Below are 461,373 nucleotides of genomic sequence, written 5' to 3'. Positions count from 1 at the left end.
TTATGTTGGCAAACTCACTTATGTCAGAGTTTACTCAGGTAAATTGGAAAAAGGAACATATATCTACAATTCCACCAAGCAGGTACGTGAACGTGTGGCTCGTCTTATGTTCATGCACGCAGATAAACGTGAAGATGTAGATTATGCAAGAGCAGGTGATATAGTAGCATTGATAGGTTTGAGAAGTACAACCACGGGTGATACGCTTTGTTCGCAAGAAAATCCGATTTTGCTTGAAAAGATAGATTTTCCTGACCCAGTCATTTCTATTGCCATAGAACCAGTTACGCATGACGACGAAGAAAGAATGGTAAAGGCTGTCAATGCTTTATCTGAGGAAGACCCGACTTTGAAAGTGAATGTTGATAAAGAAACTGGTCAAGTTGTGTTATCAGGTATGGGAGAACTTCATCTTGAAATTATTACAGACCGTCTCAAAAGAGAATTTGGTGTGAATGTTAGGATAGGTAGGCCACAGGTTGCATATAGAGAAACCATAAGACAGTCGGGTGAAGCCGAAGGTAAATATATTAGACAAACTGGTGGAAGAGGTCAATATGGTCATGTTATAATGAGATTCGAGCCATTGCCTTTGGATGGCGAAAAGCATTTTGAGTTTGTAAACAAGACAGTTGGAGGTGTAATACCCAAGGAATATATTCCTGCAATAGAAGAAGGTATAAAAGAATCTATGGAAATGGGTGTTTTAGCAGGATATCCTATGATCGGTGTAAGAGCGATACTGCTTGATGGTTCGTATCATGAAGTTGATTCATCTGAGATAGCTTTCAAAATAGCAGCAAGTCTTGCGTTTAAAAATGCGATCAAAGTTTGTCAACCTATCTTATTAGAACCAGTTATGAAACTCGAGGTCATTACACCCGAAGAGTATCTTGGAGGAATAATTGCCGACTTGAATGCGCGTAGAGCGCAGGTTGAGTCACTTGAGAGTCGGGCAAATCTTAGAGTAATAAGGGCATTTGTGCCACTTTCTGAGCTTTTTGGTTATGCAACAACACTCAGATCTCTTAGTCAGGGTAGAGCAAATCATATAGCGCAATTTTCTCATTATAAAGAAGTGCCAGACAGAGTCATCGAAAAGGTTTTGAAGGCCGTTTAAGTGCGAAGGAGGGAGATTGAATGGCTAAGGAAAAGTTTGTGAGAACTAAGCCACACGTCAACGTTGGTACTATTGGACACATAGACCATGGTAAGACCACGCTGACAGCGGCAATAACAAAGTATCTCTCATTCAAAAATCTTGCTTCTTATGTTCCATACGATCAAATCGACAAAGCTCCTGAAGAAAAAGCAAGAGGTATCACCATTAACATCACGCACGTGGAATATCAAACCGAAAAGAGACACTACGCTCACATTGACTGTCCAGGTCACGCAGACTACATAAAGAACATGATTACCGGTGCGGCTCAGATGGACGGAGCAATTCTTGTTGTTGCGGCAACAGATGGACCAATGCCACAGACACGTGAACACGTTTTGCTCGCAAGACAAGTCAACGTTCCTGCGATGGTTGTCTTTTTGAACAAAGTTGATGCAGTTGACGATAAGGAACTCGTTGATCTTGTTGAAATGGAAGTCAGAGATCTTTTGACTAAATATGAATTCCCTGGAGATGAAGTTCCAGTCATAAGAGGTTCTGCTTTGCTTGCTATGGAAGCAAAGGACCCGAATGATCCAGCCTATAAATCCATTCAAGAATTACTCGATGCGCTTGATAATTATATACCAGAACCAGCTCGTGAAGTTGACAAGCCATTCCTCATGGCCGTTGAGGACATTTTCTCAATCACTGGAAGAGGAACTGTTGCAACGGGAAGAATTGAGCGCGGAAGAATCAGACCAGGCGATGAAGTTGAGATCGTAGGACAGAGCTACGAGATCAAGAAGACAGTTGTTACGAGCGTTGAGATGTTCAGAAAAGAACTGGATGAAGGTATAGCTGGTGACAACGTTGGTTGTCTTTTGAGAGGTATTGATAAAGATGAAATAGAACGCGGTCAGGTTCTCGCGGCTCCAGGTTCTATTACACCTCATACCACATTCAAGGCCAACGTTTATGTTCTAAAGAAAGAAGAAGGTGGAAGGCATACACCATTCATGAAGGGTTATCGACCACAATTCTTCATTCGAACCGCTGACGTCACTGGTGAGATTATTGAGCTCGGTAACAACGCAGAAATGGTTATGCCGGGAGACAATGCCATACTCACAATAAAACTCATATACCCGATCGCAATTGAAAAAGGTATGCGCTTTGCTATAAGAGAAGGTGGAAAGACAGTCGGAGCAGGTGTGGTAGCTGAAATCGTAGAATAACGTTAATCGGGGAGCATGGCTCCCCTTCCGTTTTTTGCTAAGAAGGAGGGAACGAAATTTATGCCTGGACAGAAAATCAGAATAAAACTTAAAGCTTATGACCACGAAGTTTTGGACGAATCGGCTAAGAAGATAGTTGAGGTCGCAAAATCTACGAATGCGAAAATCTCAGGCCCGATACCGCTGCCAACGGAGAGATCTTTGTATGTGGTGCTGAGATCACCTCATAAGCACAAAGACTCCAGAGAACAGTTTGAAAAAAGAGTTCACAAAAGATTGATTGATATAATTGAACCATCTCCGAAAACAATCGACGCCTTGATGAAGATAAACCTCCCAGCAGGGGTCGACGTGGAGATCAAACTCTAATCGTCGGAGGTGTATTATGATGAAGATGTTACTTGGAAAAAAGATAGGGATGACCCGATTATTTAAAGAAGACGTGGTCGTACCTGTCACGGTTATTCAGGCTGGTCCATGTTATGTGACTCAAAAAAAGACACCACAAGTTGATGGCTATTGTGCCGTTCAACTTGGTTTTGACGGTGCTAAAAAGTTGAATAAACCATTAGAAGGACACTTTAAAAAAGCGCAAGTTAAGCCTCTCAGGTTTTTAAGAGAAATGAGAATTGAAGATGAAAAAGAATTGGCAGCGTATGAAATTGGCCAACAGATAAAAGTGGACCAATTTCAAATTGGTGAAAAAGTAGATGTAATAGGTTGGACAAAAGGTAGAGGATTCTCTGGTGCAATGAAGCGTTGGGGATTCTCTGGTGGCCCACGTGCACACGGTGCAAAGTTCCATAGGGAACTTGGTTCTTTGGGTCAGCATACAGAACCTGCAAAGATCTTCAAAGGTAAAAAAATGCCAGGAAGATATGGTAATGAGCGTGTTACTATACACAACCTTGAAGTCATTAAACTCGATGTGGAGAATAATTTGATAGTACTCAAAGGTTCAGTCCCAGGAGCAAGGGGGAGCCTGGTACTCATTAGGAGCCCCAGGAAAACCCGAAAATGAACCACAAGGAGGAATAAAGGATGGCTCTTGTAGATCTTTACAATATGAAGGGTCAGAAAATCGGAACGCAGGAATTAAAAGATGATGTTTTCAACATTGAACCTAACCTCGATGTCATGTGGAGATATGTTGATTATCAACTTTCATTGAGAAGGTCGGGTACTGCTTCAACTAAGACTCGAGCAGAAGTAAGTGGCGGTGGGAGAAAACCCTGGCCGCAGAAGCATACAGGACGTGCAAGACACGGCTCGATAAGATCGCCCATCTGGAGGCATGGTGGCGTTGCACATGGTCCACAACCTAAGAGCTGGGCAAAACGCTTACCAAAAAAAATGCGAAAACTCGCACTCAGGTCGGCTTTATCGCAGAGATTCAGAGAAGGGAATTTGATGGTACTGGATGATATAAAATTCGACGAACCCAAAGCAAAAAACATGAGACAACTCATTGAAAATCTACAGCTTAAAGACAAAAAGGTGTTGTTCGTACTGCCTTGGAAGAAACCTGAATATGAGTATGTACGATTATCTTGCCGCAATATACCAGGTTTGAAGGCGATTATTGCTGACAATCCAGGAGCAACACGTGAAGATGAGAATGTTGTAAGAATAGATGGATTGAATGTCTATGACATAATTGATCACGAAAAAATAATTTTGACTCGAGACACCGTTGCGAAAATTGAGGAGGTGCTGGGATGAACCAGCAAAAACTCACAATTTATGATGTATTGACAAGACCGCTCTTAACAGAAAAAACAACACTTGCGAAAGAAAATAGAAAATATGCCTTCGAGGTCAATCCTTTAGCAAACAGAACTCTTGTTAAGAATGCAGTTGAGGCATTATTCAAGGTAAAAGTTGAAAAAGTCAACATATCTGTTGTCAAACCCAAACCCAAGAGAAGAGGTAGGTTTGAGGGTACGACAAGAGGCTGGAAGAAAGCCGTTGTTACTTTAAAGGAAGGTTACACGATCAAGGAACTCGAAGGCCAGCAGTGAAAGAGGTGAAAGATCATGGGCTTGAAGAAGCATAAACCGACATCACCAGCTATTCGTTTTATGTTGACGCCTGATTTTTCTGAGATAACAAAAAAAGAGCCAGAAAAATCGCTGCTCGCGCCTCTGAAAAAAACCGGTGGTCGAAACCACTATGGAAGGACTACTGTCAGATTTAGAGGTGGCGGACACAAGAGAAGATACCGACTTATAGATTTTAAACGTGATAAGATCGGGATACCCGCTAAAGTCATGTCGATTGAATACGATCCCAACAGATCGGCAAGGATTGCATTGCTTTTCTATGCCGATGGAGAAAAGCGATACATTCTGGCACCTAATGGTTTGAAGGTTGGAGACATTTTAATGAATGGACCTGATGCTGAAATAAGAGTTGGTAATTCATTGCCACTTGAAAACATACCACTCGGTACAATGATTCACAATATCGAAGTAAGACCTGGTTCCGGTGGTAAAATAGCAAGATCAGCAGGTGTCTCCTGTCAATTAATGGCAAAAGAAGGAAATTATGCACTTTTAAAGATGCCTTCCGGTGAATTGAGGAAAATACACATAAAATGCTATGCAACAATTGGTATCGTTGGCAATGAGGATCACAAAAATGAAATTTCAGGTAAAGCTGGTAGAACGCGCTGGCTTGGTAGAAGACCTCATGTTCGTGCAATGGTGATGAACCCAGTTGATCATCCAATGGGTGGTGGTGAAGGAAGAGGAAAGGGACAACATCCTGTCACACCTTGGGGAATGCCAACCAAGGGATACAAAACAAGACGTGGTCGAAGACCTTCCGACAGATTCATTGTAAGAAGACGCAACCAGGGATGAGGAGGTGTGATGAATGGCACGTTCTCAAAAGAAAGGACCTTATGTTGACATCAAGCTTCTAAAAAAGATCAGAATGCTCAACGAAAGTGGCGAGAAAAAAATTATAAAAACTTGGAGCAGATCTTCAACAATCGTACCTGAGATGGTTGGACACACAATAGCAGTTCACAATGGTTTGAAACATGTACCAGTTTATATAACTGAGAACATGGTGGGGCATAGACTTGGTGAATTTGCACCAACCAGGAGGTTTGGTGGCCATGCAGAAAAAAAGGCTGCTACCAAAGGTCAGGTGAAATGAGGAGGGAACAGTGATGAGCACAGAGAACAGTACAAGAAGGCCTAAGAGATCTGTCCAATATAGACAAAACAATGGAGAAAATAAATCTTCTAATGAAATAAGAGCTGTTGGTCGCTATCTGAGATCATCACCAAGAAAAGTAAGGGCAGTGATAAATGCGATTCGTGGTAAAGATGTTTCCGAAGCCTTCCAGGTACTTGAAATGTCTCCGACAAAAGCGGCGAGACTTGTAGAGAAAGTCTTGAAGTCTGCGGTAGCCAACGCAGAGAATAATGCTAAACTCAGTAGTGATATGTTATATGTCTCTCATTGCGTTGTCGATGATGGACCAAGATTGAAAAGAGTATGGCCACGTGGTCGAGGAAGAGCTGATATAATTCAAAGACGTATGTGCCATATTACTGTGGCAGTAAAAACTAAGGAAACGAAAGCTTAGAGAGGTGATACGGTGGGTCAGAAAGTACATCCCAGAGGGTTTAGACTTGGTGTTAGTGCTAATTGGCAAGCAAAATGGTTCAACGAGAAAAATTATGGCTCATGGTTGAAGGAAGACGAGCAAATTAGAAAGGCGGTCAAAGCAGTTTACAACCAGGCTGGTATCAGTGAGATTTTCATAGAAAGACCCGATAATGAAAGTGTTACGGTCACAATTAAGACTGCAAGACCAGGAGTGATAATAGGTAAGAAAGGTGCAGAGATAGGTAAACTAAGAGAAGATCTCGAGAAGACCTTAAACAGGCGTGTTATTGTCAATGTAGAAGAAATTAAGACGCCCGAGACTGATGCACAATTAGTGGCAGAAAACATTGCAAGTAGAATAGAAAAGAGAGCTTCTTATAAAAGAGCTATGAAACGCGCTTTGTCTGATGCCTTTAGAAAAGGTGCCGTTGGCATGAAGGTAATGGTATCTGGTAGGCTTGCAGGTGCCGAAATAGCAAGACGCGAATGGTATTTGAGTGGTAGATTACCACTTCAAACAGTTAAAGCCGTTGTAGATTATGGTACAGCTACCGCTATGACAAAGTACGGAACAATAGGTATCAAGGTGTGGATATACAAAGGAGATGCCCAGATTTAGTACAAGGAGGTTTTTGAAATGTTGATGCCAAAGAGGGTTAAATACAGAAAACAGCAACGTGGACGAATGCGAGGAGAAGCAAAAGGTGGTACAACAGTCACCTTTGGTGATTGGGGTTTAAAAGCACTTGCTCCAGCGTGGATTACATCGCAACAGATAGAAGCTTGTCGTATTGCCATAATGAGGGTTATGAAAAAGAGTGGAAAGCTTTGGATAAGAGTTTTTCCAGATAAACCTTACACCAAAAAACCAGCAGAAACAAGACAAGGTAAAGGAAAAGGTAACGTTGAAGGGTGGGTTAGTGTTGTAAAACCCGGAAAGATATTGTTCGAAATAGCTGGCGTGGAAGAAAATGTTGCCAAAGAAGCCTTGATGTATGCTGCAAGTAAGCTCCCGATAGCAACCAAGATAGTCTCACGTTCTCACATCGGAGGTGAGGCTGTATGAAAGCGGCCGAGATCCGAAATTACACCGATGATGAACTCAAAAGATTATTAGAAGAAAAGAAGAAACAATTGATGGACTTGAGATTTCAACATGCTATGGGACAGCTTAGAAACACTGCACAGATCAAAGAAGTGAGGCGCGATATAGCAAGAATTAGAACAATCCTTCGCGAAAGAGAACTCGGAGTAAGGAGGTAAAAACTATGGCAAAGAAACGACTCACGGGCATTGTCGTTAGTGACAAGATGGATAAAACAGTTGTGGTCAAAGTAACCAGGAAATTTGAGCATCCTAAATATAAAAAGCATGTTGAAAAGTCTAAGAAATACCATGCACATGATGAACATAAAGAATGCAAAATAGGCGATTTGGTTGTTATTGAAGAAACAAGGCCACTCAGTAAGACAAAAAGCTGGCGAGTTGTCGAAGTGTTGAAAAAACAAGTGATAGTTGAGGAAATACCAGATGCCGAGGAGAGTGAAAAGATATGATCCAGGTGGAAAGTTATCTTGATGTTGCTGACAACTCTGGGGCTAAAAAATTAAGGGTTATAAGGGTAATGGGTGGTTTTCACAAAAAGTATGGGACCATTGGAGATGTGGTTGTCTGCTCAGTTAGAGATGTGGTACCAAACACTGCAGTTAAAAAAGGTGAAGTGGTCAAGGCAGTGATAGTCAGAACCAGAAAACCTGTTAAAAGACCAGATGGTACTTACATCAGATTTGATGACAATGCAGCTGTCTTGATTGACAAATTCAATGAGCCACGTGGAACGCGTGTCTTTGGCCCGGTGGCAAGAGAGATACGTGAAAAAGGTTATATGAAGATAATCTCGCTTGCTCCTGAGGTGCTTTGAGAGGTGAGTTGATATGAGGATAAGGAAAGACGATCTTGTACAGGTGATATCTGGTAAAGATAAAGGAAAAAGAGGAAAGATTCTCAAGGTAATCCCAAGAGAAAACAAGGTAGTCGTTCAGGGAATCAACATGGTAAAAAGACATCAAAGACCTATTCCACAGCTCAGAGAAGGTGGAATAATAGAGCGTGAAGCACCTGTCTACGCCTCAAAGGTAATGCTTGTGTGTCCCAATTGTGACAAACCAGTTCGTGTTGGAGCAAAATTTCTCGAAGATGGGACAAAAGTTAGAATTTGCAAGAAGTGCGGTGAGGTTATAGATAAAGCGTGAGGAGGAATCAGAAAATGGGTACTCAGTACATCCCACTGAAAGAGAAATATGAAAAAGAAATAGTACCAAAAATGATCAAAGAGTTCAATTACAAAAACATACATCAAGTTCCAAAGATCGAGAAAATAGTTATTAATATGGGGATCGGTGAAGGATCCAGAAATGCCGAGCTCTTGAACAGACACATGAAAGAATTAGCGGCAATAACCGGTCAAAAACCCGTTATTACGAAAGCTAAGAAGAGTATTTCAAATTTTAAAGTGAGGAAAGGCATGAATGTTGGACTGAAGGTGACGTTACGTGGTTTGAGAATGTGGAATTTTTTGTACAAACTTGGAAATATTGTACTGCCAAAGGTGAGAGACTTCAGAGGTCTCAATCCAAACTCTTTTGATGGACATGGTAATTATAGCTTTGGTTTGACAGAACAATTTGTTTTCCCAGAAATTACACCAGACCAATCACCAAGAACACAAGGTATGGACATCATAATTGTCACAACGGCAAAGACTGATCCCGAAGCCCTTAGATTGCTCGAGCTTTTGGGACTGCCTTTTAAACGTTGAGAGGAGGTATTCGATGCCACGAAAGGGAATCATAGAGAGGTGGAAAAGACCAAAAAAATTCAAAGTTCGTGAATACACAAGATGCTCAATGTGTGGGAGACCCAAGGCAGTTTATCGTGAATTTGGTCTATGCAGAGTTTGCTTTAGAAAGATGGTTCTCGAGGGCAAACTCCCTGGTGTAAAAAAAGCAAGCTGGTAAGGGAGGGAGAATGATGTGGAGTGACCCGATAGCTGATATGCTCACGAGAATAAGGAATGCAAATGTTGTCTTCAAAGAATATGTGGATGTTCCTGCTTCTAATATGAAGAAGGCAATATGTGAGATTTTGAAAAGAGAAGGATTTATTCAAGACTACAAATACATAGAAGATGGAAAACAAGGAATTCTCAGAATACACATGAAATACAAAGGGCAAAGAAGAAACAAAGAAAGAGTCATCAAGGGAATTGTCAGAGTTTCAAAACCTGGTAGACGTTTATATGTGGCAAAAGATGAAATTCCAAAAGTGAAGAATGGCATTGGAGTAGCTATTCTCACGACTTCAAAAGGTGTTATTAGCGATAAAGAAGCACGAAACCTTGGAGTCGGAGGAGAGATTATCGCCTACATTTGGTAAGGAGGTGAAGGATGTGTCAAAGCTGGGAAAGAAACCAATATTAATACCCAAAGGTGTGCAAGTTCAGATAGAAAATAATACTATAACTGTTAAAGGTCCTAAAGGTACCTTGTCACGGAGTTTTCCAGAATTTGTGAAAATAAACCTCGAGGATAACAAAATACATGTGGAACAAAATGAGACGACTATTGTTCGTAAATCTCAAAGAAAGATCCTTAAGACTTATCAAGGGACTTACTGGTCGTTGATACGAAATATGGTTCAAGGAGTGACAAGTGGTTTTGAAAAACAACTTGAGATACTTGGAGTAGGGTACAGAGCGCAAATGCAAGGAAACAAGTTATCGCTTCAGGTTGGGTATACCCATCCTGTAGTTCTTGAGCCACCTGTGAATGTGACGGTTGAGACCCCTGCACCGAATATCATAGTTGTAAAAGGTATTGACAAGCAGGCGGTTGGACAGTTTGCTGCGCAAATAAGATCATGGCGAGAAGTTAACGTTTACAGTGGCAAAGGAATCAAATATAAGGACGAATTGATAAGGCATAAAGAAGGTAAGAAAAAATAAAGGGGGCATATAGTGTGATTAAGAAACAGGATAGAAGACTACAGAGAATCAGGAGGCATTTGAGAATAAGAAAAAAGGTTTTCGGTACTGCTGAAAGGCCAAGATTGTCAGTTTTTAGAAGTGAAAAGCATATTTACGTGCAATTGATTGACGATATGAAAGGCCATACAATTCTCTCAGCATCTACACTTGATCCAGAATTGAGGCAAAAAATAACTAAAACATATAACAAAGAGGCAGCAAGAGAAGTTGGGAAATTGATTGCCCAACGAGCGTTGGCAAAGGGTATAGATCAAGTGGTCTTCGACCGTGGAGGTTTCAAGTACCACGGGAGAATTAAGGAACTCGCCGATGCTGCAAGAGAAGTCGGACTGAAGTTCTAAGGAGGTGTGCAAGAGAATGGATGAAATACTCGAAGAAGAATTGATAAAGAAAGAATCAGAAGAGTTTGAAGAACGTATTGTTGAAATAAAACGTACAGCAAAAGTGACAAAAGGTGGAAAAACTTTGAGTTTCAGAGTCCTTGCCGTTGTTGGAAATAGGAAAGGCAAAGTCGGTGTAGGTTTGGGTAAGGCAAGAGAGGTACCTGACGCCATAAGAAAGGCGATAAGTGCTGCTCGATCGGCTATTATAGACGTTCCTTTGTATAAAAACACCATACCTCATGAAGTTGTTGGAAAACAGGATGCTTCTAAGGTACTTCTTAAACCTGCTGCTCCTGGAACTGGAATTATTGCGGGTAGCACTGTTAGAGCTGTCGTTGAACTTGCTGGTATACAAAATATCTTAACGAAATCGCTTGGTTCATCTACGGCGGTCAATTTAGCCCTTGCCACTTTGAATGGCCTTAAGACTCTGGTTTCACCAGATAAAGCTGCTAAGCTTCGAGATATAACGATAAGTCAAGTTCTTCACGGAACGAGGAAGGAGGTCTGAGGATGTCAAAGATCGTGATTGAGTTAGTCAGAAGTCCTGTTGGATACAAATATGATCAGAAGCAAACCGTAAAGGCTCTTGGTTTGAAAAAATTACATGATAGAGTTGTCAAACAAGACAATCCTCAGATCAGAGGCATGATCAATAAGATTAGACATCTTGTAAAGGTTGAAGAGCTCCGAAAAGAGGAGGAATGAACGATGTTAGAGCTACATGATCTAAAACCTACCCCAGGTTCGGTCAAAGAACGAAAGAGAATTGGGCGTGGAATTGGTTCTGGTCTTGGTAAAACAGGTGGAAGAGGTCACAAAGGTCAGAAGTCACGTGGTTCTGGAAAGGTTCATTTGTGGTTAGAAGGTGGACAAACTCCATTACACAGAAGGTTGCCAAAAGTTGGTTTCAAAAGTTTCACACACAAAGATTATGCTGTAGTTAATATAAGGTCTCTTGAAGAGAAATTCGAAGCGAATGAAGAGGTTACACCTGAGACTCTTATCAAAAAAGGTTTGGTAAAAGACCTCAGAGATGGTATTAAGATACTCGGCAGTGGTGAACTGACGAAACCCTTGATAGTCAGAGCGCACGCATTTAGTAAAACCGCCAAGAAGTCAATAGAGATGGTTGGTGGTAAGACAGAGGTGATATAGCGTGTGGAAAGCATTGCAAAATGCCTTCAAGATACCAGAATTGCGGGATAGGATTTTTTTCACGATTGCCACCTTGATTGTCTTTAGGCTGGGTGTTTATATTCCTATACCTGGAATAAACATCCAGGCATGGGGTGAGGCTTTCAAGAGATTCGGTGAAGGTGCGGCAGGAGGCATATTGAGTTTTTACGATGTTTTCACAGGAGGAGCTCTGGAGAATTTTTCGATTTTTGCTATGAGTGTGACTCCTTATATAAATGCTTCGATCGTTTTGCAATTACTTTCTTCTGTCATCCCGAAACTTCGCGATATTTTGCGTGAGGGTGAAGAGGGAAGAAAGAAATTTGCTCAATACACAAGAAATTTGACGATAGTGCTCGGTGCTTTCCAGTCGTTCATAGTTTCTTTTAGTTTGGTTAGACAAAATCCCGACATTGTTGCCTATGGGTTGAACCCACTTTCTTTTGTGATAGTTTCAACAATTTCCATGTTGGCTGGTACAATGTTCCTACTTTGGCTTGGTGATAGAATCACTGAACGAGGTATAGGAAATGGTATATCGATATTGATTTTTGCCGGTATTGTTGCCAGGTATCCAGATTATTTTGCCAGGATCCTCTTGGGAAGGTTGAATATTTTTGGTTGGATCTTTCTCATAGTCGTTGCTTTGGTTACCGTTGCTGGTGTGATATATGTACAACAAGCGGAAAGACGTATAACGATTCAGTATGCAACGCGAGTAACGGGGAGAAGAGTTTATGGTGGTGCCTCAACATATATACCTGTGAAAGTGAATCAAGGAGGAGTTATACCTATAATCTTTGCAAGTGCCATACTGATGATTCCCGCTGCGGTTGCTCAAATGGCTGGTTGGGATCTTCTCAGGCGTCTTTTAGGACCTGGTAGTGCTTTATATATAATTCTGTACGGTGTAATGGTTTTCTTCTTTACATATTTTTACAGCGTTGTTGTTTTTGATCCACACGACGTCTCGGAAAATGTGAGAAAATATGGTGGATTCATACCTGGTATAAGACCTGGAAAACCAACAGAAGATTACATTCAAAAAATAGTCAACAGGGTTACTTTCATGGGAGCGATTTTCTTGGTTGCTATCGCGCTCTTACCACATCTTGTGCAAGGAGTTACAAAAGTGGATATAGTTGTGGGAGGGACATCGACATTGATCGCTGTTGGTGTTGCTCTTGATGTTTTACAACAAATGGAAGCGCATTTGATTATGAGACATTATGAAGGTTTTATCAAAAAAGGAAGGATAAAGGGAAGATGAGGATAGTCTTGCTTGGAGCACCGGGTGCAGGAAAAGGAACACTTGCTAAGGATTTGATGAGTCATTTTCGAATTCCTCATATATCTACAGGAGATATGTTTAGAGAAGCTGTGGCTGCTGGCACGGAGTTAGGACGTAAAGTTCAGGGTATCTTAGAGTCTGGATCACTTGTACCAGATGAAATTGTCAACCAAGTGGTTGAACAAAGATTGAGCAAGAGTGATTGTCAGAATGGTTTTATATTCGACGGTTATCCAAGAACGGTTCCACAAGCCATTGCATTGGATGAAATCCTACTGAAGATGTCAGCAAAATTGGACGCGGTGATTTATTTGGAGATAAGTGAACAGACAGTTGTCAAAAGACTCACAAGTAGAAGAGTGTGTCCAAAATGTGGAAGAATTTACAACATGATTTCAATGCGTCCTAAGAATGATGAATTGTGTGATGATTGTGGAGTAAAACTTATAATCAGAGACGATGATAAAGAAGAAGTTGTCAGAAAACGTTATCGTTTGTATCATGAGATGACAGAACCATTGGTGAGTTACTACCAAGATAGAAATATTCTAATCCGAGTAAATTCTGAGATCGACCATCAAGACTTGGCAAGTCAGGTAATTAAAGTTTTAGAAAAGGTGATATCTTGATCAGAATTAAATCTGAAAGTGAACTTGAGCGGATGTCTAAAGCATGTTATGCCGTTGGAATTGTGCTTAAAGAGATCAAAGATGTCATAGTCGAGGGAGCAACCGCTCATGATATCGAGGATTTTACCTTAAAAAGATTTAAAGAACTGAATGTGAAACCTGCTTTCAAAGGCTACAGAGGCTATAAATACGCAACTTGTGTCTCTGTGAATGAAGAAGTTTTGCATGGTGCACCTTTGAAAAGTAAGGTTTTCAAAAAGGGAGATATAGTTTCTGTTGACTTGGGTGCCATATATGAAGGACTCTACGGAGATGGAGCAGTGACATATTATGTATCAGATATCGATGAAGTTGGTAAAAAATTGATGGAAGTTGGACGTGAGGCTTTGAATAGAGCTATATCGGTTGCAAAAAATGGTGCAAGAATCGGTGATATTTCCTATACCATACAGAGCTTTGTCGAAGCGAATGGGTTCAATGTTATTCGAGATTATGTGGGACATGGTATAGGAAGACAGTTACATGAAGAACCCGAGATACCAAATTATGGAAAACCTGGTACTGGAGTAAGAATAACATCTGGCATGACTTTGGCAGTAGAGGTTATGATCTGCGAAGGTGATTGGCAGGTATCTACGCTCGATGATGGATGGACTGTAGTAATGGTTGATGGAAAAAGAAGCGTTCACTACGAACACACTATTTTAGTTACAGATACTCAAGCAAAGGTTTTGACGCAGTTTTAAGAGGTGATGAAATGCCCAAAGAAGATGTTATCAAGATGGAGGGAACGATTACAGAAGCGAGGAGAAATGCAACTTTTGTTGTGGAACTCGATAACGGGCATAAAATCCTAGCACAGATTTCTGGAAGAATGAGAAAGAATTTCATAAGACTTTTTCCAGGGGACAGAGTGGTTGTTGAACTTTCCATATATGATCTCTCCAAGGGACGTATAGTATATAGGAAAAAGTTAGACAAAAAAGGAGAAGAAGATGTCGAAAGGAGTTGATAAGATATGAAAGTGAGATCTTCTGTGAAAAAGAGATGTGAGCATTGTCAGATCGTTCGACGAAGAGGTCGTGTTTTGATCATATGCAAAGCAAACCCAAAGCACAACCAGAAGCAGGGCTGAAAGCAAGGAGGGAATTAAATGGCGCGTGTAATGGGTGTCGAGTTACCCGGAAATAAAAAGTGCTTTGTTGCCTTGACTTATTTGTATGGTGTCGGTAAGACAAGAGCTTTTGAGATCTTAAAGAACACAGGTGTCGATCCCGACAAAAGAGTGAAAGATCTTACAGATGAAGAAGTGAGTAAGATAACTAAATTTATACAAGACCACTACAAAGTCGAAGGGGAATTAAAAGCAGAGGTTAATAGAAATATCAAAAGATTAATCGACATTGGCTGTTATAGGGGATGGAGACATAAACTTGGATTACCTGTACGAGGTCAACGAACGCGCTCCAACGCGAGAACAAGAAAAGGTCCAAGACCAAGCAGAATAAAGACCAAAAAGAAAAAAGAGCAAACTGTTTGATATGAGGAGGAATGATTATGGCAAGAAGAGCTGAAGGAAAGAAAAAGAGAAAAATTCTAACAGATAGAGGAATTGTTCACATAAAATCTACATTTAACAACACTATTGTTACGCTCTCAGATGCTGATGGTTCTGCAATCATCTGGGCAAGTAGTGGTACGGTAGGTTTCGAAGGCACACGGAAAGGTACACCTTATGCAGCGCAACTTGCGGCTGATAAAGTTGCTAAGGAAGCTCTAAGACTCGGCATAAAACGTGTAGATGTCTTGGTGAAAGGGCCTGGACCCGGACGCGAAGCAGCTATAAGAACACTTCAGGCAGCAGGTCTTGAAGTGGATAGTATCAAAGATGTGACACCAATACCCTTCAATGGTTGCAGGCCAAAAAAGAAACGCCGAGTTTAAAGGAGGGAATTAGATGGCAAGATACACTGGACCAGATTGTAGATTATGCCGTAGAGAAGGTATGAAACTCTATCTGAAAGGTGAAAGGTGTTTCACCGACCATTGTCCCTTCGACAGAAGGTCTTATGCTCCTGGGGACCATGGACGTCAGCGTGGAAAGCTTTCACAATACGGGACTCAGTTACGTGCAAAACAAGTGATGAAAAGAATATATGGTATTGTTGAACGACAATTCGAGCGATATTTTGAAAAAGCTTTGAGAATGTCGGGAGACACACGAGAAAACCTTGTTAGGCTTGTTGAATCTCGTGTAGATAATATAGTTTATAGAATGGGATTTGCCATAAACAGAAAGCAGGCAAGACAATTGGTAACCCATGGACATTTCTTGGTCAATGGTATGAAAATCGATGTGCCGTCCTACAGATTGAAACCAGGCGACATAGTAGAGGTCGGCGAGAAAAGTAGATCCATGAACGTCATTAAACAAGCAATAGAGACATCCAAAGATAGGACAAAAGTGCCATGGATTGAGGTCGATGCAGATTCCTACAAGGGAACATTTGTGAGATTTCCAAATCTTGAGGAGGTAACAGATCTGCCAGTAGATGTTCAAGCGATAGTTGAGTTCTATTCGAGGTGATCTGTGTGATTGAGTATGTAGTTCCTAAGAAATTGAGAATTGAAGAGGAACGGGCAGAGGCAGAATATTACTACGCAAGATATGTCCTTTCGCCAATGGAGAAAGGTTACGGTACGACGATTGGAAATGCGTTGCGACGCATCTTGCTCTCGTCGATCCCTTCTGTTGCCATTGTTGGAGTGAAATTTATAAAACCGGAGAAATACCACGAATTCGATACACTTCCCGGCGTGAAAGAAGACATTTTGGAGATCATTTTGAACCTCAAAAGAGTTCAGCTAAGAGCAGAGGTGCCGGTGAGGGAAAAGGTAAAAATGATCGTTGAGAAAAAAGGACCTGGCTCTTTAACAGCTGCTGATATAAAAGTGCCAGCTGGCTTTGAGGTAGCAAACCCCTCATTAAAAATAGCTACACTCAGTGAGGAGGCAGACCTTCTATTCGAATTATATGTTCAAGCAGGTAAGGGATTTGTCCCAGCAAATGAATTAGATGAACATCCTGAAATTGGTTGGATACCGATCGACGGTGTTTTTTCACCTGTGATGAAGGTCAATTTCAAAGTTGAGAGTGCAAGAGTTGAGAAGAGAACTGATTATGACAAGATGATTCTTGAAATCTGGACAAAGAAAACGATCTTTCCCAATGAAGCGTTGAAAAGAGCGGTTGAGATACTGACAAACCATCTACAAATCATATCTGAAAGTTTACCAGAGGGTATGGTACCCCTAACGACAGAGTTTGTTTCTGTGTCACAGGAAGAAATGAAACCCGAACAGGAGATAAGCGAAGAAGAGGCAATATATTCAAGAAAAATAGACGAGTTGGAATTAACTATAAGATCACTTAATTGTTTGAGAAGAGATAAGATTGAGACAATAGGCGATCTCATGAAGAGAACAGAAGAAGATCTCTTAAAAATCAAAAATTTTGGTCCCAAGTCTCTGGACGAGGTCAAACAAAAACTCATGGAGAAGTTTGGTCTCACGCTCAAAAAGGGAGGCTGATTTTATGAGACACAGAATGCTAAGAAATCACATAGGCACTTATGGCAGTCATACACGTTCTTTGTTGAAAAACCAAATGAGAGAACTTGTTGAACACAAAAGCATTGTAACCACTGTGACTAAAGCCAAGGTTGTTCAAAAGGCTTTTGAAAAACTCATGACCAAAGCTGTAAAAGCTGCAAAAGCCGAGAAAACGGAAAGTATTTCTTTGAGGAGACAGATAAATTATTATCTCAGTGATAGAAGACTTACAAACAAACTCGTGGATGAAATTGCCAAATCAATCGATAAAACAAGCGGTTTTACCAGGTTAGTTCGTATTGGTAGAAGACGCGGTGATGCTTCTGAAATGGTTCTACTACAAATAATTGAGAAGCAATGAAGAGGATCCCCCCATTGAAGGGGGTTTCCTTTTTTCTCTTGACTAAATGATTTTTATCTGGTAAATTTTATTTGTAACCTCTTTTTAGATGCCAACCTTATTCAGTGCCCTTATTTTTGTTGTATCGAGTGTTATATCCAATTTGGAGGTGTTTTTCCTTGGTTAACAACGAGCAAGAAAAAAGCGAGCATATCACTGTAAAAATTGATGATTTGGAGCGTATGACGATCAAGGAATTGTACGATCTGGCTAAAAAATACGACATACCAAGATACACAAGCCTGAGAAAGCGTGATCTTATCTTTTCCATACTTGAAGCTCAAGCAAAATCCCACGGTTTGTTCTTCGGTACGGGTGTTTTGGAGATCCTTCCCGATGGTTATGGATTTCTCAGAAGTGGGGAAAATTTACTACCAAGTGCAAACGACATCTACATATCACAATCTCAGATAAGAAAGTTCAACTTAAATACTGGCGACATAATATCAGGCATTATCAGACCACCGAAGGAAAGCGAGAAATTCTTTGCCATGATAAAAATTGAAGCTGTGAATTTCAGACCACCTGAAGCAACAAGTGAAAGGGTGAATTTCGAAAACTTAACTCCCGATTACCCAAGAGAGCGTTTTGTACTTGAGACTGCCAGAGATATTCTTTCTACAAGATTAATCGATATCTTTGCACCAACCGGTAAAGGTCAGCGTGGCATGATAGTTGCTCCACCAAAGGCTGGTAAGACCACCTTGCTAAAAGAGATAGCCAACGGTATAGCTACTAATCATCCTGAGACACACAGAATAGTACTCCTGATAGATGAACGACCAGAAGAGGTTACAGATATACGCGAATCGGTGAATGCACAGGTCATAGCAGCACCATTCGATATGGCACCTGACAAACAGATAAAGGTTGCAGAATTGACACTCGAAATGGCAAAGAGATTGGTCGAGTATGGTCATGATGTTGTTATATTGCTCGACAGTTTGACCAGACTTGCGAGGGTTTACAATATACAAGTACCACCAAGTGGGAAGTTGTTAAGCGGCGGTGTTGACCCAGCAGCTCTTTATAGACCCAAGCATTTCTTTGGAGCAGCGCGCAGTACCAGAGAAGGTGGAAGTTTAACAATCATTGCAACGGCTTTGATTGAAACCGGTTCTAAGATGGACGAAGTGATCTTTGAAGAATTCAAAGGTACTGGCAATATGGAATTGGTTCTCTCAAGACAACTTGCCAATAAGAGAGTATTTCCGGCTATTAATCTTCAACTATCTGGAACTCGTAAAGAGGAATTGTTACTTAGCGAAGATGTTTTGAAAAAGGTTTGGATATTGAGACGAGTGTTGAGTGGTATGACTGAAGAAGAAGGTTTGACTTTTATTTTAAGAAAACTTCAAGAAACAGAATCGAATGAAGATTTTCTTGCCTTGATTGATCAGCAAAAGGTAAAATATTAGACGGAGGTAGAGATTTTGTACGTGATCGGTGTAGATCTTGGAGGAACAAATTTTGCAGTTGGACTTGTTGATGAGACAGGAAAGATTGTTGCTCGGGTTCAGGGTAAAACAAAGGTAGATGATGGACCAAAAATTGTTGCTGAGAGATTAGCTGAAGCAGTGAAAAAGGTTAAAGGAAGCGTCGAAGTATTAGCTGTTGGGGTTGGTTCTCCTGGTAGTATAGATCACAATAAAGGCATCGTAAGGTTTTCTCCAAATTTTCCGGGATGGCATGATTTTCCTTTGGCTGAAGAGATAAGAGAACGTACTGATCTTGAAACTTATGTCGAGAACGACGCAAATGCCTATGCGCTTGGAGAGCATACCTTTGGAGTAGGGCGTGGTTATGATCACCTTGTTTGCTTAACACTTGGGACAGGCATAGGTGGAGGGGTAATAACCCATGGGGTTCTTTTGAGAGGTAGCACAGGCATTGGTGCAGAGTTGGGGCATATGAATGTACTTCCCAACGGTCCCAAATGTGGATGTGGATCAAATGGATGTCTCGAGGCACTGGCTTCTGCAACTGCAATTAAGAGATTTGTTCTTGAAGGATATTCAAGGCATGCAGATTCATCACTTTTCAGCCAAAAGAGACCTGATCAAATTACACCAAAAGATGTTTTTGAACATGCAAAGATAGGTGATCAATTTGCATTGAGCATTTTTGATATGGTCGTTAATGCCCTTGCGGTAGCTGTTGGTAGTTTGATCAATATATTCAATCCACAATTGATCGTTCTTGGTGGCGGTATAGCCAACGCCGGGGAATTTTTGCTCAACCCTATTCTTGAAAGATCTAAGGATTACGTGCTTCCAACTATGTTGGGAACTTATCAGATAAAATTGAGTGAGTTGGGTAAAGATGCTGGGATTTTGGGTGCGGCTTCAATCGTTTTTGAAAGGATGAAAAAGGTTTGAAGATTTTACTCGTTTCAGATCTGCATGTACCAACAAGATTGCCGAGTTTGCCATCTGAATTCTTGTATCTGACTGAACAAGTCGATTTGGTTGTTGCTACTGGTGATTTTGTTGATTTGCAGACCGTTTTGTTGTTGAAAGAATCTTCAAAACAGTTTTACGCGGTCCATGGTAACATGGATGATGTTGAAGTTAAGGAATATCTACCGTCACAGATGTCAGTCCAGCTTGAAGCGTTAAGGATTGGAATCTGCCACGGTTGGGGTTCTCCACAATCAATTCGTGAAAGAATCCTTCGTGTTTTTCACGATAAGCCCGATGTCATATTCTATGGGCATACTCATGAGTTTGACAACTCTTTTCTCGAATCCGTGAGATTCATAAATCCTGGTTCTTTCTGTGATGACAAAAGTTTCGCGTTGGTGGATATATGCAACAGTCAAGTGAAGGTCGAATTCAAGAGATTGTAGATAAAATTGTATTAGACATAAAAACCACGGTACAGGGTAAACTACTGGTGGCTTTTTCTGGTGGTGAAGACAGTTCGCTTGCTGCTTTTCTTTCCAAACAAGCCCTTGGCAAAGATAGGGTTACGCTTGTTACAGTCGATTGGGGTCCTTTCACTTATAATGCTGCAAAAAGTGGTGTCGTTGAAGCGGCAAGAAGTCTTGATCTTGATTTGATTTTTGTAGATGGTCATATCAGGCAATCTCAAATTTGGCGTCATGGACCAAGTTGTAATATGTGCACCAGATTTGCGAAACTTCAATCTGTACTCGATGTGGACCATACGTCTTATATCGCTACCGGATCAAATCTCTCGGACAGCTGGGGACAAAATGGAATAAAGATCAATGGGAGATTATACTCGCCGCTGATCGATCTTGATAAGAAAACTATTCGATTATTAATTGAATATCTTGGCATTAAACCGATGAAGATAGGAGAATCAACTCAAAGAGAAGGCTGCAAATTGAAGCATCTTCTAAAAATGATGATCAACTTTTCTTATCATGGTAAAGCTGTGAGTTGTGCAAATGAGATTCTACTGTCTTTTTTGAAGGAAATCAATCATGAGACCTTGTTAGCAAATGTAAAGATAATTGGTTCTCTATCAAAAAATATTGCTTTAGTAAACGTTTTACCGCATTTAGGAGAGCAGGAATCAGATGAAATTGTCCGAAGGTTGAGTGCTATAGATGTAATAGATGAAGTCCATGTTCTGAAAGATCCAGTTAAGTTGAAAGTTCTGGCAAACCCGGGTTTGTTCAACGAATCATTGGCAAGGACGAGAGTTTTTCAGGGGTTTATTCAGAAAGATTTTGCTGTTCCAGTCTCCGCTGAATGGTACAAGTCCTCCAACTCTCGCCTTAGAACCTTTCAAGTAGTAGGTTTTGAATATGACAATAGATGAAATCCTTCATAAAGATGAGAATAAATCTGTTTTGATAATAGTTCCTTCCGAACACGATGCACAATCATTGGCATCTAAGATGAATTGGAGATATTTTCCTTCTCACGATGTTTTTCCATTTGAAGAGATTCCTGTTTCATTCTCTGTGAGAAGAAACCGTATAGAAATACTTTGGGAATTACTCAATGGTTCAAAAGTTATTATAGTGACAACGCTCCACGCACTTAGCAGAAAAACGTTTTCTCGTGATCAATTAAAATCTGTAGCAAGAATTTTGAAAATTGGAGATGAATTTCGCAATTTCGATGAGTACTTGTTCAAAATAGGTTACGAGAGGACTTTTCTTGTTAGGAGCCAAGGAGAATTCTCGGTACGTGGTGATATCGTCGATTTCTTTGGGCCACTTTATGATAGACCAATTCGAATTGAAATGTTCGGCAATAGAATAGAGAGTATCAGGTTTTTTGATGTGATTTCCCAACGCTCTGTAGAAACGATAAATGAAGTAGTTTTATTACCTGCTCGAGAATATGTCAGTGACACTCACTCCTTTGACACAGTTCCCGGTAAAGCTGGCTCAAATTCTACTATTTTCGATTACACTTCCTTTGATACCTTCATTGTAGATTTTGAAAAATGTCAAGATGAGTTTGCCAAAAGAGAAAGAGAAAGTCGTGAGATGCTTGAGAATGATCTGGTTGATGAATATGTCAGGTGTTCTCAAGTGAATTTATCGGAACTTTTCAAATTCATCGGTGGGTTTACTCCAGTGGAATTAGACCTGAAAGCACTGAAGATAAGCGTGAAAGGTTCCAAGATAGAACAACTGCCAATCTTAGATGAGGAAGAGCTCAGCATAGGTGATTATGTCGTTCACAAAGATTACGGTATAGGCATCTATAAAGGTGTGGAAAAAGTCAAAAATGCATTGGGTTTAAGAGAGTATATCGTCATAAGATATGAAGATTCAACTGTATATGTGCCAGTCGAACGGCTTGACAGAATCCACAAGTATGTTGGGGATATTCAAAGTGTGAAGATAGACAGGTTACAATCCAAAAGTTGGACAAGACGTGTTCAGAAGGTGAAGCAAAATCTGAAAGAGAAGATCACTGAGCTCATTCAAATATATACAAAGAGACAGGAAGCAAAGGGATTAAGGTTGACTGGTGATGCGGAACTTGAAAAAGAATTTGCACGCACATTTCCATATGTGGAGACCCAAGATCAAGTAACGGCAATTGAAGAGGTACTTGATGATTTGGCAGATGATAAACCAATGGATAGACTCTTGTGTGGGGATGCTGGTTATGGAAAGACTGAAGTGGCACTGAGAGCTGCCTTTCGGTGTGTTGTATCTGGTAAACAAGTTGCCATTTTGGTTCCAACAACGGTTTTAGCTAAGCAACTTTACAGAATCTTCAAAGAAAGAATGGAACCTTTTGGAATCTACATTGAAATCATGGATCGTTCTGTGAGTAAGTCTCAAAGAGATAGAATTCTCCAAAATTTGCGTGATGGCATTATAGATATAATCATCGGTACTCACACACTTTTGTCCGATAAAGTGAATTTCTCCGATCTTGGACTTGTCATTATAGATGAAGAACAGAATTTTGGGGTATTGCAGAAAGAAAGATTCAAAAAAATGAGAGTTAATGTAAATGTGCTGTCTCTCAGCGCAACACCGATTCCAAGAACCCTTCACATGGCTATGACTGGTATGAAAGATATGAGTGTTCTCAACACACCACCGTTTGGTAGATTGCCAGTTATTACCTACGTTGCAAGATTCAATGAGCAACTTGTGAGAGCAGCTATATTGAGAGAGATCAATCGAGGGGGACAGGTTATCTACGTCCATAACAGGATACAGGATATATATGACGTGTATGAGCAACTCAAAAAAATAGTTCCAGAAATCAAAATTGTTGTCGCCCATGGACAGATGAGTTCGAAAAAGCTTTCAATGGCAGTTAGAAGTTTCTATGAACATGAATCCGACACAATTGTTTGTACATCGATTTTGGAGAATGGTATAGATATCCCAAATGCAAATACAATCATAGTTGATGATTCACATCGTTATGGTTTGGCCCAACTCTACCAACTCAGAGGCAGAGTTGGTCGAAGTGATAAACGTGCCTTTGCGTATTTTTTGTATGATTCGGATCTAAAAGGTTCAGCAGCAAAGAGACTTCAGGCAATAAAACAATTTTCAGGACCCGGTAGTGGTTTACGGCTTGCACTGACAGATATGCAGATAAGGGGAATCGGTTCTGTGTTTGGTTTGGAACAGCATGGAGATATCAACGAAATTGGATTGAATTTCTACGTGGAGATTTTGAGTGAGCAGCTCAAAAAAGCAAGAGGTGACTTGATCGCTGACGAATACAAACGGATTGATACAGATATAGAGGGTATACCAGGGGAATTGATTATCCCATCAGATTATGTAGAAAATCCCATGGAACGCATGAGAATATATAGAAGATTAGCATCTTGCAGAACTATTCAAGAGGTTGATGATATACTGCTCGAGTTAGAAGATAGATTTGGTGAATATCCTCAACAAGTCAGATTATTGGGAGAGGTCTTTAAATTAAGACTCATGGCATTCGCAAAAGGAATAGAGAAAATAAGATACACAGAAAATACTTTGGAAATCATCAGTAAGGCGCAACTAAACATCATGGCTGATAAAAGATACCTTTACAACGAAAAACTTGGAGCGTATTTCTTCTACAACATAGAACCCAATGATGTAATAGATTATCTGAATAGGTTACTTTTGTGAAATCACCTGAAATAGATATTCATTGGCACTTTTGAACACAAACAAATCAACTCGTTTTGATTTCTTCTGAGAGAGTTCAACCACAAGATCTTTCTCCATTATTAAATATCTTTTAGCACTTCCTATTGGTACAGACTTGTAATATCCTATGAATTCCAACTTTTCTATCCTTTTTTTGTAGTGCATCAGAAAGTCTTCCAGGGCTTTTAATGTTGTATCTGTCTTGGGAAAAGGCGATGGTTTGAATCTCATGATCTTTAAAATGGGAAGGTTTTTTTCTCTTACTTGTGTGCTTATTAAGTAATGCTGATGTAATTTAGCATCATGGAGATGAAATTCTTCTGATCTTACTGTTTGATGGAAAGATTCATTTTGACAGAACAAAGATACCAAAATTTTTGGATGTATAGTACCTTCATTGACTGAAATTACTCTCATGCAATCTAGTGAATTAATCTTTATAGTTCGTTGTCCAGTTTCAAATGATTTAACGATCAATTCGTTGACAGGTGATCGAAGTTCTCTTACCAAGCATGAAAAGATGCTCCATTTGTCCTTTATGTTTATCAAAACTGGTAAACTCTGGACAGATGGTGTGAAAGATATCTGCTGGATGTCATTTACCTTAACGATCCCAAGTTCCATTTTTAGGGATTCAATCAACTGGTGGAAGATTTGCATATATACTCAAGTGCCTTTTGCAGTCTTTGAAATGGTTCAAGAATATCGATTTCCTCAACAAGCTGTCTGAGTCTTTCTAGTTTCTCTTTGGTGATTTCCTTGGATGAAGAGATTCGAACAAAACCCGCTCCAAATGGGATGACACACTCATCTGAAGATAATTGATCAATCTGTTCTGAAGATGAAACGGTTTGAATAGCAAAGAAAACGTTCTCAGAAATACTTGTCAAGACTGAATTATCCACGAAAACAACTTCTGGCTTGTTCTCAATTTTTTTCAAAAGAGACTTTGCTATGACTTCGGTATTCAAATAACTTTCCAGTGACTTACCATATAGAATCTTTTGTAATGGAGTTGGTATTATTGGATCAGTATATTTGAATTCATAAGGTATACCAGATTCATCGACGATCAATATGCCACCAACGTATTTGTCATCTATTTTCCTAACAGATAGATAACCTATCATAATCTCACATCCAACATGAATCCCTTTTTTTCTTCCTTTTCTGGTCTCTGGCGCTTTCTACCGAAATAATACCCCCCAGACCCTCCTCCGCCTTCCTCAGTTGCGGTTTTCACTATTTTTTCCTCGATCTTATTTTCTGGATTGACCATTCTCATCTGTTGTTCTGCTCTGCTCAAGATTTCTGATTTTAACAGTTGGCTTGCCGCTATCTGGGCATTGATACTTTGGGCGGCGCTTGAAGATATATCAGTTCCTTTCACGATTACTGTTTGAAGATCGATCGGAGTTATCATTGTCCTCCCCCAAAATGTATCTTTTGATCTTTAAAAGAGCACTTGAAAGTATCTGCGATACTCTTGACTCAGTCACTCCTATAATTAGACCTATTTCCTTTAAAGAAAGATCTTGTTCAAATCTCAAAGATAACACCAATTGTTCTCTGGGTAGCAGTGTTTTTATAGCCTCTGTGAGCTTTTCGGCAACGATTTCTTTGAAGGCATTTTGTGAAGGCTCGTCTTGTTCACTCAAATTATCGGCAAATGAATCGAAATCTTCATAGAGAAATTCATCGAGTCTCAAAAGCTGTTTTCTAACAGTTTCATCAAGTGCTCTTTTCACTTCATTAGTTGTCATACCTGTGTGCAATGCTATTTCTTCTATAGTAGGATATCTGTTCAATTCAGATTCGAGTTCATAGATCGCCTTTTCCACTTCTTTAACATTATGCCTTAGATTTCTTGGCATCCAATCTATTCTCCTTAAGTAATCATACATAGCACCTTTAACTCTTTTAACGGCAAAAGCGTGTAAGTTGGTACCTTTTTGAGGATCGTACCTTCGAACAGCCGATAAGAGTGCCAAGACTCCTTCCTGAACCAAATCATCAAGCTCCACATTTTTGGGTAGATTGTGGAGCAGATCCGATGCTATTCTCTTTACAGTGGGTAACATCTCTTTGATTATTTCTTCTTCGCTGGTCTTGTACACATGATCATCCTCTCTATATTTCGATGATCTGTACGGTTTCTCCTCCTCCCACCTTTCTCACCAAGAGCTTACCGCTTTCGATATTGTATTCGATACTCCTTGCTCTATTACCACCTGTGTCCTCAGCTTTGAGTGGTATTCCATAATATTTCAGCCAATATTTCACGGCATCCACGTTTTTCTTTCCTATGTTCATAGTCCCCGAGTCAAACATTGCTGCACCACCAGCGATCTTAGCTTCAATCCTCGACTGAGTAGCTCCCATCTCAACAAGTTTCTCAACCAAATACTTTACAGCTGTATCGGCATATTTTCCCACATTTTTGACATTTCTATCTGAACTTTCCGGTAACATCACGTGTGCCATACCACCTATGCGAGCGACTGGATCTCTCATGCAAACACCAACACATGAACCTAAACCGAGTGTAACGATTATAGCCGGGTTCTTTTCTATTGCGGTTTCTCCGATTCCAATTATTATCTTTTTCACCATCAAAGTCCCACCTTCGAAAAGATTTTCTCCAAGCTTCCCTTTCCAGGTATCAAAAACATTTGTGAAGTCGCCGATTTAATCTCTTCGACAGTCAATTCTGTTTCCACAAATATGGCTTCATCTTCATAATTTGAGCTTGCCAATATCGCTTCAGAAACAATTGCTACTAACATGTCTATGCTCAACTCAGGAGGTAATGGATCTAAATACAACTGAGTGAATTCTGCAAGGGCTGTGATGTAGGAACCACACATAATATTGCCAATCTCTTTCAAAGCAGATGCCGAAATTTCATCGAGTTGCGTTATGTCTTCACAATTGCTTCCAAGAAGATCTGTCAAGATTTTTTTAGCGGCATGCCTATCGAGAATCAATAAGATGTCGATATCAACATCACCTTTGACAACCATTCGTATTCCTATTACTATATCTTCGGGTTGTGGAAACATAAAGACGATCTTTTCTATTGGAACCGTTTCTGCATTTGGGACTGTTATCTCGATCTTCTTTCCTGTAAGCGTTGATAATGCAGTTGCCGCATTACCAGTACCGATATTACCAATCTCTTTGAGAAGATCTAGTTGTCTTTCAGTGAGCTGCATCCTACGCCTCCTCTCTGTAAGGTGTCTTTCTCATCTTGAGTTCTTGTTGAAAAACAAAGACTACCAATGCTCTTTCTAATTCTGGTGGGATTTCCAGAAACTGAACACCGTATTCATAATAACCAGTTGATTCATTTTTACCAATAGTTCTCACAATTTGAGCTTTTTGTTGATAAAATTTTATGTTTTCCAAATCGAGGTTCACAAAGATCGGTTGTCCAACTTCGAGAATTTTATTTGTACACATCAACATACCGCCAGCACTGAAATCTCGTGTCACAAATCTATATTCCTTGTCATCGCCTGGTAAATTATAAGTTCCATTCAACACAAGTGGTATTCTGACATATCTCCGTCTTTGGATTCTTTTAACAGACGATGGAACAGTTATGTACATTATCAGAAAATTGCTCTCATCCCTTCCGTAATCTAAAACGCGGCTTGAAAAACCAAACACAACTTTGTCCGATAGTGCAGTCACATAAACAAAATCACCTCTTGGTAAAGGTACAAAACGTCCTTTCAGACTGGGCATTGCTATTTTGAGTACACCTTTATCAAAATAAGTTTCATGAACAGTACTCTTCAAGACAGTCTTTTCACCACTCTTTGATTCAGTCTCAATCAGCAAGGGCATCCCGGGCTTAATAACCGTTTGAGCATCAACTAAACTGATTTGTTCAGACATTGAAACACCTCAGCCAACGCCAAAGAGTGCTTTGACTTTATCAATGAATGACAGTTTCTTAACCACCTGCTTCTTAGTCACCACATCGGCTATTCCATAGATTGCCAGAGCCGGTTGGGACATCTTTTTGATCGTAACAAATGGTGTTTGCTTATTAACGCTATCTTTGACCATTGGTTCGTAGCGAATCAGGTGAGTCGATGTAATTGGAATGCCGGCAAATCTCGTTATTACGGAAACAAATCTCTCCATTACCTTTCTTCCCTCACGCATATCCTTGACCATGTTCATAACTATATGGAAGCCATCTGGGTCGACACCCTTCACTGTCATTAATTTTACAAAGGTGTATGCGTTGACAAGTGAAGTTGGCTCAGAAGCCGTTATCATTATGAGATGATCTGAACTTGCGTAGAATCTCTCGAGTTCTTCATTAAAACCTGGCGGAAAATCAAAAAGCACAAATTGATAATTTGATGCTACACGTTGGAGATGGTGATAAAGATCGGATTTATCTTGCAAATTAAATGTTATGAGATCATCGACATCCATCCCAGTACTTATCAAATCCACTTGATATGGAGTCTGGAAGATTATCTTTTCAAGGCTGACGCGCTTTTGCAAGAAGTCTTTCAATGTGTTTTTGGGTGTAACTCCCATCAATATCTCGGCATTAGCAAAACCAGCATCGGCATCAAAAAGAAGAACTTTTTCACCTCTCTGAGCGAGTACTATGGCTAAATTCACTGCGATTATTGTCTTCCCAACACCGCCTTTTCCGCTTGCCACACTTACAACTTTTGGTTGATTTTTCAACAATCCTTCAGCCTGATTGTGCAACCTTGAGCACCTCTTTCGAGAAAATATATGCGAGTTCCCTTGCATTTGCTTCGATAATATCCTCGGGAACTCTCTGACCATTTGTTATAAAAGCAATAGGAGCATTACTTGATTGTGGTACATTGATTATATGTCCATATGATTTTGTCTCATCCATCTTTGTGAGGATTACATGTGTATATTTTGCCACAGCAAAACGGTTCATGATATCTTTAAAGTCAGAATACTTGCAATTCATACTTGCAACCAGAAAACAAATATGAGGTGAAATCGTCTCTGCAAGTGCCTTTAATTCACTCATCTGTATATCGTTGTTCTGGCTTCTACCGGCTGTATCTATCAGAACGCTATCAAAATCGCGCATGGCATCCAATTCCAGTCTTGCTTCCCTTGGTGTATAGGCAACTCTCAGCGGTATATCCATGATCGTTGCGTATGTTTTCAATTGCTCTGTTGCCGCTATCCTGTAGGTATCAAGTGTGAGAATAGCTATTTGTTTTTTCTCTACAAGCTTTAACCTTGCTGCGAGTTTTGCCAGAGTTGTAGTTTTACCCACACCAGTTGGGCCTACAAGAAGTATCACTTTTTCAAGTTGAGGTACCTCGGTTCTCATAAAAGGTATAATGTATTCGGCGAGTTTTTGTCGAAAAGCTTCATCGATCGCGATATCACCATATGCGATCCTTATGTACTCGATAATTCTGCTAATAACCACAGGATCAACATCATGAGTTTGAAGTGCTTTGAAAAGCTTCTGAATGTTCTGTGGGAGATCACTCTGCTTGTTTATACTCAACATCGATCTCATTTCCTGAATCATCTGTTTAAGTTCTCTTATCTCTTCTTCCTGACGTTTTTCTTTATTTTTCACCAATAGTTCTTGAAATTTGTAAACCTCATTATTTTCAACTCTATCCTGATGCGATTTATCCTCGCAAACAGCAGTGACCTCGAGATATCTCTTAGCTCCTATTCCCAGGAATCCGCCCTTTTTTATACTTCGTGTACTCAGTATAACTGCATCTTCACCCAAATCCTTTTTAATTTGTTCAAGAGCCTCCTTTATGTCGTTGACCATATATTTTTTAACTTTCACAGTTTGACCACGCCCTCTACTTGGATTGTTACGTCATCTGGAAGCTCTTCATAAGCTATCACTGGAACATTTGGAAGGAATCTCCTTATGATTGAAGAGAGATATGGTCTTATAGCGCCTGAGCAGACAATAACAGGAGAAAAACCTTTTTTCATGAGACCTTCAAGTTGTTTTGAGGTTTTCTCCATTAATTCTCTGAGGATCTGCGGATTGAGTGTTATTTTCTTCTCTCCATTCACATCTTGCAAAGAATCCAAAGTTCTTTTTTCAAGTTCATGATCAAAAGCTATGGCATGAACTTTACCATCATCAGAGACGATCGATTGTACTATTTGACGTCTAAGAGCTCTTCTGATTTGTTCAACGAGGTATACCATGTCTGTTGATTTCTCGCCGTACTCTAACAAAGTTTCGAAAATTAAAGGAAGATTCCTTATTGAAATCCCCTCGCTCAAAAGCTTTTGCAATATTTTTTTGACATCGGTTGGTTTCAAAACACCTGGTATCAAATCACTCACCAACTGTGGAAATTTCTCTCTGAGACCATCGATCAACATATTTAATTCTCTTGCACCAAGTAGATCTGCAGCGTTTCTTTTCAATACTTCTGTCAGATGTGTTGCAAAAACCGTTGGTGGATCCACGACTGTGTAACCAAGTCTTGTAGCCTCATCTTTCCTTGAGGGTTCAATCCAAAAGGCATTTAAACCAAAAGCAGGTTCCTTGGCTTGGATGCCTGGAATTTTTTCGACTGCCGTTCCTGGGTTGATTGCTAATAAACGATTTGGCATCAATTCATACCTTGCAACCTCAGCTCCTCTTATTTTTATTAGATATTCATTGGGTTTGAGAAGTACACTATCCCGTATTCTGACTGGTGAAATAACCAGTCCAAGGTCAAATGCAATTTGCTTTCTTATCATTGTCACTCGCTCGAGTAAATCTCCACCTTGAGATGGATCTGCGAGTGGGAGTAATCCATAACCGATCTCCACTTCCACAGTATCTGTTTGGAGAACCTCGGCAACTTCTTGCGGTGTCGTCAAAATAGGTTTTGCAGGTGCAGTTGGTGCTGGTCCCGCTGGAGCAGGTGCGACTTTCTGTGGAACAGCACGAGCCGTATACAAAGCGAGCGCTATGAAGATAATACCAATAATGGTACTTGTCATGGGTAGAGGTGTGGCAATACCCAAGAATGCGAGTATCACACCGGTTATCACTATTACCTTTCTCTCAGAAGAAAGTTCTTTCACAAGATCTTGACCAAGATTCTCTTTAGATGCTGCTCTTGAGACTAATATGCCTGTAGCTGTCGAAACAAGTAGAGCAGGAATCTGCGAAACCAAACCATCTCCAACAGTTAGAAGTGTATAAACCTTTGCCGCGTCAGCGATGGAAAGGCCGTGTTTTAGGATACCTATCAAGATACCGCCTATTATATTCACAAGTACTATGATTATGCTTGCTATGGCATCTCCTCTGACGAATTTTGTCGCACCATCCATCGCACCGTAAAAGTCGGCCTCTCTGCGAATTGTTTCACGTCTTTGCCTCGCTTCTTGTTCGGTGATTAAACCTGCATTGAGATCTGCATCAACACTCATCTGCTTGCCAGGCATAGCATCAAGGGTAAAGCGGGCTGCAACCTCTGCTATTCTTTCAGCTCCACGAGTTATCACTATGAACTGAATTATAACTAATATTATGAAGACCACAAGTCCTACAATATAGTCACCTTTTACAACAAATTCACCGAATGTTCTGATGACCCTCCCCTGGAACTTTTCTCCTTCCAAGAGAATCAGCCTTGTTGAGGCTACGTTTAGTCCAAGTCTAAACAAGGTGATTATGAGTAACAATGTGGGAAATGACGACATATCAAGAGCATGCTTTATATACATGGTAGATAGCAAAATTACCAAAGAGAGTGCAATATTAAGTAGCTGGAAGAAATCCAGCATGATGTCAGGGATAGGTAATATCATCAAGAAAACTATTGCCACAATGAGAACGGCAACGAAGATATCCACATTCTTCATCAGAGCACTCCCTTAATTTTAAATTATATCAAATATCAAGTTGATCGCTATCGTAGAGAATAAACGTAGGCTAATATTTCAGCAACTGCTCGGTAGAGTCCTGCCGGTATTTGTTCGCCTATGTCTGTCATTTTGTAAAGCTGCCGAGCGACTTCGGGGTTTTGGACGATTGGTATATTGTTTTGCCTTGCTATTTCAATTATCTTTTGGGCAATTTCATCCATACCTTTTGCCAAAACAACTGGTGCTTCCATTTCATCGGGATCGTATTTCAAAGCAACGGCTATGTGAGTTGGGTTTGTGATCACAACATCGGCTTGGGGTACTTGCTGAAGCATTCTTCCTCTTGATAATCTTGCCATGATCTCTCTTTGCCTTCTCTTGACTTCAGGACTACCTTCTACTTCTCGATATTCCTCTTTCAATTCTTGTTTTGTCATTCGTATACTTTTTTCAAATTCCCATCTTTGGTAGAAATAATCAACAATTGCCAATACAAGCAAGGCAATTGAACACTTGAGCATCACTTCGTAGGCTATATCGAATACAAATTTCATTGAGTTACCCACTTCTATGTCTGAATAAAGACTAAAGGAATTGAATTTTGGTCTGATCACAGTATAAGCCACATAACCAACAATGATCATCTTGAATATTGACTTTGCAAGTTCAAAGAGGCTTCTTGTTGAAAACATCCTTTTGAATCCCTCTATCGGATTTATTCTCTTCAAATCAGCTTTTAATGGCTTGAAAGATAAAAGAAAACGTGTTTGCAATGCTCCAACTACCACCGAAGATATTGCAAGCGAGAAAAATAAAACAATCAACATCAATAGTACATCTTTGAACATCTGATAAACCCGCGAAGAAATTTTGTCCAATGTATCAAAGTCATCTAAAAACAAAAATGGGATACTTCCTGATATTGAAAAATCGATGAGTCTTTGCATGATAAATCTCATAACAACAGTTCCTACTAAGAATGATACTGCCATATTGAGTTCTCTGGATACAGCTACTTGCCCTTCTTCGCGAGCCTTTCTACGCCTTCTTGGTGTGGGTTTTTCCGTTCTTTCTGGATCTGCAAACAGCTGAAGATCTATTTTGAAAATGTTTGCACAAAATAGTTCAGGAAATTTATGGTTTTGTTTGCAATCTGGGAAAAGACATCTGCCCATATCGGTATCATCCCCGCAAAGAGTATGAGGCCAACCAGAACCTTCAATGGCATTCCAACCATGAAAACATTCATTTGTGGTACAAGTCTTGATACTATACCCAGAGCTATTGAGACAACGAGCATAAATCCTATCATTGGTAGTCCTATTTTCATCGCTATTTCAAACATCTCAGTAGTCTTACTGGTTAAGATATTGACAAAATCGAAGTTTGTAATTGTTCTTGATAATGGAACAACTCTGAGAGAATCTACAATCGCTTGGTAAACCAACAAATGTCCTTTGAGTGCAACAAATACATACAAACCAAGCATGTACAAAAGCTCTCCTTGCAAAGGTACCTCTTCTCTTTGGGGATCGAAAACAGACGACATAGCAAAGCCCATTTGAGTTCCAAATATTTCACCAGAGACACTCATTGCCACAACTGGAAGGAGAGCTAAGAACCCTATGGCAAGTCCAAATGTATAATTACTAAAGATCGCCAACACAATCTGTAGTACTGGTGTATTCAGGGCTATAGATTCATTCACTGCAGGTAAAGATGTCCAGCCCAAGAAAATAACTAACAAAATCTTTATCTGAACAGGTAAAAACCAATCACCAAAGAATGGTGCTATTGTGAACATTCCTGCAGTTCGTGTGACTATTAAGACCCAACATAGAAACTTGGTTTCAACAAATTGTCTCAGATCCAAATCAGATCATTCCGATCAGCTTTTCCCACATTTCTTGAGCATATTCTATGAGTTTTTCAAACATCCAGCTTCCCAGGAATGTTATGGTTAGCAACATGAGTATTATCTTTGGAGCAAATGTCAATGTCTGTTCGTGTATTTGTGTTACAGCTTGGAAGATACTTATCACAAGTCCAACTATTAGACTGACCAACAAAACAGGCGTAATCACAACTATAATTGTCTGAATACCATCTTTGAATGCATCTATAAAAAGATCAAGGGTCATATCAAATCACCTCGCAAAACTTTTTATCAAACCCGCCACAACCAAATCCCAACCATTTACCGCTATGAATAGGAGCACCTTGAAGGGAAGTGAAATCAATACCGGCGGAATCATGATCATACCCATGCCAAGTAATACACTTGCAACGACCATGTCTATCACAATGAAAGGAATATACAACAATACACCCATTTTGAATCCCAACTCAAGTTCACCGAGCACAAAGGCAGGTATGATTATCGTATTTGGAATGTCATCGATCTTGTCATACTTTTGCCCAACACTCGATGCAAGCAAAAACGCATTGTCCTCGTTGTGATGGTTTATTAACTCATTCACCATGAAAACACGGACTCTTTGCATCATTCTTGAAAAAAGTTCTTGATAACCTATCTCTCCTTTCATATAAGGCGTGATTGCTCCGTTGTATATGTCGGTCCAAACGGGTTGCATGATAAAAAACGTTAAAAAAAGTGCCAAACCGACGAGTACTTGGGAAGGAGGCGTTTGTCTTGTACCGAGGGCATTTCTCAAAAATGAGAATGCGACTATTATTCTTGTGAAAGATGTGAAAAGAATTATGATACTTGGCGCCAAGCTCAATATTGTCAAAATAAGGAGGATTTCAAGTGTTACAACCAAATCTCTTTGGTTCTGGGCAGGTGAAATTCCTATACTGATCGAAGGAAAAGGTAACTCATCTTGAGGAAGAATCAATGTTGGCAGAAAAATAAGTACCAACACCAGGACTTTTCTCATTTTTCTTCGGTTCCTTTCTCACGTCTTCCAAGTTTCTTGAAAAAGATGTGTGAAAAACTCTCGGTTTGCTCCAATTGACCTATATCACTCTGTGACAATTCTTTAAGAATAGTCGCACTATTCGGTGTAACAAGTAGGAAAAAATAATTCTCCATGACTCGAACTAAAACCACAGAGCAATTTTTGTCTATGTAATGTCTTTCGAGTACCTTGATATTTTTTGATGCACCGAATATGTTTCGTCTTTTGACGATGAAATATACTATACCAAGAAAACCTATCAAAAAAGCAAAGGCTAAAAGTACCTGCAAAAAAAGCGAGCCTATTCATCCCACCTCGATCAGCCAATTTTCTGAAGAGCCTCTATGACCCTGCTGTGCTGAAATGGTTTGACGATGAAGTCTTTTGCTCCTGCCTGGATTGCTTCTATTACCATTGCTTGCTGACCCATAGCACTACAGACGATAATCTTGGCATCTGGTGCAAACTCTCTGATCTTTTTAATCGCGTCGATACCGTTCATCTCGGGCATAGTGATGTCCATGGTGACTATATCTGGTTTCAATTCTTTGAATTTTTCGACAGCTTCAACTCCATTCGCTGCTTCTCCGGCAACTTCATACCCTGCTTTTGTTATTATGTCCTTGAGAAGCATTCTCATAAACGCAGCATCATCGACTATTAGTACTCGTTTTGCCATTACCATACCCCCTCACTACTGTATTCTCCAACGGCGATCAGCTCGCCGAGTATTTTTTCCAGGTTCAAGTACACTATTAATTCTTCACCTTTTTTGATGATACCTTTACATTTTTCACCGAATTTCTCAAGTTCATGTAATTTCTCAACTTCTGATATATCACATCGCGAGACTCCTTTGACTTTGTTGACCAAAAAGCTCACCTCAATTTCTTCCAAATTCACGACTATCACTTTTTCATCCCCTGTTTTCTCGGAATCGATACCTAATAACATACCCAGGTTTATCACAGGCACTATTCTTCCACGCAGGTTCATAACACCAAGTACGGTTTTCTTGGACCTTGGTACCGGCGTTATATCTGGTTTCTCTATGACCACACTCACATGTTCAACATCGAATGCCATTTCTTGTCCACCAACATCAAAAACGAATACCTCAAATTCTGTTTCATTCTGCATAAAATCCCTCCCAAGGATCAAGCAATATTTGCTATGTCGAGTATCAAAGCTATGCTACCGTCTCCAAGTATTGCACCACCACTGAAGATTCTAACATCGCTAAAAATCTTGCCGAGAGATTTGATCACTATATCTTCTTGTCCTATTAATGCATCAACTGTTAATCCGTATTTTCTGTTTCCAACTCGGACTATGACAGTATTATAAATAGTGTCTTCCGATTGGTGTGGTAATTCTAATATATCCCACAACTTCACAATTGGAATGATTTCTCCCCTTATGACTGAAACTTGACGATCCTGAATTCTCTGAATTTGGTCCTTTGAAATATTCAAAGTGCTGTCGATATTCGCAATTGGAATCGCATAAACAAAATTATTGACCTTCACAAGAAGTGCTTGGATTATAGCAAGCGTTAATGGTAATCTCACTGTTACTGCTGTTCCTTTGTTTTTCGCACTCTCTATACTCACTGTTCCATTTAATGACTCAACAACATTTTTAACCACATCCAACCCGACTCCTCGACCCGACAGCTCCGTAGTCTCGGTTTTTGTTGAGAAACCAGGCATGAAGAGGAATTCGTAAACCTTCTCATCGGGTAATGATTCAGCTTGCGCTTCATTTATTAATCCTTTCTCGACGGCTTTCTTGATAACAGTTGATCTATCAATCCCCCGACCGTCGTCCCTGACCTCTATGACCACATTGTTTCCTTCATGTCTTGCTGAAAGTATAACTGTTCCAACTGGTGGCTTACCCTTTGCCAAACGTTCTTCTTTTGATTCTATACCATGATCTATTGCGTTTCTTAACATGTGTAACAAAGGTTCACCTATATCCTCGACAAAGGTTCTATCCAACTCTGTGTCTTCTCCTTGCATGATGAAGTTGATCTCTTTGTTCAACTGTTTTGCTACGTCCCTAACCATCCTCGGGAATCTATTAAACACAAATGATATCGGAACCATTCTTATTTTCATCACAACATTTTGTAGATCCAAACTAATTCTATTTAATTGCGACAGACTTTCATCGACCTCTTTTATACTATATTTTCTAAGTGTATCAGCTATCCTGCTCCTTGAAATCACAAGTTCGCCCATCAAATTCATCAGGTTATCCAATTTATCGATGTCAACGCGAACAGTCTGAGTGAATCTTTTTCTCTCTTTTGTTGACTCGGTTTTGGTTTCTTCTTTTTTCTCTTCGGATTCAACTGTCTTGACAATTTTTTCTTCTGCGTGTGAAATATCCTTAATGGTAACTTTTTCTATTTCTGATATAGACATCACAATATTCCTTAATGTTTCTTTTTCTTCCTTGATTACTGCAACTATTTCTACATCCCGATCGAATTTTTCCTGCTCGATATCTTCAACAGGTGGCTTAGAACTCAGTATCTGTCCACCATGATCTTCAATAGCCTTGAAAACCATGTACATTCTAACAGCTTTGAACTGAGTGCCTTCAGATAGCGTGATAGTCAACTGATATGCATTGTATCCTTCCCTCACAGCTTCATCAATGATTTTTTTGATAGATTCAGATATAACTACAGATGGTTCAGTTATCTTTTGTTCTTTGGAGGTTTCTTTACTCTCTACTCCAGCTGAGAGTATTTCAAAACTCTGTGTGAATTCAGCAACATCGAGCTCTGGTAATTGATCTGTCCCACTTTTGACAATAGAATTGATCATCTTTTCCAGAACATCTACGCCAACAAAGAGTCGATCCAACATCGTCGAATCAAGTTTGATTTTTTTGCTTCTAATTTTATCAAGCAACTGTTCCATTTTATGGCATAACTTTGACATCGTTTCAAATCCCATTGTACCTGACATTCCCTTTAATGTATGAAGCGCTCTAAAAGTCTCATTAATTGCCTCTGAGTCTTGATAATCTTTTTCAAGTTTTAGTAACGAGTCATTGAGTGTTTGAATGTATTCTTTACTTTCATCGATAAAGACACTCAGGTATTGTTCATTCATGGTGATTCCTCCCATCAATTACTGTAAAAATTATTATACCACGCAGTTAAGAGCCTTCAAAACTAAATATAAACCATATGCAGAAACACGCATTCTGAAAATATTTCTTTCCTGTGGATAGAACAACTGAGTGACTTTTTCTACTCCGTCTCCGACTACGCAAAGAAAAACCGTGCCCACAGGCTTTTCATCTGTACCTCCACTTGGTCCAGCTATGCCGGAAACAGAAATCGCCAGATCACTACCTGTGAGCTGTTTGATTCCGTGCGCCATCTGTACAACACATTGTTCACTGACCGCGCCATACTTCATCAAGACTTCATCACTGACCTTCAACAACTTGCTTTTGACCGAATTGTCATATGCTACTATGCCACCGAGAAAAACTTCAGATGCTCCTGGTACACTTACTATTCTGGAACTTATCATACCGCCAGTACAGGACTCGGCAACTGATAGTGTTTTATTTTTTTCTTTAAGACACTTCACCACAGTTTGTTCAAGTGTTGTGTCACCAAATCCTATGAAATGATCTTTGATCTTGTCAATCAATTTGGCTGCCAACTCATTTGCTTTTTCATAGTCTTGTACTGCACAGGTGAATCTCACTCTTATTCCATCTGCGTATGATGCTTGTGTAGCGATCTTTATTGCAGGATCTGGTGAAAGGTTCACAATCATCTCATCGAGAGTTGATTCTGCAATCGCAAAAAACAACATCGATATAGTGGTAAATTCTTTATCGATTTTTAAATCAACCAGAACACTTTCAAACATGGGTATCAATTCTTGCGGAGGACCAGGTAGAAGGATCAGAATTTTACCTTCGTGGTTTATCAACTGGCCTGGTGCACTCCCTACCTTATTTGGAATTATCGTAGCGCCTTCGATTATCATCGCCTGTCTGTCATTGTTCGCAGCGATATATTTATGATATTGTGAGAGTCTTGTTTTTATTGAATCTCTGAGTTTTTCGTTCAGTACAAGTTTACGTCCTAAAGCAATTGCAACTGCTTCGCGAGTCTTGTCATCTTCGGTGGGTCCAAGACCACCGCTCAAAATGATCATATCGCAATCTCTCATTGAGAGTTTTATTGCTTCGACAATATCATCCAGATTGTCGTCAACTGAAAGATGTCTTTTTACTTTCAAGCCTGACTGTGTCAATTTTTCAGATAGGTATTTAGCATTTGTATTGAGTATAATACCCTCAACTATTTCACTACCAATTGTTATAATGCTTGCAGATTTCACTTTATGGCCTCCTAATAAGAATTATACAAAAAAAGAGCAGTCCTTTCAGACTGCTCTACAAAATCTTGGATTACCTTGAAGCAGGTTTTTTGAAAAGGGAAAAGAACCATGGACCAACAAGGGTGAAGATTATCAACAGAAATAAAACTAAAGAAATGGGTCTGGTTAGAAATGGAAGGAAATTTCCCTTTGTCTTAATGAGGCCAACACGAAGATTGTCTTCAATCATGCGGCCAAGAATCAGTCCCAGTATCATTGGTGCAAGAGGTATTTCGAGCTTCTCAAAAGCATATCCTATCAAACCGAAGATAAGCATTACATAAATATCAAAAAAACTGTTTCTCATCGCATATGAGCCGATTATCGAGAAGAAAACCACAGATGTTAGGACAATACCTGATTTGAGCTTTAGAAATAGCGAAAAGGCCTTGATACCAAGCCAACCTATGGGAATCAAGAGTATCTGAACCAGAATAGCAACTGAAAACAATTGATGGACTAAATCTCGTGATTCGGTAAAGATAAGTGGACCGGGTTTGAGTCCATACATCAGCATTGCACCAAGAACTATTGCAGTTATTGAATCTCCTGGTATACCGAAGACAAGGGCGGGTATCCACGTGCCACCAATTGCTGCGTTGTTCGCGCTGGTTGGAGCAATTACTCCACGAAGACTTCCTTTGCCTATTTCTGGATCCCTTGAAGTATTTTTCTCAATACCATAAGAAACCCATGCGGCTATATCAGCACCAGCACCGGGCAAGGCACCGATAAATGTCCCCACTAAAGACCCTCGAATTATCGTGAATTTGTGTTTCCACATTGCGATTAGACCTTCTCTCACGTTTAACTTTGATTTTTCATTAACTGCAGGAAGTTCCATAGCTTTTCTGCCGGCTTGTATTCTCTTCAAAACTTCTGATAAACCAAATAGACCAATCATTGCAGGTATGAAACTAACACCATCCATGAGTTCAATATTTCCAAAGGTGAATCTTGGGTAACCTGTTGTTACATCAATTCCGATGGTCGAGATAAGTAATCCAAGTGATGCGGAAATAAGTCCTTTAATGGTATTACCTTTGCTCAAGACCGCAGCCATACTCAAGCCGAATATGCCAAGCCAGAAATATTCAAAATTTGTGAATTTCAAGGCAAATTTTGCCAACGGTGGTGCTGTCAGTATCAACAGCAAAACTCCTATCAGTCCTCCAAGCGCTGAGCAAAAAAGATCAAGAGTTAATGCCAGTGAACCCTTGCCTTTTTTTGAAAGTTCAAATCCATCGAGTGTGGCTGCACCAGATGCAGGTGTGCCTGGTATTCTCAAAAAAGTAGCAGGTATATCTCCAGCAAAAATGGCAGTAAAAGAAACACCAAGGACCATGGCCAAACCAGCGATCGGTGGCATGTAATAAGTCACCGGAATGATCAGAGCGACAGCCATAGTCGCAGTTAATCCGGGAATTGCACCAACGAAAATTCCAAAAAACATCGATATGATCAACGGAAAAATCACACTTGGATCAAATAACTTTGCGATTTGCTCCACTTAGTATTCACCTCACAAGAAAAGAAAACAAAGTCCCTTCTGGCAGAGGTACCTTGAACAAAACTTGGAAGATTGTGTACACCAGAAATGCGAGTACTGAAGAATATATGAGAGATTGGTACCATTTGATACTAAATAAAATCATCAAGGCTGTGCCAAGTAGAATAATACCCAAGAATGTACCAAAAAACGTGATGATTGGGACAAAGAATAATACACCAAAGACTGTGAACAAAACATTTAGAATACCAAATTTTGTCAATTCACTCTTGGATTCTAAAGAATTCCGCGTTTTTTTGATGAGTTTCACAAATCCCACGAGTACGCAGTAAAACGCAAAACAAATCAGGATTATCGACAAAATTGTCGGGAAGAATTTTGGACCTGGTAATCTCTCTCCTCTAACGACAAAATCAGGAAAGGAAGAGCTCAGAAAAAGAACTGTTGTAGATATTACGAGTAATATCAAACCTAAAACGAGGTCCTTCATTTTTTCACCTCAAAAAAATGGTAGCCGTGAGGCTACCATCTCACTTAGCATATCCTCCAAGTTCCAAAACATGCTTCCAGTCCTGATCTTGCTTTTTAACAAATTCATAGAACTGTGTACCATTTCTAATTTTGACTCCAAAACCATTTGTATTCATGAAATTTCTAAACGCATCAGAATTTGCTATCTCCAGAATAGCTTGCTCTAAGATGGCCTTTATTTCAGGTGGAGTTTTCTTTGGAACGGCTATACCTCTCCAAGTACCGGCTGACCAATTTATCCCCAATTCCTTCAATGTTGGAACATCTGGAAATCTTGGATCTCGTTCATCAGCCATGATGGCAAGAGCACGCACTTGGCCACTTTGCAATTGTGAAATGGCTTCAGCAAGAGAGCAAGTTACTACATCCACATGACCACCCAAAAGCTCGACTAATCCTTGTGCTGCACCAGTGGTTGGTATCCAGGTTACTGCATCTACAGGGATTCCTGCTGCATCAAGCATACCTATTCTTGCAAGATCCCAGATTCCACCAGCAGCGGTACCTGAAAATAGATATTTTCCTGGATTTGCTTTTATGCTATCTAATAAGTCTTTAAGGGTTTTCCATGTTGAATCTGCTCTGACAATTACTCCAGCAGCATCTTCATTAACTTGCGCGATATAATCAAATGCTTCGAATGTCAAATCAGTTAAACCCATCCAATGCATTGTGGCAATTTCCAATGTCACAAGAGTAAGAGTATAACCATCAGGAGCTGCATAAGCTCCTGCACTGTGGCCTGTAGCTCCGCCTCCACCAGTTTTATTAACAACCACAAATGGTTGACCAAACTTCTTACTCAGTTCATCTGCTAAGAAGCGAGCAAGTCTATCTGTTCCACCGCCTGCGCCCCAAGGACAGATTATGGTGACAGACTTTCTCGGGTAATCAGCCGCCAACAGAAAACTACTAAAAGCAACGAGCAAAACCAAAAAAATCCAGCTTTTTCTCATAAAAAATCACCTCCCAGCAATTTCCTCTTTGGCTTCTTTAACCAACTGAACAAATTTTTTCGCTTTTTCAACAATCTGGTCTTTGGTGCCCTTTGTCAATCCTCCACCGATTCCAACTGCTACAGCACCAGCCTTGATCCATTCTTTGACGTTTTCAAGCTCAACACCGCCTGTTGGCATGATCTTTGCCTGTGGAAGTGGTCCATGAATCGCTTTTATGTAGGATGGGCCGACCGCTGAAGCCGGGAATAGTTTAATCAATGGCACTCCTAATTCGAGAGCTTTCACAATTTCTGTTGGTGTTAAAACTCCTGGTATATACGGTACTCTGTGTTTGTTGCATAATAAAGCTGTCTCTTCAGAGAGATTTGGAGCCACTATGTACTTTGCTCCAGCCTCAATAGCTATCTTTGCTGTGTATGGGTCGAGTACTGTACCAGCTCCGAGAAGAATTTGATCTCCCATTTCCTTGTCTATTTGCTGAATAACCTCAACTGCGTGTGGCACACTGAAAGTTACTTCAATTGCAACGATTCCGCCTTCTCTACAAGCCCTGCACATTTCTACAGCTTTTGAAGGCGAATCTGCCCTGATAACTGCTACAATGCCGCTGTCAATGATTTTTTCCACAATTCCCATTTTCTTTCCCCCTTTCTTTTAACAACTTTATTATACCCTACCATTAATATCAAGCAAACACATTTCCTATATGGAAAAATAACGGTCATCGTCGTCAAATTGGTTACCGAGTTGCTGAGTCAAAAAATCATGTTCTGTGTTTTGTTAACAGATATTACATTTGTCGTTCTTCATTTTTCATTGTGGTTTTGAACCACAGTGTTTTATAATCAACTCTACGGGAGGTATTTTCTTGCGTTATGCTTTAGTTGGCTATGGCGTGGGAAACAAAGCGCTGTGTGCCAAACTTAGAAAGATTGGCCATGAAGTCTTTGTGAGCGAAACAAGGATTCTGAGCGAAGATGAGAGATCGCAACTATTGAATATGAACGTTCAGTTTGAAGAAGGCAAGAATACTGAAGAAATATGCAAAGCAGATATAGTTGTGGTTAGCCCATCGGTGAAGCATGATCATCCAGTTATTGCGAATTGCCTTAAAAAAGTTGTGACAGACATTGATGTAATTTTCAACATGAAAAAGCCCCGTGTTGTCATTGCTGTGACTGGTTCTAACGGTAAAACGACAACTTGCAATATGATCTTTCATGTATTAAAGAGTAACGGTAAGAGTGCTTATTTATGTGGAAACATAGGAGAGCCAATCGCAAATCTACTCGACATTGATCCGGAGTATGTTGTATTGGAGATCAGCAGTTTTCAACTGTATTGGTCTAAGAAAATTCCTATTGATATTGGTGTTCTGCTGAATATCGAGCCAAATCATTTAGACTGGCATCCAACATTACAACACTATATTGATTCAAAGCTCAAGATCTTTGAATTTGCGAGTTGCAAAATCTTCAATGGATCAGATGAGCTAATTAAGAAAAACATAAATATCGATCTGACCTACCACGCTTTTGAACCTCTATTTTTTGATAGTTCTTCATCAAATATCAAGTATGATGGCAAGAACTATTTTGTAAGCAATTCTGCTCTTTTGACTCGCCAAAACCTTGAGAACTTATCGGCAGTTTTGAAAATTTTCTCGGTACTCGGTTATGAACCTGATAGTGTTTTAAAGGCACTTGAGACTTTCAAGCCACCCAAACACAGAATGGAATTAGTCGCAGAAATCAGAGGAATTAGTTTTATAGACGATTCAAAAGCAACGAGTGCCGCCGCAACGATATCGGCTCTTGAGAATTTTGCTGGAAAGAATGTTATTTTGATTTTATCTGGTAAAAGTAAGAACGAGGACTATTCCGCTTTGGTCAAACAAATGAAGAGCAAAGTAAAGCACACTTATATCTTTGGAGAAATCACATCGATGATAGAGAATATATTGCGAGCAGAAAAACTCCCGTTTACTGTTGTCGAAAATATGGAGCAAGCCGTTCATAATGCATTTGAGATGGGAGTTGAAGGCGATGTTGTCCTTCTGAGTCCGGCAGGGGCGAGTTTTGATTTGTACAAAGATTACTCAGAACGTGGTGACGATTTTGTTCGTGTGGTAAAATCTTTAATGGGGGCTGAGGGATAATTGTCAAATGCTGTACCGATCCTTCTTATAGTATCGATTTTGATATCTGTCGGTCTCATATTGATAGCGAGTTTTGATATAGCGTCTCAGATGAGTGTCTTTGGTAGTACTTCTTCTAATTTATTTTATTCACACATCGTGAAATTGTTGATCGGTGCATTTTTAATGACTGTGACTATGATGATGGACTACAGAATACACATAAAATTTGCCCAGTTTTATTATTTTTTGGCAATAGGTCTTTTGTTGATGCCTTTCTTCCTACCAGAGATAAATGGCTCGAACAGATGGATTACTTTAGCTGGGTTTACCTTTCAACCGTCTGAGTTTGCCAAGATCGTTTTAATAATATCCCTCTCTACTTATATTTCTCATAACAAAGAGCACATGAGAGAATTTTACAGAGGTTTTCTCAAACCTTTGCTACTAAGTTCACCGCTTATAATTTTGATTTTAATCGAGCCAGATTTAAGCACATCTCTTATTCTTTTTTTTCTTGTACTCCTGTTACTGTATTCACATGGAACACGTGGAGCTTACGTCTTTATGACTGTATTATTGATTTTCGTGCTATTTTATCTTGCTCTGAAAACGGGTTTTTTGTTGAAAGATTATCAATTATGGAGACTGAGAACATTTCTTCAAGGAGATCATCCTGACCAAGTCTCCAAGGCGATACAGGCACTGAGAGAAGGTGGGTGGGCTGGTAAAGGTGTAGGGTTGGGTGAAGTAAAATTGGCGATACCAGCTATTGTATCTGATTTCATTTTAGCGGCGGCAGGTGAGGAGTTTGGCATAATCGGTATAATTATCATTACCACCTTATTCTTTTTATTGGTCTCGATTTTGCTTAGGTTTGTTGAAAAATTTCAGGATGCATTTGTTACGTCTTATATCACTGGTTTTTCATTTTTGATTATTCTTCAAGTACTGGTTAATCTTGGAGTTGTGACAGGGACTCTACCAGTGACTGGTGTGACATTACCTTTTCTCAGCTATGGAGGTAGCTCAATCATGATGATGTTAGCAGGCCTTGGTATAGTAATAAACATCGTAACTCATGGAAGTGAGGAAAATTGAGAATAGCAGCCGCAGGAGGAGGAACAGGAGGCCATCTCTATCCAGCGTTGGCAGTCTTAGAAAGCCTTGCAGCGATTAGAAAGATAGATGTGACCTATTTTTGTATAAAAAGAGGTCTTGAAAGTAAAGTTATTCCGCAGGAACATCCTGAATACAAAATAATAACTATCGATCTTAAGGGTTTGAAAAGGCCAATATTTCACCCAGCGAATTTCACAAGACTATTGAAAATATTCCAAAATGAGAGTATCATAGCTTCGGGAATAGAAGGTTGTGATTTTGGATTTGTGACGGGTGGGTACGTTTCATATCCAGTAGCAAGGGTATGTAGCAAGAAACGTATACCATTTTTTGTCCAAGAACAAAATGTAATACCTGGACTTGCAAACAAAGCATTGAGTTTGAAAGCAAAAAAGGTTTTTGTTGCATTTGAAGAAAGTGCAAACTATTTTCCAAAATCTGTTCATAAAAAGATCGTTGTCACGGGAAATCCGATAAGGATAAAGGAATGTACCCAAAATAGTTTCGGTGAAGACTATATACTTGTATTAGGTGGAAGCAGGGGAAGTGAATTCATAAACAGATTGATGGAACAGGTCTATCAGACAGAGAAACAGATGAGATTTGTCCATAGTACGGGAGACAGCAACTGGACTAATAGATTGAGTGCTTATCAAAATGTTCAAGCTTTTGACTATATATACGATATGGCCTGCGCGTGGAAAGGAGCAAAGGCTGTTGTGAGCAGAGCTGGTGCTATTGCCGTTAGTGAGATGCTCTATTACGGGGTCCCAGGTTTGTTGATACCGTGGGAGGGTTCGGCGGGGAACCATCAGCTCTTCAATGCTATGTACGTCGAGAAAATCGGTAGAGGAATAATGGCAAGGGAAAAAGATCTCACGTCTCAAGTTCTTGTAGAGAAACTTTCCCATGTCATTTCACTTGGAAAGGAAATGCAAAAAAGGGAGAATCCAGCAGGGTTAATCGCTAAAATCATTTTGGAGGAATTGAAATGAGAATTCATTTTGTTGGAATCGGTGGTATTGGTATGAGTTCTTTAGCTTTACACTGTAAAATCAGTGGAAATGATGTGTATGGTTCTGACATATACGACAATGAACAAACAGAAATTTTGAAAAAAGTTGGGATACACGTTTTCATAGGGCACGATTATGACAATTGGCTCAACCCTGATCTTGTAGTTCATACCCCTGCGGTTCATTCTGATAACCCCGAAATAATTCGAGCAAGAAGAGAAAATGTTAAGGTCGTTAGTAGATCAGAGTTTTTGAGACAAATTCTTGATGGGATGACTCAATTTGCAGTGACTGGTTCAGATGGTAAGACCACTACTACCGCTATGATTGCACATTGTCTTAAAACCTTCGGAGAAGATCCGACAGTTTTCCTTGGTGGTGTACACAGATCTCTGGAATTTGGTAATTACCGCTCAGGTAAGGGCCCCATAGTTTATGAACTTGATGAGAGTCAACCAGAATTTTCAAGCTTCTGTCCGGATTATCTGATCATTACAAATGCTCGAGGAGATCATCTTGAAAACTACAATAACGATGAAAAATTCTATAGATCATGTTTTGAGGAGCTTTCGAGTAAAACACGAAGAATTGTTATCACTTTTGCAGATGATAAAAATACGTCGCATCTTGGTGACTATACCTTTGGAAAAACGCACGGCACGTGTAAGTTAGTGAATAGAGTCGTAAAAGATCTTTACCAGGTAGCCACGATTGGACTCGATGGGAAGCAGTATCAGTTGATTTTGAGATTGCCGGGAGAACACAACGTTTTAAATGCCATGGCTGTTTTAACGTTGTTCTGGGCAGCTGGTTATGATCCCAATAAAGTGTTAGAAGCACTGAGGGATTTTGTCAGTACTCGTAGGCGTTTTGACATAACTATCCTTAACAAAGAGCAAAAAACATATGTTGTTGATGATTATGCACATACACCAGATGAAATAAAGTCGTTACTCGCTGCTGCCGAAGAGATTTTTCCAGAGCAAAAGAAGATTGTGATCTTTCAACCACATAGATACAGTCGTTTGTTGCGTGAGGATGGAAATTTCGCAAAAGCACTCAAAGATGCTGATGAAATATATGTCACAGAAGTTTACAGCGCCTTTGAGAAGATTATCCCTCAACTTTCAGCAAGGGTAATAGTTGAAGGTTTGGAGAACTATGGCAAAAAAGCTACATATTTTCCGAAACTTGAAGATCTACTAAATGCCTTTCATCCTCAGGAAAACACAGTGTATCTTTTCGTTGGAGCAGGCGACATCATAAAAATCTCTCAGAAATTTGTTGAAAACTATAAAAAAGGTGACCATTAGGTCACCTTTTTTATCCAAGTGATCTTGGATCTAAAGCATCTCTTAAGGCATCTCCAACAAAATTGAAAGATATCACCGTTATGAATATGAATATTCCAGGTATCAAAAGCCAAGGAGCCTTTGTCATGATATAGACATCCTGAGCTTGTGCAAGCATTAGACCCCAAGATGCATAAGGTTCTCTGATACCAAGGCCCAAGAAACTCAAACCGGCTTCTCCAAGGATATAGCCAGGTATTCTAAGTGTCGCATTCACAATCAAATAAGTCGCTGTGTTCGGAAGAACATGTCTTGCCAAGACCTTACTGTTGGGCAATCCTATGGCAATAGCAGCTTCAACAAATTCTCTTTGTCTTATCGAGAGAACCATTCCTCTGATGACACGAGATGTACCAGCCCAACCTATGAAGGACAAAATGAATACCAAGAGTATGTATATCTGAGTTGAAGGTAAATCCAATGGAAGCATTGCACGAAGCATGATCATCAGATAAAATCCCGGTATCGACATGATTATCTCAGCAAATCTCATCAGTCCTTCGTCGATCAAACCGCCATAATACCCAGAGATACCACCAAACAACAGCGCAAAGGCAAAAGTAATGATCATTCCGATGATTCCAATAGATAGAGAGATCCTCGATGCAAAAACTATCCTTGACCACACATCCCTACCATATAGATCCGAACCCAAGATGAAAAATTTGACATATTGGTTATTATCATAATTGTCCACACCAAACAAATGAACCTTCATTGGAAAAATCCAAAACAATTTACCAGTCCAACTTTTCACAAACCATTTCACGGGGTATATCTTATATTCATAATCGATAACCTTTGCTTTCAACATTTCAAATTTTCCATCTTTTTTCACCACAATCGTATCGAGTGATTCAGTAACAGCAACTGCCTCTATTTGATATTCACTGGTCAGACCGAATTTCGATGAATAACTTTTGAAATACATTTCTTGTGCTACTGCGGAGGTAGTTTCCATTCTACTTGATCCCTTTAAAAGTGTATCTTCGTTGTAGTCAAAAAGGAAATAATCCGTTGTCCTGGGTGATTTTTTGACATCATACCACTGGCCATCTATCTTTATGCTCTCCACTGAGTTCACAGAGAATTTAAAACTTTCAACACCATCTTTTCCGAGTTCATAAGTAACAACAGAACCATCGGGTTTTTCCAGTACAAGCTTGCTTGGAAAAAGCATCTCTTTGTAAGTTCTTTCGTAGGTTATCTTATCTACATAAGATATCATCGGCAACACATAGGGTTTTGTTTTTGTACTTTTGTACATTCTGTGTATTTTAGTCGGTGGTGCATAGGTATGTTTGAGTGATTGCTCTATGGGATTGTATGGAGAAAAAAAGTCAGCGAAGATAGCTAAAATATACAATGCAATCAAAATACAAAGTGCAATCACACCGGGTCTATGTCTCAAAAATGCCCTCCAGATTAATTGACCTCTTGTCAGGTATTTTTCTTCAAATTCTATCTTTTGATTGTTCTTTGTCTCGGCCATCTCGAAGCCCTCCTGTTAACTGAGTCTGACCCTTGGATCAACCAGTGCGAGTAGAATGTCGGCAACAAGGTTACCTGCAACCAAAAGGATAGCGCTGATTAATCCACTTGCCATAACTATGTACATATCTTGTTGAATCAAAGCTTGATATACCAATCTTCCCATACCCGGCCAACCAAAAACGTTCTCGACAAAGAGCGCGCCTCCAAGAAGGCCAGATATGCTAAATCCAAGAAAAGTTATCATTGGGTTAATCGCGTTTCTCATTGCGTGTTTAAAGATCACAACCCTTTCAGGCATTCCTTTTGCTCGCGCAAAGACAACATAGTCTTCATTGAGAACATCTAACAAAGAACCTCTCATATATCTCATCAAGCCGGCAAAAGACCCCAAACTCAATGCCGTTGCCGGTAAAATTAGATGCCATAGGATATCTTTGAACCTTCCCCAGGTAGTTAAAGAAGAATAATAAACAGATTTCATCCCAGAAATTGGAAACCAATTGGTTTTTGCAGCAAAGTACAGCAAAACGAGTCCCAAGAAAAACTCAGGAATGGCAACAAATCCAAACGCAAGAAATGTCATAATCTTATCACCGATTGAATACTTCTTCAGAGCAGTGAAAACACCGAGTGCAATTCCAAGGAGCCATGAACTTGCCAGCGAGATGAGAGAAAGAATCAACGTTGCAGCAACTCTTTCCCAGATGAGTGTTGAGACAGGTCTTCTGTAATAAAAAGAATATCCCAAATTCCCTTTCAAAATATTTTTCAACCAAGTCAGGTACTGAACAATTGCAGGCTTGTTCAATCCGAACTCTTCCTCCATTGCCTTGAGTCTTTGGGGTGAAACAGATGGGTCGAGTCTGAACTGATCAAGAAAATCTCCAGGGGCAGCATACATGATCAAAAAAATCATCAACGATATTATCAAAAGTTCTGGCAAGGCTATAACAAGTCTTCTACCAATGTACTTGAGCAAAATTCATCACCTCAAAACCCAAAGGGGGCACCAAGCCCCCTTTGCTGTTTTTATTTCTTCCAAATCCAATCTACATTCCAGAGCATTCCACCAAAGGCAGTTGGTTCCAAATTCTGCAATTTGTTCACGTAAGCATATAGATAATTCTGCTGGATTGTGTAAATCAAAGGCAGATGTTCAGAGACCAACTCTTGGTATCTTGAGAACATCTGATACACTTTCTCTTGATCGAGTATTCTGACGTTTTCTCTAAAGATTTTGTCGATTTCTACTTCCCAATCTGGTGCTTCATAGATATCTGGGCTTACAAAGCTCTTCACCTTTGGACTGTAATTCCAGAAATGCAAAGCACCATCCAGTTTCCAAACATTCGCTCCACCTTGTGGTTCGTCAGAACCAGTTAAACCAATAACTATAGCCTCCCAGTCGCCAGTTGACGTCATTTTCTGAACCAGTGTGTTGAAGTCGATGGGTGTAAATACGACTTTGATGCCGAGTTTTGCAAGTTCATCTCTGAGTATGTTACAAGTGCCTTCACGTTGAGTATTACCAGCGTTGGTCATGAGTATGAATTCAACTTTATTACCATCTTCATCGATGCAGTTACCATCATTATCCCAACTGAATCCACCCATCTGAAGCATCATACGTGCATAATCAAGATCATAAGGATATTTTCTGAGAGCATCATCATTATAGAAAGCAGCAGCTGCAGCACTTATTGGTCCCCACTGTGCGACACCAAGACCAGCCAACAACGTATCGATCATGGCATCTTTGTCCATTGAATAAGCGATAGCCTTTCTGAAGAACTCATTTCTGAACCACTTTCTTTTAACTGGATCTGAACAATTGAAGTTCAAAGTCACAAACGTTGTACCAAAGGTTGGTCCGCCTGTTCCGACAACCCAACCTTTTTCCTTTGCCTTGTTTTTGATTTCTGGATAGAACTGAGCTGTTACACCATAAACATCGATTTCACCATTTTCAAATGCCAATCTTATCGCGTTCAAATCAGGTATTATCTTCAAGACATACTCGTCAAGGTATGGAAGTTGCTGACCATTTGCATCTTTTTTGTAATAATATGGGTTTCTGACCATTCTCACAAATTGATCTGGTACGTATTCAACAGGAATGAATGGACCAAGACCAACGAGCTCTTTCTTATTAATTGCATCTACTGTCCACATCTCTTTGAACTTACCCTGCTTTACCCATGGTTCGGCAACATGTTTGGGAAGGATTTGAATGCCAGCTGCATATCTCACCGCAAGTCTGTAAGGTTCCTGGTAAGTGATTTTGACAGTGTAGTCATCAACTTTTTCGGCCACAGGGAGCCTTCCCTGAGAATCTTCGAGCAAGTTTGCCATATCATTTGGTATATCTGGGTTACAGTAAATGTCGTTTAAACTGAAAACGAAATCGTCTGCTGTGAATGGTGTACCATCAGACCATTTGATGCCCTTTCTGATCTTCAAAGTGATGATCATCTTCTGGTCGTCTGTTACTTCGACTTCACATCTTTCTGCAAGGGCTGGATGCATTCTTGCATAATTGTCCAATTCAATCAAACTGATCAAGAAAACGTTGATAACTGCAGTAGAACTTGTCTCTTGGGCGACGATAGGATTCACAGTCTTTGGGCCACTACCCAGTTGTGGTGCGATGAGTGTTCCACCTGCTTTACCAGTAGACTTTGCACCCAGGTACGGTGTTTTTTCGTCAAAATAGACGTATTTCTCGGCTGCAAAACTTAAAGCAACAAATACCAACAATAGTACTACTGCCAAAACTTTCTTCATATTAATACACCCCCTATTTCACCAGGTGGCATGCCACCCAGCGGTTTTGTGATATCTTTCGAAATTCAGGATACTCTTTCTCGCATATCTGTATTTTGTAAGGACACCTTGGACTGAAGAAACATCCATTTGGTCTTGAGATAGGACTTGGTACTCCGCCTTTTAGTATGATTCTTTGTCTTGATCTCTCTACCTTAGGATCGGGGATCGGCGTCGCAGAGAGTAGCGCTCTACTGTAAGGATGAAGTGGCTCTTCGAAGACTTCATCTGTTTCACCAAGCTCTACAATCTTACCTAAGTACATTATACCAACTCTGTGACTTATGAATCTGACAAGGCCCAAATTGTGTGATATGAAAAGGTAACTGAATTTGAATTTATCTTGAAAGTCAAGAAATAGATTTATTATCTGAGCCTGTACCGATACGTCCAAAGATGAAGTTGGTTCGTCAAGCACGAGAAATTCCGGTTCTATGGAAATAGCCCTTGCTATGGCTATTCTTTGTCTTTGTCCCCCGCTGAACTGGTGAGGATATCTGTCTAAATGAAAGGTTTTTAATCCAACCATTTCCATCAAACTTTTAGCCTTTTCATATGCCTCCTGTTTTGTCTTCACCACATTGTGGAAAATCATTGGCTCAGTGACTATCTGACCAACTGTCATTCTCGGGTTCAATGAACTCATTGGATCTTGAAAAACGATCTGCATTCTTCTTCTAAAAGGAAGAAGTTCTCTGTATTTGAACTTTGAAATATCTGTGCTCTCAAAAAATATCTGCCCGTCAGTTGGATCTGTGAGTTTTAAGATAGTTCTCGCCACGGTTGTCTTACCACATCCGGACTCACCGACAAGCGCAAAAGTCTTACCCTTCTCTATCTCGAAACTCACATCATCTACGGCTTTGATCTCTGCAACTATACGCTTTATCAAAAACCCTTGTCTTACTGGGAAATACTTCTTCAGATTCTTTACACTCAATAAGATCTCAGCCACGCTAATTGCCACCTCCAACCGGGTTGAAGCAACGTACAAAATGCCCATCAGAGACTTCGATCATGTCAGGTATTCTTTGATTACACTCATCGACATTTCTCGGGCATCTTGGCAAGAAAGGACAAACCTTTGGTATATCTATCATTCTTGGAGGCTGGCCAGGGATTGGCTCAAGCCTGTCGATCTTTCTATCAATTCTCGGTATACTCTTGAGAAGCATATGGGTATAAGGATGTGTTGGGTTATAAAATATATCCTCAGAACTCCCCATTTCCATCTGCTTTCCACCGTACATGACGATGATTCGATGCGCCATTGAAGCTATTACCCCAAGATCGTGAGTGATGAATATCATAGCTGTTCCAAGCTTCTGTTGGAGATCTTTCATTAAATCGAGTATTTGAGCTTGTATTGTGACATCGAGTGCAGTCGTTGGTTCATCGGCGATCAAAATTGAAGGATTGCAACTCAGGGCTATGGCAATCACAACTCGTTGTCTCATACCACCGCTGAATTCAAATGGATAAGACTTCATTCTTTTCTCTGGCTCTGGTATCTGAACCAAGCCGAGCATCTCAACAGCCCTTTTGTAAGCTTCCTGTTTGGAAACTCTTTGATGCTGAACGATTGTTTCCATCAGTTGATCTCCTATTGTATAAAGTGGATTCAAGGAAGTCATCGGATCTTGGAATACCATGCTGATTTCTTTACCACGGATCTTGTACATCTCCCTTTCATCGTATTTGAGTATATCTTGACCTTTGTATAAAATCTGGCCATTCACTATTTTCCCTGGGTATTTGATCAGTCTCATAATCGATTTGACGGTCACGCTCTTTCCGGATCCCGTTTCACCAACTATGCCCAAAACTTCTCTTGGCGAAAGATCAAAACTCACATCGTCAACAGCTGCAACAACACCTTCATCCATATAGAAATATGTTGAAAGGTTCTTAACCGATAGAATGTTTTCCAAACTCAACTACCTCCCGGTTCCAAGAGCATATAGACCTGGTCGTTTCTTGAATCGTAAATCATTAGTTTTTCACCATCTGATTCTATTATTAATGGTAGCACAAGATAACCGTTTTCAAAAATTTTTTCATTACCTTTTATGATATCTTTTATAATCTTATAAGCTATCTCATCAATGTCTATCTCAGGTCTCACAGTGTATATGATCTTAGTTTGATCATGTAACGATACGCTTATCAGTTGCTCAAATCTCCGTATTTGCGACTGGAAATCGCCTTCCACTTTGATATGAGATAATACCACATCTAAGATCTTTTTTTCAAGTGTTTCATTCCAATAAAATTTAAACACCTGATCATGATAAACCAGTTGGTTGTCAAATACAATTATTGTCGAATTTTTGCAATTACTCTGCTTGTAATCAACACCAACTTTCTTTAATGCTGATTCAAAAGCATTCTTAAGTTGCTCATCACATTGAAAACACACACTAATCTTTCCTGGTTTTGAAATCCTGTATGCAAGTAAGGCCAACAAAACACAAGTAAGAAAACCAACCCAGAAAAGTTTGTGAGTTTTCATTTCAAAAGATGACAAGCCACAAAATGATTTGGCTTTATTTCCCTCAACTGAGGTTCAACCCTGCTACATTCTTCAACTGCCATGTAACATCTTGTATGGAATCGACAGCCCGAAGGAGGATTTATCGGGCTTGGTACATCACCCTTCAAGATAATTCGTTCTTTTTTGATATTTGGATTGGGTATGGGTATTGCACTCATAAGAGCACGTGTGTATGGGTGGAGGGGATTATCAAACATCTCCTTTTTTGGAGCTGATTCTACGATCTTTCCAAGGTACATCACTATAACCCTGTCACTGACATATTTGATCACAGACAAATCGTGAGATATAAACAGATAAGTCAGTTTGTGTTCCTTTTGAAGATCTTTCATCAGATTTATGACCTGTGAACGTATTGAAACATCAAGTGCTGCTACGGCTTCATCGGCTATTATCAATTTGGGTGAAAGTGCCAACGCTCTCGCTACACCAATTCTCTGGCGTTGTCCTCCAGAAAATTCATGTGGGAATCTGTATATGTATTCGCCGCTTATCCCAACATCTTCCAAAACAGTTTTTACCTTCTCGATTACTTCTTTTTCTCCTTTCACTAATTTATGTGTGAGAGGTCCTTCGCCCACTATAGTTTTTATACGAAGTCGTGGATTGAGCGAGCTGTAAGGATCCTGAAAGACTATCTGAAGATCTCTCCTGAATTTTTTTCTTTTTTCATCAATATTTGAGAGCATCATGGACAAGAACTTTGTTGTTGAACCTTTCGCTTCTTCAAAGAAAATCTCGGCATATCGGCGATCTATCCCACTCAATGAATTCACAATGAGATCTACTGATTCCTTTTCCCTGAGCAACCGTTGAAACTTATTTACATAATTTCTTTTCAAATATGATCTTGCCCTTGCAGGTGAAAGAAAATAATACGTCGTATCTTCGTCACCAACAACGATTCTTCCCGAAGTGGGTTCATATAATCGTAACAACGTCATACCAATCGTGGTTTTTCCACAACCAGATTCACCAACAAGACCAACCGTTTCGCCTTCAAAAATGTCAAATGAAACATCATCTACAGCCTTTACCCAGGCTACAATTCGCTTAAAAACCCCTGCTCTAATGGGAAAATACTTGACAAGTCTTTCTATACTGACAAGCGGTTTCATTTATCATCACCAGCCTCTTTCTTTTTTGCCTGTTCAACCTTTTCCCAGAAAAAGCATCTCACAAAATGTCCATTGACAACCTCTTTTAACTCAGGCTCTTCTACACTGCATTTTTCTTGTGCAAATTCACACCTTGGATGAAATTTACACCCAGTTGGAAATTTCAGGGGATTTGGTACTATACCTGGAATGTTGTACAGACGAGTTTGCTCTACATCGAGCCTTGGTATAGCGTGCAAAAGCCCCCATGTGTATGGATGCTTTGGGTCGTTAAACAAAGTCTTCACATCAGTGTATTCAACGGCTTTACCAGCATACATGACAACAACACGGTCCGCATTTTCGGCGATCACACCCATATCATGAGTGATCAAGATTATTGCCATGCCATATTCTTTCTGAAGTTGTTTCATCAACTCCATTATTTGCGCCTGAATTGTGACATCAAGAGCCGTCGTTGGTTCATCTGCGATAAGTATCTTTGGTTTGCATGAAAGTGCCATCGCTATCATAGCCCTTTGGCGCATGCCTCCTGAAAGTTCGTGTGGATATTCATCGACTCTCTTCTCTGGCTCAGGAATACCAACTTTTCTGAGTAAATCCACTGCCATTTTCTTGGCAGTAGGTTCATCAACCTTTTGATGCAAAATTATAGCTTCCATGATTTGTTCACCTATTGTAAAAACAGGATTTAATGCCACCATGGGTTCCTGAAAGATCATAGCGATGTCTTTACCGCGTATCTTTCTCATGGCTTCTTCTGATATTTTAGTCAAATCTGTATTATCAAAAACAATCGATCCATCAACGATTTTTCCTTTTTCGTCGAGTATCCGGAGTATGGAAAGAGAAGTAACACTTTTTCCACAACCTGATTCACCCACAATTCCAAGAGTTTCGCCTTGAAAAACTTCGAAATCTACACCATCTACAGCCTTTACAACCCCATCTTCTGTATAAAAGTATGTCTTCAGATTTCTCACAGTGAGTATGGGTTGTCTCACATTATCACTCCTTTATCCTCTAAGTCTCGGGTCAAAGACATCTCTCAATGCATCTCCTACAAGATTCCAAGCAAGCACAAAAAGAACCATGGCGATCCCTGGATAAACAATCGCATACCAGTATTTGAAAGCTTCACCAGATGCTCCAAGTAACCAGTTTCTGGCAAAATTGAGAAGTGATCCCCAATCTGCATAACCTACAGGCGCACCAAGACCAAGAAAGCTCAAAGCTGCAGCAGTTATCACAAGTGATCCAATTCTCATCGTTGCCTGTATGATTACAGGAAATATCGTATTCGGTAAGACATGTTTCAGTATAACCAGATAATCATTAACCCCTAATGCCCTTGCGGCAAGCACATATTGTTCTTCCCTGACCTGCAAAATATTGCCTCTTATGAGCCTTGCCGTTGCCATCCAACCGAACATCACCAAGGAGATCATGACCTTGTTTAAACCCATACCGAGAAACGCCGTCACAACAATCGCCGCTAATATATATGGAATCGACAAAAATATGTCAGTTATTCTCATTAATATTTCATCTAACCAACCACCAAAATACCCCGCAATAGAACCTATCAACAATCCTATGATCGTTGAGGTAAGGGTAACGATCAAACCAACCTTAAAGGCTGTTCTTGTACCCCATATGACTCCATAGAAGATATCTCTCCCATCTATAACACCAAATGGATGTTCTGCGGTCGGTGGTTGAGGTGTTTTATCCCATGTGACTATTGGAATCATGTACGGATCATAAGATTGCGGTGGACATATGATCGGAGCAATTATTGCTATTATTGTGAAGAAAATCAACAATGAGAAACCGAGTACAGCAGAAGGATTTCTCATCAACCTCTTTATTATTCTTTTGGTTTCCGTTCTCACAATTCTAACCTCCTCAGCTAAAACGAATTCTCGGATCGACAGCAGCGTAAAGTATATCGATTACAAGATTGCCAATGACCAAAATCAATGAATAGAAAAGTGTAGAAGCCATGATAGAAGCATAATCGAGTTGTGTGGCAGCGGTTGCCGTAAAGCTACCCATTCCAGTTCTATTGAAAACCATCTCTACAATGACAGTACCCGCAAAAAGCTGTATTACCATACCGCCACCAACTGTTATAACAGGTATCATTGCATTTTTACGTGCATGTTTATTGATCACAACATTTTCAGCCAATCCTTTAGCCCTTGCCGTTCGGATATATTCTTTTGTCAAAACTTCGAGCATGCTTGAACGTGTGATTCTCAGCAAGTATGCCCACCACAGCCACGAGAGAGTCAAAATAGGAGCAATCAAGTGCTGGATGGCATCCACAAAGACATCAAACCTTCCATTTAGTAAGGCATCCAGTGATACCAACGAAGTGAATCTCTTGAATTCAGGTGATTTCACAACGGTATCGGCCCAAAAACTGAGATTTCCAGGTGGAAACCAACCAAGTACACTGTAGAAAACCATCAACACAAGTAGTCCAAAAACAAAGTCTGGGAAACTCCAACCAACCACAGCAAAGATGCGGACGAAATGATCTATGAATTTGTCGCGGTTCACTGCAGCTATTATACCCAACCACACTCCAACGAAAACCACTGGAATTATCGAATAAAGAGCGAGTTCAACTGTCCATGGTAATCTATTCAAAATAGCATCTTTGACTGGCTCTTTGCCAACGACAGACCAACCAAGGTCACCACTCAGAGTGTTCTTCAACCACTTCACATATCTGACGACCATTGGATCTTTTAGTCCATACTTTTCTTTTATCTTTTCAAGCTGGTTTGGAGTCAATTTGTCCAGAAGCCCTGGATTGACATAAGCCGCCAAGAGTCTGTCTGAGCCAAGGCTTTGTATCATTCCAAAAACAATGAGTGATATTCCAAACAAAATCAGCGGCAACAGCAAAAATCTTCTTATGATATAAGCTGCCAAAGGTCACACCTCCTACTCATACCTTAAATCGGTCAGACAAAATCTTTAACTCCATCACCATGTTTGTGAATTCATCGACTTTGCCAGACAAATTTTGAGTATTATTGGTCTGTTCAACAACAGCTTGTACTACCTCATCAGTTGTCTTAGAAACTATCTCGATATTCTTTGCGATCTTATCTACAGCTGTGCTGATTTCTTCCACAGCACCACTTTGCTCCTGACTGGTTGCAGCAAGGTCATTTGCTGCCAAAGTGAATTCCTCTATATCTTTTACCATACTTTCTATCTGTTGTGCATTTTCATTTAAGATGTTCAATGAGTCTTGTATTTGATTTACGACTGCTTGACCTCCTTGTGCTACTAAAAGGCTTTGTGATTTGATTTGTTTTAAGATATCGGCTACTTCCTGAGTAGCGCCTCTGCTTTGCTCAGCAAGCTTTCTTATCTCATCTGCAACAACTGCAAATCCCCTTCCTGCCTCTCCTGCGCGTGCAGCTTCTATCGCGGCATTTAATGCAAGCAAGTTTGTCTGCTCAGCAATACTGTATATGGCATCTGTTATCTCTCCAATACGATTGGAAAGATCTACCAATTTTTGTACAACTTGCATAGACATTTGACCACGCTCTGCAGTTTGTTTCATAGATTCAGTGAGTTCTTTTACGGAATTTTTGGTTGAGAAAGCTTTATTTTTGAGTTTTTCAGAACCTTCAGCGAGTTTTGATGCATTTTTAGCAGTATTCTGTGCACCAGAAGCTATTTCTTCCATTCCTGAATTGACTTCTGCTACTGACGAAACAACTTCTTCAATACTTCTACTGACTTTTTCTGCAGATTTTTGTGTTCTATCAGACACCAAAGTTGCCTCTTTTAAACTTTCATTCATCTTAGCGGAGAAAATTTCGATTTGTTCACTGAGTCTTTTAATCTTTGTTACGCTGTTTCTTAAATTTTCACTCACAAGCGAAAATGCCCCAGAGAGCTTTCCAATCTCATCTTTGCTTTCGATTTTTTCATAGGCTGTCAAGTCACCTTGTGCAATACGTTGGGCAATGGATGTCAAGGTTTGCAATGGTTTTGTGATTCTTCTTGTGAAGATCATACCTACAAAAATGCTTATGAATATAACAACTGCAGAAGCTGTCAGTGATGTCCAAAGAGTCTGGAGAAATACTTCATTCAACTCTTTATATGGCATGGTCAGAACAATCATCCAATTTGATGATGGTATAGGCGATATCGTGGCTATCTTTTGCTCACCTTCGAAGTTATAAGTGACAACAGAAGGTTGTGCCTTCTTAATTTCATCTTCCAGATTTTTGAGCGAATTATTAATTTGCACTAAGGTTTTTCCAATGTATTCTTGTTTTGGATGAGCCAATACAACTGCGTTAGAGTTTGACAGAAAGGCATACCCAGTTTTACCATACTTGATAGACTTGATCATCTCCCAGAATTTTTCTTGAGATATTATGGCAGCAAACAAACCAGACGTATTTCCATTGTAATCTGTGACTCTACTTGCAAGGACAACAGAATTAATTCCCTGCCAATTAAAATTATCTTGAACATAAAAATCTTTATTCTCAAGTACAATCGCCTTGAAAAATTCAAATTGCGATATATCCAACTCTTGTTCATTGTATGTGAACGCCTTGCCTTGTGTATTTGATAATAAATAATCAGCAAACCCAAGTTTGTTAAGTGTGTCTCCATGTGATTTCAATGCTAAAGTAACCATTGATTTTTCAAAGATCATGAGATAACTTTCAAAATTAGATGCAACTGTGGAGAGTTCAGACGATCTTTGCATAAACCAGTGATCCAAAACCAAAGATTCTTTATCTACCTTTTGTTGCATTGCACTAACTGCGAAGGTCGTTAAGCGTTGTCGCATTGAGATGATGTTGAGCACAGTGACAACCCCCACACCGGCAATCACAAAAACTACGACAAGTAAGATTATCTTTGCACGTACCGACACCAACTACACCTCCTTCAAGCACGAGCTATACAATAGACAGTAATAGAACTAGCTCCGGCATCTTTCAAAGTTCTTGCACACTCTCTAATCGTGGAGCCTGTTGTGAAAACATCATCGATCAGCACAATGTTTTTGTAAACTCTGGAGATAGCAGAAAAGGAGTCTTTTACTGAATCACGTCTCTGTTTCAGTGTCATACCCCTCTTGCTTGATTTGGAAAGAGATTCAAGTGTTCTTTTGGTTGGGATGCCTATCAATTTGGAAGTAGCCTTGGCAATCAAAGCCATTGTATCAAATCCCCGTTCCTCCAACGAAGACAAGCTCGACGGTACCCAAGTGATGATTTCCGCATGAGGAGGATATGTATTCATGGTTTTCACCAAAAACGAAGCCAATATTTTGCTCAAGCGCCAATGATGGGAATTTTTGTAGAGAAGAATTAGATCTCGTAGTTTTGAATCGTATCTACCATAGAAATATGCAACAAAAATGCCTCCGTCTTCTTTTACAGCGATTGGGCTGCTTGAAAGATCATTCAAACAGCTCTGACAGAGCATTTCGTAATATTTTATTTGCTCTCCACACAAAAGACAGCGATTTGGAAAAAGTAACTCAATTAAATTCAAAGCCTTTACAACCTCGAGTTTTTAGAATAATGTGTCACATAAAAACCTTCGGCATGATTCTATCACAAATCAACATCAATGGCAAAAAGTTCACATATTGCCTTGTACACGGTCAGGTCATATTCGCTGCAAAGTAGAAAGGCTTTTGCACACAATTTTCTTCTCTGCTGTAAGACGATATCACCACATTCATCTAATGATTTAATAATAGAAGCATAATCGTTATAATCACATATAGGTACTACGTCTCTGTAATTTTTAGCTGCAGCCCTGAGCAATGCAAGCCCACCTATATCTATTGACTCGAGTAACTCTTTTTCATCAAAAGTCTGCACCAGAGGGCGCAAATTCACAACAACCATATCTATGGGCTGCATACCGAGTTCATACAATTGTTGTAGATGTTCTCTGTTAGAAAGTTTTGCAAGTACAGCTGCAAAGATCTTTGGGTGAAGCGTTTTCACCCTTCCATTCAGCAACTCATGGTAACCTGTCAGTTGTTCCACATTACCAACACTTATACCATTTTCTTTGAGAAAATTGCATGTGCCATGAGTTGCGATTATTGATACACCTCTTTTTGAAAGTTCTCTTGCAAAATCAATCAAGCCAGTCTTGTCCCAAGCGCTTATCAATACTCTTTTTATATTCAATCGATCACTCTCCAATACAATTCTAACAAAAAAGGCGGCTTTCATGCCGCCTGTGTTTTTTTTCTTTATTTACTACTTAATTCTTTTTTTCGTTCACGATCAATAAATTCGCGACTATACCAACTATTGCAGCCAAACTTAACCCTTTTAATTCAACAGGGCCGATTTTCAAAGATGCTCCACCGATCCCAATAGTTAGTATCAAAGATGCCACAAGAAGGTTCTTTGCCTTAGAAAAATCAACTCTTGCATTTACAAGTGTTCTTATACCGACAGAGGCTATCATTCCAAAGAGTATCAGGCTTATTCCACCAATGACACAACTTGGTACAGTTCTTAGCAATGCACCAAACTTCGAAACAAATGCCACGATTATCGCAATCACTGCCGCACCTCTTAAAACTCTTGGATCATATACACGTGTAAGTGCAAGGACACCTGTGTTCTCACTATATGTGGTATTTGCCGGTCCTCCAAGTAGTCCTGCTATGGAAGTTGCCAACCCATCACCTATCAAAGTTCTATGCAAGCCCGGATATTCGAAGAAATTCTTGCCAACTACGGCACCATTAGTTGTGATATCACCTATATGTTCCATGAAGGTCGCTATTGAAACGGGAGCGATCATCGCTATTGCTGTCCAGTCGAATTTGGGAGAAACAAACTTTGGAATGCTAAACCAACCAATTTGACTCAAAGTGGATGTATCAACTTGTCCAGTCAACAGGGCAAAAACATAGCCCACAAAGACTCCTGAGAGAACTGGTACAAGACTCCAAAAGCCTTTTACAAAAACCGATACAACTATAACAGTTACAATAACCACGATCGCGACCAGCCAGTTGGTACTCGCCATTTGAATCGCAACAGGACTCAATGTAAGACCTATTACAATAATCATTGGTCCTGTGACGACAGGGGGGAAGAGTTTCTTAACTCTTTCAATCCCAAGCATCCATACAGCTAATGCGAACAGTAAATAAACAAGTCCTGCCACAAAAATACCACCAGTAGCATACGAAAGATCGTTGAATTTCTCCTTGACCATAATTACAGGTGCTATGAAGGCAAAACTCGATCCAAGAAATACCGGAACAACTCCTGCGGTAAATGAATGAAAAACAAGCGTTCCAACACCTGCAGTGAATAAAGCCACAAGGGGATCAAGACCAGTGAGTAAGGGGACTAAAACCGTCGCACCAAACATCGCTACGAAATGTTGAAAAGACAGAACAAAGTACTTCCAACCAGTCACACGTTGTTGAGCGAGTGAAATTTGAGCTTCCATCTTTATCCTCCTTTCTGCCCTCTCAGGAGCAAATTAAAGGACCCTTGAAAAGTTTATCATTTGATTCCTTGTCTGTCAACAATCAGAAAAAAGAAAAGCACGTGTTATAATAACAGTGAAAATTTATTTATGGTATTAGATATTATCTATTAGGAAAAAAGAGGTGATATCATGTCACGGGTAGTAACTTTTGGGGAAATCATGATGAGACTTGCAACACCAAGTTATTTGAGGCTTGTTCAGACCAATCAATTTGAAATTACTTACGCAGGTGCCGAAGCAAATGTGGCTGTCTCGCTTGCGAATTTTGGCATGAATGTGGCTTATGTTACCAAGTTGCCAACCAATGATTTAGGTCAGGCAGTTCTGAGAACCTTGAGACAATATGGAGTAGATACTTCTCACGTAGTCTTTGGTGATGGTAGATTGGGATTGTATTTTCTTGAAACTGGTTTTTCACAGAGACCATCGAAGGTGATATATGATAGAGCTAATTCAGTTTTTGCACTATCGAAACCCGAAGATTTCAATTGGGACGAGATTTTTAAGGATGCTATCTGGTTTCATTTCACTGGTATAACGCCAGCACTTGGAGAAAATCTTGTGCAATCGTGTAGACAGGCTCTTCAGAAAGCAAAAGAAAAGAATATAACGGTTTCTTGTGATCTGAATTACCGTGCAAAGCTTTGGAATGAACAAAAAGCACGGCAGGTTATGACCGAATTGGTGAAGTATGTAGATGTACTTTTTGCAAACGAAGAAGATGCGGAAAAGGTATTTGGTATTCGTGCAGATGATTCAAACATCGTCGAAGGAAAATTGAGCTTGAAAGGATATGAGCAAGTATGTCGTAGATTGCGAGAAACTTTTGGTTTGAAGAAAGTCGCAATAAGCCTAAGAGAAAGTATCGTGGCAAATATCAATGGTTGGTCCGGTGTTCTTTTGGATTCTGATCATTTTTATCACAGTAAACAATACACAGTTCACATCGTTGATCGAGTAGGAGCTGGAGACTCATTTGCGGCTGGTTTAATTTATGGGATTATAACCAACATGGGACCACAGCAATCCTTGGATTTTGCCGTTGCCGCATCTTGTTTGAAACACACAATAATCGGTGATTTCAACCAAGTAACATTGGAAGAAGTGAAGAAGCTTGCCAAGGGTGAAGGGTCTGGACGAGTGGTGAGATGAATGGCAATAGGATCTGTTGAAAAGGCTTTGAAGATTCTGGAATTCATAATACTTAGAAAAAATGGTGCGAGGATTCAGGACATTGCAGACCATCTAAAAATATCCTCTCCCGCCGTTTATAAGCATCTTGAAACGCTTGTTCGAGCAGGTTATGTTTGTAAAGAACCACACAGCCACAGATATTTACCATCTTACAAGATAGTAGAGCTCGGTAGCATAATTCTTAGAAATGTACAGATCAGAGAAATAGCCCATCCATTCTTGATAGATCTCATGGAAAGAACTGGTATGACTATTCATTTTGCGCTTAGAAATGGTTATGAAGGAGTGTATATTGATAAAATAGAAAGTGCGCGAACAATTCCGACTGTATCAAGAATAGGAATGAAAATGAGACTGTACTCAACTGGTTTTGGCAAGGCAATCTTGGCTTTCCTTCCAGAAGAAGAACTCAATGATTACTTTGCAAAAGTAAAGCTTGAAGAGCAGACAGCTCATACTATAACTGATGTAGAAACGTTGAGAAAGGAACTTTCCATCGTTAGGCAAAGGGGATACGCCGTTGACAACGAAGAGAACGAGCCTGGTATAATTTGTGTTGGAGCTCCTGTCTTTGATTACACAGGTTGTGTGATAGGAGGCATCAGTGTCACGGGAGCCGCAAGTTCTTTCAGCGAACAAGTAATAGATATTATTGCAAAAGAGGTTGTTAAGACAGCACAGGAGATTTCCAAGAGACTTGGAGCGAGTGTATGAATAAATCGATCCACCTCTATTAAGATTGGAAACAATTATTCAATATTTATACAGTATTTCTCAGGAGGTGGTGAGATGTATCTAAGGTTTATTTTTGGTACTTGTGAGGTCACTGCCGAGCTTGATGAGAAAAAGGCTCCTATGACAATTGATGCAATCAAAAAATGCTTACCAATTAAGAGTATTGTGAACAGATGGGGTGATGAGATTTACTTTGAAACGCCAGTAAAACTCACAGTAGATGAGAACAGTAAAGATGTGGTTGAAGAAGGGGACGTTGCATTTTGGATACCAGGTAGGGCTATATGTATTTTCTTTGGTAAAACACCAATAAGCGATGACAAAATCAGACCAGCCAGTGCGGTAAATGTGTTTGGTAAGATAAAGGAAAATTTACAGTTACTGAAGGAAATCAAGACTGGTACCAAGGTAATCGTTCAGATCGACTAAATTCTCCCCCTGTGGTAACATAGTTTTAGAAGGGAGGAGAATTGGTGAATCAAAAAACCTTGTTTTATATATTGATTGCATTTATAGTTTTCTTTGTTGTCACACAATTGATCACGACTTTGATGCAGAAACCACCATTTGAAATAGCCTACTATAGGAGTGAGATGGAATATGATTACACAGGCCAGGCTACATTTACAGCAACGGCTGGCCTTTTTTTCAAGGATAAATCCAAGCAACAGCAATATATAGATCAATATCGACAGGCTTCCACTTCGACTTTTAAGAGTTATTTTGACGATGTCAGCAAAAAGATAGGAAGGCAGATAGAAGTAATATCGATGAATTCGACGATTACAGAAAGATCAGGTATACTTGAAGTTTTGGAAATCGCCAGATTATCCAACGCCGCATTGGTACAAGATGGTGTTGTTGATACATCGCTCAAAGATATATCGATATACTCTGTCAATGACTCTCAAATCACGGTTATCGTCCCACAGGATGCACAAATAATCACCATAGAACCTACACCTACTAAGATCGTTTCAAATCAGATCTATTGGCAACCGACTCAAAGTTCTATGGTTTTTCCAAAAGTTGTCTTCAAGAAAGGTGAAGAAAATTGGTAGAAGATTTTCTTTGTTTGCTCAAATCTTCCAAGTATGTAATTGCTCTGACCGGTGCAGGAATAAGTACTCCAAGCGGTATACCTGACTTTCGAAGTCAAAACGGTCTTTATTCAAGGTATCCAGAAGATGTCTTTGATATAGAGTATTTCTATCGCGATCCCAAGGGATTTTACAAATTCTGGAAAGAAGTACTTTTGCCAATGGCTGATGTTAAGCCAAATGCAGCGCATCTCATGCTTGCAAGACTTGAACAAAATGGTATCTTGAAAGCAACAATCACTCAGAACATAGATGGTTTGCATCAAAAGGCGGGAAGCAAAAACGTCATAGAGTTGCATGGAAGTGTATACGAATATCATTGTATTAGATGTTCAGAAAGATTCAGTCTCTCGTCAATCAAAAATATGATTGAAAACTCAGATCTTCCGTTGTGCGATTGTTCAGGTTTAATTCGGCCAGATATTGTATTTTTTGGTGAATCTTTGCCTGAAAGAGCCCTATATGAAGCTCAAAATCATGCAACTAAATGTGATTTGATGATCGTATTGGGGAGCTCTTTGGTTGTTTATCCTGCTGCACAACTTCCATTCATCGCGAAAGCCAATGGTGCAAAGGTCGTGATCTTGAACAAAGGTGAAACCGGTTTTGATCATATGTGTGATATGAAAATAGAGGAAGATCTATCTGTTTTCGCAGAAAAATGTTTTGCCGTAAATTTGGGGCTTTTCAGTTGAATAACTTCGTTTTATACTACAAAAGGTAATCTAAAGATCAAGGAGCGAAGTGCATGGATGAGAGAGTAGCAGTCTTCGGTAAGATCAATGTAGATACTTTTTTGTATATTGACCAACTCCGAATAGGAGAGAATCATATGTGTCAGCAGACATTTGTTGACATCGGTGGGAAAGGAGCCAATACGGCAGTTGGTCTTGCAAAACTTGGCATAGACTGTCATTTAATAGCTTGCATAGGTAATGATGCTATCTCCCAGAGTGTTCTCAAGAAATTGGAGAAATCTGGTGTTGATATCTCATTCGTTAAGTCTTTCAATACCCAAACAGGTAAGACATTTGTAGTTGTTGAATCAAAAGGTAGAAACACCATGTTTCACATTCTCGGTGCGAATAGTTATCTGAACCCCGAGATGATAGATTGGACCTTCTTAGAAAAATCCAAGGCGGTTTTCATCCAGCTGGGCATACCTATTGATACAGTCCGTGAAGTGGTGCTGATGTCAAAGCGGAATGGAAAGTATGTCTATATAGATCCAGCTGGATTTGTAGATGAGTCTTTTTTGGAAATAGTTTCATACGCAGATACAGTAGCACCAAACGAAGTTGAACTTTTCAAGATGACAAAAGAAACTGATATAGAAAAGGCAGCTAAAAAACTTTTGTCTTCAGGTGTTGAAGAAGTAGTAGTTAAGATGGGATCAAAAGGTGCCAGTTTCTTTTCTGAAAAGACATCGTTTCATGTAGATGCATACGAAGTCGATGTGGTTGATACAACTGGTGCTGGTGATGCCTTCAATGCAGCTTATATCACAGGTAAAATGAAAAAACTTTCACAGAGAAACACTTTGAAACTTGCCGTCGCGGCATCGGCGATTTCTGTAACCAGGCAAGGTACGTCCAGTGCAAGTCCAACTAAAGAGGAATTACTTGAATTTCTTAAAAAAATAAAAGAAGAAGATCTCATAGCTGTTTTGTGAAAAGAAGGTGAGCGCATGAAAAAGTATATCGTTGTGACCGGTGGTGTATTGAGTGGTGTTGGAAAAGGAATTTTTTCCGCTTCTTTGGCAAGATTACTCAAAGAGTGTAGTGTCAAGGTTAATGTTTTAAAAATAGATCCATATTTGAATGTAGATGCCGGAACAATGAATCCCAATCAGCATGGAGAAGTTTTCGTTACAGAAGATGGATATGAGGCAGATTTAGATCTTGGACACTACGAGCGTTTTCTTGGCGAGAACATGAGTAGGAAGAACAATATAACAGCAGGACAGGTTTACTCAACCATTGTACAAAGAGAAAGAGAAGGAGGATATCTTGGTTCAACTGTTCAAATAGTTCCACATGTAACTGGAGAAATCAAAAAAAGAATCGAATCACTTGAAGGAGAAGTGAATGTCATCGAGATAGGTGGTACCGTAGGAGATATAGAGAGTGAAGTTTTCTTAGAGAGCGTTCGTGAGCTTGCACTGGAAAAATCTGTAGACGATTTCTTGTTCATACACGTTACATACGTACCATATCTGAAAGCCTCTAATGAATTCAAGACAAAGCCAACACAACAATCCGTTCAGTTACTCCGAAGATCTGGTATCAATCCCGATATGATCGTTGTAAGATCTGAGAGTCCGATAAATGGTGATAGTCTGAAAAAGGTAGCACTTTTTGGTGGAGTACCAAACGACATGGTGATAAACCTATCCGATGTCCCAAATGTCTATTCTGTTGTCGAGATACTCAAGAATCATGAAGTACATAGGAAGGTAGCTCGAAGATTGAAAATCACCCTCGATGAATCGGGTTTTAAATGGGATTACCCAAAGGTTTTCAAAACATATAAAATAGCACTCGTAGCGAAATATCTTGGTACTGATGATGCGTACAAAAGTATCATTGAATCTGTTTTTCTATCTGGATGTGTCAAGCCATCAATTGTCGATGCACAGATTCTCGAAGAGATGAATTGGGAACAAGTATGCGATACCCTGTTCGAGTATGACGCCTTGATAATACCTGGGGGGTTTGGAAAGAGAGGGATAGAAGGTAAAATAAGAGCAATTCATTTTGCAAGAGAATATAAGAAGCCTATTTTGGGAATTTGTCTCGGAATGCAATTAATGGTTATTGAGTTTGCGAGAAATGTTCTTGGTTACAAAGATGCCAATTCCACAGAATTCGATCCAAACACACCTTATCCAGTCATAACATTGATGGAAGAACAAAAAAGAATTTTACAACTCGGTGGAACAATGAGGCTTGGATCTCAATCGATGCGAATTTTAAAGAACACCAAACTCTGGCAAATCTATGGTGGAGTCGAACAAGTTTCTGAAAGGCATAGGCATCGCTACGAGGTCAATTATGATGAATATCCCGAGTTGTTCAAACTACCAAATGAAAATGGCAACAAACTCGTCATCAGTGCTCAATCGAATTTTGTTGAGGCAATAGAGTTAGAAGATCACCCATATTTCATTGGAATACAGTATCATCCAGAGCTCAAAACAAAAGTTGGTAATCCACATCCATTGTTCAAAGCTCTGATTGATTCAATCAAGAGTAATTGAGAATCGCTTGTGGTTTTATACGAGTATGGTACTTGAAAAAGATAAAGTTGTATGATAGGATAATCAATGGTCGTATCGGTGGGTGCGTAGCTCAGAGGAAGAGCGTCTGCCTTACGAGCAGAAGGTCGTAGGTTCGAGTCCTGCCGCACCCACCAAAGGAGAGTGGCCAGGTAGCTCAGTTGGTAGAGCACTGGACTGAAAATCCAGGTGTCGACGGTTCGATTCCGCCCCTGGCCACCAGTTTTTTGTTGAAGGTAGGTAAAATGGGGCCGTAGCTCAGCTTGGGAGAGCGCTACCATGGCACGGTAGAGGTCGTGGGTTCAAGTCCCATCGGCTCCACCAAAGGGGACAAAGGTCCCCTTTTTTCATGATGGCAGTTCACATGAAAAATATTCATCTTGCATTTGTTTGATCGTTAACGCATTGATCAATACTGAAAATATTCATTGCTGAGTACACTCATGATTAAAACATCGTGATATTTTCCATTTAGATATCGAGCTTTTCTTAATCTTCCTTCATGGACAAACCCGCATTTTTCATAAACATGTATCGCCCTTTTGTTGTAATCGTATACCCTTAAAGAAACCCTGTTGAGATTGAGATATTCAAATGCATATTTCAAAGTCAATTTCGTTGCCTCTGTACCAAATCCCATGTTCCAATATCTTTTATCAGTTATCGCTATGCCAAATTCTGCCAATCTATTGACCCAATCGATTTGATGCAAACCAGTTGTACCGATCAATTTTTCTTGACCAAGTGGTACAACGGCAAAGACCACATCTCTCTGATTTGAATAAAGGTTTCTTACCCATTCTTCTTCACGCACTCGATTCAATGGAAAAACTGACAATAAATTCTGTCTGACTTCCAAGTCGTTGATATTCAGTAATTGTTCGACATCTGAAAGCTCAACTGGCCTTAACATGATCTTTTCACCTTTGAATATCAATTTTTTCACCTCCATCTGTAATTTGGTGTTGTGACAATCCATACGCTTCACGTTCTACGTTCCCTATTGGTTCCACGTGTACCATTACATCCGCGATTCTATCATTTTGCTCGATTATAGCTTTCTTAACCTGAGTGGCGATATCATGACCTTGCTGGACAGTTATTCCACCACTGACCTCTATGTCCATGTCGACAAAATATTTGTATCCAACTTGTCTCACCCTCACTTTGTGAGGATTGGCAGCTCCCTGAACTTTTTTCACAGCTTTGAAGATTTGATTGTAAACATCAAAGTTTGTCATACCATCCATCAATTCATAGCTTGTTTCTTTAAAGATTTCAAATGCTGTTCTTATAATCATTACAGATATTATCAGGGCTACTATTCCATCTACCCATAGAAGACCAATTTTATTCAAAAGTACACCAGCAAAGACCGTTGAAGAGATGAGAATGTCATTTCTCATATTCAAAGCATCGGCAATAAACGCATAACTACCTATCTTCTTTCCAACATTGTATTTATAGATAAACAGCCATGTTTTCATCGCAACGGAAATGAGTGAGACGATCAATGGAAGCACTCCAATGATCAATATATGTTCACCACTTATAATTCTCTTGATTGATGAGACCATCAAGTTTGTTCCAGCATAAAAGATGACAAAAGATACGACCTTTGCCGCTATTGCTTCGACCCTTTCATGACCGTATGGATGTGTCTTATCAGGAGGACGATTTGATATCTTGCTCGAGACCAAAGTAACTAAGGACGTGAAGATATCGGTTGATGTATCAATTCCGTCTGCGAGCACAGCCATACTTTTGAAAATCAATCCAACCAAGATTTTCATCACTGCCAAGGTGGCGTTCGCAAACACTCCAATCCAGGCAGCCTTTGAAGAAATCTTGTCCCTGTCTTCCATATTATCACCTGATGAATAAGGCGCGGGTAAGACCGCGCCTTGGTATAGTTTGAAAACAATTATACCACTATTATTTTATACTGTAAAATGCAGCCAACCCTTTGTACTGTGAAGCGAAATCAAGCTCTTCTTCGATTCTAAGTAATCTGTTGTATTTGGCAATTCTTTCACTTCTCGACAATGATCCTGTTTTGATCATTCCACTATTGGTTGCAACGGTTAAATCTGCGATAAATGTATCCTCTGTTTCGCCTGATCTGTGAGAAACAACACAGGTCATGCCATGTTGTTTTGCGTATTCGATTGTGTCGAGTGTCTCTGTGACGGTACCTATTTGATTGAGTTTTATCAATATCGAGTTCGATGCCTTATTTTCTACACCTTTCTTGAGTCTGTTTATATTAGTGACGTATATATCGTCACCGACAATTTGGACCCTATTCCCGATTTTTGCCGTCAATTTTGCGAATCCTTCCCAGTCTTCTTCATCCAACGGATCTTCAAGGCTGATAATGGGATATTTCTGCACTAAGTAAACGTAATAATCAATCAATTCATCACTGGTTTTTTGTGATTTATCTATACTGTAGGTTTTGGTATCGGAGTTATAGAAAGAAGATGCAGCACTGTCAAGTGCAATGAAAATATCTTTACCAGGTGTGTAGCCAGCTGTTTTGATCGCTTCTATTAACACTTTTATGGCTTCTTCGTTCGAGGATAGGTTTGGTGCAAAACCTCCTTCATCTCCAACTGAGGTAACATGACCCATGTTGTGCAAGATCTTCTTTAAATTGTGAAAGACCTCGGCTCCATACCTGAGCGCTTCGGCAAAACTTGGTGCACCTGCAGGAACGATCATGAACTCTTGAATGTCTAAGCTGTTATCGGCATGTTTTCCACCGTTGATTACGTTCATGAATGGTACAGGTAGAACCTTTGCGTTTGGACCACCAAGGTATCTGTAAAGAGGGAGATACAAACTTGTCGCTGCCGCTCGTGCCACAGCCATGGAAACACCAAGAATCGCATTTGCACCGAGTTTAGACTTGTTCTCTGTTCCATCCAGCTCGATCATAGTCTTGTCGATGGCAACTTGATCATAGACGTTCATACCTATAACTTTTGGGGCAATTGTCTCATTGACATTCTTTACCGCATTCAGTACACCCTTACCAAGATATCTGCTTCCTTTGTCTCTCAGTTCCAACGCTTCAAATTTTCCCGTCGACGCTCCTGAGGGAACCATTGCTGAAGCTGTAGTTCCATCCTCGAGAAAAACCTCAACTTCTACCGTAGGATTACCACGTGAGTCAAGAACTTCTCTGGCTTTGATATCAACTATCTCGTTGTACATCCGTTCACCTCCTCAATCAGGTAATATGATACTACCAATGTTTTCTCCACGAACAGCTTTTAATAAAGCTCCTTCTTCGAAGAAATTCAAAACGACTATTGGGAGTTTGTATCTACCACAGATAGAGAAAGCTTCCATATCCATGACCTTTAAACCGAGTTTGATCGCTTGTTGATAAGAGATTTTTTCAAATCTGTGAGCTGACTTATTTTTTTTCGGGTCACTGTCATAGACCCCATCGACCTTGGTCGCCTTTATCAAAACAGAAGCTCCCATCTCAACGGCTCTTAGAGCTGCTGCTGTATCTGTTGTGAAGAATGGATTACTCGTTCCACCTGCAAAGACAACGACATATCCGGCATCGAAATAAAGGTTTATATCATCATAGTGAATAGGCCTAATCGATGGTAATGAAGATATCTGTGAGACCACAACGCATTTCACACCATGCTTTTCAAGGGCTCCTTTCAGGTACAAACCGTTTATAACCGTTCCAAGCATACCTATCTGATCCGCTAACGAATGTGGTATCTCTGACAATTCCTCACCTCTGAATATATTTCCGGCACCTATTACGATACCAACATTCGTTCCGTAATCTACAACTTGGGATATCTCTTTGACAAGATAGTTTATATTATTCTGATCAAACCCCCGTGAACCCTCCCCGCACATCACCTCACCACTGAGTTTTATCAATACCTTCTTGTACATCATCGATCCCTCCCAAGAAATTTTATCAGAGTTATTCCAATAGAGATGAAGATTGTTGTTACCTTGATGTGACCTTGACAAATTTTGAATTGAAATATAAAATATATTTAAGTTGAGTTCAAAAAAATGAAAGGAGAGGTTTCAATGGCCCGTGTTATTTCGAAATGTCCAATTTGTGGTTCTAACCTCATTGTAACTGAATTGAGTTGTCCATCATGCGGTACTGTGATAAAAGGTAAATTTGAACTGGAAGAATTTTTCAGACTCACACCAGATCAACTGAATTTTCTTAGGATTTTTATCAAGGCAAGGGGTAATTTAAGCGACCTTCAGAAAGAACTTGGAATATCATATCCAACGGCAAAATCAAGGTTGGAAGGAATCGTCAAAACACTTGGTTATGAGGCACAAGAAGTCACAGAAGAAAAGCAGGTTGATGAACTATTGGATAAACTCGAGAAGGGCGAAATATCAGCTCAGGAGGCATTGGAGAAGATCAGGAGGCTGAGAGAACAATGAAAATCGCCCTTGGTATAACTGGCGTGATAGGAGCTCTACTTCTCATATACATAGGCTCAAAACTTCTTCAGATGAAAGTCAAATCCGTTACACTCGTATATTCATTTTTTGTTGGTTTATACGCGCTCTTTTTGATCATTGGAAACATCATACCGATCATCGTATATCTCGTTGGAGAAGCAGTCGTCATATGGGTGATTGTGATCTTCATGGGTTTTTAGGAGGCGAGAATAATGGAAAAACAAGCAATTGATTTTTCCAAGATCAAGAAACTCATAGTGAAAAGCGTGGATACCGATATAAAGATATTCGGCACACATTCATCGGACACTTATGTCATTTATGAATCTCAGCAACCTCATTTGGAATACAAAGATGATACATTGACAATAAGCACCAGAGATAAACATTTTTCATTCCTCGGTCCGGTGGTATTTGGTTCGGGCAGTTCACAAGAAAGTATGGAAATTGCGGTGCCCTATGAGTTAAGAGAATTTATGATCAGCAGTGTTTCTTCGGATATTATGGTACATTCAGTAAGAGGTGAAATCTTGACTGTAAAAACTATATCGGGTGACATCGTGTTGGACAGTGTGGAATTTTCCGATTGCCAGGTGAAAACTGTTTCAGGAGATATCAAGATGGATTCGCCAACGATCGCCAAATTTGTTTTTTCCAGTGTCAGTGGAGATCTAAATATAAAAAATCTGATATGTCAAAATGGTGATTGGATTGTGAGTACTACGAATGGCGATCTAATCATGGAAACTGTCGGTGTGCCGAATATGAGATTGACTATGAGGACAGCGAGTGGTGAATTAAATACCAATGTGGGTTATACACGTGAGGGTAGAGATTATCTGTTTGGCGATGGCAGAATGAAAATAACGATCAGTACAGCCTCGGGTGATGTGGATATCATATCAACAAACAGGGCTGAGAGATCTGAGGGTATAGAGAAAAAGATCTTGCGTCTTGTGGCAAGTGGTAAATTGACATACGAGCAAGCAAAACAGATTTTAGATGAATTGATCTGACCTGTGATATTATTGGAGCACACAGGAGGTGTGCTCTGTGGGAAAATTTATAAAAACAACTTTTCTGCTTTTCTTTTTTGGTTTGGTGATCTTTGGTATCATCGTAAGTTTGGTTAGTTCCTTCACGTCATCGATCTTTGAACTTCCTGAGAGAACTTACTCAATTATGGTTCTGCAAAATGGTTCTGCAAACGTCACAGAAACAGTTACCTACAGGCTCAAGAAACCTTTTCGATATGTAAGCTGGGCTATTGATTTTGACAGACCGACCAAGATATCCAATTTCACCTTCCAGATTCTTGAAGGACCTTCTCTCTTAGGAGGACCATTTTACGATACAAAAAATGATGTCAGTATAAGTTTAAGACTCCTTTTTAGTAAATCAATGAATGAATACATTCAGGTTCCAAAAGATGGTCTAACGGTAAAGGTCGCATTTTCATATACATTAGAGAATTTACTCATAGAAGGCCGAGATTTCACGCAATTGTTTGTAAAGTACATAGGTACTGGTACTTCTGTCCCGACAAAATCTTTAAAGGTTCTTGTAAGCCTTCCAGATAAATTTCCAAAGCCCATTGTTTATCATCACCCATGGGGTCTTCAAACCAAGAGTAAGGCAATAATCGGGAACAATTATGAATTTGAGTTCAGGAATATTCCGGCAAATTGTTTCGTAGAGGGACGGTTTGTTTTTCCAAACCTGCTCGGCACAGGTACCCAAAACATGATGAAATCCATGGATCTTTCACAGATAAGAGATATAGAGAGATCCTACTCAATTAAGATATTATTGATCGTAATTGGAAGTATTTCTTACTTGATTTTTGTCGTAGCCATTCCGATTCTTTTGTATAGAAAATTCGGTAGAGAGCAATCTATACAGTACAATTCGCTTTATGAAAGAGAGATTCCATATAATGATCCACCAGAGATTGTGAACGCCATTGTCAAGAAGATCTGTTCACACCCAGACGATGATGCAATAGCCGCTGCGATTTTGAATTTTGTTAAGAAAGGCGATATCGAGCTATTGGAAAACGAAAAAAGGGATATAACAGGCTTGAGGATAATAAGACTTACTCAAGAAAATCAGGACCTTCTTGAGGCATTCAAGATTTTTGAAAAAGACGGCGTAATTGATTTCAAGGAGCTCAAAAAATCATTGAGAAATCAAAGTAATGCGCAGAAATTTCTCAAAATGATGAATGGATGGAGAGATAAAGTATATCATCAATTGAGTAGTAGAAATTATCTGATTACCACAGGTAATACATTGGCGAAGTTTTTTGGTATTATTTTTGGTATTCTCGTTCCTGTATTTGTTATTTTGGGGCTGTCGAAAGCTTCCGGCTTAGGTTATGAAGTAGTATCAAGATATTCAATGATGTTAATGGGAGCCTCGATCATAATTGGAATAATTGTGCTTCTTATGAAAAAAACTGTCTTTTCACGATGGACGTCTGATGGTTTACTTTATTATTTGAAGTGGAAGAACTTTGAAAAATTCATAACAGATTTCTCTGCTCTGTCAACATATCCCCCTCAGTCCGTGATCCTTTGGGATGATTACATAGTCTATGCGACGGCACTGGGTGTTGCCAAAGAGGTAATCGATAATTTGAAAAAACTTTACCCAGAACCACCATCGACACCTGTAGCTTCAAAGGTTTACTATTCACCAACTCTAATGGCAGAACTTTCTTCTTTTAGAAGTATTGCAACTTCGACGATTTCAAGCTCCAGTTCTGGTGGATCGCATTCTGGTGGAAGAGTAGGTGGAGGATCTGGTGGTAGTAGAGTGGGAGCTGGATGATTAGAAAATTATTAAAGATCAAAGCACTTTGGCAAATGAAGCTTAGAATCTATCTTGAACCAAATACAGAATGGAGGGTTATGTCATGAGAAAAGTGTTCGTGCTTGTCTTGATTTCTTTTGTTGTTCTCATGTTCGCTGGTATTGTTGATGTAGTTGAACTTGCAAAGCAAAACAGCGTAACTTATCTAAAGGCTGTACTGAACTTTGAACAGGCCAAGAGTGATTATGACAAAGCGATGATTGAGGCAAAGAACAAAAGACAACAACTTGTAGCACAACAGAGTTGGCTTCAAGCACAACAAACTTACAATCAGTCATTGAAGAATTTCTATGGTGAATTTTTCGATGCCTATATAGGCGTACTGGAAAGTACTCTTCAAGTTCAAATAGCTCAGAACAAATTGCGAATCGCCGAGATCGATTTTGCAGAAATGCAAGATTTGTACAAAACAGGTGCGGCAACCTTACAAGATCTTCAAAGCGCAAGTTCTACTAAACTCGAATCACAAGCGAGTTTGGACGAAGCAAAATTGAATGCAGAGCAATCCAAAAAAGATCTTTTGATTTTATTGGGAAAAGAAGTCCAAATCATAGATCCTTCATCGATCAAAGTTGATATCAAATTGCCAACAGTCGATGAATTGACCACTAAATCTTTTGCCATTCAAATTGCACAGATCGATGTTCAGGTATCTCAGATGGATTTCGACAGTCTTGTAAATCCATCGGCATACACAAAGAGTAAGTATGAGAGAATACTAAAAATAGCCCAGAGTGAGCTCAAAGACACTCAAAACAGTACAAGAAAATCTTATGAATCTCTTCTTTTAACGACTGAAAATCTCAAGAAGACTATTCAGGCTCAAAGGGAAACTGTCAGTGTGGCGAAGGCTCAACTTGACAGTGCCGAGAATAATTACAAGGTTGGTGTTGGCTCCGAAAAAGATCTATTGGAGGCACGAAGTACTTATTTCACAGCTCAGAAAACCCTACTTAGTTATGTCAAATCTTTCTTGAAAAATCTCTGTTCATTGTATATCGACGCAGGTTGGGATCATCAAGGGTTGTTGTCTTCTATCTTTGGTGGGTGATTCATCATGAAAAAGATCTTGATCTTGGTTTTCTTGGTACCTGTGCTGTCATTTGCGGGTTTTTTGGATCTTATACAAGAGCAGCTTGACAAGAGTAGTTCATATCTTTCTGCTGTAATGACATACAAAGAAGCCGAGTTTAGTTTGTCAAAAAACAGGAATGTCTTCATACCTTATATTGGTATTGATGAATTTTCTGTATCTACAGATTTCGAAGATTACACATTATCAATCCCGTTTTTTGTAAAGTTTCAGAATATAGCTGGTTTTGATTTTACTGTTTCGAATGGTTGGACCTATTCAAGTAAACAGGGAGAGTGGAATGATAGTGGCTGGGCTTTCACCATTTCAAGGGAACTTTTTTCAAACTGGGATATTACGGATCTGGAAAATGAGGAAGGTTATATTTCTGCATCTTGGAATCTGATTGAAGCTCGGAACAAGGTTTTCTTAAACCTTGCAAATGATATTTTCAACTATCATTATTACACAAGAAAGTTAGAAGTTACAAAGCGAAAGATAGAAATTTTGGAAGATCAATTTAATTCTTTGCAAAAAGCGTACGAGGCCGGTACCGCATCAAAAGAGGACATCTTACAGGTCCAAAGTAGTATTTATCAAGCAACAAATCAATTGGACCAGATCAGTCAAAATCTCATGGATGCTCTCACGGAATATTCCACAGACACTTTGAACACCATGCTTGCGTGTCTTGAAAGAATTACTACTACTTTGCCATCTGAGCAAGAAGCACAAAAATTGGTAATGAATCGACTTGATTTAAAGGCTCAATTGATAGCTTTAGAAATAGCAAAGCGTCAAAGTGACAGAGCTTATCAAGAATGGCTTCCCAATCCAACTTTTTCATTTAAGATCAAGCAGGATGAGAGCTCCGAAAAAGGATATTCCTTCTCGCTTGGTTTTAGCTTTGGCTATAGCATACTCGATCGTGGAGAAAAAAATTATACGTATAACAAATTAAAGGATTCGTATTCACTACAGCAACGTATACTCGATGAACAACTCGATAATTTGAAGAAGGCTGTTCAAAAAGCTTTCTTATCGATTAGAATTGCAGAATCATCGAAGAAAGTGGCTGAGCTTGATTTGCAATTGAAGAAAATGGAATATGAAAACACTCTGAATGCTTCTTCATTCGTGTCAGAGAGTGATCTTGAAAGTGCAAAATTAAACTTAGATGATGCAGAGTTAGAGTTTTTGAAAACCAATTACAATTTATTGATTGCAAAGATCAGTTTACTCCAAGCACTTGGTATTGATCTTGTCCAGCTCGCAGGAGGTAAGTGAAATGAGAAAGAATATCAGAACCTACATATTGATATCTGTTTTAGTCTTACTTTTATTTCTTTCATCTTGTAATAGAAATACTCAACAATCTTCTAATACCACATCTTCGGTTACAGAGTATACTGTGAAAAAGACGAACCTGGTTGACACCATAACTGTTTCTGGAACAATTAAAGCCGAGAGTTCCGCGGAGGTCCAAGCATTGGTCAGTGGTGTTGTCAAGAAAATATATGTCAAAGAAGGTGACACAGTAAAGGCTGGAGATCTATTAGTAGAACTGGATGACACAGATTATAGATTGTCTTATCTAAAAGCACTCCAAAATTATGAATTGGCGAAAAATTCAGGTTCAAAGTTGTTGATTGAACAGCGTCAACTTGAACTTGATATTGCAAAAAGAGATCTCGATAGGTGTAAAATCACTTCTCCTGTAGATGGCATAGTAACGGCACTCAACGTTGAAGTTAACGATTATGTTTCAAAGGGAACGACTGTTGATGTAGTAGCAAGGGTTGTGAATGTGAACAATCTCTATGTATCTGCCTCTGTTGAAGAAATGGATTATTCAAAAATAAAGGTTGGTCAAACGGCTTCATTGACCTTTGAAGCATTTGAAGGAGTCAATTTCCCTGCAAAGGTGACCTATGTAGGAAGCGAAGCACAAACTTCAAGCGGGATAGTCACGATTCCGATAAAATTGAATTTGATTTCCCCAAAATCACTGCAACAATCAAATACATCTACCAGAAGCCAGCAACTGGAAGAACTCATGAATAAAATAATACCTGGTCTTTCCTGTGAAGCCGAAATAGTGGTTCTGAATAAAACAAATGTAATGGTTGTTCCAACTGGTGCGATTACTTACGAATCTGGTAAAGCCTATGTCACGGTGAAAAATGGAAACACAACGGAAAAAAGACAAGTTAGCGTTGGTGAAAAATTCTCAAGTGGTTATGAGATTCTGGATGGATTAAAAGAAGGAGAAGTCATTATCATAAACAGAACAGGTACATCGTCTGGTAATGCTGGAAGGATAATGATCCCAATGGGTGGTCCTACACCAGACCGATGAGAAAGTGGGTGCAAAGATGGATATCATAATAAATGTTGAGGATATTCGAAAGACATATAAAATGGGAGACAACATAGTTAAAGCTGTAGATGGTGTGACATTGAGTGTATTCAATGGAGAATACCTTGTGATCATGGGTCCATCTGGAAGTGGTAAAACTACATTGATGCATTTAATGGGATGCCTCGATAAACCTGATTCTGGAGAGATTTATTTGGCAGGGCAGAAGGTTTCAAAACTCAGCGATAGAGATCTTGCCAAGGTGAGAAACAAGATGATTGGTTTTGTCTTTCAGCAATTCAACCTTTTGCCACGACTTACCGCACTTGAAAATGTCGAATTGCCAATGATATACGCAGGTGTACCGAGAACAACCAGACGAAAGAGGGCAAAGGAGCTTTTAGCAATGGTCGGGCTCGCAGAACGCATGGAACACAAACCAACACAGCTTTCAGGTGGGCAGATGCAAAGAGTTGCAATAGCAAGAGCGCTTGCGAATGAACCGCAGATAATCCTCGCAGATGAACCGACGGGAAATTTGGACAGCAAGAGTGGTGAAGAAATACTCAAGATTTTTTCGGATCTACATTCAAATGGTTTGACTATAATTGTTGTAACACACGATCCTGAAGTAGCCGAAAACGGTGAAAGAGTGATACACATGAGAGATGGAAAGATAGTATCTCAAGAGGTGAGGGCAAGTGTTAGAAATGCTTAAAGAGGCATTTAGATCGATTGCAGCAAATAAACTTAGAACTGCTTTGTCCATGATAGGGATAATCATAGGTGTTGCTGCCGTAATAGCGGTTGTTTCCGTGGCAGAAGGTACAAGCCAGAGCATAAAACAAAATCTCTCGGCAATTGGTTCAAACCTGATCATGATCTCACCAGGCTTCACAAGAGGAGGGGGTGGGCGTGTATCAACGAGTTTTTCTGACTTATTGACGAAAGATGATGCCCAGAAGATTCAACAACTGTGCCCATCGGTTTCGTATATCACACCGATGCAACAAGGTAATTTCATTGTTCAGTATGAACGGCAAAACACCTTTTCTACTGTCTTAGCGGTTTACCCTCAAATCTTCAACATGATGAACTTAAATTTGCAAGACGGAGAGTACTTTACTCAGGAAGATGAAAACAGCAGAAGACGGGTTGCGGTAATTGGAAAAGAGATAGCCGATACACTTTTTCCAGATGGAGATGCGATAGGAAAGACTATAAAGATAACAAGCCAATCAATTAGACAGAACTATAAAATAATCGGTGTTTTAGAAAAAAGTGGGACACTGCTTTTTCTCAATCCAGATAGATCTATTCTGGTTCCGTTTTCCGCTGCAGAGAATCGCCTTTTCAAAAGAAGTTATGTGTCTTCCATAATCGCCCAGGCTCATTCAGAGGAAGTTGCCGCCCAAGCTGTCTCTGAAATTGATTCTGTTCTTTATTCAAAGTTCCAAGATGAGGAAAAATACAGGATAGTTAGTCAAGAAGCGATGCTACAGACAATTAATCAAACAATGGCATTACTCAGCTTCATGCTTGGTAGTATTGCTGGCATTTCTCTATTGGTCGGCGGAATAGGGATAATGAACATAATGCTTGTCACAGTGGCAGAGAGAACAAGAGAAATTGGTGTAAGAAAAGCTGTTGGTGCCAACCGAAGGCATATTCTCACGCAATTTTTGCTCGAATCGATCATCTTAACATTGGTTGCTGGGGTCATCGGTGTCGGAGTTGGTATTCTTCTTTCAAGGGCAATAGCCCTCATAGGTTCCATTCAAACTGCCGTTACACCCATTGTCATATTGATAGCTGTTTCTGTCTCGATAGCCGTTGGTGTATTTTTTGGAGTCTTCCCAGCAATGAAGGCATCAAAACTCAATCCTGTTGAAGCATTGAGATATGAATAATTCTGGTGGAGGCGGGGGGAATCGAACCCCCGTCCGAGAATGAGTACCCCCGGGCATCTCCGAGTGCAGCCTGCGTTTTGATTTCGGCCCACAACACCCACAGGCAGGTTTTGTGGGCTATATCCCTCCTGAAATTCTCACCAGAGGACGAAGGGCAGATCCTCCAGTGATAGACTGGTTATCTCACGCTCCTATCCGAGCACCAGTCAGACTCGGTAGGAACGGCTGCTTATCTACTAAGCAGCAAGTGCAAGTTCTTCGTTGGCACTTATTTGTTATTCCACCTTTTTAACGAGGTGGCGGAGACCTCGACTCGCTTCCCGGGGGATCTCAAACCCGTCGAAACCGTTCGCCCCCCTGCGTACAAATATTAGCACGAAAATTTTTATTATGCAAATAGAAATATTCACAACCCAAATTCTGAAAGCCTTCTTTTCACGACTTTTAAAAATGCCTTGTAAAGATCTGGGTGAAATTTCACTCCGATCATTTCATTTTCTATAATCTTCAATGCTTCATCTAAGCTCAGAGCAGGTCTATAAGGTCTCTCTTCAATGAGTGCTGTGAAAACATCTACTATAGAAACTATCTGAGCTCGAATACTTATTTGGTCGCCAGCCAACCCATCTGGATAACCTGAACCATCTATGTTTTCATGGTGGTGTCTGACGATATCTGCCACAAGGTCCCATCCAGAGATATTCTTGATGATCTTTTCTCCATATAGTGGATGCTTTTTCATTATCTCAAATTCTTCAAAGGTGAGTCTTCCGGGTTTGTTTAAAATGTGTTCGGGTATACCTATTTTACCCACGTCGTGTAACAAGGCCCCAAATTTTATCGCCTCTAAATCTGCCGGATCTGTGATACCGAGCTCTTTTGCCAAATCAAGAGCGAGATTAACCACTCTTCCAGAATGACCAAATGTACTTGTATCTTTTATTTCGATTGCCTCAGCAAGGGTAGATATTATCTGGGTATTTCTCTCTTGGAGAATTCTTTGCATTTCCTCAAGTTCATTGACTGTATCTTGTAAGCTGTTCATCATTGCGTGCATTTCAACTTGTGAAGCTTTTTCTATATCAAGGAGTTTCACAATAGATTCTTGTAACTCATTTAATTCATCGATATTGGTTTTAACTGGTATATAGTTCACATCTCTGTTTTTCTCAATCTGTGTTGTACTTTTACTTATATTATTCACAACCATTGCAGTAGCACCTACGAGTTTGTTTTCAAATCTTAGAAAGAAGATCATCCACACAATTGTACCTATCAATGCCGCTGATGAGATAATCAAGTATGGTAACAACACGACAAAATAGCTCTGTATTGGTATGAAAACACCAGCCTTTGCATTTTCAACAGGAAGATCTTCAAGGTACAAATATCCCAAAGTGTTGTTCAATTTCACAAATTTGTTTTTGTTTCCTGCATTGGTACCAACTATTTCCGTTTGCGTTGATAGAATAACCTCACCTTGATCGGTGACCAAAAGTACATCTGCAAGTTCACTTGTCAGGAAATTTTTGAAAAAACTCTGTGGTATCTCAATAAGTAGTAAACTATTTTGATTTTCGATCAAGATTTTTGCACTATTTCCTGAGGCAAATAATCCTCTGAAATCTGACACAAGCCATGGTAATTTTTTATAGGACAATGCACGTGAAAGATCAGCCTCGGTTTGTAAATCTATAAGATCATGACTCAATGTTCTTATAATAACATCGGCTTGTTGTTTTCCCTTAAGCACATTATCAATTATGCTTTCTAAAAGCTGTCTTTCAGACTTTAAGTAGGTTTGAGAATAATATCTGTGAACATTTTGAAAGATTATCACAAAACCAACTATGAAGACACAAATCAAGGTTAAGATCAGAAGAAAACCATACCTTACCAAACTGCGAGCCGCAATCGTGAGCTTCATTTTTTCACCTCATCGCTGGTAAATTGGCCATTTCTTACTATCACAAAATCCCTCGATCTTGAAACAGTTAAATCCGAGTTGACAGCAAAGGTCCCTGTAACCCCTTCAAAACTCTTATTTTGAAGATAGCTATATGCCTCATTTGTTTTGATTTTTGATGAAATCAAAGACCACACAACCATGAGTGCATCATAGGCGCCGGCCTCTTGAAGGTCTGTAAAACCAAAACGTGTCATCTGTGGAAAATCAAAAAGGCTATATAATATCATCCCTTCAACTGCTGATGCGCCTGTTAAAATCAGTGTATCTGTATAAGCATAGTCAGAGCCATAGATAATCCCTCTGAACCCTTTCTTTGTAGCCAATTGAGCTACTAAACCAGCAACTCTCCCATCGAGGACCAAAACCATTGAATCGTATTTTGAAAAATCGAAATATAGAAGTTCCTCTGCAGAATCCACATAAAGACAATCTAAGGATAATGGTGAAGATTGAGCCATCATATGAAAAAGATTTTCACTGTAAACTATATTGTTTTTATCGCATATCACAATGGTATTTTTTCTTGAATCTTTTTGCAATCTTTCGACCAATTCCTTTGCCTGCAATTCGTCCGATGCACTCAAGGTCATTAGATATCTACTCTTTCCAACAACTTTTGGAGAAGTCACCAAGGGAGCCACTGCAAAGATTTGATACTTTTCAAGATAGGGAAGTAGTGCCAACGCTTCTGTGCTGATCCTAGGACCAATTGCATAACAGTTTGGATATCTCTGCAGAATTTTCTCAATCTCATCGTCATTTTGATCTACCCTGACTGTCACAAGTAATACTTTCAAATTTTTTTCTCTGACATACCTTTCAACACCGCTACGAAAATTAGTTTCCCCATCTTCAAAGATTATGATTGGAATGTTGGGTTGTCTTAAGTACAGGATCAAAATCATGAGACCCACAACTGCAATTAATATTACAACCAAAACCCATTGCTTCATTCAACAACCTCCAGACCAAAACCAGCGGTTCCTGGTCCTACATGGGTTGTGATAACCTTTCCCATCTCGGTGAAATTGACATCTAAAATTTGATAATGCTGTTTTAACATTCCCAAGAGAACCTTTGTGCTTTCTCTTGCGTCTGCATCGACCATGAGTAATCTTATCTTTGACCCTTTTGGTACCAAGCTCAGTGCTTTGTTAATGAGCATTTCCTGGGCTCTTTTGGTACCTCTTGCCTTTTCGAATGGTACGAGTTTTCCCTCAGGATCGATCCACAAACCTACGTGTATGTTGAGTAATGAGCCAAAAAAGCCCTGCATTCTTGAAACCCTTCCACCCTTGACAAGAAAATCAAAGTTTGAGACATAGAATATCGCTTTATACCGTCCACTTTTGACATCTTGATCAAGTGCCTGTGCTATTTTCTGTGCGTTTAATCCCTCTTTTTCCAACTCTCTTGCACGTCTTGCTGGTAGTGGCATAGCCGCAGAAGCGAGTTTACTGTCAATCACAAAGACAGGTATTTTTACCTGCTGCGCAGCACTCAATGCTGAATCATAAGTTCCAGAAAGTTTTGTTGAAATACAAATGACAAGGATTTCATCGTATCCGTCTTTTTCTATTTCCTTATACAATGAAACAAATTCACCGACAGATGGTTGGGAACTCTTTGGTAATTCCTTTGCAGAGGAAACTCTTTTGTAAAAGTCCTGAATCTGTTCAAGATCTCTCGTATCATCTTCTTGGTTTCCATTTGGCCAGACAACATGTAAAGGAGCGATTGCAACATCTAAATTCTTGATCCATTCTCTTGGTATATCACATGTACTATCCAAAACAATTTTCATCTTTGGCATTTTCTACTCCTCCCTGTACTTTAAGTTTTGAACCTCGTGAATTGGTAACTTTCCAATAAATTGTAGCAAATTGCAGGGAGTTTTAAGTAATCTACCAAGGTCGTGAAATTTTCTACATTTGACCTTCATCTTAACACGTTATTTGAAAAAATAGGTTCAAGCAATTGCGATTCCAAGATAAGCCTTTCTCACATCATCGCTCTTGAGTAAATTCTCACCAGTATCCTGCATGACGATTCGGCCTGTCTCTAAAACATAACCATAATCTGCTATCTTCAAAGCCGCGAGCGCATTTTGTTCTACGAGTAAGATCGTTACGCCTTCCTCTCTAATCTTCTGGATTATCTGGAAAACCTCTCGAACAAGTAACGGAGCCAGTCCTAAGGAAGGTTCATCAAGCATGAGTAATTTTGGTCTTGTCATCAAGCCTCTCGCCACTGCAAGCATTTGCTGTTCCCCACCAGAAAGTGTGCCTCCAAGTTGCTTTAATCTTTCCTTCAATCTTGGAAAGAGCGTTAAAACCCAATCCAGATCCTTTTTTATACCTTCGATATCTTTTCTTGCATATGCCCCCATCATTAGATTCTCATAGACAGTGAGATTTGGGAAAATTCTTCTACCTTCGGGAACAAGTGCTATACCACTGTTCACGATATGGTGAGTTGACATATGAGTTATATCTATATCGCAAAAAAACACCTTTCCGCCACTCTTTTTAACAAGATTTGTTATTGCTTGAAGAGTAGTTGTCTTACCAGCACCATTAGCACCTATTAAGGTCACGATTTGACCAGTCTTCACATCGATATTGATTCCCTTCAAAGCATGTATACTGCCATAGTGCACATGCATGTCTTCGATTTTCAACATCGTTTGGTTATTCACGAGAGCACCTCCTCTCCCAAATATGCTTTAATCACAGTTGGGTTGGATTGAATTTGTTGTGGGTTTCCTTCTGCTATCAATTTACCATAATCCATGACGTAGATCCTTTCACAAATACCCATTATCACCTTCATATCGTGTTCGATTATCATAATCGTTAAATGAAAATCATCTCTGATTTGTTTTATGAATTCCATTAATTCAAAAGTTTCCTGTGGGTTCATACCGGCTGCGGGTTCGTCAAGAAGAAGCATCTTTGGATTTGTCGCCAGTGCTCTTGCTATCTCAAGTTTTCTCTGTAATCCATAAGGAAGCGAACTTGCCTTTTCGTTTGCAAATTTTTCCAAACCAACTCTCTGTAGGAGTTTCAATCCTTCCTGTCGCATCTGCTTTTCCATGAGTATGCTATCTGGTGTTTTCGCAATACTTTTAAAAAACCACAACCAGTTTCTGAGCTTCAAATGCTGTGAGACCATGACATTTTCAAGGATGGTCATATCTGAAAACAAACGTATATTTTGAAAAGTTCGAGCAATACCACATCTTGTTATTTCGTAAGGTTTATGGCCTGATATATCTTTGCCTGAGAAAAAAATCTTTCCTTCGTCAGGGGCGTACATACCAGTTATGACATTGAAAAGTGTCGTTTTACCAGCACCATTTGGACCAATTAAACCCAGCAACTCACCTTGCTTTACATACCCATCAAAATGATCGACTGCCACAAGTCCCCCAAATCTTTTTGTGACATTATCTATTCGAAGAACTTCATTCATCTTTCACACCTCTTTTTTTATTTGACTCTCTTGCCACAAGATCATAAATCATATCCCAAGATAGTTCGTTTCTCCCCATGATTCCACGTTGCCAAAATAGCATGAGAACTATGAGTAAAACCGAAAGCACAACCATTCTCATACCGGGGATTCCAGGAAAGCTTATGAAACCTATTTTGAAAGGACTCTCAAGAACTCTCAGAAACTCCAACCCAACCGTGTAAATCGATGCACCTATGATTGCTCCGCTTATACTACCAAGACCCCCAAGAACTGCCATGATGAGTATTTCGAATGTCTTGGAGAATGCAAAAGATTTGGGATCTATAGTCGTTATCAAATGTGCCCACAGCGCCCCTCCAACTCCTGCAAAAAAAGAACCAAGCACGAAACTAACGACTTGGTGTGAGAACACATTTATTCCCATTGCCTTAGCGGCTATAGGATCTTCTCTAATGGCTTTCAATGCTCGTCCATAACTACTCTTCGCCAAGCTTGAAATTACTAAAACAGTCACAAATGCCCATCCCCACGACCAGTAAATATTGGTATATGGTGGAATTGCTTTCAAACCAAGTGCCCCATTTGTTATCGACCATGCATTATTTGCAATTATTCTTATAGTCTCACCAAGGCCAAGTGTAGCTATTGCAAGATAATCACCGATCAATCTCAACGAAGGTGCTGCAACGATATAACCAAAACCCGCTGCAACGAGTCCTGCAATTAGTGTAGCTGGTAGAAAAGGCATTTGAATTTGATTCAATGGATAGATGAGAGGTTTAATAAGAAAAGTCATCTCCTTTTGTGCAGGTGAAAGAGTCAACAGTGTTGATACATAAGCACCGATGGCTATGAAACCAGCATGACCAAGTGAGAAAATACCAGTTATGCCGTTTATAAGAGTCAGTGAAACTGCAAAAATTATATTTATCGCCATCAAATTGAGTATGAGTATCACATATTCACTTGCTTTGTTGTTGGCAACAAAAAGAAGTAAGCCAATAATAGCTATCAAAATAACTGTGAGGAGAAATTTCAATTTATTTGGAAGAGTTTTCACCATACTCTCACACCTTTTCCGATACTTCAACACCGAGTATTCCAGTTGGTTTAACCAGTAGAACAAACAACAATATCGCATATGCAAATGCATCTCTATAACCTGCTAAGGATGGTACAAATGCCACGATCATTATCTCGCTTATACCCAATATGAAACCACCAATCATTGCACCTTGAATACTGCCTATTCCACCAACAACTGCCGCTATGAAAGCCTTTAGGCCTGGTATCATGCCCGTATAAGGGTAAACCTGTGGATATTTCATTGCCCAGAGGATTCCACCGATTGCAGCCAATCCTGAACCGAGCATGAAGGTGAAACTGATCACTCTATCGGCATTGACACCCATCAACTTTGTTGTTGGTATGTCCTTTGAAATAGCTCTCATCGCCATTCCAATCTTTGTTTTGTAGACAATCCACATCAATAGCAGCAATGCCAGAACAACGATACCTATCGTGATAAATGTAAGGACGGGTATCTTAACATCACCTATATCGATCATGTTTAAGAAGGATGTTGGATAGATCCCAGTTTGAGGATTGAAGGATTTTGCCCTGCCACCAAAAACCACTATCGCAAAGTTCTCTAAAAAGAAGGAAACACCAATAGCAGTTATGAGTGCCGATATCCTTGGTGCATTTCTCAAAGGTCTGTATGCAATTCTCTCGATGAAAGCCCCCAGGAATGCTGTTACAAAGATTGAAAAGATAAAAGCTGCCCACCATGGCATTAAAAATAAGATAACACCATAAAAGGCAAAGTAGATTCCATATGTAAAAATATCACCGTGCGCAAAATTGATGAGCCTCAAAATACCATAAACCATTGTATAACCTATGGCGATCAAAGCATAAATCCCACCCAGAGAAAATGCATTGACAAGATGCTGTAGAAATCCAGCAAAGTTCAAAAAATCACCCCCAAATTTGGAAAAGCCCCCTTTTCGGGGGCTATAATCACGGTCTGACGACTGTCATAAGCATGAATTGACCGTTCTTCACGGTATTGATCACAGCGGGCTTCACAGGGTCTCCAGAACCTTCCGGATAGGTGATAGAACCGCCAACACCCTGGAAATCCTTGGTGGCTGCAAGTGCATCTCTGATCGCTACAGGATCAAGCGATTGGGCTCTTTCGATGGCATCTAACACAAGATTGTAAGCGTCAAATGCCAAGGCACCAAAGGCATCTGGCCTTCTGTTGTATTCTTTAACATATGCTTCAACAAAAGGTTTTGTTGCTGGTGAAAGGTCGGCATCCTGGTGGAAATAGGTTGTGTAGTACAAACCCTCAACGAATTTTCCACCTATTTGTATGAGTTCTGGTGCATCTGCACCATCACCAGCCAAGAAATTGCCCTTGAAACCAAGTTCTCTTGCTTGTTTACAAATCAATGCTATTTCCGAGTAATATCCAGGTAAGAAAATTGTATCTGGCTTTTTAGATAGTGCATCTGTCAACTGAGCGGTGAAATCTTGGTCTCCAGTATTGTAGTATTCTTCAAAGAACTTACCCCCCAGTTGTGCGAACTTTCTCTTGAAATAGTTTGCAAGTCCGACAACGTAATCTTGTGCTACATCAACCATGATTGCGACGTTTTTTGAACCAAGTTGTTCCCATGCAAATTTTGCAAGTAACTCTCCTTGCATTGGGTCGATGAAACATGCTCTGAAAATGAACCTTCTGTTCTGGGTTACAAGTGGGTTTGTTGCGGTATTTGTAACCATCGGAACTTGTTTTTGTTCGGCTATCGCGCCAGCAGCAAGGGCACATGAACTGGTACACGGTCCAAGAATGGCAACTACTTTCTCGACATCAATCAATCTCTTTACAACGTTGGCTGCTTCGGCCTTATCGCCTTTGTTATCGAGCAAAACTACCTTTACCGGTACATCCTTGCCGCCGATTCTAACCGTTGGTCTGAGTTTCATCGCCAGTTTCACACCATCCCACGACATCTGGCCAAATCCCGCAATGGGTCCTGTCATTTCCCAGCCAGCACCAATCTTTACTTCGGTGATTTCGCTTGCTAAGACGACGGCAAAAGTCAGAACTAAAGCAATAAACACGTAGACCTTCCGCATGATCCAACCCCCTTTTAGAGAAATATACCTGATTTTCTCAGGTTGGCACATATTATATCACATAGAATCGAGCATCCGTCAAGATTTGAATTTACAGACAAAACACAAAAGGCGGAGTCAATCTCCGCCTTATTCTCCAGTACTTGCTATTTCTAACTAAAAAATCACTGAGAAAAAATTCAAGTATTATCTTTGAAAAGTAGAAAATTTAAGAAAATATCAAATGAATAAGAGAAGAATTCAAAAAGATAACCCACAAGGTTTCTGGTGCTTTTTCAGTTTTCATATCTTGTTCGAATTTTGTCCTACGAAACTTTACCGAGATCTTTTTATATGGAAGTCTGAAAGCAATATAATTTCTTTCAAAGGATCAAGATAGATGATCTTTACCAAACAAGCCACAATGACTTGCCTTTCACAAACCGATTGATCACGCCAGATCGATGGACCAAGGTCCCAAGAGATTAGACCAACCCCAATTTACACAGTCGTTCCAGGACAGATCTGCCCGACAAGCTTGTCTATTATATATTATACGAAAGTGAAAAATATAACAAACAAACCGAATATTTGCTATGAGTATATTTGAGATAAATTTTATAGAAAAATCATCTTCTAATCATTGATTTAGAACTTAGTTGTATCTAAGTATCGGATACCGCACAAATCCTTTGAATAGAGCAAGATAAGGAACTCGGTAGATTTTCTTTTCAAGGTTGTTCTTGACTGTATTTTGTATTTTTCCAGAATTTACAGATAGATCCCGCAAGGTCAAGGTCTTCTGGTTTTGTGATCTTGAAACAATACGGATCACCCTCGACGATTCTTATCTTTCTATTACTCAGAAAAACTGGTTTTGTGCCGTCCTCAGCTTGGAATTTTCTGATTGCATCCGCTATGATTCTATATTCAAAAGCTTGTGGAGTTTGAATACGATACAGAGATTCTCTTGGTATATAAGAATCTACAAAATCGTCTTTGCAATACGCTACTGTATCTGAAACAGATATAGCTGCAGTGGCTGCCCCATAGATCTTTGCTTCTTGTATCACCTTTTCGAGTAAATTCAAACTCAAAAAAGGTCTTGCTGCATCGTGAAAGATCACTATTGACGGGTTGATGGTCTTGAGAAAATCGATTGCTATGAGAGATGTTTCATGCCTCGTCATACCTCCTGTCAATATCCATCTAACCTTGCTGAATTCTCTGGTTATCTGTAAAATATTGTCTTTCCACCCGTCAGGTATCATTACAAGACAGGAATCTACCAAAGTTGACTTTTCAAAAGTGGAAAGCGAATAAGAAAGAACAGGTTTATCACAAATCTTACAGAACTGTTTTGGTAAATCTGTCTTTGCACGAATACCTTTGCCAGCAGCCATTATTATACCTATTGTCATCTTTTCATCACCATATGTTAGAATACCAGAAGGGGGAATGTTTTGTGGTAGATGCGAAAAAATTAGAAAGTATTATTTCTCAAATATCTGGAGTCACAGCCGTTAGGGTTGTGCCTGATGGGGATAATTTGAGAGAAATACATGTCATAGCCGACTCAGCGAAAAATCCCAAACAGATTGTTCGCGATGTAGAGACAGCGATATTGGCTTCAACTGGTTTGAGAATAGACAGAAAAATAATAAGCGTTGCTCAGATGTCTGGTGAGATACGTACTCAACCTGAGTATACTATCGCATCTCTGACGACAGAAGATCTCGGTAAAAATTTGCGTATCAGGGTCGTTGTGGAACACGGAGAAGATAGATACGAAGGCACTGCTGAAGGGGCAAAAACAAGCCTTCAAAAGCTCAAAACTGCTGCAACGGCGGTCGTCTCTGCTTTCGACGAATTGACAGAAAGCATCTATTCTGTTGATGATGTGCGAATCGTCACATTAGCTGGTAAAGAATTCCTATTGTGTCATATAACCAAACTCGATAACGGCAAAGAAAAAAGTCTGATTGGCAGTGCTGAACTTGAAAGAGATCCGCTCTTAGCTGCCGCGAACGCTACTCTTGAAGTTCTGGTCAGGTCTCAATGATTCTTTACTATCTGGGCAGTATTCAATGACGACCTTTCTGTATGGTTCGATACCAATTGAATAACTCTTGATATCACAATAATTTTTTGCAATCTCATGAACCACACGTCTTTCAAAGGAAAACATTGGATCTAAAATAACCTTCCCTTTATTGGTTCTTACGTTCTCTATCACTTGTTTAACCATATGCTCAAGGCTCTTTTTTCTTCTCTCTCTGTATTCACCGGCATCGACTATCACAGACAATTTCGTATCACTCAATCTGTTGAGATAGATAGTGGCAATGTGCTGTAATGCAGCAAGAGTCTTTCCGTGTTTTCCAATTAACCTGCCAAGATCCTTTCCCTCGAGTTCGACTGAAAATTTTTTACCAACACACTGAACGTTCACGTTTATATCTCCATATGTGCTCAATATATGGTTCATGAACTGCTCAAGCTTTCTTTTATAGAATCCATTCTTGATCGTTATTTCAACCACTGCTTCCTTAGCCATGAGACCAAAGAATCCCTTTGAACCTTTTTCGATAACGGTGTAATCGAACTCTTCATCCATAAGATCAAATTGTTGTTTTACTTTTTCAATGGCCTCTGTTACAGTAGGTCCCGTGGCTCTTAATTTTTTCACCAGTTCTCACCCCTCAATTAAGCCTTAGGTTTCAAACCGAGTAATTCTCTTGTTGTTATGCCTCTTATCTTGTAACGCTTATAAATATAGTATGTGATTACAAGTTGAATGACTGTATTGAGTGTATAGTACAAAAACAAACCACTTGGTAGTCCAACAAACAAAAATGGGAAAATCACAGACATCAAGATACCTTGCCAAGCGCTTCTTGTATCCTGGCTCGTTATTAATGTATTGTAATAACTCGCGACAATGGTGATAACTATGAACAACACATTCGGTCCAAAACCACCAACGGAAAGATCGTTCCACAACAAAAATCTGCTGCCAAAGGCAAATTCTTCTTGAAAGTATCTTATAACTGCGTAAAGCAAGAAGAATATGGGTAATTGTATAAGTAACATCAAACAACCACTCGCAGGATTCACACCTTCTTCTTTGTAAACCTTCATCAGTTCTTCTTGCTGCTTAGTTGGATCTTTGTATTTCTTTCTCACTGCCTCAATCTTTGGTTGAAGCTTTCTCATCTTTATCATTGATTTTGTCTGTGCGTGGTACAGTGGATACAAGACCAATCTCACCACGATTGTGAAGACCACTATTGTCCAACCAAAGTTCTTTGTGAGTTCAAAAAGCCACCAGAAGAACCATACAAGTGGATAGAAAAATGGATCGTACCACGATGAACTACCGCTTATTTTTTTAATTTCTGCGAGTAATACCGGATAATCATCTTCAAACAGTTTCTTCAAAAAAATTCTCTTGTAAGGTGCCATGTGGAGCATTACTTTTCCTAAGTTGTTGATGGTTAGTTTGTTGGAAACGAGTTTTCCACTGTTATTTATCTTTGAAATCGAGATGATTCTATTTTTCGGTGCGAAAGACACAAAGTAATCTTTTACAACACGGTCGTTTTCTTCGTACCAAACTCTTGGTAGTGTTAAGACCACGGAGTCTACATTGTTGATTTCAACAATTATTATATACTCTGGAGCATTCTTGAAAGTTATTACCTTTTGAGTGCCGTTTTCGTATTCGTATACTAAGGACAGATCCCCAGAATATGTGTTCGGTGCAACCATGGTTCCTTTGACAGTAGTTGTGATCACTTTCAAAGGAGAACCTTCTGGCGAAAACAACTCGAGTCCATCGCCATCGGCTTGGAATATGTGGATCTTTCTGTCAAGAGTTAGATAAATGTTAACAAAATCACCTTTATTGTTCAATTCATATTCACCGAATCGTGTGACGATCTTCAATCCATTCTCAAGATTTGTCAATTGGATCTCATTCTTAGAAAAAGCAAAGATTACTGAAATGACAACTAATATGAAGACAATGAGTTTCTTCAAGTCGATCTCCTCCTTAGTGTGAATTTCTCCGGTACAGGATCATCTCCTCCGGGATTTAGAGGATTGCATCTGATAATTCTTATGAGCGCAAGAAATCCTCCTCTAAGCACTCCAAAACGCTCAATTGCCTGGATGGCATAAGTTGAACAAGTAGGGGTAAACCTACATGTCGGTGGTTTCAATGGAGAGATATATCTTTGATAGAAACGTATCAATGATATAAATATCTTTCTCATCTCTCGATCCTCTTTAGCAAATCATAGAGCTCTCTCTGCACAAGTGAATATGACAAACTCCTAAAGACTTCCGACAGGGCTTTCCGGGGAAGAATGATTATATCAAATCCCCTTGCCAATTCACTTTTCATCAATCTGTATGCTTCCTTTATCCAGCGTCGAATCTTGTTTCTCTCATGAGCCTTGCCGAATTTTCTCTTCACCATAACAGCTATTCTGTTGTAATCAAGGCTGTTTTTGACATACATAACTGTGAAAAAATCACTCTGTAGAACCTTCCCTTCTCGGAACACCCTGTCGAAGTCTCTGGTAAGTTTCAGGCGTTCTGTTCTGGGCAGACAAAAATCATTCAAACGGCGATTCTCCATCTACCTCTCGCACGTCTTCGTGCCAGAACCTTACGACCAGATGGTGTTCTTGATCGTGCCAAAAAGCCATGAGTCTTCTGCCTTTTTCTACGATTGGGTTGATAGGTTCTTTTCATCCTTGATCCTCCTTCTACATCTTAATATGACCTTTGCCATTGTACCACATGTCAATGGTATTGTGATCAACCAACTCTATTCTTAATCATACCAATTGCTGACGCAATTGCCAATGCCCTTTTTTCACCTATACCATCTACAGACTGAAGAGAATCGATAGTTGCCTCACTGAGTGATCTGAGATTCTTAAAAGTTTTGACAACTTTTGCAGAAACACTTATAGGAATCTTTGCAGTGTACTTCAAGACTCTATAACCGCGTGGGTAGGAAATTACCTCACCGGCTTGAGCCAGATTTTGAACATCGATTCCTAAGGTTCGAATGATTCTCAAAAGAGAGCTTTCTCTGTCCTGTTCTAATCGTTCAACTATCTCCCGAGCTTGATCTAAATCTAAATCCTTTTGAGAATAATCCATTACCAAAAGGCATGTTATATCTTCTATATCTTCTAAAATTTCTTCCAATTGCATATTCATTAATTTTCCTTCTTCACCGAGTTCTACTAAATATGGATATATCTCTTCGTAAGTTTTCATTATAGTTAATGCCTTCTCCACAGCGCGAGCAACGTCATATATCGAAACACCTGAATGAAATTCGTTGACTTCTATTTCAGAGATGATCTTATCAAAGTTCGTCCTGTATTTTTCCAGAGTATTTATAGCTTGTGATACTCTTGCCATCAAGATACGGGTGTCGTTCATAACGTATTTGTACTGACCACAATAAAGTGATATCACATTTCTTCTTTTTGATATTGCAACGACCATCTGTCCTGTTTGTTTTGCTACTCGTTCAGCTGTTCGATGCCTCATACCAGTTTCCAAAGTTGGAATCATTGGATCTGGTACCAGATGAACATTGGCGAAAAGTATTTTTGAAAGATCCTCTGAAATAACTATTGCACCATCCATTTTTGCCAATTCGTAAAGTCTCTCTGGTGAAAAATTACAATCCAGATCAAATCCCCCTTGGATTATATCTTCATATTTCTGAGGATCATCGACAAAAAAGAGCAATGCACCTAAGTTTGCAGATATAATATCATCCAAGGCTTTTCTCAGTTTGGTCCCGGGTGAAAGTAAAGCGATTTTGCTGAGAAGATCATCTGGTATCAAGTCAAATCACCCCCAATACTTTACCGAGTTCTTGTAGAGAGTTTATTTTCTGGACGTCTTCCTCTTTCAGTTCCGTGGTTCTTGGGATAATAATCGAATTAATTCCAATTTTTTTAACCGCATCGATTCTTGATTTCAAACGGTGAACACGCTTCAAAGATCCATCTAAACTCACTTCACCAATCAATGCTACCTTGCCGATTTTCTTGTCTAACATAGAAGAAAGTAATGCACCAACGACAGCTGCATCGATCCCGGGGTCAGTGATTTTCAAACCTCCGAGAATATTGACATAAACATCGTGTGACTCTATTGGTAAATGTAGATGTCTTCCTATCACCGCTATCAACAAAAGCAATCTTGTCATTTCAAAACCATTGCTCACTCGCCTTGGTACTGTACTCTTGGTCCTCGATACGAGAGCTTGTACCTGCACCACGAAAGTTCGAGATCCTTCAATTGAACATGTTAAACAGTTACCTGGCAATTGATCTTCAATATCGTAGAAAGCTGGATTGACGACCTGTTTGAGCCCATTTTCAGTCATTTCGAAGACTGCGACTTCTCCTGATGGTCCAAAGCGGTTCTTCATGATTCTCAAGATTCTGAGTTCGGTGTTTCTCTCTCCCTCGAAATAAACAACTGTGTCGACCAAATGTTCAACCAGTTTCGGTCCAGATATCTCACCACTTTTAGTTATATGTGCTATGAGTACACTTGGAATAGAGAGTTCTTTGCACTTCTCTATTATCTTCTCGGCACAAGTACGAATTTGCAATATACTGCCAGGATACGTTCCAACTTCAGGTGAATACATCGTTTGGAGCGAGTCGATTACGAGTAAAGCATAATTCCGATTGAGCAAATTGACTATTTGCTCAAGATCGTTCTCGGAACAAATCATGATCCTTTCAAGGCTGTTACAGGAAAGCCTTTGAGCCCTAATAGCTACCTGGTCTGCTGATTCTTCAGCAGCGACATATAGAGTTTCTAAATCATTTTTTGACAATTCACTACATATCTCAAGAGCCAATGTGCTTTTTCCGACACCAGGTTCTCCACCAAGTAAGATCACTTGCCCCGGTAAAATACCTCCACCCAACGCTGTGTCGAGTTCTGTAAAGCCCGTACTCAGTCTTTTGATTGTCTGAGCAGATTTCGTAGCTTCTTTCAGATTGATTATCGTTGGCTTATTCTTTTCCTTTGCTTCTACTTTGAATTCACTTGCAGTATTCCATTCACCACATTTAGGGCATCTACCGAACCATTTTACTGACTCGTAACCACAATTGGTACAAACAAAATACGCTTTTTCCTTCATCTCTTGAGTACACCTGTTTTGTGTTTCTTCTTGACGAACTTCAAACCATTTTTATCGACCTTACACACTACAGTATCCATTGGGTTGAATTTTCCCCTGAGTATCTCTTCTGCAAGAGGATCTTCTAAATATTGCTGGATGGCTCTTTTCAAAGGCCTTGCGCCGAAGATGGGATCGTAACCTTTCTCGATTAAGAATTGCTTTGCTTCCTTGGTCAATTTCAATGTAATTCCTTTACTTACGAGTCTTTCTTGAACATCGGACACGAGTATATCGATGATCTTTTCTATATGTTCGCGCGTCAACGAGTGGAATACTATAATCTCGTCTATTCTATTTAAGAATTCTGGTCTGAAAGTTTTCTTAACTTCCTCCAAAACGAGATTTTTCATTTCTTGATAATCCTTTTGTGCATCCTCGGCAGATACAAATCCCATAGTCTTCTTTGATTTGTTTATGAGGTTGCCTCCTATGTTACTCGTCATCACAACAATCGTGTTCTTGAAATCAACTTCTCTACCTTGAGAATCTGTTAGTCTTCCATCGTCCATTATCTGCAAAAGGATATTGAACACATCGGGATGTGCTTTTTCTATCTCATCGAACAAAATTACTGAAAATGGTCTTCTCCTGACTCTCTCAGTGAGAGTTCCTCCTTCTTCGTATCCGACATATCCAGGAGGTGCTCCAATTAACCTTGAAACGGAGAATCTCTCCATGTATTCACTCATGTCGAATCTTAAAAGCGCTTTTTCATCGCCGAACAAATGTGCTGCGAGTACCTTTGTGAGTTCTGTTTTTCCAACACCTGTTGGCCCTAAAAACAGGAAGACACCTATAGGCCTTCTTGGATCTTTTAGTCCACTCCTCGCCCTTCTTATGGCTTTTGAGATTGCTTTTATAGCCTCGTCCTGTCCAACTATTCTCTGATGAAGTGCCTTCTCAAGGCTCAATAGTTTCATGCTTTCGCTTTCCTCGAGCTTCATCAAAGGTATCCCCGTCCATCCAGAAACAACTTCGGCGATTTGGTCAACATCGACAGTTACAATCGATGATTCAACAGACTTCCGCCATTGTTCATATCTATCAGTGTATTGCTGATTGAGAACTTTCTCTTGTTCTTTGAGTTCAGCTGCCTTCTCGTAATCCTGGTTAAGTACAGCCAGTTCCTTACTTGATTTGACATCTTCAAGTTGTTTTTTCAACTGCTGCAATTCAGATGGAATTACAAAGCTCTTGAGTCGTGCTCTGGCAGCCGCTTCGTCTATAACATCGATAGCTTTATCTGGCAAGAAATGATCTGTTATGTATCTCTTTGAGAGATAAACAGCAGCTTCCAATGCACCATCTGTGTACTTAACCCTGTGATGAGATTCATATTTGTATCTGAGTCCTTTGAGTATGTTGAGTGTTTCCTCAATTGTCGGTTCTCGAACATAGATTTTTTGGAATCTTCTTTCAAGTGCGGCATCTTTTTCGATATATTTTCTGTATTCATCAGGAGTTGTAGCGCCTATGCATCTGATTTCTCCACGTGCAAGGGCTGGTTTTAGTATATTTGCTGCATCAACAGCACCTTCTGCAGAACCAGCACCGACTATCGTATGAACTTCATCGATGAAGAGAATTATATTTGGATCTTTGGTAACTATTTGCAGTAATTTTTTCATTCGTTTTTCAAATTCCCCACGATACTTTGTACCAGCAACGAGGGCAGCTACATCAAGAGAAAATATTGTTTTACGCTTGAGAGGTTCCGGGACCTCTCCTGCAACAATTCTCTGGGCGAGTCCTTCTACTATAGCTGTCTTACCAATTCCCGGTTCACCAATCAGAACTGGATTGTTTTTCTTTCTGCGAACAAGCACTTGCATGACTCTTTCTATCTCTTCTTCTCTTCCGATAACTGGATCTAACTGGTTTTTTGTAGCAAGAGCGGTCAAGTCTATTCCAAAACCTTCTAAGTGCCTTACTGAAGCATTTTCAACGGTTCTGTCACCCTCGAACTCCGTGTTCTTTGGCGAGGCATTCTCGACGATTACCTTTCTAAGCGTTCCAAGATCGATACCCATCTTTCTAAGTACATGAACGGCAATACCTTCTCCTTCTCTTATGATACCGAGCAATATATGTTCAGGATGGATTTTATCGCTTCCAAGATACTTTGCTTCTTCATATGCCAACTCTATGACTCTTTTGGCGCGTGGAGTCATTTGAGGAGAGCTTGAAAAACCCCGCATTCCCATTCCAACCATTGAAATGACTTCATTCTTTGTTCGAGCATAAGTTATACCCATTTCTGCAAGAGTGTCAACAATGGGCAGATCTTGTTTCAAAATTGCCAAAAGTATATGCTCTGTTCCTACATATGAATGTCCCATTTCTTTAGCCTCGTTCTGAGCTTCAACAAAGACCTGTGCTGATCTTTCAGAAAATCTGTCGAACATCATATCACCCCTTTCAAATCAGGAAACTAACTACCAACGCTACTGTGTTATTGAGGCAATGTATTATCATCGGCGGAACGAGTGATCCAGAGATCTCTCTCACAACACTCAGCACCATTGACATCACAAAGATCTGGGGAAAGACCTCAAATGGATGAAAGAAAGAGAAAAATAATGCCGTGATCAGTATTGCTGAGTTAACATTCAATTTCCTGCGAGCTATTCCCTGAGTATAACCTCTAAAGGCCATCTCTTCCGAGATTGGTCCTAAAAATGTTATTACTATAGCCGTTGTTATATCGACTTTTTGTATTTGAGTAGTTGCACCAATGGATGGGAAAATAAAACTCACCACTGCCATCAAGGCATATATCAATGGTAGAAATAAGATACTTTTCAATATCCATTTGCCATTTAATCTGAAAAGATCCGATAACTTCTCACCGGTTTTTAAAGCGAAGTATAAACTTACCACAAAAATACTGGCATACCACGTTGTGATGAACCACATACTCGAAAAATAGTATGCCAATGTAGAACCTATCCAAAGCATTGTCACGAATATCAAAAACCTTATCACTGCCTTACTCATTTTCAGATTTCTCCTCATTACAATTTTATCACACAACAAAAACCAGCACCAACGCGTAGGTGCTGGAACAGGTTAGAAAAGTAACTTAAATCTTCTTATAGAGTTTTTTACAGTTATGATCTTATGGCTTTTACTAAGCGAGATTTTCTTCGGGCTGCTTGATTTTTATGAATAATTCCCTTGGAAGCTGCTTTGTCGATTGTTGAAATAGCATTTTTCAAAAGTTTGTCTATACTATCAGCTGGTTCTTTTGTCTTGACAGCTTCGAGCACTTTCTTGATTGCATTTTTCATCTGAGTTTTATATGCCCTGTTTCTAACCTTTCTCTTAAGCGCTTCCTCAGCCCTTTTCACTACAGATTTGCTGACTTTCTTTGCCATCTATTCTTCCTCCTTCACATATTAAATGCCCTTTTTAATTCTGGAACAACATCGAGATTTTCCCAGGTGAAATCTGGGTCATTTCGACCAAAGTGTCCATATGCTGCGGTCTTTTTGTAGATAGGTCTTCTGAGATTGAGTTTCTTTATTATGGCAAGCGGTCTGAAATCAAAAATCTGTGTTATTACATCTCTCAGTTTTGTCTCATCGACCTTTGCCGTTCCGAAGGTGTCTATCATGAATGAAACAGGTCTTGCTTTACCTATGGCATAGGCAACCTGCAACATGAATCTATCTGCTAAACCTGCAGCAACGACATTCTTTGCTACGTATCGCGCCATGTAATGTGCCGATCTATCAACTTTCGTTGGGTCCTTACCACTGAACGCTCCTCCCCCATGTGGGATCCAACCACCATATGTATCGACGATTATCTTTCTACCGGTCAATCCCGTGTCGGCTGATGGACCACCAAGGACAAATCTTCCAGTTGGATTTACCAGTATCTTCACTTGATCGTTCCAGTATTTTTCTGGAATAGTTGGTTTGATGACATGTTCTATGAGAGCATCCCTTAAGTCGTTCATGGTGACATCGGGATCGTGTTGGGCTGATATCAATACTGTATCAACACGGATTGGTTTGCCGTTCTCATCATATTCCACTGTTACCTGGGTTTTTCCATCGGGTCTTAAAAATGGTATGATTTTTTCTTTTCTCACCTTCGCCAATCTCATTGAAAGTTTATGGGCTAATATTATTGGCAATGGCATGAACTCAGGTGTTTCATTGGTTGCATAACCAAACATCATTCCTTGATCTCCTGCACCAACCTTGTCAAATTCATCTTCATCGTTGTTTTTCTCTCTTGCTTCGAGTGCTTTATTTACTCCAAGGGCAATATCGGGAGATTGATTGTGTATTGAGGTAAAAACTCCACATGTTTCACCATCGAAACCATATTTTGCCCGTGTATATCCTACTTCTAAAATAGTCTTTCGTACAATATCCTGTACATCCACATAAGCTTCAGTTGTAACCTCTCCAGCAACAACCGCTATACCAGTTGTCACGAGTGTTTCTACAGCTACTCTTGCATCTGGATCTTGTTCGATAATCGCATCCAGAATTGCATCTGAGATCTGGTCGGCTACTTTATCTGGATGGCCTTCGGTGACGCTCTCGCTTGTGAAAAGTTTTTTCATTTCTCCTCCTCCTTTTTTTCTTGAATCATTCGTTCATATTCTTCCTTAGTAATGAATTTTCCACCTTCAAGACTCACACTTTTTACCTTATATGAAGCACTAAAAGAGGCTAACAAATGGATTTTGTTTGGGCACTTTGATCCGACATAGACTTTGTCTATCTTGTAAGGCGTGGCTGCGTTATCATAATCGTTTATGAAATCATAACCTATCCTCAGGTGGCTTCTGAAATATTCTCCACATCGATCACATTTCAGATAAACAACCAACAGATTTCCTTCTTTATAGAACGGGTTATTCTGTAGTTCCTGATCACTTTTTCTCTTTTTGAAAAACCACACAATCTCTACCTTCTTTCAATCACGAATTTAAGTGTAAATTCTTCATTCCATATGTCGGTACAGACGATTTTGACATTCACTCTTGAAGGTAGTCTTCCAAGTTCGGCAAATTTATTCGTCTTTACGACAGCAGTACTCCTGTCTGGATACAATTTATACCACGCATTGTAACTGTACCCATCAGAAACAGAGTCGTTGGTATAAACACTCCATACGTTGTTGAATTCATCCAATGGTATCTCACCAAGATTAATATCATACACAAGAGTTTCGTTGAAATACATCTTTAAATTCTTCAAGCCAATTACATTTTTGTTAAGCATTGTGGCAGCATTTATTGCTATCTTAGGATATGCATCTTTGAACTGATAAACTCTACCCTCTGTGTATGTGTAACGTTCAGAATCAATCACCAATGATTTGACAGAAAAGACCGCATCTTTTGGTTTAGCAAAACTCATAAAAGAAGCGGGATCATAACAAATCGATTCATCTGCGCTTCGAATTTCGAAATGACAATGAGGTTGAGCAGCTTCACCTGTCTGGCCTGAATAACCGATCGGTTCACCAGCTTTGAAAAAGAATGTTTTTGATGGGAAATTAATTACAATTCGTTTTTTTCCAAATTCCGAGATTACAGAATTGATTATCATATCGAGTTTAGGCGAAAACTTACTCAAATGTGCATAAAGCGTCCTCATACCATTTTCGTGCTCTAATACAACGACATTACCATATATATCATCATCATCGATTTCGATTCTAACGAGCCATCCATCGGCTGCTGCAAGTATGGGTACGCCACTTCGCATATTGGTGGAAAGATCAATCCCCATGTGAAAATGAGGGCCTCTGTTTCCACTGCCTCTGAATTCTCCAAAACTCGATGTAACCACAGCTGTACCCGCAACCGGTGGAACAAAATCAGCAGCGTAGGTTAGCACAGCTAAGAATATCAAGAGTAAAAGCAAGTACTTTTTCACGAATTCATCCCTCCTGTAATCTGCTTTAGGCGCTCTAAGATACTGGATTTTGCTCTAACCCGAACCATTACTGTATCGTCGTGATACACCTGTTCGGTAATTGTTATTTTTTCTTTTTCTTTCATCAGCAAAGGTAAATCTTCCAATTTTACTGCAAATAAATCTTCGCATTCATTCTTTTCGATTTCTTCGCAAACACGTTTCAAAAGTTCTTGAATCCCTATACCTTGCAGAGCGCTTATGAAAATAGCCTCCGGGTAAGTGACAGATAGATCTTGCAATACATGAGAAGAAACTCGATCGATTTTATTGAAAGCCAAAAGCCGTGGAATGAATAGTGCTTCGAGCTCTTCTAATACCCTCAGAGAAGATTTGAGCTTTTCATTGAAATTTTCGTCTGAGACATCTACAACAATCACTATCAAATCTGAAAAAAGTATTTCCTCAAGCGTTGATTTAAAGGCTTTAATGAGAGTATGGGGGACATTTCTTATGAAACCTACAGTGTCTTTGAAAAGCGCCAATCTACCCGATGGTAGTTTTACTCTCCTTATCACAGGCGCCAGAGTACTGAAGAGTTTGTCGGCTACGAAAACATCATCACCACTCAAAGCCTTGATTAGGCTGGATTTTCCCGCATTGGTATAACCAACCACAGAGATCATCGGAAGTTCGCTCTTCAATCTCAATTTTCTTTGTTGAGCTCTATTTTTTTCTATTTGAACCAATCTTTGTTTTAAAACTCTTATCCTCTCGCGTATCTTTCTTCTCTTTTCTTCTATCTCTTGTTCACCGGGACCTCTTGTACCTATGCCGCCTCCAAGTCTTGACAATTCCTTACCTTGTCCAACCAATCTTGGTAACTCGTACTGCAGGCTGGCTAATTCCACTTGGAGTTTCCCTTCCTCGGTTGTTGCGTGGCGCGCAAAGATCTCAAGTATTATCTGTGTTCTGTCTTTCACAGTGATATTCAGTTGCTTTTCCAAATTCTTTGCTTGTAAAGGAGTTATTTCGTCGTCGATTACTACAAGAGATACGCCAATTAATTTTATCAATTCTTTGAGTTTCTCTATTTTGCCAAGACCAAAATAGTAACGTGCGTCAGGTTCGGTCCTCTTTTGGCATATCACCTCTGTAACTCTTATATCAAGCGTACTCAAAAGTTGTTGAAGTTCCTCAATAGATGAATAATCTTCCCTTATGGTTAAAATGATAGCGTTGATAAATTTGAATTTCTTTCTAATTTGAGACACTTTCAGCTTGACCTTCCTGTTGTTCTTCTTTTTGCTCGGTTTTCATCAGCATCACAAAACTCGATGGCATAATTGTACTTATAGCGTGCTTATAGATCAAATTTTGTTGATTTTCATTTTCCAACAAAATTGTGTAACTGTCAAAGGATCGAATAATACCTTTGGTTTGAAAACCATTCACCAAATAGACCTTCACTTCAATCTTACCCACCCTCAGGGCATTCAAAAACCTGTCTTGGAGATTGAATTTCTCAACCATTTTAAAACCCCCCATCAAATGTTAAACCGCGCTGTGCTTCCTCCAGCACGATTTGTGATATTGTTCTCACGATGTTTTCTCTTTCAGAAAAATGTAAAACCAGCACCTCTTTATACCTCCGGAACCAAATCAACTGTCTTCTGGCAAAATGCCTTGTGTTCTTTTTTATTTGCTCAATCATCGTGTCATATCCTATCTTTCCTTCTAAGTACTCTATCACCTCTTGATAACCTATTGTCTTCATTGAGTTCAGCTCTTTTGTATAACCCTTTCTTAGAAGGCTCTCGACTTCTTCTATCAATCCTTTCTCAATCATCTTTTCGACTCTTGAATTAATTCTATCATAAAGTTCATTTCTATCTCGATTCAAAATTATCAAGCGAAATTTGCCTGCAGGAGAAATTTCCTTTTGAAGTTCTGAGAATTTCCTTCCAGACTTCAAACAAACCTCAAGTGCTCTGATAGTTCTCTTGAGATCGTTCTTGTGTATCTTTGAAGCAGCTTGTGGATCATATTGTTCCAACAATTTTCGCAAAGAACCAGCATTTTCTTTCTCCATTTGCAAGAGATCAGAGCGCAGCCTTTCATCTTTTGGAAATCCATCAAAGATTCCTCTCAATAAAGAGTCAATATACAACCCTGTTCCTCCAACAAAAATAGGAACCTTTCCTACGCTTAGAATTTCTTTAGCTGCATGAATGGCATCTTTTCTGAATTGGTAGGCACTGTAATATTCGTCTGGTTCAACTATATCGATAAGATAGTGTTTGATAAGTTCTCTTTGTTCTGGAGTTGGCTTTGCTGTGCCGATATCCATGAATTTATAAATTTGCCTTGAATCAACTGAGATGATCTGTCCGCCGATGTTTTGACAAACCTCAATTGCAATCTCTGTTTTACCAACGGCTGTGGGACCGGCAATTATGATCATCTTTTTTCTATCACTCCATAAAGCACTTGACTTCTTCTACTACCAAAGATTCTATCAACGGGTATTCTTCTAAAAAGGCTATCTTTCGCATGTGCTTTTAGAACTATCTTTTTCTTTGCAACTCTTAACATCTGGTCAACGTCATCGGTGTTTACAGTATCATAGATCGCAAATGGTCTCAATGGATTCATAGAAGAAGATTCAAAGACAGGATTTTCGAACATAGGATCACAGTAGACAATATCGTATGATTCTTCAGGGCAAGATCTCAAAAACTGCTTAAAATCAGCGTGCAGTATCTGTATCTTTTTCATTGCAGTGTTAATCCAATTTTCTTTTGCCATGTGATTCTCCAATCCATCTCGTACTACGACAAAGATCGGTGTGGAGCCTTCTATGCCTATGACCTTCCCGGAATCAAGAAAGGCAGCCATCAAAATCGCTTCGGTACCAAGGCCAAGTGTTGTATCGAGTATGGTCTCACTACCTGTCAGTTGCAAAGACTCTATCAAATGATCTTTCAATCCTTTTTGTATATTTCTCATTCTCACCTTTGCCATGGATGGATGAAAAAAGAATTCTAAATTATTAGATTTGATGACAATCCTGCTCTTCTCAACAACGTAACAGTACTCTCCTTCGATTGTCTCTGAGATATTTGGATGATCTTTTCTTGCTAAATATGGAATTCCCAGTTCATCCGCGAGTTTCTTTGCTTTTTTGATTTGCAGTTCAGTAGGATCATGTGAAGTGGTGACAAATATCACTTTGTGTTATTCACTCCTTTTATGGTATCGTTGTTTTTCTCCATTTCATTTATTTTCACAAGTAAGTCTGCATATATGGATTGGAGTCGTCGGTTTTCGCTAAGACATTGCTGGTATCTTATGTAAGAAACTGAGAATGCAAAGCATACAAAACACAGAGCAACCAAGACGACAACCTTAAATATACGCCGAGATCTTTTTTCATTGCGTTTAATTGACCTTACCTTCACGTTGATACTCATAAAACCACCCGCTCTATTTCAAGCCTGTATGTGCCACTCCGCGTATGAAGTATTTTTGAGTAAATAGGAATAATATTACTATTGGAAGAATGGAAAAGGTGGCTGCCGCCATTAATTGATTATACACGGTTCCTACATCTGTGCTGAAGGTTTGGAGTCCAACGGGCAGAGTTCTGAATTTGTCTTTGTTGGTCACTATCAGGACCCACAAAAATGCATTCCAACTTCCAACAAATTTTAGAAGAGCGCTTGTGATTATCGTGGGTTTTGAGAGTGGTGCAACGATAGTCCACAGATATCTGAAATGGGAACATCCATCTATTAAGGCGGCATCTTTCAGTTCGGAAGGGAGTGTCAAAAAATGTTGTCTCATCAAAAAAATCGCAAAGACACTGACAATCCAGGGTATTATCAGAGCATAGTAAGTATCAATCCAGCCAAGTTTGGATATCGTTATGAAATTCGGTACCAACAATACCTCCCCAGGGATCATCATTGTTCCCAAAAATAATGCGAAGATCAGATTTTTTCCAGGAAATCTCATTATAGCAAAGGCATAAGCAGCCATAGCGGCAAAAATAATCTCTAAGATTGTAGTGACAATTGATACAAAAGCTGTGTTTATGTAATAAATACCAAATGGGGCACTTTTCCAAGCCATCGCATAATTTTGAAAAATATTCGCAAAAACTTCCTTTGGACTATAATCAGCCCGAACAGAATAATTCTCGTCTTCAAGATAAACTGGATGAGTATTGTTCAACTCTATTTCGATATTTTGGTTTCTGTTAAGTCTGATGTTTTTCACAAACTCTGGGGCCTGAACGATTTTCATGGAAGATTGGCTCTGGTTATAGATTATTCGTAGTTTTGAAACTGCTTGAATATTTTCATAGAGTTGAACCAGTAGTTGCCAGAATAAATCTGCATCACCGGCGATTTGTAATAGACTCTCGAGTTTTTCCAAGCTGATCTGTACAGTCTGTTCCATAACACCAGATTCTTTCAATTTTTGAACTAATAGGTCGAGAGACTGAAATTGTGAGAGACTGCTTATATATGTAAGCGCGTTAGATAAAACCGAAAGTGGTTGCTTCAATTGTTGAACATATGTTCGTAAATTATCGACATTTAGAGTTTTAAAGTCCTCGTAGAGTTGTTCGTCCAAAGCCTTGTCAACCTTCTCTGGTAAGGATTCGGTGGAACGACTGATTTCGCTGTCAATTGTGCGGCGAATTCTTTCAGGAAAGTCCATTTGAGCAAGTTGATTCAACATGATCTTATCTCTTTCTGCCTTGCTCAAAAATTTGAAAACAATCTCATGTGTGTCTGTTTTTTGAGTTTGGACTGATTTGAAGAATTGGTTAACAAAATCGTAAGTATCAAGTACATTCACCAGATTTTGTAGTGGTTGAACGATTCTATTGACGTATAACTGCATTACAGGCGTGTTTTTGATTTCTTCGCTCAGTGATTCTGGCAAGATTTGCTTAATGCAATTTTTGATAATTTCTCGCAGATTTTCAATTTCTGATCTCTGTAGTAACGCTATTGTACCCTTCTTAAAGACTGATGCGTCTGATAACGCATTGTTTATTGATTTTTTTGCATTCGATACCAATAGCAAATAATTCTCCCTTTCATTTTCTGGGATTCTATTTGCATATCTTTCGAATATTTCTAATTGACTCAAAGAATTACTCATTGTTTTTTCAACTTCTGCTACGTAGTTTCTACGATCTAAGAGTGCAGATTGACCGTGGTGATAGAGCACAAAAAAGTTTGAAAAAAATTCCTCGGCATTCTGAGATGATTTTGCCAGATCTATTACCTGTTTGTTTTGGGCTACATAGTTCAGTTGCTCGATGAATTCATTGAAACTCTCTTGATCAAGCTTTCCTCGAAGATAACTGAACTCTTTTGGTAAGTTAATCGTTATTGTTCCTCTGTAAACTGGATCATCATCTATTTGTAGTGAAAGTACATTGGCCATTTGTTGGGAATCTCTGAGTGTCAAAGCTTCCCTCAAAGTCAGTCCTCTCCAATCAACTCCACCAGCCGAACTTCTTGAAACCTTGACCTTTACATCCCACGATCTTGAGAAATTCTTTGAACCCCATTGAGGTGGCCATTTCTCGACCTCACTTCTGGCCTTAAATGAGGTTGAGACCATCCAAGCAAAGGGCAATAACATCAACATGGCACCACAAGCGACTAACAAATAAATAAAAGTGGAAAAAATAAATTTTCTCATGTATTTCACCTCATGAGACGTATTCCACAGTCTTACGACTGAGCCAAAATTGTAGACCAGTGAAAATCAAGATGATTGCAAACAATATATACGCCGCTGCGCAGGCTATACCCATTCTCTGTTGAACATAAAATCTGTCAAAGACATAATAGACCATCGTCATACCACTGTTATTGTAGGGACCTGGGAGTCCACTGTACAAGACATATATCTCGGTAAAGACCTTGAAGGAACTTATCAAAGAAACGACTAATAAAAAGAACGTAGTGGGTGAGAGCAGTGGCCAAGTTATATGAATGAATCTATCCCAAGTTGTTGCACCATCAACCTGAGCTGCTTCATAGTAAGATTTGTCTATATTCTGAAGACCGGCGAGCAATATCACAGCATCATACCCAACTGTTTTCCAGATCGAAACAATTGCTATGGTAGGAATAGTCCACCGTTCATCCTTAAGCCACGCTATTTTGCCGATTTTCAAAAAAGAAAGTAAGTAATTGAGCAAACCATAGGCATCATCAAAAATCCATCGCCAGACAAGGGATATGGCAACAACAGATGTTACAAAGGGAATGAAGTACGCTGTTCTAAAAAACGCTCTCATTTTTATATTGCTATTGAGTAGCAAGGCTATAACCAGAGCAATGGCGATGGTTGTTGGTACACTCAGGACAACATAATAAAGGGTATTGTAAATGGCCTTTATGAAAAGATTTTTGTCCCGACTTTCAAGGAAGAAATCCACAACGGTGTAGATTCTTTTGTCAAAAAGGATCCAAAAAACAATCAAAATAACTGTGAAAAGACCTATACTGATACCGTGTTTTGATAGTACACCGTTATCTCTGAGTAAAAGATAAACCAAGACCATTAAAACAACTACAATAATATAGGAAATCAGATATTCGTTCGCAAACCAGAGACAAAGGATTGATCCTATAAGTACGATGATGGAAAGGTGATATCTTCTTTTGAAGCTGTATATCGAAAGTATGATTGAAAAACACGCAAAGATGATGATCAAAGTTTCAAGTAAAGAGTACACAAAACTATGTGATGGTGGACTCTGAAAGCGAAAGATTTCCAGATAGTTTTCTATACCCGCAAAGACAGGGTTTTTCATGTTTTTGAAATCCCATCTGAAAAAACTGAGTACAAATGAAAAGCCCACGGGCCAAAACACAAAAGTACCGAGTATTAAAAAGGAAGGCACCAAGAAAAGATATGCCAGTAAAGCTTCTCTTGCCTTCCTTTTCATTTTTCACACCTCTCAGAGTATGTAAGAACTCACATCTTCATCTGCAATTATAGATGCGAGTTTTTCTCTGACGTATTTGGCATCAATGATGACTTTCTTATCTGGTAAATCTGGCGCTTCATATGCAATATCTTCAAGTATCTTTTCGACCACGGTGTACAGTCTTCGTGCACCTATATTTTCGAGTTTTTGGTTCAAATCGTACGCAACCCTTGCGATTTCTTCTACGCCATCTTGAGTGAAAGTCAATTCCACGCCTTCCGCTGATAGTAACGCTTGATATTGCTTGGTTATAGCGTTCTCTGGCTCGGTCAGAATTCTGATGAAATCTTGACGGGTAAGCGAAGTCAACTCAACTCTTATGGGAAAACGACCTTGAAGCTCTGGTATAAGGTCAGAGGGTTTACTCATATGAAAAGCACCAGAACCAATGAAAAGGATATAATCTGTCTTCACTGGTCCGTATTTTGTCATTATCGTTGTACCTTCAACGATCGGGAGTAAATCTCTTTGTACTCCCTGCCTGGACACATCTGGTCCAGCACCAGCAGATTTGACCGCGATCTTATCCAATTCATCTATGAAGATAATTCCACGATTCTGCGCTCTGTCGATTGCCTCCTGAGTTGTCTTGTCCATGTCTATTAATTTCTCAGCTTCGATCGGTAACAAAACCTTTCGCGCCTCTGAAACCGTCATTCTTTTCTTTTGCTTGGTTTTTGGCATGAGATTACCCAACATACTACCAAGATCGATCCCAAGATCCTCTAATTCTCCTTGCCCTAAAACTCCCATGAACGGCGTGATCTCTCTTTCGATCTCTATTTCTATCAATTCATCTTCTAACTCACCATTTCGAAGTCTTTGACGCATCTCCTCACGCTTTTGCCTTAGAGTTCTTCTCTCTTCGGGCGATGGTTGTTGTTGCTGTGGGTTACTGAATATTCCCATCAAACTTATACCTTGGGGTTTTCTCGTCTCAGGGACAAGAGCATCGAGTATCCTTTCTTCAACCATCGACTCTGCCTTCTCCTTGACCTGCTCCATTTTTTCTTTTTTCACCATATTTACACTTATCTCAACCAAATCTCTTATCATTGAATCGACATTCTTACCAACATAACCTACTTCTGTGAAACGTGTTGCTTCGACCTTCAAGAAAGGTGATCCAGAAAGTTGCGCTAATCTTCGTGCAATCTCTGTTTTACCAACACCGGTCGGTCCTATCATCAAAATATTTTTTGGTAAGACTTCCTTTTGCCAATTTTCTGGCAATTTCTGTCTGCGAATCCTATTTCTTATCGCTATTGCAACGGCCTTCTTAGCCTGTTGTTGTCCTATTATGTATCTATCAAGTTCTTTAACGATTTGTTTTGGTGTCAATTCATCGAAGTTCATCTTATCACTCCCTTATATTTCCTCAATAGTTATATTTTTATTCGTGTAAATACATATCTCACTGGCTATTTCCATAGATTTTTCAACGATAGTTCGTGCATCCAAATTTGTGTTTCTCACTAACGCCCTTGCAGCAGCTATTGCATATGGTGCTCCCGAACCAATCGCAGCGACGTTGTCATCTGGTTGAACAACTTCACCAGTTCCGGAGATGATAAGTACATTACTCTTATCGGCTACTAAGAGAAGTGCCTCCAGTCTTCTTAAGACTCTATCAGTTCTCCAATCTTTAGCGAGCTCAACTGCCGCCTTTGTTAAATTACCACCCCATTCTCTGAGTTTTGATTCAAATCTATCAAACAGCGCCATTGCATCTGCAACAGAACCGGCAAAACCTGCCAAGATCTGTCCATCGCCTATTTTTCTGATCTTTTTTGCTCCATGCTTCATTATAGTATTACCATAAGTCACTTGTCCATCACCGGCCATCACTGTTTTACCATCTTTTGAAACAACGAGCACGGTTGTTCCTTTCCATATCATTTCTATCACCTCCTATTTCACCATGGCAAAATCCCTTTGTTTTGCTGACAACATTTTATAAAATTCCAGGAAGCGGATTTCTCTTTCCCACAATAATAGCTCGTCAGGTAAATCTACTACCCTCACCGAAACTTTGTTCAAGACCTGCGAGGCTTTATTTTGGTCTTTCAAAGAGAGATTGATCAAGTTGCGAATCTCATTCAATAAAACATTTGACAAGCTCTTACTTATTGTGAATTTTTGATTCCATTTCTTATCATAAACAAGAGAATTGAGCTCTGCTCTAACTATCGCTTCCCAATCGATATTTTTCAGATAACTCTGAATCTGTGGAATAAAACTCTTAACCATTTCACTCATGGTTTGGATTTTCTCCATGGCAACATCATTTTCAGCAAGTGCATCTGATAATTCATTCAAAATAATGTTCAGATAATTCTCAACGGCTAAATCTGTATTGAGTCTTTTTATATCTCTTTGAATCCTTTCGTATGCAGGTTGGTACATTTTTATCATCTTTTCATACAGATTTTTTGCTTTGTCTGGATCCGTTTTCTCCAACTCTGCTGCCGCCACCCAGATATATTCTGGCACACCGTCTGGGACTGCCCAAATGCCTTTTGAAGCCATTCCTTCACAAGCCCATGCCTCTTCTTGAGCTATATATTGCAGCAAATCCAAAACCCAGCTACTTGTCACTGAATCAATTGAGACCGATAAAGTTGCTATCATTCTGTATATATCCTCCCCCGATATAGCCCTCCATAGATCTATGTTTTTCCAGTCGGGGAACCTGTTCCAACCACCTGGTAATTTCTCCACAGTTGCCTTCGAGTACTTGATAAATTCATCTATATACTCATTTCTCAATTTCTTGAACTCGTCAATCGCACTCGCAACGATTTTGTCGTTTGCTTCATTCTGTAGTTCATTGATCAATTGATTTATGGCATCACACAAAGATTGATACCTCGCAACCAGACCTTTATACGTATTTCGTTCATTGAATGAAAGCAGCGAAGTTTTAAAGAGTCCACAGGAATCAATAATCGATTGCATCGTCGCAATGTCTCTGATCAGTCCAGGCTTCATTTCCATCAATGGGATGACGAATAGGAGATCAGAACTTTTGTATTGGTTTACTATGCACTTTTGGTAGTTGTCGTATTCTTGTTTTAACACTGAATAATCCTTTTTCGAAAGAGCAGTTGCAACCTCCGAAATTCTGATCGGTCTAAGACAGAGCGATGCAAGATAAAAATGTGCCTTACCGTACACATGATTTAGCTCCAGTGCCCTTACTAAATTTTCTCTTGCTTTTTGTGTGTACGTTTTTTCAAGTTCTTCGGCCTTTTTCAAATTGTTCTGAATATTTGCCAAATTTTTCTGAAGTTCAGCCCTTATAGCAGAAATTTGATTTATTCGTTGTTTCTCGAGATCCACGCCAGAGAGATTGGATTGCTTGTAATTTTCAGGCTTGAGATATGCGAAATCGCCCGTTAGATTATTCAACTCTTCGAGCTTTTGTAAATAGACCTTCTCGTATTGTTGGAAGGTGGATTTATCGTTAGAAATCCCAATTAGACCGTTGTAATAGTTATTACCATTCTTGAAATATACTTCGCTTATAAAGTAATTCCACTTGAGATAAGTTGAACTGATTAGCGTAATCAGTGAGAAAATGACAAAAAAGGACAGTCCAAAACCTTTCAAATGAATCTCACGAGCGAGAATTTTCTTCTGATTGAAATAAACCCCAGTTGCAGTCGCTGCTAAAAACAGTGCGAGCAGGGAATTGGGTAAAAGATGGCCAGGAAAACTGAAGAAACTTTGAACCATAAACGCGATAAAGGCACAAGCCAGTGAAAGAAACAACAACAAGTCGTCTTTGTCTTGAACTGTTTTCAAATATTTAAAGGCATAAATAATCAATGCACAAGCCAACAAAACTACAGTAGCAAGACCAATGATTCCTGTTTCACCAAGAACTTGAAAATAATCATTATGTGTCCTTTTGAAGTTATTCCAACCATACAGTAAATTTGGGTGATCTTTCATCGCTTCCTGTAACTCGTCGATCGCCATGACTTGATATGTTCCAATGCCTGTGCCTATTATTTTGCTATCCTTCCATTGGTATATTGATCCAAGCCATGCCAGGAATCTTTCATCTCTGCTTGAGACGCTTGCCATCGCTGAAAATCTGCTTTTTACAGAAATCTTTCCGCCACCTGTGAGTGGATTGTCTGTGTTATAGACGATAAAGATCGATATAAGACCAATGAGCAATATTACCAGCAATATCTTGTTTATTTTCTTGAGTTTTGGAATATCTTTTTCAACGGCCTTATTTTCAATATTGCTTTGAGTTCTTCTGACGTAGATAAAGTAGAAAACAACGAAGATAAATGTTGAGAGAATCATTGATATATACTCAGATCTTGTTTGGCTGATGATAATGGTTGTCAGAAGCAGAAAGATAGATACCAATGAGAAAATCTTTACCATAAGCGTGTTCTTATAACTGTATTTCTTCCAACCAAAATCAAAGCTTAGAATAAAATAAACGCTCGGAATCAGAAGCATCGTCATGTAATTTGCCACAAAGATGGTATTTCCAATGGTACTTTTTATAACAGCCCTTGAATATGCTTCTCCGACAGTACCTAAGAACATACTCTTACCAGTGTAAAAATTCAAAAGTGCATCGATTGCGACAATCAATCCTGTTCCAATAAAGGTTAGAAGAAGTCGAGTGATCGATTCTTTTGTCCTGAATCTGTTTGATATATAAAGCCCAATAAAGGCAGTCAAAACAACGTATATAGCAATATCTATAGAATATCTGAAATAGAATCTATTATGAACATAAACAGATATTGTAGATAATAATGAGGCAAAAGAAAAGAGAAACCATGAGATATTTGCCATCGAGATGTAGAATTTCAATTCCTTCTGTTTGTATATTCGATAGATCAACATTAAAGATATAAGCAAGGTGAAAGTCGTCAAAATTGCATATTTTGGCACGCTGAATTCATATGTGACAAATTTGTTTGCAAAGAGCGCAACGACTATGACTGTAACATGTAATAGGATCTCCTCGACCTTACTCATATTTGTTGCCTCCTTCATCATACCAAAACATTCTCAAAAACAAGACTACCATAATTGAGCCAGCAAATACCATTAAAGCAGAAAGTCCAACGTATTTGAGAAGGGTAAAAGTAATGCTGATCACAGCCATTATGATAACCGTTTTCCGATCTTTCAACACTTTTGATCCACCTATTCTGCGCCATATCTTATCATATATGTGGTCCCTGTCGCCTTTGAAAGGAGATCTTTGAGCGATAATCCTTCTTACGATTCCACTGAAGATATCAAGAATTAAGATCCAGAATGGGAAGAAAACGTTCAAATTGAATGATGCTTTCAGGTTTGAGAATATCGTATAACTTACGATGGAGCCTATGAAATAACTCCCAGCATCTCCCATAAAAATCTTAGCAGGCGGAAAATTATATACAAGATATCCAATTAGAGATCCCACAAGAGCCCACTGCAAAGAAGAATTAGCTGAAAATATCATTCCTATAATTACAACCGTGGCACATACCCCATCCATTCCATCGATCATATTTGTAGCGTTTATCACCAAAACAAACACAAGAGTATAAAAGACACTCATAAAAAAATTCTGAGTGAAGATCAGACTCATGAACCAGCCAATTATCAATTCTATGATCAATCTCACATACCATTTGACTGGCTTGATATCATCCAATAGCCCTAAAATAAACATGATACTTGCCAATATAAATAATTTCATTTCTAATACAAAAGGTGCTACTCCTGCATAAATTGCAAGACCACCAAGATATGGAATAATCCTCTGATGAGTTTTGAGCATACCATCTGGTCTATCAACGATTTTGAATTTCTTAGCAATTATCATCACAAATGGTGTAGCAACCAGTGAAATTAAAAACGAAACGATTACTTGTGTAATCATTTGATCATCCTCGCTAAGAAATCAACAATAGGTGAGAAAATTAGAGCGGGAAGAAAGTTCCCAACTCGTATATCTTCGATTTCAAGCAGCCTTATACCTATTGCAACTACGATTAAACCACCAACGCCTGTGAAGTTTGCAAGATAGGCTTTATCTGTTAGAAAAACAAGTTGTGAAGAAAAGATCACAAGCAATCCCTGAATTAAAAGTACTGCTAAAGATGTTGTGAGAACACTTATACCATAAAGTGATGCTAAGATCACGGAGGATATGAAATCAAGAGCGGATTTTATGTAAATGAGTGTACCGTCTTTGACCAATCCGGCCCTGACAGATCCTACAATAGTCATAGGTCCCACGAGAAAAAGTGTTGTGGCGGTTACAAAACCTTTTGCAAATCTACTTGAATCTTTTGAAATCTTTCCCACAGAAGCTATTCTATCTTCGATCTTGAATAATTCACCAACCAGGACTCCTAAGGCAAGCGAGATGAGAACAACAATAAAGTTTGATGTTTCAAGACTCATCTTGATACCTATTCCGATGGTTGTCAACCCCACAGCTTGAAATAAAATCTTCCTCAACCTATCTGGAATAGACCTTCCCAGGAACATGCCAATACCTGAGCCAGTCGCAACAGCCAAACTATTCACAAGTACTGAAATGTGTATTCTCATCACCTCCTTATTAGGTTATTATATATTCGGAGGTGGAATTTTGCTTTTACTTTTCGATGTCGGAAATACACACACCGTTGCCGGTTTCACCGAAGATGGAACTAATTTTGTGAAGTGGCGATTGGCAACACACAAATTCGAGACAGAAGACGAGCTTTTTGTCATACTCAAATCTTTGCTCGATAACAATAAAATCACTTTTTCTCATATTGACTCTGTCGTAATTGCCTCAGTAGTTCCTCCTGTGAATTATATCTTTCAAAGATTTTCTGAGAAATACCTTGGAATAAAAAATCTATGGGTTGAGGCATCGGATGGGTTAGGAATAAAGTGGAATGTGAAAAACCCAACGGAAATCGGTGCAGATAGGGTGGCAAATGTGTTAGGAGCTGCAAAGATGTGTGATGACGCCATAATTTTGGATTGTGGTACTGCGATAACGATTGATGTATTGATGGCTGGTTGCTATGAAGGAGGAGCGATCCTTCCTGGATTGATGACAGCAGCTCATTCTTTATTCGAGAAAACAGCGAAACTCCCGCAGATCGATCTATATACACCCAAGAATTGTGTTGGTAAAGACACAGCAGAGAACATAAGAATTGGTATAGTGAGAGGTACTGCACATGCGTTGAACGGTCTTGTTGAAGAAGTGAAGAATTGCTTTAAGAATAAACCAACGATTTTCTTAACAGGTGGGCAGAGTAAAATCTTAGAAACACTAATTCAATGTGATTTGAAAGATGCAGATCTAACCTTGAAGGGGATGTACATCTATTGGCAAAAGAAATGTACGTCTTGCTCATAAATCCTTGGATTTATGATTTTGCCGCGTATGATTTTTGGTTAAAGCCATTGGGATTACTGTATGTCGGTGCGGCGTTGAAAAAACTTGGCTTTGAGGTTCAGTTGATAGATCTTTTAAATCGTCATGATCCAGAGTTGGCTAATTTTGTAAAACCAAAACCAGATAAGAAATTTGGTACCGGGAAGTTTCACAGTTTTCAAGTGGAAAAAAACGATTTATTGAGAAATATCCCGCGCAGGTATAAATGTTACGGTGCACCTGTGGAATATCTTCTGTCTAAGTTGAGTAAAGTAGGTAAACCAAGGGCAGTTTTTGTGACTTCATCATTGACTTATTGGTGGCCAGGTGTTGCGCACACGATATCCTATGTCAAACAAGTGATGCCCGATGTTCCCGTCGTTCTCGGTGGTCTTTATGCAAGACTCTATCCAGAGCATGCCAAGAAAAATACCAAAGCAGACTACGTCTTCAGTGATGAGTTATCTAAGATCGGCGATCTAATCAACTCTGTTTTATGTGAAACTGTTAATTTCGATGCAGAAAATTGGTTTGAAATCTTAGACCCAGCATATGAACTGTATGAGAAAGTTGGATATCTTGTGTTCCTGACATCTCTCGGCTGCCCATACAGATGTACTTACTGTATCTCGCCAAAACTGTGGAAAAGATTTATTCAAAAAGACCCACAAAAGGTTCTTGAAGCTATTGAGAAGTTTCTCGATCTTTTCAAAGTGAAAGATGTTGTGTTTTTCGACGATGCAATACTGATAAATAGAGAGAGTCATTTCAAACCCTTGTTGAGATTACTCATCAAGAAGAATTTCGGTGTGAATTATCACTTACCCAATGGAATACATGCAAGACTTGTGGACGAGGAACTTGCTATACTCATGAGAGAAGCAGGCTTTAAAACCATCAAGCTCGGTTATGAAACAGCAGGTAAATTGCAAGAACTCACTGGTGGAAAAGTCTATGACCAGGACTTGGTTAAAGCCGCACGAATTTTGACAAAAGCAGGTTTCACTGATCAAGAAGTGCAGGCTTATATAATGATCAATATGCCTTTTCAAGGAATCGAGGATGTATTGAAAGCAATAGAAGTATGTAAAAACGAGGGGATTTCTGTATCTGTAAACGAGTACACACCAATTCCTGGTTCACAGGATTGGTATGTACTCGTATCGAATGGATTTTTGGATGAACATATCGATCCTGTTCTTTTGAACAACACGGTATTACCATATTGGTTCAAAGCTGGTATGAATGCCGAAACTGTTCAGATGATAAAAAACTTGGTACACAGGAAATAATTCACTCCTTTTTGGTTACCTTTGACGCAATAATACCCACACCGGGTTTGTATCCTTTGTCAATCGCTATATCGTTTGCTATCTTTTGGAAGATTACTATTACTGGTATTGAAGATAATTCTTCGGCGAGCCCTTCTTTGAGTACGATAGACTTCTCATTTACAATACCTTGATTTGTAATACACCAGACATCTTCATAGGTAGAGAGGTCAGCCAGAAGATCCAAGGCAAGACTGATTGTCTTTCCTTGTAAAGCAACAAGGCATATCAACGGATTTGTCACCATGAGTTCCATTGGACCATGTCTGAAACCTGCACCACTGTAGACAACGCAATTCATTTTTGAAATCTCCGCAAGTGTCAGTTGAGCCATTCTGAGTATGGGTACACTGAATCCTCTCCCAACCAGGATTGGATTTTTTTTCTCAATCAAACTTCTGGTTAATGAATCGACATTTATTGTGAGTGTGTTTTCGACATGGTCTGCCAATTTTTCAAGATCAAGTTCTTCTCCAGTCCATTTTGATGAAATTAATAATAGAGTCAGTATCGTATTGACAAAGGTTTTGGACGATCCCATGGCTTTTTCTGTACCAGCGAAAATGGGAAAGACCCTCGAGTCTCCAAAAATCCTGGCATTGAAACTTTGAGGGTTGTTCGTAACAAGTACACAATTTTCCAGTTTTCCCGAGAATATATCGATGAATCTGGTTAGTTCAGCTGTCTCACCAGATTGACTAACCAAGAAGACAGTGTCATATTTTTGGAGTAATTTTTCATTGTCATACCATATAAACTCAGACAGTTCTCTACATTGAGCATCGATTCCAAAAGAACGCAGATATATCGCTGCATACAAAGACGCGTAATAAGAAGCTCCCATTCCAAGAAATAGTACTCTTTCATGGTTCAATTTTACTGCCTTTTTTTCCAAATCTTTCTTCTGATTTAGAAGATTTCTAATAGCCTTAGGTTGTTCAAGAACATCTTCAAGAAAAATCGACGTCATTTGTCAAAACCTCCTTTGTAGTAGTCGATTAAGTTTATAGCACAAGATTTTAAAAACTGTTCAGACAAAAGGCAAACAAATCGTGTAAAATACACAAAGGGTACTAAAAGGAGTGTGAAAGTATGCCAAGACTCAGAGTTTATGAACTTGCCAAGAAATTGAATATGCCTACAAAAGAACTACTCCAAGAGCTTGAAGAACTTGGATTGGATGTCAAGAACCATATGAGCTACATAGATGAGGAAACTGTTAGTTTGATCCTTGAAATATTTGAAGAAGAAGAAACATCAGTAAGAGCAAAGATGGGAAAACCTAAGAAGGAGAAAGAAAAAGAAGAGGAAGAAGAACTTTCTCAGGAAGTGTTCGTTAATCCTGAAGAGATGCAACTCAATACCTTTGCCGTGAAAATAGGTGTTCCTTTGAATAAAATCATACAAGATATGTTCAGCAAGGGTGTGGCACTTAAGCCAATGCAGCAGTTGGATGAGAAATTAGCAAAAGAGATTGCGAGAATGTATGGGTATCGACTGAAATTTCAGCAACAATCGTTTCAAACGGGACAAGAAGAGTTGACAGAAAACGAACTCGAGAAACTCGAGAGGTATTTCGAAACACTTTACACAGTTCATAGAAATGAATTGGTAATCCGCCCGCCTGTCGTTACAGTCATGGGACATGTTGATCACGGTAAAACAACACTTTTGGACAAAATCAGAAAAACGAGGATTGCAGAACAAGAAATTGGAGGCATCACACAGTCAATAGGAGCTTATCAGGTTACTCACAATGGAAAAAAGATCACATTCATTGATACTCCTGGACATGAACTTTTCACTGAAATGCGTGCCAAAGGTGTTCAAGCAACAGACATAGTTGTTCTCGTTGTTGCTGCAGATGATGGAGTCATGCCTCAAACGATTGAGGCATATAACCACGCAAAGACTGCAAATGTACCCGTCATTGTGGCAATCAATAAAATCGACAAACCAAATGCAAATGTTGAACTAACCAAGCGCCAATTGGTGGATAAATTGAATCTTGTTCCAGAAGATTGGGGTGGCGACACGATAGTGGTACCCATCTCAGCTCGCACTGGAGTTGGTATTGATGAATTACTCGAGATGATTCTATTACTCTCTGAGATGAAGGAGATAAAATGTTATCCTAAGGGTCCGGCAAGATGCGTCATTATTGAATCAAAACTCGACAGAGCACTTGGTCCAGTGGCGAATGTCATAGTGAAAGACGGAATACTAAGGATAGGAGATTACTTAGTTTCAGGACCAGCTTATTGTAAAGTCAGGACACTTATCGATGACAAAGGAAGATCAATAAAAAGTGCAGAACCGTCTCAACCAGTTATGATCGTGGGATTTGAGGAAGTTCCAGATATACGATACATGGTGTATGCTGTTCAGGATCTTGAAACTGCTCGTATCGTCACTCAACAGTTGAAAGAAAGACTCGATCGGGATAGAGCAGCCAAAAGAAAAGTGAGATTAGAAGAATTACTGAAAATGATGGAAGAATCTGACAAAAAAGAGCTCAACATTGTTCTCAAAACCGATACCTTTGGTTCTTTAAGTGCTGTGCAAAATGCCATTAATTCAATAAAAAGTGAAGAAATCGAGGTCAAGGTTGTACATTCATCGGTTGGCACGATTAACAACAGTGATGTTATGTTGGCATCGGCAAGCAACGGAATAATAATCGGCTTTAGAGTTAAAGTAGATCCACAAGCCAGAAAAGCAGCGGAAAATGAAGGTGTACAGATAAAAACTTATGAGATCATCTACGACCTACTTGATAATCTGAAACTCGCCCTTGAAGGCATGTTGAAACCACAGGTTGTCGAAGAACTCATTGGTCGCGGTGAGATCAAGAAAGTTTTTGAGATCAAAAAAGTAGGCAAGATCGCTGGAGTGCAACTTCTCGATGGATTTGTGGACAAAAACTGCGTTGTGAAAATCTACAGGAATGGTAACTTCGTCTCAAATGATGAAATAGAAAGTCTCAAACATTACAAGCAAGATGTTGACAGAGTTGACGCTCCTCAGGAATGTGGAATCAAGCTGAAGACTAATTTGGAAATCAAAGAAGGTGATGAGTTGGAATTCTATCAAAAGGTACAGATTCAGAGAAAACTCTAACTTTTGCGCTGAAGGTAATCATCACACTGAGAGCAGATTCCATATACAATCAATTCTGTTCTGTGGATTTTACCAGGTGCATTGACTGTTACTCTGTAATTTATGTCATAAACATTGCCACAGATTTTGCAAACAAAGTGTCCGTGGTCTGATGTGTCTATGTCATATATTGTTGTAGTTTCGCTGATAGATATTTTCTTTATCTGCCCCATTTCTTCCAATGTGTGTAATGTGTTATACACAGTTGTGAATGAAACACTACCAACTTTTGATAGAACATGCTCGTATATTTGCTGAGCTGTAGGATGAATTCTATTGTTTTGCAAAAATCTGAGTATCTCAACTCTCTGAGGTGTGATTTTTAATCCATGGTTCTTCAAGAGCTCGACTATCTGATTCACTGACATTGATCTACCTCCAGTTCTTTTTCAATTTATTATAACACTATTCCTATGATGATTTGATTTATAATTAATTTGGGAGGAGATTGAATTTTCGCTTTTACAAGATTTGATGCATATAAAAGAACAAGCACGAGAATTCGTTGAAGAAAGGTTCAGAGAGTTCAAGTGGCTTGGTGAGAATGGCTCAGAGGAAGATTTATTTAGCGAATTATGCTTTTGTGTCCTAACTGCCAACTGGAGTGCACAAGGAGGAATCAAAGCACAACGGTCAATAGGAACTGAAGGGTTTCTGAATTTATCGGAAGATGATCTTGAAGCATCTCTTGTAGCGATAGGACACAGGTACCCAAAGGCAAGGGCATCGTATATAGTAAGAAATCGTAGCTTGATTGGTAAATTACGATCGCTTATCAACATGAATCCATTTACCGCAAGAGAATGGCTGGTTAGGAATGCGATTGGAATAGGATTCAAAGAAGCGAGTCATTTCTTGAGAAATGTAGGTGTAGAAGAACTTGCCATTTTGGACAGACACGTTCTCTCAATTATGAACAGGTATAAAATCATAGACCAAATACCAAAATCACTTACAAAATCACGCTATCTGAACTATGAAGAACGATTACGAGAATTTGCCGATCAATTTGGTGAGTCACTGGGAAAATTAGATCTGTATTTGTGGTACTTTATAAAAGGCAAGGTAGAAAAATAGGAGGTGTGACAATTGGTCAGAGTAAGATTTGCTCCCAGTCCCACGGGTTATTTACACGTTGGAGGTGCAAGGACGGCTTTATTTAATTATTTGTTTGCTCGGCATCACGGAGGAAAATTCATCCTGAGAATAGAAGACACCGACATAGCACGTTCTGAAAAAATATTCGAGGAAAATTTAATGAAGACTTTGCGATGGCTTGGTTTAAATTGGGACGAAGGACCAGATATCGGCGGCCCTTTTGGACCTTACAGACAAAGTGAGAGATTGCACATATACAGAGAATATGCGCAAAAACTTGTTTCTCTTGGAAAGGCTTACGAAGTCTATGCTTATCCTGAGGAAATAGAAAAGATTCGAGAACAACTCCTATCACAAGACGAGGCACCACATTACACAAGAGAACTTTTCGAATCATTTGCGACAAGTGAACGCAAGAAAGAATATGAACAAAAAGGTCTTAAACCGGCTATTTATTTCTCGATGCCAAGAAAGACGATAATTCATGAAGATCTGGTAAAAGGAACTGTTGTATTCTCGGAAGGATCAGTGGGAGATTTCGCTATTCTCAGGAGTAATGGTGTTCCAACGTACAATTTTGCATGTGTTGTCGATGATATGCTCATGCAGATTACTCATGTCATACGGGGTGATGATCATTTACCCAATACAGTGAAACAACTTGCCATGTATGAAGCTTTTGGTACAACTCCACCGAGAATAGGTCATGTGTCGACTATTCTTGGACCCGATGGAAAAAAGTTGAGCAAGAGGCACGGTGCCACCTCAATAGAAGAATTCAAAGCACAAGGATATCTTCCAGAGGCAGTTGTGAATTACCTTGCACTCCTTGGATGGTCATCTCCAGATGCGAAAGAGATCATGCCAATGGACGAAATGATAGCGAAATTCTCAATAGATAGACTCAGCAAGAATCCAGCCATCTTTGATCCTGTGAAACTCAATTGGATGAATGGACATTACATAAGAACGATTGACCAAGAACAACTGATTCAGTTGATCTCTCCTTTTCTCAAAGATTGGAACTTTGTTCCGAAGAATTCCAAATGGCTTATGGAAGTCTTGCAAGTAGTCAAAGACAGGATGCACACCTTGAAGGATTTCCAAATAATAGCAGACTTTTTCTTCATCAGGCCAAAGGTGAGAGTGTCGGTAGATCAAAGTGTGAAAGAAGCTCTCATGGCATGTTCAGAAAAACTGGAAAGCTCATCAGACTGCGATAAGAATTGTATTGTAGATCTTATTAGATCAGTTGTGAAGGGACGGAAATTAAACGCGAAAGAATTCTACACTACTTTGAGGTATTTATTAACTGGTAAGAATGAAGGACCAGAGCTCGTAGATGTTGTTTATCTCTTGGGTACAAATGAAACCGCAGCGAGAATCAAGGTAGGTTTGGAGGGGTAACTGTGTATATACGAAACACACTTTCTGGGATATTGGAAGAATTTTCACCAAAGGACCCCGGTGTCGTTAGAATGTATGTCTGCGGTCCAACTGTTTATGGTTTGATACACGTTGGTAATGCAAGACCTATGGTAGTCTTTGATGCCTTGAGGCGTTATCTCGAATACAGAGGATATCGTGTTATCATGGTTCAGAATTTTACCGACATAGATGATAAGATCATTATTCGTGCGAATGAACTTGGTGTTTCTTTTGAAGATGTTGCGGAAAGTTTCATATCTGAATATTGGCGCGATGCAATCGCGCTTGGTGTTAGAGCTCCGAATTTCGCTCCAAAAACTTCAGACTTCATTCAGGAAATAATTTCTTCCATCGAAGATCTGATCAAAAAAGGACATGCATATGTTGTCGAAGGCGATGTGTATTTCGATGTTAAAAGTTTTCCAAAATATGGAGAACTGTCTCATAGATCACTTGACGACATGATTGCGGGTGCAAGGGTTGAGGTGAATGAAAAAAAGCGTAATCCTTTGGATTTCGCACTTTGGAAATCGGCAAAACCTAACGAACCTGCATGGCAAAGCCCATGGGGTTTGGGAAGACCGGGATGGCACATAGAATGTACCATCATGTCCACCAAACTCCTTGGTTCGACACTTGATATACACGCCGGTGGAGAAGATTTGATATTTCCCCACCATGAAAATGAAAAGGCACAGAGTGAGGCTTTAACTGGTCAACCATTTGTCAAGTATTGGATGCACAATGGAATGATTAGATTCTCAGGTGACAAAATGAGTAAATCGATCGGCAATATTTTCTTGTTGCGTGAAGCCATAAAAACCTTTGGCGCAGATGCATTGAAGCTGTTTTTTCTTTCAAAACATTACAGAAGTCCAATAGATTTTTCCAAGGAAGCAATTACGAGCACCATGAAAGCCGTGAGACGTGCAATAGAAACTTTCAATAGATTCGAATCGAAAGTTACACAACCTTCCTTGGTGAAAAGTGATGCGTGGATTGAAGAAAAAAGATCGGTCTTCTGTGATGCGTTAGATGATGATTTCAATACACCAAAAGTCATTGCGTTGATCTTTGATTTGATAAACGAGTTGAACAAAGCAATGGACGAAGGTAATGATGAGATTGCTTCAAAGATATATCATTTGTTACGAAGAGAATTTTGTCCCGTTTTGGGATTGTTTGAATTGCCTCCTCAATCGATGAACAGTTCAATTGATGAGATCCTTCGGATAGTCATTGACGTGCGAAGTGATTTGAGATCACGAAAACTCTATGATTTAGCAGATAAAATTCGTTTCAAACTCAAAGAAATTGGAATTGAGTTGAAGGACAAACCAGATGGGACAGATTACAGCTTCACTGGGGAGGTGTGAGTGGTGTGGGAACATCTAAAAATTACTGATCCAGATGTTTACGAGGCCATAGTGGGTGAATTGAGAAGGGAAGAATACGGCATAGAGCTGATAGCTTCCGAGAATTTTGCTTCCGTTGCCGTTATGGAAGCAATGGGAAGTGTCTTGACAAATAAATACGCAGAAGGATACCCTTCAAAGCGCTACTATGGTGGTTGTGAATGGGTTGATAAAGTCGAAGAACTTGCCAGAGAAAGGGCAAAACAATTATTCAAAGTTCAGTATGCAAATGTCCAACCGCATTCTGGTTCTCAGGCAAATATGGCTGCTTACCTTTCGGTGGCTGAAGCAGGAGATTTACTGATGGGGATGAGTTTATCACATGGTGGACACTTGACACATGGTGCCGGTGTGAACTTTTCTGGGAAATTGTTCAGGGCAATTCAATATGGTGTGGACCCAAAAACAGAGATGATAGATTATGATCAAGTTAGAAAAATTGCACTTGAATATAAACCTAAAATCATTGTAGCTGGAGGCAGTGCGTATTCAAGAATAATAGATTTTAAAAGATTTCGCGAGATAGCCGACGAAGTTGGTGCATATCTTGTGGTTGACATGGCTCATTTTGCTGGATTAGTTGCTGCTGGTATCTACCCAAATCCCTGTGAATATGCGCACATAGTTACTTCGACTACTCACAAAACACTCAGAGGTCCACGTGGTGGTTTAATTCTCACCAATGACCCAGAGATCTACAAGGCGATAAACAAGACGGTCTTCCCGGGCACGCAAGGTGGACCATTGATGCACGTCATAGCGGCAAAGGCAGTGTGTTTTAGAGAAGCAATGACTCCTGATTTTATAGAGTACCAAAAGCAGGTAGTCGCGAATGCGAAAACGATGGCTGAAGAATTGTCCAGATTGGGATTGAGGATTGTATCAGGTGGTACTGACACGCATTTGATGCTTGTGGATCTGACCCCACTGAATGTAACAGGAAAAGCCGCTGAAAGAGCACTTGAGAACTGTGGTATCACAGTCAATAAGAACACCATTCCCAATGAAACTCGTTCGCCTTTTGTGGCAAGCGGTATTAGAATTGGCACACCTGCTGTCACCACCAGAGGCATGAAAGAAAAGGAAATGAAACAAATAGCAAATTTGATTCTCACAGTTCTCAGAAATATAGCTGACGAAGAAGGTAATGTCCCAGATTCTGTGCAAAAAGAAGTCTACGCTGCCGTTAAAGATCTATGTGAACGCTTTCCTTTGTATAACAAAAAAATTTCGTTCTAAATTATAGAGGGCGTATCGATTGTATACGCCCTCTTTTATTCACTCTAATTTTTGAGCTTTTTATTTCTCAGGATATCTGACACATAATCCACGGCATATTCAAACTCTACTTCCGATTGGGTTTGATCCAACAGGTCTTTAATCTGTACTGTGTTTTTCAAAAGTTCCTCATCGCCTATTATGATGGCAGTGATGGCATTTAATCTGTTTGCATGTTTGAGTTGTACTTTAATTGGCCTCAAATTGACATCGGTGATAACATTTATTTCACGTTTTCTCAAAGAGTCTGAGATTTCAAAAGCTTTGATGACGGCTTGTTCATTCAGTGGAATTACATAAACATCACAGTATGAATCGTGAGGTATCTGCAACTGCTCAGATCTTATAGCCAACACGAGCCTTTCAATGCCTGCGGCGAAACCAAGTGCAGGAAGATCGGTACCGCCTAATTCTTTGCATAAACCATCATACCTTCCACCGGCGAGGATTGCGCTTTGTGCACCAAGCAAGCTGTGTTTTATCTCAAAAACCGTACGCGTATAATAATCCAAACCCCTTACCAAATTTCCATCTTCTTCGAATGCGATATTCAAGCTCTTGAGAATGTGTTTGAATTTTTCATAATGTTGTTTGCATTCATCACACAAATATTCAACCGTCTTAGGTGCCTTTTGAGCTATTTCAACGTCTTTTTTGCAGTCCAATAATCTCATGATGTTAGACTGAAAACGTTTCTTACAGTCCTCACATATTTCTCCATAATGCTCAGAATAATATTCTTTCAACGCATTTTTGTATTGCACTCTACATTTTGGACAACCTATGGAATTCACATATATCTTGTAGGAATTCAATCCAAGAGAATCTAAAAATGATTTTGCAAGCTGTATAACTTCAACGTCCGCAAGTGGTTCAGCAGATCCTATTAATTCTATACCAAACTGATGAAATTGTCTAAGTCTACCAGCCTGAGGTCTTTCATATCTGAACATGGGTCCGATGTAATAAAACCTTTGTGGCAAACCATCGTTGATCATCGAATTTTCTATGAATGCCCTTATTGTTGGAGCTGTTCCTTCTGGTCTGAGTGTTAAGCTTCTACCACCCTTATCGTTGAATGTGTACATCTCTTTCTGAACGATATCTGTTTCTTCACCAACACTGCGCGTGAAAAGTTCAGTTGATTCAAAGATCGGCGTTCTTATTTCACGATATCCGAACAATTTGGAAGTCTGTGCAGCTTTACGTTCAACGAAATTCCAATAAATGATTTCCTCTCCAAAAATATCATTCGTTCCCTTAATACGCTCGTATTTCAGAACTCAACCCTCCTTGAAAATCATGATACCACAGCACCGATTTTTCTGAGCACTTGTAAGCATTCTTGATCGTTATCCAAAACCTGTGCAACTTCTTCAAAAGACCTAAAAGGTCTTGCGAGTATGATTTTCTTTGCGCGTCTTTCTCCAATTGTTGGTACATGGATAAGTTCCTCGAACGAAGCAACATTGAGATTCATTGGATATTTCACCGCGGTAATCGATCTTGGACCATGATCTAACACCACAACATCAGACACATCTGCCAACTCTCCAGCTACACCAGTCAGGACAGGGTAACTTCCAAGCTGTCTTGCGAATGTGATCTTTCCTTCCTTATATTCAGGGTATACATTTCGTAGGATACATCCAACTGGAAAAACCTTTTGGATCATCGGTAGGTCGATCTCTCTTCTTATTTTTTCCTTATAAGACCTGAAGATTTCTCTGTTCAATTTCAGTTTTTTCATCTGTGAAAATCTGTAAAGAGGTGTACCTGGCTCTATAATCACCTGCCTGATGTTGATTCTTCTCAGCAATAAATCTCTATCCAATATCAGCTTCAGCCATTTGAAGTTCTCTTTATAAGTTTGTTCTGTCTCACCGATTAAACCATATAATAGATTGACACCTGGAAGTAGCTTGGGTACACCGTCAACTCTCATTCGACCGATCTGGTTAACTATCTCGATTGCTCTAAGAACCTGTTGTGGAGAATTCATAATGTTATTCATCTTAACAACTTTTAAATCAAAACTTTCAACACCAAAAGACAAGACATCTCCTGGTGTGTTCCATTTCACCATTGTTTCTAAAATCCTTATACATTCTTTTTCATGAGTTGTTATAAAGGCAGGATTGGCATTATCATGGTGGAGAACATCTATTTTTGGACACCGTTGCCAGATCGTCTGATACAGATCTTCATAAACTTCAGGGCATGGCTTACCGTCTATGTCGAAATAGTATGCTAAAACATTTGCAGATCTTCCAAATCTAAAGGCTCTACAACCATTTTTGTACAACTCGGTAATTTCATCTACCACATCCTTTACAGGTCTGGAAGTGAGTTTTGGATAAAAGATTGGTTCCACACAAAAACTGCAGTGACTTTTTCTTTCACATCCACGTGAAAGCTCTATCTCGCATATGATGTTCGGATACCTTGGGTGTTGTTTAATTATCCATGCGCCGAGTACAGAAGCTGACCTGAGAATTTCCCAATCATTGAAGTTCTTTTGTGAGTCAAAAAGGTAATTGTACAGATCGGTGGTTATATCAGAACCAAGTACACAATCGACATCGATTTGATAGTTTGTTGCTTTTGTTCCACCTTTACGTGCTTGAAAAGAGGAAAAAGGACCAGCAAGTAAGCGACGTTTCTTTCTGCAAATTTCCGATATCTTTTTTAATTCATTGTAGGACATAGGTTCTCCACCTACGTATTTCCCTGGGACAGTTATCCCGCCTATGATCAAAATGAGGTCAAAATAGGACAATTGATCCCATAACTTCTCGCTACGGACTTGATCTATGGTGTAGTAGGTCACTTCATAATCTTTCATTGCAAGAACTCCTGCGGCGTAGCGAACGTAGTGGCTGATATAGGGCGGTACTCCAAAAGCAGCTGGCTCGTCTACATATCCGTCCAGAATTAGTGCTTTCATGGTTTATTTTTCAAGTAATTGCTTGATCTCTTTGAGAACATTATCGTCCTGAGTGATTATATATATGTAATAACCTTGACCATTGCACTGAAGCATTTTCTCATTTTGCTCTGTGTTTACGTTGACTTCCTTTGAAGAATATACCACTTTTAAAATAGTGCCTGATTTATGATTTGCCATTATTAAGATGACTTGTTCTTCACCGATTTTCAGGCGCGAGACCGTATACCAAGAAACAGTTTGCAAAATCTCTTTGATTTCATTCGGAAAATTGATGGTTGTCTCACTTGGTCGAATATTGTACTTGCTGGCAACTTCGTCGAACTTTTGTGAAAGTGGTTGTACTTCTTCATAGACTAATTCAGTTGTTATCCCTTGAAAAACCCGGATGATTTTTTCAGGATATCCCTTATCATTGATTATTGCCGTGAAAAGACCAGATGGTGAATCAACAACAACTTTGTACTTACCGTTGATTTTCTCTGTTTTTGAGATACCAACCTGTTTCAATTGTCTTATAAAGAGATCTTCCAAATCAAGGATCTCAAGTGGAGATATACGAAAATTATTTGGCTCTCCCATTATAAATGAACCAGAATGTTTTGCCCATATCAAGATCAGTGGTGATAGAACCTGCACGATTTTGTCATCAGGCCATCTGTAGACCAACTCAATCCTACTTTTATTGTTGACGCCACGCTCTGTGACAACCCGTCTTCCAAAATAAGAATTGGTCAGGAAAAGATCAATAAAAGATTGGCAGAATATAGCTACGGCATATACAACAACACAAATAAATATCAAAATTTTTCTCATTCCATCCATCGCTCCTAATGTGGCTCAGAAACCATCTCCAACCAACTTGACTAAGCTGAGATAATCAAAAACTTCACTCACAGAAGCTTGTTGACTTCTCGGTGTAACTGGGATTTTAGTTGGTAGAACATTGAACGTTATGAAAAGCAATGCAATTACAACAGATGCGGCTATTACCACTTCCGAGAACAGTTCCTTTTTCCTGTGAGCTTTTGACATCACGCGTTTTTCAAGAGCAAGGCTTGGTTTGTAATCATAGCGGGCCCTCATTACCTGCACAATGTTGTTGTACATCTTTACCTCTTGTTTTGTCTTTTCATCCAATTCTTCCTTTGCCAACTCACCATCGAGGAATTTCTGAAAATTCTCCTCGGTCATTCATTCGCCTCCTCAAGCAACTTCTTAAGCCTTTTTCTTGCGTAGTGAAGACTACTCTTGACACTTCCAATTGGTTTATCGACTATTTGACTGATCTCTTCATAACTCAACCCATCTACATCTCTGAGTTTGATCAACAATCTATCATCTGCCGATAATTTCTCTATTGCATCCATAATTTTCTCATACTCTATTTCTCCTGTTGCTTGTAAAATCGTATCAGATTCCGATACTGGATGAAGAACAGTGCTTTCTTCGTCCTCTGTAAAATCGGTAAGTACTTCATTTCTCTTCTTATATTTTGACAGATAATCTTTGCAAACATTGATCGCTATTCTATAGATCCAGGTAGACAGTTTGGAATCACCTTTGAATTTCCTAACGCCTTTGAATATCCTCAGCATGACTTCCTGAACTACATCGTCAACGTCATCTGCTCCAAGGTAAGCTCTTGCGACACTTCCTATCTTACCGGCATATTCCCTATAAAGCCATCTGTATGCCCAATCTTCGCTACGTCTAAGTCCTCTGAGGAGTTCTTCATCTTGCATCTTTTTCCTCCTATTTTGACATGAGAAAACTTTTAAAAGTTCACCTACAAATCACTTTATCACATTCAATGACACCGATTGTTTTGAATACCATTTCACCCACAGGGTTATCAACGCCTCCAAGATAATCAGCCAAATGCAAATGTAAACACTTCACTCTTCTCAGATCTTTAATTCCACCACTTCCGACTTTGCTCAATCTTTCTCTTGTAATTTCATCGTTGATCAATCTTTCTCTTCTTTTCATAACTTCTTGATGAGCTCTTAGATATCTTTCTTTGAATTCAGGATTCTGTTCGATCATGTTTTCAAGCCTAAGGATCCACCCATGTGCTTCTAAACGTGAAACTGCTTTGATTAAAAATGGACAGGTCAGCCAATACAACGTTGGAAATGGTTTTCCGTCGACTACAGGATTGCTTTCAATCAGCACTGGATAACCATAACTGCATCTTCTCACGATGTGGTTTACACCATTTGGATAACGACCTATCTGTTTTTTTATGATCAGCAAATCTTCACGGCAAATGCTTTCCAATTTTGCATTTCACCCTCAGATAGAATTTCTAAATTTTTACTTTGAAGATGGCTTCTAATGATCGATTCGTCTTTAACAGATATTCCAGATACTATTAGTATAGAACCTTTGTCGGTCACCTTGCCAATTTGATCTATCAATTTTACTATTACAGGTGTTAATATATTTGCGACCACAAGATCGTATTTGCCATCGACGTTGTTGACCAAATCAGAGAGCATTACATCTACTTTTACTTGATTTTCATGCACAAATTCCTTGGCAACATCAACGGCAACGGGATCATTATCGACAGCTACAACTTTTTCGACTCCAAGTTTTGCTGCAATGATTGCAAGTATTGCTGTGCCACAACCAACATCTAAAACATTCCGAGCGTTTTTTAGATATTGAACCAACAACTTAGCCGCGAGGATCGTCGTAGGATGATCTCCTGTACCAAAGGCTGCAGATGGCCTCATTTTGACAACAACTGCATCTTTGGCACTGAAATTGCCCTTTGGATCTATCCAAATTCCTGTGGCAATCTCAAATGGTTCAAGTTTCATGTACTTAAACCAATCATCAACTTGAGAACTCTTTTTTTCAAGGAGCTCACTGTTGGTCACTTTCAAGATGTCTTTAACAAAATTCTCATCTTCTGTATAGAGAATTACTCTTGCTCCATCTGCTTTGTACTCAACAGCATAGTTGAAAAAGTCCCTTGAGATCAGCTCTTCCTCGAGAATTTCTATACAATTGGTTGTTAAATGCCATTCGGTTGTACCTTTTAACATTAAGCCCTTCCTTTAAACGAGTTCGCGCTTGATAAAATTTGGAAGCACAAAGGCAGCTCTGTGCACTTCTTCGTTATAATATTTGAGTTCTACAGACATTCTCTGTGCATCTTCGATTCTAATATCTTTCAAAGGATCTCTTCCTTTTGAAGCAAAGATATACAACCAATACCCCGAGGGATATGTTGGCATAAATCCTTGATACACTCGAACAACTGGGAAAGCGGCACGAATTCTTTTATATGCGATCTTGAGCCATCCAAAATCATACAACGGATTTTCGGCTTCTGCTGTCATCACACCATCGTCTTTCAAGGCGTCATAACACGACTTGTAAAAATCCTGTGTAAAGAGATGTCCGCCCTCACCGGCAGTTGGATCTGTCGAATCGATTATTATGACATCAAACTGGTTTCGAATACGCTTTATATATTCTGCACCATTCTCAAAAACTAATTCTACTTTTTCGCTTTCAAGCGCGACTCCGGTTTTCAAATACTGTTTTGAGAGTTCGACCACACGTTTATCTATCTCGCATAGAACTACTCTTTCAACCTGTGGGTGTCTCAGCACTTCGCGTAGAGTTCCACCATCGCCACCACCGACGATCAAAACAGATCTCGGATTTTGATGTGAAAACATTGCAACGTGCGCGAGCATTTCATGATACATGAATTCGTCCACATCAGTTGTCATCGTGATGCCATCTAATGCGAATACTCTACCCAATGTGGGATTGTCGAAGATATCTATTCTCTGATACTGAGTTTGTTCAGAATGAATCATTCGGCTTATTCTCATTACAAGACCGACATCTCCACCGGAAAAATAATCAAAGAACCACAAGTGTTTTCCTGGAACGACTTTTTCAGACACTGTATAATCCTCCTTTCATTGCCTTATGTGGAGCTGATATTGGTATACCTATTGCTCTGTAATCGCCTCGAGTATGCTCAAAAACCTGAGTTCTCTTTGCATTGAATGCTTCTTTCAAATAATCAAAAGCTCTCCACGGATTTGTATCTTCTCCACAGGTAAATAAATCGATTGCGGCATAGCCATATTCGGGCCATGTATGAATTGTCAAGTGTGATTCAGAGATAACAACTACACCGCTCACTCCGTAGGGGAGGAACCTATGGAACGAGCTTCCAACTATTGTTGCTCCAGCAACAATAGCAGCATCTTTCATCTTTTGCTCAACGAGTACTACGTCGTCAAGTGCCTTTTGATCACAGTCATAAAACTCCGCAATCAAATGTCTTCCCAAACTTTTTTTCATTGCCAATCCCTCCCCATTAATCAATTTCTATCCATAAGACTATTGCATCTTTTTTTTTGCTTGGATTCTTCAAAAAATGTTTCTTATCGGCTCGATAATAAAAACAATCACCCTGAGACAATCTGTACCTAACGTCATCGAGCCATAGATCCACTTTACCTTGCAAGACGTAACCAAATTCATCACCTTCGTGGTAATCTTCTTCCTCTGTTTGTGCGCCTGGTTTAAGAGTTACCAAGATCGGATCTATCTTTTTCGTTTCAACATCACTCATTAAAAGCTGTGAAGCAACTCCTTCTGGTTCATCATAAACTGGTATCCTGTCTTCCTTTTTAAAAACTACTTTTCTCTCTTCTTCTGAAAAAAATGCCTTTAGATCAGTACCGAGTGCACGTAATATTTTCTCCAATGTATCTACTGATAAAGACGTCTTATTGCTTTCAAGTTGTGATATGAAACTCCTTGAAAGATCTGTACGCATCGCCAATTCCTCTTGTGTTAACCCACGAGACATCCTCAACCTTTTTACCTTTTCTCCTATATCCATGAAAAACACCTCAATTCCTTTTCCTAAGCTAACATCAGTACATTTGTCCAGTATACTGTTCACATCAAGTACACTTACGTTGTCATTATATGCATGTATTGCCGGAAAAAATACTAAGAAATTTTTAAGATTTGTTTACAACAGAGATTAAATAGATGATCTGTGCGAGTTTACCGATGCGTATTGATTCATAAACAGATTACGTTCACTATTGTAGACATTTGAGAATCCCGAGTCATTCATTTACCGTTTTCTTTTTCTCAAAAAAGTGTTGTATATTATTAGTGCCATGGATGAGTTCGATTTGGTAACGTATCTCAAAAATATTGAAATGAGAAAGAAGATAGATAGCAGGATCTCATGGGATGATTATTTCATGAGAATATGTCATCTTGTGAGCGAGAGATCGACATGCACACACCGTAAAGTAGGTGCAATCATAGTCAGAGAGAACAGAATTCTCGCCACAGGATACAACCAACCCCCATCTGGATTTCCACATTGTGATTCAGTGGGATGTATAAGAGATGATTTAAAGATACCATCTGGTAGAAATCAGGAGATCTGTTATGGATTGCATGCGGAACAAAATGCATTGATGCAGGCAGCTAAGTTTGGAATCTCGACAAACGGAGCAACCATATACGTTACAACAAAACCATGCTCAGTGTGTGCGAGACTCATAATAAACGCTGGTATAGTGAGGGTTGTTTATTTTGCAGGTTATCCAGATCCACTGACCGATTATTTCTTTAAAACTTGTAAAATCAATGTAGAGTTGATCAAATCTAGTGGAGGTGAATATTTTGAAAGTTGAAAAACTGGTGTCTTATTTGCGCCAAGATCACTGGCCAACTATATGGTGCCCAGGTTGTGGAAATGGCATTGTGCTGAAGGCTTTCTTACAAGCCGTTGATAGTCTTGGTCTCAAACAAGAACGAATGGCTGTAGTATCAGGTATAGGTTGTTCATCGAGGGCAACTGGTTACATAGATTTCAATACTCTGCATACGCTTCATGGAAGGGCTATCGCTTTTGCAACAGGTGTGAAACTTGCCAAGCCAGACTTTCAAGTTGCCGTACTCGGTGGTGACGGTGACATTCTTGCCATAGGTGGTAATCATTTCATTCATGCTTGTCGCAGAAATATCGATATCACGATCGTTGTTTTCAACAACATGATATATGGTATGACGGGTGGACAGAACTCTCCTACAACACCATTTGAAAAGATCGCTTCGACGACACCCTATGGTAATATCGAAAAACCATTTGATGTTGTCAAAATGGCAGTTGCTGCTGGTGCTACTTATGTTGCAAGAGCGACGGTATATCATTATCCTCTCCTGGTGCGTTATATAACCAAAGCTTTGAGCCACAAAGGTACATCTGTCGTGGAAGCAGTTACGAACTGCCATACTTATTATGGAAGATACAACAGGATAGGTGATGCTCCAGAGATGATCGAATATTTCAAAAGAAATAGTATCATGTTGGATAAAGCAAAAGGAATGTCGGAATCAGATCTTAAAGACAAGATAATCATCGGAGAATTTCACGAAGAGAACAGACCAACTTTTCACGATCTCTATGAAGCTGCTGTGAGTCAAAGTAAAAAGTAAAAGGAGGTGTTGTACTTGAACATCCGTGAACCTTTGAGTGTGAGAGTGGCAGGAATTGGTGGTCAAGGGAATATACTTGCCGGAAAATTACTTGCGCAAGCAGCGGTTTTTGATGGAAAGCATGTTGTTCAAACTCAGCTTTATGGTGCCCAAGTCAGAGGAGGAATAAGTCATTGCGACATCATAATTTGTGATGATTGGATAGACTTTCCCGAAGCTTCTCAATTTGATGTCATGTACATAATGCATCTTGATGCGTTAAAGGCGTACCAAAAACTGTTGAGGCCTAATGGTGTAATTTTAATGGACTCGACGTTTGTCGAAACGCTTCCACAGAGTTTTCATAGAACAAGAAAGGTCCTCATGATTCCACTTGAAAAATTGGCAATTGAGAAATTCGGCACACCTATGGTGAGTAACATGATAGGTTTAGGAGCTTTAGTAAAATCGACACAGATTGTTACAATCGATTCCTTGATAAAATCTGTTCATGAATTAATTTCTGAAAAGTATACAAAATTGAACATAGAGGCGATAAATTATGGCTACCAGACAACTGACAAAGAATTCAAACTCAAGAGTGAACAGAAGGTTAGAACAATCGGTTTCGAGTAATATTTTTAAATCATTTGGAAATGCAGTTCTTGGTCTGTTAGAAGCCATAAGGCGCGAGAAGAATTTGAAAATACATTTTTTCATAGGAACTCTGGTTTTGGTTAGTTCTTATTTTCTTGACATCTCCAATGGCGAAATGCTCTGGCTTGCATTTGCCGTCTTTTCGGTGATTGGTATGGAGTTAATTAATACCATGGTGGAAGGTATAATGGATGTTTACAGCAAAAATCACGATCCACGCATCAAATTCGTCAAGGATGTTGCAGCCGGAGTGGTTTTGTGGTATTCTTTATTTGCAGTAGTTGTTGGTTTTATTGTCCTTGGGAGAGCTCTGTTTCATTGGAAATCGGATTTGGGCAGATTGTTTGCGTTGTTATATGTCGTTTTCTTTCCACTTGTTGTTATCGTTGGAGGGTTGAAGAAGCGTGGTAGGAACAAAGATTAATGTGGTAATTGTCGATGATTCAGCTTTTATGAGAATGGTTCTTAAGGACATCATCGATAGTCAACCAGATATGCAAGTGGTTGGTATAGCGAAGGATGGTCTGGAGGCACTTGAGATTATAAGACAAAAGAAGCCAGATGTCGTCACCCTTGATGTAGAAATGCCCAGAATGAACGGTATAGAGGCTTTGAAAAATATCATGTCCAAATGTCCTACACGCGTCATCATGGTGAGCAGTTTGACAGAAGAAGGTGCAGATATCACAATCACAGCACTTTCGATAGGTGCTGTTGACTTTTTAACAAAGCCTTCTGGTTCCACCTCTTTGAGTTTCAGAGAAGTTGCAGATGTTCTTGCCCAGAAAATAAGAGCCTCTATTTCTATAGACCCAACTAAACTACTTTCAAAACCATCTTTTTCTAAGGTTACGATGAATCCAAAAAGAGTTTCCGCCTTTGAAAAAGCAGTTGTGATAGGAGCGTCAACGGGTGGTCCAAGATCCCTTGACCAAATAATCCCGGCGCTGCCAAAAGATTTCCCAGCGCCTGTTTTTTTAGTTCAACACATGCCACCCATGTTTACAAAATCGCTCGCAATGCGCCTTAATTCTCTTTCAAACCTTCAAGTCAAAGAAGCTGAAGACTCCGAGGTTGTCAAAAAAGGTGTTGTCTATGTTGCGCCCGGTGACTATCACATGGGGGTTAAAACCGAAGGTGGTACGGTGAAAATTTTCTTAGATCAATCTGAGAAGATAAACAACGTCAGACCCGCTGTGGATTTTACTCTTATGAAAGTTGCAGAAATTTACAAAAATAACACCATAGGTGTTATTCTCACAGGAATGGGTAGAGATGGTGCAAAAGGTGCTTTTAAAGTAAAATATTATTCTGGTAAAATTATAGCCGAAGATGAGTCAACATGTGTTGTGTACGGTATGCCAAAGGCAGTTGTAGAAGAAGGATATGCCGATTTTGTTTTACCTGCTCATAAAATACCAGAAAAACTTGTGGAGATTATTTAGAACAAAAAGGGGAGATGAGGGTGAAAAAACTTTTTATCCTGTTTTCTCTTTTGGTGTCCGTGGTGATTTTTGGGGGGTATCTGACAGTAACTTATGTGATTCAATCAGGTGATAACTTGTACGACATCGCTAAAAAATTCAAAGTTTCCGCCTCGACAATTCTCGATTGGAATAATCTGTCAAATCCACTGAAGTTGAAACCAGGTCAACAGATCACAATTCCTCAGCCAGAAGGTTTCATCTACAATGTAAAACAAGGTGACAGTCTCTACACAATTGCGCGCATGTTCTTCACGACAGTCAGTGACATTATGTTGGCCAATGAGTTGAGTTCTGATTTTATAAAACCCGGTCAAAGATTGTTCATACCTCAGAAAAGCATCGGAAAGGCTTTTAATACTGAGAAAGGTTATATATGGCCTATCTACGGTGTAATCTCCTCTCCATATGGTTGGCGTGTTCATCCGGTGAATAAGCAGATGTCATTCCATTCGGGATTGGATATAGCTGCACCCGAAGGAACACCTATTTTCTCATCTACCTCAGGTGTTGTATCTTTTGCAGGGGAGAAATCCGGTTATGGTTTGATGGTCGAGGTAAAATCATCTAATAACACAATAAGGTATGGCCATCTCTCAAAGATAACTGTTTATGTTGGCCAGAAAGTGGAAAGGGGCACTCTGCTTGGTAGAGTAGGTAGTACAGGTGTGAGTACAGGACCTCACCTTCATTTTGAAGTGCTTGTGAACGATAGTACTGTTAATCCTCTTGCTTTATTGCCATCTTCAAACAAGGTCTATGTTTTGAAAGAAGGTATAGAAGCAGCAGGTGGAGAATGATCAATGCTTGTTTAGCCAATCAATCAGGTCGCTCATGAAAATAGGTGCGTTTTTTTCATCTTCAAACAGTTCATGAAATCCGTTTTGATATACTTTAAATGTCTTGTCTGATGAATTGATTGAATCGAAAAGTTGCTTTGCACCATCTGGAAGTGTGATTTTGTCTTTTTCTCCGACTGCTATAAAACATGGGACAGATATTTTTTTGGCTTCTTTCAAAGTGATTTTCGAATTGACAAACATGTCATGGGCGAGTTTAGCACTTATCTTTTTGTGAACGAGTGGATCTTCTACATACTTTTTCACAGCTTCTTTATTAGGTGAAAGGTTGTTTGGATCTATCCCATTGTCAAAACTCAATTTTGGCATGATGAATGAAAAAAACACTGCGGTAGATCTCAAAAGGAAGTTGTCTTTGGAAAGCTTCAGTGCCGGTGAGGTGACGATCAATCCACGTAAAGTTTTTCCGAGTTCAGCATACCTTGTTGCAATCAAGCCACCTAAACTATGTCCCATCAAGAAGGAATTAGGGTGTGAATCAACTAATCTGTCGAGAAAATCAAAGATCTCATTGAAAGATGCATGACCTCTTTTTCCTGGACTCTCACCGTGACCAGGTAAATCAAAGATTATCAAACCGTAATTTTCTTTTCGAAGTAGATCCAAGAGCCAATTATACCTTTTTGAATGTTCTCCCAACCCATGAACGAGTATTACAAAACCTTTTTTACCTTGAAATTCTCTTACCCACATTTTCTTCTTCCTCCACAAGTTCAAAATCTATCTCGCCTGAAATTTTATTGGCATTGACAACTTTTGCCTTTAACAAATCACCAATCTTGAACATTCGCCCTGTTCTCTCACCAATCAAGATATTCTTTTTTTCATCGTAGTTGTAGTAATCATCCAGGGTTGATATATGAATCAAACCAGAGATTAATTTGTCTGGAATTTCAACAAATAAACCAAACCTCGTTACATTGGTCACAACTACATCGAATGTCTTTCCCATATATCTGCTTATGTACTCAACTTTTTTTATACTTATTAAATCCCATTCGGCTTCATCGGCTGTTCTCTCTTTTTTACTACAATGTTCCGCGATCTTTGGAAGTAACTGTGAATATACCTCTATTTGCTTCGATGTGAATTTACCACCTTGTTCTAAATACAATTTCAAGAGTCGATGCACTACGAGATCGGGATATCTTCTGATTGGTGATGTGAAGTGAGTATATGCGAAAGATGCCAAACCAAAATGCCCAACATTGAAAGCAGAATAAATTGCGCGTTTCATCGAGCGAACTAAAAGCTTTTCGACACTTGATCTGAGTGGATGATCTTTGACGGCCTCCAGTATTTTTTGAAGAACACTCGAATGAACTGTCTTGGGAAATTTTATCTTCAACCCCAGTGCTTCCACATATTCTCGCAACTGAATCAAAACCTCTGGATCTGGTTGTTCGTGTATTCTATAAACAAAAGGTAACCCAGCGTTGTGAAAGACCTCTGCTACAGTTTCATTGGCTTTTATCATGAATTCTTCTATCAAGATCTCTGCTTCGCCCCTTTTGCGAGGTAATATATCAACAACATAACCTTTCTCGTCCGTTATTACATCGACTTCACCACCTTCGACATCGAGAATTGCACCCCTACGTCTTCTGCTCTCTCTGAGAATTTTCGACAGTTCGCGCATCAAATCAAGCGAATGACAGATCTTCTTACCCAACTGTTTTTGAGCTGCCGGATCGCCCAGAAAATACCTGTTTACGATGGTGTATGTCAAACGCTTCTTACTCCTTATTACACTCGGTGATATTTCATAGCTCAGAGTGTTGCCTTCACAGTCTAATGTCATTTGGACTGTGAATGTGAGTCTGTCTTTTCCTTCAACCAGGCTGCACAAATTGTTTGACAATTTGAAGGGTAACATCGGTATGACTTTGTCAAGTAAATAAACACTTGTACCTCTTGAAAATGCCTCTTTGTCGATTGCAGAACCTTCCTTTACGTAATGAGAAACATCAGCAATGTGCACCGACAGAAGATATTTGTTTTTAGAAAGTTTTCTTATTGAAACTGCGTCATCGAAATCTTTTGCATCTTCACCATCTATGGTGAAGACGATTTGGTCTGTAAAATCCTTTCTATCCTTTTTTTCTTCGTCGAGAACCTCGTTGGGTAGTTTTCTTATTTCATCCATTACCTCTGGCGGGAATTCTTCTCTCAAACCATGTTTGGCTATTACACTTGGGATATCAACCTTGGGATCATCTACGTCACCGAGTACATTTATGATTTCGGCTTCAGGATATCTACCATGTGATGGCCATTTTGTGATCTTGGCTATGACCTTCTGCCCAGGCTTAGCACCATGCATATATTCCAATGGTACAAAAAAATCATAAACAATCTTTGAATCATCTGGTATCACATAAGAAAAAGACCTCTTAAGCTGGAGAACTCCGATTATCTTATCCTTACCGCGTTCTAAAATTCTCAATACCCTACCCATCGGTAAATTTCTCCACTTACCTATTATTTCAATCAAAACCTTGTCACCATGGATAGCGCCATTCGTGTTATCGAGAGGTACAGCTATTTCTTTACCGTCTTGTGCTATGACAAACGCCATGTTACCTCGGCGTGTGAATTCAATTGTGCCGACGATCAAATCTTCGCCGATCCTGCGATATCGACCTCTTCCATCTCTAATGAGCGTTCCATTTTTGACAAGTTCGTTCAATACAGCCTTGACTTCCTTCCTTTGGTTTTTATTCTTCACCCCAAGAACCTTGAGGAATTCCTTCAATGTCAATTTCATATTGTCAACAAGGATTCGTTCTATCCTTTCTCTAAGATCACTGGTAGATTGTGACACAGGCTTTACCCCTTTCCTTTGATGCATATGTAGCCTTATCAGCCAAGGCTATTAGATCTTCTGCTTCAAATACCACATGTTCTGGGTAACCAGAGACACCAAAACTCATCGTTACCCGAAAATCAAATGGATTTGTTTCTATGATCTGGTATAGAATCTTTTCTGCGACCTTAGCGGCATTTTCTTGGTTTGTATTTGGAAGTATCAGTATGAATTCTTCTCCGCCATATCTCCCAACAATGTCACTTGCCCTCGTACTGCTTCTTAGTACTGAGGCAATGAATTTCAATACTTCATCACCGATTCTGTGCCCAAAGGTGTCGTTTATCTTCTTGAAATCGTCGATATCACACATCACCACTGAAAAGTGTCCACCGTATCTTCTTACCCTTTCGAATTCTTCATGTAATCTCGTTATGAAATACCAACGTGTGTGCAAACCTGTCAAAGGATCGGTGATACTTCTGTGATAAATTATTATGTTCTTCAATGCATAAATAATCACTTCCTGCAGATTCAGGACCATCTTTGTGAGCTCATAACCTGATAATTCATCAAGGTGTAACGATTGATTAGCAACGTACATAACAACAGTAAACCCATCATATATCTCTATCTTGTTACATAATTCAAATGGTGTGTAGGAAACCTTTATTTCCTTTGGTATTTGTTTGATGTTGAAACCCGCATACTCCAAAACTTTACCACGTGGATCGAGTAGCACCAATCCTACGGATGATACTGGTAGAAGGTTCATTATTTTTGAAACAAGGAATTCCATGGTTGTATGGATCTCATCTTGTGGATCAGTGACTTTGAGAATATCAAGGACATGTTGGACAAAGACAGAATTTTTCATGATCTTTTCTAATTGTTCTTGAGCTAATTTCAGAGATTGTTCGGATGTTTCACCAAAATTCAAACGCAGCTCATCAAATAGTCTGAGTAAGTTTATTTCCGAAGATATATTCATTTTTTTCTCAAGCCAAGCTGCGGCATTTGTAAATAATCTGGTTCTGTAAATCGAAACTGCCTTTTCTGCGTAGTTCATTGCCAATGGAATAGCTTCGATAGATTTATATGCGATCGCCAAACCTTCGTAGATTTGCGCAAGAGACAAGAAGGCTCCACTTTTTATTGCACTCGTTTCGAGTTGTTTCGTAAACTTGAGAAAACCATCTCTATCGATTTTTATCAACCTTTCTGCAAATATTTGGCACGCTTCTTCAGCCCAGTATGGAGTATCTCTTATGAGAAATCTCTGCCATGCCTCCAGAAATTTCGCATCGTCTTCAGCTAAAAATAAATCTCTGAAACGCGCAAAACCCTGGTTGTTAATAGCGGGGTTTTCGATATTTTCTAATATCACTCGTCTTGCACTATCGACATCTCCAAATAAAGCATAAGCACAGACAATTCCTCTCAATGCTCTTTGCTCAATACCAAGGTATTTTTCTATTGAAAGTTCACGAGAATAATCCTCCAGAGCTTCATCCAATTCACGATTGTACATATGAAAATTTGCTTCTACAAAATGACTGTAAGCTTCAAGTTGAATATTTCCAGTTATGCTGGTTAACTGCCTCAATCTTGCAATATCTTGAAACATTTTATGTACATTACCCCTGTACAAATTTGTCCAAATCATGTTGGACAATGCGGTCATTGCTAATCCGTCAGATCCTATTTTGTGGGCAATCTCAATGACATGTTCAAATAACCTCGATGCTTCCGAGTTGGCAGCAAGTCTCGTACCAAGTTCATTGAGAATTAGCGCCAAAAGATCTAAGAAACCTTCACTTTGGGCAATTTGCTTAGCTTGATTCAACAGCTCTAAGTTGCTTATGCTCGATCTATGGATATTCTGTGTGATTAACAACAGAGTCTGTGATCTCAACTTCCTATGCAGTTTTATATCACTAAGGCTTGCGAGCAAAACCTCAACTTCACCAAGTAATCTCTCAGGTAGATTTTCCCCCGATAACAGCATCCTTCTCATTTTACAACATAACTTTGAGAGCCTACCATAAGCTGCTTTGGATTCAAAAATATCTGTTTCTTCTATTTGTTTTGCAAGGCTTATTTTTGATGCATGCACCAAAGCACTGTATCTGAGAAAATCGTATTTCTTACCCAAGGCAAGTGCATATCTCTCTAAAGCATTGGAGTCTTGCTTAATCTGCAGCGCTTTTAACTTTAAGCTATTGAAAGCATAACTTTCTCTACCTTCTAAAAGTTTTTCGGCTTCTTCTAACAAAGATATGGCAGTCGAGACATCGTGGTAATTGGCGAGTTCTCTTCTCGCGGTTAAAAGATATAATACAACTGCAGCATTCTCTCTACCAAGCATTCTCAAATGCCAAGCTTTCTTTGAAGGCTCTTTGACCATATTTACTAATTCACTGTGCAATTTGATCTTCTCTTGAGCTTCTATTTGCTCGTAAAACATCCTCCAGACATCAGAAACTATGAATCTGTATTTTCCATCTTCCCAGTACACCAGGCCATTCTCGATCAGCTCAGCCAATTTTGAATTGATTTTAGAGATATCCTGCGAACTCACCAAACTGAGATACTCGAGTTCTTTTATTTCAAATCTTTCTCCCAATACAGCTATTAAATGAACATCAGATCTGACCATCTTTTCTAATGATAGTTGCAATATTTCTTTGAAATCTGTTCTACTTAAGATCTCTTGGTTGACAATGACCTTATTTTTCTCTACGTGCAGTGCGTTGTTTTTCAGCATGATTTTAACTAATTCAACTACCCGACCAGGTAAACCACGACTGATCACGTGAATCCACTTACTGAATTCTTCAATCTCGTCTTTATTCATCATGAACATAGATGATATCATTTCAATTGTTTTGGATATATCAAAAGGTTCGAGTTCAACAAGTAAATCATAGGAAAGAGGAATATCTCTATGAGATGATGCCAAGATCAAGGTATGACCAAAGGAATAATTGTAATTTTGCAATTGCTCAATAGTTGCTTTGAGTGAAAGATCCATTTCATGTGCATCATCAACGATTATTACGACAGGAGGTAAATTGTTCATGATCTTGGCAACTCTGAGAACAACTTCTGAAGCATTTATATGGTTAAGTAATGCTGCTTTTTCGATCCATTCTTTATCCTTTTCATCTAAATTTGAAAGTATCTTATCGTCTACAAACTGAAGTATACCAACAATGAAATTTTGCAAATCTGTAGTCCAGATCACTGGATAACCGTCATTTCTGAGCTGATCAGATACAGAACTTAAAAGAGTTGTCTTTCCAATTCTCTGAGGACCGTAGACAAAAACAGTTTTCAGGCGCCTTTCATTGTTCTTTATGGAATCAAGTATCTTGTTTTCTTCATCTCTATGAATTGTTGTGAGGCGCAATCCCATTAGACCAACAGGAGACATTGTTTCACTTAGAAGATAAACCGCCGCCGGAAAGTGAGTCTTTCTCTCACTTGGATCTTCTTTGATGAAGATAGAAATGAGTTGCCTTATCTCCTTTGTTTCACTCAAAGCATCTATCAGTTTTCCAAACACATAAACAGTGGAAGCAACTGAGATTTTCTGCCTTTTAACAAACTCTGGTGCTATGAAGGTATAGTTTCCCTTTGGTAGATGATCTGGATTAACCCAGCATGGTGGAAGCATGAAGAAATTTTCAGCCTTGAGAAAATCTTCAATCGAGATAACGGGTATTGTAACTCCTCTATGCACAAGTTCACGCAACAAATTCAACAAGAAGAGCACGAAATTTTCCTTTTCTACCTTGTTCTGAAGATCGATTGGCTTACCTTCTAAGTATGGAAAATAGATCCTTGGCATATCTCTCAAATCATAAGCCTCGGGTACCAAAATCCCAGGATGTCTTACGCGCGTGAATGAAGCCAATAAATTGGTCAGTTCTTGTTTTTTGTTGCCAATTACTTCAGGTTTTATTACGCGTAGTCTCATGTACACATTTTCATTAATGATTAGATGCTCGTCGCCGACGTATGTCTCTCTGAGAAACCTGACTAATTTCACTTGATTCCCCCCTGCAGAAAGTCTTTCGTCAGGCCGACAACTTCGTTCAATACGTTTTTCAATTCTGCTCCTTTGAAAGAACATCCAGCCGCCCTTGCATGCCCACCACCACCCAGAATAGATGCTATTTTGCTCACATCTAACCAATTTTTAGACCTCAAACTGACGTGTATCTCATTCTTTGGAAACTCTGTCACCAAGATCGCAACTTCTATATCTTTCAGTGATCTCATCTCACCTACAAATCCCGTACTATCGTCTTCTACGCAGTCGTTTTGAAGGTAATCTTCATAACTCAACCAGGAGTAAACCAAGGAATCTTCGAGTATCATATGACTGACCATAGTACAGTACAACCTCATTTGTTCGGGTCGCTTATTTTCAAGTATCGTGGCAGCAACAAAATACGGTTGGGCACCAAATCGAACGAGTTCAGCTGCATCTTTAAAGACTCGCTCGTCTGTGTTTGAAAATCTAAAGAAGCCCGAATCAGTTGCTATGCCAACGAAATTTGTCGTTGCAAGCTCGGAATCATACACCACACCAAGTGCCTTATTCAGAGTATATACCATCTGCGCAGTAGCAGCGTACGACGCATCAACCCAGTTTGTATCACCAAAAAGTGTGTTAGTCGCGTGATGATCTATAACAACGGTTTTGTGATGTGGAAGCATTGATTGAAAGCGACCAACTCTGTCTGGTGAAGAACTATCCACAACTATGATCAACTGGGGTGTTAAATCGCACAGATCTTCATATGATCTCAACTCACTCACACCAGCGAAAACTTTGTAATACTCTGGAATTGTATAATCTATCGATCCAAAACAATTTTTACCCAATTGCCTTAAGCCCAGAGTAAGCGATGTAACGCTACTTATATCATCTCCATCGGGCATCACATGACCTATCACAAGTATATCTTGTGACTCATTTATCTGGGATAATATCGCAGTGAATTTATTCATTCAATCACCCTGTACCCATTTAGATAAATATTCCTTGACCTGTTTTTCATCATGTAATCGCTTTGTCGATGGATCGAAAGTAACATACATATCTGATCCCAAATAAAGTGTCGGAGTGGTATTCAAAAAAGGTGAAAATGCATTTGGATCATAATGGACTCCAACTATCTTTCCCACAAAAAAGGTGTGATCTCCTGTCTTGCGAAAATCAACGAGTTTACACTCATAAGCAGCGTAGGCATTTTTCAGCACGGGTGCCTTTACATTTTTACCATCGGACAAATCTATTTCAAATACATTGATCTTGTCAATATCCCTACCAGATGTCTTACCGACAAAGGCTGCAAAACGACTTTGATCGAATCTGACAAAATTGACTGTGAACTCCTTTGAGACTAATATCAAATCGTGGGTGAACCTCTTTGGAGAGACTGATACACCATAGAGTGGAGGGTCATGCGAAAGCTGTGTATGCCACGCCGCAGCCATGAGATTGGTTCTTTCTTCATATTTGCAGCAAATGATTGCGACATTTGCTGGGTAGTGAAGATTGTATTTTTCCAGATTCTCCGCGAAGACCATTTCACTCACCCCCAGTCACCCGTAAAAGGGTATCTTTGTCAATTATCTCAGACAACAAAGTACATGAAAAGTCCATCCCAGACTTGGATATTTTCAATCTATTTCTATCAAAAATTAGCTGCCCTGGAAACATCTCAATCAATCTATATACATTCATTTTCGGTGAGAGTTTTTTTAATCTTCGAATTTCCACACCATCACAAAGTCTTAAAGACATGAACAATGTTTCTCGCAGTTCCTCAAAAGAACTATTCTCATGAAAGTATTCAAAGGCGAATTCTCCACTATTAATCATTTCAATATATCTATGTAGATTCGAGACATTTACATATCTTTTTGACTTAACATGACCGCCGGCAGAAACACCGATACCCACATAATCATCATTATGCCAATATTTCAGATTGTGTTTACATCTATATCCAGGTAAAGAGAAATTAGATATCTCATATCTTTCATAACCAAGTCTTTCGAGTTCGTTTACAAAGATTTCGTGATGGATTGCCGTGTTATCTTGATCTATTTGTGAGACAATAGCATTTTCCGTGTGTATTTCAAGAATATAAACAGAAACATGCTTTGGTCGATATTGTTCTACCAATTCAAGGTTTCTTGTAATAGTTTGGCGTGATTCTTGTGGCAGTCCAATAATAAAATCGATATTCACGTTGTCAAAATAAGCACTCGCACCCTCGTAAGCCTTTCGAAAATCATAAACTGAGTGTCTTCGACTCACCGCCTTTAGAACAGTATCATCTGCAGCTTGAAGCCCTATACTCAATCTGTTTATTCCTAAGTTTTTTAAATCGGCAAAACGAGAAAAGTTTGGGTTAATTTCAACTGTGATTTCAGGATCAACCAAGTGGAATCTTTTCTCTACGTTTTTCAAAAGTTTTGAAATATATTCAATCGGTACATCACTTGGTGTACCACCACCAATGTATACTGTATCAATTTTTTGTTTTCCAAGCAATTTTGACCACATTTCAATTTCTTTATTTAAGCAATTAAAATAACTCTCCACATGAGAAAAATCTGTGTATGAAACAAAATCACAGTAAGAACATCTACTCTTACAAAATGGTATATGCACATAAAGTCCCAAACTCTTAGAACGAGACACTGAAAAGCACCTGCCTACCTGTAAAAAGTAAATCTCCTCTAAAATCTGAACCGGTTACTTCCATTCTGATACCAAAGGAGACACTGTTGGTTTTGATTATCACAAAAGGATCTATGAAAGCTGATGTATTCTGCAAAGCCCACCGACTCCTGAACGAGAAAAAACCTGAAAAACCATTCATCCAGCCAGCGCCCATGAAGAAACCTTCTTCACCCGTCTGCCCCACGGTATATGGAAAAAAACCTGCAAAAAGCCCTTCGTTCAATCTGTAAACCCCGATCTCCCTGTTCTGAAATCTCATATAAACCCTTGAAAATCCAGCAGACAAATCACCGATTCTTTCATACGTGCTGAAACTCAAGACATTGTTTGCAAAGAAAAATTTCTGATTGATCTTCCAACTTGCATAAGTTTTCTCAGGACTAATCACAAAATCAAAATTATATTGTCCTGGTGTTATGCCGTAAAGATTTGTCTGGACTTTCATCATTGCCGTCCATGATTTTCCAAATGTACCACCGACAGCTAAAGAAGCATCTGAGTTTTTGAATTTCAAAAAACCAAGTTTTGAATAGGTGGTTCTATCATTTTTATAGACAAAACCTATTTGTGAGTCATAACTGTTCAAGTTGATCAATAAATTTCCGATATCTATGAAGTGTTGTATGTCATTTGAAAAATTGAATTGGACAGCAATGGAAATCGATGTTGAAATCAAAATCAAAACGAGTGATATGTATTTCAAGTTGATCCCTCCAGCAAACGTTTTACGATATCATTTACCAGCTGTGGATTTGCAGATCCCTTGGTTTCTTTCATAACCTGTCCTATGAAATAACCTATGATGTTTGTCTTTCCTGATTTGTACTGTTCTACAGCCTTTGGATTTTGCGTCATGGCCTTTCTGACTATCTGTTCTATGAATTTTTCATCGCTGATCTGTTTCATGCCCCTTTCTTCTAAAACTTGACTTGGCATTTTGCCTGTCCTGAAGATTTCGGGGAATATTTCCTTTGCCATCTTAATGGAAATTTCGCCCTTGTCCATTAAAGAGAACAGCTCAGAAATATGCATCGGTGTGATGCTTATCTGTTCAGTTTCAAGTTGTTTCATTTCTCTGAGCATCTCAGTCATTATCCAGTTACTCACTTCCTTGGGCTTGTTTGTCTGTTTCACACAAGCTTCATAAAAATCTGCTATTTCTTTGTTCATTGCAAGAACTGTCGCATCATACCTCGGTATTTTATAAAATTCAATAAATCTTTCTATCTTCTGGTCGGGTAATTCAACAAGTGATGATTTGATGTGTTCCAATCTTTCTTTTGAAAAAATCACTGGTGGGATGTCTGGTTCCGGAAAGTATCTATAATCACTTTCTTCTTCTTTACCACGCATTGAGATTGTTATTTTACTACTCAGATCCCATCCTCTTGTTTCTTTTTCAACATTTTGTCCATTCTTCAAAGCCTCAATTATCCTCTGTTGTTCGTATTCAAGGGCTTTTTCTATGAATTTAAAAGAGTTCATATTTTTGACCTCTACTCTGTTGCTTTGGATATCTTTGAGTTCATCGACCACGGAAATGTTTGCATCACATCTAAGAGCACCTTTTTCCATATCACCCGTGCTAACCTCTAAATATCGCAATATTGTGCGGAGTTTTTCTACGAAAAGTCTTGCTTCCTTAGGTGATGAAAGATCTGGTTCAGTGACTATTTCAACTAACGGAATCCCACATCGATTCATATCAACCAAAGAATACTGAGCTTGAGTTATTGAATCTCCTTCATGTACTAATTTACCTGCATCCTCTTCTATATGCAGTCTTCTGATTCTAACCCTTTTTGTCTGCCCATCGATATCTATATCCAGATATCCCGAAGTTGCTATAGGATAGAAATACTGTGTTATCTGATACCCTTTTGGTAAGTCAGGGTAGAAATAATTTTTTCTATCAAATCTTGAGTACTCATGAATCTCACAGTTCAAAGCAAGGGCGATTTTTGCTGCATAGTCTATCATTGAAGAATTTACAACGGGTAGCGCACCAGGCTGACCCGTGCAAACTGGACATATGGCTGTATTAGGGGGTAATTCAAATACGTCTGCTCTACAAGAGCAAAATGCCTTTGTTTTAGTCATCAACTGAACGTGTATTTCAAGTCCGATAACTGTCCTGTAGCTCATATTCTCACCGCCGGTAATCTAATTCTGCCATTGTCATTGTAAGGAGATATTTTTTCAAAATTTCTCGCAATTCTCAACACCTTGGGATCGTCAAATCTTTTTCCCATTATCTGTAATCCAACGGGCATATCATGCGCAAAACCAAAAGGAATACTTATAGCTGGAATTCCAACTAAATTCGCTGGGACTGTGAAGATATCCATAAGATAGTATGTCAAGGGATCTGAGACAGAACCAATCTTAAAAGCAGGTATTGGTGAAGTAGGGGTGAGAATGGCATCAAAACTATCAAGGATTTGATTTATATCATTTGAGAGTATCCTTCTCACTTTTAGAGCTTTGTTGAAATATGCCTCATAATAAGCTGCACTCAGAGTGAATGTTCCCAATACTATCCTTCGCCTCACTTCTTCTCCAAAACCTATATTTCGAGTTTTCATGTACGTGCCTTTCAAACCTGTTTCTTCTACTCTCAAGCCATATTTAACACCATCGTACCGCGCCAAATTTGAACTGGCTTCAGCTGGTGCTATCACATAATAAGTTGCAACGGCATATTTCATACTTGGAATATTTACACGTTCGACTGTTGCTCCGAGTTTCTCGGCTGTCTTGATTGCTTCTTCAAAACGCTCAGCTACCTCACTATCGAGTTGTTCATATTCGTACACTTCTTTGGGAATCGCAAACTTCATGCCATGAATGTCCTCTTCGATTTGGCTCAGAAAATCGATCTTTCTTGAAACAGTCGTTGAATCAAATGGATCTTTGCCTGCGATTATCTCCATTATCAGAGCAGCATCTCTGACAGATTTTGTTATGGGGCCAACTTGATCCAAAGATGAGGCAAAAGCAATGAGTCCATACCTCGAGACCAATCCATAGGTTGGTTTAAAGCCAACTACACCGCAAAAAGATGCAGGTTGTCTAACTGATCCTCCTGTATCACTTCCCAGAGAAGCAATTACTTGACCGCTTGCAACTGCAGCTGCAGATCCACCACTGCTTCCACCAGGAACACAATCTAAATCCCAGGGGTTTCTCGTGGTGAAAAATGCCGATCTTTCAGTGCTGGAACCCATTGCGAATTCATCCATATTGGTTTTTCCGACAATTGCAAAGCCGTAATCTCTCAACCTTCTGACGCATGTAGCATCATAAGGTGGAATGTAATTTTCAAGTATCTTCGAAGCGCAGGTAGTCTTTAAACCCTTTGTTGTGATATTGTCTTTAATCGCTATTGGAATTCCCCTATATGGACCATCATTGACTTCCACTTTTTCTACAACTGTTATAAAACTCTTGATAACAGGATCAATCGATCGTATCTTCTCAAGAGATTGTTCGATTAATTCTTCTCTACTAAAGTTCAAAGAATCTTCTATCGTCATTTGCTCAAACAATTCAAACTCCTCCCTCAGTAATAATAAACTTTCTTTCTTCTGAATAATCCCCAGATCATTCCAATAACAAAGCCTCCTATATGAGCCCAATATGCGACTCCAGAACTCACTGCACTGTCAGCAATTCCACTTATTATTTGAAAGGCAAACCAAACCAGAAGATATACTCCAGCTGGTATTGCAATCAAAAACGGGAGAAAAAATGTTGGAACAAAAGAAACCACACGTGAATACGGAAATAGAACATAATAAGCCCCCATCACAGCAGAAACGGCACCAGAGGCTCCAACCATTGGCACTTGCGAGTTCAGGCTGAAAACAAAATGCACTAATGCTGCTAAGATACCACTTGATATGTAAAAGATAGCAAACATTGTGTGTCCCATGTTGTCCTCGACATTGTCACCAAAAACACCGAGAAACCACATATTTCCAATCAAGTGCGACCATCCTCCATGTAAGAACATATGGCTGACAAGGGAAAACCATTTTGGTGAATAGAGATCCAAACCTGTCCTCAAATGCCAAATTTGGCTCCATCGCTGTGATGTGAATCGTGCTGGCACAAGACCAAAATTGTATAGAAACTGTATCAACTCGGCTCTTGAAAGAGTCTGTTGATAGATGAAAAGAACAACATTAATTAGAATCAAAGTATATACGACGTAAGGTTTTCTCCTGCTCGGTATAGTATCATACAATGGAAACAAAGAATCACTCCTCACAGCGAAATCTTTTATTTTTTTATTTTATCACAAAACCTCGTCAATGATCCCAGAAGCAAGTACCATCTCGTCTTTGTAGAAAACCGCTGCCTGTCCAGGTGTTACAGCAAAAATTGGTTTGTCTGTTTTAACAATAGCTGAATTGTTATTGAGGATTACCACGCATGGGACTTCTTCTGAGTTCTTTCTCACCTTCACGGTTGAAGCAAATTCTTTTCCCACATCTGTCAGAATATTCAAATTTCTCACTGAAAAACCTTTTGAATAAACATCTTTTTCACTTCCAACAATCAATGTATTTTCTTGTGGACATATCTTGACCACATAATTTTTTTCACCCGTTGAAACTCCTATTTTTCTTTGACCAATCGTGTATTTCACGAGTCCTTTATGTTCTCCTATCTTTTTTCCGCTTTTGTCAAGAATAGGACCTGGTTTGACATCAACACCAAATTCTTCAAAGAATCTCAATTGATCGGAATCTGGAATGAAACACAAATCCTGAGATTCTGTCTTATCGTGAACGTGAATATTGGCTTTTTCTGCGATTTTTCGTATCTCGTCCTTTGTTTTGTCTCCATTTGGAAAGACGATTTTTTTGAGTCTTTCTCTTTCTATTGATGCCAGAAAATAAGATTGATCTTTTTCTTTGCTCACAGCTTTATACAATTTACCATCAATTATTCTCGCATAATGACCACTCGACACAAAATCAACGTTGTCCTGGAGCATTAAATCCATCAAATATCCGAACTTTATCAAACGATTACAAAAATAACAAGGATTCGGTGTTTTACCTTGCTTGTATTCTTCAAGATAATAATCAATGATCAATTTCTTGAAGATGTCTTGCAAATGTATTATTCTCAGGGGAACCTTCAACTGATCTGCTATTATTTGTGCATCAAAGGTATCCGACGGCGAACAACAGACTTTATGTTTTATCTGTCTTTGTATATAAAATTCATCTTGCACAGTTTTCATGTGGTATGCTATTACTTCATGTCCCTGCTCTTTGAGTGTATAAAGTGCAACTGCACTATCAACACCTCCGCTGAGTAAAACACCTATTTTCAAATTCTTCACCATCCCTTCTTTTTTTCTAAACAAGTGACTAAAATATGCTAAAATCAATTTGCATTCTTTTGCAAGGAGAGATTATATGAAGAAAGTTGTCTTGAGTCTTCTATTCATTGTTTCAATGGTTTTTTCAGCAAAAATTACAGTTGTCACCGATATAGATTATCCTCCATTTACGTATATAGATCAAGAAGGAAAACTTGTTGGAATCAGTCCAAAGTTGTGGGAGCTTTTCTCACAAAGAACGGGTATTGAAGTAGAATTGATACCTATGAACTGGGAAGATGCCTTGAAAATAGCGCAGGAAAAGAAAACAGATGTCATAGATCTCATTTTTGTCACCGAAGAAAGAAGAAAGTTTCTGGATTATTCAATTGAAATCTACAGAATCACGAGTAGCATATACTACGATGAACATCTACCAACCTTGAAAAGTCTCAAAGATCTCACTCCCTATGTAGTTGGCGTCAAAAAAGGTGATGCCTTATATGAAATCGCAAAGGATTCTAATCCTTCTATACAATTCAGATTTTACGATACATATGGAGAACTTTTTCTCGCACTGAAAAACCATGAGGTCGAAGTCATTTTGATGGACGATGTACCAGCAGAGTACTATTTACATAAATTTGACATGGTTTATCAGGTGAAAAGATCAAGACCTTTCACTGAAAACAGTTTGCACTGGGCTGTTCCAAAAGGAAAAGAACATGTTCTGATGCTCTTAAATAATGGTTTAGAGAAGATCTCACCAAAAGAGATTGAAAACATAGTTCTTTCTATGGCCCCACGTGCTGGCATAGATCCATCCGTTTTATTGATCACATTCATTATTGTATTGATTTTGGTTGGTATTTTATTGTTCTTCTTTGGTTTGAATGTTTACTTGAGAAAGGCTGTGCGCAAAGCAACAAAAGAACTCGATCGAAAGAACGAACAACTCAGTGCTTTCAATGAAGAACTTGAAGCTCAGTCAGAAGAGATAAAGGCGATGAATGAGGAACTCGAAAGGGCTCTGAGTGAACTCGAGAAAACCAATAACAATTTTATGAGCACGCTGAGTTTGATAAATGAAGCCTTCAATTTACAGGAAGATGGGGAAAATTTCTTGAGAAAGGCTTTTAAATTGATCTTTGATATGTTTCCAAAGGCTGATTTTGGAAATATTTCGTTATTTGATCGAAAAACTTGGCAAATTATAGAGGCTTGTGGTTTTGACAAAGATTCCATAAATATCCTAAGGATACCTTCCAGTGAACTATACATACCAGACAAACCAGTGATTGTAAAAGATATAAGATCGCTTGACAGTAAACGAATGCACCATGATGTCTTTGCAGAGGTCGAAAAGGTGATTCCAAGACCATCTTATACAATGATAATACCCATGAAGATTTCAGATGAGATCATAGGCGACATTGTCTTGGAAACAAAACAAGATTCAGGCAAGGTTTTTACGGAAAATGATTTAAGAATGGCTGAGAGTCTTGCTAAAATAGTGAATTCATTTTTCTTGGTAAGAAGGTATATATCTATCACAGAAGAATTGAATAAAAAAATAGTATCAATGCTCGTCAAAGCATTAGAGTATTATGATAAATACACTCAAGGGCATTCGCAAAGAGTGGCAGAGTTTTGTAAGAAAATGGCTCGAAAGCTTGGTTTTTCTGAATCAGAACTGGAATTGGCTGCACTACTGCATGACATTGGAAAAATCTACGTACCACAAAGTGTATTAAACAAAGAAGGTTATCTGACTGATGATGAATTTGAACTTGTAAAGCAACATCCAGTGAAGGGTTATGAATTGATCTCTTCGATAAACGGTATGGAAGAAATTGCCAAGATCATACTTTATCACCATGAACGTTACGATGGAAAGGGTTATCCTATAGGGTTGAAGGGTGAAGAAGTACCATTGAAGTCTCAAGTGATATTCATCGCGGACAGTTTTGATGCCATGACAACGGCTCGACCTTACAGAAGAGTTCCTATGACCGTCGAGAAGGCTCTCGAAGAAATCAGAAATTGCTCTGGAACACAATTCAATCCCGATGTAGTTAAAAATTTTCTTGAGATAGTTTATGAGCGTGTATGAAATTGAAAAAAAGATTTTATCTGAAATTTCATTGCGAGATCGTTCGATGTTCCCACTGTTATTTTCATGAGTGATTAACCTCGATTTTACTTTCCTAATTTACCAAATTGCAACTTATATTACATTGATTGATAACTTAAAGGCGATACTCTCATTATAGATATTGATACTTTTTTCACAAATGTGGAGGTGATATCATGGCAAAGTATCAAGTGGCAAAGTCTATTGATGTTCGTGGAGAGGTATGTCCAGTACCAGATGTTGAAACAAAAAGAGCTTTGAAAGGAATGAAGAGCGGAGAAATTCTGGAAGTTTGGATCGATTATCCAATGTCTAAAGAAAGAATACCAGAATCTGTGAAGCAAATGGGACATGAAGTTCTCGAGATCGAAGAAGTAGGAAAAAGCGAATGGAAGATCTACATAAAAGTGAAATAAGTTGGAGGTTGATATAATGATTTGGACCGGGCTTGTGATAGGTATTATCTTTGGCATAATCCTTCAAAAGGGTCGTGTTTGTTTCAATTCAGCCTTCAGAGATGTTTTGATTTTCAAGGATAATTACTTGATGAAGCTCGCAGCTTTTACCCTTGCTTTAGAATCGATTACACTCTTACTTTTTGCACAGCTTGGAGTAATAAGCTTGGCACCAAAACCACTTAACTGGATCGCCAACATCATCGGTGGTTATATCTTTGGAATTGGTATGGTTCTTGCAGGTGGATGTGCTTCTGGTGTTACATATAGATCAGGAGAAGGAATGACAACGGCTTGGTTTGCCGCAATCTTCTATGGATTAACTGCTTATGCAACAAACAGTGGTATCTTCTCGGGTTGGACAAAATGGGTGAACAAATACAACATCACTGTCCAGAACACAAACCAAGTTTATGCTTCAAAGACTGGTCCGACTTTATCAACGGTTTTTAATGTAAACCCCTGGGTAGTTACGTTGATCTTTGCCGGTTTGTTGATTTGGTATGCTTTTGGAACAAAAACCACTCAAAGACCCACTAAATTGAACTGGGTACTTGCTTCTGTACTCATTGCCATACTCGCTCCCATAGCATGGTGGACAAGTGCAAAAACGGGTAGAAACTATGGTCTTGGTATCACCGGTGGATGGGTGAACTTGTTCTCTGTATACACAGCCAATAAGCCCATCAACTGGGAAGGTGCGGAAATCATTGGAATAATATTAGGTGCATTGATTTCGTCTCTTGCTTCCAAAGAATTCAAACTGAGGATGCCAAAAGACCCCAAAACTTACCTCCAAGTGATGATAGGCGGGGCACTTATGGGATTCGGAGCAGCAACTGCAAGTGGATGTAACATAGGTCATTTCTTGACAGGTGTCCCACAACTTGCAATCTCTTCAATAATCGCATCTATTTTCTTTATACTCGGTAACTGGACCATGGCTTGGTTACTCTTCGGCAGGGAGAGATGAGCATGAAGATAACTATCCAAGTTATGACACCCCCATACACATACGAAGATCTTGATACAGCAATAAAAATGGCGCAAGCGGCTGTTGAAAAAGGCCATGAAGTAGACTTGTTTTTGTTTGCAGATTCTGTTTTATGTATAAACAAGAATGTCAAACCTATAAGAATTGACAGAAATATCCCTCAGAAACTCAAAGAATTGATAGAAACAGGTAAAGTGAAAGTGGATATCTGTGGAATTTGTATGGATTACAGGGGCATCACCACAGATATGATAATAGAAGGAGCTAAACCAAGTGGCCTTCCAGAGCTTGCACAATTACTTTACAGCAGTGACAGATTCATTAATCTAATGGCTTGAGGTGAGATTATGAAAAAATTACTATTTGTAGTCTACCAATCTCCCGTTGGAAGTATCTGGGTCAACGAGGCTTTCAGAACCACTTTTGGTATGTACGGTGAGGACCTTGAGCCTGCGGTACTCATGATTGATGAAGCCTGTGTGGCCCTTTCGAAAAAAACAAAACCTGAATCTTTGGGGCTTTTACCACTTTCAATATGCCATAGATATATAAAAAGCTATGGTACACCAGTCTATGCTGTAAGAGAAGATCTTGAAAAATTCAAAGTGGGCGAACTTGATGAGAATTTTCAAGCAGAAATCATATCAAGAAACGATCTGGAAGAGTTTTTGCACAAATTTGATTATGTGATATTCATGTGAGGTGAATCGAATGGCTCTTATACTGGTCAAATTTGGAAAGAATAATCCTGCTGAAAAAATCAAGCTTGGAAGCGCATCACTTGATGACGATGTTGTATTAATTCAAAACGGTGTTTATTGGGCTTTAGATGATATGAAACAGTACACGAAAGCCAAAGTGTACGCCATTAAAGAAGATTTTCTTGCTCGTGGATATGAAGAATCAAACTCAAAAGTTCCTCTAATAAACTATGCGCAGTTAATTGAATTAATTGAAAAACATCCCAAGAGTATTTCTTAAGTGTATAATTGAATAATAAAACCGCCGCGGTCTATCCGCGGCTTAGTTTTGAGGTGTAAAATGTCAAGGCGAATCAGTTTAACTGAATTATTCAAGGTTTTGGCGAATCAGAAACGTTTGGAAATCCTCATGCTCTTAATGGATGGATGCTTGACAGCAACTGAGGTTGCAAGCAAGTTGGATATGAATATTTCAACGGCTTATCGTTATTTACTCCAAATGCAAGATTTCGGTTTGTTGACAATTATTAAATCAAAAGATGGTGATCGATTTGATCTTTCTTCACCTCATATCCTCCACATGATTGAAGAAGCTACTGAAATATTGTCAATTTCAAAACAATCTGCAGTTCTTAGTGGCAAATTCGTGATTTATTATAATTCTGAAGGAAATCTGCCCCAACCACAGAGAATATTAGATGTGCGCGGTGAGGTTTGTCCTATACCAGATCTTAGAACCAAGAAAGAACTTGAACTCATGCAAAATGGAGAGATTTTACTCGTTATAGTGGACTATCCTATATCGAAAGAAAGAATTCCGAGTTATTACAAGCGTCTTGGTTTTGATGTATGGCTTGTTGACAATGGTAAAGAAGCCAAAATCTACATTAAAAAACCTTGACAAAACCATCTTCAAGTGAGACTAAGTCCAGGTAGTTAATCTAACCTTTTCTTCATACTCATGCAAATATTTTGTACCTTAACCTTTCCTATTTTCTGCTCTTTAACGTGGTATAAATAAGGAAAAAGGTTTTCTGGGAGGCGGTAAAGTGAGCAGGAGTGTTATTATCGATGGATCGGTGATATATACAAATTACAGTCAGATAATAGGTCAGAAAAAATTTGAGTCGCTTTTGCGAGAATTCGTAGATATCCTCAAGGAAAAATCAAGTCCGCTTCTTAATGCCCTCAATGCATTCAGAGTCAACAGCGACTATGATTTACATCGATTTGCAGAATATCTTCACCTGCTCACTATGAGAAATATCAAAGAGATCACCAACATAATCTATTATGTGAACCCCAAAGAACTCGAGCGCTTCATAGAGGCATTCTATACATTCTGGCGTTCAAAGCATCGATTCATGGTTAGACAGGAAAAATATGTAGATGATTACAATAGAAGAGCCAGTATTGAATACACAATGACTATGGTTGGAGATCAATTCAAGGCTGTTATAAAGAATTTGTACAGAGAACTTATGATGAATGTTTCAAATACATTTCCAACGGTGATGAGACAACTACCAAGTGGGGCACAGGTGATGTTCTTAGTGGAAGAACCCAACACAGAGAAGTATCAAGAACATCAGTGGATGCTCAAGGTTCCAACTGTATGGGGAGCGATCTTTGATCCACCGGCAATATTCTACACGAAATCCAACAAGAGAAAAGGAGTCCTACCGGTGGTCGAAGACACGATACTCGATAAAATAGCACTTGATCCCAATGAATGGTATAGATTTACGATCTTTGTTGGAGATCTGCTTTTCTACAATTTCGTTCATGCTGAATATCTCGCTCACGGAGCCGGGCTTGCCAATTTATTTGAGCTTGCAACTCCAAAGGATTTGAAGCACAGAGTACCCGATGGGATTCTCATATTTGGTCTGCCGGCGAATAAAATCCCAAATTACAATGATAAATGGCGCAATGGAGTGATATTCAAAGACAAAAATCATTATGTTGGTGTGATACCAGCATTTGACGAAAACGACTACTTTGGATACATGAAAAAGACCACTCTGACGATTCACAATTTAATAAAGATAGACCATGGCAAACTTCCCATACACGGTTCAATGGCAAAGATTACCCTAAAGAGTGGCAAAACTGTTGTGGCTATGTTTGTTGGTGACAGTGGAGCTGGAAAGAGCGAAACACTTGATGCACTCAACAGATTAGAAGAAGTAGCTCAAGTTGACACGATTATTGATGATATGGGTAGTCTTTCAGTAATAGATGGGCACGTTTTTGCCCTTGGTACAGAGACTGGTGCATTCGTCAGACTCGATGACTTACCACCAGGATTTGCTTATTCGACAATGGACAGGAGTATATTCATGAATCCAGATCAAATAAATGCGCGTGTTATAGTGCCATTTAATAACTACAACGAAGTTATTACTCCAACTCATATAGATTTCTTCTTGTATGCGAACAACTATACAGAGGTCAGTCGTGATGAGGATCGTATCATTTTCTTTGATAACATCGATGATGCATTGAAAGTATTCTCAGAAGGAAAGAGAATGAGTAAAGGTACAACTTCCGAGACAGGCCTTACCACATCCTATTTTGCCAACCCATTTGGAGCTGTGCAACGCCAGAAAGAACACCACAAGATAGCAGAATATTTCATGAATAAAATGTTCGAGACAGGTGTGAAGGTTGGAGAGATAAGAACGATGCTCGGCGTTGAAGGATATGAAAAGGAAGGAACGATGTTGGCAGCAAAAGCACTTTTGAAGGTTATCGAGCAAATGTGATTGTATTATCTAATAATCAAGGGCTCAGTACTACGCTGAGCCCTTTTTCTACTATCTTGTAGAAAACCCGACCAATAAGATAAAAGAGAGTACGACAAGTCCAGCACAGACAAAAGCTATAGACTTCCACAATACATTAACTGATTTTTTCCAAAAAGCATAAGCAGGTCTGGGTGTCATTACATATCCAAGCACCATGCCCGTTATAAAACCACCTATGTGTGCAGCATTATTTATACCAGTTCCGGGAATGAAACCATAGACTATATTGAAGATTATCATCGGTAAAAGGGCATAGCCAGTGAATTGACGCATGAAGAAAGGTGTATCGCGCCTAAAACCCAGTGCAAAAAGCATACCAATAAGACCGAAGATGGATCCACTCGCACCAACAGATATGGCTCGATAATAGAGAAGATGTGTTGCAAGATTTCCAATGACACCTGTCAGAAGGTAGGCGAATACAAATTTTTCAACACCATATATTGATTCAACTATACTGCCAAAATAAAAAAGCGCATAGGAGTTAAAAAGTAGATGCAAAAAACCACCATGAACAAAAATCGCTGTGATCAATCTATACCATTCACCATTACTCACCAGGGGTCCATACTGCGCACCAAATCTAATATACAAATATGCCTGATTTCGCAGGCTTGAAAAACTCTGAACAAAAAACATCAATATCACAACGGTTATGTTTATAGCCAATATGAGATAAGTCACTTTCCATTGCTTCAAATGATACACCTCCATTTTCATTATAAACTATTCATCATTTCAATTATCTTAAAAACATGGACGAGTGATAGCAAAATTAAGTTCGAGTCTATTTTTTATCTCTATATCTTGTGATAAAAATGAAGATTAGTATAAAAAGATTGAACAACAAAAAGATTAGACCTATGGCAATATACGAAGGGGTATTTTATCCACCGGTGGATCAGCGCTGTCCATTATATAGTATACGATTTTTTGTTTGTAACAATTTCTCGTTTTTGCCTTTCTGATGATACTTTGGTATAGAAAACTCATTTTGTTTCACTATTCATCGCTGTAACAGAACTTTGTTGAGACTAACTTTTGAAAGTTAACTGTCATTGGCTTTTGAAGAGTTATTTTCATCCTACCACAAACAACAAATTAAACTGTCATTTACGAAACTATAAATGAACTCCTACTTGATTAATCTTGCTAAATGAAATTCCATGTAACTCCACGCTTTTGTTGACAATCTGCAACCTGAATGATATAATTGAAAAAGTTGAGAAAAAATTCACACAACGTAGAAAGAAAACGTTTACTAATAGTACATTGGCTTAACGTGAGGTATAAACTTCTCACACTCTTTTAAAGGAGGCGGTGTAGAAATGAAGAAGTTGTTCGTAATCCTGGGAATTTTGTTAGCCTTTGTAGTTTTCGCAGAAGAAGTCATAAAGATTGGAGCTATTTTTCCATTGACCGGACCTGCAGCCGCAACAGGTGTAAAGATCAAATATGCGATTGAGGTAGCACAAGAAATCATCAATGGTGAGCATCCAGAGATCGAGCTGTTACTTGGAAAGAGTGCAGGTCTCCCAAATCTCAACGGTGCTAAAGTTCAGTTTGTTTTCGCAGACCACCAAGCAAACCCGGAACTTGCCATGGCGGAAGCAGAAAGGTTAATTAGAAACGAAGGTGTTGTTGCATTGATAGGATGTTATCATTCATCGGCGACAAAACCCGCAAGCCAAGTTGCTGAGAAATATGGAATACCGTTCATTGCTGGTTCATCAAGTTCTGCGGCACTGACCGAAAGAGGATTACAGTGGTTCTTCAGAATAGCACCACACGATGGTATGGAAACGGTGTTTTTCTTCGAATATCTTAAATATTTGAATCAAAAATACAATGCGAATATAAAGAAGGTAGCCGTAGTCTATATAGACAACGAGTATGGAGTCCATGCAGCGCAGATGGTGAAGGAAAAGATAAAAGATTATCAAGCCGATGGTTTTAGTATTGTTGCTGATGTAAAATACCCAGCCAATGCAACTAACGTAGATATCGAAGTTCAGAAAATCAAAGGTGCAAAACCCGATGCCATATTCCATGCTTCTTACATCGGAGATATGACAATGTTCGTAAAGAAATATAAAGAATTCAATGTCGTACCGAAGGTTGTGCTTTCATACTGTGGTGGTTACCAAGATCCACAGTTTGTGATTAATCTTGGGAAAGATGCCGATTACTTCGCTGGTCCAAATGCAACAACGTCGGCTTTGTTTAAAAAGATGGCGATATTGGCAAAGATCAATGAGATGTACAAGGCAAAATCGGGAGTAGATATAGATGGACCAACATTGGAAGATTTTGCTTCGGCTATTGTTATCGCAGAAGCTATTAACTTGGCTGGATCTACTGAACCTCAAAAGATTCTGAACATCCTCAAAACAGGTACTTTCATGGCTCCTTATTTTGTCTCTGGTAGGATAAAATTTGGGCCAGATGGTCAGAATATTTACTCTGCTTCTGTTATGACTCAGATTTTAGGCGGTATCTACGAGGCAGTATGGCCTGAACAGTATCAGACCAAAGAACCTGTACCACAATTTCCAGAATGGAGTAAAAGATGAATTCAGGGGGCGTGAGCCCCCTTTAAAGATTATGGCAAAGAGGGGATGATTAATGTTTTTACAAGTTCTTTTGACAGGTGCACTCGTAGGGTCTGTTTATTCACTTGTAGCAGTGGGATTGACACTTGTATGGGGCTTGATGGACATCATAAATTTTGCCCACGGCGATATGATGATGATATCTATGTACACGGTTTTTTGGCTGTACACACTTTTGAAATTTGACCCTCTTATTTCTTTACCGATATCTGCTGGAATAACGGCCCTGTTGGGAATTTTGATCTACAAATTTGTGATCAAACGTGTGATCAATGCACCTGGTTTAATGGCGCTCTTGGCTACCTTTGGGCTGAGCCTTTTCATCAGAAACTTTGCACAATTTTTGTGGACACCAAACTATAGATTTGTTGGTGATTCAATTCTATCGGGAAAGAGAATACTTTTTGCAGATCTGATTATAGGATTACCACAGTTGATAGCAGCCTTGGGTAGTATTTTGATGACATTGCTGATAGCCCTGTTCATAAAGAAGACCAAAACAGGAAAAGCCATACAGGCAACTGCACAGAGCAGAGATATTGCGGAATTGATGGGTGTGAATACCGAAAAGGTATATGCGATAACATTTGCTCTGTCGGGAATATGTGTTGGTGTAGCTGGAACGCTTCTTTCGGGAATCTTTCCAGTGTATCCAGAATCCGGTGCCATGTATGGATTACTCGCCTTTGTGATAGTGGCACTTGGAGGTTTTGGAAATATTTGGGGAGCCTTCTATGCGGGCATTCTCATCGGTTTAACAGAAGCTCTTGGAGGTTTTTACTTAGGAACACAGTTTAAATATGCCCTTGCCTTTCTCATATACCTTTTGGTCCTTCAGTTTAGACCTAAGGGTCTATTCGGGTGGTGAATGGGATAATGAGAAATCGTATGCTTTATCTGATTTTTGTAATTATTTTAGTTCTTCCGTTTATTTTTCGCAATGTGAATTTTCAACATATTATGATAATGTTCTTGATCTTTGCCGGACTTGGAGAAGGTTGGAATATAATAACGGGTTTTGCTGGTCAGACTTCTTTTGGTCATGCAGCTTTCTTTGGGATAGGCGCATATACATCAACGATATTGTTTTACAAATTTGGCGCTTCTCCATGGATTGGAATGATCTTAGGTGCTCTATTTGCCGCATTAGTGTCTGCCATTGTTAGTTATCCTTGTTTTCGTTTGAAGGGACATTATTTTGCCATAGCAACATTAGCCGTGGCGGAGATTATAAAGCAACTTTTTGTCAGTTGGGATTATGTTGAGGGAGCAACGGGGATATCAATTCCTGTAAAACCTGATAGTTTTTGGGTCATGCAGTTTCATAAATCAAAGATACCGTATTTTTTGATCGCATATATACTATTTGCGATAAGTGTAATCATTGCGATTTTGATCGAAAGAAACAAAATCGGGTATTATCTAAAAGCGATACGCGAGAGCCATGAAGCCGCAGAAGCACTGGGAATAAATACAACACGATACAAACTCTACGCGATGATGATAAGTTCTGCTATCACAGCTTTGTTTGGAACCCTCTACGCTCAATATATTCTTTACATAGATCCATTCATGGTTTTTGGACTGGATATATCTATGAAAATTGTCTTGCTCACAGTCCTTGGAGGTCTTGGTAACATCTATGGCCCAATCATAGGAGCCGCTATTCTCATACCACTCTCTGAGTACACGCGTGCCTTTCTTGGTGGAACTGGTAAAGGTATAGATTTGATGATTTACGGTGCTTTAATTGTCATAGTTGCATGTTTTGAGCCTCGTGGTGTACTTGGTTTGTTCAAGAGATTCAAAAAGAGAGGTGCACAATATGCCAAAACCACTGCTTGAAATTCAAGGTGTGACGATGAAATTTGGCAGTCTCATTGCGAATGATAATGTTTCTTTTACAGTGAATGAAGGAGAGATAGTCAGTCTGATAGGTCCCAATGGTGCTGGAAAGACAACACTTTTTAATTGTATCAGTGGTTTCTACAAACCTTTTTCTGGAAGAGTTTTGTTTGGTGGAATAGATATAACTGGCAGAAGTACACATGAGATTACTACAATGGGTTTGACAAGAACTTTTCAGATAGTAAAGCCATTAAAGGATATGACAGTCAAAGAAAATGTTTTGACTGGGGCATTTCTTCATGCGTCCAGTAAAAAGGAAGCTGAAAGTATAGCAGATCAAGTTCTAAATATGACTCATCTTTGGGAAAAGAGGGATATGCCGGCTGGAAGTTTAACAATAGCCGACAAGAAAAGACTCGAAGTCGCAAGGGTATTGGCAACAAGACCAAAAATGATAATGCTCGATGAAGCCATGGCTGGATTGAACAAAACAGAAGTGAAGGAGGCAATGGAGCTCTGTGTGAATCTCAACAGAGATGGTATAACACTTTTGATAGTTGAGCATGTTATGGAGGCTATCATGCCCATATCGAATAGAGTCGTAGTTCTCAACGCCGGCAAGAAAATCGCCGAAGGAAGCCCAGAGGAGATAATAAATAACGATGAAGTCATAAAGGCTTATTTGGGGGAGAGATACTATGCTAAAAGTCGACAGGCTAACAGTAGGATATGACAGTGTGCCGGTTATTTTCGACGTTTCTTTTAGCGTTGAAGAAGGAGAATTAGTCTCAATAGTTGGCTCTAATGGTGCGGGTAAATCAACCATTTTGAGAACAATATCTGGTCTCTTGAAACCTTTTTCTGGCACAATTGAGTTCATGGGTAAAAGAATAGATAGACTGCCAGCTCATGAAATAGTAAAACTCGGTATAGCACATGTCCCGGAGGGTAGACATGTCTTTGGAAAAATGTCGGTGAAAGACAATCTACTGATGGGTGCATATACAATAAATGATCAAAATGAGATCCAAAAACTTCTGGATGAAATGTATGAACTATTTCCAAGATTGAAAGAGAGAGAAAATCAAAAAGCTGAGACAATGTCTGGTGGAGAACAACAAATGCTGGCTGTAGCAAGGGCTTTGATGGCAAAACCAAAATTAATCTTGGTTGACGAAATGTCCTTGGGTTTAATGCCTTTGATGGTTGACAAGGTGCTTGAAATTCTCAAAGAAGTGAACAAGAAAAAAGGTGTAACTATACTAATGGTAGAGCAAAAAGTACAAGAGGCTTTGGAAATAGCCGATAGGGGATATATACTTCAAACTGGAAAAATTGTTGCTCATGGTACTGGTAGAGAGTTACTTGAAAGTGATCTTGTGAAAAGAGCGTACCTTGGCATGTAGAATATAAAGTGAGACTGCTTTAGGAGGTGAGAAAAGTGAAAGCCAATATCGGAGTCGTTGGTCTTGCAGTGATGGGTCAAAATCTTGCTCTGAATATCGCGAGAAATGGTTATGCCGTAGCCGTTTATAACAGAACAGCTGAGAGAACCAAAAAATTTGTCGAGGAAAGAGTCAAGGGAGAAAAGATTTTCCCATCCTTTGACATTCAACATTTTGTTGATTCTATTGAAAAGCCAAGAAAGATAATTCTCATGGTAAAGGCTGGATCACCCGTTGATGAAATAATTGAAGAACTGTTGCCATATCTTGAGAAAGGTGACCTACTCATTGATGCCGGTAACTCTCATTATGCAGATACAAATGAAAGGCTCGAAAGACTCTCGCATCATGGGATTCTCTACTTGGGAATGGGTGTCTCAGGTGGAGAATATGGTGCGCTTCATGGACCATCGATAATGCCAGGAGGCAGCCTTGAGGCTTATAAAATGGTACAGGATGTCTTAACAAAAATAGCGGCAAAAACAGAGGATGGTCCCTGTTGTACTTATGTAGGAAATGGCTCAGCAGGACATTTTGTCAAGATGGTGCATAATGGAATAGAATATTCGATAATGCAGTCAATTTCTGAGATATACGATATTATGAGAAAAGTTCTGAAAATGAACAGCGCAGAAATAGGTCGTGTCTTTGAAGAATGGAATAAAGGTGAACTTGGATCGTTTCTCGTAGAAATAACCTACAAGATTATGAATTATATGGATGAGGAAACGAACAGACCTTTGGTTGAACTAATACTCGATAAGGCAGAGCAGAAAGGTACCGGTAAATGGACTGCCCAGGCAGCTCTTGATCTTGGCGTTCCAACACCATCTTTGAATGTTGCTGTCTTTGCAAGAACTATTTCTCATTTTAAGGAACAGAGAATACAGTTATCTAAGATTTTTGGAGAGAAAAAGATGGCTCATGTGGACAAATCAATTGTTAAAGATCTCGAAAAGTCATTGCTTTTTAATATGTTTCTCTCATTTTCTCAAGGTTTGTGGCTTATCCATGAGGCTTCAAATGCATACAATTACAATATAGATTTGCTCGAAGTCTTGAGAATCTGGAAAGGTGGTTGTATTATTAGGGCAAAACTCCTGGACTTTCTCAGGAATATCCTCAAAGATAATCCGCAAAATATCAACTTGCTCGCAAGTGATCTCGCAATGAATTTTGTCAAAGAAAAACTTCCATCGGTTTTGAGAGTGAGTTCAATAGCAAGAGAATCAGGTTTACCAACTCCTGTTTTGAATAATTCTATTGATTATCTATTTAGTCTTACAGAAGAAAATCTGCCTGCAAATTTAATACAAGCACAGAGAGACTTTTTTGGAGCACATACCTTTGAGCGAATTGACAAAGAAGGTACCTTCCATGTCGAATGGCAGGAGCTGGAATAAAAAATAAGGTGAGGCAACCGCCTCACCTTTAAGATCAGAGTTTTTTCATCAGAGATGAGGTGTCGTTGTACAATTCAAGAAAGATTTCATAGTACTTATCATACGTTCTCTTTGCTTCTTGATTTGGTTCAATCGCTTCTTTGAATCTAACCCAGTTTTTAATTACTTCTGGTTTACCAATAACACCGGTGCCGAGACCCGCCAGAAACGCATCACCAAAAGGAGCTTCTACCAAACTTGCCACTTGTCGCATTCTAAAACCTGTTATATCTGCAAAGATTTTCACCCAAAGATTTGATTTTGCAACCCCACCCACGATCCAACACTCATCGTTGAGCTTCAATCCTGCTTTTAGACCTTCTTCCATGTTGTGTCTCAAAGCATAAGCAGCTCCTTCCATTAAAGCTCTGTAAAGATGTGCGCGAGTGTGGAAAAGACTCAATCCAAAGACGACTCCTTTTGCAAATGGGTCCCAAATTGGTGATCTTTCACCCATGAAATATGGGAGTATGACTATACCATCACTGCCTGGTGCAATTTTTTCAGCTTCTTTGTCAAACAATTGAAATGGCGAAGTGTTTATTCTTTCTGCAACCACAGTCTCAGACTCACCAAATTGTTCTTTGAACCATTTTGCAAGTGCCCCTGTCGTTGCAGAGCCACCAAAGGTATAAATGCGCTCAGTATCGTAAACCACATATGGATAACTCACCAAATTAAATGCAAGCTTGCTCCCATCGTGTACCGTTCCCCAGCAGGTAGAAGTGCCTACCATCGCCACATGCTCTCCTTCTTCAAGAGCGCCTGCGGAAAGCTGAGCCACGGGTGCGTCGATACCACCAGCTACAATAGGTGTACCCTCCAGAAGTCCACAAAGTGGAGCTGCTTTAGCGGTAACTCTGCCAACGATGTCAGATGATTTGACGATTCGCTCTGGTAGGTATTGCTTAGGAATTCCAAGTACTTTGCACATATGGTCAGACCAGGTGAGTCTTCGAATATCAAACAGACCACCTATATTGCCTGCCGAAGAATAATCAATTGCCAATTCACCTGTCAATTGATAGATCACATAATCTTTTGGTGTGACAAATTTGTAGATCTTTTTCCAAACTTCAGGTACGTTGTTTTTTATCCACATCATCTTCGGAAATCCAAAATATGAATCAACATAATTTCCAGTTATGCCAAAGATCTCTTCCTTGGGTATGTTTTCCTTAACCCATTCAGTCTCTTTCACAGCCCTTCTATCCATCCAGATTAGACAAGGGTATAGGGCTTCCATGTTTTTATCAACAGGGATACCCGCTCCACCAAACAAACCACTGATGGCTGCTCCAGCGATTTCTTTCTTTGGCACTTTGGATTTCTCAACTACTTCCTTTATGGTTTCAAAAACCGCCTTGACCCATGGATCAGGCCATTGTTCAGCCCAATTGGGTTTGGGTTTTATAACATCATACTCTCTTGAAGCCTCGCAGATGACATTTCCGGATTCATCGACGATCACACTCTTCGTTCCTTGCGTGCCTATATCACTGCCTATCAAATACACAGCTGATACCTCCTTTGATTAGTGGCAATCACAGCAAACGGTTGTGAGTATCTCCCAGCCCATGTATTTTTCAAGTGCCTCCTTAACTGCTTCCATAACAAGGCTCTTATTCACCGCCACGTGATGTTCGAATCCATATTGCGTGATTATGCTCAAGAGTTGTCTTAAATTAGGGATGTGAGCAACTCCATATCCACCAAAAGTTTTCAGATTATCGTTGGTAAATTCTCCTTCGGCTACGACTCCTGCTATAGTTCCTTGAGTGTCGAAAGACGAGAGTCTCAAGAATGTAGCTGGTCCCTTTGCTATCTTACCAACACATGTACCATATGTGTTTTCTTTTCCAACAGTACCAGCGATAATCTGCTGATAAGACATTTCACATTTTTCAAAGAAACAAATTGGGAGATTACTACAATGAAACATGATGGCTTTTTCAGGATCATTTCCAAAGTTGTTGTTCCAGTCCATCAAAGCAGAAGGAGTACCAGATGCAAGTTGCAAGATGTACATAGACAAAGCACCCATGATATCCATCTCACAAGCACTTGGAATGAGTGATTGAGAAAACATGCTCATCACTGCACATGGTACAATACCGTAAATTTCCTCCAAAGCTGTCCAACATTGGAAGGCAAGGGCTTTTATCTTGTTTTGTTCTATCCACTCTCTCATCGTAGCAGCCAACCGTGCCATTTTATCTAAAGCCTCTGAAGGAACTCTCTTGGGTTTAAATGTATCTTTCAATCTCTGCAGCTCTTGAACGACTTCATTTGCCTTTGAATCGAAACTTTTTGCACGCGCTATGATCTCAGAAAGATCGATTGTCTCGACACTTATGCCATATTGTTCTAAAATTTTTTCACTAAACCTCACTGTATTGAAAGCCGCAGGCCTGGCTCCGATCGCCCCTATTCTGAGATTCTTCAATCCTTTGACTATTTTGCACACCGCAAGAAAACGTTCCAAATCTTTTTTGAATTCGGCACTCTCTGGATCTTCAACATGCAAAGTTGTATCTGAAAACTTGATACCATACTGAACAAGGTTGTTGCACAAAGAGATCTTTCCGCAGAATGAATCTCTTCTGTTTTTGACATCGAGTTTTTCCAATTCATCTGGAAAACCATGAACCAAAACGGGTACATTCAACCCAGAAAATCTCAATGCTGCCGCGGCAGAACGTTCATCACCGAAGTTTGGAAGCGTCACGATGATACCATCGATTTCATCGGCGTTATCTTTAAACAACTTTGCACACTTTTCCGCATCTTCGAGATTCTCCACAGCTCCGTATTTGGTTTGCTCAGGTGATAGTGTCACTACTGTTACACCATTTTTCTCAAGTACGGTGAGTATTCTTTTGCGCCCTTCTTCCACCAATGAACCAGGGAAAAAGCCTCTGTTACCAACTATCAAGCCGATTGTCATTTGTTTCTCCATAGTTATTCCCTCCTAAGAATTTGTTTGTATTTATTTTACGACTCTTTTATTTATTATAAGCATTACCAAATGTGTCAATATCAAAAACTCAAATGTTGTACACTTTGCTCATTTTTTCATAACAACTATTCAAGTTGTATCTCTAATGTTGTACAAGAAGAAGCGTCTAATTTTAATTTGAATTCTGTATCGACATTAATCGATCGACTGGTAATATCAACCACATTTGGTTTTGCCAGAGTATTTTGTGCGTTTACATCTGGTCCAGTGAGAACATAAAGTGTTCCGATTTTCTTGCCCATTCCTTCTATTCTAACATTTATCATGAGTTCTTCTTTCTTATAATTGACAGTTGAAATGTACAATTTCTTTCCATCTTGAGAAATGGTCGCAGCACCATCAATGTAGGGAACCTCTGACAATGAAAACGGTGTCTTGTTGAAAAACATCTTGCCATCGATATCATATCTCTCCGTCTCGATATTCGTTTCCACGAGTTTTTCACCAGAGTGATTCACAATGAGTTCGAAAGCCTTATAAACCGGTGTGAGATAAAGCCCATTTTTCTCAGTGTGGATTGCTCCAAGTGCATTGACTAATTGTGCGAGGTTTGCTATCGGTACAATATCACTCATCTTCTGAAGAAGAATCAAGACACCACAAGCAAATATCCCATCTTTCAAAGTGTATGGTTCTTCCAATTTGTTGTCCATTACCCTATGCCATACATTCCATTCATCCAGAACTATTTTGACATTCCTTTTGCAAACCATATCAATCAATTTCTTGACACCGATAAGTCTTTCTTTGAGCAGATAGACAGTAGATACCGTTTCATAATAATCTTCAGAGCCCGTGTAGAAATGATATGAGATGTAATCCGTTATGTCACCAGTTGCTTTGAGAATCTTCACATTCCAATCTGCATCATCACAACCGATTACCACAGTTTCTATGGAAGGATCGAAAACTTTCATCCATTTTACGTATTCTCTTGCATTCTTTGCGTATTCTTCGGCGGTCATGTGACCAACTTGCCATTCCCCATACATTTCATTTCCTATACCCCAGAATTTCACATGGTATGGCTCCGGATGACCGTAATTTCTTCTCAACTTGGCAAAATAGGTATTTCCATTCCCATTACAATATTCCAACCAATGCAATGCCTCATCGAGATTACCTGTACCCATATTCAAGCATATATATGGTTCAGCTCCTATTTCCCTACAATATTCAATGAATTCATCTGTACCGAATCTATTGGATTCCTCCTGTTGCCAAGCAAGGTCAAATCTGGCAGGTCTTTGATCTTTGGGACCTATTCCATCTTGCCAGTGATAATTGGACACAAAGTTACCACCCGGCCATCTGAGAACAGGGACTCTGATCTTTTTTATAGCACTGAGTACATCTTTTCTGAAACCTCTTTCATCAGAGAGAGGAGAATCCTCTTCGTATAAACCACCATAAACACACCTTCCAAGATGTTCTGTGAAATGTCCATAGATATACTTACTGACTTGCTTCAAAATCTTTTTTGGATTAACATGGATACTGAACGTCATGACAACTCACCCCTTTCTGAGTTAAACTCAAATATCGTTACTTGTACAACCAGCAGGCAACTTCATGTCTACCAGAACCAACTTTGATCATGTTGGGCTTTGAATTCTCACACGAGTCGCCTTTGTAGGGACATCTTGAGTGGAATCTACAACCTGATGGAGGATTGACCAAACTGACTACTGCTCCAGGTATAGGTTTTTTTTCGCTCTTGTCGCCTATCCTTGGAATTGAAGAAAGCAGAAATTTCGTATACGGATGCAGAGGGTTAGAAAATACTTCATCCACAAGACCATATTCCACAATACATCCGCAATACATTACAGCCACAACATTTGCCAAACCTGGTATCAAAGATATATCATGAGTAATAAACACAAAACTGATTTGTTTTGATTTATGAAGAAAACTGAGAAGTCCGAGAATGTCGCGTTGAGTGACAACATCAAGAGCAGATGTAGGTTCATCGGCGATTATTATCTGAGGGCTCAAAAAAGTTGCCAATGCCATTACAACTCTCTGCTTCATACCACCCGAAAGTTCAAAAGGATACATTTGAAGAACTTGACCAGATAAATTAACTAACCCTATATGTTTTTCTATTTCCTCGATTTCAAATGGTATATCATGCGATGATAAAAGATCACGAAAGATTTGACCCACTTTTCTTATAGGATTTAAAGCACTCAGCGAGCCCTGAGGAATGTAAGAAATCTTTTTCCACCACATTTTTGGAAGAGTATTACGAGTGGGAGAAATCTCATATTCGCAATCCTCATAGTTATAACGCACATTCCCGGCAACTATCGATAACGCCGGATCCAACGCGCCATATAACACCTTAGCGAGAGTCGTTTTACCGCATCCAGATTCACCTACTATAGCCAGAAAGTCATATTCTTCTATGTTCAAAGACACACCATCCACAGCTTTGATATTTTTAAGGGATCCATTTTGCTCGATTACATAATATGCTTTTAAGTCATTTACCTGTACACGAGTCATCGGCTGACCTCCCCGGCACCAACCGCCCTCAAACGTGGATTGATGAAAGACGTTATACTGGTGAAAAGAAGGTACAAAGAGGTGAATAGCAAAACTATAAAAACGATTGGAAATAGTATCCACCACCATGCACCAGTAACCATCGCCTGTTGTTGTATAGCCCAGTAAGTTACAGTCCCCATCGTTGGAATATCTAAAGGAGCTAATCCTAAGATAGATAGGGTTATTTCTAAACCCAAAGACCAAAGCATGTTGTTAATTGTAGTTGCAAGTATGATTGGAAGTATGTGAGGAAAATATTCCGAGAAAATCAGACCAAAAATGCTCCTACCAGAAAACACCGCAGTAACCGTGTATTTTTGCTCTCTTAAACTCAATACTTGAGATCTTATGAGCCTTGCATCCCATGGCCAGCCAAACAATGCTAAAACAATTGCCAAAGTAGAAAAGCTCATACTGCGTGCAATTAAGCGCAAAAAAACCAATATTGGAAAAATTGGCAAAACAACAAATGTGTCACACAACAACATCAATATGTTGTCAACCACATTTCCGCCTTTATATCCAGCTATAACACCTATGATTATCGCCAGTACACGGGATAAAAGGGCAACCTCCAGACCAAATACCAATGAATTCCCCAAGGCAAAGGTGAGTAACCAAAATAAGTCTTGACCTCTGCCGTTAGTACCAAAAAGATGTTTCAAAGAAGGTGGACGGCAGATGGGAGCATAATAGCTTGAGCGGGGATCATATGGTGAAAAAAACGATAACACCACAAAAATCAGCAAAAATGCGAAAATGATTATACCAAATTTAAATCTCCTATCATTTTTGAACATCTTCTTGACAACACCGATGAATGAATTCATCTCTCTTGTTCTCCTTCCCGTTAATCATGTGTTTTTATCCAGATACATATTGAATCCTGGGATCTATAAAAGGCAGCAAAAGATCCACAAATAAAGTTGCAAATGCCACAGCCACTATTGAAAATAGTGTTGTTCCCATGACCAAATTGTAGTCAGATTGCATTATAGCTGTATAAATTAAAGTCCCTAAACCGGGATAATTGAATACGATTTCTGTTATTATCGTGCCATTGAAGATAAACCCAAGTTGTAAAGCAAGACCAGTTAATTGTGCGGGCATTGCAAGTCTTATGACATAACTTTTAAGTATAATTGAGTCTTTCAGTCCCATTTGATGTGCAAAAGTTACAAAGTACTCACCTGTGATATTCGATACAAGGTTACGCATATTCAAAAACCATGCACCTATACCGATTATTATCAACGAGAGTGCTGGTAAAAAACCGTATCTTATGACGCTCTTGACAAAAGCCCAATTCAAAGTCGGCGTCAATCCGATTTGGTATGCACCACCAGTTGGGAACCAATGTAGTACATAGGCAAACAGTATGAGCAAAAGTAAAGCAAGGATATAATATGGGACAGGTCTCACGGCATTTGAAACAATTTCAAGAATTCTTACCCACAATCCCTTATTCCTGTAACCGGCAATCCCTCCAAGAATCGTTCCGCAAACCCAAGATATCAACGCTGTCAAAGCAAGTAAACCAACAGTCCACGGGAGGGATCGAGCTATAAGCGTTATAACAGGTGTTGGAAAAGAGGCAAATGAAGGCCCTAAATTTCCTTTTAATAATTCTCTCCAGAATGTTATATATTGCCTGAAGATGGAGCCTTCCAAACCATAAAGTTTCAGTAAGGCTTGTCTCATTTTTTCGATACTATCTGCTGGTAGATAAGCACCTGCCATTTGCAATCGCCTGATTGCCATTTCTGCAGGATTTGCACCTGGAACGAGTCGTGGGATCAAGAAGATAATCGAAACACCTATGAAGATCACAAGCAAACTTATTGATAATCTTGTTATGAAATATTTCAGTATGAATTTCAAAAAATCTTTCACACGATCTCCTCCCGTGGACTTCTAACAAGTTATCTAATTAAAACCTGTAACTATTTCCTTCCCGTTGGCTGCAATTTTATAAACATGAATCTCGTATTTCCCCAGTTTGGTACTGGATCTGTGTAAGGATCCTCTGCTGTTGGATAACCAGTCCAGTAATATCCGTCACAAACTGTGAATACGTTATAAGAGAAGACAGGAATTATGGGCATATCTTCTACACAAGTCTTCACATATTCCAAACCCAGATCGATCATTTTATCTGTGTCTTTAAAGAAGTCGGTTTGTCTCAACGAATCTATAATTTTGTCAATTTTATCACTCTTGTATCTCATGGGGTTCTTGGCTACGACAGTCTGACCAGTTGGTCTATAATAATCGGAATGCCAAGACTCTAAGAACCAGAATAAATCAGGATGACCACCCCATGTTTCGATACACCATGCCCAATATATGGTATCTTTGTCTTCTCCATAATTCATCCTTGTCCACAACATGGATGGTTCTACGGCTTCTATTTGAGCATCTATGCCAAATTTGCGCCATTGTTCAGCAACTGCTGCTGCTGCTCTTGTCATAACAGATCTCGTCGCAGCCTCACAGAGTATAGAGATCTTCCAAGGTTTACCATCAGGTAATAACCACTTTCCCTTTTCTTTTTTGAACCCTACGCTCTTTAAAAGTTTTTCAGCTACATCAGGTGAATATTTCCACCATCCATATCCAACCATTTTCCTGATTTCTGAGGGATCTTCTGGAACTTTATAGCCATAGGCATACTTAACGGCATCGGCTATCTTCGTAGGTATAGTCGGATCATATGGTTTGAATGTCTCAGATCCTACCTTAATTGTGAAATCTTTCAACCATGGTTCTATCTTGTCGAAGTACCATTCTGGATCCTTACCTGTTGGTGGAACATGGATTGGTGATATAGTTGCGCATCCGTTGTATGATTGCAATACGACTTGAACAATATCAATGGCAAGTGTGAGAGCCCAGCGGACTTCTTTCAAATTGTATGGGAACTGCTCATGATTCATAATCAAAGATGGTAGTGTTGGGTCTGGATGTGCCCATGGCCAACCATCAAACCAAGTGACGCAATATGGATTGTTTTGATGAAGGGTTATCGCTCCTTCCGGTGGTAAATCATGGATTATATCGAGTTCATGAGCCATCTGATCCATAACCTTTTTCTCAGGAGAAGCTATTCCTTTGTACAGAACGTATTTTGGACCAGGTTTCTTTCCAAATACCACACCAAGATCTGACCTTTCCCAATCTTGTCTCAATTCCCACAGGAACCAGTAACCATTCGGATCGTATGATTTCAAAACATATGGACCAGTTCCTACCGGTGGGTAGAAATCAAAGGCGACAGGATCTTGGACTTTTTCAAAGATGTGTTTGGGCATGATATAGCACGCAGACCATCTCACAGTAAAAATTGTGTGAAATCTTCCATTTGACTTTACGAGCTTGAATAAGACTGTGTAGTCATCGATCTTTTTCACTTCTTGGACATTGACCTGCATATATGCTCCCCAAGTCATTTCGGGATGATTTTTCAGTGTTTCGACTGTGAATATTAAATCGTCTGCAGTGAACGGTACACCATCGCTCCAATAAATCCCTTTTCTCAATTTCACAGTCATCTCTGTTTTGTTATCGTTGTACACAGGTGCGTCGGCTGCCAAAAGATTGATCCATGTGTTTCCTTCAATTCCAGCATCTGGATCTATGTACCATAGTGCTCCTAAACACAACTGCTGGATACCTGTTGACCAGCTTGAAACGCCGCCTCCCCAGAGATTGAATCTTGTAGGATTCAGAGAACGACCCGATGGATCTTCAATGATGATAACCTCATTTCTAGGAATTCCAGGAAGAACTTCTTGTGCAAAACTGATTATCCCCGCGATTGCCAGAACAACCACAACTACCCACTTGATGTACCTCACACTACACCCCTCCCTTTTGATAAAGCCAACACCTGACTACCGTGTTGTCGACGGTAAAGTTAGGTGGGGCTTTTTTGTCACATATATCTTTCTTTTGAGGACATCTAAGAATGAACTTACAGAGTTGTTCTGAATATTCTCGTGGAGATTCAACACTTCGATTAACCAATTTATATGTTTTTTTCTCTTTATCCAGCAAATCTGGCACTGATTCTTTCAGTAATTGTGTATAAGGATGCAACGGAGTCATTAGGAGCTTCTCTGCTGGTCCTGCCTCCACAATGTTTCCTTTTAGAATAACTGCGATGTAGTCACTTATGTAATACGCCGTAGCAAGGTCGTGAGTTATATAGAAAACATGGAGAAGTTTCTCATCGCGTAATTTTCTGAATAGATTCAAGATCGATATTCTTAAAGAAACGTCCAGCATTGAAACAGGCTCATCGGCTACAAGAATCTTTGGATTTACAAGAAGAGACCTGGCTATGGACAATCTTTGTAACTGTCCACCAGAGAGTTCATGTGGATATCTTCCCTTAATATCCTCAATAGTCAATCCAACTGCATTCAAAGATTTCTCAAACAAGGAAAGACCTTTGACTTTATTTTTGGAATTTATCATCTTTTTCAACATTATCTGAAAATAAGTCTCCAGTTTTTTTAAAGGATTGAACGTCTCGAAGGGATCTTGAAAAACAGGTTGAATCTGTTTTATGAATTCTGATTTGGGATAATTCTCTATGTTCTTACCCATGAACCAGATTGTACCCTTCGTTGGCTTAATAGTCCTCAACAAAAGATTTGCTATTGTGGTCTTCCCACTACCGCTCTCTCCGACCAAAGTGAAAACAATAGGATCATTTTCTATTTTGAAATTTGCATCCCAAACAGCGTGTATCTTATTTCTTGAAAAAAAATGTCCCAGGCGAAAAGTTTTATGCACACCTTCAAAGCGAAGTAAAACATTGTCCACTGTTGAATGCCCCCCATTTGTAACATACGTACTATATTCCCAATAACAAAAAATCTACTTCTAATAGGAAAAGATTTGAATATTCAGATAACTCAAAAATATTTCTTTTGTACATACATATACACACTATTATCATTATACTAATTGATCAACCCAGTCAAGTCCAATGAAAAGTCATAAATCACAGTTAATAGAATGTAGATACATAAAACCACAAAATGCTCATATCTTCTTTCATTTTCTCTGTTTTTCTCGTTATTTTATATCAGGTTAACAAATCTATCAGAAATGACAATCTCTTCAGATTGACATGTTATTTTTTCAATTGTCTTTGATTCTTTCGCGGTTAAAACATAGAGTTTAGTCATTCTTGGTCACTTTTATCCAAAACAATCACAAAATCGTTTGGTTTATTCTTGGATACATTTATGTCGAGAGTCCTTTCTTGATGAGCGTATTTAATATTTATTCGATATAATCCTGGGAATCCTGTGAAGATAACTATGCCATTTGTATCTGTTTGGGTGCTAATCGATGTCTTCCATTCCTTGTGAATGAGATCTTTTAAAACATAGTAGATGGGTTTCAATGTCAAATCATCTCTGAGAAAACCACTCCCAACTTGCCAGGCTCTGTAGAAATTCCAGTATACAATTGCTTCAACGGTAGGATGGCTGAAAAAGACTGTATAAAATATCTTAGCAATCTCTGCTTGAAGTTGTTCAGCAGTATTGACGTCTACATTGAAAGCCTCTATCACTGCGGATAAAGGAATTTGAAATTCTGTGATGTGTATCGGTTTACCGAGTTCTGCGATCTCATCTAACGCACTGTAGATTTTATCCAAGTTGGTAAGTTGATTTTTTATATCATTTGCATTAAAGATATGCGCTTCAACTCCAATGATATCAACTGGAACTTTTTCATCTATCAATTTACGAACAAGGGTAATGAATTTTTGACGTGTATCGTTGTTGGTTAATAATCCAAATTCGTTGAGTATAAGTTCGGCGTCTGGATCGACTTGCTTTGCAAGTTTATAACTCTCAGCAATATAGTTTTTACCAAGATTGTCAAACCACCTTTGAACAATCGGTTCATTTACGACGTCCCACATGTGTATTTCATTTTTGAATTCATTTACCTCTCGAACAATTCTCTTGTGTAGTAATTCTTCAACCTCTTTCCATTCATCATTTGCTCCTTTTGCTCGCACCCAGCCAGGTACACCTACACCGGGTGCGTTTCCCCAAACCAAAGTATGACCTTTCACAACGATATTATTATCATTGAGCCATTGAACTATCTTTTTCGTTGCATCAATCAGAGGTAAAAATCCCTCAGCTGGTTCATAATCAGCCCAGTAGAATGCCGGGACAGTTGCGCAATTGAACAATTCTATGTAGTATTTCTTGTAGACTTCTAAATCATTTTCTGAGATTGGTCTTGTTCCAAACCTCGAACCTCTCCTATAAAAATAAGGAGCATACGCAAAAATGAGGTATTCTGGGGCGTTCCCAAATAGAAATTCATGTGATAATTGATTACATTCCAGGTAAGCATTTTTCAAAACTTTACTTGATGAGTCAATAACTGTGATGCTCACAGGAACTTTTCTGTTTTTCTCGATTAACTTTTGATATATCTGAAGATCCACGTTAAGTAATATCTCTTGAGCATTCACAACAGTTTCTTCAAATAGCACAAGAGTCAGTGCAGCCAAAAAGAACCAAAGTACTCCCGAGAATTTCATAAAATCCACCTCATTTGCCAATAGAACTGAGCGATACACCTCGCATGAGATATCTGTGAAATACGACAAAGATAATCAGCACAGGTGCAACTGATATGAATGCAGCAGCCATAGATGGACCTATACCTCTATAAGGATCACCCCATCCTGCACTGAATCTAACAAGTGCTATTGGCAAAGTGAACTTACTCGACGATGTGAGTACTATCAAAGGCCATAGAAAACTATTCCAGGAACCTAAGAATGTCATTATGCCAAGTGTTACGAGTGCTGGTCTTATCAGTGGCACGATGATATTTGTCAGAATGCGAAAACGAGAACAACCGTCAATAACGGCTGCTTCTTCAAGTTCTCTTGGTATCCCAAGCATATATTGTCGAAGCATGAAAACACCAAAGGTTCCACCAAGTCCCGGCAATATCAGGGCAGAAAATGTGTTCATCAAGTGTAATCGATTGATTATGAAAAAATTTGGTACCAAAAACAACACAGATGGAAATGCCAATATCGCAACATATGACCAGAAAATAATCTTTTGTCCAGGAAACTTGAGTCTTGCAAGGGCATAGGCAGCAGGTATTGAAACTAATAGACCAGCGATTGTTGCTACTACAGCAACAACAAGACTGTTCCAGACAGATCTCCCAACATTTATACCTCCAGCTGCTTTTGCAACAGCTTTGTAATTATCAAAAGTGATCGGATTTGGTATCCATCGTGGGGGATTTTCTGTAATAGCGGTTGTTGTTGGTTTGAGTGAAGTGGTCAACATCCAAAAAATTGGAACGAACCACAGTATGCCAATAAGCCAAACAACCACGGAATATATAATCTTCCTAATGGTAGAACGTCGAATCTTCTTTTTGTGGTTCACCCTATTCCACCTCCGCTGATCTGACAGACTGCGTCAAGAGTGCCAGTTGAATTAAGCCAAAAATTATCACAATCATGAAGATGTACCAAGATATAGCCGCGGCACGACCGAGTTGTTGTCTTTCAAAACCGACTAAGTACAAATAGTAAACCATTGTTCGAGTGCTACCAGCCGGTCCTCCCGCGGTTAGAATATAGACTTGATCAAACAATCCGAAGGCCAGCAACACATGTCTCGCCACGTCAAAAAACATGACATTTCGTATCCATGGTAACGTGACATTCACAAACCTTTTCCATGGTCCTGCACCATCTATCTTGGCAGCCTCGTATTGCTCAGGGGGGATTCTTTGTAAAGCACCAATGTACAAAAGGACACTGAATCCAACTATCCACCAAGCTGTGATGATTATGATCCAAGTCCATGCCAAAGTCGCGCTCTTAAACCATGACATGGGATCGTTTATCAAACCGATCTTTTGTAAATAATAATTGGCCAAGGCAGCAGGTTGAGAGCCAAGTATCCAATCCCATGAAAACAGGATACCTATTGAACCAAAGAAGGCAGGCGAGACAAACGCAACAAGAGGCCATAGTTTCCCATACATTTTTTGATTTAAGATAAGCGCCAACATTATTCCCAACGCAACCGTTGTGGGCACACTGATTACTGCAAAGATTACTGTATTTTTTACCGTGTCCCAAAACCTCGAATCTTTCCAAACACGTACGAAATTCTCTAATCCAAGAAAACGTGGCTCTCCAAGAAGACGCCAATCGTGAAAACTCATAATCATACCGTATATCAACGGTGCAGCCACAAATAGAGCAAAAAAGAAAAGATGAGGGAGGAGAAACAGATAAGCTCCAACCCCCTTGCGAACATGTTTAGGCAAAGAAGATTTCATCGAATCTCATCTCCTCCCTACGTTTTTTCATTTTTTAACGCTTGACCAATAATCCTCGAGTATATCTCTAACCTCTTCTGCTGCTTGTTCCATAGCCTTTTCTGGAGTCACACGGCGTGTTATCAAAACATCTTCCAAATGAACAGCCACAGCATCAACAACTTCAGACAACAGTGGGAACATCTGGAATGTTTTCACGTATGGTAATTGTTGTGCCACAGCATAAATGTGCGGTAGTTTTTCTTTCAATTCTTGGCTCTGCGCAATTGATATTCTTGCCGGTGTTTGTCCTGCCGCATACCATTCAATTGCATGATCCCACAGATATTTAACCCATTTCATAGCAGCATCGAGAACCTTTGGATCTTCAACCATGACTCTTGTTAAGGCAAGAACATGAGATCCGCCGAAAACAGCCTTGTGAGTACCGAGTTGTGGAGCAGGCGCAGCACCAAAGTTTTCACCAAGAGCCTCTTTAAAAGCAGCTGCTGTCCAAATTCCAGTGATCAGAAATGTCGATTGACCACCAAGAAATACTGGACCTGGATCAACGCTGGCTTTTGGCAAATAACCTTTATCTTGAAGTTCCATCATAAATCTGAGTGCTTTAGCACCAGCTTCCATGAATGCCGGTTCCTTGAAATCTGGTGTTAAGAGGTCTCCACCAAATTGCCACAGATAGTGTACCCATATCCAGCTCCATGATGGGTTTTCATAGTAAGGAGTAACACCTTGTGGTGTAATCTTTTTGAGAGCTTCCAATGCAGCTAAAAATTCTTCTCTGTTTGTTGGTGGTTTATTCGGATCCAGACCGGCTTTGGCAAAATTGCCACGATTGTACGCCAAGTAAAATATCCAACAATCGAGTGGTATTCCGTAGATCTTTCCATTTTCCACCAAGCCTTCGATCAAACCTGGATAGATATCATTCACATCAATACCATATTGGTTGAGTTCTTGAGCAGTGAATGTTTTCAACAAATCCTTGAAGGCGGGTAACACATATTTTCTAGTGAACAAGACCTGTGGTGCTTGTCTTGTCGAAACTCCCGTTGACAATTTCATTTTGTACTCAAGATCATTTACCAAAACCAGATGAACGACTTCAACATCTGGGTTTTCAGCATTGAACTTCTGGATAATTCTGTCCATATATGCGCCATCTTCACCTGCAAGAGGCGTCATGAATGTCAAAGTGATCTTGGCGTTCACAATTGATATAACAAACAACAACATAATAACTGTCAAAATCATTTTCCTAAAATTCATAACCTTCACCTCCCCCAAACTTTCCACGTGATATTTGCTTAAAGGTAAATTTTCGTTTTTGAGAAATGTAGTTAGGTGTCTAAGTAAAACAGAAAGCTGGTAATAAAATCATCATAATCACCCCCAATTTTAAGAGTGAACCTCCGGGTTTCTGGGCACAGAGCTTTTTCAGTTAGACAGCTCATATTTGTACTTACGTAAAGAGGCATTTTTATCATGATTTTATATATGTGATATGAAAGGGGCATTCATTACTAGAGAAGTGATATGTACGTACATATTATGAAGTAACAAAATATGCAAAGTCAAGGTTAATAATTAGGAACTTTTCCTCATTTGATGGCCTTTGAAGGGATGATAACAGAATTTTGCTGATTTTTATGGATTTTCTCTGATTTTCTCTATATCTCTTTCAAGTTTATTTTTGGATCAATTCTATCCACCTATTTTCACATATAATCCTTGCGATTGTAGTTCGGTTTTTATTTTATGAACGATCTGGGCAAGATCATCTGTGGAGGCATTTTTTGTTTTTCTCCACAGTGCTTGATATTTTTCTGAAACATCGTGATATGGCAGTAAGTCTACTTCCAGATCGCCATCCAAAGATTTCACAAATTTTGTGAGTTCTTCAATATCCTGCTGTGAATCATTCACTTTGGGTATTACTGGCACACGTATTATGACCTCTTTTTTCTTTGAGATTAGAAATCTCAGATTTTTCTTTATAATGTCATTCTCAACACCTGTATTTTGTACGTGTTTTGTCTTATCAATGATTTTTATATCGTAAAGAAACAGATCAACGTATGGCAAAATCTTTTCTAAGTCTTCTGTGTTCGCGTAACCAGAGGTGTCAATTGTTACATGAATATGACGTGATTTGATTTTGGGAAGAACTTCAAGTAAAAAATCGATCTGAAAAAGCGGCTCGCCACCAGAAAAGGTGACGCCGCCACCAGATTGATCAAAGTACATAGTATCTTTTTCAAGTTCTTCCAGGATATCTCCGGGTTCCATGTATTTTCCTATCAATTTCAAAGCATCTGTCGGACAAATTTGTGCACATCTACCACAAAATGAACATTGATCTTTATTCAATATGAGTTTAGTCTCTTCAAAGTTCAAAGCCTTATTTGGACAAGTTGTAACACAAGATTGGCAATGAATGCATTTATATCTTGTCCACATCAACTCAGCAAATGGGGATATACCTTCTGGATTGTGACACCACCAGCAAGATAAAGGACAACCCTTCATGAAAATCGTTGTTCTTATACCAGGACCATCATGAATGGCGAATCTCTGTATGTTAAATATCAATCCATGCATATCAAAATTCTCCTTGTTCTGTTCTGGCGATTATCTCATCTTGTAATCCTTTCGGAAGGCTCACAAAATAATCACTGTACCCTGCAACCCTTACCATCAAATCTTCAAAATCATTTGGTCGCTTTTGTGCTTCTTTTAATAATTCCGAAGAGACCACATTGAATTGCACGTGATGTCCACCCATTCTGAAATATGTCCTTATTAATTTACCGAGTTTTTCCAAATTATCTTTCTTCTTGACTAAATCAGGCGTGAGTTTCTGATTCAACAAAGCCCCACCAGTTTTATCCCAATCACACTTACAAACAGATCTGAAAACAGCAGCTACACCTTTTTTGTCGACGCCTTGAACCGGTGAGATACCCTCTGAAACCGGTGTACCAGCTTTTCTGCCATCTGGTGTGGCACCTGTGACACTTCCAAAATAAACATGAACTGTCGTTGGTAAAAAGTAACATCTTTTAGATGCCTTTCTGATGGGCGAAGCAGGATAAGATTCAACCATATAAACAATTTGATCAACAAACTTTTTGGCAATGTTATCAACGTAATCATCGTCATTCCCAAATTTTGGAGTTTTATTCAAAAATACCTGCCTCATGTATTCATAACCTTCAAAGTTCTGTCTCAGGGCTTTCATCAACTCTGAGTAGCTGAATAGTCTTTTTTCAAAAATATTCCACTTCATAGACGCAAGACAATCCACAACTGTACCAAGTCCAACCAACTGGATGTACTGAGTATTATAGCGAGTTCCACCAGCGTTGTAATCCTTTGCATTTTCTACACAATCCTCAATCCACAAAGATAGAAATGGAACAGGTAAGTATTTCGCATACAAAGCCTCAATGATATCGTTGCCTTTCATTTTAATATCTAAAAAATACTTCAGTTGAGTCATGAAAGATTCCCAGAGTTCTTCAAAACTACTCGGCTCTTTAGTCTCAACTCCAATGCGTTTACCAGTTCTTGGATCTACTCCACCATTGAGTGTTATTTCAAATATCTTAGGCAAATTCAAATATCCAGTAAGAATATACGCTTCTTTTCCAAGAGCTCCTGTTTCAACACAACCACTAACACCTGATTCTCTTGCGTCTTCAAGTGTTTTCCCTTGCCGCAACATTTTAACAATGATTCTATCGTAATTAAACAAAGGTGGCTCACCAAAACCAGGTGAGAGAACTTCTAAAGCCTTTAAAAGAAAATCATCTGGATTTTTGTCGCTGAGTAAAACTGCTGTGTTTGGTTGTAATGTTCTCATTTCATTGAGCACTTCAAGTATTAGATATGACAACTCATTCACTGCATTTGAGCCATCTGTTTTCAGACCGCCAATGTTGATTTTAGAAAAATCGTTGTATGTAAAACTTTCTTCCGCTGTTATCTTTACCTTTGGCACTGAAGGCTGGTTGTTGAATTTAAGCCAGAAAGCTTGCAGAAGCTCTTTTGCTCTTTCGCGCGTCAATCTACCTGAATTCATATCTCTTTCAAAAAGTTTGTATATATGCTGATCCAACCTTCCGGGTGTGAAGGAATCCCATGGGTTCGTTTCATATGTTATTCCAACATGAATGAACCAATAATGTTGAAGTGCTTCCCAGAAATTTTCCGGAGCATGTGCAGGGACCTTTTCACAGATCTTAGACATTTCTAAGAGTTCTTCTTTCCTTCCTTTATTCACTTCATTCTCAGCAAGTTCTTTGAGTTTTTGTGAATATCGCTTAGCATATATTAATATTCCATCAGCGGCTATATCCATGGCTTTTAGTTCTTCTATCTTTTCAAGATAATCTGGGTCAGAAATGTTCAGTTTTTCAATTTGTTCTTTTATCTTCCTTTTTATATCAAGAACTCCTACCTTGAAGATTTTGCCACCTCCAGAAGTGTGACCTGGTGCCCGTTGCTCCATGAACTCCGTCCAAATGCCAGCTTCATATGCATCTTTCCATTCCTGAGTCATGTTTTCAAAAATAATATCTCTCATCGCCTGTCCTTGCCAGAAGGGTATTATTTCTTCTTCGTATACCTTACGTGTCTGATTGTCGACCTGAAACGGCATATTTTTTCTTGTTGCCAGTGTCTTGAGATCTTCCAAGGTATGAACGCATATTTCTGGATAAGTGGGAACTTCTTTTGGTCCTGTCCCTCTGATGCCAACTATTAACTGTCCATCTTCAACTGGAAGGCTGCAATTTTCCATGAGATATTTGAAAGCCATTGCGCGCAGCACTGGATAGGAAACGTTCTTAGGTGCTTTGGTTTTGTAGAAATCTGTTATCAATTTTGCGCGCTCAACAGATATCTTTTCTTTGGATTTTATACTCTCTTCTCTCAGTTTTTTGACTCGATCATTCATAGGTTTTATACTCAAACGTCTTTGCTCGATTTCTTCATAAATCTTTGTTTCCAAAATGATCACCTCCTATGAAAAATTTTCAGAGACTGATGAGATCCTCGCTCAAAGCTGTTATTTTTTCAAAACAACTATCGCGAACAATTACATCATTTTCAATCCTTATACCAAATCTTCCTGGTATATAAATACCTGGTTCCACAGTGATCACAGCTCCTGATGGTAATGGTTCATCAAACAGTGGTCCCATTCTCGGTGATTCATGAACTTCAAGTCCTATTCCATGTCCCAAGCCATATTTGAAACAGTATTGGGCATACTTACTTTGAAGAATAACCTGTCTTGCTACCTGATCGATATGCTTCGCAATTACTCCAGCTTTACCTTCATTTGTAGCCTTTTGGAGTGATTCATTCACAAGATTATAACACTCTATTATTTCTTTGGAAGGTTTACCCAAAAATACCATTCTTGTTATATCACAACAATAACCATCTACTCGAGCGCCGAAATCAAATAGAATCAATTCGCCATTTCTCAGTTTTTTTTCTGCTGGTTTTACATGTGGTTTTGAAGTACTTGCTCCAGAACCAACAAGAGTCTCAAATCCAACCTGAGCACCGAGTTTCTTGATTCTGTACTCCAGTTCAGCGCATATTTCAATTTCCGATACGCCCTCTTTTATAAAATTGAGTGTCTCTAAGAAGGCTTTTTCAGCTATCCTACTTGCAGCATGTATCTTTTCTATTTCTTCCTCGGTTTTTATTGAGCGCATACTATAGAGCATTCCATCAATTGGTACGAATCTAACGTTCAATTTCTCGTTTAATTCATTATAAGTCTTACAATCAAGTCTTTCAGCCTCAAAACCTATCACTTTTGCGGATAATTTATCCAAAAAATCCGCGACAGTTTTGATCAGTTTACCCTCGGTATGTTTAATTAGAACAAAATCACTTTCCTGTTCCGCTTGTTCAAAATATCTTGAATCAGTGATTATGTAATTACAATCATCGCGAATTATCAAGATACTACACGAACCTCTAAAACCAGATAAATAAAAGGTATTAGCAGTTGACGAGCTCTCATAATTCCAAATCATCACTGTGTCGATATCTTTACATACAGAAGATCTAAGAGAATCTAACAATTTTTGTGCTCTGTTCATACATGTTTCTCCCTTCTATATCAATCTTATCCAAACAACCATTGGCTTTGGATCTCTGTTAGCCCACAAACAATATGGAACGAGTTTGAATTCAACGGGTTTATCGACTTTCAACTTTCTCATCGGTACATAGAGTTTCCCCTTCCAGTCATCCATATCACAGGCAAACCCTTTTCCGGAAATTGAGACGATCTTGCCCAAATTGGTAATATTCCCGTACTCGGCATGTAAGTCTGGTTTCTCATGATTCAATCTCAAGGCACGGACCTCGAAATTGTTATCTACACCTTCTGCACAATAAACAACAGGTCCTCTCTTGACAGCGGCTCTGCCCCTGTTTTCTTCCACAAATGGATGACTTCGAATCATTTCAACAGGCATTGAGAAGAATAAATCTATAGAGTCTCCTTTTCCCCAAGCCTTTTTCAGTTCAATAAAACCGTTCTTGGGCTTAGCATTTATCGTTTCGCCGTTCAGTTTAATCGAGAAATCTTCAGCCCAGCCAGGTATCCTCAAGCAGATTGATATTTCTTTTGTGACTTCACACTTATCAAAATGTATGTTCACTTCCTCAGACCATGGATAATCTGTTTCCATTATCATTTTTATGTTTCCAAAGCGCGTACTGATATTTGCTTTATTCCTTTCGTAAAAATTGACAAAGATTTTTGATTCATCTTTTGACACCGAATACATATACCCAGGTAACGAAGTAATGAGTCTTGCGATATTCGGAGGACAACAAGCACATTCAAACCATTCTTTTCTCCTATGAGTACCATCGTTCTCCAATGGGTTATCGTAGAAATAATGCTTTCCATCCAAAGAAATACCCGAAAGTAGTCCGTTGTAAAGTACCTGTTCCATGGTGTCTACGTATTTACCATCACCAGTTGCCAGAAACATCCTATAATTCCACATAAAACTTGCAATCGCCGCGCAGGTTTCTGTGTATGCTCTCTTATTCGGCAATTCATATTCTTTGCCGAAGGCTTCCCACTCAGATCGGGACCCACATCCGCCAGTGATATGCATTTTCTTTTGAACAAGATCATTCCACAATCTTTCAAGAGCTTGCCAGAGATCTTTTGCACCGGTTTCAAGATAAACATCGGCGGCTCCACAGCATAAATACAACATTCTAACAGCATGACCGACCAATTCTTCAAGTTCAATAAAAGGTTTATGATCAACAAAATATTCTGGTGTTATTCCAGGATACTTTGAGCTACTTGCATAACCTCTTCCACGCGCGCGTACAAAATAATCTGCAAGCTTCAGATATCTGAGATCATCTGTTTCCCTGTACAATTCAACAAGAGCCATCTCAACCTCTGGATGGCCATCGAGCTCTGGTCTCTTATTTGGTCCGAAGAGGCTGTCTATGTGGTTTGCAAATTTTTTGGCTATCTTGAATAGTGAATCATTGCCTGTGACTCTTTTGTGTGCAACAGCAGCTTGGATCAAATGGCCTGCGCAGTACATTTCATGAGACCAGCCAAGTTCTGTCCATCTTTCGTTTCTTTTATCTTTGGGATAATAGCTATCTACATAACCATCATCATCCTGAGCATCTCTGATTTCCTCGATAGCTGTATCAAGGACTTTCTCAAGTCTCACATCTTTTCTTGTTGCAAAAAGATACGAAACTGCTTCAGCCCATTTGTGTACATCAGTGTCGTTGAAGCGAAACCCCTGGAAAGTACCTTTCTTTTTACCAGATGCAAATCTCAAATTGTCTATCCTTCCTGTTTTTTCGAGCATTTCATACATACTCGGCAGAGTTACATTAGCTGCTCTTTCAAGATAACCACCAAGAAAGCCAGATATCTGAACATCAGATATCTCTACACCCCTCAAAACTGCATACGGACTTTTCCGTGTGTCAACAGGTACTTTATTTTGCATATTTACTCTCCCTCCCTCACAATTATTTCATTCCAGTCATCACTATACCGCGCTGGAAATAATTTTGTCCGATGAAATATATCAGGATAGGCGGAATCATTATCACTGAAGAAGCTGCCATTAACAGATTCCACTTTGTACTGTAAGCACCACGGAATATTGTCAAACCAACTGCCAATGTGTATTTGTTTGCGTCATTTAAATAGATGATCGGTCCCATTAAATCTCCCCAGACTCCTAAGAAAGTGAAAACAGCTACAGTTATTAATGCCGGTTTTGAAAGTGGTACAACTATTTTCCACAGAACTTGCCAGGGTGTTGCACCATCAAGGTAAGCTGCTTCATCGAGTTCTATTGGTAATCCCGCAAAGAACTGTCTTAACATAAAGATGTAATAGGCGCTACCACCAAACCAAGCAGGGACTGTTAAGGGTAGATAAGTATTCACAAAACCAAGTGATTTCCACAGGATAAACGTTGGAATTAATGTAACTGCATAAGGTATCATTAAAGAAGTCAAAATCACAAAAAATAACAAATCTCTACCACGCCAACGTAATCTGGAAAACGCAAAGGCTGCCATTGGAGCTGTCAACAAAGTACCAGCTTCTACAAAGAACAACACGATCAATGTGTTGAGCAGATATCTGAAGAATGGCATTGCTGTCAAGGCTTGCGGATAGTTCTGCCATCTGAACGGTTTAGGGATCCACTCAAGTGGCATTCTGAAGATTTGACCAGAAGACATCAAGGAACTCCTGATAAGCCAAATGAAAGGCAATAAATATACTACTGAACCAAGTACCAATATGATGAAAGTAACAGCCTTACCTGTGAGAAGGTTTGTTTTTCTTGCCACTTCATACACCCCCAAGATTCATTTTCTCAGAGCTTCGTAATAAACCCAGTATCGAGATGTTCTGAATATAATAACGGTCAGACATATTATTATTGCAAAGATAATCACCGACAATGCACACGCATACCCCATCTTTCCATACTGAAATCCATTGAGAAAGATATAGTATGTGTAAAACATACTCGCATAATTTGGCCCACCACTGGTCATGATGTACGCTTGCGTAAATCCACCTTGCAATGCACCTATGATACCCATGAGTAAATTAAAGAATATGGTAGGTGTCATCATGGGGATTGTGACATGGCAAAGCCTGTGCCACCATGTTGCGCCGTCAAGCATAGCCGCTTCATAGAGATATTCTGGTATACCCTGTAAACCTGCAAGAAAAATAGTTATTGTATAACCCACAGTCCAGGTACTCATTACAATAAACGCGGGTATCACTTGTTTCTCGTCGTATATCCATTTCAATGCCGGTAGACCTATCGATTTGAAAATATAATTTAGTAAACCAAACTGAGGATGATACAAAGTCAACCACACCATTGCAACTGCAACAGATGGTGTAATCGATGGTATAAAGAAAAATGTTCTAAAAAGTGATCTCCCTGGAACCTTCACATTTAATAACAATGCCCAGAAAAAGCTGACAACCAAACTGGCTACTACACTCCCAATTGCGTAATAAAAAGTGACAAAAAGTGATTTTCTGAATATGAAATCGTTGAAAAGTTTTGTGTAGTTTTCCCATCCTATCCATTGAGGTTTTCCTGCGAGTGACCAGTTTGTGAAGCTCATGAATATCGCAGCAATTGTCGGTCCAAGTACCCACAGAAAATATCCAAGAATTCCCGGTAAAGCGAGCATAATACCCCATTTTGTCTCAAATTTTCTCAAATTTCTTCACACCCCTTCCATATAAAACAGAGGGGGAATATCCCCCTCTGAATAAAAACAAAATGATTACTTATCATACCTTCCGGCCAAGAGTGGTCTAATCTTTTCAGCAGCTTCTTTACAGACCTTAGCGATATCTTCTTGTCCATAGAAAATTCTGCTCATTTCTTGAACAACTATTGTATTGATTTCTGCGACATTCTTCAAATATGCATTTGGATATGGTTTTGCATACTTGTAATAATTCACAACTGCATCTTTGTATTCTTTAGGATGTACCTGTGGATTCAGCCACTTATTGATGTATTCTTCCTTTGTGTACCAGTCAAGTGTAGTTGGTTGCCACAAACCGCTTCTGACCACTTCTGCAACTTGATCTGGGTTCTGAATGAATTTATAAAACTCCCACGCGGCTTGTAACACTTCTGGGTCATTTTTGACAGCATCTTTGAATATACCAATCGGTGCCCCTTCCACTCCGGTGACAGGAGTCTTCATGTATGGAAGTGGCGCTACACCAAATCTCATACCTTCTTCTTTGGCTATCTGTGCAGCTTCTTGCATCGCCCATTGACCATCAAGGACCATGGCGACTTGACCAGTTTGTAAAGCGACATTCAGACTCGGAAAGGCATCTGCTGCAGCTGGTGCTATGGCAGCATAATCTTTATAAATCAAATTGTATATTTTCTGAATAGCTTCAATAGTTGCAGGGGAATCTAACATAACCTGTTTTCCATCTTCACTCACTATATCTCCGCCGTTAGACCATAAGAGAGGATACAAAACCCACGGACTTGTTCCTCCACCACCGATTGCTGCACCATACTGAACGATATTCTTTGGGTCAAATCCTGGGTCAGTAGGTCTTCTACCTTTGTTGTCAAATGTCAACTTCTTGGCGGTCTCAACAAATTTGTCCCATGTCCATTCCTCTGGTTTTGTTGGTGGATATGGAACTTTTGCCTTGTCAAACAAATCTTTGTTGTAGTATGTGATCATAAATTCTGCGGCAAAACTCACACCTGCTAATTTTTTGCCGCCATCGAACTTCCAGTACAGCTGAGGTAATTTATTCACAATTATTGGATCTGGATCCTTCTGGAGTAATTCATTCAGATCTACTAGAATTCCCTGTGCTGCCCATCCAAGTGCACGACTTTCTACAAGATATGCCAAGTGCGGTGGTTCACCAGAAGCAATCATCGCCGAGAGTTTCTCCAAATACTGTGGAATGTGCATCGGTATGACTTTGATATTAGGATGAAGTTGGTTGAATTTTTCACAGGCTTGCGTCACGATTTTTGCCTCGAGTTCATCTCCCCAAAAGGCAAACTTCAATTCAATAACCTTTGCCGAGACCAGTATCGTGAAAATTAACATAACTATCATGACAAACCTCAACTTCACATTACCCACCTACCTTTCAATTTGAAATGGAATAAATAGTAACACCGATTACTTATCATACCTTCCGACGAGTAGTGGTTTTAATTTTTCAGCGGCTTCATTGCACACTTTTTGGATATCTTCATTTCCATAGAAGATTCTTGTCATTTCCTGACCAAAAATCGTGTTGATCTCCGCGGAATTTTTCAAATATGCCACTGGGTATTTTCTTGCATAAGGATAATAGTCAATAACAGCTGCCTTGTACTCAGATGGATGTATTTTTGGATCCATCCATTTTTTGATATATTCTTCTTTCGTATACCACTCGATAGTCGTGGGTTGCCACAAACCGCATCTTATAAGCGGTAAAACATTCTCAGGGTCTTGAATGAACTTATGAAACTCCAAAGCTGCTTGAAGGACTTCAGGACTTTTCACGGCATCTTTGAAGATAACTATGGGAGTACCGATTACACCAGTAACAGGCTTCTTGAAATATGGGAGTGGCGCTAAACCGAGTTTGAGTGACCCTTCTTTAACCATTTCTCCTGCTTCTTGCATTGACCATTGTCCATCGATCACCATTGCTACCTGGCCAGTTTGTAAAGCTATGTTTGTGCTTGGAAACGCATCGGACACAGTTGGTGGGGCAGCAGCATGATCTTTATAGATAAGATCATAAATCTTTTGAAGAGCTTCCATAGTTTCGGGAGAGTTTATCATCGGTTTTGTTCCAGTCTCATCTGCGATGTCTCCACCATTGGACCAAATCAATGGTATCAACGGGCACCACCATAATGGTATAACTGCTCCATACTGTACAATATTATCGGGGTCAAATCCTGGGTCAGTAGGTCTTCTACCTTTGTTGTCAAATGTCAACTTCTTGGCAGTCTCAACAAATTTGTCCCATGTCCATTCCTCTGGTTTTGTTGGTGGATATGGAACTTTTGCCTTGTCAAACAAATCTTTGTTGTAGTATGTGATCATAAATTCTGCGGCAACCGTGATACCTGCTATTTTCTTTCCCTGATCGTATTTCCAGTATAACTCTGTTAGTTTGTTTGAAAGAAGGGTGTCCTGTTTAATTGCTTCTGTTAAATCGTAAAGAATACCCTTAGAAGCCCAGTCCAAAACATTTGGCTCGTATAAATATCCTATGTGTGGTGGTGTACCACCTGCGATCATAGCCGTGAGTTTTTCAATATAGTTTGCGGGAATGTGCATTGGTACTACTTTAATATTAGGGTGCGATTTATTGAATTTTGTACAAGCTTCGTTGACAACCTGTGCTTCAAGATCAGTTCCCCAGAAGGTAAACGTTAATTCGATAACCTTAGCCCCGAATATTCCAGTCGCAAGTGCTAATAACATAACAAAGATGAAAAGATTTCTCAGAACTCTCATGGATTTTATCCCTCCTCTCTGTGTTCTAACATTCCCCTCACTACACTTTTGAGTCTGTATAAAATGTACATATCAAAATAAATAGTTGAAAAATATGCAAAAGAACCTAAAAATCCGCGCGGATCTTGAGAGAATACGTACGTACATATATGACTCTACATTAATACTGTTTTACCAGTCAAATCCAGTATAAAATGGATTTTAGTAAAAATAATTCAAAATAAGCGATTCTTTATTGATATGATCCAGGTTACTTGTTTTTACTCGTGATTGCTTTAGTTTTTACTATACGTTAATGTGAAAAGGACTGATTGTAGTTATTTTTGAATAGTTCAAATTGAGCCTATTTTACCGCACCGAGAGTTAATCCTCTAATCAAATAGCGTTGCGTTATAAGGGCAAAGATTATAACTGGTAACATTGTAACCAATCCTGCAGCGGAGAGAGGTCCCCAGGCAACTCGCCAGCCAGTTATGTATCTGCCAAGGTAAACGGGTAAGGTTTGGGCTGAAGCGTTACTTGTCAGTACGAGTGCGAGCAAGAATTCTCCCCAGCTCTGTATGAAAGCCAAAATTGCCGCGGCGGCAAGACCGGGTGCGCTCAAAGGTAAGACTACCTGCAGAAATGCTTTTGTTCGCGATGCTCCATCTATGTAAGCAGCCTCTTCAATTTCCTGAGGGATTTCGTTGAAGAAGGATATCAACAACCAGATTGAAAGAGCAGTAGTTGGTACAAGATAAGGAAGGATGAGTGCCCACCAAGTGTTCAGGAGTGAAATCTTTGAAAAGATAACATACAGGGGTATAGCACTCGCTATAGGCGGTAAGAATCTCATTGAAATGAACCAACCAGCAAGGCCTGTACCACCTATCTTTGTTCTGGAAATTGCATAGGCAGCAAATGCTGCAATAATAGTTGATACTAAAGAAGTTGTAGTGGCAACTACAACGCTGTTACGCAGAAAAGGAATTATACCTGCTATTGATGTTGTTGTAGTACCAAAAGTAGTTGAACCAGTGCCAAGGAAATTCGACAATGTGAATTTCGATGGCCAGAATGTAGGGGGTGCTGTGAACCATTCAGATTCTTGCTTAAATGCAGTTATAACAAGCCAGTATATGGGAAACAGAAAAATTGCAAGAACAATCAATGCCACACAAAATCTTACAACTTGGATAATTCTTTTTCGACTCACACCGATCACTCCTTGGAAAGTCCAAGTTCTCTACCTATGTTCAGAATTTTTGTTAAAGTATTTATCAAAATACCACTGACAATGACAAGAATTACGCAAAGCGCTGAACCGTATCCTATGTTCCAACCATACGAGACAGTTACTTTGTAAGCGTAAAAACTCCACGTTGAAGTTGCCGAACCCGGACCACCATAGGTTGTCATATAAACACTATCAAAAGTTCTCAAAACATCTATCACTCTCAGTAATAAAGTTACATAAAGTATGGGCCTTAGGAGTGGTAGTTCAATGTGTAAAAACAACCTCCATCCACTTGCACCATCAACTTTTCCAGCGTCAAGTATGTCTTTTGGCAGGGCTTGCAAAGCGGCGTACAATATAAGAAATACAAAAGGTGTCCACTGCCAGATTTCGACGATCATCACTGCTGTGCGAGCGCTGTTGATTTTGCCAAACCATTCGATTGGTTGTAGCCCAAAGAGACTTAGAAAGTAGTTTATAGGACCAAATATGAAGTTGAACAACATTTTCCAACCAAAACCTCCGACTGCCGCAGGTACCATCATGGGAATCAAGAACAATGATCTCAAAGTTTTCTCGGCAAATAAGCCGCGAATCAAGTAAGAAAGCCCCAGACCCAGAACCATCTCTACTGGAACAGCTATCAAAACCATTAAAGCAGTGAATTCTATTGAAGAAAGAGCGAGTTGATCACGGATAATGTCTGTGTAATTTTTAAACCCGATGAATTGACCTGTGCCAGCTTTTGAAAGATCAAGATTTGTGAAGGAATTGTAGATCATATATACAAAGGGATAAATAGTCATAACGAGAAAAAGAATAATAGCTGGCAATACCATGAACAGACCAGTTTTTCTGCGCGCTGTCATCAACTTCGTCCCCTCCTTGAAAGGAAAAAGAATATAAAGGGTAGGCACTTGCTGCCTACCCCAAGTTCACATTCACTTTGCAAGGACTTTTTCCCACTCGGCTGCCAGCTTATTTAGTGTGTCAAGCGTTAGAGGAAGTTCACCAGAAAGGATTTTTGCAAAATTAATGTTACTGATATCCTCAAGTCTTGGTTCTTCTGGTATTCTGGGCCTGAATGTTTCATCGGCATAAATCGATGGAAGAACTTTTACCCATGGTATAGCCTTTTGTGCTTCTATATCTTCAAGGGTGGATTTTCTCACAGGAGCGATTGCGAATCTGATGAGCTTTTCTTTATCTGCCCATTTTGATGTGGCAAACTGAATGAATTTGAAAGCGGCTCTTTGTTTTTCAGGTGAGATGAATTTATTTATGCCAAGAGCCCAGTTACCAGCCACAGAACGTCCTGGCATTGGTGCGATACCGATCTTTTCATCTGCTGGCTGCAATGCTGGTGAAGATTTAAATTGTAGATATGGATTAGTCCATTGTGGTACCATCGCAACTACACCTTTTGCAAAGTACTCAAGTGTTTCTCCATAATCTGATCCAAGTGGGTCCGGTGAATACGGCATGAGAGCCTTCATATCTTCAAATGCTTTTAAGCCTAAATCACTTGCAAACGCAGGTTTTTTGTCGGCAGTGAAATAATCTCCATAGTCAAGATCGACTGGTCCAAAACGATTTAAACCTTCGACACTTCTTCTGTACGGTCCAAAGAAAATCAAATACATATAGAACATTGTATGTGTTGTTGGGAACATCAAGGCTATACCATATTGTGTTGGAGAATTTTTGTTATAAGATTTTGTGAAAAATCTTGCAACGTCCACAGCTTCTGCCCAAGTGGTTGGAACTCTTAACGGTCTGCCAAACATTTTTTCAAACTCTTCTTTGTACTTTGGGTTTTCAAAGAGATCTTTTCGGTAGTAAAACAACATAGTGTTGTTGAAATACGGAAAGCCAACGAGCTTACCATCCCAAATGCCCAGATTCTTCGCGAGTGGCAATAAATCATCCATATCATAATTTGGATCCACGAGATCTGGATTTTGCTTAATGAATTCAAACAGATCTACACAACCTTGGCTGACTGCCCCTGCTGTCATGACATCCCAGTTGAAGACGTCAAAGGCACCGGATTTTGCACTTATATCTGCGAGAATTCTTGGATACAGTACTTCCCAAGACAGTGTGGTGACTTCAACTTTGATATCTGGGTTTTTCTTCATGAATTCTTCTGCCAACCATTTTAATGAATCGGCATTATCGGAACATGCAACTACACTTACGGTGATCTCTGCAAAGACAAGTGCACTCAACACTATCAAGATAAAAAGCAAAACTTTTTTCATGATAACACCTCCCCCTTAGATTTTTTGTGTTCAACACAATGAAATGATTGATCAACTATTTCCACTGAAGAACACAACAAAAATCGCGGCGTTTAGAAGAGTGTTATTTGTACGTACATTATCATGACAATTATACACAGCTGCAAGATTATGCTCAAATGCTAAAAACAGATGTGTATGACATAAAAAGGCAAAACATTAGTAGATATTTTATTATTTCGTTTGATTTCTTTCATTTTCTCTATTTCTCTTGAATAATCTTCTGATCGAACAAGAAAATGTCACACAAATGTTCTTAATTGTGTTGTATATTTGAACTGAATTCATCAAATTGACGACTTATCTTTCATATCAGGAAAATCTCAACGGGAATTTTGCTGTTTTCAGAAAAGGCAAATGAAAACACAGAAACTCTTCTCTATAAGTTATTTGCCTGTCCATATTTTGTGTGGTATTGTTTGTTCAATCTGTCAACTTCGGAAGGGTCTAAAGGTTCTACATGATGATTTGCCATTGCAAAATAACTCATCTTTGATATTTCTTCCAGAAACACCGCCTTTTTCACGGCGTCATCTAAGGATTTACCCACCACTATTACTCCATGTTTTCTGAGTAAAACTGTTCCAGATTTTCCGATCACTTTTAGCACAGCTTTACCAATTGCTTCAGATCCCACTGGGGCATATTCTGTAACTGGGATCTCTTCGCCAAAAACATCTGCGTGCGCTGTGCACAAAACTGGTATGCATTTTTCGCGTACTGCAAAAACAGTTGCAAAGGTAGAATGTGTGTGTATGATGGATTTTGCCCATTCTATATTTCTGTATAAATACAAGTGGGTTGCAGTATCAACAGATGGTTTCATATTTCCTTCTATGACATTGCCATACAGATCTACAATAATCATGTCAGAAGGCTTCAAAACTGAATATGCCACACCAGAAGGCTTGATTATCACATGATCTTTAATTCTCAAACTCACATTTCCACTTGTATAAGCAACTAAATCATATTTTTCAAGTGTCAAATGAGCTTCGTAAAGTAACTGCTTTTCCATTTCATACATATGATCACCCCATTCAAGTGGTCTTAGGACTACAAACAGAACTTCTTTCTATCAATTCAGGTTGCATTACATACCTTTCGGACTTCTGACCATGCAGCATTCCCAACAAGATTTCCACGGCTTTTCTTCCCACATCTTCCTTTGGATGGGCAAAGGTTGTGAGCATTTCTCTGAAATCACCTATGGGTGCATCATCGAAACCAATCACGGATATGTCATCTGGTATGTTCAACCCAAGTCTTTTTGCCACCAATTGAACTTGCAAGGCTGTGGCATCGTTATAACAAAAAATGGCCGTTGGTCGCAACTGTTTAGGCATATTCAGAAGTTCATATGCACTTTGCATCGGAGCTCCAGTAAATTCAGAGACGTTGAATGATTTCTCATAAATTTTTTCAAAACCAAGTTGTTTTGCGCAATCGATAAAACTTGAAGCTCTCACAACACTCGGTAGATGTATAGACTTGTAAAGAACTGCAACTCTTTTATGGCCGAATTGGTGAAAAATTTCAGCGGCTTTTGCACCACCATATGCATCATCCAGAGTGACACTACCTGCACCATCTATTTTCCAATTACTGTGGACCAAGACAACCTTTATACCTTCTTTTACCAGTGTCTCCACATAATCTTTGTTCGATCTTTTCGTTGCACTGCACACTGGATCTATTATCAAACCAGTTACGCCAGATTCTACCCATTCTGTTATTATTTGTCTTTCTTTATTTGGATCTTCCGAAGCGTTTCCTAACAACATTTTGTATCCATTTCTAAACAAGTAGTCCTCTGCCCCAAGAACAACATAGGGAAAGATATAACTGGTTATTTGTTGAACGATTATTCCCACAGTTTGATTTTCTCTTTCAGCATTTACAAATGTTCCAACGCCAGGTTTTCGAACGATGAATCCCTTCACAGCAAGTCTATCGAGGGCCTTTCTCACAGTTTCTCTACTTGCGTCAAATTTCTCCATCAGTTCTTTTTCCGTTGGCAACTTGACACCTAAAGAATATCTTCCTGATTTAAGTTCCTTTATTAAGGACTGTTCAATTAGTTTGTATTTTGGGACTATGGCTTTCACCTCCAAGCAAAGGTACGTACATTATTTTACGCTCATTTCAAAGGCAAGTCAAGTTTACAAATATTTTTAAATATTCTCAATGATTTCTTTGAGCTATGCAAAAAATCGATATTCATTGATACACAAATTGAGTGTAGAATTTGCAAGGAGGGATTAATTAGAACTATGAGAGAGGTAGTCTCAGGAATATTGATTGGTTTAGCAAATCTTGTACCTGGAATCAGCGGTGGGACGATCGCCGTTGTACTTGGAATCTATGAAAAATTGATAAGAACTATTGCTGATACGGTTAGATTCAAGTTGAATAAAGAACAATTTAGATTTATCATAATGGTCGGCATAGGGCTTTTAAGCGCACTCTTAATGGGTTCAAAACTGATGAGCTTGGCATTGGATAAAGCTACGGGGTTTACCTATGCCGCATTTTTTGGGCTTGTTCTTGGTACGATTCCTTTTTTGTTCAAGAGCCTTGGTAAAATTAAATTCGGTTATATCTTTGTTGGAATTTTTCTTTTTGTCTTTGTTGAAAATATCAAATTTTCATTCAAGGTGTCTGGTATCTTTCTACCAATTGCAGGTTTTGTTGCGGCATTTGCTATGGTTATGCCAGGTTTGAGTGGTTCTCTTGTTATGCTCATCTTTGGGGTATATAAAGATATAATAAACGCAGTTAGCGCTCTGAATTTTGCTGTTCTAATTCCGTTTGGTGTAGGTGTTGTATTTGGTATAGCTGCTTGCACATTGTTTATGAAATATCTGTATGAGAGATTTCCTAATCAAACCAAAAATTTCGTTTTCGGCTTGGTAGTAGCATCGCTTTTGAAGATACAACCGTTTGATAAACAGACCTTCAGTTTTTATGGATATTTTTTATTGTCTGGTGTGATTCTTTTTAGTTTTCTTTTTTCTTTGTGGTTTACTAAGTATGCAAAGCAATTATGAATTGAAAACGATCTTGGTGTTATAGTATAATGTAGTTTTGAAGGGAGGGATTGAATGAAATTAACCAAATGTATTATGATCTTTTTACTTTTAGTGGTTAGTTTTGTTTATGCAAAAACTGTAACCCTTGGAACCAGTGCTGATTTTCCACCTTTTGAGTATATCGAAAACGGACAATTTGTGGGTTTTGATATGGATTTGATGCGTGAAATTGCAAAATTGGCTGATTTCGAACTGAAGTTTGTTGATATGAGTTTTGATTCTTTAATACCAGCATTGAGAGCAGGCCAGGTTGATGTAGTTGCTGCAGCCATGACGATAACCGATGAACGTAAACAAGTAGTGGATTTTTCAATACCATACTGGACAGCAGATCAGAGTATCATTGTGAAAGCTGACAGTGATTTGACAATAACCATCTTGTATCAGAAAGGTAGAATAGGTGTTCAAACTGGTACAACTGGAGATTTGTGGTGTACTGATAATTTAGTAGGTAAAGGTTTACTTCCAGAGAAAAATCTCAAGAGATATGATACTTTTGTACTCGCTCTCAGTGATCTTTTGAACGGGAACATAGACGCGATTGTTTTAGATTCCCCAGTTGCTAACAGGTTTGCAGTTATAAGACCCGTCAAGGTTGTGGGTATCATTGTTACGGGGGAACAGTATGGAATAGCTGTAAAGAAGGGGAATAAAGAATTACTGGACAAAATCAACAGTGCTATCAAGATTTTGAATGAAACAGGAAAAATGGCAGAATTGATTGACAAGTATTTTTAGCAAGTGGGGGGTTGAACAGTAGAAAAACTATCATTAATCGTCAGCTCTTTACCTGTTCTTCTCAAGGGCACATTGGTCACTGTTGAATTGACAATTCTTGGTCTTGGACTTGGTTTTGTGATCGCGGTACCAGTGAGTTTTGCTCAAGTTTATGGTGGCCGTGTTGCCCGTTTTGTTTGTTCTCTTTATGAAAGAACGTTCAGAAGTATCCCTCTTCTTGTCCTATTGATGTTGATTTTCTACGGACTCCCAGAGATTGGAATCAAATTTGCCCCATTCGTATCGTGTGTCCTCGGTCTGGGTATAAGAAGCTCTGCCTATCAATCTCAGATTTTCAGAGGGGCTATTCTCTCTGTTGGAAAGGGTCAGACGTTAGCCGCTCTATCGATTGGAATGACGCCATTTGAAAGTTTCAGATACATAGTTTTTCCACAGGCGCTGAGGTTCTCCATCGCTCCTTGGACGAATGAATTCACAGTGGTTCTGAAAGATTCATCTATGGCTTATGCGCTTGGGGTAGTTGAATTGTTAAGACAGGGGAGTTACATCATCTCGACAACCTATGAACCAATGATTATCTTTCTCACCTGTGCAGCTATATATCTTGTAATGACTATTTCAGCAAACAAATTAATGGGATATATAGAAAAGAAAATGCAAATACCTGGTTTTGAGACCAAGGAGGTTTCACATTGATCCAGATCATTTTAAAGATTGAAGATCTCAAGAAAAGTTATGGCAAGAATGAGATTTTAAAAGGTATCTCACTCGAACTCAAAAAGGGTGAAACAAAGGTCATAATAGGGCCAAGTGGTACAGGCAAGAGTACATTGCTTGCTTGTATAAACAGATTGGTCGAGCCAGATTATGGAAGAATTTGGCTCGAAGGTGAGGAAATAACTTCACACAATGCACATAAAATGAGACAAAAAATAGGATATGTTTTTCAGGATTTCAACTTGTTCAATCACTTAACAGCTCTTGATAATGTGAGAATTGGTTTAATAAAAGTTCAGAAGTTACCAAAAGAAGAAGCGACACAGATCGCGTTAGAACAATTATCTAAGGTAGGCCTCTCACAAAAAGCAGAACTTTATCCTTCGCAACTATCTGGTGGACAAAAACAGCGCGTAGCAATCGCAAGAGCGCTTGCAATGAGGCCAAAATTAATGCTCTTTGACGAACCAACATCTGCACTTGATCCTGAACTCATCGGGGAAGTTCTCTCGGTGATGACCGACCTTGCAAAATCGGGTATGACCATGTTGGTTGTTACACACGAACTTGGATTTGCAAGGACAGTTGCAGACGAAATCATTTTTATGGAAAATGGAATCATCGTCGAACAAGGTCCACCATCTTCAATATTCACCAATCCTCAAAAAGACAGAACAAGGCAATTTCTCAGAAAACTCACAGAGTTGTATGGAGAGGAAAAGATCAAATGAGTTTTTGGCAGATAATACTCGTTTCGATGCCAAAACTTCTCAATGGTTTGGTTGTAACTCTATATATGACTGTTTTCACAGCAGTCATTGGTCTTATTTTGGGAACTGTATTATGTCTATGTAAAGTCTATGGGAACAGATTTGTGAGTCTAATTAGCACAGGATTTATTGAATTAATACGTGGAACACCGATGTTGGTTCAACTTTTCATACTTTACTATGGGTTGCCAGTCTATGGAATTCGCTTAACACCGCTTTTAGCGGCGTTGATAGGCTTTTCTATAAACAGCGCAGCTTATCAAGCGGAATACTTAAGGGGCTCAATTCAATCAATCGGCTCAGGCCAGATGAAGGCAGCGCTATCTATAGGAATGAGAAAATGGCAAGCAGTTAGATTCATAATCCTTCCACAAGCACTCAGGCGAGTCATCCCAGCCTGGACCAATGAGTTCATTTATTTATTGAAATATACCTCGATGGCTTATATAATCGGTGCACCAGAGATGATGGCACAAGCAAAGTTTATAGCCAGCAGAAACTTTGAATTTTTCAAAGTCTATTTGCTCACCGCTCTTATTTATCTGTCAATCGTCTGGATTATGTCTTTTGTCTTCTCGAATCTTGAGAAAAAACTGCGAATACCGGGAACGATCATTACCGAAAGATAGATCATTCAAGTACCTGTTTTAGTACATGTGGTTCTATTCTGAAAGGTGAGCCTTTCCCTTGCAAGAAATGGTGTTTCTCCAAAAGGTGTATTGACAACTCACTGAAATCGATTTGGGCATTGTTCACTGTATTTCTTACATGAACTAACCTTTTTCTGAAAATTCCATCTTTGAATGGACATGGAATAAAACCGCGCGCCTCATAAATAGTCGCTTCCCATTTATCGTCGATCAACACAGTTTCTCCGAGCCCTTTTATTGCTTTGCTCATCATTTTTTTCATCCATGCTGCAACTTTTTCAAAATCCAATCCCAACTGACTCATTATTCGCTCGTCTTCTTCAATTATTTGAACTAAATTGCGTGTATCATCGCCAAGAAAACCAACAGAACTTATCACACCTGGTTTCATATTTTTTTGAGCTTCGACATACTCCGGGGACATTTTCATTCAACCACCCCATCAAGCGAATTTGTCATAATAGATCTTTTCTTCTGGAATACCATTGGTCTTCATCACTTGAATACAGGCATTGATCATACCTGGACTACCGCATAGATATCCTTCTTTTGGTTTAGATTTTTCTATTTTATTTTTGAGATATTTATCCAAGACATCTGTTATCAATCCAGTTTCACCATTCCAGTTATCTTCAGGAAGAGGATTCGAGAGAGCTGGTACAAAGTGGAAATTATTCCATTTCTTTTCTAAATCTTTGAACATATCAACATAGAAAAGATCTTTCAACGATCTTGCTCCAAAGAAATACCATATCTCTCGATTGCTAGTACCTTTTTCATACAAGTCGAAGATTATTGACTTTATTGGTGCCATCCCAGAACCACCAGCAACACAGATCATTGTAGCATCGGTTTCACGAACGTAAAATTCCCCAAATGGTCCTGTGAATTCGATTATCTCTTTCTCTTTCATGTAATTGTGTACATAAGTGGTTGCCGCACCACCAGGTACAAGTCTTATCAGGAGCTCTATTTTATTTTTTTGACTTGGAACAGAAGAGATCGAATATGCCCTCTGAGTGATCTGATCGATCTTGCCATATGGTGGTATCGATAATTGAACATACTGTCCTGCCTTGAAATCAATCGTCTGTGGTTCTATAAGTTGTAGTGTCAATTCTTTTATATCGTAGGTAACATTCTTTATCTTTTCAACAATGGCTTTGAATTTTTTAGCATAAAGAAGTTCATCTGGAATCTCTATTTCAAGATTCTTCTTGACCTTGACTTGACAAGAAAGTCTGATATTTTCCTTCATTTGTTCTTTTGAAATATAAGGTGTCTCAGTGGGAAGATACGCTCCAACATCGGTCAAAACCTTCACCTTGCACACCCCACAACTACCTCTTCCCCCACAAGCCGAGGGTATGAATATTCCCTGGGATGCCAAAGTAAAAAGGAGCGGCGAACCACCCTTGACTTCGATGGTCTTTCTTTTGTTAATAGTGATTTTAACCAACCCATAGTTATTGACAAAGGAATCGATCAATACTATAGCACCTGCTAAGAGCGCACTAATTGCGGAAGTAATTAATGTCGTTATCAAAACGAGTGACATCTTTTCACCTCACTGAACTCGTATCATCCCAGAGAAGCCTATGAATGCCATTGCCATGATTCCAATTGTTATGAATGTAAGACCTGTTCCCTTCAAACCTGCTGGTGCCGGTGCATTGTCTATTTTCTTTCTTATCGCAGCCAAAAGAATTATTGCAAGCCACCAACCAAGTCCTGAACCAAGTCCATAAAATAGAGATTGAAGCAATGAATAATTTCTCAGTTGCATAAAAAGTGTCACACCAAGTATTGCACAGTTCACAGTGATCAATGGCAAAAAGATCCCTAATGTCATGTACAGTGAGGGTGAAATTCTATCGATCACCATCTCCAAAATTTGTACCACAGCAGCTATGACAATTATAAAGATTATGTATCTCAAATAATCCAAACCAAAAGGTACTATGATGTAGTGATAAACAAACCAATTGAGAACAGTTGTAACTGTCATTACAAAAGTGACTGCCATGCCAAGACCATTTGACGAATTCAAATCTTTTGATATTGAAATATAAGAGCACATACCTAAGAAATTTGTCAACAAAATATTACTCGTGAAAACTGAAGCGAAAAAAAGAACAACTGGATTGATATTCATTTCTTTCCACCTGCCTTGAGAGACATTGACTTTGCCACCCACATGAGCAATGCGACTATGAAAAAGGCGCTCGGTGCCATAACCATGATAGTCCATGGTGTGAAACTCTTTGGCATAATACGGATGTTGAAAATCGTTCCAAAGCCAAGCAATTCACGAATGAATGCCACAATCACCAAAACTAATGCATAACCAGCTCCAGCTGTAAGACCATCCCAAAGAGAAATCAATGGAGTATTTGCTTGAGCAAATGCTTCAGCTCGGCCCATGATTATACAGTTGGTGATAATCAGCCCAACATATGGTCCAAGTGCTTTACTTACATCGGGTAAGTAAGCCCTCAGTATGATATCGACAATTATCACATAAAATGCAATTATAAGGGTTTCAACCATCATCCTAACTTTACGGGGTATATATTTTTTTAAAAAAGAAACTGTCAAATTAGACAACCCAGTAACCAAGGTAACACCGATCGCCATTATCATGGTATTTCTTAAATTATTCGTTACTGCAAGAGTTGAACAAATACCAAGAACTTGAATCAGTATTTGGTTCTCTTTTATCAAATTGTTTTTGGAGATCTTTGTGAATTCATTCATTGTCGCACCCCCAAAATATCACGTAGAATGCTCAAATGGTCATTGATTATCCTCTCCAAGGACTTGGATGTCTGTGTTGCACCGGTGATAGCATCTACCTTGCCATTTTCATGATCATAGTCGCCAGTACCACCAATCTGGATTGTTATTGTTCCGTTGACCAATTTTTCGGACCGAAATTGATTTTTAAACCATTCTTCTTCAATGCGACCACCGAGTCCTGGTGTCTCGGCTTGTGAGATGAATTCTATTCCTACAATTTTCTCGACATTTTCATCTGTTGAGATAAAACCTGATATATTACTCCACAAACCACTGCCATTGAAGACAATACCATAAAGAGTTTGTGCATCGGAGGTTATATAGTAGAGATCAACATTGTTAATTCTTTTGGTTTTCACATATTTTTCAAAATTTGACAATGCCTCTTGGTCATTTTTATACTCGACACCGAAAGCCTTCAGGATCGCTTTGATTTTGAATAAACGTTCATTATCTTGAATTCTTTGAATTGTCGATGCGTTGAGCAAAGACAGTAACAATACAAAAACAAAAGTTGTGATGAAACTGAATAATATTGTGTAGAACTTACCTTCTTTGTTCACTGTTTCACCTTCTTTGATGATATTTCATCAAGAAGTGAGGCAAATGTATTACCAATCAAAACACCAAAGCTCGTTCCTTCCGAAAACAGAGAGAAGTTTCTTATCAATACAGTGCAAACACCAATGATGACTCCATAGATCCACTGGGAAATCTTTTTCTTTGGCGCTGTGACAGGATCTGTAGCCATGAAAACAGTCACGAAAAGAAAACTTCCAGACAAGAGCATTGCGAAAGGCGAAGGACCTATCCCAGTCATTTTCAAAAGGACCGTTAAGATTGTTGCAGAAGAAAAGGTGGAAATGATTATTCGAAAACTTGCAGTTTTAGTAAGTACCAAGTAAATCGCAGCGGCTATAATCAAAGGTATACAGCTTTCACCAATAGAACCTGGTCTGATTCCCAAGAAGAGATTTTTCAAATCAACATCCTGTCCATTTCTAAGAAGATCAAGAGGTGTTGCCGATGTCGATGCATCAACTCTGGGCAACAGCCATTTGCTTGTCATGGCTACGGGGAAAGATATATAGATGAATAACCTTCCCACAATCGCCGGATTGAAGATATTTCTTCCAAATCCTCCATACACCTCTTTGGCAAAGAAAACTCCAAAGAAAGAACCAATAACGGCGATCCACCAAGGAATTGATGGAGGTAAAGATAACAACAAAAGTGAACAGGTCACCAAAACAGCTTCACTTACTGGTTTCTTTTTTTGTTTTTCCATTACATATTCTGTAAAAATTCCAGTACCGAACACAAAAAAACCAATCCACAATACCCTTAACCCATAAAGATAAAATGAAAAAACATAGATCGGTATAAGCGAATACAAAACTTTTCTCATAAGAGGTTGTTTTTGAAAAAAAGCCAATTCTTATCTCCCCCCAATTTAAAGATTTCTGTCATTTTATTTAATTATAATATAGAAGTTCAAAGATAAAATAGATAAAATAAAACTGGGAGGTTTTTAAGCCTCCCAGTTTTTTAATCATTTGTTTTTACTGTCTGATATATCTGAGCTGGGAATCGTAATCTTGCACAGTACCCATCAAGACTTGTTGGATATATTGTGCCAGGACACTGTCCATTGTAAATCCTGTATTATATCCAGGTAGACCCTTCAACATAGTGTAACCGTCTCCACCTTGTGCCATGTAATCATTTGTAACCACTGTGTATATTTTACTAGGATCCAATGGCTCTCCTTTGACCTTTGCTTCAACTACCTTACCACCGACGCTCTTCCAGATCAAACCGCCCGTTTGCAAAAATGCGCCTTGTCCTTCTTTGATTGTTGCGGCATACTCGAGTACTTTCATAACCTGCTCGCCAGTCATTTTGATCACGTACAACGTGTTTCCAAAAGGAAGTACCGTTAGAACATCTCTAACTGTGATCTTTCCTGGTTTTATCGATGCTCGGATCCCACCACCATTTGTGAGTGCTATATCTGCGTTTACTTTCCAGATCATGGAATCACAAATCATGTTTGCGAGATTTGTACTTTTAGATCTGACATTAGTTCTTTCTCCGTCGAGTAGTATTTTAGTCTCACCGATTACTGTATCGAGCTTTTCACTTCCCAGTGATTTGAAGTAGTTAAGAACGGTTTTTACATAGAAGTTTTCTTCATATGGTTTACCAACAAATTCATACACATCTTTACCTTCGGCGTCTTTGCCTTTGTAATTCTTAAGATTGACAGGTATCGGTTTCCAATTCCAGGAAACAATCTTTCCATTCTCGATATCGAGATCCAGTCTTCCAACGTATTTTCCCCATTCCCATGCTTGAGCTACAATTGTGTTGTTCACAAATTGAGCGTTTTCGAATTTCGTGTGGCTATGTCCGTCGATTATCACATCAATACCATCTACAAGCTGAGCCAATTGCTTGCTGGTTGTCTTACCTTCCCCTTCGGGTTCCCATCCCAAATGAGCCAAAGCGATGATCACATCAGCCTTTGCTCTCATTTCTGGCAATAAGGCTTTACTCACCTGAACGGCATTTGCAAAGGTCGCGCCATTGAGATAGATCGGCTCAAGGATGGCAGTTTCTTCTGTTGTGAGACCAAAGATTGCAACTTTCAAGTCTCCAAAATCTTTAATTATGTAGGATTTAGCTTTCACAACACCTTCGGGATCTGTGAAGTTGGCTGATACAAATGGGAAGTTCGCAAGTGCCATTTGCTTTGCGAGAGTCGTTTTTGGTTTGTCAAATTCGTGGTTTCCAAAGGTTGCAGCATCGAGTTTCATGAGATTCAAAGCGACTATATCAGGAGCCGCATCTAATTGATCTGACTCGGGTACACCTGTATTGATATCTCCAGCATGTAAAAAGATCACATGTCCTCCTTGCGATTCTACTTCTTTTCTAACCTCTTCTACAATTGTTGCTATTGCAGCGAAACCACCGATATTTGGGTTATTAGTTTCACTGAAACTCCAGGCATGTCCGTGTGTGTCATTGATGTGCAAGATGGTCAACTTAGTCGCAAAGCTCAGAATCGTTGCCAAAATCAGTACGATTGTAAAAATCTTCTTCACCAAAATCAGCCCCCTTTCATTCGATTGATGCAACAAAATTCTACTACATTCATTTTATGTTTTTGACTTTCTGATTTTTGTAAAAGCTTTCAAAAAAATCTTCACAAAAACAAAAAGGACGAGTAAGAGACCAACCAAAAAAAGATATCCAACAATTCCCAACTTGACAGCAGTTAAAAAGGTTTCCATCATAACGCGTTACCTCCCACAAGGGCTATCAGGATTCCACCGGCCAGTACTGAGCCAATCTGTCCGGCGGTATTTGCACCAGCGGCGTACATCAGTAAAAAATTCATAGGATCTTCCTCTAACCCCATCTTGTGTATGACTCGTGCCGACATGGGAAATGCCGAAATCCCTGCAGCTCCGAGCATTGGATTGATTTTTTGCTTGAGAAAGAGATTTAAAAACTTTGCAAATAATACACCAGCCGCTGTATCGAAAATGAAAGCAACCAATCCCAAGCCAAGTATCACAAGTGTTTGTGGCTTTAGAAACTTGTCGGCGGTCATCGTAGAAGCAATAGTGAGACCGAGCAAGATCGTAACAAGATTGGCAAGCTCATTTTGCGCAGATTTTGAAAGACTATCTAAAACGCCGCATTCTCTCAAAAGATTCCCGAACATCAAAAATCCTATCAACGCAGCAGAGGTGGGAGCCAAAATACTCGCAACAACGGTTATAGTTATTGGAAATATTATTTTTACCATTCTTGGTATCTTCTGTGCCTTGGGTTGCATTCTTATAGATCTTTCCTCTTTGGATGTCAAAGCTCTTATCACTGGTGGTTGAATAATTGGAACCAAGGACATATAAGAATAGGCAGCGACTGAGATTGGTCCGAGCATGTGTCTTGCAAAACGAGAAGCTACATAGATAGATGTTGGTCCATCGGCAGCACCAATTATTCCTATTGATGCTGCTTCTTTTAGATCAAATCCAAGCAATGTTGCAACAGCCATCGTTCCAAATATACCAAACTGTGCTGCAGCTCCAAAAAGAAACATCACGGGATTCTCAAGTAAAGGTGTAAAGTCAATCATAGCTCCAACAGCAATGAATATCAACAAAGGAAAAATCTCGGTTGCAATACCTATGTCAAAGAAAATACTGAGAACCCCTCTGTGTAATACTCCTTCGAGTAATTGATCAATAGCTGATGATAATGGGATATTGACCAAGATCGTACCAAAACCTATTGGTAGCAGTAAAGCGGGTTCATATTTCTTTGCGATAGCCAGGTAAATGAGCAATAACCCGATGATTATCATAATTACATTTCCAAAAGTTAAAGAGAATACACCCAAGAACAATTCTTCGAACATATCTCTCACCTCACTTTAACCTGCGTACAAGGATTTATTATAAGAAAATCATGTCAAGAATATAATTGTATTTTCTTGAACGAATAAAACAGATCTAAGTCTTAACTAAACACCAGAAACTATTTAATTCATAAACTAAACTCTCACAACACAATCAACCACACTTTTATAATTCTCGTTTGCGTGGTAACATTTATATAGCAAAGGGGGTATTATCATGAGATCTGTACAGATCAAACCCGGTATCTATTGGGTTGGAGTGAACGACAGATTTACTCAATTCTTTGAAGGACTCTGGCCGATAGGTGAGGAAGGTGTCTCATACAATTCATACCTCCTTGTCGATGAAAAAAATGTTCTAATCGACCTCGCAAAATCGATCAAGACGGATGAATTTTTTGAACAAATTGAACAGATCATACCCGTATCAAAGATAGATTATGTAGTGATAAATCACATGGAACCGGATCATACAGGGATTCTCACCGTTTTGAAAAAGATCGCACCACATGCGACTATCTTAATAAGTGAAAAAGGAGTGAAAATGCTCAAGGCTTTTTATCATATCGATGAGAATGTCAAACCAGTGAAAGATTTGGAAGAATTGAGAATTGGAGAGAAACTTTTGAAATTCTATTATACGCCATTTGTTCATTGGCCCGAAACAATGATGACATACGAAGTGACTCACAAGGTGTTGTTTTCTTGTGATGGTTTCGGCGGTTATGGTGCGCTCAGAGGTGTTTTATTCGATGATGAATGTAAAGACAAGGACTTCTACATAAAGGAGATGCTCAGATATTATGCTAATATCGTTGCTACCTTCAGTACACCTGTTCTCAAGGCTATAGAAAAATTGTCAAGTCTGCCAGTTCAAATCATTGCTCCTTCACATGGTTTGATCTGGAGAGAGAACCCAGGTATAGTCGTAGATTTATATAAAAAATGGGCACAATATGCATCTTCTCCTGCTGAAAAAGGTGTGACTTTGCTCTATGGTTCAATGTATGGTAACACAGAGAGAATTATGAGTTCTCTACTCAATGGGATATCAAAATCGGGGATAGCAGTTGATGTCTTCAATGTTACTCAGACACATGTGAGCTACATACTCGCATCACTTTGGAAAAATAGAGGCGTGGTAATTGGAGCTCCAACGTATGAAGGATCTCTCTTCCCCCCAATGGCAGATGTACTTCACATGGCAAGTGTAAAGCATGTACAGTTCAAGACAGCGGCAATTTTTGGAAGTTACGGTTGGAGTGGTGGTGCATCAAAAAGAATAAGAGAAATAATAGAACCACTCAAATGGCAGATCGTGGGCGTTTTTGATATCAATGGTAGTCCCACAAATGAGGATTTACAGAAAATAGAAGAATTCGGCTATGATTTTGCAAGAAAAATAATGGAACAACCGTGAAAAACTTGAACCAAATCAAACAAAAGATACAGCAAAGTGGCCTTAAAATAGAATCTGAAAAAATTATACAAAACGGTATCCAATTTCGTATAAAAAATTGTGGACATCTGAGGATTTATTGGCGTAAAGATGGTCAAACAACGATTGATCTATCACAAATCAAATCTTCTTGCCTGCAGAAATTGAACGATATCTTGAACAAATTGGATGAAAGGATATTTGAGATGCAAGATGACCTTGAGATTCAAAAAAAGGTCCTCGACAATCTTCCCGATGATCCTAAAATGATCTTACCGGCAATAGGTTCAGATGAATCAGGAAAAGGAGATATCTTTGGACCTCTTGTTGTAGCTGCGGTTTACATTGGTAAGGTTGAATATGATAACTTTGGTAAAAAATTGAAGGATAGCAAATTATTGAGCGATAAAAAAATCTCGGACTTGGCCAATAGAATAAAATCATCATGTGAATATTCAATTGCAATCGTAGAGCCAAAAGATCTTGTCAACGTTGAGAATATGAATGAACTATTAGAAGATCTGCATGCTCATTGTATAAGAAACGTTCTTACGAAGAAAAAATCATTCATTGCGATTTATGACGACTTTGGAGCAAAGGGTCTGAAAGAAAAATTGGAGATTTGTGATGATTTGACAGTCCTTGGTTTTAAAAAAGCTGAAGTAAACCCAGCAGTTGCAGCTGCTTCGATTATTGCAAGAGCAGAATTTTTGTCCTGGATCGATAATGTCTCAAGACAGTACGATGTGAAGATACCGCTTGGAGCCGGGCAAAGAGCAACCGAGTTTGCCATGAATTTTTTAAAAAACCATGGTTTAAAAGAATTGGAAAGAATAGCGAAGATGAATTTTTCGAACGTGCGAAATCTAATCTCTAAGTAAAACTACTGTTTTTCTGTTTGAAAAAGTTACATTCTTTTGTGAAATAACATTTATTACATAATGGTACACGCGGCAAACAAACCTTCCTTCCAAACTCAACCATCGAACCATTAAGTGGTCCCCAAAGTTCGGCTGGAATTAATCTACTGAGTTCTATCTCTGTTTCTTCAGGATTTTTTGTCGTGACAAATCCTATTCTATTAGATATTCGATGTACATGTGTGTCGACTGCTAATGCGGGTTTGTCAAAACCATGGTACAAAACTATATTCGCTGTTTTCCGACCAACTCCAGGTAACTTTAAAAGTTCTTCAAGATCTGATGGGACCCTTCCTTGATATTTTTCAACGATTATCCTTGATACGATTACTATTCTTTCGGCTTTTTGTTTGTACATGCCAGAAACCCTGATCAATTCGTAGAGTTGGTCGGGACTGGCTTTTGCAAGAGTGAATGGATCAGAATACCTTGAAAAAAGCTTTCGGCATGCTATCTCTGTGTTCTCATCACGTGTCCTTTGACTCAAAATTGTACATATCAGTATCTTGAATGGATCATCCGTAAACTTTTCACGGGGAAAGAGTTCAACTATCCTTTTTGCTATTTGTATTATTTTAATTTGATCCGTTTTGCATACCTCCCCTGATTATTGTACAATGATAAAGGAGGTGCACAGGTTTGAATAGATTGGATCGATTCTTTGAAAAAATTGAGCAAATTGGTGTTGATGTGGCTCTCGTTTATAATGTAGAGTATACTTCTAAGCCTTCCACTTATTATCTTTCTGGTTTTACTGGCTCTTTCAGTATTTTAGTATTGAACAGGGACAAGCAGTTCATAATCACCGACTCGAGATATTTCGAGCAGGCAAAACAGCAGACAAAATTCCAATTGATCGAGTACAGAAATGGCGATTTATTTGAAAACATAAAAACCGTGGTTGAAGAATTCAAACCCAAGACGATAGGTCTTGAGTTTCAAAGAGTCAGCCACAATGTTTTTCTCAAGATCAGTGAAAAAATCAAGGCAAACTTCATACCCATAGACTCAGTAATGGAATCAATGAGATCAGTTAAGGAACCTCAAGAGATAGAGAATATTAGAAAGGCAATTTCAATCAGCGAGAAGGCTTTTCTGAAAACAATAGAATCGATAAAAGAGAATGTGACTGAAAAAGAAATTGCGGCTGAATTTGAGTACAACATGAAGAAATTCGGCGCTGATGGAACTGCCTTCGAAACGATAGTGATCAGTGGTCCCAGAACGTCTTTACCACATGGTAGACCATCACACAAAAAAATACTCCCTGGTGAACCGATCACCTTTGATTTTGGAGCTGTTGTGAACGGTTATTGTGCAGACATAACACGTACAATTTTCTTTGGAAAACCCGATGACGAATTCAAGAAAATCTATCAAACAGTTTATGAAGCCCAAACTTTGGCTTTAAATGGCGGAAGTGCAAGGATGAAAGGTAAATCTGTTGATGCACTTGCGAGGAATCACATTATCCAAAAGGGTTATGGTCAGTATTTCGGCCATGGCTTGGGACATGGGATAGGCCTCGAAGTTCATGAATCGCCAAGAGTGAATTCTACCAATGAGGAATTGCTGCCAGAATCTGCTGTGGTTACGATAGAACCGGGGATTTATATAGAAGGCAAGTATGGGGTTAGAATAGAAGAAGATGTTTTGGTAAAGAGAGATTCTCTTGAAAAACTCACAAATTTATCAAGGGAATTGATGGTTATTTGATTCGGAGGTGAAACTGTGGTAGAAGTTGGTGATCTGAAAAAGGGTATGGTCATAATGGTCGATGGAGAACCTTATCGTGTTATCGATGTGAACAAACATCACATGGCAATGGGAAGAGGTATCATCAGAACGAGATTGAAGAGCGTCAAAACCGGTTTGGTCAAAGAAGCCAATTTTAGCAGTGGAGAGCGTGTTGACGAGGCAAACTTGACTTTTAGAGCAGCACAGTATCTATACAGTGACGGTGATCACTACCACTTCATGACCTTGGACGATTACGAACAATATGCTCTCACAGAAGATGATATTCAAGATGCAAAGTGGTATCTGATTGAGAATCTGGAAGTCAGTATAGTGTTTTTGGAAGACAAACCCATAGGTATACAGTTGCCAAATGTCGTGGTATTAAAAATTGTTGAGACTGAACCGACCTTCAAAGGTGATACCGTCTCAGGAGGAGGTAAACCAGCTACTTTGGAAACAGGTCTGAAAATTACCGTTCCTTTCTTCGTCGAAAGTGGTGAATTTGTAAAGGTTGACACCAGAACGGGTGAGTATGTTGAACGTGCGTAGGAGGTGACAAGAATGGAGACAAAAGGGATGGGAAATATAGACATTTCTGACAACGCAATAAGAGAAATCGCGTTAAGAAGTGTTTTCTCTGCGCTTGAAATTGCAGATGAGAGAAAACAAAAGAGGATCAGAAAATCACTTGAAATCGATCGCTCTCCCGAAGATAATATAACGATCAACTTGAAAATAAGCGTTCCATTTGGTAAACCCCTTGTGGAGATAGGGCAAAAGATCATGGAGAGGGTGAAAATGGATATCGAGAGAATGACAGAGTTACAAGTGGTTGCAGTGAATGTAACTATTGAAGATATCGAAGAAGGAGAAGAGCAGAGAACAGAAGAAAAGGAGTGATCATGCCCTGTGACAACACGTCGTAGCAAGATGAGAGATACTGTTTTCAAAACGATTTTCCAAAATGAATTTCGGAATGAATCAGTAGAGACTCTTTTGAAAGAAATTATGGAACATGAAAAAGAGGTTTCCATTAAAGATGATGTTGCAAGATATGTGCGCGGGATTTATGACAATCTGACACAGATCGATGAGAAAATTTCAGCTTGCCTTGAGAATTGGCATCTTGAAAGATTATCATCTGTTGACAGATGTGTCTTAAGACTGGGAACGTATGAACTTTTGTATGAAAAGGATGTGCCAATAGAAGTTACTCTCGATGAAGCTGTAGAATTGGCAAAAAGATATGGAACAGAAAACAGTAGTCGATTTGTAAATGGTGTACTCGATAAGATAGCAAAGTCTTTTGCACCAGAACCAAAATACTTCATTTGAAGGAGGTATAGGGGGATGTTGAATGATTTGCAAATAGCAAGGTCTGCTCAATTAAAACCTATCTCGGATATAGCAAAAAATCTCTCGATACCAAAAGAATATTTCAAAAACTATGGAGATTACATTGCCAAGATATCTCACAAATTTTTGAATACATTGAATTCTAAAAAAGGCAAACTGATAATAGTAACTGCAATGACCCCAACTCCTGCCGGCGAAGGCAAAACCACGACGAGTATTGGTCTATCAATGGCTTTAAACAAACTTGGATACAAGTCCTTTGTCACTTTGAGAGAACCTTCGTTAGGTCCAGTTTTCGGTGTAAAAGGTGGAGCGGCAGGTGGTGGGTACTCACAAGTGTTGCCAATGGAGGACATAAATCTACATTTCACCGGGGATATACATGCTGTTTCAGCGGCACATAATTTGATCTCTGCAATGATAGATGCTCACATACGTTTTGGAAATGAGCTTGATATCGACTTGACTCGTATAACTTGGCCAAGAACTATGGATATGAACGACAGGGCTTTGAGAGAGATTGTTGTTGGACTCGGAGGCCATGCGAACGGTTACCCAAGGCAAGATCAATTTGTTATCACGGCTGCTTCTGAAGTAATGGCTGTGCTGTGTTTGTCTAAGGATATAATTGATCTCAAAAAAAGATTGGGTGATATCGTCATTGGCTGGTCAAGGACTGGTAAACCGATCACTGTTCGTGAACTTGGTGCCGATGGTGCAGCCGCTGTTATACTCAAAGACGCTATCGATCCAAATTTGGTACAAACAATTGAAAACACACCAGCCTTAGTTCATGGAGGTCCATTTGCAAATATTGCTCACGGAACAAATTCCATAATCGCCACAAAAATGGCGCTTGGATTATCAGAATATGTTGTCACCGAGACGGGATTCGGTTCAGATCTTGGTGCAGAAAAATTCTTCGATTTTGTAGCGCAACTTGCTGATCTCAAACCAGCAGCGGTGGTGATCGTTGCAACGATCAGAGCCATCAAATATCACGGGGGAGTCTCAATAAAAGATCTTGAAGTGGAAAACTTAGAAGCTATCACAAAAGGCATCGAAAACCTTAAAATTCACATAGAGAATATGAGAAAATACAACCTTCCAATCGTTGTAGCTGTAAACAGATTCAATACCGATACTGAAAAAGAAATACAACATTTGATAAATTATGTTGAAAAACTCGGAGTGAAGGTTTCATTGAATGAAGCTTTTGCGAAAGGAAGTGAAGGAACCATAGACTTAGCAAGAAAGGTTATTGAGATTGCAGATGAATCTAAGTTCAAACCTATTTACAACTGGGATTTACCAATTGAGAAAAAGATAGAAATTCTTGCCAAGGAAATTTACCGCGCAAAGGAAGTTGTTTATACCAAAGATGCACTGGATTCACTCAAAAGATTTTCAAAAGAAGGTTTTTCATCCTTGCCTGTGATTGTTGCAAAGACTCAATATTCATTATCTGATGATCCATCAAAACTCGGTGCACCTAACGATTATTCCTTCACTGTAAGAGACTTGAGATTGTCAGCAGGTGCAGGTTTTGTTGTTGCAGTTTGCGGTGAGATCATGTTAATGCCCGGACTTGGTAAAAAACCGAATGCTGTTAACATAGATATCGATGAGAATGGAAATATCACAGGTCTGTTTTAGGAGATGGCTTTATGCTGATCGATTGCAAATCGATAGCACAATCTATAGATAGTGAAACTCTGTCTTTTGTGCAAAAATCCTTGGTAAAGCCAAAACTTGTGAGCATTACCGTAAAACCAGATCAAAGTACCATTTCTTATCTGCGAAGCCAACAGAAAAAGGCGCAGTCTCTTGGAATTGATTTTGAAATTATCGATCTTGAAGATAATTCTTTACTTGAAAAATCTTTAATAAAAGTCTCACAGGACAAATCCATTCATGGAATCTTCGTAGCACATCCCTTGCCAGCAGGAGTTGATGAAATGAGAATAGCCGAATTGATAAAAGCTGACAAGGATATCGAAGGAAGAAATCCGTTGAATTTGGGATATCTTGCATATGGTATAGAGGATTTTGCACCCTGTACTGCGATGGCGGTTGTGACAATTCTCAGTTCAGTTACAAATTTGGTAGGTAAGAATGTCGTCATAATTGGAAGAAGCACCACAGTTGGATTACCCGTTTCGATAATGCTCTTAAGACGCGATAGAAGTGCCACTGTTATAGTGTGTCATAGTAAAACAAAAGACATTCCGAGCATAACCAAAAGAGCAGATGTGATAGTAGTTGCCGTTGGTAAAGCTGGTTTCTTGACGCCAGAGATGGTTTGCGATGGATCTGTAGTGATAGATGTTGGGATAAATGTAGTCGATGGAAAAATATTTGGTGATGTAGACAAAAGTGTGCAGGAAAAGGCACACGTTACACCGGTTCCTGGTGGAGTAGGAATCGTGACGACATCTATTTTGATGAATAGAGTTGCGAAAAATGCTTTCAGAGGTGATATGACTTGAGAATATTGAGTGGTGTTAGGCCAACTGGAAAGCCACACATAGGCAATTATGTAGGAGCTCTGAGAAATTGGAAAAGACTTCAAGATGAAGGAAATGAATGCTTCTATTTTGTGGCTGATTGGCATGCCTTGACAACTTCTTATGATGAAACTGAAGAGTTGAGCTTTCATACAAAGGAAGTTATGAGATCTTTTCTTGCTTGTGGTCTTGATCCGGAAAAATCAACATTATTCGTGCAATCAGCGATAAAAGAACACTCCGAATTAGCACTTTTGTTTTCCATGATAGTTCCTATTTCGTGGCTCGAGAGAGTACCAACATATAAGGAAATGAAACAACAACTCTCTGAAAAAGATCTTTCAAATACAGGTTTTCTATTGTACCCAGTGCTACAGGCTGCTGATATATTGATCTATTTAGCCGATGGAGTACCAGTTGGAGAAGATCAGGTTTACCATGTCGAGCTCACAAGAGAAATCGCAAGGAGATTCAATTTTCTATACGGAGAGACCTTTCCTGAACCACAGTCTTTGCTATCCATCGTACCCAAATTACCAGGCACAGATGGTAGGAAGATGAGTAAAAGCTATGGTAACATAGTGCCACTTGAAAACAATTATGCCGAACTTGAAAAGGCAATACTTCCCATGATGACAGATCCAGCCCGAAAAAGGAAAACAGACCCTGGAGATCCACAAAAATGTCCTGTTTGGGATTATCATAAAGCTTTCGGAATAAGCCAACAAGACAGTGAATGGGTTATTGAAGGTTGTACCAAAGCAAAAATTGGATGCATAGATTGCAAAAAGTTGCTTTTGAAAAATATGAAACAAGAATTTGAACCAATTTGGGAAAGATACCGTGCGATTGATTCAGATCCACACTATGTGGACGATGTTATAGCTGAAGGTAACGAAAAAGCAAGATCGATTGCTCAAAAAACCATGAAGTTGGTTAGAGAAAGAATGAATTTACTCTTCTGAGGTGGTCTATTGGAACTTGTATTTCGATTACAAGAGTTTGAAGGTCCTTTAGATCTGTTGCTTTATCTTGTCAAAAGACGCAAGATAAGCGTGCGTCAAGTTTCCATTTCTCAGTTAGCTGATGAATTCGTTGCATATGTTGAGCAAATGAAAAAACTTGATTTAAACGTTACTTCTGACTTCATTGCAATGGCAACTCAGTTAATGGAGATGAAATCCAAATACATTCTTCCTTCATTGACTGAGAAGGAAACAAGGCAATTGACTCAACAAGAAGAAGATCTCTATAGAAGAATCGAGACTTATGAAAAAATAAAAGAACTCAGTGAGCAAATCAAAGAGAGAATCAAAGATATCGGGTCCAGACAGTTAGTGAGATTACCATCATTACCGCAAATTGAACAAGAGAAACTGAATAAAGTCCTTCAAGCTGCTTTGCAAGAACTGAATATCCGTAGAACTGTTTACAAGATAAAAAGGCAGGCTATGACGGTTGAACAAGCCATGAACAGAGTACTTGATTTGTTGGCAGAAAACGGAGATACCACATTATATGATATTCTCAAGGTAGGTGAGAGTCGTTATCAAGTGATAATCTATCTATTAGCGGTTCTTGAATTGATTTTTTTCAAGAAAATTCTTTTTCTCGAAGTCGATGGTAACCTCATCCTGAGGAGGAATGACCTTGAATCTTAAGGCTGTGGTAGAAGCTTTGATTTTTGCTGCTCGTGGTATGACTCTGGAAAGACTCGTAAAGATAACTGAAAGTGATGCAGAAACCATCACAAAGGTTTTAGATGATCTCGTTAAAGAATATAATAACGAAGATCATGGCGTGGAATTGAAAAAAGTTGGTGATGTATATCGTTTCTACACAAAACCAGAATATTCAACAGTGATTAGCAAAGTAGTAAGGACTTTCTATACAAAACTCTCTTCAAGTCAAATGGAGATAGTAGCAGCGATACTCTTGAACGGTCCTTCTACGATACAAACCCTGAACGAATTAAGAGGGAAAGATTCAAGTGCAATAGTCAGATCACTTCATAAATCGGGAGTTCTGACGAGAAAGAAACAATCAAACACTTATGTCTATCAACTCAACGAAAGTTTTAGAGATTTTCTAATGATAGAAGGAGTGCTCGATCAGGCGACCGAGCACTCGGGTTTTGTTAAACCTTCGTCTTTGACTTCTGAATCTTGACGAACTTGCACACACCGTGTGGACAAGAAGAAGTTTTTATGTGTTTGAGAAAATCTTCTCTGAAGTTTTCAACAATAGATAATAGAGGAACATTGATACTCTGTCCAAGACCACACAAAGACGCTTCTTGAGTGATATATGCTATCTGTCTCAATGTCTCAATATCTTCTAACTCACCTTGTCCCTTGCTCATCTTTTCAAGGATTTGTACTGCGAGTCTTGTGCCTTCTCGGCAAGGTGTACATTTACCACACGATTCATGTGCGAAGAATTGCATCGTATTGAGTGCAACATCTACAGGACAAACATCGTCAGACATGGCCAATATTACACCAGAACCTATGGAGACTCCATAATTTTTGAACGAATCGTAATCCAAAGGTACATCGAGTTTATCCACACCTATGAAGGTACCAGCCGTTCCTCCAGTTTGAACAATATACAGATCCTTGCCTCCAACCAATCCACCACCAAATCTGTAAATCAAATCACGAACAGTAGTACCCATTGGAACTTCTACAATGCCTCGTCTGACAACATTGCCAACTAACGAATAAACTTTTGTTCCAGGTGAACCGGCAGTTCCAAAGGATTTGAACCACTCTGGACCATTCAAAATAATTGGTGGAATATTGGCAAAAGTTTCTACATTGTTGATCACCGTTGGCTTACCGAATAATCCATTTGTTGGAGGATATGGGGGTTTCAGTCTCGGTCTCCCCGATTTTCCTTCGATTGACTCGAGTAAAGCTGTTTCTTCACCGCATATATAAGCTCCTGCACCGAGCCTAACCGTCAGATCAAAATTAAAACCGCTACCCATTATGTCTTTTCCAAGAAAACCATATTCATAAGCATCTTTGATAGCTTTCTGAATATTTTCCACCGAGCCATAATATTCACCACGTATGTATATATACCCCTTAGTAGCTCCAACGGCATATCCACAGATAACCATTGCTTCAATTACAGAGTGTGGATCTCCTTCCATTATCAATCTGTCTTTGAAAGTACCAGGTTCACCTTCATCGGCATTGCAAACCACATATTTTTGATCAGCCTGAACCTTGGCTGTGAATTCCCATTTCAATCCAGTTGGAAATCCCGCTCCACCTCGTCCACGAAGCCCTGAAGCCTTTACACATTCAAGAACTTGCTGTGGCTTCATTTCGGAAAGAACCTTGTGGAGTGCAAAATATCCATCTTTTGCTATATATTCATTTATATTTCTTGGGTCAATATTACCAACATTTCTCAAGACAATCCTTGTTTCTGCACTGATTTTTTCTTTTTCGACAACTAATTTCAGCCTTTCTCTTGGTATCTCAAGTGATAAAACAGTTCTTCCTTTTAACAGGTGTTCGGTTACAATTTTTTGGATATCATCTGTAGAACGAACTGAGTAATAGATATCATCTGGAAAAACTGCCATGACAACACCTTGTGTATAAACACCCATCGTGCCAGTCTCCAAAACATCGACTGTGTCTTGAAGGTTATATCTTACAATCAATTCTTTAAGATAATTTACAAAATGCCTTGCGCCGAGCAATACGCTGTTAGAATCAACCGATACAAGTACTAAAATGGGTTTCATCGCACTTCACCTCCATTTCGGAGGTTTTCGATTAATTCTCTGACTTTCTTTGGGTTGAGATCGCCGTAATACTGATCATTGATCATTATCACAGGTGCCACACCACACAAACCTAAGCAACTTGTTGTTTCGAGTGTGAAAAAACCATCCTTGGTGGTTTCACCAAGTTTGATTCCAAGTATCTCTTGTAGAGTTTGGACTACCTCTCTACCACCAGTTACATGACAGGGTAGGTTCACACAAACGCGAATCACATACTTGCCCCTGGGTTTAGTTGAGAACATCGTGTAAAAGGTCAAAACTTCGTACACTTTTGATTTTGGCACATCAAGTTCTTCGGCGACTATTTCAGCAGCTTCGATGGGTATATAATTTCCAAAATAATCCTGAATTTTGTGGAGTGTGTTGATCAGCATATCTCTTTCTTCTAAAGATTCGGACTTTGCCTTCTCGACAAGAGCAACCACCTTCTCGCGATCGATCACAACTAACTCCCCCTTCTCACGGTGATACCTTGCTTATAGCACCAAATCTGCAAACTTCGATACAGCTGCCACATCTTATACAAATCTCGTTATCGATTCGATGTGCTTTTCTCACTTCACCAGAAATTGCATTTACAGGACAAACTCTTGCACAAGCAGTACATCCTACACATTTTGCTGCATCTATAACATACCTGATCAATTGCTTACATTTAAGCGATGGACAACGCTTCTCCTTCACATGTGCCTCGTATTCTTTCCGATAATATCTCAATGTACTCAAGACTGGGTTGGGGGCTGTTTGGCCAAGTCCACACAAAGATGTATCTTTGATAACACTCGCCAAGTGTTCAAGCTCCTCGAGATCTTCCTCTGTTCCTTCTCCAGATGTTATTTTATTGAGAATTTTGAGCATTTGCCGTGTACCTTCTCTACATGGCGTACATTTTCCACAGGATTCATCAACGGTGAATTCTAAGAAAAACCTGGCAACATCCACCATACAGTCATCTTCGTCCATTACTATCATTCCACCAGAACCCATAATCGCACCGAGTTTCTGGAGAGATTCATAGTCTACTGGTGTGTCAAAGTATTCGGAGGGTATACAACCACCACTTGGTCCACCAGTTTGTACTGCTTTAATCTTCTTCCCAGTTGATGAACCTCCGCCTATTTCATAGAGAAGTTCCTTCAGGGTTATACCCATTGGGACCTCAACCAGACCTGTATTGGTTATCTTACCGGCGAGTGCAAAGACTTTGGTACCAGGTGATTTTTCTGTACCTATATTTTTAAACCAGTCTGCCCCTTTGATTATGATTGGCGGAATACAAGCAAAAGTCTCAACGTTATTTATGACCGTTGGACATCCCCACACTCCACTTTGTGCGGGATATGGTGGCTTAACTCGAGGTTGGCCTCGTTTTCCCTCGATTGATGCAATCAAAGCAGTTTCTTCGCCGCATACGAATGCTCCTGCACCGATCCTTATTTCAATATCGAAGTTGAAATTACTACCCATGATGTTTTCTCCAAGAAAACCAAATTCTTTTGCCTGAGAGATTGCTATATTGAGTCTTTCTATAGCCAATGGATACTCTGCCCTGACATATATGTATCCTTGATTTGCACCTATGGCATATCCACCAATGGCCATCGCTTCAAGGATTGTATGTGGATCTCCTTCAAGTACGGAACGATCCATGAAAGCTCCAGGGTCACCTTCATCAGCATTGCAGACTATATATTTTCTCTCACCCTTAGACTTTCTGGTCAATTCCCATTTGAGACCCGTTGGAAAGCCAGCTCCACCTCTACCACGAAGACCACTCTTCTTGATTTCTTCAATAACTTGTTCTGGACTCATTTCTTTTAAAACCTTTCCCAGAGCAAAATAACCGTCTCTTGCTATGTATTCTTCAATATTCATTGGATCTATATAACCAACATTTCGCGTGGCGATTTTTACTTGCTTTGCGAAAAATGGGAGTTTTTCAACAGCTTCAGGAATTACTTCACCCGTTGGCATTTTGTAGAGATACTCTTTAACGATCCTTCCTTTTAACAAATGTTCCTCAACGATTTTCCTTGCAGCCTGCGGTGTCAATTTCTGGTAGAAAACTCCTTCAGGATAAATCACCATCAAAGGTCCCAAGCTGCAAGCTCCCATACAACCAGTCTCTACAACTCTTACAACATCGTTCAATGCATATTTTTGTATCTCTTTTTCAAGTGCTTGCTTCACAGTTTCTTCTCCTGCAGAAATGCAAGCACCTCCTGCGCAGATCAAGATCGTAGTCGCTGCCAATGGCACTCAGATCACCTCTTCTTAGATTTCTCCTCTTCGAACTAATAAATCTGTGACAACTTGGTTGGATATTATATGTAACTTCACTATTCTCTTTGCATTTTCAGGAGTCACATGACCATAAACAACTGGTTCCTGCCCTTCTAATCTCACTTCCACGGTCGGCTCAACTTCACATAAACCCATGCACCCTGATTGAACAACTGAAATATCATTGATGTTGTTTTCATTCAAAGCCTCAACCACGGCTTTGAGAGTATCCTTAGCACCAGCAGCTATACCACATGTACCCATTGCCACCGTTATCTTTCCCCTTTTACCTGTGTCTCTCAATTGAAGTTCCTTGACTGCTTTCTCTTTGATCTTCATTAGATCTTCGATTGATTTTATTTTGCTCATTGTTCCTTCACCTCCTTATATTTCTCAATAATTCTTGGAACCATATCGGGTTTTACTCTACCGTAGAAATCCTTTTCACCCACAAGAACCACCGGTGCCATACTACAAGCACCAAGACATCTGACGGGATGAATCGAAAACTGTCCATCTTTAGTTGGCTCTTCTGGTTTTGTACCAAGTTCTTCCAAGAACCTTTCCAAAACTCTGTCTCCACCCTTAACGTAACAAGCTGTGCCCAAACAAACCTTGATTTGTACCTTTCCTTTCGGTTTGGTAGAAAAGAAGTTATAGAAAGTCACAACTCCATAGACCTGAGAAACTGGAATGTCGAGTGCGTCGGCAATGTGCTGTTGTACTTCTACTGAAAGATAACCAAACAATTCTTGAGCTTTTTGCAAAACAGATATGAGTTTGTCTGGCTTTGCACCAATGGAATTGATGTAATCATCTAACTCTTTGAACAAACGCTCGCCTGTAGTGCATAGATCCGGCAACTGTTCCACCTCCTGTTAATAAATTCACAAACTTCAGCTCGATTATACCACTTTCGGTTGAAAAAACCACATGTAATGGTAAAGTAAAGATTGGAGGGAGAAAAATGACAATGTTGATCAAAGTAGATCCACTCAAACCAGCCGAAGACGTTCTTCGTAAAGCTGCTGATTTGATAAGAGAAGGTGGTGTAGTTGCATTTCCCACAGAAACTGTTTATGGCCTTGGGGCAGACTGTTTTAATATCTCGGCTGTGCTGAAGATTTTTCAGATAAAAAAAAGACCTGCAGATAATCCTTTAATTGTTCATATATGTGACAGAGAACAACTGAAAGATCTTATAGATCAAGATTACCAAAAGGCTTCAACAGTTATGGATACTTTCTGGCCCGGTCCAGTAACTCTCATATTTAGAAAAAAACCTGTTGTCCCTAAGGAAGTTACAGGAGGACTCGAAACTGTAGCAGTCAGGATGCCAAGTCATCCGGTAGCATATAAATTATTGAAATTGAGTGGTACACCCATAGCAGCTCCAAGCGCGAATTTATCTGGTAGACCCAGTCCGACGAGAGCTGAGCATGTGATAGAAGATCTTTACGGCTTAGTCGATGCGATTGTTGATGGAGGAGAGACTCCATTTGGAATAGAATCGACTATCATGGATTTTTCAAGAGAGAGACCTATCCTTTTGCGCCCAGGTCCTGCCACGATAGAAGAAATCCAAAAACTCATACCAAATCTCGAGATTCCCGAATTCCTTTTGAAAAAAGTGAACGAACCTGTTAGACCACTTTCACCAGGTATGGCTTACAGGCACTATGCTCCCGAGAAACCACTAATCCTTGTCATAAATGAGAATAGACTCGATGAAATACTTTTGAAATACCCAGACGCGCCAGTTATCTGTCCGCAGGAGATGATTACAAGGTTCTATGGTAGAAGGACAATTGTCCTTGGAACTCTGAAAGAGCCATTCACGATCGCTCAAAATCTTTTCCATGTGCTCAGAACTGTAGATTCAGTTGCAACAAAGGTGGCAATCGCTGTTGGTTTTGAACCAAAAGGAATACTCTTCTCTGTCATGAATCGCTTGAGAAAGGCAGCATCTGAAATCATTGAATAATTGTAACTTCACGGTGTGAGTTTTTTAAAGATTTTTCTTAACACAACTGCCCGTCAGCGCGTAAAATATCAATGTAAGACTATTTTTGAGGAGGTGAGTTGCTTTGGAAAGCACCAGTAGTTCCTTTAGTCTGCCGCCATAAATACTCGAGGAGGTGATTCGATGAAAGTGAAAGTCCAAGTTGACATCAAGAGATTTATTGAAAGTGGAGATTTCAGAACACTGAAAACGATATTAACTCAACAGGAACCTGCCGAAATACTTGAAATGATTGAAGAACTTCCACCAGATGAAAAAATAATTGTGTTTCGTCTGCTTCCCAAAGACCAGGCAGCTTTGGTCTTTAGTGAACTTGAGACCGATGATCAAATGGCGTTGATCGAGCTATTCAAAGAAGAGAGACTCAGAGAAATAATATCCTCAATGGACCCAGATGATAGAGCAGAACTCTTAGAAGAAATGCCAGCAAATGTTGTGAACAAACTGCTTTCTTATTTGACTCCAGAAGAAAGAAAAATCACTTTGTCTTTGCTCAACTATCCTGAGAACTCTGCAGGCCGTTTGACAACACCAAAATGTCTTGAACTGCACTTGGGTATGACCATCAGCGAGGCCTTGGAGAAGATCAGGAAGGAGGGTAAGGACAAAGAAACGGTTCATCTGATGCCTGTGATAGATAAATCCAGAAAATTACTTGGCACCATAGAGTTGCAGGACTTAATTTTTGCAGAACCAACATCTTTGGTTGAACAAATCATGAATTCGGAACCTGTTTTTGTCTACGCAACCACAGATCAGGAAGAAGTTGCTCAGATAATGAGAAAATATGACTTGTTTGTTGTACCAGTTGTGGACAGTGAGCAACGTCTGATAGGAATAATTACGATCGATGATATCGTAGATGTGATAGATGAAGAAGCGACAGAAGACATTCAAAAGATGAGTTCTATTGTTACCACGGAAGAACCCTATCTTCACGTTAGTGGATGGAAATTGATTTTCAAAAGATTGCCGTGGCTTGTGGCTCTACTTTTGATTGAAAGTATCAATGGAAATGTAATAGCAAAATTCGAACATTTCCTTGCATCTTTGCCAATAGTTGCTGCCTTCATGCCGACCATGATGGACACTGGCGGTAACATTGGTTCACAAATCTCAGCGCTTGTCATAAGGGGTATGGCACTTGGTGAGATAAAATCAAGAGATTGGTGGAAGATCATATTGCGTGAAATATTAATTGGTTCTGTCCTTGGAATTTTGCTTGGCTTGACTTTGTTTTTCAGATCAATGATGATTAGTTCCTCTATAAAAGTTGGTTTTGCGGTTTCCTTGGCTTTGACAGTTGTCGTAATTTTTGCAAACACCATAGGTGCTTTTCTGCCATTTTTGGCGCGTTTGGTGCGTATAGATCCGGCATTGATGGCTGGTCCTTTGTTGACAACTATAGTTGATGTTGCAGGGATTGTAATGTACTTCATGATAGTCCATCTGATGCTTGGATGATCTATCGAGCAAGGAGTCTCCATCTTCTAAAAGGCGGAGTAGTTCACCAAAAAAATAAGGGAGACTTTATCGTCTCCCTTATTTTCCAAAAGTCGACTTTCTTTTTGTTTCTTTCTTGTGTTCATTTTGAGTTTCAGATAAGTCTCTAATTTTAGATAACTCAATCCTTTTAAAAAAACTTGATCTTGATTAAGAATATCCTTATGTATATAGTCCCTGACATAGTTTTCTTTTATAAAGGTTAGAGTTTTATTAATATCTTTTGGTTGAATCTACAATCAAGCGAAAGATTAGACCTATGGCAATATACGATGGGGTATTTTCCCAGGATCCTGGTTGGCGCCTTCCATTATATAGTATACGATTTTTTGTTTGTAACAATTTCTTGTTTTTGCCTTTCTGATGATACTTTGGTATAGAAAACTCAATGTATCTTGCTATTCATCGCTATAACGGAACTTTGTTATAGCTAACTTTTAGAAGACTGCCACAGGTCTTTTATATATTGATTTTACGAACAATCTGTTTCATAAATTTTTGAATGCCATATCAATTACTGAGATTTTTTCCTTGGTTCGACTCATCTGCTGTATAATATACACAATAAGTTCAGCCGTGGGCGATTATCAACCCAAATTCAGTTTTCGAAGAGTCCAATCACTTGATTTCTCTAAAGAGTATGGAATCATAGTTGGAGGTGATCGCATGGTTATAAATGCACACTCAATGCGTACAGAGAAAATCACCAACATGCGTAATGGCAAGGGGGAAGTTGAGATACTTCATTTGGTTGAAAAACAATTTCTTTTTGGAAAGTCAAGGCTTTTTGCAAAATTATCTATCAAACCAGGATCATCCATTGGAACACACAAACATGAAAATGAATTTGAAATTTTCTATGTGCTCTCTGGCAAGGGTCTTTTCAATGACAATGGCAATGCAATACCTGTACAAGCAGGTGATATTTGTTTCACAGCACCTGGTGAAACTCATTCAATCGAAAATACTTCGCAACAAGATCTTGAGATTTTAGCCATAATAGTACTTGTGTAGATCGTGATAGAATTATGGTAAAAATATAACGAGATGAGTACTTTAAGGAGGGATTATGGAATGAAATCTGTACGATCAAGAATACTATTTTGGTTCTTAACAAGCACAATCACATTGCTTATTATTTTAGGAATATTTATTTATTTTCAGACACAAAACACGGTTCTACCATTGACAAAAGAGCTGAGCGCCGAGGTAGTGCGTGGAAATGCCGCAATGGTGAGTGAATGGATCAGTGGTAGATCACTCGAATTGAAAGCCATTGCTCAGAGTAGTACAATGGACTTTCTTGTGACTGCTACTTATTGGGTTGCTCAGCAGTTGTCAGAAAAACTCAAAGACAGAAAAGATGTGTTTGATACATATTTTGTTTGTGATTACAAAGGTCAGATGTGGGAAACAGATAGTGCAAGTATAGTCTCATTTGATGCGACGAATAGAGAATTTTTCAAAAAGATTGTTGGACAAAATCAACCGACTTTTATAGGGGAGGTTCATCAATCACCTTTGACTAAAAAGAGCGTTTTTATGATTGCACACAAAGTTGTCGACAGCTATGGAAATGTAGCAGGTATCTTTGGTGGTACGATCTCTTTGGATAAATTGAGTGATATGACTTCACAGATAAAGATGGGGCAGGTAGGTTATGGTTGGATTGTGGATGGAACAGGTCTTGTACTTGCTCATCCACAAAAAGATATCGTACTCAAATTGAATGTTCTTGCCAGTTCAAAGGAAGGTTATTCAGGTCTTGAAGAACTTGGAAAAAAGATGATTCAAGGACAGACTGAATCAGGTTTAATTACTCTACCTGACAAAAGTAAGGCATTTGTATTTTTTACACCGATCAATGGTAGTCCTAATTGGACACTTGGCATGTCGATTCCAGAAAGTGACCTTATGGCGCGTGCAAATACGTTGTTGAGAGTTATGATAATCGTCATAGCTGTCATCATTGGTATAGTGGTACTCGTCTCGTTCATCGTTGGAAACACGATCTCTAAACCTATCAAAATTCTGGCGAAAGGCGTTGAACAATTCGGCGGTGGTGATTTAACAACCCAGTTCCAGGCAAAGGGTAAAGATGAGATAGCTCATATGGCATCAGCCCTTAGCTCAATGGCAGTCTCATTGAGAGAATCTATGCGATCGGTGAAAGACTCTGCCAATACAATAGACAGCTTCTCCAAAGAACTTGGACAAATTGCACAGCAGAGTAGCGACATAGCGAGTAAGCTTTCATCAAGAGCAGAGGAGATAAATAAGAACATACAAAATGCTTCTGCCTCCATACAACAGGTCAGTTCTGGTGTGGAAGAAGTAGCAGCAAGTGCTCAAAATGTTTCAAAATCAACCCAGCAATTGAGTGAAAGGGCAGAAAGAGTTACTAACTCCGCAAAGGAAGGAGAAAAAGCCATAGAAAAAATCGTTGAGATCGTAGCCAGAGCAAAAGAGAGAGCAGATCTTACAACTAAGACTGTCGGAGGTTTAACTGAAGACGCAAAGAATATCGCGACAATTGTTGAAACGATAAATTCTATAGCAGAACAGACAAATCTACTCGCACTTAATGCAGCAATAGAAGCGGCAAGAGCTGGTGAAGCAGGTAGGGGCTTTGCAGTTGTTGCAGATGAGATAAGAAAGCTCGCAGAGCAGAGTAAGTCTGCCACCGAAAATATAGCAAATATATTGCGAAAGATTCAACAAAGCGCAAAAGATGCCGATGAACAGACCAACCAAACGGCAAAGGTCGTGGATGAAGCCAGTGAACAAGCATCTGTTGTAGGTAAGCGATTAAAAGACATTTTGTCCGAGGTAGAATCAATGGGTAGTATGGTTGAATCGACGGCTGCAAGTGCACAAGAACAAAGTGCAGCTACTCAGGAAATGGCCAGTGCAATGGACAATGCAACAAAGGCTGTGACCAGTATCGTGCAACAAGTTGAACATATGTTGGAATTGGTAAAAGAACAGACTGATGGTGCACATAGAGTTAGCGAAGCAAGCGAACAACTGATGGAGATGTCAAGGAGATTGATCGAAGCGCTCGCGAGATTCAAAATTTGAGTGGGGGCTTTGCCCCTGCTTTTCCTTTTTCTGGTTGTACATCCTCTCATCTGCCAGCTTTATGATTTGATCAACATCTGCAGGTTTATCAGGATCAATCTCAACTAAGCCATAACTTATTGAAATATCAAAATTTTTTAAACATTCTGGTTTTTCCCTCTGTAAATTTTGGACTATTCTGTCTAATACAGACTGCGCCTGTTCTTTAGAAGTATGAGGGAATATAATGAGAAATTCATCGCCCCCGAATCTCGCAACTAAATCTGATCTTCTCACATGTTCTTTTACGATGTCTACCACATGACTCAAGAGTTTATCACCACATAAATGACCAAGTCTGTCGTTCACAAGCTTAAGATGGTCCACATCAAAATAGCACACACTGAGTTTTGAAGTCAAATCTTTGAGATAATCTGAAAGAAAGCTGATTGCGGCTCGCCTGTTATAAACACCAGTAAGTTCATCGGTCAAAGCGAGTTTTTCAAGTTTTTGCTGAAGTTTGTCTCGTTCTTCAATATTATGTTTTAAGATGAGAGTAAATTCTTCTTTGAGTTTGAGCTGCTCGTTCAGATTCTTCACCAGTTCATCATATTTTTCTACCAAAAAGTCTATCTCGCGTATACCGGTTTTTTGTGCAATTTGGGATGAGTTTGTCAAGTGGCTAACTACTCCATCGATCATTTGCTGTATCTTTTTGGTTGTAAAATAAATAATCAATATAGAAAACATCGTTATTACAAGTATTGTGATATTCAAGACCCAGAGTAAATGTTTCTTGAAGCTAGAGAATGTCGAAAGGTCCATCTGAATCTTTATATTGAAGCCCACCGGAAGATCTTTTGGAGTCCATTTTCCATAAATAGCCTGCTTCCATTCACCAATATTGTTGACAATAAAAGGCTGATTATCGAGCCTCAAAAAATACTCTCTATCTACATCTGTGACTTTAAATGTCGGCAAAACTGGCGCCAGACTTTCGTTGTAAATTGATATTTCTGTTATGAATACAAACTGTCTTTTTAGGTTATCAAGCAATTTAACCAGTTGATCTAATTGCTCTCTTGGTATTGAAAAACCCAGTTCGAAGAGATACCCATTCGATAACTTGATATAAGAATAGAACCTTGGATTTCCAGTACGAACCTCGTATGTCAGTGGATCAAAATGTTTTTCAGATACTCGTAAAGATTGCAGCTTTTTCCAATAACTGGCCTTTTCTGTCAAATCTACACCTATATCTGTTGCATAGTTTGTTCTTTCGATTATTCCGAGTGGGTTTATCAGATACCAATTTGCCAGTGTAGCATTTGTTCCAAGAATTTTTTGAAATTCTTCCTCAATTCGTTGATCTGTCGCATCTGGTTCTCTTTCAAAAAAAAGATAGATCCTGTCCAAAAAGTCATCTAAAAAATGAGAACCCAATCTATAGAATGATTTCAAATTCTCAATCCAATTATCCAATGACCAAATCACAGCTCTAAAGGTTGAGGCACAAAGATCCTTAGACACTCTTGAGCGGTAATAAGTATCAAAGGTGAGAGCTGCAGCTAATATTGATAAGATGAAGATGGAAACCAATAACCAACTATACCTGAATAAATAAGCCAATAAGCTACGTGGTTTATTCACGCTATCACCACATTGTATATATTTAAGTTGTCAAAATTATTTTACCACAATGTCATGATGGAAATGAATCTCTTCTCAAAACTGATTCTTGATTATCAACATTTTCCGTTTAAAAACACGGTGTATAATTACCAAAGGAAATATTCTTCGCAATAGCCGTAATATTTGCGAGGTAGAAAATCGGTGAAAAGACTTTTCCTGAGTGATTTGCATATTGGAGACGGTTCGGCAAAAGATGACTTTGAGTTCGATGCAGAACTTTCAAATTTGATAGTTGATTTCTCACAGCATTCGGATGCTGAAATTATTATTGTAGGAGATGGATTTGAGATACTCGAAAGTCGTGCGGTGAAGGAAATGGGACTGGTACCATTCGATGAGCTCAGCACAAAGCTCGATGGATCTGTTATAGATGCCATAGCAAAAAAACATCCCCTTGTCTTTGACGCTTTCAGGGAATTTGCGAAAAACCACAATGTGTTCTACGTTGTTGGAAACCATGATTATTATCTATTGTCGAACAGGCTCTTACGAGAAAGATTGGTTGAATTGTTAAATGTTCAGGTCATACCGTATTATTACAATCCAGATACCGGGATTCTGGCCATTCACGGAAACCAATTTGACATAATAAATAAATTTGGATACGATAAGAAAAACAATTCACTTGTTCCACCGCTTGGTGATTACATAGCGAGATATATGATGTTCTATTTCGATGAGTATGTACAGGCACTTGCACCATTTGAGGTGACACGTGATTACGACAACGTAAGACCAGCTTTAGATGTCTTTCACTGGTTTGACAGAGCTGTCGAGGTCTATGACCTTGGAGTTGATATACTCGAATTGTGGATCAGCACCTTTTTACAAATGATGAGAACATCAGAGGCAAAATTTTGGATGAAAAAGAATTTTCCTGTATTGCATTGTTTTTCAAAACTCTTTCTCAACAGAGTTGGTGGAATGAACCTGGGGTCATTCTTGGTAAGAGCAACGATGAGGATCAGAAACTTCAGAAAAACAGATTATCTTTACAAAGTTGCTAAGCAAATGCTCAAGGGTAAAAGATCACTTGGTAAGGAAGATCTACTTGGCTATTGCGATCAAAAACCTGAAATAGAAGAACTCAACGGTGTCATATTTGGGCATATTCATCATAATTGTCTTAGAATTATTCCCCACGATGGCCAAAACAAGTTTTACATAAACTGTGGTTCTTGGAGGCCTGTGGTTGAAAAAGTGAATGGTAAAAAGAAGTTTGGTTTCCAAAGAAAGGCAGAGTTGTTTTATGCAATCATTATAGATGATCCAGGTAGTGACCTTGAAATAATAACAAGTGTCACAAATAAGATGAATCGTAATAAGACATTGTGAGGTGATTTTCTTGCTTAGAGAACTTTTAAAAGCAGAACTTGCAAAAGCAATTGAGAGAATTGTTGATCAGGCCTACAATTTCGAGGTAGATATTGCACCTGAAGGTTTTGGGGACTTTGCAACAAATGCCGCGTTGGTAGGTGCTAAATATGCCAAAAAACCACCAATGCAATTGGCTGAACAGCTACGTGAGGAATTAAAGCAGAGCGATTTGTTCGAATCGATCGATGTCGCAAAGCCAGGTTTCATGAACTTTGTCATGAAAAAATCAGCACTGCTGAAGGTACTATCAAAGATAATAGAACTTGATGAATATCCTTTGAATAAGATTGGATCAGAAAAGATCCAGTTTGAATATGGTAGTGCTAACCCAACAGGTCCATTCACCGTTGGTCATGGAAGGCAGCTTGTCATAGGCGATGTTTTGTCAAATGTTTTTAGAGAACTTGGCTATCAAGTGACAAGAGAGATGTATATAAACGATGCTGGAAGACAAATAAAACTACTTGGAAGATCGTTATGGGTTCGATATAACCAGATTCTTGGTGTAAAAGATGTCGACATTCCTGAAGACGGTTATCGCGGCCAGTACTTAATAGATATCGCCAAAAAGCTTGTCGAAGAACAAAAAGACAAGTACAAAGAAAAGTGGGATGACGAGATCTCACAATTTTTTGAAAATTATGCCGTTGAAAATATTCTTCAAGATATGAAACACGATCTTTCAGAACTTGGATGCTCTTTCGATGTTTACTTTTCTGAAAAATCCTTGGTGAGAGATGGAACAGTGAACCACATTCTCAAAATCCTTGAAGAAAAAGGCCATTCTTACTGGAAAGATGGGGCTCTGTGGTTCAAAGTTTCCGATTTTGTAGATGAAGATGATAAAGTGTTGATAAAAAAAGATGGAAGTCTCACTTATTTTCTAACAGATATCGCATATCACTACAACAAATACAAGAGGGGATTCTCAAAAGTCTACGATATATGGGGCAGTGATCATCATGGGCATATTCCAAGAATGGCGGCGGCAATGAAAGCCCTTGGAGTAGAAGACGGATTTTTCAATGTGATCTTGCACCAGTTTGTAACACTCAAACGCGGTGAAGAAATAGTGAGGATGTCAACAAGAGCCGGTGAATTTGTAACCTTGCAAGAGCTCCGAGAGGAAGTCGGAGTTGATGCCACAAGGTACTTTTTTGCGATGATTGATCCAAATACTCACATGATTTTTGATCTGAATCTTGCAAAGGAAAGATCCTCAGACAATCCTGTGTATTATGTTCAATATGCACATGCCAGAATCTGTAGTCTCTTCGAACAAGCAAAAGCCAAAATGGTTCAATTCAAAAAAGGTGAAGACGTGGAACTTTTGTCTGACAAATCAGAATTTGATTTGATAAAAAGAATAGATGCATTCGAAGATGCCCTTAAAGATGTTGTACGAACTCTATCGCCGAGTAAATTGACTCAGTACCTTGAACAGCTCGCGTATGATTTTCACAGTTTTTATACCAAGTGCCTCATAGTCGATCGAGATAATCCCAAGCTTTCCAACGCACGTCTCAACCTATCTTATGCAACGATGATAGTGCTTAAAAAAGGATTAACACTGTTAGGTGTAAGCGCACCAGAAAAGATGTGATATCATGGCAAAGCTGTTGTTTTCTGTTGCTGCGATAATCTTATTGTATTTGTTGAAATTCGATATGCGTAGTTTGATAGTCTTCACGGCTTTTGTGATTCCGACATCGATTTATTTTTTCATAAGAAAATCCAGAAAGCCAGATATATTACACACCATCACATTGATTTTCACAATAGCAGCGATGATACTACCTAAGCTCAGAGGCAGTGAAATCATTTCAATTACACCATTTTATATTGCTTTAGTTGTCAGCGTTTTATATGACCTTTTATACACTACGAAATTTTGGTATCCCATTTGGATTTTATTCTGGGGTTGTACGGGATTTGGACTTTTTGAAGTCGTAAAAATAAAATTGGCAGACAAATCTTGGTTGATCTTTCTGGTAGTGGCTCTGATAGGTTTACGTGATCTATTTGAGAGGAGGAAGTCTTGTGGTGGAAAGGTATGCTCTCTCACCGATGAAAGAACTATGGGACCAAAAGGCGACGCTTGAAAGATGGCTCAAAGTTGAATTAGCAGTAATGGAAGCTTATGAAAAAACCAAAATCATACCACAAGGAATGACACACCAGGCAGAAAAAAACGCTGTGATAGATCTGAAACTCTTCGGTGAATATGAAAAACAGACAGACCACGAAGTCATAGCCTTCGTGAAGATGGCAACAAGTAAGATGGGACCTGAAGCCAGATTCTTTCACTATGGTTTGACTTCCTCCGATGTGATAGATACTGCACTCTCTATGACACTTGTAGAAGCCTGCGATATACTCTTGGAACAAATGAAAGAATTACTCAAAACATTGTGGAAACTCGCCTTAGAACACAAACATACCTTAACGATAGGCAGGACACATGGCGTTCACGCAGAGCCAACAACCTTTGGCTTGAAGGTATTAAATTGGTACTCAGAAACAAAGAGAAATTACGAGAGACTACTTTTCACAAGAGAACAAATCAATTTCGGTAAAATAAGTGGAGCGGTTGGCAACTATGCAAATGTGCCACCAGAGATCGAAAAACTCGCATTAGAAAGACTTGGCTTAAAACCTACACCTGTATCGAGTCAGATTGTCAACAGAGATCATCACGCATTTCTAATTATGATTCTTGCACTCATAGCCAGTGGGATTGAGCGAATAGCAACTGAGATAAGGCATTTGCAAAAAACAGAGGTACTCGAAGTCCAAGAGCCATTCAAAGAAGGGCAGAAAGGTTCAAGTGCCATGCCTCATAAACAAAATCCGGTGCTCTGCGAAAGATTATGTGGACTTTCCAGAATGATGAGGTCTTTTGTCTCGGTTGCTATTGAGAACAACGTATTGTGGCACGAAAGAGATATTTCACACTCTTCGGCTGAACGATATATTCTGCCAGATGCAACTCAGACATTGTATTATATGTTAGTCAAATCTCAGTATTTGCTTGAAAATCTGGTTGTGTACAGGGAAAACATGATCAAAAACATTGATATAACACATGGTTTGATCTATTCACAACGATTGATGTTAACCTTAATTGACAAAGGGCTTTCCCGAAACGAAGCATATGATCTTGTTCAGTCCTTATCTTTGAAGTGCTGGCAGACAAAGGAAGATCTCAAAAATCTGGCAAAAAACAATCTCAAGATTCTCACCGATGAAGAAATAGCATCTGTTTTTGATCCAAATTACTATTTAAAACATGTTGATGAGATTTACAAAAGATTTGAAGGAGAGTGTATACAGTGAAAGCGGCAGTGATAGGACTTCAATGGGGCGATGAAGGAAAAGGGAAGATTGTCACATATCTTTCAAGAGATTTTGATTGTGTAATTAGATACTCTGGAGGAAGTAATGCCGGTCATACTGTGGATTATGGGGATTTCAAAGTCGTACACCACCTTTTGCCGTCTGCAGATTTGAAAAAACGGAAAATGATGTACATCGGACCGGGGGTTGCCACGGATTTTGATGTGTTAATCGATGAAATTGAACAAATTGACCAATTTTTGCCACATGCGAGATCTTTACTCAGGATTTCCAAGCAAGCTCATGTGGTAATTCCTGTTTACAAAGAACTTGATGAAAAGATAGACAAATCGCGTCTTGCTGCCATAGGTACAACCAGAAGGGGTATAGGTTTGTCGTATGCAAATCGTGCCCTTAGATGTGGTCTGAGGATACAAGACCTTGAAGATACTTCAAAAGCCAAAGGTCTCATAGAAGAACTGTCTCGTATCTGGCAGGTAGATGTCAATGCGCAGAAGATCTTGGAAGAACTGATGATAAGATACAGCAAAATCCATGATCTTCTAATAGACAGCCTCAAAGCTGTGAAGAATCTGAAAGACAAAGATCTTTTATTCGAAGGGACCCAGGGGGTCTTGTTAGATGTAGATGTAGGCACCTATCCATATGTGACTTCTACAAATTGTTCAAGTACTGGTATACAAGCTGGTTTTGCCTACCCAATTAAGATAGATCAAATTTATGGTGTTATGAAGGCATATACTACAAGAGTAGGTGAGGGACCATTTCCCACCGAATTAAGAGGGGAAGAAGGAGAAAGACTTCGTAAACTCGGCGGAGAATATGGTGCAACAACAGGCAGACCAAGAAGATGTGGCTGGCTTGATCTTGTTTTACTAAGATACGCTGTTGAATTAAGTGGATGTACATCACTTATTTTGACAAAGGCTGATATTCTTTCAGGTTATGAAAAAATTCCAATCTGTGTCGCATACAAAATCAACGGGAAAATCTTTGAAGAGTTGGATAATCTTGAATTCATTGATCAAGTAGAACCAGTTTATGAAATATTTGATGGTTGGAAGACTTTACATTCAAAGGAGTTTGAAAGATTCGTGGCAAAGATCGAAAAGGAAATTGGTGTAAAGTTTTCTCATATTTCTACAGGCCCACGAGTTGATGAGATAATCAAAATCTGAGGGGGTGAGGTCGTTGGAATTACTCGAGGCAATTAAAACGAGAAGGAGTATAAGACATTATGAATCAACTGATGTACCCAAGGACACAGTTACACAAATCTTGCAACTTGCTCTAAATGCTCCAAGTGCTGGTAATAAACAGCCATGGAGAATTCATGCCGTGCACAATGCTACTCTGAGAAAACATCTGAGTGATGCTGCTGGTGGTCAACTATTTTTGATGGAAGCTCCTTGGGTCATTTGCGTCATAATGGTACCAGAAGAAAGCGCGTCCAGATATGGTGAGAGAGGTAGAACGTTGTATTGTATACAGGATACCGCAGCGCTTGTTATTCATATCATGTTAATTGCCAGAAATTTTGGATTAGACACTTGTTGGGTAGGTGCATTTGATGAAAAAAAGGTGGGAGAGATTTTACAATTACCCGCTGGTCAAAGATGCGTTGCGATGATTCCCATTGGATACGCGGCGGAACCAAGAAAAGACCGTCCAAGGAAAGCTTTGAATGAAATAGCAATATTTCATGAATGAGGGAGGTAAGCACATGGCAGTCAATTTGACAGGAAGATCGTTGTTAACATTACTCGAGTACACACCCGAAGAAATTGGCTTCTTACTCGATCTCTCGGCACAGGTAAAGAGAGAAAACAGAGCCAAGGTGACTCACAGGAGATTTCTGGGCAAAACGTTGGCGATGATCTTTGAAAAACGTTCTACAAGAACGAGATTGGCTTTTGAGACAGCCTTTGCAGAAGAAGGTGGACATCCGATTTTTCTGTCGATTCAAGATATTCAACTTGGAGCGAAAGAGTCTATTGAAGACACAGCGAGAGTACTTGGACGCATGGTCGATGCAATAATGTTCCGCGGTTATAAACAAGAGACCGTTGAAGCATTGGCAAAATATTCTGGTGTACCTGTATACAATGGTTTAACTGATGTATATCATCCAACGCAAGTTCTTGCTGATTTGATGACAGTTCAAGAAGCCTTTGGAAGATTGAAAAATATAAAACTCGTTTTCATGGGTGATGGAAGAAACAATATGGCAAATTCGCTTATGATAGGTTGTGCAAAGATGGGAATGCATTATGTCATATGTTCTCCAAGGGAACTCAAACCAGAAGAGAATCTGCTGAAGACTTGCTTGGGTGTTGCTCAAGAAACAGAGGCAAGAATTGAAATAATTGAAGAACCAGAAAAGGCTGTCGAAGGTGCCGATGTTATCTATACAGATGTCTGGGCATCGATGGGAGAAGAAAGTAAACAGCAAGAACGTGAGAGATTGCTCAGACCATACCAAGTGAATGATAATTTGATGAAGAAAACAGGCAAGAAGGAAACCATCTTTTTACACTGTCTTCCAGCTGTAAAGGGACAGGAAGTTACATTCGAGGTCATAGAAGGAAAACAGAGTCGAGTTTGGGATGAAGCAGAAAACAGAAAACATACAATAAAAGCGCTGATGATCGCTACGTTGCTTTAATAAAAAACGGAGCCGATCGGCTCCGTTTCAATTGTGTTCGATTCAGTTTATTGGAACTACATTGACTGCTTGAGGCCCTTTATTTCCTTGCTGGACTTCAAACTGAACTCTCTGACCTTCCTTGAGTGTTTTGAAACCATCACTCTTAATTGCAGAGAAGTGTACAAATACGTCCTCTCCACCTTCCTTGGTGATAAAACCGTAGCCCTTCTTTGAATCGAACCACTTAACTGTACCTTTGAACATACTGATTCCTCCTAAACTTTGGCGGTCATCCGCCGGCGTTGATTTCATAATAACACAGTTTCATCTTTGAGATTCGAAAAAATAGAGAAAATACAGCCATGCAATTATATTGTTACATAAAACCTTGAAACGTCGTTAGAATTCAAAAATACCACAGTAAAGAGTTCTTGAAAGAATCATCATCATCTGGTGATCAAGAACAACAAAATATCATCTGATGTATATGGATTTTCAGTACTTGCAACAACAAGAAAGTTACTATTTGAAAGAAGTAAGATCTGACAAAAGTTCTGATCATTATTCATTTGTATGATCTCTTTTTGGAGAATCTCACCTTGGTTGTCAATAATTAGATAAGCTAAGTCTTTTCTGAATTGATCATTCCAAACTTCTCCGTATATCACAAAAAGATCTTTGTTGTTCGAGCTTACAATACCTTTTACAATAAAATCTGCACTGGGGTCGATAGTTTTTTGATAAATTTTTTGACCTCGAGAATTTACTTTGATGAGAAGAGTTGAGTTATATTTAGTGAAAGAATTTGAAGGACCAACCACCATAATTCCGTCTTTTGCTTGGGTAATTCCAATAGCTCTTTCCCAGCCAGGACCACCAAACGCTTTCCACCAAGTTATATAGCCGTTTTGAAACAAATGGACAACCAAAAAATCAGCCTGGCCAGAACCATAGCTTTCAGTTGAGCCGACACACAAAAATCCATCGTTTAATTCACAGAGATTGCTGAACCATTCATCTGAAGAACCACCAAAAGTCTTGCTCCAAATGATCTCAAGATTTTCGTCTAATCTAATTACTAAAGCCTGATACCAATTACTTCCGATAGTTTTATGACCACCAACAAGCAGATATCCATTTTGCAGAGTAACAACACACTCGGCCCATTGATCAGCTCCTGAAACAGGTAGGATCTTTTCATTAACCACATTCAGTTGCTCATCTAACAATGCAATTTTGATCTTTGATTGTCTTTGCAAAACTTCATAACCTACGAGTATAAAACCATTATCCATTGCTCTTTTAACACAATTGAGCTTTGTGAATTTGAGCTGGTTGAAAAAATGTATACTCTGTAATTCAAAGGTCTTGCTTAAATTCAGCACGAAAATATCGTTCGTATCCATTTGCTGAGCGAAAACCACAAAATCTGTTTGTGTCTCAAAACAACTAATAACTCGTTCCTGACCAGGTAAAGCCAACAAAAAACTGTGAGCAGAATCAAATGCCCACAGTTTAGTAAGTATCAGGCAACAAAGAAGTGATTCAATTAATCTTTTTTGAGACATTCTTGTTGTGAACAGGTTCTGTGAGAACTTTTGAGATTCTCTCGAGTGCCCAGTCTATTTCTTCTTTACTTATCACGAGTGGAGGAGCAAATCTCACAACTTGATCATGAGTTTCCTTACACAATATTCCGAGTTTTGCCAGTTTCTCACAGAAAGGCCTGGCCGTTCCGTATTCTTTCTTGATTTCAACACCTATTAGGAGACCTTTACCACGAATCTCTCTAACATATTCACTTTCAATAGCTTTGAGTTGTTTGATGAAATAATCACCGAGTTCTCTTGCCCTGACATCGAGTTTTTCTTCTTCGAGAACATCTATTGCTGCGATTCCCACCGCCGCCGCGAGCGGATTTCCACCGAATGTTGATCCATGATCGCCAGGTTTTAAAACACTCATTATTTCATCGTTCGCCAAAACAGCAGAAACAGGATACACTCCACCGCCGAGAGCTTTTCCCAATATCAAAATGTCTGGCTTGGCATCCTCCCATTGCCACGCAAACATCTTCCCAGTTCTACCAAGACCTGTTTGGATTTCGTCGAACATTAAAAGAACTTCATATTTTTTTGAAATTTCCTTCAGTTCTCTGAGATAACCCTCTTTTGGTACTCTTACACCACCTTCACCTTGGATGGGTTCTATTAAAATTCCTATAGTACGTTCATCGATCAGACTTTCAAGTGACTTTGCATCGCCAAATGGAGCTGTTTTGAAACCAGGTGTGTAAGGTCCAAAACCATCTCGGTATTGATGTTCAGTGGAAAACGAGATTATAGTTATTGTTCTTCCGTGAAAATTGCCTTCTACTGTTATGATGTTTCCATCATTCATGGGGATACCATGCTTATAGTAAGCCCACTTGCGTGCTATTTTTAAGGCGCTTTCGACAGCCTCGGCTCCAGTGTTCATGGGGAGCACTTTGTCATAACCTGCAAATTTTGCCAATCTTTCCTCAAATCGGCCGAGAAGATTGTTGTAAAAGGCCCTTGAAGTCAACGTGAGTTTACCCATCTGATCCGTTAAAGCTTTCATAATTTTGGGATGGCGATGCCCGTGGTTGAGAGCTGAGTATGCCGAGAGCATGTCAAGATATTTATTTCCTTCAACATCCCATACCCAAACACCTTCTCCTTTTTCGATGACAACCGGGATTGGTTTGTAATTGTGTGCTCCATACCTATCTTCGAGTTCCATGAAATATGAACCAATCATTCTAACCCTCCTTTGTAGCATTTCTGTTACTTTCCTGTATAATACTACCATTATTCCCATATTTGGCAAAATCCGGCAATCTTTGACTATGCTTGGCAATCTTTGGCAATCTCTTTGCATTGTTCTGATTCTCTCTCTTTCTTACTTATGCTCTCTTATGCTCAGGTATGCTAACTTATGTGATAGGATAATAGAGGGTGTTAATATGAAGAAGATCTTCATCATGATGGTACTTGGTTTTCACTGCTTGATGACTTTTTCTTGGTCTGCTCATGAAGTGCTCACCTACTTGCTAATTAAAGATTTTCTTCCAAACAGTGACAAATTGGTTCAAATAACTTCGTACAATTACGATGAAAAACGAGTTTATAACAAAGATTCTCTCAGACTTGACGACTATTGTGGAGAATTCATAAAATCCTGTTCGCTGAGGGATATATGTTACCTTCCACCAGATCCAAAACCAGTTGATGGAAAAGTTCCTGTTTGGCAGATATTGATGGTGTACTCAGTTGAGCCAGATTTTGGCATGGACGAAGGTTTACAACTTTCACCTTTACAAGATATGATTGGTAATAGCCAAGGTGTTAGGCACATGAAGTACAACATAGCGATCTTCGAATTCTTTGAGGGAAGTCAAAGTTTTTACTATTTTGTAGACATGTCTCGGCAAGCATTTAAGAAAGGCGATGAATACTGGGGATACCGTTTCTTGGCAAGGGCACTTCACTACCTTGAAGATCTATCCATGCCTTACCACAATGCTCCTGGTCCATTTTTTGATACTCTGAAAGCGATTACAGATAAACAAATGGCTCAATTACTTTCGAATTCGCATTACTCCTATGATGAGTATTTAGCATATCTATTGTATGATTATGATCAAGATGCTGTAGATGCCATAAAGCAAGCCCAACCTGAAAATTCCAGGCACTTGCGCCAACTTATACAAAAAGTTCGCTGGCTTGGTCTGAGTAACATCGAAAATGTTGACAAACAATTGAGAGTAGTCTACGAAGATCTTCTCAAAGAAAGAGTTCTTACAATCTCTGATTATGTTGCTCGTAAGGGTGATCTTCAGACATTAAAAAAAGTCACGATTGATATCATTTCAAGATTCTCGTCCTTAGCTCGTGGATTCTTGATGAGTTTTTTGAAAGAAGTGGGACAGATTTAAAACCTGGGATCTTTCAATGTATAAACATAACCTTGAGAAACTGATCTGACTTCAATCGAATCGAAGAACGCATAAGCCCCAACAAGTTGATAATTGAGAACTTTGTCGAGGGTATTGACTAAATTTCCCGAAGTTTGTCCTGCAAAATTTGAGGTTACTTGATTGAAAAATGTTGCAGTTTTTGTAAGAACTTCGTTTGATTTCGAAAAACTTCTTACAGCTTGGTCTGCTGATAAGATCAGTATGATTAGAGCTATAGAAATGATTGCAATGCCAATTATCAACTCGATCAAAGTATACCCTTTCATCTAAGTCTCAGCCCTTCAAGTAAAATAGCTCCAGTCATTGGAGAAAAACCTCTCTTTGCTGAATAGAGTCGGTTATCAAAAATATTGAACTCCTTTAACTCTTTGTTCCCACTCCAAGTTGCTGTGACAGCTTCAGATGCAATTGAGCCGAAAACGACTCTGTAACTCAAGCCTTGGAACTCTTTATAATCCACCTTTAAGGTTGGAACCAAGACCTGATTACCTTGACCTGGCTTTCGATTTCTATCCCAGTACATGGTGAAAATGCTCATATCCATGCGAAGGTTTCTGATGCCTGATCCTGATATGTAACCATTATGCCAAGGTGTCTCTATGTCCCCTGTCGTTATCAAATTTATATGATCTTTGGTGCCAATTTGAGCAAGTTTCTTATACCACGCATCCCAAAAGGTTTTTCCATCGATCGATTCAAGTGTTTGGCCACCACTTGCAAGCCTAAGTCTTCCTTTTACATCTTTATTATTAGGAATGGGGGTTCCATCTGCGAAAAATGGATCCATGAAAACCTCATAGCTTTTACCCTGATATTCAACGGTCATTTTTGTATCGTCTCTTGTACCATAATATTCTATATCTCCATAAATTTTAACTGTATCCCAAGGAGTTTGTTCCTCTTGCATACCCTTGTTTCCCATTACCAATATCGTCCAATCTCCCATGAAGATATTTTTAGTCCACGTGTCTTTTATGCCAATTCCAACTGAAGAATTGGTGGTTTCACATAAAAGGCCCAGAAAACCATTAAAAGACGGCATTGACGATGTATATCTTGTACTCTGTTTTGAAACGGTTTCGGTGGCAACAATTGTAACGGGTACATTTGGTGGTCCTGGAAATGGAACAATCAAATCAACTTGGTATTCTTTATTGTCTTTCTTAAAATATCCATCTGGTCCGGAAAATTTAATTATCTGCACATCCCTATCGTTTATCTTCGAGATCGATGAAGTAATTACTAAATCATCTGCTTGTGTACTGGGGAGTTTGGAATATGTCAAAATAATGCCAGTAGGATCTTGTGGAACGTTGATATCTCCTCTTGCAAGATCAACTATGTCCACTTTCCCAAAACTTGAAAGCTGTGCTTCCCAATACACTTTGCCCTGGTAAGCTGATTTAAAAGCATTCACATCAGCTCCACTGAGAGTCACTCGGCCACCGACGAAAACATCGCTCTGCTTTGCTGGTGAAACAAGATAATCACGAAGTAATCTATAAAAAGCCTTGCCGTAGAACCTTGGCCCAACTCTGCCCCCTATTCCCAGCCCACCGCTTCCTTTATCATCCACTCCAAACCAACTGGGACCATCTATGACCTCGCCATCACTATAGTACGTTCCAGAAGGTATACCATTTGGTAAGAACACGGCATAGTTGAAAAAACCTTCGGGACCAACGAGTGCCCATGCCCATGATCTGCCAACATTTGCGCACAATAAAATTAACCAGGATCGATCGGTGGTTTCTGAAAAAGCATAAACGCGTATTTTTGAAGGATCTATTTCTATCAACTGTTTTGCTTTACTGTCGATCAATGCTCTTTTCAAAGGTGAGTCGCTGTTATTTGTAAGTTGTAAAAGATTCTTGATTGCCAAAAATTCTACATCAGAGCTACCATTGTAAAAACTCTGCCAAATGGTTTTCTCAACGGGTCCTGAACTGTTGATGATAACACTCTTTGTCTCATCAAAGGCAGATTGGACTGTCAAATGATCAGCAAGGTAAAACCCATTAGCCACACTGTACTTACTTCTCAAATAAGCGCCAGCAGTTGCGATAACTTTTATCGCGTCTGATTTTTCTCTCAGTGTTTGTATAGTCAATGAAACCTTTCTTATAGTGGCTTCTATTTGAGTAAAAATTGCGACTGAAACAATGGCACATACTGCAACAAGTAATATACTAATTACTATTATGTACCCATTCCTCGCTGCCATATACTCACCTCACTCCAGGTGGATAGACAGTGAATTCCATGCTCAAAGTTGAATCAATACTGAATGGGTTGGGAGTACTCACAATCAGCTTTAACGGAAGATCGATATCACTTGATTGACTCATTTTTGAAAATTTTACAACTATATTCTCAATTGGAATTGTCTCCACTTGATCGTTTTCATAATAATTAAACTTGGTATTGTCTACTATTTCCAATGAAGCATTAATTTTTTGTCCTGCAATAATTATATCAAAAGTAACTTTTGTGGCTGACTCTAATTTCATGGAGTTGGCTGGTCCTGAGGCTTTTATTAAATATTCATTGATTTTATCGGCAGTTTCGGTGAGCCTTCTGAACGAATCAAGCAAAGCTATGTTCTTTTGGGCTTTGGTCAAATAGTTGTTGAGAACAAGTGTAAGTATGGCAAGAAAACTGGAGAAAATCGCAAGGACAATTAGTAATTCTAAGAGAGTGAAGGCCTTGAGAGTGAAGGCCTTTTTCAACCGAATCCCTCCATGATGTTTCATTATAGCACGCACTACTTAAAAATTGATATGGTCAAGAATCCATGTTACAATTTTCAAGGTTTCTGTTATAATGTTAACACGGTGTGGATTTCAAAGCTGATTTTTTCCAAGAAGGAGGTGTACCCGAAGAGGGTGTAGATATGGCGAAGAAGAAAATTCTTGTCGTGGATGATGATCCATCGATCATTGAGTTAGTGAGCTACAACTTGGCTCGCGAAGGTTATGATGTTTTGAAGGCTTACGAGGCTGAGGAAGCATTGAAAGTAGCAACAAATGAAGCAGTGGATATGTTTATCGTCGATATCATGTTGCCGGGGATGGATGGATTCGAGCTTGTTAGGCAACTGAGGGGTACAGAGAAATACAAGAATACGCCTGTGGTATTTCTCAGTGCTAAAGGTGAAGAGTTTGATAAGGTCTTGGGTTTAGAGCTTGGTGCTGATGACTACATTACCAAACCATTTAGTATCAGAGAGATGATCGCAAGAATCAAAGCAGTCTTCAGAAGGATTCAACTCAGTGTTCAGGAGAGAGAGGAAAGACCGAAGAAAATAATTGCAAAGGGATTAGAAATCGATGTTGAAAGGTATGAAGTCAGAGTGTACGGACAGAAAGTCAGCCTTACACCTCTGGAATTTGAGCTGCTCAGATTCCTGGCAGAGAATGAGGGGAAGGTCTTCAGTAGAGATGTTCTACTCGATAAGTTGTGGGGCTATGATTATTACGGCGATACGAGAACCGTTGATGTTCATATCAGAAGGCTTAGAACAAAGATAGAAGAAGATCCATCCAATCCAAAGTACATAATCACTGTAAGGGGTAAGGGATATAAGTTCAGAGATCCAGGGAAGGAAGAATAGTAAGTGATAATTTTCCTGTCAGTCCTGATAAGTTTTATCGCAGTTATATTCCTTTACGCTGTGATTCGGGATAAAACAATTAGGAATTTTAAGCGTTTTTTCGTAAGGGTGGCGGAGTTGGTAAATGTTCCAGATGATTCGCCACCTTCTTATGTTTTGGAAACATTGCGAAAGACTATAACCAATTTGGAAGACGAACTTGCCATGGCTCAAAAAAGCAGAGAAAATACCATGACGCTCTTGGACAACATAGTTGATCCAATTCTTTTTGTCGATAGTAGCACTGGAGAGATACTCTTTGCAAATACAGCGGCGCAGAAAATAAGTCGACCTATAGTTGCTACGAAGAAAATCTATGAAGCACTTGAAGATTATTATCTCATCGAAATGTTTGATGAGACTGTGAGAAGTTGGCAAGTTCAAGAAGGTAATGTGATAATTTACGTTGAGGGCAGGAAAAGGTATTATTCTTGTAAAATGATACCGGTTTTACTGCCTAAGGGTGAGAAAAGAGTAGTCATATTATTTCATGATATGACCAAAGAATATGAGCTCAACGAGATGAGACGTGAGTTCGTTTCTAATGTTTCCCATGAACTCAGAACTCCTCTTACCTCAATACATGGCTATGCCGAGACACTCTTGAATGATCCTGAAATGGATCCCGATACCAGAAATAGATTTCTTACAATAATAGAAAACGAATCTGCCAGGATGTCAAGGTTGATAAATGATCTCTTGGATTTGGAGAGATTGGAATCTGGTGAGGCACATTTTGATTTTCAGAAAATCGATCTGTGTTCAATAGCAAAATATGTGATGTCGATTGTCGAACCTCTCTCTAATGATTACGGTGTCAAAATCAGTTTTGATTGTCAAGATGTAACAGTCACTGGGGATCAGGATAGATTGATCCAAATGCTCTTGAATTTGGTTGATAATGCGATAAAGTATACGTCATTGAAAGATACAGGTGAGAAAAAGGTCAAGGTTTCGATCAGTAAATCAGAATCACATGCGATTATAGAAGTATCCGACACTGGTCCCGGTATGCCACAGGAGGCGCTCAACAGAATATTCGATAGATTTTACAGGGTGGATAAGGGTCGCAGCAGGAAGATGGGTGGTTCTGGATTAGGCTTGTCAATAGTGAAAACTATTGTTGACAGACACGATGGAGAAATTTCTGTGGAAAGTGAGCTTGGTGTTGGAACAACTTTTACTGTGAAGATACCCCTTAAAAGGAATGAGAATAATGAGAATGTATGACATTATAAAAAAGAAAAGAGATGGTTTAGAGCTTACATCTGAGGAGATAGAATTCGTTGTGGATTCATATGTTTCTGGAATCATACCAGATTACCAAATGTCTGCTCTATTGATGGCGATTTTTCTCCGAGGCATGAATCAAAGGGAAACTTACGATTTGACCATGAGTATGGCAAGATCCGGTGAAATGATGGACCTCTCGCCAATTGATGGTATAAAGGTGGATAAGCATTCAACTGGCGGCGTCGGCGATAAAACAACACTCATTGTACTTCCAGTGGTTGCCGGTTTTGGTGTCAAAATCCCAAAGATGTCTGGCAGAGGGCTTGGACATACTGGTGGGACCATAGACAAGCTTGAGTCAATACCAGGTATGAGAACAGAGTTGACAAAACAAGAATTCTTTGACATTGTCAAGAAGGTTGGTTTTGCTATCGCAAGTCAAACTGGGAATCTCGTACCCGCTGACAAGAAAATCTACGCCCTTCGAGATACAACAGCTACAGTTGATAATATATCCTTAATTGCTTCGAGTGTTGTCAGTAAGAAACTTGCAGGTGGTGCCGATGCAATAATTTTTGATGTTAAGGTCGGTTCTGGTGCATTTTTAAAAGATATTGATCGTGCAAAAGAGTTAGCACAACTGATGATAAATATACTCAAGAGATCAGGTAAACTTTCGAGAGCTGTTTTATCAAATATGGATCAACCACTTGGACGAATGGTAGGAAATTCTTTGGAAATAATAGAGGCGATCGAGACTCTTAAAGGTAACGGTCCAAGTGATTTGACAAAATTGTGTGTTCACATATGCTACGAGATACTCGATCTTGTGCATATAGATGTATCAGAAAAACAGATCATGGATGAGATTTTTTCTGGGAAAGCCCTTGAGAGATTCGCCAAGTTTGTAGAAGCCCAGGGAGGAAACCCCAAGATTGTAGAAGATTACAGTATATTACCGTTAAGTAATGAGACCGTCGAGGTTAATTTGAACAAATCTGGTTATATAGGTAAGATAAATACAGAACTTATAGGGATCGCCTCAATGGTACTTGGTGCTGGTAGATCCAAAAAAGAAGATACCATCGATCCGGGAGTGGGTATAGAGGTTCTCAAGAAAATAGGGGATTATATACATTTTAATGATCCAGTTGTTCGAATGTATGTATCTAAGAAAAGTGATGTCGATTTGGCTATTAAATTAATACACGATGCCTATGAAGTTGTCGACCAAAGTGTAAAACCTCACGAGATCTTGCTTGGGGTGATTGAATGAAAGTTATAATTCTTATATTACTCGCTTTGAGTGTATTGACTTTTTCACAAGTTTTAATCGGCATAAATGGTAATTTTGCCACGTTACAAGAAAGTAATGGGTTCGTGGAGTTGAGATCACTGGACCAAATTGGAGCTTCGTTTGTTATATCGGAAAAATCAGGTAGAGCTTATTTTATATACAACAAAAAAATCACGATCATTGAAAAAAATGGCACAGTCTCGGTCGATTTTCTTGACGTCTATCCCAAAAGTGCAATCTACACAAAAGACAAGGTAATGATAGATATTGATCTTTTCTCAAAGATCATGAATGTCAAAAAATACGAAACCGCAACTGGTCAGATAGCTTTGCTCGACAGTGTTTGTATTCTCACATCGGTTAATTTTTCGCAAAATGAATTAAGATTGAGTTTTCTTGGTTTTCCATTCATCGAAATGATGAAGGTGAGTACACAAAAATCAAAGATCTTGATTCAGCTTGCACCTTGTCTTTCAAATCTTCCTTCAACGAATGCTGTCAAAATCAGTCAAGATGGGAATGTAACTTCATTGGAAATCACATTGGAAAAAGATGCTGAGCCATCTGTCACTGTTAAGATTGATCGTAGTTCTATGACTCTGGGTTTGAGATTTCCACAAGTTGGCAGAGAAGTAATCGCTGATGGTGTCTCGTGGGAGCAGAAAGTCGAAAAAATTGGTGGTAAAGATATGATTGTAAACTATCTCTGGATTGATCCAAATCTTGTGGAATTAAAACCTCAAATTAGCGGTGGTGGTATAGGAACCTTTGAAAGTGTTGAAAAGATGGTTGCGAGAACAGGTGCTGTAGCTGGTATTAATGCGAATTATTTCGATCCGAATACTGGTCTTCCAATAGGTCTGTTAATTGTCAATGGTAAAATACTGTCGTTGCCATATGGTAATAGACCTGTTTTTGTCCAAACCGAATCCGGCTCTGTGTACATTGCAAGAATGTATTTTGACTTGAATATACGAGTTGGGCAGTTGTTATTTCTGGTAAAAGGTGTGAACACAGTGGCACAAGGAGAGGTTTTGATCTTCACACCGGAATTTGGCATCACGATACCACGTCGTGATGGTATGATTTATTTCAACGTTGTTGAAGGGAAGATAAGTGGCTATGGTTGGTCTGCTAAAGCACCTCAAAATGGCTATATATTGGCAATATCGGCTAACTATGAAAAGTATTTACAAGGAATACAGATAGGTGATAAAGTCGACTATGTTATAAATACTGATTTTCCATATCCAATAAAACACGCTGTCGAAGCTGGACCTTTGATTCTTTATTCAGGTGCACCAATACCAGACCGAAGTGATGAGAAGAACCGATATGGTGGTAATATCGCTCGAAGTAATGCCACAAGAACTCTTCTTGCAACACTCAGTGATGGTAAGGTTGTCTTAGCTGTGATAAATGATCAAAATGGTTCTGGGGGTGTGAACTACGATGACTTAGTTGAATTCTGTATGAATAAAGGGTTCTACTCTGCCATGAATTTTGATGGAGGAAGTTCATCGGTGATGGTCATAAGAGATCAGGTGGTTAGTAAGACTTCTGCCGCTTGGACAAGGGCAATACCAGTTTCCTTACTTGTTATCAAAAAGAACAATAAATGAAGTTGGAGGTGGAGAGATGAACAAGTCGGTTGATAAAAAAAGAAATATTGCATTCATAGGACACAACGGATGTGGAAAAACCCTTCTTCTTTCGGCAATGCTATTCAACGCGGGGCTCGCTGATCGAATAAGTTCGAAATTAATTGACACAGATTCCATCGAGGAATCAAAGGGATCAAGTATTTCTGCCCATATTTATTCTTTTGATTGGAACGATCATCAACTGACTGTTATCGACACTCCGGGTTTTGGTGATTTCATAGCAGATGTTTCAAACAGTGTTTTTGTCAGTGAAAATATAGTGTCCGTGGTTAATGCAGTCGCTGGTGTTGAAATACAGACCGAAAGAACTTGGCAAATTGCCGAGAGCATGGGTAAACCTATTATGGTCTTTGTAAATCAAATAGATAAAGAGAGAGCGAGTTTCGAGAATACCTTGCGAGCTCTTGAAACGTCGTTCAACAAGAAAATGGTTGCACTGACTTTGCCAATTGGGAGTGAGTCAGAATTTCACGGTGTTGTCGATCTCATCGAAGAGAAAGCCTACATATACGAAAATGGTAAACCAAATGAAGCCGCGATACCTTCTTCAATGGTAGATAGAGTTAAAGAGATGAAGCTCAAAGCAGTTGAAGATATCATTGAATCAGATGACTCTTTGATGGAAAAATATCTCGAGGGTCAGCAGATTCAACCACAAGAATTGACCAATGCATTACTAATGGCTTATAGAAGTGGCTCGGTTGCTCCTGTCTTTTGTGGTTCAGCTGAAAAGAATATCGGCGTTGATCTTTTGATGAATTACATAACTAAACTCGGTGTGAGTCCACTCGAAGGCGTTCCGTACGAAGCAAAGCTTGAGTCTGGAGAAAAAGTGAGTTTGAAAATAAGCGAGACAGAACCATTCTGTGCGTATAATTTTAAAACAGTTGTTGATCCATTTGTTGGCCGAGTGAGCTATATAAAAATGATTGCTGGTGTGGTGAAAGCCGGGGATAGTTATTTCAATGTCAACAGAGGTATATCTGATAAGTTCGGTCGACTTTACTTGGCTCGTGGGAAAGAACAGATCGAAATAGATCAAGCTACAGGTGGGGATATAGTAGTCCTGCCAAAACTCAAAGAAGGTGCTGTTACTGAAACTCTTACTCACAAAGATCGAAAATTGACCATAATACCACCTACTTTTCCAGAACCCATGTTTTCACGATCTGTCAATCCAAAATCCAAAGCCGATATAGACAAAATCAGCAATGGTTTGTCTCGTTTGGCTGAAACAGATCCGACTTTCAGCTGGGAATACGATCCCGAAACAGGTGAAACAGTTGTATCTGGACTTGGAACGATACATTTGGATGTGATGATAGAAAGACTGAAAAGTATTTTCGGTGTAGATGTGAATGTTGGTAAACCAAAGATAGCATACAGAGAAACAATTTCAAAGAAGGCTGTGGCTGAGTACAAACACAAAAAGCAAACCGGTGGACATGGACAGTATGGTCATGTCAAGATCGAACTGGAACCACTTCCGAGAGGCGCAGGCTTTGAATTCGTTGACAAGATATTTGGAGGGGTCATACCGAAAAATTTCATTCCGTCAGTTGAAAAAGGTATAGTTGAGGCAATGAAAAGAGGATCTGTAGCAGGATATCCTGTTGTAGATGTCCGTGTCACACTCTTTGATGGATCTTATCATGAAGTTGATTCTTCTGATATCTCGTTCCAGATCGCTGCTATTCAGGCTTTCAGGAAAGGTATGGAAGATGCGAAGCCAGTTTTACTCGAGCCGATAATGGAAGTAGAGATCTTCTGCCCCGATGAGGTAGCCGGAGATGTTATTGGCGAGGTCACAAGCAGAAGAGGTAGACCACAAGGTATGGAAGCGATTGGAAGAGGAATGTCAAAAGTAAAGGCAGAGGTTCCTCTGGCAGAAATGCTCGATTTCTCTGGCAGACTCTCGGGTATCACAAGCGGACGCGGATACTTCACAATGAAATTTGTGCGCTATCAGGAAGTGCCACCAAATATTCAGGAGAAAATAGTTCAAGAGAGAAAGCAAGAAAGCCAAAATGCATGATGAGGGGGCTTGTTCCCCCTTTTTTCAAAAAGGTGATATGAATGCACGTGGCAGTTTTAAACTACAGATTGAGGTTGTTTGGGATAGCCAGCCTTAAAGAGAAACGTTCACTACTTAAGAAACTCATCAACGAAATCAGAACAAAATTCAACGTGTCAATATGTGAAACGGGCAAAAACGACTCAAAAACTTGGTCAGAATTAGGAGTAGCTATTGTTTCATCTGCAAAAGACGTGCTTGATTCCATGATTGAAGACATCACGACACTGATCGAAAGTACACAAGGTCTTGAAATAGTAGAAGTTGAAAGGGAAAGCTGGTAAACTATGAATCAGGTTCTCAATGAACTTCACAAGGTTTCCAAATTGTTGCTTAGTGACGATCGTCTTGAACACATCAGATCTTGTGTGAGTTTCGCTGTACAACTTGCTAAGATTCATGGAATCGATGAAAATCGAGTGGCAATCGCGAGTTTTGCACACGATATTTTTAGGGATGTTGGGCCAACTGTCCTTTTGAAAATGGCTACTGCGTACAAGATAAAAATCAATGAGCTTGAAAGATCAAATCCAATTCTTTTACACGGAAAAATCGCAGCTGAGTATCTCAAAAGAAGATTCAATCTACAGGATGTAGAGATTTTGGAAGCAATTGCTTACCACACAAGTGGTAAAGAAAATCTTGGTGATGTGGGAAAGATAGTTTTTCTATCTGATTCACTCGAGGAAAATAGAATCTATGAAAACGTCGATTTTTTAAGACAGATGGCAAAAAACGACTTGAACCAAGCGCTGATTTTGATAACTGCAAATAAAATACAGTATGCGATCAAAAGGAATTTGTTCATACTACCAGAGACTGTGGCAATGTGGAACTGGCTTGTGAAATTTCGAAAGGAAGATTTCACTTGGAACTGATATGGCTCAATGATAGATTTGGGGTTTTACAGGACAGGACAAACCTCGGCTTAATAAAATTTTCGAATGATGTTATACTCATAGATTCTGGTATAGATGAATCCTATGCGCGTAAGGCTTTGAAGATAATCTCTGAGAATGGTTTAAGGTTGAGATGGCTTGTCAATACACATTTTCACGCAGATCACATAGGTGGTAATGCCTTTATTCAAAGAAGATTAGAGGTTCAAACTATGACACATTTGTTGACAAAACCATTTGTTGAGAATCCCATCTTCGAACCAATGAGTTTGTATTGTGGAGCAAGTCCTCTTGATGAGCTTAGATCCAAGTTCTTCTTGGCAGAACCTTCAAAAATCAACGCAGTTTTTGAGAGGGGTTGTTATTTCGAGGATGTACAGGTCATAGAGTTACCTGGTCACGCATTGGGTCAAATTGGGTTAGCACTTGGAGATATAGTTTTTGCCGCAGATTCTATTTTTGGAAGCCAAGTCTTAGACAGAAAAGGTATCGTCGTTTATAGCAATATAGGCGATGCACTGAAATCGCTCGAAAGACTCAGAGATTTTAACAAATGCATACCTTCACACGGATTGGTTAGCAATAGAAACCTTGTTCATCTGAATAAATCACACATAGAATTTGTTGCAGAAAAGATCTACAATACGCTGAAGGAACAAAAGAGTGAGGAAACTCTTATTTGTGAACTCATCGAAAGTTTGCAAGTCAATCTTGAGGATGTAGGTACTTATTATCTTCTTAGGATGACAGTATTAGCCTATTTAAGCTGGTTGAAGGAAATGGGTAAAGTGCAGTTTTTTGTTGACAAGGGAAGGGTAATATGGCAAAGATTATGAAGGAGGCGTGAGATTATGAGAAAAAGAAGAAGCGGTCTTGTGTGGATTTTACTTGTAGTTATCATCGCTGTTGGAGGTTTTGGCTTGTGGTTTTGGTTGAGTTCAAGTACTATTAAAAAATCAGAAGAATTTACAACAGCGACTGTTCATTTTGCATTTGTGTGCAAAGATGAGAATCTGGCATATTTCATAAGGGTCGATACGACTAAGAGAATGATATATGTTTTGAGATTTCCACAGTATTCTTTTAACCCTCTGACAAATAGAGCTTTGGATGTACAAAATCCATTGGAAGTTTTCAGTTTCTCAGAATCTATGATCGAGTCCAGTTCAAATAAGAGATATTACGCCGTTGTGAGCAAAGAACAGATTTCGAAGTTTTCAAAGGAGATATTTGGACAGGAGGAAAGTAACTTTGAAAATCTTCTGAAGAGATTGGCAAATAGAACTCCAAAGGCATTTGATTATCTGTTTTTCAAGCATTGGATTTCAACGTTAAAACCCGAGACAACATTCACTCCTGCTGCCCTTGCCAAGTTAATGTACGAGTTGCAGAGAAATGCCGTGAGACATTATTACCCCGAGGTTGTTACCGATAAACCTATAGAAATCATTACCGATGGCAAGAAATATCAGCGAGTCTATTTAGATGCAAACAGTATACAGTCAATAAAGGATGACATAAAGAAGTAGTTCTTGCTAATTCCGACAAAAATGGTATAATTTTGTCGGAGGTGATTGAATGCATAAAATAACAGTATATACCGCACCAGGTTGTCCTTACTGTGTTAAGGTAAAGAATTATCTCAGAGAACTCGGCTTAAAATTCACCGAGATAGATGTTTCAAAAAGGCAACAAGATGCCGAGAGACTTGTCAGGAAAACTGGTCAAACTGGTGTCCCAGTTATCGAGATAGGGAACCAACTTGTAATTGGCTTTGATAAAAACAAAATAGATAAATTACTTGGAGTGCATTAAAATTGATCGACGTTCTATTCTTGCCAAAACCTATTTCGCAAAATGATACTTGCGTTATTGTAGATGTTCTTAGAGCGACAAGTACTATTGTCACAGCACTTGCAAATGGTGCTAAGTGTGTCATTCCTGTCAAGACAATTTCACAGGCAAGGGGTAAGAAAAGGGAGAACACCTTAATCTGCGGTGAAAGAGGTGGAATAAGACCTCGAGGATTTGATCTTGGAAATTCTCCCAAAGAATATTTCGATGTGAAAGATAAAGAGATAATTCTCACAACAACAAATGGAACGAAAGCTATTTCAATGGTAAATTCTCAGATTTTGTATGCGGCTTGTTTTTTGAATTTACATGCAGTAGTTGATCAGTTGAAGAACCACAAGGACGTGACGGTGATATGTTCCGGGCAAGAAGGAAAGGTTACATACGAGGATGTACTTTGTGCCGGTGCAATAGTTCATGAATTGTGCAGAAACGATTTGACAGATGCTGCAAGAATATCAAAAGAACTGTGGAGCCGATCCAAAAATAAGAATCTTTCGAAATTACTCATGAAATCAAATCATGCCCAAGAATTAGTTAAATATGGATTCTCATCAGATATTTCATTTTGTTCCCAAGTTGATCTGTACAACATCGTGCCATCTTTTGTCAAAGATCGTTTCATAATCGAATAAACAAGCCCCATGCGGGGCTTGTTCATATCAACCCAGAGATGATCTTCGCAAGCTCGATGAACTGGTCGTCAAGACTTGCTCCTCCTACCAAACCACCGTCGATGTCGGGTTGAACCATCAATCCAAAGAAATTATCAGGTTTAATGCTTCCTCCGTACAAAATAGGTACTTTTTGTGCGGATTCCTGGTCGTAAAGCTGCTCGAGTAATTCTCTTATGAACTTATGAACTTCTTGAGCTTGATTTGGTTTTGCAACTATTCCAGTTCCAATTGCCCATACTGGTTCATAGGCTATCACAATTTGATCAATGTCATCTCTATTCAAACCAAACAGCGCTTGCCTCAATTGGGACTCGACCACACAGAAAGTTAATCCTTTCTCTCTTTCCTCTTTCGTTTCGCCAATGCATATAATTGGTTTCATTCCACTGTTGAGTACGGCTTTGATCTTTTTGTTTATCATTTCATCTGTTTCACCAAAAATGTGGCGGCGTTCAGAATGACCAATGATCACATATTTTACACCTAATTCTTTCAACATCAGCGGTGAAATTTCACCAGTGAAAGCTCCAGATTTTTCGTAATAACAGTTTTGTGCGCCAAGATGCAGGTTGCTTCCTTTGAGTATTTCTGCGATGTCTGATAGAAAAACAAAAGGCGGGCATAATACTATCTGAAAACCCATGCCCGCCAAATCTTGAACGAGTTTATTGACGAAAAACTTGGCTTGTTCGTTGGTCTTATTCATTTTCCAGTTACCAGCTAAGATGATCCTATCTATTTTTTTTTATCTGCTATACTTGTAATTCCAGGAAGTTCCTTGCCTTCGAGAAATTCAAGTGATGCTCCTCCACCAGTCGAAACATGTGAATAAGCTGATTCAAGACCGAATTTAGCAACTGCTGCTGCGGAATCTCCTCCACCTATAACGGTTGTTCCATTAACCTTAGCTATCAACTCGGCAACGGCTTTTGTACCTTTTGCAAAATCGTCGATCTCGAAGACGCCCATGGGACCATTCCAAACAACTGTCTTGGCATCTTTGAGAGATTCTCCAAACAATCTTATCGTCTGTGGTCCTATATCAAGACCCATCCATCCATCTGGTATACCACCCTTGATTTCAACGACTCTTGATTCTGTACCTGCTTCCATTTTTTGAGCTATAACTGTATCAACCGGGAGAATTATCTGAACCTTTTTTTGTTCTGCTTGTTTTAAGATTTCTTTTGCAAGCTCAAGTTTATCATCCTCAACCAAGGAAGAACCTACAGGTATACCTTTGGCTTTGAAGAATGTGAACATCATGGCTCCGCCTATCAATAATTTGTCTGCTTTGTTCAAAAGGTTTGTTATGACTCCTATTTTGTCTGAGACCTTTGCACCACCTAAGACTACTACATATGGATGTTCTGGCTCGTACGTGACTTTGTTGAGAAACTCAATTTCTTTCTCCATAAGAAAACCCGCGACGCTTGGTATGAACATAGCTATACCAACATTTGAGGAATGAGCTCTATGAGCAGTGCCAAATGCATCGTTGACATGGATATCTGCAAGTTCAGCCCAAGCTTTTGCGAGTTCCAGATCATTTTTCTCTTCCCCAGGATGGAATCTTGTGTTTTCCAAAATTAGAACATCTCCTGGTTTCATATTTTTCACAGCCTGTTTGACCTCTTCACCGATCAAGTGTGGTACAAACAGGACATTCAAACCGGAGATCTTTTTGAGATGATCCGCAACAGGCTTTAGACTGTACTTGGGATCCGGTCCACCCTTTGGTCTACCCAGGTGTGAAAGCAAAATGACCTTTGCCTTTTTCTCCACTGCATACTTTATAGTTGGTAAAGCCGCAGTGATTCTTGTATCGTCCGAAACCTTTCCATCTTTGTCTATGGGCACATTGAAATCTACCCTCATTATCACAGTCTTGCCATTTAGATCTACGTCTCTTATCGTCAGTTTTTTCATCTTTCCACCTCCAAAAAAGGGAGGAAGATCCTCCCTTTAGATGAGCTTTGCTACAAGTTCAACCGTATCTACAACACGACAGCTGTAACCGTATTCATTGTCATACCATGAGAATACTTTGATCAGATTACCCTTTACGTTTGTCAATGTGGCGTCGAAGATACCAGAATAGGTTGTACCAATTATGTCACTGCTAACGATTGGATCGGTGTTGTATTTGACAACTCCCTTCAGAGAGCTCTCGCAAGCTTGTTTAACAACTTCATTGACCTCTTCAATTGTTGTTTGTTTTTCAACAACTGCAACAAAATCAGAAATAGAACCATCTGGTACTGGTACTCTCAGGGCAACTCCGTCGAGTTTTCCTTTGAGTTCTGGTACGACTAAGGCGACTGCCTTCGCAGCTCCAGTAGTTGTTGGTATCGTGTTGATAGCAGCAGCTCTTGCTCTTCTGAGGTCTTTATGTGGTAAATCGAGTACTCTCTGGTCGTTTGTGTAGGCATGTACCGTTGTCAGAAAACCACTCATGATATTGAACTTTTCATGTAATACCTTGATTATAGGTGCAATCGAATTTGTTGTACAAGAAGCACAGGAAATAACTGTGTGTTCTGGTTTCAAATTTTTCTCGTTGCATCCTATAACAACAGTTATATCTTCTCCCTTTGCTGGAGCTGTAATGATAACCTTCTTCGCACCTGCTTGCAGATGAAGTGATGCTTTCTCTTTTTCTGTGAAAACACCTGATGACTCAATGACTATATCCACACCGAGATCTTTCCAAGGTAGCTTGGATGGATCCTTTTCGCTGAAGACCAAGTAACTTTTACCATTGATAATTAATTCTTTGTCTTTTGCAAGGACTTCATTTGGATAAATCTTGTGTACAGAATCATACTTGAACAGATGAGCAAGAGTAGGGGCATCGGTGACATCATTGATGGCAACTACCTCGAGATTCTTCCAATTGCGCCTTAAAATTTCTCTCAGTACTACTCTTCCAACCCTTCCAAAACCGTTAATTGCTACTTTCATGCTTTTTCCCTCCTTAATCTGAGTGTCTAAGAGTATTTTACCTTGGTCATGTTTACAATATTTACGAATTTGTGTAAAATCTCACAAATTGGGAAGACCGCCAAAACCAACAACCTTCGAAAATTCTTCATCTCTTCTTTTCGTAACTTCTCTCAAGGCTTCATTGATTGCAGCTATCAAAAGATCGTTGAACATCTCTTGGTCATCAAGCAGAGAATTGTCGTATTCGATTTTAGAGACTTCGTAATTACACTTTGCTGTCACCTTGATGGCTCCTCCTCCAGCAGTTCCAGTAACTTCGATATTTTCGAATCCCTCTTCAATCTTCTCAAGTTGTTCTTTCATCTGTTGCTGAATTTTTTCGATACCTTCTGGCTTCTCGGTTTTGCCATAACTCCTTCCGCCAAATCCTTTGATTTTTTTCATCTTCTTTCACTCCTCTATGCGGATTTTTCCTGGAAAATTCTCTTGGAGTTTCTGAAGTATTCTCTTCTCGCGTTCTTCATCAATGAAGATATTTATTACAATGTCTTTCTTTGCCTTCGTTTTGAATAGGTATTCAAGTTCAAGAATTTTTTCTCTCAAATATTCGTACTGAAATCGTTGAGATGGAAGAAACGATATTTCCACAGTATTATTTTTTTGAGAGATTCTCGATTGTACAAGCGCTACATATATTGAGAGATCTTTTTCTTCTTTAATCCAGTTTAGTATTTCTTCAATTTGCAGACTTTGTTCGGGTTGAGATTTGTCATCTGGTCTTCTATCACGACTTTCATGAGTTTGTTCCGTTGGAACGATGATTTGTTCTATTTGTGGTGCTGTTTGCTCCAATGTTTTTTGATTCGTAGCCGCAAGATTCATCGAGAGAATCTTACAGATGACTTTCTTGTTCTCCACAAACCTGAGTTCTTTGGATATCTCGATTAATCCCTGAGCGACTTTTAACAATCGTTCTGATGGTTTTTGGGAGATTCTCTCCTCAATTTTTTCAATCGCCGATTGAACGAGTTGATAAACATCGTACCCATCTATAAAAATTCTATCGATCAGTTCATCTATTTGTATAAAATTCCCATTTAGGAGATAGTCGATGTACCTATCGACAATTTCAGAAGGTAACAGACCAAGAGCTTTCTCAACACTTTCAACTGTTATGATGCCGTTTAGTGTATAACTGGCAACTTGTTCTAAATAAGATAGGGCATCTCTCATCCCACCGGCTGCCCTTCTTGCGATCAATCTGGCTGCGTTTTCATGAAGTTTCAAGTTCTCTATCGATGAAATTCGCAAAAGATTTTCAGCAATATCACTTTCAGTGAAGTTTTTGAACTCAATCACTTGACATCTTGAGATTATAGTGGCTGGGACTTTCTCCAGATTCGTTGTTGCTAAGATGAAGGTTACCTTTTCGGGGGGTTCTTCCAGAGTTTTTAAAAGAGCATTGAATGCCTCTCTTGTAAGCATGTGAAATTCGTCAACTATGTATATTTTGTATTTTCCAAGCATTGGTCTAAAACCCACGGCATCTCTAATTCTACGAATTTCATCTATTCCTCTATTAGAAGCAGCATCAAGTTCTATGACATCAGGATGAATGCCCTTGTCGATTGAAATACAATTTTCGCATTGACAGCATGGTTCATAATTGACCCTATTGTCACAGTTCAAAGCCTTTGCCAGTACTCTTGCAACAGAGGTTTTTCCAGTACCTCGTGGACCTGTGAAAATATATGCATGAGATACCTTGTCTTTCACAATTGCATTTTGAAGAACCAATTTGGCTTGTAATTGGTCTATAATTTGGTCGAAGTTCTTTGGTCTATATTTACGGTAAAGAGCTTCCACAAAGTTCCACCCTGTGAAATTATAACAGATAGATGCTCTGGAGGTGCAAAAGGTGTTTGCTGAGAAGCTAAAGATGGTTACGCTAATTATTGTTACTATGATGGTAGCTGTGTTATTTGGAGAACCAGCACCAACTTGGTTCAGGAACATGGTTACAGAATGCAGATCTAAGCATGGTTTAATCGTTGATAACGACATCATTGACGAACTTTACACAGCGATTGTCGAGATAAGTAAAAAACATGACTTTGACCCGCTTTTGATCATAGCTCTGATAAATGTCGAGAGCGAGTTTAGAAACGTGGTAGGTTTGTCTGGAGAATTGGGTTTGGTTCAGATAAAGAAAGAAACAGCTGAATTCGTTGCCCAGAAATATTCTCTCCCTGAACCCGAAGGAGGATGGTCAACTCTCTTGTGGGATTTTCGTGTCAATATCGAGTATGGTGTTCTGTATTTAAAATACCTGCTTCAAAGAAATTCCGGTAATTTGTTGAAAGCACTTGAAATGTATAACGGTGGTAGTATGAAAACAGAGTATGCCAATAGAATAGTCAAAGAGTACAAGGAGTTGATGCAAAATAAGGCTATTAATAGTGGAAGATGATCAAAAGATAGCGCGCCTTTTGGAAATACTTTTTTCAAACCATGGTTATGATGTGTACGTTGCAGCTACTGGTGAAGAAGGTTGGAAGATGTTTTCAATGCACAATCCTTCTTTGGTGATCCTTGATTTGATGTTACCTGGCATGGATGGTTTCGAAGTTCTTGAAAAAATAAGATCTGTCGATGAAGAGGTTGGAATAATTGTTTTAACGGCTCGTGGAGAAGTAGAAAATAAGATACGTGGTCTCAAGAAAGGTGCCGATGATTATGTACCAAAGCCATTTCATTTGGATGAGTTATTAGCACGTGTTGAGGCGGTAGCAAGAAGGGTTAGAAAGCCCGAGCAATTCAAAATTGGTGAAATTGTTTTTGATATTGGATCCAAAACACTCATCTTTCCCGATGGTTCGATGACTGTTCTTTCAGAAAGAGAAAGCAGTCTACTGTATTATCTTTGCATAAATGAAGGAAAGGTTGTGAGTAGGGAAGAATTACTCAAAGAGATCTGGGGTGACAGTGAATACATAAGTAAAAATGTAGTCGATGTCTATGTGAAATATTTGAGAGATAAAATGAAAGGAAATGCTCATCTAATAAGAACTATCAGAGGTGTTGGATATGTTCTCAACACTTAAATGGAAAATGGTGTTCTGGCAGACCGTACTTTTCTCGGTGGTACTTGGTCTTGGTTTAACGGCGGCTTATTCATTGGTTAAAAATATGCATTTGAATCGTTCAGTGGAAAATCTCAGAAGAGATGTTCTGAATGCATTCAAAATGCCCGGAAGGATTTTGATGAATCTCCAATTGCCGCCGGGTGTAGCTGTTCTGGATGATGGTGGAAATGTAGTTTTGGGAAGTATAAATACAGAGCATGAACATTTTGGGAAATTCGTCGAACAGGTTCTGAAGGTGAAAAGACCAACATATATAAAGCTTGGAAGAGATGAATATCTTGTCGCAAAGGCAAGATTCATGAGTGTTATTGGAGAAAGGGATTTTTACTTACTTTCCCCAGCAGGTGGCATGGGGGATTTTCTGAAGATCCTGTCACGTGGATTTATCATCTTTTGGATTTTCTTCAGTGGTATATCTCTTCTTGTGGGTAACTACTTTGTGAGTAAATCACTTGCGCCCATGAACAGAATCACAAATGAATTGAAAGATATTAATACAACAGATTTAACAAGAAGGGTATATGATCCTGGACTTAACGATGAAGTCTCCATGCTTGCGGAGACCATCAACAATATGCTCGATAGATTGAAAATTGGTTTTGAGGCACAGAACGACTTCATTAACGACGTTTCGCATGAGTTAAGGACACCTTTAACTACGATACAAGGTTATTCAGAATTGATTCAGCGTTTTGCTGATAACAAAGAAATTGTCAATGAATCTGCTCAAGCAATACAAGAAACTTGCGCAAAACTCATCAATCTTTCTGAAACACTACTCATGTTGTCAAGACCTATAACAAAATTGGAGATAAGATCAATAGAATTAAGATCTTTTCTGGAGGATCTGGCAAGCGAATTCAAACGTGAATTCAACGATTTTCAAATAGATGTTGAGGGAGAAGGTATAGGTTGTGCAGACCCAAAGGTCTTACAAATTATCGTCAAAGCCCTGACTGAAAACGCCATAAAATTTTCAAAAGATAGAAAACAAGTAATTCTCAGGTGCGGTAATGGGTGGGTGAGTGTCAAGGATTTTGGTATAGGAATAGATGAATCGGAAAAAGAAAAGATCTTTCGAAGGTTCTACAAAGGTGACAAATCAAGATCGAATAATGGATATGGTCTTGGTTTGTCTTTGGTCGAAAAGCTCTCGAGGATAATGGGATGTAAGATAGATCTTCAGAGTAAACCTAACGAGGGAAGTGAATTCACAATCATCATGCCCAGATGCCATGAGGAGGAAAAAATATGAAAGTAGGAGGACAAGCGATCATCGAAGGTGTGTTGATGATTGGTAGGAATGTATCCATAGCTGTTAGAGATAACAAAGGAGCAATAGTAGTTGAAGAGATCAGCAAGAAAACGCCATCAAGTTCTAAACTATTCAAGATAGCCTTTCTCAGAGGAATTATCAGCCTTTACTATTCTCTTTACTATGGAATATATGCACTTGACAGGTCAGCTGAGATTAGCTCAGGACAAAAGATGAAAAGATCAGAGACCATTTTCTCTCTGCTTTTAGCTGTTGCTTTGGCTGTTGGTCTTTTTCTCGTATTACCGGTTTTTCTGACAAATTTGCTTAAATTTTTGAAGGATAACGAGTTCATGTTTTCACTTGTTGAAGGTTTGATCAGGTTGGGTTTGTTTTTGTTGTATGTCTATGTCATTTCACTTCTTAAAGATGTGAAAAGAATTTTTCAATACCATGGCGCTGAACATATGGTCATTCATGCATATGAAGCGAATGAAGAATTAACCGTCGAAAATGTCAGAAAACATAGCACGATTCATCCAAGATGTGGGACAAGTTTCATGATGATCTTTTTGATAATTTCCATTGTTGTTTTCAGCCTACTTGGTTCACTGATATCACTTGGATTGACTGGGAAGGTGATCAGTAGAATAGTATTGATCCCCGTAGTTATAGGATTTTCGTACGAGTTCTTGCGAATATCCGCCAGAGGTTCAAAATTCATAAAAATCTTGGCTTCACCAGGGTTAATACTCCAGAAACTCACAACAGCTACACCTAATGATTCACAAATCGAGGTTGCTATTGCCGCTCTTAGAAAAGCAATAGATGAAGAGAGAAACACAAATTGCAAGAAAGATAGCGAAGGACCAGAATTTTTCGGCTAATCCAAGTAAATTGCATAAGAAAGAAAATATGATCAAAAAAATCAAGGTTCGCCAGACACCAATTTTTTTCATGAAAAGATGATGTGTGTGGTTCTTATCGGCTACAAAAGGATTTTTGTGTCTCACTATACGACGTAAAAAACTACTCACAACTTCGTAAGCAGGATAACCAAGGAAGATAGTTGCATAACCTATATCCCCTTTGAAAAATACAAGTACGGAAATTGGCAAAACAGCTCCCAAGATAGCCGAACCACTGTTACCGAGAAAGGATTTCGCCTTCGGTAAATTGAATGGTAAGAAACCTGCAATTGCAAAACCAAGCCGCCATTCACCAATTAGGAATGCACTGATCATTGATGTTGAACAGGCAAGTGCATCCATTCCATCTATCATATTAAGCGCATTGAACATCGACATGAACCAAAATGTCTGGATGGTTTTTGCAAAAATGCCGTGCAATGGTATTGAGAGAAAATATATCTCGCTTGGACCAATGATCAATTGAACAATAGCTATGATCAATTGAAATGGTAGTTTGATTTTGTAAGATAGCTCTTCAATATCGTCCAATATGCCAAAGAGAAATGCAAAACAGATCAGCAATACCATCTTTGTTTGGTTTTCCACAAAAAGTAGAGCCACAAATATAGCTATTCCACCCGTCAACGGTATTGGTACCTTGTGAATCTTTCTGCTACTCGGTAAATCCACAGGGAACTTCTGAGCAAAGAATCTCACGAAAATCAAACTTAGGCAAAAAGATATTACAAAGCTCATTTAGAACACCTTAGAGTGATTCCAGAAAATCATAGATTTTCTGGACGGCTCTTTCTGGTTCATTCACAGTCATTTGCAAAATCTGGTCTATGAAGCGGCAAAGAACTGCATAATCGATGAATTTGTTGTTTTTCACTACCATCACCTTAGGATGAGATGTGGGTACTGCTATTTCATCTTTATAAAAGAGTTCTTCCGTGATTTTTTCTCCTTTTCTGATTCCTGTATAGACTATTTTTATATCTTGATCTGGGACGAGACCATGTAAAAATATCAGTGTTCTTGCAAGTTCATCTATGGAAACAGGTTTACCCATATCCAGCACAAAGAGATCTTTGTTTTTTCCTAAACTCATGGCTTGTAATACGAGAGAAACTGCTTCAGATATACTCATAAAATACCTTGTCATTCTGGGATCGGTGATAGTCAATGGTCCTCCTTTTTCAATCTGCGAATTGAACTTTGGTATTACGCTACCTCTACTACCTATGACATTGCCAAACCTGACGATTACAAAATTAGTTTTACAATCAGAATTAATAGAAAGAAGTAACAATTCAGCCAATCTTTTGGTTGCACCCATCACTGAAGATGGGTTTACGGCCTTGTCCGTTGAAATGAATACCATTTTCTCTGTGTTATACTTACAGCACAACTCAGCGAGTATTTTGGTCCCAATTGTATTTACTCGTACCGCTTCATAGGGATTTTCTTCCATTAAAGGAACGTGTTTGTGGGCAGCTGCATGAAACACTACCTGAGGCTGTATTGATGCAAAAACTTGATTCATTCTTATAGCATCTGCAACATCAGCTATTATGCACCTTTTTATAACATTTGGATGTGTAATTGACAGCTCTTCGTCTATTTGATAAATGCTGTTTTCCCCTTTACCAAGTAACACAAGCAATGATGGTTCAAAATTTGCAATTTGTCTACACAATTCGCTTCCTATACTTCCACCCGCGCCGGTTACCAATACCCTTTTATTTTTTATGAAGGATCTTATCATCTCCAGATCAACTTTTATTTCCTCTCTGCCAAGTAAATCTTCCAGTGTCAATTCTCTCAGATAACCTATCTTTGCCTGTCTATCTGTTAATTCATATATCCCGGGAAGTGTACGGACTTTCACAATCTTTGGATCAATTAAAGAGACGATTCTTCTCATTTGTTGAGCACTCGCAGATGGAATGGCTATTATAACTTCATCTACTTTCAACAAATGAATAACATCTTTTGCACGATCTATAGGACCAAAAATTGGCACTCCATGAATCCGTCTGCCTATCTTTCTTGGAGAATCGTCCAAAAACCCCACAACCTTCCCGAGGTTTGGCCTGTGCTCAAAATCTTCAAGTAGCATCGTTCCTGCATTGCCTGCACCTACTATCAAAACCCTTTTTTTACCAGATGGTTGTACGCTGTTTAACCACTGCCAGAAGAAACGACTCGCCATTAGAAGCATTGCGGAGCCAAGAAAGGTCATCATACCAACTGAACGAGGCATGACAATTGATTTCACTAAATGAAAAAAAAGAACAGATGATAAATAAGCGATAATTGATCCACGTATAAGAACAATCATATCTCTGAATGAAGCGTATAGCCAAACGATATTGTAAGTCCCATTTATGATATACACAATCGCTGCTATCAAACAATAGATCGGTATACTTGAAAAGTATTTTGTAAGTTCTGGCCAATCAAAACCAAGCCTGACAAACAATGCCACGATTCCGGCAAAAAAGGTCAGACCAACGTCTAAGGCAAAGAGAACGAACCTTCTCAATATCTCACCACCTTGTTGTCAGTTCCGTTCCTGTCTTAGGTACGATGTTGTATTTTTTAAGGATTTGACGGATATCTTCTGTTACATAAACTCTCACCATCTGAACCAGATTGTTTGCCATCAATTGATAGGCTGGATATTCTTTGAGAAATTCTTCCAGGGAAAAGACTTCATTCTTCGAAGAGTCATACAGATAGACATTACTCTTTAGAAATTCGTCGGGATGAACAAGCGAGAGCTTATATGGCGTATCAGTTTTGAAGAGTTCTTCAAAATCATCTAAAATCCTTCGAAGTTCTTTCCTGTCTTCATCTGGAATTTGTGATGATTGTGATAAATTCTCTAACCTCAATCTAATTTTTTGAAGAGTATCTGCTACAACACCCTTACTCATAATCGAAGGATCGATACCAACAGCCGCGAAAGTGATCTCGGCGATTAATTTCCACAGGTCTCTTTTTTCAAAACGTCTCAATAACTTATATGCTTCAATTAGATAATATTCATCATCCTCCAGATCGATTTTCCCATTTATCAATTCCTCTTCGCCAACTTGATATTTTTCCAATATATTTTCAAACTGGAATTTTATCTGTGCAAAGATGAATTGATCTGTTAGGTCAAGAAACTTCTCAAGATTGCTGACTTTCTCATAGAGTCTGAGAGGTCTATAAACTAAAGAAAGTATCTGTTGGATCATCAAATCTGCTGCCCTTGATGTCTTATGAAAATACACGTTTTTGTACATCATGAACCTACCAAAAAGGCTTGTATAGATTTGATCGAGTACTTTGGCATGATAACAGAGTATCTTTCTATTGTCTTTCTCTTTGATAAAAGAATTTCTTATGATTCTATCAACGGCCCCCACTCCAAAGTGGGTAGTTCCACTGTAATAAGAATCTCGCAATAGAAAATCAAGTCTATCGGCACCGAGCGGACCTTGGACAATATTGTACTCAACTGTTCCTGTCTCTTCTCCCTCAAAAACTTCATTGACCAGATTCATCAATGCACAAAAGGCATCCTCGTTGATAACATCAGTTTTCAGTGTTTGAGAAAGATCTTCAGCAACAGCTATTTTCATTCTCGGATCGGATATCCTCTCATAAGATTTCATCATTTCACGGGGCATTAACTCGAGCAAGATCCTTTTTCTGTATTCATCATGACCGTCTTCGATTCCCATTCTTGCATATACGACATCATCAAATTGATGACTGAAAGGGCCATGTCCTATATCGTGCAGTAATCCCGCAAGTCGAACGATTCTTCTTTTTGCTTGATCTTCAAGAAGTCTGAGCCCATAAAGTCCACAGATATGCATTACCCCAAGTGAATGTGCAAATCTATTGTGAGTCGCTCCAGGGTAAACAAGTTCAGCTCCCACAAGTTGAGAAAGATATCTCAATCTTTGCACAGGTCTTGTATCAATTGCTAAGATCTCCAGAGGATATAAAAAGATCTCTGAATGTATAGGATCTCGCGATACTTTGTAATACAAGAAAACTCACCTCTTTCCAATTCTCAGGAAAATTATAGTATAATTTTCGAGTCAAAAGCACAGGAGGTAAAATGTACGCGATCATAAAATACAAAAAATACGGTCTTATGAGGTTTTTGTCTGCGATAGAAACATCAAATGCTATTGAGAGAAATATTCGTCGCGCCCACTTACCTTTTACTTTGACTAAAGGTTTTCACCAAAAAATGAAGATCTCGTATCTTGATCCAATGCCAACCGGTGTCATAAATCTTGCATTGTATGTGAGAATCGAGTTACAACAAATAATTGACAAAGCGATGCAGAAACTCAGAGAGACTTCTGTAAATGGACTGTATCCTGAAAAAATCTGGTGGACAGATCTAAATCCTAACAGGATTGTTACAGGCTATGAGTTTAAAATACTTGTTCCACAAGATTGTGTTGATCTTTCCAAGTACGATCCAGAGATGGTATTACAGGTGACTGAAAAATCAAAGTCTGGTTTGATCAGTGATTTCTTTGAAAATATCAAATTCGACTTTCAAGGTAAATTTGTTGTGATAAGATACTTACAGCGAAGGGATAGGTTAATTCGCTCTCGATATCTTTATGAACCAATTTTGACTCGAAAGGACTGTCTCATACTGGTTCAGTGTACTGAAGCATTTTGTAACGATAGGAAACTCTCAGAGCTTTTGGAGGAATCGGCGTGGGCTATAGAGTGTTAGTTGTTGATGATTCAGAGGTTTTGAGAAAGATAGTGAGTTTCAATCTCACACGAGAGGGCTATTCTGTTGACGAGGCAAAAGATGGAAAGGAAGCCCTTGAAAAGTTACAGCAAATAAAACCAGATCTTGTTATATTGGACATAATGATGCCATATATCGATGGTTTTGAGGTTCTCAAGAGGATGCGAAAAGATCCCGAACTTGCTCATATTCCTGTGATCATGTTGACCGCTAAAGGCGGCGAAGATGATCCAAAGACAGCGCTTGAACTTGGTGCAAATGGTTTTCTCACAAAACCATTCAGTCCAATCAAACTACTTGAAGAAGTTCGTAGGGTGATACAGTATGGAACATGAACTCAGGAAGGTTTATGAGAAGATCTCCAAAGCTACTAATTTGCCACCATATCAAGGCATGGCAAGCCTAAAGGATATAGTCACGGCTATTGATAGAATCTTATCGGAATTGAATGAACATCGAAAAGATTATACAAGATTACTTGAAGAACACATTGAAGAGTTATCAAAAACTTATCAGGAGATATCGACTCTTTTTGAACTGAATAACCTTTTTACCAATGTAGTAGATCCATCTGAGAGCCCCGAACCACTTGTAGAATTGCTCAGACAGACTATACCTTTCTCTGCAATTTCTATCGAACTAAATGTTGCCGATAAGCACATCCATCATGAGAAGATCTTTGAGATTGATAGTGAAACCTTTCAGAAAGCAAAACAAATAATTAATATAGATGATGACAATGTCATCTTGATAGAACCAGATCACAATTACTATGTTAGAAATTTACTATCTGTTCCCGTAAAGAGTGGTAAATCTCTCTGGGGAAGAATAACTCTGATCGAGAGGATCCCAGACATGTTCACTGCAGCCGATAGGAAAATTCTTGAGGCTGCCGCCCAACAACTGTCGTCGGTGTGTGAAAGATATGTAAGATTGAAGCGAGAAGTGGAAAGAGAGAGACTAAGGGAACAACTCGAGATAGCTCGACAAATACAGATGAGACTCTTTCCAAGAAAATTGCCAAGCCTTAAGTATGTTGATATCTGTGCCGATACAATCCCGGCTATCCAAGTTGGAGGAGATTACTACGATATCTTGATCAGGGAAAAACGGGTTTTTGTCACTGTAGCAGATGTATCAGGAAAGGGTATTCCAGCGGCTTTGATGATGACTTCGTTGCGTAGTGCATTGAGAACACTTTCCAATAACGTTGATAGCGTGTCAAAATTAGCCGAGCAGTTGAACAATGTTCTTTGCGATGATCTCGAAGAAGATAGGTTTGTAACAATGGTTTTAATGTGCCTACACTGTGATGGTACACTTCAGCTTGTGAATGCTGGACATAACCCGGTGTTATTTCTGAGTGGGAATACTTTGAACACATTAGATGCACAGAACCTACCCCTTGGCATAGTAAAAAATACAAATTACAAGATATTTGAAACTGAGATGAAACCAGGAGATATTCTGGTTGCTTATACAGATGGTGTAATTGAAACCCGTGATGTTTACGGTAATGAATATGGATTCGAGAGATTGTGTAAACAAATCTTTGAATCAAGGCATGATAATGTTGCTCAGATCTTGGAAAATGTAAAAAACGATCTTGATAATTTTTCTGTTGATGCTCAAAGACATGACGATACAACAATAACAGTGATAAAATATCTTGGAGAAAATTTCTCTTAGGAGGGAAGAAAATGTCTGGTCACAACAAATGGGCGAATATCAAACATCGAAAGATGGCACAAGATGCAAAACGTTCTCAGATGTTCACTAAGCTGATCAGGGAATTAATCGTTGCGGCTCGTGAGGGCGGAGGAGATCCAGAAACAAACCCAAGATTGAGAACGGCAATTGAAAAAGCAAAAGAAGCGAATATGCCAAAAGACAATATTGAAAAAGCCATCAAACGCGGTACAGGTGAATTAGAAGGAGTAGATTATCAAGAGATCATTTACGAAGCTTATGGTCCCGCGGGTGTGGCACTGTACATTCGTGCACTGACAGACAACAAGAACAGAACAGCGCAAGAATTAAGGCATGTCCTCAGCAGACATGGTGGAAGTCTTGCAGATCTTGGAGCAGTTAGTTGGATTTTCGAGCGAAAGGGAATCATCAACATACCACGTGATCAGGTGGCAAATGTTGAAGAGGTAGTTATGTTAGCGATTGATGCCGGAGCCGAAGATATCAATGATCAAGATGACCCAATAAGGATAGTCACATCGTCCGAAAATCTCACGACAGTCAAAGAAGCACTCGAAAAAAATGGCTACAAAGTTGATGCCAATATATCTTATGTCCCCAAGAATACCGTTCAAGTCACTGGAAAAGATGCCGAGAGAATACTCACATTGTTGAATGCACTTGAGGACATGGATGATGTGCAAGATGTTTACTCGAACTTTGAGATGGACGATGCGGAAATGGAGGCAATACTTTCGCAATTAAATCAATGAAAAATTTGTTGTTTGTTTGGCTAATAGTGCCAACCTGTTTCTTAGCTGCCGTGGTAAATCTCGATTTTGCCCTTGGCAGCTATTCTTGGTTTGGTTTAACTGTGTCTCCATATGTCGAATTCTGGCGCGTCCAGGCAGACCTTGCATTCACATTGGGATTTGTTGGTGATAGTTCTGGACTGAAAGTTTTACCCATCTATGAACCATTCGACAATCTGAAATATTTTTCACTGGATTTAGACAATGGAGGAGTAAGATATGTCGTGCCATATAGTGGTTGGTTGAGTTATAGTAACCTTGAGTATCAGCCACACACTCTCAGCCTATGGGGATTCAATGGTTCTGTTGGATTTGTTCTGAAAGACAATTACGCGTTATTTTTCAAAGTTCCTCATTTTTCTGTGTGTGTTGATAGCGACTCTGGTTATCATTTAGGAATTCCGGTGAAGTTCGGTGATCTACAGATAGAACCTTTTGTATCCAATTATGGCTATGGAATAGGTATCGTTTTAGGTGAGTTTTCTGGCTTTTTTGTACCAAATATGGGTTTTAGAGTGAGTCTTGGGTCAAAAAGATTGTTTTTCTTTGGACAATATCTTGCAGGTGAAACTAACATTGGATTTGGTTGGTTTAACAAAGATGAGTGGGTTTTGATAACAACTGAATCGATTGATGTGAGAAAAAAGATAGATCAAATCTACTTGATACTTAATTCTCAGAAGGAGCGATGGTATGCAGGATTTTCTTTCCCAGTTTTCTGGTGAATTTCCAATGGAAGATTTTCAATGGTTTGTGAAAGAAGTCCATAGATATTTTGGACTGGATCTATCGGGTTACAAACCACATAGAGTTAAACGAAGAATAGAGATACTCATAAAGAAATACAGGTTATCTTCTTTTCAAGAATATCTGAAATTCTTGCTTTCAAACCCAACTGCTAAAGAAGAATTTCTCGATAAATTAACGATAAATGTGACAGAATTCTTTCGAAATCCAGAAAAATGGTGGGAACTACGTGATAAATATTTGCCAGAGTTGCTTGCTGTAAGTAGAAGTAGATTCAAAGCATGGAGTGCAGGTTGCGCAAGTGGTGAAGAACCATATTCTTTGGCCATTTTGCTTGAAGAATTGAAAGCTCCCCTGGGAGCATCGATACTGGCAACGGATTTAGATGAAAGGGCACTCGAAGAAGCAAGAGAAGGTTTGTATGAAGCGAGATCGATGGTAAGTACTCCGAAATCTTACCTTGACAAGTATTTTGAACTACTCGATGGTAGTTATAAGATAAAAGACTTTATCAAGAAAAGAATCGAATTCAAGAAACACAACATGCTTCAAGATCCATTTCCCAGCTCACTTGATTTGATAATTTGTAGAAACGTGGTGATATATTTTGAATCGGCTGCTAAGGACCAACTTTACAGAAATTTCGTGAAAGCATTGAGACTTGGCGGTATTCTATTTGTGGGAAGTACAGAGAGAATCTTTGACTACGCTGAGATAGGTTTGAAAATAGCCAGTCCCTTCTTCTATCAAAGGGTGAAATGAAATGTTTTGGGTAACATTCGTGGTTCTAATGGATCAACTTTCGAAGATGTTGGTAGAAAGGTTTTTGTTTCAACCAATTTTTGCAATTCCCGGTGTTCTATGGTTTACCTACACCAGAAACACCGGCATAGTATTTGGTTTATTCTCAAGGGCGCCATGGGTGTTATGGGTGACCTTTGCCGTAACGCTAATACTTTCATTCGTATCAAGCTTTGTTAAAAGCTCATCTCTCACAAAAGTCGGTCTACAGATGATCGTTGGTGGGGCGATTGGAAATATCGTTGATAGATTCAGATTCGGTTATGTTGTTGATTTCATAAACTTGAGGTACTTTCCCGCTATTTTCAACGTTGCCGATCTTTTCATCACGCTCGGTGGCATATTGATAATTCTGGGTTTATTGATAGGAGAGAAGAGTCTTGGAGATAAAGGTGAACAGAGTTGAGCAAGAGCAAAGACTCGATCTCTACCTTTTGCAAAAGATACCTGCAAAGATTTCAAGAAGTTTTCTACAGAAAGCCATAAAAGAAGGTAAGATAACAGTCAATGGTAAACCACAGAAACCAAGTTATCGGGTGAAGGTGAAAGATGTGATATTCGTACCAGACCCCGAACCAGCGACGATCCTGTCGATTGAACCAGAACCAATAGACCTTGAGATACTTTACGAAGACCATGACTTGATAGTGATAAACAAACCAGCTGGTATGATAGTCCATCCAATCCCTTCACACACAAGTGGGACACTCGTAAATGCGTTGCTCTATCATTGCAAAGATCTCCAAGGAATCGGTGGAGAATTAAGACCCGGTATCGTCCATAGATTGGACAAAGATACCTCGGGGGTCATGGTTGTGGCAAAAAACGATTTATCCCATAGAAATCTTTCTCAACAATTCAAAGATAGAAAAGTTTCAAAAGTTTATCTGGCTCTGGTTCGAGGTAGGATAAGTGATCCTCAAGGAGAGATCAAAGTATCTCTGGCAAGGCATCCGGTTTTTAGAACAAAGATGTCTGTTAACGATACGGGTAGAGCCGCCATAACATTTTACAAAGTTCTCAGATATTTTGACGATACAGCATCTTTGGTTGCAGCGTACCCCAAAACAGGACGTACTCACCAGATAAGAGTACATATGAAATACATAGGTCATCCAATTTTGGGAGATAAGCTTTACGGTAATAGTCTTGGAGCACCTCGTCAAATGCTGCATGCAGCAAAGCTTGAATTTTATCATCCAAGAACTGACAAGTGGCTCAGTTTTATAGCTCCTTTACCTGATGATTTCAAAGATCTCATTATCAAGTTGAATTCTCAGGTTGTGAAGATCACGTGATACCAGCTATTGTCTCCCCATATTCTTTTGAAGGTTCTATATTAAAAATCGAACAAGTTGTTGAAAAAGCCTGTAAGTATGGCTTGAAATCTTTGTTGATCGCAGACAAGAATTTTCACAGTGCTGTGATTTTCAACGATCTATGCAGAAAAAAAGGATTGATACCTGTTCATGGGTTGAGAATCGGCGAAAAGATTTTCTATGCGAGAAACCGTATTGAATTTGAAGAACTTGTCAATGCATACAATCAAAAAAGGGAACCAAAGTTGAATTGGTTAGATATAAATTCTGTGAAGCTGGTTTATTACCTTGAAAACTCTCATCGTGAAGCATATGAAATCATGTGCCAACTACTTTCAAGTCCAAGTAAACTCGGATCACCTTTTGAAGGAAAATTCCAAGATGTCGCGATATCACTCAATTGTGAGACATATGATTTACGGGTGAGTGTGCGATTTCCCCAGCCACAAAAATCGTGGTTAAGGAGTTATCTAAATGACTTGGTACCGGAATATAGAAAAAGGTTTGAAAAAGAAATTGAAGTGATTGAAAAACTCGGCTTTGAACCATATTTTTACACAGTGAAAAAGATCATAGATACCGCAAAATCTCTTGATATTTGTGTTGGACCAGGTCGTGGCAGTGCTGTGGGATCTGTTGTTTCTTATATTTTGGGAATCACGAGTGTGGATCCAATAAAGTATGATCTATTATTTGAAAGATTTTTGAATGAATACCGCCAAGAATTACCGGATATAGATATAGATGTTGAAGATGAAAAACGTGCTTTTTTGATTGAAAAACTCTCCGAAGAATTTGCCTTTGTTGCTCAAATTTCTACATTTGCCACACTTTCTCCAAAATCTTTGCAGAATGAATCAAAAAGACTTGGGATCGAAATAAAATCCAAGACATTTGACCTTCTCAATGGTTTGCCTTTTCACAGAAGCACACATGCAGCTGGTGTTGTCATAGCAGATTCAGTTCTACCCTTACCGATTGTTCCAAATACAAAGCCGTTTTTACTCGAATATGACATGGATTCTCTCAGTAAGGTTGGAATTACAAAAATAGATATCTTGGGCTTGACGACCCTATCTTTGCTCCATAAATTGAAAAAGTCTCTTGGTCTCAAAGAGATTCCCATAAATGATTCTTTAGTTTATAAAGAGATCTCATCTGGTAGAACGCACGGTATTTTCCAGCTTGAGCGTTTGCCCGCAAGAAGCCTTTGCAGGCAAATTAGACCACAAGATATCAGAGAACTTTCTGATCTTCTTGCTGTAAACAGACCTGGACCGTTACTTGCCAAATTGAACGAGCTTTACGCTGAAAGAAAGCGTGGCTGTGGTGAGCGCAGTCGGTTTTTCGAGGAAACATATGGTGTGATGATATATCAAGAGCAATTGATGAAAATTGCTGTAGATTTGGCTGGCATGACACCTGCTGAGTCAGATCTTTTCAGAAAGGCTATATCGCAGAAAGACTTAAATGTAATGAAAGATGCAGCAGAACAATTCAAACGTAGAGCAATAGGCAAAGGGTATGACAGATTCTCGATAGAACAATTGGTTGAAATTATACTCAGATTTTCTTCGTATGGATTCAACAAATCTCACAGTATAGCTTATGCGCATATAAGTTATGAACTCGCTTATATAAAGCATCATTTTCCTAAGGAGTTTTTCACAATATATCTGAAAGAACATTCCAGCGATAGGGAGAAAATCTTTCTTTCGGTTCAAGAATTACGTTCTCGGGGTTTTCGGGTAGTTCATCCATCGATCAATCCAGTTGAGTTAAAAGACAATGAATTTCAGTTACCGCTTGAAGTGATAGCAGGCGTGAGTAATTCAATCGCAAATATGTGTATTACAAAAGGACCGTTTTCAAGCATCGATGATTTTACGAGGAAAACCTCAATACCTCTTTCAACATTGGAAAGATTGGTCTTTGCAGGAGCCTTTGATTGCCTATATTCTACTCGTGAAGAATCAATAAAGGCGTTCAATGCATTTCAAAAAGGATACGATTCGTCTTTGACGGAAATGTCCTCGATCTTTGGAGAACACCGTGAAGAAAAAGTCTTGAAGTTTACCCAAAAAGATATTGCCGCATTCGAAGAACAGGTATATGGTTTTCCTTTAACCCCTTTGCAGATCAGCTTTCAAGAGAACTTTGCGCCTTTGACCGAGGTGTTCGTTTCTGGGAGAATTCTACCAGTTGCATTGTTGGTTGATTCGAATTTTGCAAGTGACGGCACGACGATAATACGGATAAAAGGAAATCTACCCGACGGAGAATATCTATGTGTTGTAAAACCAGATTGTTCGATCGATGAATACTATGACTTATCAAAGGTAGACTCAGTTGTCTATGAACCGCAAAGTTGTTTTGATCATATGGATTTCGAACCTGCTTCAGAAAGAGAAATGGTGAAAGTTAAACTCCTTGATAAAAAAGTCTGCATCGATTCAACAAGACCACTATTAGATCATTACAAAATAAATGTTATGCTCAAAAATACCTGATCCGAAAAATATTTTGTAACAAAGATTATCACACTCTTTTTGCTACTTATTTTCAACAAGGACTGTCCTGATGAAATTTGGCATATTTTCACATCATAGAAACAAAGCTTGAGTGATCGCAAAAATACATGGTAGAATTTCAGAGAGATTATACCCTGAATGCAAACAGAGTGAGGTGTTATTGTGCGTATTATTCTTGATTGTGACCCAGGTCATGATGATGCTTTTGCTATTCTATTAGCTGCGGCTTCCAAAGAAATCGAATTGCTTGGTGTTACCACTGTTGTAGGAAATTCTTACCTGGAAAACACGACGAGAAACGCAAGGACGGTTTTAGATCTTTTTGACATCGATATTCCCGTGTTTGCCGGATGTGGTAGACCGCTTATCAGAAATACCATTGTGGCCCCAGATATACACGGTAAATCAGGGCTCGAAGGTGCTCAACTTCCATCGCCAAAGAGACCTATCGAAAAAACTCATGCAGTTGACTTCATCGCCCAGATGTTGGAAAGGTATTCAGATGTAATCTTGGTTCCAACAGGTCCTTTGACAAATATCGCAATTTTCATGCTTCGCTATCCTCATCTGATCAAACGAATAAATTCAATTGTTTTAATGGGTGGTGGGATTGCTTTCGGCAATGTAACACCTGTTGCTGAGTTCAACATATTTGCCGATCCAGAAGCTGCCAAAATTGTTTTCAATTCTGGTGTACCGATTGTTATGGCTCCACTGGATGTTACACACCAGGTTATCGTCACAGAAAGAGAAGTGAGCCGAATGAGGCAATTTGGAGCAAAATTCAATCTTCTTGCAGATTTACTTGTTTTCTTTAAGTCCACATATAAGAGAGTTTTTGGTATCGAAGGTGTTCCTTTACATGATCCGTGTACTGTGATGTATCTGTTGCATCCAGAAATATTCGAAGTGAAGGAATATCATGTTGATGTAGAGACAAAAGGCGAACTCACTTATGGGCAAACAGTCGTTGATATCTGGCATACATCCGGTAAAATTCCAAATGCCAAAATTATGTTAAAGGCTGATAGTGAGAAATTCTTTGATATCTTCTTCGAAGAGTTCAACAATTTAAAGGAGGCATAGATTATGGTGGATCCAAGGTACCACATAAAGGTTAAACCAGATGATGTGGGTAGATATGTCATTGTTGTTGGTGACAGAGGTAGAGTGGAACGGGTAGCGAAATATTTTCAAGATGCTGTAAAAGTAGGTGACAATCGAGAATATCTCACCTACACAGGTTATGTCAAAGGTGAAAAAGTCAGTGTGATGTCAACTGGAATGGGAGCACCTGCTATGGCAATTGGTATAGAAGAACTATCCACAACAAATGCAAGGGTTGTAATACGCGTTGGAACAACTGGGGCTTTTCAAAAGAATCTCAAGCTTGGTCATAGCGTGATCGTGAATGCAGCAGTTAGGTTGGATGGAACGACTGCTCAGTATATAATTCCTGAATATCCTGCTGTGGCAGATTTTCAGGTTGTAGATGCGCTTGTGAAAGCAGCAAGGGACGTAAAAAATCCATTCCACGTTGGCACAGTTCTTTCGACAGATTCGTATTATGGAAGGGCTTTTGATCCAGAAAAACACGATCATTTGGAAAAACAACTGGTCAAAGCCGGTGTCCTTGCAGTAGAAATGGAAATAGGTGCACTTTATATCATAGGTGGAATAAAGCAATTGAAAACTGGTGCAGTCTTGACCGTTAGAGAAGAACTCACAGACGAAGGCTATATACAAGCTGGTGAAAAGTTCGAAGAAGGTTTAGAAAACTCTATCAGAATAGCCGTTAGGGCTATAGAGATTCTAATTGAGGGAGGTGTTGGTAAATGAAGAAACTGTTGGTTGTTTTACTCGTAGTTTTGGCAGTACTCAGTTTCGCAAAACCTTTGAAAGTGGCATTACTCTTGAATGGTAACCTTGGTGACAAATCGTTCTTTGATTCTGCCGCAAGAGGTTTGGATATGGCAATCCGACAGCTTGGGATTCAAGGAAAGATCATCGAAGCCTCTTACAAACAAGAAAACTGGCGACCCTATTTGGAAGATCTTTCTGATCAAGATTACGACATAATTATTGTCGGGACCTGGCAGATGCAAGAAATTCTCGAAGAAGTAGCTGCGATGAATCCAGACAAGAAATATTTCATTTTCGATACATCAGTCGATTACAGTAAGCCCGGTGTGAAAAATGTCTATTCGATACTTTACAAACAAAACGAAGGTTCTTTCCTCATGGGTGCCCTTGCCGCTATGATCACAACATCTGGTATGCCAAAAACTAACCCAGAACCGATTATAGGCTTTCTCGGTGGAATGGATATTCCCGTGATAAATGACTTTTTGGTAGGTTATATTGAAGGTGCCAGATATATAAATCCGAATATCAAAGTCCTTATCTCCTATGTTGGGAACTTCAACGACCCTGCAAAGGGTAAAGAATTGAGCCTTGCCATGTATAGACAAGGTGCTGACATCATCTTCAACGTTGCTGGAAACACTGGCATAGGCTTGTTAGAAGCGGCGAAGGAAGCAGATCGCTGGGCAATAGGTGTCGACTCTGATCAGGCTCTCATTTATGAAAGTACAGACATAGAAATAGCTAAAAGGATTGTGACATCGATGATGAAAAACGTCGATCTCTCAATCTTCAGAGGAATTAAAATGCACTTGGAAGGCAGACTTGTTTATGGAAGGGCAGAAAATCTCGGTATTTTGGAAGGCGGAGTGGGAGTTGCGGACAATAAATATTACAGAGAATTGGTACCAGAACAATTCCGCAACAAGATTAAAGAAATCGAGAACAAGATCACAAAGGGCGAGATCAAAGTCGGTACAGTCTTTGGTATGTCTCAAGATGATCTGAATAAACTCAGAATGAGCGTTAAACCTTGAGGGGGCACCTGCTCCCTCTTTTTGGTGGGAGAGAAAATGAAGGCAATCGAAGCTATTGATATTACAAAGGTTTATCCAAACGGTGTTGTCGCAAATAAAAATGTAAATATCTCAATTGAGGAAGCAGAAGTTCATGCAATAGTTGGTGAAAATGGTGCAGGAAAAACTACACTCATGAAGATTTTTTTTGGAATTGAGAAGCCCACAAGTGGTGAGATAAGAGTTTTTGGCAAAACTGTGCATATAAATTCACCAAAAGAAGCGATTACCCTCGGTATAGGTATGGTGCATCAACACTTTATGCTTGTTCCATCCTTTACTGTTGCTGAAAATATCATGCTTGGTATAGAACCAAGAAAGCGCTTTTTCTCCATTGACTCTAAGAAAGTGGAGAATATCATCAATGATTACGCGAAACGTTTGAACTTTGAAATTCCAATATGGGAAAAGGTCTTGGACTTACCAGTTGGAGTGAAACAAAGAATAGAAATTCTCAAAGCTCTTGTGAGAGGAGCAAAGATATTGATACTCGATGAACCATCTTCAGTGTTAACACCACAGGAAGTCAATGACCTGTTTGAGGTACTCAGAAGGTTGGTTCAAAATGGTTTAACTGTTATTTTCATAACTCATAAGCTGAACGAAGTCAAACAAATAGCTAATAGAATAACAATAATGCGAAATGCTCAAGTTGTTGGAACTTATGAAAATAAAGATATCACAGAAACTGATATTGTGGAATTGATGATTGGAAGAAAATTTGAGTATGACATAAAAAGGGAACGAAAAGAACCTGGCGAAGTCTTGCTCAAAGTGGAAAATCTGAATTATTTCAGAGAAGATGGCGCTCATATTCTCAAAAATCTCAATTTTTCTCTCAGAGCAGGAGAGATATTGGCTGTGGCAGGACTCGAAGGCAACGGCCAAAAGGAACTTGTTGAAATACTAACTGGATTGAGAGAAAGGGCTACTGGTGAAATCATGTTGAACGGTAAGAACATACTCGGTGCTCAACCATGGAAATTGAGACAAGTAGGAATTTCTCATATTCCAGAAGACAGAGTTGAAGTGGGATGTGCGCTTGATCTATCAATAGCTGAAAATTTAATATCTGACAGGTTTTACTTGAAACCTTTTTCTGGTCACCTGATTTATAAGAAAAAATATGTAATTGAATTTGCTAAAAAGATGATAAGAGAATTTGACGTTAGAACTAAAAGCCCAGTAACAGCGGTTAGAATGCTTTCAGGCGGAAATATGCAAAAAGTTGTGGTTGCCCGTGAAATGACAAATTCTGCAAGAATAGTCATAGCGAATCAACCAACTCATGGTATAGATATCGCTTCAAGTGAATTTATTCGAAAGAAACTCATTCAAATCAGAAATGAAGGAAAAGCAGTTCTTCTCATCTCAACTGATCTTCAGGAAGTCCTTCAGATCGCTGATAGGATAATTGTCCTCTACAAAGGTGAGATAGTTGCACATTTGAAAAATGAGAATTTAACTGAGACCGACTTAGGGTATTACATGCTCGGTGTGAAAAGACAAAGCGCTGAATACATAAGGGAGTCTGTTGATTTATGAAGAGAACACTTATGTTGTTGGAATTGGCAAGATTTGTTATAACCGTTGGCATAGCTCTTTTGATCGGTTATATCTTTCTGCTTTTCAGCACAGACGAACCTATGGAGGCTTTTAAACTCTTCTTGACCGGTCCAATGACAACTCAGCGAAGGTTTTTTGAGTTTCTAAACAACTCTGTCCCACTGATGATGACAGGACTGGCACTTTCAATAGTTTTTCAAGCCAAGGTGTTCAACATAGGAGCCGAGGGGCAGTTGTTCTTTGGAGCATTTGGTGCGATGATCTTTGCCTTGAAATTTCCACAGATTCCATGGCTTCATCTGATCTTCACGTTGTTTGGAGCGACTCTCTTTGGTTCTTTTTGGGCTTTTGTTCCAGCGATTTTGAGAACAAAATGGAAAGCAAGTGAGTTGGTATCATCGCTCATGATGAATTACATTTCATATTTCCTTGTGCTGTTTTTGGTCAATAATTACTTTCGAGACAAGGCTGCAGGTGCCCTTGTTTCATACAGATTTCCACAAACCGCGTGGTTATCTACATTGACAAAATACAGATTGAATTCCGGACTTTTTATAGCTATTGCTTTGTCAATCTTAGTTGGTTTACTATTCTACAGAACAAAGTTGGGATACCAAATAAGAGTAGTTGGAGCAAACAAAAAATTCGGATTTTACAGTGGTATGAAGACTATGAGTGTCATATTCTGGATACAGATTCTATCGGGGGCGATTGCTGGGCTTGCCGGTGGAATCGAATTAACGGCGATGTATCGTAGATTTGTCTGGCAGTCATTACCGGGTTATGGTTTTGACGGTATTATAGTTGCAATATTGGCAAGAAACAATCCGTTCTTGGTTATACCGAGTGCGTTGTTTATCGCTTATTTGAGAATAGGTGCTAACATCATGGGTAGAACTACGGGAATAGCACCGGAAATAGTCATAGTTCTTCAAAGCCTAATGATTCTTTTGATCACGGCAGAAGCACTTTTGGAAAAATTCAAAGAAAAAGCCGTTGCTAAAGAGGCGATGAAAGGTGACTGATCTTCTAAATCCCGAATTTTGGTACAGCGTTATTAGGGTTTCCACACCACTTTTCTTTGGTGTTATGGCATCACTTTTGAGTTCGATAACTGGAACGATAAACATAGGGATCGAAGGTATGATGTTGATGTCTGCCTTCTGGGGAACTATAATAGCTTCATTCACCCAAAATTCATGGATTGGTCTTCTGGCGGGTGTTGCTTCCTCAACTTTACTTGCCATATTACTTGCCTATTTTCACTTGAAACTGAAAACGGACTTGGTCATAGGTGGCGTTGCCATCAATTTACTTTCGTCAGGTCTAACTGTTTTCTTACTTTATGCGATAACAGGAGATAAAGGGTCTTCGGCATCTTTGAGGAGTTTCACAATACCAAAAATCGATATCCCATTTTTGAAAGATATACCCTTCATTGGTAAAGTTTTGAGTGGGCACAATACACTGACTTATATAGCGATACTCTCAATTTTTGTCGTCAATTACTTAGTCAAAAAGACACCATTGGGTATCAGAATGAGGTCTGTCGGTGAGAATCCAGATGCTGCCGTTTCTGTAGGTATCTCAGTGAATAAAATGAAATCTTTATCACTTGTTTTAAGCGGAATCTTTGCTGGTTTTGGTGGGGCATTTTTGTCGATGGGTTATGTTTCGTGGTTCGCCAGGGATATGACCTCTGGTAGAGGATTCATCTCAATTGCCGCTCAAGCCCTTGGAGGAAATTCCGCTTTATTTGGTGCTTTTGGAGCTTTGATATTTGGTGTGGCAGAGGCACTCGGTATCACTCTACAGTCTTTACGAATACCTTCAGAGATCACTAACATGCTGCCATTTATCTTGACAATCGTGGTTCTTATAATTTACGCAAGATCAAAAATTAGATCTCATTCACGAATTCAAGAACAATGATTTTATTTCATCTTCAAAAAGTTCGCGAAAATCGCCGGGCTTTAAGTCACCAATTTCGATCTTGCCGATTCTTATTCTCTGTATTTTTGTGTAGTGTAGATCTAAAAAGTTCATCATCTTTTTCACCTGATGGTATTTACCTTCGGTTATCGTAAGACTCAACAAGCCAGGTCGAATGGATCGCAAAATGGCTGGCTTGAATTGTTCAGTCGGGGTTTTTAATCCTTTTTGAACTAATTCTATTTTCCAGTTGGTTAACTCCCCCTGAAACCATACAAGATATTCTTTTTGAACATGATTCTTTGGACTTATTATTTTATGTATGAAGACACCATCATTTGACAAGAGCATTAATCCCTCTACGTCCTTGTCCAACCTGCCAGCAACTTGAAGTTCATCCAAGTATGGATGGTCTATTAGATCATATATACATGCTTCGTTCTCAGTCCTGTCACTTACATATCCCGATGGTTTGTTAAAGATTATGTAAACCATTCTGTGAGGAAGAACGAGTTTTCCGTCTAATTTGACAACGTCTTTTTCAGAAACATGAAAACTTTCATCTCTTATCACGATCCCATTCACCGTTGCCAATCCAGATTTTATATATTTTTTGACTTCACTTCTTGTTCCCATCTTTGCGTTGGAAAGAAACCTGTCCAATCTCAATTTTTTCCACCAACCTTTGCATTATAAGTGGTTGAGAAAATATTGTAAAAGATACGCCAAAAGCTATTCCAAAAACGAGAAGTATCGATACATTTCTGAACAACGCAAGTCTCGAAAGAGACATCACCAAAAAACCTGCTATCAAGCCAAGTGCATTTGTGAGAACTGGCATGCCAATGTTTTCAATTGATTTTGATATGTTCTTTGTTATCTTCAAATCATGGGCCAGGTGTATAGAATAGTCTACCACAAGACCAACCAATATGCTCGCAACAATCGATGTTGCAATATCCAATCTGAGCTTCATAAGATAGATAAAAATGAAATTGAAAATTGCCGTCAATAGAACTGGAATTACCACAATTGTTGAAAATTTGAGATTTTTGAAGGCTATAATGATAGAAATAAAGATCAGTATCAATGACGTGATAAGGCTCTGTAATTGGCTTTTCAATATTTGAGAATTTATCTGATCCACAATGAACGATGCACTTGCTACTGTGAATTTGTATTCACTGTATCCTTTCAATTCTTCAAGTAGTACCCTCTTAACCTTCCCAGCTTGCCTGTAAGCCTCATCGGTAATATTTGCAACTATTCTTATCGTTTTTCCATCGGCAACAAAGTAACTTACTGCCGGTTGTACTCGCGCTAATAGTGCAAGGGTTGGAATTGGATATGAGCTTGGAAATTGAACCGATGTAACACCATTCACACTGTTCAATCTTTCAAGTATTTGTTTTACATTTTCTGAATCCTTAACTGTGAAGAATGTATTCTTCTCAACCATTATGTAGACTGGTTCACGGTAAGAAAATTTTTCGGTGAGAATCTTTAAAGCTCGTCCGACTTGGCTGTCTTTGGAAAAATATGAAGCCTGATCCATACCAATCTCTATTTTTGGAAGTACAAAGGGCGAGATCACACAAATAGATAGCACTATATAGATTAAGATTTTACCAAACAGTCCACTGTTCATCTTGAAAGAAAAGGTATTTGCATACTTCTTTTTCTCATCATAGAAAAGTTCATATCCAGAAGTGAAAAGTATTAAAAAAATCAAAGCAAGACCTGACGATACCATCAACCCCAGTTGTTTAAATGCCGTTATCTTTACGAATAAGAACGAAAGAAAGCCAACGGCTGTTGTAAACATTGAGAAAAAGATCGGTCTGAACATCTTCTTTCGAACATCCTTGCCAAAACGGACTACTCCATTGTAAAAATGCAGACCATAGGCAGAGCCTATGACAAGTAGAAAACTAACACACATCACCGTCATAACATTCAATTCCACTTTGAGCAACGCTGAAAAACCATAAACTATGACTGTCGCAACAAGTGGTATCACAAGAGAAAGGAAACTCGCTCTTAGAGAGCGTGTTTGAATCCAAAAAACTACTAAAATTGCTACAAACATCAACGAAGGATATACCAAAACTTGTCGGATGATCTCACTAAAAAGATGGTCGTTTATTACTACCTGTCCAAAAACAAGTGGTGATAAACTTTGATAATCTCCCAATATATTGTCTATTCTCTTAAGAACAGGTTTTTGATCATCAGAAGGTGTGAGTATACAGTTCAAAAGTAGGTATTTTCCATCCTTAGAGATGAATGATCTTGACTCGGGATCCTCTAAGATTTTTTCACTGAGAGTATTTCCATTGAAATACGACACTTTGAAGGCATAATTCACAACACTCAAAACTGTCTTGATGCCTTCCAATTTTGACAATTCATTTTGTAGGTCGATGACCTTCATTATTTCCTCTGATTGGAAAAATGTCTTTTCCGAATGAACTATTACAACTACTTGTGCTCCATCAGAGAATTTCTTAGAAACATTGAGAAGATCTCTCAAATCTTGGTTTTCGATTTGCTCAAGCGTAGCACCTGGAGTATACCCAGGTAAAAAGGTCACATAATCGGCGTTGATTTTTCCTTTGAAGAAAGCGATAAAACCAAAGATAATCGCAAGAACTAAAAAGAAAACTGTCAGACTGTATCTTTTCATGCTATTCCTCCAACTCTGAAGATTACTCGTATCAGTGAAATTATATGGTTAAAAATTTTAACAGTCAATATATTTTATCAATAAGATACAGTGACAGTTTTCTACAGATTAATGTTTTAGGTACTTATTGAACCAATCAGTGATCTCTCTTAGTCTTCTCAATCTGTGCTTTGGTTTACCACTTCTGCTCAATTCATGGTTTTCTCCTTTGAAGATTACCAACCTCGAATCGATACCATGATACTTGAGCGACGTAAACATCTGGATTGCTTCTGCAAGCCAGCACCTGTAATCTTCGTCTGAGTGAATGAACAACGTTGGTGTTTTCACTCTATCGGCATATTTCATTGGTGAATGCCACCAGAGTTTTTCAAAATCATTCCAGGGAGTAGCCAAGTGCTGATCTTTAACAAAGAAATAACCTATGTCAGTTGTACCAAACTTTGAAATCCAATTCGATATACTCCTTTGTGAAACTGCTGCTTTGAATCGATCTGTTTGACCGATGATCCAGTTTGTCATATAACCTCCGTAGGAACCACCGGTGACCCCGAGTTTGGTTTCATCGATGAACGAGAACCTCTTGATCGACTCATCTAAGAATTTCATAATATCTTGGTAATCTACAGTCCCATATTTACCTCTGATGTCTGCAAAATCATTGCCTCTGCCATCACTTCCACGTGGATTGGTATACAAAACAGCGTACCCTTCATTCGCCCATAACTGCATTTCATGGAAAAAAACTTCACCATAAACTGTTTTAGGACCACCATGGATATCCAATATGGCAGGATATTTCTTTGATGAATCAAAATCAGCCGGTTTTATAACCCAACCTTCGAGGATCAGACCATCATCTGAGAGAAATTCAAATCTTTCAGGCTTACATATACTCTTTTCATGAATCCACTCGTTAAAGGTTGTGATTTTTCTCTCTTGGTTTTTAGATAATTCATAAAGTTCTTGTAAATCCATATTTCTAAGACCAACAAAAATAATTTTGTCATTGAAGACATCAAAACCATCGACAGAACCGTTATCTTGTGTCAATTTTTCAATCTTTCCACTCAAGTCTATTCTGTTGAGATTTGAACTGTGCCACTCTGTTGTGATGAAGTACAAGTACTCGCCATCGACTTTGCTTGTTCTGTTACTTCCATACCTACAGTCTGAATTGACGCTGTTGTGAAGACTCAGATCGAACTCTGGCGTGAGAGCTGTAACTTGTCTGGTTCTCGGATCGAGTGTATAGAATTTTGGGTTTTCATTTATTCCATATCTTTTCATGTTAGTACCTGCAAATATAATTTTGTCTTTTAGGAAATAAGCAAAAGTATAATCAAATGGATCTTCATGTGTGAGTTTCACCAATTCATTTTCATTTATCTTGTAAAGATATAGATCTGAGCGAATTTCCATCTTGTCTGTGAAACGGTTTGCTATGAACAGTAAAAGTGTTTTTTCCTGGTTCAACGAGAAATGTTCAACGTTGGTGAACTCGTCAGTTATTGGTGATAGTGATTTTGTGAGTGAATCAAACAGATACAATCTTGTTCTCTTTTTGTTTGTGAATCCACTGCCATTTGACCAAAAAGGTATCTCATCGACAATTTGATAGTCTTTTTCTTCTTTGAGCTTTTTAAGATATTCCTCTTTTTGTTTCTCATCCATCTTAGAAAGGTCTTCAGTGTTGTTATCATAAATAGCAGTCAACACAAATTTATTTTGATTTAGCTTTTCAATGCGATTCACCAATAAAGGAACTTCGAAAGCCTTTTTCGCCTCGCCACCAAAAACATTGATCTTGTAAAAAATGGTGAAGGGTTCACCGGCTTCTTTTCTCTTTTTGTCTTTATCTTCTCTCAGACTCGAAAACAATATATTCTGTTCATTGAGCCAGGTAAACATGCTCTCCTGACCAAAGGTTGTGAGTTGTCTAATCTCATCTGTTGAAGTTTCATAGAGCCAAAGTGTTGAGAAATATTTGTTCTCGTTGTAATCACTTTCATGAACTACAAAAGCCAAATGTTTTCCATCTTCGGAAAAGGTAGGGTTTGACAGAAATTTGTACTTCAGAAAATCATCGATTTTCAACCTTTCCATGGTCTCAACTCCTTTTCTTAATTCGCTTATAGTACAATTTAAATTTTACCACTATCGAAGCAAAAAACACTCACTCAGGTAATGTTAGACTAAAATAAGTTCCAAAATATTGATCAATAGTGGAAAAATTTCAGAAATCATCTGATTTTATCGATTTTATGAGGAATATGTCCTTTTTCACTCTGTACAAAAATCGTATACTATATAATGGACAGCGCTGATCCACCGGTGGATAAAATACCTTATCGTATATTGCCATAGGTCTAATCTTTTGGTTTTAAGCTCAAAAAGGATTGATTTGTGAGAATGAACCTGCTTCAAGTTTGAAGACTTTGTTCGCAAGGCCATCCACGTATTTTGTTTGGTGAGAGACTATCACGGTTGATTTTCCCTGTTTTTTCCAATTTATCAATATATTTCTGAGAGATTCCTTTCCGAGTTTGTCCAGACCAACAAATGGTTCATCTAAAATCAGTAAAAATGGATCATGTGCGAGCATTGAAGCTATTGCCACTTTGCGAGCTTCACCACTCGAGAGTTCATAAGGACTTTTGGAAAATAGTGATTGATCTACACCAACAAGCCTTGCCGCATTTTCCACACGTTCTTTGATTCTATCGAGTTTGAAATTCTTTGAAGCGAACGAGATTTCATCAAAGACAGTATCACAGCAAAAAGAATCTTCCGCGTATTGCATAACAAAACCTATTTTTTTAAAATATTCTTTATCCTTGTGAATAGGCCTTCCATTTACCAAAACACAGCCAGACCTGGGTTTCAAAACTCCGGCTATTATCTTGAGTAATGTCGATTTACCTGCGCCATTTTCGCCCACAATCAGGATGAAATCTTCAGGCTTTATTATCATATTTATTCTTCGCAAGATTAATTTCGAATTATCGTAGGAAAAACTCATATCCTGTAATTGTATCTGAAAGCTATCCATGGCACATACCTCATTTTTCAACATCATCTATAGAAGAAGTCATGAATTCTGAGAACGAGCCGTCAAAATCCACTGTCCCATTTGAAAGATGAATAACCCTTTTTGCAAGGTTTGCAAATTGATATATTTCATGAGTCGATATAATTAGAGTGATGTTCATTTGGTTTAGAGCTTTCAACATTTCTATCACTTGCATGCAGCCTTTACTATCAAGCATTGAAGTTGGTTCATCAAGCAACAAAAACTTTGGTTTCATTACGACTACAGAAGCGATCGCCAATTTTTGTGCCTGACCAGCTGATAGATTTACCGGATCTTTGTCTTTGAGTTCATACAACTGAAATTCCTGAAGGACCCTTTCGACTTCTTTATGCATTGTATTCTTTGGTACTCCCATATTTTCAAGTCCAAATGCAACATCTTCTTCTACTGTTGAACCAATTATTTGGTTGATTGGGTTGTGAAAAACATATCCACATAAAAACTTTAAATCTTCTTGTGAAAGTTCTTTATCATCATACAATATCTTGCCAGTCTGAATTGGCAGCAGTCCTGCGAGTATTTTCAAAAGAGTAGTTTTTCCGGAACCATTTGCACCTGTGAGTAAGATAGATTCTCCATCTTGGATTGAAAGATTAATTCTATCAAGCGCCGTTGTAGATCTGTACTTAAAACCCAGATCAATTATACGCAACATTTTTACACCTTTATCGATTTGTATATTCTTATCCCGCCCTCTTTGTATATATCTTCGACGTTCTTGAAAGTCTCCAACATCGCCCTTTTTACATAACTACCACCCTTGTTGTGATATGCAACTACTTGTAATGAACCATTTTCATTCAAATGTTTAAATGATTCATCGATCAGCCGAAGGACGACTTTTTTACCAGCAGCCATTGGTGGATTCATCATAACCATATCGAATTTTTCGTCTTTCCAAGGTTCATAGAAGGCGCCATGTTTTATCGTGACATCCACGTTGTTATTCTTGGCATTGATTTTGGCAAATTCAATTGCCCTCGAATTGATATCACTCATAAAGACTTCGAGATCTGGATATTCACCTTTGAGTACAATTCCAATTACGCCATAGCCACATCCAAGATCAAGTAACCTATTTCCCCAGATAACGGCATGCTCAATCAATATTCTGGTGGCTTTGTCAATCTCACCGAAACTGAAGACGCCCGAAGGCGTCTGAAAATGGTATATTCTGTTATTTTTGAGTTTTAATGTAACTGTTTTAATTTTCAATTCACTGCTTGGATTTTCACTATAGTAATGTTCCATAATACCACCAAAAAGGGGGCAAGAGCCCCCTAAATTCAGTCTTCACTTTTCTTCGTCTTACCTGCAAGAACTGCTTGAGCTGCTGCAAGTCTCGCCACAGGAACTCTGTAAGGTGAACAGCTCACATAGTCAAGGCCAGCTTTGTGGAAGAAGTGAATTGACTTAGGATCTCCACCGTGTTCACCACAAACTCCAACTTTGAGATTGTTTCTCACTGACTTTCCTTTCTTTGTACCCATTTCAACTAAGGCTCCGACACCAACTTGGTCTATTGATTTGAATGGATCATGCTCGAGAATACCTTTCTGCAAATATTCAGGCAAGAATTTACCAACATCGTCGCGGCTGAAGGCAAATGTCATCTGAGTTAGGTCATTCGTGCCAAAGCTAAAGAATTCCGCTTCTTTTGCAATCTCGTCAGCAGTGACACATGCCCTTGGTACTTCGATCATAGTTCCCACTTTGTAATCGATTTTCACACCGGATTCCTTTATCATTTGATCTGCTACTTCTTTGATTATCTTCTTGAGGAAAATCAACTCATTTACATGACCAACCAACGGAATCATTATTTCTGGAATGACCTCAAGATTCGATTCTTTTTTCAATTCAATTGCGGCTCCGATGATTGCCCTTGTCTGCATTATGGCGATTTCTGGATATGTGATCGTGAGTCGGCAGCCTCTGTGACCAAGCATTGGGTTCAATTCATTTAGAGATTCAACGACATCTTTCAATTCTTTTTCAGGTATTCCAAGTTCCTTCGCTGTAGCTTTGATTTGTTCGTCGTCGTGTGGTAGAAATTCATGAAGTGGTGGATCGATCAATCTTATGGTTACTGGATAACCCGCCATCGCTTTGAACAGTCCTTTGAAGTCGTCTTTTTGAAGTGGTAAGAGTTCAGCAAGTGCCTTTTCTCTTTCTTCTTTTGTTTTTGCAACGATCATCTTTCTGACCTTTGGTATTCTGTCTTTTTCGAAGAACATGTGCTCAGTTCTGCACAAACCTATACCTTCAGCTCCAAACTTTCTTGCTACTTCAGCATCTCTTGGTATGTCCGCGTTCGCCCTTACGCCTAATCTTCTAATCTGGTTTGCCCATTCTAATAATTCAGCAACCTCACCTTCCAAACCAACAGGTTTAATTGTTGGGACCTTTCCAAGGAGTATTTCTCCTGTAGATCCATCTATTGAGATCCATTCTTCTTCTTTTACGATCGTTTTGTTAACTCTGAAAAATCCCTCTTCTTCCTTAACTTCTATGGTTTCAGCGCCGACAACGGCAGGTTTACCCATACCACGTGCTACCACTGCTGCATGTGAAGTCATTCCACCTCTGGAAGTAAGGATTCCTTGAGCAAACGCCATACCACCGACATCTTCAGGACTTGTTTCTGGCCTGACTAAAATCACTTGCTCACCAGCGCGTCCTAATTCCTCAGCCTTTGCCGCATGGAATATAACCCTTCCTGTGGCTGCACCTGGAGAAGCAGGTAATCCCTTTGCTATAACAGGCACTGAAGCTCTCGCCTTGTCATCAAAGCGTGGATGAAGGACTCTTTCAACATCTTCTGTTTTCACGCGCATCACAGCATCTTCCTTTGTAATGAGTCCTTCGTGTACCATATCAACGGCTATCTTTATCGCAGCACGAGATGTTCTCTTTCCACTTCTTGTTTGCAACATGTACAATTTACCTTCTTCGATTGTGAACTCTATATCTTGCATGTCTTTGTAGTGTTTCTCAAGTTTTTTCATTATTCCAATCAGTTCATCATAAACAGATGGCATGATTCTCTTGAGTTCTGCGAGTGGTAAAGGAGTTCTGATACCAGCTACGACATCTTCACCTTGTGCATTTTGCAAAAATTCACCATAGATAACATTTTCACCAGTATTTGGATTCCGCGTGAATGCAACACCTGTTCCAGACTTGTCACCCATATTTCCGAAGACCATCGCAACGATATTAACAGCAGTTCCAAGCATTTGATCTTCTCTTATGTTGTTTATCTCTCTGTATTTGATTGCTCTTTCACTCATCCAGCTTCCAAAAACTGCATCGATAGCAAGCCAAAGTTGTTTTTCAACATCCTGTGGAAATTCTTTGTTTTCTTCTTTGTATATATCTTTGTAGATTTCAACGAGCTTTCTCAAGTCTTTTTCGTCAAGTTCGACATCGAGTTTGACTCCTTTGGTCTTTTTCATTTCTTCGAGTGCGTTCTCGAATTTACTCTTAGGCATACCAAGAGCAGTATCACCAAACATTTGAAGGAATCTTCTGTAAGCGTCATAGGCAAATCGAGGGTTGTTGGTCATTTTAGCAAGACCTTCCACGGTCTTGTCGTTTAAACCAAGGTTGAGAATTGTGTCCATCATGCCTGGCATAGATATAGCCGCGCCAGATCTCACAGACACAAGTAATGGCTTATTTGCATCTCCAAAACCCTTTCCAGTAACCTGTTCAAGTTTTTTCATGGCTTTGGAGACTTCTTCTTTTAATCCCTCAGGATAAGTACGATTGTTTTGATAGAAGTACTTACACACTTCGGCAGAAATCGTGAAACCGGGCGGAACGGGTATACCAAGGTTAGTCATTTCAGCAAGGTTCGCACCTTTTCCACCAAGGATATCTTTCATCTCAGCCTTACCTTCGGTTGATCCGTTTGCGAAGAAATAAACCAACTTTTTTGTCATTACAGCACCTCCTCATTTGAGATACCAATTTACCGTGAAAGCTTTATCATCTACCGTACTCGTTAGGACAAAAACTGAATCAACATTCATACCCAGTAATTTTTCCAGCATAGGTGTGAAATCTACGCAGACAAAGATAGGCATATTTTGTGGCTCGTAAAACTTCATAATTTTGTCGAAAGAACCCCTATGATTTGAAAATTCACTTGGAACAGAGGAATAAAACTTAATTTTTCCATTGTCGCTGGACACGTAAATTCCGTCCAAATCGAGGTATCGAATATTCTTTGAAGTTTTTATTTGCCCTTTCAATGCTTGTTGAAGCTCTTCAAGCTTCACATTACCACCAATGACACCATAAATAGTGGGGTTAGCAACTTTTTGATTTGTTTGGCCTTGTTGAGGTGAGAGAAGATCTTCCAAGACATTGCTGATTTTCATCGAAAAAGCCAACTGCCCAGTCAGTTTATTTGAGAGATCCATCAGTTGTTCAAATTGCTCCTGTACAGCCTCTGTTTCCGTTGCAGCTAAAGATATGGGTATTTTTGAAAACAAATCGGAGAAATTCAAACTCTGATACACAGTATTCAAAGATGCAAAATTGGAGACATTTCCAAATACGAATATTTCTCCACCAATATTTTGGTCCTTATACAGATCAAAATTTTTTGATGGCTTCATATCTTTTAGAAGCATTGTAGCTTTTTCATTCTGCGAGTAAATTACAGATTCGCCAACCAATCTATCTTGGAGTATCTTTACCGACGCTTTCAGAGAAAAGATAGAATCTTGTACAACCAATTTTGGTGAAAAGATGACAATCCACACAGACGGATCAGAAAACTGCTTCTCCATCTCAGTTGGTATCTTACCGCCACCCTTTTGACATTTCTGAAGCAATTCAGAGTTTGTCGATATCAAAAGATAATCACTATTTTGCGCAACATAGATCCCTGAACCGAGTAGTCCAGAGACTGCCTTAACAAGCTTTGACGTGTATTTTGACGGTCCCAAAACCACGGCTAAATCCTGACCTGAAAGAACTACAAGTGCATCCTTGCTCAAAAGATCGTTGAGTTGGTCGGTTGTTGCACCGTACTGAACCAGTGTGCTGGCTAACATTCCTTGTATCATTGGTTCAATCCCGAGCTGGTTCATCAAAATATCAACTAACTGCACCTTTTTTGCGTTAGAATAGTGATCACCGTTGTTCTTCATGAGTAGCAATTGATCATACTCTGTTGGTACAAACTGTGTAACTGCGAACAAAGATAAAGTAAATAACAAAATGGTGAACAATACATACACCTTTTTCATGCAAAGCCCTCCCAGATACTTTCATTTTCAATCAATAATACCATGAAAATTGGTAATAGATAGCTCTTACTTTCAAAATCACTTTAAAACACGGTTTTTCTCAATAATTTGTCATGCAACATGGGTCTATATCACAACTTGAGTCATGTTAATACGTGATTTTTCACCTTTGATCAAGGGGGACTTGAAATCACCCTCCAAAAAGTGTTATTATTCTTGCAAGAGGGAGAATATATCTCCCGGAACCCTATAGAAGGAGGGGGATAACGGATGAACAAGAAGGAGCTTGTCGACAAGGTAACAAAGAAAGCGGGACTCAAAAAGAAAGACGTCAAGAAAGTCGTAGACATGGTTTTTGAATCAGTCACAGATGCACTTGCCAAGGGCGAAAAGGTTCAGCTCGTTGGTTTTGGTAGCTTCGAAGTCAGAAAAGCCGCATCCAGAAAGGGCGTCAACCCACAGACTAAGAAGCCAATCACAATTCCTGCAAGAAAAGTTCCAAAATTCAAACCCGGCAAAGCATTGAAGGAGAAGGTTAAGTAATTTCAAAGAGGGGGCAAGTTCCCCCTCTATTTTCATTTTCCAACACAGAAATCACTGAAAATTTTCTCGATCAAATCCTTTGAGTAATTTGTTCCAAGCAAAATATCAAGATTTGCAATAGCATCTTTTATTTGTTGTGCAACTAAATCCAAAGAATATCCTTCCTTGAAATCTTTGGTTGCATTTTTTATGCTGAATTTGCAATTTAAGAGACATTCATACTGTCTTTCTGTGGTGATATACCCCTGAGTGCTGTGAATTATGTCTGATACAGATTTGATTATTTGCCTTTCTAATTCTTCAATACCTTCTTTGCGAAGTGCGGAAATCGTTATGGTGTGGATATCTGTATTAAGCACATTCCTTAGCATCTCTCTATCGATCAAATCGTTGGCATCTATCTTGTTTATTACCACAAGATATCTCTTGTTTTTTATCAATTCCAAAATCTTGATATCATCTTCTTCAACAGGGGTAGTCGCATCGAGTACAAACAAAATCAAATCAGCTTCTGAAGCTGCCTTTATAGCTCTTTCTACACCTATTTTTTCTACCTTATCCTGCGATTCTCTTATACCCGCGGTATCAATGAGAGTGAAAGAAATACCTTCAATTGTAACTGGGACTTGGATTAAATCTCTTGTAGTGCCAGGGATCTCAGTAACAATCGCACGATCTTCCCTCACAAGTGCATTCAAAAGAGAAGATTTTCCAACGTTTGGTTTGCCGACAATAACGATTTTGATCCCAGATGAAATGGTCAGTCTATTCTGAGCATTTTCGAGCAATTTTTCAACAAAATCAGAAGCCCCACTCAGTTCATTCAGCAAAATATCTCTTTCCGTGAAAACATCATCGGGGTAGTCGAACTCCACTTCGATCTTTGCAAGAACACTGAGAAGCATCTCTCTCAGTTTTTTCACGACTTCAGATAACTTCCCAGAAAGGTTATTTGCAACAAGTTTAACAGATGTCCTTGAAGGAGCTTCGATAATCTGTTTAATAGCTTCTGCCTTTGTCAAGTCGATTTTTCCATTCAAAAAGGCTCTTTTTGTGAACTCACCAGGGTCTGCCAGTTTTGCACCATTATTCAATAGGAGATCCAAAATCGATTGACTGACAATTGGACCACCATGGCACATTATCTCAACCATATCTTCACCCGTGTAAGAACGCGGTTTTTTATAAAAAACAACTGTTATTTCATCGAGTATTGCACCGTCGTCGTCTTTTATGAAATTGTGAAAGACCTTTCTTGGTTCCACATTTATTTTATTAACGAGTATTTTCTGACAAATCTGCCATGAATCATCGCCACTTATCCTTATAATTGCTATTGCTCCTATCCCTTTTGGAGTCGAGATTGCAGCGATTGTATTTGACAATGAATTAACCTCCCAACAATTCCTGAACAATCTTGTTAACCAATTTGCCATCGGCTTTTCCTTTGACTTGTGGCATTATGAGCTTCATCACTGTTCCTATATCCTTTGGACTTGAAAGGTTGTATTGCTGTATCAGTTTCTTTGCAAGCTCTCTTATCTGATCTTCACTCATTTGCTCGGGCATGTAAGATTTTATAATCTTGAGTTCGTTTTCTTCTTCAATTGCGAGATCTTCTCTCTTTGCCTGTCTATACATCTCAATTGATTCAAGTCTCTTTTTGACTTCTTTTGACATGATTTGTAACACATCATCATCAGTCGCTTGTCCAAGTTTTTCGACCTCAAAATTTTTGATTGCAGCTATTAGGAGCCTTATTGTGCGAATTTTAGTTTCATCTCTTGCTTTCATTGCTTGTTTGAGATCCTCAGAAAGTTTTTCCTTCAGACTCATTTTTAACCCTCCTTATTGATCGTATCTTGATGTTATAATATATCCCAAATATGAAAAATTCTGATGAGTATTTTTTGACAATTTGGGGGGATTTTATGAATCAGCAGGTTGAGATTGTTTTGAGGTACGCCCTTGCACGAGAAATAGAAGGTAGAGAGTTTTATAAAACCAGATTGGAACGCATCTGTAGTCAACAATTGAAACAACTCTTTGAGCAGTTAGTTCAGATGGAGCAATTACATATCAATTATATCACTGATCTGCTCCAAACAAAGTCAATTCCCCAAGAAATTTCTCTTTACAAAACAAGTGATTTTGAGATCAGAGAACTTGAAGAATCCTCAGGAGATATCAATTCAATGACGGATCTGTCTATATTGAGAATGGCGTATTTAATAGAACACGATTTTGCCGTTTTTTATGAGAATGCGGCAAAGAATACTTCAGATGATGTCCTTAAAAAAGTACTCTTGGAATTATCATCCTGGGAAAAGTCACACAGAGATATACTCAAGGATCTCTACGATGAGGCGATGAAAAACTTCTGGTATGAACAGGGTTTTTCCCCGATATTTTGAAGATTCTCATTGTTACACAATGGTTTATCAGTAGGAGGTGTGAAAATGAAAATTTCTATAAATAATCGTATTTACGATGCCAAAGATGGTCAAACGATTTATGATGTAGCAGAGCAAAATGGTGTGGATATTCCAGTTCTGTGCCATCATCCATCGCTTGAACCAATTGGCGCGTGTAGAATTTGCGCTGTTGAAGTCGAAGGAATGAAAAATCTACAAACTGCCTGTACAACAAAAGTCTTTGATGGAATGAAAATTTATACCGCAACAAATAGGGTTATCAATGCGAGAAAAATAAATCTTTCTTTGCTACTGAAGGTTCATCCCAACGATTGTATGACTTGTGATGCAAATGGAAACTGTAAATTGCAAGAACTGGCATACAAATACAACATCAAGATACCATCAAATGAAATTGAACTCAGAGGGTTACCATTGGATGATGCAGATCCTTTTATTGTGAGAGATTTGAATAAATGCATTCAATGCCAGCTTTGTGTAAGAGTCTGTGATGAGATAGAAAATATGTCAATCTACTCGATGGTTGACAGAGGTTATCAAACATTGCCAGAACCAGCCTTTGGAGTCCCACTCAGAGAGAGTGAGTGTGTGTTTTGTGGCCAGTGTGCCACGGTGTGTCCAGTTGGTGCGATAGTTGAAAAACCTGCTATTGGAAAGACAAGGTGGTTGGAAGTCGAGAAGGAGACAACGACATGCCCATATTGTGGTGTTGGTTGCCAGCTTGATATCTTTGTCGATAAAAGGACCAAACAAGTCGTCAGGGTATATGGATCGATGATTAATCCCGATGTCAATGATGGAATCGCAACATGCGTTAAAGGCAAATTTGGTTTGGATTTCGTCAACGATCCTGCCAGATTGACAAAGCCACTGATAAAAAAGAACGGTGAATTTGTTGAGACAGATTGGCAGGAAGCCCTTGACTATGCTGCGAGCGGTTTGAAAAAAGTCATGGAAGAATACGGAAGCGAGAGTATAGGAGTTCTTTCTTCGGCAAAATGTACAAATGAAGAGAATTACTTGATGCAAAAATTTGCAAGGGCAGTACTCAAGACACCGAACGTAGACCACTGTGCAAGATTGTGTCATGCTTCAACTGTAGCTGGTCTTGCGCGATCCTTTGGTAGTGGTGCGATGACCAACAATCTAAAAGATATTCTCAAAGCTCAGGTAATCCTCGTTACGGGGTCGAACACAACTGAAGCCCATCCTGTATATGGATCAAGGATAAAAAAAGCAGTCAGAAATGGAGCGAAACTCATAGTTGCAGATCCAAGGAAGATTGAACTTGTAAAATACGCAACCATTTGGTTAAGACAAAGACCAGGTACCGATGTTGCACTTTTCAATGGTCTGTTGCATGTGATAATCAAAGAAAACTTGGTAGACACAGATTTTGTACTTACTAAGACAACTGGTTTTAATGAATTGAAAAACGCCATCGAAAAATATACACCTGAATACGTTGAGAGAATAACAGGTGTCCCAAAAGAAAAAATCATCGAAGCAGCAAGACTTTATGGTAAGGCTCAAAGGGCAGCGATCGTGTATTCAATGGGAATAACTCAGCATGAACATGGTACAGACAATGTCCTTGCGATTGCAAACCTTGCAATGGCAACTGGTAATCTTGGAAAGGAAGGGGCAGGTGTAAATCCACTTCGTGGACAGAACAATGTTCAAGGCGCTTGTGATATGGGGGCATTACCAGATGTACTGACAGGTTACCAGAAAGTCACCGTACCTGAAGTGGTAGAGAAATTCGAAAAAGCGTGGCAGACAAAGATCCCGGCAAAGGTTGGTTTAACAGTTGTTGAAATGATCCATGCAGCCCTTGAAGGTAAAATAAAAGCACTTGTGATAATGGGTGAAAATCCCAGGCTCTCAGATCCAGATGCATCCTTAGTCGATGAAGCACTGTCAAAACTTGAATTTTTCGTTTCAATGGATATGTTCTTGAATGAAACGAATAAGCATGCACACGTGATATTACCCGCTGCATCTTTTCTTGAAAAAGATGGTACCTTTACCAACACAGAAAGACGTGTACAACTCGTCAGAAAGGCATTTGAACCCATCGGAGAAAGTAAACCAGATTGGCAGATCATTGTTGAGCTGTCCAAAAAATTGGGTTATGATATGAATTACGATTCACCTGCCCAAATAATGGAAGAGATTAGGTCATTAACACCAATCTATGGTGGTATAACTCATGACAGAATCAAAGAAAAAGGCTTGCAATGGCCTTGTAGAACACTTGAAGATCCTGGAACTCCAATATTGCACACTATCAAATTTAATACAGCAGATGGATTTGGAAAATTTCATGTTGTTGAATACAGAGAATCTCCTGAACTCCCAGATGAAGAATATCCCTTTTATCTCACAACAGGTCGCATACTATTTCACTTCCATACCGGCACTATGACAAGAAGGAGCACCATCGCAAAATATTTGAATGAACCATATATAGAGATGAATCCACTCGATGCACAAGAGCTTGGCGTTAAAGATAAAGATGAAGTTTATATAATTTCCAGACGTGGTAAAGTAAAGGGTATCGCGAAAATCACAGAAAGAGTGCCCCCAAAGACTATTTTCAGCTCTTTTCACTTCTATGAAACTCCTATAAATGAATTAACCTTGGCTGAACCCTTAGATCCAATAGCGAAGATACCAAACTTCAAAGTGACGGCTGTGAGAATTGAAAAATCATGAGAGCGGTAATATTAAATGGAGGAAGTTCCAAAAGATTTGGTGAAGATAAGAGTGAATATCTCATCGGAACGAAACCAATGATAGAACATGTGTACGAGAAACTGTCAAGAGTTTTCACTCAGATCGTACTTGTTGGTAAACCATATAAAGGTTTGCAATATTTAAAAGATCGTTATTCGGCAGGTCCCTTGGGTGGTGTTTTGACTGCTATAGAGATATTTGAAGATGATTTGTTTGTTGTGGGATGTGACATGCCATTCATCTTGCCAGATGTTGTGGAAAGTATGATCGACTTGTTCAAGGTAGAAAAAACAGATGCAGTTGTCCCAAAACTCTCGGATGGAATTCATCCGTTGCATGCAATTTACAGCAGAACAATCAGAGAGAATTTAGTGAAGTCTATGGTGTGTGCTGACAGCTCCTTTCGTGCGGCTTTTGACCATTCAAAGGTGTTGTATGTGACAGAAGATTTTTTCAGAGAGATACCAAATTGGGAATGGAGTTTTGTGAATATAAATACCAAGTCTGATCTGAAATTCTTAGAGGTGGCAGGATGTTCTTACAAACTCACAAGGTAAAAGCCGATGGTAGTTATCAAATAGTAGAAGATCAAATCGTAGAAGACAGTTATATCAAATTCTATGTCAATAATGAATTTGTCGAAGAGATTCATTGTCTTGCAAGTGACTTGGAAGAGCTGATTATTGGGAAACTTTTGTATCAAGGAGTGAAATTGCTTCGCTGGAGTTTTCTGATAAAGCCAGGGAGCGTTTTTATCGATGTTCTTGAATTCGAAAAGATTGAACCAAGACCTGTTGGTGTGAAAACTTTCGTGAGTGCATCAATACTTATAGATTCGATGAAAGATCTTCTAAACAATCCCTTACACAAGCAAACTGGTGCAGTTCATTTGGCAGGACTTTACACAGTTGATGGCCAATGTCTTGTGAAATCTGAAGATGTTGGTAGACACAATGCCGTCGATAAAGTTATCGGTTGGCTTGTAAAGAACAAGATAGATCCATCAAATAAGATGCTTCTGAGTAGTGGGAGACTACCTTTGGAAATGGCTCTTAAATGTATACTTTCAGGTATTGAAATATTAGCATCAAAAGCACCAGTTATGGCCAGTGCGATTGAGTTTTCAGAAAAATTAAATCTCACACTCATAGGTTTTGTAAGAGAGGGCAGAATGAACGTTTATACTCACAAAGAGAGAATAAAGGAGGTGTCTTTGTGAAATCACCAGCTGAGGTTCAAAAAATACTCATTGAAGAAATTTCAATTAAGAAAGCTAAACTGAGCTTCACTCAGATGGCACTTCTCGGAATCCTTGCGGGTATGTACATAGGTTTTGGTGGTATCATGGCGCTTACTGCAATGACACAAGTAGAACCTTATGGTCTGAAGAAGGTTCTTGGTGGCGCAGTTTTTACAGTGGGACTAATGCTTGTCGTTATAGCAGGGGCTGAACTTTTCACGGGAAATGTTCTCATGTTGACTTCGGTTTATGCAAGAAAGATAACAGTAAGACAGATGCTTAGAAACTGGATAGTTGTTTATCTTTTTAACCTTGTTGGTTCTTTATTGATTGCATGGATGCTTGTACAAACAAAACTCTGGGGTATGGAACAGGTTGTAAATGACTTTGGGAAGACTGCGATCTCTGTTGCAAATTCGAAAGTTACTCTGGGTTTTGGTGCGATCTTTTTCAGGGGTATGTTATGCAATATATTAGTCGATTTGGCTGTAATACTCGCATTGGCAGCGGATACTGTGGAAGGCAAAATCTTGGGTATATTCTTCCCGATCATGACTTTTGTCGCCATAGGGTTTGAGCACAGTGTGGCAAATATGTCCTTGATACCGCTTGGACTTTTCATAAAAGCTGCTTCAAATTTTGGTCCTGAGACTTTGAATTGGGCAGGTTTTTGGAAGAACATCATCGGAGCAACACTTGGAAACATAGTTGGACCGGGAATCTTTACTGCACTTTTTTATTATCTGAGTTATTACAGAACAACTGGTCAATCCAAGACTTGAGTAATCGTCAATTTTTTCGTCTCTGCTAAATCAATGTATTCTCCATTATCAAGCCTCACAATAGGCTGCGTTGCACGGCCTTTTGTGTTTCCAATCACAACTGCCTTTTCGCCTGAATTCAGAAGGACTGTCGTTCCAACTGGATAAAGTCCGACTATAGACACAAATGCTTGAACTAATTCTTTGTCGAGTTTTCCAAAGGATGCCATTTTAATCAGTTCTGAGATAGTTTTATATGGCGACCAAGAGGATTTGTACGATCGATTTGAAATTAGAGCATCATATATATCTGCAATTGCTATAATCTTTGCTTCTACTTCTAATTGGTCTTTCGTTAATCCTCTGAGATATCCAGTTCCATCGAGTTTTTCATGATGATCTCTGACGCCACTTATTACCTTAGGATCATCGACATTGGAATTCTCACATATTCTACTACCATATTCTACGTGCTTTTTTACTAACTCGAATTCTTTCTCTGTCAACTTCCGCGGTGCATAGAGAATCTCTTTGGGGACCAAAACTTTACCGATATCGTGAATTATCGAAGAAAATGCCAATCGTGATAATTCGTTTATCTTCATTCCAACTTCCAAACCTATCAATGCCGATATCATTCCAACATGTACTTCATGAACATATGTGTATTCTTCATCACTTTGTTGAATCAAGAAAATCAAAGAAATTTTATCAGAGTAGTTTTTCACAATGTCATTTACAATTTCACTTGAAAGATCTCTTATCTCATTTTTGTTTACCCGCATCTTTTCTGCAGCGTTGTGGAAGATATCTTTCATTTCTTCTTTCAATTTTTCCACTTTCTGCGGACTCACGACAGGGGGAGTAACTGGTGAGATCTGTACCCACAGATATTTCACGCCATTTGTTTTGAGGTTTTCTATGATCTCTTTAGTAAGAGTTTGTCCTAAACGAACTAACGGAGACTGGTTGTCGGCAATCTGCACAGTCTCCATAGCTATATCTCCTGGTATGAGTGAATCAACCTTTTTCCATATAATTTGTCCTATCATAAGTCTTTGACTAATCCTTCACTTCCTTTTGGTATTAACAACGACCAGTGCCACTTATTTGCACAGATGTTTTTCCAAATGTTTTGAACATCTTTGTATTTCACAGACTCAACTCTCTTGAGCACGTCTTCTAATTCAAAAGGTTCAACTTTGACTAAAAGAAATTCTAAGATGTAACTGAACATTGCCGGGACACTTTCTGTGACCATTTGAAGCTTCCCCATCAGTCTCTTTTTTCCATACTCGAAATAATTTTTAGATATAGAGGCATCATCAAATATTCTATTCATTTCCTCCACATATCTTTTGAACTTCTCAACGCTTGTTGAAGCGTATATCCCTATCAAAGAATTATTTTTCCACACATGGCTCAGTAAATCTATATCGTAAACAAGTCCGAGTTTTTCCCTTATTCTGGTGAAAAACATTGAGCTCATACCACTTCCAAGCAGAGTGTTTAGAACAAGGAAAGCTGGATATTCTCGATTTTGTATCCCAAAATCAACTGGAAGTCCAACAATCGCGTGTATTTGACTCAAATCATTTCTTTCTTCAAAGGCACATGAGATAGTTCTAAAAGTAACATGAGCATCGAGTTCATCGACATTCCTATCAAACTTTTTTGTAACGCTCTCAAGTTTCTCAATCAGTCGTTTAGTTATCTTTCCAACTGCTATTATTCTCAGATTGCCATATCTTTTAGAATGAAAATCTTTCAAGATATTTGCATTGAGTTTTTTAACAGTATCTTCATATCCACTTACTGGGCGACAATACGGTTCCTGTAGTATGCTCTCTGCAAACAAGTCTTGCACCCTACTGACGTGATCTTCATTGAAAGATTTTATTTCTTCTGTAACTACAGATTTTTCAAGTTCTACAGCATGATCTTCAATGAGTGGATTGAAAACCAGATCACTTAGGATATCAACGGCTTTTTCAAAGTGAGAGTAAGGTACGCGGGCATAATACACCGTGAAATCTTTGGTTGTAAAGGCATTCAAACTGCCTCCTACGACTTCAAGTTCATATTTCAGGGTGAATTCTTCATAATTTTTGGTGCCTTTGAAAGCGACATGTTCTAACAAATGTGCGGTTCCAGCAAAGTTTCTATCTTCGTGTGCCGAACCCGCCGGGACAACAAAGGCAATTGATAAAGTCTTTACACCCTTCACGGGTAAACAGTAGATTTTAATAGGACCTATCTGCATCTTTTCTATTTTCAAATGGATCAACCTCCACAAAAAGTGCCAGCTTTAAAATGCTGGCACGCGTGATCAGTTATTTGTTCAATTAATCTTCTTTTCTACCCTTTTTATATGGCTTATTTTTCTGTGTTTGGTTTTGGTCATCATCGTCAGAAAGTTCCTCAAGTTGGAATCTACCGCTGTTGTCAATATTACTCACCTTTACTCTTAAGATATCGCCTATCTTGATTGATTTGAGATTTCTCACAAGTTTGCTCTGATGTAATAACCCAATCTTTCCTGGTGCAACTTCTACAAAAACACCGAATGGCTCTATGCGGGTTACCTTTCCTTCAAAGATCTCACCGACAACTATTTCCTTCACAATACCATTTATCTGTCTGATTGCAGCATCAACCTTAGTCTGATCATCGCCAATCACACTGACTCTTCCAGTGAGATCATCAACAGATATCTTCACATCGTAATCTTTTATAATGCCCTTTATGACACGCCCACCTGGACCGATTATCTCAGCAACTCTGGATGGATCAACGTTTGTTACCTTGATGACTGGTGCGTATTTAGAAAGATTTTCCCTTGGCTTATCGATTGCCTCATACAGCTTTTCCAAAACATATAATCTTGCTTCTCTTGCTTGGTTCAAGGCTCTTTCGAGAAGATCTCGTGACACACCAGAAACCTTACAATCCATCTGGAATGCAGTAATACCGTCTTTAGTACCGGCAACTTTGAAATCCATATCGCCCCAGTGGTCTTCGGCACCGAGTATATCTGTCAAAACTATCTGAGCATCATTTTCCAGTATAAGACCCATCGCAACACCTGCAACGTGTTTTGACACTGGAACCCCGGCGTCCATGAGTGCGAGTGACCCAGAGCAAACAGTTGCCATGGAAGATGAGCCATTTGATTCGAGTATCTCCGAGACGACCCTCACCGTGTAAGGAAATTCATTCTCATTTGGAAGGATAAACTTCAAAGCCCTTTCAGCCAGATAGCCATGACCGATCTCTCGACGGCTTGGACCTCTCAACGGCTTGACTTCACCCGTTGAAAATGGTGGAAAATTGTAGTGAAGCATAAATCTTTTGGTTCCTTCTTCGAGCAATGAGTCTATGATTTGTTCATCCATTGGTGCACCAAGTGTGACTATTCCAAGACTCTGAGTCTCTCCTCTTGTGAAAAGTGCCGAACCGTGGACTCTTGGAAGTAATCCAATCTCACAACTTATAGGTCTTATCTGTTTTGGATTTCTCAAATCGAGTCTTATCCCTTCTTCAACTATGATTCTTCTCATCTTGTGCTTTAATCTTTCTTCATAAGCGTCTTTGAGAAGAATTGCGAGTTCTTCAATTTTCTCTTCGCCATATTTTTCTTTTAAGCTATTAGAGATTTTATTGTAGTATTCATCCAAAGCCGATCCTCTGGCCTTTTTGCCTTGTGTTAAAAGCCTATTTCTCAGTTCACTCTCATCGATTAGAGATTCGAAATCGCTTAAAACTTCTTCTGGCAGAAGTTTTTTTTCTAAGTTGATTTTTGTGATGTTGAACTCAGATAGTATTTCCTTTTGAAAATCAATTATCTGTTTGATAGCATCGTGTGCTCTGAACAAAACATCCACCATCTGTGATTCACTTACTTCTTTCGCTTCACCTTCCACCATAGTAATGGCATCTTCTGTGCCCGCGACTACTATATCAAGTAGACTCTTTTGCAATTGCTCTTCGGTTGGGAAAAAGACAACTTCACCATCAACAAGTCCGACTCTGACAGCTGCAACGATACCATTAAATGGGATATCAGAGATGTTAAGAGCCAGTGAAGTAGCAAAAACACCCACTATATCAGGTGGATTAATTGCATCTGCGGAAATCACAGTAACAACAACCTGTACCTCATTTCGAAGATCCTTTGGGAACAGGGGTCTAATGGGTCTGTCAATTGTTCTTGCAGACAGAATAGCCATTTCACTTGGTTTACCCTCTCGCTTAATGAATCCACCTGGTATTTTGCCGGCAGCATAAAAGCGCTCTTGAAATTCGACAGTCAGTGGCACAAAGTCGATACCTTCTGTGATAGAATCAGCCATTACAACCGTTGCAAGGACTGTTGTTTCACCTATTCGAGCCATGATGGCACCATTTGCTTGTTTTGCGACTCTTCCATGCTCAACAAAAAATTCCCTTCCAACGATTTCACGTTTCCATGTCTTCAAACAAATCACCTCTACTTCTAAGAAACTAAAAGCGGGCAGATGCCCGCCCTTTTTGTTTTTTAATTTTTTATTTTCTCAGGTTCAGTTTCTCAATTAATGACCTGTATGATTCTGGATTTGCCTTTCTCAAATACTTGAGGAATTTTCTACGCCTGCCAACCATCTTCATCAAGCCACGTCTGGAATGAAAATCTTTTGGATGAACCTTCAAATGTTCTGTTAAATGCTTAATTCTTGCCGTCAAGATGGCTACCTGAACTTCAACTGAACCAGTGTCCTTGTCGTTGATCCTGAACTGCTCAATAATCTGCTGTTTCTCTCTCTGATCCACCAGTTGCACCTCCAAATATTGTAATCCTTCAACCCAGGCAGGGCTTCACCCATGTCCGAGTTGAGGTCTGGAGCGGGCGACGGGGGTCGAACCCGCGGCCCTCAGCTTGGGAAGCTGATGCTCTACCACTGAGCTACGCCCGCACGAAACATTTATACCACATCTACAACAACTCTGAACAAATTACAAAAACATTTAAACACACAGTCCTCTTGATGAAACAATTTCTACTATTCTTTGTGCGTTCGATTCACTCAATATGAAAGTATAAAATTGATAAGCCTGTAAATCTACCTGATCTGTCCTACTCAGATAATAGTTCTTTACCTTTGATTCAAACTGTTCTCTTTCCTGTACTGTCATTTTTGCGACAGCTTGAACTATCTCAAAGATTCTTCGATCTTCAATACAAGCATTGACTATCTCCTGTAGGACATCGTCCATCTGATCAGGACTGTTTTTGTGTTACAAACACCTTGAAGGACATCCCAGTCCTTGTTTCATTGTCAATCAAAGCCTCAATGAAACCGGGAATCATGTAGATATCCTTCCCACCCTCGTTCAGGAATCTTCTCGCTACTGCAATAGCCTTTACTGCTTGGTTAACTGCACCTGCACCGATAGCTTGGATCTCAACCTTGTCCGCCTTTGATAATGCACCCGCAATAGCCCCCGCCACTTTGTTGGGATTCGAACTTGAACTGACCTTCAAAATCTCCATTCTACCAATCCTCCTTGGAGTGAGTGTTGTACAAGAGAATTTTACCATAATTTCATGGTATTTCAACTGCACGTAAATATTTTGCTGCCTCTTCAGGAGGCATAGGATTTATATAAAAACCCGATCCCCACTCAAATCCTGCCACGTTAGTGAGACGAGGGACAATTTCTAAATGCCAATGATAATAATTTTTTCCTTCACCATTGGTTGGTGATGTGTGAAGCATGAAATTGTATGGTGGATTGTCGAGTGCTTTGTATATTCTGTACAATGTATTCTTCAAAATTCGTGCAAAAGATTTAACTTGTTTTTCCGTGATGTCGTTAAAATCATTCATGTGCTTTTTTGGAATGATCCATGTTTCACAGGGGAAACGCGCTGCGAAAGGTTCAAGCGATATAAAATCATCATTTTCTTCAACTACTCTCTCTTGCCTTTGTATCTCTTGATCTATTATGTCGCAAAAGACACATCTTTCTTTGTAGGTGTAGTACTCTTGAGATCCATTCATTTCTTCTTGAACCCTTTTTGGTACTATTGGAATGGCTATGAGTTGACTATGAGGATGTTGCAGAGAAGCTCCTGCATCTCGACCGTGGTTTTTAAAGATGAGAACATATTGAATTTTTTCGTCTTGTGCAATGGTATCATATCTCTGCTTGTAAGCCCAGACGATTTCCTCGACTTGTTTATAATCCATCAGAGCAAGGTGTGTATTGTGATCAGGTGTTTCGATGATGACTTCATGATATCCAAAACCGTCCATTGCATCAAACATACCGACACCGTATCTCTTAGCTTGAAGTTCGGAATTAACAGCACCGAATTTGTTTGGAACCACTCTCACCCACCAACCGGGTGTGTTTGGAGCAGTGTCAGCTGGTCTAAACGCAAGGATTTCCTGAGGTGTTGTGTGTTCGTTTCCATAATCGAATGGGCAGAAAGCTGGTTTTTCTTCTATCTTGGGTCTGACAAAATCATGGGGTCTCTTTGCTCTCTCGGTGGCTATTATGACCCATCTTTTCAGCACAGGATCTTTTCTGAACTCAGGCATTGGCAAATCCTCCTTAGAACTTTCTCTTTTTCAAAGCTTCCTGATAGACTTTCATATACTGCCTCGCAGATTTATCCCAAGAGACATCGGTACTCATGGCATTTTTGACTATTCGCATCCAGTGATCACCTTCGTTTTTGAAGAAATAAACGGCCCTTGCAATTGCTTCCAGAAGATGAGCGGCGTCATATTCTCGAAAACCAAATCCATTTCCTTCTTTAGTTTTTGGATCGTATTCTTTTACAGTATCGGCAAGACCACCTGTGTAACGTACTATGGGTATCGTACCATATCTCAGACTGTACATTTGTCCAAGCCCACATGGTTCATACCTCGATGGCATCAAAAACATATCGCTCGCCGCATATATTTTTTGCGCGAGATCTATATCGAATTTGATGTTACTTGAAACCCTTGTTGGATATTTCTTTTCGAGATTCTTGAAGAATTCTTCATATTTTTTATCGCCTGTTCCAAGAACTACAAATTGCACATCGAACATCATTGTATAGTCCGCAATTTTTTCAACAAGGTCTAATCCTTTTTGGTCGACAAGTCTGTTTATCATACCAATCAAAGCCGTATCTTCCCTAACCTGCAATCCAAGTTCTTTTTGTAGTTCTTTTTTGTTTATTTTCTTATCAGCGACATGCTCAAGATCGTAATTTGCATATATTCTTTTATCAGTTGCCGGATTGTACTCGGCGTAGTCTATACCATTTAATATTCCGTACAAATCCTCGGCTTTGAGTCTCAATACTCCATCGAGTTTTTCACCAAATTGTTCAGTTTGAATTTCTTGTGCATAAGTAGGACTAACCGTTGTGACGATGTCACTGAAAAGAATTCCACCTTTCAAGAAATTCATCTGTCCATAGAACTCAAGTCCATCGATATTGAACAGATAACCTGGTAGTCCAGCAAATTTAATGTATTTTGGATTGAAGATACCCTGATAACCCAAATTGTGTATCGTGAAAACGCTTGCAGTTTTTGAGAAAAACGGGTCCGTTCTGTAGATTGTTCTAAGATAAACTGGTATCAAACCTGTCTGCCAATCATGTGCATGAACCAAGTCAAAGGTTTCCGAAAGGTATTTCATAGCTTCTAAAGAAGCATTGGAAAAGAAGATTGCCTGTTCTGCCAGATCTGGTCCTTCGTAGACATTTTCAGAGGAGAAATAATAATCATTCGCTATAAAGTACACGACGCAATTAGATTCAGGCATTCGAGTCTTATAGAGATCGAATTTTTCCGAGGTCTGCAAATTTGGAACCTGTATGGATTTTGCGACAGATTCTATTCCCAAACCAAGTTTCGAACAATTTTTTTGGACGACTTTATGAAATGGCATAAAAACGGTTACTTTGGCGCCCTGTTTTTCTATGACCCTTGGAAGAGATCCGACGACATCGGCAAGCCCACCAACTTTCGCAAAAGGATAAACTTCATAGGCAACCATTGCGACTTTCATATAACCACTCCTTTTTTCAAAATTATACCATGCTCATTTATTGAAAGATTTTTCAATTTAAGAAAAGGCTCAACACATCTTCTACAGAAAAATTCAGATAACCTTTGCCTTCTCTAACACCAACCGTGACAGAGAATGGAATGGGAACTTGGTAAATCACATGGCAGTTGAAGGTTGTCTTGAGCCGTATATCGTAAACAGTCTTGTCATTGTCGATCTTTACAGAGAAACCCGGCGAGAAGTTCACACTGTCGATTGCCCAAAAACCATCTATAGAGCCAAAATTGACTGAAGGACCCGGGATAATTAGATCAGCCCCATATTGAAAATCTGTGAGTCTCACCTGGCTATAAAATCTGAAAATACTGTCCTTAAACAAAAATGCCTTTGCAAAGCCAACACTGACATTTGGTAAAACATCCGACCAAAGTGCAACGTCAGGGAAAGTCACTTGATGTAACTTGCCTCCTACCTTCCCAAGCGAATATAAAACCCTAACCCGCGGGTTTAAAAACAATGTCTGATCCAGATTCATGCCCAAGATCAAATTGAGTTTTTCATCCATCAGCCTTTTGTTTATGTAGAATGGTATGTCAAGCTCTGTTGAAAGTGTAAAGAGGTTATTTTTTTGATCAAATTGTACAGTTAATGAAGAATCAGATTGTGACTTTATCATGAACTGGGCGATCCAATTCTCCCAAGACCACACACATCCAAAGATCATGTATGTGTCCATCAAATCATCCCAAAATCCCGTGGCAAAACCTGCCCCATAGTCCAGCCTTCCTGAGTCGAATGATAGATATGGAAAGGGCAATACAAATCTCAATTTCATCGAATCATAATAACTTTGTACGTCATTCATCTTTGCAGACTCAAAGGTGGAAAGTTCAAAACCATGAATCTCAAAATTCATTTTAACCTCTGGTTGTGATTGTTGTTTGAAAATACCAAATCCACCTGGAACGACTTTAAATGAGTAAGTCAGGTTGTTTAGAACAATTCCACTGATTGAACCTTCTATATTCATCTTTGAAATCTGTTTGTTGTTGATGTCCAGCAAGTATAAGTCAAATCTACCGGAATAATCTGCGCAGAAGTACAGTTCATTTGAAAGAAGTTTTGGAGATAATTTTGAATATTTATCATTGGTGAGCCTTTTGATCGATCTATCTTTGTCGATCATGAACAGATCTATCTGTCCATCAATTTTTGCGGTAAAAACTATTCTGTCATCAGAAGCTGTTATTTGCAGTGGAACAATTGATTTATCTGGTCCGAAGATTCTCTTTAATCTTCTGTCTCTTAGATCATAAAGATCAATAAATCTTTTACCATCTTCATCTTGCCTAATCATTGCAAGTTCAAAATCATTAATCCACGATAGATCGACAACTTTTTCGATACCAAGATCTTTTACCGTTCCACTGTAAAGATATAACCGAGATACAGTTGAATCTTTTTCTTGAACATATCTTGCCAGTGCTATCATCCTTGTTCTGTTAATAGAGAATGAAACGATGTTGTTCACATCGAAGAGCTTTACATGTTCCTGTGCGAAGGTGTCGTAGTAATAGATTGCCTCCTCACCGTTGTATTTTTCTGCAATGTAATAGATTCTCCAAGCATTGATATCCAGTTTGCTCGCACGTAGTAGTATTTCTGAAATTCTCCCATCCTCTTGTGTTTGCAAAGGTTTTGCGAGCCAATCTTCGAGATCATTTTGTAAATTGGCATTCTTCAAAGCTCTGTAAAAACCAGCCAAGGGATCTTGAGTAAACTTTCTCACCAGCTCCATTACCTTCTCGTGGTCATATTTTCTTTCTATGGAATTCAACAGCGAAAAACCTTGGACATAGGATGGTCCACCGGCAAGCCATCTGCGAGTGTTCAAAGAAGATGCATATCTCAAACCTACGTCACTTTTTTTAGCCTCCTCCATATAATCCGCAAAGAGTCTATCCTTACCACGACCCGAATCTGAAATAAATGTTTCATAATAAACCGCAAGACCCTCATGGAGATAAAAGGGTGTCAAAACAGATTGGATCGCTGCTGGAACTGCGTGACCAAAGAATGATGTGAATGAAATATAGGATGAAAATGAATTTGTAAGGAATAGATGAGTCAATTCATGTGTGAAACAAAAAGTCACCCATTCTTCATAATTAGGAGTGAAAACATAAGGATCGATTTCATTTGGATATATGACGATGACATTGTTCAATGGATTTGCATAACCGTTTGCGATGTCTGTTTTGTCGATCAAGTAGACGATGGGCCTGGGGTCCAAAGTAAAGCCAAATTCCCTTGAAATTCTCTGGTATATTTCATCGGCCTTTTTATAGAGAATCGTGGCGTGTCTTTCTAAATTATCCTGATATGCTATATCTATCCATAAGGTTCTTATCAAATTGAATCTTCCGGAAGCTGAAACTAAAATGGGAATTATGATGAGGAAAAAGGCGATTTTTTTCATCAAGAACACTCCAATTTTTTGAAAATGTAATTCACAACCACTTCGATCGCTTTGTCGTTGTGCCCACCCTTAGGCACTATTATATCTGCTTTTCTCTTTGTGGGTTCAACATACGCGTCGTGCATTGGCTTTACAGTTTGTAGATACTGATCTATAACAGACTCCATTGTCCTTCCTCTTTCACGAACGTCTCTTCTGAGTCTACGAATGAACCTTATATCGCTCTCGGCATCAACATAAACCGATAGTCCATACAATCTGTATATCTGGTCATAATACAAGGCAAAGATCCCTTCCACAATAACCACACTCTTAGGAGGAAAATAAACTGTTTCAGGCTTTCTAACATAAGTTGCAAAATCATATGTTGGGATCTCGACAGGAGTACCTTCTATTAACAATTCAAGGTGGTTTTTCAAAAGCTCATATTCTATCACATCAGGATGATCGTAGTTGATTTTTCTCCTTTCTTCGAACGGAAGATGTCCCATGTCTTTGTAATAATTGTCCATTGGTAGAAGAGCACATCTATCTACACCAACTTTTTGTATAATCTTACGGGCAACCGTTGTCTTACCAGAACCCGTTCCCCCGCCTATGCCAATTAGGAGCAAAAATTCACCTCCTGTGCAAAATAATACCAGATTTTTATTTTTACAATGATTTGATACGGAACTTAACAATAAAGGATATAATATATACGCTTTTGAAAAAGCACGCTCTTTGATCCCAAGCCTCGGTGCCCATAGGGGTCGGCAAGGGAGAAGAGAAGGGCGGAAGATTTAACCAAATCAGGAGGTGTTTTGATGCCGGTTATCACCATGAAACAACTACTCGAAGCTGGAGTCCATTTTGGCCATCGCACAAGAAGATGGAATCCGAAGATGGGCCCTTATATCTATGGGGCAAGGAAAGGTATTTACATCATCGACCTTCAAAAGACTCTGAAACTTGTTGAAGAAGCCTGTGAATTTGTCAGATCAAGAGCCAGCGAAGGAGCAACGATGATCCTTGTCGGTACCAAGAAACAAGCTCAACATGTGGTGAAAGAAGAAGCAGAAAAGTGTGGATGTTTTTATGTTAACAACCGTTGGCTTGGTGGACTTTTGACCAATTTCAAAACGATTAAGCCAAGAATCGACAGACTCATCGAACTTGAGCAGATGGAAGAGAGCGGTGAACTTGCCAAACTTCCCAAAAAAGAACAGAGTAGGTTGAGAAAAGTCCTTGAAAAATTGAGAAAGAACCTCGGTGGTTTGAAAGGTATGGACAGACCTGCCGATATAATCTACGTGATCGATCCAAGAAAAGAAAGAATAGCCGTTGAAGAAGCAAACTCTATGGGTATACCTGTCATAGGCATAGTAGATACAAATTGTGATCCAGAACCTGTTGATTATGTTATACCAGCTAACGATGATGCGATCAGATCAATAAAATTGATCACCTCTAAAATCGCCGAAGCTTACCTCGAAGGAAAAGAAGGCATTTCTTTTGCCGAGGAACCCGCTGAGAAAACCGCCGAACAGCCTGAATCTGAAGATATCACGAAGGAAGAAGATTCGCTCGATATATCAGATCTTTTTGAAGAAGGAGAAATTGAAGAGGAGGAATGAAAACAGGGGGCACAAGCCCCCTGTTTCTATATGAAAGTATTCTTCAAAACATATGGTTGTCAAATGAATATCAACGACACTGAGATCATGTCAGGCATTTTGTTAGAAAATGGATTTGACATAGTCGCTTCTTTGCAAGAAGCCGATGTTGTTATACTCAACACCTGTGTTGTGCGACAAAAATCTCAGGATAAATATCATTCAGAACTCGGTCAACTTCTAAAATTCAAAAAACAAGGTCGATTGAAAATAATAGGCATAGCAGGATGCGGTTCAAATCTCGAAGCCGAAAAACTCTTAGAGTTAGGTGCAGATTTCGTAATCGGTTCAAGATCAATAAATGAAATATCAAACATTCTGAACAGGGCTATACATGGAGAAAAAATAGTTTTTCTTACAGATACAATTTGTTCGGTGAATTCAGACTTGCCAAGATTGAGATCTTCAAAACATCATGCTTGGATAACGATCATTCATGGATGTAATAGATTCTGTACCTATTGTGTCGTTCCTTATACAAGAGGACGAGAAAAAAGTAGACCCATGGATGATATATTGCGTGAAGTGAAGAAACTCATACAAGATGGTGTGAAAGAGATAACCTTTCTTGGTCAAAACGTAGATGCTTATGGAAAAGATCTAAAAGATGGTACAAATTTAGCGAGATTGATAGAACAAGCCAGTGAATTTGAGAACATAAAAAGGATCTGGTTTTTAACCTCTTACCCCACAGACATCACCGACGAACTCATAGAGACTATTGCAAAAAATCCAAAGGCAGCGAAATCATTTCATATACCTGTTCAATCTGGTAGTAATCGCATCTTGAAGCTAATGAATCGCAGATATACCAAAGAACAATACCTCGATTTAGTGAAGAAAATTCGAGACAAAATCAAAGATGTTTCCATCAGTAGTGACATAATAGTCGGTTTTCCAACGGAAACCTTAGAAGATCACAATGAAACAGTTGAGTTCGTTAAAAACATCGAATTCGAGCGCCTGAACCTCGCCGTGTATTCACCCCGCGACGGTACTGTTGCAAGCAAATATTTCAAAGACGACGTAGATAGAAAAGAGAAAACAAGAAGACTCAACGAATTACTCGAACTTCAAAAACAGATAAATAAGAGATTGAATGAAAAATATCTCAATCAGTGCGTTGAAGTCATTGTCGAAGGTAATACAAAAGATGGTCTTTATTACGGTAGAGATATCAGAAACAAGATAGTCATCTTTTCGGGGCAAAATCTTTCCTTAGGAGATGCAGTTTTTGTGAAAATCTCTCGGACTACGGCAGGGCCGTTGTATGGAGAAATGCAAAAAAAATGCGGGCTTTAAAGCCCGCCAAAGCCGTGGGGGGTGTATCTCAAGGGGGATAGGGGGGTTTCTCTTCACTTTCCAACTAAATTGTAATGGTTTCAAGTTACAAATACTATCAATTTAAGTTCCTATGTGAAAACGTTTGTGTTAACAAGCTACTAAGACCAAAATTGTCTAATTTTCTTTCCTGTTTTTATAGACAGATCATAGTACGAACCAGTTCAAAAACATGATAGGTGATTCATTCTCAAATATTCTTTTCCATCTTTTTGACAAAATTATTCAGAACATCTTCGAGATCTGGTTTTCCTATTTCTTGCAGCTCATATTTTACGCGCACCGCTGGTTTGTTCAAATTCATGACTCTTCTGAGATCTATCGGAGTTCCTATAATGACAAGTTCGGCGTCTGATGAGTTTATCGTTTTTTCAAGTTCTTTGATTTGTTTTTCACCGTATCCCATTGCTGGAAGGATCAAATCTAAATGGTTGTATTTTTTGTATGTCTCCACAATTGATCCAACTGCAAATGGCCTTGGGTCTATGATTTGAGATGCTCCAAATTTCTTTGCTGCAACAAAGCCGGCACCGTATTTCATCTCACCATGCGTTAGAGTGGGACCATCCTCAACTACGAGTACTCTTTTACCTTTGATTTTTGAATAATCTTCCACAAATATTGGCGAACTTGCATCTATTACAATTGCATTGGGATTCCATTTTTCGATATTTTTTCTAACCGTTTCTATTCCTTGTGGATCTGCTGTTTCTTCTTTGTTTATCACCACAACGTCTGCCATCAAAAGATTAGTCATTCCAGGATAGTATGTGACTTCATGTCCAGGTCTGTGTGGGTCTGTAACGACAATCATGAGATCTGGTTTGTAGAATGGAAAATCGTTGTTTCCACCATCCCAGAGAATCACATCTGGATCTTCTGCCTCAGCGCTTCTCAGAATTGCCTCATAATCTACGCCGGCATAGATAACCGATCTTCTATCTATATGTGGTTCGTATTCTTCTCTCTCTTCTATCGTGCATTTATACTTATCCAGATCTTCGTATGTAGCAAATCTTTGCACTTTTTGCTCAACAAGATTTCCATAAGGCATTGGGTGTCTTATAGACACAACTTTCAATCCTTTTGATCTGAGTATATCAAGAACCCTTCGTGTAGTCTGACTCTTCCCACAGCCTGTCCTTATAGCACAAACTGCGACAACGGGTTTTTTAGATTTAATCATTGTATGCCTTGGTCCCATGAGTTTGAAGTCTGCACCAGCAGAGGTCACTACAGCTGCCTTTTCCATGACATATTGATGTGGTAGGTCGCTATAGGCAAGTACCACTTCATCTACATCATGTTTTTTGATGAGCTCGACTAATTTTGATTCAGATTCAATTGGTATTCCCTTTGGATAGAGTTTTCCAGCCAGTTCTGGTGGGTATACTCTACCCTCGATATCTGGTATCTGAGTAGCTGTAAATGCTACAACTTCGTAATCTTCGTTGTCTCTGAAATATGTGTTGAAATTGTGAAAATCTCTTCCTGCTGCGCCCATGATGATAACCTTTCTCCGCACGCTGTTCACCTCCAAATATTTTTGAACTCCTATGGTAGTATATCAATTTAAACAGTTCCTGTCATCTCCAAAAAGTATGCTTATCTGGTTCTGGAAACAGACGAAAACCAATACAATACTCAGTTATACGAGTATGCTCACGTATGCTTGAGTATGCTCATCAAAACATTTCGGATTAAAATAATAGTCATGATATTAATACAACAAAGACATTTTTGATATAATCAAAGAAATAGATAGGGGAGGTTTCTATGAAGGGCTTCACAGTGATTGAATTAGTAGTAGTTTTGATACTGATTTTCATAGTAACTGGGATATCGGTTTTTATCTATAACCAGATAACGAGAAATTCTGAAATTTTGATTCAAAAGACAAATGTTCAAGAACAACTCGCCAAAATAGATTCTACTCTTCGCAGGGAGATTCTAAAAGCTGGTCCGACAGTGGATGGTCTGAGTGTCCAGAGTAATTTGGTGACCTTCGTAGCAACGGTCCCATTCTCCAAGGGTGTTTACGGAGTCTATGGATCGGCAGCCAAATTACTTTACTCTTTAAACTTTTCAAATGGTGTTTTAGTTCTGAATATACAAGAAATTGGTGGATCCTACAGTAAATCCATGCAAATTGGTCAATTAGATGAGTGCGCCTTTTCGAGTCCTGATACAGGGATAATATCATACACACTCGGCAAGAGTATTGGCACTAAGAGTTACAAACTGCATTCTTGCGTTGTACTTTCTAACATCAAGTGAGGTGGTGATCAATGAGAAAAGGATATGTTTTGATATACACCCTCATCATAATCGCTGCAATATCGATTTTGTCAATAGCTCTTCTCACGAATACAACGGCTTATGTTCGAAACAATGCGCTTGAAATAGAGAAAAATAATGCGTATTTGTCTTCGCAGAAACTCCTTCAGCTCTCTCTTGCATATATAAAACCATACTTCAGTGGTACCAGTGGCATAACTCTTAGTTGGACTTCTGCGAATGTGAATCAGAACATAGAATGGTGGAATAGATTCAAAAATTACATGATTTCTCAATCAGATGGGGATTATTGGCAAAATTTCTTCAACAGAATCAATGAACAACGATATTTTGATCTATCAACACTCAGTGGATTTACTGAGGACTCATCTGATATTTCTGGTTCTTCTATAGTTCTACCGATTGCGGCTTCATATCAAGCCAACGGCAGACCATATTCTGCCTTCCTGGTAAGTAGAGCAATTAGTGGCAAAATAGAAGCCTACTCTGTAGCAGTTGTTGCCGTGGATTTTTTGAACAAATATGCGTATTTCACAGAAAAAGAGACAAGACCTGGTGGGCAGACTATCTATTTCATATCTAAGGAAGTTATAGATGGTCCCATGAGATCCAACGATATTATTCACATCAGCGGAAATCCAAGATTTAAATCAACCGTCGAAGTTAAAGGTGTTGATATACAATCAGGGAATCCTATTTTTGATGACCCGTTTTCTCCTAAAATCTTGACACAGCAAGATATAGAGTCTTATAGAATGTCGATGATCGCGAGTAACTATTCAAGTGATTTAAATGCATTGGTTAAAAATCCAGTAGATTTTGTCAACAGCACCATTGAAAGTGGTATAAACTTGAACCTTCGCACTATCATAAGGGATGGTAAAAGGCTCACACCAGTGAGACTTATCGTTGAATTCAAGAGCGCTCAGGGTCAAGGAAATGACCAATTCATGAAGGTTTATGTTGAATATCAGGATAAATCTGACAATAAAGTAAAGACAGATTCTCTTTTCACGTTAAAACCAAGACCAAGTGAAGATGGTTATCATATGGTCATACATGGTCAAGATGCTCGAGAGTGGCTTGGATTACAAGGTAGTGGCAATGACGAAACAAGAAATGTTAACTTCAATGGTGTACTCAAATCCAATCTCACAATCGCGCTGAGGAACCATACAAATAGTGACAAACCAATGTATGTAGATGGAAAATACACGATATATTCAGAACAAGATGTCGAAATATATGACCACATAGTTTATGAAGATTTCAGAGATCTTTTTCCACATAACCGCATCGACAACATCGTGGTTAATCAAGAACTTGTAGAACAGATGAGAAATACCGAGCGTTCAGATTTTTTGAACATAGTTGCCAACAACTCAGTGATTATAAAGGATAAACAGAGAAACATGAAAATCAATGCGAGTATATATGCCTTTAACGGGAGTTTTGAGGTCCAAAACTACGATGAAGGATCCCCGAACGGTCAACTCACAATCTTTGGATCTTTGATGCAAAACTATCGAGGACCAGTGGGAACATTCAGTGGTGATACTACAGTCTCAGGTTACTATAAGAATTACATATATGACAACAAGATACTCGAAGGAATAAGTATTATTAGTGGTACACCCGCTAAAAAGGGTGAAATACTCGTTCTGACACTCAGAGGTGTTTATTGATGAAAGGAATTTTGCTGACAGAGGCGATTATAAGTCTATTATTGGTGTCAATTCTTTTGGTCTTTGGGTTTGAAAGTATTACTCTGTCCTTAGCACAGACCGATAAGATAGAAGCTCAGATCGAAGTTACTTCACTGCTGAATTTTGTATATGGATATCTCTCAAAATATGAAATTAAGCATAATGTTTCCAACATAACTGCCGCGTCTATCAACAATCTTTATTGGAATGGAAATGTACAGTATCCAAAAGTGTCTTCTTTGAGTTTTCAAGATCTTTCAAAAACGATTTCTTCAAATCAAAAAATTAAATATAGAAAGGCATACATCGTAGTAGAACAAAAACCAGGAAAAACAATTGAATTTGTTTTTATCTTTGGTTTATAAATTTGACTCCATTTACTTGATTCCTCTCATATGAACCTTCCCCTTGACCAGTTGGTCAAGATGTGCTATACTGTAATTGACCAGTTGGTCAAGGAGGTATGAAAAGATGTCGGTCATAAAAGCAGAGAACTTAACCAAGTACTATGGCAAACACAGGGGCATAATCGATGTGAGTTTCGAGGTCAATGAAGGTGAGATCTTTGGTTTCATAGGTCCCAACGGTGCAGGGAAATCCACCACTATAAGGATAATCCTTGGCTTGATCTTCCCGGATTCTGGTTATGCGAGTGTATTTGGCAGAGACTGTATCACAGATGGTCATAATATAAGGGCCCAGATAGGCTATGTCCCAGGTGAGGTGAATTACTATTCTGATATAACGGTTGAAGAGCTTTTGAATTATTCTGCGACTTTTTATAAGAAAGTTGATAAAACTTATATAGATGAACTGTGTCAGAGATTTGAATTGGATAAAAGAAAGAAATTTCGCGAACTTTCAACGGGTAATAAGAAAAAAGTTGCCATAGTTCAATCACTTTTGCACAAACCAAAACTGCTCATTTGTGATGAACCGACAAATGGACTTGATCCTATAATGCAAAACAGGTTATTTGAACTTTTCGAAGATCTGAGAAGACAGGGTACTACGATCTTCTTTTCGTCTCACATATTAAATGAAGTTCAAAGACTTTGTGACAGATTCGCGATGATAAAAGACGGCAGAATAATCAAAATCGAGAGTATAGAAAAGTTAAGAAGAAAGAACTACAAAGTAGTTAGAGTTCAGACATCGCAAAGAGAAAAAATAGAGAGACTTTCAAATCTTACGGATATCACAGTTGAAGATTCAATTGTCAAGTTTGAGTACATTGGAGAAATAAACCAACTAATAAAGGAACTATCGAATATTCAAATAGATAATATCTGGATAGAGGATCCATCCATTGAGGACTTCTTCATGTCATTTTACAAGGAGGTGGGGAAATGAACATTTATTTGTGGGATATAAAGAGAAACCTCAAATCTGTGGTGATCTGGACTGTGGTGTTGATTGCAATACTTTTCATGTATGGTGCCTTTTATCCTTCGATGGCAAAAGATGCCGAACTACTTTCCAAGGTAATGAAACTGATGCCAAAGGCATTTTTGAGGATCTTTGGACTGGAAAATTTTGACTTTACCAATATTCTGAACTATCTTGCGACTATCTCAAGTATCTTTGTAACCTTATTTGGAAGCATCTTTGCTTCATTACTTGCGATAAAAATGATTGCAAAGGAAGAAAGCGATAGAACAGCGGAGTTTCTGCTTTCAAAACCCATCAAGAGATCCAAAATCCTCTGGCAAAAAATCCTCATATTGTTATCATCTGTACTGTTTTTAGATGCCACTCTGTGTCTTTTTTCTTTGATGATAATGGAATATTTTGGGTCTGGAACTTTTGATCACAAAAAATTCTTGGTTTTCTGGTTTTCCCAGTTTATTCTGCACATTAGCATAGCAGATCTTGTTTTTTGTGTGACCACTTGCCTTAAAAGGCAAGATAACTCGATCTCTCTGGCTATAGGTATCGTTTTTGTTCTGTACATTCTCTCGATGGTCAGTAAACTCACAGATCAAGCGAGATTCTTGGGTTATTTCACGCCGTTTTATTATTCAGATGGCATCAAAGTTGTGAAAGAAGGTTTTATTGAACCGATCTTCTTGCTTTTATATCTTCTGATAAACAGCGCTGCTATACTGATATCTTTTTTGATTTATTCAAAGAAGGATATATATTTGTGAGAGGGTGAATCTATGATAGCCGTGACTGATCGTATTTTAGAAGCTGCTATAGAAGAATTTGCGCAGAAGGGTTATCAAGCGGCTTCCACAAATACAATTACTAAAAGCGCAAATGTTGCTAAAGGTCTTTTATTCCACTATTTTAAGAACAAAGAAAGCCTTTATATTTCTTGCTACAAGCGTGTGTTGAATTGGACGCAAGGTGAATTTGAAAAGTTTGCCGAGAGATCGAAAGATTATGATTTTTTTGAGTTTCTCAAGGAGTGGAGTTTGAGAAAAATCTCGCTGGCCACAGAAAAACCTATTTATGCAAAATTTCTTTTATCGGTATCAACCCTGCCAGAAAGGCTCCAAAAAACTGTTATGATTATGATTAAAGAAAGCTTCTCGAATTCAATTCATATTTTGTATGAGAAGATAAAAACTGTGAAATTGCGTGAAAATATCGATTATGAAGACGCTATAGTCTTTGTAAAAGCGGTTTTTGATGGTCTTGGTGAACTCTACCTTAATCAATATGTCGACAAAACTCAACAGATACTTGAAAATTTTGATGAAATCAAGATCCAAACAGATAAAATAATCGACATGTTGAAATTTGGCATTACTGAGAGATGAAGCTCATTCTTTTGAAATCTTTTCTTTGTATATGGTGACAAGATAGAGAATCTGACCAGAAAGCTGCAATACAGCAGTTATCTGACCATTTGTAATGCGGATTCTTTCATTGTATTGCATTGTAGCCTGAGACTCTTTGGACTCAAGAAGATCTACAAGTTCCTTTATTTGAACACCACGTTCCATCATTCTGTGAAAGGCATGTGGTGTTAACAAAAGATCTTTTTCAAGTAAAGAGACGTGAATTATCATCTTGATTTCTCCCACTGAAAATATCCCAATACAAAACCTGGCGAGTTCCTTTCTCTTTGCTCGATATTGTAATGGTTCATATTCTCTGCTGACTTGGTGGTTGAGTTTTAATTATTGCATTGCACCATAGCTTTACTTGTTTCTGCTCCAAAGTTTCTTCTCAAATTCTTTGAGGTCATTATTCCCCATGCAAAAGTTACAGCTTCTGCCACTATGTTTCCACACAACATACCCCACCATACACCTTTTAGTCCCAAATTCAAGACAAAAACGAACAACCATGAAAAGAAAATGTGCAAAACCACTGTTCTGAGAATTGAAACTGCAAGACTTTTAATTCCATGGCCTATACCTTGAAACATCGCAGAAGTGAACATTCCAAATGGAACTGTCGGGATGAAAAAACTCAGAACCTTTAAAGCTTTGACAAGATCATCAAAGAGAACACTCGCACTTTCTGAATAAGTAAATATGAAAGCTATTTTTGAGGCAAAAAGGAAAATAAGTGCCATCGTACAAAGACCTATGGTAAGACCAAATTTTATGGCGAAAAGGTACGCACTTTCCAGTTTTTTTGCATTTCTTTCACCATAGGCTGCACCAGTTACAGAAGTCACAGCATTTGCTATACCCATCAAAGGTATAGTACCAAAGTTTATGATTCTCCAAGCGCTTGTGAAAATAGCAACACCTACGTCTCCACCAGCCACTATGATGAATCTGTTGAGTATAAAGTTAGAAGTGGACATAATTATCTGGCCAAGAGATGTGGGTATTCCTACTCTCAATATATCGGCTATTATCTTTTTGCCTTCTTGTAGGTGCTTGAAACTAATCGAGACATAGGTATTTCTTTTGAAAAACAACCAATTTGCCATCAAGAGTGTTGAGGCAGCTATTGAGATAACAGTTGCGTAAGCCGCACCATCGATACCCCAACCAAAGGTGTAAATGAACAGAGGATCTAAGAATATATTTAGAACTGCCCCTAAGGTTATTGCATGCATCGATCTTTTTGTGTCTCCTTCACCTCTGAGTATTCCATTGACCACGTTGTTAAACATTAGGAGTGTTATTCCAATGAGTATTATTCGTGAATATCTCATCGCAAGCTCAAGTGTTTTGCCAGTTGCACCTGTTAATTTGAGAATAGAGCCAAGGATAGGAAACGCTCCTATAGTCACAAGAACTCCAAAAATAAGAGCAAGGGTAATAGAATAAGTGGCAGCCGAATCAGCCTGTTGTTTATTTTTTTCTCCTATCTTTCGGGATATGACAGAACTTGCTCCAACTCCAATTCCACCCGAAAAAGCCAGTATGATCATGAAGATGGGAAAGAATAACCCGATTCCCGCGAGTGCTTCTGGGCCAAGTCCAGCCACCCAAATACTATCGACAAGATTGTACAGAGCCTGAACGATCAAAGCAACCATCATTGGCAGAGACAATTTCACAATAGCTTTCTTAGGATCAGATCGAAGAAGCGAAACGCCTTTTGTGTCTTTTTCCATAAAAACACACCCCACTCATACAATCCAAAAATTTGTTTTATTTATTGTTCACCACGGTTTGGCACGACACATATGAAATGGGCGAATTTATCACCAACATTTGTAAACTGATGTTCCTCATCAGGTTCTACGAAAACAAAAGCGCCCTTTTCAACTACTATCTCACCATTCTTTGACTTAACCTTTATTTTTCCATCCACAACAAAGACCTCATGTTCCCAACCATGAGAATGGTATGGTGTACTTGCACCTGGTTTGAGTGTGAAAAGTCTCATTGCAAAATTTGGAGAATTGTCTTTTGGACCTATCAAAACTCGTTTTAGGACCTTTCCGTCGAAAAAACTCTCTGGTTGAACTTCTTTGTAGCTACCGATCTTCAAAATGAACACCTCCTTTATTATTCTATGCCTTTCAACCATGTATTTTGGATCGTCAACACAATTGACACAGTCAATTTATTTTTGATCCATTTTCAAATCCCAAAACCTTACTTTTGAGTTAACGAGAATGATTAAAAATAAAGATGATGATTAAAAACGAGCAAAATGGTATATCTGGGTCCAATAAAATACTCACTATAAAACTTTTCAAACCATATTTTGCCAATCTCTCTGATTATTTTCGATAATCTCTTTTTTTCTTTAAAATCTGTGGTTTGACTTAGATTAACGATAACGTTATCGTTGAAGTAGACCACAAACGATTTTTTTAAGTAAAAAATCAAAGTGGTCAATGAGATTTCAAGGGGAGGTTGAAACCATGAAAAAAGTACTCTTGATCATCAGCATCTTGGCTCTTTTAGCTGTCATTGCTCAGGCAAAAACAACGATAACTGTCTGGACATTTTTCAGTGGCGGTGAAGGATTCATAGTAACTGATCTTATCAAAAAATTCAACGCTGAAAATCCAGATATCGAAGTTGTTGAGCAAATAATTGAATGGGGAGAACTTTACAACAAATTGACTACAGCAGTGGTCGCAGGAGATCCACCTGATGTTTCTGTCATGCATCTCGCAATGATACCAGATTTTGCTTCAAGAGGAGCCTTGACAGCTATTGACAGTTATGTGTCTAAGGATATTCTGCCTGATTATGTGCCTGAGATTATCTCAAAAGCACATTATAATGGTAAACTCTACGCAATTCCGATCGATACACACCCTCTTGTCCTTTACTACAATAAGAAACTTCTAAAAAAAGCAGGGTTGGTTGACCAAAATGGTGAAGCTCTTGTCCCAAAGACTTGGGATGAGCTTATTAACTATGCGAAAACAGCCAAAACCAAACTTGGTCTGGATGTAGGTATCTCTGCAGAAAATGGACCAATGACTGGCGAAAGACTTTTCATAGCTTACTACACACAACTTGGCGGTGAATTCTATGACGCAAAAACAAATACAATTAAACTTGACCTTGAAAAAGCGAAAAAAACCTATGAGTTCATTAAGAGTCTCTTTGATTCGGGTATCATGAAATCAATGGATTACAATACTGGTGAATCACTGTTCCAAAACGATCAGTCTCCATTCCATCTGAATGGCGTTTGGGCAATGGCGGTCTATCCAACACTCAATTTGGAATTCGGTGTTACAAGTGTGCCTGCTCTCCCTGGTAGCAAACCTTACACATGGGCAGATAGCCACACATGGGTACTTCCGAAACATCCAAAAGACGATCTGAATAAAATCAAAGCCGCTGTGAAATTCATAGAATGGTTTGCAAGAAATTCTGCAGAATGGGCAAAAGCGGGGCATTTACCAGTTCTCAACAGTGTTTTGAGGTCTGATGCATTCTTGAAATTGCCCATGAGAGCAGATTACGCGCAGGTTGCAAATTTTGTTGTACCTGCACCGAGTATGAAAGGATGGGTAGAAATCAGACAGAAGATGTGGGAGATAAATCAATCCGTTATCCTTGGTCAAATGACACCTGAACAAGGCGCGAAGGAACTACAACAGGCAATCAAAAATGTTTTATCAGAGTGACATATAATTCAAAAGAAGGGGGTTATCCCCCTTCTTTATCCTTCGTACGGAGGGATTTCATGACTGTTTATAACAAGAAAAAACACACATTACTGGCTTATTTATTTTTTCTACCATTTGGTGTTTTGTTGATTATCTTCAAATTGATACCCTTTGTAAATTCAGTCAGGATGGTGTTCTACAAATGGGATATTTTGGGTACCCCTCAATTCATAGGTTTTGCTAATTTCACACGTATGTTCTCTGACAAGGTTTTTCTATCATCATTGTGGCACACCTTTTATTTTGTCATCTTGACAGTTCCACCAATCATGATCCTGTCTTTTTTGGTCGCCGTACTTGCAAATAGCAAGATGCATGCAGGGGGATTCATGAGATCGGCTTTTTATCTCCCATACACTTTGACGATTTCAGTTGTTTGTCTAACATGGGCATTGCTTTACAATCCATATTTTGGACTGATCTCGAAGGCTACAAAGTCCATTGGTTTGAAGACCATCAATTGGCTTGTCGACCCAACTTGGGCTATGCCAGCCGTCGCTATCACTACAGTTTGGTGGACGATGGGTTTTTGTGTTGTTCTATATATTGCGGGGTTGCAACAGATACCGACTTCTTATTATGAAGCGGCAGAACTTGATGGTGCAAGTGGTTTTAAGAAAATGATCTTTATAACAATACCACTTCTGAAAAGGGTACATGTTCTTGTCATCGTGACTCAAATCATTGCCTCACTTCAAATCTTTGGACAAGTTTACATTATGACAGCGGGAGGACCAGCTGGAAAGACTCGAACAGTTATGCAATATATCTATGAACAGGGTTTTAGATACTTCAAAATGGGTTACGCTCAAAGTATGGCATTTATCATGTTCCTCATAATGCTTGTTTTTTCATACCTACAACTGCGTTTGATGATTTCCTCTTCAAAAGAGGAGTTGATATAGATGAGATTAAAAAAATACCTTTTGACAACTCTGGCAATTGTATTGTCTATTATTTACTTGATTCCCCTTATCTGGATGGTTTTAGCGTCTTTTCAATCGCAGAAAGATATCCTTGCTGGAAAATGGATACCGTCCAAATGGTCGGCTGATAATTACAGAACGATACTCCAAAGGGCAAAGATAGGCACTTGGTTCATAAACAGTTTAATCTCTTCTTCGGTAGGAACAGTTGGCATCATCGTAATTTGTACGCTTGCGGCGTATGTAGTGAGTCGAATGAATTTTCCGGGGAGAAGGTTATTGTACATTTTGTCTTTGACTGGTTTTATGATACCAAGTCAGGCAATTGCCATCCCACTATATTTGATGATCAGAAAAGTCGGTCTTGTGAATAATCTATTTGGAATAATAATACCAGCTTTACCTTCCTCAATGGCAGTTTTCATACTCTCACAGTTCATGAAAGCCATACCAGCTGACTATGAAGAGGCTGCGAGATTAGATGGTGCAGGTGAGTTAGATATAATGTTCAAAATCATTTTGCCAATGTCGATACCTTCTATCATAACGGTAGCTGTGCTCCATTTTACCTGGATATGGAATGACTTTTTTTGGCCCCTGATCGTTATGACGAATGAAAAGATGTACACCCTACCAGTTGGATTAGTGGCACTGGCTGGTTCGGATGTCAACATACGGTATGGTCCAATAATGGCAGCAAACGTGATGGCATCTTTACCAGTTATAGTAGTTTATCTTTTCATGCAAAGGTATCTAACGCGCGGGGTAATCCTGAGTCTGAGATGAAAGGAGCGCAAGATGATGAGAATTATTTTGAATCAAAATTGGAAATTAACCTACGAAGATGGTGTAATCTGCAACGATATCTCTCTACCACATGAATTTCCCATAACTGAACAAAGCTATCCAAATCCAGTTTGCCTTTCTGGTTTATATGAAAGAGAACTGGTCGAATTAAAAGGACTGTCTGATAAAAGAGTCTTGCTGAGATTCCACGGAATCGACTACCTGTCGAAGGTCTACATAAACGGAAAACAAATCTTAGACCATGAAAATGGCTATGACCTGTTTGATATTGAGATAACAGAATCACTAAATTTTGATGGTCATGATACATTAAAGATCTTTGTCTCTGATTTTGATATAATCAATAAACCTGAAATCGTTATGGGCAAACAAGATTGGTATGGGAATGCTTGTGGAATAATTCAGAATGTTGAATTATGGATTGTAGACAAGATTTTCATAAAATCTGCAAAGTTCATACCAATGAAAGACCTAAAAACCATCAAGTGTGAAATTGAATTCTCTGATGGACAGGAACATGACTTCTCCTTAACTGTGATAGATCCATCAGGAATACAAATTTTGAGTGAAAAATTTAATTACTCAACATTTGATTTTGCCATTGAGAATCCAAAACTTTGGTCTCTGAAATCCCCTCAACTTTACACAGCCATAATTGATTTCACCGACGGTGTTTCAAAAGATAGGTTTCAAACAAAATTCGGTATTAGAACGATAGATACAAATAAAGATAAAATACTATTCAATGGCGAACCTATTTACTTGTTTGGTGCTCTTGATCAGAATTTCTATCCGATCAATCACTACATACTACCCAAAAAGGATGATCTCATCTCTGAATTTTTGAAAGCAAAGGAAATGGGACTAAATCTTTTGAGATTTCATGTGAAAATCCCAGACGATCTTTACTTGGAAGTTGCAGATGAACTTGGACTCTTGGTATGGATAGACCTGCCATACGCAAGACAGTTAAACGAAGGATCGATGGAATACCTGGAGAAATTGCTTGAAAACCTTCTAAAAAGGCATGCAAACCATCCGAGTTTTGTTGTTCTAAGTTTGATAAATGAAAGCTGGGGTATCGATCTATCCAAAGAAAAAGAAAGAAAGTGGCTCGAATTGTTTTACAGAAAAGCTAAAAATCTTGACAATACAAGACTCTATGTAGACAACTCCGCTTGTGTTGGTAATTTTCATGTCATCTCAGATATAGATGATTTTCACTTCTATAATTCATTTCCATACCACAACACACAGTGGAACAAAAAAATAGAAAATTTCGCTACCGGAGATTTTAAGAGTTTTTTTGAATCAGACAGAGAGTTACCAAAGGTTGTATCAGAATTTGGTATCTGGGGGCTTTCTGATCCAAAAGATTGGGAAGGTAATTGGATGAGATTTCCTGTAACCACAATGGGTGTGAAATTTCCAAACTCATCACCTATCGATGCAATTGCTCGCGTTTGTGGTTTTCACAACATAGATGATTTCATCTACCAAGCTCAGCTTCACCAATTCTTAGGTTTGAAATATCAAATAGAAAGGATGAGACTCAGGCCAGAGATTTCAGGTTATGTCATAACTGAATTTTCAGATATTGCTTGGGAAGCCAATGGGCTACTGGATTATAATCGTATGCCAAAGGTCTTTCATTCCAAATTGAGGTTTCTCAACAGAGAGATCTTGCCAATCATTAAAGATCACAGAGCAATCATCAAAGATGATGATATCTATCACGCGCAAGTTTATATAGCTAATAATTCAGGAAGAAATATCGATGCAAATTTGGTCATCAGAACAGATACCAAGATTCTCAAACAGGTACCAATTTCATTGAAAAAATGGTCGGTATCAAAGATCATGGATTTTTCAACAAAACTGGAACCAAGTACACAGAATATTTTTCTTGAAATTTTTGAAGGCGGGGACTTAATCAATCGCAATTTCTACCCAATAGTTGTTTTGAGACCATCACCTTTGAAAGATGAGATAGTTTGGGTAAATGGTGATATATTGCAAGATGATGAACTCGTATCGATCTCTGAAAAGCAAAAACTTCATGGCTTTTTAGATCTATCAGGAGATTGGATAAGCAATTTGACCATATTCAATACAAAAAGAAATAAGAATATATCGGCTTTACTATGGTCTTTAGGTGAGGTCACATCAGAATATGTGCTTATGATGAAACAAGACAAAATACCAAGTTCTGACAACTCAATCATAAACAAAATCACTGGTTGGGGTTATGCCTTTACCTCTCTGTTGTACACAAAAGAAATAGAAGGAAGGCGAAAGATCTTCACAACATTGAAAGATGATCTAATTTCAAGACTGATTATTTCTTATATACTATACTAAATATTTGAGGGTGAGAGTAAGTGAAAAAATACGTGACAATGAAAGATATCGCCAAACAAGCCGGTGTCTCGATTAATACCGTTTCTAAAGCATTGAGGGGTAAGGAAGATATAAGTAAACAGACTCGGCAGAAGATACTTAAAATAGCCAAAGAAATCGGTTATATAAAGAACTCAACAGCTTTCGCACTGAGAAGAAATCAGACAAAAACCATTGGAGTTGTAATAGAAGACAGCTCCAATCCTTTTTTTGCCGAAGTTCTAAAAGGTATTGAAGTTGCCACAAGAAAATTCGGTTATCAATTACTTTTGATGAACACAGAAACAGATCCAAAAACGCAATCACAGGCTATTACTACTTTACTTGAAAGAAGAGTTGAAGGACTCTTGATCAGTCCATTTGGACAAAACACAGAGGATTTTGAAAAACTTTTGAAGATGAATTTTCCTTTTGTATTAATCGGCAGACATATGTACCGTTCAGATATCGATGAAATATACAACGAAGAGATCAAGGGAGGTTATTTGGCGACAAAACATCTAATTTCAAAGGGCAGAAAACGCATACTTTTCATAAACACAAACATGGATAATTCCGCATCTAAAATGAGATATGAAGGTTATAAAAAAGCACTTTTTGAATCAGATATAGAACTCTCTGAAGATTACCTTGTCACTGTACCATATAACAAAAACATGGAAGCAGGCTATATGGGTGTCAAAGAAGCAATCAAAAGGGGTGTAGATTTTGATTCTATATTTTGCTACAACGATATGTTCGCATTTGGTGCGATAAAAGCACTGGATGAACTTGGGAAAAAAGTTCCAGAAGATGTAGCGGTCGTTGGTTATGACGATATTTGTTTTGCATCTTATTTTCGCCCACCTTTGACCACCATCCAAATCAAGAAATATGAAATGGGTTTTGAAGCCTTCAAAACTTTATTGGAAAGGATCAGTGGCAGAAGAAAGAATTGTAAACAGTTGATACTGGATGTTGAATTAATAATCAGGAAAACCACCTGATACGATTTCGATTTATCCTCACATTTGGACAAGAAAATCCCTGTCTCAAAATTGGCAAATTCAGTGTATAAATAGAATTTGAGATATCCTCAAAATAGGATAGGTCTTTGGAGGGATACGGATGAAAGTGATGATCGTTCAACCCATTCACGAAAGTGGGATTGAGTTGTTAAAAAAAGCAGGTTTTGAAATCGTTCACGCCTCTGATGCCAACCCAGAGACTGTGGCAAAGGAAATAGTTGATGTTGATGGTGTCATAGTTAGAACATCGCCTTTCACAGCTAAGGTCATTCAAAGTGCCCCAAAATTAAAGGTAATAGCTCGTCATGGTGTTGGTTTGGACAATGTAGATCTTGAAGAGGCATCAAAAAGAGGCATCTGGGTTGTGAATACACCCAATGCAAATGCCATCTCTGTAGCAGAAGCAACCATTGCATTTATTCTCGCACTCGCAAAAAGACTCAAACAAATGGACTATGAAACAAGAAATAACAACTTCAAGATACGAGATTTATTCTCTACTATAGATCTGGATTCGAAAACTTTGGGAATAATAGGCCTTGGAAGAATCGGCACACTTGTTGCAAAAAAATGCCAGCTGGCTTTTTCAATGAGAGTTTTGGCATTCGATCCATATGTTAACAAAGAAAAAGCCAATGAAATTGGTGTGAAACTTGTATCTTTGGAAAGTCTTTTGAAAGAATCTGATTTTGTCACCATACACGCACCACTTACAAACGAGACAAGAAATCTCATAGGCGAGACACAACTTAGATTGATGAAATCAACTGCGTTCATCATAAACATGGCGCGTGGGCCATTATGGGATGAAAATGCCGTGTTGAAAGCTTTAAATGAAGGATGGATCGCAGGAGCAGCTACAGATGTCTTTGTAGAGGAACCACCAAGATCTGATCATCCATTTTTCAATTGTGACAAGATCTTGCTCACACCTCATAATTCTGCTTTAACAAAAGAATGTGTAGTGAGAATGGCTCAAGATGCAGCACAAGGTGTGATAGAGGTGCTTTCAGGTAAGATACCAACCTTTCCAACTAATACAGATCTCTTAAAAAAATACGGTTATGAGGTGACAAGATGAAGGAAAATAAAACAAAAAGACTCCTGAAAGAGGGGAAAACAGTTATTGGAACAATGGTGAGTGAAATCAGAACACCGAGTATAGCCCAGATGCTTGCCACAGCGGGATTTGATTTTTTTGTCATAGACACTGAACACTCGTCGTTTAGTCTTGAAACCGTACAAGATATGATATGGGCTGCAAAAGCCGGTGGAATAACACCCATAGTAAGAGTACCTACAAGGTTTGGCCATCACAACTTATCAAGACCACTTGATTGTGGTGCAGAGGGCTTGTTAATACCACAAATTGAGGAAATAGACGTTGTTGAACAAGTGATAAAAGCAACAAAATATTACCCTGTGGGTGAAAGAGGTATGGCTACAAGAAAGGCACCGGTGGGTTTTTCATCCGTCAAAAAAGAAGAATATATCAAATGGGCAAATGAAAATACAATGATAATTCTTCAAATCGAAAGTAGAAAGGCTATAGAAAATCTCGATAAATTCAAAATGCCTGGGGTTGACGCGTTTTTGTTGGGGCCAAACGATCTCTCCCAAGATCTTGGTTTTCCTGGTGAAATTGATCATCCACTTGTCCAAAGCTATGTGGCAAAATTTGTCCAAAAATCTCTGGATCTTGGCATCCCATGTGGTATACATCTTTCAACACCTGACGCAATTAAACCTTGGGCTCAGATGGGTATGAAACTCTTGGTTTGTTCAAGTGATATAAATCTAATTGTAGATAGTGCGAGAAAGATAGTGGATTCTCTGAGAATGTTTTAACAGGAGGCGATATGAATTGATATGGCACGATCGATTCTATATGGGTTTGATACATTTTATGGCCTATCCAAATGCAAAAACCCAGGAAGAAATACTCTCAACGATTAAAAGAGTGCTCAACGATGAATTTTTCCAGGCCGTTGAAGTAAGTGCGCTTGTAGATGAAGATACTTTCAAAAAAATAGGAAAGATGTGTGAAACGGCAAAGGTCGAATTACTCGTTGCAGCACAACCTCTGATACTAACAAAAAATCTCAATTTGAATTCACTTGATGAGAATGAACGACTCAGAGCAGTCCAAGAAGCCAAGGCATCTATCGACAAAGCGTATATCAGTGGTGCAAAGGCAGTGGCATTTTTGAGTGGTAAGATGCCAAATAGTCAGATTGAAAACGCAAAAAAAGAACTTGTAAAATCACTTGAAGAGTTATGTGATTACGCCAAATTAAAAGGTAAAGAACATGGCTACACAGTTGCAGTGAATCTGGAAGTCTTTGATTGGTCTGTGGACAAAAAAGCTCTCGTTGGACCAGCACCTGTGGCATTTGAAATTGCGTCAGAAGTCAGAAATTCTTGTGAAAACTTTGGTCTTACCATTGATCTTTCTCACCAACCATTACTTTTTGAAGATTCATTTTACACAATCGGTTTACTTTCACCTTTCATAACACACGTTCACATTGGTAACGCAGTTCTTGAAAAAGATCACCCTTCCTATGGAGATCTACATCCAAGATTTGGTATAAAAGGTGGAAGCAACGATGTCGAAGAACTCACTTATTTTCTGAAAGCACTTTTGAAGAACAATTACTTTGAAAAAAAGGTTGCAACCCAAAAACCTGTGATATCTTTTGAAGTAAAACCATTACCAGATGAAGATCCAGATCTTGTAGTTGCAAACGCAAAAAGAACCTTTCTCATGGCGTATTCAAAACTTTTAAAGGAGGTTCAGTGAATGACAAAACCAAGAGTTTTTGTAACAAGTAAAATACCAGAACAAGGCTTGAAAATATTGTTTGAAAACTTTGATGTGCAGGTTAGTGATTATGATGGTCTTATACCAAAGAAAATTCTTTTGGAAAAAGTAAAAGGCATTGACGGTCTTTTGTGCCTTCTGGCTGACCCGATAGACAAAGAAGTCATAGAAGCAGCGGGGCCACAACTAAAAGTAATAGCAAATTATGCTGTTGGCTACAACAACATCGATGTTGAAGAGGCCACTAAAAGAGGTATCATGGTGACCAATACACCGGGAGTTCTTACAGAAACTACCGCCGATCTGGCATGGGCGTTGATGATGGCCATTGCCAGAAGGATCGTCGAAGGCGACAAATTCGTTAGGGCTGGCAAATTTCGCGGATGGGAACCCATGTTGCTCTTGGGTACAGATCTCTACGGGGCAACATTGGGTATTATTGGTTTTGGTAGGATAGGTCAAGCCGTCGCAAGAAGAGCTATCGGTTTCAAGATGAAGGTTCTCTATTATAGCCGTTCAAGGGTTAATGAACAAATCGAGAAAGAACTGAATGCAACATACGTTGATTTAGAAACACTTTTGAAAGAATCAGATTTTGTCAGCTTACATCTTCCACTTACAAAACAGACACATCATCTGATAGGTCAAGATCAATTGAAGCTCATGAAGAAAGAAGCTTATTTGATAAATACAGCACGTGGTCCAATTGTGGACGAAAAAGCCCTTGTTAAAGCGTTAAAGGAAAATTGGATCAGAGGAGCTGCACTCGATGTTTTCGAGAATGAGCCAGAAATTGAGCCAGAACTACTCGAATTAGAAAACGTCGTTCTTGCACCGCACATTGGTTCGGCATCCTACAATACAAGAACAAAAATGTCTATCATGGCGGCCGAGAACATTGTAAAGGCCTTGAGTGGTGAGGTGCCACCAAATTTGGTGAATATCGAAGTCTTAAAGAAAAAGTGAGGCGAGAGCCTCACTTTTATTTCAGAATTCATGTGCTGATGAAATAAATTCTATGTACAAAAACCCCATCGCAACTGTATTCGCATACTTCTTTTAATTCGAATCCTTGTGGTAACACCAGATCAATTTCCGTTTTCCTTTCTTCAAGATTCACAACATGTACCTTCAAAAGATTGTCCTGTTTGTATGAAGTTGTGATAACAAAACCATCTGATTTTATTTTCCAATCTTGATAGTTTTCGACTATCTCAATGAGTTCTTCAGCATTGAAAGGATGTGTAAATGTATAACAGTAATTGAGATAATTGAAGAACAAAAAACCATTTTTTTGAAGTCGCTCTCTCCATACTTGATCATTAAAATATGTTGAAAAATTCAATAATGCTAAATCTTGTTCTAAAGCCAATTGTTGTTCGGGTTTCTGATTAAGAGAGATTATTTTGTATACATCACTCCATATCAATTTTTCATTTTCAAAAGGCGAATAGCCAAGAAAGATCTTATTTTTCTTGAATTTTTTCACGATATTTATCTCATTTTCTTCAAAGATTGGTGGTACAAGCAGAAGATCTACTCCTTCAAAATTGTCCCAAACCACTTTGTAATCTATGTTCGAACGAATTAATTCGTGCTGTGCTGCAAAGAAAGGTAGTGCTGTTTTCTCCCAATGAAAGGTTAACGAATCATAAGGATGAAAGATACCTATTCTTGCCGCACGCTCACCATAGAGATCTTTAACAAGATTTTGTTTGTACCATTTGTGATAATTCTCTATCTGATTACGTACATCTTCAAACTGATCGTCCGTCAGCAAAGTCCACTTACCATTGTGAAAATATTCCGTGCCTTTGAGAACCATCACTGAGTCATTTGAATATGCCTCTGCCATAGCTTGAAGGTATAATCTAACAGGATAAACAGAATCATCTCCGATTCCAAACATGTAGGGTACAGAAGTTACAGCCTTCCCCTTGCTGTGTGCGTGAGCTATTCTATAGGTCATCGTATTAAAGATCTGTATATCATGAAATTTTCTCGGAATTTGATGATTTTCTATCATAACTAAGTCTTGTACTCTGAAAGCCTCTCTCAGATCTATTCCAGCCATGATCGAAAGTTCACTTATACCTGCTTCGAAAGAGTTTGAAGAAATCAAGATATCTTTTTTGAGCTTCCGTGCAACTTCAGAAAGTTCCTCCACTGTTTGCCAAATTATCTTTCTTCTCCAAATCAAGTAGAGTCTTGATTCAATATTCTCACTGAGGTGATGTGGTATACCTTTGACATCGAAACCCTGTTTTTCTGCAAACTCTTTGAACAAATCTTGACATCTATCACAATAACATGGGCGAAAACCAAACCATGAACCAAACATGTTATCAAAGAAAACACCGTCAGCTCCTGCATTGACTATTCCAATCACGATTTCTTTCAAATGCTCTTTCCACTCTGGATCTGTGGGACAAACTAAGTATCTGCCAGAATAATAATTTATCTTTTCACCATAAGGATCTAAAGCGTACCAGCGTTTTGTCAAGTATGAACCAGTGAAAACTGCATTAGAGAACTGTACATATCCAAATACTTTAAGGCCTTGCGCATGATACTCTTCAACAGTCTTTCTGAAATATTCATGATCTTCCTTCTCGATTTCTGGAGGAAACCCCCAGTTATAACTACAATAAGCCCAATTGTATCCCATTTTCTTAAGCCGAGCTGCACCCTCACGTAAGCCTCCCTTGATATGAACTTGTTCATCAATAGATTTACCAGGGAATTTGACTTTATTGATCCTTATCGTACCTGGTCCTGCCCACATATAAACTGGGTAATGATCCCATTTCTCGACCATGTAAGCACCTCCTGATTCATTTTTTGTATATTTCATCTATTACAAAACCTGCAAATGAGCTCCAACCTTGATTCAAACCTCCTCTATGATAAGCAGGTGAATAATATTCAACTAAATTCAGCCAACCATGCTTCAACGAATATTTCCACCACTCGAGAAGACCATAAGATGGATCGAACCCATTTTTGAACTGAGCTAAGGCATAAGCGCAATTCAAATAAGGCCAACAACTCGAGTTATGATACCTAAATGGGAATGCACTTTTCCCAAAAAGATGGGACCTTTTCTTATAAGGTGGCCACACATTCATAACGCCCCAATCACCATATGGTTGTTCGGAATTGTTCCGTGTCTCAAGAAGGTCATGCATTTTAGAAAGTGTTGATAAAGCTTTGTCTTTGTCTGCGATATCGTATAAAATTGCGACAATTGTATCTAAACTGAGATGATCTTCAACATAGGTACCAACAAAATCATAGAAATAACCCTTCTCATGATCGAATAATCTTTGGTTGAAGAGTTTTTTCGTTATGTTGAATCTTTTGCATAATTCGATATCCTTGACTGAGTGCATTTTGAAAATCTCACAAGCTTTACCAAGTGCAGCTATCTGGAATGCCAAATCATAGCTAACCAAACCATTTCTAAAGACGTTGTCAGCCCAATCGTTTGAATCATATGGTTTGAGCATCAAACCATCCTTGTTTTTAGGATAGCTATCTATCTGACGTATAATAATTTTTATTTTTTCTAAGATAGTCTTTCCATCAACTTTTTCAGATAAGATTGAAAGATCTTCAGTGAATTTAATGTACTCGAAAACTAATAACACAAACAATGGGCCCGAGTCGTGATGATTTGACCACCAGTCGTTTTCATATCTTACAAACTGAGCAAGTTGAGATGAACTCATGGCAAGATCTCTCAACAATCTTTTTTCGTCGTCATTTAAAAACATTACCGCGCTTGGACAACCATCATCATGAACTCCTTGAGCTAAGGTAAGGATTTGTTCTTTAACGAGTTTTGAATCGATTTTCAAAAGTGTGAGTGACGTCCAAAAACCGTCTCTGAAATAAGTCCTTGGAGGAAAACTGTAATTGTTACCTGCTGACAGAGCCTTGACAGTTCCAAAATCTTTCCAACAGGAAAGTGCTGTATGTACCGAGAAAAAATACAGGGCTTTTTCCAAATTATTCAAAGCACCAGGGCAATGCTCATCGAGTTTCTTCAGATAAACTCTGTTCTGATCTTCCTCAGATCCATCAACTGAAATTTGACTACCAAATGAGAGTTTTATAAAACCTTTATCGTTGCTCTCGATCACAAGCTCAAAGAGTCTGTCATTTTTCTGCTCGAATTTAATCAACTTTCCTTCCACGATCTTGATCTTCAAAATGTCTGAAAAATTCACTAATCCGTTAAAAAAAGAGACATTTAATGATCTTTCAAGGTCTATCGATTTAAAAAATGGTACTTTGAAATTTCTCTTAAGTGGTACTTTGAAGAGAAGCTCAAGTCTTTTCAAACCATTTATAAAAAAGAGAGTGGAGACTATATCATTCGCGGTTAAAAAAGACCAGTTCATATTCTCTCTTTGAAAATAACACCCATTTGGCCAGTATCTTGACAAAACAGGTTCACCAATATTTGTTTTCACAAACTCTAACACTAAACCATGTTTCGAAGAAAAGAGTTGCTTAGGTTCACCATATTTCATAATTAAGGTCTGCTCCAAATTGGAAAGTATAAAAGTCTCTAAGGCCCTTTCGTAAAGGATAGTACCGTTATCCAATATCTTATAATCCATATAAGTCACTTCCTCATTTTAAAGCACCAGTTGCTATACCCTTCACGAAGTATTTCTGGAGTAGCAAGAAGACAATTAAAACAGGAATCATTGATATTACCGTCATTGCCAATAAAGGTCCCCACTGCACTATATGTTCACCGGCATACATTCCCAAAGCCAATTGAACAGTGTACAGTCTGGGAGTACCAACGACAATCAATGGCCAGAGAAAATCATTCCATCTCCAAGTGAAAGACAATACCGAGAGGGCTGCTATAAGTGGCGTTGAAAGTGGTAGTACTATTTTAAAGAAAATCTTCATCTCCCCTGCTCCATCAATCCTTGCACTTTCTAAGATTTCATCTGGAAGTGCAGACAAAAGATATCTCTGTGCAAGAAATATACCCGTAGGTGTTGCAGAAGGTGGTATTATCAAACCCCATAAGGTGTTTATCATGCCTATCTTCGAGAGCACCAAATAAATTGGAACCATTATCACTTGCAATGGAATCATCAACATCGACAAAGTGAAAGATGAGATAAAACCCCTAAAACGAAAGTGATACTTTGCCAGCGCATAACCTCCCATTATGCTTATCAAAACGGTAATAATGGTCGCAAAAATCGAAATAAAGAAAGAATTTCTCATGAACAAAGGAAGTTGTGTTTTAGAAAAAACGTTTCTGTAGTTGATCATAGTCAACTTGGTTACCAAACGAGGAGGCCACGAAAAAAGATCAGATTCTTCCTTAAAACTCGAAAAGACAGTCCACAATATCGGAAGAACGTACAAAAATGCAAAAACGTACACAACGAGATTCAAGATTACTAAAAAAATCCTTTTTCTTCTTTTCATTGCTTTTCCTCCAAAACTTTGAATTGTAATAATGAGAGAATTATCAAGATTAAGAACAGTACTATAGACATTGCTGAGGCCATGCCAAGCTTTCTTTCCATAAAGGCAGTATGGTATATCTTTTGCGCAACCATTGTCGTTGATGTTCCAGGTCCTCCAGAAGTAAAAACATATATCACTTCAAAACTCCTCATCGCCATAATTGTTGAAAGAATTATCACAAGTACTGAAGTAGGCTTGAGTAGAGGAAAGATGATCTTCCAAAACCTTGTCCATTTATTTGCGCCGTCTAATGATGCCGCTTCATAGACTTCAACTGGGATAGCTGTAAGTGCTGCATTGAACATAACCATAAAATAGCCCGCAACATTCCAAACCGTCACCAACGTGACACTCAAAAACGCTAATCTTTTATCTATCAACCATGATATCGGGTTTAAACCCATTTTTATGAGAATTATATTTATCAATCCTGCATCATAATCCAAAAACCATTTCCAACTGATACCTATGATTGATGGTGATAAAAGCCAAGGCCAATAGAAAAGTGCCCTTAAAAAAGATCTACCATAAATAAAATCCGATGTAGTTATTACTGACAAACCAAGTGAAGAAAAGAAAACTAAAGGAACAACAAGCAACGTGTAAAAAAATGTTCTGGTCAATACATGGCTAAAATCACTTGGCGTGCGAAAAAGACTAATGAAATTAGACAAACCAACGAATTTCCCAGAAAAGGTGAGCATATCATAGTCTGTAAAAGAATAATAAAAACTACTCAGAGCAGGTGTTACTATGAATATCGCAAAGATCAAGAGATTTGGCAGAAGAAATAACCATGGGACCAGTTGTTTTTTCAAAGTTCTTCCCTCCAGATTTAAAACAACTTGGGTGGGATTCCCCACCCAAGAAAGCTCATTTACTTTTTGCGACTTCTTCTCTCAGAAACTTTGCAAGATCTCTGAAAGCCTGCGCAGGAGTTTTTTCTTTGGCAACCGCTGATTTTATCGCATCGATTATAACTGTTCTGTTCTTTTGTATTATAGCTGCTGTATCTGGATCATACCAATCCGCGACAAGACTTCCCCTTCCTGATTCATCAAGATCCTTCATCACCACATCGTAAACTTCTTTGATCACAGGATCTTCAACCTTTACCTTACCACTCAAATCTTTTCTATCAGGTATCAGATAAAGTTTTCCGGCAAATTCTGCGAGATTTTCTTCATTGGTCAAGAATAGTGCAAGCTGTGCACCTTTTTCAGTGAATGGAACTATATACTTTCCACCTGTCATTACAGCTCTTTGACGCTTGTATGGCCACATAATGGCGCCCCAATCAAATTTCAATTGTTCTTTGAATTGGGCAAGCATCCATATGCCAGAGACATACATTGCAGCCATACCGTTTTGGAAATACTTTGCCGGTGCGTCGCCAGTTAACCAAACGGCTTTCGGTATGAGATCTTCGTCATGAAGTTTGACGAAAAACTCCAGAGCCTCGATCGATTCTGGTGAATCAATGATTATATTTTTTCCTTCAGGGTCCCAAATACCGCCACCGAAGACATACAGTAAATTTGAAAATCTGTAGGGACTGAAATCATAAACAAGGGCATATCTTGCTGCACCACTTTGTTTGATTTTTTTCATTGCAGCATACCATTCATCAATCGTCCAAGGTCTGTCTTTTGGTACTTCTATACCAGCCTTCTTGAAAATCTCTTTGTTGTAAAAAACTGCGTGAGCATCCGAAGTGTACGGTATGCCTATTACTTTACCGAATTTTTCATAGATCTTTTTAAAGGCTGGTTTGTAGAAAGAGACATTTTCAAGCCAATCTTCGAATTTCATGTTGGTGTACTTCTCAACTAAAGGCTTCATATCTATTGCGTAATCAAGCCATGGTAATAAGTCGGTTTCCCTTGCAACATCTGGTGGTGAACCCGCTTTAGCCATTGCAGCAAGTTTGGGTTTGTATTCCAAGTAATAGGGTAGATTCAGAACAACAACTTTTTCACCATAAACCTTTTCGAATTTTGCAACCTGATTCTGCATGACGTCATAATCTGGACCATCTGTAAACCACATTAAGACCACATCAGCCATTGAGAGAACCGTCGCTAAAACAAGTAACATTGCAAAAATTCTCCGCATGAAACCACCTCCCCTTGAGTAATTTAGATATTCATAACTTTCTTTTGAACCAAAAAGACACCACCCAATGCCACATCATACTTATCAATCATACCTTTGCGAAATTCAAGGTTCTCATAAAACTGTAGTGGCAAGAACTCATAAAGAAATTGCTCAATAATTTCCAAGATTTCTGAGAAATATCTTTGTCCGATTCTCCCTTTGATGATTACAATCTGCGGATCAAACATGAGTATTGAATTGGCTATTGCAGCGGCAAGATGCATTAAAGATCTTCTCAACTTCTTTCCCATTTCGATCTGCCCTTGCTTAATCGCCATGATAATTTCTCTCAGATCGGTATCTTGAACGATCTCACCCAAGTACTTTCTCAAACAATGACCTGATATTTTCCTTGCCAAATGTCCAAAATTTTGTTCTTCACAAATGTCATCTTTTGTGACATCAATATCGGTTATCAACCATCCAAATTCTCCTGCTTTACCATAAAATCCCTGGAATAATTCGTCGTTTAAAATAACTGCAGATCCAAGACCACTATCCAAATATATAAAAAGTACATCCTTAAAACCTTTTGCTGCTCCGAGTTTGTGCTCGGCAAATGCAGCCAATTTAACTCTATTTGCTACGTATACAGGAAGGTCGAGCATCATTTGAAGCGTGTTTTGGAGATTGAAATCCTTCATACCAAATGCTGGAGCCGTTCTCACTAATCCTGTGTTCGGTTCGACCATGGCCGATATCCCAATTCCTATTCCTAAAAATTTTTCCCTTGGCAGATTCGATTGCCTTATCAACTCTTTGATTTTTTCGGAACACCACTCAATGATATCAAGTGAATCTTTTGTGTGAGGAATTCTTTCCTGAAAAGCCTTTTTCTCATTTCCAGAGAGATCAGTAATGATTATTTCGAACGTATTTTCTTCAAGTTCGGCACCTATACAATAAAACGCATCCGAAACGAATTTTAGGTTGATCCTTGGTCTTCCTATAGAAGACTTACAAATATTGGATTCGACTACAAGTCCTTTATTAATCAGCTGAGCCACCGCCTGACTTATAACAGGTTTACTCAGGTTTAAGAGTTTAGATATTTCAAGTCGAGATATTTCACCAGAATCTCGTATAACCTTCAGAGTTCTTGCCTCAAGATCGGTTAACAAAACAAACACCTCGATTTAGTTAGATATTACTAACTAAATGTTGCTTCTAACTGCATCTTTTGTCAAATGTTAACAAATCAGAAAATACATCAAAAACTAATCTCCGCATTTCCAAAGGCAGTTTTTTCGTGTTTAGATCCCTATTTATTCCGATAGCAAAAGTTATCCTTGGAAAATCGTACTATTTCGATTTATAGTTTTTCGTGTAACATTATCATGATTTCAAAAAGGGGGTAGATAAGCAATGGATCTTTCTAAAATCAGAGAAAATTTCGAACCAAAACCAGTTGGTGAATTGAAATCTCAGAACATTATCAAAAGACACCCAGCCAATCCTATACTCACTTACAAAGATGTGCCATATATTTCTGCACTTGTATTCAATCCTGGTGTTTGCAAACTAAAAGATCGTTATATAATGGTCTTTCGAAATGATTATGGTTCTTTTGAAGAAAAAAGAATCGATGGAACAAATCTGGGGTTGGCACTGAGCAAAGATGGAATAAAATGGAAGGTTAAACCAGAACCGCTGCATTTTACACTAAATGAGAAAGATTTTATAAGAGTTTATGATCCAAGATTAGTTACAATCGAAGAAAAGATCTATATGACCTTTGCCGTTGACACATGGCATGGAATAAGAGCAGGCATTGCAAAAACGGAGGATTTCGAACAATTTGAGATCATCGATCTCTCAACGCCAGATAACAGAAATATCGTACTTTTTCCAGAAAAAGTAAATAGTATGTATGTAAGACTCGAAAGACCGTTTCCAGTTTATGGCAGGTTAGGTTTAGAAAGATTTGATATCTGGATCAGTTTTTCACCAGACTTGAGATATTGGGGAGACAGCAAGCTTCTCCTTGCGGTGGAAGATGTACTATTTGCCAACATCAAAATTGGTCCAGGAGCACCCCCTATTAAAACCGACAGTGGTTGGTTAGTAATCTTTCATGCTGTAGATATTGATTCATCAAGAGGAAAGAATGGTTGGGAAGAAAAATGGACCAAGCGTTACACAGCAGGTGTTATGTTGCTTGATTTAAAAAACCCGACCAAAGTTTTGGGTTTATGTAAAGAACCTCTCATTGTACCGGAGGAAAAGTATGAGACCAGTGATGGATTTAGAAACAATGTAGTCTTTCCAACAGGGGCTATTTTGGAAGGTGATGAACTAAAGATTTACTATGGTGCCGCAGACACGGTGATCTGCCTTGCTACAACCAAAGTTGAAGATCTCGTTTCAACCTGTGAAGAATTTTAGCTTAGAACTATTGTATTTGACGATTGTGTTAATTTTTGAATGGAGTCAGAAAATAGAATTGTTGTATAATAAAAATTGAAAATAGGGAGGTGAAATCAATGAGAGAGATGACCAAGAAATTCCTCGAAGATGCCTTTGCCGGTGAAAGCATGGCACACATGAAGTATTTAATCTTCGCAGACGAAGCTGAAAGAAAGGGGTTAAAGAAACTTGCCAATCTTTTCAGGGCGATAGCACATGCCGAATTTGTTCATGCAAGAAATCATTACAGAGAACTCGGAAAGATCTATCAAGAAATGAAAGATAACGTTCAACAGTGCATCGATGGTGAAACTTTTGAAATCGAGGAAATGTACCCGGTTTACAACACAGTTGCACAATTTCAACAAGAAAAAGGAGCGGAAAGAAGTACTAAATATGCCTGGGAAGCAGAGAAAATACACGCTCAAATGTACAAACTTGCTAAAGACCTTGTTGAGAAAAAAGAAGATTACCCAGTCAGCAAAATATTCATCTGTCCTGTCTGTGGTCATACAGTAGAGAATGAACCACCTGAGAAATGCCCTGTATGTGGAACTGCCAAGAAGATGTATGTGGAATTCTCTGTATAAAGGAGGGAATAATATGAAACTTGCTGATTTTATTAAGTCAGAAGATTTCAAAAAAGAAAAACATGTACCAGTTATCGAAGTTGCTGAAAAGGTCAAAAAAGGAGAAAAAACAGAGATCACAGTCACCGTTGGTAAAGAAATACCTCATCCAAACACGACGGAACATCATATAAAATGGATCAAGCTCTTTTTCCAACCAGATGGCGATCCATATGTTTATGAGATAGGCAATTACGAATTCAATGTTCATGGCGAATCTGTCAAAGGCCCTAATACAGGCGATGTCTACACAGAACCAGTGGTGAAAACCGTTGCGAAACTGAACAAATCTGGAACAATCCTTGCTCTATCATATTGCAACATACATGGTTTGTGGGAGAGCAGCAAAAAAATTGAAGTTGAATAAACTAAAGCCCTGGACAAACCAGGGCTTTTTTCGAATATAAGGGGGAGTCATCGTGGACCTTTCTGTTGTAATTTGTGGCGAGGCTGGCCAAGGTATTCAGACAATAGAATACCTTTTTCCAAATATATTAAAGAGCCACGGTTTAAATGTATTTTCATACAAAGAATACATGTCTCGTGTCAGAGGTGGAAGTAACTCGACTTTGATAAGAATCAGTGATAAACCTGTTAGAGCATTCTGTAAGAAAACGGATATTCTCTTTTCTCTTTCACCAGGTGATGTACATTTACTAAGACTTTTGGAAAGAATAGATGACAATACCTTTGTTTTCATCGATTCAAATTCAGAGACAAAATTCAATACAAAAGCAAGGATAAAAAAAGTACCAATATCCAGTTTAGCACTTGAAGCTGGGAACAAACTTTATTCCAATTCTGTAGTTCTTGGTATGTTGTGTGGCCTTTTGAAACTTCCCTTTGAAAACGTGTTAGTCGCGATTGAGAAATGGTTTTGCAACAAAGGTACGAAGGTTTGTGAAGAAAACAAAAAGGCGGTCAAATTGGGATATGATTATGTCTACAAAAACATAGAAATGAACATTGAAACAAAGATCGAAACAAATCCGAGCGTCAAAGATCATATATTGATGAGTGGTGCAGAAGCAGTTTCTCTTGGTGCCTTAGCTGGTGGATGTAACTTCGTCTCTTCATATCCAATGTCTCCATCTACCGGTGTTCTGACTAACCTGGCAAATCATTCAAGAGATTTTGACATAATCGTAGAACAAGCAGAGGATGAAATCAGCGCCATAAATATGGCTTTAGGTGCATGGTATTCTGGAGCAAGGGCGCTTGTGACAACAAGTGGTGGCGGTTTTGCATTGATGGTAGAGGCTCTGAGTCTTGCTGGGATGATAGAAAGTCCTATAGTGATACACCTTGCACAAAGACCAGGTCCTGCAACAGGACTTCCAACAAGAACAGAGCAAGCGGATTTATTGTTCGCACTTTTTTCTGGGCACGGTGAATTCGAAAGAGTTATCTTTTCACCAGGTAATCTTGAACAAGCATTTTTCTGTACGATGAAAGCTTTTGATATTGCAGACAAATACCAAGTACCAGTCTTTGTTTTGACAGACCAGTATTTGATGGATATGATTTATAATTTCGATAAACTTGGAGAAATAAAGTCTTTCTCGGATTACATAGTTGAGACAGCGCCTGATTACAAAAGATATCAATTCACGGAAAATGGGATCTCCCCAAGAGGTATCCCAAGTCATGGTAATGGATTAGTTTGTGTGGATAGTGATGAACACGACGAATATGGAAGAATAACAGAAGACTTTACAATCAGAAACAAAATGGTCGAAAAGAGACTAAGAAAACTGAAAAACTTCTCTGATGAAATTCCTGCCGAATTCATAGGTAATAAAGATTTCACTCATCTTGTGATATGTTTCGGTTCAACAAGAGAGATTGTCCTTGAAGCATCAAAGGACTTTGAAAATTTGGCAGTACTTCATTTGCAACAACTTTATCCATTACCATCTAATCTCTCTAAATATCTAAATAGAGCAAAGAAAGTACTTCTTGTAGAATCCAATGCCACCTCACAACTTGGAAAGCTTCTGAAAATGGAATTTGGTTTTAGTGATTTCAAAACATTGAATAAATACAACGGCTTACCTTTTTACGTAGAAGAAATAAAAGACACATTACAAAAGTTTATGAAGGGGGAGATTTGATGGCTACAAAGTTTGATATTGAAGGTGGAGATATCGCATGGTGTCCTGGTTGTGGTAACTATTCGATACACAACATTGTCAAAACTGCATTACAGGAGCTCGACATAGACCCAAAAAATTTGGTACTTGTTTCTGGAATCGGGCAAGCTGCGAAAGCACCTCAATACATAAAATGTAATTATTTCAACGGTTTACACGGAAGAAGTTTGCCAGCAGCTGTTGGAATAAAGGTATCTAATCCAAATCTTGTGGTAATTGTGGAAAGCGGAGATGGCTGTATGTATGGTGAAGGAGGAAATCACTTCATACATGCCATCAGGAGAAATTCAGATATCACCGTTTTAGTTCACGATAACATGGTTTATGGTCTAACAAAAGGGCAAGCTTCACCAACCAGTGAGAAAGGTTTTACAACACCTGTACAGGTCAATGGAGTTTTGAATGAGCCATTCAACCCAATAGCCATTGCATTGTCTTTGAAGTGTTCTTTCGTGGCTCGAGCATTCTGCGGTGATGTGCAAGAAACAAAAGAGATCATAAAAAGAGCCATATTGCACAAAGGATTTTCATTGGTAGACATATTCCAGCCATGTGTTACTTTCAATAAAATCAACACCTACAAATGGTTCAAAGAAAACACCTACTATATGAAAGATCACGACGAGACAAATATAAACAAAGCATTTGAAAAAGCACTGGAAAGATCTCCCTTACCCTTAGGTGTATTCTATATCGAAGAAAAACCTACCTTTGAATCACAACAAAGAGTCTATAAAAACTCTTCAGAGCCACTTTTCAAAAGAAAGCATAATGTTGAAAAGCTAATGAATCTTATTGAATCAAAGCGGAGGTGGTAAAGATGTTGCAAATCGGTTCAATTGCACCAGATTTTTCATTGAAAGATCAAGATGGCAATGTGATTCAGTTATCTTCGCTAAAAGGAAAGAAAGTGCTCTTGTCATTTCATCCACTTGCTTGGACTTCTATCTGTGCAAACCAGATGAAATCATTGGAAGCTAACTACGAAAAATTCGAGAAACTAAAAACAGTTCCACTTGGTTTGAGTGTTGATCCAGTTCCAAGTAAAAAAGCTTGGGCAGATTCACTGGGCTTAAAGCAATTGAAGATCCTCTCGGATTTCTGGCCACATGGTGAAGTGGCTAAATTGTACAACATATTCAGAGAAAAAGACGGTTTTTCTGAAAGAGCAAATATCATAATCGATAAAGATGGAAAGATCATCTTTTTCAAAGTCTATCCTATTAGAGAATTGCCAGATATTCAGGAAATAATAGATTTTCTTATATCTCGTTAAAATTTCAATATATCAGGATAATCCATGATTAGGTTAGTGCAAAGTTAATTAGGTATACAAGATGCACCTTACTTTTCTGCCATCGACATCGATGGTTTGAGAAAAATTCGAGCATTCTTTTTTGGCATAAGCGCATCTTGGCATAAAGGCACATCCTGAGGGGGGATTTATCAAATTGGGGGGCTCTCCTGTTTGACCAAGCCTTGTATTCAGTTTGTTCGGATCTGGTGCCGCCATCCTCAGCAGTTTAGTATATGGATGTAATGGATCGTCAACTATTGCTTTTGCGTCTCCTTCTTCAATAATCTGTCCAGCATACATGACTGCTATTCTGTCAGAAATATATTTTGCAGAAGCAAGATCGTGTGTAACATGTATCAGAGAAATAGCGTGATTATCTCTCAATTTCAGAAGTAAGTTGAGAATAGAAGCCTTTATCGACACATCGAGCATCGAAGTGGGTTCGTCGGCGAGTATTATCTTTGGTCTTGTTATAATCGATCGCGCGATGATGACTCTCTGTCTCTGTCCTCCAGACAACTCGTGTGGATATTTCTCAAGAGAGTCGAATGGCAGTTCAACCTCTTCAAGAACCTCATTTATCCTCTCTTTTATATTAGGTATCTTGAAAATTTTGAGAGGCCTTTCAAGGAACTTCCCAATCTTCTTCACCGGGTTTAATGCTGAAAATGGGTCTTGGAAGATCATTTGAACGGTTTTTCTGTACTCTAATTCCTGATTTTTGTTCATCTTTTTAGGTACTTCCTTACCAAGCACAGATAAACTTCCATCATCTTGGACGTATATTCTTGCAACGACTCTCAAGAAAGTCGTTTTGCCACAGCCACTTTCTCCAACAATCGACAAAATTTCTCTATCTGCAAGATGGAGATCCACTCTTCTCAATGCGTGTATCGTATAGTGCTTAATACCTTTTCTAAAGGCAAAATTTTTGATAATTCCTTCTGCGATCAATACAGATGACAAGAAACCCACCTACCTTGTTCAACCTGCTTGTACTCCGGATGTTTTTCTAAGCATATCTTTTTTCTGAACCGACATCTTTCATAGAAAGGACAACCCTCAATTACAATCGAAAGGTCTGGTGGTCTTCCCGGGATACTTTTGTACTCTTTGAGCTCTCCAGATACACTTGGCAAAGCTTCAATCAGCCCTTTTGCATAAGGATGTAGTGGATTTTCGTAAACATTTCTGGTATCACCATACTCGACTATTTCACCTGCATACATTATAGCCAAGTGCTTTGATATTTCGAATAAAAGTGAGATATCATGTGTTACGAAAGCTGCAGAGAATTTTTTCTGTTCTTGTAACTCGAAGATTTTCTCAAGAATCGACCTTTGCACAACCACATCCAATGCAGTTGTTGGTTCATCAAAAACGACAAATTTTGGGGAAAGAGCCAAAGCCATCGCTATAACAACTCTCTGGCGCATTCCACCGGAAAGTTGGTGTGGGTAACTATTTGCGCGTTCCACAGGGATACCCACGAGTTTTAAAACTTCTCCAACTATCTCATAAGCTTCTTGCCTTTCCATATCTGTATGACAAACTATCGCATCGGCAATCTGATCTTTTATTTTCATAACTGGATTCAATGAACTCATAGAACTCTGTGGGACAAAAGAAAACTCTTTCCAACGAACTTTGGACAGTTGCTCATTAGAAAGGCTGAATATATCTAACCCATTGATTAAAACCTTACCAGATTCTATGTAGCCAGGACTCTTCAACAATCTGAGCATCGCCAAAACCAAAGTCGACTTTCCGCAACCAGATTCACCGGCAATGCCAAGAAAATCCTGATCATGAATCTTCAAACAAACGTTATTCACTGCTCTAACTACTTTTTTTCTGAAACGATATCCTGCTCTTAAATTTAGAATCTCAACCATCAGACCACCCTAACGTTTTCTCAATCTTGGATTAGTTGTTTCATCAAGCGAGAAATTCAAAAGGGCAAAAGCAGTACCAAGCATGATTATCGATAACCCAGGTGCAAGGACCCATGCCCACATTCCATTCAACAAGGCATTGGCACTCTGAGCCCAATAGAGCATTGTGCCCCATGAAATTTTACTGACATCGCCTAAACCGAGAAAGGATAAAGAAGCTTCTCCAATAATTGCATAAAGAACCGAACTGAAAAAAATCGAAGCTATCAAAGATAACATGTTTGGAAATATTTCGAAGAACACAATCCTTATATTTCTTTCTCCTATTGTTTTCGCTGCCATCACAAAATCTCTGTTCTTCATTGAGAGCATCTGTGATCTTATCATCCTTGCTCCACCACCCCAACCAGTTATTGCGATAACCAAAATCACAGTCCAAAAGCTTCGGACTCTCATGTAAGATGAAATCACAATCATAAGTGGAATACCTGGTATAACTAAGAACACATCCGTTATGGTCGACAAGATACGATCAACAATACCTCCGTAGTAACCCGAGATCATTCCAACAAAAGTAGAAATACCTGACATGAGAAGACCAGTGACTATACCTATTACAAGTGAAAGTCTTGTTCCATAGATAAGCTGTGAAAAAATATCTCTGCCCAATCTATCTGTACCGAGAAAATGCAGACTACTTGGTTTATCATAAGGTAAATCAACTATATCATTTGGATCATATGGCGCTATATATGGAGCAAAAATGGCGATAGCTAAAAAAAACATTATTATACCAATTCCAGCCCAAGCCTTGATAGACAAAGTCTCACCCTCTTGTTCTTGGATCGAGAAACATGTAGACAAAATCCATCAACAGGTTTGCACTCAAGACAGATAAAGATATAAAGAAAAATATGGCTTGTATCAATGGGTAATCTTGACTAACAGCGGCTCTGTACAATTGATAGCCTACTCCGGGGTAAGAAAAAACGATCTCCGTCAAGAGTGCCCCGCTCACGACAAACCCCAAGGACAATCCAAAAGCCGTTACACTTGGTAAAATGGCATTCTTCATAGCATAATTGGCGAGAATTTCTTGCTGTGAAAGGCCCTTAGCTTCCGCAAGTAATATATAGTCTTCTGCTAAGACACTGACTATGTTATTCCTCATAGTGAGAATCCAAGAACCAATAGATCCTACAACAAGTGTTGTTCCAGGTAATATGGCGTGATAAACAACACTGAGCACAAAACTCCAACCACTCAGAAACTCCTTGGTTGAATATGCATTTGATAAAGGAAACCATTTCAAAACGTATCCAAAAAGGTACAAAAACATCATCGAAAGCCAAAAATACGGAAATGCCTTTATCATCAAAGAAACCATAGTAAGCGCCACACCAACGGGTTTATCTCGTTTATAGCCAGCGATTGCGCCTAACCAAGTCCCTATTAGAAAGCTAATCGCTGTGGAAATACCAACTAAGCCTATCGTCCATGGCAATGAAGATTTGAGTACATCTCTCACAAGCACTGGGTAATACACATATGAAATCCCAAAATTACCGGTAAAACTATTTTTGATATATTCCAAATACTGCACTATTAATGACTTGTCCTTTTCAATACCTATTGCGATTCGAAGAGCTTCGACTGCAGATGGACTTGCTTCTCCAGCTATGCGGGACATAATTCTCTCTGCAGGGTCTCCCGGCATCAAGCGAGGAATCAAGAAATTCAGCGTCAATGCAGTCCAGAGTGCTATGAGAAAGAATAAGATTTTTTGAGTCACATATTTCAAAATCAATCACACCCCTAAAAAAGATCCGGGGACAGTTGTCCCCGGTACAAATCACTTTGGTTCAAGGTGCATGACCAAGTAAATCTTATCCATACCAGTGGTTCTTGGTTCTACAAAGGCATTATTTTCATTTGGCCAGCCAGTGAAATTCTTGGTTGAATATATGAACCAAACTGGATTATAGAACAAAGGTACTGCTGGAACATTATCCAATATGATCTGCTGTATCTGCGAAACTATAGTTTTTATTTGTTCTTTATCAACTGTTTGAGAAAGTTTTTCAGTCAATTCATCGGTGTATTTGTCTATCCATCCTCCTCTGTTGCTACCGACATACGCATTCGAAGAATGCAAATAGTTTTGAAAGAAGGTGTAAGGATTGGGACCGTAATTCGACCAGCTCACGGCGACATCAAAATCTTTCTGCCTAATCTTTGTCAAATATGCACCGTAATCTATTGGAGTCACATTCAGTTCTATACCAACCTTTTTGAGTTGCTGTGATAAAAGTTGTGAAACTGCGATCCAATCGGTCCAACCAGCAGGCACAATGAGTTCATATGACAATCTTATTCCATTTGGTCCGACTAAGATCCCATCTTTGCCTGCTTTGAATCCCAAGGCTTCGAGTTCTGATTTTGCCTGTTGTAAGTTGAAAGAATACCATTTATTTTTCAAATTTTGGTCAATTAAATACGAATATCCAGATTTTATCACAACAGGATTGGCTTTCACTGCATAATTCGTCATCCCGATCCTTATCAATTCATCTGTATTAACTGCCTTAGCAACGGCTTTTCTAAATGCTGGATCTTTAAAAGGTGCTCTCTCAAGATTGAAGAACAAAAAGACAGGGTTTCCTTCGGGGAACCAGAATTTTATGTCCTTATTCTGAATATTCTCAATCTTAGGATAATTGATGCCACCCCAGTCAATTTCTCCATTTGCAACTGCGAGTTGTGCTGGTTCATTTCCATTGAAAGCGGGAATTCTTATTCTGTCGACTTTGATCTTATCTGCTTGCCAATAATCAGCTCTTTTTTTCAGTGTGAAGACTTGATCTGTGAAAGTTTCAAGGACATAGGCACCTGTACCGACTGGATTTTCATTTGTGAATTTTGAAGGATCTTCAACCTTTTCCCAAATATGTTTTGGTACGATATAGATACCAGCTATGTTGTAGATTATCAAAGTGTTGAGCTTTGAAAAATTCAACTTCACTGTGTATTCATCAATTTTTTCAACAGTCTCCAATCCAGATTTCCATACACCTTGTGTGTCCAATGCGGGGAATTTTTTGAGCATTTCAAAAGTGAAAACTACATCATCGGCTGTGAAAGACTTGCCATCGGACCACGTAACGCCTTTTCTAATGTTTAGTGTAATACTCTTGTAATCTTGGCTCCATTCATAACTCGAAGCAAGCCATGGTATGAGATCACCTGTGAAGTTATTTGAATATACAAGTGTCTCATAAATAAAACCACATGCTGCATATCCTGTTCCACCAGCAAAATAAGGGTTGAAATTTCTCTGATGTGCCCCTGTTACTGAGATGATCATCGAAAGATCTGCTGAGAAGATCGATACCACAACCATCAAAATCAGAAAAACCAAAAATTTCTTCATAACTACACCTCCCAATAAATGATTAGTTGTCATAACACTATTACTACTATATCATACTTTACATATGAATTTTCAGATTGAGCAAAGATTTATTAATTGCAAGCATATGATCGACATCATGTTTAAGCCTAAGTATCTCTACATGGGAAAGATTTTTCGCAAAAATATGCTGAAATTGAGAAATTTTAAACATACCTCCGTGGATATACAACTTTCTTGCATTGGTTTTGTAAAGAATGCGTTTTGTTCTCTCAAGGAGAATTTGCAAATCTTCTTCTAATATCCTGAGTACCAGTGGCGTAATCTTCATATGACTTGCAAAGGATGCTATTACTTCTTTGAAATTTTTTAATCTCTGTAAATCGACAAGATCCTCGATGTGGCTCACTTTGTAAAAATGGATTAATTCGTCAAATATGGGATCAAATTCACCAATGCCATCTCTATAATTTAAGGCAGCCTTTATAATTTTACAAACAACACTAAATGCCCCGCCCTCATCATCGAAAAGATGTCCCCATCCTCCTGCACGATGAACCATTTGCAGGTTATCTACACCCATAACTACAGATCCTGTACCGGCAATTGTGACAACCACAGGTTCATTCTCATAACATGAGTATAAAACCCCTTCTGCATCAGTGAAGATCTGTAAAGATGAATTATGAAAGTATTTTGCCATAATCTCCCTGAGCAAAGATTTTCTCTGTTCACTGCCAGCGCCTGAAAATGCAGCTCTCACAAGATCGACATCTCCAGACCATTCAAATAATTCCTTTATCGTTTGTTCGAGTTGCTTTGGATCAACGGCAGATAAATTGACACCTTGATTCAAAATAGTTCTACGAATAACCTTATTTTCTTGCGCAACGGTTGCTTTCAGAGATGTGCCTCCACCATCTATTCCAAGAACTTTCACACTTATTCCCCCATTTTGACTAAGTTTATCTTTATGATATTATACCTCTTGGAAATTAGTCATATTGTAATCACATTTAAAGGGGAGGTGTTCTTATGAAAAAGTGGTTTTTTGTAATTGCTGTTCTTGCTATTTCTCTCAATATCATGGCAGCTGAGTTTTTTGTCGAAGACAGCATACTCACACCAGACACAAAACCAAAATGGGGTGGTGTACTTAGACTTGCACTTGCTTCAACTCCTGAATCATTTTTGCTATACGGTACTCTCGATTCGTCTGCATACACTGTCATCATGGGTCCAATGTATTCAACTCTTGTGGAAATGCACCCGGTGACCAATGAGATCAGACCTGGTTTGGCGAAATCCTGGTCGGTATCATCGGATGGAAAAGAAGTCACATTTTTCATCAGAGAAGCGTATTGGTCCGATGGAAAACCAATAGTCGCAGATGATGTGATTTTCACCTTTGAATATTTTGTGATGAACAAATACGCTCGCGGTAATTCAATTGACAGATTCACAATACCAGACGAAAAAGGTGAAAACAAGATGATTCAATGGGTGAAAATCGACGACAAGACTGTCAAAGCAATACTACCATCACCATATGGTCCGTTCTTCACTGTCTTGTCACATGTTTATATATACCCCAAGCACAAACTTGAGCCTCTTGTAGACAAAAATGATCTTGGTTCTGTGAACAAGATTTGGCTCTCAAATGTCGATCCAAAGGAGATCGTAGTCAACGGACCATATAAACTTGTACAGGTGATAACAGATCAAAAAGTCGTTTTGGAAAGGAACCCAAATTATTGGAAAGTAGATCGATTTGGTACACGACTCCCGTATTTTGACAGAGTGGAATACCTTATTATTCGCGATGCCGAAGTGAGATTGGCAAAGTTCATGGCTGGAGAAATCGATTTTATGGCGATAGCTTCGAAAGATTATCCCATGCTGAAACAGCAAGAACTTGCTGGGAATGTACCTTATAAAGTTTACGCGACTCAACCTAACCAACCAACACCAAGCCCGATTCATATATCTTTCAACTTCGATGTCAACGATCCTGATCTAAAAGATCTGTTTGCGAAACTCGAATTTAGAGAAGCAATGGAATATGCACTCGATAGGCAGAGAATCATAGATGAAGTTTTTGCAGGACTTGCAATACCTGATGCGGGTTTGATGCTTCCTTCAAATAAGGCATTCTACAACCCAAAGATTGAAAAAATTATGAGAAATTATGATCTGAAAAAAGCCTCTGAGTTACTCGATAAGATAGGTCTCAAGAATCGGGACAAAGAAGGATACAGATTGTTCCCCAACGGAAGACGTGTGGAGTTCAACATACTTGTCCAAAGTTCTCCACAGGAGTATCAGGATGTTGCGCTCATCTTTGCCCAAGATCTTCAGAAGATAGGCATCAAGGCAAATCTACAGATTCTCGATGCATCGTTGGTCGGTCAAATGTTTGGGGCAGGGAACTTCCAAGCTGGTATAAGGGCATTTGGAAACCAACCTGATCCGCAGCTTAGAAAGGCAATTTGGCAACCCGGAACACAGTTGTATTATTGGCATTATTCGACGATGGATAAAAACGCCACACCACCCAAACCTGTTTTCGAGAATATGTTCGACTGGGAAAAGAGAATTTGGGAACTCTTTGAACTGGGCCAGATTGAAATGGATCCAGCCAAAAGAAAGGCTTACTATGATGAATGGCAGGAATTGTACCATATCTATCTACCTGTGATTTTTGTCTGTAAAGGTATGAATATCTGGGGTATAAATAATACTCTTGGAAATGCAGGGTTGACACAAGATGGTATGATCGTATTCACAGTTTGGACAGTTTATCGAAAGTGATTTTTTTGTGGGGTTCCTCTTTTTGAGGAGCCCCGTTTTGGAGGTTTAACTCGATGTGGTCTTTCATCATCAGAAGAATTTTGATAATGATTCCTATGATGTTTTTGATTTCAATCATCTGTTTTATTGTCACGGAATTACAACCTGGTGATTTTCTTTCTCAGTATCTTGAAAATCCAAGAATCTCACCAGAACAGATCGAGACGCTTAGACGGGAACTCGCTCTTGACAAGCCTGCATATGAGAGATATTTGATATGGGTTAAAAACATCATCTTCAAAGGTGATTTTGGGTATTCTTTCTCGTATCAAAGGCCTGTTGTTGAATTGATATGGGAGAGACTTGGTTGGACAGTAGCAATCGCTTTGTTCACAATAGGATTTCAATGGTTGATTGCCGTACCTATGGGTATATATTCGGCATTTCATCCATATACGATAAGTGATTACACCCTGACTGTCATTGGTTTTGTGGGTTTATCTATACCGGAGTTTTTTATGGCTCTCGTATTAATGTATTTGATACTGAGACTTGGTGGTACGGCAGTTGGTGGGTTGTTCTCCCCACAATTCATAGGAGCACCGTGGAGTTGGGCGAAGTTTCTCGATCTTCTCAACCACATTTGGCTACCAATAATCGTCGTTGGAGTCAGTGGGCTTGCTGGACTTATGAGAATAATGAGGGGCAACATGCTTGATATAATGGGATCGCCTTTTGTCACATCACTCAGGGCACGCGGTCTTGATGAGAAAGTTGTAAAGCGGCATATCGTGAAAAATGCCCTCAATCCTCTGGTTAGTATAGCTGGAATGGAGCTTCCGAATATCTTCAGTGGCACAATAATAGCTTCGATTGTTCTCAATCTTCCAACGATTGGTCCATTTTTTTACAATGCGTTATTGAATCACGATCAATATCTTGTGATGACCTTCCTGATGTTTATCGCCTTGATCACACAAATTGGGAATCTATTGGCAGATATCGCTTTAGCGTTACTCGATCCCAGGATTAGGGTGAGCTGAGAATGAGCAAGACAATGACAAGATCGGTGAGAATTTATCAACAATTCAAAAAGCACAAACTTGGAATCTTTGGTCTGTGGGTTTTGATTGTTCTATATCTTTTGATTATCTTTGCCGATTTTATCTCTCCTTATAATTTCGAAGAAACACACAGCAAGTTTACATATGCCCCACCAACGATTGTGAGAATTGTTCATGAAGGGAAACTTCACAGGCCTTTCGTATATGGATTGAAGAGGACGCGTGATCCTGTAACTTTCATGGTGAGATATGAAGAAGACAGATCAAAGATTTATCCTGTGAAGTTTTTTGTAAGGGGAGAGAGATACAAATTTTGGGGGTTATTCGAAACCGATCTACATCTTTTTGGAATTGATGTAGATTCATCAGAGACTATGATACTTTTGTTTGGTTCAGATAGATTTGGCAGAGATATATTCTCCAGAACCTTGATAGGTGGCAGAGTATCACTAACAGTCGGTTTAGTTGGCACTTTCATAAGTGTCATTATAGGTGCGATAATTGGTAGTATCTCAGGATATTACGGTGGTTGGATCGATGTTCTCATTCAGAGATTTATAGAACTTCTACGTTCTTTCCCAAGAATTCCTTTGTGGCTTGCTCTGGCTGTGATTTTACCGCCAAGCTGGCCAAGTACATGGGTTTATTTTGGGATAGTAATAGTACTCTCTTTAATAGGATGGATGGGAGTTGCAAGGGTAGTTCGCGGCATGGTTTTGAGTCTGAGGGAAAAAGAATATGTCCTTGCAGCAAAAGTTGCTGGCGTCTCTAATTTCAAGATAATAAAAAAGCATTTGATACCAAATATTATGAGTTATCTAATAGTTGTATCGACTCTCTCGATCCCTGGAATGATTCTTGGTGAAAGCGCCATAAGTTTTTTAGGACTTGGGATCAAAGAACCAATGACAAGCTGGGGACTTTTGCTCAGACAGGCTCAGTCCATTTCAGCTCTTGCCACAAGTCCATGGCTATTGATACCTGGAGTCTTCATAATGATTTCAGTCCTTGCTTTTAATTTCGTTGGTGATGCACTCAGAGATGCTCTTGATCCATATAGGGTGGTTGAGAAAGTATGACAGTCCTTTCAGTAAAAGATTTGAAGACTTACTTTAAAACTTTCGATGGAATAGTTAAAGCTGTTGATGGAATATCTTTTGAATTGAATGAAGGTGAGATACTTGCACTTGTTGGTGAATCAGGTTGTGGAAAGAGTGTAACAGCGCTCACAATAATGGGACTTGTGAAAAACGCTATCGTTGAGGGTTCAATCAAGTACAGAGAAACCGAACTAACAAAGCTGTCAAAGGCAGAATACAGAAAAATTAGAGGCAAGAAGATATCGATGATCTTTCAAGAGCCGATGGCAAGTTTTGACCCGCTTTATAGAATTGGACAACAGATGATGGAAGTTGCCCTGACTCATTTGAGAGTGGACGAAGCAGAAGCAAGAGATATATGTGTAGACATGCTCAAAAAAGTACATATCCCCTTGGCAGAAAAAAGATTTGATGAATACCCTCATGAAATGAGTGGAGGAATGTTGCAAAGAATTATGATTGCAATGGCTTTGCTTACAAATCCCGACATAATCATGGCTGACGAACCAACAACTGCGCTTGACGTCACAATTCAGGCACAAGTGTTAAAACTCTTCAAAGAACTTCAAGAAACCTTTAAAACCTCTGTTATCTTTATCACTCATGATCTGGGAGTTGTCGCGGAATTAGCAGACAGAGTTCATGTGATGTATGCTGGAAAAATTGTAGAAAAGGCAAGTGTCCTTGACTTGTTCAAAAATCCGCTGCATCCATACACACAAGCACTCTTGCAATCAAGAGTGAAAAGAGAGTACAAAGGTAGAGAATTACCCTATGTACCCGGGACTGTACCGGCTGCAAATAGATTTCCCAATGGATGTAGATTTCATCCAAGATGCAGCAAAGCAATGGAGATCTGTTCGAGGGAAGAACCACCGGAATCTTTCTTCGATAAAAAATCTGTGAGTTGTTGGCTTTATGTTGGGAGCGATAGCCGATGATTCTTTCACTCAAGTCTGTGAAGAAATATTTTCCCATAAGATCTGGAGTATTTTTGCAAATAAGTGGTTGGGTGAGGGCTCTTGAGGAAATTGATCTGGATATAGAAGAAAATCAGACAATTGGTATTGTAGGTGAATCTGGATGCGGAAAAACCACTCTTGGCAAGATTGTTTCGCGAATACTACAGCCAACCTCTGGAAAGATAATATTTGATGGGCGTGATATCTCCAGAAAGATCTCAAAAGATATGGAAAAAAAGTTTAGAAGAACTGTGCAAATGATCTTCCAAGATCCATTCAATTCACTCGATCCAAGGATGACGGTGGCAGATATAATCGGTGAACCACTCGAAGCGCACAGAGTTTTTTCCTCTAAAAAAGAGCAAGAAGATTATGTCAAAGATCTGCTTGGCAAGGTAGGTTTGTCCAGTGAATATCTCTCGAGATATCCTCATGAATTTTCTGGGGGGCAGAGACAGAGAATCGCTGTTGCAAGGGCTATATCTTTAAATCCCAAATTGATAGTCTGTGATGAACCAACATCGGCGTTGGATGTTTCTGTTCAGAGTCAGATAATAAATCTTTTGATGAAAATAAGAGAAGAATACAAGATATCTTACCTATTCATTTCTCATAACCTCGATGTAGTCTACCACATGAGTGATAAATTGCTTGTCATGTACCTTGGCAATGTTGTAGAATGTGGCGAGGCAAATGAGGTATTTGAAAATCCATTGCATCCATACACAAGGGCATTGATGAGTTCTGTTCCAAGCTGGGATCCACAATTTAGAAGGCTTCACAAGTTAACTCTCTTTGGTGAACCACCAAACCCTGTTAATCCACCACCTGGATGTCCATTTTCAACGAGATGTTCTCTGAAAATGGAAAGGTGTGAGAAAGAAAAACCAAAACTCATAGGCGATGAAAAACACAAGGTGGCGTGTTTTTTAAGTGAGGTGTAGAAAATGGCGAATCTGGAAAATCTGGCAGAAAAGATTGACAGAGTAATCCAAGAAGGATTGAACAAGATCTATCCGGGGTGTGTGGTCTTGGTTGGTAGACCGAACGAGGTAATATATCAAAAAGCCTATGGAACATTGGATTTTGAAAGAAAGACTTCCATTGACACAGTTTATGATCTTGCAAGTGTGACAAAAGTTGTAGCTACAACAACAGCCATCATGAGACTACTTTCAGATGGATATCTTCATTTACACGACACGATTGGACGGTTCTTGGATGTTGCGAAACCAAAAAGTGATATCACCATTCTCCAACTTTTGACACATACTTCGGGAATGCAACCTTATTCTGAATTGTGGAAATATCTCAATGGTAAGGAATTGTTGGAAGAGATTCTAAAAATCCAACCAGCTGAAGAACCAGGTAAAAAAATAGTCTATTCATGTTTAAATTTCATAACTCTGATGGCGATAGTTGAGAAGATCACAGGTATGTCTTTTGACAAATTTGTTTATTCTATCTTTGAACCTTTGGGAATGAAGGAAACAAGATTCTCTCCAGGACCATCTGAAAATATTGCACCTACTTCTATGAGAGATGGGAAACGTTTAGTGGGTTTAGTCGATGATGAACTCGCATATTATCTTGGTGGGATAAGTGGAAATGCCGGTTTATTTTCAAATGTATCAGATTTGTTCATCTTTATGAGTTCCTTGCTCACAGGTACCATTGTACCATTCAATGTAGTCAAACTCTTCACTCAAAAGATAGTAGAGGCAGGTGGAAGCAAGAGACATCTTGGTTGGATGTGTCCTGCAAGTGGAACGAGTAGTGGTGATATGCTCTCAGAAAAATCATTTGGACATAGTGGTTTCACCGGTACTACTATTTGGTGTAGAGAAGATGGGTTGTTCGTGATCTTTTTGACAAACAAAGGGTTCATCAAAAGACATGAAGAAGAGATAATGAGAATCAGAATGCTATTGCACAACGTTGTTTTTGGAGGGATAGAATGTACTGGAACAATTTTTTAGAATTGATCAATAAAAAAGAAAGAACAATAATGGGACTCATGTCTGGAACAAGTGCTGATGGCCTTGACATAGCAATTGTATCTTTTTCAGGGGCAGAACGTCGAACAAATTTTAGGCTGATAGATTTCAAAAGCTTGGATTATCCAGAGGAATTCAAGCAACGTATAATAAAAACCTATGATCCCTCCATATCTTCTGTTAAAGATGTGACTTTGATGAACTTTGAAATAGCTCGAATGCATGCAAAGATGATAAAGCAATTAGGTATAAAAGTTGATGCAATTGGATATCATGGTCAAACTGTCTATCATATGCCACAAGAAAGAGCCACATTGCAAATAGGAGAAGCAGATGTATTGGCAGTTGAGTTGGGTGTACCAGTAATTCATTCTTTTAGAACAAAAGATGTAGCACTTGGTGGAGAGGGAGCTCCTATTACTTCTTATTTCGATTGGGTCTTTTTCAGAAAACCACATACAATAGTTTTGAATATAGGTGGTATAGCAAATGTCACATATATAAACGATACAATATTGGCTTTTGATACAGGACCGGGTAATTGTCTAATAGATCTTTATGTGAAAGAAAATTTCAATCTTCAATACGATAAAAACGGCAATTTGGCAAGTAATGGGAAGATAGATCGTCGAATTTTGGAAGAACTTATTGAAAAAGATAAAGATTATCTGAACAAAAAACCTCCAAAGACCACAGGTAGAGAATGGTACAACAAAGAATTTCTTAGGGGGCTTCCAGTTAGGGATTATAACGCCTTGAGGACTCTTACATACTTTACAGCTTTTTGTATACACGAGAATATGAGAAGATACCTTCCAAAGGTTGAAAGGATCTACGTGTTTGGTGGTGGAGCCTTCAACAAGGTCATTCTTGAAGATCTGAGATCTTTTGGTTATAAAGTCTTGGTACCAACGAAGACTCTTGCAAAGGCAAGAGAAGCTATTTCAATGGCGCTTCTTGCCAATGATTTTCTAAATGGAGTGCCAACGAACATACCTTCTGTAACGGGTGCTCAGAGGGCAGCAATACTGGGTAAGGTTGCTTTACCATGGTAGCGCTCAAGAGAAAATGATATTTTTAAATTTTTCATAGAGTGTGTCCCATGTTCTCTCTTGAACGATGTACTGGACATTTCTTTTCACAGATTCTGATAAATCTTGGCTTGATATTTTCTCAAGTGCGGTTTGAAGGCTCATATGATCGTTGTTTTTGTAGAAAACAGCTCCATCTGTTGATTTAAACAACAATCCATCGATATCAACGCTCAATATAGGTTTACCAGATGCCATATAATCGAGTACTTTATATGAACTAACAGCAGGATTATTCATTTGTGTCTCAGAGAGTGTGAACAACAAAACGTCACTCTTTGAGAAAAGATAAGGTATAGATGTTTTAGTTATTGGGTTAAAGAAAAAAACATTATCCTTTGCCATGGCCTTTATCTGTAATAGATATTCTTTTTGTGCTGGTCCAACAAATATGAAAACAAATTTCCGTGCCACAGTTTGATCAACTTGATTGAGAAGCTCGAGGAATTCTTTGACACCATTGTGTGGAACGATCGAACCAGCGTAGACAACCTTGATACCCGATGGCAATTTTGAAAAAATTTCATCTACGTCTGTAGACGGTGTTGGGTTTTGAAAGATCTCAAAATCAACACCATTTGGTATATATTGAATTTCTCTATCTTTTAAACCGAGACGATTGAAATGTTGGGAAAGATCCGGCACGAGACTGATAATTTGATGTGCCTTTGGATAGTATTTTTTACACATATAGCTGAAAAATCTTGCAACTGGATGTGAGTAATTCATCATTTTAAGTGATACAAGATCATCTGGCCAGACGTCTCTTATCTCTATTATGAATTTTGCCTTTTTTCTTTTGCAATAATACCAGCCAAGGCTCCAAGAAAAGGGATGTGGTGAAGAAGATATTACGATGTCATACTCGTTTTTTATAATCTTTTCCTTGCCATTTTTGAAGTAATCATAAGATGAAAGAAATCTCGATAGGGAATTACTACGATACTCTCTGGTCTTAACAACAAAGAATTCGATATCTTGAATTTGAAAATCTTCTTTATAAACATTGGTCCATTTTTCGCGATTGAGATGAGAATATTCGCCAACATATATGTCCACAGTATGCCCATCTTTTGCAAATCTCTTTGCTAACTCAAAATGTCTTGTTTCTGAACTTCCCATTTGCGGTATACTCGCATAGTGATTGAGAATAGCAATTCTCATTAATAGGTCCCTTCCTTTGATATCGATCTTGCAAAAACCAGCCACTCAGGTATAATATATCCTTGGAGGCGTGTCCGAATTGGCTAAGGAGCCGGTCTTGAAAATCGGTGGTGGTGAAGCCACCTTGTGGGTTCGAGTCCCACCGCCTCCGCCACTTCAATCCTACCATGGGAGGTCTTAGAATGCCACTTGTCAGCAGTAAGGAAATGTTCAAGAAGGCTTATGGAAAATACGCCATAGGTGCTTTTAATGTCAACAATATGGAAATTCTACAGGGTGTAATTGATGCCGCAAAAGAAGAAAAAGCTCCGTTGATTCTTCAAATATCGGCAGGTGCACGAAAATACGCAAAGCAAGTCTATTTAATGAAACTCATTGAGGCAGCTGTTCAGGATGCACCAGATATTCCTATCTGTGTACATCTCGATCATGGTGATTCATTTGAATTATGTAAAGCCGTCATTGATGCTGGCTTTACCTCTGTTATGATCGATGGTTCCCATCTGCCATTTGAAGAGAATGTGAAACTCACAAAACAAGTAGTAGACTATGCTCATCCAAGAGGTGTTGTTGTCGAAGGAGAACTTGGTAGACTTGTTGGAGTTGAGGAACACGTTGTTGTGAGTGAAAAAGAAGCGAGTTATACAGATCCTGACAAGGCAGTTGAATTCGTTGAAAGAACAGGTGTTGACTCACTTGCAATTGCAATTGGTACAAGTCATGGGGCATATAAATTCAAAGGTGAACCAAAACTCGATTTTCAAAGACTATCAGAGATAGCAAAGAAACTTCCAAATTTCCCACTGGTTTTGCACGGTGCATCGAGTGTCTTACAGGATTTTGTAGAAAAGGCTAACAAATACGGCGGTAAACTCTCTGGTGCTCAGGGTGTGCCTGAAGAGATGATCAGAAAAGCGACAATGATGGGAATATGTAAAGTCAACATCGACACAGATCTAAGGCTTGCGATGACAGCAACGATTCGTGAGATCTTTGCAACTCATCCAGAAGAGTTCGATCCAAGAAAATACTTGGGGCCAGCAAGAGATGCCATTAAAGAATTAGTGAAGCACAAAATGAGGAATGTACTCGGATGCAGCGGCCAGGCTTAATCAAGCCTGGTTGCATCGCTCCAAAGACCTTCCAGGTCATAAAATTCTCTTGCATGCGAAGTAAAGATATGGACCACTATATCCCCAGCATCTATTAAAAGCCAGTCGTATCCAGTGCCTTTATCAAAGTAAATTAGAGGATGGGAGTTATTGACAAAGAATTCTACAACTGCATCTCGTAAAGTTCCCATATGTGTTTGGGAGTTGGCTGTTACTATGACAAAATATTCTGTTGGCAATGGTGTCTTGGTCATGTCTAATATTATTGGCTCAATGGCTTCCTTCTCATACATGAGCTGAATCAATTTTTTGAGTAGCTCCACACTATCACTCCACTGTCACGCTTTTTGCAAGATTTCTTGGTTTGTCGGGATCAAGTCCCAACTCATCTGCGACAAAGTAAGCAAACAACTGAATCGCTGGAGTCATCAATAAAGGATAGAGTTCTTCATTGCTGTTATTCACAAAAATAACATCATCTGCGAGTTCTGCAATCTCTTGATTGTCATAATTCGTCAAGGCAAGGATCTTTGCATTTCTGGATTTGCATTCTATTATATTGCTCTTCATCTTTGGAGATAGAGAATCACCTGGGGCAATCGCAAAAACTGGAAACTCCGGACCAAGCATTGCTATGGGACCGTGTTTTAATTCTCCTGCTGGATATCCAGTTGCATGAATATAACTTATCTCTTTTAATTTCAGAGCGCCCTCAAGTGCCGTAGGATAACCATAGCCTCTACCAATATACATGAAATGTTTGTAGTCTTTGTACTTCTTTGCCAGTTCATGGATTTTATCAACTGATTTTAGAGAATTTTCAAAGATTTCTGGTATTCTCATAAGTCTGTCAATCAATTCTGAATTTTGCACAATGGAATTACTTAAGATCTCACCTATCTTGAGTGCTAATAAATAAAGCATGACAAGCTGTGCAACATATGATTTTGTGGCTGCTACGCTTATCTCTGGTCCAGCATTCAGATAGAGTACACAATCTGCTTCTCGTGTTAACGTTGAGCCAACAACGTTTGTCACCGCAATGATCTTTGCCCCGCATCTTTTTGCCAATCTTACAGATTCAAGGGTATCAGCAGTTTCACCGGATTGTGAGATAGCCACGACTATTGATTCTGGTTTTAGATGAGGTTTTTTATAACGAAATTCAGAAGAAACATCTACATCAGCAGTGATATCCGTTGTATTCTCCAAGAGATATTTGAACACAAGTGCCGCATGGTAACTTGTTCCACATGCAATCACTTTTATTGCTTTGGAGTTGGCTAAATTTTTTTCAAATGGTTTGAATTCTTCAAGAACAACGTGACCACTTTTGATTCTGCCAGTCAAAACAGACACTATGCACGAAGGCTCTTCAAAAATCTCTTTTAGCATGAAATGCTTATAACCAGATTTCTGCGCATCTTCGTAGGACCATTCTACAAAAACAGGATGATGTTTGCGAGCAACACCATCAAAGCCAATTATCTTTACAGTACCTTTTGAAAGTTCTACAAGTTCACCGTCTTCTAAAAAAACAACTTCTTTTGTGAATTTGAGCAAAGGTGTGATATCAGATGCAAGTCCAATGGTTTGCCCATTCACACCAACAACCATTGGACTACCTTTTCTTGCTCCGACGATGATATCAGGATGATCGGCATGAACAACTGCTATAGCATAACTTCCTTCGAGTTTCAAAACGGCTTTTCTGACAGCTTCAAGTAAATCACCGTTGTAATATTCTTCTATCAAGTGTGGAATTACTTCTGTGTCTGTTTGGGAGAGAAATTTATGACCAAGCTCTTGAAGCCTGATCTTCAATGTTCTGAAATTTTCGATTATGCCGTTATGAACGACAGATATTTTACAAGAACAATCAGAATGAGGATGGGCATTGATGTCATTTGGTTCTCCGTGTGTAGCCCAGCGTGTATGGGCAATACCAATCTGGATTAATTCATTTAGTCTATCTTGTAGTTGATTCTTCAAACTCTCGACTTTTCCCTTTGATTTGGTAATATTCAATTCGTGATTTTTAAGAAATGCAACGCCAGCAGAGTCATAGCCACGGTACTCGAGTTTCTCGAGAGCCTCAATCAGATCGCCAACCTTAACTCGATCACCTATGAGTCCCACTATCCCGCACACGTTTTATTTCACCCCTTATTCCATCAATTACCTGCATCTGTACCCCTTGACAAGCGACCTTTATCGCATTCGAAATCGCAAATCTATCAGATGATCCATGGGCTTTGACAACCAATCCGTTGACGCCCAAAACAAGTCCACCACCATACGTGCGTGGATCGAGTGTTTTTTTCAACTCAACAAAAACCTTTTTCATCAAAAATGCACCGAGTTTTTGTAGTATCCCAGCGCTATCTACCTTGTTTTTCAAAGTTTGCAGGATCATCTTTGCCGTACCTTCCATGGTTTTCATGGCTACATTCCCTGAAAAACCATCTGATACAACTACATCTACTTTTCCTGTATTTATATCATGGCCTTCGACATTCCCAACAAAATTTTCAGGAAAACTTTTTTTCAGGAGAACATATGCTTCTTTTGTTGTTTCATCTCCTTTTGTTTCTTCTTCACCAACATTGAGCAGTCCGATCTTTGGCATTTTGCATCCAAGAATTTTTGCATAAGAAAAACCCATAACGGCAAAATCGACAAGGTGTTCTGCTCTAACGTGTGCATTTGCACCTGCATCGATCAAAATCGTAAAGCCATTAGTTGAAGGGACGGGTACACCCAAAGCAGGTCGTTCTACACCCTCGATTCTTCCAAGCACAAAAGTTGCACCTGCAAGAAGTGCACCAGTATTACCTGCGCTGACAAATACATCTACAGTCCCTTCTTTTAACAACTTTAAACCAACGTACATCGAGGAATTTTTTCTTCGAATAACTTCTGTGGGTTTTACATCCATTGGCAGGAAATCGTCGACTTCTACCTTGCCGAAACCTTCCGCTTTTTCGAGGGCGTGTTTTGTTCCTATCAATAGAATTTTCTTATCTTGCGAAGAAGACAACTTGGCACCCTCCAAGATTTCGGTGGGTGCCTTGTCTCCTCCCATTAAATCAAGTGCGACACGTACCATTGCCTCACTCTGCTATTTCCAGAACTTGCCTTCCGTTGTAATATCCGCAGTGCAAACAAACTCTGTGTGGTAATTTTGGCTGACCACAATTTGGACATTTACTCATAGGTACAGTAATAGCTCTGTAAATCTTTGCGCGTTTGGCATGCGTCCTTGATCTGGTTCGCTTATATTTTGGAACTGCCATCTACTAACCCTCCTTGTTTGTCTTCTTCAGCAAGAGCAATTTACTCAACCTTGGATCTATTTTTTGATCCTCACACAGATGTTCAGGATCTTCATTCAAATCTGTACCACAACGAGGACATAATCCTTTGCAATCAGGTTTGCAGAGTACTCTCATTGGCACATCAACAACTATGGCTTCTATTATTCTCTCCGATAGATCTATTCTATCCGATGAGTAGTATATCACGTTTCTAAGGGATTGTAACTCTTCTTCTTTTTCTTTGGGTACCTCGCTGATGTGTTTGTAGAGTGCTTCGATAGTACCATTGATTTTTAGCTCAACGGGCTTCAAACATCTGTCGCAAGGATGTTCCAAAATTGTTCTGACGTAACCACCAACAGCAATGCCGTCTTTTGTCATGACGACTACCATCTTAACCTTGATCGGTTGAAGGACTTTGCACTGCACATTTGGAAGTTCAATCATTTTCGCCTCGAATATACCTTCAAGTACTATCTTACGTTCTTGACTGAGTTTTTCGAGTTCAATTGTCCAATTCAAAAAATCACCTCAAATCTTCTATAATGGAAAAGGGGTGATTCATTGCAAAGATTCTTTTTGTTAATCGCAATAAGCCTATCATCTTCGATTTTAGGAGATCCTTTGTTTTTCCTCACAAATCCAACAACCCACTTTTCCATAGAATTGTACAACAATCAGCTCAAGTTGTCTATTTTTCAACCATTTGTTTACACATCTGTACCAGTCGATTTGATGTTGCCAAAAGAAAACAAGGATTTGATTAAAGGTTTGATCAGTGTTGAATCGGATTTTTTCATTCATGCTTTGTCGGACAAAGGAGCAATGGGCTTAACACAGTTGATGCCTTCGACTGCTCAAGAGCTCGGCGTGTTGAATCCTTTTAATGCTTTTTGGTCAATAGATGGAGCAAATCGTTATTTGAATGATCTTCAAAATAGATTTGGAAGGATCGAATATGCACTTTCTGCTTATTATGAAGGACCTGGCAGAGTGGCGTTGAAAGGTCCAAGCAATAGTGGACTCAACTATGCCAGAAAGGTCTTAAGTGAGTCAAACAGATTGAGAGATCAATCGATTCAGTTAAAAGATGTGTTCTATATTCAGCCTTATATACAACTTGGAGATAGTTTTTCCATTGGCTCGGACTTTTGTTTTTCATTGTTTGGGATGGTCGATTTTGCTGCAGGGGTGGATATATCGTTTGAGAAAATCTCTCATTTCATACTCGCTTATCCAAATCTCAACCATTCTTTTTCTTTTATAGTAGGTGAGAGAAATCTCGATCTCGTAGTGGGAGTTTGTTACCGAAAGATACCAGATTTTGGTGTACAATTTTTGTTAAACTCCAAGTATTTTGATCTGTCTATTTTGGTAAAGATATGGCAGCTTTATTTCAATGCTGGTTTTTCTTCTGAGGGACTACATATCGGAGTGGTAAAATGATATTAATGGAGTGATGAGTTTGGGTTTCTTAAGAAAAGTTTGGGGATATATCAAGAATTTATACGAAAAATGGAAGACACTCCCAACCCCAAGTAAAATACTGTTCACAGGTATTGGCATGGCAATACTTATTGTGAGTATTATAATGCTTGTAGTCTTCACAACTCCAAGATATGTGTTGTTAGTCAGCGGCCTGACCGATGAACAATCTGGTTATTTAATTCAGCAACTTCAAACAATGGGTGTACAGTACAAGGTTGAACCAGGGAGAATACTCGTTTCGGATAAATATAATGTCTACGAATTGAGAATGAAACTCGCCTCTATGGGTGTACTCGGTGCAACTACAAGAGGTTTTGAAATTCTCGATCAGCAGAGTTTTGGTGCAACGAGTTTCGATAGGCAAGTCAGATATCAGGTTGCCCTACAGGGTGAACTTGAACGCAGCATCATGACCATAAGTGGTGTCAAGGCAGCTCGCGTTCATCTCACTCTACCAAAATACACATATTATGTGCGTGGCGAGATGGCTGAACCCAGAGCATCTGTCTTGGTTGTCTTACAGCCAGGTCAAGACCTGACACAAAATCAAGTGAAAGGAATTATGGAATTAGTAGCAGGTGCTGTTGAGGGAATGAAAATAGAAAATGTAAAAGTTGTCGATCAACTTTCAAGAGTTCTGAGCGATAAAGTCGTTACCTCGAGCGAAATGTTACTGGCTTCAAGTAGAACCGAGTTGAAGATGAACCTTGAGGCTTATTATGGAAAAAAGATAAAACAGACCCTTGAAGCTGTCTTTGGGCCGAGCAGAGTTGAGGTTATTCCAGACATTAAACTGAATTGGGAGAAGATAGAAAAGCAATCTACAAAGTATGAACCGATCACAAGGCAAGGAGGAATTATCAGAAGTCAAGAACAGGAGTCCGAAAAAAGTACGAATCAACCGCCAACCGGTGGGGCTGTCGGTACAGACTCAAACATACCTCCAACGTATCCAAGCACGACAGGTGAAGGAACTTCAACCTATGAAAGAACTCATACCATAACTAATTATGAATTAAACAGTATCGTTGAAAACGTCGTTCAAAACAAAGAAGGAGAAATCGAAGCTCTGAGTTTGTCAGTCGTGATAGATGCTTCTTCATCGGTTTTCCAAAGGTTTGACGAAAACGAAAGAATTAAATGGGCGGGTATTGTTTCAGATCTTGTCAGTAATGGTATAGGAGCCAATTCAAGTGATCCAAAACTTTCTGTTTCAGTCGCTTTCTTACCTTTTGACAGATCTTTAGAAGAAGATTATCGGAAAAGTTTAGCTGAAATGGAAAGAAGAAGACGTTTTTCCATGATGGTCTTTGGTTTGAGTGTTCTATTCGTGCTCTGCTTTCTGTTGATCTATTTGATCATTGTGCAAATTAGAAGAATCAGAGGAAGAAAATTGATAGAGCAAAGAAAGCTCAGAATGGAAGAAGAACTGAAGAAGGTATTCGAAGAAGAAAAAGTCAAGGAAGTTCCTCTTACACCAGAACAACAAGCATTGCTCGAACTCAAAGAAAATCTTGAAAAAATCTACAAAGAGTCTCCAGAAGAAGTTGCAAACATAATAAAACTCTGGTTAGTGGAAAGGGGGATGTGAGATGGCTGAGAAAAAAACCATCAGTGGAAGGAGAAAAGCCGCAGTCCTCCTTGTCATGTTGGGACCAGAGAAGGCTGCATCTGTGTTGAAACACCTTGATGAAGCCGATGTTGAACAATTAACAGTTGAGATAGCCAATGTTGGGAAGATATCCGACGAGGAAAAAAAGTCTGTTCTTTCTGAATTTCAGGAAATTGCCCGTGCAAGAGAGATGATCTCACAGGGTGGTATTGATTACGCAAAAGAGGTTTTACAAAAGGCTTTCGGACCAGAAAAAGCCATGAAGATCATAGAGAGATTGATCTCCAACCTTCAAGTCAAACCATTTGACTTTCTCAGACAGACTGATCCTTTACAACTTGTCAACTTTCTACAAAGTGAACATCCTCAAACAGTAGCTCTGATTTTGAGCTATCTAGAACCACAACTCGCCGGAAGAATCTTGGCATCACTTTCTGATGATCTTCAAGTAGAAGTTGTAAAAAGAATAGCCCTATTGGAACGTTCTTCACCCGATGTCATAAGAGAGATTGAAAAAAATTTGGAAAGGAAATTGTCGGGATTTGTCAGTCAGAGTTTCAGCCAAGTTGGTGGTGTCAATACAGCAGCTGAAATCATGAATAGCTTAGATCGATCGTCGGAGAAGAAAATAATGGAGAAACTCGGTTATGATTCACCTGAGTTGGCTGAGGAAATCAGGCGCAGAATGTTTGTCTTCGAAGATTTGATAAAACTCGACGATAGGTCGGTGCAATTAATCTTGCGCGAAGTGGAAACTAAAGATTTGGCTTTGGCTCTCAAAGGAGCTTCAGAAGAAGTCAAAGAGAAAATATTCAAAAACATCTCAAAAAGAGCTGCTCAGCTACTTCAGGATGAACTTGAGTACATGGGACCAGTGAGAATAAAAGATGTTGAGGAGGCTCAGCAAAAGATCATTAATGTTGTGAGAAGACTTGAAGAGGCCGGTGAAATAATCATTGCCAAGGGTGGTGGCGAGGAGCTGATCGTGTGATCATAAAAAAGCGCCAACTTTTTATAGACAGTCCCTACGTACTCAGCAAAACAGAAACGATCCAAGATCCTATAGAACTTCTCAAAAAAGCCGAGCAAGAGCTTCAAAATGCTCAGCAGCAAGCCGATCAAATAATTAACAATGCACGAATAAAAGCTCAAGAGATTATTGAAAAAGCAAAGAAAGAATCTGAAGATATTCTGGAGAAAGCAAGAAAAGAGTCTCTGGCTGTACAAAATCATATTAAAGCTACTATCCAAACACTTGAAAAAATTTCCGGAGAATTCCAAAAACAATTGAAATCAAAGATCAAAGATATTTCTAACGAAATGACAGATATTGTACATATATTGATAAAAAAGATATCTTACAGAGAGATAGATAAAATAGACTACCAGAAAAAAATTGAAAATATCTTGACTAAGATCATAGGTATGAAGAGTATCAAAATCACTATGAGCGCGAATGATTTTGAAAAGTTTCCTCAACTCGTTGAGCAGTTTAAATCTATTGGAGCAGAGGTTATCAAATCGACAACCTTGAAATCTGGAGACATAATCATAGACACAGAAATCGGTGTCATAGATGGTACGAACCAGTATGTAACTGAGGTCATGGACCAGTTACTTGAGGAGGTCTTTGGGCATGAGCGATCCTCTTGAGATTCTGGAAATTCTCAAGAGCAAGATCGAAAAAGAGGATTTTTTTAAAATCAATGGTAAGATAAGCCGCATAGTCGGACTGACCGTTGAATCGATCGGTCCAGATGCATTTCTCGGAGAAACATGTAGGTTGAAACTGAATGATAAACAGCCGCTTTGTGAAGTTGTGGGTTTTAGGGATGGAAGGGTTCTTCTCATGCCACTTGAGGATTTGTCTGGTGCAAAGCATGGAACAATAATTTATAGAACAGGGAAACGTTTAGATGTACCAGTCTCTGATGAAATGAAAGGTAGAGTTCTCGATGGCCTTGGAAGGTCGATCGATGGAAAACCATTGTTGGCAAAACATAGATATCCACTGATAAATACTGCCCCGCATCCTTTGAAAAGGTCCAGAATTGTTAAACCACTACCGGTGGGTGTCCGTGCTATAGACGGTTTTATAACTATAGGTAAGGGACAGAGAATTGGGATATTTGCGGGAAGTGGTGTTGGAAAGAGCACACTCCTTGGTATGATAGCGAGAAATACTGTAGCTGATGTGAACGTGATTGCGTTGATAGGAGAAAGAGGCAGAGAAGTTAGAGAGTTCATAGAGAAAGACCTTGCAAGTGGCATCGAAAAATCAGTAGTGGTGGTCTCGACATCGGATCAGCCTGCATTGATGAGAGCAAAAGCTCTGTACACGGCAACAAGTATTGCTGAATATTTTCGTGATAGGGGTTTCGATGTACTTTTAATGGTAGATTCTCTGACACGCTGGGCTATGGCTCAGAGAGAAATAGGCCTTGCAATAGGAGAACCCCCAACTGCAAGAGGGTATCCACCCAGCGTTTTCGCGGGTATACCGGGTATCTTGGAAAGAGCTGGAAACTCAGATAAGGGAAGTATCACAGCTATATACACAGTTCTTGTCGAAGCTGACGATTTCAACGAACCAATCTCTGATACAGTCAGAAGTGTCGTAGACGGTCATATAATGCTTTCCAGGAGACTGGCGGAGTTGAATCATTATCCGGCAATAGACGTTCTTGCAAGTATTAGCAGATTGATGATAGATATAGTGAGTAAAGATCATTTGGAAGCAAACAAAAAACTACGCAGCCTGATGGCAGTTTATTACGAGGCTAAAGATCTAATAGATGTGGGTGCATATAGACCTGGGTCAAACCCACAGATAGATAAGGCAATAAAAATGATAGATTCTATAAACGCCTTTCTCAAGCAAGGAATAGATGAAAAACCAACGTACGACCAGACAATAAACCAGCTTTTGAAGCTTTCAAATATGGTATGATCACTTTTTGGCCTCCGTTATCTTTGAAAATTCAAGATGAAAGATCTGATCGTAAGATTCTTCATTGAGAAGTTTAAACCCACTTTCACGCGCTATTTTCTTTATTAATCCGGCATTCTGTTCGTATTTCCATTTTGTCACGTGTACAGTTTTTATCACCTCAAGACCGGTGTCGATCAAAACAGGGACAGCAAAAAAGCTTTTATGACCAGCCTTCTTTGGAATAGTCACATCCCATACCAACAACCTTCCCCATCTTTTTAAAACTTGATTTATGTTCTCAAAAATTGCCTTGTATCTCGGGAGATAGAAAAAGGTGAAAAAGCAAATGATCATGTCAAATGATTCAGGAGCAAAAGACAATTTGAGTGGATTCATGATAATCCTCAAAGACTTTGGATCTGCACTCTTTATTAGTTCTTCATTTGGTGTGACAAGAACAACCTTTTGTTTCAAAACTTTTGTGAACAGATCATCTCCGCCAGTACATATGACAAGAATTCTGTCGGCATTAAAATCTGTTTTAATTCTTAGTTGTTGATCTTTGGTGCTGTAGTAACCACTCATCTGACATCTCCTGAAAAAGTATACGATGAATCAGGGGATTTTGACACATCTCAGAAAAGTTACCGATGCGAACTAAATTCGAAACCAAGAAGTGCTATTCATTCTAATGGAGGTCTCACATTGAAATACTCTTTACTAAAAGAATATCTCACAAAGAATCAGGCAAGAGAAATCAGAAGAGAACTTTTGTCTCTGGGTTTACCATCTATGGCTGAAAATGCCATGCAAATGCTTCTTGGTTTAGTAGACACAGCTTTTCTTGGTCATCTTTCATGGCAAGCAATGAGCGGTGCCTCTCTTGCAAATCAGGTGTTCTTTATATTTCAGATCATTCTCATAGCTGCATCAACTGGCGTGACTGTATTGATATCAAATGCCATAGGTGCAAAAAACCAAGAAATGATATCAAAATCATTGTGGAATGGCGTATATCTTGCGACTATCTGGGGATTATTGATGATGATTTTTACCCCTGCAGTACCAGTTATCTTGAGAATTTTTCCGAATGTGGATCAAAAGGTGTATGAAATGAGTGTTGATTATTTGAGGGTGATATTGCTTGGGATACTCACGATGTCACTGATGGGAACTCTTGGCGCGGCTCTAAGAGGTTCAGGAGATACTAAAACTCCCATGATAGTCGCGGCAATCTCAAATAGCCTAAATATCTTTCTTGATTATGCCATGATTTTTGGAAAATTCAGCTTTCCAAGGCTTGAAGCGAAAGGTGCAGCACTTGCAACAGTGATATCACGTTTAGTCGGTGTTGTTTTGTTGTTCATAGCCATTTTCAACGATTATGATCTTCACGCACGTGATAAAAAAGGCAGAAAATTCGATTTGAAAACGATTAAAAACATACTGAGTGTCGGTCTACCAACCGCTGGCGAGAATATGTTATTTTCCACTGGTTTACTTCTTTTCGCAAATATACTACTTTTAGCCGGATCGAAGACTTATGCGGCTCATAGGGTTGGTATAAACATCGAATCGATTTCGTTCATGCCAGGAATGGGAATCTCTGTGGCGATAACGGCACTCGTTGGACGATATAACGGTAGAGGCGATTTAAGAAAAGTTGCCGGAATAGTTCGTCAAGGTTGGATTCTCACATCGATTTTCCAGATAACAGTTGGGCTATTTATCTTTTTGTTTCCAAAATTGTTGATAAGTTTATTCACAAATGATTTAGAGATAATAACCATGGCTGAATTACCTGTTAGATTCATAGGCTTAGTCCAAGCCTTTTTAGCAATTGACTATTCGATGAATGGTGCTTTGAGGGGCACGGGAAACACATCTTTTCCAATGATCACCGTTGCTCTTGCTATGTGGTTTATCAGATTACCTGTTGGCTATTTTCTCGTTGCTTACCTCAAATGGGGACTACTTGGGGCATGGACCGGTATGATAGCAGATATAATATTTCGAAGTCTCACAAAACTGATATTCTATCTAACCGGTAAATGGGAGAAGACTGCGAGAAAAACCGCACTCAAAGTTAATGCGAGAATTGCTGATGCCTCGCAACAAGATAGTTAAGTCAATCGTTGTTCTCGTTTTGCGATTTTAGCATTTTACTAAGATCTTTTATACATTGATATTCTTTTATCGCTTGGTTTATATCACCGAGTTGCTCATAAAGCATAGCCAGTTTAGATCGAACTCTCAGGTCAGAAGGTTTCCTTAAAAGAATTCTCTTGCATGTCTTAACAGCTGCTTTTTTCATTCCAAGTATGATTAGTAGATTCAGTCTGATTCTATCCACTGACAAAATAACCAAACAGATCACCATCGTTGTGATAATGAAAATCAAAAAAGGATTATTCTTACTGGTAACAACACTAATTTGCCGTAGAGAGCTGCTAATGTATTTATCTTTTGATTCGATGTGGTCAAATTTCACACCTATCTTTTTTGCACTTTCTATCAAAAACAGCAATCTTTTTCTGATTTCTTCTTTTGGCAATGACAATTGATCAAATTGTACAACAATCTTAGACAATTCCGACGAAGTCATCCGAGATGGTTCAAGTTTGTTTATTGTATTCAATAGATCTATATAAGCTCCCAACTGGGAGGCAAAATCTACAGGAGGACTTTTTCCAAGTTGGTTTGCTATTTCAAAGAGTCTATACAGTGATGGAAAAAGTGATTCTTCATTTTGATATGAAAGACAAGTCTCAACTATCTCTTGAGAAATTTCTGAGGGATTTTTAAAACTCTTTATCAATCCCACCAAATTCCAATCAAGCAAATAGGGATCTTTCAGAAAATTTTGCACTAACCATTTTCCAAAACCCTTTGGAGCAACAATACGTAATCCTATCTTCCAAAAACTTTTTATGATCATTACCTTTTCGAAATCACCATTCTCGAATTTTCTAATATGGTCTTCGAGTTGAGGAAAAATCAATATGACTTCTTTCATAAGATCTGTTTGAAGATCCAAGCAGTTGTGCATATCGTTGGTAAATTGATCAAAGTTTTCATTCACAATCGATTGTTTCAATAATTCAGAACATGCGATAAGGCGCCTCTTAGCTGATATCCGAGGTCCTTCAGAGGAAATCAATTGAGAATCTGGATTTTTCTTGATTAGGTCTATCAACTCAACCCAGCTCTCTTCAGGATCCTTACCTATTTTGTCAATCGTTCCCGCAAATAGAAAAACACACAAAAAAAGAAAGATTAGAGTAACATGTTTCATCGTCAGTCCCTTTCAAACTGTGGAGAAACAAATTGTTTATAAAAGATGATTACAAAGACTGCTGCCGGTACGCCAAAAAATACACCAACTGGTCCAAAAATTTCGCCTGTAAGTAGTATTGAGAAAATCATCACAACGGGATTAACCTTGGCGTACCCCTTCATAATTTCAAAGAATAGTATAAAAACGCCAAGATGTATGACTATTGAGAAAAATACGACCCATAACATACCTTGTAATCCCAAAGAAAGAGAAAACAAGAATATGGGAATGAACTCAAAGAAAACACCAACAATTGGTATGAAATTTGTCAAAAAAGCCCAGAAGGCTACCAATGGGGCATAAGGTATGTTCATAAATCTGAACAATGCAAAAAAAGCAAGACCTACTATAATTGCATTCAATGTTATAACTCCTATGAATCGGCGCATATTAACTTTCAGCTCTTTTACAAAGTTATCAACGTATTCTCTACACTTCTTTGGATACACAAGCGGAATGATTTTGACTATTTTGCCTGAATACAAAGAAACATAGATGATACCGATTATTGTAAAAAACAATACAACGAGCGCTCCAGGGATTTGTGATGCAACAGTTCTTATTAAATAATTTCCAAGTTGATTAATACTCGGTTTTATGAAGTCAACTATGCCGTTCAGCATCTTCAATAATTGCTCATTATTCTGTATATATTGTTCCCATGTTCTTTTTTCAATTATGTCCGTAATCAATGTGTAGAAACTGGTAAATTGCGTGAAGGCACTTGGGATAATCGTCACCAAACTCCAAATAAACACCGAAAAGCAAATCACAATTGAGATAATGACTGACAATTTCTTAGAAATCCTGAAAATCTTCGTTACAAGTCCAGCAACTGCATCTACAACCATAACTGAAATAAACGTGAATAAGATGGTATTGAAGAAATTCTTGTACAACAGGCATAAGGTTACAAAAACTGCCGTGTAAGCTAATGTAAAATACATGGCTAATTTCCTGGGTTCTATGCTTTTTTGTTCCGCAAAAAACATGCTTTTCGCCCCTTTAAGAATACAATAAAAGCCATCAAAAGCGATATCAATATCGTCAAGTAAATTATCACACCAATATTATCCCCAAAAGGAAGGATCATAAAAACTCTAAGTCCAGTACCACAAGCCCAAGCAAATCCCATAACCACAGATGAAGCAAAAGATGTATGATTGGGTAAAGCTATTTGAGCTTGTGAAAGATTTGATGACATGGTCAAATAACCAAATCCATCTATCAAGACATAACCGATCAACAAGGTTATCATATCTGATGCGCGAACGAAAATCAAAAGTGCGATACCCATTCCAAGAAAGCTGATAAGGTTTGTAATGAGATTACCAAACTTATTACTAAGCCAGGATCCTAACATCGTTGTAAAAACTCCAATCGCTACACCTATTGAAAGTAAGGTGCCTCCAAAGACGAGCGAAAAGCCTTTCTGTGTAGACATAATAGGTGCGTAAAGATGGCCAATAGACATAACCAGAGTTCTCGCAGTAACTAAGAGCCATAAATCGAATAATATCTTCTTCTGTTTTGAATTGATCTTCACAGATTCAGTATTGGTTCGTATATGGCTGAGTGGTGGTTCTGATTTTATCATGAATGCTAATATGATCAGTACAGGTAAGCCGACTAACCATAAAAATTTGAGACCTATTTTTGAAGAGAAAATTGTCACGAAAATAGGCCCAACAGCAGTGCCAAGGGTTCCCGCAGCGACAAAAAATGGCATCGATTTTACAGACAAACTATGGGCAGCAGCTGCACCCATTGGATGAAATGCAGAGTTGGCAAAGAAAGCTATTATGAAAAAAAGGAATAACACAAAAATATTTGGTGCAAATTCAATCACACTTATGAACAAAACCGTTATAGTTGTCAGGATGTATATGAATTTGAATCTACTCTCGATTTTATCAGATAGAGTACCAAAAAATATCTGGAAGATGGACGAAATAAAAGAGATTGCGGTGATAAATAAAGCAATCTGCCTCGTGTCCGCGTGATATTTTTGCATAAAATATGGTGCAAGAGGTGTTAAAAAGGAAACATAAAAATCAGACACAAAATGGTTTATAGGTGCAAAAAGATGAATTTTGATCAGCCCCCAATTGACGAGAGAACGTTTGCAACAAGTGATCTGAAACTTTTTTCGGCTTCCGAACCTCTGAGAAAAGAAACAACTGGTTTACCTGCATCTGAGTATTGAGCTACCACAGGATCCATTGGTATCTCGCCTAAGCACTTTACACCCGTCACTTCTGACAGTTCGTTCACGACGCCTTCACCAAAGGGTTTTATTTTAGTACCACAATTGGGGCAGATCAAATAAGACATATTGGTCACAAATCCAAGTACCGTTTGTCCCATTTCATTGACAAAATTTATGGCTCTTTGAACATCGTCAACGGCAACACGTTGTGGTGTGGTAACTATCAAAGTTCCATCGAGCTTTACCATCTGAAAAAGACTAAGTGCCTCATCTCCAGTTCCCGGTGGCAAATCGAATATGAGAAAATCGAGTTTTCCCCAGTCAGTATCGCCGAGGAATTGTTGAATAACGGTATGTTTCAAAGGTCCTCTCCATACAATTGGCTGTCCATCCTCGAGCAACATCGCCATCGAAAGAACTTTCAAATTGGTCAGATATTTCATAGGAACAATGAATCCATTTTGCATCATTGGTTCATCCATTAAACCAAGCATTCGAGCAACATTTGGACCATGTATATCCAGATCAGCTAAGCCAACTTCAAAACCTTCTTCCGCAAGTGCAACTGCTAAGTTCACCGCGACCGTTGTCTTGCCAACGCCACCTTTTCCACTGAGAACTGCAATCTTGTGGTCGATTTTTGATAGATTTTCCTCAATCCTTTTTTGCCTTTCTTTAATTTGCACAAATCTATCCTTTTGCTCCATTTTCTTACCTCCTTTGAAATATTCTACACTGTTTGCTTTAGAATGATAAAATTAAATGGTAAAGGAGGAAAGTCTTTTGTGATATATCCCTTACAAATTAAAGACCTCACAGTTTCAATGGCTATGGAATCGGGCCAAACACAGTGTACAGATTAGTTATTTTTTGTTGAGGATGTCCTTGACCAGCGTTTTAGGGAGATGAAAATTATGTTTTTTATATCAAGAGATTTCAAATTTGATGCCGCGCACAAGCTTGAGAAATACCATGGAAAGTGTGAATCACTCCACGGTCATACTTACAAATTAAGAGTAACTCTTCGCGGTGAGCCTAATGAAGAAGGTATGATCATAGACTTTCTTGAACTAAAAGACATTGTAAGAAAGGAGATTCTTGATAAACTTGATCACAGTTATCTTAATGAAATTATCGATCAGCCAACGGCTGAAAACATAGCAAGATGGATCTGGAATAAATTAAAGATCAAATTTATGGATGAGAGATACACGCTTTATGAGATAACTGTTTGGGAAAGTGAAGACGCTTTTGTGACCTATAGAGGTGAATGAGTGAATGAAAGATGTACAAAGCCAGCCAGATAATAGGAATGTATACCTGCAAAGAGTTGGTATAAAAAATTTGAGTTATCCTGTCACTGTGATGGACAGGAAAAATGGATATCAAGATACAGTGGCGAAAATAAACATGTATGTTGATTTACCAGTTGAATTTCGAGGGACCCACATGAGTAGGTTCGTCGAAGTTTTGAACAGATACCGCCTGGGAATAGATCCAAGACTCATAAAGCAGATGCTCGAAGAGCTTAGAATAAATTTGAAGGCAAGTATTGCGAGAGTTGAGATAGAATTTCCATACTTTGTGCTAAAAAATGCCCCTGTTTCTAATCAAGAGAGTTTTACGAAGTACATTTGTCGTATAGATGGACAAAAATCGGCTGATGTATATGACTTCACCGTATCTGTTGGCGTACCAATATTGACTTTGTGTCCGTGTTCTAAAGAAATCAGTGAAAGGGGAGCGCATAATCAAAGGGCGATTGTTTGGATCCATGCGCGCTCAAAAAGGTTGATATGGTTCGAGGAACTGATAGAATATGCAGAAAAGAGTGCAAGTTCACCAGTGTACACTATTTTAAAAAGAGTCGATGAGAAGTTCGTGACTGAACATGCTTATGACAATCCAAGATTTGTCGAGGATGTCGCAAGAGAAGTCGCAATAAAATTGAATGAAGATAACAGAGTACTATGGTATAAAGTGGAAGTTGAGAGTTTTGAATCCATACACGATCATAACGCATACGCGTGTGTTACCAAGAACAAGGAGGAGTCAGAGTGATAATAGAAGTTCTCGATAGGGGTTTTGTGAAATTGGTTGACAATATGGGCAATGACATTTCGGTAGTTCGAGCTGCAAGAATATCACACGGCAAGGAACCAATTGATGAGCAGAGAGACAAAAAATTGTTAGAACATCTGTTGAAAAGTGGTCATGAATCACCGTTTGAACATATCGTTTTCACCTTTCACATTAAATGTCCCATTTTCGTGGCAAGGCAGTGGATGAGGCACAGAATAGCATCATACAATGAATTGAGTGGGAGATATACTGAACTTACTGACGAATTTTATCTGCCTGACTTTGAAAAAAGAACCGACAAAAAACAAGATGAAAAGGCAAGAAAAATTTTTGAACAGGCTTATGAAGCATCCTATCAATGCTATAAGCAGTTATTGGAGATTGGATTTCAAAGAGAAATCGCCCGATTAGTCCTTCCACTTGCTACCTATACACAATTTATTTGGACAGTTAATGGGAGAAGCCTGATGAATTTTCTTTCATTGAGAGCGGATTCTCATGCTCAGTGGGAAATGCAACAATTTGCGATAGCTGTCGCTCGGATCTTTAAAGAGCTCTGCCCATGGACTTATGAAGCATTTGTGAAATACCGTTACACAGGAGATTTGCTCAAGGAGGTGAATCTGTGAAGCTTTCAGAGATTTTGGCAGAAGTCAAGGCAAAAATTCTCGTTGGTGAGGAGAAGATTGATGAACTCGAGTTCGAATATGTTGCTGCTTCGGATTTGATGAGTGAAGTTTTGGCAATAGCAAGACCGAGTATGATCTTGTTGACTGGATTGACGACACCACAAGTTGTTAGAACAGCAGAAGTTGTGGGAATACAAGCAGTTGTGGTGGTCAGAAAAGATTATCTTCCATCTGAAACGATAGAAATGGCAAGAGTTAGTGGAATAGTTCTTGCCATCACAAAGATGACGATGTTTGAAGCATGTGGAAGACTTTACAATAAAAAACTCAAACCTGTTTGGGGTGCTTGAGAAATGGAAAAAATTCTCGATCGCGTGCAGAGTTTCTTCTTAGACATGTCCATCACGGAAATAATGAATCACAGCGTTATATCTGTAAGACCTGATAGGACACTCAGACAAGTTAAAGAAATCCTTCGAATCAAAAGAATTTCTGGTCTTCCTGTAGTTGATAACAATAGAAAACTCATAGGCATAGTGAGTATAGAAGACATAATAAAAGCATTGGAAGGAGGATATATAGATGATACTGTCGAAAATAGAATGACAAAGAACGTTGTTTCTATAGATAGTACGGCAACTTTGAAAGAGGTAATAGAATTTTTTGAAAAATGGCCTTATGGTAGATTTCCAGTTATAGATAATGAAAGAAGGTTAGTTGGAATAGTTACCAAAAATGATGTGATGATGGCTTTACTTGCAAAACTTGGACTTGTTTACCTTCATGATGAAAGACGTCGCGAGGTTCTTGACAGTCCAGAATATTTTGCGAGATCTCTTCTGACAGGTGAAAGGCTTGACAAATCTGGTGCAGATTTTTATTTTGCCATAGATTACTTTGATATAAACCTCGCTGGGGTAGGTGCCTCTAAGTTGAGGCAGTTCTTACTTTCAAAAGGTGTCGATGAGAAAACGGCAAGGCGAGTGTCAATCGCCACTTATGAAGCTGAAACAAATGTGGTTATTCACAGTGGTAGTACAGGCGCAATATACTGTTTCATAAAACCAGAGAGCATTTTTGTCAGAGTAGAAGATACAGGTAAAGGTATCGAAGATGTTGAACTGGCAATGCGTGAAGGCTATTCCACAGCACCAGATTATGTGAGAGAACTTGGTTTTGGTGCAGGAATGGGGCTTGCCAATATGAAACGCTGTTCGGATAACATGATAGTCATGTCAAAGGTTGGTGCAGGTGTAGTGGTCGAAATGGAGTTTTTAAGGGGAAGGGAGGCAAAACAATGAAAATTTCTCAAGTTGTAGAAAGATTGGGATTGGAAGTTTGCTGTGGAAATTGCGAGCAAGAAATACTCTATGGTTGTAGTGGAGATCTTCTCAGCGAGGTTATGTCACATGCAAAACCTTCTTCAATTTGGGTAACTGTGCAATCACATGTGAATATCGTTGCAGTGGCGGCTATTTCTGGTATAAAAGCAATAGTTCTGTGTAACGATCACAAATACCCACAAGAAACCATTGTCAAGGCAGAACATGAAGGTATATGTTTGCTAAAAACCAGCAAATCTCCTTTTGAGGTTGCGGGTTTGTTATATTCAATTGGGATTAAATCATGATAAAAGCAGATCTTCATGTGCATTCATGTCTTTCACCTTGCGCTCAAATAACGATGGTACCAAGCGTCATATCTCAAAAGATTAAAGAAAAACAAATGGATATAATTTCCATAACAGATCATAATTCTTGTCGCAATCTGGTAAGCTTCGCAAAGAGAATCAATGGTTTTTTTATTCCTGGCGTGGAACTCACCTCTTTTGAGGAAGTACATGTACTTGCTTATTTTCATTCAATTGAAGCGGCTTCAAATCTATGTGATTTTGTCAAAAAATTCTTACCTAAAACCACTTATGATCCCGAGTTGATGGGATATCAAATAATTGTAAATGAACAAGACGAATTTCAAAATCTTGAAGAAGATTTCCTGGGTCTTGCTTTACAACTATCGCTCACTGATCTTGTAGATATCATTTGCTCTTACGAAGGAATACCAGTTTATGCGCATATTGAAAGACGGTTTGGTGTGTTATACCAACTTGGTGTCTTTCCAAAAGATGATCGAGTTAAACTGGCTGAGGCACGTAGCAAAGAAGGTTGGATTCAAGGTATCAAATCGGGATTTGTTGTATTGAGCAGTTCAGATGCCCACGCTCCCGATGAAATAGGCTGTAGATTTACAAGATTTGCAATAGAAGATTTGAACCTCAAAGAGTTATTCGATGTCTTATCCATGCCAAGTAGAGAGAAGGTTCTTTCGATATGGGATTGAGGACGATATCTGATCACATAATGGATATCGTACAGAATTCTTTCAATGCGGGTGCAAGCAAAGTGACTCTGAAGATTGAACAGAACAAAAACTGGTTTTGTTTTCAAGTTGAAGACAATGGAAAAGGCATGGATCAAGAACAACTCTCCAAAATATTCGATCCATTTTACACGACACGAGATCCTCGTGTGAGAAGAGTTGGGCTTGGTTTACCTTTCTTGAAACAGGCAACCGAAGCGACCGGTGGGAGTACACAGATAAAAAGCACCAAAGGTGTTGGTACAATAGTTAAAGCCTGTTTTGATACAAGCCATGTTGATTGTCAAGAGATTGGAGAGTTATCGGATTCAATTTCTACATTGCTTATATCTTCGAATGATGTAGAATTAACGGTGTATAGATCTAAGGATGGAAGATCTTATTTTATATCCAATGCTCAACTCAAAGAATTATTGAAAGATCTTTATTCGCCTTCTGCTATAAAGTTTGTCTATCAAATAATTGAAGAACTTGAAAAAAGCGTCACAGAGGAGGTGTCTCAATGAGGTTGGTGTTAACTTTTTTGTTTTTAGTCCTAATATCTTGCGTACTAAGCGCGGTAGTTATAAGTAATCTTGTTTTCACGGGGCTTGAAACTGTTGAATCTTCGGAACTGATTGCCGTTGCAAGAGACTATCTGAATGTTGAATTGACGGATCAAGGGGTTCAGGAACTTCTCAAAAAGATTTTCGATACAGGTTATTTTTCTTCTCTTGAACCAAAAATGATTTCATCAATTAATGGATATGTGCTTCAGATTAATGTTCAGGAAAATCCCGTTGTGAAAGGGTGGAGAATAGATCTTGTTGGGCCAGAACTGGTTAAAAAGGCTGATCTGGAGTCGGTCGTGAAGCTTGAAAAAAATAAAGCACTTAGTATTGCAAAAGTCAGAGATTCACTGCAGGCGATCAAAGAAAAATTTGATGAAGCTGGTTATTTCTTGGTAGAAGTCAGTGGGGATTTGGATAAAGATATCTACGTTTTTAAGATAACTGAGTATGCGCTTTGGGAAATATATTTTGAAGGTGAGACCGAAGGTATAGATTTTTCTAAGATCAGACAGCAGATAAAGATAGACACACTCAAAGATTTTTACACGACTCCAGGATTTTTGAGAATCCTTACTAAAGACATCAAACGTTGTTATCCTACGGTTGAAAATATGTCATCTGTCATGAGTGTACTGAGTAAATATGTATACTTTGATAAAGACACGGCAATCAATTTTGAAAAGATGGAGGTACCTGGTGTTGATGAAAAAACAGCTGTTTTGAAGATCAACGTAGTTCTGAAAAAAATCATATCTGATGGTAAATTCTACAAAGATATTGAAATCACAGGAAATAAACTCGTTTCAACGACAGAACTCAGAAATTCTTTAGCTCTAAAACCAGGTCAAATCGTCTACAACGTTGATATTCTCAAATCCATGCAGGCGATTGTTGATTATTATGAAAACAAAGGCTATCCAATGACGTATGTTTTAACAAGAGAACAAGGTGATGTATTGCAATTTCAGGTTTTGGAGAAATATATTTCTGAAGTAGAACTCAAAGGCCTTGAAACGACCAAGCAGTATGTTATAAATGACTTGATCACATTTGAAAAGGGAGAATCTCTTAAGAAACAGGATTTCTACGACACGGTATCTGCTTTGAACCGAACTAAATTTTTCGAATCTGTTAGTGCATATCCTGTAGGTACGATGGATTCAACTGAAGTCAAGGTCACAATAGATATAACTGAAAAGAAGAGAAAGTTCGATTTCACAGGTGGTATATCATGGACCCCTCCTGATGGACCGTGGTATGAGGGTTTTATGGGAGAGGTGACACTTGGCGCCACAAACCCATTTGGGTATGGACAGAGTTTTTCTGTCACTGGTAAACTCGGATTGACGGTAAAGAGCATTAGTTTTGATTATTCTATTAGAAAGCCTTTTGAGCTACCGGCGACACTTGGAGCGGTCTTCAGCTATGAGTATAATACCTCTGATTCGTCAGTAACAAACATCTTCAAAATAGGTGGAAATTTCACAACACTCAGATCACAAGGTCATGCTTTTGGAATAGGTGCAACTTATGAATATAGATATCATTCATACCTGAGTGACGATGAGAACACGCTGATTTTGTCAGGTAACTATTCTTATGATACTCGTAATAGCGCAATTTTTGCGACAAATGGTCAATATCTCTATCTTGGATTGGATAAAGCAGGTCTTTTCGGAATATTAGATGACCGAGATTACTGGAAGGCAAGACTCGACGCAAGATTTTTCGTGCCAATATATGAAGACTTGTTCTCGTTAGCATTTAGAGGTTTTGCTTCAAGTTTGTTCTTGGAAAAGTACAGAGTTTCTGGAACTGATCAAGAGACTATATTGTTCTATGGTGTCAATGCTGTAAGAGGTGTGGAAAGTACTGAACAAAAAGCTGGTTGGCTTGGCAGTGTCGAGTTGAGATATGATTTGAAATCACAGACTGTACCTATGTATTTACTTGCATTTGCCGATATTGGAGGTACAGGTGAGAGTCTTTGGAAGACTGGATTCAATTTCACGGCGGGGCCTGAACTTGATATTGCAATACCCATGTTGGGAGTGATTGGTTTTGGTGTGGCCTACAACTTTGATGGTAACTGGACTTTTGAGAACTTCAAACCATTCTTCCGTTTTGGCGCAGCTTTTTAAAGATCAAACGAGTTACAGAGAGATATAGGCATCATTTTGAAAGATAGATGTCCATGATTGATTGAAACGTGTTATAATCGGACATAGGTGGGGATATTTTGCCAAAAAGCATGACAGGTTATGCAAGATACGAAAAAATAGAACAAAGCTATAGAGTAGTCTGCGAAATAAAGTCGTTGAATTCAAAATATCTTGTCACAGATATTCAATTACCATCTTTTATGTTCAGCAGAGAAAACGAGCTGATCCAATCGATACAAAATGTTATTAAAAGGGGCAAGATAACCCTCAGAATATATGTGGAATTCTTGACTCCTCTGAATGCAGTGAAAGTCGATTATGGTCTGGCAAAGAGTTACTATGATGCTTTGGAAGATCTCGTTGGTCAGCTTGGAATACCAGAGCCAGTCAACTTAGATAACCTTTTACGTTTTCGAGATCTTGTGAGATTTGAACTGTCTCAACAACAAGAACAGCAGATTTTTGGGATTGTAAAAGATGTTTTGGATAAAACTTTAAAATCACTCGATGAAGAGAGAACAAGTGAAGGGACCAGGTTAGCACATGATCTTGAAAAAATACTTCAGCAATTGCTGGTTATACAGAATGGTATATCTAAATTCAGTGAAGAGTCTTCTATACTCATGAAAGAAAAAATCAAACAGGATGTAAAGAGAATGCTTGATAATGACGTACAACTCAATGAAGATTTGCTTGAGAATGCAGTGGTTTTTGCTGTTCAGCGAGCCGATATACGTGAAGAACTTGCCAGATTGAAAAGTCATTTACAAAAGGCCGAAGAGTTGCTTAAATCAAATGATTCTGTTGGTAACCATCTTGATTTTGTAGCACAAGAAATGTTCAGGGAGGTAAACACGATCCTATCTAAATCACAGGATCAGAGGATCATAGACGATGCGTTGAGGGCAAAGGTACTGATCTCTCAATTCAGAGAGCAGATCCAAAACATCGAATGATCATTAGGAGGTGTGGTCCGCAATGTATGGTTTGATCAACATTGGTTTTGGTAATGTAATTTCGGGTGATCGTGTGATAGCGATTGTGAATCCAGAATCTGCTCCTTTGAAACGACTCAAAGATGAAGCCAAAGACGAAGGAAAACTCATCGATGCCACTTATGGCAGGAAAACAAGGGCTATATTGATTACAGATAGCAACCACATTATACTCAGTGCGATCCAACCAGAGACAATTGCACAGAGATTCAAACAATCGATGATAGAGATCGAAGAAAATTTGAACAAAGTGAGGTAGCAAAGTGAAAGGTATTTTGTATGTTATCAGCGGACCATCGGGCGTGGGCAAAACCTCTATTATAGAATCGACATTGAAGAAAATCAAAAACGTCGTATTCTCTGTTTCTTGTACCACCAGACCCAAGAGACCAAATGAAGTCGAAGGAAGAGATTATTTCTTTGTTGATGTTGTCAAATTCAGAGATATGATTGAGCGTGATGAATTTCTTGAATGGGCAGTAGTCCATAACTACTATTATGGTACACCAAAGAAATTTGTAGAGGAACAAATTGAAAATGGCAAGAGTGTATTGCTCGACATCGATGTACAAGGTGCAATGACTGTGATGAACAAGTATAAAGACGCTGTTTATATATTTATTGCTCCACCTTCTTTTGATGTGCTCAAGCAAAGATTGATGAATCGCGGTACAGAAGACAAAGAAAATCTCTATAGAAGACTTGAAGATGCTAAAAAAGAACTCTCTTATATACCGAATTTTGAATATATAATAGTCAATGCGCAATTACAAGAATCGATCGACCAACTTTGTTCCATAATTGTTGCAGAGCAATTAAAAGTCAAACGTGTAATTGATCGACTGGGTTTGCACAAGTTTTTTGAAAATGGAGGTGGAAAGAGTGAGTAAACCAGTTATTGATTATGATTACCTATCCAAGAGAATACCTTACAAATATGCTGTACCCATCGCTGTTGCCAAGAGAGCAGAGGCACTAAAAGAATATGCAAAACCGTATGTTACAACACCAGATGGTAATTTAGTTTCAATTGCATTCAGAGAACTTCAGGAAGGTTATATAAGAATAAAGAACGAAGAGATACTCAAGATACTCCTACCTGAAGTGAAATAATATGAAAATACTCATTGGAATAACTGGGTGTATTGCACTGTACAAAGTCGCCGAGCTCGTTAGCTCACTCAGGAAATCTGGTAACGAACTCAAGATAGTGATGACGCAGAGTGCCGAAAAACTCGTTTCAAAAGATTTATTCTCGGCCGTTGGAAATTGTGAAGTCTACTCTGATTCAAACGCCTTTGAGATTAAGAACGGCTTCATACCACATACAGAACTGTCAAAGTGGCCAGATGTGTTTGTTGTTGCTCCAGCAACGGCAAATACAATTGCAAAGATAGCACATGGCATAGCAGATAATCTTCTAACGATGGTGTGCCTTGCACACGATGGGAACAAAAAATTGTTAGTACCTGCGATGAACTACAGAATGTATGAAAATGCTGCAACTCAAGCTAATCTTCAAATCTTACGAGACAGAGGCTGGTGGATTCTGGAACCATCTGTAGGGCACCTTGCTTGTGGAGAGTTTGGTAAGGGAAGATACCCAGAAAACGAACTTGTACGGGAAGCTATAGAGATTCTCAACAGTGAAAAACCTTTGAAAGATATGAAATTGTTAATAACTGCTGGACCAACGTGGGAATCGATTGATCCAGTTAGAATCATCTCTAATCGATCAAGTGGAAAGATGGGTTATGAGCTCGCAAAAATGGCGGTGCGCTTGGGTGCAACAGTAACATTGATCTCGGGCCCTACAAATCTCAGTGTACCTCACTTTGTGAATGAATTCATAAGAGTCGAGAGTGCTCAGCAAATGTTTGATGCAGTAACCAAAAAATTTGATCAAATGGATGCTGTAATAATGGCAGCAGCCGTTGCTGATTATACTCCAATTGATATAAGTAAGAGTAAGATAAAGAAAGACTCTGATGAATTAAACATACCTTTGAAAAAGACGATCGATATTTTGAAATATCTAGGTGAGAGAAAAAAGGACAAAATCTTAGTTGGTTTTGCCGTTGAAACAGATTCTCTTGAGGAATATGCTAAGGAGAAAATGGTTAAAAAGAACTTAGATATGATAATTGCGAACAAAGCTGAGGCAATGGGGAACGATCAAAATAATGTGATTATCTTCAAGAGAGACGGGATTGTAAAGAGAGTGGGACCCGATGAAAAAGGCCGTATTGCTCTTGCTATTTTATCTGAACTTGCTGAGCTTTGGAATAGATCATGAATTATCAGTAGTTTCTTTTCAAAACGAAAAATTAACGATATCTGTGAAACCTTTGTATTCTCAATCAGGTCCATTAAAAAGTTATATTTTCACTCAAACTGGACATAGATTACCCAAGGAAGTTTCTGAACAAAATTTGACTTTTGATGTATCAAGGACAAACTGGATTGTACCAGAAATCTTCGGGCAGAACATTCTGCATAGCATCATGAGAGGAACAAGCCCATCTATTTTACAAATATCTTCTTACAGAACACAACCAGAGATTTCTCTATTCACCGATGTCGAAAATAACAAAAGATTATACATTATTCTAAAGATTCCGAACGGTTGGAAACTGAGAGACTGTAAATTACAGAACGTCTCGTTCAGATCTTTCACTTATTCGGATACTCTTTATCTTTACACCGATGATAAACTCAAGGATGGAATAGACAAAATCACTTTTGAGTTTGATCTGGCTTACGGCCTGAAAAATAAGGTAGAAAAAGATATCTTTATTCTTGCAGGAATAGCCAATTTTCTCAGAGGAAACACTGTACCCTTTGTTGTTGAGCAGATTCCACCATATCAGCATGTTGTCAAGTCTGGCGAAACTCTTTGGGCAATAGCCAATATATATGGTCTTAGAATAGCTGACCTTGAGATCGCAAATGGCTTAGAAGATGGAAGCAAACTCATTGCTGGCACTGTTTTGAAATTAGCAAAAATCAAATTCAATAGTTCCTTGACAACGGTGGTCATAAATACAATGACAGCCCGTCTTGCGTTGTATTACAATGGAGTTTTAGTCAGGACATTTCCAGCTGCCATTGGAAAGAGTGACACTACTCCACCAGGTGTCTACTGGATCGTGAAAAAAGAAGTCGATCCAGCACTATACTGGTACGGAGAGTATATACCACCACGTTCACCAATAAATGGTTTAGGTACCAGATTTCTCCAATTGTCAAATCCAACGTATGGTATCCATGGAACAACAAAACCATGGGAGATCGGAAAAAGAATCTCCCATGGTTGTGTACGTATGCTCAATCAAGATGTAGAAACCTTAGATGCCTTAATAGATACTGGAACCAAGGTAATTGTGATCAGAAACGTTGAACCATTTCCTGAAAGGCTTGAAAACCTTCTTTAGAACCTCCCACCCTTTTTCTCAACCCTTTTTCGATACTCTGCCATTTTCCTTTCGCTTTCCTTCATGAACCTCGCGAGTTTCTTCTCAAACTCAGCCTTGCTTGTTCCCTTTTGTTCTTCTGAACCTTTTTCTGATCCCTTCTGCTCCTTCAAAGACAGTTCCCACTTACCATCCTTGGTCTTTCCAATGACTCTTGCAGTGATTTCTTGACCTTGCTTGAGAAAATCCTCAACGTTCTTCACGTACTGATTTGCTATTTTCGAAATATGGATAAAACCTGCTTCTCCACTCTCGAGTGTGACCATTGCTCCGAATTTTGTAATCTGAGTTACTTTGCTCTTCACGACATCTCCAACCTTTGTCACAAAATGCCCCTCCTTGAAAAATGTATTGCCTATCAGTATTGTTTGTTTTTATATTTACGGCGGAATTTCTCTATTCTACCTTCTGTATCTATTACCAAGCTTGCACCAGATAGACCTTTGTACAAAGGATGACAATTTGAACACACGTCGATCCTCACGTTCTCACGTGTTGTATAAAACTTATGTTCAGCACCACACGCACATTTTAGCGAAACAAACTTCATCTCGGGATGTATTTTCTCTTTCACCTTTCTATCACCTCTCCAAATTTCTTATGTACCTTATCAATCATATCACACAATTTATAACAGTCAACTCAATTTGATAATGTTGAAAACATCACAACACAAAATAGAAAATACGAAGTTTTCCAAGCAAGGTTTGATATCTCCTTTATAAAGATCAATAATTAAATGCAGTTACTCCAATAGTAAAGACAAAATCATCAGAATCTGTCGTGGTGAAGATGATCCAAAGTTTGAGACTTGAAATACTTCTGTTCAAGTGGTATTATTAGTTACGCGGGGCGTGGCGCAGTTTGGCTAGCGCGCTTGCATGGGGCGCAAGAGGTCGCTGGTTCAAGTCCAGTCGCCCCGACCAGGCGGCAACTGCCGCCTTTTTTATGAAAGACCTCTTGACCATTTTGATGACATAGTGTAATATAACGTTGTGACGATGCCCCCATCGTCTAGCGGCCTAGGACACTGGCCTTTCAAGCCAGAAGCAGGGGTTCGAATCCCCTTGGGGGCGCCACTTAAAAATACGGCGTTTCAAGAGTTCGGGATGTGACTCATCCCGATTTTTTATTTAGCAAGATTAAGATAGAAACCGGTGATATTTTGATTTCAGATCGATCAACGTTATAATATTAGAGCATAAGGTTAAATCTTAAGGGGGTGAGTGAACATGAAGTGGGTTGTGTGGATTGTGTTGCTTTCATTAGGAATCGTGGTTTGTGCTGCTCAAATTGAGATAGTTATCTGGACTCATGAAGATCCTAACAGAACACCACTTGAAGAGCGATATATTCAAGAATTTGAGAAAATGTATCCGAATGTCAAAATCACACGTGTGACATATCCATCGGCAAAGATCAGAGAAGTCGTATTGACAGCCTTTGCGGCACGCAAAGGTCCTGATATCTTCAATATGGAGATACAAGATGCTTATCCCTATATCGTAAACGAAAGAGTTGCTCCGGTGAGTCTGAATGCACTTGGCTTGAAATCTTTTGATGAGTTGAGAAATTTGTATATTGAAGGTGCTCTTGATGCTGTCACATACCAAGGTAAGATCTACGGTTTACCTTTGGAACTCACAAACTGGTGTATTTTTATCAACAAAAAGTACTTTAAACAAGTTGGACTTGACCCAGAAAAAGATTATCCAAAAACGTGGGAAGAAATGGTGCAGGTTAGTGAAAGATTGGTCATAAGAGAAGGGCAAATCATAAAGAGAAGGGGATTTGACTTTAGATACCCATATTATTTGACTTTCTTTCTACCGATGGTTGAGCAACTTGGAGGAGCCTTGTTCAGTGAAGATGGAAAAACGGCGATTGTGAACGATGAAGCATGGTTAAGAGTATTGAAATTTATGAAAGAATGGGGACCGAATGGAAAAAACCTTGGCTCTCCAACCTACAACGCAGCAAGAAAAGAATTCAACAAAGACAACAATACCGTTACGATGTGTCTGTCTGGTTTGTATCAAATAGACAGAATCAAGGCAGAAAACCCAGACTTTTACAACAGCAAAGAATGGATGGTTGTACCATTCCCAGTTTTTAAAGATGCCATAAAAGATGTGAGATGCAACTATTACGGACATTACTATATGGTGAATGCAGAGAGTTCGAAAGAAAAACAAGAATGGGCTTGGAGATTCATAAATTACATGCTTAGCCACCCGGAAGATTACCTTTTAAATGTAGGTCTCATACAACCTAAGAAATCTTTGATTGAATCTGATACCTTCAAAAACTATCCATACGCAAAAGTCTTCTTGGAAGATATGGAGAAAGCTCATATCGTTCCACTTCATCCTAAGGGACCTCAGTTCGAACAGTTGATAAAAGAAGCTGTTGAATCAGTGATGCTTACAACAACGACTCCAGAAGAGGCTTTAAAGACATTAAAGAAAAAAGCAAACGAACTTCTCCAAGAAGAATAAACAAAAGGTGGGCACAGCCCACCTTTTTCTGAGGTGATGTATCTGAGAACTTTAGAAAGAAAGAAGGCATTTTGGGGATTTGTGTTCACAATACCTGCGATAGTCTTTTTTGCGATATTCAGTTTTTATCCCATGGCTAACGCCTTTTGGATGAGTTTTTTCAGAAAGGAACTTTTATCGCTTAAAGCTCCAAAATTCATAGGTTTCAACAACTACATATATCTTTTTAAATCAGAAGCTTTTTGGAATTCAATCAAAGCAACGACTATTTTTGCCATTGGCACTTTCATTCCTATGGTTGTATTCAGTTTAATTTTTGCGGCTTTGATACTTACCAGAAGAAGATTTCAAAAATTCCTTCAAATGGCGTATTATTCACCAGCGGTTCTATCATCAGTTGTTGCAGCAGCAATCTGGCTTCTAATCTTTGATCCAAGAGGATTGTCTAACCAATTTTTGAACTTCATCTTTAGTACTAAAGGAATTGATTATCACTGGCTATCGAACGAAAGTATGTTGAGATTTGCAACTATAATAGTTTATTTCTGGAAATACGTTGGTTATTTTACAATCATCTTTGTTGCTGGTATGGCGAGTATCCCCAGATCTGTTCATGAAGCTGCCATAATAGATGGTGCAAACAAATGGCAAGATTTTTTCTATATTACATTACCCTTGATAAAACCTACAACATTATTGGTGTCAGTTATGTCAATGATTCAATGCCTTAGAACCTTCAGTACACAATATTTGTTCGTTCAAGGTGGTGCTCCTCTCAAACCAATTGATGTAATAACGCTCAATATATACAACACAGCTATAAGAGATCGGCAAATTGGTAGAGCGAGTGCTATGAGTGTAATACTTTTCTCGATAATCATGTCTTTCAGTTATCTTCAGATCAAATTCTCAAAAACTGAAGATGTTACTTACTGAAGGTGATAATGTGAAACAGTCAATATTCATAGATATCATCATATGGTTGTTCTTGATAATATTTGCAGTTTTCATTCTCACACCTATTGTTTTCATGTTCACAGCTTCTATAATGTCTTCGAGAAACATAATGAAAATACCATACCCATGGATCAGTGGAGAGTTCAAATGGGAGAATTATTGGCAGGCTATAAAAGGAAATGACGGGAAGTTTTTCTATCTGAAGAGTATTTGGAATTCATTTTTAGTAGCTTCTTTGACAACAATTGGAACTGTACTTTTGTGTTCATTGACAGGCTATGGTCTTGCAAAATACAGATTCAAAGGACGAACCTTTATATTTTTAATGATTCTAAGCACCATGATGATTCCCTTCGAAGCGATAATGATCCCACTTTATCTTATTGTTACCAACATGGGTATGCAAGACACATATGCAGGATTGATTGTTCCTCTTTTGATGAATGCATTTGGTATCTTCATGATGAGACAATATCTTTTGACTTTCCCAGACGAATTGATCGATGCGGCAAGAATAGACGGGACAAGTGAGTTTGGCATATACTGGAGAATAGTTTTACCTAACAGCCTTCCAGCTATTACCACACTTGCCATTCTGACATTTAGATCTCAATGGGACAATCTGTTATGGCCTCTGCTTGTGATACAGAGTCCTGAGAAGAAAACGATACCATTGTATATTATTCAATTTGCAACAGAAAAATATACCAACGAAGGTGCAATGATGGCGGCCGCAGTGATTGCCAGCATACCAATGTTTGTTTTGTTTTTTACACTCACAAAGTACTTTCTATCTGGTGCAGAGCTCTTTGCAGCGAGAAAAGATTAGAATTACCTTGTCTGAAAATCTACAAGTTCAAATGTATAGTTGGTTTCGTGGATAATAGATTTCAAAACCAAGGGCACTTGTTTATTTATAACCCAAGTTATCAATGGCTTTTCATTTACATAATAGGTGAATTTCTTTCCCACGTACTTTCCAACTTTCTCCTCACCATCATAGGTGATCTTGATACCATACATATTCAATGTCGTTGGGTTGTCTATATCGATCATACTAAAAAAGCTGGTATAGGCTGGGTTATAAACAAATGTGAAAACCGCCGCCAAGTAAGACGTTGCAAAATAATCGTAATTCAGCTCCTCATCTTCTGGGACGATAAATTTCGACCAGTGTGTTACTTCATAACCATTTTTGGTCTTTTCGCTTGTAAAACCAGCAAGAATTTCTTGATCTTCTGTGATCACTTTGTAAGTGAAGAATTTGAAATCAAGCAAATTAATGGTTGCTTCATAAGCAAAAAGACATACAGACATTATCAAGATGATTCCGAAAAACACTTTCTTCATCAAAATCCCCCCTTGTTGGTCTTATTATATCTCAAAGAAACCCATAAACAACCACACCAACAAACCCACTCAAAAAGATCAAAATAAGCGGATGAATTTTGAACTTTGAAATGCAGGAAAACACTGCAGTGGCAATTGATATCATCACTAAATCATTTATCTTTGGTACAACCAGAGAGTACAAAGTTACAGCAATCATCACCGTGGTGATACCTGTAAGTGCCTTAGACCATCTTTCTTTATCTACTTTGACACGTTTAGCTAATAAGAACAAGACCGAAATTATCAAAATAGGAGCGAGTAAAAAAGCAAAGGTATTTACTATGGCTCCAAGAAAACCAAAGTACTTATAACCAGTGTATGTTGCAAGATTGATCGCAACAGGACCTGGAGTTATTTGTGCTATTGAGACTGCTTGAGTAAATTCTTCAGCAGACAATATCTTGTTCGATATCATTTCATTTCTCAAGATCCCTACAATTGCCCAGCCTCCACCAAATGCAAAAAAACCTATTTTGAGGAAGATCCATATGAGCTTCAAGATCACTCTGCTTTACCCCCTTTTAGATATAAAATTCCAACAACTCCAAGAAAAACTGGAATAAGTAGAGAAGCATTGAGAACAAGAAGCACAACACCTATCGATACAACTCCTAATTTGAAGACATCCCATTTTTGACGTTTCACAAGACCATAAAGGACATTGAAAACAAGCCCTATTACAGCAGCATAACAACCTCTCAAGAAACCTTGAACATATACATTGTTCGAAAAAGGTTTGATCAAGCTTGCTACAGCTACTATTGCGAAGAATGGTGGTAAAACGATAGCGAACCCTGCTAAAAAGGCTCCAAAAACGCCAGCCACCCTTTTACCGATCATTACAGCAGTGTTGAAAGCAATCGGACCGGGGATTGACTGTGCAAGTGAAAGATCTTTGTAAAAATCATCTTCACTAACCCATCCGAGTTTCTTAGCTTCCCACTGCATGACAGGAATCATTGCATAACCTCCACCGAGTGTAAAGGTAGATATCTTCAGAAAGGTAAGGAAAACCTTGTACAACAACTTAGAATCTTTCATCTTCATCAACTCCTGTTATAAGATAACAACAGTTATTCTACCGAACATTTTCATTCTTCTGTGCGAGTTTAACAATAGAGAAACTAATCTTGAAAATCACAGTCAATTGCGTAAAAAATATTTGGTTGCTTCATACCCATGGCAAATTTTCAAAGTGATTTCGTATCGAATCAAGACAATGTACAAAATTGGTGGGTAATCTTTCAGGAAAATCTATGATAAGGCAGGTCTGATTTTTCTTTCCAAGCTGCTTAGTTCTACGGCAAAATATGGATTGTCACTAATTAATTTGTGTTGTATAAATTTTGTGCTGGCGTGCTTTCGAGTGTTTCTTCGATACCGAACTCTTTTGTTTCTTCCACACGAAGGTAAGAATGGTTTTTATGTAATTCATAATTTGCGAGATAAATACTTGCTAATTCAGTTGATTTGAGAATTACTAAATTTTCTGCGTTTGATTGTTCTGCTGCCTTTGAAAAATTGAATGAACCAGTGATAACTATTTCTTGGTCTATTATGATCACTTTATTGTGATGAATGGCTTCCTTTCCATCGATATAGACCTTTATTCCATTTTGTCTCAGAAAAGAGGTTTGAGAATATCTTGAGATATCGTTGCCTTCGTCGATAATTATTTCTATATAAATTCCTCTGTTGAATGCTTGTAAAAGCGCATTAGCAATAAGCTCAGATGTGAAAGAATAGATCATAATCTTGATCTCTTTTTGTGTCTGGTTTATCTGCTGAATAATGGCTTCGGTACATCCACCTTTTGGAGAAAAGTGGATGTCAACGAGATCTATTTGAAAACAGTACGCAAGAAAGGAAAATAATAAGAATAATAAAATGACATTTCTCACAGCGCCGCCCTTGTAGATTTTACCACTAATCTGAAAAAAACTGGGGTTGGTTAACCCCAGTCTCGCGAGAAGGTGTTGATCTATCGTAAGAGGTTGCTGGTGTCACAAATTTGGTGATTTCTATCAAAATCAACCATCTGTTTTTTTATAAATCCCTTTCAAAATTATGATACCCCCTGTTGGGATAAAAGAGATGGGTGTAAAAAGATTTTTCGTGAATTGTTTCACTATTATCACAAAACGGTTCAATCATTGGTCCTTTAAAAGATCGTTGATAACGAAATAATCAACTGAGATACAAAATACGTTCCAAGGATGATCACATGACGTGCTGGTACTCTTTTCACAAATTTATCAACAGCGATGAGAAAGTCAGAGAAGACAAACAGTCCGCCTGCTATGGGTAATAGAAACCTTAGATAGTAGATGCCCTTGTAGAAAGGAGAAAATGAGAAACTGAACATGGTTCCTATTGCCACAAGATATACAGATACAGATAATCTATTACCTACCAAATACCTATATAGTACCCCAAAATACAAAATCGTCAATATTGCAAATGTCACTATAAAAATCCATGATGGGGGAACGGTAAATTTGATACCAAAACTGATAGAATAAAACAAATGACCGATCAGAAATGAAGCCATACCATAGATGAATCTTTCAGGCTTTTCCATAAACGCATCGCCGATTGTGCCAAAGATCAGTCCAAAGACAATCAACCATTCAACATTATCAGCATTCATAGATGCTATTGCAACGGCACACAATGTTGTGAAAATTTTTATCACAGTGACTTCTTTCCGTTTATTTTTCAAATAGATAGTCAAAATCCCCAAAAAAATCATCGATAAGGATAAGAACAAACTCGATTTCAGATGAACATTTTCTTTCCAACTGTAGATTTTCTCGACATCCCTTCTTGTTCCTTCCAACTCCTCTTTTTCAAAAGAGATGTAATTTGTACCAGCCAACGGTTTGTTCGAAAACATGTGATTCCATGTACTCACGTAGATGACAACATTTTTGTCAGTTCTTTCAAAATCATCGATAGGAACCTCCGCACTGTTATGCAAATTTTCTAACTGATTGTAAGATTGTGAATCACAAAAATCATCTTTGAACAATATACGTTCTTTCAAAACAAAAAACGTTTCGATATCGTAGAATCTACCCCATTTGAAAAAACGATAAATGTCATAGACAAGATCAATGAAAGGATTAGGATGATCTTCATCCCAAAAAACAATGGTGATTTCTCTTTTATCACCATGATCATAGGAATAAACACTATGTATAGAATTATCTTTATCAAAAACTGGCATTCTTATTTCAAAAGCAAAACACAATAGGCAAAAGAAACTAAAAAAAAGAATCGTATATCTACGCATCTTATCTACCCCCTAAAAATAATCTTATCAAAGACATTGCACAATAAAAAAAGGCACAACAGTGCCTTGTGACGGTAACCAACTGAATCAATTATGATCAATGAATCCTTTGGTGGCGGCGGTGGGATTCGAACCCACGACATAGTGATTATGAATCACTCGCTCTGACCATCTGAGCTACACCGCCATCAGCATAATGTATGATACCATACCATTTTTTTGTTTTCAAGTTTCACTGGAAAATCTCCCAAAATGAATGAGAAAGAAAGACAACAAATCACTTAACAGGTAGGTTTTTATCTTTATCAAAATCTCATTTAAGATCATGATGAACATTTAGATTGAAAAAGCCTTTCTATAATACTTCAACCATAAACAATTAGAAATCCTTATGTTATACCAGCAAAGATGACCCAAGAGATTAGACCTATGCCAATATACGATGGGGTATTTTCCCAGGATCCTGGTTGGCGCCTTCCATTATATAGTATACGATGTTACATCCTTAACAATACAATCCCTTTGCCCTTGTATTGTGATTTTGATATAAAAACTCTATGTTCTTTTAATATACATCTTTGTCTTGGAACTTTGTTGAGTATAACTTCAAGTCACTTTTGTCTTATTCACTAAAACTGGGTTTTTGTTATGAGAGAGTTTTATTTTTGAACAGCTTTACTTTTCAAGGTTGTCAAGGCTCTTGCCAAGATTCTTTATTTGTGGTATAGTTACATTAAACTTTAAGCAGGGGGGAATTTTTATGTGGAAAAAAGTTTTAGTGGTTTTGTTGGTGTTGGTTGCGGTTCTTAGTTTTGCCAAAACTCCAAAAGATACACTTGTCATAGCAGCCAACACAGAAATATTTATCACGCTTGATCCCGCCGTGTGTTATGAAACTTTTGCTGCTGCTGTTGTCACATCCGCTTATTCTGGTCTCACAAAAATTGAACCAGTAAATGGTGTTCTCACACCAGTTCCTGATCTTGCAGAAAGCTGGGAAGTTCAACAAGAAGGAGACAGAACCGTTTGGACTTTCCATTTGAGAAAAGGTCTTGTTTTTGCAAATGGAGATCCTCTCACTGCAGAAGATGTGGTCTTTTCGTTTAAGAGAGTTCTAACGATCAATAAATCACCGGCGTGGTTGTTCAATGAATTGGGTTTCACTAAAGAAAATATGGATGAAACAATCATCGCAAAAGATCCACTGACAGTTGTCCTTAAGACCAAACCTCTGGCAAGAAACATTGTACTCTCTATCATCGCTCCACCATGGGGTGGAGTAGTCAACAAAAAAGTAGTTTTGGCAAATCAAGTCAACAACGATCTTGGTGAGGCTTTCCTGACAGACAAATCCCAAGGTGCAGGACCATTTATAATAGTCGAATGGAAGCGCAAGGAACATGTAATTCTTCAATCAAATCCAAAATACTGGGCTGGTGAACCACCTCTGAAGAAAATCATAATCAACGATGTTCCTGAAGAAACGACTCAATTCCTGCTTGTTCAAAAGGGAGATGTAGATATAGCTTGGAATATAACTACAGAACAAGCAGCGCAACTGAGAGATGCAAAAAGTGGAAATATTCGTCTTGTTACCACACCTGAACAGTCGAATGAATATGTTGCGATGAACGTAGGTTGGGGCCCATTCAAAGACGAAAAAGTTAGGTTGGCAATAAAATACGCTATTGATTATGATGCAATTATCAATTCTGTCATGAGAGGTTTTGCGATATTGAACCAGAATTTCATGCCCATTGGGTATTTTGGTTATATCGAATTGAATCCATTCAAGAGAGATGTGCAAAAAGCGAAACAACTGTTAGCCGAGGCAGGTTATCCCAATGGTTTTGAAGTAGAAATAATAACAAGTACAACAGATATAAGGAGAAATGAAGCTATAATAGTTCAGTCGAATCTTGCCGATATAGGTATCAAAGCGAATATAGTACAAATGCCATCTTCGGAGATGTATGCGAAATATCGTCAGCAGGGTCATCAAATGATCATAGCCGGTTGGGGTATAGACTATCCCGATCCAGATGCACTTGCAAAGCCATTTGCCAACTATAGAGTTAAACAACTTGCTTGGAGAAACATGTGGTATGACGATTATGCAGCAGATTTGGCTGAGAAAGCTGGTGTCGAGCTGGATGATACCAAACGCGCCCAGATGTACAAAGAGTTGCAAGAATACTGGATAACAAGAAGCGCCTTTGCAATGCTGTACCAACCAGTTGGTTTCTGGGCGGTCAGTAATGATGTCGTTGGTTTCGAAAGAGCTGTTGAAGGTTACACATTGACCTTTGATTTCACAAAGATATCCAAGAAATAGCGTTCTATCTGTGGGTGGTTGGAAGATACCAACCACCCTTTTACTTATCTTTTTTCAAGGGAGGCTGTCATAGTAAATGAAGCTTGGTTCTTTCATAATACGTAGACTGTTTTTGATGTTGCTTGTTCTTTTTGGTGTATCTGTACTGGTTTTTGTAATTGCTAAAGTCATACCAGCCGATCCAGTTGGGGCAATACTTGGGGGAAATGCACCGATTGATCTTGTGGAAGACATGAAAAGGCGTCTTGGACTCGATAAGCCACTAATGAATCAATTTGCTGACTACATGCTCGGGTTGTTGAAAGGTGATCTGGGTGTTTCTCTAAAAAGTAATAGGCCTGTTATAAAAGATATTGCAAATTTTTTCCCCGCCACATTGGAACTCTCTATATGTGCAACTGTTTTGTCCGTAATTCTTGGAATTTTCCTTGGAATTCTATCGGCAGTTTATAGAAATAAATTCATCGATCATTTTGCCAGAGTCTTCTCGATACTTGGTGTGTCAATGCCAGTTTTTTGGACTGGATTGTTGTTGTTGTTGCTTTTCTATTTTCGCTTAGGTTGGCTGCCAGGAACTGGTAGGCTTGGACTTTTTATCACTCCACCGACTAAATACACGGGATTGTATTTAATCGATTCATTAATATCACTCAACTTTGAAGCCTTTAAAGATGCTTTGGCACATTTGGTTTTGCCATCGATAGTCTTAGGTTACTCAGCAACCGCTTCGATAGCAAGAATCACACGCTCAAGCATGTTAGATGTTCTTAGACAGGATTTCATAAGAACTGCGAAAGCAAAAGGTATTGGTAGGCGTCTTGTCATATACCGCCATGCGCTTAGGAACGCACTCATACCTGTAGTCACTATAATAGGACTGACTTTCGGAGGCTTGCTCGAAGGCGCAGTTTTAACAGAGACGATCTTCGGTTGGCCTGGTCTTGGTAGGTACATTGTTAATTCCCTACTTTTACTGGATTATCCTGCGATCATGGGTGGAACTCTATTTGTTGCGATTATTTACTCTTTAGTCAATTTGATTGTTGATATTATCTATGCAACACTTGACCCAAGAATGCGTGTTTAGGGGTGAGTTTCTTGACTGAGAGATCAGAGAATGCAATTTCGCGTTGGAAACCGATTATAGAAGATTGGAAACATACCTTTTATCTGTGGAAAAAAACAAAGCTCGCTATGATAGGAACCTTCATAGTCATTGGTTTCATCTTAATGGCAATCTTTGCGCCACTTTTGGCACCGTATGACCCGATAAAAACCAATCTACCAGAAAGATTGAAAGCACCGAGTAAGGCTCATCTATTCGGTACAGATCAATTCGGACGTGATATCTTCAGCAGAGTAATTCATGGCGCAAGAATAGAAGTTTGGATAATATTCCTCGTGACGGTGATTAGTGGCACTATAGGTGTCGCAGTCGGAATAACTGCTGGATACTTCGGTGGTGTGATTGACGAAATTTTAATGCGTATCACTGATATTTTCCTTGCATTTCCACGGCTGATCCTTGCAATGGCTCTATCGGCGATGCTTGGAAGAGGTTTGACTAACGCTATATTGGCTATTTCCCTTGTTGAGTGGACAGTCATAGCAAGATTGGCGCGTGCGGAAGCGATGAAGGTAAAATCACAACCGTATATAGAGGCTATAAAAGCAGTTGGTGCAAGCAACATACGAATACTGCTTTTTCATGTGCTTCCGATGTGTTTGTCTCCAGTACTTGTACAATTGACACTCAGAATGGGTACGATTATTTTGACCGCTGCAGGGCTTGGATTTTTGGGACTTGGAGCACAACCACCAACACCCGAATGGGGTGCAATTGTCAGCGATGGTAGAAGTTATTTGGTTCAGCAATGGTGGATTTCAACTTTTCCAGGTTTATTTATTGCGATAGTTGTTCTTGGTTTTAATTTACTTGGGGATGGTATTCGAGATATACTCGATCCCAGACTCAGGAGGTAAGATATGAATCGCGGCTCTCTTCTCAATGTGAACAATCTTCGAGTGATTTTTCACACTTATCGTGGTACCATAAAGGCTCTGAATGGTGTTGAGCTTTGGTTGAATGAAGAAGAACGTCTGGGAATAGTGGGCGAAACAGGTTGCGGAAAATCTGTCACAGCTTTATCCATCATGAGACTTATCGAACAGCCTGGAGAAATCATCGATGGATCTATTTTGTTTAATGGTAAAGATCTTTTGAAATTGAGTGAAGATGAAATGGATAAAATTAGAGGCAAGCAGATCTCCATGATCTTTCAAGAGCCAATAGCTGCTTTGAATCCTGTCTTCAAAGTTGGTTTTCAAATTGCTGAAACTATAGCCCATAGTCAAGGAATATCATTGAATGACGCCTATGAGCAGATCAAAGAAGCACTTGAAATGGTTGGCTTGGACTGGCAAAGAACGAAGGATCTTTATGCACATGAGTTAAGCGGTGGAATGGCTCAGAGGGTGATGATAGCTATGGCACTTGCTGTAAAACCAAGATTGTTGATTGCCGATGAGCCAACTTCTGCGCTTGACGTGACTATTCAGGCTCAAATACTCGAATTACTTGATAAATTGGTGACGGTTGGAAAAAATGCCGTGATTCTCATTACCCATGACCTTGGGATTGCTTCTGAATTTTGCGACAGAGTCGCGGTGATGTATGCTGGAAATGTCATCGAAGTCGCAACAAGTAGTGAGATATTTGACCAGCCTCTTCATCCATATACAAAAGGTCTAATCGAATCGATTCCAGTCATTGGTAAAAGTAAAGAACTCGTTGGGATACCTGGAACTGTTCCAGATTTAGTGGATCCGCCACCAGGTTGTCGTTTTCATCCAAGATGTAAACATGTTTTTGACAAATGTCATAGCGAATTTCCAAATCTTTATGAAGTAAAACCAAACCACTACGTAGCTTGTCATCTCTACCGTTAGGAGGATCTGGTTATGGAGACACTTATAGATGTTAGGAATCTGAAGAAGTATTTTGAGATAAGAAAATCATTGCTTTCTAAACCCATATACGTAAGAGCCGTTGACGACGTGACCTTTCAGGTTCCAAAGGGCTCTATCTATGCAGTGGTAGGAGAATCTGGATCGGGGAAGAGCACACTTGGTCGGACACTTCTCAAGTTGATCGAACCTACTTCTGGTAATCTGATCTATGATGGGCGAGATATAACCAAGTTGTCTGGCAAGGAAATGCTTCAATATCGTAGGCAAATGCAAATAGTACAACAAGATCCATATAATTCGCTTCACCCTCGCAAACTCGTCAAAGACATCATAGGAGAAAGTTTGAAGATACATTTGAAACTCAGATCAGATGAAATATATGTCAGAATAAAAGAAATCCTGGAGATGGTTGGGCTTAGAGAGGAACACATGTTTAGATATCCACATGAGTTCTCGGGTGGTCAAAGGCAAAGAATAGCAATAGCACGTGCCCTTGTCTTAAGACCCAAATTCGTAGTTCTCGATGAGCCAACTTCTGCTTTAGATGTTTCTGTCCAAGCCAGAGTTCTTGCGCTGCTCAAGGAATTAAGGGAAAAATTCTCTCTTACCTATTTGTTCATCACGCATAATTTAGCTGTTGTGGATTATATGGCAACACATGTTGCGGTGATGTATCTTGGAAAGATTATGGAACTTGGTACAAAAGACGATATCTTTCAAAAGGCATCCCATCCTTATACACTGGCTTTACTCGATTGTGTACCAAGTGTCGGTACTGGGAGGAAAATAAGATCCGTACCACGCGGTGAAATACCTAACCCTGCAAAACCACCAAACGGCTGTGTTTTTCATACAAGATGCCCTAAGGCACAGAAAATCTGCCAAGAAAAAGAACCAGATCTAATTGAGATCTCATCTGGTCATTATTGTAAATGCCATTTTTGCCAATAATTTTATCCGATATTTTCGTGTTCCACCTGTTGTTCTAACCTTTTCAGAATCAAATTGGCGCCAGCAAGACCTTTGAATTTTTCTCCATCTCTTATCGCAAAAGCTACTGTCAAGACCATATTACCAGTGGCACGAGATTGAATTGGGTCAGATATCGTCCAATCGATTTTGTTCTGCTTTATGTATTTGAAGTATGCCCTATCTGAAATGCTGCCTTTTGTACCTGTGGTAGTTATGAAATTACCTTCAGAGTCTGCAATGAAAACTGCTTCATAGATATCACTCTTTGTTTTCAAAAATTCCTTGGCGTATGGTTCAAAACTCTGCCAATCTAATCTCTGGCACTCAGGAAGCGATATCAATCGAGCCAAATCATTTATTTGTTCAATTAACCACTTTCTTGCACCTGTCAAACTTCTCAGTTTCAGTGATTTTATAGATAGAATTTGCCCATTCTTCAACAAATTCTGGGAAATATCACTGAGCGATCGAATAGTTTTATCCGTCTCTTCTGCAAAGTTCAGAATATCACTCGCTGTATTTGCATTAGCATTTACAGCCGATTCTATTTCTTGCGTCGATTGTATCTGAGAATTTATTGAAGAGATAATATCATCGACTATTTTTTTAAAGTGATTAACGGTGTCTTTAAGTAAAGTAAGACTACTTGAAAAATCTTCATTCACTTTGATGGTCTTCTGAACAGCTTCAGCAACTGCAATACCTTTCTCTACTGAACTTCTAATAGCAGATTCGATATTTGAGATCTGATTGGAAATCTGTTCTGCCGAGACACGAGATTGTTCAGCAAGTTTTCTCACTTCATCCGCAACCACAGCAAAACCTCGACCGTGCTCACCTGCACGTGCTGCCTCTATCGCCGCGTTCAGTGCCAAAAGATTCGTTTGCTCGGATATCTGCTGGATCGTCTGGACCATCTGCCTGATGCCACCAGATACGTTTGATAATTCATCCATAGTTTGCACTAAGTCTGCGAGTCTTTCCTTTGCAACGAGATTTTCATTCGATAGATCATTCATACTTTCTCTTAACCGTGAAACATCATGTTCTATTTGTTCAAATCTCTCTTGCATTTTTTCAGAATTCTGGCCTATTACCCTTGCGAAATTTGCTATCTCAGTTGCTCCAGACGAAGTTTCTTCAAGAGCTGCTGTCAGAGACTGGATTAATTCAGAGATTCGTTTGACTCTTTTCGTAGTCAACTCAGCCATCTCACTCATCTGTCCTGATATATTTGTCAAATTCTGAGCATCGTCGCGAAGACCATGAGAAGATACAAATAGTTCTCTGAACAGATTTACAATTTCTTTGTCTTCAACCTCAACATGATTCGTCGATGCTTTTTTCTTAGAGAAAATATTCAAAAATAGTACAAAGATCATGAAACTCACAGCCAAAGCAGTAACTACATTCCAATATGGTAATTTGACAAACCAAAAAACTAAAGCGCAGATCCCAGCAAAGATTCCTGCAAAACTCATACCATGCCCTCCTCATAATATCTCAAACCGCACTATTACTCACAATCAAATCCGGTAATTTTCTAAGGCAAAAAAATCATTGCCTTCACTATCTATGGCTACTATCAATGGGAATTCGACAACTTCTATTTTATAAACTGCCTCTGGTCCAAGGTCATCAAAGGCTATTAATTCTATTTTTTTCACATGTTCAGATAACGCTGCCGCAGCACCGCTTGGGGCGACAAAATAAACTCGTCCATATTCTCGACAGAGATTTCTTGCAAGTTCACCTCTCTTACCTTTCCCGACAGTTGCAACAACACCAAGTTCAAAGAGCATTTTTAAGTACCGATCCATCCTTTCACTGGTTGTCGGTCCGATTGCAACTTTGCCATTCAGTGATTTTGTGGGTCCGGCATAAAATACTATTTGACCTGAGAGATCAAAAGGTAGTACTTTTTTCTGTTCAAGTAGATCTTGAATTCTTTTTTGAGCAGCATCCCTCATGATCAAAAATATTCCAGAGTAATTTATCCTTTCAGATATTTTCAATTCTCTTGGGTTCAACGTTTATAACCCCTTTCCTGCATAAATAGCAATCAAAAGATATTGCAACGGGCAAATTAGCTATATGTGTTGGGGCATGTTCTATATGGACTGAGTAGGCGGTTATTCCAAAAAACAATCCTTGAAAACCTATTTTGAGTTGATTGAGTCTGTTGAGAATCACTTTCTCAAGTTCTGCATAACGTGCATCTTCGTTTTGTTCGTTCAGTTCTCTTGTCAAAGCTAATTTGGAAAGAACCACAGCTTTGTCAGAACTTCCTCCAATCCCTATTCCTACATTCAAAGGAGGACATCCCTTAGCACCATGTTCTTTTACATGGTTTACAACCACATCAATTATTTCGTCAATTCGCGCAGAAGGGTTCAGCATAAATAATCTTGTCAAGTTTTCACTTCCACCACCTTTTACAAGAAAACGTATCTGTACATATTCTTGATTGGTTATAAAAGTGTGAACGATAGCTGGAGTGTTGTCAAATGTATTTTTCCTTTCAAAAATCGGATCGTTCACAACTGAATATCTGAACGGGTTTTTTTTATAGACACGTCTCACAGCTTCATTGAGAATCTCGTCGATAGGTTGTGTGAAAACGATATTGTATCCTTTGAAAACAAAGAACTCAATCATTCCTGTATCTTGACAAAGAGGTAGTCCTGTTTGTTGAGCAACAACGATATTTCTCCTTAGAACATCATCGAAAGGACCGTCATATTTTTCAATTTGTTCTTTAACAAACTCACTGACAGATGTGTTTGCATAAAACAATTGTTCAGTCAACCGTTCCTGAATTTCATTTGAATCTACTATTAGTATTCTCATCTTTCTCCTCCTGCAAATCACTATCATGAAAATGATACAATAATCTTTGGGAAAAAGGGAAGGAGGTTCAAAATTCTATGAGAATAATCAAAGCCCCACGAGGTACAACTCTAACGTGCAAAAGTTGGCAAACTGAAGCGGCAATGAGAATGCTCATGAATAACCTTGACCCCGAAGTTGCAAGAGATCCTGCTAATCTCATTGTTTACGGTGGAACGGGAAAAGCTGCCAGGAATTGGGAATGTTTCGATAAAATAATTGAAACACTGAAGAAACTTGAAAATGATGAAACGCTCCTTGTGCAAAGTGGTAAACCTGTTGCAGTCTTCAAGACTCACGAATGGTCACCGCGAGTATTGATAGCAAACTCTCTGTTAGTACCTAAATGGGCAACCTGGGAATATTTCAGAGAACTTGAAGAACGTGGACTTATCATGTTTGGGCAAATGACAGCTGGAAGTTGGATCTACATAGGCACTCAAGGGATTCTCCAAGGTACATATGAAACATTCTACGCAGTTGCGAAAAAATATTTTAATGGAACTCTTGCTGGAAAATTCGTTCTAACGGCTGGACTTGGTGAGATGGGTGGTGCACAGCCATTAGCTGTGACAATGAACGATGGTGTGATACTCGCGGTAGAAGTTGACAAGAGAATGATTGATCGTAGAATGAATACAGGTTATCTCGATACATGGACAGATGATCTGAATGAAGCTATCAAATTGGTGAATCAAGCGAAAAAAGAGAGAAAACCACTCTCAATTGCTCTTCTTGGCAATGCTGCCGAGGTCCATCCAAAACTTGTGCAAATGGGAGTAATTCCAGATGTGGTTACAGACCAAACGGCAGCCCATGATCCATTAAACGGTTACATCCCTAAAAATCTCAGCGTGGAAGAAGCTGCAAAACTCAGAAAGAGTAATCCAAAAGAATATCTCGAAAGAGTTTATTCATCTGTATCTGAACACATAGAAGCTATTTTACAAATGAAAAAGCAAGGCGCAAAGGTTTTCGAGTACGGAAATAATATTCGTAGATTAGCATATGATCATGGTGTTCAAAACGCCTTTGAGATACCTGGATATGTACCAGAGTACATCAGAGATCTTTTTGCTAAAGGAAGTGGACCGTTCAGATGGGTGGCTTTGTCTGGAGATCCACAGGACATTTATGAGACAGACAAAAAGGTACTCGAGTTGTTTGGTCATGATGATCACTTGAAAAAGTGGATACAAATGGCTCAAAAAAAGATTCACTGGCAGGGTTTGCCTGCGCGTATTTGTTGGCTTGGGCAGGGTGAGAGAACACAGATGGGTCTCGCCATGAATGATATGGTGAAAAAAGGTGTATTAAAGGCGCCTATCGTGATTGGTAGAGATCATCATGATACGGGTTCTGTTGCATCGCCATACAGAGAAACAGAAGCGATGAAAGATGGTAGTGATGCAATAGCCGATTGGCCTATTTTGAATGCTTTGCTGAATACTTCAAGTGGTGCTACATGGGTTTCTGTTCACCACGGAGGAGGCGTGGGGATAGGTTATTCGATTCATGCCGGAATGGTTATAGTGGCAGATGGAACAGAATTGGCATCTAAGAAGCTTGAACGCGTTTTGACGAATGACTCCGGAATAGGTGTGATCAGACATCTTGATGCCGGTTATGAAATTGCTCTCGAAACAGCAAAGAAGAAAAATCTACACTACCCTATGATGGATTGAGCAGGAGGTCATACAATGTTAGAAGGTTTGACAGCTTTTTTCAAACAGTCTGCATTTGGTTATGTCACTGTTGGAAACGTCATTATGTATTTCGTCGCACTTGTATTGCTATACATCGCGATAAAAAAAGATGCCGAACCTTTACTCTTGATTCCTATAGCGTTTGGGATTATTTTGGGAAATATCCCACCGCAACTGACCAATATTCTTGACGAAGGTGGATTACTTTGGTACTTAAACATAGGAGTAATAAAAGGTATTTACCCTCCATTGATATTTCTTGGTATAGGTGCTCTGACAGATTTCTCATTCATGATTTCCTATCCAATAACGATATTTTTGGGTGGAGCAGCACAGATAGGAATTTTCATAACGTTCATCCTTGCAAAAACTTTTGGTTTCACCCTGAAGCAAGCGGCCTCGATAGGTGTCATTGGGGGAGCAGATGGACCCACTTCCATATATATATCAAGTCGTTTTTCTCCTGAACTTCTTTCAGCAATTGCAATTGCTGCCTATTCATATATCGCGTTGATACCAATTTTGCAGCCAATCGTCTCGAAAATTCTTACCACGAAAGAAGAAAGAAAGATAAGAATGGGGCCACCAAGAAAGGTTTCCAAGACAGAGAGAATACTTTTTCCAATAATTGTAACTGTGGTTTCCGCGATTCTTGTGCCACAATCTTTGTCGCTGGTTGGTATGCTGATGCTCGGAAATATTTTAAGAGAAGCCGGTAATGTGAAAAGACTTGTTGAAGCAGCCAGCAGATACATCCTTGACACAGTAACAGTTATTCTAATGGTTTGTGTAGGTGCTTCTGCGCGTGCAGATGTCTTTCTAAAACCTCAGAGTTTAATGATATTTGGTCTTGGTGCTTTTGCATTTATCTGCTCACTTGCGGGGGGTATCATGTTTGCGAAGTTTATGAATTTGTTCCTCAAGGAAAAAATCAATCCATTGATCGGAGCCGCCGGGGTTTCGGCCGTTCCAGATTCTGCAAGAGTTGCTCAGAAGTTGGCGCAAGAAGTTGATCCAACCAATTTCATACTCATGCATGCGATGAGCCCAAATGTAGCTGGTGTTATTGGTTCGGCGGTTGCAGCTGGTGTATTTTTATCTTTGATCAAATAGGAGGTTTTATCATGAAAAAGCAGTATGATGTGAAGATAAATTATTCTTGGTGTAAAAAATGTGGTATATGTTACCACTTTTGTCCAACGGGTGCGATTGCAAAAGGTGAATTACTAAAGCCAATTGTAGCTGATGCTGCAAAGTGTATAGGTTGTCTAATGTGCGAGAACCTGTGTCCAGATTTTGCAATAGTCATCGAGGAAAAATTGCCTGTACAGGAGAGTGTTCAAAATGGGTGAAAGAGTATTGATGCAAGGAAATGAAGCTTGTGCGCTTGGAGCTATAAGAGGTGGATGTAGATTCTATGCCGGATATCCAATAACTCCTTCTTCGGAAATTGCAGAGACTATGGCAAGGGAATTACCGAAGGTGGGAGGAGTATTCATTCAAATGGAGGATGAAATAGCAAGTGCTGCAGCTATTATAGGTGCATCTCTTGCTGGTGCTAAATCTATGACGGCTACCAGTGGACCGGGTTTCAGTTTAATGCAAGAAGCGATCGGTTATGCTGTAATGGCGGAAACACCGTGTGTTTTTGTAAATGTAATGCGAGGAGGACCTTCTACAGGGCTTCCAACCCAACCAGCTCAGGGAGATATAATGCAAGCGAGATGGGGTACACATGGCGATCATGAAATAATCGCTTTATATCCATGGAGTGTCGGTGAAACCTATAAACTCATCATAAAAGCCTTTAACTATGCAGAGTATTACCGTACACCTGTTATTTTCCTGATGGATGAAGTCTTAGGGCACATGAGAGAGACTTTTGAATTACCTGACGATAAGGAAGTGAAAATCCTTCCCAGATTAACAGAAAGTGAATTGTCAGAAGAGGAAATTTATACACCATTTTCCGAACAGGATTTTGCAGAGCCAACACCGACACCACTTATAGAAATGGGTAGAGCACGGTTTCATGTTTCAGGCCTTGTGCACGACGAATCTGGTTTTCCACAGGCGAGTTTCGAGATCAGTGATAAATTGGTGAGACGATTGTCCAATAAGATTAGAATCCATGCCGACCAAATAGCCATGTATGATGAATATATGACAGATGATGCTGAGATTCTTGTTGTGGCATATGGTTCAGTTGCGAGAAGTGCCATTAAAGCTGTCAAGATAGCAAGACAAGATAAAATCAAAGTAGGACTTTTCAGACCTATAACGATCTGGCCAGTAGCTGCCACGAGGTTGAAAAAACTTTTGACACAGGTTGATGGGGTAGTTTTTGCGGAAATGAACTTGGGTCAGTACGCAAAAGAAGTGCTCTCCCTGACAAAGAAAAATCTAAAGGTCAAGATTGTCACTAAAGTGGGTGGAAGATTAATTACTCCAGAGGAAATTTTGGAAGGGATCAATTCATTGCAAACAGAAATGATAGAGTTTTAGAGAGCTTCATTTTAATATGAGGAGGGAATCGGATGGTATCCATGAACGACTTGATCTCAATTGCCATACAGATTGAGGCAAATGGTTATGTGTTCTACGACAATCTTGCAAAGGATCAACAAAATCAGAAACTCAAAGAATTTTTCACCAGACTGGCAGATCAAGAGAGAGTGCATCAGCAATTTTTCAAAAATCTCACTGAGCGGATTGAACATTCTACTTCAATTTCCAGTTGGATCGAGGACGAAGTGAGTGGCTATTTGAAAAGTTTTGCAGAAGTGTCAATCTTCCCAGCTATGGAGAAATCAAAACAAGAATTGACTTTTAAACAAGCACTCGATATAGCTATAAATGTAGAAAAAGACAGTATCATCTTTTACTCGGAGCTATTGAAATACATTAGTGATGAGAAAAAAATCATCGAAACTATTATAAACGAAGAGAAAAAACATTTGATAGATTTACTCACTGTTAATCGCGAAGAATTTGGATAATCTGTGGCCGGAATTTCTTTCTGAACTTTTTGTCATAAAGTCTGAGTAACAGATAATAACATGCGACAGCTGATACAGATATGACAAAAGAGATAGTTTCCGAGAGAAAGGATGTCGTAATCAGGAGAGACACGACAAACAATATAGTGGGTATAGTATAAACCACAAAAGCGATCTTGGTACCACTTGTTGCTGGTGTTTTAACCAGTACTTGATCTCCTACCTTGAGGTCAAATTGTGCTTTGTCTACCTCCAAGCTCACCGTCTGTTTCTCTCCTGTACAGAACATGTTAGCCGGACATTTTCCGCACATCGATGTTCTTTCCTTTGCGAGTATCACCGTTGAATCTTTTATTTGAATTACCACCATCTTTTCACTCGCCATTGTTTTTCCTCCTTTATCTGTGTTTCTTCAACCTTTCGCTTTATCATTCTGCTTATATCGTAAATATCAGTTCCATTCATTCTCGGTATCTCGCCTCGCGAAATATATGATAAGGCACTGACTATAAGTCTCCTAACTGGCACATACCTTTTTGTCTTGACTCTCAATATAAACTTCAATGTAAAAGCCCTCAGAAAACTGGCTGTGAAAAACATTATCTGTACCCCAACTATCGGAATCCCCAGGATTGAAAAACTCACCGGGGATAGTGCCTTAGCAGTGGCACCACCCAGAACTGCTCCAATCAGTCCACCAATACCACCGAATGTCGAGTACATGGCAAAATAAGCTGGAGAAGAGCTGTGAGCAACTTCCATTGGTAATGTCAAAAAGGTAAGGTTTATAGCAGACCAAGCTATTCCAGACATGATGACATCGACAATCATCAAATATTTCCAAGTATATTGGTTCATCAGAATCCATAAGGGAGAAACATAGCAAGCCATGATGATTCCAAGGACTGCTATTGTTTTGTGACCATATTTATCTGAAAGTTTTCCCCAGATGTTGTAGAAAGCCATAGCAACAAGACTGTTGATCACCGTTGTGATGCCTATATATGAAAATGGTACATTCAAATTCTTTAATAAATGATAACTGTAGAAAGGAGAAGTAAAAGCTATCACTGCATTCCAAATCAGATAGAACAAACATAGTTTCATGAAATTGTAGTCTTGAAAAACTACCTTGGTTTCTATCAAAGCACCAGAACTCTTGAGAGGTACTTCAGGAACTTTTTTCAAAGACCATAAAGAGATGAGCATTCCCACCATACCGATGCCGATCACGATCTCATAGCCAAGTGGATCGCGAAATTTCTCAATAAGCAGAGAATAACCATAAAAAGCTACGAGTGTCACAAGAGAGATATAAATATTTCTTCTGCCGAAAAACGTACCTCTTTCTTCCTCTGAAATCAAATCGCGGACCAAAGACGTCCAAGCATTTCCGGCAAGAGTTCCAAAGATCTGGGAAAAGGCAAAGATTGTCACGAAAATGGCTGGGGTTCTATTTGGAACGAGTAAGAATATCATCAGCAATATCCACGGAGATCTCGAAAGAATATTGAAAAGATTCGTCAAAAACCTACGTCTTGGAAATTTTCTCATTATCACTGGTGAAACGACCTGAAAGGCTTGGGCAATCATTGGAAACGCGGCACTCACACCGATGAGAAATTCATCAAGTCCAAATGCCAGAGCGAGACCTGTGAAAACAGCACCTTGGGTGAGAAGTGTATAGAGTGTAGATGCTACACCTTCGAGATTCAAATAAAACTTCATCCTTTTACCACACCCAATGGTATCAAGCGTGCAACTTTTTTCGATATACCAATTTGATCCACGATTTCAACAACTCTCTCTACATCTTTATAAGTCTCTGGAGCTTCTTCAACCAATGTCTTTTTCTCTTTGCTTATCGTCATTATTCCTTTTTCTTTGAGTTGTTTCAAAACTTTATCGTAACTCAAATTCCGTAGTGCTGCTTTTCTACCCAAGACTCTACCTGCACCATGTGCTGTACTTGCGTATGAAATCTGTTCCGCTTTCTTGGTTCCAACAAGAACATATGACGCACTACCCATACTCCCAGGTATTAGAACGGGTTGCCCAGTTTTGATGAATTCATCTGATAGCATGGTATTTCCCGGACCTAACGATCTTGTAGCTCCTTTGCGATGGACTATAACCTTTTGTCCATAATCTTCGAGTTTTGCTATATTGTGTGCTACATCGTACAGCAGCCAGACCTTGTGTCCGGGAAGAATTTTTTCAAAACTTTTCCTTATCATATCAGATATCATTTGCCTATTGGCAAAAGCATAATTTGCTGCGCAGTTCATAGCATTAAAGTACTGTTGCCCAATAACGTGGTTAAACGGAGCATTTATCAATTGTTTATCGGGTAAGTTTTTGTTATGAGCAGATAATTTATCACGCATAATCTGAATATAATCGGTCGCAATTTGATGTCCAAAGCCACGACTACCACAGTGTATAGAGATTGTTATTTGATCTTCAAAGATTCCGAATGCCTGTGCTACTTTTTCGTCAAAGATTTGATCGACTTTCTGTATCTCTATGAAATGATTACCCGCTCCAAGTGTACTCAATTCATCAAGTCCTCTTTCAAAGGCTTTTTTTGATACATGATTTGGATCGGCCGGGCTCAATCTTCCTGTATCCTCAATCCTGTTTAGATCCTGTTTTGTTCCGAAACCTTTTTCAACAGCCCAATGTGCACCATCTACACAAATCTGACGTAATGTTTTTTCATCAACTTTGATAGCCCCACTTGCACCTACACCTACCGGTACGGTTTTGTAGATTTGCTGGAGTAATTTTTCAAGAACGACTTTCACTTCACTATCACTTGCTGAAGTCAACAGAAGTCTCACACCGCAATTTATGTCGAATCCAATACCTCCAGGTGATATAACTCCATTTTCAGCAGAGAAAACTCCAACTCCTCCGATTGGAAACCCATAACCCCAATGGATATCTGGCATTGCTATCGCAGCAACTATACCTGGCATGTATGTCACATTTACTATTTGTTGTAAAGCTTCTTTGAATTCTGGATCATTGATCGTTTCTTGATCTGTGTAGACAACGGCATCGATGTTCATTCCTTTTATTTGAAATATGAAACGATCGAGGCGTTTAATATCCATCGAATCACCTCTAAGATGATTATGCAACTGGTAAATGAATAGTCAAGTAGGAAAGAAAAAGGGGAGATACTTCCCCCCTGGAGGCGACGGTGGGATTCGAACCCACGCATAGAGATTTTGCAGACCTCCGCCTTAACCACTTGGCTACGTCGCCTTACAATTTTATTATACCATGCTATCTACAATGTTCAAGTGACATCTGAAGTGTTATCATTAGAAGCAGAAAGCAATGAGGAGGGATAGATTGTGAAATGGTTATATGTTGAAGAATTGAGAAACCACATAGGTGAAGAAGTTGAATTGCGTGGCTGGGTATGGAATATGAGATCAAGTGGAAAAATTCATTTCGTTCAATTTAGAGATGGTACAGGTTTTGTTCAGGTTGTAGTTGAAGAATCTTCTGTAGATCCTAAGGTTTTCGAGAGTGCTTCCAAACTGAGGATAGAATCGAGTGTTATCATTAGGGGTAAAGTGATAGAAGATAAGCGATCGCCCTACGGTGTTGAGATTCATGCATCTGATGTGACACCAATTCAAATACCAGATGAACCTTATCCAATATCGAAAAAAGACCACGGTATAGATTTTCTAATGTCATACAGACATCTTTGGTTGAGATCAAGAAGGCAATTTCATATTCTGAAAATAAGAAACGCCATCTTGACGGCAATAAGACAATTTTACAAAGCCAGAAATTTCACTTTGATCGATACGCCTATCTTTACCGGAGCAATTGGTGAAACCGCAGGTAATCTGTTCGAGCTTGATTATTTTGACTATGGAAAGGTTTATCTAACTCAAACTGGACAACTTTATCTTGAAGCCGCTTGTATGGCTTTTGGAAAGGTCTATAATCTTGGTCCAACATTCAGAGCAGAAAAATCAAAAACTCGTAGACATCTCATAGAGTTCTGGATGCACGAAGCAGAAGTTGCATATTATGAGCACGAAGATAATTTGAAATTGCAAGAAGAACTTGTTTCATACATAGTAAAATATGTTCTTGAGCATGCGAAGGATAATCTTTTGGCTCTCGGTAGAGATATATCAAAACTCGAGAAAGTTGAACCACCTTTTGAGCGAATTACTTACGACGAAGCGATCGAATTGCTACAGAAAAATGGTTTGAATGTCCAATGGGGTGATGATTTTGGCGGAGATGAAGAGACCATAATAGCTTCGAATTTTGAGAAACCAGTTTTTGTCACACACTATCCCCGTAAAGTCAAGGCTTTCTATATGCAACCAGATCCTAAAAGACCAGAGGTTGTGCGCTGTGCTGATCTACTTGCACCAGAAGGTTATGGAGAGATCATAGGTGGTTCTCAAAGAATTCATGACTATCAGTTGCTCTTGGAAAGGCTTGAGGAATTCAATCTGCCAAAAGAAAAATATCAATGGTATCTGGACTTACGGAAATGGGGTAGTGTACCTCACAGTGGGTTTGGTTTGGGGATTGAAAGAACAGTTGCTTGGATTTGCGGACTTGAACATATAAGAGAAGCCATACCATTCGCCAGAACTTTGTACAGGATTTATCCATGAGAGGAGTAAAGGATGAATCAACTTCAATCAAATATGAATGGAGATGTTTTGTTCTCTCTGAGACCGCATACCTTAGATGATTACATTGGACAGACTGAGGTGAAACAAAAACTCAAGATAGCTATTCAAGCTGCAAAAATGAGAAATGAACCATTAGATCATATTCTTTTTGCAGGGCCACCTGGTCTTGGCAAGACGACACTTGCCTTTGTAGTTGCAAAAGAGATGGGGACGAATATATATGTCACAAGTGGTCCTGTACTCGAGAGACAGGGAGATATTGCAGCGGTACTTTCGAGCCTAAGTGATGGTGACATACTCTTCATTGATGAGATCCACAGAATTAACAAAGCAGTTGAAGAAATCTTTTACTCGGCACTTGAAGATTACAAGGTAGATATAATGATAGGTAAGGGTCCAACGGCTCGTTCAATCCGTATTGGCCTTAGGCCATTCACACTCATCGGTGCTACAACAAGAAGTGGTTTATTGAGTTCTCCTCTTCGAAATCGTTTTGGTATGACTCTTGAACTACAATTTTACAGTGTTGATGAACTGATTCAAATAATCACAAGAGCTTCTGGCATTCTCAAAATCACCATAGAAGAGTCGGCAGCAAAATTGATTGCAGAACGCTCACGCGGCACTCCAAGAATTGCATTGAGATTACTCAGAAGGACTCGAGATGTAGCCACAGTGAAAGGAAAGTCTGCTATAGATATCGATTTGGTCGAAAAAACTATGGATATTCTTGAAATCGATGAGTTAGGGTTAGATGAAACCGACAGGAAAATATTGAAAACAATTATAGAGATATACGATGGTGGTCCTGTGGGATTAGAATCACTTGCTGCCACTTTGAATCTCGAGACTGACACACTCAAAGAAGTTCATGAGCCATATCTTTTGCAGAAAGGTCTAATAGTTCGTACTTCAAGAGGAAGGATTGCGACTGATCTTGCATACTCACACTTAGGATATTCATCGAGGATAAGAGGAGGATTGTTCGATGGATCTCTCGGAGAATCTCAAGAATGTGAAACTCAGGATTGAAAACGCTGCAAAGCGAGTTAAAAGAGATCCTAATTCGATAAAATTAGTTGTGGTGGCAAAAGAGGCTGATATAGAATCAGTCAAACAAGTAATTGAACTTGGCGTTCAAGATTTGGCTGAGAACTACGCTCAACAACTTCTCCAAAAATATCCATTGATTAAAAACGCCCAATGGCATTTTATAGGAAGGATACAGACGAATAAAATCAAGTATATAGTACCAATCTGTGAGTACATCCACTCAGTTTGTAGAAAAGAAGAACTCATTTTGATAGACAAATTTGCTTCTTTACATCGAAAAATTCAAAAAGTTCTCATCGAAGTCAATATCTCTCACGAACAGACAAAATCAGGTGTAGATCAGTCACAATTACAGGAAATACTCGAATTTGGTTCTTCGCTTAAAAATATCCGGATAATGGGTTTCATGACGATGGCTCCTTTTACAGAGGATTTTGGACAGATAAGAGCAATCTTTAAAGAATTGAGAAGGTTGAGAGATTTCTATCAAAGGCAATATCCTGAGCTTGAACATTTGTCTATGGGTATGACTAATGATTTTGAGATTGCCATAGAAGAAGGTGCAACAATGGTGAGAATTGGCAGAGCAATTTTCAGAGGAGAGTGAGTGTTGTGTTTGTCGTTTCAAATTTTCTTTTGGCTGTTGCCAAGGTTCTACAGGTTTTCATATATTTTGAGTTAGTTTGTGTTATTCTCTCTGCCATTTTGAGTTGGATAACACCTTATCATTATTATCCCTTCAGACAATTTGTAGATGGTGTATCTGCAATCATACTCAAACCATTGAGGAGAATCATACCCCCAATAGGACCGATAGATATAACCCCTATGATTGCGATATTGGTTCTGACATTTCTTGATATCTTCGCCGTGAGAACATTGACTGATCTGGCGGTGATGCTCCGTTGAATAAAACAGCAGCGATAGTTTTCAGGAGCGATAAAGTGAAAGAAGCACAAGAACTTGCCGAAAAAATTGGAATGCATGTCAAGATAGTGCAAATATGTGAAGCCAAAAATGAGAAGGTCGACCAAAACTGTGATTTTGCAATTGTTATTGGTGGAGATGGAACGGTTCTCAAAGCTGCCAAATTGTTGAACATTCCTATAGTTGGGTTCAAAGCAGGTAGGGTTGGATTTTTAGCGTACTACAAGCTTGAGGAAGTCGACCGATTTTTAGATGATTTACATGAGAACAGACTCATCCAAGAAAAAAGGTGGATGGTAAAAGCACGCTTGAATGATACATATGTTCATGCGATCAATGATATAGTATTTCACACACCATCTCGTCAAATGAGTGAGTTTGAGATTGTCTTTGATAGTTGTTCGGGTCTTTCTTTTTTTGCTGATGGAATTTTGATTTCAACTCCGACAGGTTCAACGGCTTATAATCTATCACTTGGTGGGGCAATCGTGGTTCCTGTTTGCGATGTTTTTCAGATTCTACCTATCGCACCATATTATTTGCAAAACAGAAGTATTGTCGTGCCAGATCAACGAAAAATTATCATCAATGCTCTTAGTGAATGTGAAATTTTAGTTGATGGTATCGTCGCCGGTAGGGCAACACGGATCGAAATTACAAAATCCGAAAGATATTTCACACTTCTCAGACCTGATTATTATGATTTTTTTACCGTCCTTAAAGAAAAGGTGGGTTACGGAAGAGGTGTTCAAAATGAAGTGGATAATCGATGAGAGGACTGAATTGTTCAAGAAAGCCTTAATGAAAATGGGCTGGTATATGGAAAAAATGTTTCTACGCTCACTCGAAGCTTTGGAAAATAGAGACACGAAGTTAGCAAAGCAAGTGATAGAAGATGACAATGTATTGGATGAGATGGAGATAGAACTAAGAGAAGAAGCAGCAGCGATGCTTGGGATTCACAACCTCACCGGTGTTCAATTGCGTTTCATTATCGGTAGTATACAACTTGCGAATATCTTTGAGAGAATCGGAGACAATGCAAGAAGGATTTCCCAGATAACGATAACTGTTCTAAAAGAACAACAGAGTACGTCTATTCCTGGACTTCTCAATTTAGGAAGACTGGCTTCGGGTGTGTTGAAGGAAAGCCTTAGATTACTTGCAGACCTTCAAACAGAAGGGTCCTTTGAAATTTGTTCCAAAGATGCCGAAATCGATGAGCTTTATCTGGAAATTAGGAGTGAACTTTTGAATTCCATGAGAGAAAAACAGGAGAATATTGATAGAAATTCTCTGTTACTTGAACTTGCTCAAAAAATAGAAGAAATTGCAGATCTTTCAACTAACATAGTCGAGACAGTTTTGTACGTGGTAACGTCTGAATCTTATAAATGTTTTAGAGACGAAATGAAGCTCTTCAAACAAAGTGAAGGTGTTCTGTTTGGGAATACTGACTAAGTATATTTCCAAACTCTCGATGAGTCCAATACTAATAGGTTTAGCTGGTTTTGTGATTTTTGTCAGTGTAGAGGTTCTTTATCAGCTATCCGATTTGATAGTTAGGCACAGAGTCAGTGTGATTGTTCTGCTCAGAGTTTTGTATTATTATCTTCCATATTTTATCGCACTCGGAATACCAGTTGGAGTTTTGCTTGCCATATTTTGGGTTTTATCGCAGCTCTCCACGGATCATGAATTGATGGCACTTCAAGTTCATGGAATATCGCTGAAAGTCCTCATTGTCCCTTTTCTCGCAATTTCAATTGTTTTGAGTTTTCTCACATTCTGGTTGAGTGATCGTGTAGTACCAGATTATAACCAAAGAGCAAATGAAGCACTTTCAAAATATGTCTATAAAAGGCCGGAGGTCTTCATCAGTGAAAATATTTTGACCAAGATCGATGAAAGTCAATATTTCTACGTAAAAAAATATGATCGTCAGAACGGCATTTTGGAGAACGTCGTACTTTTTAGAAATGAACCAAGTGAAGAAGAAATCATCACGGCGCAGAAGGTTCTAAAGGAAAGCGAAAAATGGTACATGTACGATGGAAGGCTTTACAGAGTTGATAAGGAAGGAATGCTCAGGTTTGATGTGAAATTCAACAAAGTGGAACTTGATTTGAAACAAGATTTGGAATCAATTATGCGTGTCGGTAAAACACCAAAGGATATGAAGAGCGAAGAGTTGAGAGATAGAATAGCTACTTTCAAGAAGCTTGGTATAGATCCTTCACCGTGGATTGTAGAGTTGCATAACCGCTATTCAGTTTCCTTAGGACCGATGATCATCGTTTTGGTTGGTATACCTTTGTCCCTCATGTTCAATCTCAAAAGCAAGTCTTGGGGTGTTATCCTGACCTTTGTGATAATCGTCCTTTATCAAGGATCAGGTGCATGGCTCGGTGCCATGGGTAAAGAAAGACTCATCGATCCTGTACTTTCGGCATGGCTACCAAACATACTCTTTGGAATCACAGGAACTGTCTTGTTCATACTTTTAGATACTCCTATTAGCTACAGATTGAGAGAAAAATTTTCTAAACTTTTTATAATTATGCTACTGTTGACTTTCGCAAATACTGTGCATGGTGAAGTGCTCACCGTCAATGCAAGTTCAGTCACTTACGATGCGACTTCTGTTATTTTTTCTGGTAACATCGCAGCTACTTTTCAGGATTCGAGAATTGAATGTCAGAAGTTGACTGTATTTTTGAGTAAATCTGGAGATGCACAAAAAATCATCGCAGAAGAGTCTGTATCTTATGCAAAAAAAGACACCACAATAAAATGTCAACAATTCACATATACTTTCTCCGATGAACACAGCCTCATGGCAAATATTAGAGGCAGAACGATTTACACAGATGAGGAAAAGAACAAACACACAGTGTACTTTTCTGGTAAAAATCTCGAAGGTAAAAATGACGAGTCTTTAATAGAAAAAGGATACTTGACAACATGTGAACTGGATCGACCTCACTATCGAATGCAAGCTCTAAAGGTCGAAATAAAGGAGAATGAATATCTGGCGGCCTATGACGCAGTGATTTTCATATTAGAAATCCCGACTGTCTATCTGCCTGTTTATTTTGTATCGTTGAAAGAAGGACCACAGCCTTTTGCTGTAAAGTTAGGGTACTCAAAGTCAGATGGTTTTTCCTTTGAAAGTTCATACAATGTCAGCTTCAAGGATGGATCTGTTGGTGCAAAGATAGGTTGGCAAGAATCGAGTGATACACCTGGTAAGTATGCCCAATTCGATTTAACAAAAGAATGGTCCATTTTTAAGCTTCAATCGAGTTACTATGTTCGTCAACCTCCTCAAGAGCAGGACTTTGTTTATGAATTTGACAGCTCTCTTTATATAAATGAACCGATTTCCACAAAACTCAGAGCGTTCTTCAAAAATGACAGAAGTTATTTTGAATATCAGCTTCTCCCAATCAAGGAGCTATCAATACAACTTTCAAGGTTGCAAAATTCCAGTGGTGTGACCTGGGTTTTACCTTATATATACTTGAAGAAGATCACTTTACCGTCAGATCTTTTCACTTTTACAATAAATTCGCTGTACCACCGTTCGACAGTCCAATATACAGAAGGATCTCTTTTCGATCATCTTGAAGAATTCGATATGACTGGAAGGTTTAGTACAGCACTGTCTGTCAAGTTGCCCTCTGTTTTCAAAAACCTTCAGGTCGATTTTTCTGGTTATTATGATTTGATTGATTTTGAACCAACTGAAAGAACCTACTTTTTGTTAGACTCGAAACTCCCTTTTAAAACGATCAGAGCAAATTTTGGCTTTTTGGGATGGACAGTCGACAACTCTTTGTTAACAGGCATCTGGATGGGTGTTGATAATGAGCAGTTGGGTTATAGATTTGCTCAGTTGTTCGATACTAAACTGACATTCAAACCATTTGACTTTCTGAGTCTTTCTGCTGGTTATTCAAGAACTGGTGTGATCACAAACAACGTATATTCAGGATTTAGTAACGATTCAGAAGTATCAGAGATCACCTTTCTTGGGAAATTAAATGTGCCAACGACACTTTTTGAGGTTTCTACAGCTTATGATTTACTCACATCCACATGGGATGATCTGAACCTTAAGACCAGCACTGCTTTCAAGATATGGCAAATAGGATTTTCAATTTACACGAACACCATTTATCAGATCGAAGAAGGGCAATTCTACAAAACGGATTTTGATATAGATCTCTCGTATGGCTCTCTTAGGCACGTGACAGAGTTCACGTATTATTACAACAAAGAAGATGCCATTGATATGATCACCAACACTTTGACAGTAAAAGGTACCAATTTCCTGTTCATGAATAACCCGAATGTGAAAATTATCTACAAACTCGACACTCACTTTGACTTACTTTCGATTGAGGCAAAAGGTAGTTTCTATGTGGATAAAGCAAAACACGAATTCTCGGGTTATTACATCAAAGGATCATCCAGGCTTCGTTTTTCTTATAATTTGTCTGGGTTTGACCCGGCAATTGGTTTTTATATAAGCATGAATACTCAAACATTTGCAATAAACGATTTACAATTTACACTGGAAAAAGATCTTCATTGTTGGGGACTTGTTTTTGAGAGTCAATTTTCTATCGATCCCACTTTTTCTATAGAAAAACTTGCCTTCAAATTTTACATAAAAGAATTTCCAAAGAAGACCTTTACGGTTGATCCAGTTACTGGTGCCTTTGATATGAATGTGTTTTAATGCTAAAATTCGAGCGAGGTGTATTCCTTGGTAGATTATCTTACTGAACTCGATGAAGAACAAAAACAAGCCGTCTTGTGCTCGTCTGGTAGATCGATAGTCATAGCGGGTCCAGGCTCTGGGAAGACAAGGGTTATCACTTATAAACTCCTTCATCTGTTGAGATCTGGTATCAAGCCTTCAGAAATCTTACTTGTCACTTTTACAAGAGCCGCTGCAAATGAAATGATAGAACGTGCGAGAGTTCTCACAGGTATGGATCTTGAGGAGATCACTGCAGGCACTTTCCACCATGTCTGTAATTTGATATTGAGAAAATACGCTTCAAGAGTTGGATTATCGCCGAATTTTTCTATTCTTGACGAAGAAGATTCGAAGAGCCTTATCAAGCATGTTAGAACAATTGTGTTGGAAAAAGAAGGAGAAGTTAAACACTTTCCAACTCACAACATCCTTCAAAAGATTTTCTCATATTGTGCGAACACGATGACATCACTTCATGAGGCTATTTTAAGACTCAATCCAAAATACGCCGAATTCGAACAAATCATAGAAAAGATATACACAGAATATGTTATCGAGAAACGAAATCAAAATTGCGTTGATTATGATGATCTTTTGATCTTTGCCGTTCATGTTCTACAGCAAGATAACTTCGCACGGACACGAGAGTCTTCAAAATACAAATGGATATTGGTAGATGAGTTTCAGGATACGAATATCTTACAGCTGGAGTTGATCGAACTACTCTCAACAGTTCATGGCAATGTGGTAGTTGTGGCAGATGATTCTCAGAGTATTTACTCGTTTCGTGGTGCAAGGTATGAAAACGTCAGAGATTTCATGAACGTTGAGAATACTAAATTATTCAAGATTCAGACAAACTATCGAAGCGATGAAACAATAGTGAATCTGGTGAACCGTATAATCCCAAAGAAATCTGTTCCCAAGATTCTAAGGTCTGTGAAACCTGGTGGAAAAAGACCTATCATAGTTGAGACGAACGACAAAGAGGAGGAAGCGAAATTCGTCGCTCGTGAGATACTCAAGCTAACCGAACAAGGTTTCGAACCCGGTGAAATTGCAGTACTCTATAGAAGTCATTCTCATTCACTTGATCTTCAGATAGAGCTTTCAAAATCTCAGATTGACTTTAAGATACTCTCCGGGATACGATTCACCGAAACGGCACATGTGAAAGATATCTTGGCTTTTCTGAAAATCTTTCAAAACACACGTGACAAAATATCTTGGAGCAGAATTGCAAGATTATTCCCGGGCGTTGGAGCAAAAACTGCTGCGAATCTCGCTGAATATGCTTCTCAATCCTCAGATACAAAAACCGTCGTGGAGATTCTTCAAGATTTCTTTGCCAAAAAGACTCAACTCAAGGAAATTATAGACATTGTGTCTAAGGTTTCTGAAAAAGAGAGAGTCAGTGAGAAGATAGGTTTGATCTATGAAAATTTCTATTCTCAATATCTTCAAGACAACTATCCTGACTTTCGTGATAGGCAAATGGATGTCGAAAGGTTGATTCAAATTGCCGAAAGGTACAAGTCTTTAGAACGTTTTCTGTCTGATCTCACTCTCAACGAAGCAGAGGGAGATAATAATCATTCAAAAAACAAGGTGACTCTGACAACAGTGCATCAAGCCAAAGGTCTTGAATGGGATGTCGTTTTTGTTCTCAGTGTAAATCCCGGTGATTTTCCAAGCTATTATGCATTGATTGATGGTAATTTGGATGAGGAAGAGAGAATTTTTTATGTGGCAGTAACTCGTCCTAAAAAGTTATTATATATCTTGAAGCAAAAATTCTCATCTGTACCTTACTTGTACTGGACAAGTAATATAGATTTTGTGAAAAAAATTCCACCAAATTTGGTGGAATACTTAGATCTTTCTTTTTAGGGAGTGTTGATGTGATAATACGTTTTGCCGGAAAGAATTTGTTGTATTTTGATCAATTCGAATTTTCATTTTCTGAAGGTTTGAATGTGATAACTGGTGAAACCGGTGCCGGTAAATCTATTTTGCTAAGGGCACTCCAAGCCGTCCTTGGAAAAAAAGTCGATCTTCCATCGAGTGAAAATTGTTATCTGGAGATCTTTATAACACTCCCAAAAAAGAATTTGGCAGACTTCGGAATAGATGAAGATGAGATTGTTGTAAGCCTTTCCCCAGGTAAACGTTGGGTATACAAACTGAATGGAAAGATGTGTACCCAAAGCATGGTTGAAATGTTATTTGAGGATACAGTACATTTTCATCAACAAAATTCTCAAACTGGTTTATTGAAACCAAAAAATCAGCAGATCTTTCTCGATGGTTTCTTAGAAGATCAACGACTTCTTCAGGAATATTCCCAGCTGTATCAAGATATAAAGGAACTCGAGAAATTTCTAAATGAAGTTGACATTGAGAAAATACAAAAAGAAATCGATGTTCTTCAATCAGAAGTCGAATATTTCGACAGAATGAGACCTTCCGAGGAAGAAGAAAATTTATTAAAAGAAAGGTACGAAAGAATCCTGAAACGCCAGCAGATAGCAGAGATTTTCTCACAAATTACATCGGTTATTGAGAATGACTCACCAAATGGTTTTGCAGTATTGTGGGAAGTACTTCAAAAATCTCAGAAGATAGCAAATATGCTCCCAAATGGATTTGTCGATCTTCTCGAGGAAACCTTGGAAAAATCAGAAGAACTCAACAGGATTGCAAAATCAAGTCTGCAAGAATTGGAGCTCGAGGATATAAAAGAAGTCGAACAGAGAATCTGGGATTACAACGATCTGAAACGGAGATATGGACCAGAAATGAAAGATGTAATCGAACACATCAAAAAAACAAAATCCAGGTATGATGAACTCAGTAACAAACTCAAAAATTTCTCACAAGCAAAAGAACAGATAAGGAAACTCAGAAATCGTGCTTTTGAGTTAGCACAAAAGATCCATGATCAACGTGTCAAGGTGATAACAGATATAACAGAACAGGTGGAAAAACATTTGAAAGATCTGGCAATGAACATGAAATTCTCAGTGAAAATTGAAAGATTACCCGATCTGAGCCCAAACGGGATTGATCAAATCGAGTTCGTAGTGCTTTTACCCAATCAAGATCAGTTACCTATTAAAAATATCCTATCAGGCGGAGAGCTTTCAAGGTTACTTCTGTCTTTGGAACTTGTATCTGCAACTAATCTTTCTTCCCAAATTCTCATATTTGACGAGGTTGATACTGGTATAGGTGGTATGGTTGGTAATGTACTTGGCAAAAAATTAAAGGATGTCTCTATGAATTTTCAGACAATCGTTGTGACACATTTACCCCAGATAGCAGCTTATGCAGATAGACATTTTGTAGTGGAACGTTCTATGGATAAGATGGTTTTGAGGGTTCTAAGTGAAGATGAAAAAAGAAAAGAAATGCTCAGGATGATTGGTGGAGAAGAGATTTTCAAGAGGTGAGTATTTTGGTTTTATTTGGTACTGGCGGAATTAGGGGTGTCATGAGAAAGGGAGAATTCGATCATGATCTTGTTGTAAAAGCCAGTAAGGCTGTTGCAAGTTGGATGATAACTGAATCACTTAAGAGCATAGTTATTGCTTACGATACGAGAAAAAATTCAAAAGAATTTGCAACTCTTGCTGCTGAAACTATTTCTTCATATGGTATTGAAACTTACTTGTTTGAGAAACCTGTACCGACACCCTTGCTGTCCTTTGCAGTCAGGTTTATGAAATTGGGTGCAGGTATCGTTATAACTGCAAGTCACAATCCGCCACAATACAACGGCTTTAAAGTTTATACATCTGATGGTGTTCAAGCTATTCCAGTTTATACTGAGAAAATCTCATCTTTTATGGATCATCCATTTTCACCTTCCCATGGACCATCAGTCCAATCGGTACCAGAGGAAATTATTACAAAGTATGTCGAGTCAGTTGTTGAATTAGTGAAGCCGTATGTTCTTGGTTTCACCAATATCGATTTGGTTTATTCGCCGCTTCATGGCACAGGTGCCGAGTTTGTACCAGTTGTTTTGAGATCACTTGGGATCAATGTAATTTGTGTGAAAGACCAAATGTACCCAGATCCTATGTTCTCTACAGTCAGATTACCCAATCCCGAAGAGATAGACTCCTTTGAACAAGTGAAAAGATATATGGGAGAAAATCAAGTGAAATTTGGAATCGCTACCGATCCGGATTGCGATAGAGTGGGTTTCATGGTTGATGACTGTAAATTGAGTGGTAATCAAGTTGGAGTTTTACTCACCGATATGCTCAGTGAGAAATATCAAACTGGTAGTTATTTGTTCAAGACAATTGTTACCACCGACATGGTCAACGATATCTGTGAAGATCAAAAACACATAATCGTGGAAACTCCCACTGGCTTCAAATTCATTGGAAATGAAATAGAAAAGAGAAGTTCAGATCCAAACTTTAGATATTTCTTAGCTTTTGAAGAAAGCTGTGGTTATCTGGCGGGAGATTTTGTCAGAGACAAAGACGGTGTAATCGGTTCAGCCCTTATAGCAGTTATGTGTACAAGATTTGATCCAATTGATCGATTGAATTACTTGTACAATAGATACGGCTATTATATTGAAAAACTCATTTCTTTTGAATTGGCTACTCCTGAAGATGCAAAACATTTTTATGAACAACTTTCCAAGAAACCACCAAAAAGGATAGGGCATTTCAAGGTACAAGAAATATATGACTATTCCAAAGACGAAAACATACCAAACGAGACCATACTCATCAAAATCGACGATGCAAAGATATATATAAGACCTTCAGGTACAGAACCAAAATTGAAGATTTATATCAAGGTTAAAGAAGAGAGTAGCGAGAGCGCTGCAAAAAAGATGTTTGAAATAGAAAAGGAGTTGAAGAAACTTGAAAATTCTGTTTGAAAATGCTTTAGTCTTGAGAGATGCGTTTTCTCAACCAATAGCAACCAACGTGTTGATAGAAAATGGAAAGATTTCAAAAATTGGTAATTTTGTTGATGAAGAGATCGACGAAAGATATGATTTCTCTGGCAAGTTAATCATGCCTGGATTGGTTAATTCACACACACATGCGGCAATGACTTTGATGAGAGGTTTGGCTGAAGACATGTACCTGGAAGATTGGCTTTTCAAAAAGATCTTTCCGATAGAAGAAAGACTTAGCCAAGAGGACGTCTATTATGGCACTATGCTGGCTCAAATGGAAATGGCAAGAAAAGGAATCACAGCTTATGTTGATATGTATTTTCATTGCGATGCAGTTGCACAAGCCGCAGTTGATTTTGGAATGAAAGCTTTGATAACACGTGGTCTTGTAGATAACGGTGGTCCAAATACCGACAATGGCAGGTTGAATCAGAACGTGAAATACTTTGAGCGTTGGAATGGAAAAAATGGTTTGATACTCGTTGGATTTGGACCACATGCACCTTATAGCTGTTCTTTAGAGTATATAGATCAAATAGGTAAAGTTGCGCATGCACTCAAGGCAAAAATAACTATTCATTTGTATGAATCAAAAAAAGAGAACTATTCCTTGTCGGAATTACTCAAGACGAGCATCTCTGAATGCGACGTTATCTTTGCACATTGTGTTCATGTGAAAGAACATGAGATTGACCTCTTAGCAAGGCAGAATTTTTTCGTGGCACACAATCCAACGAGTAACTTGAAGTTAGCAAACGGTATTGCACCAATTCATAAGATGCTCAATAGAAAGGTTCAGATATGCCTTGGTACCGACGGTGCGGCAAGCAACAATACTCTGGATATCTGGCATGAAATGAGGCTTGCAACACTCTTACAGAAGATGGAAGATCCAACAAACATAACCATTCAACAAGCCTTGGCAATGGCAACGATTGTCGGTGCAAGAGCAAGTGGTCTCACCACCGGCACGATTGAAATTGGTGCGGATGCCGACCTGATAGTTCTTGATATAGAAAAACCATGGTACTTACCACACAAAAATCTCATGGCACATCTTGTTCACTCATTAAATTCCACCGATGTTTTTGGAACTATGATAAAAGGTAAATGGGTTTACCTGAATGGTGTTTATCCCACGATCGATGAGTCTGAAATTTTGAGAAAATTCACGGAGGTGATGAAGCGATTGACAGATACCTGAAATTGAGTAATCATCTCAAACAAAGATATGGTGCAAAAGTACATAGACTTATTATAGATGCTGGTTTTACATGTCCAAATCGTGAGAAATCAAGTCCGTGTATATTCTGTGATCCAACTGGAAGTGGTTTTAATGCCTTTCACAGTCTCTCGATAAGAGAGCAAGTAGAGAAACAAAGACAATGGGCGATATCTAAATACAAAGCCGAGAAATTCATTGTCTACTTCCAGGCTTTCACAAATACCTATGCACCTGTGGATGTTTTGAAAAGAAAATACGAAGAGGCAATTATAGACAAAAGTATTGTACAACTTGCTGTATCAACAAGACCTGATTGTGTGCAAGAACCGGTTCTTGAAATCCTTGAGAGTTTTAAGAGCAGAGTAGATGTTTCTCTTGAACTCGGTCTTCAAACGATAAACCCAAAAACCCTGAGAATAATCAAAAGAGGACACGGTTTAGCAGAATTCATAGATGCCGTTTTGAGAGTTAAAAAACACAACCTTGAAATTGTCGTTCATGTCATCGTGGATCTACCATGGGATGAGATTGAGGATGTCATAGATACTGCAAGAACAATTTCATGCCTTGGAGTCGATGGTGTGAAATTGCACTCGCTTTATGTGGTTAAGGGAACAGAACTTGAAAAACTGCTCAAGACAGGACAAATCCAATTGCTTAGTTTTGATCAATACAAAGATCGTGTAATAGCCTTTTTGGAAAATCTTTCAGAAAACATCGTGATTCACAGGCTTGCTTCAGACCCACCCAAAGATATGACGATTGTTGGAAACTGGGGTATGTCAAAACTCGAGGTTGTTAATAAGATAGAAAAGGAACTCGAAATAAGAAACACTTGTCAAGGTAAGAACTTCAAAAGATGGCTTCATTCACAGATGTATGTCACTAAAATTTGAAGAAGGCGGAAATCTCCGCCTTCTAATCTACGAAAATGCTCCAGCCACTGTTTGTAAAAGTATATGAATATTTCAGCACAGGAGTTGTTGGGTTGGATATATCAAAGATTTTCAAAAATTTATCATGTAGGACAAACAATTCATTTTCATAAACCATGAGATTTTTTGATAGTTCCAAAGATATTTTCTGTCCATTCATATTGGATAGATTGATCACATAAAAACCATTGTCGACTGCCAAATAAGCATATTGTTGATAGACATCCAAAGCCATGGGTGTTTCACTGATTGGTATTGAATCCTTGTAAATCAAATTATTGGACTCGATTGTGTAGTATTCAAGATTGTTGTTTTTGTAGATGAATACCTTATCTTCTTTGGTAAAAACATAAGACCCGGTTGCCTGAGCTATTATGTTGTTGGGATCTTCCGGATCACGGATCTGTATCTGTCCTGCAGATGTAACTGTACAAAGATATCTATCCGATGACAAGAAATTGACACCCTGCAAGGGGTATTCGTCATATCCAAAGGTTGTGAGATTTAATCTGTATATTCGGTTTGCTCCGATTAGGAAAAGATAATTCTCGGTGAAATCAGCTGGTGATGATATAAATGTGAATGATTTAGTTCTAACTGTTTCTAAGGTATTTGGATCAAGCTCCATGACAATGTTTGATGTAACAACATACAGCGAATTTCCTTTTGTGTGTAAATGGAACGGTATACCGGTCAGTGATTTGTATTTTACTGTCTCAAAACCAGAATCTGTTCTTTTCAATCTGTAAATCTCCTTGGAAAAGGTCCCCACAAAGATCCTGTTTGTATCTCTTGTCTTACTGAAGATCTCAGAAAAACCACTCTGAAGACCTGTCAATGACTTGGCATTGATGACATAGTAGTATGTTTCACCTTCTAAAACATTGGTATCGATGAAATTAGTTTGTTCAAGTGAGGTCGAATTCAACTTGAGCCAGAGATCTTTTTCTTTTCTATACAGGTCGTATGAATCGGCTCCTTCAACAGGGTCCCATTCTATCTTGATACCTTCCTCAAGGTTTGTCAATGTGGCATCGTTGACAACACCAAGGTTTGGTACAAAAACCTCTACCGACAGATTCCCAAAGCGATCTATCGTCACATCGAAAATATTTGTTCTCCCAGGTTGAAGCTCTAAGCCATAAGATCCGATTTCCGGTACTATCATGATAATGTCTTGCCCAGAAAGCAATGTCAGTTTCATATCCCATACGGCACTTTTAATATTGCTGAAAGTAAAAGTCGCGGTTCTATTCTCCAACGGTTTTTGATCATTGAGATGTTCATCATCACAAAATAGATCTATTAAAACACTGTCTGGTTGATCTGATTCTACTTTCACATTCAAAACCAGATCGGCAGTATTCAACGAGAGTATTAAGGAGCAATAGTTAATCTGATTCGCAATGACTTTCACTTGTTCTGTGGTTTTATACAATACATAGCCACTTTCATCTAATATCTGTACGTAGACATTCCAAATACCTTCTTCGATTGAATCGAATACTATCTGTGAAGCTGGAAAATCAAAATTTCTTTGTAGAACTCTCTGATTCTTGCTGATACTGATGACTCCCTTTTTTGGTTGTGAACTTGGTATCGCCTTCAATTGACTAAAACTCACAATTAACTTGCCTTTGTTGCTGTTTTCAAGCTTTAAACACCCAGAACTGAGAAAGACAATTACCACGATAATTACTAAGAAAGCCACCTTCTTCATTAAAAATACCCCCGCGAGAATGGATGATAATTAAATAATATCATTGAAGTAATTCATTAGAAATCATTTGAAAATAGACTTTTGAATACTAATATTTTCTTCAATTATTTGTGAAATAATAGTCACTAAAACATTTTATTTAAAAATAATTTTTACTTTGCAATGTACTTTTTTACCCTGCATTTTGCACTATCTACTTATGCTTTAAAGCGATTCAAAAACAAGCCGTATGTTGTATGTGATATTAACCTGACAGTGAACAAATCTCTTCAAAATGGCACAACAATAGCATGCTACAAGTGAACACATTTCATAGGATCAATAATCTTTACTTTTCAACTTTTATCATTTCTATGGTCGTTGATCTTATCATTCAGTGATATAAATATATGTGAAGTTAATACTACCCTGATGTGGAGATGGTGATACTGTGAAACACAAGATCATAAATCCTAACCTTTCTGATTTTGAGAAGTTTGTGCTTTTTTCGAAAGGTACCGAGAGACCGTTTACTGGAGAATATGAGAATCATTTCAAAGAAGGCATATATGTTTGCAAGAACTGTGGTATACCACTGTACAATTCTTCTGACAAGTTTCATTCTGGATGTGGCTGGCCTGCCTTTGATGATGAAATCCCAGGAGCCGTCAAAAAACAACCAGACAGGGATGGGATACGTACCGAGATAGTATGTGCATATTGTGGTGCACATCTTGGTCATGTCTTCTACGGTGAGAAGTTCACACCGAAGGATGTACGCCATTGTGTTAATTCCGTTTCTCTTTTATTTGTACCGAAAGGCGAGAAACCGCCGATAGACAGAATGTTCTTTGCTGGCGGTTGTTTCTGGGGCGTTGAGCATCTTTTCAAGCAGCTTGAAGGTGTATTTGATACAAGGGTGGGGTACATGGGTGGTACTTGGAAAAACCCCACTTACGAACAGGTGTGTACTGGACTAACTGGGCATTACGAGACTGTAGAGGTCATCTTCGATCCGAAAAAGATCGACGAAGAAACGCTTGTTAGATATTTCTTCGAGATACATGACTTTACACAGGAAAGTGGTCAGGGACCAGACATCGGTGAGCAGTACAAGAGTGTGATTTTTTATACTAACGAAACGCAAAGAAGAGTTGCAGAAGAAGTAATTTCTTTCTTGAAACAGAAGTACAAAGTTGCAACGCAAATCAAAAGGGCAAGTGATTTTTGGCTTGCCGAAGATTACCATCAAGACTATTACGAGAAGACTGGGAAGGTACCGTACTGTCATTTCAGGCGGAAGGTATTCTGATACATCCCAGAGAATCCAATAAAACAGAGTATGAAAAAATTTCGAATAAAATAGCCATCTGAGATTTTCCTGAAAAACAGAGCTTGAATTTTGAGCGAGTTGTATTATAATGAAAATTAGTTTGGAGAGGTGGCCGAGTGGTCGAAGGCGCTTGCCTGCTAAGCAAGTGTGGAGGGTTACCTCCACCGAGGGTTCGAATCCCTCCCTCTCCGCCAGGTTGTGCCCGTAGCTCAGCTGGATAGAGCGCCAGACTGCGGATCTGGAGGCCGGGAGTTCAAATCTCCCCGGGCACGCCAGAGATGGGCCATTTTCCCTCTTCTATCATCTCAGCCAAAGTGTATCTGAAACCTTTCGTCGAGACTTTTATGTTGCCCTTTGTTGCTATTGCAATTGCCACTGTGCAACCTGCGACGATAGTTTTTTCTCTCCCAGGTGGTATTATCTTCATATTCACTATCTGTTGAGGATTCATTTTTCTGAGTTCCTCTGAAATTTTCTGTATGTCTTCAAACGTGAGTATAAAGCCATCGAGTGATTTCAAGTCCCATTTTTTAACCTTCAATGCAGCAATTGCAACAAAAGACCCCCCGATACCAACGGGATTATCAAAATCTGGTAGTTGTTTCGAGACGTAATCAACTGCCTTGTCAAAGTCCTTTGCACTTGGTAAAGAGAGATCAAAGATAGAATTCAACACATGTGTACCCAATCCAAGACTCACAAACCAGTCTTTTGTAACGACTTCCAGACTGCCTCCACCCAGGTCAAAAACCGTGATATTCATACTTCGTTTTGGATCGACAGACAAGTATGTCAAATAAGCTTCTTCTTTTTCTGAAAGAATCATTCCATTTAACCCAAAATATTTCATCAGCCTTTCGAAAAGATGGCGTCTCTCACGAAAGATCGCTGTACCAAAAGCGTATGTTTCTATGCCATCGATTTCACTTTTGATTTTTTCGAGTGATTGCTTTGCAACACGAAAGGCTTGTTTATCGTCTTTGATCGATTTTAGACCAACTTCATAAACCTTTTCCATGATCGCTCTACCTTTTTCATAAACAAGGAGAATGAAAGAATTAGAACCAAGATCCAAGATAGCTACCATTTTTACATCACTCTTTCAAATCTCGAATTAATTTCTCCAACATCTGAACGACATATTTTCTATCTTTACTCTGTTCAGGCAACTTGTTGAAGAAATCTTCGGCATAACAGTAAAAGGCATTTGTCATATCAGGATGATTGATCGCAAACAATCTGATAGGTTGATCTTTCTTGAAAACTATCACACCGACTTGATCTTTCACAGCGACATGTAGATTTGTATCGATATTTTTTTGAGATATGCACAGATGGTAATTCTTATAAGTCTTAGTAAGAATGTTTGTAAACTTGCAATAGCAACTGCTACAGCATAGACATCTTCATCACTTGCAGTAGGTTTTACATTGTTTATGGTCCTGTAAATAAATCTATCGTTTCCTGCATTAAGTTGTAATCTTATCTGGGAAAGTAAGGGAATACTTTGAATAGCCAAATCAATTCACCTCTTTTCTATTGTAAGAATTAAAAACCCATCACCCCATCACATATAACACTAAATATAGTAGTATCTGCTGATATTATAGCACAAAATATTGTAGTTGAATTTAAAAATTAAGAAGATTATAATATAAAAAGGTTTCAGGCATACAATAGCGTAAAGTATAGGAGAGGGTATAGAATATGAATAATAGTAAGATAACCTTGACCCAGCTTGAGACTCACTTGTTTAAGGCTGCAGATATACTTAGAGGTAGAATGGATGCTTCCGAGTATAAAGAATATATCTTTGGTATGCTATTTTTAAAGCGTATTTCAGATGTTTTTGAGGAAAAGAGAGAAGAACTAAGAGAAAAATACAGAAAAGAAGGTTTATCAGAGAAAGAGATTAATGAGCTTCTTGAGGATCCGAATACATATGGAGAAACATTTTTCGTTCCAGAGAGAGCAAGATGGGAAAATATATTAAATTTAAAAGAAGATGTAGGTAACCAACTTAATAAGGCATTATCTGCATTAGAAGAAGCAAATCCAGAGCTTGAAGGAGTTCTAAAGCATATAGATTATAATGCGGTAAAAGGTAAAACCCGTCTTAAGGATCAACAGTTAATTGACTTAATACATCATTTTAATAAGTATAGATTAAGGAACGAAGATTTTGAATTCCCAGACTTACTTGGTGCAGCATACGAATATTTATTAAAAGAATTTGCAGAATCAGCAGGAAAAAAAGGCGGAGAATTTTATACTCCTCCCCATGTTAAAACTCTAATGGTTAGACTTGTAAAACCTCAAGAGGGAATGTCTATTTATGACCCTACAGTCGGCTCTGGTGGATTCCTCATTGAAGCAAGACAATATGTTGAGGCGATAGGACAAAATCCTAAAAATTTAGCTCTCTATGGACAAGAACTCAATGGGGTTACCTGGTCAATATGTAAGATGAATATGATTTTACATGATATTCCTGATGCCCATATAGAAAATGAGGATACACTCATAAGACCAATGTTTAGAGAAAATGGCTATATCAAGCAGTTTGATAGAATATTAGCCAATCCTCCTTTTTCTCAGAATTATACAAGAACGGGTATGGAATATCCAGAAAGATTTAAATATGGATTTACACCTGAAACAGGGAAAAAGGCAGATTTAATGTTTTTACAACACATGATTGCAAGCTTGAAACCAGATGGAATAATGGCAACTGTAATGCCGCATGGAGTACTTTTTAGGGGTGGACAAGAAAAGATAATAAGAGAAGGAATAATTAAGGATGATTTAATAGAAGCCATTATTGGTCTCCCCCCAAAGTTATTTTACAATACTGGAATACCTGCCTGTATAATTGTAATCAATAAGAATAAGCCAGCTCATCTTAAAAATAAAATCCTATTTATAAATGCAGATAGAGAGTACGGAGAGGGAAGAAATCAGAATTATTTAAGACCCGAAGATATAGAAAAAATAGTTACAGTTTTTGAAAATAAATTAAAAATCCCCAAATATTCAAGACTTGTAGATATCAAGGAAATTGAAGAAAATGATTATAACCTAAATATTCGTAGATATGTGGACAACTCTCCCGACCCTGAGATAGAGAGCGTACATCATCACTTATTAGGATTTATCACCAAGAAAGAGGTTGAATTATATAAGCCTCTTATTAATAAATTTAATTTCAATATTGAAAATATTTTTACGTTTAAAAATGAAGACAGTTTAGACTTTGTTGAAAATATTGATGACAAAACGAAATTAAGAGAAGTTGTCGAAAATGATAAGAATGTAAAAAAGATATTCGAAGAACACCTTGAAAGATTAGAACAATGGTGGCAGGAGATAAAGGAAGGAATAGAGAAATTTCCAGAAAGTAATAATCTATGGATATTTAGAGGATTAGCGCTTAAGCAGTTAGAAGATAAGCTTTTACCTTTAGGAGTCCTCGATAAATTCAAAATTGCTGGAGTATTTGTAAACTGGTGGGAAGATTTGAGATATGATTTTAAATCAATAATTTCGTCCGGTTGGAGCAAGGGACTTATTGAAGGTGAAAGAATAGAAAAAAAGTTCTTTACAAAAGATTTAGAAGAGATCGAAGAATTAGAAGCTAAAATTTCAAAGGTAGAGAGCGAATTAAATGAGCTTCTTGACGAAGTAGAAGACTGGGATGAAGAAGATCAAGGACAAAAAACTCCACAGAAAGTTATAGACTATTTAAAAGGTATTGTGAGAGATCTTAATTTGAGTGGACAAGATTATGCTATAAAAGAAGCCTTGAAGTGGCAAGATTTAATTAAAAATATAGAATTAAAAACTAAGAAATTAAAGGACTTAAATAAAAATCTAAAAATAAAAAAAGATAGATTAGAGGAAAATATAAAGAGAAAAAGAGAAGAGTTTACAGAGGAAGAAACCAAAAATCTTCTTATGGAAAAAGTTTACGAAGCTATAAAACAACATTTAGAGAAATATCTCAATGCGGAGAAAAAGGAACTAATAAGAGTTTTTGAAAATTTATGGGATAAATATAAAATATCTTTGAAAGAGTTGAAAGAGGAAAGAGATAAGGAGATAAGAAAACTTGAAGAATTTTTAAATAAATTGGGGTATTACAATGAGTGAAGAGACAAAAATACCTGAAGGATGGAAAAGAGTAAGATTAGGAGATGTAGCTGAAATATCATCTGGAGGGTCTGCTCCACAAAGTGATATATACTTTGGAGGAAAAAGCTATTTTGTCAGGGTGTCACATATTGATAATGAAAGTCATATTATAAAATCGTTTGATTTAATAACAGATGAAGCTATTAGTAAGTATAAATTAAAGCTTTTTCCAAAAGGAACGATCGTATTTCCTAAAAGTGGAGCTACGATATACTTAGAAAAAAGGGCAAAACTTCCGTTTGATGCCTATATAGTTAGCCATTTATGTGCAGTAAATTCAATATCTAAAAATCTCGAACAAAACTATTTATTTTATGTTTTAGTTAAAACTAAATTTTCAGATAAAAAAGGAAATGGATATCCTACTTTAAATTTATCAGAGATAAAACAATTCCCCATCCTCCTCCCCCCTCTTCCTGAGCAACAAAAAATAGCTGAAGTTCTTGAAACCATAGACAATGCCATAGAAAAAACAGACAAAATTATTGAAAAATACAAACGCATAAAACAAGGTTTAATGCAGGATTTATTAACTAAAGGTATTGATGAAAATGGAAACATAAGGGACGAAAAAACACATAAATTTAAAGATTCACCAATTGGAAGAATACCTGAAGAGTGGGAAGTGGTGAGATTGGGGGAGGTAGTTTATTTAGTTTATGGCGAAAGATTAGAAGAAGAACATTATGATGAGAATGGTATTTCCTTAGTTTACGGAACTTCAGGCATCCTAGGGAAGACCAATAAATTTTTAGGAGAAGGCGAAACTGTAGTAATACCTAGAAAAGGAAGTATTAATAGTAAATATTACGTACCAGAAAAACAAAAATTTTTTGTCATTGACACAGCCTTTTATTCTATTATCAATAAAGAAAGATGTATTCCTAAATTTCTCTTTACTTATCTAGTATCTACTGATTTCGAGTTTTACAATGAGTCAACCGGGGTACCTAGCCTAAATAGAAATGTATTAAATAAGGTATTAATCCCCCTCCCCTCTCTTCCCGAACAAAAGCGCATTGCTTCCATCCTCTCTCAAATTGATGAGGTTATAGAAAAGGAACAAAAATATAAAGAAAAACTTGAAAGAATAAAAAAAGGATTAATGGAAGATTTACTCACTAGCAAGGTGAGAGTAAACAAATTACTTTTGGAGGAGGAAAATGTACAGCAAACTTTATGAAGAGCATTATGTAGAAAATAGATTCCTTGGCCATCTTCAAAAACTTGGTTGGAAGATTTATAGACAGAATAAAGATAATCCTGAAGATATAAGAGAGATAGTCAGATTTAATTCTTCAGGAGAGCCTGTTTATGGTGGTAGTGTAAAATTTAGAGAGAGTTTTAAAGAGGTACTTCTTGAACAGGAACTTAGAAACTCTATAAAAAGAATAAATCCTTGGATAGAGGATGACCAAATAAGTGAAGTAATAAGAAGAATTACTACTCCACAAGCAAATTCGCTTATTGAAATAAATAGAGAGATCCATGATTTACTCCTTGAAAATACCTCGGTATCAGAAAACAGAAAAACTGGAGAAAGGAGCCCTACCGTTAGATATATAGACTTTAGAAATCCAGAACAAAATTCTTTTATAGCCATATCTCAATTTAAATTAAACATTCCTGGAACAGAAAAACATATAATTCCCGACATAGTCTTATTTGTAAATGGATTACCATTAGTAGTAGTAGAATGTAAATCTCCTGCGATAGCTGATCCTATAAATGAAGCAATAACTCAGCTTATGAGATATTCAAATAGAAGAGGTGAAAAAGAAGGGAATGAAAAATTGTTCTGGTATAACCTTTTTATGGTTGCTACTTCAAACCAAGTTGCCAAAATTGGAACCATTACAGCAGATTATGAGCATTTTAATGAATGGAAAGATCCATATCCATATAGCCTGAGTGATATAGGTAGTAGTACAGTCACAAGTCAAAATGTATTAGTCCAAGGAACTCTCTCAAGAGAAAATCTTCTGGATATTCTCCGCATATTCACCCTATGGATTGAAGATCCAAAAGGAAAAGGACTAATAAAAGTAGTACCAAGATATCAACAATTTAGAGCAGTTAAAAAAATAATCAAAAGATTGAAAGAAGGAAAAACTCCAGAGGAAAAAGGCGGAATAATTTGGCATACACAAGGATCTGGTAAATCATTGACAATGATGCAGACTGTAAGAGCGATTTATAAAGATCCACAGTTAAGTAATTTTAAGATAGTATTTATAACAGATAGAGAAAAACTCGAAAAACAATTAAAAGAAACTGCTACAAGTGTAGGTTATACTATACATCACGCATATAGCATAGAAAAGCTTAAAGAACTTCTTAGAACAAATACACCAGATTTAATTATGGCAATGGTTCATAAATTTCAAGAAAGAGATCTTGAAAAAGAATTCCCAGTGTTAAACATCTCTCCCAATATTCTTGTTATGATTGATGAAGCCCATAGAACACAATATAAACTCTTAGGAGCCAATTTAAGAAAGTCTCTCCCAAATTCAATAAAAATCGCATTTACTGGAACACCAATAGAAAAAACTGAATTAACTTTTGGCGAATATATTGATAAATACAGCATAAAGCAAGCAGTAGATGATGGTGTAACAGTTGAAATTGTATATGAGGGCAGAACTCACTCTGCTGATCTTTCTGATGAAGAATCTGCTAATGCAAAATTTGAAGATGTCTTCTATGCAATTGATGAAGAGGAAAAAAGAAAAATATTAGGACGATATACATGGAAAGCATATCTTGAAGCTGAAGAAGTAATAAAAGATAAAGCAAAAGATATGATAAACCATTACATCACCCATGTATTTCCAAATGGATTTAAAGCCCAAGTGGTTGCTGTGTCACGTCTTGCAGCAGTCAGATATAAAGAAGCTCTTGAGAACGCTCTTAAAGAAAAGATTGCAGAACTTGAAAAAAACAATCCTAATAATATTGACATAGAAATACTTAAGAGACTTAAAGTAGCTGTAATTATATCAGGATTACCAAATGATGATCCACAAATTTATAAGAGAGAATATACAGATGAGACAGAGCAAGACAAAAATATTTATAGTTTTAGAATGCCATTTGATATGGTTGATAATGAAAAAGGCATAAGTGGGGATGTGGGAATAATTGTTGTAAATCAAATGCTTATAACAGGCTTTGATGCACCTATTGAGCAAGTTATGTACCTTGATAATGTATTAAAAGAACACAATCTTTTGCAGGCAATTGCAAGAGTAAATAGAGTTTATAAGAACAAAAGCTGTGGATATGTTGTTGATTATGTTGGCGTTTTAAAACATTTGAAAGAAGCACTTTCTATATATGCTGATGAAGATATAGAGGAGATATGTCAAGTTATTGTTAACAAAGATAAAAGTAAAGATGAACTGAAATATGCTTACAGTAACATAGAGAACTTTTTCAGAAGATACAAAATTGAAAATTGGAGAAGCAATATAGATGAATGTATAGACCTTCTTGTAGATGAAGAAGTAAGAGATGAATTCATAACTCTTGTAAGAGAGTTTAATAAGGCTATGGATAAAGTATTACCAGATCCAGATGCATTAAAATACATTACAGATTTAAAAATAGTCAATTTCATAAAAGAGTCTGCAAGAAACAGATACAGAGACGATAAACTAAGCATTAAAGATGCAAGTAAAAAAATAAGAGAGATAGTTGACGAATATCTAATATCAAAGGGAATTGATCCTAAAATTCCACCAACTCCCCTTTTATCTGACGATTTTATATCAAAATTAAGTAAAAAATCTCCAAAAGCAAAAGCCTCTGAATTAGAACATGCTATTAGGGAATACATTATAAAGCACTATGAGGAAGATCCTGAACTATACGAAAGATTTTCCGATGTGCTTAAAAGAATACTTGAAGATTACAAGGAAAATTGGGAATTACAGGCACAAGAGCTTGAAAAGCTAAGAGAGAATACAATTCAAGGAAGAAAATTAGAAGAAAATTATGGCTTGGATCCTGAAAAAGAAAAGCCATTTTTTGGAGTTCTTAAACAGGTATTATTTGTTAATACCCCTGAAGAAAATATTGATAAGGAGAATATAGATCTACTTGTTGGAATTACCAAGGATGTAATAGAAATAATAACAAGGGAAATAAAAACAGTAGATTTTTGGGAAAATTATACAAAGCAAAAAAGGTTGAAATCCTATATAATTTCTCATATTCTTTTACCCAGAAAAGGTAAGAACAATTCATTCTTTGAAAAAAGAAATGAAATAGCTCAAAAATTTTTAGAACTTGCATACCATATTTATGGGAAGATAACTAATGAAAATTGATAAAATTATAAGATCGGATAGAAAAACAATAGCAATACAGATTAAAGACGATGCTACTTTAATTGTGAAAGCTCCTTTTGGAGTAAGCGAAGATATTATACAAAAAGTTGTCATCAAACATAAAAATTGGATAGAAAGAAGAATAAAAGAAATTCTTGAAAGAGATCCAAAAACTCTTAATAAAGAATTTGTAAATGGTGAAGGATTTCTCTATCTTGGAAGATATTATAAACTTTATATAGTAGATAAACAAGATATATCTTTAGTTTTTAATAATGGCTTTTACCTTTCTAAAGATTATCTTCCTAAGGCACGAGAAATTTTTATTAATTGGTATAAGAAAAAAGCATTTGATAAAATTTCCGAAAGAGTAGAAATATATGCTAAAAAGAGAGGCTTTATTTATAGTAAGATCAGAATTTCAGATGCTAAAACAAGATGGGCATCATGCTCTTCTAAAGGAACTTTAAGCTTTTCTTGGCGTTTAATAATGGCACCACTTTCTGTAATTGATTATGTTGTTATACATGAACTTGTACATCTTGAAGAGAAAAATCATAAAAGAAATTTCTGGATTAAAGTTAAAATGCTAATGCCAGACTATGAAAAATATAAAGATTGGCTAAAACAAAATGGCTATCTCTTAAAACTCTAAAATTACTTTTTAATCTTCCGTTTTTATATCATCTTCAACTACTAAAACATCATTTCCACTAATCACATCGTCCAATTCCTCAATTTCAACATGATCATATTTTCTATATATTGCTTTTCCCTTTATTTTTAGATTTCTTTCTTTGATACCTTCTAAAGTTAGTATCAACATTTTTGTTCCTTCGTATAATGCTAAATCTTCAGGTTTATCAATTTTTATAATTTGTCCTTTTTGTTCAGCCTCCTCTAAAGGCTTTATCCAATCACAACTCTTTTTAAATTGCAACTCTTTAAATCTACTAAAATGACTATATAGGTAAGTCTCATAATTTATAAAAAGCCAATCATCAGTCATACCAGAAATATAATCAGCAATAACTAAAGCCTTTTTCTCTTTGGAAATATTTCCTATTAATTTTCTCCTCTCACGAGTTTCTTTTGGTAGTTTATCAGGATTTTTCATAAAGAAATTAAATACTTCCCCTATTATTCTTTTAGCCTCCTCATTGGCATCCATGATGTGTTGAGAATACAACTTTTAGACAATGGCGCAGATCTTTCCACAGTTACTTCAAAAGAACAAATAGATGAAATCATCTGGGCTTTGAACTGTCCAGAATTGACGGCTCAGTAGAATCAAAATGATGAATATGGCAGGTGATTTCGTTGAATGAGAATATTTTGAAAATTTCCGGTTTAAAGGCTTTTTTCAGAATAATAGGTTTTGGTTTAATAGGCTTTGTAGCCTTCTCAAAGCCAATAAAAGACATAAATCTTTTGAACACACTGTTCAGTGTGACGATGGGTCTTTTCTTTGGAGGTCTTTACAAATCATTTTAGTCTGGTTTTCAAAACCATTCAATGGAGATTTGAAGGAAAAATACGGGAAAAAGGCTGTGAAAAAAGCTCTGGAAAATGGATTTGTATACGTATTCCCATTCTCAGTGATTGCATTCTTTTCAAGATTTTTCTTTGGGATATCACTCACAACACCTTTGCTTTCAAGTGCTTTGGTGATAAGTGCTCTTTCTGGAGCAACTTCAATAAACTCATTGAAGGAAAAACCACGTGCCGCAAATATCGTCGTTGCTTTTATAATCAGTTCTATTTTTGCAACATTGTGGATTTATTATTCAGCTTTCGCTGCAAGATTTCCAGTATATGCAGAGAGTGGAATAAAACTTCTGTATCTTTTTTTGACGGGTGCCTTCAGAATATAGTGTATAATCTTTTTAACTTGGCAAGGGGGTGAGAAGAATTACATTAACAAAATTGAGCGGTCGCTGATTGTGGAATTTTCTCCTATCCCTCTCAGGTTTCCCTCCGTTCAATTCTAACTTTTTCCTTTAATCCCCCAAACTTTTACAGAGGAGGTCTTTTTGTGAAAAAGTGGCTATTTCTTTTGGTACTACCGTTAGTCTTTTTGTTGTTCAACTGTGCCGCACCGGTTGTACCAGTAACGTATGACATTCAGGGTACAGTAAAATTATGGGACGGCACACCTTTATCTAATGTTACTGTTAAGGCAGGCACTCAGCAAGCAACGACCGACTCAAATGGAAACTGGTCTATCACTGGTTTGAGTGTTGCGGTAACGGTGTCTGCCGAACTGGATGACTATTACATAGTAGTCTCTGGTACAGTTAGCCCGACAAAACAGGTATCGAGTACTTCAACGATAAACTTTACAGCGTACTCTGAAACTCAAGATTTTGCTGGAGGAAACGGGACGCAGAACGATCCATATATCATCGTGACAGCCCAGCAATTGAATAATATCAGAAATAACCTTGACAAACATTTCAAGCAGATCAAGAATATAGATTTAAATGATTTGAAAAACAAGTTAGACCCACTTGTTTCAAATTGGGAACCAGTTGGCCATGATTTTCCAGTTAGTCCGGGACCGTTTACGGGCAGCTATGATGGCATGGGATTTGAGATTCAAAACATGGTTGTTTTGAGCGATGTAGATGATTATTCTGGCTTTTTTGGTGTTGTGTCTGAGGCGAATATAAGAAATATTGTGTTTACCAATGCGCATGTCGAATATGATGCATTTTATTCAGGTATATTTGCTGGATATATATCCGACAGTCTGATCGACAAGGTAATCATCCAAGGTTCATTTATATCAAAATCTACCCACGTCGGAGGTTTTGCTGGTTTTACCAGTAGTTCGACTATCACAGACTGTGAAGTGAAAAACACACAAATAAATGCTTCTGGCGATTCAAGCAACTACTTGGGTGGATTTGTTGCAGATGCTAATGCTACATGGTTTGAAAATTGCTCGGTGAATGATGTTGATATCATTGGTCCAAATAGTATTGAAGAAGTCGGAGGCTTTGCCAGTTCATCCAATATAAGTGGTTTTAAAAACTGTTCCTTTAATGGAACAATCGATGCGACGGGTACATACATAGGCGGTTTTGCCGGTTATATTGAATGGTACGAAAGTGAGATAGGACAGATGAATTTTGATTCTTTCGAAGATTGTTCAGTATCAGGCCAGATCTTTGCAAGGAGAAATCCATCAGAAATGAGTGGCTATGTTGGAGGTTTTGCAGGTTCAACTATTTCTTCATTAAATTTTATAAACTGTACTGTTGAAATGGATATTCAAGTGAATTTTCAAAGTACAAAAATTGGAGGTTTTGTCGCAGGGATTTCGGGAGAAGGTGAGAAGTTTCTAAGATGTTCCTTTGAAGGTTCTATCACTGCGAACGATGAATTTATGGATATCTTTGGCTTTGGCTTCACGGGTACAAAGGCATCGTTTGAAGAATGTTTCACAAGATTTGATATTCAAGCATTAAACAGTGCTGAAATATCTGGTTTCTTAGGAATGACCGATGGCACAGATATCTCTATGAAAAACTGTTATGCGAAAGGAACGGTAAGTTCAGGAGATGGTTCAACAACTGTAGGATTTATTGTAATGAATACAATTGGAGAACATCCATCTGTTGAAAACTGTTATTCTGCAGTTGAAGATATCGATTATGGTTTTGTCCGGAATTTTTCAGGTACCGTTGTAGATACCACAAATTGCTTTTTTGACTCAAGTATCTCTGGTCATACAAATGATTTTTCAGATGCTTTAGAAAAAACGACAACTCAAATGAAATCTCAAAACACCTACACAAATTGGGATTTTGATAATGTCTGGACAATAAATTCGGCAATTAACGATGGTTACCCACATCTACAGTGGGAAAATTAAAGCATTAAAACCAATCGGGGCGGTGTGAAAGCACCGTCCTTTTTTGAATAATAGTATAATGATTCTGGTGATGTGATGAGTGATTTTAGAGAACTTCGACGTAAGGATAGAGCGATAGACTCTTCTTGGGCGATATCGATACTGAAAAAAGCCGATTTTGGTATTCTTTGTACCCATGATGGATCTTATCCCTATGGTGTTCCTGTCAATTATTTTTATGAAGATGGAGTAATCTACATACATTCTGCAAAAGAGGGACATAAGATAGATAACATAAAGGCCAACAACAAGGTGTGCTTTGTGGTCGTTGGAAGTTGTCAAGTTATTCCGCATGAGTTTTCCACAAAGTACGAGAGTGTGGTTGTCTTTGGGAAGGCTGAACTTCTGCAGGATAAAGATGTTATTGAGCCATTGAGAAAGATCGTACAAAAGTACAGTTCACGTTATGCAGAACAGGCAGAAAAGGTTATAGAACAATATTTGAAAGCCACATACATAATCAAGATCAACATAGAACACATCCAAGGTAAGGCAAGAAATTAATCAAAAAGCACTCTGCGAATCATTGGATCGTTTATGCTGTAGATCTTCTTTCCATCTTTGTAATTAACTTCTAAAAACCCCATTTTTTGAAGTGAAGCGAGGTTGTTACTGAGTGTCTGGTCCGTCATGGGACCAAAACGCGCTTCGACAAAGTTCTTCACTTGGCTGAATGTTTCTGCTCCAAAGCCAATGGCTTTCAGAACAAATATATAATTTTCAGATCTCAATCGAAGAGCTTCGAGCTCTTTTTTGACTATCTTTATGGCGGATTTTTCTGTTTCCTGCAAAGCATTTTCCCAGTCCTTAGTTGTATATACTGTATAACCGTATATAGAAAGATATCCAGTTATGCCATCTAATAAATCAACTGCTTTTTCGATCTTTTCGATCGATGGTTCTATACCGATTTGCTTGAAACCCTCGATGAGAAATTCAATCGATTCAGACCTTTGAAATCTCTCAAGCAATAACTTGTGGACATATCTTCCAAAGAGTGGTGAATTTGCATCTTCTAAATTCAAAAAATCATGTAATACACCTAATTCGGAACCCGTTAATACAACGACTATGTTTTCAAGATTGTCGTATACATGTGCCATGAGATTCAACAGGTCCTTTCCTCCTCTGCCGTAGAATCTCAAAACTTGAGCTTCGTCGAAGGCAATGAACAACTTTGAATCTTTCTTTTTCAAGGCTTTGTTGATCAACTCAAGATAGTCCTGTAAGTTTCGATCTTTCTGAAGTTTTTCAAAATTTATTTCAACACCAGCTACATTTATCTTTGCAAGCATTTTGAAAATTCCTTTGTTTTTTTGAACGATATTCTCAAATTCAGTCACAAGCTTCTTTTCAAATGAAATCCTGTCAAATTTGTTTATTTTTTCATATATTCTGCAATCTACAAAAACTGTCGAATGACCTTGATTTTTCATCTGTTCAAGAAACACCTTCAGTACAGATGTTTTACCTACTCTTCTTATACCAGTTATGAGAATGATTCTTGCTGTCTTTGAATATTCATTCAGTTTTGATAGCTCTTTCTGACGATTGTACAAATTTTCTTTCGAACTCTTCGGTGTCAATGAAAAGTACATAACTCAACCCCCCTTGAGTAACTCAACCCCATTTGAGTAAATATATTATACTACTTTCCTTTAGGAGTACTTACTCATTGTGCAGAAAAATTTTTCAGGAGGGTAGTATTTGGCAGAAAAGCAAAAAAAGAAGGGCAGACTAAAGGCCTTTCTTAAAATAATTATCATAGCCATTTTTATAAGCTTTACTGTGCTTGTATATGGATATTTTGTTTTCGAATACAATAGAATAAAAGGCCTTTCCATGAACCCAATCGAGGACTGGAAAAGTTATTTTGCCTTTCTCCTTTCGAAAATTCCTTATGTCAACAAATACGTTAAGTACGAGCCACTTCAAATACTCTCTCCTGCAGAATACTTTCAGGATATTTCAAAGGCGGCTTCACAAAGAGCACAGCAAATACTTGAAGAGGCAAAAAAGACAAAGACTCAAGCCGAGGAACAATTGAAACTCGTTGAAGCAGAAAGAAAGATTGTCATTGAGATGAGAAAAAACTGGGAAGACAGATTACTTCAAGTCGAAGCAGCTATAAAAAAACTTCAGAATCCAGAAGATATAAAGAAGATCAGTGAAACAATCTCTAATGCAGATCCAGCGGCTATCGCTCCAGTTCTTGCCAGCGATGCTTATACAATCGATTCCATAGCTGCCGCTTTGACGGGGCTTTCATCTGACCTGAGAGCCGATGTGCTGACTGAACTTGGAAGACTAAACCCGGCGAAAGCGGCTCAGGTGATGAACAAAATAGCATCGGTTGAAGGTATACTCAGAGATTTGGAAGAAAGGCAAAAACAACTCGAACAAAGGCAAAAACAGATCACAGAGGAATTATCTTCGTTGATCGATGCAAAAGTGGTGAAAGATCTGTCGATAGAATTTTTGAACCAGTTCACAGATGAACAGATATTGCAAATGATTGATTCTCTTTCATTGGATGAAAATTCCGTGACGGTGATACTCTCAATTCTAAAACAAGAAAGATCCAAAGAGATACTTAAAAAACTCAAAGATCAAAAACCAGAACTCTTCCAAAAACTGGTACTAAAGGGGGTGAACCTATAACAACCCAACCTATTTCAAACAACGAATTCCCAGAACAAAAACCGGTGAAATCATCGACTTCAGCCTCCTTTGCTGCTATCTTGCAGTTAGTCAAGACCAAGGTGCAGCAGGGACAGATAACTGTGCCAGATTTTATCAAAGTGGTTGACAAGCAGCAAAAGGATGAAACTACTACTACTACAAACCAAAAAGATCTCAAAGCTTCCACTCAACTGACCGAGATCATTAAACAAATTCAGTCAAAGATACCCGCTGAAATCCCAAACGAGTCAGAAGTCTCATCAGACAAAGGAGAAAAAATTCATTCACAAGAACAAGAACAAACGAAAATACTATCCCAATTTGTTACAAAATCTGAAGATAAAAAACCATCTAATCAAGAACAGATAAAAAATCTCTCTTCACAAAAAAATGAATCACCTGGTCCCGATAACTCGAAAACAGAGCAAATCAAAACAACTCAGACTAATAATTCTGAGCAGAATATCAAGACCATGCCGGATATCCAAAAATCTGTAGCTAAAACTCATCAAGACAATCAGCAAAGCCAACAGATAACAAAGAAACAGGAAAATATTCAGGCTAATCAACAAAATCCCACTCAACAACTTATCAAAAAGACAAATGAGTCAACTCAGAAAGATCGACTAACCAACGAATCTCTTCAAATAATTGATCAAAAAAATATCAAAGATAGTACATCAATCCAAAAACAACTGAACGATATATCCAGCTCGAATATACAAAAACAAAACAATTCACAGATGACTCTGAACAACAAAGATAATCAGAATGTTTTCAACACAATTATAGATCAGAATAATACCCAACGACAAACAAACAAAACTGTATCAGTAAACGACAAAACAATCGTGAATATCGAACAGGTAAATCTACCATCACAGACAAATCACACAAGTTTTGTCATGCCACAAACCAAGACACAATCCAACTCACAAAAGATCAATACAGTACAAGAAAATTCAGAGATCAGAATCATAGATGATAAACTACACAAAAACATTCTAAATGAAGTCACAAAAAAACAAACAGACACAGATCTCAAATCACAGTCATTTTCTACAAATACTCAAGAGCAGAACATAGGATCTTCGAAGATGTCGGTAAATATGATTCAATCTTCGAAAGATACAGATACCAAACTCAATAAAACAAATCTCAAGTCAGACCAAGCGATCGCTCAAAGCCAACAGAAGATGGCACTTTCCAGAGATATCGTTGATTATCTTGTCAATCAATCTCAAGTAGATACTCAAAATGTATCTGAAAACCTTGAAAAAATAAAAGATAAACCTGTAAAAAAGATCAACCAACAAACCGTAATACTGGCTGAGAACATAGTATCAAACAAAACCTCTGAACAATCTTCTACACAAGCAACTACTGTAACGTTCAAACAAGCACAGGTCATCATAAGAAATGCCCTTGTTCAAATTCAAGACAGTACAAGTGAATTTACGCAATTCAAACAAATCAAGAGGGAGTTGCCAGACCAACTGAAAACTTCACAGCCTATAAAGATAGAAAACTTCAAACTCGAAATAGCAAGGGATTTGAAAAAAGAATCACCTCAAATTACTCAGCAACCACAAATGGAGAAGTTGGAACAAACCGAACAAGTAAAAGAGCTCTTGAACACCAAACTCGCTCGAAAGACATATGAAAATGAACAACCAGTTCAAAGTCATCAAGAATATCAGAAAAATATTGACTCTGTAATAGTTCGTGTGGAACAAGAACAAAGAAGTTCGAACATTCAAACCATCGTTGATACGATAAAACAAATGCAAGATAGTTTCACAGAAAAAGCGACAGTAGATCTCTCTCCACCAAATCTTGGAAAGGTTGAAATCGAGATCATTAAACAACAAGACAAACTCTTGATCACTCTAAAGGTTGCAACAGATGAAACAAAAGAAATACTCGAAAAAAGTTCCAAAGATCTTGTTTCAAGGTTGAATACACTTGGTTTTAAGGTTGAGCAAGTAGAGGTGAAGACACCACAAAAATTGGAAGAAGATCAGTTGACTAAGGATCAAGGACAAGACCATCATCAAAATGAAAAAAGGCACAAAAAACAACAAGAGGAGGTGAATGAAGATGATCAACGCGATTGATTATTCATACTCAACCTATACAACAACCCAGAGAACGGCGAGTAATACCCTTGACAAAGAAGCCTTTCTTCTATTGTTGATTACTGAATTGAAAAATCAAAATCCACTCGATCCAATGGACAACAAAGACTTTATCGCTCAACTGACACAGTTTTCGACACTTGAGCAGATAACCAATATGACCGAATCGATTCAAAATTTCCTGACGCTTCAAGAGGGAGCATTTCAGGCACAAGCGGCATCGTTGATAGGAAAATACGCAGTTGTTCAAACAGATCAGATAGCTGTAAGCGATGGCACAGCAGAGAGTATTGTTTTTGAGTTGGATGAAGCAGCCCCTGTGGTCATACGCATCTACGATTCAAACGGAAATCTTGTGAAGGAAGCCACCTCGAGCTCTCTTGACGCAGGAACACATGCCTATGTTTGGGATGCGAGAGATAGCAGTGGTTTGACCGTGTCAGATGGTACGTATACTTACACCGTTTCAAAAATCAACTCAGACGGCAGCGAGACAGAAATCGGCGGAGTTGAAGGTGGCAAGATCGAATCGGTGAAGTTCAGAAATAATCAGATATACGTGTACATCGGTGGAAAAGAGTATCCTCTTGCTTCAATCGTTGAGATAATGGAGGAGGGTGATAACACATGATGCGCTCAATGTTCAGTGGCGTTGCTGGAATGAAAAACTTCCAGTATTCAATCGACGTAGTTGGTAATAATATTGCAAATGTGAACACAGTGGGTTTCAAGGGTTCCCGTGTGACTTTTCAAACGGCACTTTTACAAACAATGAAAGCGGCAAGAAGCCCACAAAACAACATTGGTGGAACCAATCCTATTCAAATCGGTCTTGGTTCACAACTTGCAACCGTTGATAAGATAATGACCCAAGGTTCATTCGAAAATACTGGTAATGGGACAGATCTCGCTATAGAAGGGGATGGATTCTTCGTTTTGAGTAATGGCAGCCAATATTACTATACAAGAGCCGGTGCCATGACCGTTGATTCGAATGGCACACTCATACAAAGCTCTACTGGTCTTAAGGTTCAAGGTTGGAGCGCAATACAAGATCCAACTACCGGTATAAGGTATGTTGACACCAATAGACCCATCGGTGATATTACAATAAGTGCTGGTATGACTATGCCAGCGAATGCGACAACTAATGCAACGATCGCAGGAAATTTAAACTCAAGAGTCGGACCAATACCTTTTTCAATGACAGTAACTGACACGACAAACAACACCGACTACACCGTTAGATTTGTCTTCTCAAGAACAAGTGCAGATTTTGTTAGACAAACCGATCCTTTCAGTAAATCTCAGAGCTACACATGGGACCTTTATGGTGAAGATGGGAAGGTAAAAGCCGTAGGGTTTATGGTACTCAATGAATTTGGTAGGGTTGAAAGTTCTGGTACGGCTTATCAAGCAACTGCATCAGCTGATGGTCGATTGACAAACACAGATTTCGGTGGGAATATACCAAGCGATGGAATATATTACACAGTTGTCAAAGACGAAAATGGACAAATAATCTACGAGGGTAATGTGAATATTACTGGTAGTAATTTTACCATACCTGACATAGTTAATGGGGGAAGATACTTCGTAATCTTTGGAAACGCGAGTGCCGGCGATGAAGTCACACTTGGTGGCGATGCCACTATTTCAATTCCCACTGCTGGTGAAGCAAGATTTTATGAATCAGACAATCCTTCAAATTTCTCAACGCTTCAGTATGAAAGTCCAAAATATGTCACAGCAGTTCAAATGTATGACTCACTCGGGAATCCTTACTCTGTATATCTTGAGTTCACAAGAATAGGTCAATTCGGTAATATGCAAAATGCTTGGCTTTGGAGGGCTTATACGGCGAGTGGCGAACCAATCAGTTATGTCGATGCAAATGGACAGACTACAGTTGGAATAAACAATTACGTTGGAGGCATTGTAAATTTCAACGAATCTGGAAGAATCAGTGGAATGTATGGTATTACGTGGGATGGAACGACGCTCAATGTGAGTAATACTGAATTGAGAACGATAGAATTTGATGCAGCGCATATGGGTGATAGTACAGTAAAGGCTACGATCGATTTCACATCTCTGACTCAATTTTCCGGAAGCAATTCTGCTGCTTTCACTTACCAGAATGGTAATGCCCTTGGAACATTGCAGTCCTTTGCCATAAACGAAAATGGTGAAATAATAGGTACCTTCAGTAATGGTCTGACAGATATTCTTGGTCAAATAGCGCTTGCCGTTTTCAACAACCCGTCAGGTCTCACAGAAATAGGAAATTCATTGTATGTTGTATCTGCAAATAGTGGTCTTGCACAGATAGGAACCGCTGGAAGTGGCGGAAGAGGCACACTGATCCCGGGAGCCCTTGAGATGTCCAATGTCGATCTTGCAGAGGAATTTACGAAAATGATCATAGCTCAGCGTGGTTTTCAAGCAAATGCAAGAGTCATAACGACAGCAGACACGATTTTAGGTGAACTCGTCGCACTGAGGAGATAAAGGTGAATTTTGATGATATGGCTTACACATTTGCGGGGTAAACAATTTGTTTTAAATGCCGAAATGATCGAATCGATTGAAGCACTGCCAGATACAACTATTACATTGTTCAATGGCAGAAAATATATAGTTCAAGAAAGAGTCGAGGAAGTCGTCTCAAAAGTGATAGAATACAAAAAGCAAGCATATCCAGTACTTGATATTCTAAAATACTTACCTCGGCAGTAGGTAGGTGATTAGATGGATATTTCGACGATTCTCGGTATAGGTCTGGCTTTTGGAATGATTGCCTTTGGAATTATCTCAAACCAGTCTTCTTTGATGACCTATTACAACTTGCCATCGCTCTTCATAACGGTTGGTGGGGCATTGGCTTCCACTATTGCCTCACATCCGAAGGAGAAAAGTTTCAGGATTATCCAGGTCATGTTGTCTACTATTAAAGAACCGAAGGTTGATAACATAGGGCTTGTTAGAACACTCGTATCTTTCTCTGAAAAGGCAAGGCGAGAAGGACTGTTGTCTTTGGAAGAGAACCTGAACGAAATAGAAGATCCTTTTATGAAAAAGGCAGTCCAACTCGTCATAGATGGAACCGATCCAGATCTTCTAAGGAGCATGATGGAAACGGAGATGGATTTGATCGAAGAAGATTTTGCATCTGAAAAAGCATTGATGGATTCTGCTGGAGCTTTTGCACCGGCTTATGGAATGATAGGAACACTCATAGGTCTCATAGCGATGCTCAAGACTCTGAATAATCCTGAAACACTTGGGCCTGGAATGTCTGTGGCGTTGATAACAACTTTCTACGGCTCCATTCTTTCAAACAGTGTCTTCTTACCGATGGGAGAAAAGATAGGACGTAGAGCTACTAAGATTTTGAGACAAAAACAGATGATCTTGGAAGGGGTCCTTTCAATTCAAGCTGGAGAAAATCCAAGAGTTTTGGAAGAAAAACTCAAATCGTTCTTGAATATCCAGGAAAAAACCGCTTACGAAGCAGCAACCCAGGAGGCAACTGCGTAATGCCAAGAAAAAAGAAACAGCCTGAAGCGCCGAAAGGTAGCTGGCTCACCACATACGGTGACATGGTAACTTTATTGTTGACGTTTTTTGTTCTCTTGTTTGCCATGTCTACCATAAGCCCTGGAAAATTTCAACAGGTTGTGGTTGGAATAAGATCGGCTCTGACCGGTATGCCTCCGAGTGTTCTAACCGGTGGGAAGAGTTTATCGGAAGAGCCGTTGATAACTTCGCAAAGAGGAGTTTATCAAGAACTAATAAGAATTGCTGAAGAGTACAAAGGCAAGATAACTATCCAAGAGAGAGATGAAGGAACGATCATAATCATTCAAGACATGGCATTCTTCGCACCGGGGACGGCGAAATTAACTGTAGAAGCAAAAGAATTATTGGGAAGAATCGGTTCGATCATCATAGAACACACAACGAATGTGCTTCAAGTTTTCGGTTATG

At 38.8% G+C, this 461,373-nt stretch carries 463 protein-coding genes, 11 tRNA genes and 1 other RNA gene (2 of these 475 cut by a window edge); 251 read left to right on the top strand and 224 right to left on the bottom strand.

Translation table 11 applies throughout. The features are described from left to right. The 38 genes from fusA (TSP02S_RS08175) to TSP02S_RS07995 form a co-directional block, all read left to right on the top strand. Nucleotides 1-1,120 carry the 3' portion of an elongation factor G gene (gene fusA / locus TSP02S_RS08175; RefSeq protein WP_041084287.1) on the top strand. 965 nt of this gene lie to the left of the window's left edge, so the window shows 1,120 of its 2,085 coding nt (coding positions 966-2,085); its start codon lies beyond the left edge, outside the window; it ends in the stop codon at nt 1,118-1,120. A 20-nt stretch (nt 1,121-1,140) separates the two neighbouring features. Beyond that, entirely contained in the window at nt 1,141-2,340 is a 1,200-nt protein-coding gene (gene tuf / locus TSP02S_RS08170; RefSeq protein ID WP_041083330.1) for an elongation factor Tu, read from the top strand. Nucleotides 2,341-2,400: 60 nt separating this feature from the next. Continuing rightward, entirely contained in the window at nt 2,401-2,709 is a 309-nt protein-coding gene (rpsJ, locus tag TSP02S_RS08165; RefSeq protein ID WP_041083329.1) for a 30S ribosomal protein S10, read from the top strand. A gap of 19 nt (nt 2,710-2,728) precedes the next feature. Beyond that, nucleotides 2,729-3,361 carry a 50S ribosomal protein L3 gene (gene rplC / locus TSP02S_RS08160; protein WP_041084285.1) on the top strand — a complete coding sequence of 211 codons (633 nt, stop codon included), beginning with the start codon at nt 2,729-2,731 and terminating at the stop codon, nt 3,359-3,361. A gap of 20 nt (nt 3,362-3,381) precedes the next feature. Then, nucleotides 3,382-4,062: a 50S ribosomal protein L4 gene (gene rplD / locus TSP02S_RS08155; protein WP_041083328.1), complete on the top strand. Its 681-nt coding sequence runs from the start codon at nt 3,382-3,384 to the stop codon at nt 4,060-4,062. Continuing rightward, complete coding sequence (gene rplW / locus TSP02S_RS08150; protein WP_041083326.1) at nt 4,059-4,361, top strand: 50S ribosomal protein L23; 303 nt, start codon at nt 4,059-4,061, stop codon at nt 4,359-4,361. Before rplD ends, rplW begins: the two co-directional genes overlap by 4 nt. Before the next feature lie 15 nt (nt 4,362-4,376). Continuing rightward, nucleotides 4,377-5,204: a 50S ribosomal protein L2 gene (gene rplB / locus TSP02S_RS08145; RefSeq protein WP_041083323.1), complete on the top strand. Its 828-nt coding sequence runs from the start codon at nt 4,377-4,379 to the stop codon at nt 5,202-5,204. Nucleotides 5,205-5,217: 13 nt separating this feature from the next. Beyond that, nucleotides 5,218-5,505 carry a 30S ribosomal protein S19 gene (rpsS, locus tag TSP02S_RS08140; protein ID WP_041083321.1) on the top strand — a complete coding sequence of 96 codons (288 nt, stop codon included), beginning with the start codon at nt 5,218-5,220 and terminating at the stop codon, nt 5,503-5,505. 13 nt (nt 5,506-5,518) lie between these two features. Continuing rightward, the gene (rplV, locus tag TSP02S_RS08135; protein WP_041083319.1) at nt 5,519-5,941 is read left to right on the top strand and encodes a 50S ribosomal protein L22; all 423 of its coding nucleotides are present in this window, start codon (nt 5,519-5,521) and stop codon (nt 5,939-5,941) included. A gap of 12 nt (nt 5,942-5,953) precedes the next feature. Beyond that, entirely contained in the window at nt 5,954-6,583 is a 630-nt protein-coding gene (gene rpsC, locus TSP02S_RS08130; protein WP_041083317.1) for a 30S ribosomal protein S3, read from the top strand. A gap of 18 nt (nt 6,584-6,601) precedes the next feature. Continuing rightward, on the top strand, nt 6,602-7,030 hold the full coding sequence (gene rplP / locus TSP02S_RS08125) for a 50S ribosomal protein L16 (protein ID WP_041083316.1): 429 nt from the start codon (nt 6,602-6,604) through the stop codon (nt 7,028-7,030). Further along, entirely contained in the window at nt 7,027-7,227 is a 201-nt protein-coding gene (rpmC, locus tag TSP02S_RS08120) for a 50S ribosomal protein L29 (protein WP_041083314.1), read from the top strand. The genes rplP and rpmC overlap by 4 nt, the downstream gene beginning before the upstream one ends. 5 nt (nt 7,228-7,232) lie before the next feature. Next, complete coding sequence (rpsQ, locus tag TSP02S_RS08115; protein ID WP_041083312.1) at nt 7,233-7,520, top strand: 30S ribosomal protein S17; 288 nt, start codon at nt 7,233-7,235, stop codon at nt 7,518-7,520. After that, the gene (rplN, locus tag TSP02S_RS08110; RefSeq protein ID WP_041083310.1) at nt 7,517-7,885 is read left to right on the top strand and encodes a 50S ribosomal protein L14; all 369 of its coding nucleotides are present in this window, start codon (nt 7,517-7,519) and stop codon (nt 7,883-7,885) included. Before rpsQ ends, rplN begins: the two co-directional genes overlap by 4 nt. Before the next feature lie 13 nt (nt 7,886-7,898). Then, entirely contained in the window at nt 7,899-8,216 is a 318-nt protein-coding gene (gene rplX, locus TSP02S_RS08105; protein WP_041083308.1) for a 50S ribosomal protein L24, read from the top strand. 14 nt (nt 8,217-8,230) lie between these two features. Next, nucleotides 8,231-8,782 (top strand): 50S ribosomal protein L5, encoded by a 552-nt coding sequence (gene rplE / locus TSP02S_RS08100; protein WP_041083306.1) that lies wholly within the window; start codon nt 8,231-8,233, stop codon nt 8,780-8,782. A 13-nt stretch (nt 8,783-8,795) separates the two neighbouring features. Further along, nucleotides 8,796-8,981, top strand: coding sequence for a type Z 30S ribosomal protein S14 (locus TSP02S_RS08095; RefSeq protein WP_041083304.1), 186 nt, complete (start codon nt 8,796-8,798; stop codon nt 8,979-8,981). A gap of 13 nt (nt 8,982-8,994) precedes the next feature. Then, on the top strand, nt 8,995-9,399 hold the full coding sequence (gene rpsH, locus TSP02S_RS08090; RefSeq protein ID WP_041083302.1) for a 30S ribosomal protein S8: 405 nt from the start codon (nt 8,995-8,997) through the stop codon (nt 9,397-9,399). Between the two features lie 13 nt (nt 9,400-9,412). Next, nucleotides 9,413-9,967 (top strand): 50S ribosomal protein L6, encoded by a 555-nt coding sequence (rplF, locus tag TSP02S_RS08085; protein ID WP_041083300.1) that lies wholly within the window; start codon nt 9,413-9,415, stop codon nt 9,965-9,967. Between the two features lie 14 nt (nt 9,968-9,981). Beyond that, entirely contained in the window at nt 9,982-10,350 is a 369-nt protein-coding gene (gene rplR, locus TSP02S_RS08080) for a 50S ribosomal protein L18 (RefSeq protein ID WP_041083298.1), read from the top strand. Between the two features lie 16 nt (nt 10,351-10,366). Beyond that, nucleotides 10,367-10,903 carry a 30S ribosomal protein S5 gene (rpsE, locus tag TSP02S_RS08075; protein ID WP_041083296.1) on the top strand — a complete coding sequence of 179 codons (537 nt, stop codon included), beginning with the start codon at nt 10,367-10,369 and terminating at the stop codon, nt 10,901-10,903. A gap of 2 nt (nt 10,904-10,905) precedes the next feature. Further along, nucleotides 10,906-11,100, top strand: a complete 195-nt coding sequence (gene rpmD / locus TSP02S_RS08070; RefSeq protein WP_041083295.1) for a 50S ribosomal protein L30 — start codon at nt 10,906-10,908, stop codon at nt 11,098-11,100. 3 nt (nt 11,101-11,103) lie between these two features. Then, complete coding sequence (gene rplO, locus TSP02S_RS08065) at nt 11,104-11,550, top strand: 50S ribosomal protein L15 (protein ID WP_041083293.1); 447 nt, start codon at nt 11,104-11,106, stop codon at nt 11,548-11,550. Nucleotide 11,551: 1 nt separating this feature from the next. Next, nucleotides 11,552-12,841 carry a preprotein translocase subunit SecY gene (gene secY, locus TSP02S_RS08060; RefSeq protein ID WP_041083292.1) on the top strand — a complete coding sequence of 430 codons (1,290 nt, stop codon included), beginning with the start codon at nt 11,552-11,554 and terminating at the stop codon, nt 12,839-12,841. Further along, a complete protein-coding gene (locus tag TSP02S_RS08055) occupies nt 12,838-13,491 on the top strand; it encodes an adenylate kinase (RefSeq protein WP_041083290.1) in 654 nt (217 codons plus the stop codon). Before secY ends, TSP02S_RS08055 begins: the two co-directional genes overlap by 4 nt. Continuing rightward, complete coding sequence (gene map / locus TSP02S_RS08050) at nt 13,488-14,237, top strand: type I methionyl aminopeptidase (RefSeq protein WP_041083288.1); 750 nt, start codon at nt 13,488-13,490, stop codon at nt 14,235-14,237. The genes TSP02S_RS08055 and map overlap by 4 nt, the downstream gene beginning before the upstream one ends. Nucleotides 14,238-14,248: 11 nt before the next feature. Further along, the gene (infA, locus tag TSP02S_RS08045) at nt 14,249-14,503 is read left to right on the top strand and encodes a translation initiation factor IF-1 (RefSeq protein WP_041083286.1); all 255 of its coding nucleotides are present in this window, start codon (nt 14,249-14,251) and stop codon (nt 14,501-14,503) included. Between the two features lie 6 nt (nt 14,504-14,509). Continuing rightward, complete coding sequence (gene rpmJ, locus TSP02S_RS10930) at nt 14,510-14,626, top strand: 50S ribosomal protein L36 (protein ID WP_082025976.1); 117 nt, start codon at nt 14,510-14,512, stop codon at nt 14,624-14,626. Between the two features lie 18 nt (nt 14,627-14,644). Continuing rightward, nucleotides 14,645-15,031 carry a 30S ribosomal protein S13 gene (rpsM, locus tag TSP02S_RS08040; RefSeq protein WP_041083284.1) on the top strand — a complete coding sequence of 129 codons (387 nt, stop codon included), beginning with the start codon at nt 14,645-14,647 and terminating at the stop codon, nt 15,029-15,031. 17 nt (nt 15,032-15,048) lie between these two features. Further along, a complete protein-coding gene (gene rpsK, locus TSP02S_RS08035; RefSeq protein WP_041083283.1) occupies nt 15,049-15,435 on the top strand; it encodes a 30S ribosomal protein S11 in 387 nt (128 codons plus the stop codon). 13 nt (nt 15,436-15,448) lie between these two features. Next, entirely contained in the window at nt 15,449-16,078 is a 630-nt protein-coding gene (rpsD, locus tag TSP02S_RS08030; RefSeq protein WP_041083281.1) for a 30S ribosomal protein S4, read from the top strand. Nucleotides 16,079-16,083: 5 nt separating this feature from the next. Beyond that, a complete protein-coding gene (locus TSP02S_RS08025; RefSeq protein WP_041083279.1) occupies nt 16,084-17,082 on the top strand; it encodes a DNA-directed RNA polymerase subunit alpha in 999 nt (332 codons plus the stop codon). Nucleotides 17,083-17,086: 4 nt separating this feature from the next. After that, nucleotides 17,087-17,464, top strand: a complete 378-nt coding sequence (gene rplQ, locus TSP02S_RS08020) for a 50S ribosomal protein L17 (protein ID WP_041083277.1) — start codon at nt 17,087-17,089, stop codon at nt 17,462-17,464. Nucleotides 17,465-17,655: 191 nt separating this feature from the next. Then, nucleotides 17,656-18,921, top strand: coding sequence for a transcription termination factor Rho (gene rho, locus TSP02S_RS08015; RefSeq protein ID WP_041084283.1), 1,266 nt, complete (start codon nt 17,656-17,658; stop codon nt 18,919-18,921). Between the two features lie 15 nt (nt 18,922-18,936). Then, nucleotides 18,937-19,881: an ROK family protein gene (locus TSP02S_RS08010; RefSeq protein WP_041083275.1), complete on the top strand. Its 945-nt coding sequence runs from the start codon at nt 18,937-18,939 to the stop codon at nt 19,879-19,881. Beyond that, nucleotides 19,878-20,351 (top strand): metallophosphoesterase family protein, encoded by a 474-nt coding sequence (locus tag TSP02S_RS08005; protein ID WP_041083273.1) that lies wholly within the window; start codon nt 19,878-19,880, stop codon nt 20,349-20,351. The genes TSP02S_RS08010 and TSP02S_RS08005 overlap by 4 nt, the downstream gene beginning before the upstream one ends. After that, on the top strand, nt 20,312-21,295 hold the full coding sequence (locus TSP02S_RS08000; RefSeq protein ID WP_144380752.1) for an adenine nucleotide alpha-hydrolase family protein: 984 nt from the start codon (nt 20,312-20,314) through the stop codon (nt 21,293-21,295). The genes TSP02S_RS08005 and TSP02S_RS08000 overlap by 40 nt, the downstream gene beginning before the upstream one ends. Then, nucleotides 21,282-24,092 carry a DEAD/DEAH box helicase gene (locus TSP02S_RS07995; RefSeq protein WP_052465389.1) on the top strand — a complete coding sequence of 937 codons (2,811 nt, stop codon included), beginning with the start codon at nt 21,282-21,284 and terminating at the stop codon, nt 24,090-24,092. Before TSP02S_RS08000 ends, TSP02S_RS07995 begins: the two co-directional genes overlap by 14 nt. On the opposite strand, the gene TSP02S_RS07990 is transcribed toward TSP02S_RS07995, so the two are convergent. The 23 genes from TSP02S_RS07990 to TSP02S_RS07880 all read right to left on the bottom strand — a co-directional run bounded on the left by TSP02S_RS07990 (nt 24,081) and on the right by TSP02S_RS07880 (nt 42,975). Continuing rightward, the gene (locus TSP02S_RS07990) at nt 24,081-24,755 is read right to left on the bottom strand and encodes a hypothetical protein (RefSeq protein ID WP_171816333.1); all 675 of its coding nucleotides are present in this window, start codon (nt 24,753-24,755) and stop codon (nt 24,081-24,083) included. The two genes, TSP02S_RS07995 and TSP02S_RS07990, sit on opposite strands and share 12 nt — an antisense overlap. Next, the gene (locus tag TSP02S_RS07985; protein ID WP_052465388.1) at nt 24,752-25,243 is read right to left on the bottom strand and encodes a hypothetical protein; all 492 of its coding nucleotides are present in this window, start codon (nt 25,241-25,243) and stop codon (nt 24,752-24,754) included. The genes TSP02S_RS07990 and TSP02S_RS07985 overlap by 4 nt, the downstream gene beginning before the upstream one ends. Next, complete coding sequence (locus TSP02S_RS07980) at nt 25,240-25,536, bottom strand: hypothetical protein (RefSeq protein WP_041083267.1); 297 nt, start codon at nt 25,534-25,536, stop codon at nt 25,240-25,242. Before TSP02S_RS07980 ends, TSP02S_RS07985 begins: the two co-directional genes overlap by 4 nt. Then, nucleotides 25,490-26,230 carry a FliA/WhiG family RNA polymerase sigma factor gene (locus tag TSP02S_RS07975; protein ID WP_082025970.1) on the bottom strand — a complete coding sequence of 247 codons (741 nt, stop codon included), beginning with the start codon at nt 26,228-26,230 and terminating at the stop codon, nt 25,490-25,492. The genes TSP02S_RS07980 and TSP02S_RS07975 overlap by 47 nt, the downstream gene beginning before the upstream one ends. A gap of 13 nt (nt 26,231-26,243) precedes the next feature. After that, nucleotides 26,244-26,726 (bottom strand): chemoreceptor glutamine deamidase/glutamate methylesterase CheD, encoded by a 483-nt coding sequence (gene cheD / locus TSP02S_RS07970; RefSeq protein WP_041083266.1) that lies wholly within the window; start codon nt 26,724-26,726, stop codon nt 26,244-26,246. Beyond that, a complete protein-coding gene (cheC, locus tag TSP02S_RS07965) occupies nt 26,726-27,328 on the bottom strand; it encodes a CheY-P phosphatase CheC (RefSeq protein WP_041083264.1) in 603 nt (200 codons plus the stop codon). Before cheC ends, cheD begins: the two co-directional genes overlap by 1 nt. A gap of 1 nt (nt 27,329) precedes the next feature. After that, nucleotides 27,330-28,016 carry a flagellar brake protein gene (locus tag TSP02S_RS07960; RefSeq protein ID WP_041083262.1) on the bottom strand — a complete coding sequence of 229 codons (687 nt, stop codon included), beginning with the start codon at nt 28,014-28,016 and terminating at the stop codon, nt 27,330-27,332. A 9-nt stretch (nt 28,017-28,025) separates the two neighbouring features. Further along, complete coding sequence (locus TSP02S_RS07955) at nt 28,026-28,856, bottom strand: AAA family ATPase (RefSeq protein ID WP_041083260.1); 831 nt, start codon at nt 28,854-28,856, stop codon at nt 28,026-28,028. Next, the gene (gene flhF, locus TSP02S_RS07950) at nt 28,840-29,952 is read right to left on the bottom strand and encodes a flagellar biosynthesis protein FlhF (protein ID WP_041083258.1); all 1,113 of its coding nucleotides are present in this window, start codon (nt 29,950-29,952) and stop codon (nt 28,840-28,842) included. Before flhF ends, TSP02S_RS07955 begins: the two co-directional genes overlap by 17 nt. After that, nucleotides 29,949-31,991, bottom strand: coding sequence for a flagellar biosynthesis protein FlhA (gene flhA / locus TSP02S_RS07945; RefSeq protein WP_041083256.1), 2,043 nt, complete (start codon nt 31,989-31,991; stop codon nt 29,949-29,951). Before flhA ends, flhF begins: the two co-directional genes overlap by 4 nt. A gap of 47 nt (nt 31,992-32,038) precedes the next feature. Then, nucleotides 32,039-33,169 carry a flagellar biosynthesis protein FlhB gene (flhB, locus tag TSP02S_RS07940; RefSeq protein WP_082025968.1) on the bottom strand — a complete coding sequence of 377 codons (1,131 nt, stop codon included), beginning with the start codon at nt 33,167-33,169 and terminating at the stop codon, nt 32,039-32,041. Continuing rightward, the gene (fliR, locus tag TSP02S_RS07935; RefSeq protein ID WP_041083254.1) at nt 33,091-33,867 is read right to left on the bottom strand and encodes a flagellar biosynthetic protein FliR; all 777 of its coding nucleotides are present in this window, start codon (nt 33,865-33,867) and stop codon (nt 33,091-33,093) included. Before fliR ends, flhB begins: the two co-directional genes overlap by 79 nt. Before the next feature lies 1 nt (nt 33,868). Continuing rightward, on the bottom strand, nt 33,869-34,135 hold the full coding sequence (gene fliQ, locus TSP02S_RS07930; RefSeq protein WP_041083252.1) for a flagellar biosynthesis protein FliQ: 267 nt from the start codon (nt 34,133-34,135) through the stop codon (nt 33,869-33,871). 6 nt (nt 34,136-34,141) lie between these two features. Beyond that, complete coding sequence (fliP, locus tag TSP02S_RS07925) at nt 34,142-34,894, bottom strand: flagellar type III secretion system pore protein FliP (RefSeq protein WP_041083250.1); 753 nt, start codon at nt 34,892-34,894, stop codon at nt 34,142-34,144. Then, nucleotides 34,891-35,205 carry a FliO/MopB family protein gene (locus TSP02S_RS07920; protein WP_041083249.1) on the bottom strand — a complete coding sequence of 105 codons (315 nt, stop codon included), beginning with the start codon at nt 35,203-35,205 and terminating at the stop codon, nt 34,891-34,893. Before TSP02S_RS07920 ends, fliP begins: the two co-directional genes overlap by 4 nt. A 29-nt stretch (nt 35,206-35,234) precedes the next feature. After that, on the bottom strand, nt 35,235-35,594 hold the full coding sequence (gene cheY, locus TSP02S_RS07915; protein ID WP_041083247.1) for a chemotaxis protein CheY: 360 nt from the start codon (nt 35,592-35,594) through the stop codon (nt 35,235-35,237). Continuing rightward, nucleotides 35,594-36,055, bottom strand: coding sequence for a chemotaxis protein CheW (locus tag TSP02S_RS07910; protein ID WP_041083245.1), 462 nt, complete (start codon nt 36,053-36,055; stop codon nt 35,594-35,596). Before TSP02S_RS07910 ends, cheY begins: the two co-directional genes overlap by 1 nt. Before the next feature lie 17 nt (nt 36,056-36,072). Next, complete coding sequence (locus TSP02S_RS07905) at nt 36,073-38,046, bottom strand: chemotaxis protein CheA (protein WP_041083243.1); 1,974 nt, start codon at nt 38,044-38,046, stop codon at nt 36,073-36,075. Between the two features lie 33 nt (nt 38,047-38,079). After that, entirely contained in the window at nt 38,080-39,300 is a 1,221-nt protein-coding gene (locus tag TSP02S_RS07900; protein ID WP_041083241.1) for a competence/damage-inducible protein A, read from the bottom strand. Between the two features lie 70 nt (nt 39,301-39,370). After that, nucleotides 39,371-40,849: a tripartite tricarboxylate transporter permease gene (locus TSP02S_RS07895; protein WP_232503686.1), complete on the bottom strand. Its 1,479-nt coding sequence runs from the start codon at nt 40,847-40,849 to the stop codon at nt 39,371-39,373. A 7-nt stretch (nt 40,850-40,856) separates the two neighbouring features. Next, nucleotides 40,857-41,339: a tripartite tricarboxylate transporter TctB family protein gene (locus tag TSP02S_RS07890; RefSeq protein ID WP_041083239.1), complete on the bottom strand. Its 483-nt coding sequence runs from the start codon at nt 41,337-41,339 to the stop codon at nt 40,857-40,859. A gap of 40 nt (nt 41,340-41,379) precedes the next feature. Beyond that, nucleotides 41,380-42,336: a tripartite tricarboxylate transporter substrate binding protein gene (locus TSP02S_RS07885; protein WP_041083237.1), complete on the bottom strand. Its 957-nt coding sequence runs from the start codon at nt 42,334-42,336 to the stop codon at nt 41,380-41,382. A 6-nt stretch (nt 42,337-42,342) separates the two neighbouring features. Then, complete coding sequence (locus TSP02S_RS07880; RefSeq protein WP_041083235.1) at nt 42,343-42,975, bottom strand: bifunctional 2-keto-4-hydroxyglutarate aldolase/2-keto-3-deoxy-6-phosphogluconate aldolase; 633 nt, start codon at nt 42,973-42,975, stop codon at nt 42,343-42,345. A 232-nt stretch (nt 42,976-43,207) separates the two neighbouring features. On the opposite strand from TSP02S_RS07880, the gene murD reads away from it, so the two are divergent. Genes murD through murC form a run of 4 tightly spaced genes read left to right on the top strand, consistent with a single transcriptional unit; the run spans nt 43,208 to nt 47,927 of the window. Continuing rightward, nucleotides 43,208-44,497 carry a UDP-N-acetylmuramoyl-L-alanine--D-glutamate ligase gene (murD, locus tag TSP02S_RS07875; RefSeq protein WP_041083233.1) on the top strand — a complete coding sequence of 430 codons (1,290 nt, stop codon included), beginning with the start codon at nt 43,208-43,210 and terminating at the stop codon, nt 44,495-44,497. Further along, nucleotides 44,498-45,577: an FtsW/RodA/SpoVE family cell cycle protein gene (locus TSP02S_RS07870; RefSeq protein ID WP_041083230.1), complete on the top strand. Its 1,080-nt coding sequence runs from the start codon at nt 44,498-44,500 to the stop codon at nt 45,575-45,577. Next, on the top strand, nt 45,574-46,593 hold the full coding sequence (locus TSP02S_RS07865; RefSeq protein ID WP_041083228.1) for a UDP-N-acetylglucosamine--N-acetylmuramyl-(pentapeptide) pyrophosphoryl-undecaprenol N-acetylglucosamine transferase: 1,020 nt from the start codon (nt 45,574-45,576) through the stop codon (nt 46,591-46,593). The genes TSP02S_RS07870 and TSP02S_RS07865 overlap by 4 nt, the downstream gene beginning before the upstream one ends. After that, entirely contained in the window at nt 46,590-47,927 is a 1,338-nt protein-coding gene (gene murC / locus TSP02S_RS07860) for a UDP-N-acetylmuramate--L-alanine ligase (RefSeq protein ID WP_041083227.1), read from the top strand. The genes TSP02S_RS07865 and murC overlap by 4 nt, the downstream gene beginning before the upstream one ends. 10 nt (nt 47,928-47,937) lie before the next feature. On the opposite strand, the gene TSP02S_RS07855 is transcribed toward murC, so the two are convergent. The 14 genes from TSP02S_RS07855 to TSP02S_RS07790 all read right to left on the bottom strand — a co-directional run bounded on the left by TSP02S_RS07855 (nt 47,938) and on the right by TSP02S_RS07790 (nt 63,455). Further along, a complete protein-coding gene (locus tag TSP02S_RS07855) occupies nt 47,938-49,458 on the bottom strand; it encodes an ABC transporter permease (RefSeq protein ID WP_041083225.1) in 1,521 nt (506 codons plus the stop codon). A 15-nt stretch (nt 49,459-49,473) separates the two neighbouring features. Then, nucleotides 49,474-50,439, bottom strand: a complete 966-nt coding sequence (locus tag TSP02S_RS07850) for an ABC transporter permease (RefSeq protein WP_041083223.1) — start codon at nt 50,437-50,439, stop codon at nt 49,474-49,476. A gap of 50 nt (nt 50,440-50,489) precedes the next feature. Then, complete coding sequence (locus TSP02S_RS07845) at nt 50,490-52,244, bottom strand: ABC transporter substrate-binding protein (protein WP_041083221.1); 1,755 nt, start codon at nt 52,242-52,244, stop codon at nt 50,490-50,492. 13 nt (nt 52,245-52,257) lie between these two features. Then, nucleotides 52,258-53,238, bottom strand: coding sequence for an ABC transporter ATP-binding protein (locus TSP02S_RS07840; RefSeq protein ID WP_041083219.1), 981 nt, complete (start codon nt 53,236-53,238; stop codon nt 52,258-52,260). A 1-nt stretch (nt 53,239) separates the two neighbouring features. After that, nucleotides 53,240-54,214: an ABC transporter ATP-binding protein gene (locus TSP02S_RS07835; protein ID WP_041083217.1), complete on the bottom strand. Its 975-nt coding sequence runs from the start codon at nt 54,212-54,214 to the stop codon at nt 53,240-53,242. Nucleotides 54,215-54,216: 2 nt separating this feature from the next. Then, on the bottom strand, nt 54,217-54,747 hold the full coding sequence (locus TSP02S_RS07830) for a hypothetical protein (RefSeq protein WP_171816332.1): 531 nt from the start codon (nt 54,745-54,747) through the stop codon (nt 54,217-54,219). A gap of 44 nt (nt 54,748-54,791) precedes the next feature. Further along, complete coding sequence (locus TSP02S_RS07825; RefSeq protein WP_041083213.1) at nt 54,792-55,955, bottom strand: ABC transporter ATP-binding protein; 1,164 nt, start codon at nt 55,953-55,955, stop codon at nt 54,792-54,794. Further along, nucleotides 55,952-56,959 (bottom strand): ABC transporter ATP-binding protein, encoded by a 1,008-nt coding sequence (locus TSP02S_RS07820; protein ID WP_041083211.1) that lies wholly within the window; start codon nt 56,957-56,959, stop codon nt 55,952-55,954. The genes TSP02S_RS07825 and TSP02S_RS07820 overlap by 4 nt, the downstream gene beginning before the upstream one ends. Nucleotides 56,960-56,971: 12 nt before the next feature. Further along, the gene (locus tag TSP02S_RS07815) at nt 56,972-57,850 is read right to left on the bottom strand and encodes an ABC transporter permease (protein ID WP_041083209.1); all 879 of its coding nucleotides are present in this window, start codon (nt 57,848-57,850) and stop codon (nt 56,972-56,974) included. Nucleotides 57,851-57,863: 13 nt separating this feature from the next. Continuing rightward, nucleotides 57,864-58,901 carry an ABC transporter permease gene (locus tag TSP02S_RS07810; RefSeq protein WP_041083207.1) on the bottom strand — a complete coding sequence of 346 codons (1,038 nt, stop codon included), beginning with the start codon at nt 58,899-58,901 and terminating at the stop codon, nt 57,864-57,866. A 16-nt stretch (nt 58,902-58,917) separates the two neighbouring features. Next, nucleotides 58,918-60,888, bottom strand: coding sequence for a methyl-accepting chemotaxis protein (locus tag TSP02S_RS07805; RefSeq protein WP_041083206.1), 1,971 nt, complete (start codon nt 60,886-60,888; stop codon nt 58,918-58,920). Between the two features lie 14 nt (nt 60,889-60,902). After that, a complete protein-coding gene (locus TSP02S_RS07800) occupies nt 60,903-61,514 on the bottom strand; it encodes a ComF family protein (RefSeq protein ID WP_041083205.1) in 612 nt (203 codons plus the stop codon). A 62-nt stretch (nt 61,515-61,576) separates the two neighbouring features. Continuing rightward, nucleotides 61,577-62,167: an IMP cyclohydrolase gene (locus tag TSP02S_RS07795; RefSeq protein ID WP_041083203.1), complete on the bottom strand. Its 591-nt coding sequence runs from the start codon at nt 62,165-62,167 to the stop codon at nt 61,577-61,579. Nucleotides 62,168-62,243: 76 nt separating this feature from the next. Beyond that, on the bottom strand, nt 62,244-63,455 hold the full coding sequence (locus TSP02S_RS07790; protein ID WP_052465386.1) for a uracil-xanthine permease family protein: 1,212 nt from the start codon (nt 63,453-63,455) through the stop codon (nt 62,244-62,246). Between the two features lie 171 nt (nt 63,456-63,626). Between TSP02S_RS07790 and TSP02S_RS07785 the strand changes: the two genes are divergently transcribed. The 10 genes from TSP02S_RS07785 (at nt 63,627) to TSP02S_RS07740 (ending at nt 70,127) form a co-directional block, all read left to right on the top strand. Further along, on the top strand, nt 63,627-64,649 hold the full coding sequence (locus TSP02S_RS07785; protein WP_041083202.1) for a sugar kinase: 1,023 nt from the start codon (nt 63,627-63,629) through the stop codon (nt 64,647-64,649). Next, entirely contained in the window at nt 64,650-65,405 is a 756-nt protein-coding gene (locus TSP02S_RS07780; RefSeq protein ID WP_052465385.1) for an IclR family transcriptional regulator, read from the top strand. Nucleotides 65,406-65,480: 75 nt separating this feature from the next. After that, complete coding sequence (locus TSP02S_RS07775; RefSeq protein ID WP_041083200.1) at nt 65,481-65,855, top strand: cyclophilin-like fold protein; 375 nt, start codon at nt 65,481-65,483, stop codon at nt 65,853-65,855. Between the two features lie 44 nt (nt 65,856-65,899). Beyond that, a complete protein-coding gene (locus TSP02S_RS07770) occupies nt 65,900-66,487 on the top strand; it encodes a DUF4897 domain-containing protein (RefSeq protein WP_041083199.1) in 588 nt (195 codons plus the stop codon). Then, nucleotides 66,481-67,221, top strand: a complete 741-nt coding sequence (locus TSP02S_RS07765; protein WP_041083197.1) for an NAD-dependent protein deacylase — start codon at nt 66,481-66,483, stop codon at nt 67,219-67,221. The genes TSP02S_RS07770 and TSP02S_RS07765 overlap by 7 nt, the downstream gene beginning before the upstream one ends. Before the next feature lie 53 nt (nt 67,222-67,274). Then, the gene (locus tag TSP02S_RS07760) at nt 67,275-68,198 is read left to right on the top strand and encodes a carbohydrate kinase family protein (RefSeq protein WP_041083195.1); all 924 of its coding nucleotides are present in this window, start codon (nt 67,275-67,277) and stop codon (nt 68,196-68,198) included. A 15-nt stretch (nt 68,199-68,213) separates the two neighbouring features. Continuing rightward, nucleotides 68,214-69,785: a CTP synthase gene (locus TSP02S_RS07755; RefSeq protein ID WP_041083193.1), complete on the top strand. Its 1,572-nt coding sequence runs from the start codon at nt 68,214-68,216 to the stop codon at nt 69,783-69,785. Between the two features lie 80 nt (nt 69,786-69,865). Continuing rightward, nucleotides 69,866-69,940 (top strand) — tRNA-Val (locus tag TSP02S_RS07750). 9 nt (nt 69,941-69,949) lie between these two features. Beyond that, nucleotides 69,950-70,025, top strand: a tRNA-Phe gene (locus TSP02S_RS07745). Between the two features lie 25 nt (nt 70,026-70,050). Then, nucleotides 70,051-70,127 (top strand) — tRNA-Ala (locus TSP02S_RS07740). 85 nt (nt 70,128-70,212) lie between these two features. Here TSP02S_RS07740 and TSP02S_RS07735 read toward each other — a convergent pair. The 4 genes from TSP02S_RS07735 to pyrH all read right to left on the bottom strand — a co-directional run bounded on the left by TSP02S_RS07735 (nt 70,213) and on the right by pyrH (nt 73,736). Beyond that, entirely contained in the window at nt 70,213-70,740 is a 528-nt protein-coding gene (locus TSP02S_RS07735) for a GNAT family N-acetyltransferase (RefSeq protein WP_082025966.1), read from the bottom strand. Continuing rightward, on the bottom strand, nt 70,724-71,668 hold the full coding sequence (locus TSP02S_RS07730) for a cation diffusion facilitator family transporter (RefSeq protein WP_041083191.1): 945 nt from the start codon (nt 71,666-71,668) through the stop codon (nt 70,724-70,726). The genes TSP02S_RS07735 and TSP02S_RS07730 overlap by 17 nt, the downstream gene beginning before the upstream one ends. Before the next feature lie 70 nt (nt 71,669-71,738). Continuing rightward, entirely contained in the window at nt 71,739-73,022 is a 1,284-nt protein-coding gene (eno, locus tag TSP02S_RS07725) for a phosphopyruvate hydratase (protein WP_041083189.1), read from the bottom strand. A gap of 12 nt (nt 73,023-73,034) precedes the next feature. Further along, nucleotides 73,035-73,736 (bottom strand): UMP kinase, encoded by a 702-nt coding sequence (pyrH, locus tag TSP02S_RS07720; protein WP_041083188.1) that lies wholly within the window; start codon nt 73,734-73,736, stop codon nt 73,035-73,037. Nucleotides 73,737-73,880: 144 nt separating this feature from the next. Between pyrH and TSP02S_RS07715 the strand changes: the two genes are divergently transcribed. From TSP02S_RS07715 to TSP02S_RS07675, 9 genes are all read left to right on the top strand, one after another. Beyond that, the gene (locus tag TSP02S_RS07715) at nt 73,881-74,255 is read left to right on the top strand and encodes a DUF2089 domain-containing protein (RefSeq protein ID WP_041083186.1); all 375 of its coding nucleotides are present in this window, start codon (nt 73,881-73,883) and stop codon (nt 74,253-74,255) included. Next, nucleotides 74,252-74,476 carry a hypothetical protein gene (locus tag TSP02S_RS07710; RefSeq protein ID WP_041083184.1) on the top strand — a complete coding sequence of 75 codons (225 nt, stop codon included), beginning with the start codon at nt 74,252-74,254 and terminating at the stop codon, nt 74,474-74,476. The genes TSP02S_RS07715 and TSP02S_RS07710 overlap by 4 nt, the downstream gene beginning before the upstream one ends. 12 nt (nt 74,477-74,488) lie before the next feature. Continuing rightward, the gene (locus tag TSP02S_RS07705) at nt 74,489-75,292 is read left to right on the top strand and encodes a DUF4097 family beta strand repeat-containing protein (RefSeq protein ID WP_041083183.1); all 804 of its coding nucleotides are present in this window, start codon (nt 74,489-74,491) and stop codon (nt 75,290-75,292) included. 37 nt (nt 75,293-75,329) lie between these two features. Further along, the gene (locus TSP02S_RS07700) at nt 75,330-77,108 is read left to right on the top strand and encodes a DUF2207 domain-containing protein (protein ID WP_232503685.1); all 1,779 of its coding nucleotides are present in this window, start codon (nt 75,330-75,332) and stop codon (nt 77,106-77,108) included. A gap of 85 nt (nt 77,109-77,193) precedes the next feature. Next, nucleotides 77,194-78,201, top strand: a complete 1,008-nt coding sequence (locus TSP02S_RS07695; RefSeq protein WP_041083181.1) for a TolC family protein — start codon at nt 77,194-77,196, stop codon at nt 78,199-78,201. A 6-nt stretch (nt 78,202-78,207) separates the two neighbouring features. After that, a complete protein-coding gene (locus TSP02S_RS07690) occupies nt 78,208-79,509 on the top strand; it encodes a TolC family protein (RefSeq protein ID WP_041083179.1) in 1,302 nt (433 codons plus the stop codon). 1 nt (nt 79,510) lies between these two features. Next, on the top strand, nt 79,511-80,581 hold the full coding sequence (locus TSP02S_RS07685) for an efflux RND transporter periplasmic adaptor subunit (RefSeq protein ID WP_041083178.1): 1,071 nt from the start codon (nt 79,511-79,513) through the stop codon (nt 80,579-80,581). 16 nt (nt 80,582-80,597) lie between these two features. Further along, nucleotides 80,598-81,299, top strand: coding sequence for an ABC transporter ATP-binding protein (locus TSP02S_RS07680; protein WP_041084262.1), 702 nt, complete (start codon nt 80,598-80,600; stop codon nt 81,297-81,299). Continuing rightward, nucleotides 81,292-82,491 carry an ABC transporter permease gene (locus TSP02S_RS07675; protein ID WP_041084260.1) on the top strand — a complete coding sequence of 400 codons (1,200 nt, stop codon included), beginning with the start codon at nt 81,292-81,294 and terminating at the stop codon, nt 82,489-82,491. Before TSP02S_RS07680 ends, TSP02S_RS07675 begins: the two co-directional genes overlap by 8 nt. 3 nt (nt 82,492-82,494) lie before the next feature. Here the strand turns inward: TSP02S_RS07675 and ssrA are convergent. The 10 genes from ssrA to TSP02S_RS07630 form a co-directional block, all read right to left on the bottom strand. Further along, nucleotides 82,495-82,848, bottom strand: a transfer-messenger RNA (tmRNA) gene (gene ssrA, locus TSP02S_RS10865). A 49-nt stretch (nt 82,849-82,897) separates the two neighbouring features. Further along, nucleotides 82,898-84,418 (bottom strand): HD-GYP domain-containing protein, encoded by a 1,521-nt coding sequence (locus tag TSP02S_RS07670; RefSeq protein WP_041083176.1) that lies wholly within the window; start codon nt 84,416-84,418, stop codon nt 82,898-82,900. Continuing rightward, entirely contained in the window at nt 84,415-85,413 is a 999-nt protein-coding gene (locus TSP02S_RS07665) for a type 1 periplasmic-binding domain-containing protein (protein ID WP_041083174.1), read from the bottom strand. Before TSP02S_RS07665 ends, TSP02S_RS07670 begins: the two co-directional genes overlap by 4 nt. Continuing rightward, the gene (locus tag TSP02S_RS07660) at nt 85,410-86,273 is read right to left on the bottom strand and encodes a DegV family protein (protein WP_041083172.1); all 864 of its coding nucleotides are present in this window, start codon (nt 86,271-86,273) and stop codon (nt 85,410-85,412) included. The genes TSP02S_RS07665 and TSP02S_RS07660 overlap by 4 nt, the downstream gene beginning before the upstream one ends. Nucleotides 86,274-86,429: 156 nt before the next feature. Further along, nucleotides 86,430-87,143 (bottom strand): ABC transporter ATP-binding protein, encoded by a 714-nt coding sequence (locus tag TSP02S_RS07655; protein ID WP_041084258.1) that lies wholly within the window; start codon nt 87,141-87,143, stop codon nt 86,430-86,432. An 11-nt stretch (nt 87,144-87,154) separates the two neighbouring features. Continuing rightward, the gene (locus TSP02S_RS07650) at nt 87,155-87,934 is read right to left on the bottom strand and encodes an ABC transporter ATP-binding protein (RefSeq protein ID WP_041083170.1); all 780 of its coding nucleotides are present in this window, start codon (nt 87,932-87,934) and stop codon (nt 87,155-87,157) included. Beyond that, the gene (locus TSP02S_RS07645; RefSeq protein WP_041083169.1) at nt 87,927-89,000 is read right to left on the bottom strand and encodes a branched-chain amino acid ABC transporter permease; all 1,074 of its coding nucleotides are present in this window, start codon (nt 88,998-89,000) and stop codon (nt 87,927-87,929) included. The genes TSP02S_RS07650 and TSP02S_RS07645 overlap by 8 nt, the downstream gene beginning before the upstream one ends. A gap of 4 nt (nt 89,001-89,004) precedes the next feature. Continuing rightward, the gene (locus TSP02S_RS07640) at nt 89,005-89,913 is read right to left on the bottom strand and encodes a branched-chain amino acid ABC transporter permease (RefSeq protein ID WP_041083167.1); all 909 of its coding nucleotides are present in this window, start codon (nt 89,911-89,913) and stop codon (nt 89,005-89,007) included. A 46-nt stretch (nt 89,914-89,959) separates the two neighbouring features. Continuing rightward, a complete protein-coding gene (locus TSP02S_RS07635) occupies nt 89,960-91,087 on the bottom strand; it encodes an ABC transporter substrate-binding protein (protein WP_041083165.1) in 1,128 nt (375 codons plus the stop codon). Nucleotides 91,088-91,797: 710 nt separating this feature from the next. Then, a complete protein-coding gene (locus tag TSP02S_RS07630) occupies nt 91,798-92,487 on the bottom strand; it encodes an IspD/TarI family cytidylyltransferase (RefSeq protein WP_041083164.1) in 690 nt (229 codons plus the stop codon). A gap of 44 nt (nt 92,488-92,531) precedes the next feature. On the opposite strand from TSP02S_RS07630, the gene TSP02S_RS07625 reads away from it, so the two are divergent. Continuing rightward, the gene (locus tag TSP02S_RS07625) at nt 92,532-93,128 is read left to right on the top strand and encodes a hypothetical protein (protein WP_041083162.1); all 597 of its coding nucleotides are present in this window, start codon (nt 92,532-92,534) and stop codon (nt 93,126-93,128) included. Here the strand turns inward: TSP02S_RS07625 and jag are convergent. The 25 genes from jag to TSP02S_RS07500 all read right to left on the bottom strand — a co-directional run bounded on the left by jag (nt 93,081) and on the right by TSP02S_RS07500 (nt 117,812). Further along, nucleotides 93,081-93,755 carry an RNA-binding cell elongation regulator Jag/EloR gene (gene jag, locus TSP02S_RS07620; protein WP_041083161.1) on the bottom strand — a complete coding sequence of 225 codons (675 nt, stop codon included), beginning with the start codon at nt 93,753-93,755 and terminating at the stop codon, nt 93,081-93,083. The genes TSP02S_RS07625 and jag overlap by 48 nt on opposite strands. Nucleotides 93,756-93,772: 17 nt before the next feature. Then, nucleotides 93,773-95,107: a membrane protein insertase YidC gene (gene yidC / locus TSP02S_RS07615; RefSeq protein ID WP_041083159.1), complete on the bottom strand. Its 1,335-nt coding sequence runs from the start codon at nt 95,105-95,107 to the stop codon at nt 93,773-93,775. Further along, nucleotides 95,104-95,343, bottom strand: coding sequence for a membrane protein insertion efficiency factor YidD (gene yidD / locus TSP02S_RS07610; protein ID WP_041083157.1), 240 nt, complete (start codon nt 95,341-95,343; stop codon nt 95,104-95,106). Before yidD ends, yidC begins: the two co-directional genes overlap by 4 nt. After that, nucleotides 95,340-95,711 (bottom strand): ribonuclease P protein component, encoded by a 372-nt coding sequence (gene rnpA / locus TSP02S_RS07605; protein ID WP_052465382.1) that lies wholly within the window; start codon nt 95,709-95,711, stop codon nt 95,340-95,342. The genes yidD and rnpA overlap by 4 nt, the downstream gene beginning before the upstream one ends. Continuing rightward, nucleotides 95,693-95,827 carry a 50S ribosomal protein L34 gene (gene rpmH / locus TSP02S_RS07600; RefSeq protein WP_041083154.1) on the bottom strand — a complete coding sequence of 45 codons (135 nt, stop codon included), beginning with the start codon at nt 95,825-95,827 and terminating at the stop codon, nt 95,693-95,695. The genes rnpA and rpmH overlap by 19 nt, the downstream gene beginning before the upstream one ends. Before the next feature lie 66 nt (nt 95,828-95,893). Further along, a complete protein-coding gene (disA, locus tag TSP02S_RS07595) occupies nt 95,894-96,946 on the bottom strand; it encodes a DNA integrity scanning diadenylate cyclase DisA (RefSeq protein ID WP_041083152.1) in 1,053 nt (350 codons plus the stop codon). A 1-nt stretch (nt 96,947) separates the two neighbouring features. Continuing rightward, nucleotides 96,948-98,267 (bottom strand): DNA repair protein RadA, encoded by a 1,320-nt coding sequence (gene radA, locus TSP02S_RS07590; protein WP_041083151.1) that lies wholly within the window; start codon nt 98,265-98,267, stop codon nt 96,948-96,950. Then, nucleotides 98,264-100,714 carry an ATP-dependent Clp protease ATP-binding subunit gene (locus tag TSP02S_RS07585; RefSeq protein WP_041083149.1) on the bottom strand — a complete coding sequence of 817 codons (2,451 nt, stop codon included), beginning with the start codon at nt 100,712-100,714 and terminating at the stop codon, nt 98,264-98,266. Before TSP02S_RS07585 ends, radA begins: the two co-directional genes overlap by 4 nt. A 13-nt stretch (nt 100,715-100,727) precedes the next feature. Then, a complete protein-coding gene (locus tag TSP02S_RS07580; protein ID WP_144380750.1) occupies nt 100,728-101,324 on the bottom strand; it encodes a CPBP family intramembrane glutamic endopeptidase in 597 nt (198 codons plus the stop codon). Nucleotides 101,325-101,419: 95 nt separating this feature from the next. After that, a complete protein-coding gene (gene rpsT, locus TSP02S_RS07575; RefSeq protein WP_041083145.1) occupies nt 101,420-101,686 on the bottom strand; it encodes a 30S ribosomal protein S20 in 267 nt (88 codons plus the stop codon). Nucleotides 101,687-101,700: 14 nt separating this feature from the next. Next, entirely contained in the window at nt 101,701-102,891 is a 1,191-nt protein-coding gene (gene metK / locus TSP02S_RS07570; protein WP_041083143.1) for a methionine adenosyltransferase, read from the bottom strand. After that, entirely contained in the window at nt 102,888-103,232 is a 345-nt protein-coding gene (locus TSP02S_RS07565) for a hypothetical protein (protein WP_041083142.1), read from the bottom strand. The genes metK and TSP02S_RS07565 overlap by 4 nt, the downstream gene beginning before the upstream one ends. Before the next feature lie 5 nt (nt 103,233-103,237). Continuing rightward, nucleotides 103,238-104,215, bottom strand: a complete 978-nt coding sequence (locus TSP02S_RS07560; protein ID WP_041083140.1) for a M23 family metallopeptidase — start codon at nt 104,213-104,215, stop codon at nt 103,238-103,240. Then, nucleotides 104,212-105,468, bottom strand: a complete 1,257-nt coding sequence (hflX, locus tag TSP02S_RS07555; protein WP_144380749.1) for a GTPase HflX — start codon at nt 105,466-105,468, stop codon at nt 104,212-104,214. The genes TSP02S_RS07560 and hflX overlap by 4 nt, the downstream gene beginning before the upstream one ends. Further along, entirely contained in the window at nt 105,455-105,727 is a 273-nt protein-coding gene (hfq, locus tag TSP02S_RS07550; RefSeq protein ID WP_041083136.1) for an RNA chaperone Hfq, read from the bottom strand. Before hfq ends, hflX begins: the two co-directional genes overlap by 14 nt. 1 nt (nt 105,728) lies before the next feature. Further along, the gene (miaA, locus tag TSP02S_RS07545; RefSeq protein ID WP_041083135.1) at nt 105,729-106,658 is read right to left on the bottom strand and encodes a tRNA (adenosine(37)-N6)-dimethylallyltransferase MiaA; all 930 of its coding nucleotides are present in this window, start codon (nt 106,656-106,658) and stop codon (nt 105,729-105,731) included. Continuing rightward, a complete protein-coding gene (locus TSP02S_RS07540; RefSeq protein ID WP_041083133.1) occupies nt 106,655-107,425 on the bottom strand; it encodes a class I SAM-dependent methyltransferase in 771 nt (256 codons plus the stop codon). The genes miaA and TSP02S_RS07540 overlap by 4 nt, the downstream gene beginning before the upstream one ends. After that, on the bottom strand, nt 107,422-107,667 hold the full coding sequence (locus TSP02S_RS11140; RefSeq protein ID WP_041083131.1) for a hypothetical protein: 246 nt from the start codon (nt 107,665-107,667) through the stop codon (nt 107,422-107,424). Before TSP02S_RS11140 ends, TSP02S_RS07540 begins: the two co-directional genes overlap by 4 nt. A gap of 13 nt (nt 107,668-107,680) precedes the next feature. After that, on the bottom strand, nt 107,681-109,921 hold the full coding sequence (locus TSP02S_RS11135; RefSeq protein WP_041083129.1) for a carbohydrate ABC transporter permease: 2,241 nt from the start codon (nt 109,919-109,921) through the stop codon (nt 107,681-107,683). A 10-nt stretch (nt 109,922-109,931) separates the two neighbouring features. After that, complete coding sequence (locus TSP02S_RS07525) at nt 109,932-111,179, bottom strand: carbohydrate ABC transporter permease (protein ID WP_041083128.1); 1,248 nt, start codon at nt 111,177-111,179, stop codon at nt 109,932-109,934. A gap of 12 nt (nt 111,180-111,191) precedes the next feature. Further along, complete coding sequence (gene hslU / locus TSP02S_RS07520) at nt 111,192-112,577, bottom strand: ATP-dependent protease ATPase subunit HslU (RefSeq protein ID WP_041083126.1); 1,386 nt, start codon at nt 112,575-112,577, stop codon at nt 111,192-111,194. A 12-nt stretch (nt 112,578-112,589) separates the two neighbouring features. Further along, nucleotides 112,590-113,120 carry an ATP-dependent protease subunit HslV gene (gene hslV, locus TSP02S_RS07515; protein ID WP_041083124.1) on the bottom strand — a complete coding sequence of 177 codons (531 nt, stop codon included), beginning with the start codon at nt 113,118-113,120 and terminating at the stop codon, nt 112,590-112,592. A gap of 12 nt (nt 113,121-113,132) precedes the next feature. Then, on the bottom strand, nt 113,133-116,237 hold the full coding sequence (locus tag TSP02S_RS07510; protein ID WP_052465381.1) for an O-antigen ligase family protein: 3,105 nt from the start codon (nt 116,235-116,237) through the stop codon (nt 113,133-113,135). After that, nucleotides 116,230-117,135 (bottom strand): glycosyltransferase family 4 protein, encoded by a 906-nt coding sequence (locus TSP02S_RS07505; protein WP_041083122.1) that lies wholly within the window; start codon nt 117,133-117,135, stop codon nt 116,230-116,232. Before TSP02S_RS07505 ends, TSP02S_RS07510 begins: the two co-directional genes overlap by 8 nt. Beyond that, nucleotides 117,132-117,812, bottom strand: coding sequence for a DUF554 domain-containing protein (locus TSP02S_RS07500; RefSeq protein ID WP_041083120.1), 681 nt, complete (start codon nt 117,810-117,812; stop codon nt 117,132-117,134). The genes TSP02S_RS07505 and TSP02S_RS07500 overlap by 4 nt, the downstream gene beginning before the upstream one ends. 40 nt (nt 117,813-117,852) lie before the next feature. Between TSP02S_RS07500 and TSP02S_RS07495 the strand changes: the two genes are divergently transcribed. After that, the gene (locus TSP02S_RS07495; RefSeq protein WP_041083119.1) at nt 117,853-118,620 is read left to right on the top strand and encodes a type III pantothenate kinase; all 768 of its coding nucleotides are present in this window, start codon (nt 117,853-117,855) and stop codon (nt 118,618-118,620) included. Then, nucleotides 118,602-119,930, top strand: coding sequence for a B12-binding domain-containing radical SAM protein (locus TSP02S_RS07490; protein ID WP_041084252.1), 1,329 nt, complete (start codon nt 118,602-118,604; stop codon nt 119,928-119,930). Before TSP02S_RS07495 ends, TSP02S_RS07490 begins: the two co-directional genes overlap by 19 nt. A 1-nt stretch (nt 119,931) precedes the next feature. On the opposite strand, the gene TSP02S_RS07485 is transcribed toward TSP02S_RS07490, so the two are convergent. Then, a complete protein-coding gene (locus TSP02S_RS07485) occupies nt 119,932-120,939 on the bottom strand; it encodes an SIS domain-containing protein (protein WP_041083118.1) in 1,008 nt (335 codons plus the stop codon). A 122-nt stretch (nt 120,940-121,061) separates the two neighbouring features. Here TSP02S_RS07485 and infB point away from each other — a divergent pair, with 122 nt between their 5' ends. Further along, complete coding sequence (infB, locus tag TSP02S_RS07480; RefSeq protein WP_041083116.1) at nt 121,062-123,089, top strand: translation initiation factor IF-2; 2,028 nt, start codon at nt 121,062-121,064, stop codon at nt 123,087-123,089. Here the strand turns inward: infB and TSP02S_RS07475 are convergent. Then, nucleotides 123,086-123,496: a Fur family transcriptional regulator gene (locus TSP02S_RS07475; protein WP_041083115.1), complete on the bottom strand. Its 411-nt coding sequence runs from the start codon at nt 123,494-123,496 to the stop codon at nt 123,086-123,088. The genes infB and TSP02S_RS07475 overlap by 4 nt on opposite strands. A 79-nt stretch (nt 123,497-123,575) precedes the next feature. Here TSP02S_RS07475 and TSP02S_RS07470 point away from each other — a divergent pair, with 79 nt between their 5' ends. The 4 genes from TSP02S_RS07470 to glyA are packed head-to-tail and all read left to right on the top strand — an operon-like array spanning nt 123,576 to nt 128,308. Next, nucleotides 123,576-124,205, top strand: coding sequence for an N-glycosylase/DNA lyase (locus TSP02S_RS07470; RefSeq protein ID WP_269763788.1), 630 nt, complete (start codon nt 123,576-123,578; stop codon nt 124,203-124,205). Nucleotides 124,206-124,217: 12 nt separating this feature from the next. Continuing rightward, nucleotides 124,218-125,633 (top strand): glutamate--tRNA ligase, encoded by a 1,416-nt coding sequence (gene gltX / locus TSP02S_RS07465; RefSeq protein ID WP_041083111.1) that lies wholly within the window; start codon nt 124,218-124,220, stop codon nt 125,631-125,633. A 2-nt stretch (nt 125,634-125,635) separates the two neighbouring features. After that, complete coding sequence (cysS, locus tag TSP02S_RS07460) at nt 125,636-127,030, top strand: cysteine--tRNA ligase (RefSeq protein WP_041083109.1); 1,395 nt, start codon at nt 125,636-125,638, stop codon at nt 127,028-127,030. A 3-nt stretch (nt 127,031-127,033) separates the two neighbouring features. Continuing rightward, the gene (glyA, locus tag TSP02S_RS07455) at nt 127,034-128,308 is read left to right on the top strand and encodes a serine hydroxymethyltransferase (protein WP_041084250.1); all 1,275 of its coding nucleotides are present in this window, start codon (nt 127,034-127,036) and stop codon (nt 128,306-128,308) included. 44 nt (nt 128,309-128,352) lie between these two features. On the opposite strand, the gene hisS is transcribed toward glyA, so the two are convergent. The 10 genes from hisS to TSP02S_RS07405 form a co-directional block, all read right to left on the bottom strand. Then, complete coding sequence (gene hisS, locus TSP02S_RS07450; protein ID WP_041083108.1) at nt 128,353-129,627, bottom strand: histidine--tRNA ligase; 1,275 nt, start codon at nt 129,625-129,627, stop codon at nt 128,353-128,355. A gap of 20 nt (nt 129,628-129,647) precedes the next feature. Next, on the bottom strand, nt 129,648-131,192 hold the full coding sequence (locus tag TSP02S_RS07445; RefSeq protein WP_232503684.1) for a radical SAM protein: 1,545 nt from the start codon (nt 131,190-131,192) through the stop codon (nt 129,648-129,650). Nucleotides 131,193-131,297: 105 nt separating this feature from the next. Further along, a complete protein-coding gene (locus TSP02S_RS07440) occupies nt 131,298-132,110 on the bottom strand; it encodes a hypothetical protein (RefSeq protein ID WP_041084248.1) in 813 nt (270 codons plus the stop codon). A gap of 24 nt (nt 132,111-132,134) precedes the next feature. Beyond that, nucleotides 132,135-132,488 carry a hypothetical protein gene (locus TSP02S_RS07435; RefSeq protein WP_041083105.1) on the bottom strand — a complete coding sequence of 118 codons (354 nt, stop codon included), beginning with the start codon at nt 132,486-132,488 and terminating at the stop codon, nt 132,135-132,137. Beyond that, complete coding sequence (locus tag TSP02S_RS07430; RefSeq protein ID WP_041083104.1) at nt 132,485-133,039, bottom strand: RNA polymerase sigma factor; 555 nt, start codon at nt 133,037-133,039, stop codon at nt 132,485-132,487. The genes TSP02S_RS07435 and TSP02S_RS07430 overlap by 4 nt, the downstream gene beginning before the upstream one ends. A gap of 40 nt (nt 133,040-133,079) precedes the next feature. After that, complete coding sequence (locus TSP02S_RS07425; RefSeq protein ID WP_232503683.1) at nt 133,080-133,553, bottom strand: DUF501 domain-containing protein; 474 nt, start codon at nt 133,551-133,553, stop codon at nt 133,080-133,082. Then, nucleotides 133,547-134,353, bottom strand: coding sequence for a 50S ribosomal protein L11 methyltransferase (locus TSP02S_RS07420; RefSeq protein ID WP_052465380.1), 807 nt, complete (start codon nt 134,351-134,353; stop codon nt 133,547-133,549). The genes TSP02S_RS07425 and TSP02S_RS07420 overlap by 7 nt, the downstream gene beginning before the upstream one ends. Before the next feature lie 12 nt (nt 134,354-134,365). Continuing rightward, entirely contained in the window at nt 134,366-135,229 is an 864-nt protein-coding gene (gene speE, locus TSP02S_RS07415; RefSeq protein WP_041083102.1) for a polyamine aminopropyltransferase, read from the bottom strand. Further along, nucleotides 135,222-135,635, bottom strand: coding sequence for an adenosylmethionine decarboxylase (speD, locus tag TSP02S_RS07410; protein ID WP_041083100.1), 414 nt, complete (start codon nt 135,633-135,635; stop codon nt 135,222-135,224). Before speD ends, speE begins: the two co-directional genes overlap by 8 nt. A gap of 16 nt (nt 135,636-135,651) precedes the next feature. Next, the gene (locus TSP02S_RS07405; RefSeq protein ID WP_041083098.1) at nt 135,652-136,182 is read right to left on the bottom strand and encodes a helix-turn-helix domain-containing protein; all 531 of its coding nucleotides are present in this window, start codon (nt 136,180-136,182) and stop codon (nt 135,652-135,654) included. Nucleotides 136,183-136,471: 289 nt separating this feature from the next. Here TSP02S_RS07405 and TSP02S_RS07400 point away from each other — a divergent pair, with 289 nt between their 5' ends. From TSP02S_RS07400 to TSP02S_RS07375, 6 genes are read left to right on the top strand one after another with little or no spacing between them, the layout of a single operon-like run. Then, nucleotides 136,472-136,999: a deoxycytidylate deaminase gene (locus TSP02S_RS07400; protein ID WP_041083096.1), complete on the top strand. Its 528-nt coding sequence runs from the start codon at nt 136,472-136,474 to the stop codon at nt 136,997-136,999. Further along, complete coding sequence (locus TSP02S_RS07395; RefSeq protein ID WP_041083095.1) at nt 136,989-137,804, top strand: 2-oxoacid:ferredoxin oxidoreductase subunit beta; 816 nt, start codon at nt 136,989-136,991, stop codon at nt 137,802-137,804. The genes TSP02S_RS07400 and TSP02S_RS07395 overlap by 11 nt, the downstream gene beginning before the upstream one ends. A 15-nt stretch (nt 137,805-137,819) precedes the next feature. After that, nucleotides 137,820-138,419 carry a 2-oxoacid:acceptor oxidoreductase family protein gene (locus tag TSP02S_RS07390; RefSeq protein WP_052465379.1) on the top strand — a complete coding sequence of 200 codons (600 nt, stop codon included), beginning with the start codon at nt 137,820-137,822 and terminating at the stop codon, nt 138,417-138,419. Beyond that, nucleotides 138,346-138,864 carry a diacylglycerol kinase family protein gene (locus TSP02S_RS07385; protein ID WP_070104619.1) on the top strand — a complete coding sequence of 173 codons (519 nt, stop codon included), beginning with the start codon at nt 138,346-138,348 and terminating at the stop codon, nt 138,862-138,864. The genes TSP02S_RS07390 and TSP02S_RS07385 overlap by 74 nt, the downstream gene beginning before the upstream one ends. A gap of 28 nt (nt 138,865-138,892) precedes the next feature. Then, nucleotides 138,893-139,885, top strand: coding sequence for a protein-glutamate methylesterase/protein-glutamine glutaminase (locus TSP02S_RS07380; protein ID WP_052465492.1), 993 nt, complete (start codon nt 138,893-138,895; stop codon nt 139,883-139,885). Nucleotides 139,886-139,899: 14 nt separating this feature from the next. Then, nucleotides 139,900-140,724, top strand: a complete 825-nt coding sequence (locus TSP02S_RS07375) for a LysM peptidoglycan-binding domain-containing protein (RefSeq protein WP_041083091.1) — start codon at nt 139,900-139,902, stop codon at nt 140,722-140,724. Here the strand turns inward: TSP02S_RS07375 and TSP02S_RS07370 are convergent, their stop codons facing one another. From TSP02S_RS07370 to mnmA, 11 genes are read right to left on the bottom strand one after another with little or no spacing between them, the layout of a single operon-like run. Then, nucleotides 140,725-141,477: an alpha/beta hydrolase gene (locus tag TSP02S_RS07370; RefSeq protein WP_041083089.1), complete on the bottom strand. Its 753-nt coding sequence runs from the start codon at nt 141,475-141,477 to the stop codon at nt 140,725-140,727. It abuts the gene before it with no gap. After that, nucleotides 141,452-143,608 (bottom strand): ribonuclease R, encoded by a 2,157-nt coding sequence (gene rnr, locus TSP02S_RS07365; protein ID WP_041083087.1) that lies wholly within the window; start codon nt 143,606-143,608, stop codon nt 141,452-141,454. The genes TSP02S_RS07370 and rnr overlap by 26 nt, the downstream gene beginning before the upstream one ends. Then, entirely contained in the window at nt 143,589-147,644 is a 4,056-nt protein-coding gene (locus tag TSP02S_RS07360) for a diguanylate cyclase (protein ID WP_041083085.1), read from the bottom strand. Before TSP02S_RS07360 ends, rnr begins: the two co-directional genes overlap by 20 nt. After that, complete coding sequence (locus tag TSP02S_RS07355; RefSeq protein WP_041083084.1) at nt 147,641-148,612, bottom strand: DHH family phosphoesterase; 972 nt, start codon at nt 148,610-148,612, stop codon at nt 147,641-147,643. The genes TSP02S_RS07360 and TSP02S_RS07355 overlap by 4 nt, the downstream gene beginning before the upstream one ends. Then, entirely contained in the window at nt 148,613-149,194 is a 582-nt protein-coding gene (locus tag TSP02S_RS07350) for a flavin reductase family protein (RefSeq protein WP_041083082.1), read from the bottom strand. It lies immediately after the preceding gene. Between the two features lies 1 nt (nt 149,195). Further along, the gene (gene hemW / locus TSP02S_RS07345; protein ID WP_232503803.1) at nt 149,196-150,287 is read right to left on the bottom strand and encodes a radical SAM family heme chaperone HemW; all 1,092 of its coding nucleotides are present in this window, start codon (nt 150,285-150,287) and stop codon (nt 149,196-149,198) included. Between the two features lie 16 nt (nt 150,288-150,303). Further along, the gene (locus TSP02S_RS07340) at nt 150,304-151,062 is read right to left on the bottom strand and encodes a hypothetical protein (RefSeq protein WP_041083080.1); all 759 of its coding nucleotides are present in this window, start codon (nt 151,060-151,062) and stop codon (nt 150,304-150,306) included. Then, complete coding sequence (gene gatB, locus TSP02S_RS07335) at nt 151,059-152,504, bottom strand: Asp-tRNA(Asn)/Glu-tRNA(Gln) amidotransferase subunit GatB (protein WP_041083079.1); 1,446 nt, start codon at nt 152,502-152,504, stop codon at nt 151,059-151,061. Before gatB ends, TSP02S_RS07340 begins: the two co-directional genes overlap by 4 nt. After that, the gene (gatA, locus tag TSP02S_RS07330; RefSeq protein ID WP_041084238.1) at nt 152,501-153,895 is read right to left on the bottom strand and encodes an Asp-tRNA(Asn)/Glu-tRNA(Gln) amidotransferase subunit GatA; all 1,395 of its coding nucleotides are present in this window, start codon (nt 153,893-153,895) and stop codon (nt 152,501-152,503) included. Before gatA ends, gatB begins: the two co-directional genes overlap by 4 nt. 26 nt (nt 153,896-153,921) lie before the next feature. Then, nucleotides 153,922-154,617, bottom strand: a complete 696-nt coding sequence (locus tag TSP02S_RS07325; protein ID WP_041083078.1) for a rhomboid family intramembrane serine protease — start codon at nt 154,615-154,617, stop codon at nt 153,922-153,924. A 42-nt stretch (nt 154,618-154,659) separates the two neighbouring features. After that, nucleotides 154,660-155,718, bottom strand: coding sequence for a tRNA 2-thiouridine(34) synthase MnmA (gene mnmA, locus TSP02S_RS07320; protein ID WP_332370261.1), 1,059 nt, complete (start codon nt 155,716-155,718; stop codon nt 154,660-154,662). A gap of 76 nt (nt 155,719-155,794) precedes the next feature. Here mnmA and TSP02S_RS10765 point away from each other — a divergent pair, with 76 nt between their 5' ends. The 8 genes from TSP02S_RS10765 (at nt 155,795) to TSP02S_RS07280 (ending at nt 162,749) form a co-directional block, all read left to right on the top strand. After that, complete coding sequence (locus TSP02S_RS10765; RefSeq protein WP_052465376.1) at nt 155,795-157,810, top strand: HD domain-containing phosphohydrolase; 2,016 nt, start codon at nt 155,795-155,797, stop codon at nt 157,808-157,810. 197 nt (nt 157,811-158,007) lie between these two features. Then, nucleotides 158,008-158,247 (top strand): sulfurtransferase TusA family protein, encoded by a 240-nt coding sequence (locus TSP02S_RS07310; RefSeq protein WP_041083076.1) that lies wholly within the window; start codon nt 158,008-158,010, stop codon nt 158,245-158,247. A gap of 16 nt (nt 158,248-158,263) precedes the next feature. Continuing rightward, on the top strand, nt 158,264-159,259 hold the full coding sequence (locus TSP02S_RS07305) for a YeeE/YedE family protein (protein WP_041083075.1): 996 nt from the start codon (nt 158,264-158,266) through the stop codon (nt 159,257-159,259). A gap of 2 nt (nt 159,260-159,261) precedes the next feature. Next, nucleotides 159,262-159,618, top strand: coding sequence for a DsrE/DsrF/TusD sulfur relay family protein (locus tag TSP02S_RS07300; protein ID WP_041083074.1), 357 nt, complete (start codon nt 159,262-159,264; stop codon nt 159,616-159,618). Between the two features lie 9 nt (nt 159,619-159,627). Next, complete coding sequence (locus tag TSP02S_RS07295; RefSeq protein ID WP_041083073.1) at nt 159,628-159,981, top strand: intracellular sulfur oxidation protein; 354 nt, start codon at nt 159,628-159,630, stop codon at nt 159,979-159,981. A 10-nt stretch (nt 159,982-159,991) separates the two neighbouring features. Then, on the top strand, nt 159,992-160,261 hold the full coding sequence (gene tusB, locus TSP02S_RS07290; RefSeq protein ID WP_041083071.1) for a sulfurtransferase complex subunit TusB: 270 nt from the start codon (nt 159,992-159,994) through the stop codon (nt 160,259-160,261). A gap of 60 nt (nt 160,262-160,321) precedes the next feature. Continuing rightward, nucleotides 160,322-160,882 carry a sulfurtransferase TusA family protein gene (locus TSP02S_RS10855; protein WP_041083069.1) on the top strand — a complete coding sequence of 187 codons (561 nt, stop codon included), beginning with the start codon at nt 160,322-160,324 and terminating at the stop codon, nt 160,880-160,882. Nucleotides 160,883-161,030: 148 nt separating this feature from the next. Further along, nucleotides 161,031-162,749 (top strand): hypothetical protein, encoded by a 1,719-nt coding sequence (locus TSP02S_RS07280; RefSeq protein ID WP_041083068.1) that lies wholly within the window; start codon nt 161,031-161,033, stop codon nt 162,747-162,749. Nucleotides 162,750-162,800: 51 nt separating this feature from the next. On the opposite strand, the gene TSP02S_RS07275 is transcribed toward TSP02S_RS07280, so the two are convergent. Continuing rightward, on the bottom strand, nt 162,801-163,430 hold the full coding sequence (locus tag TSP02S_RS07275) for a rhomboid family intramembrane serine protease (RefSeq protein ID WP_232503802.1): 630 nt from the start codon (nt 163,428-163,430) through the stop codon (nt 162,801-162,803). Nucleotides 163,431-164,119: 689 nt separating this feature from the next. On the opposite strand from TSP02S_RS07275, the gene TSP02S_RS07270 reads away from it, so the two are divergent. From TSP02S_RS07270 to gndA, 6 genes are all read left to right on the top strand, one after another. Further along, nucleotides 164,120-165,364, top strand: a complete 1,245-nt coding sequence (locus tag TSP02S_RS07270; RefSeq protein ID WP_041083066.1) for an ABC transporter substrate-binding protein — start codon at nt 164,120-164,122, stop codon at nt 165,362-165,364. A gap of 52 nt (nt 165,365-165,416) precedes the next feature. After that, complete coding sequence (locus TSP02S_RS07265; RefSeq protein ID WP_041083064.1) at nt 165,417-166,271, top strand: branched-chain amino acid ABC transporter permease; 855 nt, start codon at nt 165,417-165,419, stop codon at nt 166,269-166,271. Nucleotides 166,272-166,345: 74 nt separating this feature from the next. After that, nucleotides 166,346-167,248, top strand: a complete 903-nt coding sequence (locus TSP02S_RS07260) for a branched-chain amino acid ABC transporter permease (RefSeq protein ID WP_232503682.1) — start codon at nt 166,346-166,348, stop codon at nt 167,246-167,248. Next, entirely contained in the window at nt 167,229-167,984 is a 756-nt protein-coding gene (locus TSP02S_RS07255; protein WP_041083059.1) for an ABC transporter ATP-binding protein, read from the top strand. The genes TSP02S_RS07260 and TSP02S_RS07255 overlap by 20 nt, the downstream gene beginning before the upstream one ends. Further along, nucleotides 167,950-168,657, top strand: a complete 708-nt coding sequence (locus tag TSP02S_RS07250) for an ABC transporter ATP-binding protein (protein WP_041083058.1) — start codon at nt 167,950-167,952, stop codon at nt 168,655-168,657. The genes TSP02S_RS07255 and TSP02S_RS07250 overlap by 35 nt, the downstream gene beginning before the upstream one ends. Before the next feature lie 35 nt (nt 168,658-168,692). Then, nucleotides 168,693-170,099, top strand: a complete 1,407-nt coding sequence (gndA, locus tag TSP02S_RS07245; protein ID WP_041083056.1) for an NADP-dependent phosphogluconate dehydrogenase — start codon at nt 168,693-168,695, stop codon at nt 170,097-170,099. A gap of 34 nt (nt 170,100-170,133) precedes the next feature. Here gndA and TSP02S_RS07240 read toward each other — a convergent pair whose 3' ends face one another. From TSP02S_RS07240 to TSP02S_RS07120, 25 genes are all read right to left on the bottom strand, one after another. Further along, nucleotides 170,134-171,654 carry an FGGY-family carbohydrate kinase gene (locus TSP02S_RS07240; RefSeq protein WP_041083054.1) on the bottom strand — a complete coding sequence of 507 codons (1,521 nt, stop codon included), beginning with the start codon at nt 171,652-171,654 and terminating at the stop codon, nt 170,134-170,136. An 18-nt stretch (nt 171,655-171,672) separates the two neighbouring features. Further along, nucleotides 171,673-173,097, bottom strand: a complete 1,425-nt coding sequence (locus TSP02S_RS07235; protein WP_041083053.1) for an L-fucose/L-arabinose isomerase family protein — start codon at nt 173,095-173,097, stop codon at nt 171,673-171,675. Between the two features lie 125 nt (nt 173,098-173,222). Further along, nucleotides 173,223-174,665, bottom strand: a complete 1,443-nt coding sequence (locus TSP02S_RS07230) for an alpha-N-arabinofuranosidase (RefSeq protein ID WP_041083051.1) — start codon at nt 174,663-174,665, stop codon at nt 173,223-173,225. A 37-nt stretch (nt 174,666-174,702) separates the two neighbouring features. Next, a complete protein-coding gene (locus tag TSP02S_RS07225) occupies nt 174,703-175,668 on the bottom strand; it encodes an ABC transporter ATP-binding protein (RefSeq protein WP_041083049.1) in 966 nt (321 codons plus the stop codon). Next, nucleotides 175,665-176,540 (bottom strand): ABC transporter permease, encoded by an 876-nt coding sequence (locus TSP02S_RS07220; protein ID WP_052465375.1) that lies wholly within the window; start codon nt 176,538-176,540, stop codon nt 175,665-175,667. Before TSP02S_RS07220 ends, TSP02S_RS07225 begins: the two co-directional genes overlap by 4 nt. 34 nt (nt 176,541-176,574) lie before the next feature. Beyond that, nucleotides 176,575-177,603, bottom strand: coding sequence for an ABC transporter permease (locus TSP02S_RS07215; protein WP_144380744.1), 1,029 nt, complete (start codon nt 177,601-177,603; stop codon nt 176,575-176,577). Between the two features lie 50 nt (nt 177,604-177,653). Beyond that, nucleotides 177,654-179,567 (bottom strand): ABC transporter substrate-binding protein, encoded by a 1,914-nt coding sequence (locus TSP02S_RS07210; RefSeq protein WP_041083047.1) that lies wholly within the window; start codon nt 179,565-179,567, stop codon nt 177,654-177,656. A 1-nt stretch (nt 179,568) separates the two neighbouring features. Beyond that, nucleotides 179,569-180,540: an ABC transporter ATP-binding protein gene (locus tag TSP02S_RS07205; RefSeq protein WP_041083045.1), complete on the bottom strand. Its 972-nt coding sequence runs from the start codon at nt 180,538-180,540 to the stop codon at nt 179,569-179,571. A 364-nt stretch (nt 180,541-180,904) separates the two neighbouring features. Then, nucleotides 180,905-182,293 carry an endo-1,4-beta-xylanase gene (locus TSP02S_RS07200; protein WP_052465374.1) on the bottom strand — a complete coding sequence of 463 codons (1,389 nt, stop codon included), beginning with the start codon at nt 182,291-182,293 and terminating at the stop codon, nt 180,905-180,907. Between the two features lie 10 nt (nt 182,294-182,303). Next, a complete protein-coding gene (locus TSP02S_RS07195) occupies nt 182,304-183,167 on the bottom strand; it encodes a carbohydrate ABC transporter permease (RefSeq protein ID WP_052465373.1) in 864 nt (287 codons plus the stop codon). 1 nt (nt 183,168) lies between these two features. After that, on the bottom strand, nt 183,169-184,074 hold the full coding sequence (locus TSP02S_RS07190) for a carbohydrate ABC transporter permease (RefSeq protein ID WP_041083043.1): 906 nt from the start codon (nt 184,072-184,074) through the stop codon (nt 183,169-183,171). Between the two features lie 27 nt (nt 184,075-184,101). Beyond that, nucleotides 184,102-185,343, bottom strand: a complete 1,242-nt coding sequence (locus TSP02S_RS07185) for an extracellular solute-binding protein (RefSeq protein ID WP_041083041.1) — start codon at nt 185,341-185,343, stop codon at nt 184,102-184,104. A 435-nt stretch (nt 185,344-185,778) separates the two neighbouring features. Further along, entirely contained in the window at nt 185,779-186,675 is an 897-nt protein-coding gene (locus TSP02S_RS07180; RefSeq protein WP_041083039.1) for a glycyl-radical enzyme activating protein, read from the bottom strand. Nucleotide 186,676: 1 nt separating this feature from the next. Beyond that, complete coding sequence (gene hypD, locus TSP02S_RS07175; protein ID WP_232503681.1) at nt 186,677-189,097, bottom strand: trans-4-hydroxy-L-proline dehydratase; 2,421 nt, start codon at nt 189,095-189,097, stop codon at nt 186,677-186,679. Nucleotides 189,098-189,113: 16 nt separating this feature from the next. Next, complete coding sequence (locus TSP02S_RS07170; protein WP_041083038.1) at nt 189,114-190,199, bottom strand: M24 family metallopeptidase; 1,086 nt, start codon at nt 190,197-190,199, stop codon at nt 189,114-189,116. Between the two features lie 15 nt (nt 190,200-190,214). Next, nucleotides 190,215-192,107 (bottom strand): glycoside hydrolase family 127 protein, encoded by a 1,893-nt coding sequence (locus tag TSP02S_RS07165; protein ID WP_041083036.1) that lies wholly within the window; start codon nt 192,105-192,107, stop codon nt 190,215-190,217. Between the two features lie 22 nt (nt 192,108-192,129). Beyond that, nucleotides 192,130-192,966, bottom strand: coding sequence for a carbohydrate ABC transporter permease (locus TSP02S_RS07160; protein WP_041083034.1), 837 nt, complete (start codon nt 192,964-192,966; stop codon nt 192,130-192,132). Nucleotides 192,967-192,984: 18 nt separating this feature from the next. Then, the gene (locus TSP02S_RS07155; protein ID WP_198407749.1) at nt 192,985-193,866 is read right to left on the bottom strand and encodes a carbohydrate ABC transporter permease; all 882 of its coding nucleotides are present in this window, start codon (nt 193,864-193,866) and stop codon (nt 192,985-192,987) included. Between the two features lie 66 nt (nt 193,867-193,932). Further along, complete coding sequence (locus TSP02S_RS07150; protein WP_144380743.1) at nt 193,933-195,258, bottom strand: ABC transporter substrate-binding protein; 1,326 nt, start codon at nt 195,256-195,258, stop codon at nt 193,933-193,935. A 66-nt stretch (nt 195,259-195,324) separates the two neighbouring features. Further along, nucleotides 195,325-196,665, bottom strand: coding sequence for an ABC transporter substrate-binding protein (locus TSP02S_RS07145; protein WP_041083030.1), 1,341 nt, complete (start codon nt 196,663-196,665; stop codon nt 195,325-195,327). A 343-nt stretch (nt 196,666-197,008) separates the two neighbouring features. Beyond that, nucleotides 197,009-197,860 (bottom strand): carbohydrate ABC transporter permease, encoded by an 852-nt coding sequence (locus TSP02S_RS07140; protein ID WP_041083029.1) that lies wholly within the window; start codon nt 197,858-197,860, stop codon nt 197,009-197,011. 5 nt (nt 197,861-197,865) lie between these two features. Next, a complete protein-coding gene (locus TSP02S_RS07135; RefSeq protein ID WP_041084224.1) occupies nt 197,866-198,750 on the bottom strand; it encodes a carbohydrate ABC transporter permease in 885 nt (294 codons plus the stop codon). Between the two features lie 72 nt (nt 198,751-198,822). Continuing rightward, nucleotides 198,823-200,145, bottom strand: coding sequence for an ABC transporter substrate-binding protein (locus TSP02S_RS07130; protein WP_041083027.1), 1,323 nt, complete (start codon nt 200,143-200,145; stop codon nt 198,823-198,825). A 418-nt stretch (nt 200,146-200,563) separates the two neighbouring features. Further along, nucleotides 200,564-201,211, bottom strand: a complete 648-nt coding sequence (locus TSP02S_RS07125) for an L-ribulose-5-phosphate 4-epimerase (protein WP_041083025.1) — start codon at nt 201,209-201,211, stop codon at nt 200,564-200,566. Nucleotides 201,212-201,224: 13 nt separating this feature from the next. Further along, the gene (locus tag TSP02S_RS07120) at nt 201,225-202,283 is read right to left on the bottom strand and encodes a GntR family transcriptional regulator (RefSeq protein ID WP_041084222.1); all 1,059 of its coding nucleotides are present in this window, start codon (nt 202,281-202,283) and stop codon (nt 201,225-201,227) included. A gap of 174 nt (nt 202,284-202,457) precedes the next feature. On the opposite strand from TSP02S_RS07120, the gene TSP02S_RS07115 reads away from it, so the two are divergent. From TSP02S_RS07115 to TSP02S_RS07095, 5 genes are read left to right on the top strand one after another with little or no spacing between them, the layout of a single operon-like run. Then, nucleotides 202,458-203,234: a DUF368 domain-containing protein gene (locus TSP02S_RS07115; protein ID WP_041083023.1), complete on the top strand. Its 777-nt coding sequence runs from the start codon at nt 202,458-202,460 to the stop codon at nt 203,232-203,234. Nucleotides 203,235-203,288: 54 nt separating this feature from the next. Further along, nucleotides 203,289-204,014 carry a basic amino acid ABC transporter substrate-binding protein gene (locus TSP02S_RS07110; protein WP_041083021.1) on the top strand — a complete coding sequence of 242 codons (726 nt, stop codon included), beginning with the start codon at nt 203,289-203,291 and terminating at the stop codon, nt 204,012-204,014. Nucleotides 204,015-204,050: 36 nt separating this feature from the next. After that, nucleotides 204,051-204,710, top strand: a complete 660-nt coding sequence (locus tag TSP02S_RS07105; RefSeq protein WP_041083019.1) for an amino acid ABC transporter permease — start codon at nt 204,051-204,053, stop codon at nt 204,708-204,710. Then, a complete protein-coding gene (locus TSP02S_RS07100) occupies nt 204,707-205,462 on the top strand; it encodes an amino acid ABC transporter ATP-binding protein (protein ID WP_041083017.1) in 756 nt (251 codons plus the stop codon). The genes TSP02S_RS07105 and TSP02S_RS07100 overlap by 4 nt, the downstream gene beginning before the upstream one ends. A gap of 26 nt (nt 205,463-205,488) precedes the next feature. Next, nucleotides 205,489-206,130, top strand: a complete 642-nt coding sequence (locus TSP02S_RS07095) for an amino acid ABC transporter permease (RefSeq protein WP_041084220.1) — start codon at nt 205,489-205,491, stop codon at nt 206,128-206,130. A 1-nt stretch (nt 206,131) separates the two neighbouring features. Here the strand turns inward: TSP02S_RS07095 and TSP02S_RS07090 are convergent, their stop codons facing one another. The 9 genes from TSP02S_RS07090 to TSP02S_RS07055 all read right to left on the bottom strand — a co-directional run bounded on the left by TSP02S_RS07090 (nt 206,132) and on the right by TSP02S_RS07055 (nt 213,385). Beyond that, complete coding sequence (locus TSP02S_RS07090) at nt 206,132-206,581, bottom strand: hypothetical protein (RefSeq protein WP_041083015.1); 450 nt, start codon at nt 206,579-206,581, stop codon at nt 206,132-206,134. 12 nt (nt 206,582-206,593) lie between these two features. Continuing rightward, nucleotides 206,594-207,709 (bottom strand): NADH:ubiquinone reductase (Na(+)-transporting) subunit F, encoded by a 1,116-nt coding sequence (locus TSP02S_RS07085; protein ID WP_041083013.1) that lies wholly within the window; start codon nt 207,707-207,709, stop codon nt 206,594-206,596. A gap of 9 nt (nt 207,710-207,718) precedes the next feature. Beyond that, the gene (locus tag TSP02S_RS07080; RefSeq protein ID WP_041083011.1) at nt 207,719-208,306 is read right to left on the bottom strand and encodes an Rnf-Nqr domain containing protein; all 588 of its coding nucleotides are present in this window, start codon (nt 208,304-208,306) and stop codon (nt 207,719-207,721) included. Beyond that, nucleotides 208,303-208,908, bottom strand: a complete 606-nt coding sequence (locus TSP02S_RS07075) for an Rnf-Nqr domain containing protein (RefSeq protein ID WP_052465372.1) — start codon at nt 208,906-208,908, stop codon at nt 208,303-208,305. The genes TSP02S_RS07080 and TSP02S_RS07075 overlap by 4 nt, the downstream gene beginning before the upstream one ends. After that, nucleotides 208,905-209,513, bottom strand: coding sequence for an FMN-binding protein (locus TSP02S_RS07070; protein ID WP_041083009.1), 609 nt, complete (start codon nt 209,511-209,513; stop codon nt 208,905-208,907). The genes TSP02S_RS07075 and TSP02S_RS07070 overlap by 4 nt, the downstream gene beginning before the upstream one ends. Next, nucleotides 209,510-210,385 carry an RnfABCDGE type electron transport complex subunit D gene (locus tag TSP02S_RS07065; RefSeq protein WP_041083007.1) on the bottom strand — a complete coding sequence of 292 codons (876 nt, stop codon included), beginning with the start codon at nt 210,383-210,385 and terminating at the stop codon, nt 209,510-209,512. The genes TSP02S_RS07070 and TSP02S_RS07065 overlap by 4 nt, the downstream gene beginning before the upstream one ends. Nucleotides 210,386-210,512: 127 nt before the next feature. Next, nucleotides 210,513-212,060, bottom strand: coding sequence for a bifunctional UDP-sugar hydrolase/5'-nucleotidase (locus tag TSP02S_RS07060; RefSeq protein ID WP_041084217.1), 1,548 nt, complete (start codon nt 212,058-212,060; stop codon nt 210,513-210,515). Between the two features lie 54 nt (nt 212,061-212,114). Continuing rightward, entirely contained in the window at nt 212,115-212,252 is a 138-nt protein-coding gene (locus TSP02S_RS11130; protein WP_232503679.1) for a hypothetical protein, read from the bottom strand. Beyond that, nucleotides 212,249-213,385 carry a sodium ion-translocating decarboxylase subunit beta gene (locus TSP02S_RS07055; protein ID WP_041083005.1) on the bottom strand — a complete coding sequence of 379 codons (1,137 nt, stop codon included), beginning with the start codon at nt 213,383-213,385 and terminating at the stop codon, nt 212,249-212,251. Before TSP02S_RS07055 ends, TSP02S_RS11130 begins: the two co-directional genes overlap by 4 nt. Before the next feature lie 217 nt (nt 213,386-213,602). On the opposite strand from TSP02S_RS07055, the gene TSP02S_RS07050 reads away from it, so the two are divergent. Together TSP02S_RS07050 and TSP02S_RS07045 are read left to right on the top strand one after the other, a co-directional pair. Beyond that, the gene (locus tag TSP02S_RS07050) at nt 213,603-214,805 is read left to right on the top strand and encodes an FprA family A-type flavoprotein (protein ID WP_041083003.1); all 1,203 of its coding nucleotides are present in this window, start codon (nt 213,603-213,605) and stop codon (nt 214,803-214,805) included. After that, a complete protein-coding gene (locus TSP02S_RS07045; protein ID WP_041083001.1) occupies nt 214,802-215,704 on the top strand; it encodes a ribonuclease HIII in 903 nt (300 codons plus the stop codon). Before TSP02S_RS07050 ends, TSP02S_RS07045 begins: the two co-directional genes overlap by 4 nt. On the opposite strand, the gene nth is transcribed toward TSP02S_RS07045, so the two are convergent. Further along, nucleotides 215,697-216,323 carry an endonuclease III gene (gene nth / locus TSP02S_RS07040; RefSeq protein WP_041082999.1) on the bottom strand — a complete coding sequence of 209 codons (627 nt, stop codon included), beginning with the start codon at nt 216,321-216,323 and terminating at the stop codon, nt 215,697-215,699. The two genes, TSP02S_RS07045 and nth, sit on opposite strands and share 8 nt — an antisense overlap. A 59-nt stretch (nt 216,324-216,382) precedes the next feature. On the opposite strand from nth, the gene TSP02S_RS07035 reads away from it, so the two are divergent. Genes TSP02S_RS07035 through scpB form a run of 9 tightly spaced genes read left to right on the top strand, consistent with a single transcriptional unit; the run spans nt 216,383 to nt 223,515 of the window. Next, complete coding sequence (locus TSP02S_RS07035) at nt 216,383-217,459, top strand: M24 family metallopeptidase (RefSeq protein WP_041082997.1); 1,077 nt, start codon at nt 216,383-216,385, stop codon at nt 217,457-217,459. A gap of 15 nt (nt 217,460-217,474) precedes the next feature. Further along, nucleotides 217,475-218,032, top strand: coding sequence for an elongation factor P (efp, locus tag TSP02S_RS07030; protein WP_041082995.1), 558 nt, complete (start codon nt 217,475-217,477; stop codon nt 218,030-218,032). 12 nt (nt 218,033-218,044) lie between these two features. Beyond that, nucleotides 218,045-218,383 carry an Asp23/Gls24 family envelope stress response protein gene (locus tag TSP02S_RS07025; RefSeq protein WP_041082993.1) on the top strand — a complete coding sequence of 113 codons (339 nt, stop codon included), beginning with the start codon at nt 218,045-218,047 and terminating at the stop codon, nt 218,381-218,383. Between the two features lie 9 nt (nt 218,384-218,392). Beyond that, nucleotides 218,393-218,818, top strand: a complete 426-nt coding sequence (gene nusB, locus TSP02S_RS07020; RefSeq protein WP_041082991.1) for a transcription antitermination factor NusB — start codon at nt 218,393-218,395, stop codon at nt 218,816-218,818. 15 nt (nt 218,819-218,833) lie between these two features. Beyond that, nucleotides 218,834-220,495: a formate--tetrahydrofolate ligase gene (locus TSP02S_RS07015; RefSeq protein ID WP_041082989.1), complete on the top strand. Its 1,662-nt coding sequence runs from the start codon at nt 218,834-218,836 to the stop codon at nt 220,493-220,495. A gap of 11 nt (nt 220,496-220,506) precedes the next feature. Next, nucleotides 220,507-221,328: a bifunctional 5,10-methylenetetrahydrofolate dehydrogenase/5,10-methenyltetrahydrofolate cyclohydrolase gene (locus TSP02S_RS07010; protein WP_041082987.1), complete on the top strand. Its 822-nt coding sequence runs from the start codon at nt 220,507-220,509 to the stop codon at nt 221,326-221,328. Then, nucleotides 221,325-222,311: a tryptophan--tRNA ligase gene (trpS, locus tag TSP02S_RS07005; protein WP_041082985.1), complete on the top strand. Its 987-nt coding sequence runs from the start codon at nt 221,325-221,327 to the stop codon at nt 222,309-222,311. Before TSP02S_RS07010 ends, trpS begins: the two co-directional genes overlap by 4 nt. A gap of 9 nt (nt 222,312-222,320) precedes the next feature. After that, nucleotides 222,321-223,007, top strand: a complete 687-nt coding sequence (locus TSP02S_RS07000; RefSeq protein WP_041082984.1) for a segregation and condensation protein A — start codon at nt 222,321-222,323, stop codon at nt 223,005-223,007. After that, complete coding sequence (gene scpB, locus TSP02S_RS06995; protein WP_052465371.1) at nt 222,991-223,515, top strand: SMC-Scp complex subunit ScpB; 525 nt, start codon at nt 222,991-222,993, stop codon at nt 223,513-223,515. Before TSP02S_RS07000 ends, scpB begins: the two co-directional genes overlap by 17 nt. Here the strand turns inward: scpB and nuoF (TSP02S_RS06990) are convergent. Genes nuoF (TSP02S_RS06990) through TSP02S_RS06970 form a run of 5 tightly spaced genes read right to left on the bottom strand, consistent with a single transcriptional unit; the run spans nt 223,484 to nt 228,300 of the window. Beyond that, nucleotides 223,484-225,112 carry an NADH-quinone oxidoreductase subunit NuoF gene (gene nuoF, locus TSP02S_RS06990; RefSeq protein WP_041082980.1) on the bottom strand — a complete coding sequence of 543 codons (1,629 nt, stop codon included), beginning with the start codon at nt 225,110-225,112 and terminating at the stop codon, nt 223,484-223,486. The two genes, scpB and nuoF (TSP02S_RS06990), sit on opposite strands and share 32 nt — an antisense overlap. Next, the gene (gene nuoE / locus TSP02S_RS06985; protein WP_041082978.1) at nt 225,109-225,597 is read right to left on the bottom strand and encodes an NADH-quinone oxidoreductase subunit NuoE; all 489 of its coding nucleotides are present in this window, start codon (nt 225,595-225,597) and stop codon (nt 225,109-225,111) included. Before nuoE ends, nuoF (TSP02S_RS06990) begins: the two co-directional genes overlap by 4 nt. 16 nt (nt 225,598-225,613) lie before the next feature. Then, nucleotides 225,614-227,413, bottom strand: a complete 1,800-nt coding sequence (nuoF, locus tag TSP02S_RS06980; protein ID WP_041082976.1) for an NADH-quinone oxidoreductase subunit NuoF — start codon at nt 227,411-227,413, stop codon at nt 225,614-225,616. 15 nt (nt 227,414-227,428) lie between these two features. After that, entirely contained in the window at nt 227,429-227,806 is a 378-nt protein-coding gene (locus tag TSP02S_RS06975) for a (2Fe-2S) ferredoxin domain-containing protein (protein ID WP_041082974.1), read from the bottom strand. After that, nucleotides 227,803-228,300 (bottom strand): NADH-quinone oxidoreductase subunit NuoE family protein, encoded by a 498-nt coding sequence (locus TSP02S_RS06970; RefSeq protein ID WP_041082972.1) that lies wholly within the window; start codon nt 228,298-228,300, stop codon nt 227,803-227,805. Before TSP02S_RS06970 ends, TSP02S_RS06975 begins: the two co-directional genes overlap by 4 nt. Before the next feature lie 104 nt (nt 228,301-228,404). Here TSP02S_RS06970 and TSP02S_RS06965 point away from each other — a divergent pair, with 104 nt between their 5' ends. The 4 genes from TSP02S_RS06965 (at nt 228,405) to TSP02S_RS06950 (ending at nt 234,044) form a co-directional block, all read left to right on the top strand. Then, nucleotides 228,405-229,421, top strand: a complete 1,017-nt coding sequence (locus TSP02S_RS06965; RefSeq protein ID WP_041082970.1) for an L-threonylcarbamoyladenylate synthase — start codon at nt 228,405-228,407, stop codon at nt 229,419-229,421. A gap of 162 nt (nt 229,422-229,583) precedes the next feature. Next, complete coding sequence (gene mgtE / locus TSP02S_RS06960; RefSeq protein ID WP_041082968.1) at nt 229,584-230,924, top strand: magnesium transporter; 1,341 nt, start codon at nt 229,584-229,586, stop codon at nt 230,922-230,924. Between the two features lie 705 nt (nt 230,925-231,629). Next, nucleotides 231,630-231,977, top strand: a complete 348-nt coding sequence (locus TSP02S_RS06955; protein WP_041082966.1) for a cupin domain-containing protein — start codon at nt 231,630-231,632, stop codon at nt 231,975-231,977. A gap of 60 nt (nt 231,978-232,037) precedes the next feature. Next, the gene (locus tag TSP02S_RS06950) at nt 232,038-234,044 is read left to right on the top strand and encodes a methyl-accepting chemotaxis protein (protein ID WP_041082964.1); all 2,007 of its coding nucleotides are present in this window, start codon (nt 232,038-232,040) and stop codon (nt 234,042-234,044) included. On the opposite strand, the gene TSP02S_RS06945 is transcribed toward TSP02S_RS06950, so the two are convergent. Further along, entirely contained in the window at nt 234,003-235,673 is a 1,671-nt protein-coding gene (locus TSP02S_RS06945; RefSeq protein WP_041082962.1) for a GGDEF domain-containing protein, read from the bottom strand. The genes TSP02S_RS06950 and TSP02S_RS06945 overlap by 42 nt on opposite strands. 183 nt (nt 235,674-235,856) lie before the next feature. Between TSP02S_RS06945 and TSP02S_RS06940 the strand changes: the two genes are divergently transcribed. From TSP02S_RS06940 to argF, 7 genes are read left to right on the top strand one after another with little or no spacing between them, the layout of a single operon-like run. Next, nucleotides 235,857-237,050 carry a metallophosphoesterase gene (locus TSP02S_RS06940; RefSeq protein WP_041082960.1) on the top strand — a complete coding sequence of 398 codons (1,194 nt, stop codon included), beginning with the start codon at nt 235,857-235,859 and terminating at the stop codon, nt 237,048-237,050. A gap of 10 nt (nt 237,051-237,060) precedes the next feature. Continuing rightward, nucleotides 237,061-238,695, top strand: a complete 1,635-nt coding sequence (gene argS, locus TSP02S_RS06935; RefSeq protein WP_041082958.1) for an arginine--tRNA ligase — start codon at nt 237,061-237,063, stop codon at nt 238,693-238,695. A 4-nt stretch (nt 238,696-238,699) separates the two neighbouring features. Next, nucleotides 238,700-239,194 carry a hypothetical protein gene (locus TSP02S_RS06930; protein WP_041082956.1) on the top strand — a complete coding sequence of 165 codons (495 nt, stop codon included), beginning with the start codon at nt 238,700-238,702 and terminating at the stop codon, nt 239,192-239,194. Further along, the gene (purB, locus tag TSP02S_RS06925) at nt 239,133-240,428 is read left to right on the top strand and encodes an adenylosuccinate lyase (RefSeq protein ID WP_041082954.1); all 1,296 of its coding nucleotides are present in this window, start codon (nt 239,133-239,135) and stop codon (nt 240,426-240,428) included. Before TSP02S_RS06930 ends, purB begins: the two co-directional genes overlap by 62 nt. Beyond that, on the top strand, nt 240,425-241,627 hold the full coding sequence (locus tag TSP02S_RS06920) for an adenylosuccinate synthase (protein ID WP_041082952.1): 1,203 nt from the start codon (nt 240,425-240,427) through the stop codon (nt 241,625-241,627). The genes purB and TSP02S_RS06920 overlap by 4 nt, the downstream gene beginning before the upstream one ends. Before the next feature lie 13 nt (nt 241,628-241,640). Then, entirely contained in the window at nt 241,641-242,159 is a 519-nt protein-coding gene (locus tag TSP02S_RS06915) for a nitroreductase family protein (protein ID WP_041082950.1), read from the top strand. Nucleotides 242,160-242,172: 13 nt separating this feature from the next. Next, a complete protein-coding gene (gene argF / locus TSP02S_RS06910) occupies nt 242,173-243,114 on the top strand; it encodes an ornithine carbamoyltransferase (RefSeq protein ID WP_041082949.1) in 942 nt (313 codons plus the stop codon). A 42-nt stretch (nt 243,115-243,156) separates the two neighbouring features. Here argF and TSP02S_RS06905 read toward each other — a convergent pair whose 3' ends face one another. The 3 genes from TSP02S_RS06905 to rocD form a co-directional block, all read right to left on the bottom strand. Continuing rightward, nucleotides 243,157-243,360 carry a cold-shock protein gene (locus TSP02S_RS06905; RefSeq protein WP_041082947.1) on the bottom strand — a complete coding sequence of 68 codons (204 nt, stop codon included), beginning with the start codon at nt 243,358-243,360 and terminating at the stop codon, nt 243,157-243,159. A gap of 182 nt (nt 243,361-243,542) precedes the next feature. Further along, complete coding sequence (locus tag TSP02S_RS06900) at nt 243,543-244,577, bottom strand: hypothetical protein (RefSeq protein ID WP_144380741.1); 1,035 nt, start codon at nt 244,575-244,577, stop codon at nt 243,543-243,545. A 64-nt stretch (nt 244,578-244,641) separates the two neighbouring features. Beyond that, entirely contained in the window at nt 244,642-245,997 is a 1,356-nt protein-coding gene (gene rocD / locus TSP02S_RS06895; protein ID WP_269763771.1) for an ornithine--oxo-acid transaminase, read from the bottom strand. Between the two features lie 85 nt (nt 245,998-246,082). Between rocD and TSP02S_RS06890 the strand changes: the two genes are divergently transcribed. Further along, the gene (locus tag TSP02S_RS06890) at nt 246,083-247,054 is read left to right on the top strand and encodes a phospholipase C/P1 nuclease family protein (RefSeq protein WP_041082941.1); all 972 of its coding nucleotides are present in this window, start codon (nt 246,083-246,085) and stop codon (nt 247,052-247,054) included. Here TSP02S_RS06890 and TSP02S_RS06885 read toward each other — a convergent pair. The 3 genes from TSP02S_RS06885 to TSP02S_RS06875 are packed head-to-tail and all read right to left on the bottom strand — an operon-like array spanning nt 247,051 to nt 249,825. Next, the gene (locus TSP02S_RS06885) at nt 247,051-247,362 is read right to left on the bottom strand and encodes a prepilin-type N-terminal cleavage/methylation domain-containing protein (protein WP_041082939.1); all 312 of its coding nucleotides are present in this window, start codon (nt 247,360-247,362) and stop codon (nt 247,051-247,053) included. The two genes, TSP02S_RS06890 and TSP02S_RS06885, sit on opposite strands and share 4 nt — an antisense overlap. Further along, nucleotides 247,359-249,320: a hypothetical protein gene (locus TSP02S_RS06880; protein ID WP_041082937.1), complete on the bottom strand. Its 1,962-nt coding sequence runs from the start codon at nt 249,318-249,320 to the stop codon at nt 247,359-247,361. The genes TSP02S_RS06885 and TSP02S_RS06880 overlap by 4 nt, the downstream gene beginning before the upstream one ends. A 4-nt stretch (nt 249,321-249,324) precedes the next feature. Continuing rightward, complete coding sequence (locus TSP02S_RS06875; protein WP_041082935.1) at nt 249,325-249,825, bottom strand: type II secretion system protein; 501 nt, start codon at nt 249,823-249,825, stop codon at nt 249,325-249,327. 164 nt (nt 249,826-249,989) lie between these two features. Here TSP02S_RS06875 and TSP02S_RS06870 point away from each other — a divergent pair, with 164 nt between their 5' ends. Genes TSP02S_RS06870 through TSP02S_RS06820 form a run of 11 tightly spaced genes read left to right on the top strand, consistent with a single transcriptional unit; the run spans nt 249,990 to nt 260,404 of the window. Beyond that, complete coding sequence (locus TSP02S_RS06870; protein ID WP_041084215.1) at nt 249,990-250,709, top strand: response regulator transcription factor; 720 nt, start codon at nt 249,990-249,992, stop codon at nt 250,707-250,709. A gap of 3 nt (nt 250,710-250,712) precedes the next feature. Beyond that, nucleotides 250,713-251,978, top strand: coding sequence for a sensor histidine kinase (locus TSP02S_RS06865; RefSeq protein WP_041082933.1), 1,266 nt, complete (start codon nt 250,713-250,715; stop codon nt 251,976-251,978). Continuing rightward, entirely contained in the window at nt 251,965-253,257 is a 1,293-nt protein-coding gene (locus tag TSP02S_RS06860; RefSeq protein WP_041082931.1) for a thymidine phosphorylase, read from the top strand. The genes TSP02S_RS06865 and TSP02S_RS06860 overlap by 14 nt, the downstream gene beginning before the upstream one ends. Further along, nucleotides 253,254-254,900, top strand: a complete 1,647-nt coding sequence (locus tag TSP02S_RS06855) for a phosphodiester glycosidase family protein (RefSeq protein ID WP_041082929.1) — start codon at nt 253,254-253,256, stop codon at nt 254,898-254,900. Before TSP02S_RS06860 ends, TSP02S_RS06855 begins: the two co-directional genes overlap by 4 nt. 16 nt (nt 254,901-254,916) lie before the next feature. Further along, nucleotides 254,917-256,977: an elongation factor G gene (gene fusA / locus TSP02S_RS06850; RefSeq protein ID WP_041082927.1), complete on the top strand. Its 2,061-nt coding sequence runs from the start codon at nt 254,917-254,919 to the stop codon at nt 256,975-256,977. A 41-nt stretch (nt 256,978-257,018) separates the two neighbouring features. Beyond that, nucleotides 257,019-257,300, top strand: coding sequence for a DUF503 domain-containing protein (locus TSP02S_RS06845; RefSeq protein WP_041082925.1), 282 nt, complete (start codon nt 257,019-257,021; stop codon nt 257,298-257,300). A 3-nt stretch (nt 257,301-257,303) separates the two neighbouring features. Beyond that, a complete protein-coding gene (gene yqeK, locus TSP02S_RS06840; protein ID WP_041082923.1) occupies nt 257,304-257,894 on the top strand; it encodes a bis(5'-nucleosyl)-tetraphosphatase (symmetrical) YqeK in 591 nt (196 codons plus the stop codon). Beyond that, nucleotides 257,885-258,751: an MBL fold metallo-hydrolase gene (locus tag TSP02S_RS06835; RefSeq protein WP_041082921.1), complete on the top strand. Its 867-nt coding sequence runs from the start codon at nt 257,885-257,887 to the stop codon at nt 258,749-258,751. Before yqeK ends, TSP02S_RS06835 begins: the two co-directional genes overlap by 10 nt. 15 nt (nt 258,752-258,766) lie before the next feature. Beyond that, on the top strand, nt 258,767-259,444 hold the full coding sequence (locus TSP02S_RS06830) for a hypothetical protein (RefSeq protein WP_041082919.1): 678 nt from the start codon (nt 258,767-258,769) through the stop codon (nt 259,442-259,444). Nucleotides 259,445-259,493: 49 nt separating this feature from the next. Further along, on the top strand, nt 259,494-259,730 hold the full coding sequence (locus TSP02S_RS06825; RefSeq protein ID WP_041082918.1) for a glutaredoxin family protein: 237 nt from the start codon (nt 259,494-259,496) through the stop codon (nt 259,728-259,730). Nucleotides 259,731-259,732: 2 nt separating this feature from the next. Then, nucleotides 259,733-260,404: a 2-phosphosulfolactate phosphatase family protein gene (locus TSP02S_RS06820; protein ID WP_041082917.1), complete on the top strand. Its 672-nt coding sequence runs from the start codon at nt 259,733-259,735 to the stop codon at nt 260,402-260,404. 22 nt (nt 260,405-260,426) lie between these two features. Here TSP02S_RS06820 and tpiA read toward each other — a convergent pair whose 3' ends face one another. The 5 genes from tpiA to dnaX form a co-directional block, all read right to left on the bottom strand. Continuing rightward, a complete protein-coding gene (gene tpiA / locus TSP02S_RS06815; RefSeq protein WP_408645547.1) occupies nt 260,427-261,176 on the bottom strand; it encodes a triose-phosphate isomerase in 750 nt (249 codons plus the stop codon). Nucleotides 261,177-261,181: 5 nt separating this feature from the next. Beyond that, nucleotides 261,182-262,375 carry a phosphoglycerate kinase gene (locus TSP02S_RS06810; RefSeq protein ID WP_041082915.1) on the bottom strand — a complete coding sequence of 398 codons (1,194 nt, stop codon included), beginning with the start codon at nt 262,373-262,375 and terminating at the stop codon, nt 261,182-261,184. A gap of 36 nt (nt 262,376-262,411) precedes the next feature. After that, complete coding sequence (gene gap / locus TSP02S_RS06805) at nt 262,412-263,410, bottom strand: type I glyceraldehyde-3-phosphate dehydrogenase (RefSeq protein WP_041082913.1); 999 nt, start codon at nt 263,408-263,410, stop codon at nt 262,412-262,414. 81 nt (nt 263,411-263,491) lie between these two features. Continuing rightward, on the bottom strand, nt 263,492-263,836 hold the full coding sequence (locus tag TSP02S_RS06800) for a YbaB/EbfC family nucleoid-associated protein (protein ID WP_041082911.1): 345 nt from the start codon (nt 263,834-263,836) through the stop codon (nt 263,492-263,494). 6 nt (nt 263,837-263,842) lie between these two features. Next, nucleotides 263,843-265,258, bottom strand: coding sequence for a DNA polymerase III subunit gamma/tau (dnaX, locus tag TSP02S_RS06795; protein WP_041082909.1), 1,416 nt, complete (start codon nt 265,256-265,258; stop codon nt 263,843-263,845). Nucleotides 265,259-265,310: 52 nt separating this feature from the next. Here dnaX and TSP02S_RS06790 point away from each other — a divergent pair, with 52 nt between their 5' ends. Genes TSP02S_RS06790 through TSP02S_RS06775 form a run of 4 tightly spaced genes read left to right on the top strand, consistent with a single transcriptional unit; the run spans nt 265,311 to nt 268,680 of the window. Next, nucleotides 265,311-265,862, top strand: a complete 552-nt coding sequence (locus tag TSP02S_RS06790; protein WP_232503677.1) for a transglycosylase SLT domain-containing protein — start codon at nt 265,311-265,313, stop codon at nt 265,860-265,862. Next, nucleotides 265,852-266,496 carry a response regulator transcription factor gene (locus TSP02S_RS06785; RefSeq protein WP_052465370.1) on the top strand — a complete coding sequence of 215 codons (645 nt, stop codon included), beginning with the start codon at nt 265,852-265,854 and terminating at the stop codon, nt 266,494-266,496. The genes TSP02S_RS06790 and TSP02S_RS06785 overlap by 11 nt, the downstream gene beginning before the upstream one ends. Before the next feature lie 7 nt (nt 266,497-266,503). Beyond that, nucleotides 266,504-267,793: a sensor histidine kinase gene (locus TSP02S_RS06780; protein ID WP_232503801.1), complete on the top strand. Its 1,290-nt coding sequence runs from the start codon at nt 266,504-266,506 to the stop codon at nt 267,791-267,793. Next, a complete protein-coding gene (locus tag TSP02S_RS06775; RefSeq protein ID WP_041082903.1) occupies nt 267,790-268,680 on the top strand; it encodes a DUF1385 domain-containing protein in 891 nt (296 codons plus the stop codon). Before TSP02S_RS06780 ends, TSP02S_RS06775 begins: the two co-directional genes overlap by 4 nt. Here the strand turns inward: TSP02S_RS06775 and TSP02S_RS06770 are convergent. Genes TSP02S_RS06770 through TSP02S_RS06760 form a run of 3 tightly spaced genes read right to left on the bottom strand, consistent with a single transcriptional unit; the run spans nt 268,579 to nt 272,756 of the window. Beyond that, nucleotides 268,579-269,460 (bottom strand): glycosyltransferase family 4 protein, encoded by an 882-nt coding sequence (locus TSP02S_RS06770; protein ID WP_041082900.1) that lies wholly within the window; start codon nt 269,458-269,460, stop codon nt 268,579-268,581. The genes TSP02S_RS06775 and TSP02S_RS06770 overlap by 102 nt on opposite strands. 10 nt (nt 269,461-269,470) lie before the next feature. Then, complete coding sequence (locus tag TSP02S_RS06765) at nt 269,471-271,252, bottom strand: polysaccharide biosynthesis protein (RefSeq protein ID WP_232503676.1); 1,782 nt, start codon at nt 271,250-271,252, stop codon at nt 269,471-269,473. Between the two features lie 4 nt (nt 271,253-271,256). Next, nucleotides 271,257-272,756 (bottom strand): HD domain-containing protein, encoded by a 1,500-nt coding sequence (locus TSP02S_RS06760; protein WP_041082897.1) that lies wholly within the window; start codon nt 272,754-272,756, stop codon nt 271,257-271,259. Between the two features lie 71 nt (nt 272,757-272,827). Between TSP02S_RS06760 and TSP02S_RS06755 the strand changes: the two genes are divergently transcribed. The 15 genes from TSP02S_RS06755 (at nt 272,828) to TSP02S_RS06685 (ending at nt 287,823) form a co-directional block, all read left to right on the top strand. Continuing rightward, the gene (locus TSP02S_RS06755; protein ID WP_041082895.1) at nt 272,828-273,466 is read left to right on the top strand and encodes a TIGR03936 family radical SAM-associated protein; all 639 of its coding nucleotides are present in this window, start codon (nt 272,828-272,830) and stop codon (nt 273,464-273,466) included. After that, entirely contained in the window at nt 273,448-273,822 is a 375-nt protein-coding gene (locus TSP02S_RS06750; RefSeq protein WP_041082894.1) for a response regulator, read from the top strand. The genes TSP02S_RS06755 and TSP02S_RS06750 overlap by 19 nt, the downstream gene beginning before the upstream one ends. Then, nucleotides 273,812-275,176, top strand: a complete 1,365-nt coding sequence (locus TSP02S_RS06745; protein WP_041082892.1) for a PP2C family protein-serine/threonine phosphatase — start codon at nt 273,812-273,814, stop codon at nt 275,174-275,176. The genes TSP02S_RS06750 and TSP02S_RS06745 overlap by 11 nt, the downstream gene beginning before the upstream one ends. An 11-nt stretch (nt 275,177-275,187) precedes the next feature. Then, nucleotides 275,188-275,949: a YebC/PmpR family DNA-binding transcriptional regulator gene (locus tag TSP02S_RS06740; protein ID WP_041082890.1), complete on the top strand. Its 762-nt coding sequence runs from the start codon at nt 275,188-275,190 to the stop codon at nt 275,947-275,949. Further along, entirely contained in the window at nt 275,946-276,713 is a 768-nt protein-coding gene (locus tag TSP02S_RS06735; protein WP_041082888.1) for a hypothetical protein, read from the top strand. Before TSP02S_RS06740 ends, TSP02S_RS06735 begins: the two co-directional genes overlap by 4 nt. Further along, nucleotides 276,682-277,497 carry a CheR family methyltransferase gene (locus tag TSP02S_RS06730; RefSeq protein WP_041082886.1) on the top strand — a complete coding sequence of 272 codons (816 nt, stop codon included), beginning with the start codon at nt 276,682-276,684 and terminating at the stop codon, nt 277,495-277,497. The genes TSP02S_RS06735 and TSP02S_RS06730 overlap by 32 nt, the downstream gene beginning before the upstream one ends. Nucleotide 277,498: 1 nt before the next feature. Beyond that, on the top strand, nt 277,499-277,942 hold the full coding sequence (gene lspA, locus TSP02S_RS06725; RefSeq protein WP_041082885.1) for a signal peptidase II: 444 nt from the start codon (nt 277,499-277,501) through the stop codon (nt 277,940-277,942). Further along, a complete protein-coding gene (locus tag TSP02S_RS06720; protein ID WP_041084212.1) occupies nt 277,923-278,834 on the top strand; it encodes an RluA family pseudouridine synthase in 912 nt (303 codons plus the stop codon). Before lspA ends, TSP02S_RS06720 begins: the two co-directional genes overlap by 20 nt. Continuing rightward, on the top strand, nt 278,831-281,365 hold the full coding sequence (locus tag TSP02S_RS06715; protein ID WP_041082883.1) for a helix-hairpin-helix domain-containing protein: 2,535 nt from the start codon (nt 278,831-278,833) through the stop codon (nt 281,363-281,365). Before TSP02S_RS06720 ends, TSP02S_RS06715 begins: the two co-directional genes overlap by 4 nt. Nucleotides 281,366-281,548: 183 nt before the next feature. Continuing rightward, nucleotides 281,549-282,472 carry a nucleoside hydrolase gene (locus TSP02S_RS06710; protein WP_052465369.1) on the top strand — a complete coding sequence of 308 codons (924 nt, stop codon included), beginning with the start codon at nt 281,549-281,551 and terminating at the stop codon, nt 282,470-282,472. Between the two features lie 3 nt (nt 282,473-282,475). After that, nucleotides 282,476-283,225 carry a nucleoside phosphorylase gene (locus TSP02S_RS06705; RefSeq protein WP_041082879.1) on the top strand — a complete coding sequence of 250 codons (750 nt, stop codon included), beginning with the start codon at nt 282,476-282,478 and terminating at the stop codon, nt 283,223-283,225. Then, nucleotides 283,222-284,286 carry a BMP family ABC transporter substrate-binding protein gene (locus tag TSP02S_RS06700; protein ID WP_041082877.1) on the top strand — a complete coding sequence of 355 codons (1,065 nt, stop codon included), beginning with the start codon at nt 283,222-283,224 and terminating at the stop codon, nt 284,284-284,286. The genes TSP02S_RS06705 and TSP02S_RS06700 overlap by 4 nt, the downstream gene beginning before the upstream one ends. Before the next feature lie 36 nt (nt 284,287-284,322). Beyond that, entirely contained in the window at nt 284,323-285,870 is a 1,548-nt protein-coding gene (locus TSP02S_RS06695; RefSeq protein WP_041082875.1) for an ABC transporter ATP-binding protein, read from the top strand. Beyond that, entirely contained in the window at nt 285,867-286,916 is a 1,050-nt protein-coding gene (locus TSP02S_RS06690) for an ABC transporter permease (protein WP_041082873.1), read from the top strand. The genes TSP02S_RS06695 and TSP02S_RS06690 overlap by 4 nt, the downstream gene beginning before the upstream one ends. After that, nucleotides 286,909-287,823 carry an ABC transporter permease gene (locus TSP02S_RS06685; protein WP_041082871.1) on the top strand — a complete coding sequence of 305 codons (915 nt, stop codon included), beginning with the start codon at nt 286,909-286,911 and terminating at the stop codon, nt 287,821-287,823. Before TSP02S_RS06690 ends, TSP02S_RS06685 begins: the two co-directional genes overlap by 8 nt. On the opposite strand, the gene TSP02S_RS06680 is transcribed toward TSP02S_RS06685, so the two are convergent. The 8 genes from TSP02S_RS06680 to TSP02S_RS06645 all read right to left on the bottom strand — a co-directional run bounded on the left by TSP02S_RS06680 (nt 287,803) and on the right by TSP02S_RS06645 (nt 298,867). Then, nucleotides 287,803-288,486 (bottom strand): pseudouridine synthase, encoded by a 684-nt coding sequence (locus TSP02S_RS06680; RefSeq protein ID WP_232503674.1) that lies wholly within the window; start codon nt 288,484-288,486, stop codon nt 287,803-287,805. The two genes, TSP02S_RS06685 and TSP02S_RS06680, sit on opposite strands and share 21 nt — an antisense overlap. After that, a complete protein-coding gene (locus TSP02S_RS06675) occupies nt 288,443-290,509 on the bottom strand; it encodes an efflux RND transporter permease subunit (protein WP_041082868.1) in 2,067 nt (688 codons plus the stop codon). Before TSP02S_RS06675 ends, TSP02S_RS06680 begins: the two co-directional genes overlap by 44 nt. A 108-nt stretch (nt 290,510-290,617) precedes the next feature. Continuing rightward, complete coding sequence (locus TSP02S_RS06670; RefSeq protein WP_041082866.1) at nt 290,618-292,615, bottom strand: S9 family peptidase; 1,998 nt, start codon at nt 292,613-292,615, stop codon at nt 290,618-290,620. 283 nt (nt 292,616-292,898) lie between these two features. Beyond that, a complete protein-coding gene (locus tag TSP02S_RS06665) occupies nt 292,899-293,561 on the bottom strand; it encodes an energy-coupling factor ABC transporter ATP-binding protein (RefSeq protein ID WP_052465367.1) in 663 nt (220 codons plus the stop codon). 10 nt (nt 293,562-293,571) lie between these two features. Then, entirely contained in the window at nt 293,572-294,258 is a 687-nt protein-coding gene (locus tag TSP02S_RS06660) for an energy-coupling factor ABC transporter ATP-binding protein (protein WP_041082864.1), read from the bottom strand. Between the two features lie 2 nt (nt 294,259-294,260). Further along, nucleotides 294,261-294,854 carry a class I SAM-dependent methyltransferase gene (locus tag TSP02S_RS06655; RefSeq protein ID WP_041082863.1) on the bottom strand — a complete coding sequence of 198 codons (594 nt, stop codon included), beginning with the start codon at nt 294,852-294,854 and terminating at the stop codon, nt 294,261-294,263. A 35-nt stretch (nt 294,855-294,889) separates the two neighbouring features. Then, nucleotides 294,890-297,550 (bottom strand): pyruvate, phosphate dikinase, encoded by a 2,661-nt coding sequence (gene ppdK, locus TSP02S_RS06650; RefSeq protein WP_041082861.1) that lies wholly within the window; start codon nt 297,548-297,550, stop codon nt 294,890-294,892. A 12-nt stretch (nt 297,551-297,562) separates the two neighbouring features. Continuing rightward, nucleotides 297,563-298,867, bottom strand: coding sequence for a hypothetical protein (locus TSP02S_RS06645; protein ID WP_041082859.1), 1,305 nt, complete (start codon nt 298,865-298,867; stop codon nt 297,563-297,565). Between the two features lie 270 nt (nt 298,868-299,137). Here TSP02S_RS06645 and hup point away from each other — a divergent pair, with 270 nt between their 5' ends. After that, on the top strand, nt 299,138-299,410 hold the full coding sequence (hup, locus tag TSP02S_RS06640) for a DNA-binding protein HU (RefSeq protein ID WP_041082857.1): 273 nt from the start codon (nt 299,138-299,140) through the stop codon (nt 299,408-299,410). Nucleotides 299,411-299,442: 32 nt separating this feature from the next. Here the strand turns inward: hup and mnmE are convergent, their stop codons facing one another. Continuing rightward, the gene (gene mnmE / locus TSP02S_RS06635; protein WP_052465365.1) at nt 299,443-300,846 is read right to left on the bottom strand and encodes a tRNA uridine-5-carboxymethylaminomethyl(34) synthesis GTPase MnmE; all 1,404 of its coding nucleotides are present in this window, start codon (nt 300,844-300,846) and stop codon (nt 299,443-299,445) included. Next, nucleotides 300,800-301,246: a GatB/YqeY domain-containing protein gene (locus TSP02S_RS06630; protein ID WP_041082854.1), complete on the bottom strand. Its 447-nt coding sequence runs from the start codon at nt 301,244-301,246 to the stop codon at nt 300,800-300,802. Before TSP02S_RS06630 ends, mnmE begins: the two co-directional genes overlap by 47 nt. 95 nt (nt 301,247-301,341) lie before the next feature. On the opposite strand from TSP02S_RS06630, the gene TSP02S_RS06625 reads away from it, so the two are divergent. The 5 genes from TSP02S_RS06625 to TSP02S_RS06605 are packed head-to-tail and all read left to right on the top strand — an operon-like array spanning nt 301,342 to nt 306,606. After that, the gene (locus TSP02S_RS06625) at nt 301,342-301,824 is read left to right on the top strand and encodes a ferritin family protein (RefSeq protein ID WP_041082852.1); all 483 of its coding nucleotides are present in this window, start codon (nt 301,342-301,344) and stop codon (nt 301,822-301,824) included. A gap of 45 nt (nt 301,825-301,869) precedes the next feature. Further along, entirely contained in the window at nt 301,870-304,563 is a 2,694-nt protein-coding gene (gene fdhF, locus TSP02S_RS06620) for a formate dehydrogenase subunit alpha (protein WP_041082851.1), read from the top strand. Further along, nucleotides 304,560-305,141: a molybdenum cofactor guanylyltransferase gene (gene mobA / locus TSP02S_RS06615; protein ID WP_041082849.1), complete on the top strand. Its 582-nt coding sequence runs from the start codon at nt 304,560-304,562 to the stop codon at nt 305,139-305,141. Before fdhF ends, mobA begins: the two co-directional genes overlap by 4 nt. Beyond that, nucleotides 305,117-305,803: a formate dehydrogenase accessory sulfurtransferase FdhD gene (gene fdhD, locus TSP02S_RS10755; protein WP_052465364.1), complete on the top strand. Its 687-nt coding sequence runs from the start codon at nt 305,117-305,119 to the stop codon at nt 305,801-305,803. The genes mobA and fdhD overlap by 25 nt, the downstream gene beginning before the upstream one ends. Continuing rightward, nucleotides 305,800-306,606: a formate/nitrite transporter family protein gene (locus TSP02S_RS06605; RefSeq protein WP_041082847.1), complete on the top strand. Its 807-nt coding sequence runs from the start codon at nt 305,800-305,802 to the stop codon at nt 306,604-306,606. The genes fdhD and TSP02S_RS06605 overlap by 4 nt, the downstream gene beginning before the upstream one ends. Here TSP02S_RS06605 and TSP02S_RS06600 read toward each other — a convergent pair. The 11 genes from TSP02S_RS06600 to udk all read right to left on the bottom strand — a co-directional run bounded on the left by TSP02S_RS06600 (nt 306,591) and on the right by udk (nt 317,736). Beyond that, nucleotides 306,591-307,637: an HD-GYP domain-containing protein gene (locus tag TSP02S_RS06600; RefSeq protein WP_082025944.1), complete on the bottom strand. Its 1,047-nt coding sequence runs from the start codon at nt 307,635-307,637 to the stop codon at nt 306,591-306,593. The genes TSP02S_RS06605 and TSP02S_RS06600 overlap by 16 nt on opposite strands. Then, entirely contained in the window at nt 307,634-308,863 is a 1,230-nt protein-coding gene (locus TSP02S_RS06595; protein ID WP_041082845.1) for a M16 family metallopeptidase, read from the bottom strand. Before TSP02S_RS06595 ends, TSP02S_RS06600 begins: the two co-directional genes overlap by 4 nt. A gap of 67 nt (nt 308,864-308,930) precedes the next feature. Further along, complete coding sequence (locus tag TSP02S_RS06590; protein WP_041082844.1) at nt 308,931-311,063, bottom strand: polyribonucleotide nucleotidyltransferase; 2,133 nt, start codon at nt 311,061-311,063, stop codon at nt 308,931-308,933. A 67-nt stretch (nt 311,064-311,130) separates the two neighbouring features. Further along, complete coding sequence (gene rpsO / locus TSP02S_RS06585) at nt 311,131-311,394, bottom strand: 30S ribosomal protein S15 (RefSeq protein ID WP_041082842.1); 264 nt, start codon at nt 311,392-311,394, stop codon at nt 311,131-311,133. A gap of 68 nt (nt 311,395-311,462) precedes the next feature. After that, nucleotides 311,463-311,537: transfer RNA gene (locus tag TSP02S_RS06580), tRNA-Gly, on the bottom strand. A gap of 52 nt (nt 311,538-311,589) precedes the next feature. Continuing rightward, the gene (locus tag TSP02S_RS06575) at nt 311,590-311,838 is read right to left on the bottom strand and encodes a hypothetical protein (RefSeq protein ID WP_041082840.1); all 249 of its coding nucleotides are present in this window, start codon (nt 311,836-311,838) and stop codon (nt 311,590-311,592) included. A 4-nt stretch (nt 311,839-311,842) separates the two neighbouring features. Then, a complete protein-coding gene (locus TSP02S_RS06570) occupies nt 311,843-312,115 on the bottom strand; it encodes a stage V sporulation protein S (protein ID WP_041082839.1) in 273 nt (90 codons plus the stop codon). A 52-nt stretch (nt 312,116-312,167) separates the two neighbouring features. After that, nucleotides 312,168-313,169: a galactose-1-phosphate uridylyltransferase gene (galT, locus tag TSP02S_RS06565; RefSeq protein ID WP_041082838.1), complete on the bottom strand. Its 1,002-nt coding sequence runs from the start codon at nt 313,167-313,169 to the stop codon at nt 312,168-312,170. Nucleotides 313,170-313,182: 13 nt separating this feature from the next. Further along, nucleotides 313,183-314,643, bottom strand: coding sequence for a glycogen synthase (locus TSP02S_RS06560; RefSeq protein WP_041082835.1), 1,461 nt, complete (start codon nt 314,641-314,643; stop codon nt 313,183-313,185). Nucleotides 314,644-314,695: 52 nt separating this feature from the next. Beyond that, nucleotides 314,696-317,122 (bottom strand): TolB family protein, encoded by a 2,427-nt coding sequence (locus tag TSP02S_RS06555; protein WP_041082832.1) that lies wholly within the window; start codon nt 317,120-317,122, stop codon nt 314,696-314,698. Then, on the bottom strand, nt 317,122-317,736 hold the full coding sequence (gene udk, locus TSP02S_RS06550; protein WP_041082829.1) for a uridine kinase: 615 nt from the start codon (nt 317,734-317,736) through the stop codon (nt 317,122-317,124). Before udk ends, TSP02S_RS06555 begins: the two co-directional genes overlap by 1 nt. 192 nt (nt 317,737-317,928) lie before the next feature. Here udk and rpsB point away from each other — a divergent pair, with 192 nt between their 5' ends. Together rpsB and miaB are read left to right on the top strand one after the other, a co-directional pair. Further along, entirely contained in the window at nt 317,929-318,738 is an 810-nt protein-coding gene (gene rpsB / locus TSP02S_RS06545) for a 30S ribosomal protein S2 (protein ID WP_041082827.1), read from the top strand. Nucleotides 318,739-318,768: 30 nt separating this feature from the next. Continuing rightward, complete coding sequence (miaB, locus tag TSP02S_RS06540; protein ID WP_041082826.1) at nt 318,769-320,079, top strand: tRNA (N6-isopentenyl adenosine(37)-C2)-methylthiotransferase MiaB; 1,311 nt, start codon at nt 318,769-318,771, stop codon at nt 320,077-320,079. Between the two features lie 229 nt (nt 320,080-320,308). Here the strand turns inward: miaB and TSP02S_RS06535 are convergent, their stop codons facing one another. After that, nucleotides 320,309-321,643 (bottom strand): cyclic 2,3-diphosphoglycerate synthase, encoded by a 1,335-nt coding sequence (locus TSP02S_RS06535; RefSeq protein WP_232503673.1) that lies wholly within the window; start codon nt 321,641-321,643, stop codon nt 320,309-320,311. Nucleotides 321,644-321,894: 251 nt separating this feature from the next. Here TSP02S_RS06535 and TSP02S_RS06530 point away from each other — a divergent pair, with 251 nt between their 5' ends. The 6 genes from TSP02S_RS06530 (at nt 321,895) to TSP02S_RS06505 (ending at nt 326,890) form a co-directional block, all read left to right on the top strand. Then, nucleotides 321,895-322,395 (top strand): PulJ/GspJ family protein, encoded by a 501-nt coding sequence (locus tag TSP02S_RS06530; protein WP_041082823.1) that lies wholly within the window; start codon nt 321,895-321,897, stop codon nt 322,393-322,395. 11 nt (nt 322,396-322,406) lie between these two features. Then, nucleotides 322,407-324,101, top strand: coding sequence for a hypothetical protein (locus tag TSP02S_RS06525; RefSeq protein ID WP_041082821.1), 1,695 nt, complete (start codon nt 322,407-322,409; stop codon nt 324,099-324,101). Next, nucleotides 324,101-324,487, top strand: a complete 387-nt coding sequence (locus TSP02S_RS06520; protein WP_041082819.1) for a hypothetical protein — start codon at nt 324,101-324,103, stop codon at nt 324,485-324,487. Before TSP02S_RS06525 ends, TSP02S_RS06520 begins: the two co-directional genes overlap by 1 nt. A gap of 106 nt (nt 324,488-324,593) precedes the next feature. Then, nucleotides 324,594-325,475: an ABC transporter ATP-binding protein gene (locus TSP02S_RS06515; protein ID WP_041082817.1), complete on the top strand. Its 882-nt coding sequence runs from the start codon at nt 324,594-324,596 to the stop codon at nt 325,473-325,475. Then, entirely contained in the window at nt 325,472-326,272 is an 801-nt protein-coding gene (locus TSP02S_RS06510) for an ABC transporter permease subunit (RefSeq protein WP_041082814.1), read from the top strand. Before TSP02S_RS06515 ends, TSP02S_RS06510 begins: the two co-directional genes overlap by 4 nt. A 12-nt stretch (nt 326,273-326,284) precedes the next feature. Then, nucleotides 326,285-326,890, top strand: a complete 606-nt coding sequence (locus TSP02S_RS06505) for a TetR/AcrR family transcriptional regulator (RefSeq protein WP_052465362.1) — start codon at nt 326,285-326,287, stop codon at nt 326,888-326,890. A 3-nt stretch (nt 326,891-326,893) separates the two neighbouring features. On the opposite strand, the gene TSP02S_RS06500 is transcribed toward TSP02S_RS06505, so the two are convergent. The 3 genes from TSP02S_RS06500 to TSP02S_RS06490 form a co-directional block, all read right to left on the bottom strand. Next, nucleotides 326,894-327,142, bottom strand: a complete 249-nt coding sequence (locus TSP02S_RS06500; RefSeq protein ID WP_144380740.1) for a hypothetical protein — start codon at nt 327,140-327,142, stop codon at nt 326,894-326,896. Nucleotides 327,143-327,249: 107 nt separating this feature from the next. Continuing rightward, nucleotides 327,250-328,653: an MATE family efflux transporter gene (locus TSP02S_RS06495; protein ID WP_052465361.1), complete on the bottom strand. Its 1,404-nt coding sequence runs from the start codon at nt 328,651-328,653 to the stop codon at nt 327,250-327,252. 41 nt (nt 328,654-328,694) lie between these two features. After that, on the bottom strand, nt 328,695-329,042 hold the full coding sequence (locus TSP02S_RS06490; RefSeq protein WP_232503800.1) for a cupin domain-containing protein: 348 nt from the start codon (nt 329,040-329,042) through the stop codon (nt 328,695-328,697). Between the two features lie 370 nt (nt 329,043-329,412). Here TSP02S_RS06490 and TSP02S_RS06485 point away from each other — a divergent pair, with 370 nt between their 5' ends. The 9 genes from TSP02S_RS06485 to gyaR all read left to right on the top strand — a co-directional run bounded on the left by TSP02S_RS06485 (nt 329,413) and on the right by gyaR (nt 339,611). Beyond that, the gene (locus TSP02S_RS06485) at nt 329,413-330,639 is read left to right on the top strand and encodes an ABC transporter substrate-binding protein (protein ID WP_041082808.1); all 1,227 of its coding nucleotides are present in this window, start codon (nt 329,413-329,415) and stop codon (nt 330,637-330,639) included. Between the two features lie 59 nt (nt 330,640-330,698). Beyond that, on the top strand, nt 330,699-331,586 hold the full coding sequence (locus tag TSP02S_RS06480) for a carbohydrate ABC transporter permease (protein ID WP_052465358.1): 888 nt from the start codon (nt 330,699-330,701) through the stop codon (nt 331,584-331,586). Then, nucleotides 331,587-332,393 (top strand): carbohydrate ABC transporter permease, encoded by an 807-nt coding sequence (locus TSP02S_RS06475; protein ID WP_041082806.1) that lies wholly within the window; start codon nt 331,587-331,589, stop codon nt 332,391-332,393. Between the two features lie 15 nt (nt 332,394-332,408). Beyond that, on the top strand, nt 332,409-334,775 hold the full coding sequence (locus TSP02S_RS06470) for a glycoside hydrolase family 2 protein (RefSeq protein WP_041082805.1): 2,367 nt from the start codon (nt 332,409-332,411) through the stop codon (nt 334,773-334,775). A gap of 20 nt (nt 334,776-334,795) precedes the next feature. Beyond that, complete coding sequence (locus TSP02S_RS06465; protein ID WP_144380739.1) at nt 334,796-335,800, top strand: LacI family DNA-binding transcriptional regulator; 1,005 nt, start codon at nt 334,796-334,798, stop codon at nt 335,798-335,800. A 121-nt stretch (nt 335,801-335,921) separates the two neighbouring features. Next, on the top strand, nt 335,922-336,902 hold the full coding sequence (locus TSP02S_RS06460) for a hydroxyacid dehydrogenase (RefSeq protein WP_041082803.1): 981 nt from the start codon (nt 335,922-335,924) through the stop codon (nt 336,900-336,902). Further along, nucleotides 336,899-337,669 carry an HpcH/HpaI aldolase family protein gene (locus TSP02S_RS06455; RefSeq protein WP_052465357.1) on the top strand — a complete coding sequence of 257 codons (771 nt, stop codon included), beginning with the start codon at nt 336,899-336,901 and terminating at the stop codon, nt 337,667-337,669. The genes TSP02S_RS06460 and TSP02S_RS06455 overlap by 4 nt, the downstream gene beginning before the upstream one ends. Before the next feature lie 16 nt (nt 337,670-337,685). After that, nucleotides 337,686-338,624 (top strand): sugar phosphate isomerase/epimerase family protein, encoded by a 939-nt coding sequence (locus TSP02S_RS06450; RefSeq protein WP_232503672.1) that lies wholly within the window; start codon nt 337,686-337,688, stop codon nt 338,622-338,624. Continuing rightward, complete coding sequence (gene gyaR, locus TSP02S_RS06445) at nt 338,625-339,611, top strand: glyoxylate reductase (protein WP_041082801.1); 987 nt, start codon at nt 338,625-338,627, stop codon at nt 339,609-339,611. A 28-nt stretch (nt 339,612-339,639) separates the two neighbouring features. Here the strand turns inward: gyaR and TSP02S_RS06440 are convergent, their stop codons facing one another. The 6 genes from TSP02S_RS06440 to TSP02S_RS06415 are packed head-to-tail and all read right to left on the bottom strand — an operon-like array spanning nt 339,640 to nt 347,431. After that, nucleotides 339,640-341,463, bottom strand: a complete 1,824-nt coding sequence (locus TSP02S_RS06440) for a DUF6259 domain-containing protein (protein ID WP_144380738.1) — start codon at nt 341,461-341,463, stop codon at nt 339,640-339,642. A gap of 16 nt (nt 341,464-341,479) precedes the next feature. Further along, nucleotides 341,480-343,273, bottom strand: a complete 1,794-nt coding sequence (locus TSP02S_RS06435; protein WP_041082796.1) for a glucosidase family protein — start codon at nt 343,271-343,273, stop codon at nt 341,480-341,482. A 13-nt stretch (nt 343,274-343,286) separates the two neighbouring features. After that, complete coding sequence (locus tag TSP02S_RS06430; RefSeq protein ID WP_041082792.1) at nt 343,287-344,111, bottom strand: carbohydrate ABC transporter permease; 825 nt, start codon at nt 344,109-344,111, stop codon at nt 343,287-343,289. Beyond that, entirely contained in the window at nt 344,108-344,971 is an 864-nt protein-coding gene (locus TSP02S_RS06425; RefSeq protein ID WP_052465356.1) for a carbohydrate ABC transporter permease, read from the bottom strand. The genes TSP02S_RS06430 and TSP02S_RS06425 overlap by 4 nt, the downstream gene beginning before the upstream one ends. Nucleotides 344,972-345,026: 55 nt before the next feature. Further along, entirely contained in the window at nt 345,027-346,268 is a 1,242-nt protein-coding gene (locus tag TSP02S_RS06420) for an ABC transporter substrate-binding protein (protein WP_041082790.1), read from the bottom strand. 23 nt (nt 346,269-346,291) lie between these two features. Then, entirely contained in the window at nt 346,292-347,431 is a 1,140-nt protein-coding gene (locus TSP02S_RS06415) for an ROK family transcriptional regulator (protein WP_041082788.1), read from the bottom strand. 244 nt (nt 347,432-347,675) lie between these two features. Between TSP02S_RS06415 and TSP02S_RS06410 the strand changes: the two genes are divergently transcribed. The 6 genes from TSP02S_RS06410 (at nt 347,676) to TSP02S_RS06385 (ending at nt 352,774) form a co-directional block, all read left to right on the top strand. Then, complete coding sequence (locus tag TSP02S_RS06410) at nt 347,676-348,695, top strand: glycoside hydrolase family 130 protein (RefSeq protein ID WP_052465354.1); 1,020 nt, start codon at nt 347,676-347,678, stop codon at nt 348,693-348,695. A 98-nt stretch (nt 348,696-348,793) separates the two neighbouring features. Continuing rightward, entirely contained in the window at nt 348,794-349,306 is a 513-nt protein-coding gene (locus TSP02S_RS06405) for a rubrerythrin family protein (protein WP_041082786.1), read from the top strand. 13 nt (nt 349,307-349,319) lie between these two features. After that, nucleotides 349,320-349,712, top strand: a complete 393-nt coding sequence (locus tag TSP02S_RS06400; protein WP_041082784.1) for a class II SORL domain-containing protein — start codon at nt 349,320-349,322, stop codon at nt 349,710-349,712. A gap of 52 nt (nt 349,713-349,764) precedes the next feature. Next, the gene (locus TSP02S_RS06395) at nt 349,765-351,459 is read left to right on the top strand and encodes a 2-oxoacid:acceptor oxidoreductase subunit alpha (protein ID WP_332370260.1); all 1,695 of its coding nucleotides are present in this window, start codon (nt 349,765-349,767) and stop codon (nt 351,457-351,459) included. Then, the gene (locus TSP02S_RS06390) at nt 351,459-352,316 is read left to right on the top strand and encodes a thiamine pyrophosphate-dependent enzyme (protein WP_041082779.1); all 858 of its coding nucleotides are present in this window, start codon (nt 351,459-351,461) and stop codon (nt 352,314-352,316) included. The genes TSP02S_RS06395 and TSP02S_RS06390 overlap by 1 nt, the downstream gene beginning before the upstream one ends. A 2-nt stretch (nt 352,317-352,318) precedes the next feature. After that, on the top strand, nt 352,319-352,774 hold the full coding sequence (locus TSP02S_RS06385; protein ID WP_171816329.1) for a redoxin domain-containing protein: 456 nt from the start codon (nt 352,319-352,321) through the stop codon (nt 352,772-352,774). A 48-nt stretch (nt 352,775-352,822) separates the two neighbouring features. On the opposite strand, the gene TSP02S_RS06380 is transcribed toward TSP02S_RS06385, so the two are convergent. Genes TSP02S_RS06380 through TSP02S_RS10750 form a run of 6 tightly spaced genes read right to left on the bottom strand, consistent with a single transcriptional unit; the run spans nt 352,823 to nt 359,039 of the window. Continuing rightward, nucleotides 352,823-353,770, bottom strand: coding sequence for an ABC transporter ATP-binding protein (locus tag TSP02S_RS06380; protein WP_052465353.1), 948 nt, complete (start codon nt 353,768-353,770; stop codon nt 352,823-352,825). Next, nucleotides 353,746-354,690, bottom strand: a complete 945-nt coding sequence (locus TSP02S_RS06375; protein ID WP_041082775.1) for an ABC transporter ATP-binding protein — start codon at nt 354,688-354,690, stop codon at nt 353,746-353,748. The genes TSP02S_RS06380 and TSP02S_RS06375 overlap by 25 nt, the downstream gene beginning before the upstream one ends. 9 nt (nt 354,691-354,699) lie before the next feature. Beyond that, the gene (locus TSP02S_RS06370; RefSeq protein WP_082025939.1) at nt 354,700-355,512 is read right to left on the bottom strand and encodes an ABC transporter permease; all 813 of its coding nucleotides are present in this window, start codon (nt 355,510-355,512) and stop codon (nt 354,700-354,702) included. 4 nt (nt 355,513-355,516) lie between these two features. Continuing rightward, on the bottom strand, nt 355,517-356,482 hold the full coding sequence (locus TSP02S_RS06365; RefSeq protein WP_232503799.1) for an ABC transporter permease: 966 nt from the start codon (nt 356,480-356,482) through the stop codon (nt 355,517-355,519). Between the two features lie 60 nt (nt 356,483-356,542). Beyond that, nucleotides 356,543-358,120: an ABC transporter substrate-binding protein gene (locus TSP02S_RS06360; RefSeq protein ID WP_041082773.1), complete on the bottom strand. Its 1,578-nt coding sequence runs from the start codon at nt 358,118-358,120 to the stop codon at nt 356,543-356,545. 58 nt (nt 358,121-358,178) lie between these two features. Next, entirely contained in the window at nt 358,179-359,039 is an 861-nt protein-coding gene (locus TSP02S_RS10750) for a BadF/BadG/BcrA/BcrD ATPase family protein (protein ID WP_052465352.1), read from the bottom strand. 95 nt (nt 359,040-359,134) lie between these two features. Here TSP02S_RS10750 and TSP02S_RS06350 point away from each other — a divergent pair, with 95 nt between their 5' ends. The 7 genes from TSP02S_RS06350 to TSP02S_RS06320 are packed head-to-tail and all read left to right on the top strand — an operon-like array spanning nt 359,135 to nt 367,067. Beyond that, nucleotides 359,135-360,910, top strand: coding sequence for an ABC transporter substrate-binding protein (locus TSP02S_RS06350; protein WP_041082769.1), 1,776 nt, complete (start codon nt 359,135-359,137; stop codon nt 360,908-360,910). Between the two features lie 53 nt (nt 360,911-360,963). Further along, nucleotides 360,964-361,932: an ABC transporter permease gene (locus tag TSP02S_RS06345; RefSeq protein WP_041082766.1), complete on the top strand. Its 969-nt coding sequence runs from the start codon at nt 360,964-360,966 to the stop codon at nt 361,930-361,932. 2 nt (nt 361,933-361,934) lie between these two features. After that, nucleotides 361,935-363,032: an ABC transporter permease gene (locus TSP02S_RS06340; protein WP_232503671.1), complete on the top strand. Its 1,098-nt coding sequence runs from the start codon at nt 361,935-361,937 to the stop codon at nt 363,030-363,032. Beyond that, the gene (locus TSP02S_RS06335) at nt 363,029-363,994 is read left to right on the top strand and encodes an ABC transporter ATP-binding protein (protein ID WP_041082764.1); all 966 of its coding nucleotides are present in this window, start codon (nt 363,029-363,031) and stop codon (nt 363,992-363,994) included. Before TSP02S_RS06340 ends, TSP02S_RS06335 begins: the two co-directional genes overlap by 4 nt. Further along, a complete protein-coding gene (locus tag TSP02S_RS06330) occupies nt 363,991-364,959 on the top strand; it encodes an ABC transporter ATP-binding protein (RefSeq protein WP_041082762.1) in 969 nt (322 codons plus the stop codon). The genes TSP02S_RS06335 and TSP02S_RS06330 overlap by 4 nt, the downstream gene beginning before the upstream one ends. Nucleotides 364,960-364,962: 3 nt before the next feature. After that, nucleotides 364,963-365,994 carry a serine hydrolase domain-containing protein gene (locus TSP02S_RS06325; RefSeq protein ID WP_041082760.1) on the top strand — a complete coding sequence of 344 codons (1,032 nt, stop codon included), beginning with the start codon at nt 364,963-364,965 and terminating at the stop codon, nt 365,992-365,994. After that, complete coding sequence (locus tag TSP02S_RS06320; RefSeq protein ID WP_041082758.1) at nt 365,973-367,067, top strand: anhydro-N-acetylmuramic acid kinase; 1,095 nt, start codon at nt 365,973-365,975, stop codon at nt 367,065-367,067. The genes TSP02S_RS06325 and TSP02S_RS06320 overlap by 22 nt, the downstream gene beginning before the upstream one ends. 3 nt (nt 367,068-367,070) lie before the next feature. Here TSP02S_RS06320 and TSP02S_RS06315 read toward each other — a convergent pair whose 3' ends face one another. Next, nucleotides 367,071-368,267 (bottom strand): glycosyltransferase family 4 protein, encoded by a 1,197-nt coding sequence (locus TSP02S_RS06315; RefSeq protein ID WP_041082756.1) that lies wholly within the window; start codon nt 368,265-368,267, stop codon nt 367,071-367,073. Between the two features lie 64 nt (nt 368,268-368,331). On the opposite strand from TSP02S_RS06315, the gene TSP02S_RS06310 reads away from it, so the two are divergent. Both TSP02S_RS06310 and fba read left to right on the top strand, forming a co-directional pair. Further along, nucleotides 368,332-368,421: transfer RNA gene (locus TSP02S_RS06310), tRNA-Ser, on the top strand. A 28-nt stretch (nt 368,422-368,449) separates the two neighbouring features. Continuing rightward, nucleotides 368,450-369,379, top strand: coding sequence for a class II fructose-1,6-bisphosphate aldolase (fba, locus tag TSP02S_RS06305; RefSeq protein ID WP_041082754.1), 930 nt, complete (start codon nt 368,450-368,452; stop codon nt 369,377-369,379). On the opposite strand, the gene rsfS is transcribed toward fba, so the two are convergent. Genes rsfS through TSP02S_RS06280 form a run of 5 tightly spaced genes read right to left on the bottom strand, consistent with a single transcriptional unit; the run spans nt 369,376 to nt 373,218 of the window. Continuing rightward, nucleotides 369,376-369,702 (bottom strand): ribosome silencing factor, encoded by a 327-nt coding sequence (gene rsfS, locus TSP02S_RS06300; RefSeq protein ID WP_082025937.1) that lies wholly within the window; start codon nt 369,700-369,702, stop codon nt 369,376-369,378. The two genes, fba and rsfS, sit on opposite strands and share 4 nt — an antisense overlap. Before the next feature lie 4 nt (nt 369,703-369,706). Beyond that, nucleotides 369,707-371,530, bottom strand: coding sequence for a glutamine--fructose-6-phosphate transaminase (isomerizing) (gene glmS, locus TSP02S_RS06295; protein ID WP_041082752.1), 1,824 nt, complete (start codon nt 371,528-371,530; stop codon nt 369,707-369,709). Beyond that, nucleotides 371,502-372,488, bottom strand: coding sequence for a phosphate acyltransferase PlsX (gene plsX, locus TSP02S_RS06290; protein ID WP_041082750.1), 987 nt, complete (start codon nt 372,486-372,488; stop codon nt 371,502-371,504). Before plsX ends, glmS begins: the two co-directional genes overlap by 29 nt. Nucleotides 372,489-372,492: 4 nt before the next feature. Next, entirely contained in the window at nt 372,493-372,675 is a 183-nt protein-coding gene (rpmF, locus tag TSP02S_RS06285; protein WP_041082748.1) for a 50S ribosomal protein L32, read from the bottom strand. Between the two features lie 3 nt (nt 372,676-372,678). Beyond that, nucleotides 372,679-373,218, bottom strand: coding sequence for a YceD family protein (locus tag TSP02S_RS06280; protein WP_041082746.1), 540 nt, complete (start codon nt 373,216-373,218; stop codon nt 372,679-372,681). A 42-nt stretch (nt 373,219-373,260) separates the two neighbouring features. Here TSP02S_RS06280 and TSP02S_RS10745 point away from each other — a divergent pair, with 42 nt between their 5' ends. The 5 genes from TSP02S_RS10745 to TSP02S_RS06255 are packed head-to-tail and all read left to right on the top strand — an operon-like array spanning nt 373,261 to nt 378,746. Next, nucleotides 373,261-374,142: a lytic transglycosylase domain-containing protein gene (locus tag TSP02S_RS10745; RefSeq protein ID WP_052465351.1), complete on the top strand. Its 882-nt coding sequence runs from the start codon at nt 373,261-373,263 to the stop codon at nt 374,140-374,142. Nucleotides 374,143-374,161: 19 nt separating this feature from the next. Continuing rightward, nucleotides 374,162-375,775, top strand: a complete 1,614-nt coding sequence (gene fliF, locus TSP02S_RS06270) for a flagellar basal-body MS-ring/collar protein FliF (RefSeq protein WP_144380737.1) — start codon at nt 374,162-374,164, stop codon at nt 375,773-375,775. Between the two features lies 1 nt (nt 375,776). Continuing rightward, nucleotides 375,777-376,787: a flagellar motor switch protein FliG gene (fliG, locus tag TSP02S_RS06265; protein WP_041082742.1), complete on the top strand. Its 1,011-nt coding sequence runs from the start codon at nt 375,777-375,779 to the stop codon at nt 376,785-376,787. Further along, nucleotides 376,784-377,449 carry a FliH/SctL family protein gene (locus TSP02S_RS06260; RefSeq protein WP_041082740.1) on the top strand — a complete coding sequence of 222 codons (666 nt, stop codon included), beginning with the start codon at nt 376,784-376,786 and terminating at the stop codon, nt 377,447-377,449. The genes fliG and TSP02S_RS06260 overlap by 4 nt, the downstream gene beginning before the upstream one ends. Continuing rightward, on the top strand, nt 377,433-378,746 hold the full coding sequence (locus tag TSP02S_RS06255) for a FliI/YscN family ATPase (RefSeq protein ID WP_041082738.1): 1,314 nt from the start codon (nt 377,433-377,435) through the stop codon (nt 378,744-378,746). The genes TSP02S_RS06260 and TSP02S_RS06255 overlap by 17 nt, the downstream gene beginning before the upstream one ends. Here the strand turns inward: TSP02S_RS06255 and TSP02S_RS06250 are convergent, their stop codons facing one another. After that, nucleotides 378,747-379,313, bottom strand: a complete 567-nt coding sequence (locus TSP02S_RS06250; protein ID WP_041082736.1) for a class I SAM-dependent methyltransferase — start codon at nt 379,311-379,313, stop codon at nt 378,747-378,749. Between the two features lie 120 nt (nt 379,314-379,433). Between TSP02S_RS06250 and TSP02S_RS06245 the strand changes: the two genes are divergently transcribed. Then, nucleotides 379,434-380,855, top strand: a complete 1,422-nt coding sequence (locus TSP02S_RS06245) for an MATE family efflux transporter (RefSeq protein ID WP_041082734.1) — start codon at nt 379,434-379,436, stop codon at nt 380,853-380,855. A 1-nt stretch (nt 380,856) separates the two neighbouring features. Here TSP02S_RS06245 and TSP02S_RS06240 read toward each other — a convergent pair whose 3' ends face one another. From TSP02S_RS06240 to TSP02S_RS06225, 4 genes are read right to left on the bottom strand one after another with little or no spacing between them, the layout of a single operon-like run. Next, nucleotides 380,857-382,023 (bottom strand): tetratricopeptide repeat protein, encoded by a 1,167-nt coding sequence (locus TSP02S_RS06240; RefSeq protein WP_041082732.1) that lies wholly within the window; start codon nt 382,021-382,023, stop codon nt 380,857-380,859. Nucleotides 382,024-382,025: 2 nt separating this feature from the next. Then, nucleotides 382,026-383,057: an AI-2E family transporter gene (locus TSP02S_RS06235; RefSeq protein WP_232503670.1), complete on the bottom strand. Its 1,032-nt coding sequence runs from the start codon at nt 383,055-383,057 to the stop codon at nt 382,026-382,028. Next, nucleotides 383,030-384,127, bottom strand: coding sequence for an MFS transporter (locus TSP02S_RS06230; RefSeq protein WP_041082731.1), 1,098 nt, complete (start codon nt 384,125-384,127; stop codon nt 383,030-383,032). Before TSP02S_RS06230 ends, TSP02S_RS06235 begins: the two co-directional genes overlap by 28 nt. Nucleotides 384,128-384,162: 35 nt before the next feature. Beyond that, on the bottom strand, nt 384,163-384,981 hold the full coding sequence (locus TSP02S_RS06225) for an Mrp/NBP35 family ATP-binding protein (protein ID WP_082025933.1): 819 nt from the start codon (nt 384,979-384,981) through the stop codon (nt 384,163-384,165). A 207-nt stretch (nt 384,982-385,188) separates the two neighbouring features. On the opposite strand from TSP02S_RS06225, the gene queD reads away from it, so the two are divergent. The 15 genes from queD to TSP02S_RS06150 all read left to right on the top strand — a co-directional run bounded on the left by queD (nt 385,189) and on the right by TSP02S_RS06150 (nt 396,506). Then, nucleotides 385,189-385,548 (top strand): 6-carboxytetrahydropterin synthase QueD, encoded by a 360-nt coding sequence (gene queD, locus TSP02S_RS06220; RefSeq protein WP_041082729.1) that lies wholly within the window; start codon nt 385,189-385,191, stop codon nt 385,546-385,548. Between the two features lie 4 nt (nt 385,549-385,552). Further along, nucleotides 385,553-386,335, top strand: a complete 783-nt coding sequence (gene folE2 / locus TSP02S_RS06215; protein WP_041082727.1) for a GTP cyclohydrolase FolE2 — start codon at nt 385,553-385,555, stop codon at nt 386,333-386,335. Further along, nucleotides 386,332-386,985: an FAD-dependent thymidylate synthase gene (thyX, locus tag TSP02S_RS06210; protein WP_041082726.1), complete on the top strand. Its 654-nt coding sequence runs from the start codon at nt 386,332-386,334 to the stop codon at nt 386,983-386,985. Before folE2 ends, thyX begins: the two co-directional genes overlap by 4 nt. Next, entirely contained in the window at nt 386,982-387,335 is a 354-nt protein-coding gene (locus tag TSP02S_RS06205) for a hypothetical protein (protein WP_041082724.1), read from the top strand. Before thyX ends, TSP02S_RS06205 begins: the two co-directional genes overlap by 4 nt. A 3-nt stretch (nt 387,336-387,338) precedes the next feature. Further along, nucleotides 387,339-388,286 (top strand): CBS domain-containing protein, encoded by a 948-nt coding sequence (locus TSP02S_RS06200; RefSeq protein ID WP_041082722.1) that lies wholly within the window; start codon nt 387,339-387,341, stop codon nt 388,284-388,286. Beyond that, nucleotides 388,283-388,615, top strand: coding sequence for an iron-sulfur-binding hydrogenase (locus tag TSP02S_RS06195; protein WP_041082720.1), 333 nt, complete (start codon nt 388,283-388,285; stop codon nt 388,613-388,615). Before TSP02S_RS06200 ends, TSP02S_RS06195 begins: the two co-directional genes overlap by 4 nt. Continuing rightward, on the top strand, nt 388,612-389,325 hold the full coding sequence (locus TSP02S_RS06190; RefSeq protein ID WP_052465349.1) for a PHP domain-containing protein: 714 nt from the start codon (nt 388,612-388,614) through the stop codon (nt 389,323-389,325). Before TSP02S_RS06195 ends, TSP02S_RS06190 begins: the two co-directional genes overlap by 4 nt. Further along, nucleotides 389,316-389,870, top strand: a complete 555-nt coding sequence (locus TSP02S_RS06185; protein ID WP_041082718.1) for an ATP-binding protein — start codon at nt 389,316-389,318, stop codon at nt 389,868-389,870. The genes TSP02S_RS06190 and TSP02S_RS06185 overlap by 10 nt, the downstream gene beginning before the upstream one ends. Beyond that, nucleotides 389,867-392,056, top strand: coding sequence for a BamA/OMP85 family outer membrane protein (locus TSP02S_RS06180; protein WP_041082717.1), 2,190 nt, complete (start codon nt 389,867-389,869; stop codon nt 392,054-392,056). The genes TSP02S_RS06185 and TSP02S_RS06180 overlap by 4 nt, the downstream gene beginning before the upstream one ends. Before the next feature lie 98 nt (nt 392,057-392,154). After that, nucleotides 392,155-393,033: a YicC/YloC family endoribonuclease gene (locus TSP02S_RS06175; protein ID WP_041082715.1), complete on the top strand. Its 879-nt coding sequence runs from the start codon at nt 392,155-392,157 to the stop codon at nt 393,031-393,033. A gap of 22 nt (nt 393,034-393,055) precedes the next feature. Further along, nucleotides 393,056-393,331 (top strand): DUF370 domain-containing protein, encoded by a 276-nt coding sequence (locus TSP02S_RS06170; RefSeq protein WP_012003659.1) that lies wholly within the window; start codon nt 393,056-393,058, stop codon nt 393,329-393,331. Between the two features lie 4 nt (nt 393,332-393,335). Continuing rightward, nucleotides 393,336-393,962, top strand: a complete 627-nt coding sequence (gene gmk / locus TSP02S_RS06165; RefSeq protein WP_041082711.1) for a guanylate kinase — start codon at nt 393,336-393,338, stop codon at nt 393,960-393,962. Continuing rightward, nucleotides 393,940-394,185 (top strand): DNA-directed RNA polymerase subunit omega, encoded by a 246-nt coding sequence (locus TSP02S_RS06160; RefSeq protein WP_082025931.1) that lies wholly within the window; start codon nt 393,940-393,942, stop codon nt 394,183-394,185. Before gmk ends, TSP02S_RS06160 begins: the two co-directional genes overlap by 23 nt. A 1-nt stretch (nt 394,186) precedes the next feature. Then, complete coding sequence (gene coaBC / locus TSP02S_RS06155; RefSeq protein ID WP_041082709.1) at nt 394,187-395,368, top strand: bifunctional phosphopantothenoylcysteine decarboxylase/phosphopantothenate--cysteine ligase CoaBC; 1,182 nt, start codon at nt 394,187-394,189, stop codon at nt 395,366-395,368. Beyond that, entirely contained in the window at nt 395,304-396,506 is a 1,203-nt protein-coding gene (locus TSP02S_RS06150) for a L,D-transpeptidase family protein (protein WP_041082707.1), read from the top strand. The genes coaBC and TSP02S_RS06150 overlap by 65 nt, the downstream gene beginning before the upstream one ends. On the opposite strand, the gene TSP02S_RS06145 is transcribed toward TSP02S_RS06150, so the two are convergent. Beyond that, nucleotides 396,503-396,871 (bottom strand): S1 RNA-binding domain-containing protein, encoded by a 369-nt coding sequence (locus TSP02S_RS06145; RefSeq protein ID WP_041082706.1) that lies wholly within the window; start codon nt 396,869-396,871, stop codon nt 396,503-396,505. The two genes, TSP02S_RS06150 and TSP02S_RS06145, sit on opposite strands and share 4 nt — an antisense overlap. 32 nt (nt 396,872-396,903) lie before the next feature. Then, complete coding sequence (gene rpmE, locus TSP02S_RS06140; RefSeq protein ID WP_041082704.1) at nt 396,904-397,119, bottom strand: 50S ribosomal protein L31; 216 nt, start codon at nt 397,117-397,119, stop codon at nt 396,904-396,906. 274 nt (nt 397,120-397,393) lie between these two features. Here rpmE and TSP02S_RS06135 point away from each other — a divergent pair. The 5 genes from TSP02S_RS06135 (at nt 397,394) to TSP02S_RS06115 (ending at nt 400,829) form a co-directional block, all read left to right on the top strand. Next, a tRNA-Pro gene (locus TSP02S_RS06135) sits at nt 397,394-397,471 on the top strand. A 77-nt stretch (nt 397,472-397,548) separates the two neighbouring features. Further along, nucleotides 397,549-397,624 (top strand) — tRNA-Glu (locus TSP02S_RS06130). A gap of 153 nt (nt 397,625-397,777) precedes the next feature. Next, nucleotides 397,778-399,043, top strand: coding sequence for an ABC transporter substrate-binding protein (locus TSP02S_RS06125; protein ID WP_041082703.1), 1,266 nt, complete (start codon nt 397,778-397,780; stop codon nt 399,041-399,043). A gap of 36 nt (nt 399,044-399,079) precedes the next feature. Continuing rightward, nucleotides 399,080-399,979 carry a carbohydrate ABC transporter permease gene (locus tag TSP02S_RS06120; RefSeq protein ID WP_041084164.1) on the top strand — a complete coding sequence of 300 codons (900 nt, stop codon included), beginning with the start codon at nt 399,080-399,082 and terminating at the stop codon, nt 399,977-399,979. Between the two features lie 10 nt (nt 399,980-399,989). Continuing rightward, nucleotides 399,990-400,829: a carbohydrate ABC transporter permease gene (locus tag TSP02S_RS06115; protein ID WP_041082701.1), complete on the top strand. Its 840-nt coding sequence runs from the start codon at nt 399,990-399,992 to the stop codon at nt 400,827-400,829. A gap of 2 nt (nt 400,830-400,831) precedes the next feature. On the opposite strand, the gene TSP02S_RS06110 is transcribed toward TSP02S_RS06115, so the two are convergent. From TSP02S_RS06110 to TSP02S_RS06085, 6 genes are all read right to left on the bottom strand, one after another. After that, nucleotides 400,832-401,350: a hypothetical protein gene (locus TSP02S_RS06110; protein WP_041082699.1), complete on the bottom strand. Its 519-nt coding sequence runs from the start codon at nt 401,348-401,350 to the stop codon at nt 400,832-400,834. Between the two features lie 31 nt (nt 401,351-401,381). Continuing rightward, a complete protein-coding gene (locus TSP02S_RS06105; RefSeq protein ID WP_144380736.1) occupies nt 401,382-401,897 on the bottom strand; it encodes a chromate transporter in 516 nt (171 codons plus the stop codon). After that, nucleotides 401,894-402,433, bottom strand: coding sequence for a chromate transporter (locus TSP02S_RS06100; protein ID WP_232503668.1), 540 nt, complete (start codon nt 402,431-402,433; stop codon nt 401,894-401,896). Before TSP02S_RS06100 ends, TSP02S_RS06105 begins: the two co-directional genes overlap by 4 nt. Nucleotides 402,434-402,717: 284 nt before the next feature. Continuing rightward, on the bottom strand, nt 402,718-403,293 hold the full coding sequence (locus TSP02S_RS06095; protein WP_052465346.1) for a phospholipase D family nuclease: 576 nt from the start codon (nt 403,291-403,293) through the stop codon (nt 402,718-402,720). Nucleotides 403,294-403,553: 260 nt separating this feature from the next. After that, a complete protein-coding gene (locus TSP02S_RS06090) occupies nt 403,554-404,687 on the bottom strand; it encodes a lysoplasmalogenase (protein WP_041082697.1) in 1,134 nt (377 codons plus the stop codon). A 110-nt stretch (nt 404,688-404,797) separates the two neighbouring features. Next, nucleotides 404,798-404,874, bottom strand: a tRNA-Met gene (locus TSP02S_RS06085). Between the two features lie 573 nt (nt 404,875-405,447). Here TSP02S_RS06085 and TSP02S_RS06080 point away from each other — a divergent pair. From TSP02S_RS06080 to TSP02S_RS06060, 5 genes are all read left to right on the top strand, one after another. Continuing rightward, on the top strand, nt 405,448-407,022 hold the full coding sequence (locus TSP02S_RS06080; protein WP_041082695.1) for an ABC transporter substrate-binding protein: 1,575 nt from the start codon (nt 405,448-405,450) through the stop codon (nt 407,020-407,022). A 76-nt stretch (nt 407,023-407,098) separates the two neighbouring features. Next, the gene (locus tag TSP02S_RS06075) at nt 407,099-408,109 is read left to right on the top strand and encodes an ABC transporter permease (RefSeq protein WP_041082693.1); all 1,011 of its coding nucleotides are present in this window, start codon (nt 407,099-407,101) and stop codon (nt 408,107-408,109) included. Nucleotides 408,110-408,120: 11 nt separating this feature from the next. Further along, entirely contained in the window at nt 408,121-409,005 is an 885-nt protein-coding gene (gene nikC, locus TSP02S_RS06070) for a nickel transporter permease (protein ID WP_408645528.1), read from the top strand. A gap of 3 nt (nt 409,006-409,008) precedes the next feature. Beyond that, nucleotides 409,009-409,971 (top strand): ABC transporter ATP-binding protein, encoded by a 963-nt coding sequence (locus TSP02S_RS06065; RefSeq protein WP_041082692.1) that lies wholly within the window; start codon nt 409,009-409,011, stop codon nt 409,969-409,971. 12 nt (nt 409,972-409,983) lie between these two features. Next, on the top strand, nt 409,984-410,943 hold the full coding sequence (locus TSP02S_RS06060) for an ABC transporter ATP-binding protein (RefSeq protein ID WP_041082690.1): 960 nt from the start codon (nt 409,984-409,986) through the stop codon (nt 410,941-410,943). Between the two features lie 2 nt (nt 410,944-410,945). Here the strand turns inward: TSP02S_RS06060 and TSP02S_RS06055 are convergent, their stop codons facing one another. The 3 genes from TSP02S_RS06055 to TSP02S_RS06045 are packed head-to-tail and all read right to left on the bottom strand — an operon-like array spanning nt 410,946 to nt 413,814. Then, nucleotides 410,946-412,445, bottom strand: a complete 1,500-nt coding sequence (locus TSP02S_RS06055; RefSeq protein WP_041082688.1) for a methyl-accepting chemotaxis protein — start codon at nt 412,443-412,445, stop codon at nt 410,946-410,948. 45 nt (nt 412,446-412,490) lie between these two features. Continuing rightward, a complete protein-coding gene (locus TSP02S_RS06050; RefSeq protein ID WP_041082686.1) occupies nt 412,491-412,994 on the bottom strand; it encodes a FumA C-terminus/TtdB family hydratase beta subunit in 504 nt (167 codons plus the stop codon). Further along, nucleotides 412,966-413,814: a fumarate hydratase gene (locus TSP02S_RS06045; protein ID WP_232503667.1), complete on the bottom strand. Its 849-nt coding sequence runs from the start codon at nt 413,812-413,814 to the stop codon at nt 412,966-412,968. The genes TSP02S_RS06050 and TSP02S_RS06045 overlap by 29 nt, the downstream gene beginning before the upstream one ends. 77 nt (nt 413,815-413,891) lie before the next feature. Here TSP02S_RS06045 and hutU point away from each other — a divergent pair, with 77 nt between their 5' ends. Genes hutU through TSP02S_RS06020 form a run of 5 tightly spaced genes read left to right on the top strand, consistent with a single transcriptional unit; the run spans nt 413,892 to nt 418,558 of the window. Further along, on the top strand, nt 413,892-415,538 hold the full coding sequence (hutU, locus tag TSP02S_RS10990; RefSeq protein ID WP_041082684.1) for a urocanate hydratase: 1,647 nt from the start codon (nt 413,892-413,894) through the stop codon (nt 415,536-415,538). 15 nt (nt 415,539-415,553) lie between these two features. Next, complete coding sequence (locus TSP02S_RS10985) at nt 415,554-416,672, top strand: sodium ion-translocating decarboxylase subunit beta (protein WP_041082681.1); 1,119 nt, start codon at nt 415,554-415,556, stop codon at nt 416,670-416,672. Nucleotides 416,673-416,683: 11 nt separating this feature from the next. Continuing rightward, a complete protein-coding gene (locus tag TSP02S_RS06030) occupies nt 416,684-416,911 on the top strand; it encodes a 4Fe-4S dicluster domain-containing protein (RefSeq protein ID WP_171816327.1) in 228 nt (75 codons plus the stop codon). After that, nucleotides 416,904-418,064, top strand: a complete 1,161-nt coding sequence (locus TSP02S_RS06025; protein ID WP_041082676.1) for a 2-oxoacid:acceptor oxidoreductase subunit alpha — start codon at nt 416,904-416,906, stop codon at nt 418,062-418,064. Before TSP02S_RS06030 ends, TSP02S_RS06025 begins: the two co-directional genes overlap by 8 nt. Before the next feature lie 32 nt (nt 418,065-418,096). Further along, the gene (locus tag TSP02S_RS06020; protein WP_041082673.1) at nt 418,097-418,558 is read left to right on the top strand and encodes a ferritin-like domain-containing protein; all 462 of its coding nucleotides are present in this window, start codon (nt 418,097-418,099) and stop codon (nt 418,556-418,558) included. Here TSP02S_RS06020 and TSP02S_RS06015 read toward each other — a convergent pair. The 4 genes from TSP02S_RS06015 to TSP02S_RS06000 all read right to left on the bottom strand — a co-directional run bounded on the left by TSP02S_RS06015 (nt 418,536) and on the right by TSP02S_RS06000 (nt 421,831). Continuing rightward, complete coding sequence (locus tag TSP02S_RS06015) at nt 418,536-418,943, bottom strand: SoxR reducing system RseC family protein (protein ID WP_041082671.1); 408 nt, start codon at nt 418,941-418,943, stop codon at nt 418,536-418,538. The genes TSP02S_RS06020 and TSP02S_RS06015 overlap by 23 nt on opposite strands. Further along, nucleotides 418,919-420,286, bottom strand: coding sequence for an MFS transporter (locus TSP02S_RS06010; protein WP_041082669.1), 1,368 nt, complete (start codon nt 420,284-420,286; stop codon nt 418,919-418,921). Before TSP02S_RS06010 ends, TSP02S_RS06015 begins: the two co-directional genes overlap by 25 nt. Then, complete coding sequence (locus TSP02S_RS06005; protein WP_041082667.1) at nt 420,283-421,677, bottom strand: RtcB family protein; 1,395 nt, start codon at nt 421,675-421,677, stop codon at nt 420,283-420,285. Before TSP02S_RS06005 ends, TSP02S_RS06010 begins: the two co-directional genes overlap by 4 nt. A 78-nt stretch (nt 421,678-421,755) precedes the next feature. Then, nucleotides 421,756-421,831, bottom strand: a tRNA-Cys gene (locus tag TSP02S_RS06000). A 92-nt stretch (nt 421,832-421,923) separates the two neighbouring features. Between TSP02S_RS06000 and asnS the strand changes: the two genes are divergently transcribed. The 12 genes from asnS to TSP02S_RS05940 are packed head-to-tail and all read left to right on the top strand — an operon-like array spanning nt 421,924 to nt 437,048. Next, nucleotides 421,924-423,222 carry an asparagine--tRNA ligase gene (gene asnS / locus TSP02S_RS05995; protein WP_041082665.1) on the top strand — a complete coding sequence of 433 codons (1,299 nt, stop codon included), beginning with the start codon at nt 421,924-421,926 and terminating at the stop codon, nt 423,220-423,222. Nucleotides 423,223-423,234: 12 nt separating this feature from the next. Then, nucleotides 423,235-424,275: a Holliday junction branch migration DNA helicase RuvB gene (gene ruvB / locus TSP02S_RS05990; protein ID WP_041082663.1), complete on the top strand. Its 1,041-nt coding sequence runs from the start codon at nt 423,235-423,237 to the stop codon at nt 424,273-424,275. After that, the gene (locus tag TSP02S_RS05985; protein WP_041082661.1) at nt 424,232-424,903 is read left to right on the top strand and encodes a YggS family pyridoxal phosphate-dependent enzyme; all 672 of its coding nucleotides are present in this window, start codon (nt 424,232-424,234) and stop codon (nt 424,901-424,903) included. Before ruvB ends, TSP02S_RS05985 begins: the two co-directional genes overlap by 44 nt. Nucleotides 424,904-424,908: 5 nt before the next feature. Then, nucleotides 424,909-425,205, top strand: a complete 297-nt coding sequence (locus TSP02S_RS05980; RefSeq protein WP_041082660.1) for a YggT family protein — start codon at nt 424,909-424,911, stop codon at nt 425,203-425,205. Continuing rightward, nucleotides 425,202-425,996: an NAD(+) kinase gene (locus TSP02S_RS05975; protein WP_041082658.1), complete on the top strand. Its 795-nt coding sequence runs from the start codon at nt 425,202-425,204 to the stop codon at nt 425,994-425,996. The genes TSP02S_RS05980 and TSP02S_RS05975 overlap by 4 nt, the downstream gene beginning before the upstream one ends. Continuing rightward, nucleotides 425,977-426,684 (top strand): phosphate signaling complex protein PhoU, encoded by a 708-nt coding sequence (gene phoU, locus TSP02S_RS05970; protein WP_041082657.1) that lies wholly within the window; start codon nt 425,977-425,979, stop codon nt 426,682-426,684. Before TSP02S_RS05975 ends, phoU begins: the two co-directional genes overlap by 20 nt. After that, nucleotides 426,668-429,970: a YjgP/YjgQ family permease gene (locus tag TSP02S_RS05965; RefSeq protein ID WP_041082655.1), complete on the top strand. Its 3,303-nt coding sequence runs from the start codon at nt 426,668-426,670 to the stop codon at nt 429,968-429,970. Before phoU ends, TSP02S_RS05965 begins: the two co-directional genes overlap by 17 nt. 27 nt (nt 429,971-429,997) lie before the next feature. Next, nucleotides 429,998-431,884: an ATP-dependent helicase gene (locus tag TSP02S_RS05960; protein WP_041082653.1), complete on the top strand. Its 1,887-nt coding sequence runs from the start codon at nt 429,998-430,000 to the stop codon at nt 431,882-431,884. Nucleotides 431,885-431,895: 11 nt separating this feature from the next. Then, nucleotides 431,896-433,446, top strand: coding sequence for an AAA family ATPase (locus TSP02S_RS05955; RefSeq protein ID WP_041082652.1), 1,551 nt, complete (start codon nt 431,896-431,898; stop codon nt 433,444-433,446). A gap of 5 nt (nt 433,447-433,451) precedes the next feature. Continuing rightward, nucleotides 433,452-434,903: a phospho-sugar mutase gene (locus TSP02S_RS05950; protein ID WP_041082650.1), complete on the top strand. Its 1,452-nt coding sequence runs from the start codon at nt 433,452-433,454 to the stop codon at nt 434,901-434,903. Continuing rightward, on the top strand, nt 434,887-436,131 hold the full coding sequence (locus TSP02S_RS05945) for an amidohydrolase (RefSeq protein WP_144380734.1): 1,245 nt from the start codon (nt 434,887-434,889) through the stop codon (nt 436,129-436,131). The genes TSP02S_RS05950 and TSP02S_RS05945 overlap by 17 nt, the downstream gene beginning before the upstream one ends. Before the next feature lie 2 nt (nt 436,132-436,133). After that, a complete protein-coding gene (locus TSP02S_RS05940) occupies nt 436,134-437,048 on the top strand; it encodes a TIGR01212 family radical SAM protein (protein ID WP_232503666.1) in 915 nt (304 codons plus the stop codon). A gap of 22 nt (nt 437,049-437,070) precedes the next feature. Here TSP02S_RS05940 and TSP02S_RS05935 read toward each other — a convergent pair whose 3' ends face one another. Continuing rightward, on the bottom strand, nt 437,071-438,807 hold the full coding sequence (locus TSP02S_RS05935; protein WP_041082646.1) for an LVIVD repeat-containing protein: 1,737 nt from the start codon (nt 438,805-438,807) through the stop codon (nt 437,071-437,073). Nucleotides 438,808-439,237: 430 nt separating this feature from the next. Here TSP02S_RS05935 and TSP02S_RS05930 point away from each other — a divergent pair, with 430 nt between their 5' ends. The 3 genes from TSP02S_RS05930 to TSP02S_RS05920 all read left to right on the top strand — a co-directional run bounded on the left by TSP02S_RS05930 (nt 439,238) and on the right by TSP02S_RS05920 (nt 440,394). Continuing rightward, nucleotides 439,238-440,098 carry a bifunctional methionine sulfoxide reductase B/A protein gene (locus tag TSP02S_RS05930; protein WP_041082644.1) on the top strand — a complete coding sequence of 287 codons (861 nt, stop codon included), beginning with the start codon at nt 439,238-439,240 and terminating at the stop codon, nt 440,096-440,098. A 123-nt stretch (nt 440,099-440,221) separates the two neighbouring features. Next, nucleotides 440,222-440,313, top strand: a tRNA-Ser gene (locus TSP02S_RS05925). A gap of 4 nt (nt 440,314-440,317) precedes the next feature. Further along, nucleotides 440,318-440,394 (top strand) — tRNA-Arg (locus TSP02S_RS05920). Here TSP02S_RS05920 and TSP02S_RS10850 read toward each other — a convergent pair. Genes TSP02S_RS10850 through TSP02S_RS05910 form a run of 3 tightly spaced genes read right to left on the bottom strand, consistent with a single transcriptional unit; the run spans nt 440,373 to nt 441,638 of the window. Next, entirely contained in the window at nt 440,373-441,206 is an 834-nt protein-coding gene (locus TSP02S_RS10850) for a Ppx/GppA phosphatase family protein (RefSeq protein ID WP_082025929.1), read from the bottom strand. The genes TSP02S_RS05920 and TSP02S_RS10850 overlap by 22 nt on opposite strands. 7 nt (nt 441,207-441,213) lie before the next feature. Then, nucleotides 441,214-441,408, bottom strand: a complete 195-nt coding sequence (locus TSP02S_RS05915) for a hypothetical protein (RefSeq protein ID WP_041082642.1) — start codon at nt 441,406-441,408, stop codon at nt 441,214-441,216. Next, nucleotides 441,405-441,638, bottom strand: a complete 234-nt coding sequence (locus TSP02S_RS05910; protein WP_041082640.1) for a DUF1659 domain-containing protein — start codon at nt 441,636-441,638, stop codon at nt 441,405-441,407. The genes TSP02S_RS05915 and TSP02S_RS05910 overlap by 4 nt, the downstream gene beginning before the upstream one ends. A gap of 188 nt (nt 441,639-441,826) precedes the next feature. Between TSP02S_RS05910 and TSP02S_RS05905 the strand changes: the two genes are divergently transcribed. The 4 genes from TSP02S_RS05905 to TSP02S_RS05890 are packed head-to-tail and all read left to right on the top strand — an operon-like array spanning nt 441,827 to nt 449,299. Beyond that, nucleotides 441,827-444,268, top strand: coding sequence for a type I restriction-modification system subunit M (locus TSP02S_RS05905; protein ID WP_041082638.1), 2,442 nt, complete (start codon nt 441,827-441,829; stop codon nt 444,266-444,268). Further along, nucleotides 444,261-445,493: a restriction endonuclease subunit S gene (locus tag TSP02S_RS05900; RefSeq protein WP_041082636.1), complete on the top strand. Its 1,233-nt coding sequence runs from the start codon at nt 444,261-444,263 to the stop codon at nt 445,491-445,493. The genes TSP02S_RS05905 and TSP02S_RS05900 overlap by 8 nt, the downstream gene beginning before the upstream one ends. Then, complete coding sequence (locus TSP02S_RS05895; RefSeq protein ID WP_041082634.1) at nt 445,474-448,644, top strand: type I restriction endonuclease subunit R; 3,171 nt, start codon at nt 445,474-445,476, stop codon at nt 448,642-448,644. The genes TSP02S_RS05900 and TSP02S_RS05895 overlap by 20 nt, the downstream gene beginning before the upstream one ends. Continuing rightward, nucleotides 448,634-449,299, top strand: a complete 666-nt coding sequence (locus TSP02S_RS05890; RefSeq protein WP_041082632.1) for a M48 family metallopeptidase — start codon at nt 448,634-448,636, stop codon at nt 449,297-449,299. The genes TSP02S_RS05895 and TSP02S_RS05890 overlap by 11 nt, the downstream gene beginning before the upstream one ends. A 9-nt stretch (nt 449,300-449,308) precedes the next feature. Here the strand turns inward: TSP02S_RS05890 and TSP02S_RS05885 are convergent, their stop codons facing one another. After that, nucleotides 449,309-449,815 (bottom strand): hypothetical protein, encoded by a 507-nt coding sequence (locus TSP02S_RS05885; protein ID WP_144380733.1) that lies wholly within the window; start codon nt 449,813-449,815, stop codon nt 449,309-449,311. 149 nt (nt 449,816-449,964) lie between these two features. Between TSP02S_RS05885 and TSP02S_RS11050 the strand changes: the two genes are divergently transcribed. From TSP02S_RS11050 to TSP02S_RS05870, 4 genes are all read left to right on the top strand, one after another. Continuing rightward, a complete protein-coding gene (locus TSP02S_RS11050) occupies nt 449,965-450,138 on the top strand; it encodes a hypothetical protein (protein ID WP_171816326.1) in 174 nt (57 codons plus the stop codon). A gap of 29 nt (nt 450,139-450,167) precedes the next feature. Continuing rightward, the gene (locus TSP02S_RS05880; RefSeq protein WP_041082629.1) at nt 450,168-450,518 is read left to right on the top strand and encodes a hypothetical protein; all 351 of its coding nucleotides are present in this window, start codon (nt 450,168-450,170) and stop codon (nt 450,516-450,518) included. A 161-nt stretch (nt 450,519-450,679) separates the two neighbouring features. Further along, nucleotides 450,680-452,524: a carboxypeptidase-like regulatory domain-containing protein gene (locus tag TSP02S_RS05875; protein WP_041082627.1), complete on the top strand. Its 1,845-nt coding sequence runs from the start codon at nt 450,680-450,682 to the stop codon at nt 452,522-452,524. A 75-nt stretch (nt 452,525-452,599) separates the two neighbouring features. Then, the gene (locus TSP02S_RS05870; protein ID WP_041082625.1) at nt 452,600-453,067 is read left to right on the top strand and encodes a pyridoxamine 5'-phosphate oxidase family protein; all 468 of its coding nucleotides are present in this window, start codon (nt 452,600-452,602) and stop codon (nt 453,065-453,067) included. Here the strand turns inward: TSP02S_RS05870 and TSP02S_RS05865 are convergent. Next, nucleotides 453,064-454,161, bottom strand: coding sequence for an AAA family ATPase (locus TSP02S_RS05865; protein ID WP_041082623.1), 1,098 nt, complete (start codon nt 454,159-454,161; stop codon nt 453,064-453,066). The genes TSP02S_RS05870 and TSP02S_RS05865 overlap by 4 nt on opposite strands. A 109-nt stretch (nt 454,162-454,270) precedes the next feature. Here TSP02S_RS05865 and TSP02S_RS05860 point away from each other — a divergent pair, with 109 nt between their 5' ends. The 7 genes in view from TSP02S_RS05860 to TSP02S_RS05830 are tightly spaced (at most 44 nt apart) and all read left to right on the top strand, a layout consistent with a single transcriptional unit that may run on beyond the window. Continuing rightward, entirely contained in the window at nt 454,271-455,224 is a 954-nt protein-coding gene (locus tag TSP02S_RS05860; protein ID WP_041082621.1) for a hypothetical protein, read from the top strand. 44 nt (nt 455,225-455,268) lie between these two features. Then, nucleotides 455,269-457,362, top strand: a complete 2,094-nt coding sequence (locus TSP02S_RS05855) for a flagellar hook-length control protein FliK (RefSeq protein WP_144380732.1) — start codon at nt 455,269-455,271, stop codon at nt 457,360-457,362. Further along, nucleotides 457,346-458,014: a flagellar hook assembly protein FlgD gene (locus TSP02S_RS05850; protein ID WP_041082618.1), complete on the top strand. Its 669-nt coding sequence runs from the start codon at nt 457,346-457,348 to the stop codon at nt 458,012-458,014. Before TSP02S_RS05855 ends, TSP02S_RS05850 begins: the two co-directional genes overlap by 17 nt. Continuing rightward, a complete protein-coding gene (locus TSP02S_RS05845; RefSeq protein ID WP_041082616.1) occupies nt 458,011-459,894 on the top strand; it encodes a flagellar hook protein FlgE in 1,884 nt (627 codons plus the stop codon). Before TSP02S_RS05850 ends, TSP02S_RS05845 begins: the two co-directional genes overlap by 4 nt. Before the next feature lie 12 nt (nt 459,895-459,906). Then, nucleotides 459,907-460,122: a flagellar FlbD family protein gene (locus tag TSP02S_RS05840; RefSeq protein ID WP_041084151.1), complete on the top strand. Its 216-nt coding sequence runs from the start codon at nt 459,907-459,909 to the stop codon at nt 460,120-460,122. Nucleotides 460,123-460,134: 12 nt separating this feature from the next. Beyond that, nucleotides 460,135-460,923 carry a motility protein A gene (locus TSP02S_RS05835; protein ID WP_041082614.1) on the top strand — a complete coding sequence of 263 codons (789 nt, stop codon included), beginning with the start codon at nt 460,135-460,137 and terminating at the stop codon, nt 460,921-460,923. Beyond that, nucleotides 460,923-461,373: the 5' portion of a flagellar motor protein MotB gene (locus tag TSP02S_RS05830; protein WP_041082612.1), read on the top strand. The gene runs 419 nt beyond the window's last position; the window shows 451 of its 870 coding nt (coding positions 1-451); its start codon is at nt 460,923-460,925; its stop codon lies off the right edge, out of view. Before TSP02S_RS05835 ends, TSP02S_RS05830 begins: the two co-directional genes overlap by 1 nt.

Source organism: Thermotoga profunda AZM34c06 (assembly GCF_000828675.1).
GTDB classification, from domain to species: Bacteria; Thermotogota; Thermotogae; order Thermotogales; family DSM-5069; genus Pseudothermotoga_B; species Pseudothermotoga_B profunda.
The sequence above is the reverse complement of the archived record's forward strand: the minus strand, read 5'-3'. Positions and strand labels throughout refer to the sequence as shown.

What these genes read in the sequence shown, in the direction of transcription:
- TSP02S_RS05895 (WP_041082634.1), top strand. Translation starts at nt 445,474, where the DNA reads ATGTACAGCAAACTTTATGAAGAGCATTATGTAGAAAATAGATTCCTT.
- TSP02S_RS07790 (WP_052465386.1), bottom strand. Translation starts at nt 63,455, where the DNA reads ATGGAAGCTCAAATTTCACTCGCTCAACAACGTGTGACTGGTTGGAAG.
- TSP02S_RS06575 (WP_041082840.1), bottom strand. Translation starts at nt 311,838, where the DNA reads ATGGACGATGTCCTACAGGAGATAGTCAATGCTTGTATTGAAGATCGA.
- TSP02S_RS06500 (WP_144380740.1), bottom strand. Translation starts at nt 327,142, where the DNA reads ATGATAATTCACGTCTCTTTACTTGAAAAAGATCTTTTGTTAACACCA.
- plsX (WP_041082750.1), bottom strand. Translation starts at nt 372,488, where the DNA reads ATGGTACGTGTCGCACTTGATTTAATGGGAGGAGACAAGGCACCCACC.
- argF (WP_041082949.1), top strand. Translation starts at nt 242,173, where the DNA reads ATGGCAGTCAATTTGACAGGAAGATCGTTGTTAACATTACTCGAGTAC.
- queD (WP_041082729.1), top strand. Translation starts at nt 385,189, where the DNA reads ATGTTTTTTATATCAAGAGATTTCAAATTTGATGCCGCGCACAAGCTT.
- TSP02S_RS07440 (WP_041084248.1), bottom strand. Translation starts at nt 132,110, where the DNA reads ATGAGAAAAATTTTGATATTTATTTGTGTTGTTGTATATGCCGTAGCT.
- rpsH (WP_041083302.1), top strand. Translation starts at nt 8,995, where the DNA reads ATGTGGAGTGACCCGATAGCTGATATGCTCACGAGAATAAGGAATGCA.
- TSP02S_RS06045 (WP_232503667.1), bottom strand. Translation starts at nt 413,814, where the DNA reads ATGAGAATACTAATAGTAGATTCAAATGAAATTCAGGAACGGTTGACT.
- miaA (WP_041083135.1), bottom strand. Translation starts at nt 106,658, where the DNA reads ATGATCATAATTGCCGGTCCCACAGCCGTTGGTAAAACAGAGATTGCA.
- fusA (WP_041082927.1), top strand. Translation starts at nt 254,917, where the DNA reads ATGAACAAGTCGGTTGATAAAAAAAGAAATATTGCATTCATAGGACAC.
- TSP02S_RS07150 (WP_144380743.1), bottom strand. Translation starts at nt 195,258, where the DNA reads ATGATAGTTATGTTAATTTTCACGATACTGGTCTCGGCAAAGGTTATT.
- TSP02S_RS08055 (WP_041083290.1), top strand. Translation starts at nt 12,838, where the DNA reads ATGAGGATAGTCTTGCTTGGAGCACCGGGTGCAGGAAAAGGAACACTT.
- TSP02S_RS07695 (WP_041083181.1), top strand. Translation starts at nt 77,194, where the DNA reads ATGAGAAAAGTGTTCGTGCTTGTCTTGATTTCTTTTGTTGTTCTCATG.
- scpB (WP_052465371.1), top strand. Translation starts at nt 222,991, where the DNA reads ATGACCTTGAATCTTAAGGCTGTGGTAGAAGCTTTGATTTTTGCTGCT.
- TSP02S_RS06400 (WP_041082784.1), top strand. Translation starts at nt 349,320, where the DNA reads ATGAAACTTGCTGATTTTATTAAGTCAGAAGATTTCAAAAAAGAAAAA.
- tusB (WP_041083071.1), top strand. Translation starts at nt 159,992, where the DNA reads ATGGCTCTTATACTGGTCAAATTTGGAAAGAATAATCCTGCTGAAAAA.
- TSP02S_RS06065 (WP_041082692.1), top strand. Translation starts at nt 409,009, where the DNA reads ATGAATCGCGGCTCTCTTCTCAATGTGAACAATCTTCGAGTGATTTTT.
- rplX (WP_041083308.1), top strand. Translation starts at nt 7,899, where the DNA reads ATGAGGATAAGGAAAGACGATCTTGTACAGGTGATATCTGGTAAAGAT.
- murC (WP_041083227.1), top strand. Translation starts at nt 46,590, where the DNA reads ATGAGAATTCATTTTGTTGGAATCGGTGGTATTGGTATGAGTTCTTTA.
- TSP02S_RS06340 (WP_232503671.1), top strand. Translation starts at nt 361,935, where the DNA reads ATGAGCAAGACAATGACAAGATCGGTGAGAATTTATCAACAATTCAAA.
- TSP02S_RS06225 (WP_082025933.1), bottom strand. Translation starts at nt 384,981, where the DNA reads ATGGAGCAAAAGGATAGATTTGTGCAAATTAAAGAAAGGCAAAAAAGG.
- hup (WP_041082857.1), top strand. Translation starts at nt 299,138, where the DNA reads ATGAACAAGAAGGAGCTTGTCGACAAGGTAACAAAGAAAGCGGGACTC.
- TSP02S_RS06385 (WP_171816329.1), top strand. Translation starts at nt 352,319, where the DNA reads ATGTTGCAAATCGGTTCAATTGCACCAGATTTTTCATTGAAAGATCAA.
- TSP02S_RS06855 (WP_041082929.1), top strand. Translation starts at nt 253,254, where the DNA reads ATGAAAGTTATAATTCTTATATTACTCGCTTTGAGTGTATTGACTTTT.
- TSP02S_RS07300 (WP_041083074.1), top strand. Translation starts at nt 159,262, where the DNA reads ATGAAGATAACTATCCAAGTTATGACACCCCCATACACATACGAAGAT.
- pyrH (WP_041083188.1), bottom strand. Translation starts at nt 73,736, where the DNA reads ATGTACAAGAAGGTATTGATAAAACTCAGTGGTGAGGTGATGTGCGGG.
- TSP02S_RS06510 (WP_041082814.1), top strand. Translation starts at nt 325,472, where the DNA reads ATGAACATTTATTTGTGGGATATAAAGAGAAACCTCAAATCTGTGGTG.
- TSP02S_RS07135 (WP_041084224.1), bottom strand. Translation starts at nt 198,750, where the DNA reads ATGACAGCGCGCAGAAAAACTGGTCTGTTCATGGTATTGCCAGCTATT.
- speD (WP_041083100.1), bottom strand. Translation starts at nt 135,635, where the DNA reads ATGAAAAAAAGTTTGGGAAGACATTTGATTGCGGAGTTTTATGACTGT.
- TSP02S_RS06120 (WP_041084164.1), top strand. Translation starts at nt 399,080, where the DNA reads ATGTATCTGAGAACTTTAGAAAGAAAGAAGGCATTTTGGGGATTTGTG.
- TSP02S_RS07580 (WP_144380750.1), bottom strand. Translation starts at nt 101,324, where the DNA reads ATGAGGAGAAATCTGAAAATGAGTAAGGCAGTGATAAGGTTTTTGATA.
- TSP02S_RS06025 (WP_041082676.1), top strand. Translation starts at nt 416,904, where the DNA reads ATGGGTGAAAGAGTATTGATGCAAGGAAATGAAGCTTGTGCGCTTGGA.
- TSP02S_RS07200 (WP_052465374.1), bottom strand. Translation starts at nt 182,293, where the DNA reads ATGAAATTCTCGGGAGTACTTTGGTTCTTTTTGGCTGCACTGACTCTT.
- TSP02S_RS07780 (WP_052465385.1), top strand. Translation starts at nt 64,650, where the DNA reads ATGGCAATAGGATCTGTTGAAAAGGCTTTGAAGATTCTGGAATTCATA.
- TSP02S_RS07380 (WP_052465492.1), top strand. Translation starts at nt 138,893, where the DNA reads ATGAGAATGGTTCTTAAGGACATCATCGATAGTCAACCAGATATGCAA.
- TSP02S_RS08095 (WP_041083304.1), top strand. Translation starts at nt 8,796, where the DNA reads ATGCCACGAAAGGGAATCATAGAGAGGTGGAAAAGACCAAAAAAATTC.
- TSP02S_RS06485 (WP_041082808.1), top strand. Translation starts at nt 329,413, where the DNA reads ATGAAAAAAGTACTCTTGATCATCAGCATCTTGGCTCTTTTAGCTGTC.
- ruvB (WP_041082663.1), top strand. Translation starts at nt 423,235, where the DNA reads ATGAATCAACTTCAATCAAATATGAATGGAGATGTTTTGTTCTCTCTG.
- rpsB (WP_041082827.1), top strand. Translation starts at nt 317,929, where the DNA reads ATGCCGGTTATCACCATGAAACAACTACTCGAAGCTGGAGTCCATTTT.
- TSP02S_RS06810 (WP_041082915.1), bottom strand. Translation starts at nt 262,375, where the DNA reads ATGAAAAAACTGACGATAAGAGACGTAGATCTAAATGGCAAGACTGTG.
- TSP02S_RS05890 (WP_041082632.1), top strand. Translation starts at nt 448,634, where the DNA reads ATGAAAATTGATAAAATTATAAGATCGGATAGAAAAACAATAGCAATA.
- TSP02S_RS07475 (WP_041083115.1), bottom strand. Translation starts at nt 123,496, where the DNA reads ATGTCAGTGAATCAGATAGTCGAGCTCTTGAAGAACCATGGATTAAAA.
- TSP02S_RS06255 (WP_041082738.1), top strand. Translation starts at nt 377,433, where the DNA reads ATGAGCGATCCTCTTGAGATTCTGGAAATTCTCAAGAGCAAGATCGAA.
- hutU (WP_041082684.1), top strand. Translation starts at nt 413,892, where the DNA reads ATGAGAATAATCAAAGCCCCACGAGGTACAACTCTAACGTGCAAAAGT.
- coaBC (WP_041082709.1), top strand. Translation starts at nt 394,187, where the DNA reads ATGAAAATACTCATTGGAATAACTGGGTGTATTGCACTGTACAAAGTC.
- TSP02S_RS06015 (WP_041082671.1), bottom strand. Translation starts at nt 418,943, where the DNA reads ATGGCGAGTGAAAAGATGGTGGTAATTCAAATAAAAGATTCAACGGTG.
- TSP02S_RS06520 (WP_041082819.1), top strand. Translation starts at nt 324,101, where the DNA reads ATGAAAGGAATTTTGCTGACAGAGGCGATTATAAGTCTATTATTGGTG.
- TSP02S_RS06335 (WP_041082764.1), top strand. Translation starts at nt 363,029, where the DNA reads ATGACAGTCCTTTCAGTAAAAGATTTGAAGACTTACTTTAAAACTTTC.
- rplO (WP_041083293.1), top strand. Translation starts at nt 11,104, where the DNA reads ATGTTAGAGCTACATGATCTAAAACCTACCCCAGGTTCGGTCAAAGAA.
- TSP02S_RS06740 (WP_041082890.1), top strand. Translation starts at nt 275,188, where the DNA reads ATGTCTGGTCACAACAAATGGGCGAATATCAAACATCGAAAGATGGCA.
- rpsE (WP_041083296.1), top strand. Translation starts at nt 10,367, where the DNA reads ATGGATGAAATACTCGAAGAAGAATTGATAAAGAAAGAATCAGAAGAG.
- TSP02S_RS07880 (WP_041083235.1), bottom strand. Translation starts at nt 42,975, where the DNA reads ATGGGAATTGTGGAAAAAATCATTGACAGCGGCATTGTAGCAGTTATC.
- TSP02S_RS07635 (WP_041083165.1), bottom strand. Translation starts at nt 91,087, where the DNA reads ATGCGGAAGGTCTACGTGTTTATTGCTTTAGTTCTGACTTTTGCCGTC.
- TSP02S_RS06235 (WP_232503670.1), bottom strand. Translation starts at nt 383,057, where the DNA reads ATGTTTTTTGCGGAACAAAAAAGCATAGAACCCAGGAAATTAGCCATG.
- rpmJ (WP_082025976.1), top strand. Translation starts at nt 14,510, where the DNA reads ATGAAAGTGAGATCTTCTGTGAAAAAGAGATGTGAGCATTGTCAGATC.
- TSP02S_RS06455 (WP_052465357.1), top strand. Translation starts at nt 336,899, where the DNA reads ATGAAGGAAAATAAAACAAAAAGACTCCTGAAAGAGGGGAAAACAGTT.
- TSP02S_RS06055 (WP_041082688.1), bottom strand. Translation starts at nt 412,445, where the DNA reads ATGAGTTTTGCAGGAATCTTTGCTGGGATCTGCGCTTTAGTTTTTTGG.
- TSP02S_RS05835 (WP_041082614.1), top strand. Translation starts at nt 460,135, where the DNA reads ATGGATATTTCGACGATTCTCGGTATAGGTCTGGCTTTTGGAATGATT.
- TSP02S_RS07980 (WP_041083267.1), bottom strand. Translation starts at nt 25,536, where the DNA reads ATGATAACTCCGATCGATCTTCAAACAGTAATCGTGAAAGGAACTGAT.
- TSP02S_RS07910 (WP_041083245.1), bottom strand. Translation starts at nt 36,055, where the DNA reads ATGCAGAATGAAACAGAATTTGAGGTATTCGTTTTTGATGTTGGTGGA.
- tuf (WP_041083330.1), top strand. Translation starts at nt 1,141, where the DNA reads ATGGCTAAGGAAAAGTTTGTGAGAACTAAGCCACACGTCAACGTTGGT.
- TSP02S_RS10985 (WP_041082681.1), top strand. Translation starts at nt 415,554, where the DNA reads ATGTTAGAAGGTTTGACAGCTTTTTTCAAACAGTCTGCATTTGGTTAT.
- TSP02S_RS06890 (WP_041082941.1), top strand. Translation starts at nt 246,083, where the DNA reads ATGAAGAAGATCTTCATCATGATGGTACTTGGTTTTCACTGCTTGATG.
- mgtE (WP_041082968.1), top strand. Translation starts at nt 229,584, where the DNA reads ATGAAAGTGAAAGTCCAAGTTGACATCAAGAGATTTATTGAAAGTGGA.
- TSP02S_RS06775 (WP_041082903.1), top strand. Translation starts at nt 267,790, where the DNA reads ATGAAAGTAGGAGGACAAGCGATCATCGAAGGTGTGTTGATGATTGGT.
- cheD (WP_041083266.1), bottom strand. Translation starts at nt 26,726, where the DNA reads ATGGTGAAAAAGATAATAATTGGAATCGGAGAAACCGCAATAGAAAAG.
- TSP02S_RS06345 (WP_041082766.1), top strand. Translation starts at nt 360,964, where the DNA reads ATGTGGTCTTTCATCATCAGAAGAATTTTGATAATGATTCCTATGATG.
- TSP02S_RS07355 (WP_041083084.1), bottom strand. Translation starts at nt 148,612, where the DNA reads ATGAATAAATTCACTGCGATATTATCCCAGATAAATGAGTCACAAGAT.
- fliQ (WP_041083252.1), bottom strand. Translation starts at nt 34,135, where the DNA reads ATGACCCTTGATCTTTTTATAGATGCATTCAAAGATGGTATTCAGACA.
- TSP02S_RS06100 (WP_232503668.1), bottom strand. Translation starts at nt 402,433, where the DNA reads ATGAAAGATTCTAAGTTGTTGTACAAGGTTTTCCTTACCTTTCTGAAG.
- TSP02S_RS07710 (WP_041083184.1), top strand. Translation starts at nt 74,252, where the DNA reads ATGAAAATCGCCCTTGGTATAACTGGCGTGATAGGAGCTCTACTTCTC.
- rplB (WP_041083323.1), top strand. Translation starts at nt 4,377, where the DNA reads ATGGGCTTGAAGAAGCATAAACCGACATCACCAGCTATTCGTTTTATG.
- TSP02S_RS07375 (WP_041083091.1), top strand. Translation starts at nt 139,900, where the DNA reads ATGAGGGTGAAAAAACTTTTTATCCTGTTTTCTCTTTTGGTGTCCGTG.
- TSP02S_RS06950 (WP_041082964.1), top strand. Translation starts at nt 232,038, where the DNA reads ATGAAATCTGTACGATCAAGAATACTATTTTGGTTCTTAACAAGCACA.
- TSP02S_RS06250 (WP_041082736.1), bottom strand. Translation starts at nt 379,313, where the DNA reads ATGAGTGGTTACTACAGCACCAAAGATCAACAACTAAGAATTAAAACA.
- TSP02S_RS06475 (WP_041082806.1), top strand. Translation starts at nt 331,587, where the DNA reads ATGAGATTAAAAAAATACCTTTTGACAACTCTGGCAATTGTATTGTCT.
- TSP02S_RS07645 (WP_041083169.1), bottom strand. Translation starts at nt 89,000, where the DNA reads ATGGTGAAAACTCTTCCAAATAAATTGAAATTTCTCCTCACAGTTATT.
- TSP02S_RS06695 (WP_041082875.1), top strand. Translation starts at nt 284,323, where the DNA reads ATGAAGGCAATCGAAGCTATTGATATTACAAAGGTTTATCCAAACGGT.
- TSP02S_RS06030 (WP_171816327.1), top strand. Translation starts at nt 416,684, where the DNA reads ATGAAAAAGCAGTATGATGTGAAGATAAATTATTCTTGGTGTAAAAAA.
- TSP02S_RS07115 (WP_041083023.1), top strand. Translation starts at nt 202,458, where the DNA reads ATGAGAGAGGTAGTCTCAGGAATATTGATTGGTTTAGCAAATCTTGTA.
- TSP02S_RS06530 (WP_041082823.1), top strand. Translation starts at nt 321,895, where the DNA reads ATGAAGGGCTTCACAGTGATTGAATTAGTAGTAGTTTTGATACTGATT.
- TSP02S_RS07760 (WP_041083195.1), top strand. Translation starts at nt 67,275, where the DNA reads ATGGATGAGAGAGTAGCAGTCTTCGGTAAGATCAATGTAGATACTTTT.
- TSP02S_RS06965 (WP_041082970.1), top strand. Translation starts at nt 228,405, where the DNA reads ATGACAATGTTGATCAAAGTAGATCCACTCAAACCAGCCGAAGACGTT.
- TSP02S_RS06770 (WP_041082900.1), bottom strand. Translation starts at nt 269,460, where the DNA reads ATGAGCTTTGTAATATCTTTTTGCCTAAGTTTGATTTTCGTGAGATTC.
- TSP02S_RS07095 (WP_041084220.1), top strand. Translation starts at nt 205,489, where the DNA reads ATGCCAAAACTTCTCAATGGTTTGGTTGTAACTCTATATATGACTGTT.
- radA (WP_041083151.1), bottom strand. Translation starts at nt 98,267, where the DNA reads ATGAAGGAAAAAGCGTATTTTGTTTGTACCAATTGTGGTTACGAGTCA.
- TSP02S_RS07180 (WP_041083039.1), bottom strand. Translation starts at nt 186,675, where the DNA reads ATGCATGGATTGATATTTAACATACAGAGATTCGCCATTCATGATGGT.
- TSP02S_RS06885 (WP_041082939.1), bottom strand. Translation starts at nt 247,362, where the DNA reads ATGAAAGGGTATACTTTGATCGAGTTGATAATTGGCATTGCAATCATT.
- rplW (WP_041083326.1), top strand. Translation starts at nt 4,059, where the DNA reads ATGAACCAGCAAAAACTCACAATTTATGATGTATTGACAAGACCGCTC.
- TSP02S_RS05905 (WP_041082638.1), top strand. Translation starts at nt 441,827, where the DNA reads ATGAATAATAGTAAGATAACCTTGACCCAGCTTGAGACTCACTTGTTT.
- rplC (WP_041084285.1), top strand. Translation starts at nt 2,729, where the DNA reads ATGAAGATGTTACTTGGAAAAAAGATAGGGATGACCCGATTATTTAAA.
- TSP02S_RS06315 (WP_041082756.1), bottom strand. Translation starts at nt 368,267, where the DNA reads ATGAGAATTGCTATTCTCAATCACTATGCGAGTATACCGCAAATGGGA.
- rocD (WP_269763771.1), bottom strand. Translation starts at nt 245,997, where the DNA reads ATGCAAAGAGATTGCCAAAGATTGCCAAGCATAGTCAAAGATTGCCGG.
- TSP02S_RS07905 (WP_041083243.1), bottom strand. Translation starts at nt 38,046, where the DNA reads ATGAATGAACAATACCTGAGTGTCTTTATCGATGAAAGTAAAGAATAC.
- TSP02S_RS06460 (WP_041082803.1), top strand. Translation starts at nt 335,922, where the DNA reads ATGAAAGTGATGATCGTTCAACCCATTCACGAAAGTGGGATTGAGTTG.
- TSP02S_RS07960 (WP_041083262.1), bottom strand. Translation starts at nt 28,016, where the DNA reads ATGTCTGAACAAATCAGTTTAGTTGATGCTCAAACGGTTATTAAGCCC.
- TSP02S_RS06800 (WP_041082911.1), bottom strand. Translation starts at nt 263,836, where the DNA reads ATGAAAAAAATCAAAGGATTTGGCGGAAGGAGTTATGGCAAAACCGAG.
- TSP02S_RS07075 (WP_052465372.1), bottom strand. Translation starts at nt 208,908, where the DNA reads ATGAATGAATTCACAAAGATCTCCAAAAACAATTTGATAAAAGAGAAC.
- TSP02S_RS06195 (WP_041082720.1), top strand. Translation starts at nt 388,283, where the DNA reads ATGAAAATTTCTCAAGTTGTAGAAAGATTGGGATTGGAAGTTTGCTGT.
- TSP02S_RS06185 (WP_041082718.1), top strand. Translation starts at nt 389,316, where the DNA reads ATGGGATTGAGGACGATATCTGATCACATAATGGATATCGTACAGAAT.
- TSP02S_RS07275 (WP_232503802.1), bottom strand. Translation starts at nt 163,430, where the DNA reads ATGTTTTTTGTTCAGAGTTTTTCAAGCCTGCGAAATCAGGCATATTTG.
- hfq (WP_041083136.1), bottom strand. Translation starts at nt 105,727, where the DNA reads ATGGTTGAGAAATTCAATCTCCAAGACAGGTTTTTGAATGCCCTGAGG.
- TSP02S_RS06125 (WP_041082703.1), top strand. Translation starts at nt 397,778, where the DNA reads ATGAAGTGGGTTGTGTGGATTGTGTTGCTTTCATTAGGAATCGTGGTT.
- TSP02S_RS07350 (WP_041083082.1), bottom strand. Translation starts at nt 149,194, where the DNA reads ATGGTCTTCGCGGAGAATCTGGAAAAATACAATCTTCACTACCCAGCA.
- TSP02S_RS07755 (WP_041083193.1), top strand. Translation starts at nt 68,214, where the DNA reads ATGAAAAAGTATATCGTTGTGACCGGTGGTGTATTGAGTGGTGTTGGA.
- TSP02S_RS06010 (WP_041082669.1), bottom strand. Translation starts at nt 420,286, where the DNA reads ATGAAGTTTTATTTGAATCTCGAAGGTGTAGCATCTACACTCTATACA.
- TSP02S_RS07715 (WP_041083186.1), top strand. Translation starts at nt 73,881, where the DNA reads ATGGCCCGTGTTATTTCGAAATGTCCAATTTGTGGTTCTAACCTCATT.
- TSP02S_RS07510 (WP_052465381.1), bottom strand. Translation starts at nt 116,237, where the DNA reads ATGAGTAAGGTCGAGGAGATCCTATTACATGTTACAGTCATAGTCGTT.
- TSP02S_RS07420 (WP_052465380.1), bottom strand. Translation starts at nt 134,353, where the DNA reads ATGTTAAAAGGTACAACCGAATGGCATTTAACAACCAATTGTATAGAA.
- TSP02S_RS07670 (WP_041083176.1), bottom strand. Translation starts at nt 84,418, where the DNA reads ATGAAGCTCACGATTGCGGCTCGCAGTTTGGTAAGGTATGGTTTTCTT.
- nuoF (WP_041082980.1), bottom strand. Translation starts at nt 225,112, where the DNA reads ATGAAACCCATTTTAGTACTTGTATCGGTTGATTCTAACAGCGTATTG.
- TSP02S_RS07250 (WP_041083058.1), top strand. Translation starts at nt 167,950, where the DNA reads ATGCTAAAAGTCGACAGGCTAACAGTAGGATATGACAGTGTGCCGGTT.
- TSP02S_RS07705 (WP_041083183.1), top strand. Translation starts at nt 74,489, where the DNA reads ATGGAAAAACAAGCAATTGATTTTTCCAAGATCAAGAAACTCATAGTG.
- TSP02S_RS06360 (WP_041082773.1), bottom strand. Translation starts at nt 358,120, where the DNA reads ATGAAGAAATTTTTGGTTTTTCTGATTTTGATGGTTGTGGTATCGATC.
- TSP02S_RS08000 (WP_144380752.1), top strand. Translation starts at nt 20,312, where the DNA reads ATGCAACAGTCAAGTGAAGGTCGAATTCAAGAGATTGTAGATAAAATT.
- TSP02S_RS07225 (WP_041083049.1), bottom strand. Translation starts at nt 175,668, where the DNA reads ATGACTCGTGTACAGGTAAATGACTTAAAAGCATATTATGTAATCGAG.
- TSP02S_RS05840 (WP_041084151.1), top strand. Translation starts at nt 459,907, where the DNA reads ATGATATGGCTTACACATTTGCGGGGTAAACAATTTGTTTTAAATGCC.
- TSP02S_RS06905 (WP_041082947.1), bottom strand. Translation starts at nt 243,360, where the DNA reads ATGTTCAAAGGTACAGTTAAGTGGTTCGATTCAAAGAAGGGCTACGGT.
- rplV (WP_041083319.1), top strand. Translation starts at nt 5,519, where the DNA reads ATGAGCACAGAGAACAGTACAAGAAGGCCTAAGAGATCTGTCCAATAT.
- TSP02S_RS07525 (WP_041083128.1), bottom strand. Translation starts at nt 111,179, where the DNA reads ATGAAAAGGAAGGCAAGAGAAGCTTTACTGGCATATCTTTTCTTGGTG.
- mnmE (WP_052465365.1), bottom strand. Translation starts at nt 300,846, where the DNA reads ATGGCAAATTGGTTAACAAGATTGTTCAGGAATTGTTGGGAGGTTAAT.
- TSP02S_RS06630 (WP_041082854.1), bottom strand. Translation starts at nt 301,246, where the DNA reads ATGAGTCTGAAGGAAAAACTTTCTGAGGATCTCAAACAAGCAATGAAA.
- metK (WP_041083143.1), bottom strand. Translation starts at nt 102,891, where the DNA reads ATGAAAAAACTTTTCACAAGCGAGAGCGTCACCGAAGGCCATCCAGAT.
- TSP02S_RS06675 (WP_041082868.1), bottom strand. Translation starts at nt 290,509, where the DNA reads ATGAAAAGATACAGTCTGACAGTTTTCTTTTTAGTTCTTGCGATTATC.
- fdhF (WP_041082851.1), top strand. Translation starts at nt 301,870, where the DNA reads ATGAAAATTTCTATAAATAATCGTATTTACGATGCCAAAGATGGTCAA.
- TSP02S_RS05850 (WP_041082618.1), top strand. Translation starts at nt 457,346, where the DNA reads ATGATCAACGCGATTGATTATTCATACTCAACCTATACAACAACCCAG.
- TSP02S_RS06020 (WP_041082673.1), top strand. Translation starts at nt 418,097, where the DNA reads ATGGTATCCATGAACGACTTGATCTCAATTGCCATACAGATTGAGGCA.
- TSP02S_RS07665 (WP_041083174.1), bottom strand. Translation starts at nt 85,413, where the DNA reads ATGAAGCAATGGGTTTTGGTTGTAATATTAATTGCAGTTGTGGGTCTC.
- TSP02S_RS06080 (WP_041082695.1), top strand. Translation starts at nt 405,448, where the DNA reads ATGTGGAAAAAAGTTTTAGTGGTTTTGTTGGTGTTGGTTGCGGTTCTT.
- TSP02S_RS06515 (WP_041082817.1), top strand. Translation starts at nt 324,594, where the DNA reads ATGTCGGTCATAAAAGCAGAGAACTTAACCAAGTACTATGGCAAACAC.
- TSP02S_RS07165 (WP_041083036.1), bottom strand. Translation starts at nt 192,107, where the DNA reads ATGCAAAATAAAGTACCTGTTGACACACGGAAAAGTCCGTATGCAGTT.
- mobA (WP_041082849.1), top strand. Translation starts at nt 304,560, where the DNA reads ATGAGAGCGGTAATATTAAATGGAGGAAGTTCCAAAAGATTTGGTGAA.
- TSP02S_RS06655 (WP_041082863.1), bottom strand. Translation starts at nt 294,854, where the DNA reads ATGGAACATTACTATAGTGAAAATCCAAGCAGTGAATTGAAAATTAAA.
- TSP02S_RS06825 (WP_041082918.1), top strand. Translation starts at nt 259,494, where the DNA reads ATGCATAAAATAACAGTATATACCGCACCAGGTTGTCCTTACTGTGTT.
- TSP02S_RS07655 (WP_041084258.1), bottom strand. Translation starts at nt 87,143, where the DNA reads ATGTTGAAAATCGAAGACATGCATGTGCACTATGGCAGTATACATGCT.
- TSP02S_RS07270 (WP_041083066.1), top strand. Translation starts at nt 164,120, where the DNA reads ATGAAGAAGTTGTTCGTAATCCTGGGAATTTTGTTAGCCTTTGTAGTT.
- phoU (WP_041082657.1), top strand. Translation starts at nt 425,977, where the DNA reads ATGAAGTGGATAATCGATGAGAGGACTGAATTGTTCAAGAAAGCCTTA.
- TSP02S_RS07190 (WP_041083043.1), bottom strand. Translation starts at nt 184,074, where the DNA reads ATGAAATCTTCTTTGCCTAAACATGTTCGCAAGGGGGTTGGAGCTTAT.
- TSP02S_RS07015 (WP_041082989.1), top strand. Translation starts at nt 218,834, where the DNA reads ATGTTGAATGATTTGCAAATAGCAAGGTCTGCTCAATTAAAACCTATC.
- TSP02S_RS06150 (WP_041082707.1), top strand. Translation starts at nt 395,304, where the DNA reads ATGAAAAAGGCCGTATTGCTCTTGCTATTTTATCTGAACTTGCTGAGC.
- TSP02S_RS06470 (WP_041082805.1), top strand. Translation starts at nt 332,409, where the DNA reads ATGAGAATTATTTTGAATCAAAATTGGAAATTAACCTACGAAGATGGT.
- TSP02S_RS06670 (WP_041082866.1), bottom strand. Translation starts at nt 292,615, where the DNA reads ATGGAAAGGTTGAAAATCGATGATTTTCTGAAGTACAAATTTCTGTCA.
- TSP02S_RS07310 (WP_041083076.1), top strand. Translation starts at nt 158,008, where the DNA reads ATGGCAAAGTATCAAGTGGCAAAGTCTATTGATGTTCGTGGAGAGGTA.
- TSP02S_RS07170 (WP_041083038.1), bottom strand. Translation starts at nt 190,199, where the DNA reads ATGAACAGAGCACAAAAATTGTTAGATTCTCTTAGATCTTCTGTATGT.
- TSP02S_RS07680 (WP_041084262.1), top strand. Translation starts at nt 80,598, where the DNA reads ATGGATATCATAATAAATGTTGAGGATATTCGAAAGACATATAAAATG.
- TSP02S_RS07650 (WP_041083170.1), bottom strand. Translation starts at nt 87,934, where the DNA reads ATGAATGAAGTTCTTCGAATAGATAATGTCACAAAAAGATTTGGGGGA.
- TSP02S_RS06830 (WP_041082919.1), top strand. Translation starts at nt 258,767, where the DNA reads ATGAGAAAAAGAAGAAGCGGTCTTGTGTGGATTTTACTTGTAGTTATC.
- fba (WP_041082754.1), top strand. Translation starts at nt 368,450, where the DNA reads ATGCCACTTGTCAGCAGTAAGGAAATGTTCAAGAAGGCTTATGGAAAA.
- TSP02S_RS07490 (WP_041084252.1), top strand. Translation starts at nt 118,602, where the DNA reads ATGTACGTCTTGCTCATAAATCCTTGGATTTATGATTTTGCCGCGTAT.
- TSP02S_RS07785 (WP_041083202.1), top strand. Translation starts at nt 63,627, where the DNA reads ATGTCACGGGTAGTAACTTTTGGGGAAATCATGATGAGACTTGCAACA.
- TSP02S_RS07025 (WP_041082993.1), top strand. Translation starts at nt 218,045, where the DNA reads ATGGAGACAAAAGGGATGGGAAATATAGACATTTCTGACAACGCAATA.
- TSP02S_RS10850 (WP_082025929.1), bottom strand. Translation starts at nt 441,206, where the DNA reads ATGGTAGCTATCTTGGATCTTGGTTCTAATTCTTTCATTCTCCTTGTT.
- fdhD (WP_052465364.1), top strand. Translation starts at nt 305,117, where the DNA reads ATGTTCTTACAAACTCACAAGGTAAAAGCCGATGGTAGTTATCAAATA.
- TSP02S_RS06870 (WP_041084215.1), top strand. Translation starts at nt 249,990, where the DNA reads ATGGCGAAGAAGAAAATTCTTGTCGTGGATGATGATCCATCGATCATT.
- TSP02S_RS06560 (WP_041082835.1), bottom strand. Translation starts at nt 314,643, where the DNA reads ATGAAAGTCGCAATGGTTGCCTATGAAGTTTATCCTTTTGCGAAAGTT.
- cheC (WP_041083264.1), bottom strand. Translation starts at nt 27,328, where the DNA reads ATGCAGCTCACTGAAAGACAACTAGATCTTCTCAAAGAGATTGGTAAT.
- TSP02S_RS07855 (WP_041083225.1), bottom strand. Translation starts at nt 49,458, where the DNA reads ATGGCCGAGACAAAGAACAATCAAAAGATAGAATTTGAAGAAAAATAC.
- TSP02S_RS07405 (WP_041083098.1), bottom strand. Translation starts at nt 136,182, where the DNA reads ATGGATATAGGAGAAAAGGTAAAAAGGTTGAGGATGTCTCGTGGGTTA.
- TSP02S_RS07110 (WP_041083021.1), top strand. Translation starts at nt 203,289, where the DNA reads ATGAAATTAACCAAATGTATTATGATCTTTTTACTTTTAGTGGTTAGT.
- TSP02S_RS10765 (WP_052465376.1), top strand. Translation starts at nt 155,795, where the DNA reads ATGAAGAAAGTTGTCTTGAGTCTTCTATTCATTGTTTCAATGGTTTTT.
- TSP02S_RS07730 (WP_041083191.1), bottom strand. Translation starts at nt 71,668, where the DNA reads ATGGAAGACAGGGACAAGATTTCTTCAAAGGCTGCCTGGATTGGAGTG.
- TSP02S_RS07690 (WP_041083179.1), top strand. Translation starts at nt 78,208, where the DNA reads ATGAAAAAGATCTTGATCTTGGTTTTCTTGGTACCTGTGCTGTCATTT.
- TSP02S_RS06780 (WP_232503801.1), top strand. Translation starts at nt 266,504, where the DNA reads ATGGTGTTCTGGCAGACCGTACTTTTCTCGGTGGTACTTGGTCTTGGT.
- TSP02S_RS06600 (WP_082025944.1), bottom strand. Translation starts at nt 307,637, where the DNA reads ATGATAGGACAAATTATATGGAAAAAGGTTGATTCACTCATACCAGGA.
- TSP02S_RS07825 (WP_041083213.1), bottom strand. Translation starts at nt 55,955, where the DNA reads ATGAAACCGCTTGTCAGTATAGAAAGACTTGTCAAGTATTTTCCCATT.
- TSP02S_RS07385 (WP_070104619.1), top strand. Translation starts at nt 138,346, where the DNA reads ATGGCTACCAGACAACTGACAAAGAATTCAAACTCAAGAGTGAACAGA.
- TSP02S_RS07585 (WP_041083149.1), bottom strand. Translation starts at nt 100,714, where the DNA reads ATGTTCGACAGATTTTCTGAAAGATCAGCACAGGTCTTTGTTGAAGCT.
- rnpA (WP_052465382.1), bottom strand. Translation starts at nt 95,711, where the DNA reads ATGGAGAATCGCCGTTTGAATGATTTTTGTCTGCCCAGAACAGAACGC.
- TSP02S_RS07885 (WP_041083237.1), bottom strand. Translation starts at nt 42,336, where the DNA reads ATGAGAAAAAGCTGGATTTTTTTGGTTTTGCTCGTTGCTTTTAGTAGT.
- TSP02S_RS07235 (WP_041083053.1), bottom strand. Translation starts at nt 173,097, where the DNA reads ATGGAGAAACAAATGACAATCGGCTTGATAGTTGGTAACAGAGGCTTT.
- TSP02S_RS06390 (WP_041082779.1), top strand. Translation starts at nt 351,459, where the DNA reads ATGGCTACAAAGTTTGATATTGAAGGTGGAGATATCGCATGGTGTCCT.
- rplE (WP_041083306.1), top strand. Translation starts at nt 8,231, where the DNA reads ATGGGTACTCAGTACATCCCACTGAAAGAGAAATATGAAAAAGAAATA.
- TSP02S_RS07985 (WP_052465388.1), bottom strand. Translation starts at nt 25,243, where the DNA reads ATGATAGGTTATCTATCTGTTAGGAAAATAGATGACAAATACGTTGGT.
- flhB (WP_082025968.1), bottom strand. Translation starts at nt 33,169, where the DNA reads ATGGGCAGATGTCTTTTCCCAGATTGCAAACAAAACCATAAATTTCCT.
- TSP02S_RS06430 (WP_041082792.1), bottom strand. Translation starts at nt 344,111, where the DNA reads ATGAAAAGAAGAAAAAGGATTTTTTTAGTAATCTTGAATCTCGTTGTG.
- rplQ (WP_041083277.1), top strand. Translation starts at nt 17,087, where the DNA reads ATGAGACACAGAATGCTAAGAAATCACATAGGCACTTATGGCAGTCAT.
- TSP02S_RS06090 (WP_041082697.1), bottom strand. Translation starts at nt 404,687, where the DNA reads ATGCGTAGATATACGATTCTTTTTTTTAGTTTCTTTTGCCTATTGTGT.
- TSP02S_RS06420 (WP_041082790.1), bottom strand. Translation starts at nt 346,268, where the DNA reads ATGCGGAGAATTTTTGCAATGTTACTTGTTTTAGCGACGGTTCTCTCA.
- TSP02S_RS06745 (WP_041082892.1), top strand. Translation starts at nt 273,812, where the DNA reads ATGGAACATGAACTCAGGAAGGTTTATGAGAAGATCTCCAAAGCTACT.
- TSP02S_RS05935 (WP_041082646.1), bottom strand. Translation starts at nt 438,807, where the DNA reads ATGAAGAAGGTGGCTTTCTTAGTAATTATCGTGGTAATTGTCTTTCTC.
- gatA (WP_041084238.1), bottom strand. Translation starts at nt 153,895, where the DNA reads ATGACGATAGAAGATTCTTTGAACTTTAGTAGAGAAGAATTAATCGAA.
- TSP02S_RS07400 (WP_041083096.1), top strand. Translation starts at nt 136,472, where the DNA reads ATGGATGAGTTCGATTTGGTAACGTATCTCAAAAATATTGAAATGAGA.
- rplD (WP_041083328.1), top strand. Translation starts at nt 3,382, where the DNA reads ATGGCTCTTGTAGATCTTTACAATATGAAGGGTCAGAAAATCGGAACG.
- TSP02S_RS07055 (WP_041083005.1), bottom strand. Translation starts at nt 213,385, where the DNA reads ATGTTCGAAGAATTGTTCTTGGGTGTATTCTCTTTAACTTTTGGAAAT.
- TSP02S_RS06930 (WP_041082956.1), top strand. Translation starts at nt 238,700, where the DNA reads ATGGCAAAGCTGTTGTTTTCTGTTGCTGCGATAATCTTATTGTATTTG.
- TSP02S_RS06160 (WP_082025931.1), top strand. Translation starts at nt 393,940, where the DNA reads ATGGAGGTGGAAAGAGTGAGTAAACCAGTTATTGATTATGATTACCTA.
- miaB (WP_041082826.1), top strand. Translation starts at nt 318,769, where the DNA reads ATGAAAGTATTCTTCAAAACATATGGTTGTCAAATGAATATCAACGAC.
- TSP02S_RS07050 (WP_041083003.1), top strand. Translation starts at nt 213,603, where the DNA reads ATGAGATCTGTACAGATCAAACCCGGTATCTATTGGGTTGGAGTGAAC.
- fliG (WP_041082742.1), top strand. Translation starts at nt 375,777, where the DNA reads ATGGCTGAGAAAAAAACCATCAGTGGAAGGAGAAAAGCCGCAGTCCTC.
- cheY (WP_041083247.1), bottom strand. Translation starts at nt 35,594, where the DNA reads ATGGCAAAACGAGTACTAATAGTCGATGATGCTGCGTTTATGAGAATG.
- TSP02S_RS05845 (WP_041082616.1), top strand. Translation starts at nt 458,011, where the DNA reads ATGATGCGCTCAATGTTCAGTGGCGTTGCTGGAATGAAAAACTTCCAG.
- TSP02S_RS07430 (WP_041083104.1), bottom strand. Translation starts at nt 133,039, where the DNA reads ATGCAAGATGAAGAACTCCTCAGAGGACTTAGACGTAGCGAAGATTGG.
- hslU (WP_041083126.1), bottom strand. Translation starts at nt 112,577, where the DNA reads ATGAACTTCGATGAATTGACACCAAAACAAATCGTTAAAGAACTTGAT.
- infB (WP_041083116.1), top strand. Translation starts at nt 121,062, where the DNA reads ATGCCAAGACTCAGAGTTTATGAACTTGCCAAGAAATTGAATATGCCT.
- TSP02S_RS11130 (WP_232503679.1), bottom strand. Translation starts at nt 212,252, where the DNA reads ATGATGGAAACCTTTTTAACTGCTGTCAAGTTGGGAATTGTTGGATAT.
- yidD (WP_041083157.1), bottom strand. Translation starts at nt 95,343, where the DNA reads ATGAGAAAGATATTTATATCATTGATACGTTTCTATCAAAGATATATC.
- TSP02S_RS06180 (WP_041082717.1), top strand. Translation starts at nt 389,867, where the DNA reads ATGAGGTTGGTGTTAACTTTTTTGTTTTTAGTCCTAATATCTTGCGTA.
- TSP02S_RS06955 (WP_041082966.1), top strand. Translation starts at nt 231,630, where the DNA reads ATGGTTATAAATGCACACTCAATGCGTACAGAGAAAATCACCAACATG.
- rplN (WP_041083310.1), top strand. Translation starts at nt 7,517, where the DNA reads ATGATCCAGGTGGAAAGTTATCTTGATGTTGCTGACAACTCTGGGGCT.
- TSP02S_RS07255 (WP_041083059.1), top strand. Translation starts at nt 167,229, where the DNA reads ATGCCAAAACCACTGCTTGAAATTCAAGGTGTGACGATGAAATTTGGC.
- TSP02S_RS05885 (WP_144380733.1), bottom strand. Translation starts at nt 449,815, where the DNA reads ATGGATGCCAATGAGGAGGCTAAAAGAATAATAGGGGAAGTATTTAAT.
- TSP02S_RS07145 (WP_041083030.1), bottom strand. Translation starts at nt 196,665, where the DNA reads ATGAGAGTTCTGAGAAATCTTTTCATCTTTGTTATGTTATTAGCACTT.
- TSP02S_RS06320 (WP_041082758.1), top strand. Translation starts at nt 365,973, where the DNA reads ATGTACTGGAACAATTTTTTAGAATTGATCAATAAAAAAGAAAGAACA.
- TSP02S_RS06690 (WP_041082873.1), top strand. Translation starts at nt 285,867, where the DNA reads ATGAAGAGAACACTTATGTTGTTGGAATTGGCAAGATTTGTTATAACC.
- TSP02S_RS06075 (WP_041082693.1), top strand. Translation starts at nt 407,099, where the DNA reads ATGAAGCTTGGTTCTTTCATAATACGTAGACTGTTTTTGATGTTGCTT.
- TSP02S_RS07685 (WP_041083178.1), top strand. Translation starts at nt 79,511, where the DNA reads ATGAGAAAGAATATCAGAACCTACATATTGATATCTGTTTTAGTCTTA.
- TSP02S_RS06525 (WP_041082821.1), top strand. Translation starts at nt 322,407, where the DNA reads ATGAGAAAAGGATATGTTTTGATATACACCCTCATCATAATCGCTGCA.
- TSP02S_RS06730 (WP_041082886.1), top strand. Translation starts at nt 276,682, where the DNA reads ATGCAGGATTTTCTTTCCCAGTTTTCTGGTGAATTTCCAATGGAAGAT.
- TSP02S_RS06645 (WP_041082859.1), bottom strand. Translation starts at nt 298,867, where the DNA reads ATGAAAAAGGTGTATGTATTGTTCACCATTTTGTTATTTACTTTATCT.
- TSP02S_RS07675 (WP_041084260.1), top strand. Translation starts at nt 81,292, where the DNA reads ATGCTTAAAGAGGCATTTAGATCGATTGCAGCAAATAAACTTAGAACT.
- rpsQ (WP_041083312.1), top strand. Translation starts at nt 7,233, where the DNA reads ATGGCAAAGAAACGACTCACGGGCATTGTCGTTAGTGACAAGATGGAT.
- TSP02S_RS06480 (WP_052465358.1), top strand. Translation starts at nt 330,699, where the DNA reads ATGACTGTTTATAACAAGAAAAAACACACATTACTGGCTTATTTATTT.
- TSP02S_RS07265 (WP_041083064.1), top strand. Translation starts at nt 165,417, where the DNA reads ATGTTTTTACAAGTTCTTTTGACAGGTGCACTCGTAGGGTCTGTTTAT.
- TSP02S_RS06200 (WP_041082722.1), top strand. Translation starts at nt 387,339, where the DNA reads ATGGAAAAAATTCTCGATCGCGTGCAGAGTTTCTTCTTAGACATGTCC.
- rplP (WP_041083316.1), top strand. Translation starts at nt 6,602, where the DNA reads ATGTTGATGCCAAAGAGGGTTAAATACAGAAAACAGCAACGTGGACGA.
- infA (WP_041083286.1), top strand. Translation starts at nt 14,249, where the DNA reads ATGCCCAAAGAAGATGTTATCAAGATGGAGGGAACGATTACAGAAGCG.
- gyaR (WP_041082801.1), top strand. Translation starts at nt 338,625, where the DNA reads ATGACAAAACCAAGAGTTTTTGTAACAAGTAAAATACCAGAACAAGGC.
- TSP02S_RS07630 (WP_041083164.1), bottom strand. Translation starts at nt 92,487, where the DNA reads ATGACAATAGGTATAATAATGGCTGCTGGCAAAGGTATTCGTGCAAAG.
- TSP02S_RS06495 (WP_052465361.1), bottom strand. Translation starts at nt 328,653, where the DNA reads ATGGAAAAAGACACAAAAGGCGTTTCGCTTCTTCGATCTGATCCTAAG.
- TSP02S_RS07845 (WP_041083221.1), bottom strand. Translation starts at nt 52,244, where the DNA reads ATGAAGAAAGTTTTGGCAGTAGTACTATTGTTGGTATTTGTTGCTTTA.
- TSP02S_RS07295 (WP_041083073.1), top strand. Translation starts at nt 159,628, where the DNA reads ATGAAAAAATTACTATTTGTAGTCTACCAATCTCCCGTTGGAAGTATC.
- rpsT (WP_041083145.1), bottom strand. Translation starts at nt 101,686, where the DNA reads ATGGCAAAGAAAGTCAGCAAATCTGTAGTGAAAAGGGCTGAGGAAGCG.
- TSP02S_RS07775 (WP_041083200.1), top strand. Translation starts at nt 65,481, where the DNA reads ATGTATCTAAGGTTTATTTTTGGTACTTGTGAGGTCACTGCCGAGCTT.
- TSP02S_RS06190 (WP_052465349.1), top strand. Translation starts at nt 388,612, where the DNA reads ATGATAAAAGCAGATCTTCATGTGCATTCATGTCTTTCACCTTGCGCT.
- TSP02S_RS06660 (WP_041082864.1), bottom strand. Translation starts at nt 294,258, where the DNA reads ATGTTGCGTATAATTGATCTGGGTTTTAAGTACAGATCTACAACGGCG.
- TSP02S_RS07995 (WP_052465389.1), top strand. Translation starts at nt 21,282, where the DNA reads ATGACAATAGATGAAATCCTTCATAAAGATGAGAATAAATCTGTTTTG.
- TSP02S_RS06325 (WP_041082760.1), top strand. Translation starts at nt 364,963, where the DNA reads ATGGCGAATCTGGAAAATCTGGCAGAAAAGATTGACAGAGTAATCCAA.
- rpsS (WP_041083321.1), top strand. Translation starts at nt 5,218, where the DNA reads ATGGCACGTTCTCAAAAGAAAGGACCTTATGTTGACATCAAGCTTCTA.
- ppdK (WP_041082861.1), bottom strand. Translation starts at nt 297,550, where the DNA reads ATGACAAAAAAGTTGGTTTATTTCTTCGCAAACGGATCAACCGAAGGT.
- TSP02S_RS06860 (WP_041082931.1), top strand. Translation starts at nt 251,965, where the DNA reads ATGAGAATGTATGACATTATAAAAAAGAAAAGAGATGGTTTAGAGCTT.
- TSP02S_RS10855 (WP_041083069.1), top strand. Translation starts at nt 160,322, where the DNA reads ATGTCAAGGCGAATCAGTTTAACTGAATTATTCAAGGTTTTGGCGAAT.
- TSP02S_RS06665 (WP_052465367.1), bottom strand. Translation starts at nt 293,561, where the DNA reads ATGGATAGCTTTCAGATACAATTACAGGATATGAGTTTTTCCTACGAT.
- TSP02S_RS06240 (WP_041082732.1), bottom strand. Translation starts at nt 382,023, where the DNA reads ATGAAACATGTTACTCTAATCTTTCTTTTTTTGTGTGTTTTTCTATTT.
- TSP02S_RS07505 (WP_041083122.1), bottom strand. Translation starts at nt 117,135, where the DNA reads ATGATTACACAAGTAATCGTTTCGTTTTTAATTTCACTGGTTGCTACA.
- TSP02S_RS06755 (WP_041082895.1), top strand. Translation starts at nt 272,828, where the DNA reads ATGTACGCGATCATAAAATACAAAAAATACGGTCTTATGAGGTTTTTG.
- rpsJ (WP_041083329.1), top strand. Translation starts at nt 2,401, where the DNA reads ATGCCTGGACAGAAAATCAGAATAAAACTTAAAGCTTATGACCACGAA.
- TSP02S_RS06975 (WP_041082974.1), bottom strand. Translation starts at nt 227,806, where the DNA reads ATGAGCAAAATAAAATCAATCGAAGATCTAATGAAGATCAAAGAGAAA.
- TSP02S_RS06735 (WP_041082888.1), top strand. Translation starts at nt 275,946, where the DNA reads ATGAAAAATTTGTTGTTTGTTTGGCTAATAGTGCCAACCTGTTTCTTA.
- rpmH (WP_041083154.1), bottom strand. Translation starts at nt 95,827, where the DNA reads ATGAAAAGAACCTATCAACCCAATCGTAGAAAAAGGCAGAAGACTCAT.
- TSP02S_RS07660 (WP_041083172.1), bottom strand. Translation starts at nt 86,273, where the DNA reads ATGCCAAAGATGAAAATTGTTTTGGATAGTACATGTGATATACCAAGA.
- TSP02S_RS06170 (WP_012003659.1), top strand. Translation starts at nt 393,056, where the DNA reads ATGTATGGTTTGATCAACATTGGTTTTGGTAATGTAATTTCGGGTGAT.
- fliP (WP_041083250.1), bottom strand. Translation starts at nt 34,894, where the DNA reads ATGAGAAAAGTCCTGGTGTTGGTACTTATTTTTCTGCCAACATTGATT.
- TSP02S_RS07010 (WP_041082987.1), top strand. Translation starts at nt 220,507, where the DNA reads ATGCTGATCGATTGCAAATCGATAGCACAATCTATAGATAGTGAAACT.
- TSP02S_RS07890 (WP_041083239.1), bottom strand. Translation starts at nt 41,339, where the DNA reads ATGAAGGACCTCGTTTTAGGTTTGATATTACTCGTAATATCTACAACA.
- TSP02S_RS06375 (WP_041082775.1), bottom strand. Translation starts at nt 354,690, where the DNA reads ATGGTTGAGATTCTAAATTTAAGAGCAGGATATCGTTTCAGAAAAAAA.
- TSP02S_RS06060 (WP_041082690.1), top strand. Translation starts at nt 409,984, where the DNA reads ATGGAGACACTTATAGATGTTAGGAATCTGAAGAAGTATTTTGAGATA.
- TSP02S_RS06570 (WP_041082839.1), bottom strand. Translation starts at nt 312,115, where the DNA reads ATGGAGATTTTGAAGGTCAGTTCAAGTTCGAATCCCAACAAAGTGGCG.
- eno (WP_041083189.1), bottom strand. Translation starts at nt 73,022, where the DNA reads ATGTACAACGAGATAGTTGATATCAAAGCCAGAGAAGTTCTTGACTCA.
- TSP02S_RS07445 (WP_232503684.1), bottom strand. Translation starts at nt 131,192, where the DNA reads ATGAAAGATTATGAAGTGACCTACTACACCATAGATCAAGTCCGTAGC.
- folE2 (WP_041082727.1), top strand. Translation starts at nt 385,553, where the DNA reads ATGAAAGATGTACAAAGCCAGCCAGATAATAGGAATGTATACCTGCAA.
- TSP02S_RS05870 (WP_041082625.1), top strand. Translation starts at nt 452,600, where the DNA reads ATGAGTGATTTTAGAGAACTTCGACGTAAGGATAGAGCGATAGACTCT.
- rpsK (WP_041083283.1), top strand. Translation starts at nt 15,049, where the DNA reads ATGGCAAGAAGAGCTGAAGGAAAGAAAAAGAGAAAAATTCTAACAGAT.
- TSP02S_RS07370 (WP_041083089.1), bottom strand. Translation starts at nt 141,477, where the DNA reads ATGTGGGTAAGAGAATTTCAAGGTAAAAAAGGTTTTGTAATACTCGTT.
- TSP02S_RS07080 (WP_041083011.1), bottom strand. Translation starts at nt 208,306, where the DNA reads ATGAATATCAATCCAGTTGTTCTTTTTTTCGCTTCAGTTTTCACGAGT.
- lspA (WP_041082885.1), top strand. Translation starts at nt 277,499, where the DNA reads ATGTTTTGGGTAACATTCGTGGTTCTAATGGATCAACTTTCGAAGATG.
- TSP02S_RS06880 (WP_041082937.1), bottom strand. Translation starts at nt 249,320, where the DNA reads ATGGCAGCGAGGAATGGGTACATAATAGTAATTAGTATATTACTTGTT.
- TSP02S_RS05985 (WP_041082661.1), top strand. Translation starts at nt 424,232, where the DNA reads ATGGATCTCTCGGAGAATCTCAAGAATGTGAAACTCAGGATTGAAAAC.
- TSP02S_RS05900 (WP_041082636.1), top strand. Translation starts at nt 444,261, where the DNA reads ATGAGTGAAGAGACAAAAATACCTGAAGGATGGAAAAGAGTAAGATTA.
- TSP02S_RS07220 (WP_052465375.1), bottom strand. Translation starts at nt 176,540, where the DNA reads ATGAATTCATTCATCGGTGTTGTCAAGAAGATGTTCAAAAATGATAGG.
- flhA (WP_041083256.1), bottom strand. Translation starts at nt 31,991, where the DNA reads ATGAAGAATGTGGATATCTTCGTTGCCGTTCTCATTGTGGCAATAGTT.
- TSP02S_RS07435 (WP_041083105.1), bottom strand. Translation starts at nt 132,488, where the DNA reads ATGACCGAGGAGAATTTTCAGAAATTCCTCGATGGTGAGTTGGCAAAG.
- galT (WP_041082838.1), bottom strand. Translation starts at nt 313,169, where the DNA reads ATGCCTGAGTTCAGAAAAGATCCTGTGCTGAAAAGATGGGTCATAATA.
- hslV (WP_041083124.1), bottom strand. Translation starts at nt 113,120, where the DNA reads ATGATATGGAAAGGAACAACCGTGCTCGTTGTTTCAAAAGATGGTAAA.
- TSP02S_RS07305 (WP_041083075.1), top strand. Translation starts at nt 158,264, where the DNA reads ATGATTTGGACCGGGCTTGTGATAGGTATTATCTTTGGCATAATCCTT.
- rpmD (WP_041083295.1), top strand. Translation starts at nt 10,906, where the DNA reads ATGTCAAAGATCGTGATTGAGTTAGTCAGAAGTCCTGTTGGATACAAA.
- TSP02S_RS07125 (WP_041083025.1), bottom strand. Translation starts at nt 201,211, where the DNA reads ATGTATGAAATGGAAAAGCAGTTACTTTACGAAGCTCATTTGACACTT.
- TSP02S_RS06350 (WP_041082769.1), top strand. Translation starts at nt 359,135, where the DNA reads ATGAAAAAGTGGTTTTTTGTAATTGCTGTTCTTGCTATTTCTCTCAAT.
- rpmF (WP_041082748.1), bottom strand. Translation starts at nt 372,675, where the DNA reads ATGGCAGTTCCAAAATATAAGCGAACCAGATCAAGGACGCATGCCAAA.
- rpsM (WP_041083284.1), top strand. Translation starts at nt 14,645, where the DNA reads ATGGCGCGTGTAATGGGTGTCGAGTTACCCGGAAATAAAAAGTGCTTT.
- TSP02S_RS06005 (WP_041082667.1), bottom strand. Translation starts at nt 421,677, where the DNA reads ATGGATATTAAACGCCTCGATCGTTTCATATTTCAAATAAAAGGAATG.
- gap (WP_041082913.1), bottom strand. Translation starts at nt 263,410, where the DNA reads ATGAAAGTAGCAATTAACGGTTTTGGAAGGGTTGGAAGAGTAGTACTG.
- gatB (WP_041083079.1), bottom strand. Translation starts at nt 152,504, where the DNA reads ATGAGCTACAGGACAGTTATCGGACTTGAAATACACGTTCAGTTGATG.
- TSP02S_RS06440 (WP_144380738.1), bottom strand. Translation starts at nt 341,463, where the DNA reads ATGGTCGAGAAATGGGATCATTACCCAGTTTATATGTGGGCAGGACCA.
- TSP02S_RS05865 (WP_041082623.1), bottom strand. Translation starts at nt 454,161, where the DNA reads ATGTACTTTTCATTGACACCGAAGAGTTCGAAAGAAAATTTGTACAAT.
- TSP02S_RS06110 (WP_041082699.1), bottom strand. Translation starts at nt 401,350, where the DNA reads ATGAAGAAAGTGTTTTTCGGAATCATCTTGATAATGTCTGTATGTCTT.
- TSP02S_RS06435 (WP_041082796.1), bottom strand. Translation starts at nt 343,273, where the DNA reads ATGGATTATAAGATATTGGATAACGGTACTATCCTTTACGAAAGGGCC.
- rpmC (WP_041083314.1), top strand. Translation starts at nt 7,027, where the DNA reads ATGAAAGCGGCCGAGATCCGAAATTACACCGATGATGAACTCAAAAGA.
- TSP02S_RS07230 (WP_041083051.1), bottom strand. Translation starts at nt 174,665, where the DNA reads ATGACGTTCAGTATCCATGTTAATCCAAAAAAGATTTTGAAGCAAGTC.
- TSP02S_RS06405 (WP_041082786.1), top strand. Translation starts at nt 348,794, where the DNA reads ATGAGAGAGATGACCAAGAAATTCCTCGAAGATGCCTTTGCCGGTGAA.
- TSP02S_RS06505 (WP_052465362.1), top strand. Translation starts at nt 326,285, where the DNA reads ATGATAGCCGTGACTGATCGTATTTTAGAAGCTGCTATAGAAGAATTT.
- TSP02S_RS07090 (WP_041083015.1), bottom strand. Translation starts at nt 206,581, where the DNA reads ATGAAAATGTCCCCGGAGTATGTCGAAGCTCAAAAAAATATGAAACCA.
- TSP02S_RS06845 (WP_041082925.1), top strand. Translation starts at nt 257,019, where the DNA reads ATGCACGTGGCAGTTTTAAACTACAGATTGAGGTTGTTTGGGATAGCC.
- TSP02S_RS06330 (WP_041082762.1), top strand. Translation starts at nt 363,991, where the DNA reads ATGATTCTTTCACTCAAGTCTGTGAAGAAATATTTTCCCATAAGATCT.
- TSP02S_RS06625 (WP_041082852.1), top strand. Translation starts at nt 301,342, where the DNA reads ATGAATCAGCAGGTTGAGATTGTTTTGAGGTACGCCCTTGCACGAGAA.
- TSP02S_RS11135 (WP_041083129.1), bottom strand. Translation starts at nt 109,921, where the DNA reads ATGAGAAAATTTATTTTTTCCACTTTTATTTATTTGTTAGTCGCTTGT.
- TSP02S_RS07085 (WP_041083013.1), bottom strand. Translation starts at nt 207,709, where the DNA reads ATGTCACTCGTTTTGATAACGACATTAATTACTTCCGCAATTAGTGCG.
- TSP02S_RS07485 (WP_041083118.1), bottom strand. Translation starts at nt 120,939, where the DNA reads ATGACGTCGATTTTTCTTGAAGATGTTCTTGAACAACCTAAGGCTATT.
- TSP02S_RS06555 (WP_041082832.1), bottom strand. Translation starts at nt 317,122, where the DNA reads ATGAAAAAAATCGCCTTTTTCCTCATCATAATTCCCATTTTAGTTTCA.
- TSP02S_RS06410 (WP_052465354.1), top strand. Translation starts at nt 347,676, where the DNA reads ATGGATCTTTCTAAAATCAGAGAAAATTTCGAACCAAAACCAGTTGGT.
- TSP02S_RS07185 (WP_041083041.1), bottom strand. Translation starts at nt 185,343, where the DNA reads ATGAATTTTAGGAAAATGATTTTGACAGTTATTATGTTGTTGTTTGTT.
- TSP02S_RS07500 (WP_041083120.1), bottom strand. Translation starts at nt 117,812, where the DNA reads ATGAGAATACACATTTCAGTACTTGTGAATAGTTTGGCTGTTGCGACT.
- yqeK (WP_041082923.1), top strand. Translation starts at nt 257,304, where the DNA reads ATGAATCAGGTTCTCAATGAACTTCACAAGGTTTCCAAATTGTTGCTT.
- TSP02S_RS11140 (WP_041083131.1), bottom strand. Translation starts at nt 107,667, where the DNA reads ATGAGTATCAACGTGAAGGTAAGGTCAATTAAACGCAATGAAAAAAGA.
- rpsD (WP_041083281.1), top strand. Translation starts at nt 15,449, where the DNA reads ATGGCAAGATACACTGGACCAGATTGTAGATTATGCCGTAGAGAAGGT.
- TSP02S_RS07130 (WP_041083027.1), bottom strand. Translation starts at nt 200,145, where the DNA reads ATGAAAAAAGTTTTGCTTTTTATCTTGATAGTGTTGAGTGCACTTGTC.
- TSP02S_RS06700 (WP_041082877.1), top strand. Translation starts at nt 283,222, where the DNA reads ATGAAGAAACTGTTGGTTGTTTTACTCGTAGTTTTGGCAGTACTCAGT.
- TSP02S_RS06705 (WP_041082879.1), top strand. Translation starts at nt 282,476, where the DNA reads ATGGTGGATCCAAGGTACCACATAAAGGTTAAACCAGATGATGTGGGT.